The sequence below is a fragment of the Vibrio qinghaiensis genome, assembly GCF_002257545.1.
Classification (GTDB): Bacteria; Pseudomonadota; Gammaproteobacteria; order Enterobacterales; family Vibrionaceae; genus Vibrio; species Vibrio ordalii.
Window position 1 is genome coordinate 1,094,977 of the sequence record NZ_CP022741.1, and the last position, 461,373, is coordinate 1,556,349.

The window sequence follows — 461,373 nt, forward strand, 5'->3', positions numbered from 1 at the left end:
TTGAGCACACCGCCTCGCTGGAAACACTCAGTGAAGCCTGCGCGCCAACCCGTCAGTTTGAACGCCTAGTGCCGGCCGAGCGCCAAGCCAATGGCGTCTATCAACCCCGCTATCAGCCTGTGCCATTGCGTACGGTGGATCTGGCGCAGCGAATCGAAGCGAATTTGCCGCCAACCTATGCGTTCACGGGCGATCAAGGCATTAAGCTGGCCGATGTCGCCCAAGGCCGCGCCAGCCTAGAAGCGTTTGTTGCCCAACTCACAGCTGAACAACTGGCCATTCTGGTGCGTGGTGAAGGCATGTGCAGCCCGAAAGTGACGCCGGGTACCGCCGCGGCGTTTGGTGGGGTATGCACTTCACTGTTTGAGTTTGGTATTCCGGTGGCCGCGGCGGCCGATGGCCCATCGGGCATTCGCATGGACAGTGGCCATCAAGCGACCCAAGTGCCAATTGGCACACTGCTCGCCTGCACGTGGAACACCGAGCTCAATCAACAGCTGTATTATTTGCTGGGCCAAGAGTTGCAAGCCTACCAAATCGACACCTTGCTCGGTCCGGGCATCAACATTCATCGCCATCCACTCAATGGCCGTAATTTCGAATATTTCTCGGAAGATCCACTGTTAACCGGTTGGATTGCGGCTGCGCAAACCACAGGCTTAAAACAAGCGGGTGTTTCCGGCACCATCAAACACTTTTCGGCCAACGACCAAGAAACCGCGCGAGTGGATGTAGATAGCGTGATGTCGCAGCGTGCGCTGCGTGAAATCCACATCAAGCCGTTTGAAATGGCGGTGAAGTATGGTCAGGCTTCCACCATCATGACTTCCTACAATCCGGTCAACGGCCATTGGGCGGCGTCTAACTACGATCTCAACACCACCATTTTGCGTGGTGAATGGGGTTACACCGGCATCGTGATGACCGACTGGTGGGCGAAAATGAATCATCCCGTGGACGGGGGTGAAGAGAGTAAGCGCTTTACTGGCTATATGCTGCGAGCGCAAAACGATCTCTACATGGTGGTGGAAAACGACGCCGCTGAGCGCAACCCGATGGAAGACGACACCTTGCGCGCGTTAGCACAAGGCGATCTGACGCTCGGCGAGTTGCAGCGCAGCGCGATGAACATCTGCCGCTTTATTTTGCAAGCGCCAGTGATGCAAAGGCCGCTGCAGGCGTATCAAGCGGTGAAGCCTTTTGTACAGCTAGCGGTTCAGGCGCGTCAAGCTGTTCCTGAATCGGCACCAATCTGCTTTGCGGATCAAACCATCGAGCTCAACAGCCAAACATCCAGCCAATGTTTGTTGCAGGTAGAACAAAGTGGCACCTACGTCTGCTTTGCTCAAATGGCTTACGATCGAGAAGCATTGGCGCAATCTTCTTGCAGTTTGAGTATCAATGGTGAGTTTGCCATGTCACTGCCGATCAATGGCACCAACGGGCAGAGTGTCAAAGTGGAAGGTCGAGCCATCTCTCTGTCATCGGGTGTTTACTGGCTAGAGAGCCAATTTGTGAAAAAAGGCGCAGTGTTGCAAACCTTACTCTTTGAGAGACAAGAAGAATAAGGCTGGTCAATTTGCGCTAAATTTAGCCATGATTTTTCTCTGTATTTGTGTGACTTGTTGCTTCAATCGATGGAACAAAGATCCTGCATCCATCGCTTTAATACGACGAAATTTAGCATTATTAAAAAGCCGCCTGAATTGGCGGCTAGGGTTGGATTCTCTATTTTAACTTGATGGCTGATCGCTATTACTACGCTGGAAAGCCATTGAGAGGCAGCTGTGTTTAATAGTTATAGTTCACCCAAAAACACTTGGCTTGCTTTAGTAAATTCACTATCGGTAAAGGTTAATTATACTGCCGAATTAGGTGTCTAACCTACACAGAAGCGATATTGTGACTCTTAAGCACGTTTTTTTAGCGTAAGAAATATTCTATTTTGTGGCCAGTAATAGCGGAGAGACTTTTGAATAAATAAAGAAGAGCTCCCATCATGATCAAGGTGACAGGAATGGAAATGACTGGGAAACTCAATGCCGTCATTTTGCCTATTTCTTCATTGAATGCTTCGGTTCCTGCTGGGCTAGTTACTATCCACTTTGCTAGCACATAGTTCAGTACCGCCGAGATAAAAAATGAAAAGGCGATCAGATAAGAGCCAAATTTCAACCTACGCTCAAATTCCGTCTGTTTTTGCTCACTGTCCAAAGCACCCTTTAGCTTGCTATGATCGATAATATCCTCATTAAGCAGCATTTTGCGCACCAACGGGTAGCCAATAAGGTTGCTCACTATGATGATCACGAAAATCAACCCAGGGATAGCCGCCTCTTTAATAGCAATGTAGGCAGGATCCAATTGCATCAAGCCAATGCCGCCTGTCAGTAATACGCTAATCATCCCAAGGGCGGAGTAGAAATTGATTTTACGCTCTTGGATAAAACTGACTAGGCCAAATAATAGTGGAAACGCCAATGCCGCTACTAGCGCCCAAGTTGGGCCAAGGTTATCTTCGCCACTCATTTTACTCAAAATAATCACTGGGATAATAATATTGACCAATACATTACTGAGTAAGTTTTTATTGGATTTCATGTAAAAGAGTCCTTTATTAATTCAGTGTTTAGTATACAAATGACTGGGTTTGACTCAAGTTTCTTACTCATGAGAGGCCGAGTTTATTGTAAGCAGTTGTTGAGTTGTATTTTCAATTCATTGAATCTAAATCCGTTTCCTTTCCCCTGCGCTTCTTCTCTCAATAAATTGCTAGGTGCATCGCCATTCAGCTTGGTGAATCCCCAATTTGTTATATCCATTATGAATGATGCATCAAACTCGCTTATCTCAACTGCAGTTGCGCCGTTTTGCGCCATCAAAGAGTCAGGTCTTGGCCGCGAGGGAACAAAGCAGGGGCTAGACGAATATTTTGCAGTGAAATAGACCCTAATGGGAGGCTTAAACTAACCTTCCTCTCACTATTTTTGTTGAGTCAGTAACACCCATCTTAAGGGGCCATTGGTTTCAAAATCATTAGCCTCTTGGCAGATCATATACAGCTCACCGACTTGAATCACTGCACCGATAGAATAAGCTTGGTCCTTATAATAGCAAACACGTTGCAAAGCTTTACCTTCTGTAGCTACCACAACCGGTAGCGAAGCGGTATTGATTACTTTCGTGTAGCCAAAGCTAGGAGCAATCAATAATAACCAAACACAGTACTTCAGCATGGTGTATCTCCTATTTATAGTGAGGTAGTTAATCAAATTGCCGCTGGTAGCGGGGCAGCATACTTTCATTGCCCAGTAACCCACCTTGATGAATATAAATCACCGTTTTTTCTGGATGAGCTTCCATCCAAGGTAACAAACATTGCCACATCATAGGGTCATACAACAGATCAAATTCCACATGAGTCTGCTCAAGTAGATTTTGCCACATCCGATAATCGGCTTCGTACAATCGTCCAAAGTGATGCTTTTTCTCTGTAGATATAATCGTAGGGTACTGGCGCTCTTCAAGCTCGTCAAATTGTTGGATGAGGTAGTCATTTCCCCCTACACAAGCACAGGTCAGAACCTCAATGCCGTGCGGTTTTAGATATTTTTGCAGGTAGATCGCAGTGGTTCCTGTCCCGGAGGGCAACGCAACGACGAATTGCGTTTTTGTCTCCATTCTCATCCAGTTGAGAATTTCTAGAGCCAGCTGCTTAATGCCTTTTTCGGCCATCTTTGAGCGACCGCCTTCCGGTACGACTAAGCATGAAGCATCAGGCTGTCGGATCGTATTAATATACTGCTCGGGGGCATTATATTGATGGGGCTAACTTCGATGATGTGCGCTCCTAAATCCATTGCACCTCGATAGTTGCCAATCGGTCTTTGTTGTAGCCACGTTGGAATGTGGTCTACATAAAACTCAAATTTCCACCCTTTAATGAGTGCAAGAGCTGCCAGAGAATAGAGAGCATTCGACTGCGCCGAACCATAGCTGATTAAAGTGCTGATGCCGGGGAGATCGCTATCCAATAACGCCATGAACTTACGCGCTTTATTTCCGGAAAAATGGCTGTGAAGTTGATCATCACGTTTTAAATAGAAGCGGTTATTGGCAAAAGTATGTTGCGTTATGGGGGTGTCAGACAGTTTCATGATGATTTTCGAGCAGAAAAGGGCCGTAGTATATACTGACCTGAGTAAAAATTGCAGTGTTGGCCGATTTTATCGCTCGTCAGTTACTGCTTTGCCTCTCATGCGGCAAAAAAAAGCCCAGAGCAAAAGGCGCTGGGCGGATACAAATAAACATAGGAGTTAATAAGAAAAAGCAGCATATCGGTAGTTACAGTAAGAAGAAAAATTTGACGGCCTGTAAAATTCTTAATGCTCTGCTAACTACACTTATTGAGACTGAGCATTTCACAATCAGTTCCATCTCAAAGCCATTTTTTTCAATTTATTTTTAAAATATTTATCTTTCATTAGCTTACTTCTATTTTGCTCTTCAGCTCCGATCATTTCGTAAAAATGTGATGTTAATTGCTTGTTAATCAATTGTGTCGATAGTATATTTCAAACACCTGTTTGATACGAGTGATTGAAATGGCACCAAGAAGTAGTACCAAAGAAAAAATCCTAGATGTTGCAGAAGGATTGTTTGCTGAACATGGCTTCAACGATACATCGTTACGAGCTATCACCAGCAAAGCTGGAGTAAATCTAGCCTCGGTTAACTACCATTTTGGTGATAAGAAAACGTTAGTGCGTGCAGTGTTGAATCGTTATTTAGAAGCATTTATGCCAGCCGTTCAACAAGCACTGCAGGAGTTAAACTCCCAAGATGAATATCAAATGGCAGAGGTGTTTGAGTCATTGCGTACACCATTGCGTGCGTTGAATGATGTTAGGCCCAACGGTACCAGCCGTTTTATGTTGTTGATTGGTCGCGGCTATACCGATGTGCAAGGTCATTTGCGTTGGTTTATCACCACACGCTATAGCGATGTATTGTCACTGTTTACTCAGTCAGTGATGAAGGCGAACCCAAAACTGACGCCTGAAACTCTATTCTGGCGTTTGCACTTCACGCTAGGCACGTGTGTTTTTACCATGGCGTCGAGCCAAGCATTGGCTGAGATTGCCGAAAGTGATTTTGGCAACCAAGTGGATGCCAAAGCCGTCGTCGACTTACTTATTCCTTATTTAGCCGCCGGCGTTGCGGCTGATTAACCCAATTAAATCTATTATAAGAAGTAACAATCCAAGCGAACAAAAGGATCTGATCATGAGCTCTCTACGAAGAAAATGGATAAGCGACCCCGCCTTTAAACTGTTTAAACAAGTTTTGCCTCCGTTATCGGAGACAGAAAAAGAGGCGATGGAAGCGGGCAGCGTTTGGTGGGATGGTGAACTGTTTTCAGGTCGTCCAGACTTTACCAAGCTGCATCATTACCCAAAACCAACCTTGTCAGATGAAGAGCAATCTTTCATTGATAATGAGTTGGAAACGCTGCTGTCCATGTTAGATGACCATAAAATCGTGAAACAAGATCGCGACTTGCCAGCGGAAGTGTGGACGTTTCTGCGTAAAGAGCGTTTCTTCTCTTTGATTATTTCAAAGGCCTACGGTGGTCGTGAATTTTCCGCACTCGCCAACTCCACCATAGTGTCACGGATTGCGACGCGCAGTATCAGTACCGCTGTTACAGTGATGGTGCCAAACTCGCTTGGCCCGGGAGAGCTCCTCTCTCACTACGGTACACAACAACAGAAAGATTATTGGCTTCCTCGTTTAGCCGACGGCACGGATATCCCTTGTTTTGCGCTGACAGGACCTGAAGCAGGCTCCGATGCTGGCGGCATTCCTGATCAAGGCGTGGTGTGTTACGGCAAGCACGAGGGCAAAGAAGTCCTTGGGATTAAACTCAGTTGGAATAAGCGTTATATCACGCTTGCTCCAGTTGCAACTGTGCTAGGCCTAGCTTTCAAACTCAGTGATCCTGACAAACTTCTAGGCGATAAGCTCGATATAGGTATTACCTGCGCGCTGATCCCTGCTAATCACAAAGGCGTGGAAATTGGCGAGCGACACGATCCACTCGGCCTTGCGTTTATGAACGGCCCAACGCGTGGTCAAGATGTTTTCATCCCGATGGATTGGCTCATCGGTGGTGCTGACTATGCGGGTAAAGGCTGGCGTATGCTGGTGGAATGTTTGTCGGCGGGGCGTGGTATTTCATTACCCGCACTTGGTACGGCGATTGGTCACTTAACTTCGCGCACAACCGGCGCATACGCTTATGTGCGCAAGCAATTTGGCATGTCGATTGGTAAATTTGAAGGGGTAGCTGAAGCACTGGGCCGTATCGGTGGCTTAACTTATTTGCTTGAAGCGACACGAACCTTAACCACGACCTCGCTCGATTTGAAAGAAAAACCGGGTATAGTGACCGCCATTGCCAAATACCATATGACAGAAATTGCGCGCACAATTTTAAATGATTCGATGGATATTCACTCAGGTCGAGCGATTCAAGATGGGCCAATGAACTACCTCGGAACACATTATCTCGGTATCCCGGTCGCAATTACGGTTGAAGGGGCCAATATCTTAACTCGCAATTTGATGATCTTTGGCCAAGGTGCCACTCGTTGTCACCCTTATGTTTTGAAAGAGATGGAAGCGGCGGCTAATCCTGATACAGAGCAAGGCGCGAAAGATTTCGATAAGCTGTTGTTTAAGCACATTAGCCACGCGACCAAAAATACCTTTGGGGCGCTCGGTGCTGCATTAACGGGTTCACGCTTTGTCAAAGCGCAGATGAGCGGCCCAACAAAAGCGTATTACCAACAGTTAACGCGCATTAGCCGAGCACTTGCCGTGAGTGCCGATTTCGCTATGTTGACGTTAGGTGGCGATCTTAAACGTAAAGAGATGATCTCAGCGCGTTTAGGTGATGGCTTGAGTTATCTGTACATGGCTTCAGCGACCTTGAAAAAGTATGAAGATGAAGGCCGCCAACAAACCGATTTAGATTACGTGCACTACGCGGTGCAATACTGTCTGTACCACGCCGCTAAATCTTTGCAAGAGGCGTACAGCAACTTCCCTAACAAAGTGGTTGGGCGCTTACTTAAAGTGTTGGTCTTCCCTTTGGGCAACCATTATGACAAACCTAGCGATGAGCTGTCGGTCAAACTGGCGGAAAGCTTAATGACTCCTGGAGCACATCGAGATCGTCTCACTCATCTTTGCTACATTGGGCCAGAGGAAGACGATAGCGTTGGCTTGATGGAAAAAGCGTTTTTGGCGATGTACGGTATCAGTACACTTGAGCGCAAGCTGTTCCGCGCGGTCAAAGAGGGTAAAATTGCGCGTAAAGGTGCCCTGACTGAGCGATTGGCTCAAGCTTTAAGCGAAAATGTGTTGACTCAAACTGAAGTGGACCAAATTTTGGCCGCAGACAAACTGCGTTATAAAGCGATTCAAGTTGACCACTTTAGCCATGACTTGAGCGAGGTGATGACCAATAAGCCGGGAAAGCCCAAGCTTAATCATGTCGCCTAGTCGCGAATATCGACACTAAAAGTGTAACCATATTTCAGGGCATCCTAGTCGGGTGCTCTGATTGTTTGAGCCACGAGAGATCCAACCACTTGCAATTTCTGCCTGTTTTTAAAGAAATAGGGTGAGATCTTCGAGCGAAACTTTTATCCTAGCGGAGATTTTTGAAGGAAGTTGAATATGATCATCAAACCTAAAATTCGTGGATTTATCTGTACGACAACGCACCCTGTGGGTTGTGAAGCTAATGTAAAAGAACAAATTGCTTACACCAAAGCACAAGGCCCTATCAAAAATGCACCGAAACGTGTACTTGTTGTAGGCTCATCCAGTGGCTATGGCCTTTCGTCTCGTATTACCGCCGCTTTTGGTGGCGGTGCTGCGACCATCGGTGTTTTCTTTGAAAAACCGGGCACGGATAAAAAACCAGGCACCGCCGGTTTTTATAACGCAGCCGCGTTTGACAAGCTTGCTCACGAGGCGGGTTTGTATGCTAAAAGCCTAAATGGTGATGCATTTTCTCACCAAGCAAAACAGAAAGCGATCGAGCTAATCAAACAAGACTTAGGTCAAATTGATATGGTGGTTTACTCGCTTGCTTCACCAGTGCGTAAGTTACCTGAAACTGGCGAACTGATTCGCTCATCATTGAAACCGATTGGCCAAACATACACCGCGACAGCGGTTGATACCAATAAAGACATCATCATTGAAGCCAGTGTTGAACCTGCAACTGAGCAGGAAATTGCAGACACGGTAACGGTTATGGGCGGTCAAGATTGGGAGCTATGGATCCATGCACTTGCTGAAGCTGGCGTATTGGCCCAAGGGTGTAAAACCGTGGCTTATAGCTATATCGGTACTGAGCTAACTTGGCCAATCTATTGGGATGGTGCGCTAGGTAAAGCGAAGATGGATTTAGACCGCGCCGCATCGGCACTGAATGAACAGCTTTCTGTATTAGGCGGTACGGCTAATGTGGCCGTTCTTAAATCGGTTGTTACTCAAGCCAGTTCAGCTATTCCTGTTATGCCTCTTTACATCGCAATGGTGTTTAAGAAAATGCGTGAGCAAGGTGTACATGAAGGATGTATTGAACAGATCTATCGCATGTTTAGCCAACGTCTTTATAAAGAAGACGGTAGTGCGCCGGAAGTAGATGAGCAAAATCGTCTGCGTTTGGATGACTGGGAACTGCGTGAAGATATTCAAAAGCATTGCCGTGAGCTTTGGCCACAGATCACTACTGAAAACCTAAAAGAGCTGACGGATTACGTTGAATACAAAGAAGAATTCTTGAAGTTATTCGGTTTTGGTGTTGATGGCGTTGATTACGAAGCCGATGTCGATACTGAAGTGGCATTCGATGTAATTGATATCTAATCTATTGGTGTCACCGTGACACAATAAGATGTTCTAATCTCAAAGGTCTAGCCACAGTGCTAGGCCTTTGCTGTTATGGAGGGTAATACAGCATTATTCACCCTCAACAGCATTTTCTCGATCAATGAAACGGTTGCTGTTTCCCTGCAACAAAAAACACATCACAGTGGTGCTCGGCCGCTAATTGCTTGAGTAGGTGTTGGTTGATAGGCTCAATAGTATTTGACGCAATTACCGCACTGGCATTTCCCGAGCGGATAGCTTTAATCACAATCTCTAATTCCGATAAGGTTTGAGAGGGTTTCATGTGGATCACTCTGTCGCAATGTATATTGAAAGAAGCAAACTGTTCATACTGTGGTCGAGGACATTCAGAGGTGAATAAGATCCACTGCTGTTGATACTGGGATAGCTGAGCAAGCTTTGACATCATGGCTTGTTCAATCGTATTTACTGAGCGATGGGCATTAGCCAAAGGGTACTGAGCTGATCGTTGAGAAGCGAAATTTACTTGAAGCATAACACTGTCCTTTCATACATGCTGTATGTGTATACAGTATTTGAGTTGTAGATACTGATCAAGTTTTTTTTGCTGAATTTATCAGCATAACCAAGCTTGAATTCGTTAGATTTTGTTTTAATTTATTGATTAATAATGATTTTTAGCAAAAAATCAAATTGTTCAAAGATAAAGCGCCATTGTCTGTTTTGTGATCAATGTAAGTATCCTAGTAACAGTGTCTCGCCACTAATTAGATAAGTTATCATAGTCGCTGAAATGGGTGTGCTTCAAAAATAGGCAGTAAAAAAGCGCCGTGTTGGCGCTTTTTCATGTATAGCTATTGATGCCTAATGTGACAGTGACTGTCGATCTCGAAATGCTTGCTCTGCAATATTAAACTGCCTGACATCCATGCGCGCAAACTCATTGCAACTTTCGCATGAGTGATGCGATTTCCCATCAATATATTCGTGTTTTATTAATAGCTTTGGTTGTTTACACCAATCGCAAATACCTTCAATCGTAAACATGTTTTCTCCCCACCTAGAAGATTTAGGTGTAATTTTCGCGGCGCATTATCCCATATAAAAGAGAATTAAGTTAACTATTTGTTACTTTAAGTGAGATGGAGATCGATTGCGTTGCCTATCTTTAGCAAGTGTTTTAACCGCGAGCGGTAATATTCTGCATTAAAAATAACATTTACTTAACGTGAGGCAGGATGATTTTTAACGCACCATTGAGTCGCTTCATTTCTTCTTGTGAGCCTTGAAGATCTGGGTGGTATATTTTACACAGTTGTTTGTAGCGAAGCTTGATGCTTTTTTCATCGGGAAGTTCACTGGGTTTAAAGCCAAATAATGCGCAGGCTAATAGTAATTTTTGATCCTGAGACTGGGCCACATGATTGTTTTGCAGTCTTTTGATCTCTTTGAATAAGCTTTCAAGCTGCCTTTTTTGCTGTTTGATTATAAAGGCCTGCGATTCGATTTCCTGTCGGTGTTGACTATTTTTATCGTGTTGTTGGGTCTTACGTTTTCGGCTCCAGAAGCGGAAAAGATAGATAAGCATCAAAAGGAGTAACATCAGCAGCAACAGAGATAAGTAATCCGTCATGATAGAGCTTGTCGAGTCGCGATCAACGGGTGCAGTGCCGGCCACCATGTCAGCTTCATCGCTGTTGTCAAAAGCGCTGTCTAATTGACTGATAGAGGAGACTTGCTTTGCACGTTGTTGATTGAATTTTTCTTGCAATACACGCTCATAACCCTCTTCGGCTTGGCTACTCTTATCTGCCGCAATGCGATACCACACTTCTGACAATTCTAACGCAGAGGGTGGCGAAGGGAGTGTTTCGTAAGTTCTAGCGAGTTGTAATTGAGCATTCACATCACCGCTAGTGGCTAAGTCGGTCAGCCAAAATAGAGCTTGAGGGATCTCTTTTGGAGTTCCTTGTCCCTTTAAATAGAGATTGGCTAGCCTGGATTTGGCTAAGGGGTGTCCGTTCTGTGCCGCTTGCTGAAACCAATAAAACGCATTGTTTAGGTTAACAGCAACTTTATCCCCTTGCTGATAAGCCAGCGCCAATTGATATTGTGCATTTGAGTTTTGTTGCTGAGCTTGGGCAGTTAGCTCAGCAACAGGAGAGGCCAGTACTAATGAGGAGAAAAGCAGGTATAAACTAAGGACAACTCTCAAATTCTCACCATGTTTTGTGGGGCTAATTTCTGTTCAAATAGTAGCGCATTTCTATCGAATGCACAGAGCAGAATAGCGCATTAATGGCTATCTAAGACGAATGGTTACCTAAGACGAATGGCTATCTAAGACGTTTTGGAGCAGGAGCACCATCAATCGGTCGATTTACAGATACTTTACGGCCTTTTTTTAACCCAGTCTCATAATCCGCGGTAATATTTTTCATGGCATCACGCAGCTGCTGCTTGAAGGTTTCACGGTCAATATTTTGAAACTCTTTATCAATGTAATTATTGATTTTGTTATTGGATTCATCATCAGCGGTGATCACTGGAAGCTTCTCTAATGCCCCTTCAATCCAACCCGAAACGAACGAATTGACCCGTCGTGTAACCTCCGTACTGGAAGTGCCACTGCCCGCGAAACTGTTTCTAAATTGGCCTGTGTGCTCGTTCATTTCTCGGTAAATGATATCAAAAGCGAATGCGGCAAAAATAGCGCGATCGGCCTCACCAATAAACTCAACACGTTTGAGTCCTTTATGATTGAGTAGCACCGCTTCTACACCAAACTTAGTATTGATACCGCGGATCACTCGCAGTAGTGATGAGGTGATGGATGCGGGGAGTAAATGGGTTGATTGGGTTTTGCCCATCTTGATAAATTCGATGTCATCTTTATCAAGTCCATACTTTAGCATCAGGCTATGCGCCATCTTGATGGCATTGGCCGCTTCATTCACATTCGCGGAATTACCAAGTTCAAGACATTTAGCGATCTTCTTTAGAGCTTTCTGTTTATCCATTAATTCGCAAATACAATTCTACAACTTCAGAAAAGTCCGACATTTTAGCGGTTTTATGCGGGAAGTGAAAGCGAAGTGGAGAATCGCTGCCCAAAATCAGGCAGCGAGTCGAGAGGAAGCTGGTGGTTTAAATACCAAGTTCATCCAATAGGTCTGTTGTTACATTATCATCACTGTTGTTTTGCTTGTCATTTTTGTCTTTGGCAGACAATTGTTGCTGAGCTGCTTCTAAAATTGAATCAGGGCTTTCATCTTCTTGAACTTCAAATTCTTCAAGTTGGATGAATTCGGTTTTATCCATTGCCAGTTCAAGATAGAAAATATTATTACTTTCTGTCGAGAAGGTGACTCGGCGTGCTTGTGGACGGTCTAAATTGGTATCCACCGACAAAATCACCTGTTTGTTGAGTGATAACATCTTCGGTTGGTTTTGGGTAATGTTAGTTTGTAACTCCTTGCGGATTTTATTTGTAAAATCGCCTACGAGCTGGTTCATCAATTCGCCCAGTACGTCGCCCACTTCGTCAGAAGTATGCAGCACGGCTAGCTCTTCTTCTGGCATTCCCATATTGCGCATGTAACTGGTGTAAATTTCCAGTGCAGCCTTGGCGGTAAAGTTGATAACAACGAGCCCAGAGAAGCCACCATCAAACAAAACGAAACAGCCGAAATCTGGCTTCAGTGACGTTTTATTGATTTTTTGCACCATCGCTGAATAAGCAATGTTGGTCGCCGTTGCAGAACTGAGCACTCCTGACACTGATTGACAAAGCTTAAGCAAAATATCTTCAGTGGTAACAATCTTGTTTTTTTTCATTCTGATATCCGTAATGTGCATTGCAGTTTAAAAGCGGTGTTTAACTTTCTATATCGACATATAAAGCATAAAGCGTTATTTAACTATATATAGCTAAAATGTTGTGTACAGGAAAAATATTGTATTAATGACTTTTTCGCTAGATTCATTCTTGCATTGAGATTCTGATTTGATCACCTTTTTAAATGTTGTAAAGTGACGAAATTCAAAGATTAATATCAAAATAACCATTAACCCACAGCTGATTGGATCAGCGCAGTAGGGGCAGGAAGCAAATGTTACCAAGACTTCATCACCAAACGGACGTCGATCCCGTCGTTTTGAGCTTTTTACAACAACTCGAAAATCAAGGATTTAGCGGCGATATCGAATCACAATACTCTAGCCGACTTGCTGTTGCGACTGACAACAGTGTTTATCAGCAATTGCCCCAAGCCGTCGTGCATCCCAAATCAACTCATGACGTAGCACTTATTGGTAAGATTAGCTCAAAACCAGAATTTGAGAGAGTCACTTTTTCACCGCGAGGCGGCGGCACTGGCACTAATGGCCAATCACTAACCAAAGGTATTGTGGTTGATTTATCTCGTCATATGAACCAAGTACTTGAAATCAATGCTGATAAAGGTTGGGTAAGGGTACAAGCTGGCGTGGTAAAAGACCAATTAAATGATGCGGTCAGACCATTGGGTTATTTTTTCTCACCGGATCTTTCGACCAGTAACCGAGCCACACTTGGTGGCATGATTAATACCGATGCGTCAGGGCAGGGCTCTTTAAAATATGGCAAAACGTCGGATCATGTCTTGTCTCTGCAAGCCGTTTTTGCCGATGGCTCGGTACTTGAATCGGATCTCTCATTAGGCTTGCCTGAAAGTGGTACTTTTGCTGCAAACGCGTTGCAAGTGACCGAAGCGGTATGCCGTGACAAGCGCGAACAAATTGTGGCGAAATTTCCACCTCTTAACCGCTTTCTGACGGGCTATGATCTTAAAAATGCGCTTGATGAAGAACGTGATCACTTTAATCTCACTCGGGTACTTTGTGGCGCAGAAGGCTCTTTGGTCTTCATCACAGAAGCAACCTTGAATCTGACGCCTATCCCCCAAGCTCGCACCTTAGTCAATGTGAAGTACAACAGCTTTGATTCAGCACTGCGTAATGCACCTTTGATGGTAGAAGCCAGTGCTTTATCGGTTGAAACCGTTGATTCCAAAGTATTAAATTTAGCTAAGCAAGATATTGTTTGGCATAGCGTCAGCGAGTTATTAGCGGATGTTCCGGGCAAAGAGATGCAAGGCATCAACATGGTCGAATACGCAGGCCAAAGCGAGCAAGAGGTCGCCGCTCAGGTCGCTTCATTGACGCAGCGTCTTGATCAGATGCTTGAGCAAGAACAAGCGGGCATCATTGGCTATCAAGTGTGCAGTGATTTGGCGAGCATTAACCTGATTTACAACATGCGCAAAAAAGCGGTGGGATTATTAGGGGCGGCCAAAGGCAAGGCTAAACCTGTTGCTTTTGCTGAAGATACTTGTGTTCCGCCGCAACACTTGGCTGATTTTATTAGCGAATTCCGTACCTTGCTGGATAGTAAAAATCTCAGTTATGGCATGTTTGGCCACGTGGATGCCGGCGTGTTGCATGTGCGCCCTGCTTTGGATTTGTGTGACCCACAGCAAGAGCTTCTGATGCATGAAGTGTCTGATGATGTGGTCAAACTGGTGGCAAAATATGGCGGTTTAATGTGGGGCGAACATGGCAAAGGTTATCGCTCCGAATATGGCCCCGCGTTTTTTGGTGAGGAGCTATTTACTGAATTACGACGCGTTAAAGCAGCCTTTGACCCGCACAATAAAATGAACCCCGGCAAAATATGTACGCCACTTGAGACCAATTTTGAATTGGTCAAAGTCACGGACACCAAACGCGGCTATTTTGATCGTCAAATCGATGTGAAGGTCCGTGACAGTTTCAAACAGGCGATGGAGTGTAATGGTAACGGTTTATGCTTTAACTATGACACCAGTTCGCCGATGTGCCCGTCGATGAAAGTCACGGCGGATCGTCGTCACTCACCGAAAGGCCGCGCCGGTTTGGTGCGTGAATGGTTACGCCAACTTACCGAGCAGGGTGTGGATATTCTCGACCTAGAGAAGCAAGTGTTGGAGTCGAACCCAACCATCAAAACCATGATTGATCGCGTGCGTAACTCTTTCAATAAATCGCACGAGTACGATTTTTCACATGAAGTGTATGAAGCGATGAACGGCTGCTTGGCGTGTAAAGCGTGTGCCAGCCAATGCCCAATCAAAGTCGATGTGCCGAGTTTTCGCTCTCGTTTTTTAAATATCTACTACTCACGTTATCAGCGTCCGGCTAAGGATTATCTTGTCGCGAATATTGAAACGCTTTTGCCGGTCATGGCAAAGGCACCGCAAGTGGTGAACGGGGTGTTGGCTCAGAAATGGGTACAAAGCCTCACCGCTTCAACCGTTGGCTACGTTGATGCGCCCTTACTTTCGGTGCCGACGTTGGCAAAGCGTGTCGCAGGCCAAGTGGTGAAATTTGATATGCAGCGCCTCGCTGGGCTGTCACAGCAAGATCGCGCTCAACATGTGATTATCGTCCAAGACCCATTTACCAGTTATTACGATGCTGAGGTGGTTGAAGATTTCGTACAATTGCTGATCAAATTAGGCAAAAATCCGATACTGTTGCCATTCAAACCCAATGGTAAAGCGCAGCATATCAAAGGATTTTTAAAGCAATTCACAGCCACTGCGAAAAACACCGCTGCGTTTTTGTCGCAGGTAGCGGATCTCAACATTCCGATGGTCGGTGTCGATCCAGCGTTAGTGCTTTGCTACCGTGATGAGTACAACGAAATTCTTGGCGATAAGCGCGGTGAGTTTGATGTGCTGACCGTTCATGAGTGGCTGTTGCCACGTTTAACAGAGTTTAATCATCAGACCCGCAGTGAAGTGCCTTGGTATCTGTTTGCTCATTGCACGGAAAAAACCAAGCTACCGAATGCAGAAAAAGAGTGGGGCGCGATATTTAGCCATTTTGGTTCTCAGTTAAAAACGGTGCCAGTCGGTTGTTGTGGTATGGCCGGAACCTTTGGCCACGAACAGGATAAGCTGGAGATGTCGAAAGATATTTATGGCTTAAGTTGGAAGCCAAGTTTAGGAAAACTGCCCAAAGAGCGTTGCTTGATCACAGGGTATTCCTGCCGCAGTCAAGTGAAACGATTTGAACAGGTAAAACCAAAGCATCCGTTACAGGCTTTACTGGCATTGTTGTAAACCCTAAGCCCAGACCTTACTGGGCTTTTTACTATACTGTCGATATTGGTTTGGAGCGAAGTACAGTCAGGTGGAGCAGCATGGAAAAATTTGAACTGAAAATACCCCCAGTGGCGATATTCATCGTGGCGCTACTGTTAATGCATCGTATCTCATACAGTTTTGAGTTTGCAAGCCTCGCTTTACCTGCGCCTCGAGTGGTCTTTGCGATTTGCTTTGTTTTATCTGGCATCGTTGGTTTACTGGGGATTTACGAATTTCGCCGCAAGAAAACCACGGTCAATCCAACCAAACCAGAAACAACATCGTGCATTGTCGATAGCGGTATCTACCGTTATTCGCGTAATCCGATGTATCTTGGGCTCTTTTTGCTGTTGTTTGGCGTGGCATACTGGCAAAACAATGGGTTGAGCCTCGTGGTCGCATTTTTATTTGTGTGGTTTATGAATCGTTTTCAGATTTATCCAGAAGAGCGAGTGCTGGAAGCGCGTTTTGGCGAAGAGTATGTCGATTACAAGCAGCGTGTTAGGCGCTGGATATAGTTGAATATCGTAAGACATTCGAAATCAAAAGCCCCGCGAGAATAGCGGGGCGACAATCTATACAACGAACATGGTTCTAGACAACGAACATGGTTCTAGATAATGGGCAAAAGAGCTCAAGCCATAGTGAAAATAATACGGTTAGGCTGCTTTTGAAACTTGAGCTAAAAACATCTCTTTACGTTCATTGAAGCGATTAACCAAGTCATCTACTGCTTCTTGGTCATAAGGTTTCAGGCCACTGGCTACCATGCGCTTCACCCCTTTCCCTACAATTTGACCATTTTCTTTAAAGGCAAAGTTAAGCGTGACAATGCCACGTTTACCGTCAACATCAAACGTCGCACCAGAAAACTTAACTTCAGGTGAAGTGAGGTCTAAGCGTTCAAATTCCACTTCCATGCTTTCATAGATGACTAATGGGCGCTGGCAGTTAATCATCATTTGCGCTTCCTCCATCAATGGCACCATGATGTGCGGGAAGTTCATACCAGAAAACTGCACATAGTTCGTTACAACGTGTTCGATAAATGCGGAGTTGTGGCTTACTTGCCCTTCACGGCTCATGTGTAGATACTCTTTGCCGGCAGTATCGACAAGAGCGCTCTCTTTCATACACTTATTTTCAATGTGCAGTGCAATGCCATCGCTGACCATGCCTGAAAAATCAAAACGCATCTTTTGGCTAATGCCTTCTTTTTGCAGCAATACTGCAAAGAGCAAATCGCCCGGAACACAGAAACGCTTGCTGTCTTCGTCGTGGATTGGGTTGAAATCTCCCGCCACTTTTTTAGCAAAGTGACTCGCTTGTTGGCGAGTGAACTGGAATTTTTGATCTTGATGAGTGAAATAAGATGTAAGAGACATAATGTACGCTGTATGGCCAAAACTGACGCGATTATAAGTCAACTCCACTCGATGAATGGTCCAATCAGTAAAAAGAGCCTCACAGAGAGCGAGGCTCAATAGCGTAATATTATAAGCTAGGGAGAAGACTTTCCGGCATGAGCGAGTTATGTACCGCCAGTTCTAGCAAGGTATTAGCTTGTTCAATATCTGGCGAGAAGTAGCGATCCTTATCGTAAAACGAAACTTTTTTACGCAGGATTTGTTTCGCTTCTTCGACTAATGCGGAGGATTTATTGGGCGCTCTGAAATCGAGCCCCTGCACGGCAGAGAGATACTCGACCGCTAAAATACCACGCGTGTTTTCGCTCATATCACGCAGACGACGACCAGCAAACGTTGCCATCGACACGTGATCTTCTTGGTTGGCTGAAGTGGGTAAGCTGTCAACCGAAGCCGGATGGGCGAGCGTTTTATTTTCACTGGCTAGCGCTGCCGCCGTCACTTGCGCAATCATAAAGCCAGAGTTAACGCCACCGTTGTCCACTAAAAATGGCGGAAGCTTGCTGAGCGCGCTGTCAATCAAGAGTGCCATGCGTCGTTCTGACAAACTGCCGATTTCGGCAATTGCTAGCGCCAAGTTATCCGCAGCCATCGCGACGGGCTCTGCATGGAAATTACCGCCAGAGATGATGTCGCCATCATCTGCAAACACCAGAGGGTTGTCGGAAACGGCATTGGCTTCCACTTCTAGCGTTTCAGCCGAATTGCGAATTTGCTGTAAGCACGCGCCCATCACTTGTGGTTGGCAACGCAGTGAATACGGATCTTGTACTTTTTCACATGCGGTGTGGGATTCACCAATCTCGCTGCGGCTGTCAAGTACATGGCGATAAGCGCTGGCGGCATCCATTTGCGCGCGATGGCCGCGAACGCGATGAATGCGCGGATCAAACGGGCGGCGACTGCCCAGCGCCGCTTCGACCGACATTGAACCACATACAATGGCGGAGGCAAATAAGTCTTCTGCGGCAAATAACCCCTCTAGTGCAAATGCGGTAGAGGCTTGTGTGCCATTGAGTAGCGCGAGCCCCTCTTTTGGCGCTAAAGTAATAGGAGTTAGCCCTGCGATTTTCAACGCGTCCAGTCCAGAGATAATTTCGCCGTTGTGGCGAGCTTGCCCTTCGCCGAGCAGTACCGTACTCATGTGTGCTAAAGGCGCTAAATCACCCGATGCGCCAACCGATCCCTTTTGCGGAACACAGGGGTAGACCTGGTGATTAACTAACGCCATCAAGGCGTTGATCACCTCAAGTCGAATACCAGAATACCCACGGGAAAGGCTATTAATTTTGAGTACCATCATCAAGCGAACGGTTTCATCCGCCATGAATTTACCAATGCCCGCAGCGTGTGAAAGCACGATGCTGCGCTGCAAGGTTTCTAAATCTTCAGGGGCAATTTTAGTATTGGCAAGTAGGCCAAACCCCGTGTTGATACCATAAACAGTACGATTTTCGGCAATCACCTGCTCAACGACTTGTGTGCTTGCTTCAATACCCGCTATCGCGCTGGAGTCGAGTGATACGGTGACCGGCTTTCGGCTGACTTGACGCAGTGCTTTTAAGCTCAATTGGCCCGGTTTAATAACAAGATTTAACATGTTTTTTTGTCCTTACTTCAGTTGCGCGAGTTCATGGTTGAGCATTGGCAGGTCGAGCTTTTGTTCTTTAGCACAGCGTTTCGCAATGTCATAACCTGCATCAGCATGGCGCATGACACCTGTGGCTGGGTCGTTATGCAAAACACGCGCAATACGTTGTGCTGCGTCATCTGAACCATCGCAGCAGATCACCATGCCAGAGTGCTGAGAAAAGCCCATACCTACGCCACCGCCGTGGTGAAGTGACACCCAAGTTGCGCCACCGGCGGTATTGAGCAGTGCGTTGAGCAGCGGCCAATCGGAAACAGCGTCTGAGCCATCTAGCATACCTTCAGTTTCACGGTTTGGGCTTGCTACCGAGCCGGAATCTAAATGGTCGCGACCAATCACGACTGGCGCTTTTAACTCGCCACTTTTCACCATCGCGTTAAAGGCTTGGCCTAAACGTTCGCGATCTTTCAAACCCACCCAGCAGATGCGAGCTGGTAGGCCTTGGAATTGAATGCGTTCGCGCGCCATGTCTAGCCAGTTATGTAGATGGGGGTTATCAGGGATTAACTCTTTCACTTTTTGGTCGGTTTTATAAATGTCTTCGGGATCGCCAGACAGGGCGACCCAGCGAAAAGGTCCAATCCCCTCACAAAATAGCGGGCGAATGTAGGCTGGCACGAATCCTGGGAAGTCAAAAGCGTTCGCTACTCCTTCTTCGAGAGCCATTTGGCGGATGTTGTTGCCGTAGTCGAGTGTGGCAGCGCCGCGTTTTTGCAGCGTTAACATCGCTTGAACTTGGACGGCCATCGATGCTTTGGCCGCCTTGACCACCTGGCTTTCATCTTGAGTGCGCATTTGAGCGGCGTGTGCCATGCTCCAATTTAAGGGTAAATAACCATTGAGTGGGTCATGGGCCGAGGTTTGGTCTGTCACCACATCGGGGGTGATATTACGCTCAACTAGCTGTGGAAAAATATCAGCGGCATTACCTAACAAACCGACAGAAATCGGTGTCTCCGAGCTATCGATCATCGCCAAGGCTTCATCTAAACTGGTGGCTTTTTTATCGACATAACCAGTGCGTAAACGGTAGTTGATGCGCGATTCATCACACTCGACCGCAATCATGGAAAACCCAGCCATGGTTGCCGCTAATGGCTGAGCGCCGCCCATGCCACCCAAGCCACCAGTCAACACCCAGCGGCCTTTTGCGTTACCTGCAAAATGCTGTCTAGCGATGGCGACGAAGGTTTCGTAAGTACCTTGTACAATGCCTTGTGAGCCGATGTAGATCCATGAGCCCGCCGTCATTTGACCGTACATCATCAACCCCTGCTTATCGAGCTCATTAAAGTGCTCCCAGTTGGCCCAGTGCGGCACAAGGTTTGAGTTGGCAATCAGCACACGTGGTGCATTTTTGTGCGTCGGGAAAACGCCGACAGGTTTGCCTGATTGAACCAAGAGCGTTTGATCCTCTTCAAGGCGTTCAAGCACTTCAACAATTTTATCAAAGCACGGCCAATTTCGGGCCGCGCGGCCAATGCCACCATACACCACAAGTGCATGTGGGTGCTCTGCAACGTCTGGGTCAAGGTTGTTCATGAGCATGCGCAGTGGCGCTTCGGTTAACCACGATTTGGCTCGAAGTGTTGTGCCGTGAGGGGCGCGAATGGTGCGCGTGGTATCAAGACGTTGCTCTTGAGTATGGGGTTGCGTCATGTTGAGACTCCTTGTATTTCACAATGTGGCGCTATTGTTGTTATGGTGCCAGTATCGGGTTAAGTGAGGTGTAGCGATTAATCGTCGGTCATGGCATTGGCGATATCCCAACACAACCTTGCCGCAAGACGAGCGGTTTGATTGTCTTGGTCAAATTGCGGGTTGTATTCGGCAATGTCGGCAATTAACAGTTTGTTTTTGTGGTAGAAAATTTTGTCAAAATAAGGGGCGAGCGCTTCATAACTGACGCCACGTGCTGCTGGGGCGCTGACTCCCGGCGCCGTTGCAGCTGGAAAGACATCTAAGTCAATTGTCAAATAGAGATAGTCACACTGGTCAATGAAGTGCTGCAGTTCACGCAGATGATCAATCGGGCTCAGTGCTGAAAACTGATTATCTTGCATATACCAAACGCCCAGTTCATCGGCTCGTTGAAACAGTGCCGCCGTATTACTTGCTCGGCTCACACCTAAGCAAGCGTAATGAAATGGCCATTGATTTTGCTCGCACCATTGATGAATTTGATTAAAGGGCGTGCCCGAGCTAGGTCGCACCGAAGCGATCTCTGACTCAAAAGCACGCAAATCGAAATGTGCGTCAAAATTGATGATCCCAATCCGTGGTTGGCTGATAGTTTGTTGACTCAGATATTGCGCTGCGCCTTGAAACGTGGCCCAAGCGACTTCATGACCGCCACCCAGTACGATAACGGGCGTTTGTTTAAGCGTATGGGCAATCACATCAGCGCACTGTTGCTGAGCCAGCTCAAGCTCATCATCAATACAGCGAATATTGCCCAGATCAAAAAAGCGAGAGTGCTTATGCCAAGCCATGTTGGCCAGCGCTTGGCGAATGGCATCGGGAGCCTGTTTTGCGCCAATGCGCCCTTTGTTGCGTGCCACCCCTGCATCGCATTCAAAACCGATAATGGCAATGGCTTTCTCATCTTGGCTTGGTTGAATGGGAAGCGTATTGACGGTGCAACGTTGAGTTTGATGGTGAACGCGTGTACCTAACTCGCCATCTTCGGCATCGTCACGGCCTTGCCACTCGAAGCTGTGCTGAGTGTTGCTAAAAATAGGGTTATTCATAGGTAAATGCTCCGTCAACTACGCGTGCATGCAAACGCGGTACGCCCACTTGATAACTTAAATCGGCTGGGTGGCTAATATTCCAAATGGCGAGATCGGCATCATAGCCAGTGGCAATTTTGCCGCGAGAATCAGCAAAACCTAACGCTTGCGCAGCATGTTGAGTCACACCTCGTAAGGCTTCTTGGGGGGTTAAGCCAAACAGTGTGCACGCCATATTCATCATAAGAGTGAGGTCAGCAAACGGCGATGTACCGGGGTTGAAATCACTTGCGATGGCCATTGGAATATGATGCTGACGCAGTAAATCAATCGGTGGGCGTTGGGTTTCACGTAAGAAATAAAAAGCACCGGGCAGTAAGGTTGCCACGGTATTGGAACGGGCGAGTGCAAACACACCTTGCTCATCTAAATATTCGATATGATCGGCAGACAAACCTTGGTAATGGGCGGTTAAAGCGCTTCCCCCTAGGTTTGATAATTGCTCGGTATGACCTTTCACTTGCAGCCCATGCGCAATTGCGGCTTGGAACACTTTTTCTGTTTGTGCCAGCGTAAAACCAATCGATTCACAAAACACATCGACGCTCGAAGCGAGTTTTTGTTCGGCCACCAGAGGGATGATTTCCTGACAAATATGCTCAACATAATCGTCTGATCGGTGTTGATATTCTGGTGGAATGGCGTGAGCGGCGAGCAGTGTTGTGACGACTTTAATGCGGCGATGATCCTCAAGGTGCTTAGCCGCTTTGAGCATTTTTATCTCATCATGGAGCGTTAAACCGTAGCCCGATTTGATCTCAACGGATGTGACACCGGAACGCAGCAATCCCTCTAACCTTGGTAGTGCCAACTCAACCAATTGGTCAATGGATGCGGTGCGGGTGGCGTGGACGGTTGATAAAATACCGCCGCCTTGCTTGGCGATCGCTGGGTAGGGAACACCTTGCAAGTGCATTTCAAACTCATTGGCGCGGTTACCGGCATAGATAAGGTGAGTATGGCAATCTATCAACCCCGGAGTGATAAGCTTGCCTTGGCAATCTATGACTTTGTGTTCTGGCGCGGCGGCGATGGGAATGTGGCTATCAAGGCAGGCGTCAATTTTGCCCGCTTTTATCACCACAGTTTTAGGAGAGCTAGGCTGATAGCCAAGATCTCCTTGTTCCATGCTGACGATACGCGCGTTGGTCAGTATTAGATCCATCTTTATTGTCACCGTTATGGCTTAATTACTTCACTGATTTAAATGTATATACAAATAAATAAGACAAAAAAGCAGGTTGCGCAAGGTGAATGTTGCAGAACTGTGATCGAATGTTGAAATGTGTAGCGTTAATCGAGCATCACTTTAGAGGTTAATTTGTATTTCGAGCCCGGGTGATAAAGCAGTGCAGAGCTGACTAACTTATCGCCACTCCAAGTACGGCGATTGAGTAGTAAACAGGGTTCATTGACGGCCAACTGCAACAATTGTTTGATGTGATGATCGGCAATAATGGCTTCAACAGTGTGCTCAATTGCACTCAATGGGCAGTTTTGTGAAAGATATTGATTGGGCGTCATGAAGGCGAAGTTTTGTTCAAGATAGTGGGGCGCGTAGCGGCTATTGACCCAACGCACTTCCAGTTGTATCGGAGTGTCATTAGCAAAGTGAATGATTTCACTATAAAAAACAGAAGATCCTAGCATGACGCCGAGTTTGATAGCGACACTTTCATCTGCTGCTAACGCAAGTTGCTTTAAGACTTTACTGCGATATTGCTTTCCTCGGCTAGCGACCTCGTCAGCAATATTACGAATATCAAGTAGCGGTGATTCCGCTTTGTCTTCTACAGCGCAAACAAAAGTACCTAGCCTTGGTCGGCGCTGCAGTTTTCCATCAGCCACCAGATCCCGTATCGCTTTATTCACCGTCATCCGACTCACATTAAATTGCTCGGTCAGTTCTAGCTCGGTGCTTATGCGTTGGCCGACAGGCCAGTGTCCGGAGTCAATGTTATCTAAAATAAATTGTTTTATTTGTCTATAAAGTGGTGAGCTTGACATGGGCATGATGAGTTTCATTTGAATATACAAATAATTAACGAAGTCGCTGGGAAATGCAATATTTAGATAAGGCTTTGCGATCATCATCGGCCAAAACGGTGAATTGGTGAAGCCGCTATCGACGACAAAGGGTCAGTGTCACGGTAAGATGGCGCCGTAACTTGTGTTGTCAATAGTAACCTGTGTTGTAAATAATAACCTGTGTTGTAAATAGTAACTTGTGGTTTAAATAATAAAGAGAAAATGCGATGACAGCTCCAACAGAAATGACTTTTTTCGCTCGTTTTGAAGCGGATATTTTGGCGAAAAAGAAAGTGATCACCATTCGTGATGAGAGCGAAAAGCACTACCAAGTTGGCTCTATTGTTGAGGTGAGTACGTTGGAAGAGGGGCGAAAGTTCTGCCGCTTGTTAATCAATAAGGTTGAACCGATCCTATTTAGCGAATTAAGTCACTACCATGCAGAGCAGGAAAATATGTCACTCACGACACTGAAAGAGGTGATTCAAGACATTTATCCCAATATTGAACAGTTGTATGTTATTCACTATCAACTGGTTGAAGAGAAAGCTCTGGAAAAAGATCACGCTTAAAAATAATAACGCCAATCAATCATGATTGGCGTTATTGCTGTTTGTCTCAAGACAGTGTCACGACGATTTCATTATAAAACGCAGCAACAGTAATGAGGTTAGTCACGCTTCCATAGAATGTGGCAGAACTTTTGGTCTGGGTCGCGGCTAACGAGCATTCTTGCAAACACATCGTCTAGTACGTCGTCCTCTTCATTGACAAGACCGATCAATACTTCCGCGTAAGCTTCCTTATCGACGTCAAAACCCACGTGTTGAACCCAATCATCACCTACCTCAACCAGTTCAGCTGCGCCACGGTCTTCAAATTGTGCCGTAAACAGGATCACATCAACAGGTTCTAGATTATCGGGTGCCATTTCAAGAAAGATGTCGTAAGCCGCATCAATGGCATCGTCGTAAGAAATCAAATCAGACATTATTATGCTCGGCTCATGTATTTGCGTTCAGCGGTGTTGACGATAATACGGTCACCAGTTGCCACATATTCAGGAACTTGCACGACAAGGCCAGTGCTTAAACGTGCTGGTTTTGAACGCGCAGAAGCTGAAGCACCTTTGATGGAAGGATCAGTCTCTTCAATCACAAGCTCAACAGATGAAGGGACATCTAGTGCTACCGCAACACCGTCGACGACAACCACATACATACCTTGGATTTCTTCAGTGATGAACAGCAGCTCATCTTCGATATCCGCCTGTTTAAACGTAAATTGAGTGTAATCTTCGTTATCCATGAAGATGTACTCATCGCCATCAACATAAGAAAACGAAACCGCACGGCGGTTCATGTCAACGGTGTCGACAAAGTCATCGGCTTTTAAACGCTCATCAACGCGAGCGCCAGTGTTCAAATCAGTACAACGTAGTTTGTAGATTTTAGAACCACCGCGGCCACCAGGAGTGGTCACTTCGATATCTTTGATCAATAGCGTCTTGCCATCAGAAATAATAGCAAACCCTTTTTTTAATTCATTCGCCTTTGGCATGGAATTTTTCCTTCATACTTAGTTTCGGCGCATTATACCTTGCCGTTTTCGAAAAGGAATATCTTGATTGATTGCTTTGCATAGTAGAACATGACCGCGTGTACTTTTTCTTAAATTAACTAACGCTTTTTGCTATGTATTTATCGGTTATTGACCCAAAACAACCCTTTCAGGCTGAATATCAAGCGGCTATCGATGATCTCATCAAGTTTCTGCGTGCCGGGTTAGGTGACAATCTACATAGTCTTTACCTTTATGGCAGTGTGGCGCGCAGAACTGCGCGTTATGGGCGCTCCAATTTGGATGTAGTGTTGGTGACGCACCGTGATTTCTCCGAGCAACGAGCAACTCTGCTGAATACGATAAAATGGCGATTTCAGAAAAGTTTTCCACATATCACCGAAGTCTCGATCAAAACTGCACTCGTGAGCGAAGTAGCCACTTTAGAGAGCATTTTTACGTGGGGATTTATGTTGCGCCATTGCAGCGTTTGCATCTTGGGTGATGATCTGGCGCAATGCTTTGGCGATTTCGAACCCAGTTGGGAAATAGCTAAACACTGGAATATGGACATCGCAGATTGGGTCTTTTTTTACCGTGATAAAATTGCAAAAACCAGTTCTGAAAGCGAACAGAGCAAGGCGCAAGTAGCCATTGCCAAGAAATTGCTGCGCGCCAGCTATGCTTTGATTATGTATCGTGACAAAAATTGGTTTGATGATCCTATCGAATGCGGGCAGCAGTTTTTACGTTATCACCCGGAGAAAAAAATCGACATTGAGAGATTGGGTATTTTGCTCTCTGGACGAGTGATCGCCAAACGTTCAGTGATTGGGATTCTAGACAGTTATGGTCAATGGCTGGCAAAGCAGTACCAAAAAACAGAGTTTCGGATTGGTTAACCGCTGGCTAGATCGTCGTACTTCTTAAAATAGCCCAAGTTGTGGCTGGCTGAGCTGTTCGAAACTCAAGCCAACAAAAGGCAAAATGGCTTCTGCGACTGGCTGCAATTGTTTATCGATATAGTGCTGATAATCGATAGGACTTTTTAAATACTCTTTAGGCTCAGGGCCATTCAGTGTGATGAGATATTCGATACGACCTCGATTTTGATATTGTAATGGTCGGCCTAACTGCTGGTTTATCGTATCAGCAAGTCGCGCAGCTCTTACTTGTGGCGGTACGTTTTTTTGGTATTCATGCAGCTTGCGCCGCAACCGTTTTTGGTACACGAGCTCATGGTCGAGTTGACCGGTTTGAGTTTGCTCAACGATTTCACGAATAAACGCCGCAGGGTCTTCACCATTAAAAATCATCGAATAAAGTTGGTGCTGAAAGCGTTGTGAGAGCGGAGTCCAGTCCGTTCTTGCACTCTCAAGCCCTTTAAAAATTAGCCGCTCGTTTTCGCCTTCACCGATCAATCCCGCATAGCGTTTTTTTGATCCTGTTTCTGAACCTCGGATGGTTGGCATCAGAAACTTTCGGTAGTGGGTTTCGTATTCCAATTCCAGCATCGATTCCAATCGGTACTCTTCACGCAAGTGGGTCGTCCACCATTGATTGATGTGTTCAACCAGTTGTTTTCCTACGCGATCCGCTTGCTGCTGTGAATATTGACCACCTAAAGAGACAAAGGTTGAGTCGGTATCACCATAAATCACTTGATAGCCTTGCGCCTCAATTAACTTTTTAGTTTGCTTCATGATCTCGTGTCCGCGCATGGTAATACTGGACGCCAAACGAGTATCAAAAAAACGACAACCTGACGATCCAAGCACCCCGTAGAAAGAGTTCATGATGATTTTTATCGCTTGTGAAAAGGCTTTGTTATTGTTCTTTTTCGCCACATCACGCGCAGCCCACAATTTCTCGATCATTTCTGGAAGAAAATGTTTGGTGCGGTGAAATTGACCGCCACGAAATCCCGTTACCGCTTGATTATCCTCTTTGCCAATCGGAATTTTTAGCCCTTCAATCAAGCCAAGTGGGTCAATTAAAAATGAACGAATGATCGAGGGATATAAGCTTTTAAAATCAAGAAGTAACACAGAGTCGTAGAGGTTAGGGATGGAGTCCATCACATAGCCTCCGGGGCTTGCGACCCAATTTTCGGAGTGTAAGTTAGGCGCGATGTAACCCGCGCGATGCAATTGAGGTAAATAGAGATTGGTAAAGGCGGCGACAGAACCGCCGACGCGATCTAGCTCCACACCCGTGAGACGGGAACGTTCAATGGCGAAATCCAGCAAATGGGTATGTTCAAAGATTTTATTCACTAACACACAATCTTGCAGGTTGTATTTCGCTAGTGATGGTTTGTCTTTTTGAAACATACGGTTGATTTCATTCATCCGATCATGGGCGTTATGAATCGCTTTTCCTTCGCCTAAGAGCTCCCTTGATACTGATTCCAATGACCAAGAACGAAATTGGTAAGTGGCTGTTTTTAATGTATCAATTCCATCCAACACGACTCGCCCGGGAATGGTAATAAACCCTTGCTGACTCTGGTTTGAACTACGAAAAAAACTGTGCTGTTTGCCGCGACCAATCGCAAGTTTTAACTTATGCCACTCGGCTCTTTTATGGAGTAAGCGAAAATCAAAATCAATCACGCTCCAGCCAATTATTACATCAGGGTCGAACTCAGTGAACCAATCGATGAGAGCGTTGAGCAATGCGTATTCGTCTTTCACCCACTGAATTGGGGTATCGCAAGGCTCGGGCTCACCAATCATGATTACGCGGCTGTCCATTGGGCTATCAAAACCAATCGAGTAGAGAATGCCTTTTTCAGAACACTCTAAATCCAGCGAAACCACTTTCAGATGAGGAAGATAGTTGCCCGGTCGACATTTCGCCTGTTCTATTTTTGAGTGGGAAAACGCCTGGGTAAGCCGTCCAGTGAATTCAATGCTGCCTTTAAGAAAACGCTCCATAAGAAAGCGGTCGGCAAGCTTAATATCATCTTCTAACATCAGAATATGATGTTGCTTTAGTAGTGCCGAAAACTCAGCATGCGTTTGAATTGTTTGACAATAACAACCCGCTAGGGGGGTATGTTCAAAATCTTCCAAATCCAATGCTTTCAATTCGATAGAGAGCTGTCGCTCTAACGCTAATTTTTGCGCTTGTGGCACATCTTTCTGTGGTATGAAGAAAACGGGTTTTTCACCACGGATAATCAGTTGGGTTGGACCTTGAGGCGTACTCAACCACAACTCAATATGAGTCGAGCCATGAAGGTCTCTTGCATGGCGAGTAAGTAAAAAACCGTGTTGAATAACCAAGCGTAATAAATCCAAATAGTCGTAACCTTGGGGGAGGGCATCATATCAGAGCTATGAGTTAAATAACGAATTTCAGTGAGGCGAGTAAGCGGGCGATGGAGATGAAATAACCGTTAATTAGTATGGTGTATGTATTTTAACCTTATGATTTGTTTTGGTTTTGTATTTTTATGAGGCTGGTTGCATTTTTATGTTTAGGTTCAAATTTGTCAAAAAATCATGTAAAAGTCGTGCGGCATCTCTGCTAATATAATTAAGCTTTTGATTTGTTAATGGATTCTCATTGGATGATTAGCCGAACAAATAAGTACTTGCCAAATTTGGGGTTTGAGCACATATTCAGTGTGAGTAAAAACCAATGTTAAGTTAATTACCCGATTGTGAGTTAATTTCCAATTGTGAGCTAATTAATGTGGGCCGCGATGCTGCTATCCACGATTCAGTGGGTGCAGAGCCAATAGATGAGTGTGGAGATACAAGTTTGATAAGTGTTTTCCTTGTAGATGATCACGAGCTGGTTCGCACAGGGATACGACGTATTATTGAAGACGTCCGTGGAATGAACGTAGTAGGGGAAGCTGACAGCGGTGAAGAAGCAGTAAAATGGTGTCGCAGTAATCATGTCGACGTTGTTTTAATGGATATGAACATGCCTGGTATCGGCGGTTTGGAAGCGACAAAAAAAATTCTGCGCTTTAATCCAGATGTGAAAATCATCGTGTTAACGGTTCATACGGAAAATCCATTTCCGACCAAAGTGATGCAAGCTGGAGCCGCGGGTTATTTAACCAAAGGTGCAGGCCCAGATGAAATGGTCAACGCGATTCGCATTGTGAATAGCGGGCAGCGTTATATCTCGCCTGAAATCGCACAGCAAATGGCATTAAGCCAATTCTCGCCAGCTTCTGACAATCCATTTGCTGATCTCTCGGAAAGAGAGCTGCAGATCATGATGATGATTACCAAAGGGCAAAAAGTGACGGATATTTCCGAGCAACTTAGTCTTAGCCCCAAAACAGTAAATAGCTATCGCTATCGACTGTTTAGTAAGTTAGCGATCAGCGGTGATGTTGAACTGACCCATTTAGCTATTCGACACGGAATGTTAGACACCGAGACGCTTTAGTGACTTCTTTGTTCGACTCGGTCGCTTTTCTTAAAACCGTTACCCATCAGCCCGGCGTTTATCGAATGTATAATGCCGAGGCTGATATCATCTATGTTGGCAAAGCCAAAGACCTCAAAAAACGCCTTTCTAGTTACTTTCGAAAAACAATCGACAGTGAGAAAACGCGCGCGTTAGTCAGCCATATCGATAAAATTGATGTCACCGTTACTCACACTGAAACGGAAGCGTTGATCCTTGAACACAATTACATCAAGCAATATTTGCCTAAATACAATGTGCTGCTGCGAGACGATAAATCTTACCCGTATATTTTTATTAGTGGGCATAAGCACCCTCGTTTGTCGTTGCACCGTGGAGCGAAAAAGCGCAAAGGTGAGTATTTTGGTCCATATCCTGATTCTGGTGCGGTTCGAGAGTCGTTACACCTCATCCAAAAAATATTTCCGGTAAGACAATGTGAAGATACCGTCTATAGCAACCGGACTCGTCCTTGCCTGATGTATCAAATTGGCCGCTGCGCTGCACCTTGTGTGAGTCATATCATTGCGGATGAAGAGTATGCTGAATTGGTTAATTATGTTCGATTGTTTTTGCAAGGCAAAGATAACCAAGTACTTGAAACATTAGTGCAAAAAATGGAACAAGCCAGCCAAGCACTGCAGTTTGAAAATGCCGCTAAATTTAGAGACCAGATCCAAGCCATTCGAAGAGTCCAAGAACAACAGTTTGTTTCTGAAGAGACGATGGATGATATGGATGTATTGGGATTTGCCCAAGAAAATGGCATCGCTTGCATCCATATTTTGATGATCCGCCAAGGTAAAATATTGGGTAGTCGTAGTCATTTTCCTAAAATTCCGGCTAACACGACTCAAGAAGAGGTGTTTGATGGCTTTTTAGGGCAGTATTATTTAAGTCACAATGAAGCGCGTACGATCCCAAGTAGAGTGATCTTAAATGCGGGTCTGCTAGAGGATGAAAAGCCGCTGCAAGCAGCCTTACAGACCTTGGTCGGACGTAAAGTTTCTTTCCACATCAGCCCAACAGGTGTGCGTGCCCAATATTTAAAATTGGCTAATACCAATGCATTGAGTGCAATAACGGCTAAGATTAACCATAGAATGACGATCAACCAGCGCTTTAAAGCACTTCAATCTGTTTTAGGGTTGGATAGCATAGAGCGTATGGAGTGTTTTGATATTTCGCACACCATGGGAGAGAGCACGATCGCCTCATGCGTGATATTTAACCAAGAAGGGCCTGTTAAACCAGAATACCGCCGTTATAACATCACGGGAATTACTGGTGGGGATGATTACGCCGCAATGGGGCAAGTGTTAGATAAGCGGTATTCAAAGCAGCTTGATGTGGAAAAAATCCCCGATGTCATTTTCATTGATGGTGGTAAAGGGCAATTGAATCGAGCTTTGCAGATCATCTCTAGCCATTGGCAAGATTGGCCGAAAAGGCCGGTGATGATTGGTATCGCCAAAGGTGTTACCCGCAAACCGGGGCTAGAAACGTTGATTACAACCGATGGCGATGAATTTAACCTGCCAAGTGATGCGCCAGCTTTGCATTTGATTCAGCATATTCGCGATGAAAGTCATAATCACGCTATTGCTGGGCATAGAGCCAAACGGGGTAAAACACGGCGTACCAGTACATTGGAAGGCATAGAAGGGGTTGGGCCTAAACGCCGGCAAGCACTGCTGAAATATATGGGAGGGCTGCAAGAGCTAAAAAGAGCCACTGTTGAAGAAATCGCCAAAGTGCCCGGTATTAGCCATTCTTTAGCTGAAAACATTTATCAAGCATTGAAACAATAAGAAAAATAACGCAACATAACCGCGCAATCGATAAGAGCCTATAAATATGCGTTTGAATATTCCTAATATTTTGTCTTTATTACGACTTTTCCTTATCCCAGTATTTGTCGTTGTTTTCTATCTGCCTTACGGCTGGGGCCCTTTTGCTGCGGCAATGGTGTTTTGGGTAGCGGGTTTTACCGATTGGTTAGATGGCATGCTTGCGCGAAAACTTGGGCAAACCTCTCGCTTTGGTGCTTTTATCGACCCAGTAGCGGATAAAGTGCTCGTTGCGACGGCTCTTATCTTGATCACCGACCATTACCACAGTCTCTGGATAACGATTCCAGCCGTGACAATGATTGCACGTGAAATCATCATTTCTGCGTTGCGAGAATGGATGGCGGAAATTGGTAAAAGAGCCAGTGTGGCCGTTTCATGGGTTGGGAAGGTTAAGACGCTCACCCAAATGTTTGCATTGTGGGTATTGATTTGGCGTCATGATGATTGGATGGTGTGGGTCGGCTATGCAGCGTTATACATCGCAACCATTTTGACCTATTGGTCAATGGTTCAATACTTGGCGGCAGCTAAAGACGACCTCCTCAATGCAGAACATCATTAAGAAACGGGCTTAGGCCCGTTTTTTGTTCCTCCAATTTCTACAATCCCTTTCACAACATGCATTATTGCTTCAGTTAAAGCACAGTTATCTCGTGTGAAAGGTGGTGAATTTTGCTATCAAATTAACCAAATCCGTCCTTTTTGAATGCAAAATAGCCAAACGGTTTAAAAACTAAAAAAATAATATTGACTCATCGAATCGAATGCGTAGAATGCATCCCGTACTTGAGAGGAACGGAAGAAACAACCCAACCCCTTGATGTTACAGGGGCGCGTTGGCAGAGGGGCTATGCAGCGGATTGCAAATCCGTGGACCTCGGTTCGACTCCGGGACGCGCCTCCATTGCGACACTAGCTCAGTTGGTAGAGCGCAACCTTGCCAAGGTTGAGGTCACGAGTTCGAACCTCGTGTGTCGCTCCAAATTTTGAGGTGTTGAACTTAACGTTCAGTATCTAAAGATGGTGTTACTAAATTTTGTAAACAGCATCGCAATGCAGAATTGCGTGCCCTGGTGGTGAAATTGGTAGACACAAGGGATTTAAAATCCCTCGACTTTCGAGTCGTGCCGGTTCAAGTCCGGCCCGGGGCACCATCTTTTTACTGCTTATGCAGTATGCGACACTAGCTCAGTTGGTAGAGCGCAACCTTGCCAAGGTTGAGGTCACGAGTTCGAACCTCGTGTGTCGCTCCAAATTAAAGCCCTAGCAGAAATGCTGGGGCTTTTTCATCTCTGTCTCACTGCCAGTTTACAACCAACGATATCGTTTTAGAGCAACCTTGCCAAGGTTGAGGTCACGCTTTTAGTTCAAAAGAAAGCGAACCTCGTGTGTCGCTCCAAATTAAAGCCCTAGCAGAAATTGGGTAAATCCCCCCTACGTTCACTATATTCGTTGACGGTTTCGGACGTGAAATTAAAATATTTTAAGTAAAGCCATCACCATTAAACCGTAATGCTTCAATTTATGGTCAAATATCGCTTCGTTTTTACTCTCCATCCTCAATTCTAGAATGTTAATAATTTGATAAAGCAACTTTTATCTTGAGTTGTTATTATTTTGTTAAGCAAAATTTCGGCCTACTTCACATAATTTTCATGCCAACATTTAATTCTTGGTGTGAATTATTTGCAAAAGCGTGATTTATATAAACTTATCAATAACCCATTCATGGGAACGATCCCCAATGTGACATTGATCTATTTTTACATTGATTCAGTGAATGTAAACTCCATCCCCGTCAGCAACGTTAAGGGAATACATAAGCAGTGGTTGCTGAGCAATAAAGAGATTGAGTTATTCATGATTACCAAAGTAGCGTGCTACTTCCCCCGGTGAATGTGAGCCTAACTCATTAATTTTATTGTCTATATCTCAGGATGAGATTCAAGGTGTCAAGCACCAACATAATGATAATGATGACCATAAGGTCGATGGAGTATAAAAAATGAATTTTGCTACCTCTGGTAAACTTTCTCTTGCCGCAATTCTAATTTCAGCCGCACTACAAGCAAACGCAGGTATCAGTGTTGAAGGTGAACAAGGTGTTTTCTCAATCGGCGGTGATGTTGAGTTCGATATCAACCTTCGTGATAAAAATGCCACTGATAAGCAACATCTAAATCAAGATGGCCGCCTTTTGGTTCAAATCGCTGGTGAGCGCAGTGTGAGTGGTGACCGTTATATCAAAGCGCAAGCACAACCTTTACTTAAAACAACGGGTAAAGTTGAACTTGATGATGCGTGGATTGCATTTGGTCAAGCGAATAACTGGGAACTGAAAGTAGGCCGCTATGAAGCGTTTGATTTGTTCCCTGTTGGTCAAGATACTATGCTTGAATACGCAAATGCAGATAAAGATGTATACCGTGCGAATAAGGCCCGTGGCCGTGGTGATAACGGACAAATTGGCTTTAGCAAAACGGCAGATAACCTTTATTTTGAACTCTCAACTAAATTTGAGAACGAGTCTGCAGCGGATCAGAATGCGGTATTTGTACGCCCAGTTGTTGCGTACCAAATCGTTGACTCAGTTCGTGTTGCTGCTGGTTTAGAAGCCAATCTGACAGCAGATGATAAAGATGCTGCGAATGATTTCCTTGGTTATGGCGCGACAGTTAACTATTCTGCTAACGATCTTTCTATCAACGTGAACTATGCGTTCCGTGATTTCGACAAAACTAAACAAGAAGATACGACCATCGGTGCTAACTTACTGTTTAAAGGCTTTGGTCTAGGTCATGTCTATGGTGATGTTGATAAAGGTACTAGCGAGAAGGTAAATACCACTTATGCTTCTTACCAATTTGCTAATGTGATGGATGTGGAAGATTTCTCTGTTTATCTAGGTACTTACTACTCGAAAGTAGACGACACAGAAAACAAAGATCTAGGCATGCGTATTCGTCTAAAATATTTCTTCTAAGTTTTAAAGCTTTAAGCATTAAATCTCAACTGCTTTTGATGCCTACCATTCAGTAGGCATTTTTTATGTTTATGGCAAAAATAATGCCGTTTTTTTACTCAAGAGCAAGCGTCAGTATCATTTCAATTTGGCTTTAGAGGTGGCTTTCGATACTATGTGCAGCTATCTGAAAAATACAAAAACATCCTATACGGACACTACCAGCGGGTAGATGAGGAAACGATGCAACATCTAGAAGAGATTATTGCTAATGCGACCGCAGCGATTAATGCTGCCGATTCGCTAGTCGCACTTGATGAAGTGCGTGTTCAGTACTTGGGTAAAAAAGGTGAGTTAACCACTCAGCTACAGAGCCTAGGTAAATTGCCACCCGAAGAACGCCGCGCTGCAGGTCAAGAGATTAACGTTGCGAAAGAAACAGTGCAACACGCCATTGCTACGCGTAAAGATGCTTTGCAGCGAGCAGAGTTAGAAGCCAAACTAGCGGCTGAAATGATTGACGTTACTTTGCCTGGACGCCGCATTGAAAATGGTGGCTTACACCCAGTGACTCGCACAGTTGAACGCATTGAGCAGTTCTTTGGTGAGCTTGGTTTTCATGTTGAATCTGGCCCTGAAATTGAAGACGCCTTCCACAACTTTGATGCGTTGAATATCGCTGCCGATCACCCAGCACGTACTGATCACGATACCTTCTTCTTTAATCCAGATTTAATGTTGCGTACACACACGTCAGGTGTGCAAATTCGCACTATGGAAAATGGTCAACCGCCGTTTCGTTTTATTGCGCCGGGCCGCGTATATCGTAATGACTACGACCAAACACACACACCAATGTTCCACCAAGTTGAAGGAATGTTGGTTGATGAGCACGTCAATTTTGCTCAGCTTAAAGGTATTTTGAACGATTTCTTATGTAACTTCTTTGAAGAAGAAGTTGAAGTGCGTTTCCGTCCTTCTTATTTCCCATTTACAGAACCTTCTGCGGAAGTGGATGTGAAGGGTAAAAATGGTAAATGGCTTGAAGTTCTAGGCTGCGGCATGGTTCACCCGAACGTTTTGCGCAGTGTTGGTATTGACCCTGAAAAATATTCTGGCTTTGCATTTGGTATGGGTGTTGAGCGTTTAACGATGCTTCGTTATGGCGTCAACGACCTACGCGCGTTCTTTGAGAACGATCTGCGCTTCCTCAAACAATTCAAGTAATTCAAGGGTAAACACAATGAAATTCAGCGAATCATGGCTTCGTGAGTGGGTTAACCCTGCGGTTACGACTGACGAACTTACACATCAAATTACAATGGCAGGCTTGGAAGTCGATGACGTTCTTGCTGTCGCCGGTGAATTTACTGGCGTCAAAGTGGGTCACGTTGTGGAATGTGGTCAACATCCAGATGCCGACAAACTGCGTGTAACGAAAGTTGACGTAGGTGAAGAAGAACTGCTTGATATCGTTTGTGGAGCAGCAAACTGCCGCCAAGGCTTAAAAGTGGCGGTAGCGACGGTTGGTGCGGTACTGCCCGGCGATTTCAAGATTAAAAAAGCAAAATTACGTGGTCAGCCTTCTCACGGCATGCTTTGTTCATTCAGTGAGCTAGGGATTGATGTTGAATCCGCTGGCATTATGGAGCTTGCAGAAGATGCCATCGTTGGTACTGATTTCCGCGAATTCCTAAGCTTAGATGATGTGACTATTGATGTTGATTTGACCGCGAACCGCGCAGATTGCTTTAGTATTCGTGGCCTTGCTCGTGAAGTAGGTGTATTGAACCGCATTGATGTCACTGAGCCATCGGTCATCGCTATTCCTACTTCAATTGAAGATAAAGTCTCTATTGAAGTGAAAGCACCGGCCGCTTGTCCGCGTTATCTTGGCCGCGTGGTTAAAAACATTAATGTTCAAGCCCAAACACCGCTTTGGATGCAAGAGAAGTTACGCCGCTGTGGTCTACGTTCAATTGATCCAGTGGTTGATATCACTAACTATATCTTGCTTGAACAAGGCCAACCGATGCATGCCTTTGATCTTGCTAAGATCGAAGGCGGTATTGTTGTTCGTATGGCCGAGCAGGATGAAAAACTTACGCTGCTCGATGGTACAGAAGCTAAGTTGAATGTCGATACGCTGGTTGTTGCCGATCACAATAAAGCATTAGCCATTGCGGGCATTTTTGGTGGTGAAGGTTCAGGCGTTAGCTCAGAAACTCAAGATGTACTGCTTGAGTGTGCTTTCTTTGCACCAGACCATATCCGAGGTCGTGCTCGTAGCTATGGTCTGCATACTGATTCATCCATGCGTTTTGAGCGCGGTGTTGACTACGCGTTGCAAGCCAGTGCGATGGAACGAGCGACGCAGCTGTTGGTTGATATTTGTGGCGGTGAAGTTGCACCTGTGGTTAGTGTTGAGTCTGAAACGGATTTACCTAAACCAAATCAAGTCACACTTCGTCGCACTAAGCTGGACAGTTTGCTTGGTCATCACATCGCTGATGCTGATGTGGTTGAAATCCTAAAGCGTTTAGGTATGAGTGTTGAGAGTTGCGCAGAAAGTTGGGTTGCTACCGCGCCAACGTGGCGTTTTGATATCGCGATTGAGCAAGACTTGATTGAGGAAATTGGCCGTATTTACGGTTACAACAATATCCCTAATCAAGCTCCCGTCGCAGCATTGAGCATGAATGACCACCAAGAAGCAAACTTGCCACTTAAGCGTGTTCGTCATTTGTTAGTTGACCGTGGTTACCATGAAGCGATCACCTACAGCTTCGTTGAGCCAGAGCAGCAAAAACTGATTGTTCCAGATGTTGAACCACTCATTCTACCTAATCCTATTTCTGCTGATATGTCAGCGATGCGTTTGGGCTTAATCCAAGGTCTATTAAATACCGTGGTTCATAACCAGAAACGCCAGCAGCCACGCGTTCGTTTGTTTGAATATGGTTTGCGTTTTATTCCTGATGCCTCGGCAGAGAACGGTATGCGCCAAGAGCCTATGCTCGCGGGTGTAATATCCGGTACTCGTGGTGAAGAGCACTGGAACATGGACACCGCAACGGTAGATTTCTTCGATCTAAAAGGTGACTTGGAAGCCATTCTTGATTTAACCGCCAACGGCAAAGCTTACAGCTTTACTTCTGTTGCACACCCAGCGCTGCACCCAGGGCAATCGGCCGCTATCGTTCTCGATGGTGAGATTATGGGGGTGATAGGCACTGTTCATCCAGAGCTTGAGCGTAAGTTTGGCTTGAATGGCCGCACCATCGTATTTGAACTTGAATGGTCAGCGGTGAACACCCGTGTAATTCCAGAAGCTGCATCACTGTCTAAGTTCCCAGCGAACCGCCGTGATATAGCACTGGTTGTTGATGGCGCTATTGCTTCAGGTGATATTGTCGATGCATGTCGTAACGCTGGTGGTGAGCTTCTAAAAGAGGTTAAGCTGTTTGACGTTTATGTAGGCAAAGGGGTTGAAGAGGGCAAGAAGAGTTTAGCGATTGCGTTGATGCTTCAATCTACTGAACGTACTTTAGAAGAAGCGGATATTGCAAGCGCGGTTGAATTGATTGTGAATTCCGTGACACTGCAGTTTGGTGCAGCCCTACGCGACTAACTTAAAAAGTAGCATAAATAAAAGTTTATTTGGGCAGGTTCAAGTTGAGCCTGCTTTTTTATATGCAATTTAGTGACAAGTTAGTGTTAAACAAGTCTATGATTTAACAGGTTATAAATTTTTTTATCAGAAATTGATACTCGTTCAAAATAGCATTAAATGCTGAAAATGTTAGCCGGGCTGATATAACTAACTAAATTGTCAGTGTTTTTTCTGAATCTTCAATGCCTAATATTATAAGTCCAGTCAGTATATATGCTTATTTTGATGAAACTATTAATATTATTGCGAATAAAAAAGTTGGCGAAAATCAGAAGCTTGGCATACACTTTTCAGGTAAAGCCGATATCTTATTGATTGGCTAAGCGAAAATGCTTTGGCGCTGCTTAGAGGCAGCAAGGTTTAACATAGCTTTGAGGGAAGTTTTATGGCGCTCACAAAGGCCGAATTGGCTGAAAACCTGTTTGAAAAGCTTGGATACAGTAAACGGGATGCCAAGGAAACGGTTGAAGTGTTTTTCGAAGAAATTCGCAAGGCGCTTGAAAGTGGCGAACAGGTAAAACTATCTGGTTTTGGTAATTTTGATCTACGAGACAAAAACGAGCGTCCGGGTCGAAACCCAAAAACAGGTGAGGATATTCCTATCTCCGCTCGACGTGTCGTAACGTTCCGCCCAGGGCAGAAATTAAAAGCCCGAGTCGAGAACATTAATGTCGAAAAATAGACCGAGCAATAGACCACGCTATGCGTGGTCTTTTTTTTCTGTTTATGGTGAGTTAAGGGTTCTGAACGTATTAGGCTGCTTGAATATGAGTGGTGATATACGGCTGCCAGGCGTTTTGGTAGAGCTCGACTGATTGGCGGCGAAAGTGGTTAATTTGCGCCTTTTCAATATCATGTAACGCACGCTTCTCTAATGCGGCGACACGTTCAAACTTCTGGATCTGTTCATAGAAACGATGTTCTGGGCCACTTTTTACATCTGCAATGGCTTTAAGATGTAATTGTACTTCTGCAATGACATTGGTTTTAGGAAGTTGAACCAGTAAGTTTAAATCACGATATCCCGATGCGGCAGGCGATTTAAAGCGGTTCTTTACTTTTACAATGCTAGCTTCTTGGCTTAATACTTCATATGCTTGGACTAAGCTTGGCACATCATGAGCGATAATCGTTGCTCTGGCTAAATCAGTGATTCTCTCCACACGTCCCTCTAACTCATGATCAATTTTGGCCAAGGCACGCTCGCGGGATTTAATACCAGAAAAATGAGCCTCTGTTGAAGTGAACAGCGCTGCACTTTTACATAGCGTCTCTAATTCGAACTGAGCTTGATGAGCTTTACTGTAAAGAATGTCAAAATCGCTGTGGGATTGCAAAGCTTGGTTATTAGTGGATTGAATACCGTATAAACCACTCAAACTGTGTTTGAATAATTTCGATGAGAGTTGATTTTTCGACTCCCCGACCTTAGCATCACTTTCTGAATTGAACGGCACAGCTGCAAAAGCAGGGGCTCTGCTGAGTACTAATAGCATCAATGCTGTCGTACGTAGAAATAAGCTCATCCATTCTCCTTAACTTAGCGTTTCTAGGTAAAAGGTGGAACGATTAAAAGAAACCTGAACGCATAATAAAACAGACTTACCTGCTACGAGATCTTGGGCTAAACAAAGTGAACTCAATAGCTCGTGGAACAATTAATCGATAATTTTGCGCTTTATCACAAGTCTTATCTTCAGACATCCCACTAGGTTATCTGTTCGATTTGATGTGTTACCAAGTGTATCTAATGAGAATGAACCAAATATGAATATCTGTCTCTAGACAGCTTGTTGAACTTGCGGATGTTTGTTTATTAGTCAGTAGTATGCAGCTTGTTTGGCAGTAGATTTTAATTGTAGAGAACAAAAATAATGAAAGATCCCGAGTTTTGGCACCAGAAATGGGCCTCCAACCAAATAGGATTTCACTTACAAGATGTGAATCCGTTACTGATTCAATATTGGCCTCGTCTCTCACCTCAACGAAATGAAAGTGTATTTGTGCCATTGTGCGGAAAAAGTGAAGATCTGATATGGCTTGCCTCCCAGCATGAAGAGGTTCAGGGTGTAGAGCTGAGTGAAATTGCCGTTCGTTCCTTTTTTGCCGAGCATTTTTATACGCCAACAGTCACTCGCGTAAATGGAGCACATGAACTGTATCAGTTTGATGAGTTGATGATTTATACCGGAGATGTCTTTAGTGCGCCGCTAAAAGCGGTTGAGCTTATTTACGATCGAGCGGCGTTAGTTGCGCTGCCCCCTGAAATGCGAGAGGAGTACGTTACTCACTTGCTTTCATTGTTGAAAGAGGGCGGAAGGGTGCTGCTTGTGACGCTGGATTACGTTCAAGGTGAAATGGCGGGCCCTCCATTCTGTGTCGCCAAAAATGAAGTTGAGTCGCTATTCACTGACTGCAAAGTGACGTGTCTGTTTCGTGATGACGCCGATCAACATCACCCTAAGATCAGCCAACGAGGATTGAGCCGTTTTGCAGAAGTCGTGTGGTTAATTGAGAAGTAGCAGACTATGCTTAGATCGTTTATTAACTCCTACATAAATAATAAATAGATAAGTTTTAGGCGTTTGATGAGATTAAGTCAGCACGCCTATATCAGCCGCTCTAATACTAAGGGAAAATTATGGGTTTGTTTAGCCGGAAGCCAAGCGATAATCAGCCGCTAAAGAAGAGCGGTGATGAATTGGTCATCGATTCGATAAAAAGTACGATGGCTTATATTGAGTTTGATCCAAAAGGACATATTCTAACGGCTAGCCTCTCCTTTTTACAGGTGATGGGTTATTCACTATCTGAAGTTGTGGGTCAACATCATCGAATGTTTTGTGAAAATGAATTTGTGAATACCCCACAATATGGGCAGCTTTGGCAAAATTTAGCGCAAGGTAAACCTCATGCGGGTACGTTTTGTCGTTTAACTAAAAGCCATAATAAAGTGTGGCTTGAAGCCTCTTATATCCCTGTAAAAGATGAGCAGGGAAAAGTGATTAAGGTGGTGAAGATTGCCAGTGATATGACTGCTGTAAAAGAGAAATTGGATAGGCAAGTATCCGTATTTGAAGCTGTCGATAAGTCAATGGCGGTGATTTCTTTCACCCCCGATGGGACTGTTGTTGAGGCGAATCAAAACTTTTTGTCCTGTGTTGGATACAAATTGGCAGAAATCGTTGGTAAGCATCATCGACTTTTTTGTGATGATGAATTTTATAAAAAAGATCCTAATTTTTGGGCGTCGCTTGCCAGTGGTCATTTCAAAACGGGATTGTTTAAACGTTTTACCAAACATGGTGATGAAATCTGGCTAGAAGCGACTTATAACCCCATCTTTAACGAAAAGCATAAAGTGATTGGTGTGACTAAGTTTGCTTCCGATGTCACGCAACGAGTACTGCAAGCACGGACGATTAAAGAGGCAGCAGCGGCTGCGCATCATACTTCACAGGAAACGGTTAATATAGCTCAACTAGGCACCACCACTTTAGCCGAAGCCGCTTCCATTGCTAAAGAGATTGATAACGCGATAACTCAGGCGAATACCTCGATGACGCAACTGGCTAACCAGTCGCAGCAAATCACCAAAATCGTAACCACCATTACAGGCATTGCAGAGCAGACTAACTTACTGGCCCTCAACGCCGCCATTGAGGCCGCGCGTGCCGGGGAGTATGGAAGAGGTTTTGCGGTGGTTGCTGATGAAGTGCGTTCATTAGCTTCTAATACCACCAAAGCAACGGATGAAATTGGTAATATTGTTAAGCTAAATAGTGAGTTGACCAATAGTTCGACATCGATGATGGGGGCAATTCAGGGGCAAGCAACAGCTTGCAACAGTAAGTTGGAAGAGGCGCAAAAGCTGATTGATGAAATGAGAAAGGCAGCGGACAGTGTTGTTGGCACGGTTAGTGAGCTGATTAAAGATTAAAGCTCTGAAGCGACTGCTCTGAAGCGAGTGTTGTTGGCGAAAATGAAAGCGAGCCTAGTGGCTCGCTTTGCTTTTTTACAGAATAACTTGCACGCTTTTAGCGCATTGAATCGCGTTGTGCAAGGCCTGTTTGAGTTCTTTATCTTTTGCCAGAGCAACTCCAAGCCGACGGCGTCCATCAATGTCTGGTTTACCAAACAGACGAAGTTGAGTGTGCGGGATGGACAGCGCTTCATTCACCCCATCAAACTTGATATTAGCTGAGGAGCCCTGACCTAAGATAACCGCAGATGCCGATGGCCCATATTGGGTAATACTATTGATTGGCATACCCGTGAACGCGCGCACGTGTAGCGCAAATTCAGACATCTCTTGCGAAATGAGGGTGACCATTCCCGTATCATGTGGGCGAGGGGACACTTCATTGAAGATAACATTATCGCCTTTTATAAACAGTTCAACACCAAATAAGCCGTAACCACCGAGTGCATTAACCACTTGTTCTGCTACATATTCAGCGGCTTTAATCGCGTTAGCTGACATCACTTGTGGTTGCCATGATTCGCGATAATCCCCTTCCTCTTGTCGATGGCCAATGGGAGCGCAGAAATGGACACCATCAACTGCTCGAATCGTCAAGAGAGTAATTTCGTAGTCGAAATCGATAAAGCCTTCGACGATCACTCTCCCAGCTCCACTGCGGCCACCTTCTTGAGCGTATGCCCAAGCGCGGCTAATATCCTCTTGCGTCTTAATCACACTTTGGCCTTTACCTGATGAACTCATCACAGGCTTAACTACGCAAGGTATACCGACATGCTCAATCGCCAGTACAAAATCATTATAGTCATCAGCAAACTGATAAGGAGAGGTAGGTAAGGCAAGAGTTTCTGCGGCTAAACGGCGAATGCCTTCACGGTTCATCGTCAATTGAGTGGCCGTTGCGGTGGGGACCACGTTTAAGCCTTGCGCTTCCAGTTCAACCAGCTTGTGAGTGGCAATTGCTTCAATTTCTGGCACCACGTAGTCAGGTTTTTCGAGTTCGATAATGGCTTGTAGCGCATCGCCATCGAGCATATCCAATACGTGGCTACGATGCGCCACCTGCATTGCTGGAGCGTTGGCGTAGCGATCACAGGCAATCACTTCTAAACCAAGGCGTTGGCATTCAATTGCCACCTCTTTGCCCAATTCTCCGGAACCAAGCAGTAAAACGCGGGTGGCATTTTCACGTGTAGCAGTACCAAACATAGTGAATCCTTACATTCAAGCAATAGGTAATAGCGAAAACAGCCAAAATCATACTGAAATTAAGAATAAAAGCAAACGTTTGCCTTGGGGTAAAGAACAAGTTCTGGAAAGGATGGGTACGCCTCTCGGCTTAAGAGGCGTAAATAAAGTTAAACCACAAGATAGGAAAGAGGAATATCTGGGTTAATTACTTCCAAGGTGGCTTGGGTATCCGCTAAGTGGCTAATGCTGCCATCAGACATCTCAACTAATGCGGCTGCGACAATATTATCAAAGTGTTGGCCATCCATCATTAACTGAACAAGAGCAACTTGCAATGGTGGTAAGCTTGGGTTGAATGCGGCATTTTCAGCATACGCACCGACGTAGGTTTTACCATTCTCAACTTGCAGGGCAACACCACTGAGATTGTTGGTATAGGGTGCGTAACTGCGGTTTAGGCCATTAAGAGCTAAGCCAATGAGTGGGTCATCTTCGGTAGTTTTTTTGCCGTGGTTAGCGTCTGCCATTAGACCAGAATCAACACCTAAATCGGCAGGACCAAATGATTCAGGTAAGTACTCTTGCAGTGACTTCTCATCACGCTGTGGTAGCTGAATGGCAAGCGAGTCTGCGGTCGTAAGCTCATTCATAAACTGACGGCAGTGTCCACAAGGGCTGAAGTTGATGGTGATGTCCGCAACGCCTTGTTCACCTTTCATCCACGCATGGCTGATGGCGCATTGCTCGGCGTGTACGGTTTGGCCCAATTGCGCACCGGAAAACTCCATATTCGCGCCAAAGTACAAACGGCCCGATAAACCTCTGACGATGGCTCCCACGTAAAAGTTTGAAATCGGTACGTAAGCATAGGCGGCCGCAAAAGGCAGCAGTGCAACGCGCAATTCCGCATCATCTAAGCCAGAAAGAGAAAGCAGTTGGTTGAACTGTTCTGGTGATAGGGTTGCGTCAAAATCGTCTGATAGCAGAATAGACGACAAAAATTCTGCAACGGGTTTTGGCGTATCCGCTAGCGCCTGTTCAATACGGCTTTTCATAATGAGTCCTTATCTATGTATTGAGGAATATTCTAGGCGAAGAATGAAATTTTACTGAGATTTAAATCACGTAATTTAATGTAACGTAATTTTGGTTTTCACATTTAGAGTGAGGTCACACATGAAATCGATTACAGTCAGCCTTAAAGTGAGACACGTCTACAATCAAAATCCATGAGCAGACGTATCTTTGATTTCTGTTGGCACTCTATAGCGTGGACAACCACATTGAAAAAGCAAAAAAACTTGGAGCAAGTATTGATGTGATTACGCCGCACACGACTAATGCCAGTGAACTAAATGCTGCGTCACGTGGATCTTTTTCAGCGCAGGTTGCTGTGCCTAGCGCATGAGAGACGGTGCCCATGGTTAAGCCTTTAGCAATGGGATGCGTAATGTTGAGAAGGTTATAGATAGGGTAGGCGAGAATCGCGCCAAACAGCCCTACAATGACCACTAAAACGGCGGCAATGGCTGGCTCTCCACCGAGGTTGCTGGAGACTTCCATCGCAATCGGTGTGGTAACTGATTTACCCAGTAGGCTGGCGATTAAATGTATATCCGTTTGAAGATAAACAGCAATTAAGCTGGCCGTGAGCATTGACATAGCACTGCCCACCCCGCAGGCGAGGGCAATGATGCGCCAATTTGAGCGGATCTGAGGCAGTTGTTCATAGAGAGGATAAGCCAGCGCCACCACGGCCGGTTGCAACAGAAAGCTAAGCCACTGGTTATCAGCATAGTAACTGGCATAAGGGATGTTAAAAAATAGCAAGATAGGAATGATGATCACAAGGCTGAGCAGTAACGGATTCATTATGGCCGTTTTGCATTTTTTGCTGATCCAACGTGTCAGGAAAAAGACCGCAATCGTGAGCAATAACCACATCACTTATTCCCCTTTTTCAAAAAACGATCCAGCCCTAAACCCAGACAAACTAATACGATCAGCGTACCGCCCACCGCGCTGGCAAGAATCGGGATGGCGTTACTCATCAATAAATCAAAATGCTCGATTAATCCGACACTGATAGGGACAAATAAAATGACCATATAACGGATAAAAAGACTGGCACTGGGTTTTACCCATTCGACAGGCACGAGCCCACTTGCCAATAAACTAAACAGAATTAGCATTCCGATAATACTGCCCGGAATGGTGATGCCAAGCCAATGTTGAAGATTGATACCTGCCATCAGGCAAAGGAAAATCAGCCCCATAGAGACCAAATATTTTGCAATGGTATTCACAATAAAAGTCGGTGCCTTGTTGTGCCTAAACTATTTTCGGAAATGGGATCGCAGCGTGTTGGTTTGAAACCTGACAGCGCGAAAACCTCGTACATTAACTTGCGATGTCTTCCACATAACGGTAAACGGATTTTAAAATAGCCATTTTCTTTTCGTCACTGCTGTGGGTGTGAACTAAGTTCTCTAAATTGAGCATGTACTCTCCAAGGTGGCTTTCGAAATAATCACGACAGTGAGTTGCCCAACGTCTTTGCTCTTCGTCACTTAATGTCAATGGGTAATTTCGAGCGCGGTAGCGAAACAGCAAGGGTTCGATGCGCTTATCGCTAAAACTAATGTCTAATGCGGCGAGATTGACTGGGTCAGCTTGGCGAATGATCTCCATCGCCGCTTTGTCGGCTGGAGAGAAGAAACCGTCGTAGAGTTGAGTATCGACATCGTCACTGTGCTTATATTCTCGCTCAATTGTGTAGATGCCAATCAGCTTTTCTCTGATCTCAGGGTACTGCTTGATGAGCGCTAAGTGTTCAAGGCACAGGTTTCTATCGACCCCGATATGGTGTGCATTTTCGGCCGTTAATGTTTTGGCCGGCGCAAGGATAGGGCATTTATTGAGATGCACTAATTTGATGGGCACTGGCAATTCATCTTCTGCCAACTCTTCGCGTTTGGTATATAGACGTTGATGCAGTTCTTCGCTGCTTAAATCGATCAGAGGTTGAGGGTTTTTGGCAAGGTCCACAACAATAACCGCATTTTGATTGGTGGGATGCCAAGCAATCGGCACGATCCAACTGGTATATTGGCATTCTCGGCCTAACATACCCGATACGTGCATTAAAGGTGTCATGTTGACGATATCAATCAGATCATTGAGTTTGCGTTTATGGCGCATGTTAAAAAAGTAATCAAACAACTTGGGTTGGGCGGCTTTTACTTTTTTGGCTAGCTCAATGGTGGCGATAACATCGGCCATAGCATCGTGGGCATTCGCATGTTCGATGCCATTGGCAACTGAGAGATGCTCCAGCTTAAAACTGGTAAAGCCTTCGTCATTTTCGGGCCAGTTGATGCCTTCTGGGCGTAGCGCATGGCAGGCGCGCATCACATCAAGTAAATCCCAGCGTGAATTGCCGTTTTGCCAGCTCCAAGCATACGGATCAATGAAATTACGATAGCAAGTGTAACGCGTTACTTCATCATCAAAACGAATACTGTTGTAACCAAGACTGGTGGTGTTGGGTGTGGCGAGTTGTTGATGAATTTTGGCGATAAATTCAGGCTCTGGCAAGCCTTGGGCCACCGCTTTTTGTGGTGTGATACCCGTAATAAGCGCCGCTTCTGGAGAAGGCAAATAGTCCGCTGGTGGTTGGCAATAGATGACCAGTGGTTCGCCAATAATATTAAAATCCATATCGGTGCGAACGCCCGCAAATTGGCTCGGACGATCTTTCGCAGGGTTGACTCCCCACGTCTCATAGTCGAGGAAAAAGAAAGTAGGCGGGTGCTCTTGTCGCATTCGATAGTATCCAGTCGCTGAAATTTAAGGTTTATTAGACCATTGCCCGTGTGACATAGCAATGTGCGAAGCATGCTCTGATGAGGATTTGAAATGAAAAAGCCGGCGCATTGGCACCGGCTTGGAGAAAAACGAGAACGTTCGATACTTTCTAGGCTTGCTGTTCTTGAACTTGTACCTGTTTACCGTTCAATAAGCGGCTGGTAATGGTACCTGCCGTCATTGAACCTGAAACGTTCAACGCGGTGCGGGCCATATCAATCAAGGGTTCAATGGAGATAAGCAGCGCTGCAATCGTCACTGGTAGGCCCATCGCTGGTAGCACGATTAAGGCTGCAAAAGTGGCACCGCCACCGACGCCGGCAATACCAAATGAGCTGATTGCGATAATAGCCACTAGCGACAAAATAAAGTGCACGTCCATTGGATTAATACCGACGGTAGGCGCAACCATCACAGCGAGCATGGCAGGGTAAATACCAGCGCAGCCGTTTTGACCAATAGTGGCACCGAATGAAGCCGATAGGTTGGCAATGGCTGGTGGTACGTTCAGCTTAGTGATTTGCGCTTCTACATTAAGAGGAATGGTTGCCGCTGAGCTACGTGAGGTAAACGCGAAGGTCAACACGGGCCAAATTTTTTGAAAATACTCTTTAGGGCTAACGCCTACAAAAGAAACCAAGATACCGTGCACCACAAACATCAATGCAATGGCGACATAAGAGGCGACAATAAAACCGAGCAAACTCAGAATATCGCCCGCGCTTGAGGTAGCGACAACTTTCGCCATCAACGCCGCAATACCGTAAGGGGTTAGTGCCATCACCATTTTCACGAGGCGCATCACAATCGACTGTATTGCTTCGACAAAGGTGCGGATTGGCGTTTCTAGCTCGGCTTTCTCTGACATTACTTTACGCGCCGCAATACCCGTTAGTACGCCAAAAATAACCACAGCGATGATCGAGGTTGAGCGAGCACCAGTTAAGTCGGCAAAAGGATTGGTCGGAATAAAGCTTAATAGCATTTGAGGAATAGTTAAATCACTCACAGTAGCGGCGCTGCTTTCTAGTACAGCAATACGCGCCGTTTCACGGCTGCCTTCAACGAGGCCGTCTGCTGTTAAACCAAAAGCTTGGGTGACAAAAATACCGATCAATGCAGAGACAGCGGTCGTCAGCAGTAAGATAGAAATGGTCAGGCCAGAGATTTTACCCAGCGAGCCCCCTTTGTCGAGCTTCACAACCGCGGCGATCATCGACACCAGCACCAAAGGCATAATCACCATTTTGAGCAAACCCACATAGCCGTTACCGACGACGTTGACCCAGCCTAATGTTTCCTTGATGGCCACATGTCCTTCACCAAGAACCACTTGTAGAGCAAGGCCAAATGCGCTGCCTAGGATCAACCCAAGTAGCACTAAGCGTGAAAGAGTGTGAGACTTTTTCTGCTGTCCGAAGAGAAAAAACAGAATGCCAATAAATACTGCGAGTGCGGCAATGGCTGCAACTGACATGATGCGACACCTTAAAAGTTGTGTACCCATGATTACGTTGATCGCCGATGAGCGATGTAGTCGATAATGCTAGGTAAAAGGGGAATAAAAGCGATGAAACGCAACCATATCTTTTAACGTAGGTTAATCCAAAGACAAAATCAGCATGATTTAGAACAAATGGTTATCAATCCAGAGGGATTGATTGAAACTTATGCGCATTGGTGTGATTTTTCCTATATAAGTTGGTTTTTTATGCGTTTTATTTAATGCCTAGTTAATATCAAAGAGCATGTATTAACCACTGACTTGCTGTTTCCATAAACGTGCGTAAAGTCCTGCGCGTGCGAGCAACGCTTCGTGAGTACCTTGCTCGGCCACTTGCCCATCTTCGATGACGATGATGTTATCGGCATGACGAATTGTCGATAACCGATGTGCAATACTGATCACCGTTCGATCATGGCAAATGGTTTCCATGTTGCTCATGATGGCCGCCTCTGACTGATAATCGAGCGCTGAAGTCGCTTCATCAAGCAGTAAGATTTTTGGGTTAACTAACAATGCGCGAGCCAGTGCAATGCGTTGACGTTGCCCGCCAGATAAGTTGGCACCTCTTTCTCCTACTTGTTGTTCAAACCCTTGTGGCAGCGCTTCAATAAAGTTTAACGCACCAGCAAGCTTTGCAACGTTTATCAGATCTGCATCGCTTGCATCGGGTTTACAAAGACGAATATTGTCGGCAACGCTGCCTGCAAATAGCATGCTTTCTTGTAGCACCACACTCATGCTGCGCCTTAATGAGACCGGATCTGCAATGGCGAGATCCATACCATCGACCAAGACTTGCCCATGCAAAGGTACATAAAGACGCTGTAGCAGTTTCGTTAATGTACTTTTTCCAGATCCGGAAGGCCCAGTAATACCAATAAATTGCCCCGGAGCGATGGTCAACGAGAGATTCGCTAAGACTTCCGGTGCATCGATATGATAACGGAAGCGAACATTTTTAAACTCAATGCCTCCTTGAACAGAAGGGATGGAAGCAAGGCCATCTTTACTATTTTCAGCCGGTTCGTTAAGAATGTCGCCTACGCGACGCAAGGCTACTAAGGTGTGCTGGAAATCTTGCCACACTTGCGCAAGTCGCAAAACGGGTTGAGTAACATGCCCTGCTAGCATATTGAAGGCGACCAATTCACCGGGGGTGAGCTGCCCATTGAGCACTAAATTGACTCCCCACCAAAGTAAAATGGCAGCGGCTATTTTCTGCACTAAGGCAATCAATTGCCCAGCAATTAAACTGGCTTTTTGGGCTGAAAACGCGCATTCAATTTGTCGACTGAGTATTTGCTGCCACCGTTCTAAAAATCGAGCTTCCGTTGCGGTTGTCTTGATTGTTTCGATACCCGTTATAGATTCAGTCAGGAAGGTAGTTGTCTCTGCTTCTGCGTCATACTCTGTCGTTACCTTGTGACGAACCCAAGGTCCAATACCTAACCACAGCAGAAAGTAAATCACTAATGAACCGATAATCAACCCGGTGAGCGCTGGCGCATAATGAAACATCACACCAATAAAGAGGGTGATAAAAATGAGATCCAAGAGCAGCATTAAGGTTGAGCCCGTCAAAAACTGACGTATTTGCCCCATTTCCCGTACGCGGGCGATGATTTGCCCCGTTTGACGCTGCTTGAAATAACTTAATGGAAGATTAATCAAATGCCGATACAATCGCCCTGATAGTTCTGCATTGACTTGACTAGAAAGATGACCAAAAACCGTATTGCGCAAATAACTGTAAAGAGGTTCAGCAATGGCCAGCGCAAGCATAGCCAGCGCTAAAACGTGCAAACTCGACAAACTTCGCCCCACAAGAACCTTATCAATAACGGTTTCAAAAAGTTTGGGACCAAACAGGGCAAACAGTTGCAGCACAATCGAATACAGAAACACATCACGCAGCTGTTTTGACTGACGAAGTACCGAAGGCATAAACCAGCGGAGGCCCAAAGCGACATCGCTTGGCTCTATACTCTGCTCAATCAGTAATAAGACCTCATAACAGGAACTTGAAGATCCTTGCGCCAACGGAAACTCGAAATAGCGCTGTTTAATGGGATCGTACAAGGTCCAACCATACTCGTTTAGCGCATGAATGACATGCCATTGCTGACGGATTTTGACCAATGCAGGTAGCGGGATCGGCTCGCTTCCTCTGACGGTGATCATTCGGCTTTTCAGACCAATAGATTGAGCGGCCCGCTGAATGTCGAGAGCACTGAGCTCATTTTCGGCAACGCCTAGCGTATGAATCAGTTGTGATGGCGTGACTTTCTTATCAAACGAAAGGCTGGCAAACGAGAGGGCCGCTAATGCGCCATGGCTTTCTTGATCATGAACCGTTGAGACGGTGTTAGTTAAGGCATCCACTCTATTTTTCTCGCAATGCTTCAGCTTGATATTCTCGGATTGGGCTGAGTAGATAATCGATGATCCGACGTTGGTCGGTTTTAATCTCAGCCACGACAGACATACCGGGCAATAAGGCAACAGAGGTACCATCGACTTCAATTGTATGGTTTAACAATTGCACTTGAGCGGGAAAAACCAACCCAAGTTGCTCATCCATTGTCGAGTCTCTAGAAACGTGGACCAATGTTGCCGATAAGGTGCCGTAACGCGTATAGGGAAAGGCATCAATTTTCAACGTCACGGGTTGGCCAGCATAAATAAAGCCAATGTCTTTATTGAGAATTTTAACTTCGGCGACTTGTACCGAATCGTCAGGCACAATAATCATCAAGTTTTGTGCTGGTTGTAAGACTGCCCCAAGGGTGTGAACGCTCAGTTGCTGTACAGTGCCAGTGACAGGAGAGCGAACCACTTGTAATCCTTCATGTTCACGCACTTTGTCCAGTTCATGTTGCAGCGCTGAGAGTTGTAGGTGTGCTTGCTGACTTTTGTCTTGCCACTCTCTGGCCTTTTGCGCACGCAGCGCTTTTAAACGCTCTTCTAGGTTGAGATATTGTTTTTGCAGCACATGTTGTTGTGATGTTTGCTGGGCTAACGCTCGTTCGGATTCTAATAACTCTTTTTCCTGCTCCAGATACTGTACTTGACCGATTAAACGCTGTTGCTTGAGCTTTTTTTGAGCATCAAGGCGCTGAGTAATATTACTCACTAACTGTTTTAAGCCTCTGATATCGACCTCAAGTGATGACTGGGAAGCAAGATTGACCTGCATTTCAGCACGCAAGTTTTCCAACACTGATGTGAATTCGTTCTTTTCAGTATCAAAGCTGTCGATGACCTCTTGCTGTGCCGAAGGTGCCAATGCCAAATACAGGGGATGTTGAGCTAGATCAGCCTTACCACGCAAAGCTTGATACTTGAGAAATTCATGGGTTTGATAGCGTATTTGATGACGTAAACGTTCAATATCTTGGCTAACGCCTAACGTGTCCAGAGTCAGTAAGGGCATCCCTTTTTCGACACGTTCGCCGTCTGCTATATGGATTTGTGCTACTCGGCTTTGTTCGTAAGACTGAATCACTTGCGAGCGCCCAGGGACTAACAGCCGCCCGTTTGCGGTCGCTTGGATATCCAATTTCCCCCAATAGGTCCAAAGTAAGGTGAGCAGTAACCCTACACTTAGCGTGATGGCGGTGATGCGAGCAAACGGAGAGGGCGGGCTCTGCTGTAGAGCAAGATGGCCGGGTAAAAACTCAAAGTAGCCGTTCGTCTTCGAGCGCTTAGAGCGAAGCTTCTTTAACTGAGAGATCATGCTCGCTCATCCTCTTGTTTTAATGCTTGTTGCAGTTGCCATAGCTGGAAATATTTGCCTTGCTCTGCGAGAAGTTGTAGGTGTGTGCCTTGCTCTGCAATCTCGCCTTTTTCCAGCACGATAATTCGGTCACACTCTCTTACCGTAGAGAGGCGGTGTGCGATGGTAATAACGGTGCGCCCAGCGGCAATTTGCTCCATATTGGTTTGAATGATGGCTTGTGATTCATCATCTAAAGCGCTGGTGGCTTCATCAAGAATCAAAATCTTAGGGTCTGCAAGCAGTGTGCGGGCAATGGCTAAACGTTGTCGTTGCCCGCCTGAAAGTGACTGCCCCCCTTCAGCTAAAATCGTGTCGTAACCCAGTGGCAGTTTTAAAATAAACTCATGAGCGCCCGCTAATTTTGCTGCTTGCACAATCTCATCCAAGTTGGCTTGTGGCTTTGAATGGGCAATGTTGTCACTAACACTTTTACTAAAGAGAAAGTTCTCTTGTGATACCACCCCCAACTGGCGACGCAATTCATGAACACCGATCTGTTTGAGTGAAGTGTTATCGAACATGATTTGGCCTGATTCAGGGCTGTACAGCTTGAGTAAAAGCCGAGCCAAGGTGCTTTTTCCCGACCCCGAGCCACCGACCACACCAATTTTCTCACCCGCTTGGATATTGAGTGAAAGCCGATTGATGGTCAGCGGTAAATCGGGTTGATAACGGAAATTCACTTTACTGAGAGTGATCGCACCTCGCAGTTGTAGGGGATGGCTAGCTTGCTGCTGCTCGGTGGGCAAATTGAGTAGGTCGGAAAGTTTATCGACTGCAATTTGCGCTTGTATAAATTGTCCCCACAGCTCGACGAGCCGGGCAAGAGTTTGTGCAACATGGCCGGCGAGCATGTTAAAAGCGATCAGTTGGCCTATGGTCATTTGTAACGCGAGCACTTCGGATGCGCCAATCCATAGTAGAAAGACGCTCGCTATTTTTTGGATGAACTGCACTGCGTGGCTAGAGCGGTTATTCCACTGCTGAACCACATAGTTGCTCGATATCATCTGTTCGGTTTGAGTATCCCAACGTCGAATAAAGCGAGGTTCAGTCGCTAAGCTTTTAATGGTATCACTCCCCGCGACGGTTTCAGTTAGAAACGAAGTGTTGTGCGCCATATGGGTAAATTGTTGTTCAATCGCTTGTTGCAGCCTTGGGGTTAACCACCAAGCCAAAAAGAGATAACACGGCAGTGTGGCTAATACCAATAAGGTTAGCCCGCCAGAAAGTAAGCTCATCACATAGAAAAAGATCACGAGAAAAACGAGATCAATCGTAAGGGTAAACATCGAACCTGTGATGAACTCACGAATGGTATCGAGCTCTCTTACTCGAGTCACAATCGCCCCAACTTGCCTTGATTTGAAAAACAGCAGCGGCAAACCAAACAGATGGTGAACCAATTTAATGCCAAGCTTAATATCAATGCGGTTAGCAGTATGAGCATATTGATATTCGCGCAAACCGCGCAGTAAGACCTCTGCTATTCCAGAAATAACTAAGACGAACACTAAAACATCGAGTGTCGAGTGGGCTTGATGCACTAATACTTTGTCCATCACGACTTGGAAAAATAGCGGTGTAATAAGTGCAATAACTTGCAGTACGAAAGAGAATAAAACAATCTCTGCGATTAAATGTTTATGTTGCGATAATTCAGGTAAGAACCAACGAATATCAAAAGAGGATTGCTTTTTTTTGATATCTAGCGTTTTTCCATTCCAATTCTGTTTTAAATAGCTTGCATCTACTACTTTTGGGGTGTCTGAATCGCATGGATGAATTAAACATTTATCCTGTTCAACTTTAGCTAAAATAAATGGGTGATTATTTTTGTTAAATAAAATGATCGGTTTCTTTATTTTAGTAATGCCAGAAAAAGATTTTACTTTATTAGCAGTAACTAAATAATTTTTCCCTTTTAGATCTTTTATTATTGAATCAAGTGCATTGGATGGTGTTTTATTAGAGGTGTCTAATTTTATTTCACGAATTCCGATCAGCGGTAAGTAGACTGATAAGCAATGCAGCATGGCTTTTTTTTCATTTAAATCAGTCATGTATTTTGATTTTTCAAAGGGCAAAAAAGAAAAGGGGATGGATCATATCATTAATATCAATGAATGCTCAAATATTATCTGGTCTGACTAGTTTTTTTTGGTCTTTAAAAGTTTTTATTATCAATGAGTTGTGTTTTTAAAGGTTTAAACTTTGCTAAGTTATTCATAATTTGCCGTTATTGGATGGTTGCATGCTTTTAAAATGCTATATAACATCAAAAATAATTTTCGGTGTTATAACCGTGTTTTTATAAGGGCCTTGAGCCTTTTTGTTTTCTTATTTAGATTATGAGGTGATTTATTTATGTCTGAGAAATTCGTCCAAACCGTATCAAGTGTTAATTATAATAAAGGTGTGTTCTCTCTCTATTTCGTTGGGCAGAATCAGTCCAACATGGCGAACGGTATTATGGCGGAAAGCGATACTGACTTAGAGCTAAAAGAAGTGATTCATATGCCTGCTTCTGGTTTTATGTATATGGTTTCGATGGTTAAGAATATGCTTGAAGATCCTCGTATGAACGAAGAGTTAGAAAAATTAATTGCTGCTGGTTTTCTACCATCACCGAGTGAAGCACCTCAAGAGAACGAGAGTGGTATTGAGCCTGCTAAAAAACGCGTGACACGCACGAAAAAATAAAAGGTGGCTTAGCGTATGTTGATTCAACATCACGCGGCGAAACTGGATCGTGCAATGATGCAGAAAATGATGGGTGGGATTCTTCTGCTCAGCCAATATTCTCCTCTGCATCAGCGGTATCTTATCAGTGAATGGCAGCAACGGATTATGCCATCATTTGAGTTAAATCAGTTTTGCTATTACGAAGATGAACAAGGACGTCCAATTGCATTTTGTAATTGGGCGTTTTTGTCTGAGCAAGTGAGAGCGTTGCTATTGTCCGGTGAACGAGAAATCGAAGCCGCTGACTGGCGCTCTGGTGATCATATCTACATTCCTGAAATGCTTGCTCCTTTTGGTCACGGACGTCAAATCGTCAATGACTTACGACAGCGTGTTTTTTTGCCGTGGAAAGGGCAAAAAGTGTGTACTGTCCGCGGCAAAATCGACACGCAAAACGACCGCTGTATCCGTAAGGTACAGTGGTTTTCTATTTAAATAATAATAAGAGCCACAGTCTATGGGAAAACCATTTTGGAGAAGTGTCGAATACTTCTTCACCGGAAACTATTCCGCCGACGATGGAAATAACAATATTGTTGCTATCGGTTTTGGCGGCGAAATTCATGCTTATGGTGGTGACGACCATGTTAGTGTGGGATCGATTGGCGCTACCGTGCATACGGGAAGTGGCAATGATACCGTTGTAGGCGGTTCCGCATATTTAAGAGTGAATGACACAACAGGTCATCTCACTGTCAAAGGCGCGGCTGGATATGCCGACATTAATAAGAGTGGCGATGGCAATGTGTCATTCTCAGGTGCTGCTGGTGGTGTCTCGATTGATCACTTAGGTCATCATGGCGACGTCAGCTATGGTGGAGCAGCAGCCTATAATGGTATTAGTCGCAAAGGGGTGAGTGGCAACGTCACCTTTAAAGGTGCGGGTGGTTACAACAGCCTTTATTCTGATGTGGCCCATGGTGACATTCATTTCTCGGGTGGCGGTGCTTATAACACCATTACTCGTAAAGGTAGTGGCGGCGATTTTGATGCTCAAGGTATGGAATATGCCAAAGCGGATGAGATCGTTCTCACTACCGCACAGATGCACGGTTTATCGATTGATAACGGCAACAAGTTCCATGCGGTTAACGCCGTAAAATCAGAGCGAGAGCCCAATACCTATTTGTTTGCTATTGCAGATGGTCATTACACCAAAATCAACAAAATCCGTCTCTATAATGATGCTGAATCCGGCAAACTCAAGTACTACTCAGAGGCGTGGTTCAAGCAGGGTAATCACTTAACCGATCTTGCTCATTCCGATGTTTCTTCTTCAGGTGGCTTTGAGTCCAATCCAGTCAACGGTGGTTACACCCTTTCTAATATTGCCATTGAACATCAGCAATCAGTGACAGTTCATGCGGTTGAGAAAAATCTGACTGAATATGAGTGGGTGACTTACGCCAATGGTGCGGTGGTTGATGCGAAAGAGGTGTCATTGTCGGATGCCAAAATGGGCGGTCATGCGATTGATGCTGATGGTACTAAGGTTGATGTCAAAGCGGTGAAATCAAACCGCAAACCCAACACTTATGTTTACGCTAAAATGCTGGGACAACACACGAAAATCGTTGTGGTTGAACTGGCTAACGATGCCGAGACTGGGGCGCTGAAATATCAAGCCCGCTCTTGGTATAAAGAAGGTGATCACACAGCCAATATAGCCAACCAAGATATTTCGTCTGCAACTGGGTATAACCCAATGGGCAAAGGTGACTATTCGCTCAGTGACTTGCATTACAGTGTAAACGCCGTTAGAAGCACCAGCGAAACCGTGGCTGATATCGACGAATACACGGATCAAACCTTATTCAAACCCGTAAGTGATAGCGGCGAAAGCTCTGGCGATATTCATTTCAATGGTGTCGGTGGCGGTAACGTTATTAAATCTAATGTAACACGCGGTCATGTTTACTTTAACGGTGGCGGTCTTGCCAACCTGATCCTGCATAGCTCTCAGTTCGGTAACACTGAATTTAACGGTGCTGGCGCAGCGAACGTGATTGTCAAAAGTGGCGAAGAAGGGGATCTCACCTTCCGCGGCGCAGGTTTGGCAAACGTATTAGTGCACCAAAGTCAGCAAGGCAAGATGGATGTTTACGCTGGTGGTGCGTTGAACGTGCTGGTTCGTGTCGGTAACGGTGACTATCTGGCTCACTTATTGGCTTACGGCAACATCTCGGTACAGAAAGGCCAAGGCAATAGTCGAGTTACTCTACTGGGCGGCTATAACACGCACACGCAAATCGGTAGTGGTGATGCACTATGGCTAGCGGCTGGCGGTTTCAATGTCATGACGCAAGTCGGTCAAGGCGATGTGGCTTCGGTACTGGCTGGTGGCGCAAACGTACTGACCAAAATGGGTGATGGTGAACTCACGGCGGGCATGCTGGGTGGTGCGAACGTGATTACCCATATCAGCAGTGATGATCAATTATCGAATACCACGGCGGTGGCACTCGGCGGCGCAAACATTCTCACCAAAAAAGGCAAAGGCAACACCCTTGCTGTGATGGGCGGAGGCGCTAACGTGCTCACCCATGTCGGTGATGGCACCACAACGGGTGTCATGGTCGGTGGCGCGAACATTCTAACGAAAGTCGGGAATGGCGATACGACCGGCATTATGCTTGGTGTTGGCAACGTGCTAACGCATGTTGGTGATGGCCAAACCCTTGGCGTAATGGGCGCGGCGGGTAACATCTTCACTAAAGTGGGCGATGGAACATCCATTGCAGTCATGATGGGTGCTGGCAATATCTTTACCCATGTGGGCGAAGGCAATGCTTGGGCGCTGATGGGCGGCCTTGGTAACGTCTTCACCAAAGTAGGCAACGGTGATGCTCTCGCGTTAATGGTGGCCGAAGCTAACGTCTTCACCCATATCGGTGATGGCATGTCGGTGGCGCTTATGTTAGCCAAAGGCAACATAGCAACTAAAGTCGGTAATGGAACCACACTTGCGGCTATGGTGGGTAACGCTAATATCTTTACCCATGTAGGTAGCGGCAGCACGTTTGCGGCGATGATTGGCCAAGCCAACATCATGACCAAAGTGGGCGATGATCTCACCGCTGCGCTGATGGTCGGTAAAGCCAACATCTACACTCATGTCGGTGGCGGAACCAGCCTAGGAATATTCGCAGGCGAAGTGAACGTGATGACTAAGGTTGGTAACGGCACAACCTTGGCTGCGATGTTCGGTAAAGCCAACATCATGACACACGTCGGCGATGGTCTAACGGGCGTGTTAGCACTGGGCGAAGCCAATATCGTCACCAAAGTGGGTGATGATTTCATGGGTGTTGTGGCGGCAGCAAAAGCCAACGTCGTGACCCATGTCGGTGATGCAACCACCGCAGCGGTATTGGCTGGTAAAGGCAATATCCTCACAAAAGTGGGCGAAGGCACCACGGTAGGGTTGTTGATTTCCGATATCGGCAACGTGATGACTCATGTCGGAGATGGCACGACTATTGGTATTGCCAAGGGCAAGGCAAACATCATTACCAAAGTCGGTGATGGTTTGGGTGTTAACGTGGCTTGGGGTCAAGCAAACGTGTTTACTCATGTAGGTGATGGAGATCGCTATAATTTTGCCAAAGGCGAAGCCAACGTCATCAGCAAAGTGGGCGATGGTCAACAAGTCTCTGTCGTTCAAGGTCAAGCCAATATCATTACCCATGTGGGTGATGGTGATGATTATACCGGCGCTTGGGGCAAAGCTAACGTTATCACCAAAGTAGGTAATGGCCGAAATGTTGTGCTAGCCAAAGGTGAAGCCAACATCGTGACTCAAGTGGGTGATGGCGATAGCTTTAACGCACTTTGGAGTAAAGGCAACATCGTCACCAAAGTCGGTGATGGTATGCAGGTGACCGCCGCGAAAGGTAAAGCGAACGTAACGACTCGAGTGGGAGATGGCCTAAACGTCATCGCCGCTTATGGTGATGCCAATATTAACACCGTGGTTGGTGACGGTATTTCGGTCAATGTTGCTTGGGGCCAATACAACGTCAATACCAAAATCGGCGATGGTTTGAACGTCGCGGTTATGAAAGGTAAAGCCAACACCAATATTCATGTTGGTGATGGTTTAGGGGTTAATGCTTCTTACGCTCAAAACAACGTGGCGATCAAAATCGGTAATGGTGATTTCTACAGTTTGGCGGTCGCGTCGAGCAACACCAGTAGCAACAAGCTCTCCGCCCTGTTTGATAACATCAAGCAAACCGTACTTGGTGTAGGTGGTAGCCAAGCCATCAACTACTTAGTCCAAGGCGATGAAGCATCATCATCCGGTACGCATAAAGGCCGTGGTGCGATTGCGACACCTGAAATCACCAAGCTGGATGGCTTCCAAATGGAGGCGATTGAAGAAGTGGGCTCGGACTTGGGTGATAGCCTCACAGGGAGTGTGACCAAGGTAGACGCACCTGATCTCAATCAAATGCAAAATGCGCTCAGCGTTGACGACTCTTCGGACCAAGTTCAAGGGCCAAATCTCATTGTTAATGGCGATTTTGAGCAGAGTGATTTCGGTTGGAGTTCTACGTATGGTGTCGAAGCTTATGTTTCTGCAAGTTCATATGGTTTGGAGCGGGATGGGCACGGTAACAATGTGTCTGAATTGGCAACAGATCAAAGCACGACTATCTACCAAGATATTCAGAACCTGACGGAAGGCGAGGTCATTGCTGTGAGCTTTGATTTTGCAAAACGTGCAGGCATTTCTAATAACGAAGGCATTGACGTTCTCTGGAACGGCGAAGTGGTTTTCTCATCGTCTGGTGACGAATCTGCTTGGCAGCAAAAAACCTTAAAACTGACCGCTCATGCTGGCAGTAACCGTATCGAATTCAAAGGCACAGGCCACGATGATGGGTTGGGCTATATCTTAGATAACGTAGTGGCGAAATCAGAAACGCCACAGCAAACTAATGCGGTGAGTGAGCATGCAACGCAAAATCAAGCGTCGCAGAATGCTCTATCAGACAAAGATCGCGCAGAAACGGATCGCCAACGTTTAGAACAAGAAAAGCAGAAACAGCTCGATGCTGTCGCAGGTTCGCAAAGCCAGTTGGAATCTACCGACCAACAAGCCTTGGAAAATAATGGCCAAGTTCAACGCGATGCGGTGAAAGAAGAGTCGGAAGCCGTGACGGCTGAGTTGACCGAACTGGCACAAGGTCTCGATGTGCTCGATGACAAAGCCACGCATACGGGTGAGTCGGGCGACCAATGGCGCAACAATTTTGCCGGTGGCTTGCTTGATGGTGTTCAAAGTCAATTGGACAAGGCAACACAGGTTTCTCGTGAGCAGATTGCTGCCGCGAAACAGACGCACACGGACAATCAAAATAAAGTCAAAGATGCGGTTGCACAATCGGAAGCGGGCGTTGCAAAAGGTGAGCAGAACCTAGCGGGTGCAGAGCAAGACATTGCCGATGCTAAAACTGATGCTGAAAAACGTAAAGCCGATGCTTTAGCAAAAGGTAAGGATACGCAACAAGCGGAATCTGATGCACACAGTGCCGCAAACGATGCGCAATCGCGTGGTGATCGCGATGCGATGAACGCGGAAAATAAAGCCAACCAAGTGCAGAATGATGCGAAAGGGGCTAAGCAAAACGAAAGCGATCGCCCTGATCGTCAAGGTGTTGCGGGCAGCGGCCTTGCGGGTCAAGCACATAGCGTCGAAGCCGCTGGTGCTGCGGGCCGCCATATCAACGCTGATAGTCAAACAAACGCTGATGGCCGATTCAGTGAAGGTTTGAGCGAACAAGAACAAGAAGCGCTAGAAGGTGCGACCAACGCAGTCAACCGTCTGCAAATTAACGCAGGTATTCGCGGTAAGAACAGCGTTAGCACAATCACATCAATGTTCAAAGAAACAAACACCGACAGTATTGTGGTGCCAACCACTGCGTCTCAGGATGTGGTTCGAAAAGAGATCCGCATTTCAGGGGTGAACTTAGAAGGGCTTGGTGAAGCTTCGCATGACTCTGCTGTATCGCTTGTGGCGGCTCGCGCAGAAAAAGTGGCTAATCTTTATCGTTGGCTAGACACCGATAATGGCGTGGCGACGGACAAATATCTCCCCGTCCCAGGTTTTGAAGGTATTGATGCGAATGTTTCTGATGAGACTAAGCAGCGTATGATTCAATTTGTTGGTGGCTACATCGAACATACCGACAACCAAGTACCGAAAGATCAAGCTCAGGCATTAGCCACTTTGTTTGTTGAAGCCACGCTCGATTATGATTGGGATAAACGGGTTGAGTTTCTTACCAAGCTTGAGAGCTACGGTTATAGCTTTGAAGCGCCACATGGTGAGAACAGTATTGTATCGTTCTGGTCAGGTAGAAACTTCAAAGAATACCGAAATGTTCTGGATAACGCCCAACCGGACGGTAAGAAGGTGGTTTATGACATTGATGTCAAAGGTAATGCTTTCGCGATAGATCTGAATAAGCAGTTGATGCGCTGGGGAGATCTATTCCTTGATTCAGATACAACTGAGCAGAATCACTTGCAATCATCGATTGATGCGGCAACGTTCAGCAATACAGGATTCTGGAGTTCAGTTTATGCAGCAGGTGCAAAAGACGATGTTTATGTTATCGCTGAAGGTGGAATGCGTCTTGGAAACTATTTCTGGAACGTTGAACTGCCTTTGCTACGTCAATTGCAACGTGAAGGACTGGTCGGTGAAATACGCCTACTCGATAAGCCTGTTTCAGAATACAAAGATGTGCCAGTCAACGAGATTGGGCACAAACTTACCGATGCTGGTGTCGGTGTTAAAGTCCGTTTTGATGCACTAAGTGCAGCGCAACAAGCAGAGCTTCTGGCCAAAAATCCAGAAGGTTACAAAGCTGATTCTCTGATAGAACTCGATGTGAAATTAAGCGCTATTGACAGCATGCTGCGTGACGCCTTGCCATTTTACTCACTGCGTACCGAACGAAATCTACTGGTGCAAGAAGGGGATGAAGGCTTCAAAGTACGTGCATGGCCAGGAAACGATGACAAGAGTAAAACCATTATTCTGGATAATCCTGAAGACGAGGCTCAGAAAAAAACTATCGAACGCTTGATTCTGGCCAACTTCGATAACTTTGAACAAATGCCCGATAAGCTCTTCTTAGTGGATAACACGGTTATCTCACATCATGAAGGCATTACTCATGTTTTGGCGCAGAAAGTCGATGGTGCATGGCAATACAACGCCAAAGTGGAGCTGATGTCAGTCACTGAGCTTCTGGATGCGGCGCATGTAACGGGTAAGATCCGCGGTGAAAGCTATCAGCAGGTGATTGATGCATTAGCCGAATACCACTCCAGCGTCACTGAATTCTCTGATTACGAGCAGGAATCAATAGAAAAATTGCTCAGTCTGCGTAAAAAAATTGAAGGCTATGTGCTGGGGCATCCAGACTCAGGGCGTATTGAAGCGATGAATTCACTGTTAAATCAGGTGAATACGCGTCTAGAGGAGGTTTCTGTTTTTGCCGTGGCTGGGCCAAATATCCAATCTCAAGACAGCTTTAGCCGATTATATGATCAGCTTGAAATTGCTGCGAAGAAGCAAAATCATCAAGTCACTGATCTCCTTGATGCCTTGTCAGGCAATGAGAAGCACAAAGAAAACGTGGCGATTGAAAATGATGGTACGCCACCGCGCGATAAAGAATCTCTGAGTCCATTGACTCGATTCCTCAATAACGAGTTGTATGGTGAGAAAGACGCGCGTCGTAAGATTGGCGAAATCACGCAAACCCTACTTGACCATGCGGTAGAAAATGGAGAATCGCAGAAAGTCACCCTCAAAGGGGAAGTGGGCCGTCTAACGGGGTATTACCATCAGGGGGCTGTAGCAAACGAAGGTGAAACGAGCGCGACCAGCGGCAAAGTCGTGTTGTTCCTGCACGGTTCTGGTTCTTCTGCTGAAGAGCAAGCGAGCGCGATTCGCAATCACTACCAGAAGCAAGGTATCGATATGCTCGCAGTCAACCTGCGTGGCTATGGTGAAAGCGACGGCGGACCAAGCGAAAAAGGCTTGTACCAAGACGCTCGCACCATGTTCAACTACCTAGTGAATGACAAGGGTATTGACCCAAGTAATATCATCATTCATGGCTACTCAATGGGTGGGCCGATTGCTGCTGATCTCGCGCGTTTTGCTGCGCAAAATGGTCAAGCAGTTTCAGGTTTGTTGCTCGACCGCCCTATGCCAAGTATGACTAAAGCAATCACTGCACATGAAGTGGTAAATCCTGCTGGTATTGTAGGTGCAATCTCTAAGGCGGTGAATGGTCAGTTCTCTGTAGAGAAAAATCTCGAAGGTTTGCCAAAAGAGACATCCATTCTGCTGTTGACCGATAACGAAGGTTTGGGTAACGAAGGTGAAAAACTTCGTACCAAACTCACCGCTTCGGGTTACAACGTCACTGGTGAGCAGACATTCTATGCTCACGAAGCAAGCAACCGCTTGATGAGCCAATATGTGCAACAAGTTATCACAACCTTGATCTCTAAAACGGTTGCAACTGATGATGAAGAGCTATCGTTGGAAATGGAAGCTCATAAGCCAGTAATTGACGTCCTGCAGAGCCTCGGCGAAGGTAAGCAAACAACGCTCGATTTATCATCGGTGTCTACTAAAGACGAACTGAAAAATGAAGCGAAAGTCTTTGCTAAACCTATTGGTGAATCTTATCAAAAGATCTTAGACCAATTGGATTTACTGCATACCACGCAAGGTGATAAGCAAATAGAAGCAGCATTAAGACTTAATAACTTAGTTGATGACTATGTATCACACCATGAAAAATCAGGTCGTAATACCGCTTTACTGAGCCTCAAAAATCGCGTGAGTGAAAGCCTTTATAATAACGTTGCGCAAGAAACGAGAGTCGAAATCGCAAAATTGTCTGCTACTCGCATTGATTTAGCGGCGGATCTATTGCATCGGCTGCGTTCTAGCACCAACAAGGTGTCTTCCGTTGTTGATATTAAACATCTTGCCGATGGAACAAAATACAGCAGCCAAGAGAGCTTAGCTGTGCTTTCGAAACAAGAGGTTCCTTTTAATAAAGAGCTGCAAGACCAACAACTAGTACAAGGAAGAGAGACCGGTGAAGCGGTAGTTAATAACGTACAACTGTCGGATGACGAGATAAAAGGGATTAAATGGTATACCAGTGAAGGCTTCCAATATGTAAATGAAGCTTTAAGAAAAGAAGAGAAGCTGACCTATTTTGTCAAAGACAATGCTGTTAATGCTGTTAAAGGTTTAAATAAACTTGAGACATTTGAAGGTACCGTTTATAGAGCTTTCATGCCAGGAGTAAGCTTGAGCGATCTTGCTTCACAAGTGACTCCTGGCCAGTTATTTAGCGATCAAGGTTTTACCTCTACATCAACCAGTACTGAATTGGCTAAAAGTTTCCGAGGTGGGAAAGATACAGTTATTCTGACCATTCTTGATGCCAAAGGAACTAACGTTGCTGGGCTTGCGCAGTTAAATCAAGCGGAAGTCTTACTCAAACCAGGTGCTCATCTACGCATTGAAGCGGTGAAAGAAACGGATCAAAATTTACACATCGTTGCTAAGTACACCGAAGAGTTTCATGCGGGTGAAACGATACGTAATTTATTTGATGGTAAAACGATTGGTATGGCGATCAACCTAAACACTTCAACCATCAATGAAAGTGTAATTACTTCGTTTGATCATGATGACATCACCGCAATACTAAAAACAAAATCCTTACTGGACAGTACTCATTTAGAAAACACATTGGGTGCTGATAATCATATTCAAAACCATAATGTACAAGACTGGCATACGGCTGAAGTTGCGGTAGTTGACGGCGGAGACACTCGCTTTGATGGCCAAGTGATCGTACAAATGGAGAACGATCCAGTCGTCGCAAAAGCGGCGGCAAATCTAGCTGGCAAGCATGCTGAAAACAGTGTGGTCGTTCAGCTCGATTCTGAGGGGAATTATCGCGTGGTGTATGGTGACCCATCGAAACTGGATGGAAAGCTGCGCTGGCAATTGGTTGGCCATGGGCGTGATGATTCAGAACACAACAACACTCGCTTAAGTGGCTACAGTGCCGATGAACTTGCAGTGAAATTGGCGAAGTTCCAGCAGGCATTCGGCCAAGCGGAAAATATCAGCAACAAGCCTGACCATATCAGTATTGTCGGTTGCTCTTTAGTGAGTGATGACAAGCAGAAAGGCTTTGGCCATCAATTTATCAATGCCATGGATGCCAATGGTCTTCGCGTGGATGTGTCTGTTCGCAACTCTGATGTAGCGGTAGACACAACAGGGCGCAAACATACTCAAGATGCCAATGGAAATTGGGTAAAAAAGGCTGCAAACAATAAAGTCTCACTGACTTGGAATACGCAAGGCGAAGTTACCGCACGTGACGAGATCATTCGTAACGGTGTGGCGGAAGGGGATATCCATCTTTCTCGTGTTGGTGCGAGTGAGGTTAATGAGCCAGCACGTGGTGCCATCGGCGACAACAGTGAGGTGTTTGAAGCACCTGAAAAGCGTAAACCGGAAACGGATACTACGGCATCGGCTGGCAGTGACAATAAGCTCAGCTACTCGGGCAATATTCAGGTCAACGTCGGTGACGGTGAGTTCACCGCAGTTAACTGGGGTACGTCAAATGTTGGTATTAAAGTGGGTACGGGAGGCTTTAAGTCGCTGGCCTTTGGTGACAACAATGTCATGGTTCATATTGGTAATGGTGACAGCAAACATAGTGTCGACATCGCTGGTTATCAGGCGCTTGAAGGTGCTCAAATGTTTATGGGTAACCGCAACGTAAGTTTCAATATGGGTCACAGTAATGACCTTATCGTGATGATGGATAAGTCGATCCCGACACCGCCACTGGTCAATCCATTTGATGGTGCATCACGTATTTCAGGAGTATTACAAAGCATCGCACAATCAGGCAAGGGTGCTGATTGGCTAGCGGCTCAAGAACAGCAGTGGACACTCTCTGGTGCGAAAAAATTTGTTAAAGAGATGTCCGGTCTCGATCAAACCAGCAGTGTTGACTACACCAGTTTGGTTGATTTGGACTCTCAGAATGAGCGCAGCAGCCGCGGCTTGAAGTCTGACGCTGAAGCCACGTTGAATAAAAAGTACAACCAGTGGTTAAGTGGCAATAGTAATCATGATACTGGCAAGATGAGCCGCGCGGATAAGTTCCGTCAAATGAACGAGAAGTTGGCCTTTAACTTCGCGGTCGGTGGTCAAGGAGCCGATATTCAGGTCACCACGGGCAACTGGAACTTTATGTTCGGAGACAACATCCAAGCGATTTTGGATACCAATCTCGGTTCATTGTTTGGCGTATTAACCCAGCAATTCTCAGCAACGGGAATGGCTCAAACGACCTTTACCTATAATCCGCAAGATTTGCCTCGTCAGCTTAAGAATAAGCTGCTGGGTAAATTTGCTGAGGTCGGTGCAGAGACGACTTTAGGTGATATCTTCGGTGTCAATTACACCGCTGATGGCAAAATAGTCTCTCGTACTGATGAAGCGGTAGATGGCGTTGCCATTTTAAAAGAGATGCTAGAAGTGATTGGCGAGTTTGGTGGTGAGCAGCTCAGCGCATTTACTGACCCAGAAAAATTGCTAGATAGCCTCAAAGCGGGAATCGATATGGGGGCTGATGGTCTTCAATCCTTTGCTGAAAGTCATGGACTGAAAGAGAAAGCACCAGAGGAAAACGATACAGCGCAAGTGACTCTCAATGGCGCACCTGCGGCAACGGAAAACGTATCAGCCACTGTTGAAGAAACCAAACCAGAGCGCGCATTTGGTTTTAATGCGCTCAATTTACCCAATGTATTTGCCACTATGTTTAGCAAAGATAAGCAGACAGAGATGGCATCATTGGTCAGTAATCTGAAGCAGAATCTCACCGCCGATTTGCTCAATATGAAGGATAAAACGTTTGATTTCCTTCGTAACAGTGGGCATTTGCAAGGGGATGGCGATATGAACGTTTCTCTGGGCAATTACAACTTCAACTGGGGTGGTGACGGTAAAGATCTCGGCGCTTATCTCGGTGACAATAATAACTTCTGGGGAGGACGTGGAGACGATGTGTTCTACGCAACGGGAGTCTCCAATATTTTCACCGGCGGTGAAGGCCACGATATGGGCGTTTTAATGGGTCGCGAGAACATGATGTTCGGCGGTGATGGTAATGATACGGCGGTTGTGGCCGGACGCATTAACCACGTCTTTATGGGCGCGGGTGATGATCAATCCTTTGTCTTTGGCGAAGGTGGTGAGATCACCATGGGGTCAGGTAATGACTATGCGGTCACTTCAGGTAACTTCAACCGTGTGGACATGGGAGACGATCAAGACTTTGCAGTGATGATTGGCAATAACAACCAACTTGATCTTGGTGCAGGCAACGACTTTGCGAAAGTCTTTGGCAATTACAACCGAATTGATGCTGGACAAGGAAACGATGAAGTCAAACTGATGGGTTACCATGCTTCGATTAATGCTAGCGAGGGCGAGGATTACTTAATTGCCGCCGCCATCTCAAAATTCAGCACATTAAACGGTGGTGAAGGTAACGATGTCATGGTGCTTGGGGGTTACCAAAATACGTTCAAAGGCGGTGCTGGCGTAGACAGTTTTGTGGTCAGTGGTGAGGTGATCGATAACGTGGTTGAAGATATTCGCCAAGGTGAAAACATCATCTTCAACGGTATTGATTGGAACCGTTTATGGTTTGAGCGTAGTGGTTACGATCTGAAAATCTCTATGGCACGCCATACTGATACCTCTTCCGATCAAACGCTATTTGATGCGTTAGGTTGTGTGACTTTCAACGATTATTTTGCAAATAATCGAGCCAAACTTATTATCGGTTTAGGTGAAAAAGACGCTCAAGGCGAGCAGGAATATACCTGTTTGACTGATAATGCGTTAGACAACCTCATTCAAGCGATGAGTTCCTTCGCGCCTAAGGTGGGAGAAAGCAACTTTATGGATGGATTAGCTTCTCAGCCTCAGCAAGCGATTATAGCCGCATGGTCGGATGTGAATACCGGGAAGTTTAGCTTGTCGTAATCATGTCTTTCACGGGTTAAAACCAGCCTTTGTGGGCGTGTCTGTTTGACAATAGCGCCCATATAAACCTGAAAACGCCTCCTGATTTTGTAGAAAACAGGGGGTGTTTTTTTAGGCTCAAACTGGCAAAACCTAGCCGATACTAGCGAATACGAGTAAACTCTTCTCTTTTCATGGAAGAGCCCAGAAGCAATGTTAAAACAAGATCATAGCCAAGCGATACAACAAAGGATCGATCAAAAAACCAAACCCTTGGGGGCGCTGGGCCAACTTGAGTCATTAGCACACCAGCTCGCCTTAATCCAAAGTCAAAATCAGCCTCAGCCCACTCAGCAGATCACCATTCATAAGCCTACCGTACTGGTCTTTGCTGGCGATCACGGCATTGCAGATGAAGGCATTAGCATTGCGCCAAGCGCGGTGACTCAGCAAATGGTGCTTAACTTTCTGGCGGGTGGTGCGGCCATCAACTGTTTTTGTCGCAGCAATCAAGTCGAGATGAAAGTAATAGATTGCGGGATTTTACTCCCTGTAGAAAGCGACAATCCGCACTTTCTTGTGCAGCGCTTAGGTAGCCGAACGGAGAACTTTGCTCGCCAAGCAGCGATGTCTGTAGAGCAAGTGAAACAAGGGCTATTGCTAGGCAATCAGGCCGTGCAGCAGGTGATCCGTGCGGGGTCCAATATGGTGATGTTTGGTGAAATGGGCATTGGCAATACCAGTAGTGCTTCTGCGATATTAGCGGCACTTTCTGAACATTCTGTTGAACAGTGCGTTGGTTACGGCACTGGCATTTCAACACAGCAATATCAGAAAAAAATACAGTTAGTGAAGCAAGGCGTAACACGCTGCCGTGGTTTGGATCCAGAAACGGTCCTTGCGGAAGTAGGCGGCTTTGAAATTGTGCAAATGGTCGGAGCATTTTTAGGCGCTTACCAGCAGCAAACGCCGATTCTGGTGGATGGATTTATCGTCACGGTAGCCGCGTATGTGGCCACACTTATTGAACCGGATTGCCGCGAGTTGATGATTTTTGCTCATCAGTCCCATGAATCGGGCCACCAACGCGTACTTGAACAGTTAAACGCGACACCACTGCTTAATTTAGGGTTGAGGTTGGGTGAGGGAACGGGTGCTGCATTAGCCGTACCTTTGGTCAAAGCAGCCGCCGAGTTTTACAACACCATGGCCAGTTTTGCCGACGCAGGAGTGACAGTGTAATGCTGCGCGCTTTCGCTTATCAATTAGAGCTGTTCTGGTTGGCGCTGAGTTTTTTCTCGCGCCTTCCTATTCCTAACAATACGCCCTATTGCAGTGAACGAATGAACCGATCTGGGCGCTATTTTTCCTTGGTTGGTCTATTACTCGGCGCGATCTGCGGTGCCATCTACAGTGTGCTGATCCTGATTTTACCGAACGAGGTGAGCATCGCACTGACGATGGTGGCCAGTTTGTTATTAACGGGAGCATTTCATGAAGATGGCTTAACCGATATGGCGGACGGCATTGGCGGAGGAATGACGGTTGAGCGCCGTTTGAGCATCATGAAAGATAGCCGTATTGGCACCTATGGTGCGGCCAGTTTAGTGATGGCGCTACTGTGTAAGTTTCTCTTTCTAGAGGCGCTACTTGGTTATGGCAATGTATTGATGGTGTGGGTGCTAGGCTACAGTTTTAGCCGTGCGATAGCGGCATCGTTGATTTTCGACATGCCGTATGTGAGCGATCTCGATAGCAGTAAAAGTAAGCCGCTAGCTAATAAACAAACCCTTCCAGAGCTCATTTTTCTACTGCTGTGCGGCTTAGCGCCTGCGGTATGGTTTGGTTGGCAGGTAAGCCTGAGCCTAGTATTGGTTGCTGTGGTTTTTCGTATTTTCTTCAAAGCTTGGTTGATGGCACGTATTGGTGGCTTCACCGGAGATTGCCTTGGCGCTGCACAACAGATCATGGAACTGCTGATCTATCTGCTGCTTATTGTATTCGCTGGGCTGGGTTATTTGAGCATGGGAGCGATTGAATAATGGTGCATTTGATTTTGGGTGGCGCGCGTAGCGGTAAGTCTTGTTTCGCTGAACAGGCCGCAAAGCAAGCACACCAAGCCCTGTTAATGCGGCTGCCGCAGGCTCAGCTTAACTATGTTGCCACCGCGATTGCGTTTGATGATGAAATGCAGGCAAGGATTGCCCACCACCAGCAGCAAAGAACGTCGGAATGGCAAGAGCACGAATGCCCTGAACAACTGCCTGAGTTAATGGCCACTTTTTCAGCACATGATGTGGTATTAGTGGACTGCTTAACGCTGTGGCTGAATAACGTTATCTACAACCATGGCCAGCAAGCTCACGAAGCGGAGATAAAAAAGCGAGTCGAGCAACTCTGTTTTGCCGTTGAGCAAACGCCCGCCACTTTGGTTATCGTCGCTAACGAAGTGGGCCTTGGCGTGATCCCGATGGGGGAGGTTTCGCGCTTATTTGTCGATAATGCGGGCTGGCTTAACCAAGCGCTAGCCAAGTTAGCAACCCGAGTGAGCTTTATTGCGGCGGGCTTGCCGATTGTTTTAAAAGATATTGTTTTAAAAGATATTGTTTTAAAAGACATCGTTTTAAAAGACATTGTTTTAAAAGACACTGCTCTAAACGACATCGCTTTAAAAGGCTCACAATGATCAATCTCTATTTGATGCGCCACAGTAAAACCGTCGGTCGGCCTGCACTCAATGGTAAAACAGATGTGCTCGTTGAAGCGCATCGGCAAGAGCAGATCGCTCACACTTTGCTGAGGTCCCCTTACTCCTTCTCAAACATCATTACTTCGCCGCTACGCCGTTGCCATGATTTAGCGCAGCAACTGGTTTTACAGCAGCCGAAATTGGATTACCAAATTGAGCCTGATTTCCAAGAGATGGATTTTGGTGACGTCGATGGCGTGGCCTTTGATGAACTGCAATCGATGTGGCCAGTAGTGGAAACTTTGTGGATCAATCCGGCCCAACATCAACTACCGAATGCAGAAAACTTGGCCGATTTTCATCAGCGTGTAACTCGTGCTTGGGAGGCGCGAGTTAAAGAGATTAAACAAGACACTTTGATCATCGCTCATGGCGGAACAATCAGAATGATACTTGCCGATGTTCTAGGCACTGACTGGCAAAACCCACATTGGTATAGCGTGTTAAATATCGACTATCAATCATTAACTCATATCCAAATAGGAAAAGATAACGCTAAGAATGTGACTGTGAAGAGCATCGGAATTCAAATTTAGCACCGGGTGAGTATGCAGTAGAGTATGGAGTAACTATCAGATTTAATGGTAGAATTCCCGGCCATTAACGCCGAGCCTCTGGTTAAGCGTATTTTTGTATAAGGTATTGAGACGATCGTTGATGAGCTTCATTTACCCTTATCCATCTTGATAAGTGGGATCGCCTCAACATAAATTGCTTCTACAATTCATTAACATACCGCTGTGCAATAAAGGAGTAACGCATGACGAAGTCCCTTTTCCGCCAATCTTTCCTATTTGATAGTTTGGATTTAGACCAAGAAATGGTCAGTGGCGAAATCCAAACGGCAGCTGGTATTACGCTTAAAGTGCTCTCGCGTGGAGTACTCGAAGTGATTCCCGCTCATCTCAACGATGAGAGTAAGCACATCATTATTTCTTGCGGTATTCATGGTGACGAAACTGCGCCAATGGAATTAGTCAATAAGCTGGTGGATGATATTCAGTCAGGTTTTCAAGCGGTCCAACACCGCTGCTTATTGATTGTGGCTCATCCTCAGGCGACGAATCAACATACCCGTTTTGTGCAAGAGAATTTGAACCGTTTATTTGATGATAAAAATGGCAATAACTCGCTAGAAAGAGAGATTGCGCAGCACCTCAAACAGACAGTGAAAGACTTTTTCGAACACACCGCTGAGCAAAATCGGTGGCATCTTGATTTGCACTGTGCGATTCGTCACTCCAAACATTATTCGTTTGCCGTCAGCCCTAAATCCCGCCATCCTGTCCGCAGCCGAGAATTGATGGCATTTGTTGAAAACGCCCATATCGAAGCGGTGCTGCTTTCAAATTCCCCCTCAAGTACCTTCAGTTGGTACAGTGCTGAGAATTTTGCCGCGCAAGCTTTAACGCTTGAGCTGGGGCAAGTCGCACCTCTTGGTCAAAACAACCTAGAGCGATTAGTCGCGTTTGACTTAGCCATGCGCGATTTGGTAGCCAATGCGACACCTGAACACTTGCCAAGAAAGCCAACTATTTATCGTGTCAGCCGTACCATCGTCCGTTTGCATGACGATTTTGATTTCATGTTTGATGATAACGTCGAAAACTTTACTGCGTTTAAACATGGTGAGGTATTTGGTCATGATGGTGAAAAGCCACTCATGGCGAAAAATGAAGATGAAGCGATCGTATTTCCTAACCGGAAAGTGGCATTAGGCCAGCGCGCTGCATTGATGGTGTGCAAAGTAGCGACACGCTATGAAGACGATCAATTGGTATACGATTAATCGATGCTACTTTTGGCTTGTTAATCTTTTGACCTGTTAACCTTTTGGCCTGTTAACAAGGTGTGCAATACAGGCGATTGCTTTTGTATATCACTTTCTATTTAAATGGCTTAACGGTAAGGTTAGGCCATTATTGTTTCTCTTACTTACATATAAGCGCATGACGTTCAATCAGTTACTCTTAAAAAAACAGCGTCGCTGGCATTACGCCCTCTACGCTATGCTGGCATTGTTGATTACGATGAGTGCGTTTTATTTGATGGTGGGTGAACTCTTTATCAGCCCATTTCACACTTGGTCACCACTGGAATGGCAGTTAGTGACTGAACTTCGTGCTCCTCGTCTGCTCTCTGCCGTCATCATTGGTGCTTCACTAGCCGTATCAGGCGCGGCGCTGCAAGTGTTATTAGGGAATGTTTTGGCAGAACCGGGCGTGCTTGGTATTTCTGGTGGAGCCAGTGTGGCGATGGTAGTGGTGCTGTTTTTCTTCCCTGCCTTGGCCTCACCTGAAATTTTCATGCTTTGTGCCGTAGTCGGTGCGATGGTGTTTACTCTTTTACTGGTCAGCATGGCTAAAGCGATGCGTTTAAGCACAACCCGCTTACTGTTGGTCGGTGTGGCGCTGGGTATTTTATCTGGTGCTGTGGTGACATGGGCGTTTTATTTCAGTAATGATCTCAGTTTAAGGCAACTGGTTTACTGGTTGATGGGCAGTATTGGTGGTGCAAGCTGGTATCAACATACGCTTTCATTAGCAGCGCTTCCGGTTATTATCTGGCTTGCTCTGCAAGGAAAAACGTTAGACAAACTGATGCTGGGCGAAACTCATGCAAAGCAGTTAGGTGTGGATGTACATCGACTACGTTGGAAATTGATTTTTGCCGTGTCGCTGCTGGTAGGAGCTGCGGTGGCATTGGGCGGTGTGATCAGTTTTGTTGGGTTGGTTGTTCCGCATTTATTGCGCTTGGCGTTTGGTTCTGAAAACCGCTACCTTTTACCTATGTCGGCTCTGTTCGGCGCACTCTTACTGGTCTGCGCGGATATCGTTGCCAGAACGGCGCTTAATGCTGCTGAGCTTCCACTTGGTGTCGTCACTACCACCATTGGTGCGCCGATTTTTATTTGGATGTTGTTGAAAAACCATGATTCACGTTAATAGCCTGCAGGTTTCATCACGCTTATTGCCACTCTCTTTTAGCTGCCAAGCGGGAGAGGTGTTGCATGTTATTGGGCCTAATGGCAGCGGAAAAAGCACTTTACTCTCGGCGTTAGCTGGCGTGACAGAGAGCCAAGGTGAGGTTCATATTGGTGAGCTTCAGCTCTCAAGCGCATCGTTAGAGGCGCTGTCACTGCACCGAGCTTATCTGTCGCAAAACGACAAGCCTGTTTTTAATGTCGATGTTTATCAATATCTTGCCTTAGCGATCCCCAGTTGCGCCGATTTACATTCTCAGGCTGTTAATCAAGCCGTGCTTCATCTCACTCAACGATTGAATATTCAAGACAAATTGCATCGATCCATTCACCAACTGTCAGGCGGCGAATGGCAACGTGTCCGCTTGGCCGGTATTTGCTTGCAAATTTGGCCAACCTTAAACCCTTACGCGCAGTTATTGATATTAGATGAACCTGCGGCGCCTCTTGATATTGCTCAAGAAGGGTTGCTTTATCGTTTGATTGAAGAGGTTGCACAGCAAGGGATAGCGGTAGTGATGGCCAATCACGATCTCAATCGAACATTGCGCCATGCCGATCGCGCTCTGTTACTGCAAGATGGCGTATTGCAAAGTTACGGCTCGGTTGAACAAGTATTAGAGAGCCAAGCGTTAAGTGCAGCGTTTCAGACTCAGGTGAAGCAGGTTGTTGTTGAAGGAAAGCCTTACCTTATCTTTGATTAAAAGCACAACTGTCGTGCAGTAAGCACACTTTTAGCGCATCAATGTGCTGAAGATAGAATGATAAAAATAGTAAGTCTATTAAAAACAAATGGTTAGGTTTTATGTGAAAGTTGGCACGCCAATCGCATTAATAGAATCGATACATTCTCGTTCTTGTTAGGCTTTTTATAAGTCTCTTAACCACCTTGCACCCACAAGGTGGTTTTTTTTATCTGAGTCTTTGCAAGGTTATTGCGTCAATGAAGCAAGGTCAGCAGGACGGTAATAGACTGATTTGAGCACTTTACCTTGGCGAATCGTTTTGCCTTCAGAGACAAAATCTTGTGCGCATTTAGCAATAATGTAGTCGCCTTTTTGTACGGCCATCAGCTCAATACCTTGTTCAGCATAGTAGGCTTGGGTATCAGCATACTCTTTTTCATTGCGACATACTTTACTCATGTTCGAGCTGTGTACTTCATCCCAGCATGGAATAAATTCGATGCCACGATTCACGGCAACATTGAGCAGAAGATCAATCAAATAGCTGATCGCTAAGTTGTCACTCACTTGGCTATGCCCTAGGTGGACTAAGCGACCCATCAAAACGTACACAGTATCGATGATCGCATCCGCTTGTTCTGTTTTATTGTCAGCTTCAGCAAGTTCAGTCAACTCTTCAATCGCGAGCGAAGTATGCAACGTGTCAGCTTGATCGTTTAAGCTGCTGGCATCAGCAACGGGGAGATCAAAGGTGCTACGAAACTCGGTAATATCGCGGTAAAGATGATCGTAAATCTCTTGAGTAAGCTTGGATAAATGCATTATCTCGGTCCATTGGTTTGGTTAACAGGGATTGTGACGCGTAGTAACAAATTGATAGTAATAAACTGATAATAATAAACTGATAGTAATAAACTGATAGTAAGAAAACGGATAGTAAGAAAACGGATAGTAACAAACTGATGGCAAAGCTGCGACCCATGCCATCAGTTTGTTCAAAGAACAAGGTTACTTATTGAGAAACAAATAAGGAAACAGTTGGCGGCGTTCTTGGTCACTTAGAGCACTAACACGAGCGATATTGGTATCGGGAATCGCTTCTGGGTTAGGGTAGTGCTTGAGTACTTTTTCCATGCTCTCTTCACGAATAAGATGGAAAATCGGGTACGGCGAACGGTTAGTTAGGTTTTCGTCATCTTCGGGGCGTGTGCCGCCAAAACAGTAGTGAGGGTGAAAAGTAGCGACTTGGAAGATGCCTTGCCAATCTTGTTGCGTAATTAATGCTTCGACCCAATCGATAAAAAAGTTGTACTCAAAAAAATCTTCGAGCATGTTTGGCACCACCACTAAGGTGGTCTCAAGAGACTGTGCCGAGCTGCCTTCTAACTCTAGCAATTGCTGCAAAATATCTTGCAGCAATTGTTCTTCAGTATCGGCTTCACTGACGAAAATTTTGATCTGTTGGTTACGTTGTGGTTTTGCGGCGAAAGGGCAGAGATTTAAGCCAATCACCACATCGTTAAGCCACTGTTCGACTTCAGTTGTGATGGCGGTTTTATTTATCGTTACGCTCATAATACTTATTAAAACAGTCAATTTGGCGCAAGCATAGCATGACTCTTTTGATAAAGTGAGTGGATAACACTACTTGATCAATTCATGCAGCGGTTTGCGGTGCGCAAGGGCGCGGTCATCATGGCGCAATTTCCAACAGAGAAAAAACATCGCCACATACAACACCATTCCACCCGAAACCACCACCGCCCAACCGCCATTTTGCCAGCAATAGAGTAGGAAAAACCCGCCGAGGCTGCCACCCACATAGTAATGAACCAAATACAGAGCGGTCGCGGTTGCTTTTGCGCTGCTGGCCTTTTGGCTCACCCATGAATAGGCAAGCGTATGAGTAAAAAACGCGCCGAAACTGATCAGCATTAAACCGATCAGCATAAACGGGATTGATTCAACCAAGGCTAGCCACATCCCCGACAAACTGAGTAAGGCTCCCAACATCATGCCCGAAATGGCATTGTAGCGTTTTGTCCAGTTGGCGGTCAGTTTCGAGCTGAGTGTTCCCGCCAAATAACATAGGAAGATCAATGATGCTAAGCCAATCGGTAGCGAGTAGGGTTCGGCGACAAGCCGAAAGCCCATCACTGAGTAAAGGTTAACAAACAGCGCGAAGTTAGTACCACCAATCAGCATCGCTAGCCACAGTGTGCGGTTAGAAAGATGTTTTACTAGCGCACGATTGTGGTGAAAGAATAAGCCTCGTTGCGGCGTGAAATTGCGTTGAATGGGCAGCAACCACAGCACAATGATAGCGCATACGAAAGTAAGCAAGGCAATCACAATCACCGCTTGTTGCCAGCCAAAAGCATCGGTCAATATACCGCCTAAAATTCGGCCGCTGATGCCACCTAATGAATTGGCAGCAATATAACCGCCAATCGCTTGGCTAAAAGCTTGAGGTGAAAGCTCCTCAGCCATGTAAGCCACGGCAACCGAAGCAAAGGCGGCCAATGCGACGCCCATTAGTGCACGAGTTAAAACCAGCACCCACAGTTGTTGGCTGATCAGCATCAAGCTGCCGATCAAGGGCATCATGAATAGCCCCAATAACATCACTTTGCGGCGGCCAAAGGATTCAGAGCTGATTGCCCAAGGGACTAAACTGACGGAGAGTGCGAGAGTTGATGCGGCAAATAACCAGTTAATTTGAGTTTCCGAAACCGCAAAATGCGTAGCAAGGTAGGGCAACATTGGCTGAAAAAGATAGAGATTACAAAAGACTAAGAACGAGCCGAGCGCAAGTCCCCAAGTGACTTTTCGGTATTCTTTACTGCCAATTTCGATCATGATTACGCTTCACTTACGTTATGTATCTGTGATCACAGTAGCAGTGGCTTGGTGATTAATAAAATATATTAAAAATATCGTTGTGATATATAAAATATATCCAAACCCCATTGGACGAATCTCGCTTTGTTTGATTCTGTGGAACCATAACGCTATGGATACTCGCCATCTAAAACATTTTTCGGCTGTGGTTCAGTGCGGCAGCTTTACTTTGGCAGCCCAGCAACTGCACATTGCGCAGCCAGCGCTCAGTATTTCGATTAAGAAATTTGAACAGCAATTAGGGGTTGTTTTGTTAAAAAGAGATGAGCGAAAAGTGACGCTGACCCATGAAGGGCAAGTGTTATATGAACACGCCACGCGTATTTTGCAGCAACTTGAAGATGCACAATTGGCGATGGATGAGCTTAAAGGGCTAGTCAAAGGCGAAGTGAGGCTCGGCGCGCCGAGCATGATGGGATCCTATTTCTTTCCAGAAATTGTAATGGCTTTTAAAAGTCACTTTCCCTTGCTAAAAATGACGGTGATAGAAGCGGGAACTCAGTCGATTCGGAAAATGTTGCTCAGTGGTGAGCTAGATATTGGTGTGATCCTCAATCATGATCTTCCTCCGGATTTAGAGGTTGATCCCCTCTTATCATCGCAAATGGTGGCGGTAGTGGGGAAAGAACATGAGTTAGCACAACGAGAATCGATAGATTTTAAGACCTTTTTTGAGCATGAATTGGTAATGTTTAAGCCCGGTTATTTCCACCGCGACTTCATTGATAAAGTGTGTAAAGAGTATAAGCTCAGCGCACATTTCTCTTTTGAAACCAATCTGTTGCCAATGATTTTAAGTATTGTCAAACATGAGTACGCAGTGACTGCGTTATTAGAGCTTGTAACGGAGCATGAACCGGATGTACGAGCGATCCCTTTTGAACCGCCAGTCTGGTTAGATTTAGCCCTCGCATGGCGCAAAGAGGGCTATTTGTCTAATGCCGACCGTACTTTTATTGAATTTGTGAAACAGTATGTGTGAAAGGGGCGATGTGTATCGTTCGATTAACTTTGATAGATTTTTTCAAAGTTGTTTGGGTTCCAGCCAATCATAATTCGATCACCAATTTTTAAAGCCGGTACACTGCGCGCGCCGATCGCATCCAGTTCCTTCCGGCCGCGTTGCATTTTTGCGTTACATAAGCGGTAGGGGATCTGTTTGGCGTCAAGATAGCGCTGAGCATCTTTACAGTGCGGGCATTTATCTTTGACGTAGAGCACAATACGTTTCATCCAATTCACTCATTAACCGAACATAAAGGGCGGCAAGTTTACCCACCGAGGCGCTGAGTTTCAACTCTCTCGGATGCGAAGCCTTGCTCCTTGTGATTGGAAAGATGAAACGCAGGCTTGATTCAGTTACACTTAGCGCCTTTTTTATGAGTCAGTTGCTGGGCTATGCATCCATCTTTTCGTTACATACAAAACTATCCGCCTCATCTCGTTTCACAAGTTGGACAGTTGATCACGGCCGGTAAATTCGTTAGTTGGTTTGAGCAACGCTACCCACAGCGCCATTCGATTCAAAGTGAAAAAGCGTTGTTTAACTACGCGATTGATCTCAAAAATCAATACATGAAGAAAACGGCGCCGATCAGTAAAGTGGTGTACGACAATAAAATCCACATTATCAATAACGCACTAGGGTTGCACAGTTATGTTGCCAAAGTGCATGGTGGGAAAATCAAATCTAAAAATGAGATCCGCATAGCGAGCATGTTTAAAGAAGCACCGGAGCCGCTGTTGCGCATGCTAGTGGTACATGAGCTGGCTCACATCAAAGAGAAAGAGCACAACAAGGCCTTCTATCAACTGTGTTGCCATATGGAACCGAATTATCATCAGCTCGAGTTTGATGCACGATTGTTTATGATGTATCTCGATTTAAAAGAGGAGCAGTAATGTCAGCCAAAGCGAAGTCGCAGAAAAGCCAACCTGAAGCGAGCCATAAAAAACCTGCGTTAAAAGCAAAGCAGGGGTTACATCTTCGTAATCAGCATCAAGGACAATACGATTTCCCCGCGCTGATTAATACACTGCCTGCTTTGAAGCCCTTTGTTATTCGCAACCCGAGTGGTGAACCGAGCATCAATTTCTCCGATGCGATGGCGGTGAAAATGCTCAACAAAGCGTTATTGGCACATCATTATCATGTGGCCCATTGGGATATTCCCGCTGGGTATTTGTGCCCGCCGATCCCCGGTCGAGCTGATTATATCCATCGCGTGGCCGATCTGCTGCTAGATGAGTGCCCATCCATCAAGCATGAAAAGGTTCAAGCACTTGATATTGGGGTCGGAGCTAACTGTATTTATCCGATAGTGGGCGTGGCAGAGTACGGCTGGCGCTATGTTGGTAGCGATATTGATCCTATCTCTATTAAATCCGCCAATCTGGTGGTTAATGGCAATGCTTCACTCAATGGGCGTATTGAATGCCGTTTGCAGAGTGATGCAAAACACATTTTTAAGCAGATTATTCAAGAAAATGAGCGTTACGATCTCACCACGTGCAACCCGCCTTTTCATGCATCACAACTACAGGCGCAGCAAGGCAGCGAACGTAAGTTGAAAAATTTACAGCGTAATCGAGTCAAAAAAGGTCAAGAAATTGCGGGGCAAGACGCTAACAGAAGTAAGGCGGTTACGCTCAACTTTGGTGGACAAAAAGCTGAGTTATGGTGCCCCGGTGGTGAAGCTGCCTTTATTAAAAACATGGCCTTTGAAAGTCAACACTACGCTCAGCAAGTGCTGTGGTTCACCACATTGATCTCTAAAAAAGAGAATGTACGTTGGATGCAAAAACAGTTAGATAAAGTCGGTGCTGCAGTGGTGAGGGTTGTTGAAATGCAACAAGGGCAAAAAGTGAGTCGATTCATCGCATGGAGTTTCCAAAATGACAGCCAACGCAAACAATGGTTAGCGGCAAAGTGCTAGGCTGACTTCGTTGATTGACTATATTGGTCAGTGAGTTGAGATAGCAATAGAAGGAGTAAGGTATGGACTTTGACCTTTATTTACCTTGCCAACCTGACTGGATCTGCCAGCCCTTCGCTTATCTGTTTGCTTTGCTTGCGATGATTGGGCTTGGGTTTTTTATTCGTATTATCTATCGCGAATATCAAAAAATTCAGCGCGCTCAGAAAGTCAGACGTCTTCGCCGTATCCACTATCGTGACCGTAATGGTGGCAAAGACGGTAGACCCACCAATATCAAATAACCCTTGCCCTAGTAATACGATGTTAGGAAAAGGTATCGAGCGCCGCTTGATATTTTTTCTCTAACGCTTTATTTCCTGCCTTTTTCTCTAACTCTACCAATAATTGAAGCGATGTTTTTTGGTTACCGTAGCGCTGATTAAATTGCATCAAGCGGATGCGAGCTTGCGTGTATTGTTGAGCGCCAATTTCCAATTTAGCTAATTGCAGCAATGAACGAGCTCGATTAGGGTCATGGTCTAATGTTTTTGCAAAATAGTAGCGCGCTTGTTCTTTATCGCCAGATTTTAACGCGCAAAAGGCTGCGTTCTCATAGCTTGCTGGGACAAGGTAATAATAGGGTTGGGCAATGGCGCGGTTAAAATATTGATCGGCTTTTTGATATTCGCCCTGCTTACACAAAAATGTACCGTAGTTATTGAGAATATTGCCGTTTTTGGGATGGGCGCGAAGCGCGGTTTGATAGGTTTTACGTGCGGCCTCTGTTTCACCGACAGTTTGGTAGTAGTGAGCCATCGCAAGTTGCGAGCGATAGTAAGTCGGCGCATGTTGTGTGGCTTTTTCTAAGTTCTCACGTGCTTTGCTCATGTTGCCATTTTCTAAATAGCCTAGGCCGAGCGCAATGCGAGATTCAGCCATTTCAACCGGATCCGCTTTTACTTCAGGCTCACCCTTTTCGTTCACGGTGACACAGGCCGATAACGTGAACATTATCAATATCATCAGTACTTTTTTCATTATCTGCAGCTCCTAAATCGCTTAGACGCATGATAAGGAAATCAGAAGATTGAGGGAGAAAGAGGAGAGAAGAATGCGAGTCAGTATGCACTATGTTTGAGTCAGTATGCACTATGTTTGATGAAAACCTGAACACCTCATTACTGAGATGATCAGGCATGAAACACTAATCGTCTTTGGTAAATTTATCTTCGCTAAAGTGTTCAAGGTCGTAAGGTGTTTGTTGGTAAACACAGTAGTTTAACCAGTTTGCAAACAGCAAGTGACCGTGGCTTCGCCAGCTGGCGACTGGCTTATTATCTGGGTTGTCATTGGGGTAGTAGTTGACTGGGATTGCGGGTTCCATCCCTTCACCTAAATCTCGAATATATTCACCATGCAGTGTATGTGCGTCGTATTCAGGGTGACCTGTGACAAACACGTTACGTTTGTCTTTGGTTGAGGCTAAGTACACACCCGCCACATCGGAGGTGGCGAGAATATCTAAATTCGTATGTTCGGCTAAGTATTCTGGTGAAAAATCAGCATAACGAGAATGGGGCGCTAAAAAGGTGTCGTCAAAGCCGCGTAATATCGGATGAAAGGGATGGTGGATTTCATGATGATAAACGCCCGATAATTTTTCTTTGCGAGTTCGTTTGGGCAGATTGTAGAGCAGTTTTAGCCCCGCTTGCGCTGCCCAGCAAACGTAGAGTGTGGAAGTGACGTGATTTTTAGCCCATTCCATCACGCTTTTTAAGTGTTCCCAATAAATCACATCTTCAAATTGAACCAACCCCAAAGGCGCTCCAGTGATGATGAGCCCGTCGAAGTTGCGATTTTTTACCATCTCAAATTGACGGTAAAAGTTCTCCAAATGCTCAGTGGGGGTATTTTTACTTGGGCGCTCATCAATTCTCAGTAATTCAATATCCACTTGCAGCGGAGTATTGGATAACAGGCGTAAAAACTGAGTCTCGGTTTCGATTTTCTTCGGCATTAAATTCAAAATCAAAACTTTCAGTGGACGGATGCCCTGTGTGGCGGCACGTGTTTCTGACATCACGAAAATGTTCTCATGACGCAGTACATCACCGGCAGGCAGTTGGTCTGGGATCTTAATCGGCACAGCTTTCTCCCTAAGCTATTTTTGGACGTCTATACTGCCGAACTTAACTCAATCAAAACCAGATGTCGATAGCAAAATGGATCTTGCTGTGAAATTGGTTACTATTGGATATCCGTTTACTTACCTGTTGGATACACATGGCGCTAACCTTAACTTTGATCAGGGGATTACCCGGCTCAGGCAAAAGCACCTTAGCAAGGACGCTACATGCAAAGCATTTTGAAGCGGATATGTATTTTATCAATGAGCAAGGCAGCTATTGTTATCAGCCAGATAAAATCGAGCAAGCTCATCGGTGGTGTCAACAGCAAGTGGAGCGCTGTTTAGCGCAAGGTGAGGACGTTGTTGTGGCGAATACTTTTGTTCGACAGTGGGAGATGCGAGCTTACCGGCAGTTGGCTAAACGTTACCATGCAACCTTAGTGATTAATGTTTGTCGTGCGCAGTACCAGAATGTTCATGGTATCGATGATGCCACTGTTGAGCGTATGCGTCAGCAGTGGCAGGAATGATTGATTAACGCTTCCGCTGGAGTTGGTAAAAGGCAAGGGCTCCCCAACCAAACACTTGCACCCACAAGATCCCCCACTGAGTGCTGATTTGATCCCATGATGCGCCCATTTGGTTCAAACTAAGAAATCCCTGAATGGCAGGCGTACTGGGAAAGAGGTTGGAGATCCAAATGATAGGGCGTGGAATTGCTTCTAAAGGCCAAATAAAACCAGCTGAAAAAATCAGTGGCATTGAGCTGATTAATACCACTAACGTCACCAATTCTCGCCGCGGTGTAACTGAACCAAGCCAAATGCCGCATAGGCAAGAGGCCAGTAAGAAAGGCAGTAGAAGTAGCAATAAATGCCCCGCACTGGCGAGGGTGTTGACACCATGTGAGGTAAAACTGGCACCAAAGTAGTACATGCTGAGTAGATAATAAACAGCAACCAGGACAATGCTGCGTACCAATATTAATCGTAGCGGTGTGGTATGACTCCAATAGCCATTTCCGTGCTTTTGTGTTCCGCCCATTAATCCTGCCGCCATGATCATGGTTTGTTGTAAGATCAAAACAAACACCGCTGGGACAACGTAATCAACATAACCCATGCGTGGGTTAAAGGTCGGTTTTAAGTTGATGCTTGTGGCGGAATAGTGCTGAGCGGCCAGAGAAAGCGGTTCTCCTTCCATCACTAAACGTGACACTTTACTTTTCGCGGCTAAGGTTCCACCAGCTTGCGATAAGCCCTCAACGATGGTGCCGTACACTAGAAAGTAAGAGGCATCGCCAGCGTAGGCCAGTGTTGGACTTTTCCCAAGCAGTAGGTCTTTATAAAAATGTTCAGGAATCACTAAAATACCGCTAACTTTGCGGTTAAGAAACGCCTGCTTGGCATCTTCAATGGTACTGTCTCGTTGAATCACTTTGACTTGTGGCGTTGCGTCAACCATGCGTTCTAGTTGGTAACTGGCTTGGCTTTTATCGAGATTGACTATCGAGAGTGTCTGATCGCGTGGAGTTTGCTGCGTATAAGGCAAAGGGTATAAAAAGGAGTAAAAAACCACGCCACCAAAGACAGTCAACAGCACTACAGGGTTAGTGAATAGCGCTTTTAGCTCTGCTTTAAGTAGAGCAATGAATCGCGTAGTTTCAGTCATGGTTGATTCGCTCGGCTTGCTTGTGTTTACGGATAAGAATCAAAGTGAGCAGCAGCGGCAATGCATAGCCCAGCATTGGCACTAAATACTTCAGTGATGACAACAGCTCAGCGTTATAACTCACTTGGCTTACTTGCACTTCAATGTAGTGACTCACTGGTAGCAGGCTTCGCCACCACTGCGCTAGAGTATTCATATCCGTCACTGGGAACGTAATACCCATAAACGCAAAACTTGGTGCGGTAAAAGCGCCAGCAAAACTCATCGCTCTTGCCGGATCGAGTGTTAGAAAGAAAAAGAGTGCGCCCATGATCATACAGGCGAGCGTCATTGCAAGTTGTGCGATAATCAATAGAGCAAAACTGCCGTGCATTGGCCACATTAATATTTGATAAAACCAGATTAAAAAACCAATCCCTTGCAACATAAAAATCGGCAGATAACGCATCAATGTTAGCGTTAAAATTCGTAATGGCTTTTCTCCAAGCCACGTTTGCAAACCAAAGTGACGATGGTTTGCAGCCAAAATCATAATGGTACTGACCACGACAACGATTTGCCAAAGAGCGGGTACAACCGCCGAGACTAAAAATTGCGCATAGTTTGTATTGAGATTAAACAGGGGCGTAATCTGTGTCCTGATTGGTACGGCTCGCCCCATCGCACTCAATGTGGTTTGTTGGCTAGTCGCTAGGTTTTTTACGACATCCACGTGGGCATTGAACGTACTTTGTGCTTGAACAATGGCAGCGTTGATCAATCGTCCAACCAAAATGTATTGGCTATTAAAGAAGGTCGATACTTGTGGCTGCTCACCACGAAATATTGATTTATCAAATTGATACGGAATGACAACGTACGCGTAAATGTCACTTTCAATCAACGCAGTTTTGGCTTGATTGACATCTTGGAACTGGTGCGTGACGGCCATGGTCGAGGTTGCATCGAAATCTCTTATCAATTGACGTGACAATTGGCTGTGAGACAAATCGACCACGCCAATCGGCAGATCGCGCACTATCCCTTGTGAGAAAATCCACCAAATACTGAATGCCAATACTATGGGTATCCAGCTTAGGCTAGACAATAGCCAAGGATCATGGCGCAGCAGAGGCCATTGAGGGCGAACCTGAATTGACATAAGGCTTACAGCTCAACCACTAAACTCATTCCCATACGCAAACCTTCGACAGGTGTGGTAGGGCGAGCTTCGATTTCAAAGGTGCGCAAATCAAACCCTTGTGAGGCGTCTGTTGATCGCCATGTGGCGAAATCACCCATCACTGCAATGTGGGAAACGATAAATTCTACTTTGGCTTCTAAAGCAGGTAAGTAAGCCGTAAATGTGGTGCCTTTCGTAAAATGCTTGAGTTGATCTTCGCGTACGTTGAGCACCGCCCATGAGTCTTGGGTATCCACGACAGTGACGACAGGGAAGCCCTGTGGAGCCAGTTCGCCACTTTGTAGCAGTACTTGGGACACTTCACCGTCAAACCAACTCTCAATTTTAGTATCCGCGGCATAAGCTTCAACTTCCGCTACGGCACCTGCAGCCATACGTTCTTTTTCCGCGGCAGCGAGTTTAGTTTCAGAGCGTGCGCCTTCTTTGGTCATTTGATACATCTGAAAAGCGGCGCTTTCAGTATATTTAGCGGCCTGCCATTGGGTATTGGCTTCATCACGTTTTTGTTCAGCGACGACACCATCACGGTAAAGATTATTGACACGCAAATAGGTTTTTTCCATTAAATCCGCTGCGGCTTTAGCTTTAAGCCATTGATCTTTTGCCGCTTGGATCTGCTGATCGCGTGCGCCTGTTTCTGCTTCTTTAGCCAGTGCGCCCGCCGCTTTTTGACCCGCAATCGCTTGATCTAATTTAGCTTCAATTTCAGGGCTGTGCAGAGTGAAAATGAGCTGGCCGCGTTCAACGCTATCGCCTTTGCGCACCAGTACCTGATCAATACGGCCGGGAACTTTCGAAGAGATACTGTATTGCTGAGATTCAATTTGACCTTGTAAGCGGACAGGTTTAGGTTGCGATGCTTGGTAAAAGCGATAGCCTACCCAAGAGATCGCCACCACAGCAGCAAGAGCAATCAGTGTTGGTTTTACAGCTTTCATAAGGCATCCTTTTGAGCAGGTGATTCGTGAGTCATTGATGAGTGCAACAAAATCGCTGATTGTGTGTAGATAGGGAAAGTATTCATTTCACTGGTCAATGCCAGTAACTTATTTAAAGAAAGTAAGTAGTTGAAGCTGGCTAATGACTGCTGAGTTTTGATACTAGCAAGGTAGAGCTCTGCATCCACTACATCTAAAGACGTTGCTAAACCCTGACTGAATGCTTTTTGGCGTAGGCTCAGGTTTTCATTCGCCAGTGCTAGGCTCGAGTTTAGCCCCATCACTTCTTCCAATGCTTGTTCGGCTTCCAAATAGGTTTTTTCCACCAACACGCTCAAATCTTGCTTAGCTTGCGCCTTTAAGTAACGTACTTGTGAGACCGCGCTGTGCGCTGCTTTGACTTGATCGCTGCGACCCGATGTTTCAATTAACGGAATGTTGACCCCAACACCCACTAACCAATCCGGCTTCATTTGGCTGGCCAGCGAATCGTCTTCATGTAGGCTGTAATCACCGTAAAGGTAGACTTCTGGATAGTATTTGCCTTGTTCAGCTTTGATCAAGCTGCTTGCTTGCTTTTCTTTTGCTTCAAGTAGTGCCAAGCCCGGATAGGTATTGAGCGTTTGCTCCACAAAAATAGAGAGCGGCGGTAAACGGTCGTTGACAAACAGTGAACCACTTGGCTCGACTTTTTCTGTTTGACCTAGAATTTGAGTCAGTGCGCTTTGGGCAATATCTAAGGTTTTTTGTGCTTTTTTGCGTTCAACCGTTGCTTTATCTACTGAGGCTTCAGCTTGTAGCCGTTCCACATGGGCAATTTGCCCTTGTTGCTCTAACTTTAGTGCATTATCACGGTGCTTGGTTAACCCTTGCTCAACGGCTTGGCGAGTCACTAAAACCTCTTTTGCCAAAAGAACACTAAAGTAATATTTGCTCAAGTCTTCATAGCGCGCTTGTGTTTCCATTGCGAGCTGGTTTTGCGCTTCTTCTTTTTTACCTTCCGCTGCCGCTTGTGCGGCGCTGATCCGTCCGCCTGTAAAAATAGGCCAAATAGCGCGAATCGAAGAGCTGAAAATATCACGTTCGGTGATGGTTGAAGTGATGGAGCCAGCGCTGGCGAGTATCGGCCCTAAATTTGGCCCCAAAGATGATGGGACAGATTGCCCAGTGCTATCGAATATCTGCTTTCCTGACAAAGTAACATCTTGGTCTAAACGCGTGTAGTTTGCACCAATAGAAACAGCAGGCAAATTAAGACTGTCTGTGGAATTTTCAATATGCTGATAACGTTCGACATTCGCCCGCCCAGCAGCAAGTGAATTATTGCTCTGTTGCAAAAGATCCCATGCTTGTTGAAAGGAAATCGGCGCGGCGAAAGAAGGGGCTGCACCAAGCAGAGTACAGACGAATAGGCTGAGTGTTTTCGCTTTCATGCTAAGCTCGAATTATTTTAAATTTAGAGCTAATGCTCTATTTTTTCACTGCGTAAGTCAACAGCAACGTGGGTTAAAATGCCAGAAAACGGCACACACAAGTATCATGCGCTAGCATGAAGCGCATGTCCTTAATATTCAAGACTTATTATTTAATACTTATGATGCGAAGGGCAGAAATAATCCGCTCGCCAAACGAGCTTTTTACTCCCTTGCATCGTGGTGAGCACGTCTTTGCCTGACATCTGAGGGAAAGCGAGCAGCACTCTCAGGTCATCATTTGACTCCGTCGTTATCTCTTCATAAGCCCGAACATGAGTAAAGGTTGACTGTAAATGATTAAACAGCATATCTCGTGAAAGGCAAATTCCAAAGGCATCGCGTTTCATTGTAAGTATCCTTCTGACAGATGTTATGAATGTATTCGATAGCAATTGGTATGGTTATTATAGGGCTATCTCTTCGTGAGGTTTCCTCATCGTCTTTACTGCACAATAAGTATACAAATGCTTTCGTATAATGAGATAAAAATTTCCTAAAATAGATGTGATCCAGTTCAAGAAATAGTCATGATAATTTTTTATAAAACCTAATGCATATTCTGCTTGGCAAGCCTTCGAAATAGATTGCAATAAAATGAACCAAAATGGTGCGTGGAATGCGTAGTATTGTTCACAGTTATTCGTTTCTCTCTTCGCTCAAATGTTAAATAAGTGTTAGCTTGTATGCAGAGTTAAAGAGGGATTTATGGTGTGGAGTCGTATTAGTTTTCGTAAGCGTATGCTGATCATAATGACCCTTTCAGGGGTGATTGAATTACTGTTGCTGGTTGCCGCTGGTTTTATGTACATAAAACACTCTCAAGAAGAAGAAATGGGGCTAAAAGCCTTGGGGGTGGCTTCATTTCTTGCACAAACTCCATCAGTGGTTGATATGCTTGAGTCCGGTAGTGGAGTCGATCACCAACAACGCTACCGAGAGCTAACAACATTAATCGGCGCTGCCTTTATTGTGATCGGGGATCGGCGCGGTATCCGTCTAGTACATCCTGTCGATGAACGAATTGGTCTGCCTATGAAAGGTGGGGACAACGACCGAGCCTTACTTTATGGTGAATCTTACGTCTCTTTCGCGCAAGGTTCGCTTGGTCAATCGGTACGTGGTAAAGCGGCTGTGATTAGTGCAAATGGTGACATCGTTGGGGTAGTCTCTGTCGGGTACTTGATCGAGCGGCTGCAAGATAAAATTGAACCTTTCCTGATTTATTTAATTGGTATGGCGCTCTTAGTCGTGGCAGCGAATGCACTGGTTTCTAGTTATGTATCACGTCGTTTTCAAAAAGCGATACTCGGCTTTGAGCCAGAAGAGATTGGTCGTTTATATGTTGAACTTGATGTCACCATGAGTACTTTGAAAGAAGGTATTTTAAGCATTGATGATGCAGGTATTCTTCGTTCTATTAATAAGAGTGCTTGCGATATTTTGGCGATTAACCGAGACATGGCGCTCAATCGACCACTTTCCCTTTTTTTACCTGATAGTGATCTTATGAGCGTCATAGAGAGCGGTACGCCTGATCACGACATCGAGCTGTACCTCAATCAACAACGTCTAATTGCCAATCGAAGCCCGATTATTGTTGACGGTAAAGTGGTTGGAGCGGTGTCCAGTTTCCGCCTCCGAGATGAAATCAACGAATTAACCGAGCAACTTTCTCAAACCAAAGAGTATGCGGAAATGTTGCGCTCTCAAACTCACGAACATCGCAACAAACTCAACACCATCAGTGGGCTTGTACAGATGGGAGAGTTGGAGGCGGTTCAGCATTTAATCGGTCAAGAAACGGCTCATTACCAAGCGTTAATTGAATTTCTACGCGAGACAGTTAGAGATCCACTCATTGCCGGAATGCTGCTTGGCAAAACTGAGCGTGCTCGTGAGCTTGGTTTGGAGCTAGTCGTTGAAGAGGGAGCGCATTTAGAACCTTTGCCGCCGCGTATTAATGCTGAAGATATCGTCACTATCTTGGGTAACCTGATTGACAATGCATTTGATGCAACACTCACGATGATCCGCAATGAAAAACGGGTAACACAAGAACGACGCATCATTGAAGTGTCGCTCAGTGATTATGGTGCCGAAATTATTCTGGAGGTAGACGATAAAGGGTGTGGTTTACCTGAACACATTTTGCCACAGCAATTATGGCAAAAAGGGGTCTCTAGCAAAGCGAAACACAACCGAGGTGTGGGTTTACACCTGGTAAAACAGTTAGCTGATCGCTATCAAGGGCAGCTGGAAATGAAAAGTAATCAAGAGGTTGGAACAAGAGTAACGGTTTATCTGCCTAAGGAAGAACAAGTATGAATACTCGTGTCATGATCATTGAAGATGATATCGCGATTGCGCAATTACATCATCGTTACCTGACACAAATTGAGGGATTTGAGGTTATTGGTATTGCAACGACTCACGCCGATGCGCAATTGCAGTTAGATATTCTCAAACCCGATTTAGTGTTACTTGATGTTTATCTACCGGATGGTACGGGGCTCGATCTCTTACAGAAAGTTCGAGGCAACAACCAAGGCTGTGATGTCATTTTGATTACTGCAGCGCGCGATGTTGAGACGCTGCAACAGGCAATGCGCGGCGGTGTAGTGGATTACTTACTCAAACCGGTCATGTTTCCTCGATTAGAGGCTGCCTTGAAAAAATACCTGACCCGACAGTTAGAATTGGGATCTGTGGCTGATGTTGACCAACACGTGGTTGATAAAATGTTGATGCCGAATAGCAATGAACTCTCTATCCATCTGCGCCTTCCAAAAGGAATCGATGCAGTAACACTAGATAAAATACGCCATCTTTTTGATACAAAATGCATTTTAACAGCCGACGAGGCAGGGGAAAACATTGGCGCAAGTCGAACTACAGCAAGGCGTTACCTTGAGTATTTAATTAGTAGCGGTGAATTGGCTGCTGATTTAAACTACGGAACCGTTGGCCGTCCTGAGCGTAGCTATAAAAAAATCCCCCGCCAATAATTGATGTTTTATCTATCAACCCTTTGAATTTAAATGATACTGCTCCTCACTATGAGTTGTGCTTGAAGATGAATACTTGCGATGAACTAGACGGACTTTCAAACCCCATCTAAAGTTTAAGAACAAAAGGCAGATAACATCATTTAGGAGAGAGGATGAACGTAATCAAATATGTGCGTACAATACTACCTATATGGTTAGTCACTGTATTTGTATCCTCACCCGCTTATCCAAGTAGCCTTGAGACATTGACTTATTATACAGAGGCATACCCGCCTTTTAATTTTATCGAGCAAGACCAAGTCACTGGAATTTCGGTTGATTTACTTCAAGAAGCCGCTACATTCTCAGGGCATGAGGTGTTATTGAGCCAAATCGTATTGCAACCGTGGGCGCGTTCTTACCGTTCTGCCATCTTGAAAAAAGACGGGGTACTTTTCTCAACAACAAGGACGTCACATAGAGAAGAGTTATTTCATTGGGTAGGTCCAATTGATGAGATTAAAGTGGCGGTAATTGCTCGTAAAGGTAGTAATATCAAACTTGGAGAGCCTTTAGAAATTACCTCTTATAAAATTGGGGTAATAAAAGACGATGTCGGTGAACAGATGCTATTGCAGTATGGTGTCCCAAGAGATTCCATGCAAGAAGCGACCGATGTCACTATGCTTGCAGAGCAGTTAGTGAAAAAACGTATTGATTTGATCGCTTACGATGAGCGCTCAGCTCATTGGTGGATAAAGCAAGCAGGGTATGTACCCGATCAATTTGAAACGATTTATGTGTTAAAGCAGGGATTACTTTACTATGCTTTTAACAAAAATGTAGACCAAGCCCTACTAGACGATTTACAAATGGGTATTGATAAAGTAAAGAACACAGTTAATGAAGACGGTGTTAATCGATATCAAGCCATATTAAACAAATACCAATAACCATTCTGAAGATTAGTGACCAGTATGAGCAACCCAAGTAGTACAATTTTGACAGAGAGTGGTACCAACGAACTTGAGATTATCGAGTTTCATTTAGAAAAGGTACTGCCAGATGGACGCACGAAAACCTGCTATTACGGCATTAACGTTGCGAAAGTTAGGGAAGTGATACAAGTTCCTGATACCACTGATTATCCTAATGCTCAGCCGCATATGATCGGTGTGTTTTCATCACGTGATGTACTGACGCCGTTAGTTGATCTTGCCGGTTGGCTTGGTGTACCTACTAATCCAAGCCTTGAGCGAAAGTTTGTTATCGTGACTGATTTTAACCGCATGACCAATGGTTTTTTGATTGATAGCATCAGTCGTATTCACCGTATTTCTTGGAACGATGTAGAATCGCCAAGCCAGTTCTTAGAAGCGGGTGAGCAAGATTGCGTGGTGGCTGTTGTGCGCAAAGATGGCAACCTGATCATGATTTTGGATTTTGAGAAAATCATCGCTGACATCAACCCTGAATTGAGTATGGAAAAATACGATGTCACGGTAGATAGAACCGTTGATCTTAACCAAAAAATGGTCAGTAAACGTAATGCGAAAACCATTATGGTGGTCGATGACTCAGCCTTCATTCGTAGTTTGATTCAAGATACATTAAGTTCTGCCGGCTATAACATTATCGCGTGTAAAGACGGCGGTGAAGCCTATGAGAAATTAATGGAAATTGAACAAGCTGCTAAGTCTGAAAACGTACCTGTGGCAGAATTAGTCAACGCGATTGTGACTGATGTAGAAATGCCTCGCATGGACGGTATGCACTTATTGAAGCGTTTGCGTGAGGGTGAAACCTATAAAACAACGCCTATTGTGATGTTCTCCTCCATTATGAGTGATGATAACCGAGGAAAAGCACTGGCACTCGGTGCTAATGATACCTTAACTAAGCCAGAAATAGGTAAGATGGTCACGACTATGGATAAGTATGTGTTTGCTTGATGTTAGAGTAGCCTATTTTTAGTCAGCAAAAAAGAGCCTCATCTAAGGCTCTTTTTATTTATCACCAGCACATCTTTATTTGAAATCGAATGCCACTGCCCATAAACCAATCAAAGGGGCTATAGTTTAAATAAGAAAATATTTTGGAGGTAGGCACTATGAAGCGAACAAGTAATATGCGAGTGACTATGCTGATTTTCTTGGGTTCTATTGCGTTACACACCCAAGCATTTGCATCAGAAATGTCGTTAACCTTACATTTGCCAACACTACAAAATAATACTCATGTTTATTATCATGAGTTATTGCAAAAATCGCTTGAGGAGCAGGGGGTTGAGGTTAATATTATTATTACATCGGACCATGTACCTCAAAAACGAATTAGTAAAATGGTTGAAAACAATCAATTATCATTGATGTGGTTTTTACAAACTCAAGAACGAGATGAGCGGTATGCGGGCATAAATATCCCATTGACCAAAGGACTGATTGGTAAACGTATTTTGTTGATTCCACCTCAATTACAACCCACATTTGATACTATTCATTCGCTCAGTGATTTACAAAAGGCGGGGTTAACCGCTGGATTAGGCGTTAATTGGTACGATGTTGAGGTCTGGCGTAATAATGACCTAAAAGTGTACCAACAAGATGGTGACTGGCGAAATCTCTATCAAAAATTATCTGCAGAAGGGCCGATTCACTATTTTCCAAGAGGCATGAATGAAGTTTCCGATGAAGCCAAGTCACTTCCTTATCTGGCCATTGAACAGCGCTTGATATTGCAATATCAAAGCGATTTCATTTTTTATCTTAGCCAAGAAACAAAGCGATATCAGCCGATCATTGAGCGTGCCCTACGCAAAGCTCAAACTGGTGATTTAATGGACAAATTGATTGAAAAACATTGGGGTAGCAGTTTAGAGGCACTGCACCCTGAAAGTCGTACCATCATTCATTTAGATATCCCTTGATAAGCTATTTTTAGGTTCAAGGCTTGGTTATCTTTCTAGGCCAGGCCTCAGCTATGGGACTAAGATCAAACTCTATTAGATTGGTCAAAATGTAATATTCTTTCACACTTTATCATTCCTCATTCTACGCTTTGTCTTTCCGATCACGTTTTTATCTTGCTCTCGCTATTTTCCTTTCATCTCATTTGCCCTGAGCGTGAGTGAACTCTGTATTTTTCTTCTCCTCCCTCGGTTCTACGCCCTAAGAGCAAAATTGCAAGGGGGAGGTGATTGGTGGTGTCAAAATTATAACGTTAGCTTAGGTAGATATAGGCATATAGCTGCTTAACCACTTAACTACTGATTTACCGGTTTTCTGCCAGCAGTTAGAGCAGGACAGGCACTAACGTTATAAAACGGATTACAACAATGAAAACAAACCTAACGAGAATGACTTTAGCGTTTGCTTCAATTGGTATGCTAGCGGGTTGTAATGACTCGTTAGACGTTCAAGTCATGGATGGGTACTTAACCAATGCCCAAGTTTGGCTAGATGTGAACGGCAATCGTCAATTTGAACAAAACGAACCTCAAGCGTATACCGACCAAAAAGGTATCGCAAAAATTAACGTGGCGGGGCTGCGTGGTGACGTAAAAAATTATTATCTGATGGCTTCTGTCATCAAGGGAAAAACCGTTGACCAAGATATTCCCACCGTCAAAGCGGCGCGCAATTATTTAATGATGGCGCCAGCAAATTATCCGGTGATCAGCCCTTTTACGACTTACCTCAGCGTGCAGATGCAAAATGGTAAGCGAGAGAGTAAAGCACTGGCTGAGCTGAAAAAGGCGCTGCGTATTCCAACTCTGGATATCAAAGCGGATTATGTCGATAACCACATCTTGGTTGCTCAATCTGCTAAAGCGCTAGCGCAACTGCTACCTGCTACTATCGATGACTCCAGCTTGCCTGAATTGGCCAATACCTTGAAAAAAGCCAGTAAGCTGTTTGGCGATGAGATCAAAAAAGCGCAGCGAGAAAAGAGCGATATTCGCGATAAAACACTGATGCTTGAACATGGTGAGCCTGTTATTGGCTTTGATAGCGATAGAGATGGCGTAGCCGATTTGATTGACCACTTTCCTTACGACATCCAAGAGAGTATTGACTCCGATAATGATGGCATTGGCGATCACGCAGACCTAGACGATGACAATGATGGCTGGCCTGATGAAACTGAATGGCGATTAGGGACAGATCCTTATGACGCCTTAAGCTTTGCTGCCGATCTCGATGGCGATGGCATTGCGGATGTCGAAGATGATGATATTGATGGTGATGGGTGGAGCAACGCCGATGAAGCGCGTTTAGGAACGGACGCCCATGATGTTTCAAGCGTTCCTGCTGACCTTGATAGTGACGGTATTGCCGATAGCGAAGATGACGATATTGATGGTGACGGCGTGAGCAACGCGCAGGATGTATTCCCACGAGATCGCTTAGAAAGCCTTGATACCAATAACGATGGGCTAGGGGATTTTGCCTCAAGCGACGATGACGGTGATGGCATCCCCGACAGCATTGATCCACAACCGAAACAGGCGGATAACTCGACAACCGAGCCGACCCCAACTTATCAAGAAGCGATCATTTACTACCTGCGTGATGACAATAATTATGACGGCTGGGGACTACACCTTTGGAACAACGGTAGCTGTGATTCTGTTTCTGAATCTGCGCTTAATGGTGTGGATTGGGGAAATCCTTACTTAGCCTCAGAAATCGACCCGATTTATGGGGCGATATATCGCATTCCACTTAAAGCAGAACATGGCAACTGCATGAACTTTATTGTGCACAGTGGCAATGATAAAGCGCTGGGCGGCGATGATTTAGTGCTGGATTTTGTCAAAGGCAATACGCTTTATACGCGCCACGGTAGTGCGGTGTTGAACTACTCTCCGAATGAGCAAATTCAAGTTGCCATTGAGGGCGCAGCTGCACATTGGCTTGCGGTAAATCAACTGGCGTGGTTCGATCACAGCGAAGCGGTAAGCTATGAGCTTTGGAGCCGCGCGCAAGGCAATGGTGATATCGCCCATCCTGAACAATTCATCCATTATCCATTAGCCTTGTCAGGCGTGACCAATAATGCGCATTTCCCACATTTAGCGGCTCGAACAGCCTTCACATTGGATGTGAGCAATGAACAAGCTAAAGCGCTGTTGAAAACTCAGCTACTGACAGTGGCGAGAGATGCTGAAGGCAAAGTACTGGTTGCAACAAAAGTGCAGATCCCAGGAATAGTCGATAATCTTTACACGGTGGGCAGCGATGATGCCGATGAAGCGAAACTTGGCGCTTGGATAGACGGTGATAGCGCGCATTTTGCGCTATGGGCTCCGACCGCGCAGCAAGTGGAGCTGTATCTGTATGATCAAGATAAAACCCTTCGCAGTACCTCACCGCAGATGATGGTTGAAGATCCAAACACCGGAGTTTGGCACTATCAAGGTGAGCGCTCGCTGAAAAACAGTTTCTATCGTTACCGTGTGCACGCCTACCATCCTAAAACGGCGCAACTTGAATGGATGATGACGACTGATCCGTATTCGCAATCACTCAGCACATCCAGCCTTTATTCTCAATTGGTAGACTTAACCGCAGCAGAGTCAAAACCGGACGGTTGGGATGCTCAAATTATTCCTGAACTGAGTCATCCTGAAGATAACATTCTTTATGAAGTACACATTCGTGACTTCAGCAACAGTGATAGCAAAGGAACAGCGGAATACAACGGTAAGTACCTCGCCTTCTTGGAAGAAGAACGTGACAGTGTTACGCACCTGAAAAGTTTAAAACAAGCGGGTTTAACCACCATTCACTTACTGCCAAGCTATGATTTAGCGTCGATTCCGGAAGATGAGCAAAAGCGGGTCGATCTTAATGATACGGTCGCAAAACTGTGTGGTATTAACCCGCAAGCGTCGCTCTGTTCTGATGGCACGTCGATGAGCGCGACCATACTTTCTCTGTTGGAAAAAACCGACCCGAATACACCGCAAGCACAAGCATTATTGGCGGATGTGCGGCCGCTTGACAGCTTCAACTGGGGTTATGATCCATTCCATTACAGCGCGCCAGAAGGCAGTTATGCAGTGCAAAGTGATGGTGTGTCACGGGTGAAAGAGTACCGCCAAATGGTGCAAAAACTGCATCAGCTTGGTTTTCGAGTCGTGCAAGATGTGGTCTACAACCATACCTACTCGTCAGGTTTGTATGACAAATCAGTACTGGATAAAACCGTGCCCGGTTATTACCACCGCTTGAACCCCATCACAGGTGCGGTTGAAAATTCTAGCTGCTGTGACAATACCGCTTCAGAAAACCGTATGTTCGAGAAACTGGTGGCCGATAGCGTCACGATGTGGGCGCAAGATTACAAAATCGACGGTTTCCGTTTCGATCTGATGGGACACTTGATGAAATCAAGCATGCTCAAGATTTATGAGGCGGCGAAAACGGTTGATCCTGACACTTGGTTCTATGGTGAAGGCTGGAACTTTGGTGAAGTCGCCAACGGTGCCAGAGGTGAAAATGCCACGCAATGGCCAATGGCTGGAACGGGAATAGGGACTTATAACGATCGCTTACGTGACGGTGTGCGTGGCGGTGGTCCATTTGATAGCGGTGAGGCGTTATTAACCACTCCGGGTTTTGCTAATGCAGGTGATCGATTTAGTGATGAGCTGAAATCGAAAATGGACTTAATTCGCTATGGCATGGCTGGCAATTTACAAGCCTATCCATTGCAAACCGCCAGCGGCATGACAGTGCTTGGCCGTGATTTCCAATACGGTGGTCAAGGCGCGGCCTATACACTTGACCCACAAGAGTCGATTAACTACGTCTCTAAACACGACAATCAAACCCTGTGGGATTTCAACCAATATAAAGCAAAAGCAGAAACCAGCTCAGAGGATAGAGCGCGCATGCAGATCATTGGCCTTGCGCCAGTAATGCTTGGGCAAGGTGTTCCTTTTTTCCATATGGGGTCAGAACTACTTCGCTCAAAATCGATGGCGCGCGACAGTTACGACAGTGGTGATTGGTACAACCGTGTTGACTTTAGCAAGCAGACCAACAACTGGAATGTCGGCTTGCCAAGAGCAGATAAAGATCAGGCCAACTGGAGTGCGATTCAAAGTGTGATAGCCAACCCCAATACGGTGGCTTCCGCGCAAGATATTGTATGGACAGATAATGCCTTCAAAGCTTTGCTGGCGATTCGTGCGCAAACACCGTTGCTCAAGCTCATCTCTGAGCAAGAAGTGTTAAATCGTGTTCGTTTCCATAATACGGGGCCAAATGCGCAGCCTGGCATGATAGTGATGTCGGTTAATGATGGTGTTTCAGCTGGAACGGATCTTGACCCTAATGTTGAGGTCATCGTTGTCGCCATCAACGCCAATAGCGTTGAGCAAAGTGTGGTTATTCCGAACGCGCAGCGCTTTGAATTACATCCTGTTTTACGCACAGCACAAGATGTGCGCGTCAAAGAGAGCCAGTTTCACAATGGTCGTTTTACCGTTCCAGCCTTAACGGCGGCAGTGTTTGTGATGCCACAACAGGGTGAGCAGGGTGCTGGCTTAAGCATTGATGCGCCACCAATTGATGTGGCACCTTATGGTTCAACCACGGTGTACGTGCGTGGTTCGATGAACGGTTGGGGAGTTTCAAATCCATTATCCTATCAGCAAAATGGTCTCTACACGTTTGAAGGTTATCTGACTCCCGGAGTGTATGAATTCAAAATTGCTTCTGAAGATTGGAGCACACTAAACCTGGGTTTTGGTGGCTTTAGTATCGCTAGCGGTTCCGCGACATTGGAAAATGCAGGAAATGGCAATATCAAGCTTACCGTAACAGAGCAAGGAGTTTGGAAGTTTACACTGGATGCATCTAACCCATCGCAACGGGTGGTTGGCGTTGTGGATACGGGTGTTGACTACGCGTGTTATCAAGACAATAACCCCGCTTGTGATTTGCGAATTTATCAAGTGATGGTGGAATCCTTTGTTGATGGAGATTCAAACGCTGATTACGGTGTTGGTTACGGCAACTCGCATCACAGTGGTGATTTGCAAGGCATCATCAATAGCTTGGATTACATTGCTAGCTTGAACGTTAATGCGTTGTGGTTAACGCCAGTATTTGATTCCTGCGCGGGTCAAAATGGCGATGATAAGCTTGACGCTACTGGCTATTTTGCGTGTGATTATTTCAACGTAGATCCTAACTTTGGCAGCAACGCTAAGCTAAAAGAGCTGATTGATAGTGCGCATGACAAAGGGCTGTACGTGTTATTGGATGGCGTATTTGGTCACACAAGCTCTGTTGGCGTGAAAGCGTCACCGAGCGGCAAGTTGCCTCAGCTTCATGACGGGGAAAGTGGTTATCCGGGCAAGTTGGTCACTTATCCTAGCCAAGCGAGTGAGGCATTTTTCACTGAAGTTGCCAGCTACTGGATCCGTGAGTTTGGCATTGATGGCTGGCGTTTAGACCAAGCGTATCAAGTCCCGCTTGAGAGTTGGCGTTCGTTGCGCGCGGCGGTTGAACAAGCATCGCAAGATAACCTCAATGCAGGGAAATCATGGGGTACATTAGGCTATATGGTCGGTGAAGTGTGGCAAGGGGCTGATGACATTACCCTAACTGCGTATGGCAGTGATGCAAACCCAGCGCTCTCCTCAGCCTTCAACTTTCCTTTACGCTATGGTGTGATGCAAGCATTAGCAGTGGAAGAATCTGGCGCAAGCGGCAATGCTCTGAGTCTAGAAGCCAGTTGGAATAACCGAGCGAAATCGCCTTATCACGCCATGCCAAATCTAATGTTAGGCAACCATGATTTGGTTCGTTTTGGTGACCTGATCCAACGAGGTAATTTAGGCGATTATTATGCGCGACATCTTGCCGCGTTCAGTTTTCTTGCTGCTTATTCTGGGCCAATCACGCTTTACTATGGTGAAGAGATTGGGGATGAAGTCGAAAACTTTGCAGCGCAAGTGACACAAAATTGTGCTGCCGTTGGTTTGTGTGATGATCACGTTGCTCGTTCTAGTGGCAAAGTAGATGGTTCAAGCTTATCACCACAACAGCAAGCGCTGAAAAACAGCGTCAGTCAATTAATGCTACTGCGCAGCCAATACCCGTCCCTGGCTAAAGGGGAGCGGCGTAATGTGTGGATTGACGAGAGTTTGTACGCGGATCTCAAAGTGTACGGTGATGAGCAGATCCTCTATGTGCTGAACACCAGCACTGCGGAGCGGAGATTATCTCTTGATATGGGAAGCGTAAAAGCTGCGACTCAATTGAAGGATTTAATGACTGATGAGACGATCGCCACGCAAATCGGCACAACGACAATCATCGTTCCGGCTTTAACTGGTCGCTTACTTCGACTGGATTAATCGTTAAAGCAATAAAAGCTCGCTGCGGCGAGCTTTTTCCTTCTCTACTTTTTCCTACTAAGACTCTCATTAATGAGCCTCTCGTTTGGTCATTGTCCATTGACAGAAAACACAAGTTGCGACATTTCACTCATTGGCGTAGCTTATCAACCTGAATGACACTCTGGTACACATTCTAGATTCAGCTTACAAGAGAGCCTGCTGCCATGTGGATTAGGTCACCCTCTTCAACAAATCCATAGTAATAAACTGGCCTTTGGGCGGTACTTCGTTTATTAATTAGCGAGTTAGCTAATTACTTCAAAATGGTTTTTATCGTATGACCAACATTTTTATCATTGTTGCACTGCTGGTGCTGTTTTTTGTCTTTATCCAAAAGTACGTGATCAAACACGACGATACCAAAGACTACGCTTATAAGAAGAAAGGGGCGTTACTCAATATGTCGGAAGGCGCCTTTCATAACGCGCTGAAATCTGCAGTAGGGGAACACGGTGTGGTGTTGGCTAAAGTTTCAATGGCCAACGTGGTTACCCCAGCGGCGAACTTGAATAAAAAGCAGTGGTTTATCGCCAATAACCGAATCGCCAAAAACTATTTTGATTTTGTGGTGTGCGATGCAAGAACCTTAGAGCCGCGAGTGATCATCGAGTTGGATAATGGAAAAGAACTGCATAAAGGCAAGGTTGAGCGTGAAAAACTGCTGATGCATGTGTGTAAGTCTGCCAACATTCCATTGATTGGTGCGAACATCAAACACAGCTACCAAGTGAGCAAACTTAGAAGGTTACTGGCTGCACATATCGATTTGATTGAAACCGATAAAGAAGTGCGTTTTTGCAAAAAATGCGGTAGCCCAATGGTGATAAAAATTGCCAGCCAAGGCGACTTCAAAGGCCGACGATTCTTCACTTGTAGCCGTCAACCGCAGTGTACCTATACCGAAAATTATAATGTGGTGTATGAATTAGGAGAGGATCAAGAACTCTAAGAAGCCCAAAGTGTCGCATCATTTTTGCTGTCATTGATTTGGCAAATGCGAACTTGATTACGTCCATTCTTCTTTGCATTATAAAGCTCTACATCAGCTAATTTCAGTAGCATATCCAACTTGTCACCTTCACGGTACTCACAAATACCGACACTTAAAGTCAACTGGATTTGTTTAGAGTCATAAGCGTACAAATGTTGGTCAATCACCTCGCGTAATTTTTCTCCCACATGTTCAGCTTGTGCGATGCTGTGATCAAATAAAGTCACACAAAACTCCTCGCCACCAATACGGTAGAGGTTATCGTCGCCCACAATTTGAGACATCACTTGTACCGTATCGATTAGAACCTTGTCACCGGCATCATGCCCATAGGTGTCATTCACTTGCTTAAAATAATCAAGGTCAATCACTAAAAGGCACAATGTCATATCCCCCCTATTTTGCACAAAGTGAGCGAAGGCATGAGTAAGTGCTAAACGATTGTGAGAACCTGTCAGCGCATCACGGGAAGCGAGATAGCGCAGTGAGTTTTCAGTTTTTTTACGGCTAGATTCAAAAATATGAGCCACTGTCCAAATTCCGCAATAGCAAAGAAGCAGATTGATCATCAACGGAATTGGATCATAAGCTTCATTCCATGAAGCTTGATAATAAATATTGAATAGCTGAGGAATTAACGCAATGCTCGTTGCGAGGCGGCCATGCTTAACTCCCATTAATAGATAGAAAAGTACTGGAAAAAAAGTTGTCCATAAAAATAGACCATTATCTAAAGGCTGGATAAAAGTCCCTGCGCTGATAATAAAGATCAGAAAATAAACGTAGACACGAATGTGAGTAGCTGAATATGTTTGCTGTTTTGCAATGAAGTAAACGTAAGAGGAGTAGCACATGAAGATAAATTCTAATGCTGCTAGACCGTAGCTTTGCGTGTAAAAAACGTTAAATAGGACCAAGAAAAATGCAATAGCGGTCAGCAGTAAGCTTAACCCACAAAGTACAGTGGTTCTCAAATAGTGAGAGTGGTTGAATAATCGTGCATCCATGTTAAGTAACCGCATTGCATATCGAAGGTATTGATAAAGATTATAGTACGAGATAATCGTTCCGAATCAATGGATAATTTCACATAACTTATACAATGAAATAAATGCGACATCTTACAGCTATTGTTGTTCAGTTTATTGTGCTTAAATCCTGAGTTATGAATAAAAAACAGACAAGCTGGTTATAGATAAGCCAACTGGCTCAAAAACAAAGAAAATAGACTTGCACACAGCAAAAACAGCCGTTAATATCCACACCGTTCTGAAGATATGCGTCCGTAGCTCAGTTGGTTAGAGCACCACCTTGACATGGTGGGGGTCGGTGATTCGAGTTCACTCGGACGCACCATTTCAGTGAAACTGGAACATAATCAAGAATAAAATTTTGGGTCTTTAGCTCAGTTGGTTAGAGCGTCTGGTCGACATCCAGAAGGTCGTTGGTTCGAATCCAATAAGACCCACCAAATTCAAACAAAGCCCGCCATGTGCGGGCTTTGTTATATCTACAGCATACAAAGTAGTATTATACCGATCTATAAGATTAACTGGTCCGTTCAATCCAATCTCTTGAGCACATTATCATTACTCTATCAGTACTTGCCAAACAGTAATTCCACGCACGGCTTATGGTGTGTGATGGGCAATAAGAAGTCAGCAGGATGGGGAAGGCCGTGAGGCCTCCTCCTACTCGATTATGCCCCACAATTGGTGTTACCACTTAAATTGACTCAGAACTTGGTAAGCAAGTGTCACATCGTCTGGGATCGGTTGCTCAATCTGAAATCCTTGTGCTGGGTAGTCGCGGACTCGCACAAAATCGTCTAACAGCGCACTCAGTACAACATCAACGGTGAAATCCTCATCAAGATAATCGAAAAATGTCTCTCCGCTAGAGGTCACCATTAATGACTCAAATGGGGCGGGCCACTGCTTAACAAATGTGGCGTAGGCACGACGTTCCATGAAGGGTTTTTGAACCACAATAATACGTTGCGCAGTGATCGATTTTTCTGCCAATAGATGGTGACTAAATCGTACATTTTCTCCAGAGTGAGTCGCCTCTTTTTCCAGTAAAATCGCGTGGGTTGGTACGCCACAATCTTTGGCTATGTCAGCAAAGGTTTCTGCTTCGCTTTTAGCAAATTTACCCTCAGTAAAACGCCCTTGTCCGCCAGAGAAAAGAAGGTAGGGGGCCAAATTTTGTTGGTACAAATGTGCAGCATACTCAGCCACGCGCAAATCATTGCTGCAAAACACCATAATGATATCGGCTGCGACGAGATCATGCTTCATCTGCATGTACTGCCACAAGGTTTCAATGTGTTGGTAGAGATGTTTACTCATTCAGTGCCAGTGCCTCTAACGTGTGTGAATAATGAAATTGATAGCCCAATTGGATCAGCTTGTCGCTTAAGATACGCTTGTCTGCAATATCGACAATTGGCGGTAATGGTGAGTCTAGCTCGGCGGCCGCCAACGCGGCTTGATAAAACTCAGCTTTACTCACGGTTTGTGGTGTGGTGGCGTTGACGACCTGTTTGGAGAGTTTCTCGCTGGCAAAAATCAGTGCACTAATGGCGTCTTTTTGATGCAACATATTAGCTGGTGCAAGCCGGCTGACTTGCGCCAAACGCGCTGCAAATCGTGAGGGATGACGCTTTGGTCCGATCAAGCCACTACAGCGTACAATGACATAATCCAGCCCTGAATCGATAACGTGTTGCTCGGCTTGCAACATAATTCGTGCTCCTTCACTGAAGTTTGAGTCACTTTGCGCCAGTGACAAGGAGGCATCATGTTCACTCATTGGTTGTGCAATGTCAGGATAGACGCTGGTTGAGCTGACCATGATGATTTTACGCACATTAGCCAGCTTTGCTTGCGCGACTAAATACTGCCACTGCTGCGCATACTCTTGTCCTCTTCCCTTGCGAAAACCGGGTGGAAAGCTGCCTATCACAATCTCACTTTTTTGAGCAATAAAGTGCTGCGATAAGCTTTGGTCGCGCAGAGAAAGATCGCATACAAAGCCTGTGATGCCATGTTGCGTTAACTCAAGCATTCCTGCCGTTTGGGTGCGGCTGGCGTAGACTTGGTGGTTTTCGGTAAGAGCTTGCGCTAGAGGAAGGCCTAGCCAACCTGCGCCAATGAGGGTAATGGTGCTCATAAAATCTACATCCTGTATTGATTGTATGCCGATCAGGCATCGGTGAGTGGGCTAAGCTGGCGCAACAACTGCCTGACCATTTTATGGATAGGATCGGCGCTCATGCGCTGGTGCTGAATGACATCAATGTTGGTATACCAAGCCAGCTGTTCAAACTCAACAGGGACACGCACTAATTTCCCCATCGCTTGTTCACTTTCGGCTAAATAGCTTGGCAGCAAACACCATCCTAAACCGCTTAACGCCATCTCTAATAATAGATAGTAGTTATCGGCGTACCATATCTCGGGGCTAAAGGCTTGATGGAAACTGCTGGTTTTATGGCTGCGTGAGCGGATAACGAGTTGGCGATGCAATCTTAGCATATCGATATGGGGCGCTTGATGCTGAGCCAATTCATGCTCTGCGGCCACATAAACATCAAAACGGATTGAACCGACATTTTCAAAATCAAGGTTATTCGGTAAGGCCAATTCACTGAAGATGATCCCACAGCTAGCGCGACCTTGTTCCACCATCTCAATCACATCGGTACTTGATGCACTTAAACATTCAATTTCAATGTGTGGAAACTGTGTGGCTAACTGTTTGAATAAATGGGTTAACCCTTGTAACGGGATCCCTTCATCCATCGCGAGCGAAAGCTGTTGATTGGGTGATGAAGCAAGCAGTTGTGCTTGTTGCGCTAAGCGTTGATGTTGCTGCAACGTCGCTTGCGCATACGGTAGAAGTCGCTCGCCTTGCGCGGTTAATCGTGGATAACGGCCGGAGCGATCAAACAGTTCTACACCGCAATCAATTTCTAAATTGATGATGTGTTGGCTAACGGCCGATTGAACTTTGCCCAACTGTCTTGCCGCGCCGGAGAAAGATCCACTCTCAACGGTTGCGGTGAAGGCTTGCAACTGATCAATACTCAACATATCTCATTTACCGATACTATCTAACTTTTTAGTATCTTCAATATAGATGAAAATGAGTCCATTCAACACCTCAGACGAAGAATAAAGAGGAGAAAAATGATGTCAATGAGAGAGTTGTCGATGAAAGAGCGCCTTTTCCATGCAATAACGTTTGAAGTGACCGCATTAGCGTTAATTATTCCAATCTCCGCATTGGTGACAGGGCAGGGAACGGGGGATTTAGCCATGATAGGTATTGGTTTGAGCCTATTTGCCGTAGCGTGGAACTATCTATACAACGTTTTGTTCGACCGAGTGTTTGGTACCAACCGATTAGCGCGTACGGTTAGCTTACGCTTGTTACACACGACCGGTTTTGAAGGTGGGCTCGTCTTTATTTCTATTCCGGTGATCGCTTGGGTTTTAGACGTATCGATGTGGGATGCATTGATTTTGGAAGCTGGGTTTCTGACCTTTTTCTTTATCTACACCACACTGTTTAACTGGGTATATGATCGAATTCAGCCCTATCAACGTTGGATTGAGCGAATGGCCAAATAAAGAAGGGCGGTTTTTTAAGGGGACAAGGCAGCCAGTAGAGTCACGGCTGCCTTTGCAGGCTAGATTAAGAGTTCAAAACGCGCAGCACGCGCTCTGCATGCTCGGCCACTTCGATACCTTCATCCGTCAAATAGCCACCATCAGGTAATGTACACAGACCTTTTTCGTAAAGACGTTGAACGGCGGATTGCATGTCGTCAGACGCATCATTACGGACTTTAATGCCAGTCGCAGCGCTGCTTAAATCAAATTGGAGGAGTAGATTGAGCTCGGCGATATTTTGTTGAGTAAATTTCATCTCGACACCTATATAGTGAATGATTTTTTGTCACCATAGATGGCAGCGCTGTTGGCTGCAATCAGTTGTTGTAAGAAATGTTATCTGCAACCAAATTGGGGATATTTCACACAGTTATACCCTTCCTACTTGAAGCTGCAGCGGTGTTGGCTACGTTCGTTCACCCCAATCACATAGTTTGCCTATGCTCATGGGGACTCACTCACTTGCCGCCTACCTGCAACTCCAAGTTGTTTGGGTATATATTCATCATTGGTTTGCAAGGGAGTAGCTATCCATAGACGGTAGGTATGGGCTATCAATAAATTTTTATGATTTTCATCACGCTAAACACATTTTTTGTAAACTAAACACATTTTTTATAAACATAGAAAATAGCTCTTGAATTGTCATCGGAATGGGGCGATTATCCGCGCCTTCTATCACTTGTTTCAAAATGTTACTTGCCATGAACTTAAACCAATTTGATTCCCTATTGCCACCGCAAATGGCAGAGCGCGCCGCTGAAACGGGGGTTGGAAAAGCAACGAAAGATCCGATGAAGTCTTTCCTTCTTGCCATTTCTGCTGGCATTCATATCGGTATTGCTTTCGTTTTTTACACTACAGTGACGACAGGCACGGGCGATATGGCTTGGGGTCTGAGTCGTTTTATCGGCGGCTTTGCGTTTAGCTTAGGTCTTATTCTGGTGGTGGTCACCGGTGGTGAGTTATTCACTAGTTCAGTGCTAACGTTGGTTGCACGTGCGAGTGGCAAAATTTCTTGGAGCATGCTGATTAAAAACTGGGTCATCGTCTATTTTGGCAACCTTGCTGGTGCGCTGATGCTTGTCGCTTGTATGCTCGTTTCCAAACAATATATGTTTGATGGTGGACAAGTTGGCCTCAATGCGATGGCCATTTCTCAGCATAAGTTGCACCACGAGTTTATGCAGGCAGTAGCGCTTGGCATTATGTGTAACGTGTTGGTGTGCGTGGCGGTCTGGATGACTTTCAGTGGTCGCACCTTGACTGACAAAATTATGGTGATGATTTTACCTGTCGCCATGTTTGTCACCGCGGGTTTTGAGCACTGCATCGCTAATATGTTCCAAGTTCCGATGGCAATTGGGATCAAATATTTTGCACCCGCTGAGTTTTGGCAGATGACGGGTGCCAATATTGCCGACTACGCAGACCTTAACTTAATCGGTTTCTTGATGAATAACCTATTACCCGTGACGATTGGCAATATCATCGGTGGGGGTGTTTTTGTTGGCATTTGGTATTGGTTAATTTACCTTCGAGATGGATCTCACGAATAACTCCTTATTGAAGAGATGATTTTAGAAGCGGCTTTAAGGGCCGTTTTTTGTTGTCATCTCTAAACCATCGCCTTAGGTGGTGTTGACTGCTTCTGCTAGTGTTTGTTCACTATTTATACCTTTAAAACAGCTTATCCACATTTTCTGTGGATAAGCTGTTTTAAAGCCAGTGTGTAAGATGAATTCTATCAAGAAGTGCACAAAAACCCAGCATTGGCAGTGTATTATGCACTGAAGTGGGGCGAATATAACAGCGATTCCTGAGTGATGATCGTCATCTAACCATTCCTCATTTTATTAATAATATCGTTACATTTCGGTTGCCATTTGAGTGTTTAGCGGGAACAAATGCGCACTTCAATCCTATCTTGTAATTCATTTTGTTTGTTTTTTGTTTCTTTTTTAACGTTTGTGAAAAGAAATTAAGTTGACACAATCACTCATATTTCTATACATAAATTCTTAATCAAACACAACTCCGTGCGAGCTCAAAAAAGTAGTGGATTCCTTGCTACATAAGGTAAGAATCGATTGAACCCTATAAAGAGTATGGTCTAACATTTCGTATCAGAAATGGTAATAAGCTGAGCTCTGTCGTCGAGCTGCTCAAAATGACTGAAATACAAAACAGGCAAATGTATGAGTGATGTTAATAAAATAGAGAGTAATGAGAAACGTTCGCTTGAGTGGAAGTCTTTCCTCTTAATCACAGTGGTTCTCTTTCCGATCTTAAGTATCGCCTTTGTCGGCGGTTATGGATTTATTGTTTGGATGCTGCAAGTGTTCCTCTTTGGTCCTCCTGGTGCGCACGGTTAATTCCACGGTTCACCCGTAATCCTTTTGATCGAAAATTTAAGAGAGCGAATCATGAAATCATTGTTAGTCAAAATTTGGCGCACTATGACTCGTCCAGCCGTGCACATCAGCCTTGGTGTGCTCACGATGGGCGGTTTTATCGCCGGTGTGATTTTCTGGGGCGGTTTTAATACTGCACTGGAAGCCACCAACACCGAAGCATTCTGTATCAGCTGCCACACAATGCGCGACAACGTTTATGTTGAGCTGCAAGAAACCGTGCACTGGAAAAACCATTCGGGCGTACGTGCCACTTGCCCAGACTGCCACGTACCACACGAATGGACCGCTAAAATTGCGCGTAAGATGCAAGCCTCTAAGGAGGTATTTGCGCAAGTTTTTGGTGATTTAGGTACCCCTGAAAAATTCGAAGAGCGCCGTATTGAATTGGCCAAGCATGAGTGGGAGCGCTTTTCAGCCAACAACTCATTGGAATGTAAAAATTGCCACAATTACGATTCGATGGATTTCGAACAGATGTCGGCAACCGCGCGTATTCAGATGAAACAAGCCGCGGAAAAAGATCAAAGTTGCCTAGATTGCCATAAAGGGATCGCCCATAACCTGCCTAAAAATATGGAGAGTTCAGGCGGGCTGATTGGCGAGCTAGAGCAGTTGGCATCTAACACCGATTACTCGGTCGGCAAGCAAGTGGTGAGCGTTCGCTTCTTACCTATTTATGAAGATGCACAAGCCAAAGTCGAAGCAGGCCTTCTGAACCCAGCATCGGCAGTCACGGTATTGGATGAGAAAGGAGAGATGATTCAAATCGAAATTGATGGCTGGCGCAAAGCAAAAGGCTTTGGTCGTGTGATCCAAGAAGATTTTGGTATGAACATCGCTGTGGGCTCCTTGATGAAAGAAGCGGCACAAAATGATGCAATCGTCACGGTTGGTGAAAAGCGTGTCGATGATCTCACCGGTCTACCTTGGGAAAAAGTAAACGCGAAAGTGTGGATGAAAAAACAAGCCATGCTCGATAGCGTGGATCCAATTTGGCAAAAAGCGGGTGAGGCCTATAAAACGAACTGTTCTGTCTGCCATAGCCAACCAGATGAAGCGCATTTTGATGCGAATACTTGGCCGGGCATGTTTAACGGCATGATGGCATTCGTCAACTTCGACACAGACAGCGAAGCGTTAGTCTTGAAGTATCTACAAAAACACTCTTCAGATTTTGCTGAAGGTCACCATTAATCCACGTCAAACGGAGTTTTAAATATGGCGATTACACGAAGAAGTTTTCTTAAAGGTGTAGCAACCACCAGTGCGGCGTCGGTTATTGGGCCAAGTTTATTGGTCTCGACATCGGCTAACGCGGCAGAAACCACAGGCAGTTGGAAAGTATCAGGCTCTCATTGGGGCGCATTTCGCGCACATGTGTATGGCGGAAAAGTACAATCGGTCAAGCCGCTAGAATCAGACACGCACCCCACTGATATGCTCAATGGAATCAAAGGCATTATCTATAGCCCATCACGAGTGCGTTACCCAATGGTTCGCCTTGATTGGCTCAAAAAACATAAATACAGCGGCGAAACACGTGGCAACAACCGTTTTATCCGCGTCACTTGGGATGAAGCGTTGGATCTGTTTTATCGTGAACTTGAGCGCGTACAAAAAGAGTATGGCCCTTGGGCGCTGCATGCAGGACAAACGGGTTGGAACCAAACGGGGTCATTTCACAACTGTACAGCGATGATGCAACGCGCTGTAGGTATGCACGGTAACTTCATCACCAAAGTGGGTGATTACTCAACAGGTGCAGGCCAAACCATTCTTCCTTACGTGTTAGGTTCGACAGAAGTGTATGCTCAAGGCACCTCTTGGTCGGAAATTCTTGAGCACTCAGACAACATTGTTTTGTGGGCGACCGACCCGGTAAAAAACCTGCAAGTTGGCTGGAACTGTGAAACGCACCAATCCTTTCCTTACCTTGATCAGTTGAAAGAAAAAGTGGCGAAAGGAGAGATCAATGTTATTTCTGTTGATCCAGTCAAGAATAAAACTCAGCACTTCCTAAACAGTGACCATTGGTACATTAACCCACAGACCGACGTAGCATTTATGCTGGCGGTGGCACATGTGTTGTATAACGAAGATCTGTATGACAAGGCGTTCATCAAAACCTATTGCTTAGGATTTGAACCTTTTATTCAGTACGTTCAAGGCGAAACGAAAGATAAGATTGTTAAGTCGCCAGAATGGGCCGCCGAGATTTGTGGCGTAACAGCCGATAAGATCCGCGAATTTGCACGTATGCTCGTTAATGGCCGAACTCAGTTACTGTTTGGTTGGTGTATCCAGCGTCAAGAGCATGGCGAACAGCCTTACTGGGCTGGTGCGGTTGTGGCGGCGATGGTTGGTCAAATTGGCCTGCCAGGCGGGGGGATCTCCTACGGACATCACTATTCTGGCATTGGGGTTCCATCAACCGGTTTTGCCTCGCCCGGCGGCTTTCCACGTAACCTAGATACGGGTTCAAAACCGAAATGGGACAACGAAAACTACAACGGCTACAGTAAAACAATTCCTGTTGCCCGTTGGGTCGATTGCTTGCTAGAGCCGGGTAAAGAGATCCGCTACAACGGTTCTAGCGTAAAATTACCTGATTACAAAATGATGGTGATTTCAGGCAATAACCCGTGGCATCATCACCAAGATCGTAACCGAATGAAGAAGGCGTTCCGCAAGCTTCAAACCGTCGTCACGATCGATTTTGCTTGGACGGCGACTTGCCGTTTCTCCGACATCGTTCTTCCTGCCTGTACTCAGTTTGAGCGCAATGATATCGATGTGTACGGTTCTTATTCTGGCAAGGGTTTGATTGCCATGCACCGTTTGGTTGATCCTTTGTTCCAATCGCGTACTGACTTTGAGATTTTCACTGAATTGACGCGTCGCTTTGGCCGCCATGAAGAGTTCACACGCGGCATGGATGAGATGGAGTGGGTCCGTTCGCTCTATGACGAGTGTAAAAAAGCCAACGCGGGTAAATTTGATTTACCAGAATTTGAACAGTTTTGGCAGCAGAGTGTACTGGATTTTGGTGAAGGCCAACCTTGGGTTCGCCATGCCGATTTCCGTAAAGACCCTGAGATAAACGCACTGGGTACACCGTCTGGCTTTATCGAGATTACGTCACGTAAGATTGGGCGTTATGGCTATGAACATTGCCAAGATCACCCGATGTGGTTTGAAAAAACCGAGCGTTCGCACGGCGGTCCGGGTTCAGATAAGCATCCATATTGGTTACAATCTTGCCACCCAGATAAGCGTTTGCACTCACAAATGTGTGAGTCAGAAGAGTATCGCGCGACCTATGCTGTCAATGGCCGTGAGCCCGTGTATATCAACCCAATCGATGCGAAACAAAAAGGCATTAAAGCAGGGGATTTAGTTCGCGTATTTAATGATCGCGGCCAGTTATTGGCCGGTGCAGTCTTAAGTGACTACTACCCGCGTGGCGTGATCCGCATCGAAGAGGGGGCGTGGTATGGCCCGTTGAATGAGAAAGAGGGAGCTATTTGCACCTATGGCGATCCAAATACACTCACACTCGATGTCGGTTCATCTGAGCTGGCGCAAGCCACTTCAGCCAATACTTGCATTGTCGATTTCGAGAAATTTACTGGTAAAGTACCACCAGTGACGTCATTCGGTGGACCAATCGAAGTGGCGTAATTCCGTCATTAGCTCAACGAAACGCCAGCAAACATGCTGGCGTTTTACTTGTTATACCCAAACCTGCGCCTTGGGCGTTCTCATTGTTGAATAAAACAGCATATGAATCGACGTCAAAGGGAAAACGTGATCAAAATAACTTACATGTAACGCGAATTCATTAGACACTGCCAGAACAACAATTTGTACTGAGGTGTTATGACAACGATCACTCTGCCATGTCATCGAGAAGTTGAGTTACTTCAGCCGGATTTGATTACCCAATTACAAGCCGATGAGATCAGTTTTTCCTATTCAGGAATACATAACTCGCCCATTTCCGATCACTACTCGCTGTTTCGCACTCTATTTGACGTTGAATCGGACGCACGAGTGATTGGTGACGGTTTTCAAATGCTAGCGCAAACTGCAGGTTCGCCGCATCATCCGGTGGATGTGGGGCGTTGTCCTGACAATAGCTTGAGCTACCGGATTTACCCACAGCAAGACAGCCAACGTTATTACAACACGCTGGTGATTGAACAATCCACCGGATACCAACTGTTTGGTTTTACCTCTTGCCACCGTTTTGCTGGCTATTTTGAAATTCTTGAGGAAAGGACGGGCACCTATTTAGTCGCTTCCATTGATGGTGAGCAGACCCATCCACAAGATTGGACAAATAACAGTTTAGAGTCCGTCGTTATTTTGCAAGGTGATTCATTATCAGGTTTGTATCAACAGTATGCGCAATATATTAGTTGTCATCATACGCCGCGTGCTGGTGTGGCAAAACCTGCGCCCGTTGGATGGTGTTCATGGTATGCCTATTATGCCGATGTTAATGAACAGCACATCCTAACCAACCTTGCGGCAATGCAAGGAGAACTTTCGGGGCTAGAATGGGTGCTGCTGGATGATGGCTATCAGGCGTTTATGGGCGATTGGTTGACGCCGTCCGATAAGTTTTCTCGTGGTGTTAAAGCGCTGATCCAAGAGATCAAACAAGCGGGCAAAAAACCTGCAATTTGGCTCGCTCCCTTCATTGCACAAGCTGAATCTCAATTGTTTAAGCAACATCCAGATTGGTTTGTACAAAATGCTCAAAGACAGCCACTGAAAGCTGAAGAAGTAACCTACGGAGGTTGGCGCTGTACACCTTGGTATGTGCTGGATGGCTCTCATCCTGACGTGCAGGAATACTTAACCCATGTGATCAAAACCATGAAAGAAGAGTGGGGTGTTGAGCTGTTTAAATTGGATGCGAACTATTGGGGAGCACTCAAAGGACGGCGTTATCAGTCGGGAGTGACGGGGGTTGAAGCGTACCGTTTAGGGATGCAGGCGATCGCAGAAGGCGCGGGAGAGGCATTGTTACTTGGATGCAATGCGCCGATGTGGCCGTCACTGGGGCTGGTGGATGCCATGCGTGTTTCGGACGATGTCGAGCGTTCGCCACAGCGCTTTGAACAAATCGCTAAAGAGACTTTTTATCGCAGTTGGCAGCATCGCAAGTTATGGCAAATTGATCCTGATTGCGCAACACTGACGTCGCTTGCGAATCAATCGACCGATCGCGTCAGCTATGAATTTCATCGCAATGTATTGCTTGCGTGTGGTGGTTTATTGCTTTCAGGTGATCCACTCCCAGAATTGACCTCTTTTGCTAAGCAGAGCCTAAATAAGTTAATGATTAGGCGCAAACACAACCAAGATGCGGCTAAGCCAACTTCATTGGCTCTCAATCACCTATTTTTAAAGTTAACAGAACGCAATGATCTGCACTGCTTATTCAATTACCAAGGTAAGGCGTGTGACTATACCTTAACAGCGAGCCAGCCAGTGAATTGGTATGACTACTGGACAGGAGACAAGCTTTCACCAGAGCCAGTCAAAGTATTTGAAGTCTCCTTGGCAAGTGGCTTAACCAGCCGAGCAGTGATTACCTCTTGTTAATGGAGTGCCCTTGTTAAGAGTGCTCAGGTTAACTGAATGATTCGGGGTAGCGGAATGCTGCGCTAAATTAGCCATAATTTCTTAGCCACAAAAGCTGATTTAGTTTCTTTTCTAAGCATGCGGTCGGAGTATAATTTCGACTGCATGTTGGTTTATTGCATTTCAGGCTGAGTCATCCGCGGCCGACAGCCACTTTTGTAGAATGGTTTTCAAATCTTCTAAACGGTAGGGCTTACTCAGCACATCGTCCATACCACATGCTATGCAGTGCTGCTTTTTATGCATGGTCGTGCCTGCGGTGAGCGCAATGATGGGCTTATTGTAACCTTGCTCACGTAGGTGTTGGCTTGCTTCAAAACCATCCATTTCTGGCATTCGGCAATCCATAAAGATCAAGTCGTACTGTGTATGTTGGACGGCATCCAATGCTTCTACGCCATTGTGGCTAAAATCGGGAGAGATACCGAGTTTTCCTAACATGCCTTGAATAATAATCCGGTTCATCTCTATATCATCGGCTACCAGAATGGCCAGTTTTCTATCATTCCATTCACTGACGAGAGTATTCGTCATTGTTTTTGTGTTAGGTTTATTTGCGGCAGGAAGCGGAAGAACAACGGAAAATTCGCTGCCTTCTCCTTCTGAGCTCTTAACGCTTAATAATCCATTCATGAGTTTGGTTAAACTTAAGCAGATAGCTAATCCCATACCTAAACCTTCAAACTGGCGCGTGGAAGAACGATCAACTTGATAAAAGGCATCAAAGATTTTTTTCTGCGCATATTCAGGAATGCCGATGCCTGTATCTTTCACATCGATTTTCAGTTTGTCATCAGCCCAAGAAATATAAATATTAATTTCTCCTTTAAGGGTGAATTTCAAACTGTTGCCAATCAAATTTAACAGTATTTGCTGAATACGTTTTTTATCACCATAGACGTATTCGGGAAGTGTATCTTTGTAAATGAAGTTCAGCGTAGTATTTTTCTTTTTTATAGAGACTAAGTTATAAACATAATTGTGAAGTTGTAACCACTCAAAAGGTTGATCATTGATGCGTAATAAGCCTGAGTGGAGTTTATTAAAATCAAGAAGGTCATTGATGACGAAATTGAGCATCTCTCCTGAATGTTGGATATCCGCAAGGTACTTTTTCTGTTCATCGGTTAAGTATGTCGTTTCAAGTAGATCTGCGCTACCCAGTATGCCCACCAATGGTGTGCGTATTTCATGGTTGACCATAGTAACAAACTCTTTCGTTGCTTTTTCTGAATCTTCGGCTTGTTTTCGGGAAAGCTCTTTGCTCTGGATATCAAGATGTTTGCTCAGTGCACCACTTAGCAAATCGAACAGCATGTTGACCTGTTTGACGATGAACTCGAACTCAATTGGATGGGTTTGATAAGTAAAGATTAACTCTCCGACCTGTTGCGTGTTCGAATAAATAGGGAGCAGAATTTCTTTCTGTGATGTCATTTTTTCTTTCTTAGGAAGCCAACAGTTACTGAAATGAAACTGACTATAAGTGGGGAATAAATCTGCCTGTAATATCAACTCACATTGAAGGATGTTTTTTCTGTCTGGAATGCTGTCTATAAAGGTATTAATCAAAGCTTCGTTGAGTTCGGTAAATAAAAACCGTCTTCCAAAACGAATCAAAATAGCATCAATGTGTTCTTTCAATTCTAATTTGAATATATCCACCATGGATTTTAATTTTTGCGCTTCAAGTGCTTGCTGCAAGTATTGGTTTATTTCATAGATTTCCCGGCTTTTCTGCTCAAGCAATTGTTCTGCGGCAATTCGCGCCGCTTTTTCACGCAGTAAACGTTGTTCCCAGACAGAAGAGGCTTTAGTCATGATCAGCTTTCACTTTTGATAATCGTAAAACGGACAGCACTACCATCAGGTTTTAGGTAGTGGCTAGTAATCGTTATCGGTTGGGAAAAGTATGCGGCACATCCCTCCAGCAGTCCTAAACAGAGTGACGACAAACATCGGTGGCTTTGATATTCAAAAACGGTAGCTTCTCCACTCTGTTCAATAAAAATGAATTTGGGCGGACGCGCATTGGGGTACAGTTTTTTAACTTCCGCATGAATTTCATCTTCCACCTTTTTGAGAAATTCAACGAAAGGAAGATCGTGCTGAATCGGGATGGGTAACGTTTGATATAGAGAGCTAAACATGGCTTTGCCCACTTCCCGTTGCAGGTTGTCAACACTTTCACCCGTCAGTTGGTGTATGGCTTGTATCATTGCGATCAGTTCATGGTGTTTATAGTCTCCAACCGAGGTGAATGGGTGAGTTAATCCAGTCCGTTCGAGCATAGTTTCTAATGTCTCCATGCCAAACCGCTGTTCGATAATGTCGAAAAATAGACTAAATACGATACCCTTCATCGTGGGTTCTCCCTTTGGGGTGAATAGTGATGCCCATACTTTTAAGCATGGTGGAGAAAACTAATGTACGCAAGTGAGAGGATGGGAGCCAGTTAATGTGCTCCCCCTAATTTTCGCCAAACTTTTCCATTCTGTTATTTCATTTACTGGCCTCGGCTGCCCACCATCACCATCACGGTTTTGAGCATAATCCTGATATCTGTATTGAACCATGAGTACAGAGAGTACATGGACAGAGCATAGCTATGATCAAAAGCCACTTTACGTCTCACATCATCAATACAGGTGTCATAACCTTGGTTAACTTGAGCTAAGCCAGTGATGCCGGGCAATAGGCCATAGGTACGTTCAGCAAAGTAAGGGATGGCATCTTCAAGCTTTTTGTAGAATCCAGGGCGTTCTGGGCGTGGGCCGACAATCGACATATCGCCTTTTAACACATTGAAGAGTTGAGGAATTTCATCCAAACGTGTTTTGCGTAAAAAGCGTCCTACAGGCGTGATACGTGGGTCATTATCGGTTGCCCAAACGGCTCCTGAGCGACTTTCGGCATCTTGGTACATGGTACGAAACTTAATAATTTCAAAAAGCATAACCCGGTCGGGGAGTGATTTGCCTACTCGCCATTGTTTATAAAACACAGGGCCTGAAGAGTTAATTTTAATGGCAAAGGCAATAATCGGAAATAAGGGGGAAAGTAGGATTAAACCTACGATAGCACCCAGTAAATCCATAGTGCGTTTGAACACGGTAATTGATATTTGAGTGGGTTGATGGCGATTCATAATAGGGTTCCTTAATGGTTCACTTTGATCCAACGGCCTTTTTCGTATCCACAAAGATAGCGAAGACCGCCGATAAAATTGGCAAGATGTCCAAACACCAAATAATGCAGCCAGCGTAATAGGCTTGGTTTGTGTTGTTCTGGCATCCAATGACTGCATGTAGCAATTAAGTAGAGGCTGATTTGTCCACCGAGAAGTACCACAAAGAGTGGGTTGTGAATCGCGAGTAGAGCGCTGCTGAACAAGCAGGTCAGCATCAAATAAGGAGTAAGCAGGCGCAGCCCTTTGCCGGATAGGAAAGCAAAAGCAACTTTGCCGTATTTGGGACTAAAGAGTCGAAATAGGGTAATTGCCTGCTGCATATTGCCTGCGGAGATACGAAGCCGACGCCGAAAATCTTCAGACTGACCTGTCGGTTCCATTTCAATCGCCAGCATATTCAGGTCATAACGTGTTTGATAACCTTGCTCAACAATCTGCATAGGCAGAATAAAATCGTCATTGATGGTATTGGCTGGCAGAGGAGTAAACAATGAGGTGCGAAATAGGTATAACGCACCATGAGAACCGAGTGTGCTTCCGAAGCTGGATTCATGCAGTTTGATTTGGTTTTGATAGTGCCAATAGGCTTTTTCCTGGTTAGAGGCGTTAGGTAAACCTTGATAGGTTGCATTCACGACGCCAACTTGAGCATCAATAAAGTGCTGTGCCCCAATCAGCATGGCATCAATCGAAATCAGGGCGCTAACATCACTCAATGCGGTAATGTCACTGTCCACCATGTTCATTAACTGGTTGATGACGGCAACTTTGCCTCGATTTTGTGGGTAGATATGTATTTCAAATAAGGTATCGTCACAGATGGCTTCCTGAATGGTTTCTTGCGCGATTTCCGCTGTTTTGTCTTGGCATCCATCACAAGCAATGACAATACGCAGCTTGTCTCGTGGATAATCTAATGCACTCAGGTTACGAATTTTCTCTGCAATCCAGCGTTGTTCGTTGTAAGCAGGCACCAAAATGGTGATGCTGGGGAAATGCAGGTCGGTTTGGCTGGCTTGATAACCGCGAGATGGCACTTGGCTTTCTGGCAAAGGGTGCCGACCAGCATACCAACGCAGCAACACTGGGTAACCAAAATGGTGGTAAACAATTAATCCACTGGCGACAGAAAACAGCAGAGTGAGGGCCCAAGTTATCATGCTAATTCCCCTTCTGATAAAGCATTGTAGGCTTTGAGCATTTGATGAATATCACCGTGTTCTTGTACAAAATGACGAGGTGAAATCTCGGTTTTATGTTGGAGGGCGTGCAGTAAGCGGCTTGCCATTTTCAGTTTCAGTGGGTCATCGCTTTCAACTGCACTTCCAGTGTGAGGGCATAATGTCTCTTTGGCTGAACCTACATCCGTCAGAACCACGGGAATGCCACACGCTTGCGCTTCTAACGGTGATAAAGGGAAGCCTTCCGAGCGTGAAGGCAGACAGAAAATATCCAAAGCGCGGTAGAACTCGGGCATGTTGTCTATTAACCCAAGAAAATGGACTCGTTCAGTGAGCCTCAGTTCTCGGCAAAGGGCTGAAAGAGAATCGAGCTGAGAGCCTTTGCCCGCAACAGCTAAATGGATATGGCTGGGTAAATGAGACAATGCGCGGAGCAGTTGATCTTGCCCTTTCACCCATTCAAGGCGACCAGCACAACCGATCAGAGGTACACCTTCTGGTAAGTTGAACTGTTGACGAGCCCGAGTTTGGTTGCCGGGAGTAAAACGAGCGCAATCAATGCCATTTTTGATGGTTCGGGTGCGTGGATAATGAAAGTAGCGCGCCAGTACTTGCGTGACTTGATGAGCATCCCCAACCAAGTGTGGCTGAATCCAACGTAAAGCCACGTACTGCAAGTAACGATGAATCCGGTTAGAGAGATGCCATACATCATGTTCGGTATGAATGCGTACTGGCGTTGCACTGCAACGAGCAGTAATCCCTGCGTAGAGCAGTGGTCCAATGTGGTGAGTATGGACAACATGAGGTTTTATTGCTGAAAACAGTCTGAACAGTTTCCACAGCGTCGACAGGGAACGCCCTGCGGGTTTATTCAGAAACAGCAATTGATTTTGGTATTGAGCGAGTTTGGGCCAGTGTGCCAAAGCTTCGTTCTTTGTCCCTTCTAAGCTCACGACCAATACACTATGGTTGGGTTCAGCAAAGCGCAGGAAATCAAGAACAAGGCATTCTAAGCCTCCGGGTGCCAAGTGTTGGACAACATGGATGATGACTTTTTCATTCTGAAGAGGAGAGTGCATACACAGGGCCTCATAATGGGATTCTTATGAGGTAATTGCATGAGCTGTGCCAATTTTAAAAGTCTTTAAAATTCAATTGGTTATTTTAATTTTGTAATTGGTGAAACTCGGATTTTATTTTGAGAATGAATTTGAGTTGCGCGCTTAGGAACGAATACGCGGCAGAACGGTTAAAACAGGCACTTTAGTGATGAGTTCTAACTCATCTTGGCGACGAATGGTGGTATCAAACAATTCAAATATAATGGCAAGGCCAGAACCTAAAAATACGCCTGCAAAACAACCCGCAAGAACAAATACCCACACAGGTAGGTTGGCTGTAGTGGCTGGGGTATATGGGATATCAATAATTTTCACTCGCTTGTTTTGCTCGAAGATACCTAATGAGCCAGTTAATTGAGCCATTTCGTAACGCACCATCAACTGATCATAAAGTTGGCGTTTTATATCGGCTTCACGCTGTAAGGTTTGCAGTTGCTTGGCATCATCCCCGAAGCTGTAAGCTTGTTGCTCCAGTTGGACAATCATGGTTCGCAAACTTCGAGTCTCTTCAGTAAGGGCCTCATATCGCCCACGTCTAGTCTGGAGGTTTTGCAACTGGGTAATCAGCAGGGGCTGGACCTCACCTTTTTCCGCACCGGGAAGACGACTGGCCATCTCCCATAATTGATCGCTGCCCATCAGTTTTCTCTCTTGTTGAAGCATTTGATGGCGTTCTGCTTCTAAACGCTCCAGTTCGCGCTTTTTGGCTTGCACAGCACTGTGTGAATCCGTGTAGTGAGCTTGCAGTAAAGTAAGTTCGCTGCGTATCGCAATAATCTGCTCTTCAATTTTACCCACCACAGGGTCAGTTTTAGAAAGCTGCTGATCCAAAGAACCCAAACTCTTTTCAACTCCTGCCAGCTCCGCTTCTTTTTCAGAGAGGCTTTGTTTTAAGCTTGCCAACTGATTCAGCACTTGGGTTTGTAGCTCAGGTGCCGAAGAGATGTGTTTATTTCTAAATTGAGCGAGGGCGCTTTCGGCAAGTTCCAGTTCTTGTTTGCGCTGATCAATATGAATGGTTAAGAAATCAATGGAATCACGAATGGATGAACGTTCTGGCGCGAGTAACTGCTCAATGAATTGATTGCTGACGGCTTGCAGAGTCTCTTTCATTCCTTGGGGCTTATTTGCTGAAAGTTCTATTTTGATGAAATCCTTACCCAACTGCGAGATAGAGATATTGTTGGATAAGCTGCGAATCACACTCTCGGCATCGCGTTCCGACATCTCAGGGGTGATTAAGCCGCGGCTTTCTGCGACTGATTTTAAGACGTGACGACTTTTGAGTAAGGTGGTTAGCGCATTCATACGGTCGTTGAGCATGGCCGAAACGGCCAAATCTTCCAAAAAAGGGTTCATCTTGGCCGTTTCTTGAATCAGCATGCTGGTGTGAGCTTGATAACGCGGAGGCGCCAAGCTGCCAATAATCCCACCAATGATGGGTAAAATGAGTAGGGGAATGGCGATGACGTAGCGTTGTCGCCATGCAGCACCTAACAGAACCATCAGACGAAACTTGAGATCGTTCATAGCTGCTCCAGCAGGTCGGATAACCACACACTCCGCGAATGCCAACTGTCTTGCGTGACACGCTGAGGAGAAGACGGGCTTAATGAACGATAGCGTGATAATGCCGTGATCATCTGTTGCGCATTGGATACCAAATGGAGCTGGTCCTGATAGCGTAATGCCGCTGGGTACGGGCTCGACAAAATAGGTTTACCTATCGCGAGATATTCCATCAATTTAAGCGGGCTGCAAGCGCGAATTTGTTCATTAAGCTTAAATGGTAATAGACTAATATCCCAATGTTGGCAATAGCTTGGTAGCTGATGGTGTGGACGACTCCCCAACAAATAGACGTTTTCTCTTAGAACTAGGGCTTCTTTTTCCAGCTTATTAGGGCCGATAAACACAAAATTCCAATCGGGTAAGGCGGCGGTTACATGATTGAGCATCTTGCAATCTAACCATTCAGAAAGGCTACCGTAGAATCCGGCAATTGGCCGACCATTATCGGGTAAATCATGGGCACGTTCTGCTGGCGTGGTAAAGAGTTTGAGGTCGACACCATGCGGTAGAAAATGGGTTTTCTGAGCAGGAAACTTCTGCTGCAACTCTTGGCTGGCAGCCAAGATTAATTGTGCATGGTTGACCAGACGATCTTCATGCTGGGCGACTGTGTCGTGATCGACGCCTTCTAAAGCTGCAAAATCATCACCGCAATAATACACCACCGCGGATTCGCCCAATTCGCCACATAAATCCGCAGCTGTGGGCAGTGAACTCCATAAAATAGGCCGGTTAAGTTGTGCTCGACGCAGAATGGGTTTCAGTTGAGTCAGCATTGCGGTTTTGGCCAGCGCTCTTGCCCATGGTGAGCGAGGAGCGGGAATGGTTCGCAAATTGACGACCTGTATTTGCGCGGGCAGAGTAACTTGAGTGGAATAGGTTTGGCGAGTTTGACCGCGCAGTTTTTGCCACACTCGAGCCATATCTCGCCAATTCAATTTAGGCTGGCGAAGGCCAATCGAATTGATCCAAAGGACTTTTCGCTCGCGAGAGAGTTGCAGAATTAGATGCTGAGTACTGGAAGGCAAACCGCCAAAATCCTCACCAAAAACAATCAAATCACGCATGGCTTTCCCCTAGTTTTAAGCTTTTTACGACTCGAGCAGGGCTACCAGTGGCCAACACAAACGCAGGAAGATCATGAGTGACCACACTGCCTGCCGCTACAATGGTGCCTTCACCAATGGTGACGTTACGCATCACGCACACATTGGTTCCTAACCACACATCACGTTTAAGATGTATCAGGCCAATCTGATCATCGGTTTCTGCTTCGCCGCGAGCTCTGGCTTCTGGATCGACTGGGTGACCGGGGTAACCACACAAAAATGCTCGACCTGCAATGCGTACATTGTCTTCCAAGATCACTTGTGTGCCGACCGCGATGGTGGTTTGCCAGCCAATCCCTACATTATTTCCGATGATTAATGTAGGGTTGAGGCTTTGGCTACGGCCAGAAAAAGTGGTTTGCCCTGAAATGCGGCAACCATGGCCAATGTGCAGTTCTAACGGGCCTGAAATGTAGGGTGTGCCACCATAAAGCCAGAGTTTATTGCCACATTTTTTGGCTCGGGCACGAAAGGTTGGGGTGTACACCAAAGTTCGCATTACACTGCTCAGCAGATTGTGTAGGGTAAGATAAACCACACGGATCAGAAAATTGATAAAAGAAGGAAAACGCAGCTCGCAACTTCTGATTTGTTTGAGCGTACGAAAGAGCGTTTGCATGCGTGGGTCTGGGTGCTGTTTGAGCCACTGTTTAGTCTGCGCCGTTTTTGCAATCCACATAATCTACCCCTTGTATTGGTTGAGTAGATCTTTTACATCAAAAGTTGTGCCTGATTTTTAATAAAAGGAAATCAATGGGTTGTCATCTTGTCTGTCGAATTGGAAGCCTTATTCTCAATTTGAGAATGGTTTTGCGTAATGTGTGCAACGGCCACCGTTAACGCCGCCAAAATGTAAATAGGCCAGTTAAAACCTTGGGTCAGGAAGGTTCCAGACACAATCGTACCGACTAACGCAGCAAAGATTGCGTGGGCGTTGGCAAAAACAAACAGTGGTGCGGAAGGCGTCAGCAAACTGATGGTGTGTTGTGCCGTTTTGAGCAAAGAGATGATAAAAACAATAAACAGGATGAGCCCCAAAAAGCCGGTTTCCGCTAATACCCCAAACCAAGTGCTGTGCACGGCGTGATTGAGTCCATCCCAGTGCGAGCTGTAGAAATAGTAGTTATAGTAAAAGTTATCGAGTCCGACTCCAAAAAAGGGGTGACCTAACGCCATACGAAAAGCGGCCTGCCATGCGTAAAGCCGACCCATAGCTGAAGCATCGATCCCTTCTTCTGCATTACCGCCAGAGGCACGATCAGAAATGCCTGCCACGCTATACAGTAGCAAAGCGCCGATACCGCCTATGGCGATCAACAGTGTTTTGTTTTTGATCAGACGTAACGCAAAAAGGGCAAATACGGCGAGTGAACCAAGTAATCCGCCGCGACTTTGTGTTGCAATCACGGCGGCCATCAGCATGACAGTCACAATGATACCCAGCAGCCTTAACACGAATGGCATGCCTCGGGTGGTGACTAAAGCAACGGAAAACGCGAGCGGAAACATCAATACCAGTGACAGATCATTGGGATCGCCCAGCATAGAACCGAGTTCCCGCCCAACCGTGACACGGCTACCTTCAACTAACCCAATACCGTTGATTGAATTACTCAGCGCCGCAAACGCGACGATGGCACCGGAGATCACAATAGTCAGCATCACTTTCTTGAGATTGGCGGCGCTGTTCACCAGCCAGACAATCGCCAAAGACATCACCATGATTTTCCAGTAAATATTCTTAAAATACTCAATCGCGATACCGCGGTTTGAAGCTAAAACAAGACCGATACAGACTACTAACCAGAACAGTGAAAGCCAAGTTAAACAAGGGTGCCAGTAGAGGTTTAAAGTTCGACTAATGAGGCTGTGCCACAGTAATGCCGACAGTGCACCAACCGAAAGTAACAGCGGAATTTTCAGCGAATAAAGCATGGGAATAGCTTCATGCAGACGGAAGAAAGAGAAGGCGACAAACAGTGTTACTAACCAGAAGGTTTGGTTTAGTACAAACAGTGCACCCAGCGGTAATAACGCGATCACCAAAGGCAGCGCAGGGTTTGGTATGACATACCAAGCTGCACTGAGAAAGATGCACAAGATGATCACGATTATTTTGACATTCATGTCGCCTTCCTAGTCCGGCGAGTTAAGTGGCTTTGAACCCAATCGATTCCCCATTGTTTCATGGAGAAAGGAAAGCTAACCCAACCCAATTTACAGCTTAGCAGTAAACCCAAAATCGGCAGCAGAGTTCCCCAAAATACTAGCCCAATCAGGCTATTGATCTGCATAGCAAGGCCAAAACTGGCAAGCATAAAAGCAAGTTGGGGGATAAAGCGCAGCAGTTGTAGTGGAATAGGTTGTATACGCTGGCTGAAATAGCTGATTGCCAATAAACGCAGGCATTGAGCGAAAGTAATGGCACTGGCGATACCCATCACACCCCATTGACTGAACAACCCACACAATACGATTGCCAACAAGGCACTGAACAAATTGATTGTAAAAAGTAGAGCACTGCGTTTTTGGTAGAGCACCCCGATATTCAGTAGTTCAGCCCACTCTTTGCAAGCTGCGCTGAGTAGAATGATCAGCAATATTTTTTGCGCAGGGAGATAAGTGGCAGGCAGTGCAAATGCGATAAACCATTGCCCCCAAAACGCCATGCACAGAGACAGCAGCAACACATAAGCCATGCCGATTCGAGTATAGCGTGCTACCGCGTCATCACCTTGCTGTTTGAGCATGGCAAAACGTTTTGGCATCCACCACATGCCAAAAGGTTGAACGAGTAAACACATTGCAAGGGCAAATTTTGCAGCAATAGCGTAGTAACCCAAGGTTTCAAGTGTGGTTGTGCTACTAATGAACCAGCGCTCAGCGCCATTTAAGCCGTAAGCTACCATAGCAGAAAGCATCAGAGGTAAGCTGTAGCGTAATAGCTGAGAGGTGTGCGCTGGGTAAACCAAACGAAAGCGATTAATGAAGGTTAAAGCGGCAAACTGACAAACCCGAGTAAACGTACCTGCGGCAAGCACTCCCCATACGCTAGGTTGTGTCATGAGAACAAACAAAATAAGCGTAATTTGCAATGCGCTACTGCCCACACTGATCAGGAAAAAGAGCTTGGCTTTTTCTTGCATACGTAACCAAGTTAAATGCAGTGACACCGGACCTTCAAACAGCAGTGCCAGCAGCAGTAAAGTTAATTCAAAGCGGCTGAGTGGGATGGCGCTTAACAGCTCAGGGAAAAGCATGAGCAGCCCAAGCCCCAAACCACACACCAGCATTGAAAAAAGCAGCGAAAGTGTGGCGATATGTGATGCTTGATGTTGACGCTGCTCCTCAGACGTTAAATTAGCTGTGAAACGATACAGGCTTTCGTGCATGGAGGCCGTGCTGATGATGCCAAGTAAGGCACCACAAGTGGCAAGTAACTCTAGGCGACCGATCTGCTCCACACTTAAATAACGTGCAATCACGGGCAACATGATCAGAGAAATACCTTTAATCAAGACCAGGCTTATCCCGTACAAAGCGAAGTGAGATAAAGCAGAAGGCATGGCTGGGCTCGGGTTACTCATAATCTTGCCTCACAAAAAATGGTTAAGAAGATTGGCGGGAGTGAGAAGGTGCTGCTCCCTGTTGAACACTTTGCGCTATTTGCCAATAACACTCTTCAGCATGATAGTGTTGAGCAATATCTAGAGCTTGATTGCCGAGCCTTTGGGCGAGATGAGGCTCGGTGATGGCGCGGTGCAGTGTTTCGGCCAAGCTGTTGACATCATTGGCAGCGTACTTTAGGCAGTTCAGTTCATGAGTTAGCAGTGAATCCCAATACGCATTATCTTCAGGAATAATCACGCACATTCCCGCCGCTAAGGCTTCCAGTATCGATAATCCAAAAGGCTCTTGCTGGCTGGTGGAAACAAACAGATTGCATTGACTGCGGATGGCATCCAAATCTTGAGGGTCTTCATGCCAATTGACGTGAGGCAGAGACCGCGGAGCGTGACTGGTGGACAGGTGTGTTTGCTGCGGTTTGATATAGCAAATGTGGGTGGTTGAAGGAACCCGTTTGACCAGTTGATCAAGGGACTCAAGCAGCAAATCCAAGCCTTTCCATTTGAGTAAGGAAGCCGCCCAAAAAATGCAGGGTGAATGATACTGGCACTGAGTGGGCCACTGCTCGATAGGTAGGCCATTCACAAATTCTTGGCTGTGGCGACTTGCTAAAGTAAATGCAGCGAGGGTTTGGGCATTGTCACTACCGAATGAGAAAGCGTAGTAGTGGCTCAACGCCTTGAGCAAACTTGGTTTACTTGAAGGCAGATAAAACAGCTTATTCGCTTTACTTAAGCAATAACCCGTGGCGCGAGATTGTCCAACCGGGCCGTGTACCAATTGAATCAAGGGGATGCGAGTGACTCGCGCGAATAAGTGCAGCGCCATATCGACCCCAGGGCCAGAACTGGCCAGAAGGAGATGAAAGCGCTGACAGCGTAGGGCAAACCAGCATAGCCAGAGGAAATAAACGCCGTGTTTCAACCAATAACTCAACCCTTGAGTCGCTAACCCCAAATTGCCACAACTAGGGAGTGTGATGAACTCTACACTGTGTTTTGAGTTGAAAGCAGAGTGCTGCCAACTCTCTGGGTGGCGAGTCACGATAGTAAATTGAGCCTGATTGGCCGCCACTTGTTGGAGTGCCATACGGGTTGCGATTTTTGAGCCGCCTTGAAAGGCGATAGGATCAAAAATCAGACAATGAATAGCAGCCATATCAACCCCCTAAAGAAAAGCGTTGAGAAACATAGGTTTTGACCGGACGCCAAGTCGCCCAAAATGAGTCTTTATAGGTTGCAGGGCTTGAGAGGATTTGCTCGTAAAGCGCTTCAATTGCAGTGCGATTTTTTTCAAGCGTATGGGCGAGAAGAATATGAGCGTGAGCTTTCACCGCCATCATCTTGGCATCAATTGGGTTTTTCATCATCCAACGCATGGCTTCATGCATTGCCTTCGTACTCTCTTTAGGGTAGAGCTGGCCGTGAGTTTGGTGGCGTAGGATTTCAGGTATGCCGCCAGTGTCGGGAGCAATAATGGGGAGTTCGGCTAATGCCGCTTCGGCAATCACCAAACCAAATGGTTCTCTTCGTGCGCCACTGATAAATGCATTCGCGCCTTTGAGCCAGCCCATGACATTGTGCTGCTCACCTACAAAATGAATGTGTTGTGAGAGCTTGAGGTAGTCACTCATCTGCTCAAGCGATTTTCGCTCAGGGCCATCTCCGACAATGATTAGATGGGCATTGGGGTGTTCCAACACGAAGAAACGCATCGCTTGTAAAAGGCGATCCATACCTTTGCGTTTGATGAGTGAACCGACAGAGATGAATAAAAAGGCATCATCATCCAATTGTAGTCGTTGGCGAAGATCCATTGCAGGCAATAGCTCAAGTCGCTCAGTATCAATTCCATTATGGATGACATGAATTCGCTCAGCTGGGTAGCCGTCACTCATTAATTTATCGATAATGGCATAGCTGACGGCAATGATGTTCGGAACGCGATGGAGAGCAAGAGTGAGCCGATCACGAGCTGGATAATCCGAATGCAGTTGAGCGAGCCACGGAGTTCCTGTCTCGTTCGCGGCTTTCCCAATCCATTGGCACGGCCCAGCACTGTTGGCATGGATTAGGTCGATCTTGCAATCTTTAATCAAGGTTTTTGCGGTATTAACCAAATTCCACCAGCCGAACAGTTGAAAGCGCGGAGCTTTCCATCCCAGCAAAATCGGAAAAGGGCTAAGCACACTGTGAATCCCCATTTTGCTAATCTCTTCATGCAGCATGGCGTTATTGGTCCACAGGAAAGGTAAAAAGCGGCTGCGATCCAGATTGAGCAAGTGATCGATCAAGCAGCGCTCACTGCCGCGAATCCAGTTATCCCCGTAGTGCACAAACAGGACATTTTTTCTAACTGCCATAGTGCTTTCCTTATGATTCGAAAATGGTTGAAAAGTCGTGTGACGTTGCTAAATAGAGATTTCGTCAATCACAACGAGACTTGGCTACATAACGAGACTTGGCTAGCGCAGTCCAAAATGGAACCTCAAGAGAGGTAAAGCAAAGGGGATGCCAAAAAGAATCATAATTAACTCAATGAAAAATAAGCAGTAATTTTAATGGTTCTTGAAGTTCTCAATATGAGAATCAAATCGGTTTTTGATAATGGGTGAGGAGTTGAGGTATTACCGCGGAAGAAGAGTAATGAGCCAGTACGCTTTCTCGTGCAGCTAAGCGTAGAGTTTGTTGCTTGGTTTGGGGGAGTGTTTGCCAGTGCTGCAGTACATCGCAAAAGGCTTGTTCACTGTCTGCCAGAAAACCATTTAAGCCATGTTGGATCAGCGTGGGTAATTCGCCAACGGGAGAGGCGATCACCAAAATGCCTTGAGCCATGGCTTCCAAGGCTGCCAATGGTAGCCCTTCGGCTCGCGAGCAGAGAATCAGAATACCAATGTTTGGCCATATCGTGTGCATATGAGTTTGGTGCCCATGCCAACGGATATTGCTTGGTGATTGAGCAAGCAAATCGGTATAGCAAACGCCATCTCCATACACATCAAACATCATCTCTGGCAGAGATGCGGCGATGGCAATCATGCGGTCGGGACCTTTTTCTGGGCTTAAACGCCCAACAAATGCGATTTGTTCACCATACTTGAACGTGAGCTTATCCGTATCAACAAAGTTATTCAGTCGAGTGGTGTGAAAAGGCACTTTGCGTGCAATATCGTTACTGACAGAAAGCGAGTGATGTGAGAGAAAGGCCGTATAGCGATCACACCAGTCATACAGCTTAACGCGGCCTGCTGGCGTTTCACCGGCGTGATAGGTGGTGAACTGACGTATGGGCAAACCAGAACGTTTGACCGCTAATCGACTGAGTAAGCTCGCCTTATAGCCGTGAGCATGCACAAGATGAGGTTGGTAGTGACGAAGCGCTGCGAGTAATGCTTGGTTGAGTGAGCGCTGAGGTGCAGCGTCAGCCAAAATACAAAATGGAATGTCGGTTTCGCTGAGTTTTTGCAGCAAAGGTGTATCGCTTTGATAACGCCGAAGGATCACCACCACGACGGACTGTTGATGCAACTGCAATCCTTGAGCTAATTGCAGAACATGGCTCTCTATGCCGCCAAACACGCGGCTGTCGATCAACAGCCAAAGGTGATGTTCGAGCGCAACACAAGGCGGCAACGAGTTAAGAGTGGCTAGCTTCATCCTGTTCCCACGCCAATTTTTTACGGTAAACCGTGGAGGGGCTCAGTTCGAGCAGCACGGCAGCATTGATGACATTACCATCGCAAAAATCAATGGCTTGCTGAATCGCCTCTCTCTCTACCTGCCACATAGGGCGAATGACCACAGGATTATTATGAGTCGGTGTGCTGCTTTCACGCGGCACACTTTCTGCGGGTGAAGAGATAAATCTCTCGGGTGCGGCCGTTTGAAGTGGCAGCTCATTTTCTGGTTCATGTAATGCGGCGGCTTTATGGACGATAGATTCAGCCGCGACATTATTAACAGGGGTGATAGGGGCCGCAGGAACACTATTTTTAGCGAGTATTTGGTTGGGCAGATGCTCAGGTTTGATGGTTTTTTCGTTATTGAGTACGACGATATTGCGGATCACGTTCTGCAATTGGCGCACGTTGCCCGGCCATGAATAGCTTTTGAGGATTTTTTGCGCATCACGGCTAATCTCGGTGAAGCGTTTTTTATCTTGTTTGGCATACTGGGTTAAAAAGTGGTTGGCCAGAACCACAATGTCAGTGCTTCTTTCGCGTAATGGAGGCATCTCGATAGGGATGACATGGACACGGTAGTAAAGATCCTCACGAAAACGTCCCGCTTGCACCTCTTCTAATGGCTGGCGATTGGTTGCGGCGATAATGCGCACATCCACTTTTTGCTCTTTATCAGAGCCGAGTGGAGTAAAGGTGCCTGTTTGCAGGAAACGCAGCAGTTTCTTTTGCATCTCCAACTCCATTTCACACAGCTCATCCAGAAACAGAGTACCACCGTCCGCTTGAGAGGCTGCACCTTTGCGATCTTTGGTTGCGCCAGTGAATGCTCCGCGGGTGTGCCCGAAAATCTCACTTTCTAATAAATCTCGGGGAATCGCTCCGCAGTTCAGGGCAACAAAGGTTTTTTCACGGCGTTGGCTTTGGTTGTGAATGGCTTGCGCGCACACTTCTTTACCCGTACCGCTTTCACCAATAATAAATACGCTTGCGTTGGTAGGGGCGACGGATTCAATCATGTTGTAGACGGATTGCATGGGCAGCGAAGCACCAATAAAGCCGTGGAACTTTTCACGCTCTAAGCGGTGTTCGAAATTCTCGACGAGGGAAGCGAGTTTGGAGCGTTGAAGATGAAGATTGATCGAGGTTTTTAAGCGCTCGGCTTTGATCGGTTTTTCGAGGAAATCTTCCGCCCCTTTCTGGAGTAAATTGACCGCAATATCGACTGAGCCATGGGCGGTAGCGATGATCACTGTCGTTGGGATTTCGTGCTGATTAATCCAGTCGAGGATCTCCTCGCCAGACATGTCCGGCAGTTTCAAATCGAGAATAATCAACTCAGGCGGCGTTCTTTGTAAAAATTGAATGGCATCGCGCCCAGTTTCTACATGAAAGAGATCAAAAGGTTCATCTTTAACATACTGCTTATATAAAATGGCTAACGAGGTGGAATCTTCCACTAACAGCACTTTAGATTTCATCTCTTATCCTTAGTTTTTATTTACCTTTCTCATTGGCGTTCATAGCAGGCCAGCATCTGTACAACTGCATTTCAGAAAATAGGGCGCTTATTTTTCGCTATCAGACCACTATGGTGTTTGAGGATTGATATGCAAGATGTCTCTATTGGTATAGTACAGATTCTCAAATTGCGAAAGTGCTACTTAAACCTCAAATCCCAGTTCTAAACGTTCTTGGCTGGCAATGAGCGACCAGTACGCGATGCGAACCAATTTCGGATACAGAGCAATTGCCTCATTCCATTGCTGTTTTTGGCAATGGCGCTCCATTTCACGAGTACAGCGCGATAAATGGCGGTTACCCAATGCAAGAGAAGCACTGCCGAGAGTATGCAGCTCAAACTCTAAGGCAGCGTGATCGGTGAGTTGTATGGCTTTTTCTATGTGCTGCAAGCGTATTTGGCTCTCTTCAATATAGCTAGTCAGCAGCATGGGCATTATGCTGATGTCGGTGTCGTGGATCACTTCTTGGATGATGGTTTCATCAATCCATTCTGCAGCATCGAGATCATGGATAGGGTCGTACATGGGGAGTCCTCTAGCAAACCGTTATGGAAATCAGGTGTAATTTGAGAGCATATCGTTACCGAGTACGCTGCGAATCCAACGTTCTCGCCACTGCTTAGGGATAAAAGAGAGTCGATTGATCTCTCGAATCAGCTCTAAACGCAGAGGTGGCTGGTCACGGGCATTTAAAATGGTGCCCAGTAGGGAGATCTGTTCTGAACCCAGTAACTCAATCGCTTTTTGCACTTGTTGAGTGGTGGTTGTGCCGCTCATCACCACCAGAACGGTTTTGTCACAAGCGCTCGCTACGCTTTGAGCGGGGATATTGTTTTTGTTTAAATTGAGGATAGGAGAAGTATCAATAATGATCCGTTCATACTGGTTCAGCCATTGCTGAACCGCTCGTGACAGGGTATTGGGATCTTTATAACTGAGCTGCAGTGACCTTTCGCGCGGTATGCTCAACCCAGTAAAAAGCTGGTGGGTTTCTCGGTTTTCAACCCATTGCCGCCCATCGGGTGCGTTGAGCATTTCTACCTCTTTAAATGCGGGTTTAAACATATTGAGGTCAACTAACAAGGCATCGTGTCCTGCCAGCAGGTAACGCTCGGTCAGCGCACTGGCGATCGACGTGACTCCTTCACCGGACTGGCATGAAGTAATGCACAGTGATCGGCAGTCGGCTAACTCTGCGGCAAGGTAAATTTGCTCAATTTCGGCGTGTGTGGCGGGAATCATGCTACAGCGCTCCTATCAGTAGGATAGTGGTGGTGATGCGTAAAATATCATCAATACTTTCGCGAGCTTTCTCCAATAGGCTTTCACTGCGATCTGGAATGTAAATGGTGTCTCCCGCGCGTAATACTGGCAGGGCATAAAGGTTCGCAGTTTTGCTAAATTGAATCAGGTCGAAGGTACGTGCCTGCCCCTGACAGCAAGACATATTCACTATGGAAATTTTTTCAAGATAGGCCGATTGGCTCGGGCCACCCGCTTCGGCCAAAATATCGAGAATCGTCATGGTGTCACTGAACACGTAACGACCCGGTTTATTGATTGCGCCTAGCACTCTCACTGTGGATTCTTTGGTGTTGTCGAGCCAGTTCCGGTTCTTTTCAGGGATGTAAATTGTGTCTCCGGTTTTGATGTCGGGCAGCAAGTTCTCATCTCCCGTTTCAAAATATAAGGCGAGGTTGAGCTTACTCACTCTGGCGTAAGACTTGTCTCGATGGGTCACGCGCAAGTTGTGCAGATCCGCATCCTTGGTTGGGCCATCTGCGGCTGAAAGAATGTCCAGAAAATGCATATCGTTGTTGAAACGATAGCGACCGGGAGCATTGACTTGCCCCAACACATAGATGGAAGCATCCGATGATTGGCGAACCCATTGTGATTTGTTATCTGAAGGGTCTTGAGGAAGATCGTGTATGCGAATGATGGTGCCTGCTTGAATGTGAGGCAGTTGGCTACGCGGCGCACCGTTTTGAATGAAAGCATCCAAATCAAACACCTGCATTTGTTGGCCATCAATCGCAATCTTAATGCGAGTGGTGTCCGCTCTCAAAGTCGGCCCACCGACATGAGCAAGCAGATCCATCAGATTCATTTCATCTGACCACTCAATGCGCCCCGGCCTAACCACTTCACCAATCACATTAACTGCTTGGTCCGGTGCCACTTTTAGCCACGACTTTTCATTCATATCGGTTTTTTCCGGTACAAAAATCGCGTCACCGGATTGAATGGCGGGCGGTGCTGTGCTGGTGAGTCCTTCTGTGAAAGCGGTTAAATCGAAACGGGTTACTTGGCCATTGGCTTTGATGACTCGAATTCTTCGAGCTTCGGCAAAACGGGTTGGGCCACCTGCATTGGCTAAAATATCCATAAAGGTTGCGCCCGGTTTGCCTTCAAAAGCGCCCGGTCTGGCGACTTCTCCCATCACATACACCATATTGGCTCCCGCCTTAATTTCTTCCTCCTGTTTTGGGACAAACACGGTCGTTCCTGGAGAGAGGATCGGGAGTAAAGATTCATTACCCGAATCAAGGTATTGCTTAAGGTTGAACAGTTTAGGGTTGTTATCGCTAATCACACGGATCTGCTCAACCGCCGCATAACGTGTCACACCGCCTGAACGCATCAAAACATCCACCAAGTTCGTGTTGGCTTGATAGGAGAAGGAGCCGGGAGCATTCACTTCACCGAAGACTTTGATGGCCATTTTGGAATCCGCACTGTCCCCCGCATTGGCCAGTTTAGCTGCATCAAATTCCTGTTCGATATTGCCAACGATCGGTGAAGCTGGCACAAAAAGTACATCAGTGGATTCGAGCTGGGGGAGAATGCTTTCATCGCCGCTTTCGAGAAAAGCTTTGTAGTTGAAAACGATTTTTTCGTCTTTACGTTTGAGTTGAAGCTTATCAAGTTGCCCCCCTTGGCGAGCACCACCTGCGGCATGCAACGCCATTTGAATATCCGCGTTACTCGATAATGTATATTCACCGGGAGAGGCGACATAGCCTTGCACTGAAATCAGCAGTTGCTGCTCGGCAATAAACACTTGGAGCGTGCTGATGTCGCGAAACACTCGGCTCAAAGCGTCAGAAACCGCTCGCTGAAGTTGGATTTCATCGTAGCCTGCCACATAAAGTGGGCCGACTTCCGGGAGCGTAATTCGCCCCCGTTTATCAACCTGAAATCCGTTATTGAATGAAGGTTCACCGGGCAGGTCAACTTGTACTAAATCACCAATTCTTACGGTTTCTTCCGCGAAGCTAAGGCCACTCAGCAGCAGAGCGCAGCACAGCAGCAGAGCTTTAAAACTATTCTTGCTCATAGAGCTTCCCTCCTTGTTTAGAGAGGTTTGGACTATCTGCCGTAATAATTTCAATGCTGACGCGTCGGTTGGTTAATTTCACTCCCGTTGTTTCGCCGACGTACAAAGGGAGCGACTCACCCAGGGAATGGGTGGTGATTCGCTCTGGCGCAAGGCCGAAAATCGTCAAGTAGCGTTTCACTTGTTCTGCTCGTCCCATGGCCAATTTTTCATTGAATTCCACGTTGCCGGATGAATCAGCATGGCCTGTTACCGAAAGTGTTAAGTCCTGGTGAGCTTTCAGTTTGTCGGCTGCGATGGCTAAATTGCCCATGTATTTCGGGTTGATCTCGGTAGAGTTAATCGCAAATTGATTATCCACATTGAGCCGCCGATTTAACTCTTCAATCAGCGAGAGCGAATTCACAAACGACTGTTCATTTTGAGGTGGAACGCAGCGTGTTTGTGAAGTGACATAATCAAGTTGCTGTTCTAACTGATTCAAGCGTTTACGCTGAATAACCAGATCATTCGCGGCATCCAGCAGCAAGCCGCCATCAAGCTGCCGAGCGATCCGATTTTGCTTTTCTAAAGCCTGTACAACCGCCGCAGGAAAACACCATTTAGCGCCTTCGCGGATCAGGCTCCCCAAATGTAATTTGCTTAGTTGCCAGTCAAAACGTAGCCCATGTTCAGGGCCGAGCGGTTCATCCGGCATCACGGGGGCGAACTCCCCATTCATGTAAGCTTCTGCGATTCCACCGCGGCCTTCTTCTGGGTACGAGGTGCACCCAGCGGTACCAAGTAAGGTGAACAAACCAATACTGACGATAGCTAACTTCATGCTCACCTCCTCAGGTGGGCTAATAAGTGCGAGAATTCACGGGAATGGCCTGGCCGATACGGAGCAGTTTAATAATTTCAAGCGGCTGACCAGTGGCGTTCTCAATGCGCATTTTTCGTTCAGATTCAACGAGTCGCTTATAAAGATAGACCAAAGCACCAACACCTGACGAATCTAAAAAGGTGACATTGCGAAAGTCCAACTCAACTTCTTGGTGAACATCTTTCCAGATCACATCATCAATTATAGGCTGAAGAAAACGGCTACCTTCCGCATCTAGATTGCCCTCTATAAGAAGTGTGACTTGGATATCGCTATCAATAATGGTTCTGAGTTCCATGGGTGTCTCCTTACTGTTTACCAATCTTTTGATGCGTTCATGAATCTGTCAGCATCTTTGGGTTGCATGTAGGTAATAGAGCAGTAAGTGTGCCAATTTAATTATGATTAGATATCAATGGATTACGTTTTATTTTATGTGCTGACTTTTCAGTTTAAAGAGCATTGTCATTTTGGAAATCATTTTGAGACAAGGTTATTGCTGGGCAATTTTCGTGATAATCATGCGGTGATCTGAACCTAAAGAGGGAAGAACCCCTTGTCGGCTGCAAAGAGAAAATTGCGCTGACTTAAGCCACAAATGATCAATGCTGATCATGGTAAAAGCTGGGGTAGGGTAATGAGTTGACCATTCTGGCCATGAAGCCACAGGCCGAGTTTCAAAGCCTTCAAAATGGCTTCTAAAACGTGCATTCATACTTGAGAGGTTGAAATCCCCTAACACTATGGTGTTTGCCATCTCGCTTTCGTTTGCCAGTGTTTTTACATGAGTAAGCATGGCATTACGCTCTTCCCAAAGCGTCGAATTTCTTGGAGAAGGTAAGTGGGTGGCAATCAAACGCAAGGAGGTTTGAGGGGTAATTTGCCAATCGCCCTGTAGGATTTTATTTTTCTCTGTAAAAGGTTTGACAGAAAAATGAAGGATAACTTCTTTGCTGAGAATAAACTGGCTTGAGGGCACTTTTGCATGGGTTTTACCACCGTAAATGTGCGGGTAGATATCGTCCAAAGTGCTGAGCTTATCTTCAAGCGCGGGAGCCACTTCCTGCAGTACCACTAAATCGGCTTGCTCTTGCAGTAAAAGGTTGAGCAGTCGGTTGTAGTCGGTATTTTCGTAGAGCGCATTAAACTGAATGATTTTCAGCGAAGAGGAACAATGCGCTGCACTCTGATCTTGTGAAACCTCGCCCTTTTTTTGAGTCTGCAGTACTACTTCACTTTTACTATTTGGTATGAACCAGATCAGAGCCAATGCACACAGTGTGCTACCAACAAATAAGACTCGGTAGCTCATTAAAAGCGCAATTACTATTAAAAGAGCATTAAAAGCCATTAGCCCAATTGGATAGCTAAAAAGATTATCTAACCACCATATGGGCATGGGATAATACAAACTGGTCAACCAAAGTAAGTTTACCCCAATGAGTAAACCACCAAGCCCTTTGTTGAACATGAGAGCGAATCCTTTTTACGGTTGTGTTGGTGTAAATACCTGCTGCAGTGGGGCGGAACCATCATAAAACCATATCTCGGCCAGCAAGCTGGATTGAGAGCGTGGATAACTGAAGCTAAGGGTTGCGACACCAAGAGTTAACGCTGATGAAGCAATCCGGCTTTCATAAATCGCTTGGTCAGTTCCATTGCCACTGGACGTATATTGACTATAGAAGGTAACAAAGGCTCGGTCAGTACGATAGGCGCTAATATCAGCTTTGATCTCAATTTGCGCGACCGGGTTAAAGCTAAATTCAGCGGGCACATTCAATTGTGAAGTCGTTACGCTGCTGTCACTACCAAAATCTTGTTGGGAATAATCATTGCTGGTGTTTGCTGTTGTTGAGGAGAGCTGCGTTATAAAGCTCATCATCACAGGGGTGAAATCCTTGGCGACGATTGCGGCCTCTTCGGAAGTCGGTTGCGTTGGAGAAGTCACGTTAATCGATGCTGTATCACCTGAACCACCGCCACCGCCATCGCCATCGCCATCGCCTCCACAACCGTAGAGCAGCAAACATGAAGTGATTAATAGAAATGCGTTTTTCATGGTGTCCTCCTAAGGGTTATAGCAGTATGCGCAGTTGTTGAAGGCGTTGTTGAACCAACTCTGTTTCTGTTGGCCTGCTGATTGGGAATAATTACTGAACTGCGGGTAAGTACGCAATAAATCGCTGCGTTCATAGGGCCATTGCCATTCATCGGTGATCAGTAAGGCCCATGGCAGATTGTTCGCATTTTTGAAAAAACGTTGTTGAGCTGGGTCGCTGGTATCGGCGCCAGCGCCATATAAATTAGCGGCATCAAACTTCTCAGTGGCAGGGTAATCAGCAAGGTGAACTTCCCATTTGCGACCTGGTTGGAAGGTTATCCCTTCGCCATGATAAATACCGGGAGTGGCAAAAATGAAAGGATCATAAGGCATTGCGATCAGTTGACTCACATCACTACCGCGCTCAATAGCAATAACGAGACTAAAGTTAAAGCCAATGTCTTCCATGCATTGATTGTCGGTACGGAAGTAAGTACAAAGCCGTGGGAAGGCGCGCGAAAGATCCTCGGAAATGATGAAGATTGCTTCATTTGAATCCATCTCCAAGCCGCTGCTTGGTTGCAACACATCATTGTGATACTGACGGGTTAAGTTGGTATTAATAGCACTGCGAGAAAGGCCAGATAAGCGAATGGCAAAACCGTTGTGATAACTCGCACCATAAGCTGCAAGGTAGCCATCAATCCGAATCTGTGCGACTTGGCTATCTTGCAGCGTTTCGGTAACTCGGAAACGGATCACCACATCGTTCATGTCATAGTCGGCTAAATGCGGCCAGTTGTCCTCAAAGGCGACCGTAGCGTAAGTGGTTTCACTAGGGAAATAGCGTATCGCGACCCCATTCGCGGAGATGGTAATAGGGTGGTCTTCTACTTCTCCAGATGTTGAACCTCCGTACGAATTCAACCCTTTTTGTTGGCTAAAGCGAAAACGGCTCCAACTTGACCCCATATTCGCTTGTTGGGCGACCGTAAAAATCAGCACATTTTGCCCGCTGTGCAGTAGTTGGTCGGTAAAGACCTGCTCTCCTACATCATCAAAATCGCCATCGCGATTCCAGTCAAACCAAGCAGAAAGATAACCCGAAGTGGAAGCATTCACTGTGATTAATGCTTCCAGACCCGCTTCTAACGCAGTGACAAAGCCAACCCCATCCTCGTCATCAATGCCGGCTTTGTCGTCACTGGCAGGAAAAGGCTGACCTGACTGTTCACCGTCTGGCGCTGAGCCTAACCATGTCATCCCATCCATCTGATGACGCGGGCCATTGGACGCTAATGTGGTACGGTAGCTATCTGGAGCATCACCAAAATCAATGGTTGAGTCTTCATCGATCACAGGAGCATTCGCACAACGCGCACCATCATTTTGGTTTGAGGAAGGGCCGTCAGCAAAGTGCACGGCAGGCACATTGCCTTGCGCGATCAAATCAGGGTTTGAGAGATTAATCCGGAATATCTTTCCATCACTGTTACGTGAGATGTAGTAATAGCCATCCACATCAAAGTAGCCGGCGCCAAAAGTGCCTGTTTGGCCGACGTTACCAATATAACTACTGACACCCGTATCCGTATCAAACAGATACAAGCCTCCGGTTGAGTTATCGACACCGTATAAGCTGCCATCAGCGGGATGAAAAGCGAAATCGGTGAGTTTGACGGTCGCTGTTGCTGAGATTTGTTCGACGATGAGTACCGCATTCGGGTCACTGTCTAAAGGGCTTAGGTCGATTTTAAATAACCCTTTACCTTGGCGGTAAAGATAAAAAATATGGTTATAAACATCCCCAACAAAGAAGTTGTAGTCTTGCGGCAGTCCAAGGGTATTAAGAGTTTCTACCTGAAAATCAGAGCCTAACCGAACTAATCGCTTGTTGTTGGTATCGTAACCGTAGATATAGCGATCTTGAAAATCAAAGCCTACAGCATTGATGTTTCCGTTTAGCCCTGTGTTGCTTTGCAGCAGAGCGGTTTGCCCCGTCACTAAGTTCACACCATAAACCTGTACCGGAGAAGCTTGGAATAAATACGCTTGGCTTGGACAAGTTTCAAAAGGTGCAGCGATAGTTCGAATAGAAACCAATACCAACACGATGAAACACCATAATTTTAAGTGCATACCGTCACCTAGTTTTTTGTGGAAGGTTGATAAGGTAAATCAGCAAAAAACAAGCCAAAATTAAGCTATTGTTTTTAAGTGAATTATTTTTCTTATCTCAATTTGAGAACAAAAATAAAACGCAGGATTGATGATGTGTTGAGAGCAGAATTTTTAGGAAATGGCATCGATTTGGGGTGAGAGGCTTGAGTAAAGTTTTCAAACCTCTTCACCAAAAGGAGGCGGGGTTGTAGTCCCCCATCATAGACAGGATCTTAAGAGCTAAGCGGTTTATTTAGATAGAAAAAAGGCCTCATTTATGATCAGATAATCGTCGCCAAACAAACCACCTACATCAACCGTGAAGTCGATGACGTTTATCCGAGTCTAATCCGAGTCTATTTAAGCGTAACTCTGCCGTAGTCGAATGCAGGTTACCCTGGTTTCCTGTTCTTTACCGCTCTTGAGCATTATGGTGGCTTCTATATTTTCCGCGGAACCAAATCCATGAATCTTAACCTTATTGAAGCGAGAAATGGTCAGGATCGGCATTTATCTAAGCTAAAAGGGAAGAAGCTTAAAGAGATCACTCGAGGTACTAATCGCTCGCAGGTGCTCGACCTTGAAGTTCATCGTGGTAAGCAAGATAAATTAGCCATAATTTCTTAGCCACAAGCCATGACAAATTCTGAAAATCAGGTAAAGTATCGGCCTTTGTGAGCAATCTCGCCTATCACCTTCGATAGGCCATCAAATAGCATTAAAATAGGAAGAAAGATGATTTTCGTTGTCGGTCATAAAAACCCAGATAGTGATAGCATTTGTGGTGCATTAGTTGCTGCTGAATTACTTAAAGCACGTGGTCTAGAAGCAAAGCCTGTTCGTCAGGGTGAAATTAACCGTGAAACTCAACACATTCTTGCAACAGCCAGTGTTGATCAACCTGAACTTCGCACTAGCGTCGCGGGCGAAAAAGTATGGCTTGTGGACTATACCGATCTTGCGCAAGCACCTGATGACATCAACCAAGCGGAAATTCTCGGTATTGTTGACCATCATCGCCTAGGCGACGTAATGACAGTGAATCCGCTAGAAGCGTGGATTTGGCCAGTCGGTTGTACCTGTACTATCTTGTTCAACCTATTCAAGATGGAAAATGCAACAATCACACGTCCTTTAGCCATATTGATGATGTCTGCGATTTTGTCTGACACGGTCGGTTTTGCGTCTCCAACGTGCACACCAAAAGATAAAGAAGCTGTGCTTGCACTGGCTGAAATTGCTGAGGTTGAAGACCTTGATGCCTTTATTAAAGCGCTTTTGATTGCGAAAACAGACATTGAAGGTTTATCTGCCGCTCAACTTGTTGAGAAAGATTTGAAAGCTTACCCATTCAACGGCCGTGATGTGGTGGTTGGTCAAGTGGAATTGGCAACGCTTGAACAAGTCGATGGCATGATTGACGCCATTCAAGCAGATCTAGTTCGTCGCTGTGAAGAGGAAGGCCTTGCGTTTGCCGCCGTGATGTTGACCGACATTACCACCGCGCAGACTCGTCTTCTATACACCGGTGAATGGGCTGAAAAACTGACTAAACACGAACAAGATGGCATGTTGATGATGGAAAATACCTTAAGCCGTAAGAAACAAGGTTGGCCTTGGCTGCAAGCTGAATTGGCTTAATCCTTTTTATCATCTTATTGTTTAAGATTCTAAATGTAACGCCTGCAGTGCTACACTGTAGGCGTTTTTATATTCCCCAACTTTCGCATGGAGCCGGGCTATGGCAGACGCATTAACCACAGAACAGATAGAAACAATCAATCGCTATAATGAAGAAGAACGTTTTAAATACTGCATTAAAGCCATTGTTGCAAACCGTGAAGTTTGGATACTAAAAGATGAGCACGGTTGTGTCATGCTCAACACAGAAGAAGATGATTGTGTTCCTGTGTGGCCTAACCAAGAGTTTGCCAAGGCATGGGCAACAGGCGAGTGGCAAGCGTGTGAAGCGGAAGCGATCTCTTTGAACAAATGGCACAGCCGTTGGACTTCGGGCTTGGAAGAAGATGAACTGTCGGTGGTGGTGTTCCCCAATGAGAATGAAGAAGGCGTTGTGTTATTTCCCGACGAATTTGATTTTGAATTGAAAAAGCAAGCCAGTAAAACGCGCTAACTCAAAGAGCTTCTGATAGAAGCTCTTTTACTAACACGATTAAATGTTAAATGGCAATATAGTTTGATCAATTTCTAGATCATTTTTGGACAATTTTGAGTTAGGGCGGACGCGTATTTTGTGCTATTTTCGGGTGGAGAACGTCTATTACTTTTAATCTGGCATAAATAAGAAACGAAGTGCCAGACACCAGCTTAAATTGTCCTATTGACTTAGCTTGTTATGTGGCTATTTAGCTAATTTAACCTTTTTAAATTAGAACGTTTTTAGATGAATATTCATGATAGATGTCATCAATATATTTTCTAATTCACTTTTTCCTATGTCTTGTTGGTTTGTTCGGATGATTGATTTAACCGATTTTCTTTAAACAATATTTGCCAAGGAAATAAAGGTAGTATGATCATCAATATCCCTAATATGGTAAAAAAGTCTGGCACTTCATTGATACGAAGCAACAGCTAATCCGTTGTACCCGTTCTATATCCACTATCTTATTCCTTACAGTTTATCAAAAATTTAAATCATTTGATTTTCATATCAATAATTAATCTCTGTTCACTCTTAGTGATAATAAAGCCTATAGAGTTAACGGAAAATAAAGGAAAGATAAGTTTGATAATTTTGTTTTTAATTTCATGTTAATAATTAGGTAGGTTTAATATCTCACGGTAATGATTTTTAATTTACTACATTGTTAATTGATTATTTTGTGGACTTAATGTTTCAATCATTTTTCTTAAATGTTCCCTCGTTTTTCAATCTCATATATTGAGTGTTTTATTTTTATTATGGCATGCTAACTCTGACTCTTTTTTGTATTGAGAATCAATGTTAGGCTATTTTAAGTATAGGTAAATAACAAATTTGTTATTTTCATGCTGTCTTAAAAGACTCAAACTATCCCTAAGCATCATGGAATGATATGTTAACTTAATAAAATTTGGATATGGGGTTCTGATTAAAATATAAATAGGAATTTTCTTACTTATGAAAAAAGAGAAATCGCTTAGGCATAGCTTGATTTTTTCAGCCATGCTTCCAGTGTTGATTATTTTGCCTAATATAGCCTATAGTGCTTTACCAGTAAGGTATTCTGCGCAAAATGTCTATTATCCTGATACAGGAAAGTACGCTTGCCAAGTCTCGGTAGATACAGAGTTTCAACAAGATTATAAGATAGCCAAAGGCACCATAATCAACGTTGAAGTGATGCGATATAACAAGGCGCTAGAACGACCCTACCTCTCGAAAGAAGTCTATTTCGGTGTGCTCGACGATCAGGCAGGAATATTGTCATTTCAGCGTGATGCAATGACTACAGGGGATAATGACCCTGATGCCCAATGTATTGTTACCAATGTGGCGTTTCCCGGTCATGTACGTAGTGAATTAGTACAACAAAGTTACGATTTACAATCTGGCGTTGCGCTCTATGAGCAGCAAGCCGTGCAGGCTGGGCCAATTTCCAACCTGTCAATTTTGACCGATCTTCTCAGTGTGCCGTTTATCATTAGCTTGCAGCAAGATTTGAGTCCTGACTTTGTCGATTTGTTACCCATCTCGGTTGGTGAAGAGGATTACCGACTCAAAAACACCAGTAATGTTGAAAATTACGCGATCTTTGTCAAAGAGGTTTTAGCGGGTAAAACGGGCGTGAAAGGTTCGTACAATAACGGCTTGTCGCGTAATTTCCTTGAAGAAAAATCCAAGGAAAATATTGAACGGTTTTTGCAGACAAGCTTGGTTGAGCCTGCCATCAAACATGGGCTTGTATCAGAACATATTGATAAGTCACGTCTGTCAGCTTTGCTTCGTTTACATATTATGGCTGAGTTAGAACAAGACTCTCATTTTGAATACGGTAGTGAACAGCAAATTCAGGCATCGCTCGCATTTCAGTATTCCCCAACCATCACTTCCAGTATGCAGTTGCTCAATAATGCGGAGTTCCTCAATGAGCACTTAATAAAAGAATGGTCATATATTGAAGAGAAATATGATCAGATGTCAGAGGATTCTCTCGATATTGGTTTTCCAATCATCTACTCAAAACCAGATCAAAAAGGGGAAGCTGTTTCTATCCGTAAATTGAAAGAATACGATATGTACGTCAGCCATCACCTTGATGTTACATTTCTTGACTTTCATGATAATCCTTTCGAGCCACTCTCAGCTTATATTCCGAAAGATTGGCGATTTGGTATTTCAGACTACTACTCATTCGTTGGGCCCAATAAGAAAATCGTTGAAGGGCCGTTTCGCGGCAATTTACCCATGTTTTGGAATAGCGAGTTTTCCTTTAAACCCATTTCTCTCGTAGCAATTCCACCGTGGGATTTTCGTCCTCCTCAAGAAAGTTTGGATCATGAACTGAATATTCATCCGACCGATGCGTATTTACATATGCAAATTACGATGCGTTATCCTGATTTGGATGGGGTAGAGTTAGCGCAAGCGGTATTTTCCTCAAACAACCCCGATGTGAGTATTGATATTGAAGCGGGTACGATTAATAACCGAGGCGTTGAAGGTGGATTTTTAGGTAAAAACTTCGTACAAATTGCGGCGACTATTTACCAAAAAGAAGCGGATGATTTAGAAGATTGGGAGATGCTCAGCGTGAAAGCCGCACTGGATGCAGTGGGTATCGACACGGTTTACGCTTATGGGTCACCTAATAACATTAAATCTAGTTTGCTGCATCGTTTGTCGTTGAAATTGACCGAAAAGGCCTTAGAGGCTTACATCGGTAGTGGGTTGGAGCCAGCGCTGTTTGACGAGCTACAATCGGTGGGTTTGACTCAACTGGATGTGAAACAAGCGTTTCGTGAACTGGTCTACTCAACGTTCACTAATTCAAACTTGCCACTTAAATTTGCTGGCAATATGAGTGACGAGCAACGAAAAGATGCGGTGGTGGATTCTTTGTTGTCATGGCATAACGCCTATCAAGATCTACAAAGCATGTTGGTTGCCCTTGAATACGACTACACAGCAAAAGAACATATCTTTAACTATCCGTTAACCGATGAAATGTACACCAAAGCAAGGCTCTATAGTTATGGTGCACAGCCTTATCTAGTTGAGGATCTCTGGAAGCCGTATTTAATTCATGGCCGACTCAATCTGCTGCCCGGTTATGGTTATGAGGTCCCTTCTTGGTTGATCGAAAAGGATAAAAAAGAGCTAGGGAGCATCACAAACACGGTGCAAAACGAATGGCATAAGAATCACCAAGTGCTATCGCAAAAACTGGGCGCATTTTTGGGGGCAATGATTGATTCTAAAGCCAAGCTCATGGGTAAGAAGGAATTCACCTTCGCCAAACAACGCGGAGAAGCTCGGTTACACTACACTCTCAAGCTGTACCATAACCAGCAGACCGTCACTGGTAACGGTATTGGGACAACTATAACTAATGAAGACGTGCATCAGTATGTTTTGACTAGTACAAGTTTGGGCTATACCACATTTTTACCCAATTCGATTGTGGATTTCTTTAATACCGACCTGATCAGATTTAGACACGAAAATCTGGATTATCATGACATCAAAGACGATACGCCTCTTTTTGGTGAAATGAATGCTGATATGGCTGCTAAGTGTGTTTGGGAGGATATGGATTCGATGTTTTGGGCCTATAACTACTGTAAGTCAGGTTATACCCAAACGGGGCTTTCCTCGGGTACTGATAAGGAGTTACTGGCGAGCTTACTCACTCAGCATTTAATTGATAATCGAGATCAGCTGAAAACCACTACTACTGCTTGGGATTATGCGAAGGGAGTGATGCAGGCGATTGTCCCGGTTTGGGCTACTGTGGAAGATTTCCAGAATGGCAATCATGGCATGGCAACGTTAGGGTTGTTCTCTGATGTTGGTTTCTTCCTACCGATTGGTAAAGCGGCACTCTCATCGGCCAAAATGACGGGTAAAGTGATTGCGAAATCTTTACCAAGAAAGTACAAGGTCAGCTCTAAGCAGAATATTCTTGAGATCGGTAGCAATAAACGCGTGGTGGGTGAAGCATTTGATATTGATTTGAAAGCGGCAAGAAAGCAGGCCAAAGAGGCGTGGATAAGTTTACCTAAAACCGTCTTTGATCAAATGAATGTGCTGCCTGTCACCGATATTGTTAAAGGTGCCAAATCCGCTTCATTAAAAATCAAACAGCGGGTTCAGAAGGTCAAACGAAGAAATACCGATCCTTATGCACCGAAAGTCTATCAGTCTCGCGATTTTCGTATCTCATCCAAAGATCGCCCAGATTTTGATCCGGATAAAGTAGTCGGTATCCCAAGTGCAGACCGCAAAGTGATGGCGAGCATTGCCGATGAAGAGAATGTGGTGATCGGTGTTAGGGCGGTGGATCCGAACAACCGCAGTTTGTTGGAATCGGGGCTGTACAGCAGTAAGAGCTTATTGATTAAATCCAAAAGTTCGGATTGGGGACCCCACGCGGGCTTTATTCCTGTGGATCAAAAATACGCGAAAGCCTCAGCTCGTACACAAGTGGAGCGTTTTAACCACTACTCTGACAATGCGATCAATAGTGGTGCTGCTACGCCCGTACATTTGACCATTGATGACAAGCGCTTAAAAGAGTTACAAAGTGGTGATAACCCATTAATCCCTGAGCTTGAATATAGCTCTAAGACTGGTATGTATTACGGGGTTTCCAATGATGTCGAGCTTCACTACCAAAAAGATGAGCAGGGATTGTGGATGGTGTTTGTGGTTGAGAATGGCAATACTACCGTTCCAACACCTTTGATGGTGATGGGCAATCCTACCAGCCGAAAACCGATGACGGCCGACTATGACTTGTTTAGTGTGATGACGCATATTTCAGATTACGGTGCACCGGATATGTTCAAAATGCCGGAGCCGTGGGCGGATTGGAAAAAGTCCATCAAGGATCCTGAAAAGCTAGATCCAAAGATTAAGGAGTTGTATGAAAATGAAGATTTGTACAACAAAGTACACAATATGCAGCTTGGGATTATTTCAGATCGGGTTATCGGCTTAAAAGATAAAATCAATGATCGCTTAGGCAGAAGCAATGGCATGGAGTTAGTGCACCACGGTGCGGATGATGCCAACCCTGGCGCGGTGATTAACGATAACTTCCCTGCCACCTATTTTGTGCCCAAACAGTATTTGAACGATGATGCTTTCGGGCCTGGTCAGGGAGGGTTGCGTGATTTCTTCCAAGTTGATGAGAATGGCGCCATTATTTTGCAAAATGTCGATGACTTTGCGAATTTCCATCAGTTGATGACCAATGTGCACTTTACTGGTGCGCTCAACACTAAGTGGTCAGAAAACTATGCCCAATTAGCACGGAAAAATCGGCTTTCCCACGCTTATTTGAATGCTCGCGAACAAGTGGATCAGCTGTTATTTGGCAATATTGATGCAGCAAAAATTGAGTTTTATCGTCCGAAACCGTTTGATGAAACCTTGCCGAAAGGAAAAATTCCCGCGCAAAAAATTGAAATGTATCGGGTCAGAGATCAAATAGTTAATATTGGTGCAGGCATTAACGGGATACATCAAGCCACCATTAAAACTTATTTTGGTGGACAATGGTTAAGTCGTTTCATCCGTGTTGTGCGAGTAGGCCATTACTACTATCAAGTGACCAGGCAGGATGGGGAGGATTACTTAAGAACGCCAGCAAGCGATCAATTGTTGCGTATTGAGCTGGATGCTGATGGAGAATGGATTGCCCCAGATCTGCCCATCGATTAAAACTAACTTCTGATTTAACGAAGCGCCCATGATTGGGCGCTCATCAACCAATATGACCAAGAGCAACGATTCAACTACTGCCTGAAAGAGATTGTGGCTAACCAGCAAGTGTCGATTTTAAAAGATGAGCACGGCTGCGTAATGCTCAATACGGAAGAGGAAGAGTGTGTTCCGGTATGGCCGCATCGTGAGTTTCCACAAGCGTGGGCAACCACTCAGCGGTGAAGAACGTGCTTCTTGCACCGCATTTTCTAATATACCTTGTGATTGGTACTGCTTGAGTTTGGCTTGGTGCAGCTTTCGAACTTGATTTCACTTAAAGGTTGGAGCCTTGGTAAAGTGGCTCTCAATCATACGTTGGGTGATGGGATGCTGAGGATCCGCCAACACTTCGTGAGTTTCCCCCGCTTCGACCACGTCTCCTTCATGCATGACGATGATTTTGTCAGTGATGTGCTTGATCACCCCGATATGCTGCGATACATACACAAACGAGACACCCATCTCTTCTTGCAGTTCTAGAAACAAGTTAATCATCTGTGATCGCATTGCCATGTCTAACCCGTTTAATGCTTCATCAGCCACAATGATCGACGGTTGTAGAATCAGTGCTCGTGCCAAGCAAATCCGCTGTTTTTGCCCGGTGGCGAGCATTTGCGGGTAGAAGTAGGCGTGCTCTGGCAATAACCCAACGCGCAATAGCGTATCTTTTACGCGCTTCATGCGAGCTTCAGGTGGCATATTGGTATTTCTTTTGAGCGGCCCTTCTAGAATATGACCAATTTGAATTCTTGGGTTGAGCGATGTGTTCGGATCTTGAAAAATCATTCGAATCAGCTTACAGCGCGTGGAGTAATCCTTGTGTTCCAATAACTCTCCATTAACGCGTATCTCGCCAGCAGAGGGTTCAACCATCCCTGCAAGCATTCGTGCCAATGTCGATTTACCAGAACCATTTTGGCCAATAAAACCAATGGTTTGCCCTGCTTCTAACGTAAAGCTAACCGGTTTGACTGCATGCTGAATTTTCTTGCGAAACAGACCTGAACGGGTAATGAAATCTTTAGTTAACCCGTTCACTTCTAATAATGATGCACTCATGACTGTTGCTCCATATTGAGTGGGAAATGACAGGCAAACTTATGATTTTTAATACGTTGTGGATACGGTATTTCAACGCATTGGCGCTGAGCATAGGGGCAGCGAGGCCCCAACCGGCAACCAATCGGTAAATGTTGCAAGGGTGGAATGGAACCCGGTAAGGATTGCAATTTTTCTTTATGCGGGATCCAATCACTAAAATCAGGCATCGCTTTCAGTAGTGCAGCCGTATAAGGGTGTTTGGGTTCACTCAATATTTTCTGGGTATCGGCTGACTCAACAGACTGACCGCAGTACATCACTGTAATACGGTTAGCCCACTGGGTAATGGTGGTTAAGTCGTGGCCAATCAATAGAATCGTGGTGTTATTGACCTGATTCATCCGGCTGAGCAAGCGCAATATCTGCGATTGGGTAATGGGGTCCAAATCGTTCGTTGGTTCATCAGCAATCAAAATTTTTGGTTTGGTTGCGATAGCCATCGCAATCATTACCTTTTGGCATTCACCATCAGTTAGCTCATAGGGGTAGCTACTCATGATGCGCGCGTGCTCTTTGATTCCTACTTTATGTAAAAGGGCAATGGCTTGTTTTTTACGCCATGTAAAACGCTGCCACCATTTGCCTTCAAATGTGCGCGATGGAATAGATTCAATCAGCTGTTTTCCCACTTCATCTGAAGGGTCTAAGCAGGTTGACGGTTCTTGAAAAATCATCGCGATGTCGCGGGCAATCACTCGCCGGCGTTCGCGCGGCGTCAGCTGAAGTAGATCAATGTTACCTAAGCGCATGCGGTCGGCGGTGATGGTCCAATTATCTTTGCATATTCCTACGATGGCTTTAGCCACCAAGCTTTTTCCTGATCCAGATTCTCCCACCAATCCGCGAATTTCGCCTTCGTTCATGGTTAAGCTCATGCGATCGACTGCTTTGACCATGCCTTGTGGCGTATCAATTTCGATGGTGAGATGGCGAATATCTAATAATGGCATTATTCCACCCCTGCATTCAGAGCTTGTCGTACACCTTCACCGACTAAGTTGATGATGATCACCGTAAACATAATCGCTAAACCGGGGAGAGTGACTGTCCACGGTGCGAGGTAAATCAGCTCAACTGAATCACCTAAGATGGTGCCCCATTCGGTGCTTGGTGTTTGAGCACCCAAACCAAGAAAGCCCAAAGCGGTGATGTCTAAGATAGCAATGGATAACGCGAGTGTTATTTCGTTGGCGATGACAGCAAGTACATTGGGTAAAATGGAGTTCCACAACAGATAAAAGTCATTGGCACCATCTAAACGTGCGGCGAGGATATAGTCTTTTTCTACTTCGTTGTGTACGGCAATATACACCGAACGAACAAAGCGAGGGATAAGTGCCAAACCAATCGCAAGCAAAATATTGAACTCGCCAAAACCGAGCAGTGCCACAAAAATAATGGCAAGCAGCAATGATGGAATCGACATGACGGTGTCGAGTAAGTGGTTCAATGTACTGGACAATAATCCTTTGGTCATGCCTGCCATGATACCGATAAAACAGCCGATCACAGCCGCGATAGCGGTGATTAAAATAGCGGCAGCGAAGGTGTATTGGGTACCATCAATCAACCGTGACAAGATATCTCGGCCTAAATCGTCGGTACCTAAGAAAAATTCGACAGTACCTGCAGGATCCCAAGAAGGCGGTATTAACAGGTTGCTCGTTTGCAACTGTGGATCATGAGGGGCTATCCAAGGAGAGGTGAGGGTAATCAACACAATGAGCCCTAAGCACCACAAGCCAAACATTGCCAAACTGTTATTGCGATAGCTGCGCCAAAACCGCTCAAACTGAGTCGGAATATGCTCTTCCTGATAAATGTTATTTGTTAGCATACCATTCCTTTCTTACCAGCGGGTTAACCATAGCGCCAATCAAATCAGACAGAATGTTTGCTGTGAGAACGAGCGTACCAACTACGATCACGCCGGCTTGAATGGAGACATAATCTTGGTTAGATAAGGCATCGAGCAGCCAACGGCCAATTCCCGGCCAGTTGAAGATGGACTCAGTAATAATGGCGAGCGTTAACATACTTGATAGCTGAACCCCGAATTTAGGAATAATCGGTGGAATTGCATTTCTCAGCACATGAGCAGTCACAATTTCGTAGTGACTTAAGCCCTTAATTCGAGCGGCGCGTATATAGTTTTGAGCCATCACATCGGCTACCGAAGAGCGCATCAGGCTTACCACTTGCGTCGTCGGTGCTAGAGCCAGCACCAAACAGGGCAAAATCATATGTTCAATAACACTTTGCAAAGCATGGGCACGGTAGGTGCCTTCAGCGAAAAAAGCATCGATTAACGCAAAACCAGTTACGTGTTCTACTTGATAGAGTAGATCATAACGTCCTGATACGGGAAGCCATTCATAGTGAAGAGAAAAGACCATGATCATCAGTAGAGCCACCCAAAATAGCGGGGCTGAATAGCCAGACATTGACGTGAAGGAGATGACGGTATCAATCCATTTACCTTGCTTCATTCCTGCGAGCGTACCAATAGGGAGACCAATTAACAAAGAGAGAGTAAATGCGATGAGGCACAGTTCCAACGTTGCTGGGAAGACGATGAGTAACTCGTCCACAATCGGGACACCACTGTGATTGACGCCAAAATTGAGTTGCAGTAGTTGCCCTAAATAGGTTGACCAACCCGACCAGAAACCATGGTCCATTAGAGGCGAGTGGGGATCTAAGCGCAACAGAGCAAACCCGACCATAGTCAAAATGAGTAATGTGATAATAAATAAGTTGAGTCTGCGTACCGTATATAAAAACACTATTCGATCCTCTCAACCGTATTGAATGGCTGTACATTAAACGGACTGAGTTTAAAGCCTGTTAGCGTTTTATTGTACGCTTTAAATTGCATGCCGTGTGCCAGTGGGATAACCGGAAACTCTTCGTTCAAAATATTTTGCGCCTGTTTGTATAAGTTAAGGCGATAGCGCGGCTTGTCTACTTCCAAGGCCAAATCGAGTAGAAAATCGAAATCACTATTACACCACATAGAGGCATTGAGCCCCGAACGCTCGGAATTACAAGAGAGCAGTGGACGCAAAAAGTTATTTGGGTCTGCGGTATCTCCATTCCAACCGGTTAAAATCAGATCAGCGTTAGCGTGCTGGATCAAATTTGAGCGATCGAGACGGTCTTGGGTGATGATATGCAATGTAATACCAATGTCGGCCAAGTTCGCATTAATTAGCTCAGCAGTTTTACGTGGGCTTGGATTATAGGCATGAGGCTCTGAAGGGACTGACATCGTCAATTCCAAATTGGCGTAATAGCCGGCCTCTTTAAGTAATGCGATCGCGTAATTACGATCATAGCGAATGTGAACGTTGTCTTTTTGGTAAGCCCAAGATGACGGCGGCAGTAGGTTATAAGCAATACTCCCTGTACCGTAATAGACCGAGTCCAAAATATTTTGGCGGTTGATCGCGAAATTAAGCGCTTTACGCACGCGAACATCACTAAGTGCAGGATGAGATGTGTTTACAGCAATAAACGAGACGTTCATTGCTGGTTTGGCATTCAGTTTGATTTCTGCTTGCTGTTTGATGATCGGGATCTGACTTGAAATCGGCGAGCTAAGTACGTCACACTCATAGCGTAGTAGTTTGGCGAGTGTCCCTGTGCCTCGGTTTGACACATCAAATACGACTTGCTCCATCTTCGCCACGCCATTCCAATAAGCACCATGACGACGAAGGCGGATAAGGTCATTGACTTTAAATTCGTCGAGATAAAAAGGGCCTGAGCCAACAGGATGACTGTCAATCATGCTTTTTTCATCCTTAATCACTAATTGATTAGCATACTCATAAGAGAGTATGACGGCGTGACTGGTGGCGATATTGGATAAAAAAGAGTTGTCGGGACGACTGAGGATAAATTTAACCGTGAGATCATCCAGAGCGTGAACATCGATCAGCAAGTTTTTGAAATCAATACCCGCAAACCATGGGTAGACGCCACTATTGACGTAATGAAACGGGTTGGTTGGGTCAATGATTCGGCGAAAGCTGAAGACCACATCATCGGCATTAAGAGCGCGAGTCGGTGTAAACCAAGCGGTTGATTGAAATTGAACGCCATCGTTTAGCTTGAATGTATACTCGGTACCTTGTGGATTCACCGTCCAACTTGTGGCTAAGTTTGGTATCGGTTGTAAGGTTTCTGAGTCCAATTGTAACAGTGTGTCGTAAATCTGTGGGCTGAGAGCTTCAGACGTAATACCGCCCTCAACCAATTGTGGGTTAAAAGTGGTGGGGTTACCGTGACCACAATATACGAATCCGCTCTGGCGAATTTTACTATGGTCAATTTGTTCGCTACAGCCTATCAGTAGGCTAAAGCTGCATATTCCTAGTGCGAATCGTATCAATGTTTTCATAAAGAGAAATAACTGTGAGAAGTAGGGCAAACAAAGCCAATCATTATGCCTCAAAATCCTGATAATCTACCATTTTTTGTTGCTCTAAACCTAGGGTTAATCGCCATTACTGCCAACGAGTTGATATTTTCTCACCATACCTCTCAATTGGTGGTAGCTCAAGCCGAGTAATTCGGCGGCTTGTCTTTGATTAAACTTACTGGCATTGAGCGCGGCACTCAGTAGTTGTCTGTCCTGATCGTCCTGCCACGTTTTGTAATCCATCGGAAATTCAAAGCCAGTCGTGTCAGTATGGTGATCTGTGGAGAGATTGCCAGTAAGGTCATCTGGTTTGTGCCATTGATTAGCAAAAGGGTTAAAAACCAAGTTTTCAATGGGATGAGAGGCCGTTCCGTGTTGATAGACAGCCCGCTCCACGACATTTTTAAGTTCACGCACATTTCCCGGCCACAAGTAGTGTTGAAGCTGCTCTGCCGCTTCTGTACTAAACCCGACAAAGAGCGCTAAGTTCAGTTCACGGCACATCTTAATCGCGTAATACTCAGCAAGTGGCATGATGTCTTCTTTTCGCTCTCTTAGCGGTGGAAGCTGAATCACATCAAAGGCCAGTCGGTCGAGTAAGTCAGCTCGAAACTTTCCAATTTCAGCTAATTGTGGAAGATTAGCGTTGGTTGCACAGACGATACGGACATTCGCATTAAGCCGTTGGCTACCGCCGACACGTTCGTAATGTCCATATTCAATCACTCGAAGCAGTTTCTCTTGTACGGCAAGCGGTGCGGTGGCGAGCTCGTCCAAAAAAAGAGTTCCCCCTTCTGCCCGTTCAAATCGTCCTTGGTGACGTCCTTTGGCTCCGGTAAACGAGCCTGATTCATGACCAAAGAGCTCAGAGTCCATTAACCCTTCACTCAAGGTTGAACAGTTTAACGAAACCAGTGGTTGGTCCCAACGTTTGGAAAGATAATGCAAGCGCTGAGCGATTAACTCTTTGCCCGTTCCTCGTTCGCCAATAATCAATACTGGTCTATCAATCGGTGCAAGCTTAGAGACTTTATCGAGCACGGACAAAAATGGGGGGGCTTCACCAATTAGGTTTTGTTGCATATTCACTCTCCACACCGTGATTGAAAGAGTTGGTTAAATTTACCAACCCTTGGTAAAAATCATCATAGCATAGCTGTGTATTAAATGAACTTTTGTGTAATTTGTTGATTATCAATAAATTTATACTTGGCACGAAACTTGGTTATCTCTTGTTGTCAAACGCTTTTAACGATGTAAAGCGGTCCACTACTAACCACATTACTATTGAGAACTAGTCAGGAGATTGAACATGGGTATTTTTTCTCGTTTTGCCGATATCGTAAACTCGAACATTAGTGCACTGTTAGATAAAGCGGAAGATCCTGAAAAGATGATCCGCTTAATTATCCAAGAGATGGAAGATACTTTGGTGGAAGTTCGCACCAATTCGGCCAAAGCTATTGCGGATAAGAAAGAGCTCGCACGTAAAGTCGATTCTATGGTCTCTCATATTGAAGATTGGCAACAAAAAGCGACTTTGGCGCTCGCTAAGCAGCGTGAAGATCTCGCTCGCGCTGCCTTGATTGAAAAAAAGAAATTGCAAGAGATGATGAAAGGTTTGCACACTGAACAAACCTTGGTAGAAGAAACTATCGATAAATTGACAGGTGAAATCGGTAAGCTAGAGGCCAAAATTGCCGAAACACGGGTCAAGCAACAAGCTTTGGCACTTCGTAGCCAAACCGCGCACAACCGTCGTGATGTGCAACGTCATTTGCATACTAGCCGTACTGATGAAGCGATGGCGAAGTTTGAACAGTACTCGCGTAAAGTCGATGAACTTGAAGCTGAAGCCGATCTCTACGCTATGTCCGGTAACGCTAAGTCACTCGACCAAGAATTTGCTGAACTGCAAGCGCAAGATGAAATTGAACAAGAGCTAGCAAAACTGAAACAGCAAATGGACAAAAACCAATAACGAGGAGTGGCATACATGTCATCATTTTTTATCGCAGGTCCACTGATTGTCTTTTTGATTTTTGTTGCACCGATCTGGCTCTTTTTACATTACAGAGGTAAGCGACATAGTAGCAACTCATTGTCGCAAGAGGATTTAGAGCGGATTAAAGCGTTATCTGCAAAAGCGGAAAAACTGCAAAGCCGGGTTGAAACCCTTGAACGCATTTTAGATGCTGAATCACCGACTTGGAGACAAAATCATGGCTAGCCGCGAGCTCTATAAAGATCCGGTCAACGGTAAAATAGCTGGCGTATGCGCTGGGCTTGCTAATTATCTTGGGTTAGAAGTTTGGTTGGTGCGTATATTGGTCATCTCGGCTGCACTACTCGGTGGCGGTTTTTTAGTGCTTTTAGCTTATATGGCTTTGATGCTGATGTTAGAAAAGCAGCCTACTCAGTATGTTGAAACGCTAAAAGCCCAACGCGAACATACATTGAAAAATAAGCCTTGGGAGCAAGGACAAACTGCCGAAGCCTTGCTGGTGACATTGGATCAAGATTTAACTCTAGTGGATCAGAAAATCCGTAAAATGGAGGCTTATGTCACCTCTGAAGCATTTAAAGTCAATCGTGAGTTTAATCAGCTTTAACAGAAGAAAGTATAACCGATGGATAAATTGAATAAGCCGGACAGAGCTCCGGCTTATTTATGTGAGGAAGATGAACTTAAAGAGCCTGAACTTCCAAAATACATAATTTCTTCTTACATGATTTCTTCTTAGTGAAAGCACTCTCTGTGTTAGATTTTTAATATATAAATCTAGCCGTCAATGACGGCTTCATCTATTTTAAAAGAAATCATGGCGTTGGATTATAGGGTATGAATAAATTATTAGTACTGTGCTGGTTTTCGTTACCAGTTTTGGTTGCGTGCGGTAAAGCGCCTTTGGATATTCCAGAACCAGAATCAAGACCTGCGAAACTATTCACTGTCCTTGTCGGTAATACACAAGATGAACGTCAGTTTCCGGCTACGACTGAAGCAGGGGATAAAGCGGTGCTGGCATTTCGGGTGCCGGGGCAGTTACAGTCGATTGATGTCACGGCTGGTCGGCAAGTTGCGCGAGGTGACGTGTTGGCGAGTTTGAATCCAGATGAATATGCATTATTAGAAAAGCAAGCCCAAGCTAATTTTATGCTCGCTAATGTCCAATTTGAGCGATATAAAAAATTGCGTAAAGATAAAGTGGTATCCGAGCAAGATTTTGATCAAGCCCAAGCGAACCATAACTCAGCGAGAGCAATGTGGGAGCAAGCAAAAGCAAACTTACGTTATACGCAGCTTATCGCTCCCTATGACGGTACTATTTCGATTATCCCTGCAGAAAATCATGAGTACATTGCTGCAAAACAAGGGGTAATGAACATCCAAACAAACCAGATTTTGAAAGTGGTTTTTCAACTTCCAGATCACTTACTGAGTCGCTTTGCCAATGGCGCCCGTTTTGTGGCTAGCATCCAATTTGATTCCTTTCCAGATCGAGAATTTGAGCTTCAATTTCAAGAAATAGATACAGAAGCGGATCCCAAAACAGGCTCTTACCGTGTTTCTATGATTATGGATAGACCTAGTGATATTGGTATTTTGCCCGGAATGGTTGGAACGGTGCGAGTCGCTTCTGTACAAGTCAGTGCAACCCATATACCTAGGTCCGCATTATTGGTCGAAGAGGGTAAAATATCGGTTTGGCGAGTCAATGAGCAGGGGATTGTCGAAAAATCGCAAGTAGAACTAAATGATAAAGAGCAAGTGATATCGGGCCTTAAAGATGGCGATCGCATTGTTATCTCCGGTGTTAATCGCATTTCACCCGGAATGAAAGTCCGTGAATGGATTAAAGAGCGGGGATTGTAATATGAAGCAATTAGTAACGTTATGCTTAGCCTCTGCAATTTTTTTCATCGCAGGTTGCAGTGAACCACAGAGAGCTGTTAGAGAGCCAGTTGCCCGTGTGAAAGTGATTGAGCTCAATGTACAGGAAGTGAAAGATACTCTCTACTTTCCTGCGATCGCGAATGCGGCGGAACGCTCTCAACTGAGCTTTCGTGTTAATGGCGAAATTAGTCGATTTCTCGTTAAAGAGGGGAATCGAGTGAAAAAGGGTCAAGTTCTGGCTATCTTAGAACCAACGGATTATCAGTTGGATGTCGATAATGCATCGGCACGATTTGTGGTAATCGACAGCCAGTTTAAGCGTTCTCAGCCATTAGTAGATAAAGGGCTGTTGGCGAAGTCGCAGTTCGATGAAATCGCGGCGCAGCGGAAAATCGCCCACTCAGAGCTAGAGCTGGCTAAATTGCGACTGTCGTTTACTGAGTTAAAAGCGCCCATGGATGGTGTTATCTCTCGTATTAATGCCGAGCAATTTGAAAATGTTCGAGTGGGTCAGCAAATTGTCAATATCCATAGTATTGATAGTGTTGAAGTATTAATCCAATTACCCGATCGTCTTTATACCCGTCAGCCAACAACGTCAGATCTTGAGAAAGTGGATGCGTGGGTACGATTACCCAGTGGCAATCAATATTTAGCGAAAGTCAAAGAGTTTACCACCGAACCCAATCCTAATACCGGTACTTTTACGGTGACATTAATGCTGCCTATGCCTAGTAATGAGATCATCTTAGATGGTATGGCTGTCGATGTGACTTCAAAATCGGCGCAAGTGGGGGTAAACCTCAATCAAGGAGTTAATGTGCCTATCACGGCTGTGTTTAATGCTGATGGTGATGATATTGATCGTGCAAACAAATTCGTTTGGCTTGTGAGGCCTGATCTCACCGTGACCAAGCGACAAATCGTTATTGGACAAGCCTCGAAAAGCACCCTCCAAGTGTTAGATGGGTTAAATCCAATGGATAAGATCGTTACTGCAGGCCTAACAAAACTGCGTGAAGGAATGAAAGTGGAAGTCGTGAAGCAGGAGGTGGGTAATGAGTAATCAAACCCCAGAGTCGCAAAATGATCAAAAAGTGAGAGGGGTTGCAGCCTACTTCATAAAAAATAGAGTCATCAGCTGGATGTTGTCGCTGATTTTCTTGATTGGTGGCGTATCGGCGTTTTTTGGCCTCGGAAGGTTGGAAGACCCAGCCTTTACCATTAAAGATGCTATGGTTGTCACCGCTTATCCGGGGGCCACACCTCAACAAGTAGAAGAAGAGGTGACTTACCCTTTAGAGAAGGCTATTCAGCAACTGACCTATGTGAATGAGGTGAACTCGATCTCTAGTCGTGGTTTGTCACAAATTACCGTTTCCATGAAAAATAACTATGGGCCTGATGATTTACCGCAGATATGGGATGAACTACGACGTAAAGTCAATGATCTAAAAAACCAACTGCCACCGGGCGTTCATGAGCCTCAAGTTATCGATGATTTTGGTGACGTATATGGCATTTTATTGGCTATTACCGGTGATGGATACAGTTATAAAGAGCTGCTTGATTATGTTGATTACCTGCGTCGGGAGTTAGAACTGGTTGACGGTGTAAGCAAAGTATCTGTTTCGGGGCAGCAACAGCAGCAGGTATTTATTGAAATCTCGATGAAGCGTATCAGTTCACTCGGTATTTCACCTCAAACCGTTTTCAATCTATTAGCTACTCAAAATATCGTGTCAGATGCTGGAGCAATTCGTATTGGCGATGAGTATATTCGTATTCAACCGACAGGTGAATTTGAGAATGTCGATAAACTCGGTGATTTGATTTTAACCGAAGGTGGAGCACAAGGATTGATTTACTTACGTGATGTGGCACAAGTAAATCGAGGCTATATTGATGTGCCCAGTAATGTTATCAATTTCAATGGCAAGCTTGCTTTGAATATGGGCATCTCTTTTGCTCAAGGTGTCAATGTGGTGGACGTTGGACAGCGTTTTGACCGACGTTTAGCAGAATTGAAATACCAGCAGCCGATTGGTATTGATATTTCGGAAGTATACAGCCAACCCAAAGAGGTGAATAAGTCGGTCAGTGGTTTTGTCGTTAGCCTTGGCCAAGCGGTAGCGATCGTTATCATTGTACTACTGTTTTTTATGGGTTTGCGCTCTGGTTTATTGATTGGATTGATTTTACTGCTGACCGTTTTGGGAACCTTCATTTTCATGCAGTACCTGAAAATCGATCTACAAAGGATCTCGTTGGGAGCTTTAGTCATCGCGCTTGGTATGCTGGTGGATAATGCAATTGTAGTGGTCGAAGGTATTTTAATCGGAACCCAAAAAGGACGAACGAGGCTGCAAGCGGCAACCGATATTGTCACACAAACGAAATGGCCATTGTTGGGAGCGACCGTGATAGCGGTGACCGCATTTGCCCCTATTGGTTTGTCAGAAGATGCGACGGGCGAATATTGCAGAACACTATTTACGGTGTTGTTGATTTCTTTGATGCTGAGTTGGTTTACAGCAATCTCACTCACCCCATTTTTTGCTGATATTTTCTTCAAGGGACAAAAAGTAAATACGGCTGGAGAGCACCACGATCCATATAACGGAATGGTTTTTGTCTTATATAAAAGCTTCCTAGACTTTTGTATGAAGCGTGCATGGTTAACCATGGTGGTTTTAGTTTTTGGCTTGGTCATTAGTGTGTACGGTTTTACTAAAGTGAAACAAGCTTTTTTTCCATCTTCAACGACTCCTATATTCATGGTCGATGTTTGGTTACCTGAAGGAACGGATATCCGGGCCACCAATGATCAACTTCGTAAGCTAGAGCGTTGGTTGTCAGCCCAAGAAGAAGTGGAACATATCACAACGACAGCAGGCAAAGGGCTTCAGCGTTTTATGCTGACCTACACGCCAGAGAAAAGTTACGCGGCTTATGGTGAAATTATCACTCGGGTGAAAAGTGATGAAATGCTCACTCAGGTAATGGATCGTTTTAGGCTGCATCTTGATGAGCACTATCCTGAGATCAACTATAAACTGAAACAGATAGAGTTAGGTCCTGGTGGTGGTGCAAAAATAGAAGCTCGAATTGTTGGTTCGGATCCCACTATATTAAGGTCGCTTGCCTCACAAGTGATGGATATCATGTATGCAGATCCAGGAGCTTACAACATTCGTCACGACTGGCGTGAACGCACAAAAGTGTTAGAGCCGCAATTCAATGAAAGTCAAGCTAGGCGTTATGGTGTCACTAAATCCGACGTAGACGAGTTTTTAGCGATGTCATTTTCAGGAAAAGCGATCGGTGTATATCGTGATGGCAGTACGCTCATGCCTATTATCGCTCGCTTACCAGAAGATGAGCGGACGGATATACGCAATATTAAAAGTATGAAGCTTTGGAGCCCAGTGGTGGAAAGCTATATCCCACTGCAACAAGTTACTCTAGGTTATGAAATGCGTTGGGAAGATCCTCTCATTGTGCGTAAGAACCGGAAACGAATGTTAACGGTGATGGCAGACCCAGATATTTTGGGCCAAGAGACAGCTTCAACATTGCAAAAACGGCTACAGCCGAAAATTGAAGCTATCGCAATGCCAGCGGGCTATTCACTGGAATGGGGAGGCGAGTTCGAATCTTCACAGGATGCGAAGGAATCATTGTTTAAAACCATGCCTTTGGGCTATCTTTTCATGTTTTTAATTACGGTATTTCTATTCAATTCTGTGAAAAAATCGTTGATAGTATGGCTAACGGTACCTCTTGCTCTGATTGGGGTGACTACGGGTTTACTGATGCTCAATACCCCCTTTGGTTTTATGGCATTACTTGGTTTTTTAAGTTTATCAGGAATGTTGTTGAAAAATGGCATTGTACTGCTTGATCAAATAGAAATTGAAATACACTCGGGTAAAGATCCTTACTTGGCGATCGTTGATGCTTCTTTGAGCCGTGTACGCCCAGTATGCATGGCTGCAATTACGACGATTTTGGGGATGATACCCTTATTACCGGATATTTTCTTTAAACCTATGGCCGTCACTATCATGTTCGGTTTGGGCTTTGCGACCATACTGACATTGATTGTTGTACCAGTGTTGTATCGTTTATTCCATAAAATTAACGTACCGCAATAAGGCAAAGCGATACCTCAACATTGATTGGGTATTGATTAAGGAAGGCATATGCATCAGATGGACACGGTATGCGCATGGGCGATGAATCACCCTTTAGAGCGCGATTATCACGATAATGAGTGGGGCGTCCCCGTTTACGATGATGTCAAGTTGTTCGAATTTTTGACGTTAGAAGGTGCGCAAGCTGGGCTGAGCTGGATAACAATTTTGAAAAAGAGAGAAGGTTATCGCTTAGCCTTTGACGGTTATGATCTTGAAAAACTGGCTCAGTACGACGAAACGCGAGCACCTTATATTATCGAACATTTCGATGTGGTGAAGCACAAAGGAAAAATTGCCTCTGTCTATTCCAATGCACGAGCGGCTTTACTGTTGCAGCAAGAGTATGGCTCTTTGTCCAAAGCATTGTGGCAGTTTGTGGATGGTCAACCAGTGCTCAATCATTGGCAGCAGATGATTGATATCTCTACATCGACGCCCACGTCTAAGGCGATGAGCCAATTTCTAAAGAAAAAAGGCTTCAAGTTTATTGGCGAAACGATTTGTTATGCTTTTATGCAGGCGGTGGGTATGGTGAACGACCATTTGGTTGATTGCCCCAAGCGTTAATTTTTTAATGCGACCTTGTGACCTTAATATAGAAAAGAAAAAAGGCCGCTGAAGATTCAGCGGTCTTTTAGTCTTTTACTCACGTTATGCATGTAGAGCAAGCTGTGCACTGTAGCGTTCTAATCCCGCTTTTAGATCAGCGATCAGATCGTCTACATCTTCAAGACCAATATGCACTCGAATCAGTGTACCTGCAAAGTGCGGGTGTGCGACGGTTCTTAAACTATCAAAGCTTTTGGGCTCATTAGCTAAAATCAAGCTTTCAAATCCACCCCATGAAAAGCCCATACTAAAATGTTGCATGCCATCGAGCAAAGCGGTCGTAGCTTTTGCATCACTGCTCTTTAATACAAATGAAAACAGTCCGTTACCACCAGTGAAATCACGCTGATAAAATTCATGTCCAGGACAAGTCTCTAACGCCGGATGGCGAACGTGATCCACTTCAGGCTGTTCTGCTAACCAGTGCGCAATGGCTAAGCTATTTTGAGCATGTTGACGTAAGCGAACATCTAAGGTTCTTAGCCCTCGTAGTCCTAAATAAGCGTCATCAGGTGAGACACATTGTCCCATCAAATAGCTTTGCTCTCGCAATTGATCCCAGCATTTTTCATTGGCAATCGCTGTTCCTAACATCACGTCTGAGTGGCCAACAATGTATTTCGTCGCCGCTTGGATCGAAATATCAACACCATGTTCAAAAGGTGAAAAGTTCACGCCCGCCGCCCAAGTGTTATCCAGCATGACAATGATGTCATGTTCATGTGCAACCCGCGCTAAGGTTGGGATATCTTGCACTTCCATCGTGATCGAACCGGGTGATTCAGTGAACAACACTTTGGTATTGGGCTGGATCAAAGCGCGGATCCCTTCACCTATGGTCGGTGGGTAGTAGGTCGTTTCTATGCCCATTTTTTTCATGATTTTTTCACAAAAATCACGAGTAGGTTCATAGCAAGTGTCGACCATCAGAATATGGTCACCCGTTTGCACAAAGGAAAGAATACTATTGGCAATGGCGGCCGCACCGCAAGGGAAAAGCGCGCAACCGACGCCACCTTCAATTTCCACCATTGCTTCTTGGAACGCAAAGTGCGTATGAGTACCACGGCGTCCATAAAAGAGTGTTTTATTAGCCCGATTGACAGTGGCGTGATTTTTTTCAGCCACACTATCAAACACAACCGTAGAGGCTCGTTGAATAGGAGGATTGACAACACCATTGGTCCACTTTTTACTACGACCCGCATTGACCAACTGTGTTTTTTTACCTTCTGGCATCCGAAATCCTTGTCTGGGAGAGTGTTCACTATTTAAAACATGGAGTTGCCTAGCTTGGCAACCCCAGTCAGATAAAAAGTTTACAGCAGCGGATTAAACAGATAGAACAATCGTTCAAAAAACCTATGATACAGCGGGCGTTGCTCCCATATTGCTAGCTCAACCAAGTGAGATTGTTCTATATAACGCTGTTGCAGCCAGTTCATTTCTTGAGTGAAGGATTGATCTTCAATTGCTAACGTGACTTCAAAATTGAGCCATAAGCTGCGCATGTCAATATTCACCGTACCGACAAGACAGAACTGGTTATCGATCACGACGGATTTAGTGTGCAGCAAGCCACCGTAGAATTCGTATATTTTCACACCGGCTTCGAGCAACTCACCATAAAAGGCGCGAGAGGCCCATTTAACCATCAATGAGTCATTTTTATGTGGAATAATGACTTCAACATTGATACCGCGTTGAGCGGTCATTTTTAAAGTAGCAACAAGGTCTGCACTGGGAACAAAGTAAGGTGTTGTGATCCTGACAGATTGATTGGATTGATTCATCGCGAGCGTTAACACTTGGGAGATTAAGTTCTCCGGCATGCCGGGGCCTGAGGGGACAACCTGTACTGGATGATGGGGCTGATCTGGACCGATAGTGCATTCTGGTTGTGCTGGCAACATACGTGTTCCTGTTTCCACTTCCCAGTCCCAGCAATGTACTGCGGACAGCACATTGACCGCAGGCCCGGTAATACGAACCATAATATCGACCCATTGACCTACACCGGAATTTTGCTTGAAATAGGCTGGATCAACTAAATTCATCGAGCCTGTGTAGGCAATTTTATCGTCGATAACAATGATTTTACGATGTTGACGTAGATCTAAGCGGCGTAAGAACATCCGCCACGGGCTCACTTCTAACGCTTGGACGACTTCAATTCCTGCGTCTTTCATCATTTTGTACCAGTGACTTTTGAAGAAACGTGGGCTGCCCGCGGAATCAAGCAGTAATTTCACATGCACATCACGTTTAGCTGCTTGGATCAACGCGGAAGCAACCGAATCCGCCAATCCACCCGGGTGCCAAATATAAAAGACCATTTGGATGCTAGTGTGAGCTTGTTCTATGTCAGCAATGATAGAGTGCAGAATTTCGTTAGGGGAGGTTTGCAATGATAACGTATTACCACTTAAGGCCGGAATCCCCATGCGGTGGTTACACAGCTCATCAATTTTATAAATTTGGGCGCCCATTCCCTCAGGGGCATGAGCTTGGCAATCGTTAAGCTGTCTAAACCAATCACCAAATGGAGCAAACATTTCCTTCGCACGCTCTGCACGCTTGCGTCCTAAATTTAGCTCACCAAAAAGAAAATAGCAGATCACTCCCACAATCGGAATGATATAAATCACCATCAGCCAAGCCAGAGAAACACTCACCGCTCGGCGTTTCAATACAACGCGTAGCGTGACTGCGGCGACCAAAAACCAATAGAGAGCGATGCCTGCTAAAGTAAGAACGTGGTAAACCTTGTCCATGCTATTAATCTTGTCGATAGAATAAGTCACGATAGTAAAGGGAAAGGGAAAACTAAGGAAGGTTATCGCGTGAATAATATGAAAATAGTAACAGATGAATCGTGTTACTAGAGTGATCATGGCAGTTTAAAAAAATGATCTGAGGATAAAAAAGCAACAGTTGAACTATAAAACTACGGCGTTATCCGTAATTTATATCGTTCGGGCTTCCAATTTTAATCTCAAACTGTTTTACTTGCCACCATCTCAGTGCGACAAAAAATCACAACTTGTGTAATTAAAAGTTTACACACGCTTTTAGCACTGCCTAACAAACACAACATTGGTAAATAGTTTATGGCAAGTAGTTCAAGAGGTCATTTCTCATCGAGACTTGGTTTTATTATGGCGGCTGCAGGTTCTGCGGTTGGCCTAGGGAACGTGTGGGGTTTTCCGACCAAAGCGGCAAGTAATGGTGGCGCGGCATTTTTAGTGATTTATTTGGCGATGGTATTCTTGCTGGCGTTTCCAATGCTGGTTGCGGAATTGACGATTGGGCGACATGGACAATCTAACCCCATCGCTTCTTTAAGAAGTATCTGGACCAAAAATCGTGCGGCGGCGGCACTGTTTGGCATTATCGCGATGATTGCCTCATCGATGATCCTCAGTTTCTACTCCATCCTTGCCGGATGGCTTATGGGTTTTGCGGCATCCCCTATATTAGGTATGTTGGGCTTACAGACGGCGGCCGACTGGCTAGTGAATTTTAGCGATTTACGCAATGTTTTACTGGCGCTCGCATTTTCTTTACTCACTATTTATGTTGTGCGAAAAGGTGTCGCGGACGGCATTGAAAAATGGTCTACCCGTTTGATGCCGGTGCTTTTCATTCTCTTTGGCGTCATGATTGCTTATATCTTTACCCAAGATGGGGCAATGGAAGGGCTGAAGATGTATTTGATCCCTGATATTGCGCACATCACTCCCAGTTTATTAGTAGACGCAATGGGGCAAGCTTTCTTCTCTCTCTCTTTAGGCGTGGGGGCGATGATCGTTTATGGCTCATATCTTAAGAAAGATGTTAATTTGCCAAAAACAGCGGCGCAAGTCGCGGCGATTGATACGGGAGTGGCGTTTGCCGCTGGCCTTTTGATTCTCCCAGCAATGTTTGTGGCTAAAAATCATGGTGTCGAAATTTTTGATGCTGCAGGCAACTTGATGAGTTCGGGCGATTTAGTTTTCACCGTGCTGCCTGCGATGTTTGATAATATGGGCAGTGCAGGGGTGTTGCTCGGCTTTGGTTTCTTTATTTTGATGGTTATCGCAGCGCTAACTTCTTCAATTTCTATGCTAGAAGTACCAGTATCTTGCGCGCAAGATGAACTAAAAATGACTCGTAGCCAAGCAACATGGATGATCGGTGGAGCCATTGCGCTGCTGAGCATCATCATTTCCCTTAACTTTGGGGCGTTATTTAACCTAGTGGCTAACGTCTCAACCGTCTATATGCAACCTTTATTAGGTGTGGTTTGGGCTATTGTGGTGGGTTGGGTTTGGCATCGTAATAAATTGCTTGATGAGATCAAACAAGGTAACCCAGAGATTGCACAAAGCCTATTTTGGAAAATTTGGCCATGGTACGTGCGTTTTGTTTGCCCCGTGGCGATTTTAATGGTGTTTGGTTATTCATTAATTTAGCGCATTCCTAAGGCTCTCATCCGAGAGCCTTTTTATCCTCCTACGGCCTTGAACCTTGCATTTATTGGTATCTGCGTTGTTTAACGCTATACTCAGCCGCCTATTCTGCAGTTAGTGATTCACATGTTTGATATTCTTTATACTCACAACGATTTTCTCATCATCAACAAGCATCCCAATGTTTCTGTGCACAAAGATGATGGGGATACAATGCTGCTGCAAGAAGTGGGTAAGGTTTCAGGCGATGACAAGCTCTACTTAGTTCATCGGTTGGATAAAATGACGTCCGGCATTTTATTGCTTGCCCGCCACCAAGCTGCGGCTAGTGAGTTATCTAAAAACTTTGCAGCAAGGGAAGTCGAGAAATTCTATCTTGCCATTGGCAGTAAAAAGCCTAAAAAGAAACAGGGTTTGATCAGCGGTGATATGGAACGCTCTCGACGCTCGTCGTGGAAGTTAGTAGCGACACAAAATAACCCTGCAGTAACGCAGTTTTTTTCCTGCTCTGCTGAGCCGGGTGAACGTCTCTTTTTATGTAAACCTTTTACCGGAAAAACCCACCAAATTAGGGTTGCTTTGAAATCACTCGGCTCTGCGATTGTCGGTGACCCGATTTATCATTCTCATGATGATTCTGATAGAGGCTATCTACACGCTTTTGCGTTACGTTTTTGCTATCAGGATCAGTGGTATCAATTTATCTGCGACCCACGCAATCAAGTAGCGATGGGGCAGAAGTGGAACTCAGACATTGTTAGCCAAGGGATTGAATCTTGGTTAACACCTTGGAATCTAGTTTGGCCGAAAGTAAACAAATGACAGAACAAACAATGCAACGTTCAGCGCTTCCTCACTTTTTTACCTATATTGAGCAGCAGCTCTCTTGTAATACCGGTGAAATTCGCCGCTTATTTCATGGCCGAGGTCGTCAATGGCCAGGTCTAGAACAGCTCACCTGTGACTGGTTGCAACGGCAGTTAGTCGTCAACTTATTTAAAAATGTCGAAGAAGATTTTCTCGCGGAGTTAAAAGCGGGTTTGTCGCACCTAACAACCCGTCCGTTATGGCTAGAAAAGCAAGGTCGTTGTGTCTTACTTCAGCATCGATATGCCGATGGCGCGCCTTCAGAAACAGTATGGGGAGAATTAGAGCCTTTCCCTGTGGTGGTCGAAAATGGCTTAAAGTACCAATTGAGCATTGGGCGTAACCAGAATTTCGGGCTGTTTTTGGATATGCGTTACGGCCGTGAGTGGGTTTCATCTCACGCTAAACATAAAAATGTACTGAATCTATTTGCCTATACTTGCGGTTTTTCAGTAGCGGCTATTGCTGGTGGTGCTGACCAAGTTGTGAATGTCGATATGGCCAAAGCATCACTGGCTAAAGGTCGTGAAAACCATCAATTAAATGGCCACAATCTCAATTCAGTGAAGTTTCTTGGACATGATATTTTCAAGTCTTGGGGAAAAATCAAAAAATCAGGGCCATATGATCTGATTATTATTGATCCCCCTTCGTTTCAAAAAGGCAGCTTTGCGCTAACTAAAGATTATCAACGTATCTTACGCCGCTTACCTGAGCTGTTAGAACAAGGCGGCGAAGTGCTTGCATGCGTTAATTCACCAGCCATAACCTGCGACTTTTTAATCGAAGGGATGAAGGTAGAAGCGCCATCACTTACTTTTCAAGCTCGCCTAGAAAACCCACCAGAGTTTGAAGATATTGATCCGCAAGCGAGCCTGAAAGCACTGATTTTCTCCTAAGTAGAATGGAGATCAGGTAAGATCACGCCATAATAAAGTTGGTTATGGTGTGATTGCTCCCGACTTCAGGAATTATTAATTTTGCAAAATATGTTCAATCGGTGAGGGTTTAGAATAGATGAATCCTTGGATAAGATACACAGCACGAGTAGCAAGATAATCAACTTGGTCTCCGCGTTCAACGCCTTCAGCAATAATTTCAATATTAGCTTCTTGTGCTGAAAGAATAATGGAATTGAGTACCTTTATTTTTAAGTCGTCAGTTCCAATCGTATCAATAAACATCTTGTCTATTTTAATACAAGAAATACCAAGATTTTGTATATATGAGTAACCACCGTAGCCTGTCCCAAAATCATCAATTTTGAACTTATAGCCTTTTGCCATAAGATGAGATAGTGCCCTACCTGCATTTTCAATATTAATAAATGGCGTTCTTTCTGTTATTTCAAAATGAATCTGTTTGGTGGTCGGCCAATTGAGTTCTTTTAGTGTTTCTGCTAAGCCACCACTTTCAATGTGGGCTGGCACGATATTGATACTCACCCATTGCTGCACGTCGAATTGTTCTAAATCATCAATTACTTTTCTTATGATTTGATTCGTTATCTGGATGATTAAACCGGATGTTTCCGCCGGACCAACGAACTCATTTGGTGGAACCATCTCCTTGCCTTTGCACCAACGAACTAAGATCTCATAGCCAACGACTCTCTCTTCTCGGCTATCAAGAATGGCTTGGTAGTAAGGGATGAATTGTTTATCTTTAATGCCTTTAAGAATTAATCCTTGAATTGAGTTTTTATAATTTCTGAACTTTAAATAAAAAATAGATAATAAGATACCAATTGCTAGCGCAATGGGATAACCCCAATACATTAATTGGTAGTAAAGATATTGGTTGAATTCTTTACCAGCAGAGAGTGTTTCTTGAATATCAAACTCTTTTACGGTGCGGCTAATGGTTATAATGTCATCTTGGTAAGCAATCTCTTTATTTCCTCGATTCATTCCCAGCCCATTTAAGCTAGGCGATAAATAATGGAAATTTAATAAAAAGCAATTTATACAATCACCTATTAGCGCCTCTTCTTGCCAACTACTGTCTAATATCCAAAAAATTCGATTACCCTCTTTTTGATAATAAATAAGCAGTTCTTTTTCTGTATCAAAAAGTGCGGGAGTGGTGGATATGTAAAATCCTGAAGAGAGGTCATAGGCTTTCAACTCATCAGAAAGTTGTAATGGGAAACCCACAGTCGAGCAGCTACGCCCATCTTTGTTGACAACTGCGATCATTCTGATAAATCGATTGTAGTGCTTGGAATCACGAATTAATGACATATCACTTGCTTGGCATTCATAATTTATTTGAGCGACTTGCTCTAAAATCAGAGCATTTAAGTTGCTGGCTCTATTGGCCAAGTAAAGATTGACGGTATCGAGTTTGCTTTCCAGTACATAGCGTGTCAACGGATTGATTAATATCGGGATGGTTAACGAAAAAATAAGAGTCGGGATCAGAAAGAGTAAGATCGCTATTTTAACGGGTCTGGTCAAAGTCATAAATGCAACCTTAGGCATCGTTATGCCACTGCGTTAGTAAGTGCGCAGTTTAGCATGCCACTGGTTCAATTGATGAGAATTTTGAAGAGTTCTACGATAATCCAATGTATTGCATTATCTGGATTTGAAGCCGTAGTTCGAAGCCAAAAGTGATAGCGTTAATCATGGTTGTATTCATGACGTGAGTGAGTGTTAGCGAGTGTTTGAAATCCAGAATAAATGCGGGTAATGGTGGTGAACCAGCATGCGCAGCCGAATAGATAAGCTATCAAGGCAAAATGTTGAGGAAAAAGACAAAACAGGACGAAACAAGCAATCGTTTCCGTACCCTCAGTCAAGCCTGACATGTAATACAGTGATTTATTCTTGTAGATAGGGCTGTGGATGTTTCGCTTGCTGGCCATCACGGCGAAGGCAAGAAAGCTGCTTCCCGTACCGATAAAAGAAAAGATCAAAAAGGCGCCAGCTACCGCATTGTGCTCAGGTGAAGCCAGCACAAAACCAAACGGGATGAGCGAGTAAAACAGAAAATCTAAACTGATATCGAGAAATCCTCCCGCATCGCTGACCCCTTGAATTCTTGCCAACGCACCATCAAGACCATCCGCTATTCGGTTTAGTATGATGAAAACTAATGCTAGCGTGTATTGTGAGAAAGCAAGTGCAGGAAGTGCACAGCAACCTAAAGCAAAACCCCAGAGTGTCGTTTGGTTCGCTGTAATGCCTAAGCGATGAAGCCCTTGAGCTGTTTTCTCTAGTGGCCAACGAATGATTTTGACACTAAATCGATCAAGCATGTGCGCTCTCCCATGAGCAGGTTAAAATGCGGCTGTTAGGCGGAACATCGTCTTTATCGTGCGTGACCATCAAGGTCGGAATGCCTTCGGCGACCAGTTGATTGAACACCCAATCCCTAAATTGGATCCGCAGTGCTTTATCTAACTTGCTAAATGGTTCATCCAATAGTGCCAGTTTAGGTTGAGCCAGTAGCATGCGAGCCAAGCTAATACGTGCTCGCTGCCCCCCAGATATCTGTTCTGGGTAAGCATTGGCAAGATGTTCGAGAGAAATTTTCTGTAATGCTTTTTCTGCTTGAGACTGCCGTTCATGGCCTTTTACCGAGTTGGGCAAGGCAAAAGCTAAATTTTGCCAAACCGTCAGATGTGGGAAGAGCAGATCATCTTGAAATAAAATACCGACTTGCCGCTGATGTGCAGGCCGCAAAGTGATGTCGACATCGTCCAGTATGACTCTGCCTTGGAAGCTAAAATCCCTCCCCAAATGACCCGCAATTGCATTAAGTAGCGTTGACTTTCCGCAGCCGCTCGGCCCCATTAAGCTAACAATTTCACCAGGGGAGATGGTGATATTTAAATCCGATAAGAGAACTTCACCATTTTGTTTATGGATGGCGAGGTTTTCGAGGCAGAACATCATGAGTAATGGCTTCCTTGCGGGCAGTTTTTTTAACGATAGGGTTGATGGTACGGCGATGAATTTGTAGTCGGCTGATCACAATCGCCAAGGTGAAAAAAATCAAAGGCAGTAGGGCTTGCCAAATGGCATAGATAGCGGTGACTCTGCGGTCAAAGCCACTTGAGAGTGCAACGGCTTCGGTAGTAATAGTGGCGATCCTTCCTGCGCCGAGCATCAAAGTCGGCAAATATTGCGCTAAGCTCACACTCATTCCAATTGCTGCCGCGTAAACGATGGCTGGCAAGAGTTGCGGCGTTTTAATTTGCCAAAATACTTGCCACGGCGTTTTTCCTAAACTTAACGCTGCTTTAGTCAGGTTTTGATTGTAGCTTTTCCACGGGCCATCCAACACAAGGTAAACAAAAGGAAAGGCGAAAAATACATGTGACCATGTAACCCAAAGCCAATACTGATCGCTGGCTAAAAAGAGTGTGGCGATCTGCATGCCAAATAACAGTGAAAGCTGAGGAATGAGCATCGGCAAGGCGATCAAATAACTGGGTAAATGGCGCTGATATTTGAGCTTATACTCATGAGCGAGTAGAGATAACACCAGCGCAATCACAGTGCTGAATAGCGCTAATTGTACGCTTTGATATATGGTTGGTGCGATATTCAACCATTCGTTGTCCCAAAAACGGGCACTGAACTGACTGGGCCATAAGTCTGGAAAGCGCCAACGTTGTGCAAAACTCCAAACCACCATTAAAGGCAACATCAGCAGAGATAAGGTAATGATGAATAAAAACAGTGATTTTCCTGGCAAGGAAAGTGCATAGCGGCCTGAGTATTGCCAGCGTTTGTAGTGTTGCGTGGAACACTTTTCGATGAAGAGAACGGTCAATAACATGGCGCTGGCAAGTATAAACAACAGAACGGCGCCAGCGGCGGCGCGAGGAATTAAGGCTAAGTTAGGGTCACTAAACCACTGCCATACCAATACTGCAAACGTTGGTGGATTATTGGGACCTAAAATGAGCGCCAAATCGACAACGGATACGCCGTAGGCAATCACGGCAAAGAGGGCAAACCGCAGTTTATTTAACCACTGTGGGAAGATCACTTTTAGCCATAGTTGGGGTTGAGAATAACCCAGCGAAGCCGCTGCTTGTTGCAGTTTATCAATGTTTAATTGCTGCAAAATGGGGATGCTCATCAGCAGTAAAAAAGGAACTTCTTTAAGTGCTAACGCTAAGGTTAACCCGACTGCGTAAGGGTTGCGCACTAAAAGCGAAGCGCCATCTCCCATGAATGAGGTTCCAAACAGATGATACAAAAGGCGATCCGTCATGCCGCTTGGCGAGAATAAAAAAGCAAAACCAATGGCAAAAGCGACGTGAGGCATAGCCAGTAGCGGTGACAAAGCGTTCTCTACTTTTGACCAGTGACGGCTGTGCCATAATGATTGCAATATCACAAAGCAGATCGCTGCGGCGAGATAGGTACTGATTAACGCAGAACCTATGCTGAGTAGTAGAGATTGCCCGACTCCCGACCATTGTAAGATGGCGATGTAGCCATCTAGAGAAAAGTGGTGCAAGCCAACGGGAGGAATATAGCCCAATGAGGAGAGTATGACCCCAAGTAGGCCGGGAACAACTGGGGCAATACAGATGACAATAATCAGCAAATAGCTTGCTCTAAACATCGGGCTTTATCTCAGTCTCTTTAGTGGCCGTAGCGTTTTTGCCATTCGGCTTCAAGCGCCGTTTGCCAGCTTGGGTGTGGCTCGGCGATTGATTTAAACAGCTGAGTTTTCTTGGCGCTGCCACTTAAGAACTCATTTTGTAATACCGATGGATCTCCCCAAATGGAAAGATCCCCTTTACGAGATTGTGCTTCCGGACTGAGTAAGAAATTGATCGCAACCAATGCGCCTTCTTTGGCACTCGCATTCCAGGGAATGGCGAGAAAATGAATGTTAGAAAGAGCCCCTGTTTCAAACGCGTAGGAGCGGGTAGACGCCGCTAGCGTTCCATTTGCTTGAGCGGAAAAAACAGCATTTGGGTTAAAGTTGATGGAAAGATCAAGCTGACCATCATCAAGCAATTGCAGCATTTGAGCAGAGCCGCTGGGAAACTGCTTGCCTTGACGCCAGGCCACAGGATGAAATTCATCAAGATAGCGCCAAAGAGGCGCTGTCACTATGGCAAAATTTTGTTCATCCACAGGCTTAGACAGTGCAACATCGTTATCTGTCAGCTCAATCAATAAGGCTTTAAGGAAACTGGTGCCATGAAATTCAGGAGGACGAGGGTAACTAACACGATTTGGAAACGCTTTTGCGTAACTCAACATTTCTGAAAATGAACGGGGAGGATTATTGAGCTTTTCCTGATCGTAAATAAACACCAGTTGTCCTACACCCCAAGGCGCTTCAAGGCCGAGAGTCGGCTCTGAAAAATCTTGATCGATCGGCAGTGAGGAATCAACATATTGCCAGTTAGGTAAACTCTCCGTAAATGGACCATACAGTAAACCATTATTTTTCATGGACTTAAAGTTTTCACCATTAATCCATACTAGATCGACACTGCCATTATTATTTTTAGCGGCCGCCTTTTCTGCAATAAGCCGTGTTGTTGTCTCGGCAATATCGGTCACTTTCACCTGTTTTAACTCGATACCGTAACGATCTTGCAGCTCGTTGCCTGCCCAGCGGATGTACTCATTAATCTCTTGGCTTCCTCCCCACGCGTGAAAGTAAACGGTTTGTCCTTTGGCTGCATCTGAGGTTTGTTGCCAAGTTTGCGCCGACGCGTAAAACGCAAACGCACCTGTTAAGAGAAAGGTGATCAGCTTTTTCATAATTATCCTTAAAGATCGCTTTATTCAGTGACTTAGTGAATAGACCGGAGATATTTCCATGTTCATTCATTATGAACGAAAAAAAACAAAAGATCTGAATTGGTGAGAAAAAGCAGAAGTTGCAGATAGGTGAATGATGTGTGAGGTGGTCTACGGAAATGGCAGCCTGATAGAAAAGACTGCCATGAGAAGAATGACTGAAATTAATTTACCCAATCACGCAAAGTAAAGGTGAGCGTGTGAACCTCATTTTTAAGTGTTAGGCTATCTTTGGTCAGATTGATCTCGCTCCAATCTGACAATGTTTGAGAAAACGCCTGCTCGGTATCCATGACATCACCGATACACATCATCATGGTCATGCCCATTTTTTCGATGCGGAATTGGTTGTCTTTTAGCTCGGCTTGCCCAAAAAAGTTATTGCAACCTGCGTTACCGCTAGCCATCATCTTTTCGCTGATTTCTAATCGCGGTGCTTTTTGTTTGTCATTATTGACCACGTCCTTGCCATCAATTTGCACCAGTTGCCAATTGTGATGCTGCAAATCTTGAGCGGTGATGCTTTCTACATCACCATTACTTGCACAGGCACTCACCAATACAGGTAGAGAAATTGCGGCTAGCCATTTTTTTGAACTAAACTTCATCGTATTAGACCCCAGAATTTGGAAAACACGTACAGTATATAAAATTGAGTACCGTTTTTGTCAGTATAAAGTGATTGTTTTATATGCGTCACAGTTTGCAATCAGGAAGTGACACACGTTACTCTTATGTGGCGGACGTTAAATTGGAAAAATAATTGATTAACCATGGAGCAACTCGAATTTTTTAAAGTGCTGAGCCCTTGTATCGGTGTATGTTCAGTTGATGACAAAGGTTATTGCCAAGGCTGTATGCGTAAAAGGGAAGAGCGTTTTAACTGGCTCTCAATGAACGCTGCGCAGCAACTGTATGTCATAAAGTTATGCCAACAGCGCTATAAGCGGAAAAAACAGAAACAACAAGCACAAAACCAAGCAGATTCCGATCCAGAAACGAATCCGCAGCGCGATCTATTTTAATCAATGACTTCATTCCCCAAAATCACTGACCCAACCACCAGCATGCTCATTAAAATGATTACCGTGAAAACGTTTATTCACATCGCGTAATTTTGTCTGTAAAAATGGGTGTAATTAAGTCATTTTCCCCAGATTTTTCTGTTTAACTCATCAATAACCAGAATCCAACACCTATCATCAATGAGCCTGAAATACGGTTCATTAGACGCACATTTTTTGAATGCCCTAGAGCTCGTTTTAACCCCTTGCCACCTGTTGCGTAAAGTGTCATACAGACAAATTCTGAGACCATAATAATGGACACCAGCAGTAATAGTTGAGGTGCAAGTGGTGCTTCACTATTAATAAAAGGCGGAAGTAGGGAGACCATAAACGCCCAGCCTTTAGGGTTAGCAATCGCGGTCACAAAACCTTGCATGACAAGATCCCAGTCTTTGTTATGGGGAGTGACTTGTGAGTCGCTACTGAGGGCAAGCTTGCCTTTTGAGCGCCACATCTGAATGCCTATATAGCCAAGATAGATGGCACCGATGGTTTTGAATCCGGTAAAGAGCCAAGGGTAATTGAGCATAATCGAAGCCATCCCCAAAACGGCTGCGATGGAAACGAACGCCACACCGACGATCTCTCCCATCATCATCCATAAAGTTCGGCGATAACCAATACTCATCCCAAGACTCAGTGCCAATGTCATGCACATACCTGGAGTAATCGAAACAAAAAAGAATGTTGGTATAAATGCCAGAAGTAAAGTACTGCTCATTAATCAATCCGTGTTGAGAGACAAGAGCTCTAGCATACACATTAATTACAATCTTCACTATTTCACTTTGCTGTGCAATTGACGACAGTGCTACTTACGGATTGAAACCAATAAAGATGACCGTTTGGGATGATGAAGCATAGATAGGGTGCACAGAGATGGAAAAAGCCGCATTGCTGCAGCTCTTTCGTTGTTATGACTTACTTCTTACGATTTTTTAGTCGATTCATCATGTTCAAACGACGTTCTGCTGAGGCTTGATCCGGCTTTTCGTCATTTGGGTTGTTACGACGGCCTTGGCGATCTTTGTACGCCGCTTTTGTGTGAAGCTTTTCAATGTAGGCATCACGCTGTTTAGGCTCATAACCAGGCTGTTCAACACGGCGGATGCGTTGCTGGATAAGGTTTTCAACCTGAACAACAGTCAACTCTTCTTCGCGGCTGACAAATGAGACAGCATGTCCCTGTTTGCCAGCACGACCAGTACGACCTATGCGGTGTACATAATCTTCGGCGAGAAATGGCATGTCATAGTTAACCACGTGTGGCAGGTCGACGATATCTAAACCACGTGCAGCCACATCGGTCGCAACCATGACACGCACTTTGCCTTCTTTAAATTCTTCAAGAGCGCGTCGACGTGCACTTTGTGCTTTATCGCCATGACATAGCACGGCCTTGATGCCATCCAGTTTCAGCTCTTTAACCACTTCATTAGCCGTCTCTTTATAGTTCACAAACACTAAGACTTGTTGCCAATTTTTGCGGCCAATCAGTTCAGACAGCAGTTCCGTTTTACGCTCTTGATCGACAGGGTAAACCACATGCGCCACTGTTGCGGCCGTGGTATTAGCACGATCGGCATTAATGCGTTTGGGTTTGCGTAAAATATCGCCTGCCAGTTGGTTAAGCTGAGTGGATGTAGTGGCCGAGAACATCATGATTTGTGGTGAGGTTTCCACTTCCAGCATGATTTTACGCACGGGATTGATGAACCCCATATCTAAAATTCGATCTGCTTCGTCGAAAACCAAAAACTCAAGGTTGGCGAGTGAAACATTACCTTCACTTAAATGCTCTTCTAATCGGCCAGGGGTCGCGACCAAAATGTCCACACCCATTTCAAGCTGACGAACTTGAGAAGACATTTTATTTCCACCGTAAACAGCAGCGACACTGAGTTTGGTGTACTTGACGTAGTCTTTAATGTTCTGGGCAATTTGCGCCACTAATTCACGCGTGGGTGCCAAAATTAAGCCTCGCGCTGTTTTAGGCGAAGGTTGCTTGCCGCTATCTAACAGATGTTGAATAACGGGCAGTGCGAATGCTGCGGTTTTGCCTGTGCCAGTTTGCGCCGTTGCAAAAATATCATGCCCTTTACGAGCCTCGGGAATGGCTTGTCGCTGAATGGGGGTAAGTTTTTCATAGCCGCATTCAGTAAGCGCTTTAACAAGTTCAGGTGCAAAACCTTGAGATGAAAATGACATTTAACGGGTTCCTTAAGCAGACAGCCTACAGTTGTTAATTTTAGCCGTGCACTATATAGGATTTAGAGTGATTTATCTCACGTTTATCGTGATCAGTGATAAATTTCCTACATTATTGACCAATTGTATTTGAGTTCACAAATGAGATGAATTGGTGATTCATAGCGGTTGCCTATCTTTCTATTATGTTTTTACTTCAGAAGCCGATAATAAATGGTAGACTCTCAACACTTGCGTAGCATCATGATGACGCAGAAGTAATTAACCTTGATAAAGGATGCATAGACCCATGGACAATGCAGATTTTGTACAGAAACGGCAATATTACCGCTTAAAGTATCCAAAGCGGGTGAGACCTACCGTAAAAATTGATGATCAGCTATTCCATGTCTGTGAAATATCAGAGCAAGGCATTCGTATTTCAATGCCGAGAGTGACTACCTTATATTGTGGTCTATCGATGTCTGGTACGGTGCAGCTACGCAGCAACAACACGGTCAAAATTGCGGGTCAAGTATTGCGTTTCCAACAAGATGAAGTGGTGGTTCAACTATCCAATGGTCCTGCTTTTAAGCACATGGTTGAAGAGCAGCGTTATATTTGCCAAAGATACCCGTCTTACTTCTCGTCTTTACGTTCTGCTTAAATCAAAAACTATCACGTTCGGCTTAAATCAAAAACTATCGGTGCTCAAAAAACTATCTTGGTTTTATAAAACGCTTGCTTGGTTTTATAAAACGGTGAAACCCCGATAGTTGGTAGCTATCGGGGTTTCGAATTTTTAGATTTCTCGGATGGTAAGGCCGATCATCTTTATGCAAAAGGTTGGATTTTATCCAACTAATTCCTTGGTAGGAAATTAGATGCGGATGAAGTCCATGTGCTCAACTTTTGGCTTGAACACGTGACGTTGAACGTCTTGTGGCTTAACTTTTACTTCTGCGCCATCAATTACTAGAGTAATTGCTTCGTAGAATTCTGGTTTGTCCATTTGGTTGATCACGTCAGAATGATCCAGTGCGATAGCAACTGGTGCTGCTTCACCACCGTAAACAACTGCTGGGAATTGGCCCGCGTGACGTAGGCGGCGGCTCGCACCTTTACCTAGTTCAGTACGTACTACTGCTTCGAATTTCATAGTTTTTACACTCAAATTAGTAAAAATAAACTTCACATCTGCAATGCGACCTTGCTGATGTGGTATAGCTTTGATAGTGAATCAATGATTACTAACAAAACGAGCGCGGATACTAGCACTCTATCTAAGATGGGGCAATAGAAAATCCCTTGCAGCATCGATTTATTGCAGCTTGTTACGAAGGACCGTGACAGTCTTTATTGCTTAATGTCGAGTTCGATTTCGTCCATTAAAGCGAACGAAAAGTTAGCACCGCTTTTAAGCCCCCCATAGTGCTAGTCGATAGGGTTAGCGTGCCGCGATAACTGTGCGCCATTTCACTGACAATATTCAACCCAAGCCCAGATCCAGAGGTTGTTTCGTCTAAGCGCACGCCACGCTGTACCGCTTTAGCCAGATCTTGCTCAGCAATACCTGGGCCATCGTCTTCGATGTGGATTTCTACCCAGCCTTCTTCTCGATTTTTTGCGTGAACTCGAACTAAAGAAGCTGCCCATTTGTAGCTATTTTCCAGTAGGTTGCCGAGCATCTCGTCGAGATCGGCTGGGTCAACGGCAACCTCTAGATCAGAATCCAACTCATTAACTAACGTGATTTCACGCTGTATGTAAATTTTGTCAAATGCCATAGAAATAGCATCTACCCGTTCGCTTGGATTGGCTTTTACCGCAAGAATATTCATTGAGCCAGCCATGCGCGCGCGCCCTAGATGGTAGTCAATCTGCTTTTGTAACTGTTCAATTGGTGTTCTGAGTGTCTGCTGTTGTGCGAAATCAAGATGATCGATCTCATTACGCAGTACAGAAATCGGCGTTTTTAAAGCGTGAGAGAGATTGCCTGCATGATTGCGTGCGCGCTCAAGCAATTCTTGATAGTGGAATAACAGTGCATTCAAATCATTGACTAACGGAAAAACTTCTTTTGGGTACTCGTCACTGAGACTGGCTTGTTGACCTTTGCGCAATGCGGCCAGCTCTTTTTGCATTTTCCCTAACGGCCGTAATGACCAACTGACTTGCAAGCCAATCAGCACCAATACACCACTAAAGAGCAGGCCTAGTATCATCCATAATTGGCTAATTACACTGTTTAAAGTGTCTTGTAATGGCGCTTCATCAAGACCGATGGTAATGGTGATAGGAGAAGCAAAGTCTGGTAAGTAGATGATTTGTTCAATGACGATCAGTTTTTCATCTCTTGCGCCTTTGATGATACTTTTCAAGCCATGTTTTTCGCTGAGAAGGCGCTTATCCCACAATGAGCGAGAACGAAGCGATTGATCATCGCTTGAGGCCGTCCAATAAAGGCCGCTGTAGGGTTGGCTAAAACGAGGGTCGGAAAGGCGCGACGACAGTACTAGGTTCCCTTGCGGTGTCGCTTCCAAGTTCGCCGTGATTTCATCCATCGCTAAACGTAGCTGGCCTTGCACATCATTGACTAGGTAGTCTTTGATCAGTGTGGGAATGCCAATTCCCGCCGCTAAAATCATGGTACCTAACCAAAACGTTGCCGCGAGCAGTAAACGACTTTTTAAACTGAGGCGCTTTAAGGCCGAGGTTTTATTTTGCATTAAGCTGGTATCCCAGTCCTCTCACGGTTTTGATAATGTTGTTATTGATTTTTTTACGGATGCGGCCAATAAACACTTCGATGGTGTTGGAGTCTCTATCGAAATCTTGTTTGTAGATGTGTTCCACCAGTTCAGTCCGTGAAATGACTTTGTCGGCATTGTGCATGAAGTAGGCAACCACTTTGTATTCCAGTGCCGTCAAGCTCACCGCTTGACCTTGCCACATCACTTTAGAGGTTCGAGTATCAAGGCTTAAGTCACCGATTTGCATCACAGGGGAAGCGTTACCTGATGCTCGGCGCAGTTGTGCGCGGATACGAGCGGTTAATTCCACCATCTCAAATGGTTTGGTGAGGTAATCATCCGCTCCTGCATTTAAGCCCTCGACTCGTTGAGTCAAACCGTCTCTTGCACTGAGGATCACAATGGGCGTATTAATGTTTTCATCTCGAATGCCTTTCAATACGGTGAGCCCATCGAGCTTGGGTAAACCGAGGTCGAGCACAATCACATCCCACTCTTCTGATGTAGCGCGATAGAGTGCATCAATGCCATCTTGTGATAATTCAGGCACCCAGCCGGTCTGTTCAAGCGCTTCTACAATTTGTTCCCCAAGACGAGGATCGTCTTCGACTACCAATATTTTCATGGTTATTCTCTATTTTTTGATGATGTCGCGTAGGTTCCTGCCACGAATAGCCATTAGTTCTAATGTGCTTGCATTATATTCTACGCGGATAACTCGGTTGTCATGCATCAGTTTTAGTTCGTAGACCCATTCACCATCATCTTCATCTAACTCTACCTTGATAACTCGGCCATTGAGTTCTTTATCTATCGTGGCATAAAGCTCAGACAATGGATGAATTAAACCTTTTTGAACTGCCGCGTAGACCTCATCTTGATCCTCATCAATCTCTACCTTGGTTCCTGGCTTATAAGTGTCTTGAACCCAATCGTGTACATCACTGCTCGCAGCTAAAGTGGGTAAGGATAATGACGAGAGCAGCAGTAAGCGTGCGAAAGCTTTACCCTTTTTGAACAACATGTTGCGCCCCCTTGTAATAAGATGAACAGAGTATAAATAACCTTACATGAATAGAAAGTGAATCATCGGTTTTGTAGCTCATCTTCAAAGATCTTATCGCGCATTTTCCAAAATCGTCCCACTTTTCGCGCAATGACAAATTGTGGTGGACGAAAACGGTGTCGATGAGCTACCACTTTGCTTGGTGAAGATTGATCAAAAGGGCGATGCTTATCGGCTAGGTGTGGTCGCACAAATTGGTCGTGGAACACCTGTTTCTGTTTCTTGGTGGTTAGTGGCCAAAATTCGTGGACTTGCGCATCGTTCTCACCACGATAGGTAACGCGCAGTTGCGCTTTTCCACTTGCATCTTTATGTACATTCAAATCCATTTCGATACATTCAAAAACCAATGCATCTTTGAGGTTGAGTGCCTCTTTGAGCTTTTTATCAGGGTCAACCAGTGTTGCGTCACATTCATGGCAGATACGTGCGGCGATATCGTTGTCAGCGCCACACTCACCGCAATATTTTGCTCTAAAACGGTAACCGCAGTGTTCTCGTTCGCCACTTTCTTTGTCTGTAAAATAGCCTTGGCAACGTCGACCATAGTGTTCAAGCAAAAAACCAGCGGCATCGAGTTTACCCCAAAAGTTGTTATTAAAACCGCAGGCCGGACAGGGAATGGTAATAATTTCACTGTTGGGATCGGGCTTTGGCTCACCGACTTCTGGTTGGTAAAGATCATAGTTATTGCCCGCATAATCCAATACCAAACATTCGGTTTTTCCTGCAGATAAGCGTAGCCCACGTCCGACAATTTGCTGATATAAACTGATGGACTCGGTGGGGCGTAAAATCGCAATCAGGTCAACATGCGGAGCATCAAAACCTGTGGTTAATACCGACACGTTAACTAAGAATTTGATTTGGCGCTGTTTAAACTGCTTGATGATGGTGTCGCGCTCAGGGGTCGGCGTGTCACCAATGACGATGGCAGTTTCGTTATTGGGCAGTAATTGCACAATTTCTTGGGCGTGGCGAACGGTGGCCGCAAAGATCATTACTCCCTGTTTTTGCTGTGCTAGTTGGATGATTTGTTGAACAATCTGTGGTGTGGCACGTTTCGATTGCTCAATCACCATGTCGAGTTCGGCTTCTTTGTAGCGCCCGGTATTGGCGGGTTTTAGCTGCGAAAAATCGTAACTGAGCACGGGGGCATCAACCATTCGCGCTGGCGTTAAAAAAGCTTCATCGAGCAGATAACGGATCGGTAGCTCAAAAATACAGTCACGGAAGAAGCGAGGCTCCTCACTGCGCACTTGGCCGCGAGTATGGTATTGATAAATCCAGCCCATGCCTAAACGATAAGGCGTAGCGGTTAACCCCAACACTTTAATCCCCGGGTTAAGCTCGCTTAAATGGGTGATCACCTTTTGATAGCTACTACTTTTCTCATCCGGTACGCGGTGGCATTCATCAATCACCAGTAATGAAAATTGATTTTTAAAGGCATCTAAATTACGCACTACGGACTGTACCGAAGCAAAGACGACCTGTTGATCGGTCTCTTTTCGTCCTAAACCTGCCGCAAATACCGCGCCTTGCAAACCGTAGCCCTCGTATTTGGCATGGTTTTGTTCTACCAGTTCTTTCACGTGCGCTAGTACTAAGACTCGTCCTTTGGCAAGCCTTGCCAGCTCAGCAATGACCAAGCTTTTTCCTGCACCCGTCGGTAGTACAATTACGGCGGGCGTAGTGTGATGACGAAAATAGTGGATCACGGCTTTGACCGAGTCCGATTGATAAGGGCGAAGTGTGTACATAACTCGCGTTGTCTCTTGTTGAACGCTGGATAAAAACAGTGAAATAGATCAACTATTTCATTTTAGCTGCGTATAATACCTGACTTGATTTAGATGAGGTAATCATGCGGTTAGATAAATTTTTGTGTGATGCGTTAGGTGCGACACGTAAAGAAGCCACCAAGATCATCAAAAGTGGTGATGTCACAGTAAATGGTAAGACGCAAAAAAGTGGTTCATTGCAGGTGACGCAGGAGTGTGAGGTGGAGTGGCAAGGTCGTGAGTTAATCTTGCATGGCCCGCGCTATATCATGTTACACAAACCCGCTGGCTACGTTTGCTCACATGAAGACGGCTTCAATCATACGGCATTTATTTTGCTCGATGAAGTGAATGTTCAAGACTTGCATTTTGCAGGACGTTTGGATGTCGATACCACAGGTTTGGTTCTGATCACCGATGACGGCCAATGGTCTCATCGCATTACCTCGCCAAAACACAAATGCGACAAAACCTACCGTGTCTGGCTTGCCGACCCTATTGAAACGAACTATGTCGAACAATTCTTAACGGGTATTGAACTGCGTAATGAGCGTGAGCTAACCTTGCCTGCGCAATTGGAAGTTGTCGGTGAGAATGAATGTTTACTGACCATTCATGAAGGCAAATACCATCAAGTTAAACGCATGTTTGCTGCTTTAGGCAATAAAGTGGTTGGCCTTCACCGTGAGCGCATTGGTCATATTGTGCTAGATGAGGCACTAGAGCCCGGTGAATACCGTTATTTGACTGACCAAGAAGTGGCTTCGATTGGGGCTTGAACGGCCTAGTTTTACTGCAACTTCATTCCTTATTTATTTGGAGAACTATGACTTCATCTCAGCCTGTTACAGCGAATAATACGCCGCACATCAGTTTTTTACTCTTCTTAGTATTAGGCGCGATTGGCGCATTAACGCCGCTGGCGATTGATATGTATCTGCCAGCCATGCCAGCGATTGCTAAAGATCTCGGTGTGAGTGCTGGAGCGGTACAAATGACGCTGACTGCCTATACCGCTGGTTTTGCGATAGGCCAACTATTGCATGGCCCGCTGGCCGACAGTTATGGCCGTCGCCCAGTGCTGCTGATCGGCGTATTACTGTTTGGTATTGCTGCCATTGTGAGTGCGACTACCCAGGGTATTGAAGCGTTAACGTATGTTCGCGCTGCGCAAGGTTTTGCTGGAGCAGCGGCCGCTGTGGTTATTCAAGCGGTAGTGCGTGATATGTTTGATCGCGAAGATTTTGCCCGCGCCATGTCTTTTGTCACCTTAGTGATGACTGTTGCCCCGTTAGCTGCGCCGATGATTGGCGGACATTTAGCCATTTGGTTTGGTTGGCGTTCGATATTTTGGGTGTTGGCTATTTTTGCCGCGGTGGTAATTGCTCTCGTGGTTTGGAAAATTCCAGAAACACTCAGTGCAGAAAATCGTCAACCGCTGCGCTTTCGAAATACCATTCGCAACTATGTGCAGTTAAGCCGTAACCCAGTCGCGATGGGGCTTGTTTTTTCTGGTGCTTTCTCTTTTGCTGGTATGTTTGCCTTTTTGACCGCAGGCTCCTTTGTCTATATTGATATTTATGGAGTCGACCCTGATCAATTTGGTTACCTGTTTGGCCTCAATATCGTTGCGATGATTATCATGACCAGCTTGAATGGTCGAATGGTGAAACGAGTCGGTTCCCACGCGATGCTGCGCTTTGGTTTGTTGATTCAGTTGTGCGCTGGTATTGGCTTATTTATCGCGTGGTTACTCAACCTTGGCTTATGGGGCATTGTGCCTTTTGTGGTGCTTTTTATTGGTACATTGTCAACGATAGGCAGTAATTCGATGGGATTATTGCTAAGTGGTTATCCAAAAATGGCGGGTACCGCTTCTTCACTGGCTGGAACGTTGCGTTTTGGCACAGGCTCAGTGGTTGCAGCGATTGTCGCGATGATGCCTAGCGATGTTGAGTGGCCGATGATTGTGGTCATGACGGCGTGCTCGGTACTTTCATCTCTTTTTTATTGGACATTAGGAAGAAAGGCGTAATGTCAGAGTATTACCTCGAAATTCAACGTGTAGTGAATACAGCGCTGCAAGAGTTAGCAGCAGAACACCAAGCGAATAAGCTGGTGAATGCGCCTTTAGCTAATAATCACTTTTTAGTGCATTGGGTCAGTAAGGCATTGAAAGCACAACGATTCCATCGCTGTGTGGTGGATGATTTAAATCGTTGGCAGAAAGCTGGGCGTTCGAAAGGCAACCAATCTGAATTACTGTTTACCTTTAAACGCATTGCGGCATTTTACGGTAAGTTTTTTGCGCAAGGCGCAGATAACATCATTACCGACAAGAAAATTGATGCGTTTGTAGAACTCATGGAAGCAGCTCACTGGGAAGTGACAACGTGTGATCCATTGGTGAATGAAGGCAAATTACAGCTTTTTACCGATGGGCAGAACTCATTAGCTTTGTGTGCAAATCAGTGTGAATCATGTTTTGATGGTGAACTGCTCGTGAAGCCGATGAACTGGTTTGTGCGCGGCCATCATGCCGATTTCGTCGAAAAAGCCAGCAATGCTGGCTTTATGGTGCACAAACGTACCGATTATAAGTCGAATGTGAAATATCATGGTGAGTATTTGATATACCCAACCAACCATGGCGTGCAATTGGCTGAAATTCCATTAGGCTTTCCTATTGATTAGTATGGAATTGAAACCCAATAAGTTGCAGAGCTAGCGATTTCGCTAGCTCTTTTTTTGTGCCTTTTTGACGATGGCTTTGACCATGCCGTTAAAAATAAAAAGGTGGGCAGGCATCATCGCGAACCAGTAAAGTAACCCTAAGAATCCTTTGGGGTGCCACCATGCGGTTACATTGAGTTCTCGCGTTTCGCCTAGATCCTTAATGGTAAATTCCAATCGCCCTAACCCTGGGCCTTTCATCCCAAAAAGAAGTGACAAAAACTGTTGAGGTTGGCAGCGGATCACTTTCCACGAATCAATAAAATCGCCAACTTGCAGTTCCGGGCCACAAGGGGAGCGGCGCACAGGTTTGCCACCACCGAATAAAAGATCGAGCCATTCGCGTGTACGCCATAGTGCATTGGCAAAAAAATAGCCTTCTTGGCGGCTGCCTATGGTTCGGATAACATCCCATAAAGCCTCAGCAGAGGCGCTGGTCTGAATTGTTGCTCCTGCTTGTTTAGGATAGTAGCCAAAACCGGGTTGCCAACGCTGTAGGGCACTTGGATCAAATCCCCACACTTGCGAGCGTGTAAATTCCCCTTCATGCTCAATTATATTAGTGACAACGTCACGATATGAAATCAGGCTTTGAGGATAGCGTGCTTCAATGGCTTGTGAGTCGGCAATGTAATCATGATCTAAACCGGCAAGTAGTGCTCTGCCAATATTAGAGGGGACGGAGGTGACAAGACCTAGCCAGTAAGAAGCCATTTTTGGGGTTAATAGTGGGGTAGACCATAACCGAAAAGGTTTCTGCGTTGCCTGACAAATAATGGCAAATTGTTCTCGGTAGGAGAGGGTGTCAGGCCCACCGACTTCAAACAATTGGTGGGCAACGGGCTGTTCCTTGGCTAATTCAAGTAGATAATGATTGAGGTTTTCCAGCGCTATCGGATTTGCTTTGGAATCAACCCATTTGGGAGTGATGAGCATCGGTAAGTTGTAAACAAAATCACGCATGATTTCAAATGCGGCTGATCCCGGTCCAAGAATGACACCAGCTCTTAATTCGGTGACTGGGACGGGACTTTTCCTGAGTAGATCGCCCGTCATTTTCCGCGCTTTGAGGTGTTCTGAGTTTCCGGTTTGTGGCTGAATCGCACTTAAGTAGATCAGGTGTTTGACCTGGCTACCCTTAAGGGCTTGTTTAACGTTTTCTGCTAACGACAATTCATAGTCGACGAAATCATGTCCTTGCGCCATACCGTGCACTAAAAAATAAACCAGTTCAAATTGTGGGATAAGCGCGAGTGTTGCCTCTTTATCGGCAAGGTCTAAATAACGTAAGGTAAGGTTGGGATGAGATATGGCACGTGAGGTTAAGTAGTCAATGTGCCTAGCTGCGGCTGTTACTTGAAAACCTTGCGCTAATAGCAAAGGTAACAATTGTGAGCCGACATAGCCTGATGCGCCGAGTACTAACACTTTTTTCATGACGGTCCCTTCAAATAAGATGGTTAGATTATGCTCACAGCCGTATAATGGCGACTTCATTTTTTCTGTGCTATCAATGTGTTGAATTTGAGGTGATCGGTTGTCTGTTTTTTCGCAAATCATGCTACATACAAGAGGCGATTTTTTCCGTCGCTTAATGGCTATCGCTCTGCCGATCACCTTGCAAAGTATTATGTTTTCTAGCCGCGGTCTAGTGGATGTTTTGATGCTAGGGCAATTAGGTGAGGCGGAAATTGCTGCGGTAGGCGTTGCCGCTAGAGCAACTTTTGTCACCACCATCATGCTAGTGGGCGTGACAACGGGAGGCGCACTGTTAACGGCTCAGTATTGGGGCGCAGGAAACAAACAGGGCGTGCGAGAAAGTACCGCACTTACGTGGTTAGTCGCTAACCTATTTGCTGTCATGACGGTGGCACTATTTTTACTGTTTCCAAGTCAAATCATGGCACTAACCACGGATTCCGAGACCGTTAATGCGCTAGGTAGCCAATATTTGGTTATTACCTCACTCAGTATGTTTGCTGTAGCTTGCGTCAGTAGTACGGCAGTAGGGCTACGAGCGATGCATAAACCAGGGCTCAGTACGTTTTTTAGCGGTATTGGTATTGTTTCAAACGTGTTTTTAAACTGGGTGCTGATTTTCGGCAAATTGGGTTTTCCCGCGATGGGAATCGAAGGTGCGGCGATTGCTACCGTGCTCAGTGGTTTTATTGAAGTCGCCTGTTTATACGGTTACCTCTATGCCAAGAAACATCTGTTAGCGTTTGGCGTTGACGATATCCGAGCCATCATTGAATGGCCTACCATTTCTCGTTTTTTGAAGCTTTCGTTGCCAACCACCTTTAATTTCCTGGCATGGGCAGGTGGTTTATTTGTCTACCATGCCATCATGGGGCAGAGTGGTGTGCAAGGCTTAGCGGCGCTATCGGTAATGACGCCAGTAGAATCGATTTCATTGAGTTTACTGATTGGGATGTCGAATGCAGCCGCGGTTTTAGTCGGTAACCAAATTGGCGCTAAGCAGTACGATGCCGTTTATTATCAAGCCTTGGGTTTAACGATCATCAGCTTTTTTGTGGGCGTGGTTGTCGCTGCCGCTTTGTATGTGGTGCAGATCCCTATCCTGAACTCTTTTACTGCCTTGACGGATGAAACCCGTGCTTTATCTGAAGAGTTTATCGTTATACTGAGCCTTGGCATCATTTTACGCTCCATTCCAATGACGGTGATTGTTGGCGTGTTGCGAGCTGGCGGTGACGTAAAGTTTTGTCTTTATCAAGATTTAGTCGCGCAGTGGTTGATAGGTATTCCGTTAGCCGCATTTTGTGCGATTGTGCTTGGGGCTAAGCCTGAAGTCATCTATCTATTGTTTCTCGTTGAAGAGTTGATTAAATGGGGCGGTTCTCTATATCGAATGAAAAGCAAGAAGTGGATGCGAAATTTGATTGAAAATTAGACACAACGCAGTTAGGTGGTGCAATTTGATGCACATAATGTGATCCGGTATCCAAAATGCTTTCTACTGCAGGAGAATTAGTGTAGATTCACAATCCAATTTTAGTCAATTGCGAGCGATTTGATGTTACAGCTGACCAACCTGTGTAAAGGCTATCTAGATGGTGATGAATTTCATCCCGTGCTACAGGGGGCAGAGTTAACATTAAATCGAGGTGACCAAATCGCATTGATGGGTGAAAGTGGTTCGGGTAAGAGTACATTACTCAACCTCATTGCCGGATTAGATATTGTCGATTCTGGCGAAATTTGGTTTCCAAGTTTTGCCATGCATGACACGTCAGAAAATAAGCGTACCGCTTATCGCCGAAATAACATTGGTCATATCTTTCAGCAGTTTAATCTTCTTCCCACCCTCAATCTCGCGGATAATATTCGCTTTTGTCGTCAGTTGAAAGGAATGCCGGAAGACCAAGGTTTACTGCGTCAAATTCTTTCTTCGCTTGATTTAATGCCATTGCTAGGCCGATACCCTGAAGAGGTTTCTGGTGGGCAGCAGCAGCGTGCTGCGATCGCGCGCTCCTTGTATATGGAGCCTAAGATTTTATTAGCAGATGAACCAACCGGTAGCCTTGATGAACGTAATGCCGAGGCGGTGATGCGTTTGTTGACGACCTTAACTCGCCAGTTAGATTGCACGTTATTATTGGTGACCCACAGTGAAAAAGTCGCGCAGCATATGGATGGTCGCGTACGTTTACAAGGAGGGTTGCTGCATGTCATGGCCCGTAGTTAAGGCGCTACTTGGTCATTATCGGCGTTATCCTTTACAAATCATTCTAGTATGGCTGGGTTTAACGCTTGGCGTTTCATTGTTGGTGGGAGTGACGGCCATCAACCAGCATGCTCGTCAAAGTTATGAACATGGCGAAAAGCTGTTTTCTAATCCATTACCTTATCGTATTCGCTCCAAGCATATTGCCAATAAAATCCCCCAAGGTTTCTATATTCAGTTGCGCCGTGATGGATTTTCGCAGTGTGCTCCTTTTGAAAACTATCGCTTGACGACAAAAAATGGCGCGGATATTTCATTGATTGGGCTTGACCCTATCGCCATGTTACCAATTGATAGTGGTCTAGCGTTGTCAGAATTTTCGACATTATCATTGATGAATCCGCCGTATCCTATTTTGGTGAGTGTCGACCTCGCCCGTCTCCAAGGTTGGCAAACGGGTGATTTTATAGTACTTGATGATGAATCAAAGTTAGGTCCTATTCAGATCGATCAACAAGATCTGATCAACGGTACGCGCGTTATTGCGGATCTATCCTTGGTGCGAATGCTCAAGAAAAATTCGGGCTTATCTGTTATTGCTTGTGGCGATATGCCGCCAGAGAAACTGAAAAGACTAAAAGATAATTTGCCTAATGGTTTGACGCTAGTCCGTAGTTCTCGCACTGAGCTGGAATCACTCACGCGTGCTTTTCATCTCAACCTCAATGCCATGGGTATGTTGGCATTTTTGGTCGGGTTATTCATATTCTACCAAGCCATGTCTTTATCTTTAATCCAGCGCCAACCTTTGGTTGGGTTATTACGCCAAGCGGGCGTTTCTGGCTGGCAGCTTACCCAAGCATTGGTGATTGAGTTGTTTGGCATGGTCCTGCTTAGCTGGATATGCGGTAACGGATTGGGGTTATTATTGGCCAATCAACTTATTCCAGCGGTTTCAGCCAGCTTGGGTGACTTGTATGATGCTAATGTTGGTTTATCGATTAGCTGGAATTGGCAGTGGAGTAGTTACAGCTTAGCCATGGCGTTGATTGGTGCATTTGCGGCGTGTGCTTGGCCCCTCGTCCGATTGCTAAAATCGCAACCTATTCGTCTTTCGGCTCGTCTCTCTTTGCTTCGATTTGCTGGCACAGAATTTCGCCTGCAAGCTCTTGTTGCTTGCGCATTGACTGTCGCGGCGATTGCCGTGTATCAAGTTCCACAAACGCAACTTTCTGGTTTTGCAATTATTGCGTTGATGTTACTCAGTGTTGCGCTGTTTACGCCTTATCTTATTTGGACGCTGTTCAACAGTTTTTCCTACTCACTCGCTTGGGTAAAAGCGCGGTGGTTCTTTGCCGATGCAGCTGCCAGTATGAGCTATCGCGGTGTCGCAACGATGGCATTTATGATTGCTATGGCGGCGAATATTGGCATTGAAACCATGGTTGGTAGCTTTCGCGATACTACTGAAAAATGGTTAAATCAACGTTTGGCCGCGGACATATATGTTTATCCTACTAATAGCTCTGCATCAAGAATGAGCAGTTGGTTGAAAGCGCAACCTGATGTCAGTGATGTTTGGTGGCGTTGGGAAAAAGATTTCGTCACCGACAAAGGTGCATTGCAAGTAGTCAGCACGGGTATCTCCGATGGTGAGTTAGACTCGTTGACGGTTAAACTTGCTGTTCCTAACTATTGGTATGATTTACACCATTCAAAGAGTTTGATGATCAGTGAATCGATGGCGCTTAAATTAGGCATTAAGCCTGGTGATTTTATCGACCTTTCTGAGCCTTTAGGTCAAAAGTGGCAAGTCGCGGGGGTTTATTACGATTATGGTAACCCTTACCATCAAGTTTTATTGTCACATCAAAATTGGCTATTTGCATTTGCAGGGAAAGGGAATGTGGCGCTAGGGGTCATTTTGCGTGATGGTGTGAATGATCAAGGCTTGAAAAATCGCTTAGAGTCGGTATTTAGGCTTGGTGATGAACGAGTATTTGATAACAACCACATCCACAATCAAGCGATGCGAGTATTTGACCGAACCTTTTCCATCGCCGATACGCTCGGACGTATTACTTTGTTGATTGCCGTGTGTGGTATTTTCTTTGCTACGTTAGCCGGAGAGGTTTCTCGCCAGCGACACGTTTCGCTACTGCGTTGTTTGGGCGTATCTGGTAAAGAGCTGGTGGTGATTGGCAGCTTGCAGTTGTGTGTGTTTGGGGCGATAGCGCTTGTGATTGCGATGCCGTTAGGGCTTGCACTTGCTCGCCTCGTGGTGGATATCGTGATTAAACAATCCTTTGGTTGGTCAATCCAATTGCAGTTGATCCCAGGGGAGTATTTGAAAACCGCCGCGTGGGCGATGGTGACCTTGATGTGCGCAGGTGCAATCCCGGTTATTCGTTTGGTCAGAAGGCCACCGATTAGCTCATTTAGAGACGCGTTATAAATGATGAAACGATACCTCGTACTTTTTTGCTCTTTGTTGATTGCTGTATTGTTCGGTCTCTATTCGTGGCACCAGTATTGGCAGACGCAGCAAACGGTTTCAGAGCATGCCGTTTCTGAAACCGCTGCTAAGCGTGCCTCTAAGCAAATTGGTACATCATTAATATCGAAGGAGCATACGTTCGAGTCCGTGCTCCCTAATCGCCCGGTAAGACTTCCTCAAGATTTCAATTTCCATCAAGGTTTTGAACATGAGTGGTGGCATTACTTTGCGAATGTTAGTGATGAACATGGACAGCAATATGGGATCCAGTGGAGTTATTTTCGTCTCGCTAATGAAGCTCGAGATGCCAATGGATGGCTTAGCCCTCAGCTTTATCTTGCTTATGTGGTGATCTCTTCAAACAACGAAGTCTGGCGTGAACAGCGGATTGCGCGGGGCGGAATTGGTCAAGCCGGCTTAGAGTTAAAGCCGTTTAAAATGTGGATTGATAATTGGAACTGGCGCGCACCGGGGACGACACCACTTCCTGGGGCGTTGAATGTCGCGACGGACACGTTTTCACTCTCATTGAAAAATAACCTCTCTGGGCCATTTTTATTGCCTGGTCAGCAGGGATACCAAAAAAAGCATGATTCACTCTCTTTAGCCTCATATAGTCTCCAAGCACCTTTTTTGCAGGTCAAAGGTGTGCTCAACTTAGGCGTTAACTCTCAACCCATTCAAGTCACAGGTAATGCATGGCTGAGCAAGGAGTGGGGTAATAATCTACTACCTAACGCTAAACAGGGATGGGATAAGCTGTTCGTTAAACTCGATAGCAAAACAACCTTATTGGTTAATCGTTATCGTTATTTTCAGCAAGAGCCCTATTTGTTTGGAGCAATTGTGCAAGATTCGGGCACCACGATCGCACTATCTGCTGATGAGATTGATTTGGTTCCTGTCGCGTCGGAGAATAGACGTGAGATCCCGTTGCAATGGGTGGTAAACATCCCTAAATATAATATTCATCTGGTGACGACAGCGGTGAATCGCGATCTGTGGTCATCCTTTCTGATCCCTTATTGGGAAGGCCCAATCATTACAGATGGTAGCCACAAGGTGACAGGGTTTATGCAAATCACTGGGGACGGAACATAAGTACTGATGGATTTCAATATTCAATTAAGCTTAGCATTTTACATTTTTGTGCTCTGCTTTTTTTTTGTTATAAAATTGTAATGCGATGAAAGTTAATCAACAGCATAAAAAACGACCAAATGTAAGGAATATACGTTATATTGTTATAGTTTGTTCGGGAATCCCGACAATTAACATCTGAACAAGCGATTTTCACTTCTGCTATATAATGTATAGGCTCTACCACATTAATTTATTAAGTATTTATCAGCATACATAATTATAAGGACGACATCATGAGTGATGTGATTCGCGACTTTTTCAAGATGGAATCAGCAGGTGGTATTTTGCTGGTTATTGCTGCTGCAATTGCAATGATGATTGCTAACTCACCGTTAAATGATGTGTACCAATCTTTTTTACATTCCTACGTGTTTGGAATGTCAGTGTCGCATTGGATCAATGATGGCTTAATGGCCGTATTCTTTTTGTTGATTGGCTTAGAAGTCAAACGTGAATTGTTGGAAGGTGCTCTTAAATCCAAAGAAACGGCTATTTTCCCAGCTATTGCTGCCGTCGGCGGTATGCTTGCTCCGGCATTAATTTACGTGCTGTTTACGGCTGGTGATGCACAAGCGATTCAAGGTTGGGCGATCCCAGCGGCCACTGATATTGCGTTTGCGCTAGGTATTATGGCGCTATTAGGTAAACGTGTTCCGGTCAGCTTAAAAGTGTTCTTACTGGCGCTCGCGATTATTGATGACTTAGGGGTTGTGGTCATTATTGCGCTATTTTATAGCGGTGATCTTTCGACCATTGCGTTAACCGTCGGGTTCTTAACGACTGGTGTGCTTTTTGTACTAAACAACAAGCATGTTACTAAAATCAGCCTGTATTTAATTGTCGGTGCAATTTTATGGTTTGCCGTACTTAAATCTGGTGTTCATGCAACCTTGGCTGGTGTAGTGATTGGTTTTGCTATTCCGCTGAAAGGTGATAAAGGCGAATATTCTCCGCTAAAGCATCTAGAGCATGCATTACACCCGTACGTCGCTTTTGGTATTCTGCCACTGTTCGCATTTGCCAATGCCGGGATTTCATTGGAAGGGATCTCCGTATCTAGCCTCACGTCAATGTTGCCTTTAGGTGTGGCTCTTGGCTTATTTATTGGTAAGCCATTGGGTATTTTTACCTTCAGTTGGGCTGCGGTGAAACTCGGTGTCGCTAAATTGCCTGAAGGGATCAATTTCAAGCATATCTTTGCCGTGTCAGTGCTATGTGGTATTGGTTTTACAATGTCGATTTTTATATCGTCTTTAGCTTTTGGACCAACCAATGCTGAATTTGATACGTTTGCACGGCTCGGTATATTAATGGGCTCAACCACTGCTGCGATTGTCGGTTATACATTGCTCCGTTTATCTTTGCCAAAAAACGCATAAGAATATAATCAGCCCTCGGACATGTGAGGGCTGATTCATTTTACAAACTAACTATTTGATTTATCAATATTATTAATCAATAGCAAACTTAAGTTTTTATCGATTTATTGAAAATTATTGCCAGCGTAATTATTTTTTGATATTTTTCGCACCAATCTCGGACAGTAGCTTCTGGGGGACACGCGTAATGACCATTCAGGCTGATTGTGACATTACGTAGGGTAGGTATCAGCAAGTCCTTTTGTTGATAGACGGGATACTCTTGCAGCGGGAGCTGCATGTGAATGGGAAACCCAACATTGAACTCATCATCACTTAACACACTGACGTTAATCAGCTTTGTACTTCCTCTATGCCCTGTGCTTGAAGACAGTTCTATCACCGAACCTTGATTCTCTGATTTAGTAATCTTTCATCGAAGACGATGAACCAATTTCCGTTTTTGCCTTTTGGCTAATACGGAGCTTATTGCTATGTCATATTTCCTTATATTCAAACCAAACCAAGGAAATAGGCGGAAATTTTCACATTCAAGGGGAAGGGAAATGAGCACAGCCTTTGAAGTCGATAACACTATCGCAAACATTTTTTCATCTCAGGTACCTGTTGTTGAAGGTATTTATGATCTCACACCGGACCAAATTCTACTCGATCAAATTGAGCATGAATCTGAAGTTCGTTCATACCCACGTCGTCTACCGATTGCCATCAAGCAAGCTTATGGTGCGTTAGTAGAAGATACGCGCGGACAAATTTTCCTCGACTGCTTAGCGGGCGCGGGAACGTTGGCGCTTGGGTATAACCATCCAGAGATCAACCAAGCACTGAAAGAGCAGTTAGATTCAGGTCTGCCATATCAGACATTGGATATGACAACGCACGCTAAAGACAAATTCATCAAGCAAGTAAAAGCATTTTTGCCTGAAGAGTTTGCAAAAAATTCCGCGATTCAATTTTGTGGGCCTTCTGGTGCGGATGCCGTTGAAGCGGCTATCAAGCTGGTGAAGCAGACAACGGGTCGTAACACCATGTTTGCGTTTCGCGGTGCTTACCACGGTATGACCAACGGTACGATGGGCATGATGGGCAACCTGAATACCAAAGCTCGTCGCACAGGATTAATGTCGGATGTGCATTTTATGCCATTCCCATACAACTTGCGCTGTCCGTTTGGTTTAGGGGGCGATGAAGGTGCCAAAGCGAGCATTCGCTACATCGAACGTCTGCTGAACGATGACGAAGCAGGCATCATGAAACCGGCGGCCATTATTGTTGAACCTGTTCAAGGTGAAGGTGGCGTCATTCCCGCCCCAGCATTCTGGCTGCGTGAGCTACGCCGTATCTGCGATGAACACGGTATTTTATTAGTTTTCGATGAAATTCAATGTGGTGTAGGTAAATCGGGTTACCGCTTTGCATTTGAAGAGTCTGGCATTTGTCCTGATATTCTTTGCTTATCTAAAGCCATTGGTGGTGGTCTACCAATGTCTATTCTTGTGTTCAAGAAAGAGATCGATACTTGGAAACCGGGTGAGCACACAGGCACGTTCCGTGGTAACCAATTGGCCATGGTTTCTGGTGCGAAAGCGTTAGAAATTATTTTACGTGATAACCTTGTTGAGCACGCTAATGTCGCGGGTCAGTACCTACGCCAAGGTCTTGAAGCGATTCAACGCCGCGTGAATTGTATTGCTGAAGTTCGTGGTAAAGGTTTGATGCTCGGCCTTGAAATTCGTAAACCAAACGGAGAAATGAATAAATTTGGCGAGCCAATGGCCGATGGCCAATTAACACTCGCTATCCAACGCGCAGCACTTGAGCGTGGGTTGATGGTTGAAAAAGGTGGCCGTGAAGGATCCGTTATTCGTTTCTTACCACCGATTATCATCTCATTCGAGCAGATTGATTTTGCCCTGCGCACTCTTGAAGCGGCGATTTTAGCTGCAGGTGGCGGCGAGAAAGATCCAGAGCCAGAAAACCAAGCGTGGAAGAAGCATTTTATCCAAACCGGTGAAATGGGTAGCAATGAATTTGCCGCTGTGATGAACCATGCCACTTCTGCGATGAAAGCTGTCTTTGAACAAGCCAAAGCGCCTTATTCAGGTTTGGATCCAAAGCAGCTTGAAGAAGCGATTTACGCGGTAGATTTGGATAACAAAAATGCGCCATTGAAGGATGTGATCTCTGAAATGGCAGATCTGGTAGCCAAAAATTCCATTATCGTTCAACACCCAGATTGTATTGCTCACCTGCACACGCCACCCTTGATGCCATCAGTAGTGGCTGAAGCGATGATTGGTGCATTAAACCAGTCCATGGACTCATGGGATCAATCGTCTTCTGCTACCTATGTTGAACAGAAAGTGATTGATTGGATGTGTGAGAAATACGAACTCGGCGCTCAGTCGGATGGTATTTTCACCAGTGGTGGCACGCAAAGTAACCAAATGGGTTTAATGTTAGCTCGTGACTGGATTGCCGATAAATTGAGTGGTCACTCTATTCAAAAGCTGGGCCTACCTGAGTATGCCGATAAGCTGCGTATAGTGTGCTCGAAAAAATCGCATTTCACCGTGCAAAAATCGGCCTCTTGGATGGGGTTGGGCGAGAAAGCCATTTTGGCGGTTGATGCGAATCCAAACGGCACAATGGATGTCACCAAACTGGAAGCGGTTGTTGCACAAGCGAAAGCGGAAGGTCTTATTCCTTTTGCTATTGTTGGAACAGCAGGCACAACGGATCACGGCGCGATTGATGATCTGTCGACGATCGCGGATGTAGCGCAACAGCATGATCTATGGATGCATGTGGATGGAGCATACGGCGGCGCATTGGTTCTAAGTAGCCATAAAGCACGTTTGCAAGGTGTTGAGCGTGCGCATTCTGTCAGCGTCGACTTCCATAAATTGTTCTTCCAAACGATCAGCTGTGGCGCGGTGTTGCTCAAAGATAAAAGTCACTTCAAGTATCTACTGCATCATGCGGATTACCTTAACCGTGAACATGATGAACTGCCAAATTTGGTGGATAAATCTATTTCTACGACCAAGCGTTTTGATGCATTGAAAGTGTTTATGACAATGCAAAACGTAGGCCCTAAGGCTTTGGGTGAGATGTACGATCATCTGCTAGAACAAACACTGCAAGTGGCAGATTTAGTTCAGCATCACGATGCTTTTGAACTCTTGGCTGAGCCTGCGCTCTCCACCGTGTTATTCCGTTCAGTGAATAAACAAGCGGTAGATTTTGATGAGTTGAACAAAGTGCTGCGTTTAGAAGCATTGACACGTGGTGTCGCGGTGTTGGGCGAGACGATTGTGGATGGCAAAACAGCGCTTAAATTCACCATTTTAAACCCATGCTTACAATTGTCAGATTTCAAAGCATTACTTAATAAGATTGAAGTACTAGCCTCTGAGCTAGCCAAGGCATAAAGGAATACAAACAACCATGTCTATTTTACAAATTGGCGCGGGAGGCGTTGGCTGGGTTGTCGCACATAAGGCGGCCCAAAACAACGACATACTCGGTGATATTGTTCTTGCTTCTCGTACTCTTGAAAAGTGCGAGAAGATCATTGAATCGATCAAAGGAAAAAATAACCTTAAAGATCCAACTAAAAAACTTGAGGCACGCACCGTCAAGGCGGATGACGTAGCCTCGTTAGTTGCATTAATTAAAGAAGTCCAGCCTGATCTTGTGATCAACGCTGGCCCTCCTTGGGTAAACGTGCCAATCATGGAAGCATGTTATCAAGCCAAGGTTTCCTATCTAGATACATCGGTTGCTGTTGACCTTTGCTCTGAAGGTCAACAAGTGCCTGAAGCGTATGATCCTCAATGGGCATTTCGTGAAAAATTTAAGCAAGCAGGCATTACCGCTATTCTCGGTGCTGGTTTTGATCCGGGCGTGGTTAGCGTGTTTGCCGCGTATGCGGTGAAGCACCTCTTTGACGAAATCGACAGTATTGATGTGATGGACATTAATGCAGGCGATCACGGCAAAAAATTTGCGACTAACTTTGATCCAGAAACCAATATGTTAGAGATTCAAGGTGACTCTTTCTATTGGGAAGAAGGGCAGTGGCAGCGTGTTCCTTGCCATTCACGAATGCTAGAATTTGATTTTCCTCAGTGCGGCCAGCACAAGGTGTACTCCATGTCGCACGATGAAGTGCGTTCGATGAAAGAGTTTATTCCGGCCAAACGTATTGAATTTTGGATGGGTTTTGGCGATCGTTATCTCAACTATTTCAATTGCATGCGTGATATTGGTTTATTGAGTCCAAACCCATTGACGCTGCAAGATGGTACTGTGGTTCAACCACTTCAAGTGCTTAAAGCGATGCTGCCAGACCCAACCTCTTTGGCTCCTGGTTACAAAGGCCTGACTTGTATTGGTACTTGGGTTCAAGGTTGGAAGGATGGTAAACAGCGCAGTGTCTTTATCTACAATAATGCAGACCATGAAGTGGCATACCATGATGTAGAGCACCAAGCCATCGCTTACACCACGGGCGTTCCTGCCATTACTGCGGCATTGCAGTATTTCCAAGGGCATTGGGCACAAGCGGGTGTGTTTAACTTAGAGCAGCTTGACCCTGATCTGTTTTTAGAAACGATGCCGAAATTAGGTTTGGATTGGCATGTTCAAGAGCTCGATATCGGGCAACCAGAGATTAAAATTCTAAAATAAGAGTTTTCGATAGTTAAGCCGATGCAGATGTGTCGGCTTTCTTCAATTTGAGAGTGATAAATAGATGCAAAAAAGCGAACTCCAAACGCCCTATTTTATGATTAATGAATCACAGTTGATCGCGAACCTAGAAATCGCGAAGCAGCTCAAAGAGATGTCGGGCGTCAAACTCGTCTTAGCTTTAAAATGTTTCTCTACTTGGGGAGTGTTTGACATCATCAAACCTTACTTAGATGGCACCACCAGCAGCGGCCCATTTGAAGTAAAATTAGGTTACGAAACGTTTGGTGGTGAAACACACGCCTATAGTGTTGGCTACAGTGAAGCTGATGTTAAAGAAGTGGCCGATATTTGCGACAAAATGATTTTTAATTCGCAATCCCAGTTGGCCGCTTACCGTCATTTAGTTGAAGGCAAGGCGTCATTGGGTTTACGTTTAAACCCTGGCGTGAGTTACGCTGGGCAAGATCTTGCCAATCCTGCACGTCAGTTTTCTCGTTTAGGTGTTCAAACAGACCATATTGATAACTCAGTGTTCGATACCATCAATGGCGTGATGTTCCATATGAATTGTGAGAACAAAGATGCTGATGCGTTCATTGCGTTATTAGATTCGATCTCTGAGCGTTTTGGCCAATATCTGGATAAGTTAGATTGGGTCAGCCTAGGCGGTGGTGTCTTCTTTACTTGGCCTGGTTATCCGCTAGAAAAATTAGCATTAGCGCTTAAGGCCTTTTCAGAAAAGCATCAGGTTCAGCTTTATCTTGAACCGGGTGAGGCGATCATCACGAAAACGGCTGATTTAGTGGTGACAGTTGTCGATATCGTTGAAAATGGCATGAAAACAGCGATTGTTGATTCGGCAACTGAAGCGCATCGTTTAGACACACTGATTTACAAAGAGCCTGCGGCTATCTTAGAAGCGAGTGCGAACGGTGAACATGAGTATGTTATTGGCTCGTGTTCTTGCTTAGCGGGTGATCAATTTTGTGTGGCTTCATTTGAACAGCCATTATCGATTGGTCAGCGGTTGCATATCATGGATAGTGCGGGCTATACCATGGTGAAATTGAATTGGTTTAATGGCCTTAAAATGCCGTCTGTGTACTGTCAACGCAGTACAGGAGAGCTTCAAAAACTGAATGAATTTGGCTATGAAGACTTTAAACGCTCATTATCTCAATGGTCGGTAAACTAATAGCAATAGGCCTCACCGATCATGGTGAGGCCTGTTTCTTTGGCCATAAACGAGGTTACACTTCTAATATCACGCGCGTATCTTCACTGAGCGCTTCAAGCTCATCGGCTACGTCTTCAATTTGTATCGCCGCAGGGAGTTTAATGGCGAGGCTAGCGGTAAATAAGCTTGAGCTGACACCTCCACCACCCGCAATAAAAACTCGTTGGCAATCCATATCTAAAATATTGATACCTTGATTATCAAGAAGGTGGGTGATTTCGTTGACGATACCTGCACGGTCGTTTGCATCAATCCGCAGTTGGTAAATCGTTTCTTTTTCGTGTTGATGTACGTCTGAATCAACAATTTGCACCAGCAGACCGGGTTGCTCTCTAAACGCTTGTTGAACGATAACGGCATTTGAGGTCGGTAACTCTATTTTAATGACGGCAGCTACTTGGTTCTCAATAAAGTTCACTTTACTTATTAACCATTTACCACCATTTTCATGAGTGATAGCGGCAAGATGTTTAATTGTGGCTGGCGTTGCACTGCCGACGAAATTGACGATAAAAGTACTGTTCATAATAGGCCTCACATAGCAAGCTAACGAAAGATAAATCGTTGATCTTGAATTCCTTTCACTTCAGTGTAGAGGCCTATCTTAGATAAGACTTGATGAGAGTCAATTTTTTACATTTACGCAGTCTCTTGCTTGTCAGTATTCATACTTGGGCCACAAAAATAGCCTTGGCTTTAGACACTGGCCTTGTGTTTAGCCCTGTTTCTTAGAAACTGACTTTGAGGTTAAGGCCATAAAATTGCGAATCGTAGCTAGCGCCTGAGTCCAAAGCAAACTTTGCGGCATCTTGGTTGCCAAACCAAGGTGTACCATTAAATTCCACTTCGGCATCGCCTCCCCAAGCATTGGTTACCCAGCCATGGATATGTCCAACAGGGTTGAGGAAGAAAAGTGTGACATCACCCAGAGTCGATGAACCCAACACTTCACCACCCGTGGTAACAATATCTTGTTCCGCTTCAAACATCAGCTCACCGACGACTGCACCGAAAAAGGGCGTAACAAACAAGTCTTGCCATGAGGGTATTTCAGCAAACGATTCTACGCCATACTCCCAAAAGAAAGTCGACATAACACCAGAGTAAAGAAAAGATTCAAACTCATTAAAACCAGCATGTCTTGCTGCGGTATAATAAACGCCACCGAAGTAGGGATGCATAATATAATTGAGATAATGCTCATCTCTATCCCAAGAGGGGCCAGATGATACGTTATCTTTCCACTTGCTGCCTATGCCACTTAAGCTGCGATCCTCTTCATCCCATTTGGTAATCGATGACGGTAAAAATGTCATTAAGCCAACAGTAGCTACGCTCAATCCCAATATGGTATAGGTTTGGCCTTTTAGATAATCCCAGTCTTTTGTATCTTGTACGGTAAGATATTTAGGTAGTGCCGGTTCTTCAAGGTTTAGCGGTTGCGATTCTGCTAAGCTTGTTAAAAATGGGGAGTTCGATTGATAAGTATTCGAATTGTCATTAAAGCAAGCGTTTTTATGGCAGTCGACCGTATAGGAAAACTCGATGTGTTGGTTGAAATCGTAGGCAGCAGCGTTGTTGCAAGCTGAAAACGATAACATCAAGGCAATGATGCTTTTCTTTGACACGGAGGGCTCCAAAGTGTGTTTTTTGATGATCAGAATCACAATTATCTATCAAAGCTGCGGGGATGAAAACAGCAAATTGTATAAATAGAGAAACTTATGAGAAAAATAACGTTCAAAGCGTTATATATTGCACTTTATTATCTGCCTTATTGATTGATAGCTCACGTTTATGCGTGCATAAAAGGACACCTGACATGTTGAAAATAGCGATGCTAAGCACGGGCGAAGAAGTGCTCCATGGCGATATTGTTGATACCAATGCTGCTTGGCTCTCCAGTGAATTTTTCCAGCGCGGCTTTTCATTAGTTAAACGCTCGACGGTAGGTGATAGCTTACAAGCTTTAGTCGAAGAGCTATTGATGCTCAGTTTCAATAACGATGTCCTGATCGTAAACGGAGGATTAGGACCCACATCTGATGATTTAAGTGCGGCGGCAGCGGCTCAAGCGGCGGACCAAAAGTTAGTTTTGTCTGTGCTGTGGAAGCAAAAATTGGACGAATTTTTTGCGCAACGTGGCGTTGTGATGCCAGAAAGTAACCTTAAACAAGCGATGTTACCGGAGTTTTCTGACATCATTGATAACCCAATAGGGACGGCTTGCGGTTTTAAAGTTCAGATTAATGATTGTGTTTGTTATTTCACCCCCGGAGTACCCAAAGAGTTTAAGTTGATGGTCTCTGAACAGATTTTACCCGACTTGCTAGCAACATACCCACAACAAATGGGATTAGAATGCAGTCGTTTATTCACTCTGGGTTCATCGGAATCGGCCATTTCAGATAAGTTGGATAAATTAGTCTTACCGGAAGGGTATATGCTGGGTTATCGCTCTTATCTGCCTTTTATTGAGGTGAAATTGTTTGGTCCGAAAAGTGATTTAGAACGCCGTGTGAAACTACTACAGATCATCTACCAGCATTTGGAGCAACATGTGGTGAGTGTCGATGAACCTATGCTCACACATATCGGTCATTTAATGCAGGACAAAGGATTGTCGATCTCTATTGCAGAACAAGCGACCAAAGGTTGGCTCGCCAGTTGGTTGTTAAGCAACGAGCAAGTGGAAGCGTTGAGCGGTCACTGCTGGATTTTGAGCCGCCATGTTGAATCGGGTTTAGGCGATCAAGATCCACTCGCGGCCTCATTAGCGCTTGCTGGCGCGACCAAGGAAAAGTGTTCCACTTCGTTATCACTTGTGACTGGCGTATTAAATGATGATCAATTTAGTCTAGCGTTATCGGCTCCGCAGGGAGAGTGGGGGCAGATTCTTAAACTCAAGCGACGCTACAGCGCCAATGAGCAGAGGGAGCTGATGGGGACAATCGCGGCTGACATGTTACGTCGTTATTTATCGAATAAGCCTGTTTTTGCTCAGTATGAGGCATTGATCTCAGTCAAAGAGATGTTTTTACCTGCGAGCGTTATTGGCTAATTAACTCAATGTGTTAGTGTTTTTTTAAGTCTAGATTGTTGATAGATAAGTGTTTTATATTAGAACCGTGTCGGGTGGTAACTGCATGATTCTTTGGCTTATTCCGTAGGTTCGGTGAGGTGCTTAGCTTATGATTATTTCGTCTAAAGACTAAGCTGATGATTTCACGCAACAGATAAAATTGTCTCAAGATTGGACCTTTTTCGCACAACTTTTCGCTGTACACTGTCAGTCCGATCGATGAAATTCAGCAGGAGGCTGACATGTTTAACCAATCGAAAATTTTAGTTTGGTATAAAGTTGCAAGTCAAAAAGTGATCTTAGGTGAGGCATTGAGTAATGAAATGAGTGATGTTGTTTCTTTGTGGCTCAACGCACCATCAGACTTAGAGACGCCCAGCTATCAAGGATATAGACTTTCATTGTTTGATGGGGGTGGCAGAGAAATCGCTAACAAATCTGTATCAATGGGTACTGCTGATGGCATTCTTCTGGGAATGTATAAAGCCAGAGCATAGCTCTGGCTTTATCTTTTTAACGCGCCAATGTGTGATGAGTTAATCAGTGCACAATTGGCTGGTTGAGGTTAGGCTCGCCTTGCTTTGGGTCGATAATTAACACCAGCAAGTTCAACATGGCTTTTGGCTTTACAAATACAAGGTAATATTTCATTACGCTCGGTGTAAGCCATTGCAAAACCAACATATTCAACGTCACCTTTAACGAGCGTGCAGCGACAGGCACCGCAGTGTCCATCGCGACAGTTATACTCAGGCTCTAGCCCCGCACTCTCCATACTTTCCAATAAAGTATTGGAAGAGTTTGATTCTATGGTTGTAACTTTGTTGATTTTAATGGTCGCCATTACAGCTCAAAGTCCTCGAAGTCATTGGCACGAACTTCATTATCGATTTGGCCTACAAGGTAGGAGCTGATCTCTGCTTCTTGAGGTGCAACTTGCACGTTGTCTGAAGATAGCCAAGCATTAATCCAAGGAATTGGGTTTGATGTCGCGCCGGGGTAGGCGATATCTAAACCAACCGCTTGCATACGAACGTTGGTGATGTATTCAACGTATTGGCACAGAATGTCTTTGTTTAAACCAATCATCGAACCATCTTTAAACAGATATTCAGCCCACTCTTTTTCTTGTTCAGCAGCCGCTTTAAACAAATCAAAACACTCTTGCTTGCACTCTTCAGCGATTTGTAAGAAAGCGAAATCGTCTTGTCCATTACGCAGCAAGTTGATCATATGCTGTGTACCAGTCAGGTGCAAAGCTTCATCACGTGCAATCAACTTGATGATTTTGGCGTTACCTTCCATCAATTCGCGCTCTGCAAAGGCAAATGAGCAGGCGAAGCTGACATAGAAACGAATCGCTTCCAACGCATTGACTGACATCAAGCAAAGATAAAGTTTGCGTTTCAGGTCACCCAAGCTAATTTTGACGCTCTCACCATTAATCTGATGTGTTCCTTCACCAAAACGGTGGTAGTCATTAGACAGTTGGATCAGATCATCGTAATAGTGCGCGATGTCTTTTGCGCGTTTCAATATGTGTTCATTTTCGACGATGTCATCAAACACAATACCCGGATCATTCACAATATTACGAATAATATGAGTGTATGAGCGTGAGTGGATCGTTTCTGAAAATGACCAGGTTTCAATCCATGTTTCCACTTCAGGAAGCGAAACCAGCGGTAGCAGTGCCACGTTAGGGCTGCGACCTTGGATTGAATCCAGTAGCGTTTGATATTTTAAGTTCGAGATGAAAATGTGCTTTTCATGATCTGGAAGCTTGTTGTAATCAATGCGATCACTCGATACGTCGACTTCTTCTGGACGCCAGAAGAACGAGAGCTGTTTTTCTATCAGTTTTTCAAAAATTTCAAATTTTTGCTGGTCGTAACGAGCTACGTTGACCGATTGGCCAAGAAACATCGGTTCTTTGAGTTGATCATTCTTTTTTTGAGAAAAAGTACTGTAAGCCATAAATGCCTCAATCCCTTTTAAGCTCCCCTGCGTGGGGAGCATTATTGAATACGTTGAGTGAAATAGAGTTAGATCTTACAACCGCCGCCCGCACAATCATCATCTTGTGCCTGTACTGCGTCTTTTTGATCATCTTTTGCGCCATCACGAGTGTTGTGATAGTACAAGGTTTTCACACCAAATTTATACGCCGTCAGTAGATCTTGTAACAATTGTTTCATCGGCACTTTACCACTTTCGTAAGTGCTTGGGTCATAGTTGGTATTCGCAGAAATCGCTTGGTCAACAAATTTTTGCATGATACCGACCAGGTGCAGATAACCGTTGTTAGAACCGATATTCCACAATAACTCATAGCTCTCTTTCAAATTAATGAAATCCGGTACAACTTGTTTCAAGATGCCATCTTTTGAGGCTTTTACTGAAACATAACCGCGAGGAGGCTCAATACCGTTGGTGGCATTGGAAATTTGTGAAGAGGTTTCTGAAGGCATTAGCGCCGTTAACGTTGAATTGCGTAAGCCAAATTCCATGATCTCTGCGCGTAGCGCATCCCAATCATAATGCAAAGGTTCCTCGCAAATTTGGTCGACATCTTTTTTATAGGTGTCGATAGGTAGCAAGCCCTTAGCATAGTTTGTTTCATGGAATAGCGGACATTTGCCTTGCTCTTTGGCTAACGCGACGGAAGCCTTCAACAAGTAATATTGCATTGCTTCAAAAGTGCGATGTGTCAGACCATTTGCGCTACCGTCCGAATATTTCACGCCATTTTTCGCCAGATAGTAAGCGTAGTTAATCACGCCCACACCCAAGGTACGGCGATTCATGGTTGACTTATAAGCGGCAGGCAGTGGGTAATCTTGGTAATCCAACAGTGCATCTAGCGCACGAACCACAAGATCAGATAACTCTTCGAAATCATCCAGTGATTGAATTGAACCTAAGTTGAATGCCGAAAGCGTACATAGCGCAATCTCACCTTCATTATCTTCAACGTTAGACAGCGGTTTCGTCGGCAGTGCGATCTCCAAACAGAGATTGGATTGGCGAACAGGCGCTACAGACGCATCAAACGGGCTGTGCGTATTGCAGTGGTCAACGTTCTGGATGTAGATACGGCCAGTGGAAGCTCGCTCTTGCATCAACAGGGAGAACAGTTCTACCGCTTTCACCGTCTCTTTTTTAATCGAAGTGTCATTCTCATATTGAACATACAAACGTTCGAATTCGTCTTGGTTTTCGAAGAATGCGTCATACAATCCAGGCACATCAGAAGGGGAGAATAGGGTGATATTACCGCCTTGAACTAAGCGAGAATACATCAACTTATTGAGCTGAACACCATAGTCCATATGACGAACACGGTTTTCTTCAACGCCGCGGTTATTTTTCAATACCAGTAGCGACTGCACTTCACCGTGCCACAAAGGGTAGAAGACAGTGGCTGCGCCACCACGAACACCACCCTGAGAACAGCACTTCACTGCGGTTTGGAAATATTTATAAAAAGGAATACAACCCGTGTGGAATGCCTCACCACCACGAATTTCCGAGCCTAATGCACGAATGCGGCCCGCGTTAATGCCAATACCCGCACGTTGTGATACATAACGCACGATAGAGCTTGCTGTGGCATTGATTGAATCTAAGCTGTCACCACATTCAATCAACACACATGAGCTAAATTGACGGGTAGGCGTGCGCACGCCCGACATGATTGGCGTTGGCAGCGAGATTTTGAACATTGATGTTGCATCGTAAAAACGCTTAATGTAATCGAGACGGTTTTCTTTTGGATATTTCGCGAATAAGCAAGCGGCGACCAAAATGTAGAGGAACTGAGCACTCTCATAGATTTGCTTCGTCACACGGTTTTGCACGAAGTACTTACCTTCAAGCTGTTTTACCGCGGCGTAAGAAAAATTAAGGTCACGTGCGTGATCGATATAAGTGTCGAGTTCTTCAAATTCTGCGCGAGTATAATCTTCGATAAGGTGCTTATCGTATTTGCCCATTTCAACCAAACGAGAGACATGGTTGTACAACGTTGGTGGTTCGTATTGTCCGTAGGCTTTTTTACGCAAATGGAACACCGAAAGACGAGCCGCGAGATATTGGTAATCTGGCGTCTCTTCTGAAATCAAATCGGCAGCGGATTTGATGATAGTCTCATGAATGTCAGAGGTCGTAATACCATCGTAAAACTGAATGTGAGCCTTCAGTTCGACTTGCGATACAGAGACGTTGTATAGGCCTTCCGCAGCCCATGTAATTACACGGTGGATCTTTTCAAGATCAATCGTTTCTTTGCGTCCATCACGCTTGGTGACAGTAAGTTTTTGGTTCATTCTGCTTCATTTCCCTAACAAAACTGATTAAGGCCGTATTTTTGTAGAATTGTTGTAAATCTCATCGCGGCTTTGTGATCTGAGTCTATCCATATATTGTAGTGCAAACACAACATATAGGGGTTCTTTGCTTTGCGAGTTACAAGATAGTGCTATCTGGAGCTCATTTCAAGTTACAGATCTGGGACAGCTTGTGGATAACTAGCAAAAACAAAAAAAACAGTTAGTATCCACTTACTGATGATCAAAGAGCCGATTTGATTGTAGAAAATTACCGTTTTGAGTTTGGTTTAGATGTAACCACAATCAAAAAAAAACTTCTTGATCTTTGAGGAAAAAAGGGAGCGATTTTCGATGTGGTTAAAATGGAATCTAGCGCACAAAAAACAGCCTAGATACCGAGAAAAAATGAGCTATTTGGCTTAATTTTTAACGTGAGCAATACGTTATCGATAATGGCATATTGGATGACCACTGACTTTAAAAAAGCTGAGTATGAACGATATAATTGACATCAACATTACGCCCTAAACGGTAAGTATCGGTTAACGGGTTATAAAGTAGGCCTGTTATTCCTTGCTCTTGCAGGTTTGTTTTATCGATCATCTTAATCAGTTCCGAGGGGCGGATGAATTTTTCATGATCATGTGTGCCTTCAGGAACAATGCGTAGCAACTTCTCTGCGCCCACGATGGCAAACAGGTAAGACTTAAAATTACGATTGAGCGTAGAAAAGAAAACATGACCGCCAGGTTTGACCAACGCAGAGCAGGCTTGAACAACGGACAATGGGTCTGGAACATGCTCAAGCATTTCCATGCAAGTGACAACATCATATGTATGCGGGTTGTCAGCGGCGTGATCTTCAATCGTACTTTGAATATAAGTGAGCTTTGTTCCGGTTTCTAAAGCATGTAAACGAGCGACTTCAAGCGGTTCTTTGCCCATGTCTAAGCCAGTCACTTGCGCACCTTCTCGCGCCATGCTTTCGGCCAAAATTCCGCCACCACATCCGACATCGAGCACCTTCTTGCCAAATAGGCCGTTGGCATTGGCCAACACATAGTTCAATCTTAACGGGTTAATTTGATGAAGTGGCTTAAATTCACCATCCAGATCCCACCAGCGTGACGCCATCTCTTCAAACTTTTTAATTTCATTAAGATCAACGTTTTGTGCTTTAGTCATGTTAGATTCGCTCTTGCTGTCAAAATAGGCATCTTTAGTTGTGTGGGGTATTATAACCAGTTGATTATCACAGGCTACAGCTTATCTTTATTTCATTAATTTTTGGCTAAAATGTGGCCATTAATCAGCCGAGTATGGAATGAATGTGCAATTTCTCGGCACTTGATACACAACAAAGGTCACAACCTGATAAAAGGAAAGGGAAAGGGATGCCGAAGTAGTGAATTATGTGTTATATTTTTCGGCCTTGTACGTATCGAATATACGATCAAAAGATAGAGGGATAATGGCTCTATGAGCGATCTAGCTAGAGAGATCACGCCCGTAAACATTGAAGATGAGCTAAGAGGTTCATACCTAGACTACGCGATGTCCGTTATCGTGGGTCGTGCTCTTCCAGATGTGCGTGATGGCCTAAAACCAGTACACCGTCGCGTTCTATTCGCGATGAATGTGCTTGGTAACGATTGGAATAAACCATATAAAAAATCTGCCCGTGTTGTGGGCGATGTGATTGGTAAATATCACCCGCATGGTGATAGTGCTGTATACGATACGATTGTTCGTATGGCGCAGCCGTTCTCATTGCGTTACATGTTGGTCGATGGCCAAGGTAACTTTGGCTCGATCGACGGTGACTCTGCGGCAGCAATGCGTTACACCGAAGTACGCATGTCAAAAATTGCCCACGAACTGCTTGCCGATCTCGACAAAGAAACGGTCGATTATGTACCGAACTATGACGGTACAGAACAGATCCCTGCGGTTCTTCCTACCAAAATTCCTAACCTACTGGTGAATGGTGCTTCCGGTATTGCCGTCGGTATGGCAACCAACATTCCACCTCATAACCTAACGGAAGTGGTTGATGGTTGCTTGGCCTATATAAATAATGAAGACATCACCATTGATGAGTTGATGGACTACATTCCGGGCCCAGATTTCCCAACGGCAGCATTAATCAGTGGCCGCAAAGGCATTATCGACGCTTATAAAACAGGGCGCGGTAAAGTCTACATGCGCTCTAAAGCGGATATCGAAGTCGAGAAGAATGGTAAAGAGACCATTATCGTCAGAGAAATCCCTTATCAAGTGAACAAAGCACGCTTGATTGAAAAAATTGCTGAATTGGTTAAAGAGAAAAAAGTCGAAGGCATCAGTGCACTGCGTGATGAGTCTGATAAAGACGGCATGCGTATTGTTATCGAATGTAAACGTGATGCGGTTGGCGAAGTGGTTCTGAACAACCTTTACGCTCAAACACAGTTACAAACGACATTCGGCATCAACATGGTTGCGCTGGATAATGGTCAACCTAAGCTATTCAACTTGAAAGAAATGTTGAAATGCTTTGTTGATCACCGCCGCGAAGTGGTGACGCGTCGTACTATTTTTGAACTGCGTAAAGCTCGTGATCGTGCCCATATTCTAGAAGCACTGGCTCTCGCGTTAGCCAACATTGATGAAATCATCGAATTGATTCGCCGCGCGGCAACGCCAGCAGAAGCAAAAGAAGGCTTGATTGCTCGTGGTTGGGATCTTGGCAACGTAGCGTCAATGCTTGAACGTGCTGGAACCGATGCCGCTCGTCCTGAATGGCTTGAACCAGAATACGGTATCCGTGATGGCAAATATTTCTTAACTGAGCAACAAGCCCAAGCAATTCTTGAGCTTCGTCTGCACAGATTGACAGGTTTAGAGCACGAAAAAATTCTTGATGAGTACAAAGCTCTTCTGGAAGAAATCGCTGAACTGATGCATATCCTTGCCAGCACTGAACGTTTGATGGAAGTGATCCGCGAAGAGCTTGAAACCGTTCGTGATGCTTTTGGTGACGCACGACGCACTGAAATTACCGCGGCAACTCATGATATCGACATGGAAGAGCTGATTGCTCGTGAAGATGTGGTCGTTACACTTTCTCATGCAGGTTATGTGAAATACCAGATCCTCAGCGATTACGAAGCACAACGCCGTGGTGGTAAAGGTAAGAGCGCGACGAAGATGAAAGAAGAAGACTACATTGAGCGTCTTCTTGTGGCGAATACTCATGACCACATTCTTTGCTTCTCGACTCGTGGTAAGACATACCGTTTGAAAGTCTATCAATTACCGCTAGCGAGCCGTACAGCGCGTGGTAAACCTATCGTTAATATTCTTCCTCTGGAAGAAGGGGAACGTATTACTGCGATTTTGCCAGTCACTGAGTTTAGTGATGATAAGTTTATCTTTATGGCGACCGGTGACGGTACAGTGAAGAAAACATCACTTTCAAGCTTTGCCAACGTGCGTTCTAACGGTTTGATCGCGGTTAACTTGCGTGAAGATGACTCTTTGATTGGTGTGGACATTACCGATGGCAACAGTGAAATTATGCTGTTTTCTAAATTTGGTAAAGTGGTTCGCTTTAAAGAATCAGAAGAAACGCCAGTATTGGATGAAAATGGTCAGCCTGTTCTTGATGAACATGGCCAGCCAGAAATTAAGTTCAAAGGTGTTCGCGCCATGGGACGCACCGCGTCCGGTGTTCGTGGTATGAAGCTAGCAGAAGGCGACCAAGTGGTATCGCTGATTGTTCCTTCAAATGACGGCGACATCTTAACAGTGACACAAAACGGCTATGGTAAACGTACAACCTTAGGGGAATATCCAACTAAAGGTCGTGCAACTCAAGGCGTTGTTTCAATCAAGGTGTCTGAGCGTAATGGTCAAGTTGTCGGCGCAGTGCAAACTGAAGAAGGCGATGAGTTCATGATGATCACCGATGCCGGTACGCTCGTTCGTACTCGCGTCGCGGAAGTGAGCCAAGTGGGACGCAATACTCAAGGTGTGACCTTGATTCGCACCGCTGAAGATGAAAACGTCGTAGGTTTACAACGTATTGAAGAAATTGAAGATGTTGAGTTACCAGAAGGTGAGGAATTGCCAGAAGGTGAAGCGAGCGTTGCAATTTTAGAAGTACAAAGTGACGCAGAAGAGACTGACTCTGAACCGAGCAGCGATGCTGAAGACGAGTAATCGTTTCACATATCCACCTTTATTCTAAGCTGATAAAGAATAAAAGCCGGAGCATTGATTGCTTCGGCTTTTTACTTCTAGCGAGCAGCCCATCTGACAAGTGAAGGATTTTCATTCAGCGTTGAAATCGTGGTGGTCTTTTTGAAAAGGTCATCTGTGCCACAAATACGGCCTACTTCACCTCTCCCATTCAACCTAAAATTGCCTATACTCAGTGATTGAGTTAACGTCATAAAAGTCATTAATTTAATTTAAAACGTTCTAGAAAAGATAACTTTTTAATAAATAAGAAACCATTCATTGGTTAAGATTTGTCTCCATAACATAATAGCGCTACAACTAAAAAGGATATAAAAGATGTTTGCTAATCGGTTTACCTTGCAATCGCGATTAATTTTTGCGGTGTTATTACCTTGCGTTGCGTTGATTATTGTTGGAATGGCGAGCTTCAATAGCATGTCAACGATTCAACGACAGGCAGAGCAGCTCTATCTCAATACAGCCGCGCCAATGCGTTCAATGGCTGAAGTTGCCTCTCGAATTCCCCGTATGCGAGTTGGTATCGATATGATGTTACTTCAAGAGACGTCGTTAAGAGATAAAAAGGGTGTGCTCACACGCGTGAAAGAGACTCGTGCCGAAGATATTCCTGAAATGAGGCAGTCTGTCGAGCACGCGGTTCAGTCACAAGTGGATCCAGAACAGCGTAAACAAGTTCAGCAGCTACTGACTGACTTTGAAAAAATGGTCAGTACTCAACTTAATCCTATGTTGGCGGCATTTGAAAAGGGCGATCTAGATACGGCGCGCAACATATACCGAGATCAATACGCGCTTACCTATGGTGAACTGCGTAAAAAAGCCAATGTGATCCTCGATTCGCTACTAGAGCAGGCCAAACAGCAGAACATCAATAGCCAAAAGAGTTATGCCCAAGGGCAAAATCACATGTTTATCATTATTGGTATTGGTGTGCTAATTTCGTTTGTCACTTCATTCTTTATTGTTATCGGCCTAAAAACGCGAGTGGCCAGCCTACAAAAATCGATTGCTTTGGCGGCTGAACATATGGCGCTAGATGCTCGCATCGATTTAGGTGGTCAAGATGAGTTATCGAAAATTAGCGACAGTTTTAACGACTTCATTGAGAAAGTACATGTAGCGATCAAGCAAGTGGCTTCGAGTTCTTATGAATTAGCGAATACGGCTAACCAAGTTTCAGCACGGGCACTATTAACCAAAAACAACTGCACTTCGCAGCGTGATAGAACAGTCCAAGTGGCCACTGCTATTCACGAGCTAGGTGCAACGGTGGGCGAAATTGCAAACAACGCAGCTCAAGCTGCCGACGTTGCGAAACAGGCCACTCATCAGGCGGAAAATGGCACCACTGTAGTAGAGAAAGCACAAGTGCAAATTGCAGATTTGATCACTGAATTAGAGCAAGCTGCACAAGTCGTAGGCTCTTTGGCTGGTCAAGTGGTTAACATCAGCTCGATACTTGAGACTATTCGTAGCATTTCCGAGCAAACGAACTTACTTGCATTGAACGCAGCGATTGAGGCGGCGCGAGCGGGAGAGCAAGGTCGAGGTTTTGCGGTCGTTGCTGATGAGGTGCGAAATTTAGCAAGCCGTTCTGCTGCATCAACTGAAGAAATTCAAAGAGTCATTAATAACTTACAAGAAGAATCGAAACGGGCGGTTGGGGCGATGTCTCAAGGGCGCGAGCAGGGGTTGTTGGTGGTTGAACAAGCTGAAAATGCCAATAGCTCGCTAAAACAGATCTGCGTTTATATAGAGAATATTAGCGATCAAAATATTCAAGTCGCGACGGCAACGGAAGAACAATCAAGTGTGGTTAGTGAGATCAATCGCACCGTTGAAGATATCAATCATCTCACCATGGAAACAACAACAGTGGCTGAGGAGCTTACTGCCAGTAGTGAACATTTGAAAAAAGTTTCCAAGCAACTCGATAACCTAGTGAATAATTTTAAATTGTAATTTTGATACTTTAGGCTTAGATACTAGAAATGTGATAACTATTCCATAACTTAACACGGCATAAGACATGTCTATGAAAAATGGTATTATTTTTGAGAATTTTAGTATTTTTATAGGAATCGGTTGTGGACCCTGTGATATCGCAATTAAAGAAGGATTTTTATGCGCAGATTCGCTCTCTCAAAGACGGTCCGACATCTGAATCTCAAACGACCTTAGCACTGCTCACAGAAGAAGAGTTGCAACAGCTAGCACAAATGTGGGTTGAACTGGCGGTTTGGAAGCAGTCGCAGAATATCTAACTGCCCACAAATTGATTAGCGCAAATTTTCGTAATAATCCCAAATAAAAAGCCAGCAGAACAGATGCTGGCTTTTTTTGTTTATCACGTCGGCTGTTAATTATACGCGCGTGCGACACGTCCAAGTGATGACAGTTGATAATGTTCAGCGTATGCGGGGATGAAGATTGAGTGACCTTTTTTCACGGTTAGAGACTCACCATTGTCATGGGTTAAGGTCGCATCAGCATCAATGGCAAAGATAATTTCGGCACTGTTGATTTTCACGTTAACTTGCGCGGCATTGAGGTAAATCGCAAACTTAAAATCGCGGACTGGGACAGGGAACAATAATGCTCCATTTTCTTCGATAGGTTTCAATAACAGGCTTGAAGCGGGTTTTTCTTCAAATAGCGTGCATGATGCGAGCTCTTCAATATCCATGTGTTTGGGTGTTAGGCCAGCGCGCAACACGTTGTCTGAATTGGCCATGATCTCAAGCCCAGTACCTTTCAAGTAAGCATGTGGCGTTCTGGCGTCTAAAAACATGGCCTCACCCGGAGCTAAAGTGAGTACATTGAGCATTAATGGAGAAAATAGACCGATATCACCGGGGTACTGTTGTGCCAGCTCTAAAATGAGCTCAAAAAGATCATCATCTGAATGATGATGGGCATACGCTAATAATGAATGCACCGCATGTTCTTTTTTCTCGCCAGTTAATGATAGCAATGCACTAAAAAAGGTTTTTAAACCTTGTGATGTTGGGTTGTGTGCAAAAGCATCGACCAGCGTTGAAATTGCATTGATATTCAGCGTTTGAAAATGTTTAACAATCTCTGCGATTGGGCGAAACCCATTCATCGCTTGATAAGGGGTAAGGGCGTAAACCAATTCCGGCTTGTGGTTAGGATCTTTATAGTTGCGATGTCCGGCGTTGAGTGGGATCCCCGCTTGGTTTTCTTTCTCAAAGCCAATTTCCGCTTCTTGCTTACTTGGGTGAACTTGAATCGAAAGGGCGTTCGCTGCGGCAAGTACTTTGAAAAGATAAGGTAACTCACCAAAGGTTGCCGCGGTAGCCGCAGAAAGAAACGCGGTTTTATCTTGGTTGATCATCTCAAGCAACGAAACAGGTTCGCCATTCACATGAATTTGTGAGCATCCATTTGGGTGTGCTCCCATCCAAATTTCTGCTTGTGGAGCCTTGGTTGGGTTAGCAATATCAAACAAGTGCTGAATCGAAGTCGTGCTTCCCCACGCATAGTTTTGGATGACATTGTCCATCAAAAAGAAAGGTCGTTTGTTATTGGTCATAGTACATCTCACAAAAAATCAAAATAAAAACAAATCAGCAGTACATATACCCAAACAACTTGAAGTTGCAGGTAGGCGGCAAGTAAGTTCATCCCCATGAGCATAGATAAACTATGTGATTGGGGTGAGCGAACGTAGCCAACACCGCTGCAGCTTCAAGTGGGAAGGGTATCGAGTAAGCGAAATAAAAAACTCCCGAATTAAAGCGGGAGTACAACATAAAGTCAGAAGCTCAGCGTTGATGGACATCAAGCACTCTCGGGGGAGAGTGCCTGATCATTAAGCCGTTGCTTGTTGTAATTTCGCTTGGCGCATTTTTTTCAGAGTGATACAAACAACACCTGTCACTACAGCACCGGTTGCCATACAAAGCAAAGCTAGCAAAGGCTTATTCATGGCACCAAGCAATGCTACTACAGGACCGCCGTGGGCAACACTGTTTGTAATGCCAAAAGTGAACGCCATAACCGCTGCAACCATCGACCCCAAGATGTTTGCTGGAATGACTGACATCGGATCTTGCGCGGCAAATGGAATAGCCCCTTCAGAGATACCAACCAAGCCCATTGCACCGGAAGCTTTCCCTGCTTCAATTTCAGAGGCTTCAAACAAGTTCAGTTTACGGCCCAGAACGGTTGCTAAAGCCATACCGAGTGGCGCGACTGGAATGGCACACGCCATTGCACCCATAAATTGAGTTTGACCGCTGGCAATCATACCAACAGAGAAGAGGAATGCCACTTTGTTAAATGGACCACCCATATCAAAGCCAGCCATGCCGCCGAGCACAATACCGAGCAGTATCACGTTACCTGAGCTCATGCTAGTAAGTAGTGCGGTTAAGCCATCCATCAAGCTTGCAATCGGCGCGCCGATAACAAAAATAAAGAGCCCAGAGATAAAGAGTGAGCCTGCGATGGGTGCAATCATGATTGGCACAAGTGGTTGAATAAACTTGTGAAAATGGATGCTTGTTAACCATTTGATGAAATAACCGACTAAAAGGCCAGCAATAATGGCACCGATAAAACCTGTACCGGCATCTGCGCCGTAGAATGACCCGTTGTTAGCGATCCAACCACCAATTAAGCCAGGAGTCAGAGCTGGGCGATCGGCGATCGCATACGCGATGTAACCCGCAAGAATGGGGATCATCAATGTAAAAGCAACCACACCGACGTTCAGCACTTGGTTCCACATACTGCCGTCAGGAATGGCCATGCCCGCTTCGGTTGGCTCGCCGCCAATAGCGAGTGCTAAAGCAATCAACAAGCCGCCAGTAACAACGAATGGGATCATATGCGATACACCATTCATCAAATAGCGGTATAAATCGGAGCGAGCTTGCGCCGCTTTGCCTTTCCCATCTAAAGTCTTGGTACTGGCATCGGCTTGATATTTTGCTGCGCTGAGGGCTTTTTCAATCAACCCTTTTGCATCACGAATCGGTGCTTTAACGCCAGTTTCAATCAGTTTTTTACCCGCAAAGCGCACCATGTCAACTTGCTTGTCGCAAGCCACGATGATCGCATCAGCTTTAGCGATCTCTTCATCCGTTGGGCTATTTTTCACCCCAATCGAACCGTTGGTTTCGACTTTTATTTGATAACCCATCGCGGCGGCCCCTTTTTCCAGCGCTTCAGCGGCAAGATAAGTGTGTGCAACACCCGCTGGGCAGCCCGTTACGCCAATCAAAAAGCCTTTATTGGCTTCAACATCGGTTGTTTTTTCGGTTTTTTGTAGCAACAAATCTAGCGCTGCTTGCTCTGTTTTGGCGTCTAAGAAACGTTGGATGAACCCTTCTTCAATCAGCTTGGAAGAGAGCTCTGCCAGCACTTCAATATGATGATTTGAACCACCATCAGGCGAGGCTATCATGAAAAATAATTTAGAAGGCAAGCCATCTTCCGCGCCATATTCGATACCGCTTTTGCTGATGCCTATCACAACTGCAGGCGAGATAACGGCGGAGCTTTTGGCATGAGGCAGCGCGACACCATCTTCAAATCCAGTGTTACCAAGCTCTTCACGAGCATAGATATCGGCTAAAAACTGCGATTTATCGCTGATGCGTCCTTGTTCTAACAGTACATCGACCAGCTCTGAGAAAACGCCATCTTTTGATGTTGCTTTCAAATCAAGCCGGATCAAGTTCTCATTAATGAGTTGAGTGATCATGTTTCGTCCCCTATATGGTTTTATCCCCTTCGCACTTAGAACTGAGCCATGTTGGCTGAAACTTCAAACTGTTTGGGGATATTGTTATTGCGCACCGCGCTTTTTGTTGGAGATATTGTGAGCGCCTCGGGTGAACAGTGGTAGTGTACGAAACTGGCATTTACTAGATTATTGTAACCTGTGGCTGCAAACGTGATCAGGCTCTTATTTTGGTTTTATGGTGATAATTTGAATTTATGATTAATTTTATATTTTAATTCAATTGGATAAATTGATTATTTTGCTTTTTCGAGCGGAGTTATCGAATGCGTAATGGTTGGTGATTCATGAGGCATTGGATTATAGTTGCCTCGTTTATTGATGGGTATAGGGTGAGTTTTGTGATCCCAGTATTTAAAAATGTGATTGAAGTGCTGCTCTCGGAGCGAGAAAGTTTTAATCGAATATGGTTTGCTGGGGACAAAATAACGCCGCCAGCGTTCAGTTACCAAGTCAATTTCCCTCGTCTAGAATTGGTCTTAAGCGGCGTGTATAGCAACGAAATCGAAGAGATTGAACACGGTATTAGTAAGGTCAACATCTTATCTGGTGATGCGCTTTATATACCCCCGAACTGCTGGAATAAACCCGATTGGCAAGAGAGCTGTTCGGTCTTGAGTTTGCTATTTGGCCGTCGTCAAATGGGGTTTAGTTTGGTCAGCAAACACAAAGGCGAGAGTGGTTTTTATGATGTTCAGAAACACAGTATCCCAACGCGTACTGGGCACGCGATTGATCACATGCTCGAAGGGCTAAATGCACTAGCACGTGAGCCTCAGAAAAGCCCAATGGACGAATATTTGTTGTTGGCTCTGTTGAGTTACAGCGCCACAATGCTCGATCAACCGACCGCTTCTCCTAAAAAGCGCAGTGAAGATTTATATCAAGGTATCTGCATCTATATCCAAGAAAATTTTCATCGCAATATTTGCCGTGACAGCATCGCACAGCGGTTTAATATCTCTGCCAACCATTTATCGCGCATGTTTCGCCAACAAGGACACATGACTCTTGCTGATTACATCACTTGGGTAAGAATTGAACGGGCAAAATTTATGTTGAAGAAATACACTTTTCGTTTAGCCGAAGTGGCCACGCGCTGTGGATTTCAAGATGTGAATTATTTTTTCCGCGTATTTAAAAGCAAAGCGGGTATGACTCCATCTGAATATCGAACTCTGTCGCAATAAAGCTATTCATTTTGTATTGGGTCGCACGGCTTAGCCATCACGTGCAGCAAAATGGCTTTAAGGGTTTCTTCTCTTTTTGCCGTAAGTAGCCATTGACGATGTTCCTCTTCCAGCAACCAACGAGTTAACTGCGTGACCGGTTTAATCACGGTTCGCGGCGCTGATGTCGGCAGTAATAAGGTGATGATCAGCGACACATCGCCGGATTTTTCTGACCATGATAGCGGGTTTGCTAACCAGTGAACCGCCAGTGTTGGCTGGGCAATTCGTGCGTGAATGATATGGGGTAGCGCTATTCCATGGCCAATAATGGTCGGAGAGATGGCTTCCCTTTTTTCCAGCGCATGCAAAATATCATGACAATGCGTGGGCATGATCTGCTTAGCAATCGTGTCGAGTGCCTCTGATTTGCTAACCACTGGGCCTAATGTGGCGTAATGCCACTGTAGCGAAAAGGGCAGTTGAAAAGCAGAGTGGGTGGCAAACGCCAATTCCGCTTTGGCATTTTGCTTGTGCGATGTTGAAATAAGCAGTGTGTGCTCGCGCAGATACTCTGTCATCACCATGCAGGCCAACTCGGCGTCGAGCCCTTCAATGGCAATTTGGCATACATCTCCCGGGTTTGAACCAAGGCTTAGCACTTGCAGTGTATGGTTGAGCATTGCCTTGTTGTCACGCGTGATGTTAAACAGCACCACCACCGAGCGAAAATGGCGGTTGAGATCTTTCAATTCATTTAATTGCCAGCTGACCAGACCGCCTGCTTTTAAAACAAAGGTGATGCGCGTTGTGATCATCGGCGGTTACAAATAACGATCTAAAACAGATTGCACGTTCGTCAACACCTCTTCAATGGACACCTGAACCGTTTTACAACCAACAAAACGTTCACGCTGTTCAATGTCGATATCTGAAGCGATGAGGATCAGATCCGCGTTGACAATATCTGCCACCGTCAGTGGGTTCTCGACACCCATTGCGCCTTGGGTTTCGACTTTAATTGAGATATTACGCTTATTCGCTTCTTTTTTGAGTGCGTCTGCGGCCATATAGGTGTGCGCGATGCCTGTTGGACAAGCGGTTACTGCGATAATTTTCATAACGAAAGATAATAAAGAAATGATGAGTGAGTATAAGGAGGATGAAAGCGTGACTCAACCGAAGTTTACGCTAAGCCAGTACCCTAATGACTGTAGCACTCAGGCTACTCGGCTTTGCACATAAACTTTGCACTGTCAATGTTGTATGGGATGCTGAATGTTCATCAGTTCACCAAACTGTTTTTAAATGATTAGGAGAAGAAAATAGCAAGACCCAAAAAATTCGTCGTGTTTGTGGTCAAGCGGCGTATGCGTGCTTCAAACCCAATGGCGTCAAATCATCTGAATTGAACACAGTAGATTTACTATCAAAAGAGAGGTAGTAGAGGCGATGTCGGTTCAATCTTGTAGTCAGATAGTGCGCTAAAAGTAATAAGGCGACAGGATGAAGATCCAGGTAAATGCTGAAAATAGCAATGCGATAAGTACGGCAGCCGAACCTATGTCTTTGGCGCGGCCACTGAGTTCGTGCCATTCGCTACCGACGCGATCAACCACGGCTTCCACGGCGGAATTCATCAACTCAACGATCACCACTAAGACTAAGCAACCAATCATCATGATTTGCTCAACTTTAGTGACAGGCAAAAAGAAAGTAATGGTAATCAACAAAATTGAAGTGATAATTTCTTGTCGAATAGCCGCTTCATTTCGCCACGCGGCTTTCAGCCCTTGTATTGAATAACCTGTGGCATAAAACAGACGCTTTATACCGGTACGACCTGGTTTCATAAGATGAACAACCTAATAGTGAATGACTATGATAATGGGCATGAGTGAATTACGTGTAGAAGTAAAATCGCTTCACCTTGACCCTCACGTTAAAAAAGAGAATCAGTGAAGTCGGTTAACCGATTCTCTTAAGTGCAGGATTTTAAACGCCCGCTACGGGTAGTACAAGAGTAAAGCAAGCGCCCCCGAGCACACTTTTAGCCACCGATACTTGGCCGTTATGGCGCAAAACGATCTGTTTAACGATAGCTAATCCTAATCCGAAGCCTGATTGTCGCTCACCACGTGAGAAGTCGGCGCTGTAAAAAGCATCAAAAATGAAGGGCCAGTGCTCAGAATCTATACCTTCGCCATCATCATGGATATCAATTTGCACTGCTTGGCCTGCGTTGTTCACTGAGGCTTCAACGATGATCTTCCCTTTTGCGTATTTTTGAGCATTGCCTAATAAATTATCGAGAACTCTTTTGAGAAGGTATGGATCGGCTTGCAAGCTGGCTTCTTTTGCTAATGGCAGTAGTTTTATATCTATTACACTGTTACTGCGCCATTTATCTAGGACCGATTCAAGCCAGTAATTGAGCTGAATTGTCTGCATATTGAGTTCATTTTCTGGCCTTTCAACTTTAGCGTAGTAAAGCAGTTCATCGACCATGGTTTCCATCTCTTCGGTATCTTCGATGATACTGGCGACTTTCGCCGCTTGTTTGGGTGTCAGAGATTCATCGGCCAACATTTCTGCTTGCCATTGGATCCGAAAGATGGGGGTGCGTAGCTCATGAGCTACTGCATTACTCAGCGCTTTATTGCTGAGCACCAAGGCGGAAATTTTACTCGCCATGTAGTTAAAGCTTTTGTTTAACGAGCCAACGCTATTGCTACTTTTGATAGAGGCTCGAACGGTTAGGTCACCTGCGGCAAAGGCTAAGGTCACTTTTTCCAATTCGCGTAGTCGCCGACTGATGAACCAGATCAGTAACACACAGTACAGTGCAAAACCGACAACAAGCAGAAAAAGTGAGAGATTATCTGCAAAGAAAATAGCTTGTCTCAGTGACGATTCTTCATCGGGTTTAAAGCTGTAAATTGGTGATGTAGGTGTGAGGCGTAGCCATAAAAAACGGTCATTATCGTAGTAGGTGTGTGCGTTAGGTGCAGTGGTAAAAAAAAACGATCGAATATCTGAGGGTAATGTCTTTTCTGTATGTGCACCCATAATTTGACGTGTTTTATCGGCATACTCTTTTAATACATTTAAGGTGCTGACTTCACCTTCACGCTGATAAATATGTGTGACCAAGTCATGAAATGCTTCGGCTTGATAATCTTCAAGTACATAATCGTAATCAGTACCAAGTTGGTACACGACCAATTCGATGGTAATAAGTGTCGCTAGAAAAAAGAGCAATAAACCAACAAAAGATTCAATATAGATACGACGCATACAGGTTTCTTCTAAAAGACGTGGTCATTACCACGTGTCTGGTACAAAAAGGTATCCTTTCCCTCGAACCGTAATAATGCGTTTCGGTGTGGAAGAATCATCGCCAAGTTTTTTGCGCAAAATGACAATCTTGTTATCGACGGTTCTGTCAAGTCCATCGTATTCAATCCCACGTAATGCTTTGGTTAATATATCGCGTGATAGGACTTGATCTGGTGTTGATGCCAGTAGCCACAGCAAATCGAATTCGCTGTCGGTCATCGCCACGGCCTCACCATTCAGTTCACACAGATGTCGCGATTGATTGAGAGACAAGGCCCCAAATTCAAGTACGGTTTTCGCGGTTTGAATTGGCTCGTTGTCGACTCTGCGCAATAGCATGCGCATTCTTGCAAGCAAGACGCGTGGTTTAATCGGCTTAGTCACAAAATCGTCGGCACCAATTTCCAATGCGGCAACATGATCAAAATCATCGTCACTGGCAGTTAGCATCAATATCTTACCGTTGTAGGTAGGGCGGATCTGTCTACAAATTGTCAGCCCATCTTCACCGGGCAACATTAAATCGAGTAATACGATGTCTGGTTGTTGTTCTAAAATAACTTCGCTTGCTTTGGCACCGTCAGCAAGGGCAATGACGCTAATGTCTTGACTTTCAAAGTATTCTGTTAACATTTCTCTTAGTTTTAAATCATCTTCAACAATGATTAAAGAGTGTTGATCAGCCATAGGGACTCCTAGATAGATACGATGAACGACATGACAATCGCTGACATTGGAAAAATTTGAAGTGCATAGTAAAGCAAAGACCCAGCATTTTCGCTAGGTCTTTGTATGGTTGGATGAGCATTGTGTGGTCAAATTGCTCGTTATTCAACGACTTTGGTTGGTGAGGAGCGAAGTTTTTTCGCCAGCATCACTATCAGTGGGCTAGTCAACATCACTACTGCAAGTACGGTAAACACAAAAGTGATCGGACGTTCCCACAAGAAGCTTAACTCCCCATCGCTGATCATCAACGCGCGGCGAAGGTTCTCTTCCATTAATCCACCCAAAATAAAGCCAAGCAGCAGCGGTGCCAGTGGGAAGTTGGCTAACCGCAGAGCAATGGCTCCCATCGCGACAAGCAGCATCACGTAGACATCCATAGTGTTAAACGAAACCAAATAAACACCGGTGATTGAGAAGAACAAAATCATCGGCAGCAATACGGTTCTGGGTACTGCCAATAGCCTTGAAATATAAGGAATAAGCGGCAAATTAAGGATGATAAGTACAATGTTACCGAGATACATTGAGATGATGACAGACCAAAATACATCGGGGTGATCAACAAATAAACGAGGGCCAGGTTGGATGCCGTAAGAGAGCAGGGCTCCAAGCATGATCGCTGTGGTGCCAGAGCCGGGAATGCCGAGTGTCAACAGCGGAACAAAAGATCCGCTAGAGGCGGCGTTATTGGCTGACTCTGGCGCAACAAGCCCACGCAAAGACCCTTTACCGAACTCTTCTTTTTTATCTTTGGGCGCTAAGCTGCGCTCCATACCATAACTCAAAAACGCGGCGATGGTTGCGCCCGCGCCGGGTAATACGCCGGTGAAAAAACCTAAAATAGAAGCACGAATTGAAACAGGAGCCGCTTCTTTAAATTCTGCCTTGGTGATTTTCATACTGCCTAAATTACTGAGTTTATTTTGTTCATCAGAGCGCGTATCACTATCGGGTTTTAAAATTCCCATTAATGTCTCGCCTAATGCGAATGTCGCCATCGCTAGCAAGAGGAAGCTAAAACCGTCCATTAAATCAGTTAAGCCAAAGGTAAAACGTTCCACGCCTACGCCTTTATCAATACCAACGGTAGAGAGCATCAAGCCAAGAACAACCATCATCCATGCTTTAAGAATTTGTCCTTTTCCAGCAAAGGCGGCGACCGCCGATAGACCGAGTAGCATCAATGCAAAATAGTCAGAGGATTGAAAACTCAGTGACACGCTGGCCAGTGCAGGCGCTGCGACCAACAGCATAATCGCTGACAAGGTTCCGCCGGTAAAAGAGGCGTAAGCAGCGATGGCTAAGGCTTTACCAGCTTGGCCTTTTTGCGCCATGGGGTAGCCATCAAACGCGGTGACCACGGTTGCCGAGCATCCGGGAGCATTAATCAAAATGGAGGAAGTGGAGCCGCCAAAAATAGCGCCGTAATAAACGCCGGCCATTAAAATCAAACCTGAAGATGGCTCAAGGCCATAGGTGATCGGGATCATTAACGCGATGGCCGAAATAGGGCCAAGCCCGGGTAACATGCCGATAAAAGTACCAACGAAACAGCCCACAATCACCATGAAGATGTTCATCGGCATCATGGCGGTAGAAAGCCCTTGTAAAATTCCATCTAACATAATCAGTTCCTACCAGAGTGTGAAAATAACGCCGGGCTCAAGGTAGATGTCCAAACCTTGAGTAAGCAGCAGATAAAACGCGATGACAAAGGGAAAAGAAGCGCCAAATAACACTGATTTGCGTCTTTCTCCCAAAATATAAAAGCCAGCGAGTAAAAAGAAACTGGTGGCCAGTACGAAGCCTAAATAGGTTAGGCCAAGTCCGTACAGCGCCATCAACACTAAGAAACCAATCAACAATTTCCAGTTGAAGTGCAATACCGCGCCGCTTTGTTTATCGGGCTGCCCTAACACCAGCATCAACAAAGAGAGGCCAATTCCAGCGTAAGTCAGCAGAGTCGGTAAGGTTTGGGCGTTAAACGGTTCATATTCATCACCGGGAAACATCGGTATTTGGGTCGTTTGATAGCCGTAGCAAAGGCTAAGAACAAGGAAGAACAACGCGCCAACGCGATCGCGGCACAGTAAATATTCTTTGCTGAAAAATTTGGTTGGCAGATCCGACATATCCAACTCCATGGTAGAAATAGGGGAGGAAAGAGCCGTGCAGCAGCAAGTTAATGAATTGATTAACTAAGGGCAAAGGGATAGGTGTATGAAGGTTTTCCTATCCATATTTGCCTGATAAACAAAGGAGTATTGAGCATAACTGCACACGGCAAAAGTGTTGCTAGCGGGGACAAGGCAAGGAACTGTCCCCTTAGCGAGCTTACTTAAGGAAACCGAGCTCACGCATCAGATCACCCATCTCTTTTTCTTGAGCTTCTAAGAAGGCGTAAAACTCTTTATCCGCTTGATAATTATCGATCCAACCATTGCGGTCGCGGACCACTTTTCATTCATCAGTGGTGTACATTTTCGCTAATGCTGCGTTCCACTGATCAATTTTTTCTTGGCTGATCCCTGGTGCTGCGAAAAACCCGCGCCAGTTAGCAAATACGGTTGGATTGCCGTAATCGGCTAAAATTGGGATATTTGGTGCAGACTCTAAACGTTTAGGGGCCGTTATCGCTAAAATTTTCACTTGGCCGGACTTGGACATTTCAAGCACTTCACCTAAGCCTGTTGAAAGCAGTTGTGTTTCACCAGAAAGCAGTGCTGCCATGGCTTTACCACCTGCATCGTAGGCGATGTAGCGAACTTCTTTAGGGTTCAACCCTTGCCCTTTGAAGGCCGCAGCGGCAACTAAATGATCCATACTGCCACGAGCAGAACCGCCAGCGACTTTGACTTTACGCGGGTTGTCTTTGAAATCGGCAACCGCATCTTCCCACGTTTTGTATTTTGAATCGCCCGCCGCAACGATAGCGCCATAATCAGAAACGGTGGCGGCAATCGGTGTTAAATCACGGAAGGATTGTGGAAAAATACCGGATAAAGAACGAACCACAATCGGTGTAGAGTTGACCATCAAGGTATCTTCTTGGCGGTCTGCTGTTTCAATCAAGTGTGCAATCGCTTTACCGCCACCGCCACCGGATAAGTTTTGGTAAGACACATTGCTGACAATGTCGGTTTTCATCAGTACATCACCTGTACCACGAGCCGTCATGTCCCAACCACCACCCGCACCACCGGGCACTAGAATGTGAAGTTTCTCAATATCAGCGGCGAAGCTGCTAAAAGAAAAGGTTGCAGCCAGAATGGATGCAGTGAGGGTCGGTTTGAACTGCTTAAACATATTCACGTTCCTTATGTAGGGCGCATCTTCATCTTTACCTTGGAGCGTTTGTGACTGAATGCTACAGGCGGAGATAGGGTGCTTATCGTTGTTATCATGACTGCATCAATGATCTAATGCAGATACGTTAAGTTAATAACCTGTTACTGGTTTGTCTCTAATGCGTAGATAAAAACAATATAGGGCATAAAAATGTTTATGTTCATAAAGTTCACGGCGCTATTTTGCGTTGTGTGATAAGTCCCTGTTAGTGTCTTGTTTCACTGTTTACTAGCAACAACTGACTGTTATTAACGGCAAATTGCGCTGCAGAGGCGTCATTACTTTGCTGAGTCAAGGTCGTTATGCTGGGCAGTAGCAGGAAAAATATCAGCGGTTCAGGGTACTGTGCTTGCCATCGATGACGCTCATCTAACGCATGTCCTTCGAAATGGACGGTGAGCACGACACGGTCTGATGAAAAATGTGATCCACGGAATCGACCTAGTGTATGTGCCGCGCCCCATACTGAGCTTAGTGATCGTTCCGATGCACTTTTAAGATAGAGCTCTAACGCCACACTTTGCGACTGAGAACCTTGCGGTTGAGAATGTCGATGAACCGTTAAACGCTCACCCGAATACTTGCCTTGCTGGAAAGGCAAATAACCCAAGTTGTTCGGTGTTATACGGCCATCGTTTGCACACATTTGAACCGAATCAGGCATTTGCTGGCTGCTGTACAATTCACAAGCAAATTGACTAACAAGTTGCTGCACTGCGCTTTGAAATAAACGAGCATCAAATGAGTGTTCTTGCGCAAGGTGTAAATTTAATTCAGGAAAAACGATAGGCAACTGGCTTGTTAGCGCGTTGAGGTCATTGATCGTAACCGATTGATTCTGCTCTATCGCCGTGCGGATAATATTTGGGCTGTCTGCTAATGAAAGCGCATCTTCAGAATAGGTCGCCTCACTCAATAATGGGTAGCTGCGTGGATTTTCCGGTTTGCTGCTGTAAGCAATGCATCCAGATAATAGCAACGAGCAGGCGAGAGCGTAACCAAAAGGAGAGTGAGTGATTCTCTTGTAAAGATTCATAAGTGGCGGCAAGTCTCGGGTAGTGGATTGCACGGATCATTCTATCTATGAAATCAGCTCTTTTCTCTTTTCAAGCTCACAGAGTTTTATTTTTCTACTGCGTAAGCTTAGCCGCTATGTTTCTTATACATTGGTCTAATTTGTCGACAATTTGATTGATTTTTGATGTTTATATCGTCTATTTTAACGATGGTATCTTATGATTGTTGACAATTATGGGCGATGACAAGATGGATAGTGCATTAACACTAAACAGTTCCGATATAAAATTACGTGCTGTTGAACGAGAAAAAGAGAATACCAAATCGGAAAACCTCACTGAGTATTTGATTGAGTCGATTGTTGAAGGGCGTATAGCTCCAGGCAGCAAAATTTCAGAACCTGAACTCGCCAAGCGTTTTCAAGTCAGCCGTGGGCCACTGCGTGAAGCGATAATGCGTGTGGAAGGCTTGGGGTTGATTGAGCGTGTTTCACATGTGGGCGCGCGAGTCATTGAGTTGTCACCCGGTAAGTTGGTGGAGCTTTATGCAGTACGCGAAGCGCTAGAGGGTATGGCGGCAAGGTTAGCGGCGCGCAACATTTCGCCCTCTGAATTACAAGGGTTAGAGGCATTATTGTCGACACATTCTAATCATATTGAGCAAGTCGAAGGGGCTTCCTACTTTCATCAACACGGTGATTTTGACTTTCATTACCGCATCATCAAAGCCAGCCGTAATCATAAATTAGTGACTTTATTGTGTGATGAGCTCTATCACTTACTGCGCATGTATCGTTATCAATCGCCACGCTCACATTCACGTCCGAAGGAGGCGTTGGATGAGCACAAATACATTCTGCAAGCGATCAAAAACGGCGATGAAGAACTGGCTGAGATGTTGATGCGACGCCATATTTCGGGCAGTCGAATCTTGATTGAACAGCAGATAGTAAAAGAGTAAGCCACAGGGCGGCGGGTAGAAAATAATCATGCCTGCAATGAAGCAAACCAAGAACCACGCATAGAGCGGCCTTGAATAAGGGCGATAACCAAGCGATTGATTAGGAGAATCTCATGAGCTTAAGTCAGGGGGCGAAATTTAGACTCGCAGTTCAACAAAATGATCCGCTGCAGATTGTCGGCACGATCAATCCCTATTGCGCAATGATGGCCAAACGTTTAGGCCACCAAGCCATTTATCTGTCGGGTGGTGGCATCGCTAACGCTTCGTATGGTTTGCCCGATTTAGGTATCACCACATTAAATGATGTGCTGGTGGATGTTGAGCGCATCACCAATGCGTGTGATTTGCCTTTGTTGGTGGATATTGATACCGGTTTTGGCGGCGCATTTAGCATTGCTCGCACTATCAAAGCGATGGAGAAAGCGGGCGCTGCTGCGGTGCATATGGAAGATCAAGTTGCGCAGAAACGCTGCGGGCATCGCCCTAATAAAGCGATCGTCAGCCAGCAAGAGATGGTTGACCGCGTAAAAGCTGCGGTAGATGCACGAGTGAACCCAGAGTTTGTGATCATGGCGCGCACCGATGCGTTAGCGGTGGAAGGAATTGATAGCGCCATTGAACGTGCCATTGCTTGCGTGCAGGCCGGAGCCGATATGATTTTCCCCGAAGCGATGACCACTCTTGAGCAGTACGATCGTTTCTCCACCGCGCTAAGCGCAGCTTGTGGTAAGTCAGTGCCGATTTTAGCCAACATTACTGAGTTTGGTCAGACGCCGCTCTACCAATGTACCGAGCTCGCTCAATCGAAAGTGGATATGGTGCTTTATCCATTGAGTGCGTTTCGTGCGATGAATAAAGCGGCTGAGAATGTCTATCGCCATTTATTAGAGCAGGGCAACCAACAAGCTTTGCTCGATAGCATGCAAACCCGTAGCGAGCTGTATGACTATCTCAATTACCACGATTACGAAGATAAGCTCGACGAGCTTTTTTCATCAAAGGAATAATAAAAACAAAGGAAAAGGAGTTCAACATGTCAAACGCACCACTGGGCGGCGCAGGTCTGCGCGGTCAAAGCGCGGGAGTCACCGCTTTATGTACTGTCGGAAAAACTGGGACGGGTTTAACTTATCGAGGTTATGACATCACCGATCTTGCCAACCATGCACAGTTTGAAGAGGTCGCTCATCTGTTATTGATTGGCCATTTACCTAATCAAAGTGAACTTGACCAGTACAAAACCCGCTTAATGGGATTACGAGGTTTACCGCAGCCGTTAAAAGCCGCGCTAGAGCTGCTGCCAGCCAGTACACATCCAATGGACGTAATGCGCACTGGCTGTTCAGTTTTAGGCAACCTTGAAACCGAGCACAGTTTTGCTGAGCAGTTGAGTGCGACCGAACGGATGTTGGCACTTTTCCCCGCTATTATCTGTTATTGGTATCGTTTCAGCCACCAAGGCATCCGGATTGACACTGAAGATCAAAGCGAAGCATGCATTGGTGGCTACTTCTTAAAAATGCTGACAGGAAAAGCACCGAGCGAGCTGCATAAGCAGGTGATGCATTGCTCATTGATTCTGTACGCAGAGCACGAGTTCAATGCATCAACGTTTGCCGCGCGCGTTTGTGCTTCTACGCTGTCAGATATTCACTCTTGCGTAACCGGGGCGATTGGCACACTGCGCGGCCCGTTGCATGGTGGAGCTAATGAAGCGGCGATGGCGATGATCGAATGCTGGCAAACACCGGACGAAGCTGAGGCCAATATTCTGCAAATGTTGGCTAATAAAGACAAAATAATGGGCTTTGGTCATGCCATTTATCGTGAAAGTGACCCGCGTAACGCATTGATCAAACGTTGGTCAAAAGCGTTATCTGAAGCGGTGGGTGATACGCATTTGTACGCGGTATCAGAACGTGTTGAAGCGGTGATGAAACGTGAGAAAGGCCTATTTTGTAATGCGGATTTCTTCCACGCTTCGGCCTACCATTTTATGGGTATTCCTACGCCATTATTTACCCCTATTTTTGTCATGAGTCGATTAACCGGCTGGGCCGCTCATGTGTTTGAGCAGCGCGCTAATAACCGAATTATTCGCCCAAGTGCCGATTATGACGGCCCTGAACATCAAGAGTGGATACCAATAGAGCAGCGTTAATGGGATGAAATCAAGCCATGCTCCTTTGGTGTATGGTTTGATGGTAGGTAAAACCTAGCTCGCTAGATGATGTTTTGAGTAGACAATATTTTGAACAGGCAATGTTTTGAACAGACAATATTTTGAACAGACAATGTTTCGAATAGACAGTTTTATGGGTGGAATTGATGAGTCATCAAACGATCAACAGCCAATACAAAAAAGTATTACCAGCGACCGCGCTGGAGTATTTTGATGCACGACAAGCGGTCAATGATATCCAAGCCGGAGCGTATGATCGGCTGCCTTATACCTCACGAATACTGGCGGAAAACTTAGTCCGTCGCTGTGAGCCGCACACATTGGTTGATTCACTGAAACAGCTGATTGAGCGTAAGTGCGAACTCGACTTCCCGTGGTATCCGGCACGTGTAGTGTGCCACGACATTTTAGGGCAAACCGCTTTAGTGGACTTGGCGGGGTTAAGAGACGCGATCGCTCAGCAAGGCGGTGATCCATCCAAAGTAAACCCTGTGGTGGAAACGCAACTGATTGTCGATCACTCACTCGCGGTTGAACATGCCGGCTTCGAAGCTGACGCGTTTGAAAAAAACCGTGCGATTGAAGATCGCCGCAATGAAGATCGCTTTCACTTTATCGAATGGTGCAAAACCGCCTTTGAAAATGTCAGCGTTATTCCGGCGGGTAATGGCATCATGCACCAGATTAACTTAGAAAAAATGTCGCCCGTCATCCAAGTGAAAAACGGTTTAGCATTTCCAGATACTTGTGTCGGTACTGACAGCCATACTCCTCATGTCGATTCATTAGGCGTGCTGGCGATTGGCGTCGGTGGGTTAGAAGCCGAAACAGTGATGTTAGGTCGCCCTTCGATGATGCGTCTGCCCGATATTGTCGGCGTTAAACTAACCGGTCAACGCCAAGCGGGGATCACCGCGACCGACATTGTGCTTGCCATTACGGAGTTCTTGCGAAATCAGCGCGTGGTGTCTTGTTATCTGGAGTTTTTCGGAGAAGGCGCTCGCGCATTGACGATTGGCGATCGCGCAACGCTTTCCAATATGACACCTGAATATGGTGCAACCGCAGGCATGTTCTATATTGATGAGCAAACCATCAACTATCTCAAACTCACGGGTCGAGACGCGCAGCAAGTAGCCTTGGTTGAACTGTACGCTAAGCAAACCGGCTTATGGGCTGATGATTTGATTGAAGCGCAATACGAACGGGTGCTGGAATTTGATCTCTCAACTGTACAGCGCAATTTAGCCGGGCCTTCGAATCCTCATCGCCGCTTACCGACAAGCGAACTGACCGAGCGCGGTATTGCGGGGGCGTGGCAAACCAAAGAAGGCGAATTACCTGATGGCGCAGTGATCATCGCCGCCATTACTTCGTGCACCAATACCAGTAATCCGCGCAATGTCGTGGCCGCCGCGTTGCTGGCGAAAAAGGCTAATCAATTGGGTTTGGTTCGCAAACCTTGGGTCAAAACATCCTTTGCGCCGGGCTCAAAAGTAGCCAAACTTTATTTAGAGGAAGCTGGCCTGCTGCCTGAACTAGAACAGCTCGGTTTTGGCATTGTCGCTTATGCATGCACCACCTGTAATGGCATGAGTGGCGCGCTTGATCCTATGATTGAGCAGCAAATTATTGAACGCGATCTCTATACGACGGCTGTGCTATCAGGCAACCGAAACTTTGATGGCCGCATTCATCCCTACGCGAAGCAGGCTTTTCTTGCCTCTCCGCCATTGGTGGTGGCGTATGCACTTGCGGGTACGATTCGTTTTGATATTGAAAAAGATGCGTTGGGAACAGATGCGCAAGGCAAGCCGATTTACCTCAATGACTTATGGCCAACCGATGAAGAGATCGATGATGTGGTGGCGCGCCATGTTAAGCCCGAACAGTTCAAACAAATCTACATTCAGATGTTTAAATTAGATGAGCACATGGCCAAACAAAAGCCACTTTATGATTGGCGCCCCATGAGCACTTATATCCGTCGTCCGCCTTATTGGGAAGGTGCGTTAGCGGGTGAACGTCGGTTGTCAGCCATGCGACCTTTGGCGATTTTAGGTGACAATATCACTACGGATCATTTATCGCCATCGAACGCTATTTTAGCGACCAGTGCCGCTGGGGAGTATTTGCTCAAAATGGGCGTTCCGGAGCAAGATTTTAACTCCTATGCCACGCATCGTGGTGACCATCTGACCGCGCAACGCGCCACTTTTGCTAACCCCAAACTGTTCAATGAGATGGTGCAAGAGGAGGGCAAAGTAAAGCAAGGTTCGTTAGCGCGTATTGAACCTGAAGGCTTGGTTACCCGCATGTGGGAAGTGATAGAGACTTATATGGATCGTAAGCAGCCATTGATCATTATTGCTGGGGCCGATTATGGGCAAGGTTCGTCACGTGATTGGGCGGCGAAAGGTGTACGTTTGGCGGGAGTTGAAGCCATTGTTGCCGAGGGGTTTGAACGGATCCATCGCACGAATTTAGTCGGGATGGGTGTTCTGCCACTGCAATTTAAAACGGGAACAGACCGCCACACACTGCAACTCGATGGTACTGAGCTTTATGATGTGGTGGGAGATATTAAGCCGGGCGTCGACTTAACCTTGGTGATCACGCGTACGCAAGGCGCAAATAAGGGCGAACAGCAGAAGGTTACGGTGACTTGTCGTTTAGACACGGCTGATGAAGTCAGTGTGTATCAGGCTGGTGGCGTATTGCAGCGTTTTGCGCAAGATTTTCTGGCTCAATGACGCTAAGGATAAAGGAGTATCACGTGAGTAACTCATTAAAAATTCCGGCGATGTATATGCGCGGCGGCACCAGTAAGGGCGTGTTTTTTCGGCTTGAAGATTTACCCAAAGAGGCTCAGCAAGCGGGAGAGGCGCGAGATCAACTGCTGTTGCGTGTCATTGGTAGCCCCGATCCTTATGGCAAACAAATTGATGGCATGGGCGGCGCAAGTTCTAGCACCAGCAAAGCCGTGATTCTCTCTAAAAGTGAGCAAGCCGATCACGATGTCGATTATCTATTCGGCCAAGTTTCGATAGACAAAGCATTTGTAGACTGGAGCGGCAACTGCGGTAACCTTTCTGCGGCGGTAGGGCCATTTGCGATTTACAGCGGTTTTATCGACCCAGAACGGATCCCTAATAACGGTGTAGTGACGGTTCGCGTTTGGCAAGCCAACATTGGCAAAACCATTCTTATTCATGTGCCAATTGAGCAGGGTGAAGTGCAAGAGTGTGGCGATTTCGAACTCGATGGGGTGACCTTTCCCGCCGCTGAAATTGCGGTTGATTTTCTCGATCCTGCCGATGATAGCGGTGTGATGTTCCCAACCGGAAATGTGCTCGACCAACTGCAAATCCCCGGCATGGGAACCTTGAATGCAACGCTCATTAATGCGGGTATTCCGACGATTTTTATCGATGCTCACGACATCGGTTATCAAGGTACTGAACTGCAAGAGGCGATCAACAATGATGATCATGCCTTGGCGATGTTTGAAGCGATTCGCGCTTATGGCGCTGTGAAAATGGGTTTGATTGAGCATATTGAACAAGCCCAACTGCGCCAACATACGCCTAAAGTAGCGTTTGTGGCAAAAGCGCAATCCTATTTGTCATCCAGTGGTAAAGCGGTATCGGCGAACGATGTCGATATTGTGGTGCGCGCGCTGTCTATGGGAAAACTGCATCATGCGATGATGGGAACGGCCGCGGTGGCCATCGCTTCAGCGGCCAGTGTCCCAGGGACGTTAGTGAATATGTTGGCGGGCGGTGGAGCAAAAGAATCGGTCACTTTTGGTCATCCATCCGGTACGCTGAAAGTGGGCGCTAAAGCCGTTTTACGAGAGGGTCATTGGGGAATAGAGAAAGCCAGTATGAGCCGCAGCGCGCGGGTGTTAATGGAAGGTTGGGTGCGAGTCCATCGTTAGTCGTGGTGTATGATGAGCTGAAAGGGCAATTGCCGCTAGGATTGGTGGTGCTCAAAGATAGCGGTAAGGTGGATGACCCAATGAGCTTGAGTGAGTTAGAAAAAGCGCTCCATCACTAGCGGCTACCCTATAGTTGACGATTAATCGAGGCGCCTCAGATGAATGAGGCGTTTTTATTGCCAATTTGCAATCCGCATTTTATTTGTTTCTCTTAGTTCATCGGTCTTATTTCTAAGACGAAATTATCGTTCAATCGAACAAAAACGCTACGCATGAAGATATATTTTCCAACCACTATCTTATAGAATCACGGCCAAAGCTTTATTCATTCAGAGCGCGAAATATGTCGTTAGTTATCATAACTCCTGCTTGTGAAAGTGATTTACCGAAACTGAATCAGTTGATGTATGACCTTCATCATGAGCATCACCTTGCTTGCCCTGAGCATTTCAAAACAGCAGAAGAGATTGAACAAGAAAAAAGCATTGCTCGTTATTTAGATGATCCGGAATGTTTGGTTTATGTTGCCAAAATAGACAACCAAATTGTGGGATTTATATCGGGTCACTTTTGCGAGTTAATTTCAAGCGTGAGCAAAGCGGTACCAATGGGCAGTATTGATGAGCTTTACGTTGAGCCACAATATCGTCAGCAGCATATCGCACAGCAGCTGTTTCAAAAAATGGAACAGACATTAAAAGAGTACGGTATTGCCCAAGTATTTGTCGAAGTGTGGGATTTTAACCAAGGAGCGCAATCTTTTTATCAACGTTCTGGTTTCTCTGCTCATATACATTGGTTAAGAAAGTCAATCGATAGCAAGTAATTCGATGATCATAGTCATGGATTTTTAATGTGTTAAAACCGTTTTCATTGTTGAGCTTTTGTTTGTTGTCGTTGTTCTGGTCAAGTGTTGGTTTCGCTCAACAACCCGTAATGCTACCAGAAAATATTCGTGGCGCCCTATGCCTAGTTAAGGCCGATAACAAGATCGTTCTTGTTAATGAGGTTATCACTAAGCAGATTTCGTTGCCGGGAGGAACCGTATCTCCCGGTGAATCTCCAGAGCTTGCTGCACAAAGAGAAACTTGGGAAGAAACAGGCCTTGTTGTAACGGTCGGCCACACATTGGGGTATACGGATACGGCTATTGTCTACAGCTGCCGCAGCGATTCCGATGTGATAGCTTTTGAGTCAAAAAATAGCCGGAATGGACATGAGTTGCCTATCTGGTTTGCACCTCACTATGGTGTTGAGATTGCTAGCGCGATGTTAGTTGATCCGTACCGGATTGATGCCCTTCAATATCGTTATCCAGAACAATGGGAACAGATTAAAACAATGTATCAGGATGCGCATAGTCAATCGGTAATGTATGTAGACGATCTTGTGGCTGCTGCACCGCGTTTTCAGCAAGTTGAATTACGTTGGATAATGGGATTACAAAACGCAGTAATGGCTTTACCTGATAGCCTGAATGTAGCGGTTCATAAAATCGCCATTTGGATCTCTAAACTAAGCAACCCTTGGTTGCTGATTATTCTTTTCCCATTGGTTGCCTATTATTTAGGTAAAGCCTCTGTTTATAAAATATTTTTTGTGGTCACTGTAACTTCATTGTTGTCATTAGTGGCTCAGCAAGGATTTGCGTTACCAAGACCTCATGCCTATATCCCACTGTTGGAACTTTGCCAAAGTTACGGATACGGTTTTCCAAGTTTACCGATTGCAGTTTGGTTTGGCGTAGGGCTATCGCTATTGCGAGCTTTTGACCAGCTCGATTTCAACCGAACGTTTGTGGGTTTTATCGTGTTGATGGGGCTATTAATATTAGCCAAATTCTATGTCGGAGAAGCCTTTCTTACCGATATGGCGATCGGTGCCTTATTAGGTGCATTGGTGGCATGGCACATTGTTCGTTTGGACGCAAAATCTTATACCGATGTTAGAATATTGCTGAGCTCACGAGGAGTATGGTGGGGCTTAACCTTGGTTGCTGCACTCTTGGCGACACTCTGGCCTTTGCCGATTTTCACAGCGTGGTTGGCCATTTTATTAACGGCATCTGCCCTGGTGATGGCAAAGAGCTCTGAATCATTGCAAATCACTCCTCAACGGATGTGGCTAGTGATGATTTTGCTCTTAGCCATCAACCAAGGGCTGGGATTTGGTGCAACATTCGTGTCATACAGCAGTGTTCTTTCGTTAGTGGTGGAGACGATTCGCTTTCCGACGCTGATGCTTGTCTTTGCATGGTTATTGCGAAAATGCCGTGCTTAACGAATTCTTTAGATAAACATCCCAATAGAAACGCCTCAGCTGAGGCGTTTCTATTGCCTATTCGTGAGACTCACCGAGTACAAATTTTTCTATAGCAACTGCCACACCATCGTCGTCGTTACTGAGTGTAATATAGTCGGCCAGTTGCTTCGTTTGTTCCATCGCATTGGCCATCGCAATTCCAAGACCTGCGTATTGCAGCATGTGATGATCATTTTCAGCATCTCCCATACAAATAATGTGTTTAGCCTCGATAGCTAAGTGATCGGCAATCGCTTTTACACCAACGCCTTTATTACTTTGTGTATTTAGAAATTCGAGGAAGAAGGGTGCACTTTGTACAATGGTAAACTGCTGATAGAGTTCCGGAGGAAGTTGTTCAATGGCTCTTTGTAGCAAGCTAGGCTCTGCGACAATCATGGCTTTGATGATGGGATGATCATCTTCAAGCTGTTCAAAATCCATTTCCGTGATCGGCAGTCCGTTGATTCTTGCTTCAAGCTCGGTATATTCACTGATTTTAGGCGTGATGAGACCATGAACTTGGCTAAAGGCGTGCGTATTCACGTTAAGTTGGCTAGCAAGGTTAGCGACCAATTTTGCAGAACGGCCATCGATAATGTTGTGATGAATAATTTCGCCACTACTAATGTTTTGAACCATGGAACCGTTGTAATAAAGGACAAAATCCTCATTTGAGTCTAAATGCAGTTCTTGCAACTTATCGCGCATGCCTTCAATGGGACGTCCCGACGCCAACACCACCTTTACGCCTTGTGCACGTGCTTTGGCGATAGCCTGTTTTGTTCTGTCGGTGATCTGTTTTTGGCTGTTGAGAAGAGTACCGTCCATATCTAAAGCGATGAGTTTATACATGACTTACCTAAATTAAGTGAAGAAGAAAGGCAGCAGCTTATGCAAGTTGAGTTGTGATCGCCACTGATTTAGTCAAATTTTCATCTGTGTGATGGGTTTAGTTTGACCTCTAGCAACGCATCTATTAAGGTCAGCGACCTGCATTTTTTGATATTGAGTTAGGCTGAGTTTACGTTGTACAAAATTAATGAAATGTTTGAGACCATCCAAGGTGAAGGGGTATACACTGGTGTGCCTTCTGTTTTTATTCGTTTACAGGAGTGCCCTGTTGGATGCGCTTGGTGCGATACAAAGCAGACGTGGGATGCCACACCGCAAGACAAACGTCCTATCAATGAAGTTCTCACCAAGACACAAGATAGCCCAGCTTGGTGCTCAGTCAGTGCAGATGAGCTGGTGTTACTTTACAAAAAGCAGGGTTATAACGCCAAACATATTGTGATTACAGGTGGTGAACCATGCATTTATGATCTGCGTTCACTTGCGCAAGCATTTGAGGCAATGGGGTGTCACATTCAAATTGAAACCAGCGGCACATTTCCGGTTCAAACCTCGGCAGATACATGGGTGACAGTGTCACCAAAAGTTGCAATGAAGGGCAAACTGCCTGTACTCGATTCAGCTCTGTTAAGAGCAAATGAGATCAAGCACCCCGTCGCAACGGCTAAGGATATTGAACAGCTAGATGCGTTATTGCTGCGAGCACAAGTTCCTGATTCAACGGTGATTGCTTTACAGCCCATTAGCCAGAAAGAGCGGGCAACCCAACTGTGCATTGAAACATGCATTGCGAGGAACTGGCGTTTATCGATTCAAACGCATAAATATTTAAGCATTGCCTGAGGAGAGGAAAATGAAAAAAGCCGTTGTGGTATTTAGTGGTGGCCAAGATTCAACAACTTGTTTGGTTCAGGCATTAAAAGAGTTTGATGAAGTGCACGCCATCACCTTTGATTATGGCCAACGCCATAAGCTTGAGATTGAGGTCGCCATCGCTTTAGCGAAAAAGTTAGGTGTAGCTGCACATAAAGTCATGGATGTCAGCTTACTCAATGAATTGGCGATCAGTTCACTCACTCGTGACGATATTCCAGTATCACACGAGTTACAAGAAAATGGATTACCGAACTCGTTTGTGCCGGGGCGTAACATTCTGTTTTTGACCCTTGCGGGTATTTACGCTTATCAAATAGGTGCAGATGAGGTGATTACTGGTGTTTGTGAAACAGACTTTTCTGGTTATCCGGATTGCCGAAATGATTTTGTCAAAGCGATGAACAGTGCTTTGGTGCAGGGGATGGATCGCCCATTCCACATCAGCACACCTTTAATGTGGTTAAATAAAGCAGAAACTTGGGCATTGGCTGATGAATATGGCGCTCTCGATCTGATCAGGCATGAGACACTGACTTGTTATAACGGTATTATCGGAGACGGCTGTGGTGGTTGCCCATCATGTGAGCTGCGTAAGGCGGGTTTAAATGATTACTTATCAAGCAAAGAATCAATAATGAATGCGCTTTACAACAAGTAATCAATAGCTTAATGATTTATCGAATAACAAGTGATTTGATAAAGTGATGTGTAAATGGGTGTTCTACGCTTGACTAATCTAAGAATTGACCAATAGAGCACCCACTCACTTTAGCTAAAGATACATTTTAGCTAGATCGGCAGGCTCGACTTCTTTACCTTCTAAGCTTGCGTTCCAGTTGGTACCAATCAATACACCATCTTCATCAAGAGTAATCAACCAATCTTCGACGAAAATATCGAGAGGGATTTCTAACACTTCGAAGTCAGACCACTCTTCAACGTTGTGAGTTTGTGCATCTTCTTTGGTTGACCAAAAGGGCATAACTTCACTACTTTCAAATTCTGTCGAGTCGCATGCCAGCCAACCATCTTCATTTTTTAAGCCCCATACTAGTTGGGTCTCTTTTGTTTGTTCAATAAACAATTCTAAGTTTGCTTGAAGGTCAGCAGTTAATTTGCTCATTATCTTTATCTCATAAGGTGATGACGAGCAAGGATAGCATTTTGTGCTAGTAAACTCATTAGAATTTTAGAAAGAAAAGAGGCGATAACGCCCCTTTATTTGGACCTAATATCGATGCTACTGATCACGTTTAGTAAAAATCGTCCACTCTTCTTTAACCGAACCTTTATGGCCAACAACTGTTGCAACGACCTTTCTATTCATCGCATGGCTTATTTCATCATCACCTTTTTCTGTCAGCTCAGTATCACCAAAACCAACAATTCGTACACGATTATCACTGACACCGTAGTTAATGAGGGCTTTCTCTACATTATAAGCGCGGTCCTTCGACAAGGCTAAGTTGTAACTTGGGCTACCAACTTTACTGGCGTAGCCTTGCAACTCAATAGAAGTCGAAGGGTACTGTTTGAGAAAATCTGCCATTGAACGTATTTGACTGAGGAATGCAGGGTTGATTATTGAAGAGTCATTAGCAAATAAAATTCTAAGCTGAAGTTGCTCCTCGGTTTTAGTATAAGTGCCGCATCCGTCGTTATCGATCTCAGCCCCAATCGGTGTGCTCGGACAGAGATCCCTAGCATTGATAACTCCGTCACTATCTTCATCATTCAGATCCTCTATTTGATTAGCTAGAGGTGTCTCAATATAAGAGTACTCTTCTTCAGCAACTGCATATAGAGAAGGAAATATAAGTAAATTTAATAGGATAATTAAAGGGTATCTGGACATCTTAATACTCCAAAGCTTCATGCCACTCGCTAGGAGTGTCAACACGCAACGCATCTAATAAAATACCAGTTACATTCATAACTCGATATTTAGCGTATTGTTCTTGATATTTTGCGTCGAGATAACCTTTACGAGCTTCAAACAGCTCATTTTCAGTGTTAAGCACATCAAGAAGTGTACGTTTTCCTAACTTATACTGCTTTTCGTAAGCAATAACCGTTTCTGACGCAAAATCAACGTGATTTTCGAGATATTGTTTTTGTTGGCGTGTAAAATCCATTGCACTCCAAGAAAGGCGTAAACTCTCTTCTATTGAACGATAGGTTCTATCGCGTAGATCTTTTGCTTTATTCAATTGATACGCCGCGCTCTGCGAACGTGCAGAATCTGAGCCGCCGTTATAAAGGTTATAACGCATTCTCAGCATTGCACTGAATTCATCACTATCGCCTTCTATGCCACCGGCATCATCTCGCCAGCTTTGTTTCGCTTCAAATGATAGCGTAGGATAATTCGCCCCTTTGGTTTGCTTATATTGAAACTTGGCTGAATCGACATCAGCTAGTGCAACTTGTATTACGGGATGGTTTTTAATTGCAGTATCTAGAGCGATTGTGAGATCTTGTGGAAGTACTGCATTATCAGCGCGAGGAAAAAGAAGATCTTGAGGTTCTTCACCTACAATACGTTTATATTGAGAGTAAATATCCAACAGATTATTTTGTGCAGCTAACAAATTACTATTTGCTTTAGCTAAGCGAGCTTCTACTTGGGATAAATCTGCGGTCGAACCAATACCTGACTCTACTCGACGTTTAATGTCTTGATGGATTTGATTATGAATGCCTAGATTTTTTTCAGAAAGTGTTAATATTTCAAGTGCTTTGGTCGCATCAAGATAAACTTTAGCAACTTCCAATGCGATATCTTGCGCATCTGCAAGTAACTGCAAACGAACTGATTCGGCATCGGCTGAGGTACGATCAATGTCATTTAAAGTTGAAGAACCATCCCAAATTAGTTGGGATAAAGTAATGGTAGCTTCTTTACGAGTTAGCTCATTATCAGTGCCAGAGGCTAAATCAACGGCTTCATAGCCAATACCTGCATCTAAGTCTATTTTCGGGAGATAAGCCCCTGAAGAGGCTTCACTATTATATCGTTTGCTCACATATTCGTTATATGCACTTTTAATGTTTGGGTTAGTTGCAAGGGTTATAGACACCGCCTGCTCAAGAGTTTGACCATATACAGAGATCGGAAAACTTAGTGCAATGGCGCAGCTCAACGTTTTCATATTTGTCCAATTCACTCGGGCACTCCTCTAGGTACTTCTATTGAATTCTATTAGGCTGCAATAGTACGATATTAGCTGTGTCATTATTGAGATGATTGATGGAAAACAAGTAAAAAATAGCAGTGGACCACCATTAAAAATAGTAACACGTTCATTATTTTAGTGACTTTAGTAAAGAATCGTACACCTTAAATGTCAATTAACATTAATTAAACATGTTAATTGTTCCTATAATGAAGTACAGCTTTAGCGTGATATTAGTTCAAGCGGGGCAATATGTGAGTGACCTCAGCATTTATGTCACGCAAGAGAGTGTAAAAACTGTTTTTCCTTTGTATCACAGGTGTTAAATGCTAATTTATCACCATTAGAAATGACAAATTACATAGCAAAGATATAGGTATGTAAACTGTCGTATCGTTGTGAATTCGGAAGTTATTCGAGGCATTTTATGGAACTTGGTCCTTTTTCTTTAGGTACAACCTTAGCTTTCGGTCAGTTGATCGTTGTGGATGCAAATGGAAATGTGCGAGTGCTTCAACCTGGGGAGTCTCCTCTACCTGGTGAAATAACCATTAATAATAGCAATCCCGGCCAAGACAGCGATAATGCGGTACAAATATCCAGGGTTAATTCCGATGGTAGTAACGCAGATATAACCGATGATATTAATGAAATTTTTGCCGCATTAGAGCAAGGCCAAGATCCAACCCAGTTAGGTGATGAACTTGCCACTGCAGCAGGTGAATCGAACGGTTCAAGCCCGACGGGTTCAGTCAGCATCGCTCGCGACGCTTTGGAAACCATAGCCGCAACAGAATTCTCTACGTCAGCACTCACCGCGCTAGGCCTCTCTGAAACACAAAGTTTAACGTTATTAGAAGGCTATTCTCAAAGCACTTTAGGGTCAATTGTGACGGGCACCAATGGTGCGAACGACGGCGCGAAAATCACAGGCGATGATAGCGGCAGCGTGACCGAAGACGCGGCGGATAACACCGCGACGGGCACCTTGCTCGCAAGCGACGTGGACAACACCGACAACGAGTTCCAGGCGCAAACCGATGCGGCGGGCCAGTACGGCACGTTCAGTGTGGATGCGAACGGCAAGTGGACCTACGTGCTGGATAACAGCAACGAGAAGGTCGACGCGTTGAACGAGAACCAGACTCTGACTGAAACCTTCACGGTCCAATCGGTGGATGGCACGCCGCACACCGTGACCATCACCATCAATGGTGCGAACGACGGCGCGAAAATCACAGGCGATGATAGCGGCAGCGTGACCGAAGACGCGGCGGATAACACCGCGACGGGCACCTTGCTCGCAAGCGACGTGGACAACACCGACAACGAGTTCCAGGCGCAAACCGATGCGGCGGGCCAGTACGGCACGTTCAGTGTGGATGCGAACGGCAAGTGGACCTACGTGCTGGATAACAGCAACGAGAAGGTCGACGCGTTGAACGAGAACCAGACTCTGACTGAAACCTTCACGGTGACGTCGGTAGACGGCACGCCGCACACCGTGACCGTGACCATCACGGGCACGAACGACAAAGCGGAAATCGCGGGTGATGATGCCGGAGCGGTGACGGAAGACGACCGCCAAGTGGTACTGAGCGACACAGGCACGCTGACCATCAGCGATGATGACACTGGCGAGAGCGTGTTCAAGACCGACGCGGCGAGCATCAAGGCGAGCGAAGGTGCGTTGGGCCGCTTAACCATCACGGAAACTGGCGTGTGGACGTACAACGTCGACAACGCGGACGTGAACTACCTGAAAGAAGGCGAGACGAAAGTTGAAACCTTCACGGTGACGTCGGTAGACGGCACGCCGCACACCGTGACCGTGACCATCACGGGCACGAACGACAAAGCGGAAATCGCGGGTGATGATGCCGGAGCGGTGACGGAAGACGACCGCCAAGTGGTACTGAGCGACACAGGCACGCTGACCATCAGCGATGATGACACTGGCGAGAGCGTGTTCAAGACCGACGCGGCGAGCATCAAGGCGAGCGAAGGTGCGTTGGGCCGCTTAACCATCACGGAAACTGGCGTGTGGACGTACAACGTCGACAACGCGGACGTGAACTACCTGAAAGAAGGCGAGACGAAAGTTGAAACCTTCACGGTGACGTCGGTAGACGGCACGCCGCACACCGTGACCGTGACCATCACGGGCACGAACGACAAAGCGGAAATCGCGGGTGATGATGCCGGAGCGGTGACGGAAGACGACCGCCAAGTGGTACTGAGCGACACAGGCACGCTGACCATCAGCGATGATGACACTGGCGAGAGCGTGTTCAAGACCGACGCGGCGAGCATCAAGGCGAGCGAAGGTGCGTTGGGCCGCTTAACCATCACGGAAACTGGCGTGTGGACGTACAACGTCGACAACGCGGACGTGAACTACCTGAAAGAAGGCGAGACGAAAGTTGAAACCTTCACGGTGACGTCGGTAGACGGCACGCCGCACACCGTGACCGTGACCATCACGGGCACGAACGACAAAGCGGAAATCGCGGGTGATGATGCCGGAGCGGTGACGGAAGACGACCGCCAAGTGGTACTGAGCGACACAGGCACGCTGACCATCAGCGATGATGACACTGGCGAGAGCGTGTTCAAGACCGACGCGGCGAGCATCACTGCAAGCGAAGGCGCGCTGGGCAGCCTGAGCATCACAGGAGGTGGCGTGTGGACCTACAACGTCGACAACAGCAAAGTTCAGTACTTGGGCAAAGACGAGACCAAGGAAGAGACCTTCACCGTGCAGAGTGTCGATGGCACACCGCACACCGTGACCATCATCATCACTGGGGTGAACGACGGCTCGGTACAAATCAGCGGCAGCGATGACGCGGGCGCGGTGACCGAAGACCTGAACGTGGTGAGCGGCCTGCTGAGCGACAGCGGCCAGCTGAAAATCAGCGACCTGGACGGCGATGAGGAAGTGGCGTTCAAGACCGACCCGGCCAGCATCACTGCAAGCGAAGGCGCGCTGGGCAGCCTGAGCATCACAGGAGGTGGCGTGTGGACCTACAACGTCGACAACAGCAAAGTTCAGTACTTGGGCAAAGACGAGACCAAGGAAGAGACCTTCACCGTGCAGAGTGTCGATGGCACACCGCACACCGTGACCATCATCATCACTGGGGTGAACGACGGCTCGGTACAAATCAGCGGCAGCGATGACGCGGGCGCGGTGACCGAAGACCTGAACGTGGTGAGCGGCCTGCTGAGCGACAGCGGCCAGCTGAAAATCAGCGACCTGGACGGCGATGAGGAAGTGGCGTTCAAGACCGACCCGGCCAGCATCACTGCAAGCGAAGGCGCGCTGGGCAGCCTGAGCATCACAGGAGGTGGCGTGTGGACCTACAACGTCGACAACAGCAAAGTTCAGTACTTGGGCAAAGACGAGACCAAGGAAGAGACCTTCACCGTGCAGAGTGTCGATGGCACACCGCACACCGTGACCATCATCATCACTGGGGTGAACGACGGCTCGGTACAAATCAGCGGCAGCGATGACGCGGGCGCGGTGACCGAAGACCTGAACGTGGTGAGCGGCCTGCTGAGCGACAGCGGCCAGCTGAAAATCAGCGACCTGGACGGCGATGAGGAAGTGGCGTTCAAGACCGACCCGGCCAGCATCACTGCAAGCGAAGGCGCGCTGGGCAGCCTGAGCATCACAGGAGGTGGCGTGTGGACCTACAACGTCGACAACAGCAAAGTTCAGTACTTGGGCAAAGACGAGACCAAGGAAGAGACCTTCACCGTGCAGAGTGTCGATGGCACACCGCACACCGTGACCATCATCATCACTGGGGTGAACGACGGCTCGGTACAAATCAGCGGCAGCGATGACGCGGGCGCGGTGACCGAAGACCTGAACGTGGTGAGCGGCCTGCTGAGCGACAGCGGCCAGCTGAAAATCAGCGACCTGGACGGCGATGAGGAAGTGGCGTTCAAGACCGACCCGGCCAGCATCACTGCAAGCGAAGGCGCGCTGGGCAGCCTGAGCATCACAGGAGGTGGCGTGTGGACCTACAACGTCGACAACAGCAAAGTTCAGTACTTGGGCAAAGACGAGACCAAGGAAGAGACCTTCACCGTGCAGAGTGTCGATGGCACACCGCACACCGTGACCATCATCATCACTGGGGTGAACGACGGCTCGGTACAAATCAGCGGCAGCGATGACGCGGGCGCGGTGACCGAAGACCTGAACGTGGTGAGCGGCCTGCTGAGCGACAGCGGCCAGCTGAAAATCAGCGACCTGGACGGCGATGAGGAAGTGGCGTTCAAGACCGACCCGGCCAGCATCACTGCAAGCGAAGGCGCGCTGGGCAGCCTGAGCATCACAGGAGGTGGCGTGTGGACCTACAACGTCGACAACAGCAAAGTTCAGTACTTGGGCAAAGACGAGACCAAGGAAGAGACCTTCACCGTGCAGAGTGTCGATGGCACACCGCACACCGTGACCATCATCATCACTGGGGTGAACGACGGCTCGGTACAAATCAGCGGCAGCGATGACGCGGGCGCGGTGACCGAAGACCTGAACGTGGTGAGCGGCCTGCTGAGCGACAGCGGCCAGCTGAAAATCAGCGACCTGGACGGCGATGAGGAAGTGGCGTTCAAGACCGACCCGGCCAGCATCACTGCAAGCGAAGGCGCGCTGGGCAGCCTGAGCATCACAGGAGGTGGCGTGTGGACCTACAACGTCGACAACAGCAAAGTTCAGTACTTGGGCAAAGACGAGACCAAGGAAGAGACCTTCACCGTGCAGAGTGTCGATGGCACACCGCACACCGTGACCATCATCATCACTGGGGTGAACGACGGCTCGGTACAAATCAGCGGCAGCGATGACGCGGGCGCGGTGACCGAAGACCTGAACGTGGTGAGCGGCCTGCTGAGCGACAGCGGCCAGCTGAAAATCAGCGACCTGGACGGCGATGAGGAAGTGGCGTTCAAGACCGACCCGGCCAGCATCACTGCAAGCGAAGGCGCGCTGGGCAGCCTGAGCATCACAGGAGGTGGCGTGTGGACCTACAACGTCGACAACAGCAAAGTTCAGTACTTGGGCAAAGACGAGACCAAGGAAGAGACCTTCACCGTGCAGAGTGTCGATGGCACACCGCACACCGTGACCATCATCATCACTGGGGTGAACGACGGCTCGGTACAAATCAGCGGCAGCGATGACGCGGGCGCGGTGACCGAAGACCTGAACGTGGTGAGCGGCCTGCTGAGCGACAGCGGCCAGCTGAAAATCAGCGACCTGGACGGCGATGAGGAAGTGGCGTTCAAGACCGACCCGGCCAGCATCACTGCAAGCGAAGGCGCGCTGGGCAGCCTGAGCATCACAGGAGGTGGCGTGTGGACCTACAACGTCGACAACAGCAAAGTTCAGTACTTGGGCAAAGACGAGACCAAGGAAGAGACCTTCACCGTGCAGAGTGTCGATGGCACACCGCACACCGTGACCATCATCATCACTGGGGTGAACGACGGCTCGGTACAAATCAGCGGCAGCGATGACGCGGGCGCGGTGACCGAAGACCTGAACGTGGTGAGCGGCCTGCTGAGCGACAGCGGCCAGCTGAAAATCAGCGACCTGGACGGCGATGAGGAAGTGGCGTTCAAGACCGACCCGGCCAGCATCACTGCAAGCGAAGGCGCGCTGGGCAGCCTGAGCATCACAGGAGGTGGCGTGTGGACCTACAACGTCGACAACAGCAAAGTTCAGTACTTGGGCAAAGACGAGACCAAGGAAGAGACCTTCACCGTGCAGAGTGTCGATGGCACACCGCACACCGTGACCATCATCATCACTGGGGTGAACGACGGCTCGGTACAAATCAGCGGCAGCGATGACGCGGGCGCGGTGACCGAAGACCTGAACGTGGTGAGCGGCCTGCTGAGCGACAGCGGCCAGCTGAAAATCAGCGACCTGGACGGCGATGAGGAAGTGGCGTTCAAGACCGACCCGGCCAGCATCACTGCAAGCGAAGGCGCGCTGGGCAGCCTGAGCATCACAGGAGGTGGCGTGTGGACCTACAACGTCGACAACAGCAAAGTTCAGTACTTGGGCAAAGACGAGACCAAGGAAGAGACCTTCACCGTGCAGAGTGTCGATGGCACACCGCACACCGTGACCATCATCATCACTGGGGTGAACGACGGCTCGGTACAAATCAGCGGCAGCGATGACGCGGGCGCGGTGACCGAAGACCTGAACGTGGTGAGCGGCCTGCTGAGCGACAGCGGCCAGCTGAAAATCAGCGACCTGGACGGCGATGAGGAAGTGGCGTTCAAGACCGACCCGGCCAGCATCACTGCAAGCGAAGGCGCGCTGGGCAGCCTGAGCATCACAGGAGGTGGCGTGTGGACCTACAACGTCGACAACAGCAAAGTTCAGTACTTGGGCAAAGACGAGACCAAGGAAGAGACCTTCACCGTGCAGAGTGTCGATGGCACACCGCACACCGTGACCATCATCATCACTGGGGTGAACGACGGCTCGGTACAAATCAGCGGCAGCGATGACGCGGGCGCGGTGACCGAAGACCTGAACGTGGTGAGCGGCCTGCTGAGCGACAGCGGCCAGCTGAAAATCAGCGACCTGGACGGCGATGAGGAAGTGGCGTTCAAGACCGACCCGGCCAGCATCACTGCAAGCGAAGGCGCGCTGGGCAGCCTGAGCATCACAGGAGGTGGCGTGTGGACCTACAACGTCGACAACAGCAAAGTTCAGTACTTGGGCAAAGACGAGACCAAGGAAGAGACCTTCACCGTGCAGAGTGTCGATGGCACACCGCACACCGTGACCGTGACCATCACCGGCACCAACGATGCGTCGAGCATCGCAATCTCAAGCATTGCTCCTCTCTCCGAGGAAGGCTTATCTGGTGGGCTTCAAGATGATATTGGATCCTCAGATACAAGCGACGCAATTAAGGCATCTGGCACCATCACAATTGATGATGTAGATAGCGACTTTGTAGGGATCACTCTTTCGGGCCCGGAGGGCATCACGTCGGGAGGTATGGAAGTCGTTTGGGAATGGGATGCTCAAAATCACAAGCTGATAGGGTCTACATCTGGGAGTGATTCTAAATCCGTTATTGAAATCGAGCTTACTGCTCCTAATGCTAGTGGCAAGGGCGAGTGGAACTATACAGTCACTTTACTCAACCCTGTCGACCATCCAGATGGCTCCCAAGAAGATACACTGAGTTTAGATCTCGGCGTATTTGTTTCAGATGGACAAGCCACAACGGAAAGCAAACTATCGATCATCATTGAAGATGATGCACCCAGCGATCATGTGATGGAACCAGTTGCTGTCACAGTCACTGACATTCCTGATGTGTTAATTGGCCAGTTTGATCTAACGAGTTACCGTGGTAATAGGACTACGATTGACGGTGGTCAATTTACTATTACTGCAAAAGGCTTCTCTTCAGCTTTATCGTCCACTTTGGTTAGTGCAAATATTAATGGTGACAGCGAAGGTATAGGCGTTAGTAGTAAGGGTTCTCCGTACCATAATCTTGCTAATGAAGTTGATTTTCGGAAGTTTTCAGATGGCAGTTCTGCATCCGAAGAGTTGGTTATTAAACTCGATCCTAACACGGTAGCTTATGGTGCGAAAATTGAGTTTAGTAAAATGTTTGGTGGTGAGCGTGAAAGTGGGATTGTTGAGTTTTGGCGAGATGGAAAGCTGATTGCAACTCAAAGTTTTACCTCTGATGAAAACAGTGGAGATTACGCTAAAGACTTTTCTGTACAGCAGGGTGGTTTTGATACGATGGTTATCAAAGCTACTGACAATGGTAACTCGTTTAATCATAAAGATAATAGTGACTTTACCGTTAAAAATATCGAGTTTCTTGGTGCGGATGCGCCGCAGCCAATTGCTTATGGTTCTGGTGTCGTTGAACCGCTATGGGGGGCCGATGGTCGAGGGGCACTGCAATTAGTTGGCCTAGATGAGTCTGCGACACTCAAAACGGTTACTGGCTCTGATATTACTGTTGAATTAGTAGGGGCAAATACTCTTACTGGTAAAGATGCAGAAGGGCATTTAGTCTTCAAACTCGAGTTTACACCGACAACGGGAAAATGGGAGTTTTACCAGTATCAAAATATACAATCGCCGGTAGGTGATGGAGATATTGATTTCCAAGTGAAAGTTACTGATGCCGATGGTGACAGTGCTGTGCTTGGTTTTGCGGTCAAGCCTGTGTCTCCGCCTGTTATTGGTGAATTGACGCTCAATGTTTCTGAAGAAGGCTTACAAGGCGGTATAGCAGATGACGCATCCGTCACTGGTTCACAAGATACGACTAACCAAGCTTCAGCTGATGGGCAGTTAAGTCTTTCCAACGTTACTCAATTGTCCATTGGTCTACCGAGTGATCAATACACATCTAATGGTGTTGCAATCACTTGGTCATTATCGTCAGATAAACAGATGCTCACTGGTTCTGCAAATGGTATTAAGGTTGTCGAGTTTGCGTTAGATGATCAAGGTAAAGTAAATAGTGTGTTACACGCACCTATTGATCATCCAGATAAGGCAGGTGAAGATCATTTAGCTATCGAGATCCCACTTGAAGCGGAAAATGCGGCAGGAGCAATCGGTACTGGCGTTGTTACTCTCGTCATTGAAGATGATGCGCCGCTAGCAAGAGACATTTTGCATGTCTTAGAATCGGAGACTAGACAAGGCGCCAATGTTCAGTTGATTTTAGACGTGTCGGGTTCTATGGCTTGGGAGGCTGGCAACGGTAAAACTCGTCTTCAAGTGATGAAAGAATCAGCGGTACAGTTATTAGATCAATATCAAGCTATTGGTCAGACTCAGGTCCAATTGCTGTTATTTAATGCAACAGCTTCTCCTTACCATAATGGTTCCTCTTACTGGATGACGGTTGAACAAGCCAAAAACTACATAATGGGCCTAACGGCTCATGGAGGGACAGATTATGACCACGCTATTGAATTGGCACAGAATCAATGGTCTGGTCTCGGTTATGGTGGGCCATTAAGTGGCGCTAGCAATGTGAGTTATTTCTTATCTGATGGTGTACCCGAAGGATACGATTGGAAAAATGGTGTGAAAAACTTTAACACCATAGAGAAAGATGAGCTTGATAGTTGGGTTAGTCATTTACAAGAAAATAAAATCACCTCTCTTGCTTATGGTATGGGGAATAATGTTCCGCAAGGAGAATTAGATAAGGTTGCTTATGACGGCCATTTAAATGTAGATACAGGCTCTATAGTAGTGTCTGACGTGACTCAGCTTCCCCCTATTTTATTACAATCTGTCATTCAACCTATCGGCGGGAATATTCTTGTACCTGTTGATGGTTATGGGATGGGAGCTGATGGGGGAGTGATAGCGAGTATTACTATCAACGATGTTACCTATTTATTCGATGGTCAATCGATATCAGTTGCGGGGAAATCTTCAGCTCTGACTCATGGTTTTGATCCTGCAACCAATACTTTGTCAATTTATATTAATGATAAGCACTCGTTAATTATTGATTTAGATGATGGCAGTTACCAGTTCTTTGGGGCAACTATTTCATCGGATACCCAATTGGTTTTCGACTATACATTAAAAGATAACGATGGTGATACAAGCTCAAGTTCACTAACATTTGTTGTTGGGCATGACATTAAAGCTGAAGGAAATAGCATTGATTCGATACAGCTATACGATTCCACTACGTCAAATCAAAAAGTGCAGTGGTCAACATCGGGTGTCGGTTCATCGTCGGTGACTTATCACGATCATGCTGAAAAAGGTTTAGTCGTGGATGTAGGCGATGGTGGTGATTATGTCTATCTCGGAAAAGGAGATGACATTATTTATCTTGGTGATAGTCATGTTGACGGCTTGGATAACCATACACAGGCTCATCTAAAAGAGATGGCGGCTTCCGATCTTTTGGATCGTTTTGGGACTGGGCTTGATGGCTCTTGGCTACAAGATGCCAATAACGAAGACAGCGCACTCAATATCCCCGGAGCTAGTAATGCTTACGTCGATATAGCTCATGGTGGTGGTGGCGATGATCGTATATTCGGCCAAGGAGGTACAGATCTTCTCTTTGGAGGCTCGGGTAATGACCATATCTACGGTGGCGAAGGGAACGATGGCCTTCGCGGTGGTACTGGTAATGATATTCTAGATGGTGGTGCTGGGAATGATGTTCTAATTGGCGGCTTAGGCAATGATATCCTTACTGGTGGTGATGGTGCAGATATCTTTAAATGGGTTGAGATGGAAACTGCGACTGACCATGTTACAGACTTCAATCGTTCTGAAGGGGATTCTTTAGATTTCTCTGATTTGTTCGAAGACATGTCTAAAGACGAAATCACAGTATTACTTGATGGGCTGAGTAGTGCAGATCATCAAGGTTTTGTGGACGGTGTGTCTATTCGTGTGACAGGAAATGAACATGAATCGCACCTAACGATTGTCAAATCAGGTCAAACATTGACCGTGGACTTTGATGGCGCGTCAGCTGCGGATATCACCAGTAGCTTGATGGATAATCTAAACCATTTAAAGGACTAAAATAACGACAACCGGAGCTTGATTAGAGCTCCGGTTTTTCTTGCTGCCTATAAAATACGGCTTACAACACCTTACAGGCGAACCCTTTTAGATAAAACCCTTCAGGGTAGGCTGAATCTGTTAAGTGGTCAGCGGCTTGCTCGAACCTTTCAACAAATTTAACGCTACGACCGGCATCGAGCGCCGCATCTGCAATGATTTTTTGGAAGAGATCGGTGCCCATAAGACCAGAGCATGAATAAGTGAGTAAGGTGCCACCCGGTTTTAAAATTTGCATTGCTAACATATTGATGTCTTTATAACCATTTGCACCGGAGGTCAGGTTATTTTTACTCGAGACAAACTTAGGTGGATCCATGATCACCACATCAAACAGCGTTCCTTGATCACGGTATTCTCGCAATAATTTAAAAACATCGGCATTTAAAAATACAGCACGTTTTTTGGAGATATCGAATTGATTGATCTCTGCATTGTATTTGGCGGTATCTAATGCAGGTTGTGAGACGTCGGCGTTAATTACGCGTTTGGCACCGCCTTTAAGAGCGTACAGACCGAAGCCTCCGGTATAACAAAAGCAGTTAAGGACATCTTTATCCTTCACATATTTTATTGATTTCTGGCGGCTGTCACGTTGGTCTAGATAAAAGCCTGTTTTGTGTCCACCAACAATATCGACGCTAATTTTTACGCCATTTTCTTCGATAATGACTGATTGTGGCGGCTCATCGCCATGCAGCACGCCCATGCGTTCTTCCAAACCTTCTTTTTTACGAACGGCAGCATCTGAACGTTCGTAAACATGGCACTCTGGGAAAACGATTGTCAGCGCTTTAACAATATTCGTTTTATGATATTCAGCCCCTGCGCTAAGCAGTTGGCATACTAGATAATCTTGATACTTATCGATAGTAATACCCGGCAACCCATCTGATTCTGCTGCAATCAGCCTAAAGCCTGTAAGACCATCTCGTTCAATAATCTCCTGGCGAACTAACAGTGCATCTTCGAGCCGTTTCACAAAAAAATCGACATTGATCTCCTGCTTCTCAAAGCTCCAGACGCGAGCTCGAATTTGAGACGTAGGGGAATAGGCTGCTTTTGCTAACCACTGATTATCATGAGTATAAACGTCGACGGTCTCTCCAAGGCGAGGCTCACCTTCTACCTTGCTTATCCCTCGGGAAAAAACCCATGGATGTTTACGGCGCAAAGATTTTTCACGGCCTTTAACTAGATAGATTGCAGCTGTCATACATTACTCGATGAATATTCAAAATGGGGGCGTATTTTCATAGAAAAGGTAATGGAAAGCAAACAAAGAGCGAGCGTCAAACGTAAATAAAGGAAATTGTTTGGGGAGAGTGTCTATGGGATGTACATCAAATTAACCCATTGCCATTTCTTTCATTATGGTGAAGACGCATTTTAGTAGATAAATGATTGAGTATTTAAACATAGAGAGGGATCCAAATGGCTCAACAGTGCGACAAGTTTATCGTGACAGGCAGGGTCCAAGGGGTTGGTTTTCGTTATCACACCGCTCATCAAGGACTAAAGCTAGGCTTAACAGGCTATGCCAAAAATTTATATAACGGCGAGGTTGAAGTTATCGCCATTGGGAATAGTGAAAATTTGGAGCAGTTTTATCAGTGGCTTCAACAAGGCCCCAAAACGGCGAAAGTAATGTCTGTGTCGCGTGAATCACTTCTTTCTTATACTGAAAAATATAGCGGATTCGAAATACTTTAAAAGTAGCAACGCTTTGTACTTTGTATGGTTAAGTTGCTTGGGGCTTAGTTTCGCACTACAAGCATTTGGCAGGTTTTGGTAACCCAGCAAGTTTAGTTGCTTGTTTGGCCGGGCCTTTTTTAAAGAGTTTGAATAGATATTTGCTATTGCCTTTTTCCGGACCATGCGCTTTTTCCATCGCTTTGACTAACATACGCACTGCGGGTGAAGTATTAAACTCTTCATAAAAGTGGCGCACGAACAAAATGACTTCTAGATGAGCGTCTGTTAACTCGATATCTTCCTGACTGGCCAGCGTCTGGATCATCCCTTCTTCCCATTGGGTATGGTCTAGGAGGTAACCCTGAGAATCAGTTTCGACGGTTTTACCATTGTATTCAAACATCTTTATTACTCGATTAAAAATCCGCGTTTAGGGTAGCGTAGTGAATGTGTGATCTCAACTGTTTAGAAAGCAAAAAGCCCGCAAGCTGTGGCTTGCGGGCTCGTTTGGACAAAATGTCGACGTAAATTAGTCGTCGTTCATAATGCCTAGGATAGCCAATAAGCTTGTGAACAAGTTCAGGATATTTAGATACATTGAGATGGTAGCACTAATGTAGTTTGTCTCCTCACCTCGTACGATGCGGCTTGTGTCAAATAGGATAAAACCAGAAAACACGAGCGCCGCGATGCTGCTGATCGCTAGTTGACCAACGGTAGAGCCAACAAAAATATTAATAATCGCGGCAACGATGACAATAATTAGGCCTGCCATTAAAAAACTTCTCATGAATGAAAAGTCTTTTTTAGTCGTAATGGTATAAGCCGATAAGCCGATAAAAACAAGGCCAGTAAGACCGAGTGCCTGAGCAATAATGCTAGAGCCATTCGGGATTGCCGCATAGTGATTAAGCATTGGGCCCAGAGCTCCCCCCATTAATGTCGTGAACACAAATGTCCATACAATACCTGAAGAGGAGTTAATGGCTTTAGGCATAACGAAGAACAGAATACCGATTGCCCCCAATTGCATAGCGAGTGCCATGAATGGTGAAATCTGCATTGCCATTGTTGCCATCGCAGCAATAGCACTAGTGATAAGAGTCATTGAAAGCAAGAAGTAAGTATTCTTCAACACTTTATTGGTTTGTAGCGTGCTCTCTAAGCTAGCTGAGCGAGTAAACATAGGGCTGTTCATAATCTTCCTCGTAAGGGTTTATGTTTGTATGTACATTTATGGGGCTGAATGAGCTAAAAAGCAAGCCCTGTATCGTATTTGTTCTGTGTAAATTGTAATAAAAATAGTCAGTTAGATGTTAAGGAATGTGTAACACCATGTGTCTATGCATGTAAACAAAACGAGAGGTGATATTCACCTCTCGTTTTGTTCGTTGCGAATGTATTAATGATGAAGAATTTGAGAGAGAAAATTGCGCGTCCTATCAGATTGAGGGTTTTCAAAAAATTCAACAGGGTTATTTTCTTCAATGATCTCGCCGGCATCCATGAAAATAACGCGATCGGCGACTTCTTTTGCAAAACCCATTTCATGGGTAACACAAAGCATCGTCATGCCTTCTCCTGCGAGTTCAACCATAACATCTAATACTTCCCGTACCATTTCCGGGTCAAGTGCAGATGTTGGTTCATCAAATAACATAATCTGTGGGTTCATGCACAATGAGCGTGCAATCGCAACTCGTTGCTGCTGACCGCCAGAAAGTTGACCGGGATATTTGTCTGCTTGATCGGGAATCTTCACGCGTTCCAAGTACTTCATCGCAACCGCTTCAGCTTCTCCTTTAGGCATCTTTTTTACCCAAATTGGAGCGAGTGTACAGTTTTCTAACACGGTTAAATGCGGAAAAAGATTGAAATGTTGGAAACACATACCGACCTCGCGTCGCACGGCTTCGATATTTTTAAGATCTTCTGTCAGTTCGTTGCCCGCGACGACGATTTGTCCTTTTTGGTGCTCTTCCAAGCGGTTAATACAGCGAATCATGGTCGATTTCCCTGAGCCTGAAGGGCCACAAATAACGATCTTTTCGCCTTTTTTAACGGTAAGATTGATGTTCTTTAGTACATGAAATTCACCGTACCATTTATTCATATCATTAATCTGAATCATGATTTCTTCAGAAGGTGCGAGGTTGCGTTGCTGCGTCATAATACGTCCTTGATTTGTAGTTATCGTTTGTGACCAGTATGGAGTTTGTTTTCAAGCCATATCGAATATCTCGACATAGAAAAGCAGAACACCCAGAACACTAATGCGACAAATATATAACTTTCAGTAGAAAAGCCTAACCAATCCGGATCGGTATTGGCAGCTTGTCCAATACCGAGTACGTCAAACATCCCGATAATGAGCACTAAGCTGGTATCTTTAAATAAGCCAATGAAGGTATTAACGATAGAAGGGATCGTGATCTTCAGCGCTTGCGGTAAAATAATCAAACTGGCCTTTTTCCAGTAACTTAAACCTAACGCATCGGCGGCTTCATATTGACCTTTAGGTATCGCTTGTAAACCACCACGAACCACTTCTGCCATATAAGCTGAGCTGAACATGACCACCCCAATTAATGCCCTAACCAGTTTATCCGTTTCCGAGCCTTGCGAGAGGAACAGAGGAAGCATAACGGATGCCATAAACAAAACTGTAATCAGTGGTACTCCTCTCCACACCTCGATGTAAACGGTACATAGGCTGCGAATAATGGGCATCTCGGAACGCCGGCCCAACGCCAATACAACGCCAATCGGTAACGAAACAACAATCCCAACTAAGGCAATGATTAGCGTAACTAATAAGCCTCCCCACTTATGCGTTTCAACAACTTCGAGGCCGAAAAAGCCGCCATAGAGTAATGCCGCGATAAGAAATGGATAGATATTGACAAAAAACAACCAAATCCACGTTTTTTTCGGTGTATTTTCATAGGCGAGCAACGCACTAAAAATAGCAAGAGTGAAATAGAAGAGGCGAGGTCGCCAGAGCTCAGCTTCTGGATAAAATCCATACATAAACTGATCCCAGCGTACGCTAATAAACACCCAACACGCCCCCTCACGGGTGCAATCACTACGTTGTGTGCCCACCCAATCGGCATTAATAATCGCCCAATCGACAGTATGCCAAACAAGCCAGAAGGCGAAATACCCTAAGATCAGGGTAACGATGGAATTGAGTGCGTTATTAAAAAGATTTTTGCGCAGCCACCCAATGAAGCCAACGGTATTGGCTGGCGGTGGCAAGTTAGGCTGAAATTGATGTACTTTCATCTTATCTCTCCACCAAAGCCACTTTACGGTTATAGATATTCATTAATGCCGATGTCGTCAAACTGAGTGTGAGGTAAACACCCATAGTCATCGCAATAATTTCAATCGCTTGACCCGTTTGATTGAGCGTTGTGCCGGCAAAAACAGACACCAAATCAGGGTAGCCAATTGCCATCGCTAATGATGAGTTTTTGGTTAAGTTCAGATATTGGCTGGTGAGTGGTGGGATAATGATGCGCAGCGCTTGAGGAATGACCACGAGTTTTAATGTTTTTGAACGGGTTAATCCTAAAGACATGGCCGCTTCAGATTGACCATGGCTCACCGCATTAATGCCAGAACGGACAATTTCAGCAATGAATGCGGCCGTATAAATACTCAGTGCAATCAGCAGTGCGGCTAATTCTGGGATAATACTGATGCCACCTTGGAAGTTGAACCCTTGCAGTTGTGGATATTCTGCCGACACTGGACGGCCCATAGCAAAGTACACAATGACAGGAAGTAGAATGCACAAGATAGCCGCAATTCTACTCATAGGGGTCTGCTGACCTGTTAAACGTTGTTTGTTTCGAGCCCAAATGCCAATAATAAAGGTGGTTAGTAAGCCAGCAAGAAAGGCAATAAAGATAAATGTGCTGCCACTTTCAAAAATGGGAGCTGGGAAGAACAGACCACGTACATTGAGAAAAATAGAATCCCCTAACTGCATGCTTTGCCTAGGCGATGGTAGAGCCTGTAACACGGCAAAATACCAAAAGAAAATTTGCAGTAATAAAGGAATATTACGGAAGATCTCGATATAAACCGCAGCGAGTTGACTAACTAACCAGTTGGAAGAGAGACGAGCAATACCGATAAAAAATCCTAAAAGGGTAGCAAATACAATGCCGAGAAAGGAAACAAGCGCGGTATTGAGTAAACCTATGATAAAGGTCCGTCCATAACTGAAGGTTTCATCATATTCGATCAAAGTCAGTCCAATTCCAAAGCCAGCTTCTTGATCTAGGAAGTCAAACCCCGTGGCAATGCCTCGAGAACTTAAATTAGAAAGTGCATTGTTCACAATGGTGTAAAAGAAAAAAACCAGAACGAGAAGAGCAATAATTTGGAAGGTGACTGAACGAAAAGTAGGATTGTAGAACAAATTTGCGCTTTTAGCCGAGGGATATCCTGAGCCAGCCGCAATAGTTTTAGTAGGTTTCATACAACTATAACCTCAAATCCATTTTTCCAAATAGGCGGTTAAAACCGCCTATTTGGGACTGTGTGACTATTAACGAAGTGGTGGAGCGTACATAAAGCCGCCAGCATTCCACAACGCATTTGCACCTCGTGCGATTTGTAGGGGAGAACCTTTACCTACAGTGCGTTCAAAACTTTCACCATAGTTACCGACTTGTTTTACAATTTGGTATCCCCAATCATCGCGAATGCCCAAACCTTTACCTTTAGGGCCGTCCAGGCCAAGTATGCGTTTGATATTAGGATCGCTAGATTTAAGCATTTCATCTGCATTTTTTGAGGTAATACCGTACTCTTCTGCGTTAATCATGGCATTGAGAGTCCATTTCGCCACGTTAAACCACTTGTCATCATCTTGACGAACAACGGGCCCAAGTGGTTCTTTAGAAATGATTTCAGGTAATACAACTGCGACGTTAGGATCAGTTAAGTTCAAACGTAGCGCATATAAACCGGATTGGTCGGTTGTTAGAGCATCACAACGGCCTGCGTCGAAGCCTTTTGAGGTTTGCGCTGCAGTATCGAATACCACAGGTTTGTATTTCATGCCCGTGTTGCGGAAGTAGTCCGCTAAGTTCAACTCAGTAGTTGTACCGGATTGGACACAAATCGATGCACCATCGAGCTCTTCTGCACTTTTCACTCCTAGATCTTTTTTCACCATGAACCCTTGACCGTCATAATAGTTTACGCCGACAAAATTAAGGCCAAGTGCTGCGTCGCGTTGGAGCGTCCAGGTTGTATTACGTGAAAGAACATCGATTTCACCTGATTGGAGGGCGGTAAAGCGTTCTTTTGCTGTCAGTGGAACATATTTTACTTTCGATTTGTCACCAAGAACTGCTGCGGCAAGAGCCTGGCAATACTCAACATCAATACCTTCCCATTCTCCTTTTGAGTTTGGGTTGGAAAAGCCTGGTAGACCAGTGCTCACACCACAAGTAATAAAACCTTGCGAAAGTACTTTATCTAAAGTGCTATCTGCTGCTGAAGCTGTCGTCGCCATGATGGCAGTAGAAGCTGCTACAGCAGAAGCAAGAACAGTGAGTTTATTCGCCATTTGTATCCTTCCTGTATGATCAATGTTAAACCAGGTAACACCTGATACAACGTACTAAAAATGTTGTCGTGTAGCTTTCTAAGTTGTATTTGCATGCAATCGCACATTTACAAATCAACTATTTATAAGCCTAGGTAATGATTTGTATTTTCTCCAATTAGTCATTTGAAAGATTTTTGATTAGATTCACAAACCTAGGCTGCAGCTAGAATGAACAAATGTTGAATAATTGTAAACAGTGCAGCCGTGTTCAACTGTGGGGCAACAGAATAGAAGCAGCATGTTTTTATTTTAACGTAAAATTAACAATTGTATCATTAGCGTATTCTCGGGATTTTAAACTGACTAATGATGAAAATTTGGTTGATAATTATTTAGCTATATTTAATTAGTGTCGCAGATGCCCTATTTTTGGTAGCATCAAACGAATAGTTATCTAGATTATTCATGGAATGAAATGCAGTATTTTCCTCTGTTTTTGAATTTATCGGGCAAACCAGTATTGGTTGTAGGGGGAGGCGAAGTCGCCTGTCGAAAAGTAGAAGCATTGATTCGAGCTGGGGCTCAAGTCACCGTCGTATCACCTAAGATTGAACGTTATCTTTTGGAGCTGGTAGAGCAGAATCGTTGTCAATGGGTTCAAAACTTTTATTCATCAGAACTATTAACCAAGGAGTACTGGCAAGTATGGGCCACAACGGATAATCCGTCGCTTAACCACCAAGTGCATAAAGATGCAAGAAAGATAGGTGTTTTGGTCAATGTTGTCGATGATCAACCATACTGTGATTTTATTACGCCATCGATGGTCAATCGTGGACGAATTCAGATCGCAATATCCAGTGGTGGTGCATCGCCAGTGTTGGTGAGAAATATCCGAGAAACATTGGAAGCGGTTCTTCCGCAAAATCTCTCGTTGCTTGCTGATTTCGCTGCTTCTAAGAGAAACTCAATTAAACAATCACTCAATTCTGTCAGTGATAGAAGAAAGTTTTGGGAAGCCTTTTTAAGTGATTCCAAAACAGAAAATGCAGTAAGCCGTGAAGAATTAGAGCGTTTATACCAACAAGCTCTCTTAGTGCCTATAGAAGAATCAGCACAATGTACATGGATAAGCTGTAGCGATGATGTTGAAATGCTACCGATCAAAGCGCTACGCTACATGCAAAGGGCAGAGGTGGTTTTTTATGAACAACATTCTCCTTTTGAATTGATTGATCTTGTTCGCCGTGATGCTGAAAGGGAAAGTTTTAAGAATGCCGCGCAACTTGCAGAAAAGCTTGAGCAAGCAAAGTCTGATTGCAAAAGAATATGTATTTTATTGCCTAGAAACACAACAGAGTACGCTTTGCTTGTGGGGAAAGACTTAATGTTGTAAGACGTTGGGTATTCATTCACCCAAGTTAGAGGGAATAAATGGATTCATTATGATAATCACTATCAGCGATTAAAAAGCCACCAGGTCGTGGTGGCTTCGGTGTCTTATTCGTGGTATTAGTCTCGAAAATTGTCATACTGGAATGGCTGGCCCATATCCGATTCACGCATGAGAGCGATCACTGATTGTAAATCATCTCTCTTTTTACCTGTTACTCTTACTTTCTCACCTTGAATAGATGCTTGGACTTTGAGCTTGGCATCCTTAATGGCTTTCACCACTTTCTTGGAGGTTAACGGGTCCAGTCCTTGTTTAAATTGGACATCTTTAAACCAGCGCTTGCCGGAATGTACGGAATCTTTTGCTTCCATCGCTTTGGCATCAACACCTCGTTTAGCGAGGTTACCACGTAAAATATCCATCATTTGACCTAGTTGAAAATCATCTTCTGCAGACAGTTTTACAACTTCATCTTTGAGTTCAAATCCCGCTTCTACATTACGAAAATCAAAACGAGTAGAAAGCTCTCGGTTTGCATTATCGACAGCATTACGAAGTTCAACAGTATCGACTTCTGAAACGATATCAAAAGAAGGCATGGTGTTTCCTTATCTATTGCTTAGTATTTACTTTAAGTTACGGCGGTCAGTGATCGCTTGTGCCAGCATATCCAGCATAGTTGCTGTGTCATCCCATCCTAAGCATGGATCGGTAATCGATTGGCCATAGGTGAGATTATTCAAGTCATGCATTGGCTGGTTACCTTCGATAATGAAGCTTTCAGCCATAATTCCAGCAACGAAATCCTTCCCTGCACGTATTTGTTTGCAGATGTCGGTAGCTACCTCTATCTGTTTTCTATGCTGCTTTTGGCAATTCGCGTGGCTAAAATCTACGATGAGGCGTGGGGCTAAGCCGAATTCGATCAGTTGCTCGCAGGCTGCAGATACGGAGTCAGCGTCATAGTTTGTCCCTGTATCACCACCGCGTAAAATAACATGGCCAAAGGGGTTACCACTGGTACGATAAACGGTCATACGGCCATTTTTATCCGGTGAGTAAAAGTAATGCGATGCTTGGGCCGCACGAATGGCATCAATAGCAATTTTGATGTTGCCATTCGTGCCATTTTTAAAACCGACAGGGCACGACAGTGCAGACGCCATTTCTCGGTGTATCTGAGATTCCGTAGTACGCGCACCAATAGCTCCCCACGTGATGAGATCTGCGATGTATTGCCCGGTGATCATGTCTAAAAATTCAGTCGCAGTAGCAAGGCCTAGCTTGTTGATATCTAATAATAATTTTCGTGCTTTATTGAGCCCTGTTTCCAGTGCATATGAACCATCCAGATTGGGATCCGTAATCAAACCTTTCCAGCCCACAACGGTGCGTGGTTTCTCGAAATAGGTACGCATGACGATAAACAGTTCATTTTTATATTGGTCTTGGATCGCACTCAAACGTTGAGCGTAATCCATTGCGGCTTCAGTGTCGTGTACTGAACACGGACCGACAATGACTAACAAGCGATCATCGTGACCAGTCAGAATATTTTCAATTTGACGGCGTGAGTTTGCGATGCGCTCTGCTACGTCGTCTGTGATCGGATGCGCATTTCCAAGCTCTGCCGGAGTCGGCATTGGGCCCAAGGCTTGAGTTCTTAATTCATCTGTTTTTAATGGCATGGTAAAGCCTGTACTCTTATTGCGAAGCGGTAAAGATAACGGAATTGGCAATAGGAATAAACTCCAAAACGGAAAACTTATTGCTTATCATCTGCAAGATGAAATTTTATTCATAAATTCATCATAAATATTTACTTTTACTTGAATTAATACTCGGCTATGGGTATTTTCCTGAGCAAGATAATTAAAAATGTAGGGAGTAATGAATGAGTTTGGCACAACATGATACGATCCACCCTCAGTTGATCTTAGGTGATGCCCTTCCAGCGGCAATTGAATCAAGTGGAAATGCCCAGCATTTGTATGTATCGCTGTCCGACATTATTTTAGATTCGTTGTTTTATCATCCTTCGATTGAGCAACATTTTGCGAATCTAACTGAACTTGAACAAGGCTCTTTGCAATCCATTCTTGATGACAAAGCGGTGGCGGAGCATTTTACGTCAACCATTGTTGATAGAGTCGTGGCAGCGGTTCAAAAAAATCACACTACGATTCGTGTCTGTTTGAGTGATGCAGATAGTTACACTTATAAAGCGTTGATCGGTGGAAGTGTTGAAACGGATGAAATTAACCCAGCGATGGGAGTGCGTGGCGTATCGCGTTTTTCTTCCAACCAGTATGCAAAAGCGTTTAGTTATGAATGCGCTGTGATCAAGGCATTGCGCAAGCAAGGATTGAACATCGAAATTGTGGTGCCATTTGTTCGAACATTAAGTGATGCGGCTACGATCATTGACCGACTGGCAGAGCAGTCTTTACCTCGGAGTTTAGATGGTTTGAAAGTGCTTTATTCTTGCGATGTTCCATCAGCGGCATTGTTGGCAGAGCGTTTGATGCACTATTTTGATGGTGTGGTGATCAACATCGATAACTTAACACAATACACATTAGGCATTGATAAAGAGAACCCCGAACTTTCCCATTTGTTTAATCCAGAGAGTGAGGCGGTCATCACGCTGCTCGATTTAGCATCAAAAGCGGCACGTCATGCGAATAAGCCGATTTTGGTCGTTACCCAAGCACTCGCAAGCTATCCAAAGCTACAGGAGCACTTAGCTGAAAGTGTTCAAGCCGATGTTGTGGTAAAAATGTAATGACTTGATTTGGGCGTAGAATAGCTGCGCTCAACCCTAACTTTTTGTAACAACTCATTGACATTTCGCGGCGTATACCTTGAACTGGTCCGACAACCATATTGAAAAGGTCAGGCTTTATGCTCTCCCCATTAACAAAAGCGAATCTTTACTTAAATCTGTTTGGCTTTTTAAAAGTGCCATTGATTTGGTCGTGTAGACCAAAGATTTTAGTGTTAAACGAACGCTCTGTAGAAATTCGAATTCCACTGAAACGCCGCAATAAAAATCATTTAAATAGTATGTATTTTGGTGTATTGGCCGTTGGTGCAGACGTAGCGGGCGGTTTTATGGCAATGCATAAAGCACAACAGCGTGGCTCCAAAGTATCGTTGGCGTTTAAAGCAGTCAGTGCGGAGTTTTTAAAAAGGCCGGAGGCGGATGTTCATTTTCATTGCTATGATGGTCAGCTAATAGACAGTATGCTTGATGAAACTATCGCGACCGGAGAGCGAGTGAATCAGACAGTGAAGATTATCGCAACCTGTCCTTCGTTACACGGTGACGAACCAATGGCGGAATTTCTTCTCACTTTATCGTTAAAGCGCATTAGCAAATAAGTTTGAATAGAACGAGGAATTACTCGCTTAATTTTATCTATTCGCTTAATTCTATTGGTTCAATGTCGACAATCTTATTTCTATTTAAAACAATTTTCCAACGGTAGTAGCGGGGCTCTGCTTTGTGGTTATCTTCTTTGATTATCAAGTTGAGCAAGTGCCGTTTTTCTACGGTCTCTCGACTCACTTGACCACCACTTAACTGATAAATGCGGTTAGAACCTTTGTCCATCAAACGGGTAATCGGGCGTAGATCAATGTGTAAAGTTTCGCGTGTTTCCTCATAGCCGCTCATAAATCGTGAGGTTGACATCGCTGTTTCAGAGCGGTAGTGAAGTACCTGTTCTTCCCTTTGAACAATACGTTTCTTGCGAATTGTTTTGATTCGGTCTGGTAATTTACTCAGGTTGGTATAATCAAGCCACTCAATTTTGTAACCCACAGATTTTCCGGTCGTTGGATCTATATAACGACGCTTCCATTTCGGTTTTCCTTTGCGGATCCAACGCCACAGCATATCGCGTAAATCATCTTTAAATATTTCGCGTAATGCATAGACAAACGACATAGCGATGATAAAGGATGCGGTGATCTCACCCCAATAGTCTCTAGCTGTAATGGCTATAACGGTGACAAACAGCATTACAAGCCCAGTCGCGATGCCTTTAACGGCGCGTTTCATGTTATTACCCAAAGAGGTGACGTGTTCATTTAGCATAATGGGGTGTTCGATTAATCGGCGTAGGAGGCGCATTTTGTTACTCAGCCGAGTGATATCTTCTCCTGCTTTTGCCGAGTTATAGTTGTTAAGCTTACGATGCGCCTGTTCTTTCTCAACCAAGGTAATCAAACGTTCTTTGATGGTTTTGTATTCACCATCACGGTTCATGTGTGCAACAAGAGAGAGAAAATTTTGCTCAGTATACCAAGATAAATAGTTATCAATATTGGCGTAATAACGCTTTAAGTTTTCTTCATAAGGAATGCTACGGCGTAATCTTTTCAAAATATCCAAAGAGAGCTCAATGACGCTATCAACTTCATCTGATGTGACGGTGTCACTCGTTGTATTGAGTTGTACTACAGCTTTATCTAGAGCGATAACATACTGATAAGCAAATAAACTCAAACTTACCCGATATTGAGTGGAAGAGAGATGGCCTCGCTGTGCAAGCCTGCTGTGAACTAAGGGCAGCAAGGTTTCATCGCTGTAATACGCACGCTTTTGGTGGATGAAGCTATAGTAAAAATCAGACTCAGGAAGTATTTCGGGCGTTAAACCTAAATCACCGGGAATGAATAGGTAAATGTCTAGATCAAGTTCTTTGCTCTGAGACATGGCATGTGAAATTTTAAGCGTGATGGTATCTTGCTTATCGACATTAACCAAAGAAAGCTCCTGAAAAAATGCTTATTTTTCCTTTGAATGCAGGAAAGGATAACAGAGATCACGTATAATCTCTGCAAAATTGAGGTGAGACATAGTAAATGATTAACGTTGGTCAAATAAACAGTTTAGAAGTCGTAAAGGTTGCTGATTTCGGCGTGTTTTTGGATGCTGAAGATTTTGGAACCACCTTACTGCCTAAACGATTTACCCCAGATGGGGTTGAATTGGGGCAGAAAATAGACGCATTTTTGTATTTCGATTCAGACAATCAACTTGCCGCGACGACTGAAAAACCGATTGCAAAAGTAGGCGAGTGGGGATTGATGAAAGTACAAGGTGTGAATAGCACTGGTGTTTTTGTTGACTGGGGATTGAAAGGTAAAGATTTATTGGTGCCTTACAGCGAACAGCGTGCTCGTTTTAAAGAAGGACAAATGATTTTAGTGTATGTCTACACCGATAAGGCTTCCGGCCGTATCGTAGGCACAACAAAATTCAACAAGTGGCTGGATAAAACGCCTGCAAACTATACGCAGAATCAGCAAGTTGATCTGTTAATTGCAGAACACTCAGAACTCGGGTACAAGGCCATCATCAATGGTGAGCACTGGGGGATGATTTTCCCATCAGATGTGTTTGGTAAACTGTTTATTGGTAAGATCTTAAAAGGCTACATCAAAAATATCCGTGAAGATGGAAAAATTGATCTAGCGCTGCAAAAAATTGGCGTAGCCAAAATGGATGAGTTAAGCACTAAAATCATTGAGTTACTTGAGAAAAAGGGTGGTTTTCTTCCATTAAGTGATAAATCGACACCAGAAGCCATTTTTTCGATGTTCCGCACCAGCAAAGGGACCTTTAAAAAGAGCATTGGTGGTTTGTATAAGCAAGGTAAAATTACCATTGCTGAAGATGGGATTCATCTTGTATAGCTGAGGCGTTTAGGCTCTGTTGCAATCTATTTCCTTTAACAATTAAAAAAAGGCCCAAAACTTTTCTGTTTTCGGGCCTAGGGGGAAATGGCCCTTTCGAGCCCGCACTAATCATTTAAATAGTCGTATTTGTGCTTCCCTATGATTATAGTTGTTATTGCTGGAATTGTGCGTCTTTTCTAGTTTTTCATTCTATAGTTTTGGGTTTTAGAACAGATTTTTATCTTTAACCAACTCTCTTGGTAAGCCATTTTTTATGCGGTTTCCTACCCATTTTCCTAGCCCAATCACATCGTTACCGAGTTTTACCAGCACTCCGCCAGTGCCAGTTTGCGGTGCTGGTCTGACATCCCTGCCCATGTACCAATCTCGCGCTTCTTCAATCGATAGTGTGACGCAGTTTGATTCGTTACCAGTCGCTAACGATGTAGCGACTTGATGTTGCCAGCGATAACCTTTTTTATGTGTTTCAGCGATTTTTATCCCCATTCGTGAGAAGCGAAAATCACCGAGCATAGGTTCCAGTGCGTTTGGAAATAACCATACATCATTATCTCGTAGCCAGACACTGGTATCATCGGGTATTCCAACTTCAAGCGTTTTCATGAGTTGCTCTGCGATCTCTTGTGCGAGTTTAAGGTTGGCTTTCGTAAAAGGAAATTGACCTAAGCGTTTTTTGACTTCAGGGTGGGGTACAGAGCTAAGTTTACGGATTTTCGCAACAAAAAAACCCTCACAATCATAGGTTTGAGGGAATATATGCAAGAACCCTTCATCTGTAATCGCTGCTTTTGCATCCTCAAACAATGAGCTAAGGGAAACAAATTCAACGGATTGTGGATATTTTTCTTTTAGATGCAAGCACACTTGTTGGTTCTCTTCTGTGCTCAATGTACAGGTTGAGTAGACCATCACACCGCCTGGCTTTAAAGCTTGAAACGCACTTTCAATCAAATCTTTTTGTGTCGCAGCAATCGACAATACAGATTCTTTGCTCCAGTTTTTCATCGCATCAGGATCTTTACGAATGGTTCCTTCTCCTGAGCATGGAGCATCTATTAACACCGCATCAAATTGTTCCGGTAACCAACCGCCAAAGACTCGACCATCAAAATTGCTCAGTGCACTGTTACGCACACCGCAGCGTTCGATATTAGCATGCAGCACTTTGACACGGCTGGCTGAAAATTCGTTAGCGACTAATACGCCTTTATTTTCCATACACGCCGCAATTTGTGTTGTTTTTGAACCCGGAGCCGCCGCCATGTCGAGTACTGAATTGAACGATTCACCGCCGGTGAAAAGAGCGGATACTGGCATCATAGAACTGGCTTCTTGAATATAAAAAAGCCCTGCCATATGTTCGGCTGTGTTACCTAAAGGTACGACAGACTCGTCGGCTTCAATCCAAAAACCCGTATTACACCAAGGCACTGGTGATAAAACCCAACCTTTTTCAGCGGCGCGTTGACAAAAGCTATCGACAGAGATTTTTAGCGTGTTGACTCGGATACTTTTACGCAAAGGACGCTGGCAAGCCGCAATAAAATCACTCATCGTTAGGTGAGTGGGCAGTATCGCTTCAATTGTCGCAAGAAAGGGTTCGGGTAGGGTTATATTGGCGTGCAAAGCAGTATCTCGTCTGGGAGTTGAGGGCGGATTATATAAGAATCATGGTGAGATCAAAATAATAAAAAATGCAGCCGATCAGCTGCATTGTAAAGAACCAAGGCAAAACCTTTAAGGTTTTGGTATGGCTGTTCGCCATTGGCGCCATTCTGGTTTGGCTTCAGGATATAAGTAAAATGCTTGGCCTTGTTTAGCGATAGGTTGTAGCTGTTTTTGCTCTGGAGTGGCAAATGTAATTCCGCCTTTCATGATGCTATCTAACGTGCCTGCTTTTATATTTGCACCAGATAAACCGATGGATACATCGATACCAGAAGTGTTCCAAAATACGCTATTGCTGCGAACCAAATAAGCAAACTCTTTTTGGATCTCAATGGTGAACATGACACGGTCTGCAAAGTCTCCTAGGGCAACATGAGTGACTCTGCCCACTTCCATTTCACGGTAGAGAACAGGGCTACCTTCAGTCACTGATCCTCGTGTTTCACTTTGTAAGGTGAATTCAATGCCGAGTATTTGTTGTGGCTGTTTTTCTAGTTCAAATTGGTACTGCGCATCGCCAAACCCAGGTTGGACCTCAATGCTGGAACTGAGTAAGTTTTGCAGATGTTCAACACCATTGAAGCCAATCTTAGTTTTCGCTACCCAAAAGTGAGAGCCATTTCTGGCAATGCCTAATGCGTAGCTAGGCTCAATTCTCGCTTGGAGTGTAACTTGGTTTGTCTTGAAATCGGGTGTTACAGAAACAACCTCTCCCACAGTGATATTGTTATATTTGATGGATGTTCCTAGCGTAATGCCAAAGGATGCGTCAGCCGTTAAAATGATTTCTTGGCCCGCCTTACGTGCTTGATCGTAGCTGTCATAGAGCTTCCACAAGTTCTGATCTTTGTTATCAATACCTTGCAACGAATCAAATGCAATGCCTCCTTGAATTAAGGTTTTTAAAGGAGCAGCTTTGACTTTTACGCCTGCAAGTGTTGCATTAATTTCGATGCCAGAACGGTTCCAAAAAACAGTTTGATTCGTAATCAGATGGCGATATTGATTCTCTATTTTGACCTCGATTTTCACACCTTCTTTAGTGAGCTTAAAGCCAAAGACACTGCCGACTTGAAGGTTACGGTATAGGAGCGGGCTACCCGGATTGATGGGAGGAAGCTCGTCGGCAAAAAGAGTCAGTGTTTGTGAGCCGCTTTGATTATATTTGGCAAGCTCAGCTAAGGATTTACTTTGATATAGCGGGTATTCATTATTCGCATTTTCAGCGCCTTCGCTGATGAAACTGATTGAGCCGGCGAGCAGTTGTTTGGCAGGAGGGATCGAAACATTAAGGCCTGATTCGGTGAGCTCTGCGGTGGCAGAGCCTGTAATGTAAAAACGATTCTGTGAGCGTATGAGTGGTGAGTACTCTTCATCAATCAGCGTATTGAGCACAACACTGTCTTGCTGCAACTTTACGCCAATTACTGAACCTACCGCGATACCTCGATACAAAATCTGGCTGCCCACATCTAAGCCATATGAGCTTTCAGCTGTAAGCTTGATAGCAATCGATTTTGCTTGTGATTGATTAAATTCAAATTGGCGAATTGCAGTGAAACTTCTGGCCTTTTCGCCCTTGCCAGGAATGAGTGTCAAGTAATTCCCTTTGATCAAATTACCGATGTTCTCAACTCCAGAGAGTGAGACTTTGGCCTCTTCCAACACAAAACGGCTTCCCGAATTGAGCATATCGCTAAAAGCCGGTTGGATTGCGGCTGAGGCGATGATCTGTTGGTGACTTTTACTGAGCTGCAATTCAGTGATTTGGCCAACTTCTATTCCTCGGTAAATAATGGGGGCACCGGTTTGGTTAATATTATGCTGATCGGGTAGGGTGATTTTCACTGGGATACCACGTCCTGCGGTTTTTAAATCGCGATAGAGACTAAATTGGGTATTTTGTTCAACAGGCTCCCCACCGTCTGGTGAATCGACGGCAATTGAACCACCGATTAATGCACTTAAACTTTCTAAGCGGACGTCAACACCTTCAAAGCCAATGCTTGCACCAACACCACTGACATTCCAAAAACGGCTTTCATTGGTAATAATGTGTCGATACTCGTCTTTTATCGAGGCTTGAATGAGTACCGACTTTGCATCGTCATCGAGTTTGTAGTTAAACACTTCACCAATCGGAATTTTTTTATAGACGATTTGTGAGCCAACAGAAATACCTCCGAGATCGCGAGCCTTTAGAGAAATGATAAGCCCTTGATTAGGCAGTAGATCAGAAGGTGCACCATCTAAAGCACTAAACACTTTATCGTGTTCAACTGAACTATTTTCGTTACCCGGTTGAATCGCAATATAGTTTCCTGAAACCAACGCATCTAAACCTGAAACGCCAGACAGACTGGCCGTTGGCTTCACTAACCAAAAGCGGGTATTGTCATTGAGTAACTGAGTAGCTTCTGGATAAATATCGGCTTCCACATAGATGTTTTCTAATCCTTCGGACAGTTTAATATCTCTTACCATGCCGACTTCGAGCCCTTGGTAGCGAATGGTTGTTCGCCCTGCGACTAAGCCTTGTGCGTCCGAAAAATAGATCTGGATTCGTTCGCCAGCATCGTGAATGGCTTTAACGACTAACCAACCTGCGAGCGCCATGGTGAGTATGGGCAGTATCCACAAAGGTGAGATGCCCCTGTTTCGCTTAACATCGGGAGTGTATGAGGGCTGGCTTGAAATGTGTTTACTCATGTGAAGGCTCGTTTTGGTCTGCGATTTCTGGGTAATTATCCCAGATGAGTCTTGGGTCCATACTTTCCGTGGCGAGCATGGTGAGTACAACCACCAAGCCAAAAGCAACGGCTCCATAACCGGGAGTGAAGTCGAGAATTTGACCGCGATCAACCAGTGTCAACATAATTGAGATGACAAACAGATCCATTACCGACCATTTGCCGATCCATTTAATCGCGAAATAAATGTTCATTCTCTGACGGTGGTAAACCGTTCGCTTAAATTTAATCGCCAATAATAGATAGGTCAGGCCGAATATTTTTACAATAGGCACAATTATACTGGCGACAAAAATGATGATTGCAATCCCGACCATACCGCTATTAATCAGTGACGCAACACCAGAAAAGATGGTGTCTTCTAATCGCCGTCCGTTGGTAATTAAAATCGATATTGGAATCAGGTTCGCGGGGAAAATAGCGATACTGGCTGCAATTAAATAGGCCCAAGTTCGTTGTATCGAGTTGGGCTTCCGGTGATATAATTTTTGCGCGCAACGCACGCAGTGCGTATTTTCTGGTTGTGAAAGATGGCAATGGTGGCAATGCACCTCTTTACGCTCGAAGGCATATTGATTCTCTGGCTGCCACGCTTGCCAATAGCGCCTTACGCTAACTCGAGTCGCTAACAATACGGTTGCCAGTTGCAGCAAGACTAAACCATACAACCCCACACCGATAAAAATGTCGGAATAATCTTGAAGTTTAAAACAAGATACCGCCACGCTGACTAAAAAAACATCGAGCATTACCCACGCTTTTAATCGCTGAATAATGATCAGTGAGCCACGCAGTAGATGAAACCATCGATAACGCAAGGCGATATGAGCGGTCACTACGGAACCACACACTAAAAGTGGCGCAATAGAGCTGCAAAATAGCACCAATAAAGCGAGCGCTCCAAAGCCCTCTTCAGCCAGCGCAAAGACACCGGATGGCAAGGTGGCGGGGATCATCACCCCAACCAAGCGAATATTGATGAATTCAAAAAAATGAGAGGGGATAAACAGTAACAAGCAAGTGATGGCAACGGCTAAATCCCCAGACAAAGAGAAAGACCCACCACGGTACAGCTGGGTACCGCAACGTGGGCAATAGGCACTTTTCCCATGCTCAACCTCGACGAGATCAACGGCCAATTCACAGCCGCGACACAGCCTCACGCCGTTAGGTGATTGTGGATGTTGAATAAGCGCTGAATGTTGAGACAAACAATCATCCTAATTTATTGTTACCCAATCACTAAACGTAGGATTGGAGATTTCCATAAAGGGTCTGATATAACCCATCTTGCTCGACTAATTCTCGATGCGTACCCATTTGACTAACTTGACCATCTTCCAGCACGTAAATCATATCGGCTTGTTTCACAGCCGAAAGGCGGTGCGCAACAATTAAAGTAGTTCGACCCTTCAAAAATCCAGCCAGAGCATTGTGCAATGCCGCTTCAGTTACCGTATCTAACGCGGATGTCGCTTCATCCAAAATAACAAATTTAGGATTGCTCAGTACCATCCGAGCGATGGCTAAACGTTGACGTTGTCCGCCCGACAAGCGAATACCATTTCGGCCAACGAGCGTTTCTAAACCGTCACTGAGATTCGCAGTCACATCATCCAGTTGTGCAATATGCAGCGCTTGCCATAATTCTTCTTCTGCATATTGACCGCCGAGGGTCAAATTATGCCTTAAGGTGTCGTTGAATAGTATAGGTTGTTGTAATACCACGGCAATGTTATCGCGAATAATATCAAAACTTATCTCTTCAGTGGTCGCACCATTAAAACGGATCTGCCCGGAATTGGGCTGATACACACCAATTAACAGTTGGATCAATGTGGATTTCCCACCACCACTTGCGCCAACCAACGCCACTTTTTTACCCGCCGGAATCGTGAGCGAGAGATCGTTGAGCACACTCTTTTCACTATCGTAGGCAAAATTAACGTGAGAAACCTCAACATCGACCTGGCGGTTATCTGTGAATGGGTTAATTTTGCAAATAGGGCGAGGCTCTTCCTCCAGTGCAAGCAGATCATTAATGCGATGGAAGGCCGCCTTTGCACTGTACCAAGAAAATTGAATACTCAGCAGCTCTTGCACTGGGCCTAACATAAACCACAAATAACCGAAAACGGCGAAAATTTGCCCTATGGTCAAATCGCTAAAGACCACCATCAGCATCGCGACCGCTCTAAATAGCTCAAAACCAAGTAAAAACAGGAGAAATGAGACGCGCCCTGCAGCCTCTGATTGCCATGCATATTTGTCTGCATTCTGTCGGACTTGGTTGGCTTGCTGTTTGAGTTCATTGAGAAACTCTCGCTCTTTATTAGCGGCACGCAATTGATAAATGCCATCTAATGTTTCGACTAGCCGATTTTGAAAACGTTCATACGCTTGGTTTTCTCGCTTTTTCAGATGTTTGACTTTGCTTCCGAGTTTACGTGAAAAGTAAATCACAATCGGGTTGACCAATAAAATAAACAGCCCTAAACGCCACTCAAGCCAGAGTAGAACACCTGCTGTGCCTAACACGGTCAGTAGGCTGATGATAAATTTACTGAGTGTGCCACCTATGAATTGATCAATGGTTTCGATGTCGGTGACCAAGTGAGCATTAATTCCACCACTGCCTTTGGTTTCGTACTGCCTGATACTGATCCGTCCTAATTTATCAATCATTTTGCAGCGCATTTGGTAAGTGATGGTTTTGGACACCAAAGTAAACTGACGGCTTTGAAGTATGTTGAGCGCTTGGCTGACGCTACGCATCAAGACCACTAGCAATAACGTGAGCGCAATATAGCCTGTTGGGTTTTGCATCGACGTAGGCAGAATAGTGTTCATCATCGCCAAACCAGAAGCGGGTTTATTCAGCAGAACTTCGTCGACCATTAATGGCATTAATAGTGGAATAGGGACGCTAACCAGCGTTGCAATAACCGCGATCGCATTGGCAAATAGAAGTGTAGGTCGATGTTTTTTTACTTGTTTTATTACCCAAGAGCGGCTAATAGTGTCATTGGAATTAGTCATTATGATGAGAATGCATCCTATTTATCGTGTGAGAAATTGTACGCTGTTCAAAAATAGATGTCTTCCGTTTTCAAAAGGTCGTTGAGTTTATATGAACATAGAAGAATACCGCCGTCTTACCAAGCAGGCGGTGGCACTGGTTGAATCTGAAACGGATTTAATCGCTAATCTTGCCAATTTGAGCGCCTTATTTAACATGGAGCTTGAAGATCTTAACTGGGTGGGTTTTTACCTAATAAAAGAAGAGCAACTGGTTCTCGGTCCCTTTCAAGGAAAACCAGCCTGTGTACGCATCCCCTTAGGAAAAGGTGTGTGTGGTACAGCGGCGGCGACTAACCGTATACAACGTGTTTATGATGTCCATGAGTTTGCTGGTCACATTGCTTGCGATGCTGCGAGCAATTCTGAGTTGGTGGTGCCATTTTCTATCAATGGCCAAGTGGTGGGAGTATTGGATATCGATAGCCCAACAATTGGCCGTTTTTCTGAAATTGATGAGAAAGGGGTAACAGAATTAATGATTGAGATAGAAAAGCTGCTCAATTCACACGCTAACAAGGCATAAATTGGTCATTGCCTGTGGTTTTTCGCATTTAGGTCACTATAATACCGGACATATTTATCTTAATGCCTCGCGGAAAGACCGCATAAACCAGGAATCCTCATGGAAAACACTGAAAAGTTAAAAAACAGCAAAGAAGTTATTGCGTACATTGCTGAATGTTTCCCTAAGTGCTTTACTTTAGAAGGTGAAGCAAAGCCTCTGAAAATTGGTATTTTTCAAGATCTTGCTGAACGCCTAAACGAAGACTCAAAAGTAAGCAAAACACAGCTACGTGCTGCGTTAAGACAATACACGTCGTCATGGCGTTATCTACATGGTGTTAAACTTGGTGCAACTCGTGTTGACCTTGATGGGAACCCATGTGGTGAGTTAGAAGAAGAACATGTAGAGCACGCACAAGCTGCATTGGCAGAAAGCAAAGCTCGAGTACAGGCTCGTCGTAAAGAGCAAGGACAAAAAGCCCGCGAAGAAGCAAAAGCGAAGCAACCAAAAGCGAAAAAGCCTCAAGCACAAGCTCGTCGTCCTCAAGTGAAAGCGCCAGCAGTTGAAAAACCTGTCGAGACGCGCGCTTTAAATGCTGATGAAATGATCACTGGCAAGCAAGTGAACGTAAACATGGGTAAAGGAAACATGGCAGCGACCATTGTTGAAGTTAATAAGGAAGATGTGCGCGTTCAACTTGTCAACGGCCTACAAATGGTCGTGAAAGTGGAGCACTTGCGCGCATAAAGGAGAAATCCCTACGCATGAAATGCCGTTCAAAATTAACGTTGATCGCTGCTGGCCTATGGCTAGCAGCGTCATCCGTTCAGGCTTTAGAAGCCACTCTCAGCAAAGAAGATTTACCTCTTCTTGCCCCAGAAATGCAGCATGAAACGGCGAGTAAGCGTGTGACTTCCCGTTTTACTCGTTCTCATTACAAACACTTCAACTTGAATGACGATTTCTCGCAAGCTATCTTCAATCGTTATCTCGAACTGCTGGACTACAACCGCAATATCTTTACCCAGAGCGATATTGATTCCTTTCATACGTGGTCGACACAACTTGATGATCAACTCAAGGCTGGCAATAACCAAATTGCATTTGATGTTTATAACTTATCAATGCAAAAGCGCTTTGAGCGTTTTCAATATGCGCTTTCTCTGCTCGACAAAGAAATTACATTTGAAGCCGATGAATCGATGGAACTTGACCGCTCAAAAGCGGCTTGGCCGAAAGATAAAACCGAGCTCGATAAGTTATGGCAGCAACGTGTCAAATATGATGCACTGAACTTAAAGCTTACGGGTAAAGAGTGGCCGGAAATTAAAGAAACGTTAGGCAAGCGTTATAATAACGCGATCAAACGTCTGTCTCAGACCCACAGCGAAGATGTATTTCAGCTTTATATGAATGCTTTTGCGCGTGAAGTTGATCCGCACACCAGTTATCTTTCTCCACGTAATGCCGAGCAGTTCCAATCAGAAATGAATCTTTCATTGGAAGGGATTGGTGCTGTACTGCAAATGACCGACGACTACACTATCATTCGTTCGTTAGTTGCGGGTGGTCCTGCCTCAAATAGCAAGCAGTTGGGTGAAGGCGATCGTATTATTGGTGTGGGCCAAGATGGCAAAGAGATGGTTGATGTTATCGGCTGGCGTTTAGATGATGTCGTACAACTGATCAAAGGCCCGAAAGGCACTAAGGTGAAGTTGCAGGTTTTGCCGGAAGGTAAAGATGCTAAAAGTCACGTTGTCACTATTGTTCGAGATAAAATTCGTTTAGAAGATCGAGCGGTTAAATCACAAATCATCGAGAAAAATGGCAAGAAAATCGGCGTGCTTGAAGTCCCTAGCTTCTATGTCGGTTTAGCGCAAGACACGGACAAATTGCTGACTGAACTGAAGCAGAAAAAAGTGGATGGCGTGATCGTCGATTTGCGTAATAACGGTGGGGGTGCATTAACGGAAGCGACGGCATTATCCGGCTTATTTATTGAAAGTGGCCCGGTTGTGCAAGTTCGCGATAGCTATGGACGAGTAAACGTCAATAGTGACACGGATGGAAAAATCAGTTATCAGGGTCCTATGACGGTATTAGTGAATCGCTACAGCGCATCAGCCTCAGAAATTTTTGCAGCGGCAATGCAAGATTATGGACGAGCGATTATTGTTGGCGAAAACTCATTCGGTAAGGGAACGGTTCAACAGCATCGCTCGTTGAATCATATCTACGACTTGTTTGATAAAGAATTAGGCTACGTTCAATATACGATTCAGAAATTTTATCGTATCGATGGTGGTAGTACGCAGAATAAAGGTGTGGTGCCTGATATTGCGTTACCCACTGCGATTGAAGCAAAAGATACTGGTGAGAGCGTTGAACCTAATGCGCTTCCTTGGGATCAAATTGAGCGAGCTAAATACGACAAGTTACAAGCGAATGAAAAACTGATTGTTAAGTTATCTGCGCAGCATCAAGCTCGTATTGCCAACGATATGGAGTTCGGTTTCATTAACGAGGATATTGCAAAGTATAAAGCGGAGAAAGATGACAACACCATTTTTCTCAATGAATCTGTGCGTAAGCAAGAAAGCGACAAGGCAGATGAATTGCGTTTGGCGCGGATTAACATGCGACAAGCCGTCAATGGTTTGAAACCCTATAAAACCTTGCAAGATGTGCCTAAAGATTATGAAGCTCCAGATGTTTATTTAGAAGAAGCAGTGGCGATCACTGTTGATATGCTAAATTAGCCATCGGTGTTAATAAAAAGCGAGCTTTAGTGCTCGCTTTTTTGATCTTATTTAAACCAAATAAATAACGTGATACAGATCAAATATTTCGCTTTATCGTACAACTGGTTCTAAGCTTAAGAAAAAAGCAAGGAGCGTGTTATGAAATGGATAAGCATCATTTTTACCTGCATTGTTCTTATTAGTACCAGTACGGTACAAGGCAGTGGTATCAGGACGCATCAAGACTTAACTCAGTTTGATCTCCCTTTTTTACTTGGTGATTGGTACCTGCTTAACCCTAATCTCGACAGCTCTTCCGATGACTTCCGTTCCATTAAATTGACCTTGGAATCGAATTATCGCTTTAAGATTGATATTCAAAAGAAAAATTATAATGTGGATCACTGGGAAGGCGAATTTGACGCCAGCGATAGCACCTTGATTTTGGGTCTCAATTCATCACAACCTCAAGTCTACCAATACCAAGTGAATCATAACATGCTCAACTTAAACGGCATTATCTTCACTAAAGCTTTATCAAATGCGTTGGCTGGGGTGTGGTCTAGTAAACGAATATTTGGTGAAGATGCGATAGCAACCGATATTAGCCAACTTGATCTCGTTTTACAGCCGGATTTTGTGTTTATGTTCAAAGTGAGTGGTGCCAATGGTAACGAATCGATCCATAAAGGTGTCTATTACACTGAAGGTGATCATTTGGTGCTCCTTTATGAAGACGGAGAGCATGATACTCGCTATACGCTTGTTAGTGACATGTTAACATTGGAAGTGGAAAATGGTTCTATGTCGGCTGTTTTAGCGCGAGTTCATCAGTAGTCTTGCAATCTTCTATCATAAGAAAGGCTGTGAGTGAAATCTGTTGATATATGAGTAAATTGTCAGCGCCATAGCGAGGTATTTGCCTAAAATACCTCGTTTTTCGTTTTGAGGGGTTGTTATTAATAGTAACAAGCCTTAGATCTATAGCCATCTTACTGAATGTTTATCAAAAACGTCACATTCCACTCTGTCAACAAGGATTCCGACATGGCTCATACACCTCAAGCCAAGTATCGCAAAAATTATCAATCTCCATCACATACCATTATGGATCTCGAATTAATATTCGATCTCTTTGATACCAACACCACCGTGACTGCCGTTTCTCACGTTAAGCAGCAAAAAGAGAGTAACCAATTGGTGCTGGATGGTGAAAACCTTGAGCTGAAATCGCTCAAAGTGAATGGCATCGAATGGCAAGATTTTCAGCTGCTTGAGACAGGGCTTTCGCTCTCATCACTACCTCAAGAGTTTGAATTGGAGATCGTGACACTGATTAACCCAGAAGCGAATACCGCATTAGAAGGGTTGTACAAATCGGGTGGTGCGTTCTGTACTCAGTGTGAAGCGGAAGGCTTCCGCCGCATCACTTACTTCCTCGATCGTCCAGACGTTCTTGCAAAATACACAACGACCGTGATTGCTGACAAAAAAGATTACCCATTTTTATTAAGTAACGGTAACCGTATCGAACATGGGGATCTCGCAGAAGGGCGTCATTGGGTGAAGTGGCAAGATCCACATCCGAAACCTGCTTACTTATTTGCTCTCGTTGCGGGTGATTTTGACGTATTACGTGATCAATATAAAACCAAGTCTGGTCGCGATGTTGCCCTCGAGATTTTTGTTGATAAAGGTAACCTTGACCGCGCTTCTCACGCAATGACATCACTTATCAACGCAATGAAGTGGGACGAAGAACGCTTCGACTTAGAGTATGATCTCGACATCTACATGATCGTTGCCGTTGACTTTTTCAACATGGGTGCGATGGAGAATAAAGGCCTTAACATCTTTAACTCCAAGTTTGTGTTAGCCAATGAAAAAACCGCTACCGATACTGATTATTTAGGTATTGAAGCGGTGATTGGCCACGAATATTTCCATAACTGGACTGGTAACCGCGTCACTTGTCGTGATTGGTTCCAACTAAGCCTAAAAGAAGGCCTAACGGTATTCCGTGACCAAGAATTTTCGTCTGATTTAGGGTCGAGAGCTGTCAATCGCATTAATAATGTACGCATTATTCGCGGGCCACAATTTGCGGAAGATGCCAGCCCAATGTCACACCCAATTCGTCCCGATAAAGTGATAGAAATGAATAACTTCTATACATTAACTGTCTATGAAAAGGGCAGTGAAGTGATTCGTATGATGCATACGTTATTGGGTGAAACGAATTTCCAAAAAGGGATGAAGCTCTATTTTGAGCGTCATGATGGCACGGCCGCGACCTGCGAAGATTTTGTGGCAGCGGTGGAAGATGCTTCTGGCGTCGATCTTACTCAATTCCGTTTATGGTATAGCCAATCTGGTACACCGATTGTTTCAGTGAGCACTGAATATGACGCACAACAGAAAACCTATGCCTTAACCGTAGAGCAAACAACCGAACCAACGCACGAGCAAAAAGAGAAAGCAGCGCTGCATATTCCTTTTGATGTTGAGTTATACACCGCTCATGGTGATGTAATTGAGTTACAATGTAACGGAAAGCGAATCTCTAATGTACTGAATGTAACACAGGCTAAGCAGACCTTCGTGTTTGAAAATGTGCCAGAGAAACCGATCCCTTCCTTATTGCGCGAATTTTCAGCACCAGTGAAACTGGAGTATGACTACAGTGATGATGAGCTGATCTTCTTGATGGTCAATGCTCGCAACGAATTTGCTCGCTGGGACGCTGGCCAAATGTTGTTAGCCAAATATATCCGTAGCAATGTGTTTGGAGTGCAGTCGGGTAAGGCGGCGGATTTGCCAGAATCGGTAGTTGATGCATTCCGTGGTGTGTTACTGAGTGAGGCTCTAGAGCCTGCTTTTATTGCGGAAATGCTCTCATTACCTAGCCATAATGAGGTTTCTGGTTGGTATAAACGTGTGGATGTTGATGCCATAGCGACCGTACTTAAAGCGATGAAAGTACAGCTTGCTAACGCATTGCAAGACGAGCTCAATGCGGTTTACCACAGTTTAAGACAGACAGCATACAGCATTGAACACAGTGCAATTGGTGAACGAGCATTGCGCAATACTTGCCTTGCTTATTTAGCTTATACCGACCAAGGCAATGATTTGTTGCTGGCTCAGTATCACAGCGCCAGCAACATGACTGACACCATCGCCGCTATGAGCGCTGCGAATAGTGCACAGCTTATGTGCCGTCAAGCACTGATGGATGATTACAGCAATAAATGGAAACACGATGGATTGGTGATGGATAAATGGTTTGCACTACAAGGGACTAACCCCGCGCCAAGTGTTTTGGATACCATTCAACAAACCATGAAACATGAAGCATTTAGCTTAAAAAATCCAAATCGTACGCGCAGCTTGATTGGTTCATTCCTCAGCGCAAATCCGGTTCATTTCCATGCCAAATCGGGTGAGGGATACCGTTTTGCAGGACAGATATTGCGTGAACTCAATGATAGTAACCCCCAAGTTGCGTCGCGTTTAATTGATCCTTTACTCAAATTCAGGCTCTACGATGAAGCTCGCCAAGCAATGATGAAATCGGAGTTGGAGAGTTTGAAGTCAATGGAGAATTTAGCTCGAGATCTGTTTGAAAAAGTGACGAAAGCACTCGAATCTTAATGATCTGAATTCTATTCAGAGCGAGGGGATGAATACGTCTCCTCGCTCTATTTTGGTTAACAGCTATGAAGCAATATTATTTTACTCTCAACATTTCCTATCAAACTTACTTAGCGCACTATTCTGGCGTAGCAAGCTCTGTACAAGTCTACACAGATCAGGGTTTACGTCTTCAGCTACCAGCGTCTCGATTTCGTCCATTTCTTAGTCAAATTGGATTAAAAGGTCGATTTCGGCTGACAACTGACCAAAATAATAAGTTTGTAAAGTTAGAAACTCTGTGAAGGGTTGATTTCCTAGATATTTAAATAGGAATCTTAATCACATTCTCAAACATTTCACCTCAGGCTATCTCCAAAACTATTAACTATTTGTCAATAAAGCTTTTACAATAAAGCAAGCATTACCAATGGTAAGCGCTATGCTTACCACATACCCTACAAAAATAATAATCTTGGAGTCTACTATGACTGCGCGTGAAACTTTAGTGCCAGTTCTGCTTGAAAAAGTGTACAAACTGATTCAAGACAAACTCGATCTTGCTCATCAACCTCTCGTTACTCAACTTGCTCAACATCTATTTAGTAACATTTCGAAAGATGATCTGACTGAACGTAATGAATCTGACTTATACGGTGCGGTAGTTAGCCTATGGCACCATATTAACGAGAAAAAACCAGAAGAGCGTTCAGTGCGGGTGTTTAACCCAACAGTAAGTCGTCAAGGTTGGCAGTCAACGCACACGATTGTTGAAATTGTCATACCAGACAGTCCATTTCTTGTTGACTCCATCAAAATGGCGCTCAGCCGTTTGGATTTATCGTCACATCTTATGCTCAATGGTCCAACACAAATCGTGCGAGCCGAAAATGGCGTTATCGCATCGATAAATCAAGGCGAGGGCGACCTACAATCTCTTTTTCATATTGAAGTTGACCGCCTTAGCAGCAAAGAAGCGATGACGCAATTAAAAAATGAATTGCTTAGTATTTTGAGTGATACGACTTTGGTGGTGCAAGATTGGCGACCAATGTCAGAAAGGTTGCTGCAAGTGATTGCACAATTGGAGACACAAAAAGAATTTATTCCTGTAGAAAGTGATCGTTACGAAGAGACCATTAAATTCCTCAAGTGGATGGGACATCATAATTTTACTTTCATGGGGTACAAAGAATACGATCTCGTGACCGTTGAAGGTGACACAGAACTGAGACCAACAGCAGAGCAAGGGTTGGGCCTATTTTCTGACTCAAAACGTGTGCGCAGCGTAAAATTATCCGACTTTCCTGATTCTGCGCGCCTTGAAGCCAAAAAACCTTTTTTATTGATTGTTACTAAAGGTAATACTCAATCGCGTATTCACCGCCCGGCTTATACCGATTACATTGGTGTCAAAAAATTCGATAAAGCAGGTAAAGTTATTGGTGAGCATCGCTTCACTGGCTTGTATACCTCTGCGGTATATAACCAAAGCATCGAAACGATTCCACTGATCCGTGAAAAAGTAGAACGCATCTTAAAAGCGAGCGGTTATCGCTCAGGTTCATATTCCTACAAAGCGCTGCACAATATTCTAGAAAACTATCCTCGTGATGAGTTACTGCAAGCACGTGAAGAAGAGATGTTAGAAGTGGGGATGGGCGTGGTGCAAATGCAAGATAGAGATTTGCTACGTCTGTTTGTTCGTAAAGACCCGTTTGGTCGTTTCTTCAGTTGCATGGTTTATGTGACCAAAGAGCGCTATAACACCGAGCTTCGCCGGCAAACACAACGAATTTTCAAACAATACTTTGGTTGCGAGCAAGATGTTGAGTTCACGACTTATTTCTCAGAAAGCCCACTAGCAAGAACACACTACATCGTGCGTGTTGATAATAATAATATGGATGTCGATGTAAAAACGATAGAGCAGAATTTAATGGAAGCATCATCAACTTGGGATGATCGTTTATCAGATGCGATCGTGGCAAACTTTGGAGAGAGTAAAGGCTTGCCGTTATCGAAAGAGTATATGCACGCATTTCCTCGTTCTTACAAAGAAGACATGATGCCGGGTTCTGCGGTGGATGATATTCAACGATTGGAAGCCTTAGATGAAGAGCACAAGCTTGGTATGTTGTTCTACCGCCCACAAGAAGAAGCGGCCGATTCAAAAGCGGTACGTTTAAAGCTGTATCATCGTGACGAGCCAATCCACCTTTCTGATGTGATGCCAATGTTGGAAAACCTAGGATTGAGAGTGATCGGAGAGTCACCTTATGAAGTGCGCAAGTTAAATGGACAAACCTATTGGATCTTAGATTTCTCAATGCTGCATAAGAGCGATAAAAGTGTCGATCTTCGAGAAGCAAGAGATCGTTTCCAGCAAGCGTTTGCGGCTATTTGGGCGGGAGAATTAGAGAGCGATGGTTTCAACCGATTGGTATTAGGGGCGTCATTAACTGGCCGTGAAGTATCGATTCTTCGTGCTTATGCACGTTACATGCGTCAAGTGGGCTTTCCATTCAGTCAGCATTATATTGAAGATACACTCAGCCATTACCCTGATGTGGCAAAAGGGCTGGTAGAGCTATTCTTAAAGCGTTTTGATCCTAAATATAAAGGGGCTCAAAAAGGACAAATGGATCTTATCGACGCTATTACGGAAGAGTTAGATCGTGTTGATAGCTTAGATGATGATCGTATTATTCGTCGTTACATGGAAATGATCAGTGCGACGATCCGTACTAACTACTTCCAGTTGGATGAACACAATCAGATCAAACCTTGGCTTTCTTTGAAAATGAAGCCGAAAGAGATTCCTGAAATTCCAGCTCCTGTACCGGCTTTTGAAATCTTCGTTTATGCACCTGATATTGAAGGTGTTCATTTACGTGGTGGTAAAGTAGCACGTGGCGGATTACGTTGGTCTGATCGCCAAGAAGATTTCCGTACCGAGATTCTAGGGTTAGTGAAAGCGCAACAGGTAAAAAATACCGTTATTGTTCCGGTGGGAGCAAAAGGTGGTTTTGTGTGTAAGAAACAGCACATGTTTACCACACGTGATGAGATCTTTGCCGAGGGACAACGCTGCTATAAACGTTTTATTCGTGCATTACTCGATGTTTCCGACAATATTATTGAAGGCGAAGTCGTTCCACCTAAAAATGTCGTTCGTCATGATGAGGATGACCCTTACTTAGTTGTAGCAGCGGATAAAGGGACAGCAACATTTTCCGATTTGGCTAACTCAGTGTCAGCAGAATACAATTTCTGGTTAGGTGACGCTTTTGCTTCTGGTGGTTCAAATGGTTACGACCATAAAGCTATGGGGATTACCGCAAAAGGAGGATGGGAGTCAGTCAAGCGCCACTTCCGTGAAATGGGCATTAACTGCCAAACCACAGATTTCACAGCGATTGGTATCGGTGATATGGCTGGAGATGTGTTTGGCAACGGTATGCTGCTGTCTAAACACATCTGTTTGCAAGCAGCGTTTAACCATTTGCATATTTTCATCGATCCAACACCAAATTCAGCAAAAAGTTGGGAAGAGCGCAATCGCTTATTCAACACGCCACGATCTAGCTGGGAAGATTACAACGCAAAGTTGCTCTCAAAAGGTGGTGGCATCTTCTCTCGCAAAGCGAAATCGATCACATTAACGCCTGAAATTCAAAAAATGATCGGCACGAAGAAGGCTTCTGTTGCGCCTAATGAGCTGATTAAAATGATCTTGAAAATGGAAGTGGATCTTCTGTGGAACGGAGGTATCGGCACCTATGTTAAATCATCGAAAGAGAGCCATTCTGATGTAGGTGACCGTGCTAACGATGCTCTAAGAATTGATGGACGCGATCTTCGTACAAAAGTGATCGGTGAAGGCGGTAACTTAGGTATGACTCAACTTGGACGTGTTGAGTATGCATTAACTGGTGGTCGTGTTAATACCGACTTTGTTGATAACGTTGGCGGCGTCGATTGCTCGGATAATGAAGTCAATATTAAGATCTTTTTGAATGGTTTGGTGGCGAATGGTGATCTTACCGTCAAACAACGTAATCAGATCTTAGAGTCGATGGAAGACGAAGTAGGAGGCATCGTTATTGAAGATGCTTACGCTCAATCTGAAGCTATTTCTGTCACTGAGCAGCAGGGTGTATCGTTAGTTAAAGAGCAAATTCGTTTCATCCATGCCATGGAAAAAGCAGGGCACCTTGACCGAGCATTGGAATACATTCCAGATGATGAAACGTTGCTTGAACGTGAGAAGCAGGGATTTGCATTAACTCGTCCGGAGCTATCGGTATTAGTGGCATACGGCAAAATGGTGTTGAAAGAGGAATTGGCTTGTGAAGAGATTTCACACGATGAGTTCCATTCACAGCAGTTGGTCAACTATTTTCCTACTGAGTTACGTCGTAACTATTCTCAGCACATGCAACAGCATCCACTTCGTGCAGAGATCATTGCTACGGCTCTGGCCAACCAGATGGTGAACGAAATGGGATGTAATTTCGTGACCCGTTTGCAAGAAGAGACTGGTGCGAATGTTGTCGATATTGCCAATGCTTACACTGCGGCAAGAGAAATTTATGGTTTAGGCCATGTTCTCGAGCAGGTTCGCTTACTCGACAATAAAGCAGAAGCTGATGCACAGTACGATGTAATCTTTTTAGTGCGCCGAACCTTACGCCGCTTATCTCGTTGGTTGTTGCGTAATCGTTCAGGCAAACAATCGGTCAAAGATTTGATTGCGCTTTATCAAACTGACGTCAATGCCGTTTCCGCAGAGCTAGACAATATGCTCGTTGCTGAAGAGGTTGCAGAGCATAATGCGATGGCTCAAGTCTGGATTGATAAAGGCATTAACTCAGAACTGGCGAATTACGTTGCTCGTTTATCAAGCTTGCACTCAGCACTGGATATATCCACAGTGGCACGTGATAAAGGTAAGACCGTTGCGCAGACAGCTAAGCTGTACTTTAACTTAGGTGATCGTTTATCACTGCACTGGTTCTTAAAACAGATTAACGGTCAAGCGGTGGATAACAACTGGCAAGCACTAGCACGTGCTGCGTTTCGTGAAGATTTAGACTGGCAGCAGCGTCAACTCACTGCGCAAGTATTGAATTGTACTTGTGCGCCAGAAGAACTCGATGTGATGAAAGCACTGGATGAATGGATTGCCAGTAATGAAGTATCCTTAATGCGCTGGGAGAGTATCCTCAACGAATTTAAAGTCGGTGCAGTACATGAATTTGCAAAATTTTCGGTAGCATTAAGAGAATTAGTACTTTTAAATTTGAATTGTGCAGCAAATGAGTAAATAATAATGCCCCGTTTATACGGGGCTTTTTATTTCGGAGGCACAATGCTCTACCGCTTAGCCAGGACTGGCTTTTTTCAACTTGATGCCGAAAAGGCACATGATCTCGCCATTGAAAACTTTAAACGTTTCACAGGCACTCCTCTTGATCTCTTCTATCGTCAACACTTACCCAATCGCCCAGTCGAATGCATGGGTTTAACTTTTAAAAACCCTGTAGGTTTGGCCGCTGGCCTAGATAAAAATGGGGAATGCATAGAAGCTTTTGGTGCAATGGGGTTTGGTTTTGTCGAAGTTGGTACCGTGACTCCACGTCCTCAATCTGGTAACGATAAACCGCGTTTATTCCGTTTGATCCAAGCGGAAGGCATTATCAATCGAATGGGCTTTAACAACTTAGGTGTCGACAACCTGGTTGAGAACGTTAAGAAAGCCAAATATGACGGCATTATCGGTATCAACATTGGAAAGAATAAAGATACACCGATTGAGAATGGGGCAGATGACTATCTTATTTGTATGGAGAAAGTGTATCCCTATGCTGGTTACATAGCGGTGAACATTTCATCCCCCAACACTCCTGGGTTACGGACGTTACAATATGGTGAGGCATTGGATGATTTGCTTGCCGTACTGAAAGCGAAGCAATCTGAATTGGCTAAGCTGCATAATAAATACGTTCCACTAACATTAAAGATCGCCCCCGACCTTTCTCATGACGAGCTTAAACAAATTTGCCAATCGTTACTCAAGCATAATATTGATGGCGTTATCGCGACTAATACCACATTAGATCGGTCGCTGGTGGAAGGTATGAAATTCTCGAATGAAGCGGGTGGGTTAAGTGGCCGTCCCGTTCAATCAAGAAGTACTGAAGTGATTAAGTGCTTGTATCAAGAGTTGGGTGATAAGCTGCCCATTATTGGAGTGGGTGGTATTGATTCTTGTATCGCTGCAAAAGAAAAAATGTTGGCGGGCGCGAAACTAGTACAAGTCTATTCAGGATTCATTTATCACGGCCCAGGTTTAGTGAGAGATATTGTCAAGAACCTGTAAATAAGTGCGATTTAAAGGTATTGACTCAGAAGAATAAAAAGTGACTGGGTCGAAGTAAGAGGGAATGAGTTATTCATTTCCTCTTTTTTTTTATATTTCTGTTCTTAAAATTACATTCACTAGCTGGCAAAGGTAATTAAGCGTTTTACCAAATAGTTTGATAATTCATTAAAATTAGAGAGTGGAACGATGCTTAAACCAAGTGACAAATGGAGTTGGTATTATTCAGATAGCGAAAGCTGTCTGATGTTGTACCTTGGTGATGAGATGGTTTTTAAGACCAATCTTTACCGTAATCTGCTCGTCGATTGTGCTTTTGCTGAGAATCATTTTTCAGTCGATGATGCGAGTGCCTTCCAAACCTACAAAGAGCAAATTGCCTATTTAGGTTTAAGTGAGCCAAGACAAGCCGAATTAGCACTCTATTGTGTTGCCGCTAAGCGTTTTCATAAACCTGTCCAGCCTAAAAGTTGGTTTTTTGATCATCAAGGCTACGGTTTTGAACCGAGTGAAGGTGACATTGTTCGGTTGGTCAACGGCTACAGCCAAGGTTATTTCATCGTACTTGAGGTAGGGGACTGTGCTAGTCTTTGCGCCTTAGTCGATTTGGATGCGTTCATACTAAATGGCTCCAAACAGCTGGAATTCGGACAGGTCATTAAGGTTATGCATGACCGTATGGCTTGCGCCAATCATATTTTGCTCGAAGAGCACGTTGCTCTTGTGAGTTAACTTTTCCCTAATAGCACAACGTTTCGTTCCTTTGTTTCATTTCCCATCGGCTTAATAGCCGATTTTTTTTGCCTAGAGCTTTTCCCCAACTCAATCCTATCCGCCTGAATTCGATCTTAAATGTGAGATTTGTTCAGGATTCTGATGTTTTTTTCTTCAAAAGTGACGTTATAAACAGTGTCTACATCGCTAGAAATGGCCGACATATTCCCATTTTTAGCTCATTTGTAATTAATTTACACTGTAAAAAACAATCTGGTATAGTCCAATTTTACCGTGAATAAATACTCACTTATCCCGTAGGCCTTGCTATATCTAGTAAGATATTTTTGCAATGCTCGAAGCTTGTCTATTTGTAAAATTGGCGAGTAGTTAAGCAATTGAATGGTTGAGAAGGTGAAAGAGACACTTTGTTTTACTCAAGCGTGGGATTGTCAGGTATAATGCGTGGTCATTTTTATCAGTAAAAGAGCAGTATGAATCAATATCTAGCGGTTACCTCAAACGGTCTTGAGAACCTATTAGTTGAAGAACTAACCAAATTAGGGATTACGGACGCAAAACCCGTGCAGGCCGGGGTAAAATTTAAAGCGTCGAAAGAGCAGATTTATCGCTGTTGTTTGTGGAGCCGTCTAGCATCAAGATTTGTTCGCGTCCTCTCTGAATTTACCTGCCAAAATGATATGGATCTTTACTTGTCAGCAAGTTCAGTGAACTGGGTTAATCATTTTCATAGTTCGAAAAAATTTGTTGTCGACTTTAACGGCACTAATAACGAAATCCGTAACAGTCAGTACGGCGCGATGAAAGTAAAGGATGCGGTTGTCGACTGTTTCACCAAAAAGAACTTACCGCGCCCTTCGATCGATAAAGATCATGCAGATCTTCGTGTCCATGTGCGCTTGCATAAAGATAAAGCCATTTTAGGGATTGATATGGTGGGCGGTGGTTTACATCAGCGCGGTTACCGTACCGAAGCGGGGCGAGCACCACTTCGTGAAACATTAGCAGCGGCTATTATTTTGCGTAGTGGATGGGGTGAAACGAGGCCACTGCTCGACCCAATGTGTGGTTCTGGTACTTTGCTCATTGAGGCGGCCATGATGGCTGCTGGTATGGCCCCTAGTCTCAAGCGTCCAAAGTGGAGTTTCGAAGCTTTAGAGGATTTTGATGCAGAACTGTGGGCGCAAATAAAATCAGAAGCCAATGTTCAAGCAAGGCGTGGTGTCAAAAAAGTTGATTGTAAGTTCTTTGGTTTTGATAACGATGCACGAGTGCTGCAAACCGCGAAAGATAACGCTCGCCGCGCAGGGGTTGAAGAACTGATTACCTTCCAGCTGGGTGATGCGGCACTGATCAAACGTCCTGAAGGGTTTGAGGATGGTGTGGTTATCTGTAATCCACCCTATGGTGAACGTTTAGGTACACACCCTGGTTTGATTGCTTTATATACGGCATTTGGTGGTCAATTAAAGGCTGAATTTGGCGGTTGCCAAGCGTCGATTTTCTCAAGCTCTGACGAATTACTCAGTTGTTTGCGTATGCGCGCTGAAAAGCAGTTTAAGTTAAATAACGGTGCGTTACCTTGTCACCAAAAGAACTACTCAATTTCATTGCGCACGGTAGAACCGGGAGCGTCTATTTCTCAAGAATCGGTGATCGCTCCTGATTTTTCGAATCGTTTAAAGAAAAATATTGCGAAAATTGGTAAGTGGGCGAAACGTGAATCACTCGATTGCTATCGTATTTATGATGCTGATTTGCCTGAATACAATGTTGCGATCGATGTTTATCTCGACCACCTAGTGATCCAAGAATACGCCGCACCTAAAGATATTCCAGAAGAAAAGGCGAAACGCCGTTTAACAGATATCATTCGTGCCGCGATTCAAGTCACCGGAACAGAAGCAAATAAAGTGGTACTCAAAGTTCGTGAAAAACAGAAAGGACGCTCTCAATATCAAAAATTAGGGCAAATTTCTGAGACAATGGAAGTGAACGAGTATGGCGTTAAACTGATTGTCAATTTACATGATTATCTCGATACGGGTTTATTCCTTGATCATAAATTGACGCGTCGTCGCTTAGGGCAAATGGCAAAGGGTAAAGACTTCCTCAATCTATTTGCTTACACCGGCTCTGCAACCGTTCATGCCGCTTGCGGTGGAGCAAAATCAACCATGACGGTTGATATGTCTAAAACCTATTTAGAATGGGCTAAAGACAACTTAAAGCTCAACGGTCAAGTTGGACACCAGCATCGCTTTGAACAAGCCGACTGTGTGCAATGGTTAGAGACGGCCAAAGAACAATTTGATTTGATATTTATCGATCCGCCGACATTCTCAAATTCCAAACGTATGGAACACACATTTGATGTGCAACGCGATCATATTAAGTTGATGGAAAATTTAAAACGTATCCTACGTCCAGAAGGTACGATTGTGTTTTCAAACAATAAACGACATTTTAAAATGGATTTAGAAGCGCTAGCTGAGCTTGGTTTAGTTGCTCAAAATATTTCAGCACAAACATTACCACTGGATTTTGAACGTAACAAACAGATCCATAACTGCTGGACGATTTCCCATGCATGCAGTGAATAGGGAATGAAGTTGTTCACGCTTTACAGTACTGAAGGATGCCATCTCTGTGAGATGGCATTTCAGCTTGTTCAGCAGGCAAACATGGCTGAACAAGTACAACTTGTTGATATTGCATTTGATGATGCGCTCTTCTCTCGTTACGGGGTCACTATTCCGGTTCTTAAATACCAAGAATCCGAACTGAGCTGGCCCTTTGACCAACAAACATTACTTCATTGGTTAGAAAATAATGGCATTAATTACCATCCATAACGGTCAATTAGCATTTGGTGACCACCCATTACTCGATCACGCAGATTTCGCATTGCAAGAAAATGAACGAGTTTGTCTCGTCGGCCGGAACGGTGCAGGCAAGTCGACTATGATGAAAGTTCTTGCGAGAGAAATCATCATGGACGACGGGAAAATGCAGATAGAACAAGATGTTGTTGTTTCTCGATTAGAACAAGATCCGCCTAGAGATGAAGCCGGCACCGTTTTTGATTATGTTGCTGGTGGATTAGCGGAAGTTGGTGAGTATCTAAAGATCTATCAAGATCTTTTGGATCTCATCGTTGTCGATCCAAGTGAAAGTAATATCAATAAGTTATCTCGCATTCAAGAGCAGCTAGAGCATACAGGGGCATGGCGTTTTGAAGAACGTATCCAAAATGTTCTGGCGGCTTTGAAACTGGATGGCCACACCAAACTAACGGATTTATCCGGTGGATGGCAGCGTAAAGCGGCTCTTGCAAGAGCACTAGTGTGTGATCCTGATGTCCTTTTGCTTGATGAACCGACTAACCACCTTGATGTAACCACTATCGAATGGCTCGAAGGCTTTTTGAAAGATTTTAGAGGCTCGATCATCTTTGTATCGCATGACCGGACGTTCATCCACTCAATGGCGACTCGCATTGTTGATCTTGACCGCGGTAAACTCAGCTCGTTTCCTGGTGATTATGATCAGTACCTTGTCGCCAAGGAAGAAGCCTTGCGCGTAGAAGAGATGCAAAATGCCGAGTTTGATAAGAAATTGGCCCAAGAAGAAGTTTGGATTCGCCAAGGCATCAAAGCGCGTCGTACTCGTAACGAAGGGCGCGTAAGAGCACTCAAGAAGCTAAGAGAAGAGCGTAATGATCGCCGTGAGGTACAGGGCAAAGCAAACTTGCAAATCGATGACGCTGCGCGTTCAGGAAAAATTGTCTTCGAAGCGAAGGATATTAGCTATAGCATTGATGGCAAAAACATTGTCTCGAACTTCAGTTTCAATATCATGCGTGGTGATCGCATTGCACTTATTGGCCCTAACGGATGCGGTAAAAGTACGCTGCTGAAACTGCTGTTGGGTGATTTACAACCTCAGAGTGGCAAATTACATTGCGGTACCAAACTTGAAGTTGCTTATTTTGATCAGTACCGTGAGATCCTCGATCCTGAGAAGTCGGTAATTGACAACTTAGCTGACGGAAAACAGGAAGTGATGGTGGCTGGGCGCCCACGGCACGCATTAAGCTATTTACAAGATTTCTTGTTTGCCCCTAAACGTGCGAGAACGCCAGTAAAAGCGCTATCTGGTGGTGAGAAAAACAGACTGTTGCTTGCTCGTATTTTCCTCAAACCGAATAATTTATTGATTTTAGATGAACCAACCAACGATTTAGATATCGAAACTTTGGAACTTTTAGAAGATTTGCTTGCCAATTACCAAGGCACATTGCTGCTTGTCAGCCACGATCGTCAATTTGTTGATAATACTGTAACAACGAGTTGGATTTTTGAAGGCGATGGCAAAATTGAAGAATTTGTTGGAGGCTATCACGATGCTCAGCAACAAAGAGCTCAAGTTTTGCAGTCACGAGTTGCTGAAAATGTCAGCAATAAAGAAAAAGTGGTTGAGGAAACTCTCAAAACAGCGCCAATTAAGACAAAACCTAAAAAGTTATCTTATAAACTGCAGCGAGAAATGGATGAGTTGCCCGCAATGTTAGAGCAACTTGAGAATGATATTGAAATGCTTCAACAGCAAGTGAACGATCCTGAGTTTTTCATGCAATCAGCAGACAAAACACAGCCCGTTTTAGATAAGTTAACTGCGAAAGAGCAGGAGCTTGAAATTGCTTTCGAGCGCTGGGAAGAGCTCGAAGCAATGCAACAGGAAAGTTAGAGATTATTAATGAGTAGTAAAACATTTAAAATCACCGTAATTGCGGCCAGTATTTTGGCTGCCACTCAAGCTAATGCTGCACTTTACCAAATTGTAGAGGTGACACCCGGTAACGTAGTCGCTAATGAATATTATGGAAGGGCAATACAAAAAGATAACCTTTCAGCAAATCCTCTTGGATGTTTTACGGCCGGAAATAGCTGTAATACTTTTGCGCTCGGTGGCGATACGCTCAATGGTTCTGATGGTATTTCATACCGTGATGAAGTGCCATTCAAAATGGATAATCGTTTTGTTTACCAGGATATTGATGATCTCAAAAGCTATTGCTCTAACGAATTAGGTTATTCTACTTGTGCTGCCTGGGCCGATAAGCAGTGGCACGGTTTTAAGTATAACGGTGTTGAAACTGGTGGTTTAAAACGTGAACGCGATGCTTGGGATAATGGCAGTTATCTACAAAATGCAGCAGCCTTTGTAGGCTCATCGAAAGTAGCATTGCCTTTTGGTCCTATTGCAAATACTCAGAATACCGTTTTAACTGGGTTAGACGGCACTGCTGCCTTTGGTATTACGAGCAGCGGTTACACACAGTCTGGAAGTAATTACGCTCTAGGCTACCGTCAACGTGGTTTTTATGGTCAGACAATATTAAACCCACCAACAGATACGTCCATTGTTAGCGATACTAACAATAAAATTGTTGAAAAAATGGGTCGAACATTTGCCTATGATGTATTTGGTGATAGCCCAAATAAGTTTGTAGTCGGCAGTGCATCGGTAAGCCCTTACCTAACTGGAAATAGCGATGACGACAATAAAGATTATAACGGTGATGTTAACTCTTGTGTGAATGATGGTCTCGATCCACAGTTAACTCGTCAGTGTCAAAATTTTGCTTTTGCCACTCAAGCCTATATTTGGGATGTGACAGATACTAGCAACATAAAGAGTTACCGCGTAACAGGTTGGATTGGCGATGTCACCGCTAATCGCAGTGGCTATTCGGCACAAGCAAGTGTAAGAGGCGCTGCTATTGCTTCTCCTACATCAGGTAAATACGCTAACAAGCCGGTTATGGCCGGTTTTAATACCTATCGCGATGACAATGTGTTTAGAATGCAAGCAACGGTATTCTATCCCAAGGATGCTTATACACAACCAGCTGATGATATGTGGATTAGTAAGGTTATTACTGGCACAGAACTAAAAGTGGATGGAGATGTGATTTACTCCAACTCATTAGCGACAGATATTAATAACAATTTAATCGTGATCGGCGAAACAAAACGCAGAGGCGACAAACCTGAAAGCGGCGCAGCAGCAAACCGTATTTTTGTGGCTGATGCCAATAATGGAACGCCTATGGCTAGTTATCTCTCTGGCGGCATTTTCTTTACTGGTGCTGGCGGTGAAGCGAAAGCGATCAACAATTTCAATGAAATTGTCGGTCAAATTGATGCTGAAAAAGGCCGTGAAGACGGAGGTAAACAACGTCGTCATCGTGGTTTTATCTACCCTTTTAATGCTTCTAGTAGTAATGCAGCAAGAATGGCATTGTTCCAGAACCAAGGTTGGTGGTTAGACGATCTAACCAATGGCGGAACTTACTCACAGAGTAATAACCAATTCCGTATTTTTGAAGCATCAGATATCAACGATGATGGAGTGATTGCTGCAAGTGCATTTAAATGTACTGGCGGCTATGACGACTTATCGCATAACTCATACTGTACTTCTGGAAGTGAAAGTGTTGTCGCGATTAAATTGATCCCGATTGCTGGCGCGGCGGCTAGCGATATTGAAGTCCGCAGCACGGAACTTCCACCCGTTGAACGTAAAGGCGGTAGTATGGGCTGGATTACTCTGACACTACTTGCTCTCTTTGGGTTCCGCAGAAAATAATTAAATAGTGTAAAGAATGGCGCAAGTTCACAATTTAGAATCTGCGCCTTTTTTGTAACTTGAGAAAGTCGAATTTTTGAGCAATTCTTAATTGTGGTGTAACAGATATGCCATGTAGATTTAATAGTTGTATGTAAGACACAAGTTACTGTATGAGGACTACACTATGATGAAGAGACAAAAGCGTGATCGCCTTGAAAGAGCACAGTCTCATGGGTATAAAGCTGGCTTAAACGGACGTTCCGTAGAGGCTTGCCCTTATCAACAAACGGACGCTCGTTCATATTGGCTAGGTGGTTGGCGCGATGCCAGAGATGACAAACAAGCTGGTCTCTACAAATAAACTCCAACATACATGCAAAAGGATTTAAGCCCCGGAAGGGGCTTTTTAGTATTTAAGTCACTCTAGGGCACTATAACTAAGTATTTTGATCACTAAAAAGCGACTCTATGAGTCGCTTGTGAATAGTTTAACGTCATTAAAAAGCAGAAGTATCTTGGAAAAGACCTACTTTTAAGTCCTTTGCAACGTAAATCTCTTTGCCATCGACAAGAACGCGACCATCAGCTAGGCCCATCACAAGTTTACGGTTAACAACCCGTTTCATCGTGATTTCGTAAGTTACTCTTTTTGCTGTTGGTAGGATCTGACCTGTGAACTTGACTTCACCAACACCTAATGCCCGGCCTTTTCCTTTGCCACCAACCCAGCCAAGGAAGAAACCAACCAATTGCCACATCGCATCTAAACCTAAACAGCCAGGCATTACAGGATCGCCAGGGAAATGGCAATCAAAGAACCACAGATCAGGAGTAATATCTAACTCAGCAAGAATAAGGCCTTTACCATACTCGCCCTCGGTTTCTGACATTTTGGTGATGCGGTCCATCATCAACATATTTGGCGCTGGCAATTGAGGGTAGCCAGGCCCGAAAAGCTCACCTTGGCTAGAGGCTAGTAAGTCTTCACGATTATATGAATCTCGTTTATTCTGCATTATCAGTTACTCCAATTTTTGATAGGGTGCATATTAGGGAACACGTGTACGCTAAACAACTCCGATCAGTGCTACACAAACCAGTTTTTAATGCGCTCTGCAATACTGTGTGATTGGTCATGCCTTTCAAAGTTTTCAATACGTTGAGCAATTTTATTAATGATGCTTTCTTCGTCATCGCCTCTGAATGACGCACCCATAAGGATCGGTACGGCTTCATCAACTGTAGCGACTGGCCAAATATGAAATTCATCATTTTTAATGCTATTGACTACATCTTTATGAAGCGCAAGATGTTTTAGATTTGTTCTTGGTAGAATGACGCCTTGTCCACCCGTGAATCCCTGATGTTTACACACATGGTAAAAGCCTTCAATTTTTTCGTTTAGCCCGCCAACAGCTTGGACTCGCCCGAATTGATCAACCGCACCTGTCACAGCGATTTGTTGGTTAATGGGATGTTCAGATAAAGCGCTTACTAAAGAGCATAACTCGGCTAGTGATGCACTGTCGCCATCCACTTCGCTGTATGATTGTTCGAAGACAACCGAGGCCGAATAGGGAAGCGGTGCGTCAAGGTTCATTGAGCTGCTTACAAAGGCTTGCATTATCATCATGCCTTTTGCATGCAAGTTACCACCGAGCTCGGCTTTGCGTTCGACATCGGTAATATCACCGTCACCAAAGTGCACAACGCATGAGATACGAGCTGGTTCACCGTAGGAAAGAGGATGACCAGCAACATCGATCACCGTTAATCCATTGACTTGGCCGACTTGTTCGCCTTGAGTTTCGATAATGACTTGTCCATCAAGTATATCGTCGAGTGCTCGTTGCTGCAGATAAGACTCTCGATAATAGCGTTTGTCTAAGGCACTTTCGATATGAGATTTAGTAATCGGATACTGATTTGACTCTAAGGCCGCTTCTTCTATGAGTGTTCTGTGCCATATTACACATAACGGTGTGTAATGTTGATCTTCCGTGAAACGGGCACCTGCGGTCATAAGAGCAGGAATGGCATCTTCAGTCAGTGTAGGGAGTTGGTATTCTTCAGATATCCAACGTAAATAAGCGAGATAGGTCAATATCGATTGTTCATCAATTTTCAGGTCCAACTCTAATTCGGTGTAGAAACAAAAGCTTGAGCGGACGTCTGCATCCAAATAGTCGACATCGGCTAACTGGTTCCTATCACCTAAAATGATCAGTTTGACCTCATATTTTTTAGAGATTGGTGAGGGGTGTGGTGATTTAGCATCACAATTAATCGGGCTGACATCTTCGCCTAATACAGCCGCTTTTAATAATGGCCACATTTTAGGATTAGCCAACAGCATATTAGCGGAGATCAGAAGATAACCACCATTGGCTTTATCCAATAAACCAGGAATTTCGCTGGTGATAAGCCCATTTTCAGCGCGGTATTGGCCAAAGATAGTCCCCATATCGAGGGACTCGGTACAAATAACGTGCGAGTTTGGCTTTATTACTTGAAGTTTTTGACTGACTAATTGACGATAGATTGAGTTATCTGGCGCGTTGATCAACATCACTCGTGTAAAACCTTTCAACTGAACAAACTGCTGAATAGCGTTTGCTAGTCTGGGCTGTGTGTCGAGTAATGTTACCGGAGATAGACTAGGGTACTGAGCTAGTTGCGAGTGGAATTGATCATATTGAGGTGTGACTGAACGCCAAATATTTTGAGTCATTGAAATCTAGTGTTTATTAAAAGAAGCCAGATTATATAGAAAAATAGCAATGTCTAACAGCTCCATTATTATGCTTGATCTTGTTCGCTTTTTTGAATCCAGAAATTGAACTCTGAACGATGGTGGGTTACGCTGTCACCCTAACTTGGCATGGATTTTACGTTATGAAATATCAACAGCTTGAAAATTTGGAATCGGGTTGGAAGTGGCAATACTTAATTAATAAGTGGAAAGATGGCGAAACAATTACTTGTTATGTAGACAAAAGCGAAGCTCTAGCTGCAATTGAACAGTTAAAAAAAATAGAGCATGAACCCAATCTGGTTCTTGGGTGGATTGATCAGCACATGTCACTTGAACTGAGTAATAAACTCAAGCAAGCAATTAGAGCCAAACGCAAACGCCACTTTAATGCAGAGCAACTACATACCAGAAAGAAATCTATCGATCTCGATTACCGTGTATGGGAAAAATTATCTTATCGAGCCAATGAGCTTGGCTGCACTTTGTCTGACGCGATTGAATACCTGTTAAGTGAAGCATCTCGTAGCGAAAAGGCGAGTAGAACCGTCTCCAGTTTAAAAGAAGATTTAAATAAATTACTGTCTGAATAAGAAAGGAGATAAAAATGTTGTATGTCATTCTGGCTGCTGCGGTAGTTATCTTTTGGTTAGTCGTTGTTGATCGGCCTGCGTTGAAAGTTAAATTCAAAGATGGTGTCGCAGTTCAAGTTAAAGGTCATTTCCCTCCAAGCTTTAAACATAATGTGATTGAGATTGCTGAAAAGACAGGCTTTAGCGGCGAACTAAAAGTTTACCAGCAAAGAACGGGCGCTAAGTTGGTTTTTTCTAAAGAAGTTCCTAAAAAAATTCAACAGCGTATTCGTAATGTGTTTCCTCATCAGGGATTTAATACAAAAGAGCAACGAACCAATAAGTTACATTGAGTCTGCCATTCTTAAGTTACAGATTGTTTTCATTAAAAAACGAACATCGTCGAAACGATTAACTTTACACATCGTCCATTTATAACTCGCTGATATCATGATTGAAGTCTCTGTAAAGGTTCTCGACGATGAAAAAAATCTGTGTAGTTATCATTTCGTTAGTGATAGTGGTTTTCTGTTCAAAGGGCTATGCCGACGATTCGGAAAGTAATCCTGTCGCGAAGTCAATAAAACAGCAAACACTGAAAGCTCTTAAAAAATATAGATCTAAGCTTGATGGATATTGTGACGTGATGATCGAAATGAAGCATGTTCAAAGTTATGCCGAAATTATAGGCGTTGGAACAAACGGTGATTACCAAATCTGCGCGAAAGCAAAATCTAAAATTAAGATAGGCAAAAAATTTAAATATAAAGTGCCAGAGAAATACATACGGATACAAATCAATGCAGCAGAGTTATGAGTTATTCGACTGACAACAACCGTAGTGCGCATTATGTATATTATGTTAAATATAGTTCAGCAAAGGTACCTTTGCTTTCTGAGTCGATGTTCATTAAACATAACTACGATTTACCATAAAATACCTAATAACTAGTCTGATAATCGAAGATTTCATTCTAGTTATTATCACAAAAGTTTAAGTTCGTATCATTTTTAATCACTATGGTTTCCTGTTCATTTACAATTGCAGAACAATTTGGTGCTGCGGTGCAGCTCGTTATGTCGACGTTTTGATAAGAAAAAGTCCTCCAGAAAAAAGCGACCAAAAGAATGAGCAATGTGATTAATATTTGAGCAAGCCTGTGTTTTGTAAGCTTTTCTGAAGCCATGATGCTTCCTTCCTCGTGTAACAAACTTCAAAGTTTTGAAATAAAAGGCCAAATCCTGAACAACAGTAAGGTTACTACTCTGTCATTGAATTGTTAATTGCAGTATAATTGTCGGTTGAAAATGCCACTTTTTTTTAAAGTCAGCAATAGATAGTAACGTTCTGATAAAGCAGTATTTCTATTGTGGATTTGGGGGCATTACGACATGTGTCGTGTTGGAAGTAAAGTATAGTTAATTAGAAATTGGAAGCATGCAAATGAGCCAAGAAAAGCAGCTTGAACAAAACTATAACTATACAGTTGTTCGGCAATTTACCTTAGTGACTATTCTCTGGGGTATTGTTGGTATGGCTGTAGGTGTTTTGATTGCCGCTCAATTAGTTTGGCCACAGCTAAACTTTGATACGCCGTGGTTGACGTACAGTCGCTTACGTCCACTGCATACTAATGCGGTTATTTTTGCGTTTGGTACAAGTGCACTCTTTGCAACATCTTATTATGTTGTTCAGCGTACTTGTCAAACTCGTCTATTTGGTGGTCCTCTCGTGCCCTTCACTTTTTGGGGATGGCAAGCCATTATTTTATCTGCAGCAATAACTTTACCTTTGGGTTATACCTCAGGTAAAGAATACGCGGAACTAGAATGGCCAATTGATATCGCCATTGCTCTTGTATGGGTATCTTATGCGATAGTGTTTTTTGGAACACTCGTCAAACGTAAGACGGCGCATATCTATGTGGCAAACTGGTTCTTCGGAGCCTTTATCCTTACTGTTGCTGTGCTTCATATTGTAAATAGCATGGCCATCCCGGTTTCTATGGGTAAATCCTATTCAGTTTATGCTGGGGCGGTGGATGCTATGGTTCAGTGGTGGTACGGTCACAATGCGGTGGGTTTTCTGCTTACTGCTGGTTTCCTTGGTATGATGTATTACTTTGTACCGAAACAAGCTGAACGCCCTGTTTATTCATACCGTTTATCGATTGTTCACTTTTGGGCTTTGATCTCTCTTTACATTTGGGCTGGTCCGCACCATTTACACTACACTGCCCTGCCTGACTGGACTCAGTCACTTGGTATGGTGATGTCGTTAGTGTTGTTCGCTCCTTCATGGGGTGGAATGATCAACGGGATAATGACGTTATCTGGTGCTTGGCATAAACTGCGCTATGATCCAATCTTACGATTCCTAATCGTTTCATTGTCATTCTACGGAATGTCTACGTTTGAAGGACCAATGATGTCGATTAAGACGGTTAACGCACTGTCACACTACACCGACTGGACCATTGGTCACGTGCATTCAGGCGCTCTAGGTTGGGTTGCAATGGTATCAATTGGTTCGGTGTACCATTTAATTCCTCGCCTATTTAACCAAGAGCGTATGTACTCTGTTGGTCTGATCAATGCTCACTTCTGGTTAGCGACTATTGGTACGGTGCTCTACATTGTTGCTATGTGGATTTCAGGTGTAATGCAAGGCTTGATGTGGCGTGCTGTTAACTCAGACGGTACATTAACTTACAGTTTTGTTGAGTCAGTTCAAGCCTCCTACCCGTTCTATACTGTTCGATTTATTGGTGGATTTATCTTCTTAGCAGGTATGTTCCTAATGGCTTACAACACGTATAAAACCATCAGCGCACCTAATGATAGCTTGAAAGCTATCCCACAACCGGCATAAGGAGATTGAAAGAATGAGTTCTAATTCTAAAAATCGCCATGGGATCATTGAGCGTAATGTGGGTTTGTTGGCTATTTTCATCATTTTCGCTATTAGCTGGGGAGCTTTGGTGGAAATAACGCCATTGATTTTTCAAAAGCAAACAACTGAGCCAGTGGAAAACTTGAAACCATACACGGCTTTGCAACTTGAAGGTCGCGATATCTATATTCGTGAAGGTTGTAACGTTTGCCATAGCCAGATGATTCGTCCATTCCGTTCTGAAACAGAACGCTACGGTCATTATTCTGTTGCTGGTGAGAGTGTATGGGAACATCCATTTTTATGGGGGTCAAAACGTACTGGGCCTGATTTGGCTCGTGTGGGTGGTCGTTATTCTGATGAATGGCACCGTGTGCATCTTATTGATCCACGTGAACTTGTACCAGAATCGAATATGCCCGGTTTCCCTTGGTTAGCGAAAAACGTTTTAGATGGCAAGTTAACCCAAAGTAAACTTGAGCTCTTCCGTAACCAATTCGGTGTACCGTATACGGATGAACAAATCACGAACGCAGCCAAAGATGTGGAAGGAAAAACTGAAATGGATGCAATCATTTCTTATCTTCAATCTCTTGGTCACGCAATGAAGTAAGGGGTAGTTATGGATATCGGTACTATTCACAGTATTTGGACCATAGTGCTGTTCGTCTGTTTTATAGGCGTAGTATGGTGGGCCTATGGTAAAAACCGTAAAGCTCGTTTCGATGAAGCGGCTAACCTCATTTTTGCCGATGAACAGCCAAAATCCTCTAAGGAACAAGGAGTGACTAAACAATGACGACATTTTGGAGTCTATGGGTCATCATTATTACGGTGGGAACTTTGCTTGGCTGTGCGATTCTGCTCGTTTGGTGTTTAAAAGACAAAATGGGAGTGGAAGAAGGCTCAGATATGGGCCATGAATACGATGGTATTCGTGAGCTCAACAATCCTCTGCCTAAATGGTGGACCTATCTTTTTATTAGTACGTTTATTTTTGCCGCTATTTATCTGACCCTCTATCCAGGGCTAGGTAGTTTTAAAGGTGTCCTTGGTTGGCAAAGTTCAGATCAAACCATTCGCTCTCTTGATGAGTCGAAAGCCTCGATTGCAAACGCACAAAACAATAAAGTGTTAGTACAGTACGCAAAAGAGCTAGATGATGCAAATACCTACTTCGGTGAAGCATTTAAACGCTTAGCTTATACTGGCGGTGGTTCTGATTTACGCCCTATTCCTGAAATTGCAGCAGATTCTGATGCGTTGAAGGTTGGTCAGCGTTTATTCTTACAAAACTGCTCTCAGTGCCATGGTTCTGATGCTCGTGGTCAGAAAGGTTTTCCAAATCTAACCGATAATGCTTGGTTATATGGTGGTGAACCAGAAGCGATTGTGACCACTATCCGCCATGGTCGTATTGGACAAATGCCAGCTTGGAAAGATGTCCTCGGTGAGCAAGGTGTGAAGGAAGTGGTGAGTTATACCTTAAGCCTTTCTGGGCGTTCTGTGAACGCTCGAGAAGCGGAAGCAGGTAAAGCACGCTTCGTTGTTTGCGCCGCTTGTCATGGTACGGATGGTAAAGGTAATCCTGCGTTTGGAGCACCTGATCTTACTGACAACGACTGGCTATTTGGCGATTCACGCGCTGAGGTCACGGATGTCGTAATGCATGGTCGCTCTGGCGTTATGCCTGCTTGGAACGACATTCTCGGTGAAGATAAAGTTCAACTGGTTGCAGCTTACGTTTGGAGCTTAAGTAATACAGAGAACTAATTGCACAACAAAGGCAGCTCTTTGTTAGAGCTGCCTTTCTTCTTTTTTTAATAAGCCTTATTTATTTTTCTGTTGAGAACTTTTTTATGGTAACTCCTTGGTATAAACAATTCTGGCCGTGGTTTCTGATCATCTTACCGTTAACTGTGGTGATATGGACGATTGCAACGGTTATCGTCTTTTCTCAGAATTCAGTGTCACTGGTGACAGAGGATTACTACAAAAAAGGCAAAGGCATTAATATTGATCTATCTAAGATTAACCAAGCTAAAGCATTAAAGCTAAGCGCGGAAGTCTATTCTGAAGGTAATGATATTATCTTCAAATTTAATAAAGGTGAGCTTGAGCACTATCCTGCGATTCAAATGATGTTTGCTCATCGGACACTGCCAGACCGTGATTTCACACAACTTGTCGCATCGGATGCACAAGGTATATATCGCATTACCCTGCCTGCCCCGTTACAAGGCCCTTGGTTCATCGAACTCACTCCTCACAATGAGGAGTGGTTAATCCAAGGTCGAGTAACGTTTCCAATGCCAACTTCTGCTCAATTAATGAATTAAACTATGTGCAAAGCGTGTTACCACTGTGGTGAAGATGTACCAGCCAACACAGATTATAAACTCGATATTCTAGGTGAAAGCAGAGATATGTGTTGTCTTGGCTGTGAAACAGTGGCTAAAACCATTGTAGATAGCGGCCTAGTCTCTTATTACCAATACCGAACGAGCACTGCGGATAAAGTGGAGCTTGTACCAGAGCAGCTCAAAGCACTCATTCATTATGATAATGACGACGTACAAGCAGAGTTTGTTCGTAACGACAACGAAACGTCAGAAGTGACGTTATCGGTAGAAGGAGTTTCCTGTGCGGCTTGTGCTTGGTTAATTGAAAAACAACTCTCTCATAAAAAGGGAGTGATTTCGATAAGGGTCAATACCACTACTAACCGAGCTCTGCTCAGTTGGGATAAGACACAAACGCGACTCAGTGAATTACTTTCGACTATTCATAAATTAGGTTATAAGGCTGCCCCTTTTGAAGCAGACGCACATGAGGCAGCCTACCATCAATCAATGAAGCAATATCTTTACCGCTTGGGTATTGCAGGTTTAGCCACCATGCAAGTGATGATGCTTGCTGTGGCGCTCTATCTTGAGGTCTTCGGTGATCTTGATTCTGAGTTTCGCAATTATTTTCGTTGGGTTAGCTTGATCTTTGCAACCCCAGTGCTTTTATACTCTGCTCTTCCCTTCTACCTCAATGCTTGGCGAAGCATTAGGGCTAGAACACTGGGTATGGATGTCCCTGTTTCTATAGCTCTTATTTTTGCGTACGTTGCTAGTCTGATAGCGACAGTGACTGAACAAGGCGAAGTCTTTTTTGAATCCATTTCAATGTTCACCTTTTTTTTACTGGTTGGACGATTTTTGGAAATGCGAGCGCGCAGAAAAGCCGCTGCGGCTAGCGGCAATTTACTGAAATTGATCCCTGCGATTGCAACTACGCTGGATGGCCGTCAAGTGCCTGTAAAAACGCTGGCTCTTGGTGATCGAGTTCGAGTGTTGCCTGGAGAGCATGTCCCTGCTGATGGTAGAGTGTTGAATGGGCGTATTCATATTAATGAATCAATGTTGACCGGTGAATCAGTACCAGTTGTCAAAAAAGTCGGTGATGCTGTTTTTGCTGGCACATTAAATGGCGATGAGTCTTTCGAGTTGGAAGTTACTGCATCTAAAGCAGATTCCGTTATTTCCAATATCGTTAAACTGCAAGATGAAGCTCAAATGTCTAAGCCTAAGATTGCAGAAATTGCAGATATTGTCGCGAGATATTTTGTAGCTGTAATTTTGATTATTGCAGCAGCCACTTGGTTTTATTGGCACCAGACAAAACCTGAAGATGCATTTTGGATCATGTTAGCGGTCTTGGTGGCAACCTGCCCGTGCGCGCTTTCTCTTGCTACCCCCACAGCCATCACCTGCGCCACATCACGAATGGGTGACTTTGGTATTTTATTGAGAAAAAACCATGTTTTTGAAACACTTTGCAAAGTTAACCATTTGATTATTGATAAAACGGGAACGTTGACCCGTGGTGATATCGAAATTAGTGACGTTGAGTTGCATGGTGATATGGATAAAAGCCATTGTTTGGCGCTAGCGGCTGCTTTGGAGCATCATGCCAATCACCCCATTGCCAGAGCGTTTGCGCAATATCGTAATGACGAGTTTCATGTTGAGCATGTGCAGAATATGATTGGGTCTGGTATTCAAGGTCATTATTTAGGAGGCGATGTTCGTATTGGCAGCGCCGAATTTGTTTTGAACGATAACAGTGACGCTCGAGAAAATCGTATTTATATGTCGCTCAAAGGGCACCACGTGGCAACCTTCACGTACCGTGATCCTATCCGTAGTGAAGCGAAGCAATTTATCGATCGTTTTCATCAGGAAGGCATTAAAATCACGCTATTAACGGGGGATTCTCAAGTCAATGCCCAAAGTGTGGCCGCTGAAATGGATATCGATATTGTCGTATCGAATGCCAAACCAGAAGATAAACTGAGTTACTTAAAGTCGTTACCACATGATGATATCACCATGATGATTGGCGATGGTATTAATGATGCGCCAACGCTTGCAGGTGCGCACTTATCAGTAGCCATGGGCGGTGGAACCGATGTCGCAAAAGCATCTGCTGATATGGTTTTACTTGGAGATAGACTCGATAGATTATTGGAAGCCAGAAGCTTAGCGTTAAAAGCTCGTAAAATCATTCGGGAAAATTTAGCGTGGTCACTTGGATACAATATTATTGTTTTGCCACTCGCCGTTGCGGGGCTGGTTGCTCCTTACATTGCTGTTGTGGGTATGTCGGCGAGTTCGATTATCGTGGTATCTAATTCTCTTCGATTACTCAAAAATAGGGGCAAGTAGATGGAAAGTCTTTATATATTGATCCCCATTGCCATCATTTTGGTTACAATCGCTATCGTTATCTTTTTATGGGCAGTAAAGAGTGAACAGTTTGAAGATTTAGAACGCCAAGGACATAATATTTTGTTTGATGAAGATGAACTTACCTCATCAAAAGAAGAGGACAAATGACCGCAGATTGGATTGGCGCCTTCTTTATCGGTTTACTTGGGGCTGGCCACTGTATGGGGATGTGTGGCGGAATTGCTTCTCTTTTGACCTTAGGTGAAAAACGCAGTGATCGGCTCCCAATAGTGCTTGTTTTTTACAACCTTGGGCGTATTGCCAGCTATATGCTGTTTGGCGGTTTATTAGGAGGCCTCGCCGCCTCGCTATCCGAATTTTCTACACTTAATCATGCGTTGATTTGGTTGCGGCTCATTGCGGCAGGCCTAATGATTGTACTTGGATTGTATGTTGGGCGTTGGTGGTTTGGTCTATTAAAGCTTGAGAAAATTGGGCACAAAATCTGGAGTTTTATTTCGCCTTTTGGGCAATCATTGCTCCCGCTTAAGAAAACATGGTTCGCTCTCCCTTTTGGGTTTATTTGGGGATGGTTACCTTGCGGGCTAGTTTACTCTGTGTTGACCTGGTCCGTTGTGTCCGGTAGTGCGCTGTCTGGGGCACTTGTTATGGCCTCTTTTGGTTTGGGAACCTTGCCTGCGATGCTTCTCGTTGGTTATGGCGCGACCCGTTTGAAGAACATTCAACAATCATTGCTATTTCGTCATTTTGCTGCGATTTTTATCATACTCTATGGTCTATACACGGCTTATGGAGCAGTGAGTATTTTGTCATCTACATGGTAGTTGTCTGATTTATGGCACCTTTTTTCACTATCCTTTAGGGGTAATGGATGCTAAAATATTGATGTACATCAAAAAGTGAAAGGTTGTTATGATTTCTGATAAGCCAGCGGCAAAGCGCATTCAATCTGGTGGTTGTGCAATTCACTGTCAAGACTGCAGCATTAGCCAGCTTTGTATTCCTTTTACTCTCAATGAATCTGAACTTGATCAACTTGATCAAATTATTGAGCGTAAAAAACCTATCCAAAAGGGCCAAGAGCTATTTAAAGCTGGTGACGACCTTAAGTCTCTCTACGCTATTCGCTCAGGTACAATTAAAAGTTATACGATTACTGAGCAAGGTGATGAACAAATTACAGCGTTTCATCTAGCGGGTGATTTAGTTGGTTTTGACGCGATCACTGATGATTCTCATCCTAGCTTTGCTCAGGCTCTAGAAACATCAATGGTATGCGAAATACCCTATGAAATTCTTGATGATCTTTCGGGTAAAATGCCTAAGTTACGTCAGCAAATTATGCGTTTGATGAGTAATGAAATTAAGGGCGACCAAGAGATGATTCTTCTGCTATCTAAAAAGAATGCGGAGGAAAGATTAGCGGCTTTTCTTTATAACTTGTCGACTCGTTTCTCTCAGCGTGGCTTTAGCCCTAGAGAGTTTCGTCTGACAATGACTCGTGGTGATATCGGTAACTACCTTGGCCTCACTGTTGAAACGATCAGTCGTCTACTCGGCCGTTTTCAGAAGTCTGAAATCCTCAGTGTCAAAGGCAAATACATCACAATCCTTGACCATGACCAACTGATGGAACTGGCAGGCGTATCTAAAGAAACTAAGTAACTTCAATGAGGTAGCTCTTAAATGAGCTACGTCATACTTCTGTTAAAAACTCTCTTTTTTTCTAAAAATCTCACTGGTTATGAGCTAAAGTAACTCTAACGCCCTCCTCCATAATTAAGGAGTCGATATGAGTATTTATAGCAAGATTCTGGTGGTAGCTGACATCAACCACGATGAGCAACCCGCCCTTGCCAGAGCCATACAGTTAGCACAGCAAAGCACTTCTTCTAGCCACATTACATTTTTTTTATCTATTTATGATTTTTCTTATGACATGACGTCGATGCTCTCTGTTGATGAACGTGATGCTATGCGGCGTGGTGTTATCCATCAGCGCGAGCAATGGATGAGGAAAGTAGCTGAGCCGTATATTGATAGTTCGATTGAATTTGAAGTAAAAGTGGTGTGGCATAACCGCCCTTATGAAGCCATTATTGCTGAGATCTTTTACGGAGAACATGACATTCTGATCAAAGGGACGCGCAAGCATGATGTCCTTGAATCCGTTATTTTCACACCGACAGATTGGCACTTATTGCGTAAATGCCCAACCCCGGTGCTGTTGGTTAAAAATTCAGATTGGCCACAGAATGCGAATATAATCGCTTCGGTACATGTGGGGTCAGAAAATCCGGCTCATATTGATTTAAATGATTGCATGGTTGAGCAACTAATAAGCCTCACCACCCGTTTAGACGCGACGCCTTATCTGGTCAATTCATACCCTATTACGCCAGCAAATATTACCATTGAGCTGCCCGAGTTTGATCCAATGACCTACACTGATGCTGTTCGTGGTCACCACTTGATGGCAATGAAGGCATTGCGACAAAAGCATGGTATAGATGAATCGCAAACACTTGTAGAACAAGGCTTACCTGAAGACGTCATTCCTCAAGCAGCTGAAAAGCTCAATGCGGCGATGGTTATTCTTGGTACGACAGGGCGTACGGGGTTATCGGCAGTATTTATTGGCAACACGGCAGAGCAAGTCATCGATAAAATTAATTGTGATGTATTAGCATTAAAGCCTCATGGCTATGTAAGCCCTTTAGATCCTAGAACCTCTATTTAACAAACCAGATTGTTCACCTAATCGCCCTCGTCATAGACAGGGCGATTTTTTATCTTCCTTGATTGTTAGATCTAGCATCTGTGCTATTTATCCGTATCATACGCACTTTATTTTGTTTAAAGATTAAAGACCAGACACTGATGACTGAGCAAATTCAAGAGCGCACCAAAGCTCAACAATATAATTTCAATAAACTTCAGAAGCGCATTCGTCGTAATACGGGTCAAGCCATTGCTGACTTTAATATGATTGAAGATGGCGACCGTATTATGGTATGTCTTTCTGGCGGTAAAGATAGCTTTACCATGCTGGATATTCTAATGAGCCTTCAGAAAAGTGCCCCTGTTAGCTTTGAGCTTATTGCCGTGAATCTTGATCAGAAACAGCCCGGATTTCCTGAACACATTCTGCCGCAGTACTTAGAGCAGCTAGGCGTTGAATATAAAATTGTCGAAGAAGATACGTATTCTATTGTTCAAGATAAGATTCCTGAAGGGAAAACCACCTGCTCTCTTTGTTCACGCTTACGCCGCGGCATTTTGTACCGTACAGCCAAAGAACTCGGTGCGACGAAAATTGCGTTAGGCCATCACCGTGACGACATTCTAGAAACGCTATTTTTGAATATGTTTTATGGTGGGAAGATCAAAGGAATGCCACCTAAACTTGTCTCTGATAACGGTGAACATGTGGTAATTCGCCCTCTCGCCTACTGTCGTGAAAAAGACATTATCAAATATGCGAACATGCGAGAGTATCCGATTATTCCATGTAATCTATGTGGCTCTCAGCCAAACATGCAACGTCAAAACATTAAGCAAATGCTAAATGGCTGGGATAAACAGTTCCCTGGGCGCATCGAGACCATGTTTAGTGCAATGCAAAATGTAGTGCCTAGCCATTTGGCTGATTTCAAGTTGTTTGACTTTAAGTCGATTAACCGTGATTCAGGCGTTATTAATGGCGGCGACATTGGTTTTGATAAAGAAGAGATGCCAATCCTAGCGCTCGAAGATGAGGATAGCGTGATGGAGTTTGATCCTAGGTTGAAGTTGGATGTCACCAATCTTTGATGATAAAACGAGTAAGGGCTGCGAATGCAGCCCTATTGATATTAGCCCAACATATCTAATGTTTCGCTTTGGGAAGATAAGGTAACACGCGAACCGTTTCTTGTGGCAACTGCATCGATCCACCTTCACCCAGTTGACTGAGGTCCACTTGGGCTTTGCCATTTTCTATGTTAATGGTTTCGCCGTTACTCAACTGAATGACCGAATTCAAATTATTGGTAAATTCGAGTGTGACACCAGAAACATCGGGTGTGAACCAACTCGCAAACATCCCGCCGAGCTCTTCCAGCAATTTTTGCATCTGGGGTAATAAGATGGCGACCTGTTGGTAAGATATTTCCCCTTTGAACTGCTCTTTTGCCATAACAACAGTCGAAAAGTCACAACGCATATCTTCAGGAGTATCGACAAACACTAACGGATTCGCTTGCCGTAAATGATCGTCTAAAGGAAGTAGTAGCTCGTGGTTGCTACTGACTTTCAACGCTTCATAGTGCTTCTCTTTTTCCATCCAAGCCTTCTCTATTGGGCAGAGCTGTTTGGTATTGGCATTAAGGAAATAATAAGCGACTTTGACATTGGGGTACTCTTCTTTCACGTTATTTTTCATTGCTGAAAACAACTTGGAGTATGTAAACATATACTCTTGAGCGTTAACGGGAAATACGTTAGCAAGGCATAGCGTTGTCAGTAATAAGGTAAGCGTTCTTTTTTTCATTATTATTCTGTCCAGAAAGGCTGGTTGTGACGCATCATAGATTGAAGATCTTGCACATAAGCTTCTCCGCGCTCTGAGTATTTCAGTAAGCCATTGGTCATCTCCATGGCACTGTCGGCACTCAATAAATCGGCATTATTTTTTCTTAATCGAAAACGAATCTCTCGTAAATCATGATAAGCGGAGTTGCGGTTCACATTCATGAAGTAACCGTGGATTGACTCTTGAACAGAACCAAAACTGGCCACTTCGTGAGTCATACCTTCCACTCGTTGCAAAGGCACCAACCCACACCCTACACTGTAACACCATTGACCCAAATAGTTGTTTCCTTCAGTTGCAAAGCGAGAGGTTCCCCAAGCCGATTCATTTGCTGCCTGGGTCAAGACTAACGCTTCGGGTAAAACGTCAACTCGATGCAGCATGTTTTCTAACCATGCGCTAGTTATGCCCTCTACAGGAATCGAAACTTCGTATAGCTTAGAGAGTTTTTGCGCCTCACTATAGTCACTTTTAGCTATCTGGTTGCTTAGATGATGCAGTGCAATCCTCTCTAATATCTCACGCTCTTGAAAAATACGTCTATTTTCCCAAGCGATACCTGGTTTCAAGAAAGAAAAAAAAGCACGCTTTTTCTCTCGAACATCAGCGATGGCTGAGAAGTCAGGTGCTTTGCCAATGACACTTGCTCCTTGTAAAGATGGAATGTCGCTTTTAACCGTCGTCTCAATTGAGGTTTGCTTGACGTAGTAAACGCTGCAACTCACCACCACGAGCGAGATGGCGGTAAGTAAGATTATTTTACGCATTGAACACCTGAGAGTTTGGATTATTGTCGGATTGATTAGTCGCTATGATCTTTAGTTTGATGCCGAACATATTGCGATAAATAATCCCTTTAGCATGGAAGAAGAAAGGTAATACAAAAATGAAACCTATCCCATAAAAGAGCGCGGCGGCAACGAACATCAGCATTATCACGGAATAAATCACAGTAATAGGAACGATTTTTTTATTGACTGCGCGTAAGGATAACAGCAGTGATTGCATGGGTGGAACCCGTTTTTCGCAGATCAATAAGATGGATTGGCTAAACGCAATACTCAAATACATTGATAGCAATGGGAAAATCATTCCTGCTACACCTTGCAGTAATAAGCTGAATAGCGTTGCTAAAATCACTGGGATGGTAAACTGTAACCCCTTACCTATATGTCTTGGCTGCGTTCTTAACCCAGCGACATGACTCATCGCCATTAAGCTCACGCCAGCATAAATAGGTGCACTAACGACCTCATAGCTAAAATTAGCCACAAAAATAGCTTGTACAATATTGCCTGTAAAAGCTTCTGGTGTTTTTAACGCATCCAAGATTAGTGATGGATCACCCAGTTGCAATTTTAAAGCAATATAGAAGATCGCGAGCTGCACAAATAAAAGAATCACGATGGAAGGAGAAAAGGAGATAAATTGCTTGATCGTACATTCCCATGCCTCTTTGAGCACGGCGTTGACTTTTAGCTCGTAATCTCCTTTGAGCGCATGCTCTACACTACCGCCTAAATTGAAATCTTTTTCAATATCATTATTCATAAAATGTCCTAGGCAACGGAAAAGCACGTTGCCTGTATTTGGGTCACAAAGTTATTGTCATTATACTGCAATACACTCTAGTCCAAAATCAGAAGCCTAAACTGATCTTGCATTATTATGTGTTTGGTTGATAATTAACCACTTGAAAGCATTGAACAGTTAGTTAGTTCTGTATGGTAATCAATCTTTACTGCTACCTACAAAACTTTTTCTGTATCAATATAAGAAAACGCTTTGAATTCACTCTTTTGGTGATTATGATGCGCGCCTCAATTGTGTATAGCGACAGGTCGTAAGATAGGCATCCCTATAGACCAAGGTGGGAGAAAAACAGACGTTGAACGTAAAAAAATCAGTAGGAAAACCAGTAGTTCGTCTTTCTGGTATCAGTAAAAGTTTCGATGGTAAGGAAATCATTGGCAACCTAAACCTTGATGTTAATCATGGCGAATTCTTAACAATACTTGGTCCTTCTGGCTGTGGTAAGACAACAGTACTAAGAATGATTGCAGGTTTTGAAACCGCAGATCAAGGTTCAATTACTCTTGATAATCAAGATGTTACAAAAGTTCCTGCTGAGCAGAGACACGTTAACACCGTCTTTCAAAGCTATGCACTTTTCCCACATATGACCGTATTTGAAAATGTCGCGTTTGGTTTGCGTATGCAAAAAGTGCCAACGGCTGACATTGAACCCCGTGTGATGGAAGCACTGCGGATGGTACGTCTCGACGCGATGGCCCAGCGTAAACCAAGTCAACTTTCTGGTGGTCAACAACAACGTATCGCCATCGCGCGTGCCGTTGTTAATAAACCTAAGGTTCTGTTGCTAGACGAATCTTTATCCGCGCTTGACTATAAACTGCGTAAGCAGATGCAAATGGAGCTTAAGCAGCTTCAACGTCAGCTTGGGATCACCTTTATCTTCGTTACGCACGATCAAGAAGAAGCCTTATCAATGTCGGATCGCATTATTGTTATGCGTGAAGGGAAAATTGAGCAAGATGGCTCTCCACGTGAAATTTACGAAGACCCTAAAAACCTATTTGTTGCTCGCTTCATCGGTGAGATCAACGTATTTAATGCTGAAACGATTGAACGAATTGACGATAAGCGTATTCGTGCACATATCGAAGGTGTTGAAGCGGTGGTCTACCACGATCAAAATGTACAACCCGGACACAAACTACAAGTTTTGCTGCGTCCTGAAGATCTTCGCATCGAAGAGATTAAAGAGTCAGAAGAAAAAGGCATTGTTGGACACGTGACAGAACGTACCTACAAAGGCATGACTCTAGAATCTGTAGTCGAACTTGAAGAATCAGGCATGCGCGTGACGGTTAGCGAATTCTTTAACGAAGATGATCCTGATGTGGACCATTCTCTCGGCCAGAAAGTCGCTATCACTTGGGTTGAAAGCTGGGAGGTAGTACTCGATGATGAGCAAGAAGCTTAATCTTCAAAATGCTATTATCACATTGATTGTTGGGTGGTTAGTGCTGTTTGTGCTAATCCCTAACGTTATGATCATTGGTACTAGCTTTTTGACTCGCGATGAAGCCAACTTAATTGAAATGACCTTCACGCTTGATAACTATACACGCCTATTGGATCCACTTTACGCCAAAGTGCTCATGCACTCTTTCTATATGGCAATTGTGGCTACCCTTCTCTGCTTGGTTATTGGTTATCCATTTGCCTATATTGTCGCAAAAATGCCACAAAAATGGCGCCCAATTATGCTGTTTTTGGTGATTGTTCCTTTTTGGACCAACTCTCTTATCCGTACCTACGGATTAAAAATAGTGCTGGGTACGCAAGGTATCCTAAACCAAGCTTTAATGGCTTTAGACGTCATAGATAAACCACTGCGCATTATGTACACCGAGACAGCGGTAATGATTGGCTTAGTTTACATCTTGCTGCCTTTTATGATTCTTCCGCTCTACTCTGCTATTGAAAAGTTGGACGATACCTACATTGAAGCCGCGCGAGATTTAGGGGCAAATAAGCTTCAAACTTTGCTGAAGGTAGTATTGCCATTGACCATGCCGGGTATCATCGGCGGTTGCTTATTGGTATTACTGCCAGCATTAGGTATGTTCTATATTGCGGACTTACTCGGTGGCGCGAAAAACCTGCTGATTGGTAACGTGATTAAGAGCCAAGTATTGAATGCTCGTGATTGGCCATTTGGCGCCGCGACCAGTATTGCCTTGACTCTGGCGATGGCTGTAATGCTTTATGCATACTACCGCGCTGGTAAGTTATTGAATAAGAAAGTGGAGCTAGACTAATGGGCAAAACAGTTAGATTTAGCTTTATGAGTTTAGTGTATATATTTCTATACCTACCGATCATAGTGCTGATTGTAAACTCATTTAATGACAATAAATTTGGTATCAAATGGGGTGGTTTTACTACGAAGTGGTATCACGCACTAATTTCAAACGACAGCTTAGTTCAAGCCGCATGGCACTCGCTGAATGTAGCGGTTTTTTCAGCCACAGCGGCGACAGTGATTGGTAGTTTAACGGCTGTAGCCCTTTTTCGTTATCAATTTAAAGGTAAGCGTGCAGTTAATGGCATGTTGTTTATTGTGATGATGTCTCCAGATATTGTCATGGCAATTTCGCTACTTGCGCTATTCTTAGTCTTAGGCGCTCAGCTAGGCTTCCTTACCTTGTTGATTGCACACATTACATTCTGTTTACCTTTCGTTGTTGTGGCTGTTTACAGCCGCCTCAACGGATTTGATGTAAAGATGCTCGAAGCGGCCAAAGATCTCGGTGCTGGCGAATGGGTGATTTTGAGCAAAATCATTTTGCCATTGGCGAAACCGGCGGTTGCGGCTGGTTGGTTACTGAGCTTCACATTGTCATTAGATGATGTGATCATTAGCTCGTTTGTGACTGGTCCTACTTACGAAATTTTACCATTGAAGATTTATTCTATGGTTAAAGTCGGGATTTCCCCAGAAGTTAACGCTCTGGCGACCGTGATGTTAGTTGTTTCTTTAGCTCTAGTAATCACATCACAGTTGTTAGCAAGGGAAAAAGTGAAGTAGAATCGACATCTTGTAATACATTACGCGAAACAGAATGACAAATCGTCATTCTGTTTTTCTATCTAACGCCTAAAAATAGGCAACGTTTGGTTTGGAGCTAACGTCAATGAAAAAATGGGCTACTCTATTAGCTGGTAGTGCATGTGCGCTTTCTTTGTTCTCTGGAGCAGTAACAGCGGACGAAAACAAGGAACTAGTATTCATGAACTGGGGGCCGTACATTAACAGTGGTCTTCTGGAGCAGTTTACTAAAGAGACCGGCATCAAAGTGATTTATTCAACTTATGAGTCGAATGAAACTTTGTATGCAAAGCTAAAAACACACAACCAAGGTTATGATCTTGTTGTTCCATCCACCTACTTCGTTTCTAAAATGCGCGATGAAGGTATGTTACAAAAGATTGATAAGTCTAAATTAAGCAACTTTAAAAACCTTGATAACAACTATTTGAATAAACCTTACGATCCAAATAATGATTATTCAATTCCACATGTGGTTGCTATCACTGGGCTTGCAGTTAATACCGATATGTACGATCCCAATGATTTCCAAAGCTGGGGTGACCTATGGAACCCAGAGTTGAAAGGCCAGCTAATGTTGATGGATGATACTCGTGAGGTATTCCACATTGCCCTTCGTAAGTTAGGTTACTCAGGTAACACTACGGATGAAAAGCAAATTGATGAGGCCTACGCTGAGCTGCAAAAACTAATGCCTAATGTATTGGTATTTAACTCAGATAACCCTGCCGCTCCTTACCTCTCTGGTGAAGTTGGCTTAGGTATGCTGTGGAATGGCTCTGCAGCAGCGGCGCAAAAAGAAGGCTTGCCAATTAAGCTTGTTTTCCCTAAAGAAGGCGGTATCGGTTGGGTTGACAACTTTGCTATCAGTTCTGGTGCCAAAAACGTAGAAGCTGCACATAAGATGATCGATTTCTTGCTACGTCCAGAAATTGCAGAACAAATTTCTCGCGACACGGGTTATTTAACCGGCGTGAAAGCGTCTAATGAGAAATTTAAAGACAGCCCTGCTCTTTTCCCATCTCAAGATGATTTAGATCGTGTTGAATGGCAATCTGCCGTTGGTGAAAAAACCGTGCAGTATGAAGATTACTTTATGAAATTAAAAGCGGGTCAATAATTCCGCAAAAAGTATGAAATAGGCAGCACTAGCTGCCTATTTTCGTTAAAACTGGTATACTTTGCACTTTCGTATCACGCACCCTTGCCTAGTTAAGCTTTGGCACCGACTAAAATGGAAACGTAATGAAAAGCACACTGTATGCTGGCGCTATTTGCGCAGCAACTCTATTCACTACGCCTGCAATGGCTGCAGATCAAGAGCTTTATTTTTACAACTGGTCTGAATATATCCCCCACGACGTTCTCGAAGATTTCACCAAAGAGACAGGAATTAAAGTCATTTACTCAACCTATGAGTCTAATGAAAGCATGTATGCCAAGTTAAAGACTCAAGGTTTCGGCTACGATCTTGTCGTGCCATCCACCTACTTTGTTTCTAAAATGCGTAAAGAAGGCATGCTGCAGGAGATTGACCACGCTAAGCTTTCTCATTTTGCTGATCTTGATTCTAACTATCTCAATAAATCGTTCGACCCCAACAACAAATTTTCTATCCCTTATATCTGGGGCGCAACGGGGATTGGTATTAATACCGATATGCTTGATAAATCACTGATCAAAAACTGGGGCGACTTATGGGATGCCAAGTGGGAAGGTCAGTTGATGATGATGGACGATGCTCGTGAGGTGTTCCATATTGCACTGAGTAAGCTTGGTTACTCACCTAATACGACGGATCCTGACGAAATTAAAGCGGCCTATCAAGAGCTTAAAAAGCTGATTCCAAACGTGTTAGTGTTCAACTCCGACTTTCCGGCAAACCCTTTTTTAGCGGGTGAAGTTTCTTTAGGTATGTTATGGAACGGTTCGGCGTATATGGCCCGCCAAGAAGGCGCTTCAATTGACATTATTTGGCCAGAAAAAGGCGCGATTTTCTGGATGGATAGCATATCCATTCCGGCCGGGGCCAAAAACGTTGATGCGGCTCATAAGATGATTGATTTTCTATTGCGCCCTGAGAATGCAGCAAAAATTGCATTAGAAATTGGTTACCCAACTCCCGTTAAAACAGCCTATTCACTGTTACCCAAATCTTTCGCCAATGATCCTAATATCTTCCCTCCACAATCTGTGATGGACAGCGGATTTTGGCAAGATGAGGTGGGAGAAGCGAATGTGTTGTACGACGAATACTTTCAGAAGCTCAAAGTAAATAATTGATCATATTCAATGTTTAGATAACACGCCTACTCTAGGCGTGTTTCTTTTTTGGCATTTCTAACCCTAATATCTCTTCCACTAACCGCGGAACTTCAATACTGGCTTTACCGTAGCGTTTTTCCTCAAACTCACTTTCTACGGCACTGGGCTCTAAGTTGATCTCAATGGTGTGTGCGCCGTGCATTCTGGCATCATGAACAAAGCCTGCCGCAGGGTAAACAACGCCCGATGTACCGATAGAGATAAAAAGATCAGCCGTCTCGAGTGCTGAATAAATATCGCCCATGCGTAGTGGCATTTCGCCAAACCAAACAATATGAGGTCGCATTTGAGCCGGAATTTGACAGCAATGGCAAAGCTCTCCGCTAAGAATATCGTTCTTATGATCTATTACCTGATTAGAAACACTGCAGCGTGCTTTAAGCAGCTCACCGTGCATATGAATCACCTGTTTGCTACCACCCCGCTCATGAAGGTTATCAATATTCTGCGTAATAATCGTTACGTTTCCCTCTAGCTCTTGCTCTAATTTACCAAGCGCGATGTGGGCAGCGTTAGGTTGTATTGATTCAGATTGGAGTTTTCGGCGACGCTGATTATAGAAATCCTGTACGAGATCGGGATCACGTGCGAAACCTTCAGGGGTCGCGACATCCTCTATTTTATGGTTTTCCCATAACCCATCTTGAGCTCGGAAAGTTTTGATGCCTGATTCCGCTGAAATGCCGGCCCCCGTGAGGATCACGATATTCTTGTAGGGGAAATTCATACTATGTCCTTATTGTACGCTTTTTTGCTAGCTTAGCACCGATGCAATAACAACAGTAGTTTTGAGGGTTAGACCATAGTATAAAACCGCTATCAGTTGCCTATTTTCTGTGACATAAGTCAGTCTATTTGGCTTTTGGTGAACTCTGTTATTTTGACTAGCAGGGTCGGATTTAAAACTCAAATTGCAAGCATTAAAAAGGCCTCCCGCAGGAAGCCTTTTCTTAAGAGTAAACCGTGGATCAGTTTACGCCACGAGATTTCAAGAATTCAGCATAAGTGCCTTTGAAATCGGTCAGTTTGTTATCACGGATTTCAATGATGCGCGTTGCCAGTGAGTCCACAAATACGCGGTCGTGAGATACGAAGAACAGAGTCCCTTTGTAGTTCTCCAACGCCGTGTTGAGTGATTCGATCGATTCCATGTCCATGTGGTTGGTTGGCTCATCCATCAACAGCATGTTTGGCTTATGCATCATTAGTTTACCAAGCAACATACGACCTTGTTCACCACCAGAGATGACCTTAACAGATTTCTTGATGTCATCTTGGCCAAACAACATGCGCCCTAAGAAGCTGCGGATCACTTGCTCGTCATCCCCTTCTTGACGCCATTGGCTCATCCAGTCAAACAGGTTCATATCTTCGGCAAAATCGTGCGCGTGATCTTGAGCGTAGTAACCAATATTCGCGTTTTCAGACCATTTATAGCTGCCGCTACGAGGCTCAAGTACACCCGCTAAGGTGTTAAGCAGAGTCGTTTTACCGACGCCGTTTTCACCAATGATCGCTACGCGTTCGCCTACTTCAAAAATAGCGTTGAAGTTACTGAATAGATCGTTTTCAAAGCCTTGGCTAAGGTTTTCAACTTCTAACGCGTTACGGAACAACTCTTTCGATTGTTCAAAACGAATGAAAGGGTTTTGGCGGCTAGACGCTTTAACTTCGTCCAATTGGATTTTATCAATCTGCTTAGCTCGTGACGTCGCTTGCTTCGCTTTAGATGCGTTCGCAGAAAAGCGTGCAACGAAAGTTTGCAGTTCAGCAATCTGTGCTTTCTTCTTAGCATTATCAGAGAGCAGACGAGCACGCGCTTGCGATGCCGCTGTCATATACTCGTCGTAGTTACCCGCGTACAGACGCAGTTCACCGTAATCCAAGTCAGCCATATGTGTACATACGCTGTTTAAGAAGTGACGGTCGTGCGAGATGATGATCATGGTGCAGTTACGTTGGTTTAGTGTATCTTCTAGCCAGCGAATGGTATCCATATCCAAGTTGTTGGTTGGTTCGTCAAGCAGCATGATGTGTGGTTCAGCAAACAAAACTTGCGCCAATAGCACACGTAGTTTCCAACCTGGTGCCACTTCGCTCATCAAACCAAAGTGCTGTTCAAGAGGAATGCCCACCGCAAGCAACAATTCACCGGCTTTAGACTCGGCCATGTAGCCGTCCATTTCCGCGAATTCAGTTTCGAGATCCGCAACCTTCATGCCATCTTCTTCGGTCATTTCAAGCAGAGAATAAATGCGGTCACGTTCTTGTTTAACTTTCCATAACTCTTTGTGACCCATGATTACCGTGTCGATAACCGTGAACTCTTCGTAAGCGAATTGATCCTGATTCAGTTTCGCCACACGTTCGTTAGGATCATAGCTAACGTTACCACTCGAAGGTTCAAGCTCTCCGCTTAGAATCTTCATAAATGTTGACTTACCACAACCGTTAGCGCCAATCAGGCCATAGCGATTACCTTCGCCAAACTTAACGGAAATGTTTTCAAACAGAGGCTTTGCGCCAAATTGTTGAGTGATATTCGCGGTGGAGATCAAAACCAGTACCTTAATAAATGTGAATTGTATAAAAAACTGCGCAACGTTACTTGTTCAAGGCTCGAACTGCAAGCGATGTTTTTGTTTCACTGCCGTTAAAAGAAATCTAACTATTTATTTTTGAATATAAAATGGTTGAAAAAGCGATAATAAGAAGCCACACCTAAAACGAGTAAAAGCAAAAAATCAGCTTTCACTTTTCGCATCTTTATAAGTAAGAAAATAAAAAATCGAACTGTGTTAGTCAGATTGGTTATAATCATCAGCCAGTTAGCACCAAGGCATGAGTTGGGTTATCATCCTTACCTTGGTTTGTCGCCACTAAAAATGGGCGAGTGATGCTCAATCAATGAGTTTAACTTGTCTGTACGGCGCTCTTCTCATCGCACAATTAAGAGACATTTCATGTTACTTCCCACACAAACAAGTTGGGTTATTTTAGCGGGTGGGCAAGCCAGCCGTATGGGTGGACAAGACAAAGGGCTGATTGAACTCAATGGCCAACCTTTGATTCAACATGTCATGAATAAGCTTAAGCCGCAATCTACTAACCTGACGATTAACGCTAATCGTAACCATGCACAGTATCGTCAGTTTGCACCTGTCATTTCCGATACCATGGCTGATTATCCAGGTCCACTCGCTGGAATTCAGGCAGGGTTAACCCATGCACAAACCGATTGGGTCGGATTTGTCCCTTGCGATTGCCCGTTGATCAATGACGATCTTGTTGCGCGTTTTTGCCATGCTGCTCAAGACTCGCATGATATTTTAGTCGCCCATGATGGTCACTTCGCTCAACCCGTATTCACCCTTATTCACCAACGTGTGCTGCCAACACTGACTGCATTTTTAGAACGTGGCGAGAGAAAAATCACCCGTCTTTATCAAGAATGCCACACAGATTACGTTGACTTTAGCGACTCGCCAAACTGCTTTTTGAACCTCAACACGCCTCAAGATCTGGCACAATTTGGAACTTTGACATCATGAAATATCAAGCGCCTTCATGCCCTTTACTTGGTTTTGCGGCCTACTCTGGCACAGGAAAAACGACCCTGCTTGAAGCCTTATTGCCCAAGTTAAGGGCAGCAGGCCTAACATTAGGCGTACTTAAGCACGCGCACCACGATTTTGATATTGATAAACCAGGTAAAGATAGCCATCGGCTGCGTAAAGCGGGGGCAAGCCAGATGTTAGTTGCATCGCGCTATCGTCATGCAATGATGACTGAGACGCCAGAAGCCGAACCCGATTTCGAATATCTTTTGTCTCGCTTTGATTGCGATAAACTCGACGTAATTTTAGTTGAAGGGTGTAAAAACCTCGCCTTTCCAAAAATTGAGTTGCACCGTGCTGAAGTGGGTAAACCTTGGCTATATCCAAATGATGAAAATATCATCGCTATCGCCGCGGATGAAGTTGTGAAAAGTGCTTTGCCACAGATGGACATCAATGATCTCGATGCAATAGCAGCGTTTGTGATTGAATATGTACAGCGTTGTAAATGAAATATCCTGCGCTATTTCGGTGCTGAAAGCGTGACAATTATCCCACTTAAAGGCAAAATCTAGCCCATTACATGTTGGTTAGTCATGTTTAAGCGCTACCAACGCCCCCCATTTTCAATCGGTTGATAGTAAGCGATCAGCCTTTGTTTATTTTCCCGAAATTGGGAATGACGATTTTAGAGAGATGATCATGGCTCGCACCATTTTGTACACTTACAAAAATGAAGATAAAACGCTGACTTTTTCTTACGAAAAGCATCACAGCATTCAAGAAGCAGTAGCCGAAGCGGAAGGTATTGATATTACTGATTTTTTAAAAATGGAACAGCAGCTGGAAATGATTTCTGACGCAAAAGCGGTACGCAATTACCGCGATAACCACTTTAAAAAGTTAGGCTTTAGCAAGTTAACACTGCAACAAAAAGAAAACGTAGGTGTGGGTAAAAAAGGCGCTAACACCAAATAAACAGAACTTAGGTTAATAGGTTAAAGAGTTAACTTTTGACTGATATAAAAAAGGGCCCGTTTGATTATAGGCCCTTTTTGTTTGATTTTATGATTTGATATTCAGGAAAGCCGCACCACGTACGCCGCCTGAATCACCATGTTTTGCTTTGATGATCTTCGGACATTTCGCGACAGAAAGCAGGTATTTCGGTACGCGCTTAGGCATCTCTTGGTAGATCAATTCAAAGTTTGATAAACCGCCACCGAGTGCAACAACGTGTGGGTCATTGGCTGTGAAAATGTTGGCAAAACAGATGGCAAGTAGCTCCATAAAGCGCTCAACATGCTCAACGGCTTTCGTTTCACCTGCTTCATTGGCGTGAATGATATCAATCGCTTTTTTGTGCTCGCCATAATAGTGTTCGTACAATAGCTCAAAACCGCGGCCAGAGAGATAACTGTCTAAGCATCCTTGTTTGCCACAACCACAGCCGAGCATCGGCGCTTTATCGCCAAGATGTAACCATGCGTCGAGAGGCAGACGCATATGACCAAACTCCCCCGCGACGTGGTTACGGCCAGAGAACACTTTCCCTTCATAGATAAGGCCGCCACCAAAACCTGTGCCGAGAATTAGGCCCATAACCGAAGGCTCATTTTTCAGCTCATCGTCCCATGCTTCAGAAAGCGCAAAGCAGTTTGCATCGTTTTCAATCTTCACGCTGCGGCCAATTTTTGCTTCTAAATCAGCGCGTAACGGCTTGCCTTTTGCAGCAGGAACGTTGACAGTTAATACCGTAGCATCATCAGCATCTTCCATACCTGGTAAGCCAAGGCCTATTTTACCTTCCACACCCCATTGTGCGTCATATTTACTCACCAACTGCGCAATGGTTTCAACTAGCAGATTGTAGTCGTTTGTTGGGGTAGGAACGCGCTCCGTTGCTACGCGTTCTAACTTCTCATTAAACGCACCAAACTCAATTTTAGTGCCACCGACATCAAAGCCGTAGTACATGCAATCTCTCCTAAAATTTGCTCATCAATGAGCTAAAAATAAAACTTTGGGCATTATCCACAGAGCTCAGCCTACAATCCGTGACCGAGTACCAATTTATCTGGTCTATAGGTTCGATTGAACAATTACTCATCACCGAATCGATCAACTTTAGAGTCACGTCTCGCTTTGCTGCTGGTCGATGAAACGTTTCAAGACTGGCCTGCTCAAATCATGCTTTAGGCGGGTTTTGCTCAGCAAGTAACTTTCTCGAAACACTTCAAACCATTGGCTTAATAGCAGAGAGGCTTGATGCTCACCCACTTCAGCCAATACCAATGACGCCACTTCAGCCGTTGATAAATGCTGCTCATTATCAGATTTACGCATCATATATTGCGATACGCTTTTAGGTGCGATAGACATCACCGGAAGCGCATCCAAATAAGGTGATTTACGAAACATTCGTCTTGCCTCGCGCCAGCTTCCATCAAGCAATATCAACAGTGGTTTGCGTTTATCGTGCGCGCTGGGAGGGCTTTGCATTACTCGAGGCTTTTCATCCACATACTCTTCGGGAAAAATGACGACTGGTTGATAGGCGGGGTTATTCAACAGTGCTAGCATTTCCGCGTGAGGTTCGGTGCGATTCCACTGATAAACGTAAGTTTCTTTAATCACATCGGCAATTAGTCGACCAGTATTACTGGGTTTAAATACTTCATTTTCAGAAACTAGCAGTAATACTGCGATATCCGTATCCATATCCGGTTGATGGCTGCATAAGCAGTATTGCGTGGCGACCTGACAATAGGCGCAACGTTCAACTTTCGCACCACGAGCTTGAAAAGGTTTGGTCGATAACGCTAAGCGATGTTGGAACAAATGGTTAAATGCGTGGATTCTCATAAATCAGGGCGGCAAGCTGGAAAGTGCTGCCGATTGTACTTACAGTACAAGCAGATTCCTAGCACAAGACCATTGAAGATGAGCCATTAAGTATGAACCTGAACCCTGAATTGATCCGTTTGAGCGTATTTTTCGCTGTATTTATGTTTTGTGCGCTGTGGGAATGGTCTTGCCCACGTAAAACACTCACCCAAAGTAAAACCACTCGCTGGCTTAATAATTTAGGTTTGGTTGGTTTAAATAGCCTGTGCTTATCGCTATTGATGCCAGTGTTAGCCATTGAAGCGGCTTATTGGGCGCAGCAAGACTCGATTGGCCTTTTTAATTGGGTGGATTTACCACAAGTGGCTGAAATTGCGCTGTCAGTGATTATTCTTGATGGCGTGATTTACGCCCAGCATGTGCTTTTTCACTTCTCTCCTTGGTTATGGCGTTTACATCGCATGCACCACGCGGATCAAGATATTGATGTGACCACTGGCTCGCGCTTTCACCCATTCGAAATGATTCTCTCTTTGTGGATCAAAATCACTTGCGTGATCATGTTGGGTGTCAGCCCATTCGCGGTATTGATATTTGAGGTAGTGCTCAATGCGAGCGCGATGTTTAACCACAGTAACGCAAAATTACCGTTGAAAATGGACCGTTGGCTTCGCTGGTTGGTGGTGACACCTGACATGCATCGGGTGCATCATTCAGTCATTGTGCGAGAAACTCACTCCAATTTTGGTTTTTTCTTGTCATGTTGGGATCGGCTATTTCGTACTTATCGTGCTCAGCCAGAATTGGGCCATAAGCAGATCATTATCGGCCTGCCACTCTTTCGAGAGAAGCGTGAGCAGTGGTTGGATAAAATGATTACTCAACCGTTTAGGGAAAAGTAATGTATAAAAATACTGGATCCGAATGTTACTGAGGCCCTAGAAATGCACTATAAGAAATGGTCAGTCGTTGGTTTAACTATTTTATTAATGGCTTGTAGCTCGATTTCATCAGTAGAAGTAGAAAGAGCCGATGTGAGCAATGAAGAGATTGAGGCCGTTGCAAATAATCAAGACTCTTTAGGTATACTGTTTCAACGCTGGCAAGGAGTGCCGTACCGATTAGGTGGTGAAACGTTGAACGGAGTCGACTGCTCTGCATTTGTGCAAATAGCGTTTAAGGATGCATGGCAGATCCCTCTGCCACGAACCACACGCTCACAGAGTCAAACGGGTTTTGAGGTAAATTATCAAAATGCGCAGCGCGGGGATTTGGTCTTTTTTAGAACATCAAGGACGAGTAATCATGTTGGAGTCTATCTCGGAGACAAGAAATTCATGCACGCCTCTACGTCTAAAGGTGTGATGATCTCAAGGATGGATAATCCCTATTGGGCTTCTAAATTCTGGCAATTTAGGCGGATTATAAGCCCGCCTAACTCTAATTAGTGTCGTACTTCAATTAGTCGTACTTGAATTAGTCGTACTTCGCAACGGCACTATCGAACAGATTCTTCACTAAAGCGATGTATTCATCAAGAAAAAGGATCTGTTCATTGGTCGCAGGTTTATTCCAAACACCCGCCAATACTTCACTAAGGTCCGCTACTAAAGAATCAGCTTCTTTAAGTAACTGAAATCGAACACTGGAATGTAGCTCAGGGTTTTGTTCAAAAATAGCCATGATGTTGCTTGAAACCATGTCGGTCACAACATCTTCTACACTTTCAGCACCAATATCTCCGCCTGATGTGAACACATCAATATTAAAAGAGAGATGCTCTATCAGAGCCAAATAACCATCGGTTTCTACAACCACTTTAATTCTCCGCTTTACCGCTAGATTGCTAGTAATCACTGTACCTTCAATAATACTAAGCCATGTCAGCCCATTTTCACAGATTTGATAGTTTAGACGTTCAAATTTCCCGCGATTTCTTGATAAGCATCTATTTCATGAGTATTTATTTTCCCCAAAGTAGGATACGGCATCCTATAAATGGGGTTACTAGCACCTAAGCAAGATCAATTTAGGGAAAATATAGCGTTATTTTTAATACTATTTCTGTATTCACTTCCGTAAATTCTTGCACTTAATCACATTTATGATCATTGATACTCCCTCAAGAGGAAAGTGGCTAAATTATGTGCCGCGCATTTCTGAAATATTCGTAACCATGACCTAAACTACGAATTATTAAGTAAATCAAGGCAGAGGTCGTTATGTGGCAAACACTCATTCAGCAGTTATCCGATACCCTGATGTTTGAATTTAACCCTGTTGAAAAAGAAAAAATCAGCGGTGGTGACATTAGTGATTGCTACATGATCAGCGATGGCGAGCAACGCTATTTTGTTAAAGTGAACACACGAGACTTCCTAGCTAAGTTTGAGATTGAAGGTGAAAACCTACGCTCGCTTCGTGAAACGTCAACAGTACAGGTTCCTGAATTAGTGATGATTGGAACCAGTAAAAATGATGCTTTCATTGTTTTAAACTATCTACCAACCAAACCTCTTGATAACGCAACGAACAGCTATGAATTTGGTGTACAACTGGCAAAACTACATCAATGGGGAGAACAAAAAGAGTATGGGTTTGATACAGACAATTATATTGGTTCCACTTTGCAGCCAAATCCGTGGGACAAAAAATGGTGTCATTTTTTTGCAGAACAACGTATCGGCTGGCAATTGCAATTGTTGCGTGAAAAAGGAATTGAGCTATTCAATATCAGCGAGTTGGTCGATGTTGTCCAATCTCGCTTAGCTAACCACAGCCCTCGCCCATCTCTGCTGCATGGAGATTTGTGGCACGGGAATGTGGCAAACTCTGTATTTGGTCCAATTTGCTACGATCCTGCTTGTTATTGGGGTGATCGTGAATGCGATATCGCAATGACAGAGTTATTTGAAGGTTTTCAACCTGAGTTTTACCAAGGCTATGAGAGCGTTTCACCTTTGAGTTTGGACTATGTAGAGCGCAAGAATATCTACAACCTCTACCATGTACTGAACCATTACAATCAATTCGGCGGCCACTATCTGGTCGAAGCGGAAAGTTTGATCAAGAAAATTCTCTCTTTTTAACGGTGTAAACAACCGATCGGTACAGATAACAAAAGATCATCAATGAATGGCTATTTTGTTGTTTTATGGGCTAATTCAAAGTTTGAACTTAATTTTCCGCTTAAAGGAACTTAGCGACTTAGTATTAAGATATCTCCAAGGATGTAAGGAAAGAGATATGAAAAATTACACGGAAAGAATGGTCAACTGCCCTCACTGCGGTCATTCCATTCGGATCACCCTAGATGCATCAAATGGTAGCCAAGAGTTTTATGACGATTGCCCTGCCTGTTGCCATGCGATTCATCTCAATATGATGGTCGATGAACGTTTAGACAAAATAGAGTTGTTTGTTGATGCCGATGATGAACAAATCTTTTAAAAAGTGAGCGCTTGGCAAGCGCTCTTCTTAATGGTTACGTGCAACACGCCAAGCCCCCCTATCTAGCCTAATCAAGCTTTGTTTGAAATAGATTTCACCGCATATAGCGCGACGAGCAACCTTCCCAATAAACATTAGGTAATTTCATCAGTTTTTCATGGAGCTTAGTGACACATTTCTTTATCATCCATGCCTACGCGATAAGTTGATTATTGGTCGCTATTTTTGCTTGTCCTTCCTCTGGAGATATTTGTGCATCGTTATAAACAAGAAGCTTCAAATTTAATCAAATTGGCAACACCTGTGTTGATTGCCTCTATTGCTCAAACTGGAATGGGCTTTGTAGATACTGTCATGGCAGGTGGTGTGAGTGCGATTGATATGGCTGCGGTATCGATCGCAGCAAGTATTTGGTTACCTTCGATTCTATTTGGTGTTGGGTTATTAATGGCATTAGTTCCCGTTGTGGCGCAACTCAATGGATCAGGGCGGCAAAAGAAAATTCCTTTTGAAATCCAACAAGGCGCAGCGCTAGCGTTGTTTGTGTCTATCCCCATTATTGGTGTCCTTTTTCAAACTCAATGGATTTTGGGGTGGATGGATATTGAGCCGCTGATGGCTGAAAAAACTAACGGGTACATGTACGCCGTGATGTTTGCCGTACCTTCTTATTTACTATTTCAAGCCTTGCGTAGTTTCACGGATGGTATCTCACTGACGAAACCCGCTATGGTGATTGGTTTCGCGGGCTTATTAGTTAACATTCCACTCAACTGGATTTTCGTATACGGAAAATTTGGCGCACCAGAGCTAGGCGGTGTGGGTTGTGGTGTGGCGACGGCAATTGTCTATTGGTTGATGTTTTTTATGCTGCTGTTTTATGTCGTCACTTCTAAGCGCATGGCGCACATTAATATCTTTGGTGAATTCCATAAACCACAATTGAAAGCGCAAATTCGCTTATTCAGGCTTGGTTTTCCTGTGGCGGCAGCGATATTTTTTGAAGTTACTCTATTTGCTGTGGTTGCATTGTTGGTCGCTCCACTCGGTTCATTGGTGGTGGCGGCTCATCAAGTCGCTTTGAATTTCTCATCATTAATTTTTATGTTACCGATGAGTATCGGCGCGGCAGTGAGCATCCGTGTTGGCCATAAGCTGGGCGAGAAAAATATTGAAGGGGCAACCATCGCTTCGCAGGTTGGTTTGCTAGTCGGTTTATCTACTGCAATTATCACGGCGACGTTAACGGTTCTATTTCGTGAATATGTGGCTTTGCTTTATACGGAAAACCAAGCGGTTGTAGCCATGGCGATGCAGTTGCTTATTTTTGCGGCTATTTATCAATGTATGGATGCGATTCAGGTAGTTGCAGCAGGAGCCCTACGTGGTTATAAAGACATGACGGCTATTTTTAATCGTACCTTCATTGCTTATTGGATGATTGGCCTGCCAACGGGCTATGTATTAGCAATGACTGATTTCATTGTCGAACCTATGGGTGCCAGTGGGTTCTGGATAGGATTTATCGTTGGCTTATCTTCTGCTGCTTTGATGCTGGGTATCCGCTTACACTGGATGCATCAACAAGCCGATAGCGTGCAACTCGATTTTGCATCGAAATAACGGCTTGATTCTCTGAATTTCAACGTGGCGAAAAGGCGTTACGATGCAATAATAAGGTCAGACATTGTCTGGCCTTATTTATATTGCTGGCCTTTCTCTCATAAAACGTGCAAATCTTGGTTTCCCTTCGGCAGTGAGATCATTAAAACGAAAAGTAATAATGGATCCGATCTTTGGCGGATTATTTCTGATCTCATCAGAAAAACCGCTGCCGATATAGAACTCAACACCGTTTTCTAAGCGCACTAGCACTGATCCCATCATACCTTGGTACTTGCCAGAACCCAGTTTATAACCAATGACCGTAGCTTCAGCATCTTGGTGTTTTTTAAGCTTAAGTAAATCGTTGCTGCGGCCGGCTTGGTAATCAGCGTTGATTTTACGCAGCATTACACCTTCACCTTTGCGTTCACTTACGTTGTCTAAATATCCAAACAACTCTTTTTCTGAGTGAATAGGCGAATGTTCCACATAAGCAATGTGCCCAGCATCTATCATTGATGATAGTTGTATAATTTTTAAGTAACGTTGTTGATAATCGCCAACCGCTTGTGGCATATCAAATAACATAAAACGGATACTCTGCCATGCTGTATCGCTTGGTACTTTGTCTAAAACCGTCTGCTGGACGTGATGAAATTGACCTCGTCCAGCCCAAAGCTCTCCTTCTAATGCCTCATTCGGTAAAGGTTCAGTAAACCAAGCAGGCGCATTGATCTTATTACCATTACGCGTATGAAGATATTGTCCATTCCAGATGGCGCGAATTCCATCCAGTTTTTCACTTTTCCAGTATTCAGCAACATCAATGCCATGTTGGTAACTATTGGCTGCTGTGACCGGAATAAACATCTGAGAGTTTTCCGTGGCAATGACAGGAATTGTGTTCAATAAAGCGATGGAGAGTAGTGATAGTTTCAGTTGCATGCCATCAGGCTCGATCAATCAAAATGTGGTACATACTTAGCACGTGCCACCCATATGAAAACCATAAACAAGATAAATTGCGATGAAATTCATACTCAATCATCTCTAAAAAACAGCTTATTACATAGACAGTTACGACATGTAGATAGTGTTTTATCAGCCTTTTAAACCTAAGCGTTTTTAGGCTGCACGTGTGTATTCAAGCCACTCCAAATGATTTTGCCCTGCTTTTAAGCCCATGTCATAGCCTATGTTGAGCAAAGGTAACTTCATCGTCAATCTCTTAACGGGAAACCCTTCAGGTGGCGCGATTACTCGAATGATGGCATCAGAAGGTGGGTTGCGAATAAATTCAAGTGATTGGTTGTAATGTTTCGCACGAAACAACATTGATTTAGCCATATTTGGATGGCGTGAAAAAAGTTTTTTCATCATCCACTTACTTTTAGGGGGCGACATGATGTAGCTAAGTGGATGCGATAAAACAACCGTAATATCTCGTGCTCCACGGCGATACGCTTCTTTAACAGGGATCGAGTCAGCAACCCCTCCATCAGTGTAGCAACCACCATGGAAGCAAGGCGTGTGCTTATAAACTATCGGTAGCGCGGATGTGGCCTCAATGGCCGTGCTCAAGTTTTCTTGAGTCACTCGATAATAATCGGCTTTACCCGTTTCGATATTGGTTGCAACAGCAAAAAAAGGGACTGAGTTAAACAGTTTGTCTTCATCAATCGGATAACGTCGGTTGGACTCATCGATTAGCCAACGCACATCGACGAGATTTCCCCCCTTAATAAAGCGAATTGGGTTAAAAAAAAGACGGTCGGTGGCAAGCTGAGTTACAACGTGGTAACTGCGTCTCGGTTGCTTCGCAAGGTAGCCGATTAAGTTTGAAGCTCCAGCTGAAACACCTAATACAAAATCAAATGGGTTATGCTGATGTTGTAAAAAACTATCCAAGACTCCACTGGCAAAAATGCCGCGCATCGCACCACCTTCAACCACTAACGCTTTCATCATGATTCTCTCTCTGTACTTCATCGTTAAACGTTATGGTACGGAAAAAATCAGAAAGACAATAATAGGTTCTCTTTATCACTAAGATAGGCAAAACCGAACCAATGTTAGTCTTGATAATGACGATTCAAAAATAGTAAAAGGTCAGACGCCTCATCATCGGGCAGATGAGGCGCTATGATCAGATATTAGCAGTGTGCGCTTGCTGAACTTTTTGTAAACGAGAAAGGAATTTGATCCATCCTTTGGCATGGTTTGATGGGTTTAGGTTTTCAGCTTGCTTGGCTTGGTATAGAGCATTATCGAGTTGATTGAGTTTGTAGAGCGCATGAACTCGCGCTAACGCGACATCGGCTTTTTTCTCGCGCGTGGTGACTTTATCCAACGCCTGTAACGCTTCTTTAAATTGCCCTTGGTGGTTGTACAGCAGCGCCACTTGCCAATAATATTGCTCATCTTGTTCAGCTGCTTTTGTCCACGTTCTGATCGCTGATTGCCATTCTTTGGCTTGCTGCCAGTAAGTGGCTTGCTCTTTCAGTAAGTCTAAGTCTTGATCAGCATCAGGTAATGTTTGCAGAACTTGCGCCGCGCGTTCTGGAATGCCGTTTTGCGCATACAACTGTGCGAGCAAGTGTTGATCCTTATCGGTTAATTCCACACCTTGTAATTTGGCTAACGCTAAACTGTTTAATGCTTGACGACGCTGATCTAAACGCAGATGTAAACCGACCAACTGTCGCCACCAACTGGCTTGGTCAGGCTCCAGCATGATCAGTTTTTCTAAAGTTGGAATGGCCGCCTTCCATTGTTCTAGTTGAAGCTGCGCACCTAATTTAAGTGACAGTGGATTTTTGGTATTGAGTGGCGTCACGGTTTGGTATTTATCCAACGCATCTAATACTTTTTTCCACTGTGCAATTTGGTAGTGAGTCTGTGCGATACGCAACCACAGATCGTCTACTTTTTGTGAAGGCGGAACGGATTTCAATAATTGGTAGTAGTGCGGTAACGCCTGTTCAAATTGTTGTTCATTAACATACAGATCAGCCAACATACGTTCGGTGGTCCATGCCTGCTCATCTTGCAGCTCTCCACTCTCTACCGCGTACTTGATCTGTTTGATAGCCGCTTGAGGCTGACCACTTTGCCAATAAAACACACCAAGCATCCGGGCGACAAATGCTTTATCGTAAAGACGTGACGTTTCAACACTGCTCAGCACCTCAATGGCTTGAGTGAGGTTCTCTTCTAATGCAAATTGCTGCGCTTTTTGCACTTTCAGGACGGTTGTCGCACTTAATTCGCTCGCATTTAAAGAGAACGAGCCGATAACAAGTGATAAGCCAATCAATATACGTTTCATCATTTGGCGATTTTAAACTCCACAGTCACGGTTTGTCCCGGCTGCTCGATGGCTTTGCCGTCAACAATCTGAGGTTGATACTTCCATTTCTTCAGCGCTTGCATCGCTTCACGCTCAAACATACGTTTAGGATTGGCATCGACGATATTGATATCGACGGCTTTTCCTGTTGTATCAATGGTAAAGCTTAATGTAACGAAACCTTCTACACCTCGCTTTAGAGCTCGGCTTGGATAAACAGGCTCGACACGATATAACGGCATGGCTTGCTGGTTTGAACCAAAATCACCAAAGGTTGGTGCGCTAATCGCCACCCCATTAAGCACTGTATCCAAACCCAAAGCTGGTAAACTAGTGAGTGATGTAGCGGCCGTAGCGGTAGTTTGTGACTGTGTCACTTGTGCTTGCGGTGGCGGCTCAGGCAACTTTAAAGGTTCCGGAACGCTACGTTGGCGACGCTGTAAATCGTGTTCTTGTTCCATCATCACCATGTTAAATCGCAGTGCTTGAGTTGGTTTTACAGCGCGTTGGTTACCGTTATCCACCATCCACGCCATAAAACTGAACAACGCCAGCGAAATCGCTCCTGCAATTGGTAAAGCAAGCAGTAAACGTCCCATTAACGTTTCTCCGCCGCCAATGCGATATTTTTCACTCCGGCCCCTTTGGCCGCATCCATCACTTTAACAACCGTACCGTTATAAGCATGTTCATCCGCTTGAATCACTAACGCCGCGTCTGGTTGTTCGAGCAGCAAATGCTCTAGAGTGGCCTCTACACGTTCAACATCAATCAAGCGTTTGTCGATGTAAATATCATTGGATGCATTGATAGCAACAAAAATACCCGCATCTTTCTGACTCACCGCGTGAGAAGCTTGAGGACGGTTAACCTCAACACCTGATTCACGAACAAATGAGCTGGTGACAATGAAAAAAATCAGCATGATAAAGACGATGTCGAGCATCGATGTTAAGTCTATCTGCGCCTCATCATTTCTTGGTTGGCGTCTGCCTAATCTCATCGCAAACTCCTTAACGATTTTTCTAATTTTAATTCAAGTAGATGACACTTTTTTGCAAGACGGGCATGTACAAACATGCCCGCAAGGGCCGCGACCATTCCGGCCATTGTCGGTAATGTGGCCAATGAAATGCCAGATGCCATCAATTTAGGATCGCTGCTGCCTTGATTTGCCATCACATCAAACACAGAGATCATTCCGGTGACGGTGCCGAGCAGCCCTAACATAGGGCAAAGTGTGACGAGCAGTTTGATCATGTTAAGGTTGTGGCGCAGCATCTGCTGCGCTTCACCCATCCAACCTTCACGAATCGCATGGGCATACCATGAATGATGTTCCGTGCGTTGATGCCATTGCTCTAACCATCCTTTTCGATATTTAGGAAAGCTCAATACCACAAACAGTACGCGTTCGATGATCAACAACCAATAAAACGCCACCACCCCAGCTAGCCACCATAAGACGATCCCCCCTTGCTGCATAAACTGCTGCAAGGTTGCTAGCCAGTCATTGCTGAGCAGTGCGCTTGGCAATACGCTGTTCATTACGCCGCATTCCTCATTGAAGCTTGACATTCTTGCTCTGCTTGCGCAGCAACGAGGCCAATCCCCTGCTTTTCTAAAATAGAGCGAATATTTTCCGCTTGAGAGCTTAAGATATTATGAGCTAATAATAGTGGGATCGCAGAGACTAAACCCAGCACGGTAGTCACCAAGGCCATTGAAATACCACCCGCCATTACTTTTGGATCACCGTTACCAAATTGTGTGATCACTTGGAAGGTTTCAATCATGCCGGTCACCGTACCCAATAGCCCAAGCATCGGCGCAATCGCGGCTAATAACTTCAGCATCGATAAACCTTTTTCCAAATGCGCTTGTTCATCGACCACCGCTTCCAGCAAGCGCAGCTCCAACGCTTCTACGCTGCGATTTTGCTCTTTGTTATAGACGCTGAGCACACGCCCCAATGGGTTATTACCAATTTTCTGTACATCTTTAAGCTGCGCTTTGATCTTGTGGTGAGTCATCACCAATGCGAAGCCGCGATAGAAAGCGATGATTAAACCAATACCAAGCAGTACCAAAATGATGTTACCGACCGCACCACCCATTTGTAGCCGCTCGGCTAATGTTGGCGTAAGGGCTAGCTGTTCAAGCATGATACCACGCGAAGGATCGACCACTAAGCTTTCGATTTCCCCCGTATTTAGGCCAGAGAAAATAGGCCCATTGTCCGGTTGTTTCAAATAAGCGGTGGCGGCTTGTTTATCCCCGTTCCATTTGACATAACCTTGCTCAGTCACCAAACCAAAGGTTCCAATACGATAAGCGGCCACATTTTGCGTGACACCGTCACCATTGATAAATGCGATCTGAACGCGGCTTAGCTCACCACTGGCGATGATCTGTTCAACATAACTGTGCCATAACCCCGTCAGCTGCGGCATCGAGGGTAAAGATGTTGCGGCGACAATTTCTTGTACCCGCGATGTATACTGATGGCGGTCAACCGCAGTGATGGAAGATTCCAATTCACTGTTTAATGCTTTGGCATTTTGGCGTACCACACCAAACAGCTCCCCAAGGCTTCCTGTTTCTAAGCGAAGCTGCTCTTCTAAGCGTGCCAATCGGTTTTCATTATTACTGAATTGCGTGCTTAGCTTATCCGCTTGCGCTTGTAAATCTTGGCGCTGAGCTTCTAGCTCTGCTTTGGCGCGGCGTAGCTGCTGTTCGGTTTGTTTAAAACCCGCTTCGCGTTCGATATTGTGCTGCTGCTGCTGTTTGTTTTCCACTTTGGCGCTGCTGACTAATTCCGTAGAAGCAAAGCTGTTGAAAGCCAATAGTGTTAAACAGAGTGATGAGAGAGAGAAAACCATCTTCATTTGCTTTGCTCCTCTACTAACTCAAGTGAAACAGGAATCGTCATTAAGTTCGGTGTAATTAAATTGTTGGCCATTTTGAAAGCGGTATCTAAATCGGCATATAGCCCACTATCGACATCGGTCCATTGGTGCGAGTTTTGGCTCCAGCTCCAATACTGTTTGCCATTTAAGCTACGAGCCACCAGCGATAAACGGCCAACGTATAAAATGTCAGCTTCAATGGTCTTGTTTTCATTGAGCACCACTGCGCCTTGATAAACACCCAGTTTGGTGCCGTAATCAATTTCGATTTGGTACGCTTCAAGAATACGGCGGTATTTTTCAGCATCGCTGACATCCGATCGCACCATCATCGATTCCAGCTTTTCTAAACGCTCTAAACGCGTTTCGCGCTTTAATGGTTTGTCGTTTTCGATCAGGGTACGTAGCTCGTCGATCATCTGGTACATCAAAGGAACAATGCCTTGGCGAGTCAGTTTTATCTCATCAATTTGTGACGATAGACTTTGCGCTTCCTGATTCTGGTTTTCCACCAGCGATGCCAAGTGATTACGATAAATAGTGAGATTTTTCACTTCTTCTTTTAACTGATCGATGTCAGCTTGCATCAGCAACGCTGATTGAGAACTGTTATTGATGTTCTGTTGGCTGGCGACTGAAGCCGAATTGGTTTTATTTTGGATGGCATTCGCGTCACTGAGTGTAGAAGCATTTACTGCGAAAAAACTGGTGGTCGCTACCAAGGCCAAGCTGGTTTTTAAAAAATTCATAGACGTTATTCATTACCTTCAACGAAGTGTTATTACCTTGTTGATAAAAAATCTCATTATCATCAAGAGTCGCATTCTAACGATTTTTCCTAGTGCAAACAACCAAAGTCTGTAGCGAAAGGTATGTCTAAAGCATGTCTTCTATTATTTCTATCAATTTGAAGACAAAATAGAAGGCGCGCGCTATGCTGAGCCGGTTTTAATTGTGTAGAGATAACGCTATGAAGCCTATGATTATTGGCCACCGCGGAGTGGCCGGCCATTACCCTGAAAATACGCAAGTGAGTGTGCAAGCCGCTATTGATTTAGGCCTAAAGCGGGTTGAAGTGGATGTGCAACCGACTCAAGATCATATATTGGTTGTTTGCCACGATCACACCATTGATCGTTGCAGTAATGGTAAAGGGCGCATTGATTCTTACACGCTTGAGCAATTACAACAATTCGATTTTGGTGGTTGGTTTGATCCTCAATTTGCAGGCGAACCCATCATGACATTAGAGACGTTGCTGACACTCGCAAAGCAGCACAGCCTTGGTTTAAACATTGAAGTCAAAGTGGATAAACACGATGTTGCTCAAGTCGCTGCTCAGCTTAAAGCGCAACTGGATCAATGTGGATTACCGAATGAACAGATTGTTCTCTCCAGTTTTAGCCACGCTATCATGCGCGAGCTTTATCAGCATTGTCCGGGTTATAAATTAGCGGTGTTGAGCGAGCGATTAACGCGTAAAGATAAGCAAGTGTTAGCCGAAATTGACGCCTTTGGCTGTAACCTTAACTATCAATGGATCACTGCGAAACACATTGCCGAGTTACATCAAGCGGGTTACCAAATTTGGTGCTACACGGTGAATAATCCGAACAAGTTCAAACATCTCAACTCGGTTGACGCCATTTTTAGTGACGATCCACAGTGCTTTTTGTAAGCCTGCAAGCGTTTAGCTGACTGGTAGCATCTCTTTATTGAGAATGATTCTTCATAATGCGCTACTCTTCCACTCTTTCATCACTCAATAATATGGATGATTTTCTAAGGCACTCTCTATGATACTTGATTCATCGTTATGGATTTGGATCCCGCTGCTTTTTGCCGTTATCTTCAGTTTTCAAAAGCAGTTACGTCCAGCATTCGCCTTGTTAGCATTGTCGTTAGTGGGCGGATGGTTCACAGACCGATTATCGCTAATGGCCCTGCTGTATGTCGCCATTGGATTATGTGGTGCTTATTACATTCCACAACTGAAAGGCCGCTGGAAATGGTTTGCTCATGCTGCGTTGCTATTATGGGCAATTGCACTGCTGCTGCATGCTATTCCTGGTTTTAATAATCCTAAAGTGCTGGATAATGTGCTTGCTGGTGCAAATAGTGCCCCCTTTCGTCTCTACTTGAACCTAGATAAACCTATGGTATTTTTTGCTTTGCTACTCGCTTGGCCGCCACTGCTTGGCAACCATCAAACCATTCGTTGGGCGGCGATCGGTAAAGTGTCGATTCCTCTTTTTGCTTTGCTTTTTGTCGCATGGGCGCTTGGCGCGATTAAGCCCGAGTTATCTTTACCGACTTGGTGGTGGCTCTTTGCTCTCAATAATTTGCTTTTAACCTGTGTGGTGGAAGAAGCATTTTTCCGGGGCTATTTACAAAAAGCCGTTAGTGAAAAATTCGGTCTATGGCTCGGTATTGCGCTCGCTAGTACCCTATTTGGTCTTGCGCATTTTTCTGGCGGCGTGACTTTGGCGCTATTTGCCACATTAGCCGGTATTGGCTACGGCGCGATCTATCATCTAAGCGGGCGTTTATGGACGGCTGTACTCTTCCACTTTCTCTTTAATTTTGCTCACCTTATTTTCTTCACTTATCCAGTATGGGTACCGCGTTAAAACCTTTAAGCCAGCTGAAGTTTTCGCTGGTTTTTTTCTTTTTTCAGTCGATGAAATACCTTATTGATAGTTTAGTGACAACCGTTATGAACAACTGAGTATAAAACGAATTGTTCTCATTATTCCTATTTTTGGCCTAGGGTTTATGGTCAACGTCATGTTGATAATAATACTCAAGGGAGGAGAGAATGAATCACAAACAAACGTTATTGGCGATTGCGCTAGCAGGCTGTTTCAGTACCGCTTATGCAGAAGAAAAGGTGTGGATTTCGATTGGTGGTGACGCGACGCAAACGGCGCTTCGCTCTGGAGCCCAAAGCTTATTACCCGAAAATCTTATCAATCAAACATCAGTATGGGTTGGGCAAGTACCAGTAAGCGAGTTGGCGACGCTTTCACATGAAATGCACGAAAATCATCAGCGATGTGGTGGTTATATGGTGCATCCTTCTGCACAAAGTGCGATGAGTGTCAGCGCAATGCCGCTGAATCTAGACGCTTTCAGTGCACCAGAAATAACTCAGCAAACCACCGTTAATGCTTGGTTGCCATCAGTATCAGCGCAACAAATCACCAGTACCATCACCACCTTAACCCAGTTTAAAAATCGCTTTTATACCACCTCGACTGGTGCTCAAGCATCGAATTGGATTGCTGATCATTGGCGCTCACTCTCTGCGTCACTGCCCGCAAGCAAAGTGGAACAAATCACACATTCAGGCTACAACCAGAAATCGGTAATGCTCACAATTACAGGCTCTGAAAAACCTGACGAATGGGTGGTGATTGGCGGGCATTTAGATTCGACACTTGGCTCTAGAACCAACGAAAGCAGCATTGCGCCGGGTGCGGATGACGATGCATCAGGTATCGCGGGCGTGACAGAAATCATCCGTTTATTGTCTGAGCAAAATTTTCGTCCTAAACGCAGCATCGCTTTCATGGCTTACGCTGCCGAAGAAGTGGGCCTTCGAGGTTCACAAGACTTAGCCAATCGTTTTAAAGCCGAAGGTAAAAAAGTGATGTCTGTAATGCAATTAGACATGACTAACTACCAAGGTTCACGCGAAGATATTGTCTTCATAACCGATTACACCGACAGTAATTTTACCCAGTATTTGACACAGCTATTGGATGAATATTTACCGTCATTAACCTATGGATTTGATACCTGTGGCTATGCCTGCTCTGATCATGCCTCTTGGCATGCGGTTGGTTACCCAGCCGCGATGCCTTTTGAATCCAAATTTAATGATTACAACCCTAATATTCATAGCCCGCAAGACACTCTGCAAAATTCCGACCCAACAGGATTTCATGCGGTGAAATTTACTAAACTTGGATTGGCTTATGTGGTTGAAATGGGTAACGCCTCAACACCGCCTACACCGAGCAATCAACTGCAAAATGGCGTACCTGTGAACGGTTTATCGGCCAGCAGAAATAGCAAAACCTGGTATCAATTCGAACTGCAGGAAGTGGGCAACTTGAGTATTGTATTGTCAGGGGGAAGCGGCGATGCCGATTTATACGTTAAGTATCAAACTGATGCCGATCTACAGCAATACGACTGCCGTCCTTATCGCAGTGGCAATAATGAAACGTGTCAGTTCTCCAATGCTCAACCGGGCCGCTATTCTATTTTGCTGCATGGATACAACAATTACAGCAATGCAAGTTTAGTGGCAAATGCTCAATAAACAGCGCAAAGAAAAGCCAGCCGCAAGGCTGGCTAATCGATTAACTCTCAGCATCGGGCTGGTTTTCAGGTGCGGCGGCAATAAACGCAGGATGAGCACGAAGCTCAGCAGTGATTAGTTTGATGATCGGAAACTGCGCCATATCAAGATTAAAGCGCTCTGCGTTATACACTTGTGGTACTAAACAAACATCCACTAAGCTCAATTGATCACCAACACAGTACTCCCCTGATACTGTCGCCAATTTCTTTTCCAAAGCATGAAAACCGATAGCTATCCAATGCCGATACCAGTCTCCTTTTTGACTTTCATCCACGTCCAGTTCACGCGTTAAATATTGTAAAACTCGTAGATTGTTCAGTGGATGAATATCAATAGCAATGTCTTGCGCCAGTGCTTTAACCTGATATTTCTCTTTACCTGATAGCGGAACCAAACGGACTTGGGGATACTGGTCATCCAAATATTCGATGATGGTTAACGACTGAGTAATGCAATGCCCGTTATCTTCCAGTACCGGAATTAACTCACTCGGGTTGAGAGCGCTAAACTCGGCGGAATGTTGCACTCCGCCCTCCTTAACTAAATGGATAGCAATCGACTGGTAATCGAGCGCCTTGAGGTGAAGTGCGATTCGTACTCGGTAAGCGGCTGAAGAGCGCCAATACCCATATAACTTGAGGCCACTCATGACCCTTTCACCACGCGTTGATCGATTAGACCAAACAGGCTGTTCCCTTTATCATCACGCATTTCTAACGTTATCCTGTCACCAAACTTCATAAATTCGGTGCTTGGTTTACCGTCCCGAATGGTTTCAATCATCCGCACTTCTGCAATGCATGAATAACCGACACCTCCTTCAGCAATCGCACTGCCAAAATCGGTTCCCTGTTTATTAGAAACCGTGCCAGAGCCAATAATAGTGCCCGCGCACAATGGGCGCGTTTTTGCTGCGTGAGCAATTAACTGTGGGAATTCAAACGTCATGTCCACGCCAGCATTGGGGCAACCAAATTGTTTATTGTTATAGGTTGATAGCAATGGAAGGTTGAGTTTTCCGCCGTCCCAATGGCAGCCTAGTTCATCGGGTGTCACAGCGACAGGAGAGAATGCTGAAGACGGTTTGGATTGAAAAAAACCAAATCCTTTAGCAAGCTCTTGAGGGATCAAACCACGCAGCGATACATCGTTAACCAACATCACCAATCGAATCGCTTGCGCCGCTTCACTTGGGGTTGCACCCATTCTGACATCATCAGTGATCACGGCCACTTCGGCTTCAAAATCAATTCCCCATGCTTCATCTTGCATTTGAATATCATCACGCGGTCCAAGAAAAGCATCCGAACCACCTTGATACATTAACGGATCACTCCAGAAGCTTTCAGGGATCTCCGCACCTCGTGCTTTTCGTACTAACTCGACATGGTTGACGTAAGCAGAACCGTCGGCCCATTGATACGCTCTAGGCAGCGGCGAATGACACAAGGTTTGATCAAACTGCATCTCTTGCAGCAATTCGCCTTCATTCAGAGCCGTGTAAATTTCGCTGAGCATCGGTGCGGTTTCCTGCCAACGGTCTAAGGCTTGCTGTAAATGCTCGGCAATCTCAGGCACAGCAACGCATTTTGATAAGTCATGGCTGACCACGACCAATAAACCATCTCTTGTGCCGTTTTTTAGCGTAGCTAACTTCATGTCACTTCCTTATTCTTATTCGTTTATTCGCTCTTCCAACTGTAGACGTACTGTTGATTTTCAACCTGCTGCGCCGCCTCACTAAAGTGTAATGCATGCCGCGTATCAATCATCACTGCCACTTCATCGGTAAATTTTTTCTTATACTCTTGCCCAGTTTGGAACGCTTTCGGATGTGGGCCATGGGTAAACCCGGCAGGATGAAAAGTGACCATGCCAGCTTCAATATTATCGCGGCTAAAGAAATCACCCGCATGGTAGAAGAGCACTTCATCGTAATCATCATTGTTATGATAAAACGGAACCTTTAAAGCGCCGGGGTCACTCTCTATCGGCCGAGGCACAAAGGTGCAGACCACAAAACCTTGACCAACAAAGGTTGTGTGAGCGGAGGGCGGCAAATGATAACGGTGCGACATCAACGGCCGAATGTCTCGCCAGTTGAGTTTCACCACGGAAAGATCACCGTGCCAACCTACTGCATCCAATGGGTTAAATGGATAAGTAATGACGCTGATTTTCTCATGGCGTTTTAAATGAACTTGGGTGGTCTTTTCTGAATACTGCGCTTTAAACTCTGGATTAATCGACGGGACTTGCAAAACCGCAGGATCGAATATGGCGTGGTTCCCTACTAGCCCTTTTTCTGGCAAAGCATACGCCGCATCCGTATTCTCTATCATTAGAATGAACATCGGCTCACTTGGCTCAAGCCGCCAATTGGTTGAGCGCGGGATCAACACATAATCCCCTTGTGAAACGCTCAAGTGTCCGTAATCGCAATAAAAATCAGCGCTTCCTTGATGAATGAAAAGCAGCTCATCCCCATCGGCGTTACGCACTAAATGATCCATCGCTTGAGCCAGCTTCCATACTCGTACTTTACATTGTGCATTATGCAATAGATGCGGCACGCTCCACGGTGAACTTTGTTTGGCTTGCTCGATCAAATTAAAATTAAAGGCTCTCGGCCTTAACTCACCTTGCCATTCACTCCACCCAGTCGGTGCATGTTGGTGATGGAAATGGGCCGCAGGGCCAAAAAAGCCACTGCGTCCTGCTTCTCTTTCATAGATGGCCTCTTGCGGGAAGTCGGCATGAGCTTGGTTTGAACATACCCCTTCTCGATGAGGAAATGTGATCCATTTATGCATCGCTGAGTACTCCTCGTCGAATTTGATCTTCTTCAATCGACTCAAATAACGCTTTGAAATTACCTTCCCCGAACCCTTCATTGCCTTTGCGTTGAATGATCTCAAAAAAGACTGGGCCAATAACGGTTTGAGTAAATATTTGCAGCAAAATTCCATCTTTCATCGGTGCGCCATCAATCAGGATCCGCAGCGCTTTTAACTGATCAACATCTTCTTGATGCCCTTCAACTCGATCACTGACTTTTTCGTAGTAAGTATCCGGTGTCGGCATGAAATCCATCCCTCGCTCGCGCAGAGTGCGTACCGTCTGGTAGATATCATCAGTGGATAAAGCGATGTGTTGGATCCCCTCACCATTGTATTCACGAATAAACTCTTCTATTTGTGATTTATCGTCAGACGATTCATTGATTGGGATGCGAATTTTGCCGCAAGGCGCTGTCATGGCACGGCTAACTAGTCCTGTTAGCTTACCTTCAATATCAAAATAGCGAATTTCACGGAAGTTACCGATCCGCTCATAAAAGCCAGACCAAACGTCCATGTGGCCTTGTTTGACGTTATGCGTTAAGTGGTCAATTTCGAACAGACCAACATTGGTGTGAGTCATTCGTTGATTGGCATCGGCATAGAACTTGAAATCCACATCATAAATGCTCTGGCTACCGTAACGGTCGACAAAATAGAGCAAGCTATCGCCAATTCCATAAATCGCAGGAATGCTCAGTTCCATTGGACCAATTTGTGTTTTGTATTCTCGCCCGCCATTTGCCAGAACATGCCGCATGGCGACAGATGCATCATGAACGCGAAACGCCATCCCACACACTGAAGGTCCATGCACTTTGGCAAACGCTGCAGCTTGGCTGTGGGGTTGAGAGTTAACGATAAAATTGATATCCCCTTGACGGTATAACCACGCCTCTTTTGAGCGATGTTTGGCTATCTCAGCAAAGCCAAGAGAAGTAAACAGCTCTTTTAACTGCGCAATTCCAGCGGGATCAGCCGCGGTGTACTCCACAAATTCAAAACCGTCTGTTCCCAATGGGTTAAATGTTGAGGTCATCTCGCGCTCCTTTTTTGTTAACGCTTGTGTTGAGTATTGCGAACATGGCGTAATTTTCAGCAAAAATGAACTCTATGACTAAAAATGGTTTGGCAATGAATAAACGATGCAGATGTAATGAAATTGTTACATAGAGTTATTAATGAGCAGCAGGATAAAAAATACGTGGTTTTTACGTGGGATGATTGAAATTATATCATTGAATATTAATAGTTTTTAATCAGGGCAATCCGTTAATCATAAATTCACCACCAACACTCGATCAGTAAGATAAATATCACGGCGTAACAATTTATCTACATTAGCCCTAAAGAGAGAAGGTTACCTTCAATGACAAAACAATAACCAGTAAGATATTAGGCACATACTATTTCTATACGCCCACAGACATGAACAAAGTATTAGGTCAAAACAGTTGAATCATGAAGTTAAAAATAGCGTGTTGAGCTTAAATAGCGTGTTGAGCTTAGTAAGTCTGATGATAGAGCAGGCCTCATTTTCGCGAGGCCTGCTAAAGACACATTGGTGGGATTTGTATAAATTATAAGCCTATATTTTCCGTTAACGCTTTGATTTGTTCCAAATCCATGCGGTGAACTTGGATCATCTGATCGATTTGGCTAATTCTTGAATTCGCTTCATCTTGCTTATCACATGCGTCTGATTTTGCATCCCACGACTTACCTGCTAAGTAGACATCACAATCGGTTTTGAGCGTTTTTAGCTTAGGTACTAGGCTTTCTTTCTCTTTTTGCAGCGCTTCTAACTCTTGCTTAATTTTCAATTCACGTTGGAACAGTTCGCGTGAACGTTCAAAAATCGTTGCTTGCATATCGGCTTGCCGATTTAATTTAGAATTTTTGTTCTCAACTTGCACTAGTGCATTTTCCTGTGTATTAAGCTTAGCTTGCAGCGCTTTATTTTCTGCCATTAACGTCTGGTATTGGCTCTGTGCTTGATCCAGCTCTTGCTGAAACTGCTTTTGTTGCTCTTCTAATGCTTGTTGAAGTTTATTTGCTACTTCAGCGTCGACACTGGCGACTTTTAATTGCACTTTTTCAGCTAATTGGCTTTTATCTTGGGTGAGCTGTTCATATTTTTCTTCTAGCTGATGGTATGTTTTTTGCCAGTTATTCGTGGTGATACTTGAACCGATTAAGCCACCTAATGCTAACCCCAACACCCCTGCTAACGCGATGTAGACGTAGGTGCGTTTGTCTCGTTCTTCAATCACTACGACATCGTCTTGTGCATCAATGTCCGTCTGTTTGTTCACTCTTTCGCTCCTATCTATCTCAGCGAGTTAATTCAGTAATCACAATTGAGGCAGCATAAATGACAAAAGCAGTGAGTAAAGAAACCACCACCCCTTTTTGCAACTTTTCGTTGGTACGATAACGAATAAAAATAAAAGCAATGGCGATCAATAAAATAATGGTGATGAGTCGTGTCATAAGCCTATCCTCCAACGTAGTGTATATCATTTATAACATGCGATAAGTCAGAAAAAAGTAGAACAATCGACAACAAGCGTAAAGTTTTCACCGCTCATCCTACATTTACGTCCAACAGTGGTTAACAAACCATCAAACGGCAGTAAATTGAGATCAAAAGCACAATTTTCCTTGTCTTGAAAAACGCTTTATGTAACATATCTCGCCTTGATGGTAAGCACACTTACCATCAGTTCCGATGAAGACTGCAGGAGAGTAGCCTTAGTTTATTCAAAGTATGAGTAAACAGGCTCGCCGAAGAAGTAAATCTTTCAGGTGCTAATGCTCTCTCTTATGAGAGCTGGCGAGGACTGTAGTTGGAGGAACCTCTGGAGAGAACCGTTTAATCGGTCGCCGAAGGAGCAAACCCTATTTGGGGTGAAACTCTCAGGCAAAAGGACAGAGGAGTGGAAAGTTACAATCATATATAGGTGTGGTTTCTTCACCACCGGCCTGCTGTGATCTTTTTGTGGGATCTTTTCAGATTACTGCCCTTTCCCTCTTCTCCTTAACTGTCGTTTTATTAAGGGGAACTAATGAACAACCTGCAATCTATTCTTGAATCTATAGACAATTTTGTCTGGGGACCACCACTTCTGATTTTATTGGTCGGTACAGGCATCTATTTTACGTTTCGTCTCGGTCTTATCCAATTTCGACATTTACCTACCGCACTTAAGATGGTGTTTAGTAAAGACAAAGACGCCGGTAAACAAGGCGATGTATCAAGTTTTGCCGCCTTATGTACCGCACTTTCCGCGACGATTGGAACCGGTAATATCGTTGGCGTAGCGACAGCGATTAAGCTCGGTGGGCCAGGCGCGCTATTTTGGATGTGGTTAGCCGCGCTGTTTGGTATGGCGACCAAATACGCTGAATGTTTACTGGCAGTAAAGTATCGTCAAGTGGATGACAAAGGCCAAATGGTTGGTGGCCCGATGTATTACCTGCAATATGGCGTGGGCTCTCGAACTTTGGCGGTTTTATTCGCCCTATTTGCTATCGGCGTCGCTTGTTTCGGCATCGGTACATTCCCACAAGTTAACGCGATTTTAGATGCTACTGAAATCTCTTTTGGTGTATCACGCGAAATATCAGCAGTGGTTCTAACGCTGTTAGTCGCATTTGTCACAGTCGGTGGTATTCAATCAATTGCTAAAGTGGCTGGGAAAGTGGTACCTGCCATGGCCCTTTTTTACATCCTTGCGTGTTTGAGTGTGATCATCAGCAACAGCGATCAATTACTCACGGCCATCAGTTTAGTTATCACTTCTGCTTTCACTTCCACAGCCGCGACCGGTGGTTTCTTAGGAGCGAGCATCATGCTGGCGATTCAATCAGGGATTGCGCGCGGTGTATTTTCTAATGAATCTGGTCTTGGCAGCGCGCCAATGGCTGCGGCGGCAGCGAAAACTGACTCTTGCGTAAAACAAGGGTTGATTTCAATGACTGGTACTTTCTTTGACACCATCATTATTTGCACCATGACCGGGCTTGCGCTGATTTTAACTGGCGCATGGCAAAGTGATTTTTCTGGTGCCGCCATGACAACCTATGCATTTGCCGTGGGCTTAAATGCGCAAACTTTAGGCCCTATGATGGTCTCTATTGGTTTGATGTTTTTTGCTTTTACGACGATTTTAGGCTGGAACTATTACGGTGAGCGCTGCGTGGTGTTTTTGTTTGGCACCAAAGCAGTGATGCCTTATAAGCTGATTTTTATCGGTTTGGTGGCATCAGGTGCGTTCTTGCACCTTGATATGATTTGGATTATTGCTGATATCGTTAACGGTTTAATGGCTATCCCTAATCTGATCGGATTAATCGCATTACGCCATATTGTGCTTGAAGAGACCAAGCTGTTTTTTGAAAAACAGTCAGCACCTTTTACGCGTGATGCTCAAACCCAACATTAATCGTTTGCCAGCCGATAAGCATGTGGCAGTGCTTATCGGCAACTTTAGGTGACTAAAGAGCAACTTCTTAAGCCGCTTCATCTTCTAGTAGCAATTTCACCCCAAGCGCAACGAGCACAACACCTGTTGTCCCTTCCATCCATTTCATAAACGACGCATTCTTGAGTAAATTTTTTGCAAAGCTCAATGCGCCCGCTAAACCGCACTGCCAACACATAGCGATAACAAAATGAATGGCGGCCATCAAAAGCGATTGCAACAACGGAGAATATTCTGGGTTGATAAATTGCGGCAAAAATGCGAGATAAAATACCGCCGTTTTAGGGTTTAATACATTGGAAAGAAAGCCTTCACGCAATGAGCGCTTCAGTGTAAATTCACTGTGTGAAATGGCCGTAACCTGCATACCTTGGCTATTTTTCAGCAACGCTTTTAAGCTGGATAGTCCCAGCCAAATTAAATACGCCGCACCGATCATTTTAACCACATGAAACAGCTCGGCCGATTGTGCCAAAATCGCCGAAATACCGACGGCGGAAAAGGTCGCATGCACAAACAGCCCCATGCAAATACCCAAACTTGTTATGCTGCCGTCCGTGAACCCTGCTCGTGATGTGTTACGAATCACCAGCGCCGTATCTAGCCCTGGAGTTAGCGTTAATATAGTAATTGCGATCAGAAAGGCTTCAACGTTTTGGATATACATACCCGTCCTTGTATAAAATAAATGTCATCGTTTGCCTTTTTATACCTGAGCTCTTTTATAAAGTCTTTAACAGTTTTCACTGGATAAGAAAATAATGAAATCCCCTCAGCTTTGTCGGTTTGGGTCACGCTCTTTCACCTTGATTGACTTGGATGGCCTTGGTTAGACACTTAATGGTTGCTACACTAACTCCTCTTTTACGTCACGGAAGGCTAATTCCATGGATGTATTCAATCAATTAGTTCAACATTCTAAGAAAATTTCACATTTCAATCATTTAGCGGCTATTTGTGGCTGGGATCAAGCCGCAGTAATGCCCGCTGGCGGCGCTCAAGCGCGATCAGAAGCGATGGCGCAATTGTCCGTTCATATTCATAGTTTACATACTCAACCTCAATTGGCTGAATGGTTTGATAAAGCACAAAATGAACCATTGGACGATGAGCAAAAAGCCACACTGCGAGAACTCAAACGCCACTGGCAGCAGGCAAACGTACTGCCTGAAGCTTTGGTGCAAGCGAAATCTCTTGCTGGTTCAAAGTGTGAACATGCTTGGCGTACCCAACGCAAAAACAATGATTGGATCGGTTTTGAGAAAAACTGGGCTGAGGTGGTCACACTCTCACAGCAAGAAGCGCAGATCCGCGCTGATGCTACAGGTTTAACGCCTTATGATGCGATGCTCGATCTTTACGAACCGGGTACAACCACTCAATCATTGGACGCTGTTTTCAGCGATGTTAAAACTTGGCTGCCAACGTTAATCGATCAAGTCATAGAGAAGCAACGCGCCGAAGAGATCATCATGCCAACTGGCCATTACCCTGCTGAAAAGCAAAAGGCGTTAGGCTTAGAAGTCATGAAACTGCTTCAGTTTGATTTTGAACACGGCCGCCTTGATGAAAGCGTTCACCCTTTTTGCGGCGGTGTTCCAACCGATGTTCGGATCACCACTCGTTATAATGAGTCGGAGTTTATTCAGTCTCTAATGGGCATTGTCCATGAAACCGGCCACGCACGTTATGAGCAAGGCTTACCTAAACATCTTGCAGGTACACCAGCAGGAGAAGCGCGTTCGATGGGTATTCATGAATCTCAATCGCTCTTTTTTGAAATGCAGATGGGGCGCAGTGAACCCTTTATTGAGCACTTAGCCACCCTAGCCGCCCGCTATTTTTCAGGTAGTGAAGACAAAGTATTTGCACAAGCGAATTTCCAGAAGATCTACACTCGCGCCGAAAAAGGCTTTATTCGTGTCGATGCCGACGAGTTGACTTATCCAGCGCATGTCATTTTACGTTATGAAATTGAACGTGATTTGATCAATGGTCATATCAAACATACCGATGTGCCTGAGCTATGGGATCACAAAATGCAGGCTTACCTCGGCCTTTCTACCCAAGGAAATAACCAAAACGGCTGTATGCAAGACATCCACTGGACAGATGGCGCTTTCGGATATTTCCCAAGTTATACACTTGGTGCGATGTACGCTGCCCAGTTTATGGCAGCGATGAAGAAAACGGTGGATGTTGATGCCACCATTCGCAGTGGCGATTTATCACCAATATTTACTTGGCTTGCCGATAATATTTGGCGAAAAGGTAGCTTATTAACAACCGATGAATTGGTGAAACAAGCGACTGGGGATGTGCTTAACGCTCAATATTTCCAAGAGCACCTAAAGAATAGATACCTTTAGCGCCAAACTTAAAAAGCAGCTTAAATCGCTGCTTTTTTTACACTTAGTTAACGCTCAATAACACGCAGGAATTCATGATGAACTTTTCATCAATGCATCTTTACGCAAGCGCCATACTGTCAGTAACATCGCCAGTAATGCTAGTACGCTCATGCCAATATAAACCAAGCTAAAACCTTGTGATAATACCTGAGTGGAAACGCCGGCCTGCTCGGCACCGTGTTCAGTAACCATGACTTCGCTCGGCACTCTCAGATAAAAGAGCGCGGAACAGAACGCAACACCGAGTGCACCGCCGAGTTCTCGTCCAAAATTAAACAGTGACATGCCAATGCCGCGATCACGTGCGGGTAAGACACTTTGTACAACAACGCCTAAGGCCGGTAAGGTTAAACCAATACCTATACCCGCAAAACCCAATGCAAATTTCACCCACATATCGTAATGAACTTGCCACAATGCAGCCATAGCTAAAGCAAAACCGACGATCACTAACATCTTATAACGACCAAACTTCGCGATGAGCTTCCCACCCACATAAGCGCCAGAGGTAATACAGACCATGAAGATCACCATAATGGCACCACTTTCTGACGGAGTGAGTCCTTTTTGCCACTGAAACTGCAGCGGCAAATAAACCAAAAGCGCAAACATCAGCATTTGCGACCCCATAATAAGAACAATCGCGGTCAGATAATTCGGAAGACGTGCTAAACGCGCCGGTAAGATAGGATCACTCACTCTGCGTTCAACAACCACCAAAGCAACTAAACACGCCAGTAATGCAAACGCGCCCCAGCCAGTAGGGATAAATGAATGTGAAGAAAGTAATAACAGCAGCAAAGTCGTCGCACTCATGAGTAACGCTGCTCCCACCCAATCAAAGCGACTATCTCTGCGTTTATTGAGATGCTTCAAATAGCGGTTAACCATGTAAAGTGCCACCAACCCTAACGGTAAATTAATACCGAATACCCACCGCCAACTGAGGTAGTCAGCAAAATAGCCGCCAAGCAATGGCCCTGCAATACTGGACACCGCATAAACCGCTGAAATATAACCTTGGTACTTGCCCACTTCGCGCGCAGGAATTGAATCGGCGATAACAGTAAATGCCAGAGCTATTAAGCCTCCACCGCCAATCCCTTGAATCACACGAGCACCAATTAAACTGGGTAGATCAAAAGCAAAGGTACACAGCGCGGAACCCAACATAAAGATCACGATACTGACATTTAGCATCCGAACTCGTCCAAACAAGTCGCTCAGTTTACCGTAGACGGGCAATACCGCGGTCGATGCTAATAGATAAGCAGTAATCACCCATGTTAATGCTTGTCCTGCCGAGAGATCTTGCCCAATAAGAGCCAATGGAGTGGTAACGATGCTTTTTTCAAGCGAGCCTAGAGCGATGACTAAAGCAACACTGGCAAAAATAATTTTCGGATTAGCCGAATAAGTTGAATCGGTAGGCATGTGCCCCTCATATGAACTTGATTAGAATGCGCGACAGACACGATAACGTAATAATGCACATCCTAAAATAGGATAGAATGGGATGACTTATTGCATAAATGGCAGATTGAAGAAGCGGATATTTATTTGCTGCACCGTCAGCGACGTTTTCTCCCTGAGCGAACTCAAGCATTTATTGACTACATCATCAAGCACTGTTCGCGCTTTGCTTTCAGTTACTGGCGTGCTTGAGAATGTACACCACACAATACTGCTCAAATAAAAAACCACTTCTTGCTACTAACGAGCAAGAAGTGGTTGAAAGCGATTAAGTGACTAGATTAAAGGAAGTGGAAGGTGGCGTTGAATGAAACCGTACCAATATCGTCATCACCCAAAGTGTAATTCATGTAGCTTGCACCAACTGATATCGGTCCCATTAGGAAGTATTCCGCACCTACGCCGTACATGATGTCAATACCATCATCGACTTTGCTGCTATTCAGGTCTTTATCCCAAGAATGCAAGCCACCCTTTGCGTACACATGCAGTGGGCCAAAATCAATACTTGGCTTTATCGCAAAGTAGACTGAAGAGGCCGCGATTTCATTTGTGGCGCTGAATTCAAATTTACCATGATTAGTGTAACCTGCTTCGATGCCAATCAGAGGAAGAATACCAGTACCGGCATGAATGTTGTACGAAGTGCCGCTTTTACCATTCAAATCCGATTGGCCTGCCGATGCGCCGCCATAAATCCAAGAGTCGGCAAACGCCATTGAAGATGTACTGAACAGCGCTAGTGCGATTAAAGTCTTTTTCATGATGAACCTTCTTTATTTAATTTGGCAGTGGCCTCAAAACGGCGACCGGTTGCCACATAACATCAAATTATAGTGAACTGTTGGTTAGATGCAAATCTTATACCTAACAAGCATCAATCGCATTTTTTATACGTTTATCTGAAACTGGATAAGGAGTGCCAAGTTGCTGAGCAAATAAACTCACCCGAAGCTCTTCAATCATCCAACGGATCTCTTTAACATTTTCAGGTACTTCTGCACCACGAGGTATCTTGTTTAGTAGCGCTTTGTAATCATTGGTTACCGCTTCAATTTTCAACATGTGCAAACGATCCTTATTTGGATCAATGGGTAACTTCTCCATCCGACGTTCAATCGCACGCATGTAACGCAGAATATCCGGCAAACGCTTCCAACCGCATTCGGTGGCAAAGCCTTTAAAGATCAAACCTTCGATCTGCGCTTTGATATCCGATAACGCAAAGGCCATCGTAAAATCGATTTTCCCTTTCAGCTTTTTATTAATGTTGAATGCCGTGGTAAGAATCGTCTCCACTTGTTGGGCGATATCGACCACAGTATCGCCCAATTCAGCGCGCACAAACTCTTTCAGTGCCTCAAACTGCTCCGGCTCCCACACTAAACCGCCTTGCTGTTCAATTAACTTATCAATCCCACAAGCAATACAGTCATCAATCAGATCAAGCACTTTGCCATACGGGTTAAAGTAGAGCCCCAATTTTGACTTGTTCGGTAAATTGGTGTGCAGATATTTAATCGGTGAAGGAACGTTCAGCAAAATCAGACGCCTTTGCCCTGCTTTCATTGCATTAAGTTGTTCTTGCTCGGTCTCAAAAAGCTTAATTTCAACGCTCTCTTTGCTATCCACTAACGCTGGATACGCTTTAACCTCGAAACCGCCGCGCTTTTGTTGGTAAACTTTTGGTAATTCACCAAAGCTCCACGTATGCAAACCTTGCTGTTCAATATCATCGTCTGCCACTTGAGAGAGTGTTTCTTGTACTTTCTCTTTCAAACTCTCTTTCAACTGATATAAATCTTTATGCTCGTTGAGTTTGCGATTTTTATGATCCACCGCGCGAAAAGTGATTTTTAAATGATCCGGAACTTGCTCTAACTTCCAATCTTCACGCTTCACCTCGACGCCCGTCATGCGCCTTAACTCTTTTTCCATCGCATCCAATAAAGGCAATTCCATCGGTGTGACACGAGCTAAAAACGCATCTGCATAGTTAGGTGCCGGTACAAAGTTTTTGCGCAGTGTTTTAGGCAACGACTTGATCAGGCTGACAACCAATTCATGACGTAATCCGGGGATCTGCCAATCAAACCCTGTCGGCTCAATTTGATTGAGAATCGGCAGTGGCAAATGTACCGTGACACCGTCACTATCCACTCCAGGTTCAAATTGATAGCTGAGCTTCAGTTTAATACCGTTTTGGTGCCAAAAGTTGGGATAATCTAAATCAGTGATGTGGCTAGCATCACCTTTAAATAGCATCTCTTTTTCAAAGTTGAGTAGATCTGGAGTGGCTTTGCTGGCTTTTCGCCACCACGCATCAAAATGACGCCCAGAGACCACATCCGTTGCGACTCGCTGATCATAGAACTCGAAAAGCTGTTCATCATCAATCAAAATATCGCGGCGGCGAGACTTATGCTCAAGCTCCTCGACTTCAAGTAATAAGCGACGGTTTTGCTTGAAAAACGCATGTTTGGTTTCCCAATCACCTTCAACTAATGCGCTGCGAATGAAAATCTCACGACATAGTGGCTCGTCAATGGTGCTGTAGTTAATCAAACGTTTAGGCACAATAGGAATGCCATATAACATCACTTTTTCATAGGCCATGACGGCGGCTTGTTTTTTTGACCAATGCGGTTCGCTGTAGCTACGCTTGATCAAATGCTGCGCCAGCGGTTCCACCCATTCAGGCTGGATTTTAGCTGCAATACGCCCCCACAGTTTAGAGGTTTCCACCAATTCAGCGACCATCACCCACTTGGGTTGCTTTTTAAACAGGCCAGAAGCGGGGAAGATATTAAAGCGAGCGTTACGAGCCCCTTGGTATTCATTTTTCTCTTGGTCTTTGATACCGATGTGCGACAGTAAGCCAACCAAAATTGCACTGTGGATACTTTGGTAATTGCCCGGTTCGTCGTTCAATTTGTAATCCATTTCACGCATCGATTGGTGAATTTGGAAGTAGACATCCTGCCATTCACGTACCCGCAAATAATTGAGGTAATCTTGTTTACACTGCTTACGAAATTGGCTGCTGTTTAACGCTTTTTGCTCAGTTTGAATGTGGTTCCACAGATTCACTAGGCTCAGAAAATCGGACTCTTCATCAAAAAATCGGCGATGTTTCTCATCGGAGGCTTGCTGTTTATCTGATGGACGTTCACGCGGGTCTTGAATCGAAAGTGCAGCGGCAATCACCATTAGCTCTTTTACGCAGCCAAGCTTTGGCGCTTCGAGCACCATACGCGCCAAACGGGGATCAATCGGCAAGCGTGCTAATTTGCGCCCCATATCCGTCAACTGCTTTTTGCTGTCGTGACCGTGTTTATTGGTATCAGGAACAATCGCGCCAAGCTCTTCAAGCAAACGCACACCATCTTGAATGTTGCGTTTATCCGGCGCTTCCACAAATGGGAATGCTTCAATATCACCCAGCCCAAGTGCGGTCATTTGTAAAATAACCGAGGCTAAGTTGGTACGCAGTATTTCCGGATCGGTAAATTCTGGGCGTGAAAGAAAATCCTCTTCGGAATAGAGGCGTATGCAGATCCCTTCTTCAACACGGCCACAACGTCCTTTACGCTGATTTGCACTCGCTTGAGAAATTGGTTCAATCGGCAAACGTTGGACTTTGGTGCGGTAGCTATAACGGCTGATACGCGCCGTACCAGGGTCAATGACATATTTAATCCCCGGCACGGTAAGGGATGTTTCTGCCACGTTGGTGGCTAAAACAATGCGCCGCCCTATATGGGGCTGAAAGATTTTATTCTGCTCACCGGCGGATAATCGTGCATAAAGCGGCACAATTTCAGTATCACGCAAATTACGTTTACTGAGCGCATCGGCCGTATCACGAATTTCTCGCTCGCCATTCATGAAGATCAGAATATCGCCAAGCCCTTCAGCGCAAAGCTCATCGACGGCTTCAAAAATACCTTCCAGCTGATCGCGGTCCTCATCCTCTTCACCAAGCAGTGGTCGATAACGCGTATCGACCGGATAAGTACGACCCGACACTTCAATGATGGGCGCGCCACTAAAATGGTTAGAAAAGCGTTCAGGATCGATGGTGGCCGAAGTAATGATGACTTTGAGATCCGGACGACGCGGCAGCAGTTCTTTCAAATAACCTAAGATAAAATCGATATTTAAGCTGCGCTCATGCGCTTCATCGATAATGATGGTGTCGTACTGATTGAGAAAGCGATCATGCTGTATTTCGGCCAACAATATCCCGTCAGTCATCAATTTGATCTGAGTCTGCTCGGAAATTTGATCGTTAAAACGAACTTTATAGCCAACAAAGCCACCCAGTTCTGTTTCCATCTCTTGCGCTATTCGGCTCGCGACCGAACGCGCAGCAAGGCGACGTGGCTGAGTATGGCCAATCAGGCCATATTTACCGCGCCCAAGTTCTGCGCAAATTTTGGGTAACTGAGTCGTTTTGCCTGACCCTGTTTCACCCGCCACAATCACCACTTGGTTTTCAGCAATCGCTTTGGCGATATCATCGCGTTTTTGGCTTACGGGCAATAAATCAGGGTAGTCGATGGTAACGCGGTTGTTGAGACGCTGCTGCGCCACCATCATTGACTGAGCAATATCGAGCGCAATTTGATCAAAAACGGCATGTTTGGCTTGCTCATTTTTTATTTTGCTCGCACCAGAGATGCGTTTACTCAGACGAAAACGATCACGCATCATGCATTCTTTCAATGCATTGCGCAGAGATGCCGCACTGTTGCTGCTAGCGTTCATTGACTTGTGTTGATTGGGCTGTGACGAGGTCAAAGCATTTCCTATTCATTTCATTACATAAAACTGAGCGGATTGTAGCATAATCAACGCACCTGCAATCAGTTATCCTTTCACAAACGGCGAGCATTTATTCGCTTCCTCCTCGATTCCGGTATGTTTTGCCATCGTTCGTATGATTAAGCGATTTAAAATTGGGCAATCGGATCAGGATTTCTTATGTTTATAAGAAAATCGCCGCTACAATAGCGACATGATTACTGAAACGATAAAACTGTGAAAGCATCTGAACTGAAACACATACTCGATTCACTACCCGATAACACAGATCCAGAATTGGTGATGGGTGAGGCTTGGTTACCTGAACGTCTTATTGACACACAATTGGACGGCCATTTTCTGTTTCTGGAGTTTGATAATGCGCCCGAAGAAGGTGAAGGAGAGGAAGAAGGTCGCGGTTTTGTTGAACATGAGATTGCCATGATACGGCGACGCTTTGAAGAAATTTTGCTAGAAAAAGCGGACAATAAATCCAAAGCCGATGCCATGTTAGCACTTTTCCTGATGGGGCATGAATACTCAAGTTCAGAAGTCATTGAAATACTAGAAGACCCTAGCGTTCCTCAAGATCCGAATGATATTTATCACGAGAACGATGAAGATGAATCTCGTGATATTTAGAATCTCACTTTATTCTGACTTGTGTTTTGCTCAATACGCCACTATTTAAACAATAATGACTCGAAATTTTCAGTAGGTTTTTTTATGTTTAATGCCATTACATCGCTATTCAAGCAACTCTTGGACGGAGAAGATTTAGGCCAGCGTTCCAACACTAACCCCAACCTAGCGATTGCTTGTTTGCTCAGAGAAGTGGCAGGAGCCGATCATCAAATTGACACACGAGAAAATGACGCTAAGTTTCAATTAGTTAAACGACTATTAGCGTTAGATGATACAGAAACCACGGAACTGCTCATTCGGGCAGAACAAAGCGTCAAACAGTCAGCTTCATTGTATGATTTCACTTCACAATTACGCGAGCTCTCGCAAGATACGCGATATGAACTTATCAAGGCGATGTGGCAAGTGGCGCACGCGGACGGTGAGATAGACCCACTCGAAGAGGCGGTGATCCGCAAAGCGGCAGAATTATTGTATCTCGACCACAGTGAATTTATCCGCGCTAAACTTTCCGCTCAAAAATAGAACGGATTACAACATCGTTAACGCCAATTTCGCAAGGTTGTAGGCATCAACATAAGCGGAGTGCTGTCGCCCTTCCCACTCAATACCTTGCGCTTCTTGTGCGGCGCGGTGACCAATACGTTTTTCTTTCATTCTCTGCTGAATACGGTAGAGCGTTGCTAGGTTGATGAACTCGCTAAAAGGCATAACGATCCCCTTCTGCTCACACTCTTTAGCTAAAATTTGGTCATCACGCCCCCACGAAACATAAATCTTATTTGGGCCGCCAAAGTTCTTAACCATTGATTGAATGACACCTGCGAGTGGTCGCCCCTGTTTTTCAATCTTACGCGGAGTTATCCCGGTTAACTCACTACAAAACAGCGAAATTTCGTCTTGCTCTGGCCTGACATAATATTGAGCACGCTTCACAATCGTGCCCAACTGCACATCAATTTCAGCTAAACCCACTTCAATGATTTCACCCGTTGTCCCAACCCCATTTTCATTCCAGCAGCACATTTCTAAATCGAAGCAGACAACTCGGTTATAGTTCATTGTTCAGGCGTATCCTTTAAATATAAGTAGTCGAAGAACGTTATCTTACTCGACTCCTCTCAAAAACTCGACTCTCGCCCTTTCGTTCGGACAGTTATTGGGCGATTGAAACTCGGTTGCGACCATTTTCTTTGCTTTCGTATAACTTGCTGTCTGCCAAATGTAATAAAGACTCTTCATCGTAAGTATGATTGATCGCCGCCCCAATACTGAGCGTACAATACAGCACTTCATCCATGAACTCATATCCGGTTGATTCAACAGCCGCTCGTAACGTTTCTAGATAACACTGCAAAGGTTGAAGTTCTGACAATTCACAAATAATGCAAAATTCGTCCCCACCTAACCGAGCTAAAACATCATTATTTCCCATATGACGTGAAATAACTGTTGAGATATGCATTAGCATCTCATCGCCTGCAATGTGGCTATGGTTGTCGTTGATCAGCTTAAAATCATCAACATCAAACATTACCAACGAAAAAGCTTTTTTCTGTAAGACGCCCTCTTGCAGTAAACGTCCGAATGCACGTCGGTTATACAATCCAGTCAAACTATCGTGGTCCGCTAAAAAACGCAGTTCTTCAGTACGTTCTTCTAGCATCTCGCTAAGATGAACTTTTTCTCTCATCAACAAATAGACAACATAACCTAACAAGATCGAAATAATTAAACCACCGACGCTGAGCGCCACTAAAATCCAATGTATGTTTGTCGCCATTGGTTCTGATAACTTGAAATCAATTTGCCAATCTCGGTTAGGCAGAGATAAGCGTTTCTCTCTTTCTATGCCTTTGATTGAATCCCAACCCGGGCTTTGGAACAGAATCGGTTCATTTGTTGCACCAAAGCCAAGATCGGTGACTTTCATATACAATCGCTGGTCAGGCGCCGTGCGACTCACCAATCCCTCAAAATAAGTAGAGAGTCGAATAACACCCACTACTACACCCATCATTTCCTGTTTGTTGTAGTTAAAAACAGGATGATACACCAATAATCCATCCTTTTTGTGGTGTGCTTCTATGCCATCTTGCGACAGACGAACCTTATCGGATATGGCCGGTAGCCCCGTCGTCTCTATATGCTCAATAACCCTTTGAAAGCGAGGGCGTAGTGAATAAAAACCGAGCAATTCAAGGTTGCTTTTAGTTTGAGGATAAATATCACTCAAAATATAAATGGGCTGTTCATTCTCTTCAGAAAACCCAATCACCTTTTGACCCACTTTAGGTATTGTAAATAACTCAAATTGAGGCAAACGATCTCTCATTAAGGTTACAAATCCATCAATCTCATCTTTTGTTACTCTTGGCATCCACTGTAGACTAATCAAGCTATTGGAATGGTCTAACACATTATGCGCAAATACACTAAATTCTTGAGTACTTCTCCCCTCGGTTGCGTGTAAAAAATTTGCAGCAGAGCCAATAAAATTGACGTCATCTTCAACTAAAGCATTTAGTATGCTTGCTTGATGCTCGGCGTGGCTATCAAATAACATAACAATATGATTTTTTTGACTAAGGTAGATTAAAGAGATAACTGACGCTGTCATCATTAAAGTAATAAACATAATACATAAGGGATAAATCAACTTTTTGTCGATCTCGAACATAGCAGCCTCTCCGTGGCTCAAATGACTCTTATAAAAGTAGGCAAATCAGCAGCCATTCACCAATTTATTAACCAATTAATCTTAAAGTTGAACCAGAATAGAGAATTAATGATTGACACTGCTCAAAACGCAAGCAATCACGTTAACTTAAACGTGATGATGCGGACTTTCTATCCTGTATTCGCCTTGAATATGATAAGCTGCGCCCCTATTTTTAAGTCTATTCACCGTAGGCTCACGAGAATTCCCATGCCTACTTCATTGTGTAAAGAGAATTGTGATGAACTTCGATTTAAATATGATCCCTACCACCTTTGATATGCTGCATGCTGGGCTCAGTGCATCAAGCCTTTTGCTACTTCTCATTGTGGTATCACGCAAATCAAAAGTCGTTGAGAAAGTTGTTGAAAAACCTGTCGAGAAAATTGTCGAAGTCGAAAAGCCGGTTGAAACGATTGTTGAAGTCGAAAAAATCGTAGAAGTAGAAAAAGTGATTGAGCGCGTAGTTGAAGTCGAATCTAAATTAGCGACAGCGCCAACCGATTCCGCCCTACAACTTTTGTCGTTAATGCAGCAAGAAGCTCGTCTGATTGACTTCTTAAATGAAGATGTCACCGCCTTTTCGGATGAAGAAGTCGGAGCCGCGGCGCGCGTGATCCACGCCGGTGGTAAAAAAGTCCTACAAGATTACATTCAGCTCACGCCCATTCGCGGCGAAGATGAAGAGAGCCGAATTACCATTGAAGCCGGTTTCAACCCGCAAGAAGTTCGCTTAACGGGTAATGTGACAGGTTCAGCACCCTTTAATGGCACCTTAGTCCATAAAGGCTGGAAAGCAACAGCTATCACTTTGCCTAAATTGGCTGAACAGTATGATGCTTCAATCATCGCCCCTGCCGAGGTTGAATTGTAATGGAACAGACTGCGCCAAAATTTAGTATTGGTATTGACTTAGGCACAACACATTGCGTGCTCTCTTATGTTGATACACAGGATGAAAACGCTCGCGTTTCAGTAATGAGCATCCCTCAACTTACCGCGCCCGGTACGGTTGAAAGCCGTCATCAATTAGGCTCGTTTTTATACCAGCCTCATGAACATGAGATGAGCCCTGCCGCACGCGTTTTGCCTTGGTCGGCCGAGCCAAAAGCCTTAGTCGGAGCCATTGCGCGCAACCTTGGCAGTAAGACACCGATTCGTTTAGTCGCCAGTGCCAAATCATGGCTATGTCATGGTGGCGTCAATCGACGTGATGCATTTTTACCCGTGGGTAGCAGCGATGAAGTGGAAAAGATCTCGCCATTAAAAGCCACTGAGTGCTATCTAGAGCATTTAAAAAGCGCTTGGGATCACGCTCACCCTGACTTCCCCTTAGCTACACAAGATGTCACGTTAACAGTACCCGCTTCATTTGATCCAGCCGCCCGAGATTTAACCGCTGAAGCAGCACGTAACGTTGGTTTTGAGCAATTAACGCTGCTTGAAGAGCCACAAGCGGCTTTATACAGTTGGATAGATAATAGCCTCGATGCGTGGCGCGATGAAGTCAAGGTGGGTGACATTGTTCTTGTGGTTGATATTGGTGGGGGAACCACTGATTTATCCTTAGTGGAAGTGACTGAAGACGCTGGTAACTTAACGCTCAATCGGATTGCGGTTGGTGAGCACATCTTACTCGGCGGCGACAACATGGACCTTGCCCTTGCTTACCGTTTAAAAATGAAATTGGCGCAAGAAGGTAAAGAATTAGCCCCTTGGCAAGTACAAGCGATGACGCACGCTTGCCGAGATGCCAAAGAGGCGCTTCTGAATGACAGTGCCCTACATTCCGTACCGATTGTGGTACCAAGTCGCGGTTCAAAACTGCTCGGTACAACGCTTAAAACCGAATTGACTCAACAAGAAGTGCAACAAACCTTGGTCGATGGTTTTTTCCCACAAGTGAATATCACAGATCATCCGATGCAAAAAGCACGTGGCGCATTAACGCAAATGGGCCTTCCCTACGCGCAAGACGCTGGAATTACCCGCCATATCGCCGCGTTCTTGGCAAAACAAGCCCATGCAATGGGTGGTGAAATATCCGCTCTGGAGACATCCGCTCTGAATGATAATCCATTTGCTGGCATGCCCGGTATGGGCGAAGCTCCGGAGATGGATTTTATCAAACCGACCGCCATCTTACTAAACGGTGGCGTGTTAAAATCCGATTTATTAGCAAACCGTCTTCTCAGCACTATTAATGCTTGGTTGAGCACTGTGAGAGCACCACAGATGAAGCGCTTAACAGGCTTAGACCTTGATTTAGCCGTCGCCTGTGGCGCCGCGTATTACGGCGCAGTTCGTCGTGGACAAGGTGTGCGTATTCGCGGTGGTATAGCCTCGAGTTATTACGTCGGTATTGAAAGTGCTATGCCTGCCATTCCGGGGATCGCACCACCGATGGAAGCCTTGTGCGTCGCTCCATTTGGCATGGAAGAAGGAAGCAGTGTCCGCGTACCGAGCCAAGAGTTTGGATTGGTCATTGGTGAGCCTGTACATTTTCAATTCTTTGGTTCAACAATACGCCGCGATGACGAAGCTGGCATGCACTTAGATTATTGGGCTCCAGAAGAACTTGTAGAGCTGCCCGAGATCCACGTCACCTTGCCGGTTTCTGAAGGACGTCGACAAGGCGAAGTCGTTCCGGTTCACTTAGCCTCAACGATCACAGAGCTCGGGACGCTTCACTTAGAAGCCATTGCGACCGACAACGGCCAAACATGGCACGTTGAGTTCGATGTGCGTGAAGATCCTCAAGTCACTCAATAATCCCCACACGGCATCTTCGGATGCCGTTTTTGACATTCAGGAGCCTCTATGTCTTCTCCTCGCTTTCTCGTCGGTATCGATTTAGGCACCACCAATACTGTGGTGGCATTTTGTGAAATCACCGAATCGTTAGAAGACTCACCCGTGCATCTTTTTGAGGTCGACCAATTAATTGGCCCCGGTGAAGTGGTTCGAAAACCACTCCTTCCATCATTTCGTTATCACCCGGCCGACGGGCAGATCGCACCTGATGCCCTATCGCTCCCTTGGCAAATTGAACCGGTTATGGGCGATAGCAAAGAGATAATTATTGGCCAATGGGCAAGAGATTTAGGTGCAAAAGTAGAAGGGCGACAAGTATCCAGCGCGAAAAGTTGGCTCTCCCACCCAGGGGTTGATCGCAAGCAAGCCATCTTACCATGGGCAGGCGCTCACGATGTGGCGAAAGTTTCCCCTGTCATTGCCAGTGCCAGTTATCTCAATCACATCCGGCAAGCATGGAACTACCGTCATCCAAGTCATCGACTTGAAGATCAAAATGTCATTATCACCGTACCGGCGTCATTTGATGAAACGGCTCGTAAGCTCACCATCGAAGCTGCAACACTGGCTGGCTTAAGCTCAATTGTACTACTTGAAGAGCCACAAGCCGTTTGCTATGACTGGTACGCACGTCACCGCCATTGTGCCTCACAGCAACTACAGTCACTCCCTTTGATCTTGGTTTGTGATGTGGGTGGTGGTACGACAGACCTCAGTTTAATTGAAGCGAAACACAGCGCAGACAACCAACTCTCCCTTGACCGAATTGGCGTGGGTGATCACTTAATGCTCGGAGGTGACAACCTTGATTTAGCATTGGCTCATCTAGCTGAACAGCGCTTTGACGGTTCGAAAAAATTAACCGCCGCCAGTTTGAGCAAACTAATTCAGCAAACTCGCCAAGTCAAAGAGCAACTCTTATCAAACCAAGCCCCAGAGCAGCTAAAAATTACGCTCCTTGGCAGTGGTTCAAAGCTATTAGGCGCAGCAAAAAGCATTTCCCTGACGAAACAAGAGGTGCATGACATTGCACTTGAAGGCTTTTTCCCACTTTGCTCGGTACAAGAACGTCCAAATAAACGCCGCAGTGCAGTGGTGGAATTTGGCTTGCCCTACGCAGCCGACCCTGCCGTGAGTAAACACATTGCTGAATTTTTAGCTGAACACCAAGCCGTTTCTCGCCTTGCGCTCAAGCAAGAGTCAAACGCAACGGCCATTCCAGTTGGATTACTACTTAATGGCGGCGTATTTAATAGTGAGCTTATCACAAAGCGCATCACTCAATTATTGACCGATTGGCGAGGTTCACCGATCACCCTGCTTGATAATCCTCATCCTGATTGGGCAGTCGCACTCGGTGCTGTTGCCTATGGTAAAGCTCGCCAAGGTGCACAGCTTAAAATCGGCGGCGGATCGGCACGCTCTTATTTTTTACACCTGCCTGAAAAAAACAGTGCCGGACATGCTCTGTGTGTCTTGGCTAAAGGCACCGAAGAAGGACAAGAGATACGCTTAACCAGCCGCCGATTTTCACTGACGTTAGGTGAACCCGTACGCTTCAACATCCTGACCTCAACCCACGATATGTTTGCTGATCGTCGTGTTCAAAATGGGCTGTTATCGACCGTTGAACATGAACTTTTTACGCCACTGCCTCCCTATATAACAGCGTTAAAAGGAAATGATGATGCTCTACTGCATGCTAACCAAAAGCAACGAGTGGAAGTTCAACTGGCTTGTCAATTAACGGAAGTCGGCACGCTCAAGATTGAATGTGTCAGTGTTGAGGACGAAAAAAACCGATGGCAACTTGAGTTTGAAGTTCGCAAGCACAGTGAGTCAGACAGTGAAATCCAACGTCATCCTCGCTTGTCAGAGGCGATTTCGCTCATCACACACCTTTATAGTGGCAATAAAAAAGCCTCTGATAACCAAGCCATAAAAACGCTTGGCAAAGATTTAGATAAGCTTTTAGGGCCACGTGATGAATGGGATTTCACCACGCTAAGACCGCTCTTTGATGCATTTTCTCAAGGCCGTAAACGTCGACGTCGCTCAGAGCAACACGAGAAAAACTGGTTGCGTCTGGCTGGATTTACCCTTCGGCCAGGATTTGGCGACCCAACCGATCCTTGGCGTATGGAACAGATGTGGAATCTGTATCAACAAGGTATTCAATTCCAAAATCATCAAGGTTGGAGCGATTGGTGGGTATTTTGGCGGCGTGTTGCTGGCGGACTGAGGCAGGAGCAACAAGAAACGATTCTAGCGGATATCGCTAAATATCTTCACCCGAGCGCAATCAAAAATCCAAAATCAGCTCAAGAAGCACACGACAAAGGGTACGAAGCAATGGTGCGGCTTGCCGCTTCGCTGGAACATCTAGAAGTGGAAGATAAAGTATTACTTGCCACGTGGTTTTTGAATAAAGCGATTAATCAAACTCAATGTGAACAAGCACACTGGTGGGCCGTTGGGCGGTTAGCCTCTCGGACGCTGCTGTATGGTAGTCAACATTCAGTAATCCCAAGAGCGCAAGTGGAACAATGGTTACCGAAGTTGCTTGATCAAAACTGGCACAAAGAACCGATGATTGCCTTTGCCGCGGTAATGATGTGTCGCAAGACAGGAGATCGTCTTTTTGATATTAGCGATGATGTTCGTCAGCTCGTTTTAGCCAAGTTAAAGCAGAGTAAAGTTCCAGAAACTTGGTTTACTTTGGTTAATGAAGTGCATGACCTGTCTGACACAGAATCCAAACGTGTCTTCGGTGATACTCTGCCAAGTGGGTTGATACTGCTTAAAAAATGAATCGACCTAATTTGACCACTCTCGTTGCTATGATCACGAGAGCGGTCAAAGATAACGCTGAATGTAGATTACAATTTCCTAAAAATCGCTTCACAATCCGTTTGCTGCATGTATTTTGGCGCAGGATAATTCCAAAATGCTTCACGAAAAGCTTGTTTGGCCAATTCTGGAATATGCTCTGGCATGACCCCCTGTAACTGTTTAGGGATATGCAGTGTGTGATTGAGCTCTTTTACATACCCAATGAAGGCGTCCGCTTTCATTGAATCGGTCAAATGTGGATCGGTTATTTTGAGTACGTCGGCCAGTTTAGCCAGCTTATCTTTCGCCGCCTCTTTGGAGTATTCCAATACATGTGGCAACACAACCGCATTCGCTAAGCCATGCGGGAAATGGTATTTCGCCCCAACGGCATGGGCGATGGCATGTGTATACCCTAAGCTGGCTTTGGTAAAAGCAAGTCCAGCGTAGTAAGAAGCCAATGCCATATTTTGTCTCGCCGTCAAATTTTGGCCAAAGAACGCCGCTTTTTCCAAGTTATCGTGGATCAATTTAACCGCAGCGATGGCATAGCGATCAGTCTCTGGCGTGGCATTACGTGATATAAAGGCTTCCACTGCATGCGTAAGTGCATCCAACCCCGTTTGCGCAGTAATATGAGTAGGCAGGGCCATCATCAGCATCGGATCTAACGCTGCAATAAGTGGCACAAGTTTCGGGTCAGTAATCGGTGTTTTTTGCTGAGTTTGAGGGTCAGAAACCACCGCAATGACGGTCACTTCAGAGCCCGTTCCTGCCGTAGTTGGGATCACAAACAGCGGCGCAGGTGTTTTCCATACTTTTAACAGCCCCACTAAACGTTTGATCGACTTACGGTTAGTAGCACAAGCGGCGATCACTTTTGCACAATCGATTGAAGAGCCGCCACCAATAGCGACAACGCCTTGGCACTTCTCCAATCGATACTGATGGAGGCCGGCTTCAACTTGATCATAAGTGGGATCAGGCAATACATGGTTAAACACCACACAACGGACACCAACACGCTCAAACTCAAAGGTGAGTTTTTTTACATAACCAAGCTTTTCAATGCCTTGGTCTGTTACGACAAGCACGCGTTCAATACCCATCAAAGAAACCGAATAACAGAGTTGCTTGAGCGATTCTTTACCAATAAACAAGGTTGGCTTGGAGATGGGTAGAATCGCTGCGGCCAATTTGAGCACTTTCATGTATAGCTTATGCTGCCACTGCTGGTACTTGATCTCCATGATTGGTCTCGAGTTGTGAAGTTCTATTAGCTAGACTAGGCAATACAACGAGTTATCTCTACCTAGAAAGTCAAATTTTGCAAGATAAGGCAAATAATCGCTGATCATTATTAGATTTAACGCCAACTTAAGCTCGCATTTTAATGCAAACCTTGTAAAATCCACCTCGCTCACTTTTTATACTTATAATTGAAATCATTAGCTGAGTACTCTGCACATAATTTTATGTGTCATAAAATAATCGACACGTCGTTTGGCTTTCGTCTTTGAGGTGCATTCCCTGCACTCAAATGGCATTCAAAAATTGTATTTTATTCAACCAATTACTGTAGAAGTCATGAACGAAGATAAGTTTACCAATGTCTATCGCTTGCCTGGTTCATTGCAAATTCGCATAGCCACATGGCAGCAAACCTTTAAAGGCACTTCTGATTTAGTGCTTCATCAAGTATTAACCGCTAGAAATAATCAGTATAAACAGGCTGACTTTTGGCCTAAGGGCTGGTGTGTGAATCTGTTTGATGAGAGCGATATTTCCATTACGCAGCACGGTACTTACATTCAAACCAGTATGCGAACGATGATTGATCGCAAAATATCGTATAAGCGCGTTTATCTCTCTCGGCTACCTTTAGAAAAAGCCGAGCCCGCCTTGCTTCGCTTTAAGAAAGAGTGGATCCGCAACTACAATAATGTCGCCCAAGAGTATAACAAGAGGAAAAAGAAAGAGTTTATGGCCTTTGCCAGAGAAGAGGTCGAAACACTTTATCCTGCCATCCCTAAAGAACCTTTTGATAAAGCGCTATGGAACCGTTTAGTGGTTTCGATTGTTGGTCACGCCAATAAATTCAACAATCCTTACTTTGTTAAACATGCTGATTTTTAACGTAATAAAATTTAGCATAATAAAAAAGCCAGAGTGGTTTCACTCCGGCTTTTTTGTCAGACATCGCAAATGAAAAGCACTGGCTGAATAACGTAGAATAGAAGAGCAATTAAGCGTAATTGGCATCCACTAATTCACCAGCAACGACTTTGCTTACTTCAGCACGATTTTCTAACCATTTTACAATCAACGCTTTATCTTCTTCTGTTGCTGAACGGTAGCGATCGGCTGCGCACACAAAGCCGTCAAAGATCTCTAATCCACCACCACCGAAACAAAGGCCGATGCTATCCACGTAATCAATAAACTCATCAACGAAGAGATCGTATTGTTCAAAGTCTTTGATAGACGTTGTACAGCTAACTTCAAAACCGAGGATCGCAAATTCACCTAAAAACAGTTTCTTACGGATACGGCGGTTTTTATTTTCTAGCTTGTCGATTTTCATCATATTTTCTCTCTCTGTTTGAATGCGGCATTTATACACCTTTCAGCACCATTTCCAAAATGATTCTTTATATAAACCGCCACAAGCGGACACTTTCACAACAAATTGTTTCAAGATGTGCCAAGACAAAACAAAACAAAACAAAACAAAACAAAACAAGTTAAAACAAGCCGCTCGTCAAGCTTAGTGACGTTAAATTAAAGTCAAGAAAATCATAATTATTGACTGCTTCGCAACTTAATCTAAAAACTGACTACACTGGAGTGTCGCACATGAAAAAGAGCTGCGTATCAAGCAGCTCTTTGCAAGCTAAACCATTTTTGCTAATGCATGTTAAACATTGGCTCATGTCAAACACTGACTAATGTTGAACACCAGATGGATTTTCACCAAATTCAGTCTGTTGATAAATATCTGCAAGGGTTTTTGCACGTTTTGCTGCCTTGAGCCGTTTCGTTGGTTCAAAGTATTGCTCGACCTGCTTCAATGTCTCTTCATGGTCTTGCGCGGATTGGACAAAGTCTGGGTTGGCTAACGCTTCTTGGCGAAGGCGGTTAACTCGTTCTAGCGTTTCCCACAACATATTTCACCTCCAACTTCACTGTGCATACATACAGCTTAGTAAAGAGTGACATAATGTCAAGCAATTAACTGTGGATTTATACAGTTAATTAAAATAAATGCTCATTATTTCAATGAGTCATTAATCTGCGAGGCCTCTTAAGGTGCGCACGTTGATTCTCGAAGCACCAGCTTACCTAGATAGCGATGTATCTTGGCATCATCTGTGCCCTTCCCTTCAGCCAATTGTAGGGCCAAGGCTACTGCGTCCTTCGTCAGTTGCTCAATGGGAAGCGATATTGTTGAGAGATTGGGCACCGAATACGCAGCAGCAGGCTCATCATCAATCCCCATCACAGAGACCTGATTGGGTACCAAAATGGCATGTTCGTAAAGTGCGCGCATTGCTCCTAGTGCCATATCATCGTTACAGGCAAAAATAGCGCTGAACTCACTCTGTTGTTCTAATAACCGTTGAACCGCGGCATAACCCGCCAGCATAGAATTGTCACCTTCAACAACGAGCGTGTGATTGAGCTCAATACCAGCCTGCTGCAAGCCTGACTGATAAGCAGCAAATCGCTGTTGTCCTGTATCACTGTCCAAAGGGCTAGTGATGCAAGCAATGCGGCGATGGCCAAGTTCAAGCAAGTGATTAATTGCTAAAGAAGCGGCTTGATGCTGCTCAAAACCAAAACTATGCAAACCGACTTCTTCCAAGGTTCGATTGAGTACAATCAGTGGCACTGAAACATCAGATTGCAATGATGCCAGCTCATGATTCGACAAATGGCGGCTGTAAAGCATGATGGCGTCACAACGCTGAGTGAGCAATGAGCGCACTGCTGCTAATTCGCCTGCCGCGTTATCGTGACTGTCCATGACAAGTAAGGTCTTACGTGCTTGCTCGGCACCTTGTGCTGCTTGATGCAATAAGCTGCCAAAATAACTCCCTTGAAACTGAGGAAGTATCAGCCCAATCGCATTTGCACTGTTTGTGGCTAATGCTTGCGCCAACACATTAGGTTGATAACCCAAGGTGGACATGGCTTGTAAAACGGCTTCTCGCGTAGTTGCTTTTACTTGGCCAGTTTGGTTGAGTACGCGCGATACGGTGGCTTTAGATACGCCCGCTGCTTTACAAACGTCATTGATTGTCGCCATGGTGACTCCTAATAAAAACCCCCGACTCTTGGAAGCCGAGGGAGTTTACCTAATTTCCTACGCTGGATGAACGCTCTCAATCAACAATTATTATTGTCATTCCACGTTTACAATTGCTCGCCATTGGTTTTGATCACGGACTGATACCAGTAAAAGCTTTTCTTTTTACTGCGAGCCATTGAACCAGAACCATCATCGTGTTTGTCAACATAGATGAAACCGTAACGTTTTTTATATTCACCAGTGGTGAATGACACACAATCGATGCAACCCCAAGGGGTGTAGCCGATGACATCAACGCCGTCTATAGCAATGGCCTTCTTCACTTCTCGTATATGTGCTTGTAAATACTCAATCCGATAATCATCTTGCACTTGGCCTTGCTCATCGACTTCATCGATCGCCCCAAAACCATTTTCGACAATAAAAATCGGTTTCTGGTAGCGTTCATACAACTCAGAAAGCGCGTAGCGAAGCCCTACCGGGTCAATTTGCCATCCCCAATCAGACGCTGTGAGATAAGGGTTTAAGCGACTTTGCTTGAATAAACTGGTTGTTTCGCCTTCAGCGTTGCGATCATCAGAGACAATATTCGTCATGTAATAGCTGATCGCAAGGTAGTCGGCACAACCCTTACGCAGTATCGCTTCATCGCCATCGAGCATATCAACGGTTATCGATTTTCGCTCCCATTCACGCCAAATATAGCTTGGGTAATAGCCACGAACTTGCACATCGCTGAACAAGTACTTCTCTCTCATCATTTCTTGAGAGCGGATCATATCTTCTGGACGACACGACGCGGGATAAAGCGGCATCATATGAATCATGCTACCCATTTGAAATTGAGGGTTGATCTTATGACCGAGATCGACCACTAAAGCACTGGCAATAAATTGGTGATGCATGACTTGGTACATCACCTGCTCTGGGTTGTCATGTTCAGTGAAGATAACCCCTGAGTTACAGTAGCCAAACAGTGGGAATTCCCAATTTCGCTGGTTATTGATCTCATTGAAGGTAATCCAGTATTTCACTTTCTGTTTATAACGCTCCATCACCACTTGGCTAAAGTTAACGAAAAAATCCACAAGCTTGCGATTTGCCCATCCACCGTACTGTTGTACAAGGTGGAATGGCATCTCAAAATGCGAAAGCGTAATAACTGGCTCAATGCCGTATTTCAGCAATTCATCAAAAAGATCATCATAAAATTGTAGCCCTGCTTCATTGGGCGAGACTTCGTCACCTTGTGGAAAAATACGAGTCCAAGCAATTGAGGTTCTAAAACATTTAAAACCCATCTCAGCAAAAAGTGCAATGTCACCTTTGTAATGACTATAAAAATCAACGGCTTCATGGTTAGGATAGAAATAATTTGCATCCACACCGGAGGTCATCACCCTAGGTACTTCATGCGCTCCTTTTGAGAGCACATCGACAATGCTGACTCCTTTTCCACCTTGGTTCCATCCACCTTCAACTTGATGTGCTGCTACAGCCCCACCCCATAAAAAATCTTTTGGAAAACCATTCGTTGCCATCGTCATCTACCTCGTCTTCATTTGCTGACTCAATGTACCCTTATGTCGATCTAATATGCTATTTCACGCCATGTGGACAGGTTGTATAGAAATACATCATCGCTTTGTTACTTTGTTACTTTGCGTGACATCATAAACGATTATCGGAAAAATGTAACCGGTTTCAGAAACCGGTTACATTAAAATTAATAATTCTAATGTTCTCTGAAGAAAATACGCACTATTTGTTACTGACAAGTGGCAAACAGAGACATTCCGTAGCACTTTTGCTGTGACTACTGTATGCTTGCGCCTTTCCGCAACGTGATGCGGATCACTTCCTTATTTACATATCGAGACATTTTAATGAGTTTTGCCTCTCTGGGTTTATCCCATGCCATCCTGAAAGCCGTTGCTTCTCAAGGTTACGAAACACCATCGCCAATTCAGGCGCAAGCTATTCCAGCCGTTCTTGAAGGCAAAGATGTGATGGCAGCGGCCCAGACAGGTACCGGGAAAACCGCAGGATTTACCCTGCCCATTTTGGACCTATTAGTTAAAGGCCCAAAAGTAGGCCCCAACCAAGTGCGTGCATTAATTCTGACGCCGACACGTGAATTAGCTGCGCAAGTAGCCGACAACGTGGCAACTTACGGGCAAAACCTTCCACTACGCTCTGAAGTTATTTTCGGCGGTGTGAAAGTTAACCCACAGATGATGAAAATGCGTCGTGGGGTAGATATTTTGGTCGCGACACCGGGTCGACTGTTGGATTTATACAACCAAAATGCGATTAAATTTAACCAATTAGAAATTTTGGTCTTAGACGAAGCGGATCGCATGTTAGACATGGGCTTCATTCGTGACATTAAAAAGATCCTTGCACTGCTGCCAGCAAAACGTCAAAACCTACTCTTTTCGGCCACTTTCTCTGATGAAATTCGCCAACTTGCGAAAGGGTTAGTTAACAACCCAGTCGAGATTTCGGTTACGCCACGCAATAGTACCGCCAAAACCGTCAAACAGTGGGTGCATCCTGTAGATAAAGCGAAAAAACCAGCGCTATTGATTCAACTAATCAAAGAAAATAATTGGCAACAAGCGTTGGTATTTACACGAACTAAACACGGCGCTAATCGCTTAACCGCACAACTTGAAGGCAGTGGCATCAGCGCCGCCGCTATTCATGGCAACAAAAGTCAAGGCGCACGTACTAAGGCATTGGCCAATTTTAAAAGTGGTGAGATCCGCATTTTAGTAGCAACGGATATTGCCGCTCGCGGCATTGATATTGACCAATTACCACAAGTGGTAAACTTTGAATTGCCTAACGTCCCTGAAGATTATGTTCACCGAATTGGCCGTACAGGCCGCGCAGGCGCTGAAGGAAATGCAATCTCTTTGGTCTGCGCCGATGAAGCAAAGGACATGTTTGCCATTGAGCGCCTTACCCAAAATTTACTAGAACGAATTGAGGTTGAAGGCTTTGCGCCAGTGAACAAATTACCGGCCTCTCCTTCGCTACAACCGATTAAAGCGAAAAAGCCGAAAAAGAACAAACCAGAACATAATGACGGACAGCGCTCTGGTGATGTAGCAAAAGGTCACAGCATAAGCGCGAATACCAAAACTAATGACAGAAAGCCGAAAGCGGCCAATTCCACTCGTTCAAACAGTAACAAACCAAGTGCAAACCAACCCACGAGAAGCGGATCGGCTGGACAAAATAGACCTCGTAGAACAAACAAAATCGCGGCGAGCTGATATTACTCACTGACTACGACTCTCTGATTAAAAAGTAAAGGCCACTCTCATCTAGTGGCCTTTTTGCTTTTACGCGCCTTTGGGCGGAGTGAATGCGGTTAGAGGAAGTGGCTCTCCTGCATATTTCTCTATTTTTACAATTGAAGAGTTACCAGCACAGCCATTGGCTAACCTTGAAGTAGGTATGTCAGCGGTCAGTACGTTGCATCCTCCGTTTTTACATAAACCATGAGGTTTATCAAAATCAGGCCATGCCCCTTCATGAATACAGACCGAACCTTGCTTAATTCCATCCGTGATCAGCGCGCCAACTAAGACTTGGCCACGTTGATTATAAGCACGGACAAGATCGCCATCTTTGATCCCTCGAGCTTTTGCATCTTCTGGATGAATCCAGATCGGTTCACGGTTTGCTATCGCATATTGGTCGCGTAGTGCCGCATAGTTTAACTGGCTATGGAGACGATGAGCCGCATGTGATGTCATCAATTGCAGTTCATCGGCTTGAGCATTCCCTACCCACTCCGTTGGCGGCATCCACATAGGATGTGGCGGGCAATCGCTATATTTGAAGCCTTCGATGGTTTTGGAGAAAATCTCAATCTTGCCACTTGGTGTACCAAGAGGGTTCAGAATAGGATTCTCTCTGAAAGAGGAATAACGCACAAACTTCGCGTTCGCTTCGTTCCATTTCATCTCAATGAGCTGATTTTGTTTCCAAAAATAGCTGAAGTTAGGCATTGCAATCCGATTCTGGCGACCGATAGCTTGAGCTCCTTTATAGAAACCAGCCAACCATTCCATTTCGGATTTATTTTCCGTATACACTGCACGTCCGCCCGGTTTTAACAGCTCCGCCATATCAGCAAATACATCAAAATCATTTCGCGCTTCAAATTGAGGCTCAATTGCTTGTTTCATCGGCACTAAATGTTGATTGCTATAATCCCCTGTCATGGTGAGATCATTACGCTCAAATGACGTCGTGATGGGCAGTACAATATCGGCGTGTTTTGCGGCCGCAGTCCAATAAGGCTCAGAGATAACGATGAGTTCCGGCTTTTGCCACGCTTTAATCAAACGGTTGGTATCTTGGTGATGAGTAAAGTTTGCACCGCCCGCCCACCAGATCATTTTGATGTTAGGAAATGTTTTCTCATGCCCGTTGTGTTGATATTGACCGGATGGGTTTTCCAACGCTTCTACAATACGAGCCACAGGAAAACTATTTACTGCTCCAGAAACGGCCCAATCATTACCCGCAGATGAACCACCATCAATAGCCGCTGATATAGCAGGTAAAACACCCGCAGTCCGCGTTGGGTTACCGCCATTGGAGTAGTGATATGAAAAACCAAACCCACCACCGGGTAAACCGATCTGCCCTAGCATTGCAGCCAGAGTGACAAGCATCCAGTGTTTTTGTTCACCATATTGCTGACGTTGGATTCCCCAACCAGCCATGATCATAGTTCTATTTTTGCTAAAAATATCGGCCAATAGCTCTAGTTGTTTGGCAGGAACGCCACAAATTGCCTCAGCCCATTGTGCTGTTTTTGGCGTGCCATCAGAATGACCTAGCAGATAAGCTTCAAACTTGTCGTAACCAGCGGTGTATTTATTCAAAAATTCGAGGTTATGTTGGCCCTTTTCAACTAATGAGTGGGCGATCCCCAACATCATCGCAACGTCAGTACCAGGGTGCGGCGCAATCCACTGAGCGTTTTCACCAAAAAATTCGATGGTTTCCGAACGCATAGGATCGATAGCGATAATGGTTTTTTTAGAATGTTTGAGTTGATTAAAAAACTCAAGCCCCGCGCCGTCAGTACTACTCCATGCTATTTTCAGTGTATTAATAGGGTTGAGCCCCCAAAGCACCACAACATCACTACTTTCAAGTACAACAGGGTAAGTTGTTTGTTGTTCATACACTTCTATTGAGCCTACAACGTAAGGCATGATGACTTGCGCAGCACCAGTAGAATAATCACCTAAATGACCCGAATAGCCTCCCGCCATACTCATATAGCGTTGCAGTAGGGTTTGGGCTTTATGTAAAATCCCACTGGATCGCCAGCCGTAAGAGCCCGCAAAAATTGACTCGGCTCCATAAGCAGTGCGAATACGAGCATGCTGTTGGTGGATTAATTGCAGCGCTTTTTCCCAACTAACGCGGACGAACTCATCGTCTCCTCGTTTACCATCTGGCATATGGGGATTGGCTAGAAAACCTTTACGCACCATCGGGTATTTGACCCGAGCTTGAGTATGCACTTGATCTGGCGCTGAGGTTTGTAGACTATTGGGTACGGTTTGCGGCAATGCATTCTTGGAAGAAATAATTTTCCCATCCTTAACTTCAACCAGCATAGCACCCCAACGCCCAGCAGTCAGTACACCAGCTCCTCGCGGTGCGGAAGCGAGAACTGGCATGGGTTTAACCGAAAAAATAGCGACCGCACCTGCAGTTGCACCAGCGCTTTTTAGAAAACTTCGACGTGTGAGAGTAGTCATCACTGAATCCTTATTTCATTTTTTATTGGGCAACAACATCTTTCGCATTGTATTGGAAATATTTCGTGAGGATTTCTAGATCCTCTGCGGAAATAGAGGTACGGTCCCCCATACTTTTTGCCACAGAAGGCCACGCGTTAACCGTAAAATGGTTACTCGGAATTTTGGCATGACATGTTGAACAGTAAACATTGTCCAACTGCTCAGCGTATGCCCAAAGCGAATCCATTTTACCCAACACTGGCGTGTCGATGTCCCCGGCAAGTGTTACTTGACGCCACTGATTTCCGTAGGCATCTTCGTTATACTCTTTTACGCTCAATGCTTTTTGCCCTGCTTCAGTTAACATAGCAATCACAGCACGCTTACCTTCACCCATATACAAGACTTGTTCTGCACCTTGCATCTGATAACCACTCAATTCAACGGTGCGCTTGCCAGTGCTTTCATTCAATACTTTCAACGGTGTCGCTGGATTGATCGTTCCGAAATCAGAAATGGGCGTAGATTGCATCGCATAAACAATAGGAGTACCCACAGGGGTTAACTTAGCCTCTTCGACTAAATGGGCTAATGCTTGGCTATCCATTTTGACTTCAGGAAGCATGTGCGCCACACCTTTATGGCAATCAATACAGGTTTGATTATTGTCGATACCGTACTGATGCATTTTTTGTGCTTGCGCCGTTTGGTCGTAAATCTCCATCGCATCTTCACTGTGACATGAACGACAGGTCGCGGAATCGTTTGCTTTTAATTGCGCCCAGACAGTTTCAGCCATCTCTGCTCGATGTGCTTCATACTTTTCAGGTGTGCTGATTTTCTTGGTAATGAACTCATGGTAGATGTCTTTGGATGCTCTAATTTTGGTGATTAAATAATCCATAGTATCAGTGGGTATATGGCAATCAGCACATTCTGCACGGATGCCTTTGGCATTGCTAAAGTGTACCGAGCCTTGATACTCCTGAAAGGGTGCTTGCATAGTATGACAAGAGAGACAAAATTCCGTACTCGACGTTTTTTCTAAAATGACATGAGTTCCTCCAAGGCTTAACCAACCGAGCAGCACCCCAATAGCAAGAACTCCCACTATCATTCTTTTTTTAATATTCATTATTCCTCACAAATCTCAACGGATGTGGTTTTGACAGAACACGTCACATTTATGTGATGCGCATCGTACTCTATAAGGAAATCATACCCCCAAAGAGGGATAGCAACTTGACAGTAGTCAATTTAGACAAGGAACAGGCGTGACTTATGTCACCTTTCCTATAATTAATAAAATAGAAAACAAATGGCCACACAAATGATAGACCTTAAAAACAAATCAAACATAACTAATTGATATTAAAATAAAAGATAAAAACCCTAAAGATAGGTAGATCCTTAATTACAGATAATGTTTACTAAAAATGGTTTGAAAAGTAACAAAAATCACGAATAACCTGCTCAGATTCCTAATGCTCAATTATTTAAAAATAAATGCTTTACTTTGATTGAGTACCATGCGATTATTCGTTCGCTCTGTTGAACAGGGTTATTAATGTAACAAGTAAGCCAAAGTTCCCTTTCAGATTCAATTCAAAGTGTCCTCTAGTTTCATGGTCTCATTTAAATAATTCGTCTCAAAGCAACACCTGTATTTTAAAATTTTTTATTTTTATAAGGGACATAACATGTCTAACACTACTACTGGCACTGTAAAATGGTTCAACGAAACTAAAGGTTTTGGTTTCATTTCTCAAAGCAACGGCGGTCCAGATGTATTCGTACACTTCCGCGCTATCGCTTCTGAAGGTTTCAAAACTTTAGCAGAAGGCCAAAAAGTATCTTTTGTTGTAGAACAAGGTGCTAAAGGTCCTCAAGCTGCTAACGTACGTGCTGAATAATTTCGCATGAATGTGTGAGCGTTGGCACCACGCCAGCGCTCTTATTTTTACCTAGATTATAAATTTTTTACCTAGATTATAAATTATAGTTATCAACGTTATCGCTCAAACTTCTGCTCCGTTCCCTCTGCTTATCCCGTTCGAACATTCAGCCATTTTTGCATAAACCGTTTTGAAAATCCTATTTCTATCTATGTAATATTTTCATTTTTACAAAGGAGATCTACTATGTCTCGTACAACTGGTAGAAAGCGTTTTTGGTTTGCTAAATCTAAAGCAACACAAAAATTACGCTCACTATGAATATTCATTTTAATATTAAACATTGCTCTTGGAATGCGACTATTCATCAACTTAATAGTGACATATTGACACGTCATATATTAAGTCAGATAAATTGCAATTTAGACACTCTTCATCTCAATTTTACTTATGATGAAGAATCTTCTCAAGGAAAAATATTGAATGCTGATGACAAGCTCATTGGCCATTTTAATGTCATCGATTAATACCCAAACACTTTAATAGCCGCCGTTAAAGTTATTTGGGCATTATTCACTTATCTCAGTTTTGCTAGCACTATTTTCTGATCTAATTCGTTGTGATAGTCTTTATAATCTAAACCTACTTCAAAGATGAATTCTGTCACTAAAGTGCGAACACAATCTACCAGCTCTTTCGCATTCCACGGTTTCTCAAAATACCGATTTACACCTGCAGTGTTAATCGCATTGATCGTATCTGTGTGTGTTGCTTGCCCTGTTAACAGAATTTTCTTTGTTTTCTTAAATCTGGAATCTGCTGCGACCTCGGTTAATAATTCGACTCCCGTCTTTCCTGGCATCACATGATCTGACATCAGCAGCGCAATATGCTCACCTTGTTCGTCAAACTCATCCATTAGATCCAATACTTCATAAGCCGATTCACAATCTTCAATATTCAACCAAGAAGTGAGTGGTTGAAGATCTTGCAGTATCGCACTTAATACTTCCCTTTGATCATCGACACAAATGATATTAAGCTTCTCCATAATCGCTCTCCGTGGGTAATTTAATTCTAAATATTGTTCTTTTATTGTCACTTTTGAGTACGACATTTCCACCATACCCAGAAACAATGCGTTTCACTATTGATAACCCTAGCCCCAAACCAAACGACAAGCCTCCTTTTTTGGTGGTGAAGCTTGGTTGGAATATTTTCCGTCTAGTGGCTTCGTCAATTTCAGGACCATTATTCGCAATGGTTACCAATATACGTTGTTTACTTAATTTAGTTTGTATCTCTATCATTGGCTCTGCTATGTTGGCCATCGCATCACACGCATTTTTGATGATGTTTACCCAAATTTGTACCAGCTCTGTCTGAGATCCTTTAAATAAGGGTAATGCAGCTGGCCTAATACGGACACTGACACGTCGTAAATCACTCTGTAATAGTGCCAAAGCTCGATTGATCGTATCGTTGATATCGAACTCTTCATCTTGAGTAATTTCAGTTCGGCCCAGTTGTTTTACTGATTTAACAATGCCAACAGTATGTTTAGAGGCCAAACGTAAATCATGCAAGTCACGGCCCATTTGCCAATAACGAATCGCTAAATGTGGATTTTTCAGCCAGTGCGAAGATAAGTAGTCTTCTGGAACCGCTTTTGCCAAATCTCTTGCCACATTTTTAGGCAGAGCGTATTGCTTTTCGAAAAGAGCACCTCGCCTTCTGGCTTCGCTTGATGATACTTTCTGGCCATACATCAGACCAAAATCGAAAAAGAGGCTAGCTTCAGGATGAACCTCTTCGAGCAGCTCCATGAACAGTACTTCTAATCGCTCAGATTTGCTACTCACTACCCCGATGGCATTGTTCAATTCATGAGCAATGCCCGCCGCTAACTGGCCCAAGGTCGTCATTTGCTCAGCCGAATATAACCTTTCTAATGCTTTTTCTTTTGCCACAGCTTCTTGGGTTGCGCGTCGTTGACGGCGGGACAATTCATTGACGATAACGGGGGTAAACTGGGCGGTTAATGGCCCATAATGATCTTCTTCTAACACTGCCGTAGTCCGGTCGATCCAAGCAAGCTCTACCGTAGATTCAGCCACCACTGTTGAAGAAGCTATCCATTCACCAGAAAAAAAACTGTGCACTCCGATAAAAGCACCTGCACCGGCTGAAAAAACTTTTATCCGTTTATCACCTTTTTCATTGTAATAGCCACTCAATTCTCCCGACCATACGAAATAGAGTCGATCATTATAGCCTTCTTGCTCAATGACAATACTTCCCGCAGGCAGTTTCACCATCCGTTCCGGATGGCGAAAATAACGATCAATGAGTGCAACAAGTCTTTTATCCGACATCATGCTGCCTAACCAATATGACCAACCGCATGAAGTAACCAAACCATGACAAAACTGAGTAGCACCCCAATCACACCGAGGATGGCACCTACTTTAGCCATTTGGTTACTCTGAACGTGTCCGGTAGCATGCGCTAACGCATTAGGTGGTGTACTGATAGGCAATGACATACCAAGTGATGCAGCAAAGGTAACCACGAGAATCAACGTAATTTCTCCACCGAGTGGAGTAAGTGAAGTCATTGAAGCACCAAGCGCGGCCATAATCGGCATTAATAAGTTCGCGGTGGCGGTATGTGACATAAAATTGGCCATAATGAGACACAAAAATGCCGCACCAAATAAGACCACGTAAGGTGAATACTGCGCAAAAGGAATGCTGTTCACCACTAGTTGCGCTAACCCCGTTTTGTCTAATGCAAGTCCTAGCGCAATACCACCAGACACTAACCACAACACATCCCAAGAAATGTTCTTTAGATCTTCTTTGTTGATGATGCCAGTAAGAGAAAAGACAGCCACGGGTATCAGCGCAACGGTATAAGAATTCATACCATGGGTTGAGCCCATCAACCAAAGAAGAATGGTTAGAGCAAAGGTGACATACACAATAATGGCTTTTGGTGTTTTTAAGAATTTACCTTTAATGGTCAATTCAATTTTTTGTTGCTCTGCTTTAAACATGGCGCTAATCAATACCCACGCGAGTGCCATCATTATGATCACAAACGGCACCCCAAAGAGCATCCATTCGCCAAAGGTAATTAAATTTTCACCGACCAGATATTTCAATGCGATCGCATTGGGAGGAGTACCTATTGGCGTACCTATACCGCCAATATTAGCAGCGACCGGAATACACAAAGCAAAAGCAATTCGCCCTGGATCTTTTGGGCCAAATACCGCGATGACTGGCGTTAAAATGGAAAGCATCATCGCTGTTGTTGCGGTATTGGACATAAACATCGAGAAGATACCGGTAATCAACATCAAGCCTAACATGACATACTTGGGGTTATGGCCAAATGGTTTGAGCAGCACTCGTGCAAGGTTGACATCCAAACGATACTTAGTGGCGGCCATGGCTAAGAAAAAGCCACCCAAAAACAACATAATGATTGGGCTAGCAAACGTCGCCATGATCTCAGTATGTTTTAGCAAGCCACCAAAATGAGCCTCTCCCTCTGCAAGCCTCATAAACCAGATGCCTTTATCGGATAGCATTAGGAGCTCTAACACAATCACAACCACCGATGTGGCATAGATTGGGATCGGTTCAAATACCCAACAAAGAGCGGCGAGCAAAAAGATGGCAATCACTCGCTGCTGTATTACGGTCATCCCTTCAAAAGGGAAAGCAGCCATAGGCAACAATAAAATAAGTAATGGAACTAAAATAGGGATGATAAATTTTAAGTAAGGACGCACCATATAAACTCTTCCTGAGTACTCATAAAAACGATAGTTAGAGGTGTACTTGAATCTCGAACAACGTTGCCATTATGTTACAGTTATCCAGCAAAAAGTTTGGTGTTAGATCAATGAACAACGATTACCATTAAGGCAAATACTCAGAATGAGGGGTCGCTTGCAAATCATCTCACCACTCTTAGATATTCAACCAATAATCAACCACCCTCACATCATTAAAGTTAATCAATCATTTTATCTTTGCACAATCAAACATCTGCTACTTTAATAGTATAGGTATCGTCAATTTATAGATAACATGATAACATCCGCGACCAATCAGGATGTAGATCACATTGTCGGTAAATGGATGTTGTTCGCTCAAGCGACTTTTGACAAAAACAATCAAAGGTAACTCATTCATGTTTTTAAAAAATCTATCCATCAGACAGAAAATTGCAGGCTCATTTAGCCTCATCGCTTTAATCAACATCCTCTTTGCTTGGTTTTTATATAGCGAACTCCAACAAGTCAAAAGTCAGTTGGCTAATTTTGCCGACGATACACTTCCAGCACTACAACACGTAGATTCAATGGGCGATAAACTCTCCTATTGGCGTCGTGCGCAGTTTGCCTCCTTGCTCACTGACGATGCAAACGAGCTTAATCAACGCTTAGTGACTAGCCGCCAATTGCAACAAGAAATTGATGCTGGTTTAAAAGAATATGGCAAAAGTGTTTGGCCAGGCGAAGAAGAGCAAACATTTAAAAAGCTAATGAAAGACTGGGATAGTTACACCAGCATAATTGCACAATTCAATCAGGCTTTAGCGAACAATGACAAAAATAGTGCGCATAAACTGTTAAACCAATCTCTCGATAATTTTCGTCATATTGAAGCCGATATAAAAACGTTGATTGGCATTCTGCAAAAGGCAATGGATGGTAACAAAAGCTATATTCTTAAAGCCGTTGATCGGCTGAACACTTCATCCAGTATCAGTAATATTTCTATTCTCGCCGTTATGGTCATTATCACCCTCTTCTTGACTCGCATAATTTGTGGGCCTTTGCGTTTGGTTGTTGACCAAGCAAACGCGATTGCAGAAGGTAACTTAGCAAAACAGATCGATCGTAATGCTATTGGCAATGACGAATTAGGTGAACTTGCCGATGCCTCACAAAAGATGCAAAATAATTTACGCCAACTGATCGAAGAGATCATCTCCGCGGTAACACAACTAAGCAGTGCAGTGGAAGAGATGAGCCAAATCTCCAATATCTCAGCTCAAGGTATGAAAGAGCAGCAATATCAGATCACACAAGTTGCCACGGCTATGGCACAGATGAAAGCTGCAGTGGCCGATGTAGCACGTAATACTGAGGATTCTGCTTCTCAGGCAAGCAATGCAAACACTAAGGCACAAGAAGGTGCTAAAGATAATGCCACTATGGTGGGCTCAATTCAGCAAGTAGCCACAATTATTGGTCAAGCTGGCGAAACCGTTGCAAATTTAGAACAACAATCCACACAAATTAACGTAGTGCTTGACGTTATCCGTAACATCGCTGAGCAAACAAACTTATTGGCACTGAACGCCGCGATTGAAGCAGCCCGCGCTGGCGAATCTGGCCGAGGCTTTGCTGTTGTTGCCGATGAAGTACGCACCCTTGCGGGAAGAACTCAAGCTTCAACCGGTGAAATCACAACCATTATCGAAAAACTACAAACTATGGCAGGTGAAGCCAAAGAAGCGACAGAACGCTCACGAGTTAGTATCGATTCATGTGTCGCTCAAGGAACTCATTCACAGCAACTGATGGTCTCTATTGAAAACTCAGTAGCCCAAATTGCGGATATGGGAACACAAATCGCCAGTGCTTGTAGTGAACAAGATTCTGTTGCCGATGAACTAAGCCGCAATATTGAAAATATTCATACGGCTTCACAAGAAGTCGCGCAGGGTTCAGAGCAAACGGCGCAAGCTTGCCATGAACTCAGTCAATTATCGGTCACATTACAAGACGCCATGGGGCGTTTCAGACTTAACTAAAATAGCGTCAGCCCCTAACGGGGCTTTCTTGTTTTTACTTACCTAGGAGATAGAATGAACTTCAAAGCCTCTTTTCTTACACTGTCAATTGCCATGGCTTTACCCTCTTTTTCAGCGACTACTGCACCTTTAAGCCTTAACGTCAGTGAGCCTTCTATACAAGAAATTCAGCAATCCAATACTTGGCTTGAGATCGATCTTGGCCAATTCAAACAAAATATTGAGCAGTTTAAGAGCCACATCAACAGCCAAACTAAAATTTGCGCCGTGATGAAGGCAGATGCTTACGGCAACGGTATTCGCGGTTTAATGCCAACGATTCTCGCGCAAGGGATCCCTTGTATTGCAATTACCAGTAATGCAGAGGCGAGAGCCGTACGTGAGAGTGGGTTTAAAGGCCAGTTGATGCGTGTTCGCTCTGCGAGCATTGATGAAATCGCACAAAGTGCCGAGTTCAATATCGAAGAGCTAATCGGTAGCAAAATGCAAGCTGAACAACTCGCTCAGCTAAGCCAGCAAAAAGGTAAAACGATAAGAGTACATTTGGCATTAAATGATGGCGGAATGGGGCGCAATGGTATCGATATGTCAACCGATGTAGGAAAACAAGAATCGATTGCGATTGCTACTCAAAGCGGCATACAAATTGTTGGGATAATGACGCATTTCCCCAATTACAATCCAGACGAAATCCGCAGCAAGTTGGCCAGTTTTAATACCAATTCAGCTTGGTTGATTCAGCAAGCAAACCTAAAACGCGATGAGCTGATTTTGCATGTTGCCAACTCCTATACTGCTCTCAATGTGCCGGAAGCACAACTCGATATGGTACGTCCTGGTGGCGTCCTATATGGCGACTTACCAACTAACCCGGAATATCCGTCAATCGTCTCATTCAAAACACGCATTGCGTCATTGCATCATCTTCCTAAAGGAAGCACCGTTGGCTATGACAGTACATACCGCGTAACTAAAGAGAGTGTTTTGGCGAACCTACCTGTTGGCTATTCAGATGGTTACCCTAGAAAAATGGGCAATCGCAGTGACGTATTGATTAACGGTCAACGAGCAAAAGTGGTTGGAGTAACCTCAATGAACACCACATTGGTTGACGTAACCGATGTGAAAGGCGTCCTTCCTAATCAGGAAGTCACCTTGTTTGGCGCGCAAAAGCAAGGCCGAATCACTGTCAGTGAGCTGGAAGAAAACGCAGAGCTCATATTCCCTGAACTGTATACAATTTGGGGCACGGCAAACCCTCGTTTTTACATCCACTAAGCCAAGCATACTTATTTATCTTTTGGTCCGTGAGTGTTTTGCACTCACGGTATCCCTTTAAATCCTCCGCTCGTTGTTCCTATTAACCCCTTTATTTTTCAGGCATAATCGGCCCGTTCCTTTTAATTCGTTTGGATGCGTATGCGACCGATTAACTCTCCTATATTCTTGGCTGTCTTGACTCTCCTTTTAGCGATGACCACCATTCAATCTGGCGCATCATTAGCCAAGCAACTGTTTCCTATTGTTGGTCCGGGTGGAACCATTGCACTGCGTGTTGGTCTCTCTGCATTAATACTGTTAATGATTTTTCGCCCATGGCAGTTACGGCTTTCTCTTTCGCAGTGGCGCTCAATGATCATTTACGGGGCAAGCTTAGGTGGCATGCAACTGATGTTCTATTTTGCTATTGAACGAATTCCTCTTGGTATTGGAGTTGCGTTGGAGTTTTCTGGACCATTACTTATTGCATTTCTCTCATCCAAACGGAAAAAAGATCTAATTTGGGTTGCGCTTGCTATTCTGGGCATTGTTTTTTTATTGCCCGATCTAACGGGTGTCGATGCTCTTGATCCGATTGGCGTTGCACTGGCTTTAGCGGCTGGCGGATGCTGGGCAGCCTACATATGGTTTGGTCAAAGGGCGGGGAGTGTCGGTTCTGGAGGTGCAACCGTTGCGATAGGAATGACGATTGCGGCCCTGTTTGCGTTTCCAATCGGCGTTGTATTATCAGAGGCATCTATTTTTACGTGGTCAATACTGCCTATGGCGTTATCTGTCGCGATCCTTTCAAGCGCCGTACCTTATTGTCTAGAAATGTCGGCTTTAAAACGTTTGTCTACACAACACTTTAGTGTGTTAATGAGCTTAGAGCCCGCCATCGCCGCATTAGCTGGATTAATTATTCTTCAAGAACAATTAAGCTTAACGCAATGGATCGCCATTACGATGATCATCACGGCCTCAATGGGTAGCACGCTATCGGCGAAGAAATAAGGTAAACATTTTAAAATAGCTCAGCACTGCTCTATCTAAGCTTGTTAAAAACCCTTCTCTTAAGTACAAAAAAGCAGCCTAGGCTGCTTTTTATTCGTTTATTCGTTTATTCGTTTATTCGTTTATTCGTTACTTTCTATTACCCAATTTGACTTTGCCATTTGAACCAAACCATAACGCTTGAGCACGGCGACGCCCCAATAAGATTGGTCCATCATCGTAAAATAAGAAATTTTTCCAGTATTTTTTAAATACCGACCATTGGGTTTCGATAATATTGTACTTTTCATAACAAAAATAAACGGTCACGTCATTTTGCCAATCAATATGGGCCAAAATATCAACGGGTAATGATTCATCGTCACTTTCCCATTCTTTCATCCAGCTAATTTCATTGATCCAACTGCCTGCTTTACGAGGCCAATCTTGAGAACTTAACCTCTCTGAATCTGGGCTTTGAGCACTGATATTTTCCAGCCAAAACTGAGCCGCTCTGGCTTGAGACATGGGTTTAATATGCACCAGATCTTGCTCAGGAACTGGCATTGATTGGTGAGTGAAAATCCATTTTCTTTGGTATTGATCCAAAGGCAAATACGACATTGAATTTCCTTAATGTTTTAGCTGACTTGTGAATATACTTTTAAAACGATGACCCATTAGCTTGGGCGCCAATCAGCATTAACCAATGCTGTTAGGTTGTGATCTTCCCATTGGTCATCAATGAGCAAATAATTTTTAGCGTGACCTTCGGCCTGAAAGCCCATTTTCATCAACACCGCTTCACTGCGTTTGTTGATTGGCATATAGCTAGCCATGATACGGTGTAGGTTTTGTACCTTAAACATGTAGTGGCACGCCATTTTTAATGCACGGCCCATGATGCCTTTACCTTGTGCATTCTTCGCTAACGAATAGCCGAGATTGCAAGCATAAAATGGAAAGCGGGAGAGGTTACTAAACGAAATGGTGCCAAGCATGTCACCACTGTTAATATCGATGATGAGCAAATAATAGCCTAATTGCATTTTATGCAGCTCACCAAGTTTAATCAGTCGCTGTACCCAACCGTGAGCCTCAAAAAACGCCGCTTCTCGTTTAGGTTCCCAAGGCCGTAAATGTTCACGATTACTTGTAAAATAGGCGGCGATCATCTCCGCATCTTCAAGTTTTGCGGTTCGCACTAAAATATCATTGTCCACTTCATACACTTGGGACAAGGTGCTGCATGACTGCATCAATTTTTCCTAATTCCGTAGTCGCGTAGCTTATTGGCGATAGAGGTGTGTGATACGTTTAAACGCTTGGCTAATTTACGACTTGAAGGGAAAGACTGATATAAACGTTCCAAAATTTGAGATTCATACTCTTTCATAATGTCATCTAATGAGCCATCAAGATTGACATGGGTATTGCCAGTATGAACGGTTTCAAGCTGCGGCAAATGGAACAGATCCACTGTTAACTGATTATCAGACATCTCCGTTAGTGCCCTGAGCACCATGTTGTCCAACTGTCGTACGTTGCCTGGCCATTGGTAATGAGAGAGCTGATCCACCAAATCTTCCGCTAATAGTGGTTTGGCCATACCCATTTTCTTAATGTGCTTCGCCACAAATAGTTCAAGCAATGGCTGAATGTCGTTAGGCCGCTCACGCAAAGTAGGAATACGGAGAGTTAACACATTTAGACGATAAAAAAGATCTTCACGAAATGCGCCTGATTCGGCTAAATCTGCCAGCTTATGACGCGTCGAGGCAATCACACGAACATCAACATGAACTTCATGCTCCTCACCAACGCGGCGGAATGTACCATCTTGCAAAAAGCGCAGTAGTTTAATTTGTAAATGAGGACTCATCTCCCCTATTTCGTCGAGAAAAACGGTGCCGCCATTCGCCTGTTCAAAAATACCTTTATGGCCTTGTTGATGATTAAATGACCCTGGCGCATGACCAAACAACTCGGTTTCCGCAACATCATCCGGCATTGAAGCACAACTCAGAACTAAGAAAGGAAAGGAGGCACGGTGAGAGCGATTATGACAAGCCTTGGCCAACATCTCTTTACCCGTTCCGGTTTCGCCTTCTATAAGCAAAGGTTGATCAAGCATTGACAGCTTCTTAGCTTGGCTAATGAGCGCTTTATGGCGGTTAGAAACTCCGACAAAATGTTCAAAACCAAGGTTATTGTGCAAGGGCAAAGCATCATCGACGACGCCGCTAGGGCTTTTAGAACGAATCATCATCATAGTACTCGCCAAGGTGGATTCTTTCGACTCACCCGTAATATAAACAGGCATCATCTCCATCAGATAATCGAGACCATCGTGCACGATCTCCTCACGTTGTCGTGCTTTGTTGCCTTCAAGCCAGCGTGATAGATTAAAGAAAGGTAATAATGCGGAAATAGGCTGCCCTATCATCTCTTTCTCTGTTTTGTTAAACAGCGATAACGCTGAATAGTTTGCCATATCCACAAACCCTTTCAGATCAATCGCCAGCACCGCATCAGGCACGTTGTTGAGTAATGAAATTAACTCGGTGTTATGCCGCTCCATGGGCATGAATTGAATTTTCCGAACATCTTTTACGCCAGAAATTCGGCGAATTTCAGTCATCAATTCACTGAATGTTTCAAAATCAATATCTGGGCAATTGAGGTAAATAATGCCGATGACATCGATCTCAATCCCACGCAAATCAATCTTTCTCGATGCAAGAATATCGAGCAGTTCTCGGGTTAGGCCGAGTCTGTCTTCACAAGAGACTTCAAGACGCACTTAAAAATCCTAATAGAAAGTGTCAGGAAAAGTTGACAGTAGTTTCTATCAAGCCTTGTATGGCGTCAAGTTATCTCATGTTTTGAGGTTCACATTCGGGCATATTATTTGATAAATGTTGCTTATTTCACCGTAAGCGCGGCGATTCTTGCGACGATCTGTTTGCGAATCGCCCCTAATTTTACTTTTCTCTCTGGCTGCCATGTCATCGGCCTGAGCAGTGCCATGGCTTTCAAACCAAGACGAGCGGTCAATATTCCCACTCCTAAACCTTGCCCTGCCCGCGCGGATACTTTTCCGGCTAAATCCATAGAAAGGAGATCCATACTGGCGTCGATGGCGAGTTCGCTGGCACCTGCCGCTGCCATATTAACCAATACTGACTTAAATAAAGAGAGACGAGACCAGTAACCCAATGACACTCCATACAGTTTTGCCAGTTGATCAATCATAGTGAAATTACGCCATGCCACTAACAACATATCTGCGATGGCTAAAGGGCTAATTGCCACTAAAGCTGCCGCTTCTGTTGAATATTGTGAGACGATTTTGGTTGCTTGTTTATCTTGTTCACTCACCACCATAGCATCGTACATATCGAGTATTTCAGCATCGCTGTGTGAAGCATTAACGCTGTTTAACCAACGATCATAGGCTGGACTTTCGGTTTTTATGCCACTTTGTTTAGCTAGAGCTTGGCAGAACGCGAGCCCATGGCCAACGCTGTCGTTTTGCATAAGCTGTTCGCTTTGCTCTTGAATACTAAAATGATGGCGAAGTGCTCGTAACTTCCACAGCTCTTTGATTAAGGTACTTAAGCCTAACGATGCCAAACCAGCAATAAATCCCGCCCAGCCTAATGCTAACCAGTCCGCTGATTGAATCGCCGTGATAACTGAATCGATAGCTTGCCAACCGATTAAACCTGCAAAGCTTATAACTAATGCCGCAGCTCGCCATTTCCGACCTTGTGGTGGACGAATGATTTGCTCCAACTCTTTTTCCGCAGCACTCTCTTCATTGCTGATCGGCATTGGAATGAAGGCTTCATTATTTTGAAACTGCTGTTGAGCCGTAAGCTCTGGCGTACTCTTCTGTTGTGATTCTAATTTTTGATTAAAGATTTGCTTGGTTTTTAAATCACTCATTTCAGCTTATCTCCAATTAAATATTCCAACGCTTTATCTAAACGGATATGAGGGCAAGGTTCATCACAGCTAAATGCTCTTGGTTTAAAACTGGTGAATTCAAACCCTTGATGCTGCCAATACTCTTTGTTAGGTAACTTTTTCGGCACATCGCCGGGAAAAACGGTCAAAGTTTCGCCATTGATCGTCACACCTTGTAAGGCTGGAATGGTGCGCTCACCGCTATCAATAAAACCCGCTTGTGTGGCCTGTATCGATGCCATACTGATGCAACTCATCTCAATATTCTCATAGGCGGCGCTTTGCCAAGCAGGATGAACCATCTGCTGCAGTAACGACACCAAATGCGGATGTTGTTCAGGGGTGACATGATCCGCTTTGGTTGCGGCAAACAGCACTTTGTCTATCTTGGGTGCAAATAGACGCTTGAGTAAACCATTACGACCATAACGAAAGCTATGCATAATCTGCTCAAGCGCACGACGCATATCCAAAAAGGAATCGTAACCTTCATTGAGTGGGGATAAGCAATCGACTAACACAATCTGCCGATCAAACGTGGCAAAATAATTTTTGTAAAAAGCTTTCACAACCTTGTTTTGGTATTCTTCATAGCGTGCTTTTAACATGCTGTAATGACTATTGGGAGCAGGCTTGTCTTCACCGTACGGATTACGGCATGGGAAAAACTGCAGTACAGGCGCACCTTCTAGCTCTCCCGGCAACACAAAACGCCCCGGTTGCACCCAATGCAAACCGGCATTTTTACACGCGTGCAAATACTCCGTAAACAGCATCGACAATGAAACAAGCTTTTGCTCATTGGCGTCTTGCGTTACATCAAGTTTAGCTAACCCCTCAAGCCACGGCTCGGCTAATGAGGAACGCAGTTCACTTAGCGCTGAAAACTGCTGTTCTGACCACTGTTCATAGGTCATTTCGAGCAGAGGCAGATCCAACAGCCATTCACCCGGATAGTCGATGATATCGAGATAAAGTGTGGCCGTGTGACCAAATAATTTTTTACTGCGCTTTTTAGGTTTGTATTTGATCGCTAGGCGAATTTCGCTGACGTCACGAGTGGGTACAGGCCAATGTGGCGGTTCGCTGTGTAACTGTGACATCGCTTCATCGTAAGCAAAGCGTGGAACCATTAAGTTAGTTTGAGGGACACGTTTTGCACCCACAATGCGTCGGTCACGCGTTGCGGAAAATAGCGGTAAATTATCATGGGTAGAGGTGTGCAGTAATTGGTTCACTAAGGAGGTAATAAACGCCGTTTTCCCCGCTCGCGATAACCCTGTGACAGCAATTCGAACGTGCGAATCTAATCCACGGTTAATTAAATCAGTCATTTCTCGACGAATGTGCTGCATTCACTCACTCCACTTCATTTGATGACGCTATTTTATGTGTATTCATCTTAATCGGAGATGAACAAAAAGCCCCTGACGAGAATCAGAGGCTTAGGCTTCTTTGGCCAAAAAATTCGCTGTTCTGTGTTGAGCCGCTCACATCGGATCAATCATCTTCTATTAATTTATAAATCACAAACAATGCAGCCTCAAGCATCACCCATAACACGCAGGTGATTGTGACGTACTTATCATCGAAGATGCTGATGCCATGTAGAATAAGGTCATAGCCGAGGAAAACCCCAACCACAATAGCGATAATAATTTGTAATATTTTAATAAAACGAGGCATCTACCCTCCTAAGTTTTGCAAATGAGCATTTCAATTATCTATTGATTTATAGACGATAACTGCAGCCTAAGCTGCAGTTATCGTGAGAACGCGATGAGATCAGATTAAGCTTTCTTTTGAGCTTCGGCAATCTTCACTTTCCATGTGTCTGGGCCTATTTGGTGAGCATTCGCGCCACGCGAGTCCACCGCAACCGTGACTGGCATATCTTCAACTTCGAATTCATAAATGGCTTCCATACCTAAATCCTCGAATGCCACCACGCGTGCTTTCTTAATCGCTTTCGCCACTAAGTAAGCCGCGCCACCCACCGCCATCAAGTAGACCGCTTTGTGGTTTTTGATTGACTCCACCGTCGCAGGTCCACGCTCTGCTTTGCCTATCATCCCCATAATGCCCGTTTCATCAAGCATCATGTCGGTAAATTTGTCCATACGTGTCGATGTGGTCGGGCCTGCTGGACCAACGACTTCATCACCCACCGCATCAACGGGGCCAACGTAATAGATAAATTTACCTTTTAGATCGACGCCTTTAGGTAGCCCTTCGCCATTTTGCAACATCGCTTGGAGGCGCTTATGAGCAGCATCACGGCCCGTTAAAATCTTACCGGAAAGAAGCAGTGTTTCACCGGTTTTCCACTCTTGAACCTCTTCTTTAGTGACCGCATCAAGGTTAACTCGCCGCGCGCTTGCCCCTGCATCCCACACAATTTGTGGCCAATCTTCTAGCTTTGGTGGTGTAAGTTCAGCAGGGCCCGTACCATCTAGCGTAAAGTGAACATGGCGGGTCGCCGCGCAGTTGGGGATCATACAAACAGGTTTAGAGGCGGCGTGAGTCGGCGCTGTTTTGATTTTTACATCCACAACGGTGGTTAAGCCACCAAGCCCTTGCGCACCAATGCCTAAACGGTTCACGCGGTTAAAAATATCTAAACGCAGTTCTTCTTCCGCATTTTGTGGGCCACGATCAATCAGTTCTTGAATATCGATATGCTCCATCAGTGATTCTTTAGCAAGCACAGCTGCCTTTTCCGCGGTGCCGCCAATACCAATGCCGAGCATACCCGGAGGACACCAACCCGCCCCCATCAAGGGTACGGTTTTTTCTACCCATTCAGCAATGTCATCGGAAGGATTGAGCATTACCATCTTGGTTTTGTTCTCACTGCCGCCGCCTTTGGCTGCGATTTGAATGTCGACTTTATTTCCTGGAACCATATTGATATGAACGACAGCAGGCGTATTGTCTTTGGTATTAATACGCTTACCAGCAGGATCCATTAATATAGAAGCGCGCAATGGGTTATCTGGATTGGTGTACGCTTGACGAACTCCTTCATCAATCATTTCTTGCACCGTGAGATCAGACTCCCATTGCACATTCATACCGATGTTGACAAAACAGGTTACGATGCCGGTATCTTGGCAAATGGGTCGATGCCCTTCTGCTGACATGCGCGAGTTAATGAGAATTTGTGCGATCGCATCTTTCGCAGCTTGGCTCTCTTCACGATGATAAGCCTTTTCTAGCGCTTGAATGAAATCCAGGGGGTGGTAGTAAGAGATATATTGAAGAGCGTCAGCGACACTGCTGATCACATCCTGCTTGCGAATTACCGTCATTGCGTGCCTCGTTATTGTTATGCTTCCCTTGATTGTTGCGTGTTCCTCATTTAATAAGCGGTCAGCTTCTCAGCAAAAAATCAACTTATTGATGTGATTCAATCAAGTAGCAGCTTTTAATTTGCATTTTATGATACTCTTGCTTTACTCAACACGCTATGCAGCGATCGGTCTCTTTGTCACAAATTACGCAAATGAATAACAACGAACTCAATCAGATCCAAGTTAACGCACTGACTTACCACGTCGATCTCGCTCACCAATTGTTTTCTAAAATAGAAGACCGCCCATGGGCTATGCTGTTGCGCTCCGCCTCTAAGGTTCACATTGATAGCCGTTTTGATATTTTAGTCGCGGAGCCATTGGTCACTTTAGTAACACACGGCCATAAAACAAGGGTATGCGAGCCTCACTATCGCTACCACTCTCAAGTCGACCCATTCCAGCTACTCAAACAATTACAGCAGCAATATTTACCCGATGTTCAAAGCGATATGGACCTTCCTTTCGTGGGCGGTGCACTCGGTTATTTTGCCTATGATTTAGGGCGGCAGATAGAACGAATTCCAACGCTCGCTGAACACGATCTATCCACACCTGATATGGCGATTGGCCTCTATCAATGGGCTGTGGTCGTTGATCATTTGCACCAAGCCGCTTATGTGGTGGGCAATCATATTGATGAGGCATGGCAATGGCTCAACACTCAGAACCCCAAAAACAACGGCCATTTTGCATTACGCTCTGATTGGCAATCCAACATGAGTAAAGAGAGCTACCAACGGAAATTTGAGCAAATCCAGCACTATTTGCTCAGTGGTGATTGTTATCAAATCAATCTCGCACAGCGCTTTAAAGCCGACTACGAAGGCAGTGAATGGCAAGCTTACCAAAAACTAGAAATGTTTAATTGTGCTCCATTTTCAGCTTTTATCCGCTTAGAGAAGTCAGCGATTTTGAGTGTCTCTCCCGAACGTTTTATGCAGGTCAAACACAACATTATTGAAACTAAGCCAATAAAAGGCACCCGCCCAAGAAGCGATAACCCAGACATTGACGCCGCTAACGCCGCGGAACTTGCTTGCGCAGAAAAAGATCAAGCCGAAAACTTGATGATAGTGGACCTATTACGAAACGATGTTGGCCGTGTAGCAAAACCGGGCTCTGTACATGTGCCTAAGCTGTTCGATATTGAAAGTTTTCCTGCCGTGCATCACCTTGTGAGTACCATTCGCGCAGAACTTGACTCAGCCTATTGCGCTGCCGATCTATTAAGAGCCAGCTTCCCCGGAGGCTCAATTACTGGCGCACCAAAAGTACGTGCAATGGAAATTATTGAGGAGTTAGAGCCTCACCGCCGTAGCGTTTACTGTGGCAGCATCGGCTATATTAGTCGCCACGGGACAATGGACAGCAGTATTGCTATCCGAACTTTGGTGGCAGAAAAGCAACAACTGCACGTTTGGGCTGGTGGCGGTATTGTTGCCGATAGTCAGTGTGAGCTTGAATATCAGGAGACACTGGATAAACTGAGCCGCATTTTACCTGTGCTTGAACATTCTCGTTAACCTTTCCAAGGTTTATTGAACTAGGCTAAAAAGAGATAGATGCAAAATTCGAGTAGGTAACGAAAATGAAGAGAAACAGCGTACAGACTGCGACCCCCTTGACAAAAGATCGGCTTATCCAGCGCTTTCAGTTGCAACAACCTGTGCCTTATCATGAAGAATCTATCCGTCGTGTAGCACACCTTGCTCCTCAAACCTTGCGTAAGGCTTCGGTGTTAATTGGTTTTGTTGAGAGGCCAAATGGCCTAAACGTAGTATTAACCAAAAGAGCTGCGCACCTTAAACATCATCCAGGACAAATCAGTTTTCCTGGCGGGAAATATGAGGAAGTCGACGGTTCACTGCAAATCACAGCACTTCGTGAAGTAAGCGAAGAAATTGGAATTCTAGCAAACGACATCACTATTTTTGGGCAACTGCCTGAATTGGTTACCGTCAGTAAGTTTGTAGTGACGCCCTTTCTTGCTTTTATCAACCCCAATTACAAAGCTATTATTGATACCAATGAAGTGGACGAAATATTTGAAGTTCCCGCCCACCATCTGTTTGATCGAAACAAACTCTATAGCGAATTATTTCAAGTAAAAAATCAACGACATCGCGTTTTCGCCATCCCTTATCAACATCATTTTATTTGGGGGATGACAGCGCAGATCATTCATGTTTTGCAAAAACAAGTTATTCAACCTCATTAATATTCAAACTATTCAACCATAAGTTTAAATAACACGGATGATTATTTTTCCTTATCCCTCCCAAAAGCAAACGTTTGGCATGAATAAATGTTAATCGAAGCATTATATTGATAACTTTTACTAATCCAAATCATTAACATTACTCACATGTAGCACGCCATTTTCGTGATCAAAAATGGGTTTTTGACATATCATTCAGTAAGCACGAACGTTACATGATTTAGATCTAGTTTTCGAATGAGAAAATTATGCAAAATGCGCTCGACTTATTTCCTGTTCCCAAAAATGAGCAATACAATATGAACACAACAACTTCGTCGGCATCTGCCGTACAATCCTCTAGCAAGTGGACTTATAAAGATTTCACTTGGTGTCTTTCACTTTTTGGTACAGCCGTTGGTGCCGGTGTACTTTTCCTTCCAATTAAAGCTGGTGCGGGTGGTTTTTGGCCATTAGTAATGTTAGCCCTAATTGCGGCGCCAATGACTTGGTTCGCACACAAAGGCTTAGCTCGCTTTGTTCTTTCTTCAAAAAATGTTGATTCTGATATTACTGACACAGTAGAAGAGCATTTTGGTAAAACTGGCGCAAACCTTATTACGTTCGCATACTTTTTCGCCATCTATCCTATCGTTCTTATCTACGGCGTTGGCATCACAAACACCGTTGATTCCTTCCTTGTTAACCAAGTTGGCATGGAATCGATTCCTCGTTGGTTACTTTCTGGCGCACTAATTGCTGCCATGACAGCTGGCGTAATCTTTGGTAAAGAACTGATGCTAAAAGCGACGTCTGCCATGGTGTATCCGCTGGTTTTCATTTTATTAGCTCTTTCTTTCTACCTTATCCCAGATTGGAACACTTCAATGATGGAAGTAGCGCCTGATTGGTCTGCCATGCCAACCATCGTTTGGCTTGCTATTCCTATCATCGTGTTTTCTTTCAACCACAGCCCAATCATCAGCCAGTTCTCTAAAGAACAACGCCTACAATACGGTGATAATGCGGTTAAGAAAACCGACATGATCACTGGTGGCGCGGCCATGATGCTGATGGGTTTTGTGATGTTCTTCGTATTTTCTGTTGTGCTATCTCTGTCGCCAGAGCAACTGGCACTAGCAAAAGAACAGAATATCTCGGTGCTTTCTTACCTAGCAAATATTCATGAATCACCAATCATCTCTTATATGGGCCCTCTTGTTGCGTTTGCAGCGATCACCTCTAGCTACTTCGGTCACTTCTTAGGTGCTCATGAAGGTTTGGTGGGTTTAATTAAATCTCGCTCAAATAGCTCAGTAAGCAAGATTGAAAAAATGTCACTGATCTTCATCGTGTTGACTACTTGGATTGTAGCGATTGTAAACCCAAGCATTCTAGGCATGATTGAAACCATGGGCGCACCGATGATTGCTGGTATCTTGTTCCTACTGCCCGTATTTGCAATGCACAAGGTTCCTGCAATGGCGAAGTTCAAGACTTCAGCACCAGTACAGATTTTCACAACTATCTGTGGTCTTGCTGCTATTACTTCTGTAATCTACGGCGCTCTTTAATCTGGTGGTTATATCAACCGTCATGAATACAGAATACAGAACATAACTATAATAATGAGCCTCCCTCTTAGTTAGGGGGGCTTACTTTTGAGGTAATCGATATGATTAGTGTATTTGATATCTATAAAATCGGTGTTGGTCCTTCAAGCTCACATACCGTGGGGCCAATGAAAGCGGGTAAAGAGTTTATTGATGATTTACGTTCAATGGGAAAATTGCGCGACATCACTAAAATCACCGTGGACGTTTATGGTTCATTATCACTGACAGGGAAAGGTCACCACACAGATATCGCTATCATCATGGGTCTTGCTGGTAACACCCCTGAGAAAGTGGATATCGATGCTATTCCAGGCTTTATCGCACGCGTTGAAGAAACCGAGCGTCTTCCCGTTGGTATGCACTGTCATACCGTATCGTTTCCTAAAGAAGGTGGAATGAATTTCCACAAAACGAATTTGTCCTTGCACGAAAACGGCATGCAGATCCACGCGTGGATCGATGATGAAGTCCTTTACTCAAAAACCTACTACTCTATCGGCGGTGGTTTTATCGTTGACGAAGAGAACTTTGGTAAAGAAAAAGAGAACCCAATTAAAGTTCCTTATGTCTTCACTAGCGCTGACGAGATGATGAACCAATGCAAAGAGAGTGGTCTTTCCATCAGTACGCTGGTTATGGCTAACGAAAAAGCACTGCATTCTGATGAAGAAGTTCGTACTTACTTTGCCAATATTTGGAAAACCATGCGCGAATGTATGGACCGTGGTATGAATACTGAAGGTATCTTACCAGGGCCTCTTCGTGTTCCACGTCGGGCAGCAGCGCTTCGTCAACAGTTAATGACCTCAGAAAAGACCACCAACGACCCAATGGCGGTCGTTGACTGGGTAAACATGTACGCTTTTGCAGTGAACGAAGAAAATGCCGCGGGTGGGCGTGTAGTGACGGCACCTACTAATGGCGCATGCGGTATTATTCCTGCAGTGTTAGCTTATTACGATAAATTCATTCAGACCGTTACTGAAAAAGATTATATCCGTTACTTTGCCGCCTCTGGAGCTATCGGTGGGCTTTACAAGCGTAACGCTTCTATTTCTGGTGCGGAAGTGGGTTGTCAAGGTGAAGTGGGTGTTGCCTGTTCGATGGCAGCAGCGGGCCTTGCAGAACTGATGGGGGGAAGCCCTGAACAAGTTTGCATGGCCGCTGAGATTGCAATGGAGCATAACTTGGGTTTAACCTGTGACCCTGTCGCGGGACAAGTGCAAGTACCTTGTATCGAACGCAATGGTATTGCTGCAGTGAAAGCGATCAACGCAACGCGGATGGCGCTACGCCGCTCATCGGCACCTCGTGTTTCGCTCGATAAAGTGATCGAAACCATGCTTGAGACAGGTAAAGATATGAACGCCAAATATCGTGAAACTTCCCAAGGTGGTTTAGCGATTAAAGTCGTTTGCTAACCAACACCTATCTATTTAAAAACCCCGTTCATTCAAGCTTAACGCCACTCGCTTAATTGTGAGTGGCGTTACTGGAACTGCAAAAAACTTCTTAATTAACCTTGTGCTACGCTATTTTATAGCGCTTATAAAATTATAAATAAGATCTAATTTCATCATCACATATAAGTTTACAATTTTTATCTAGGATATAAGCCAGTAAAATGACTACTCTTTAATCAACTAAGGAGCTGGCTATGAAAAAATTTAAGAATATTTTATTTGTAACTCAAGGCTTACCCGGACATAGCGACGCGTTAGAGCAAGCAATTCAGCTCGCTTACAACAACCGTGGTCAACTCGCTGGTTTGATTACATTTCCAGCATTTCCTGCCGAACTACAACCCTATCAAGATCCGTATGAGCAATCTTTTCTCAGCGGTTTTATGCAAACTATTGATGAATTTCGTTCACAAAATCATATCACTAAAGATGATGTGCCTTTTCCTTTGATGGTTGAACACAACGAACAACCCGCAGTAGGAATGATACAATCGGCGCTCACCAACCATATTGACTTACTGATAAAAGAAGCTGAACCAATGGCTGATGACCAACAAGGTTTTAAAGCTTTGGATATGACACTGCTTAGAAAATGCCCTTGCCCAGTCTGGCTACATCGACCTTTATCTAAACCTAAAGCTAATCATCGTGTTGCTGTCGCCATTGATCCAATCACCACAACGGATCAGCAACATGCATTATCATTACGTTTACTCGAGTTATCACGAACGATAGCTAACACTTGTGATAGCCGCCTGCATATTGTTTCTTGCTGGGAATACTATTTAGAAAACTACCTACATGACCATGTCTGGATCCAAGTGGACCAACAACAGATGGAACAAGAAATCGCACAAGCCAAAGCAAAACATGAACAAGCATTACAGCAAGTTATTGATGAGTCAGGCATTACAGGCGAATTGGTGATACATCACCTGCACGGCAAGCCGGATGAGCAGATTCCTGAATGGGTCACGACAGAGAATATCGATATTCTGGTAATGGGTACTCTAGCAAGGACAGGGATCGCGGGCTTTGTAATTGGTAATACAGCTGAAAATATCGTCCAGTCGATAGAGTGTTCTTTAGTCGCACTCAAACCTGAAGGATTTGTCTCACCAATCCAAACCGAGTAGTTCCAGCATATAACCAGTATTCTCTCGGATGAATTCGACACTATTAAAAATTAGTCTATACTTTTCAAAGTAGTAGATAATTTAACCCGCTCAGAGCACTACCGAAAGGATGCACTGAGCGGGTTTAATATGACTTCGAAGAGGCTGCAATATTGAAGATAGGACTTGATAAGCATACGTCCCCCAAGCAAAACTCACTGTCGGCTGGGTTACTCCCCTTTGCCCTGCTACCCATCATACTATTTGGGCTCGTGTTTTATTGGCACCAAGATGGCGGCGCCGCTTGGCAAGTGGCTTGGGTTCCGGGGCTCGATATTAATCTCAGCTTTAAACTTGATGGACTCTCTTTTCTTTTTGCATCACTGATCACAGGAATCGGTGCGATGATCCAAATCTACGCACTGGCTTATATGAAAGAGAAAGCCGCACGCTTCTCGTTTCACCTCTACCTCACTCTCTTTATGCTCGCCATGCTTGGCGTGGTGGTAAGCGACAATATCTTACTGCTGTTCATCTTCTGGGAACTGACCACCATCACTTCCTATCTGTTGATTGGTTTTAATCATGATAAACCGGTCTCACGCAAAAATGCCCTACAGTCACTTTTAGTCACGGGGGCCGGAGGACTCGCGCTTTTAGCCGGACTGATTTTACTTGGCTTGATGGCCGATAGTTATCAGCTCAGCGTCATCATTGAGCAAGCGGATCACATCGCGACACATCCGTGGTTTATACCTTCGCTGATTTTAGTCTTACTCGGTGCATTCACTAAATCCGCGCAATTTCCATTCCATTTCTGGCTACCTAATGCGATGGCCGCTCCCACACCCGTGAGCGCCTATTTGCATTCTGCCACTATGGTCAAGGCCGGTATTTACTTACTCGCTCGTCTATCGCCAATTTATGCCAGTAGTGATCTTTGGTTTTACTGCCTTATCACCGTTGGTGCAGTCACGGCTCTTTGGTGCACACTGCTGGCATTCAAGCAAACCGATTTAAAACTGATGTTGGCCTACAGCACTAATGTAGCGTTAGGTAAATTAACCCTGCTGCTTGGTTTAGGTACCGAGGTCGCGCTGACGGCCGCCGTGCTGTTTATTTTAGCCCACTCATTTTACAAAGCTGCACTCTTTATGGTGGTCGGCAATATCGATAAAGCGACGGGCACTCGAGAGCGAGAAAAGCTCGGCAACTTAAAATCCGTCTTGCTGCTGAGCCTCATTGCTGCGGTGATTGCCGCTTTATCCAAATCCGGTGTTGCGCCTATGTTCGGATTTTTAAGTAAAGAGTACATGTACAAATCCAGCGTGGAGTCTGGCATTGAGTGGATTACGCTGATCTTATTACTGATTAATTCGCTGATGGTGGCGTTAGCGATAGCATTACTTTACAAACCTTTTTTTGGTCAAGCGACCAAGGAGAGCGAAAGCCACCCACCCAAAGCGATCGAACAGAAAATATCCCTTTGGTTACCCGCGATGGCACTGGCTATCGCCAGTTTCCTACTGCCTGTTTTTGCCCTTGATTGGATTAACCAGCATTTAGTCATCCCAGCAGTCATGGCGATGGATCCGAACAGCGTTCCACAAGCCGCAAAATTATGGCAAGGCTTCAATATCCCCCTCGCTTTAAGTGGTATTACACTGGTGCTAGGGGTCGTGCTGTATCTGAACTACGCAACCCTAGTCACATGGCTCGCACGCCTTGTGAAGCCGCTGCCCAAAGCAGAACAAATATTTGATGCCGTACTGGCTTACTTAGCGACATTGGCAAGCTGGCAAACACAAATGCTGCAACAAAAACGCTCAAGCGGTTATATGCTGCTATTTTTTGCCGTTTTAGCCTTAATGCTGCTCTATCAACCTCTTTCGTTGCCATCGACATGGAGCTCCTCCTTGTCCGATATCCATTTTTATGAAGTCGCAATTGCCGTTGCAATGATCGCTTCCGCACTGCTGTGTGTCATGACGACCTCACGCTTACTGTCTGTGTTATCACTAGGCATGGTCGGTTTTATGACAACGTTAGTCTTTATGATTTATAGCGCCCCAGATGTTGCCAAAACCCTCTTGCTGGTCGAAACGCTGATGGTGGTGTTTGTGGTGCTACTGATGCGCCATATGCCCTACTTGTCGACGGTCGTTCGCCATTCTGTACCGCGGCGCACATTGAATGCGGTGATAGCCAGTGTGATTGGTGCATCCGTAACCTTAATCCTGCTCAATATCACGGCGCATCCTATCGATACCACTTTATCTGACTATTTTGCGCAGCAGAGCGTTCCCGGCGGCCATGGCCGCAACATCGTCAATGTCATTTTGGTCGATTTTCGTGCCTTTGATACCTTGGGAGAAGTAATTGTGGTCGTCATGGCGAGCCTTGTCGCGATTAGCCTCTTACCCAAACGAACCGAGCAACCACAGAAGATTCATTCTCTAATCTTTGCCACTACCGCACATATTGTGACCGCCTTGATGCTGATGTTTTCTCTCTATCTGTTGCTGCGAGGACACAATGATCCCGGCGGTGGCTTCATCGGCGCATTGATTGCGGTGATCGGCTTTTCGCTGCTCCTCTTCGCCGAATCGCCCCAATACGTGAGAGATCGTCTCCACTTCTCGCCACTCAATATTGCCTTGTTTGGCATTCTGCTCAGTTTTATGGCAGGAGCCATGAGTGTCGCGGTCGGTTTGCCTTTCCTAACTGGGTTATGGTGGAAAGAGATATTACCACTTGGCACCCCACTGCTGTTTGATGTCGGCATCTATTTGTCGATCATTGGCGGCGTGATGGGCATGTTGCTGCGCGTTAAAGAGGAACTCGACTAATGGAAGGATTATGGAGCATCGTTGTCGGTGTTTTTGTCGCCGCTGGTATCTACTTAATGCTAGAGCGCCACTTACTGCGCTTATTGTTTGGCCTCATCCTCCTCAGTAGTGCCGTGAACTTAGCCATTTTCACCGCAGGGCGCTTAACGCCCGCCGCTCCCCCCTTAATTGAGGTGGGAGCCTTGTTACCCGCTGAAGGTGCAGCTAACCCGCTGCCACAAGCGCTGATTTTAACCGCCATTGTGATCGGTTTTGGCTTACTGGTTTTTGCTTTGCTGCTGTTTTACCGAGCTTATTTTGAGACTCGCAGCGCGGACGTCGATGAGATGCGTCGCTCAGAGGAGGAAGAATGATTGCCATTGGGTTGACCTTACCCGTTGTGATCTCACTGCTCACTGCAGTTGCGATCTTTTTAGCGGGGCGTAATCGTTGGCTGACCAACGGTTTGAGTGTGATCTGCAGTATCATCAATCTCTTTACTGGCGCTCTACTCACGATCACCATTTACACTCATGGCCCAGCATCTATTGCCTTTGGGCAATGGTCGGCCCCCTTTGGCATCGTTTTTGTCGCTGATTTATTGAGCGTCGCTATGGTCATGGTGACGGCCATTATTGGCTTGGTTAGCGTTATCTATGCGATTGCCGATTTAAGCGCCAAACCCTCATACGCGCGCTATCACGCGCTGTTGCACGTTCTACTGGCTGGTGTGTATGGCGCTTTCTTAACGGGGGATATTTTCAACCTTTATGTCTGGTTTGAAGTCATGCTGATCGCTTCTTTCGGCTTGATGGTGTTGGATGCAAACCAGCAACAAATTGATGGCGCCATCAAATATGTGCTGCTCAATCTCATCTCTACCTTGGTGTTTTTACTTTCGATAGGACTGCTTTACGGTGCCACCGGAACCTTAAACCTCGCAGATTTACATGACAAAGCTCAATCCCTCGCTCCGGAGATGAAAACCATGCTCGCTGGATTGTTATTGTTCGCGTTTTCTATCAAAGCAGCGCTGTTTCCTCTGTTTGCTTGGCTACCGGCGTCTTACCACACCTTGCCGAGCGCGATTGTTGCCCTGTTTGCCGCATTGCTCACCAAAGTCGGTGTCTACGCTTTGCTGCGAGTCTTCACTCTGGTATTTCCGCTCGATAACAGTGGCTGGCAACCGGTCCTGCTGGGGATTGCGGCGCTGACCATGCTCACTGGCGTACTCGGTGCAGCAAGCCAATATGACATTAAAAAGATTCTTTCTTTTCATATCATTAGCCAAATTGGCTACATGATTATGGGGCTAGCCATTTATACCCCTTTGGCCATCACAGGTGCGATTTTTTATGTCATCCACCATATCTTGGTGAAGGGTAACCTATTTCTGATTGGTGGCTTAATTGGCAGAAAGTACGGCACAACCCAATTAACGCAGCTCGGTGGAGTATATAAAGCCATGCCTTGGCTTACCTTTGGCTTCTTGCTCGCCGCATTCTCTTTGGCGGGCTTCCCTCCTCTGTCGGGTTTTTGGGGCAAGTTCCTAGTCATCAAAGCGAGTTTGGCTGCTGAGCTGTATTGGCTTGCCGCGATTGCGCTACTGGTTGGCCTGCTAACGATTTTCTCGATGACCAAAATTTGGAATGAAGTGTTTTGGAAAGATGCCCCTGCCGCTCTACCGCAGGAGACGTTAGCCCGCTCAACACTCGGCCTTTATGCACTGCCGATCCTAGTGCTCACCCTGTTTAGCCTAGTGATTGGTTTGGCTGCGCAGCCGTTTTACCAATTTGCTACCTTAGCCGCAGAACAATTATTAACGCCAACCGCTTATATCCATGCTGTTTTGGGAGGCTCAAAATGATTTATCTCTTCCTCAACCTCTTTCTTGCCACGGCGTGGATGCTGCTCAATGGTGATTACTCCAGCTTGCAATTCTTATTGGGATTCGTGGTGGGGTTTTGGGCACTGCGCCTCAGTCAGCCATTTGGCTTAAAAACCAGTTACTTTCGCCGTTTTAGAGCCATCGCCAGCCTTGCTATCTATTTCCTTTACGAAATGATTGTCTCGGTGATTCGAGTCGCATGGGATGTCGTGACACCAAAGCATCTGAGCGATCCTGACATTGTCTACGTGCCATTAGATGCCCGCAGCGATCTTGAGATTACCCTATTGGCCAACATGGTTTCGCTCACTCCCGGCACTTTAAGTCTCGATGTTAGCGAAGATAGACAGTATTTGATCGTTCACGCAATGTTTGCTCCAGAGCACCAAGCGGTGATTAACGACATCAAAAATGGTCTTGAAAAACGGATACTGGAGGTCACTCGTGGATAACTCATTACCACTGGCGATTCATTTCGCCTATCTAGGGCTTTTGCTTAGCTTGGCAATGGCGTTTATCCGCTTAGTGCTAGGCCCATCGCTCGCCGATCGCGTGGTGGCTCTCGATTTAATTTCCTTTATCACCATAGGTTTTATTGTTGTTTACAGCTTAGACAGTGGTCAGCAGACACTATTGGATATTGCCTTAACCCTAGGCTTAGTGGCTTTCCTTGGCACCATAGCTTTTGCACGATTTATCGCTAAACGAAAAGGAGAACATTAATGTCGATGTTAGCGGCTCTCTTACTGGTTCTCGGCACCTTGTTCACACTATTTGCGAGCCTAGGCATTTTGCGCATGCCCGATCTCTATACTCGCATGCACGCTGCCACCAAAGCCGGTACAGCTGGCTTGTCTTTATTGCTCCTTGCTGTCGCACTCTGTATGCCTGAGACTGGCGTGATATCACGACTGGTCGGCATCATGCTGTTTATTTTTCTGACCGCTCCCGTCGCGGCCCATTTACTCGGTAAAGTCACACTAGAAGCAGGCTATAGTATTTGGCGCAACCGAGGGAATGCTAAAAAGCAATAAAGCCAGTCGTTTGACTGGCTTTGAGCTTGAGCGAGATTTAAAACTGGCCGAGATATTCCCAGTGTCCATTGGTTGGATTGGGATCGGTTGGGTAAGGGAAATAACCGTACTTAGTCACTTTCAAGCGGTAGTAGTGGTAGCCACCTCTAAACGCATATTGATAAATATCGTTCACGTTGCCACGCTGACCATCACTGCCCCACACGCCCATCGCGTCTTGTTGATACCATTCCAATAGCATCCGTTCAAAGCTGGCCAGATCGCGATTCAACTCAGTAAGATACTCTTGAATAGAAGAGTCACTGCCTAGCCAAATCCAATCTTGGTTTGGCGCTCCGCGCGTTGGAAATGCCTCCCCTTCGCCCGGACGCTTTTGGATAAAGTAATGGTTTTCACCATCGATTTGCCCAACAAACACCGCATTTTGCTCATTATCCCAAGTGGTTGAGGTACGCTCATCCCATGTCAATAAGCGAGATACACCAAAGTAGCTTTGTACACGCGCTTCAATGCTCACACCAGCCGCTCTATTGAGCTTGATTGGGTTGAAAGCAAAGTTCACATAGCGATCTGCCGAACCTAGATATTTCCAACCTTGATTACTGGTTTGATCGGCCGGGAATGCGCCAGCTTCAAGCGTGCGCATCACAAAGTAGTCGCGCGTACCCGTTTCTGGATTCGGGTAAACATACAACGCCCCCGCACGGCGCTCCGCTTTCGTCACACCATTGTTGAGCACACTTCGCCCATAGTGTTCAGCCACAAAGGCATCAAACTCAGCGATGGTCGCAAAATCCGTGTTCAGCAGAGTTTCATTCTGCGCGAAGGTTGGTGTCATATCGACCACTTGGCTGTAACCGTACTCTTGGCCAATGATGATTGGGCCTTTGAGCTTATCCAGCGGCGGGTTCTGATCTGGCGTGAAATGTGTCAGCGTTGAAGTGCCGTTAAGGTCACTACAGCTCAAACTCACTTGGGTAGGTACACCTTTTTCCATCGATAAGTTAACGTGGAACTTGTTACTTTCGGTCGATTTGTGACGATTGCCGTCCAGTGCGATATGGGTTGAGCCATTGCGATGTTCCACCACTAACTCACAACGACGTTGAGAAGCTAAGGTTCTCGACAACACTTCGCTATTACGAATTGCATAGCTCCAAACACGGCCTTCAGCGTTATTTTTCACGCCTTCGACTTGCTCACAACGCCCATTGCGTACAAAACCTGCCCCGTCATGGCTACCATTATTGTGCGGCTTGTTTAATGTACACAGTTGCACTTCACCAATTTCAGCATTCGGGGTGTAGGTGACATTGCCTGCACCAAATTGCGAAAGTAATTCATACTGCCCTACCGGCGAATCGATCTGATAATCGTTATACCAGCGCATATCTCGGCTACCTTCACACACGTTACGTTGTGCATTTAAGCCGCCAACAAACGTCGCGCTTTGACCATTGGTATTGGTGTAATCAAAGCGGCAAATTGGCAGTTGTTGCCCATCAATCAATAACGTCTGCCATTGGTTGTATTGGATTTCGGCTTGAGTGAGATCCCCGGCCGCTTGCCAACCTTCTAGCTGATACTCACCTTGCTCTGGCTGTGGCAGCTCAAACACGTTGCCATAATTTGAGTAAACCAGAGGATAGATTTGACTAGGATTCTCATTCTGCGGATCGTAAATACCCAATAAGGTCACTACCGGCACACCCACTTGCTGCGGTTTGGGGGTATCCGTTTCGACTGCTTTATAACTTTGCGTCGCCTGATCCCATTGCACATAGCCGCTTGGGCTGTTGCTATCAAGGTTAAAACCGTTGTTCATCCAACGCTGTGCTTTGCGCGACTGAGCCGGATGCTCCAAGGTAAAGCGGCTGATGGTGCCAACGTACTCTTGCTCTCCGCCATTTTGCGCATCACGTAAGAAACGGAACGCATCTTTAAACGGTGGCACAATATCATCACCTTGCTGTTGGGTATAAACATCGCCTTTCCAGTGTAAGTTACCAATAAAGCGTTGGTGGAACGCATCCCAACCCCAGCCAGATTCCATATCGTGAATTGAGGCCATGTACGGCCAGTGACCTAAACCATAGTTATGCCCCAGTTCATGGGACCATTCATTGCCGGTAGTATTTTGCAGGGTTACTTTACCGCCACCGCCACTGCCGCCATGAACCACAACTTGAGCTAAATCTGTACCTTCTTTGGTATACACCCCGACGTTGGTGTGTGCGGTAATGTGGTTGTAGCGGCGGTTGTATTGCTGCGAATAACCCGCACTACTCACAATGCCGACGTTGGCGTTGTTGACACCTGTAGAGACCAACGCTTTACCGATCGCTTCACGCATATCGCCGCTGTGCCAACCACCCGTGCTCGCGCTCTTATCGGTGTACACCACACCATTTGGCATAGTGACAACAGGAAAATAGGCAGGAGTGTAGTCAGCCATCACCAATTTAGACGCGGGTATTTTTTGGAAATAATCCGCGGCCAAAGTTGGAAGATTTTGAATCATCGTATTGCGGTTACGCGGTTGAGTCAGCATGCCCATGTCGATATTTTGAATCACCAACTCAGGCGCACCACCAAACTGGATGTCTCCTTGGCTGAGCACACCTTCACGGCCTAAGTTGTCGGTCAAGCGCAGTGATAGACCCGGCTTCATCCAATTCCATTGCAGCGGCAGTGACCAAGCGTGATGAGAGAACACCACCTTCATACGACCATTGTCCGGCTGATCCGACGCAGCCAAAGCACTAGGAGGTAGCATCAAGGTGCTTTGCACTAATTCGCCATCGAGGAACAATTCGGCGCGCACTTGGTTTATCTCTTCGCCTTGCGAAGGCGTGAAGAGCAGCATCGCTTCGCGATTCATGATCACATCCAAATGGCCTTGCCCTGTCAGCTCATTGCTATTAGGCGCGACGGAGGTGTGCGTTTGCGTTATGCCCAAACCGCCTTCTAAACTGCCTTGCAAATGGTTAGGAGTTGGGATCTCATCAGCAAAGCCAACACGAGCTTCCTGAGTCGTGAAGCGCACCACTTTCGGCTCGGCGCAATCGACCTGATTGCAGGAACTGAGGGCAATTTCATACTGGGTTTCTGGCTTAAGGTCACCGATAAAAAAGCCCGCAGAAACCGAATCATAGCGGCGAACATCCTTCGCATCACTCAAATTGGTTAAGGTGAGCTGAGTCTTATCGGCTTCATTTTGCCCAAGCCAGTCAAACGACACACCGACATCAGACAAACTCGAAACGGTTAACGAGGTAATCTCTGGCTTCACTAACGCACCACAATCCGAGGTTTCGGTACGATAGATGACATCACGTTGCCAAATGTAGCTACCATCGGCGCGCTTAGACCCGTGTGCCGCAGGAATGTATTCGACAAAACAGCCTTGATCGTCCGGTTGGTAAACACCAAATTCGCGGCTCATCAGATAAAAACCGCCGTCATACATCATGAATTCCCAACTCTGATCGACAAAGTCAATCACGTTGCGATAAGGCGTATCATCGCCGCCTTGATAAGGCAAAAAAGGGAACTGCAGATCATTTTTGTAGCTCAGGCGATAGTCAGTCCCTTTGTAACTGATCCAGCGTTCGCCACTACGCTCAAACACCCCTTCTCCGCGTTCGGCCATCGCTTTAATCGATTCTAGCCGCTCAACGGTTTTTTCGCCGATCTGCACCAGAGTGAGCTCATGTTGCGCCCACGCCGATGTGCTTGCCAATAGCCCAGTTATCAGAAGCGTTAATGGTTTCTTGTCCATGGTTAGATTTCTCATTTTAGTTACCATTCTGGTTATAGTGATGCGGCCTGAATTTCGGCCGCAGTAACCCTCGGAATCTAGCGAATTCATATCGCAATAGGCTCCGGACATAGACAACCGGGTTACAGAGTTATTATTAGTTACCGAATGGCATATCAGCAGTCTCACTGCATCCACAAAGAGACAAGGGTTCCAACTCTATGAAGATAGCTTCTTGACAATGCGAGCCATAGCCCAAAAAAATGCAAACAATCACACATAAAATCAGTGAATAATCACATCAAAATCAATTAAAGATAATGATATATAAGTATTTTTTGTTGTTGAGGACAAAGAAATCACCCACACTCATTGATGGGCATTGAGAAAGTTAAGTGAGCGATTTTTTCACACAGATATTCGCTGATTAGCATCGCGGAAGTCACCGCGAGATAAGCCGCATAACACACATGTAAGCTGCGGGGGGCTTTTTTCTTGAATAACCCACTAAACGTGAGATCTTCGGCATAAATATTGAAATAGCAAATACATAACAAATTAAAATGAGACGTATATTTAATTTATTATCCAAGCAAATGGTTATCTTAATTATGATTTAACTATCTTATCTAAAGAGAGAATGATGATCATAAAAATTTCATACCTTGCCCTACTAGCCTTGCTTTGCTCTCCCATTACCAGTGCGCAGACAGAAAATAGTGACGCTGAGCAACCATCAAGTCATGTGACATGTCGCGCTCACAACCTAACACTGAGTTTAACCACTGATCAGTATGCTTCTGAAACAACATGGGAAATAAAAAACAGCCTCTCACAGGTTATTTATGCGGGTAACAATTACTCAGATTCAACATTTTATAGCCAAGAAATATGTTTATCGGATGGTGAATATCAATTCACCATCCGTGACAGTTATGGTGATGGTATTTGCTGTGCCTCTGGCAATGGTCTTTATTCCTTAGCTAAAGGCTCGGAAATACTGGCCTCTGGTGGAGAATTTCAATACAGCCAATCAAGCAGCTTATTACTTGGTGAATCAACATCACCTGCTAACCATGACTATTATCAAGCCGCGATAGGAAAAACAGGTTTTGAACTAAAAACGGCCTTATACAACATCATAAAGAATCATAATAGCCGCGGTTATTCCGCAATTTGGACACTATTACAAAATACAGACATAGATAACTACTACGAGAATGACGGTTCAGTGTTAGATATCTATTCTGAGAAACCTGACAGCAACGACAGTGTTAGTTTTACTAAAGTCAGCGATCAGTGTGGTCAGTATCGACGAGAAGGCGATTGTTACAATAGAGAACACTCATTTCCTAAAAGCTGGTTTGGGGGCAGCGTTGAGCCAATGAATTCCGACGGTCACCACTTGTTTGCCACAGATGGCTTTGTCAATGCAAAACGCAGTAACTGGCCATTTGGCGAGGTTGGTCATATCACTTATACCTCAAGCAATGGTTCAAAACTTGGCAGTGCAAGCAATACGCTAGGTTATAATGGCACCGTATTTGAGCCTATTGATGAATTTAAAGGCGATCTAGCGCGCGCCTATTTTTACATGGCAACCCGCTACGAGAACCGTATCGGCAGCTGGCAAGGAAATACTGATAACGCTGATGCCATACTTGATGGTACTAGCACCGTGGTTTTTGAAGCTTGGGCTCTGGCTATGCTAAAGCGTTGGCACCAAGAAGATCCAGTGAGTGCTAAAGAACGTCAGCGTAATGATGCCGTTTATCAATTTCAAGGTAACCGAAATCCCTATATCGATCATCCTGAATATGTAAGCCAAATTTGGGGTCATTAATGTATTTATGATGGACAAGTAGATAGGCGCGATAATGACCTATCTACTTGTTGTTTAGTCTGTTGTTCTGAATTATGTGGGTATTAGCCTTTATAAATACAACCCGCTGTGCAGGTTTCTTTAATCTCAACTTTGCTGAGCAGTGGTAAGCTTGGCTTTAATTGTTGCCAAATCCATTTCGCAAGCACTTCACTGGTTGGGTTCTCTAACCCTTCAATATCATTCAAGTAATAGTGATCTAAACGATCATAAATAGGTTTAAATATCGCTTTAATTTCAGAAAAATCAATCACCCAGCCAGTATGAGGGTCAACCTCACCTTCGACATACAGACGAACTAAAAAAGAGTGCCCATGTAAACGGCCGCACTTATGCCCTGCAGGTACATGGGGTAAACGATGCGCGGCTTCAAACATAAACTCTTTGTATAATTCTGTTTTCATCTTGGTTCTCAAGCTTTTAAAAGAGAGGCAATACTAAGGAATATAGACGTACGAGACAAGTTCCTAGACAGCTTTGTTTGCATGGCAAGGCAGATAAAATCATTCGATTGCGCACAATAACACCTCTTCATAACTCAAGCCTTTCAGGCAATATGTTAAGCTACGATATGCAACCAAAATGTGCCACATCACATTTGTTAAACCTATAATATGTATAGAGTCACACTCCAACGACTACAACTTTTGCACTAGTGCATATTAACGCTATATTTACATAGTCATCCTCTCAATAATAATAAAATCATCATGAACTCAACAATTACGTCTAAATTGCTACTTACGCTCATCACAGTTTTTGCTTTTGTATTAACGGTGTCAACGAGCTATCAATATATACAACAGCGTGACCTTCTCAATTCGGTGTTGAGTGAGCAGTTACACGATAAAGCGAGTAACTACTTTGATAGCCTCAATATGATGATGTTGACTGGTACCATGGCTCAGAAAGAGACCTTACGCCAGAAAGCACTCGCACAAGATGGCATCGAACAAGTACGCGTTTTAAGGTCAGAAACCGTCAGTAAATTTTATGGTCCTGGAAAAGAAAATCAAAAGCCAATAGACGAGATAGATAAACGCGCACTGGCCGGGGAAACCGTTATCGAGCCGTTCAATGCGGTATGGGGAAAAGGATTGGTCGTCGCCTTACCGATGAAATCAAGCCTAGATTACCGAGGCACAAACTGCGTATCTTGTCATATGGCGGAAGAAGGAACCGTTTTAGGAGCCATTCGCCTTGAATATAACTTAAGCCATGTAAACCAAATGATCAGCACCCATACTGTCATTGCCGTTATTATCATGGCTTCCATTGCCTTTATCGGATTTATGATCACGCTTTTTTTGATCCGCAAGATGATTGTTCGCCCCATCCAACATACGTCTCGATTCATGTGTGACATCAGTAAGAGTAAGGATTTATCAAAACGACTTATCAGCACCAAAAAAGATGAACTCGGACAACTCGCGGTCTCCATCAACTCCTTGATGGACACGGTTTCGGACAGTTTGGTAAAAGTGCAAGAGACATCTCATTCGCTTGCCGATTCAGCAAACCAATTAACCGACGTAGCACAAACAACTAACCAAGCGGCAAAAAATCAGCAGCGTGAAACCTCTGACGTCCAACTCAATATTGAAGAGATGCAATCTCAGCAACAGACGGTTAATCAAGCCACTGTTGATGCATCGAAGCTTATTAAACATACCGCCACCGTTGCTCAACAAAGCGCACAGCAAGCGCATACAGCTAGCGAAGACATCAAAGGTTTAGTGAGTGATATCGAATCCGTGAAAGATAAGATCTCTGAGCTTAATAACCAAACCGGACTAGTTTCTTCTATCCTTGAAACGATTAAAAGTATCGCCGAACAAACTAATTTGCTGGCCTTGAACGCGGCAATTGAAGCGGCGCGAGCGGGTGAACAAGGGAGAGGTTTCGCGGTAGTAGCCGATGAAGTGCGAAAACTCGCCTCACGAACGGCAGAAGCGACTGGAAACATTGAGAAAATCATCGCTCAATTTCAGCGAGATAGTGCGACATCACTCGCCTCGGTTGATTTGGTCTGTTCACATGCACATCAACGTTCAAATGAAGTCGAAGTGCTATCTTCCGCAATGAATAATGCCGTACAAGAGATGCAGCAGGTGCTTGATCATGCAAACAATATTCAAGAGCAGACACGAACGACCACACAAGTCAGCCAAGAAATTCAAGGAAAAATCGAAGTTATCACTCGACATGCTGATGATACGTCTCAATCGGCAACGCAAACTCGAGAAATCAGCGTCAATTTAAAACAGCTATCGCAGCGCTTAGAAACATTGATGAATCAATTTACGCTTTCTGCTAAGAATTCGGCCACGAATCGACAATAAAGGTTGATGCGAACGAATTGACAGGTAATATGTGCCATTGAATTAAAAAGTAATAAGCAACCCAATGTTTTGCTTGTTTTTTGTCCACTTTATATAGTGACAATACCTTTGAATATTGGGTTGAATTTTTACCTCAATGGAGACTATATCAAACATGACTTACGCGCCTGTAACAGACGTATTGAGCGGTAAGCTAGCCGTTGACAGTGAAGTGACTGTCCGAGGCTGGATTCGTTCTCGTCGTGATTCCAAAGCTGGAATCTCTTTTCTTGCCATTTATGACGGCTCTTGTTTCGACCCGATTCAGGCCGTGGTCCCTAATAGTCTGAATAATTACAACGACGAAGTGCTAAAGCTCACTACTGGCTGCTCTGTCGAAGTAACAGGTAAGATTGTTGAGTCCCCTGCTTCTGGTCAAGCATTTGAACTGGCAGCAACTGAGGTGAAGGTTGTTGGCTGGGTTGAAGATGCTGAAACCTATCCAATGGCAAAAACTCGCCATTCAATTGAATATCTTCGTGAAGTGTCGCACCTTCGCCCACGCACCAACGTGATTGGCGCAGTGGCTCGTGTACGCAACTCACTTTCTCAAGCCATCCACCGCTTTTACCACGAGCAAGGTTATTTCTGGATGTCAGCGCCGCTGATTACCGCTTCTGATGCAGAAGGTGCGGGTGAGATGTTCCGTGTTTCAACGCTGGATTTCGCTAACCTTCCTCGTACTGAGCAAGGCAATGTCGATTTCAATGAAGACTTCTTCGGCAAAGAGACATTTCTTACGGTTTCAGGACAATTAAATGCCGAAGCGTATGCTTGTGCATTAAGCAAAGTATACACTTTTGGCCCAACGTTCCGTGCTGAAAATTCAAACACGAGCCGCCACCTTGCAGAATTTTGGATGGTCGAGCCAGAAGTCGCGTTTGCTGATCTAAACGATGTCGCGAAACTGGCTGAAGATATGCTGAAGTACGTCTTCAAAGCCGTTCTTGAAGAACGTCGTGATGACCTTGAGTTTTTTGCTTCGCGTATCGACAAAGAGGCAATTACTCGTCTTGAGCAGTTCGTTAATTCAGATTTTGCGCAAGTAGACTATACCGATGCTGTGAAGATCCTAATCGATTCAGGTCGTAAGTTTGAATTTGATGTTGAATGGGGCATTGATCTTTCTTCTGAACACGAGCGCTTCCTGGCTGAAGAGCACTTCAAAGCACCTGTAATCGTCAAGAACTACCCTAAAGACATCAAAGCATTTTACATGCGTCTAAACGACGATGGTAAAACTGTCGCTGCGATGGATGTTCTTGCCCCAGGTATTGGTGAAATCATCGGTGGATCTCAACGTGAAGAGCGTCTAGATGTACTTGATGCACGTATGATTGAAATGGGCATTGATCCTGAGCACATGAGTTGGTATCGCGATTTGCGTCGCTACGGTACAGTTCCACATGCAGGTTTCGGCCTTGGCTTTGAGCGCTTAGTATCCTACGTGACTGGTATGGGCAACGTGCGTGATGTAATTCCTTTCCCACGTACACCACGCTCTGCAAACTTCTAAACATCAAACACGATTTTTGTAAAAACCACCGACGTTACACTCGGTGGTTTTTTTATTTCCCCAACAATCAGTGTTCACTCTCAATAACAATAGAATGAATTTCAAATAAACATGAGACCAAAATCACCTCAATTTCATCTTCCTCTGTTACATTTAGTTCAATTACATGATCATGTTCACTCTATTGTGCTATGCAACCGAGTTACATTAACCACCTATTCAGATCGATCCATGGCGAGAACTTATATGAAAAAAAATGATGTAGATAATTTGCAGTACAAAGGTGAAACAAACGGTGTCCATGGCTGGATGACTCCTTCGGGTCAACCTTACTACTGGCATCCTGATTGGCTTCATATCGCCGAAGACACTACTGGCTCAAAGCCTAAACAAGCGTTAGAGGTGGCAGAAAATGAGCAAGCAACAAAAAAACACGCCGTGTCAGCCATTTTGAAGCATATCAATAAATGGGCTTCAGAAAAGCTTGCGGAGCACCCTGAAATAGAAAACGAAGCCATCGAATCTCAAATTGAATTAAAAAAGTAGCTACTACGACTTGTTGGGAGGGTCTCAACAAGTCGGTTTCAACAAGTCGGTTTCAACAAGTCGGTTTCAAATAAAAATAAATAAATGAAGATCTAATCTATAAGTGCCTCGATGAAGCTCGTTGTAATATTTCTTGAGCTATTTGATTGAGTGCCAGTACCGAACAAGCGCCACCACGTTCGATTGCCTCTTTAGGCATACCAAAAACGATGCAACTTGCCTCATCTTGTGCAACTGTATAGGCACCGCTCTCTTTCAACTCCAGTAAACCTCGGGCGCCATCATCCCCCATTCCCGTTAAAATAAAACCGACAGCGTTAGAGCCTGCATGTTTTGCCGCTGAGCGAAAAAGTACATCGACTGATGGTTTATGCCTGTTAACTGCCGGGCCATCTTTAATTTCGACTTGATAATGTGCACCACTTCGATTTAGTTGCATGTGACGGCCACCCGGAGCGATCAATGCCAACCCGGGAAGAACTCGGTCGCCATTCTGTGCTTCCCTAACCTCTATTTGACAAAGCCCATTGAGCCGGTCAGCAAACATCGCGGTAAATTTTTCAGGCATATGTTGCACGATAACAATCCCTGGAGAGACCGCTGGTAATGCTGTTAAGATCGCTTCTAAAGCTTGCGTCCCACCTGTGGATGTGCCAATCACGACCACTTTTTGTGTGGTTTTCAATGTTAATGTCGAGTGATTCGGATTCGGCATTGTTTGCTGTACTTTCTTGAGTACATGAGGTTTGGGTTTAACAATATTTTCTAGCTTTGCTTGTGCGGCGGCACGCACCGCACTTAACATTTCCTGCCGACTTTCTTGTAGAAAATCTTTCAACCCTGCTTTGGGTTTAGTGATAATCGTCAACGCACCAGCTTGCAATGCTTGCATCGTCACGTCCGCGCCACGTTCCGTCAGTGTAGAACAAATAATGACTGGCGTCGGATGCTGCGCCATCAGTTGCTTGAGAAACGTAATACCATCCATACGAGGCATTTCTACATCTAAAATAATCACATCTGGCCATTGAACAGCCATTTTTTTTTGAGCGAATATCGGATCAGAAGCAGGAGTAAGCACTTCAATATCAGGTTCATTACTCAACAAAGCGCTGATCACTTGCCGAACAACCGCAGAGTCATCCACGATTAATACTTTTATTTTTTTCATGTAACGCCTCTATAAGTCGACCCTCAATGGCTGATTAATAAGCTACCTCTCTTGCAGAAGATCGCCCATATTGAACCCAAACATCACCATTTTGGACATCAAAAAATACTTTACGATAACGCTTTCCACCTACATCATTGCGGCTTACTTGAAAACCGTGCTCTTTCAGTAACTGCATACCCAGTCGCACATTTTGTTGTGCAACATTTATCGAAGCGACTTTGCTGTAGTGACCTGCAAACATAGTGCTACCTCCAAATACTTTAACAACACATTCCTTAGGATTGATTTGATGTCGTCGGCACTGAAGGGAAAAATACGCCACAACATCGCTAGCATAATAGCCTTCAGGTTGTTTGGCCTCTTCACCTAGGGCGGAGCGCTGGCTCAACAGATAATGACACATACCCACCAACTGCGTTTTTGGATGCCATAACGTAATGGCAACGCATGAACCCAGCAGCGTATGAATCCAACCTCTGTGATGACCAAAGAATATCTCGCCAGGCATCAAGTTCATAGCCTCTGTTTTAGATAAAAATTCGTTCGCCATTAATCACAAATCCCTCGTTTTTGATAGATAGACGGCTGCAGTAATTGCAAGTCATCGCAGTTGAGTCCGTTTAACGTTTCAGAGTGGCCAATCAACAAAATACCGCCACTCTTCAATCGGCTAATAACGTTACTGATCACCCTTTGTTTGGTATTTTGATCAAAATAAATCATAACATTGCGTAAAAAAATGAGTTCAAAATGACCAAGTTCATCCAACTGATTTTGTAAGTTCGCTAGTTCGAATTTCACTTTTTTTCTTAATGAATTAACCACTTTCAATGTATCATGTTTGGAACCAATCCCTTTTCGGCAATACGTTTTGAGATAGGCTTTCGGTATATGTTCATGGCGCAGCATCGGGTAGATACCCTGTGATGCAATTTGCAACACCTGGCTATTAATATCGGTACCGACTATTTGCCATGCCCCTTGATAACGGCTATCCAATAACATTGCCAATGAATAAGCTTCTTCCCCCGTAGAACTTGCAGCGCTCCAACAGCGGATCTGTTTTTTCCCCCATACAGTGAAGAGATGGTGCTGGATGTAAGCAAAATGTGCCTCTTCTCTGAAAAAGTACGTTTCATTGGTGGTCAGTAAATTGATGACTCGTTGCTGCTCAAGTTTGCGTACTTGCTGATCGCTAAATTTGGTCAAATACTCAAAATACTCCCGATACGAACTTATACCGAGCTCCCTTAAGCGTCCGCTTAAACGCCCAACCACCAACGCTTTCTTACTAGGCGTTAGTGCAATACCTGCCGATTGGTATATCCAGCCACGATACAACTCAAAGTCTGCATCACTGATGATGGACATTTGCTTCATGGCTGAATTCCCAAATTGCTGAGATTTGTGCTTAACTTGCAAGTTCATTCTGCTCTTTGACCTGTTCCATCATGGCCAACTCTTCAACAGATAGGACTTTATCCTCCGCTAAAATAATGACAAACTCTTCATCGAATTGAGCCATACCACAAATAAATTCGGTACGGATCTTGGTACCAAAATTAGGCGCAGGCCTCATGAAATTACTTGATATTTCAATGACTTCAGAAACACTGTCAACCATAACACCTAGGTCTTGGCTACGTTCTTCATTCGTTACTTCGATAATGACAACGCAGGTCTTTTTATTCACTTCTTGCGGTTTAAGATAAAAACGCCGAGCTAGGTTAACGACAGGTACCACTTCACCACGCAAGTTAATAATGCCTTGAATGTAGTCAGGCATCATTGGTACCTGAGTTACTTTGCCATACTCTAATATTTCCTTAACATGCAAAATGGCAAAGGCGTACATTTCACCATTGAGCTGAAATGTTAAGTACTGTTGATCTTGTGCCAATTCTGTATTGGACTTAGCCAATATCATCGAGTTAGCGTCAACCGGAATAAGATTAGCCACATTCACCTCCAGACGCTAAAAGCGCACATACTCAGGTTCATCGTCCATAGAAACAAACTCAACATCCTTCTTCTGTTTAGGGCGTTGCTGCTCCCGGTGGACTGAGGTTTTGCTTGAGACTTCCCGGCGATGATTTTCCGTTTTGAAGAAGGTCATGAGCAGCTGAAGTTGCTGAGCTTGGCTGCTCATCTCTTCTGAAGTTGACGCAAGCTCTTCTGATGCGGAAGCACTTTGTTGCGTGATACTGTTGAGCTGTTCCATCGCTTGGTTAATTTGTGTTGCACCGGTTGCTTGTTCCATTGAAGCAGCATTGATCTCTTGTACTAAATCGGACGTTCTTTGAATAGAAGGCACCATTTCATCCAGCAGTTTTCCAGCTTGTTCCGCTAAACCAACGCTATTTTTAGCGACTTCACCAATTTCTTGAGAAGCAATCTGGCTGCGCTCTGCCAATTTTCGAACTTCCGCTGCCACCACTGCAAAACCTTTCCCATGCTCACCTGCTCTGGCTGCTTCAATCGCTGCGTTGAGCGCAAGTAAGTTAGTTTGATAAGCAATATCATCGATAATGCCAATTTTTTCAGCAATCGATTTCATCGCTAACACGGTTTTAGCTACCGCCTCCCCACCTTCTTTCGCTTCTTTAGCCGCCTTTCCTGCCATGCTATCGGTCACTTTTGCATTTTCGGTATTTTGCGCGATTGAGGCTGACATCTGTTCTACCGACGAGGTAGTTTGTTCAACACTGGCCGCTTGTTCGCTCGCACCTTGACTTAAGTTTTGTGCAGTCGCCGACACCTCTTCAGAAGCGGAAGCCAATGCGTTACTTGAGCTATTCACTTCACCTACGATGTCTGACAACTTGGCCACCATTTTTTGCATTGCTTCTAGTAGGCGTCCTAGTTCATCGTTTGATGTCACCTCGATTTTTCCAGTCAAATCACCCGCTGCTAAATTATTAGCAATAGATACAGCTTGCTCTAAGGGATTACAAATTCCACGAATTAAGGTGATTGCAAATCCAATACCAATCATCAGGCCCATAACTATAGAAATAATCGCAAGCATATATAAATTGTCATACAATTCGACCTCATAATAATATACACGCTGTGCTTCTTTGGTTTGCAACTGAATAAGTGAATTCAGCGTTTCTTCAACTGGCACATAAAGAGGACGAATTTTTTCTGCTGCAAGTCTCGTCGCCTCGTCTATATCAGAACGGCGTAATGCCTCTAATGTGGGCTCAAGCGCTTGCTCAATAAATATTTTATTTCTATCTTCAAATTGCTTTGCTAAAACGGCTTCTTCTTCGGTAAAACTCGTCTGTCTGAATTCCAACCATATTTCATCGATAGCTTTAAGGTGATTCTCTACAACCTCAATTTGACTTCGAATAATATTGGGTTGAGGATATAACTGTGAAAATGCTAGAGCGATTCGATTGTTCAAAAAGCGAGTTTTAATATCACCTATAGATAGCGCTGGTACAGTTCGGTCATAATAAACCGTTTTTAGGCCATGCAATGTTTTTTGCATGCCATAAAGCCCTAATGATCCGACAATAATGAGTAACAAACTTAAAATGCCAACTAGCATGCTTAGTTTGAATTTGACTGAAATATTTTTAAACATAGCCTATTCCTTTCTGACGATATAATTGAGCCAAGTTAGTGCATTGCTAATAAGCGATGCTTAGACTCTTCCTTCATAATATGTTGCGATAAACTAGCGATATCTAAGATAAGAGCAATATCTCCGCTGCCCAAAATAGTCGAACCACTAATTCCTTTAACCCGTGAGAAAATCGGCCCAAGTGGTTTAATTACGGTTTGTAATTCCCCTAATAAATTATCCACGATCAAACCAGCACTTTGTCCAGCACTACTGACCACAACCACATTTTGGCGTTTTGAACAACGTGCAGTGAGGCCAAATTGCGCTCTTAAATCAATTAAAGGCAGCACTTGGCCTCGAAGATTAATATATGGCTTACCTTGGCCATCTTTGAGCCACTTATCATCAAGCTCGACGCATTCTTGAACGGCATCTAATGGCACAACGAAGGTTTCTCTACTTACTTCAATTAAGAAGCCATCAATGATCGCAAGTGTGAGCGGTAATACGATACGGATGGTTGTTCCTTGATTGAGCATACTGTGTATTTCGACTCGACCTCGCAAATCAGTAATATTTCGCTTCACTACGTCCATACCGACACCGCGCCCTGAAATATTGGAAACCTGCTGGGCCGTTGAAAAGCCGGGCTCAAAAATGAGCTGAAAAATCTCGTCATCGGTCACGAGTTGGTTTTCATCAAGTAGCCCTTTTTCAATTGCTTTTGCGCGTAATTTTCCGCTATTGAGTCCTTTTCCGTCATCGCTTACGTCGATCACTATATTGCCTGAGTCATGGTAGGCATTAAGTGTTATCGTTCCGTGTGCAGGCTTTCCATTTGCTACGCGTTCTTCTTCTGTTTCAATGCCGTGGTCAATCGCATTGCGTACCAAATGCATCAAAGGGTCACCAATTTTTTCAATAACCGATTTATCTAATTCGGTATCAGCGCCAGTAATGGTGAGTTGAATACTCTTGTTTAACTCCTTCGCCATATCACGGACAACGCGTTGAAAACGGACAAATGTTGCGCCGATAGCCACCATTCTAAGCTGTAGTGCCGCATCTCTGACTTCCTCGAGAAGGCCATTGAGCCGCGCAACAGATTCAATCATTACATTTTCACCAATTAGCTCAGCCTGTAATGCACTTCCTGCGCCTGCCGTAACCAACTCCCCGACTAAATTAATCAAGGTATCTAACTTTTCAGCATCCACTCGTAAGCTTTTTTGCTCTTTGGTGAGTGCCTCTCTTGCCTTGTTCTGTTTATCAACCGCAGCATTGAGCACGAGTGCTAACTGCGCATCGTTTTGAGTCAAAATTTCGCCGATAGGTACTGTATCCGAGTTAACTTCTCGCCGTTCGCTTTGTTGCTGCAATGCGCGCTGCAATTCAGTCTCAGTGAGCGCGCCACAACGAACTAATATTTCCCCAATTCTATAATTTTCATCAGGCATTGATTGAATGTATTCAATGAAGTCGCCCACTTTGGCACTCGGCGGAAAGATTCGAACCTCACCTTCTTCACGAATAAATTCAAATACATCTTCGATTTGTTGTTTAGATGCCGGAGAATAGAAACGGAGTTCAAAACCCAAATAACAGCATTCTGGATCAAAGTTATGCCAATCTGGTAATTTCCGGTCGACAGCCTCGATATAAATAACCTCTCCCAGCGTAGTTAAATAAGAAAGAAAAGAGAGCGGATCCATACCATCTTGGAATGCATGAAGCGGGAAAGTTAAAGAGAGATGCCAACAGAAATTGTCAATCGTAGTGTGATCAGGTTCAGATTCCATAGTTGGTGAATGATTTTCTAGTTCAGATTGGCCTAAAAACTCAGACAATCGGGCCCCTAAGCGCTGTCCGGTAACGTCATCTTCTGATGACTCTTGCCCCGTTTGAGCATCATCAATCAAGCTCACCATGTGATCGCGACACTCAAGCAACAAGGAAATATGCTTTTCATGCAACTTAAGTTGTTCTGAGCGCAATAAATCAAGCAAGCTTTCTACTTTATGAGTAAAACGAACGATCTCATTTAAGTTAAATATCCCTGCTGAGCCTTTTACAGTATGCGCTGCTCGGAAAATTGCGTTTAATCGCTCATTTAAGCCATCAAGATTCCCGTTATCCAGTTCAAGAAGGTCAGATTCCATCCCTTCAAGCAACTCCCTACTCTCATTAAAATAAGTTTGGAGCGCCGCAGCCATCATTTCGTCCATAGTATCTCCCTGGGGCTTCGTCATTAGCTTGTCACTTTGTCTTATTGTGAACTCGAAAGAACGATAGGGTCATGAAACCATCCCACTAGCCCCAGTTTACCCAGCACATCCACCACGACTTCACTGTGATGAATCAGTTCACATCCCTGTTCAATTCTTGCTTTTTTAAATGCCATCAATACTTGTACACAACTGCTGTCCAGAGCAGTGACTTGGGACAGTTCAATGGCGATCTTCTCGCTATGAGACACAAAAGAGGTCAACTGTTCAAACAAATCTCGAGCCTCATAAATCGTCAGTTCACCGTCAAGTTTTAACATTAATTGCTCATCGGTTTGGTGTGGAGTCAGCATAATCCCTCCTTAGGCTTGGATCAGTTTTGCTACGGCGGCAAGCATCTGTTCAGGTGCAAAGGGTTTTACAACCCAAGCTTTCGCACCCGCAGCACGACCCTGTTCTTTCTTCGATGCCTCAGACTCAGTGGTGAGCATAATCACCGGCGTAAATTTTGTGTCTGGCCTTTGTTTCAACTCTTTGAGTAAGGTGATGCCATCCATATTCGGCATATTTACGTCGCTGATGACCAAATGAACACGATTCCCGGCCAATTTGGATAATGCATCTTTACCATCCTGAGCTTCGATCGTCTGATAGCCTGCTCCTTTTAAGGTCATACTCACAACCTGGCGAATTGAAGCCGAATCATCTACAACAAGTACCGTTTTGTTCATCACAGCGTTCCTCATCTATTCATTTACTGTTCTCAAAAGAAAGTAATGTCCGTACTAACCATCTTACTTTTTATCTCAGTAGCCTTACCTTTGTGACTTTCATGTTGTTCTATCATGGTGTAATTCTTGGTCATTTTTTCCAGCCATTTTTGCGGGGATAATTCGCCTGCGATCGCATGATTACTGTCTTGTTTGAGCAACTCTAATGAATCACTAAGCTCCTTAAGATTGGTACTGATTTGCTCTAATATTTGGCTGACTCGATCTTGAAATTGCAATTTCACAATCACACCACTTATCGTTTCCTTTACCGAAAATGCATCTTCTTTTAAACGCTCAGACTGTTGTTGTAAGGTTTGCGCTATATCTTGGAAGTGGTTAATAACATAGTCGATACGATGCTCAGTTTGTTCCATCTGCTCACTCTCAGCCGCAATAGCCAATTCAGCTGTCTTAAATGTGCTCTTAATCGCATCACTGACAATGTTCACTTTCTCTGTCATGCTGCTAGCGATCTCTCTTGAACGCTGTGAGAGGTTACGAACTTCGTCCGCGACAACCGCAAAACCTCGCCCTTGCTCTCCGGCACGCGCTGCTTCAATGGCTGCGTTTAATGCCAATAGGTTGGTTTTTTCAGCAATGCCCACCACATCGGTTGCCATTTTTTTTAAATCGACTGTGTACTGATCAAGGCTACGCATTTCATCAAGCATATGCTCTCTTGTTTTTTGGCTTTCTCTAAGCTCATCAACCGCTTTAGAAAGCGTGGCTCGACAACGCTCAATTTCGCTCATTAAATTACGTTCATCTTTTAAGGTTGAGTCTTGCGAGAAAGAGAGTGCTTGTGAAAGCTGCGTAACAAGATCACCAAATTGCTGGCTTAGTTGAGTGACCGAATCGGTAAGTTGCACATTGGCTAAATCAATATGACGAGACCAAACTGGCAGAGATTGGGCAAAAAGAGGCTCTAAAGAATGGTATCCATCGAGTTGGAGCCCTTGTGTTTGAGAAAGGTGTTCAATCGTCTCTTTTTGAGCTTTGACTTGGGAAATGAAGGATTCGTAATTCCAAAGTGCATAACTGACACTAATAAAAGTAACGAACAACAAAGCCCAAACACCAAAATCAGTTGGCTGTGGCATAAGAGCAACTATCGACAATAGCACTAAGGGCACGTAAACACGTACCAACCTAATGAGGAGCATAATTTATTATCCTTTAGCCATAAAACACTGACGAAAGCTATGGCGTTATGTAAGAAGTTGTTATGCAACGCCTGAAGCTCATAACTAAAGATAGGAAAGCTTAGGGGAATCTGCAATGTAGTCGGTAAATGTAATGTTACTTTTGTTGTGTTGGGTAATTTTAAACAGTCCACTCTTATCAATCAGAGTAACGATTGACTTTCGTTAAGTTCGGCTGAGTAACGTCATTGAGCCCTCCCCTCTGTTCTCATAACATGACGCACTGATCGGATCACATTGGCTTTATTTTATTTAGCTATCTTTCCTAGAAATACATCACTAGAATCCATCGCTTTTCTGATCCTCCGCACATCGGTTAATTACGAAAAGACAACATTGAACGAATTTAATCACCTAAACTTAAGCATCACATACTGTAATGAAATCAAATTCATGAATAATACCAAGCGAAACAAAAGCCATCATTCTACAGGGCGAAGCGACACATTTTGACCCACAAGTCGTAGAGGCTTTTTTGAGTGTTGAACAACAATTTGTCGCCATTGCCGCTCGCCATCAGGATAAACATTAATCTCTTATTACAGTAACTCCTCCGCTCAATGGCAAAATATCGTATTTGATGATGAATTTTGCCGTTGAGCTGACTTCTTCTCAAAGTAAAACCTATTTAATCTCCCCACCTGAAAACGGTGGATGATAGAGTTTTTTTAAAAAAATCGCCTTTTTGTTCATGATTCTTAGCCAACACAAATTATTTTCAGTTTTTCTGTTTTGTGTGTTGTAACAGATATTTCATAAAGGTATAAATAGCTTAATTTTATGTTTCTAAAATCCCTTCTAACACTTTACATGGATGATGATTATGTTTGAAAAAGTTGTCGCAGCTCCGGCTGACCCTATTCTTGGTTTAACCGAAGAGTTTAAAAAAGATCCTCGCACTGAAAAAATTAACCTCGGTGTTGGTATCTACAAAAATGAAGCAGGTGAAACACCTGTTCTTGCGACAGTAAAGAAAGCGGAAGCGGCGTTGCTTGAGTCTGAAAAGACCAAATCTTATCTCACCATTGAAGGTACTGCTGAATATGGGCTCGCGGTACAAAAACTGCTGTTTGGCGATGAATCTGAGATTGTGACGCAAAAGCTCGCAAAAACGGCGCAAGCGCCGGGTGGTACTGGTGCACTGCGTGTAGCAGGTGAATTTATTAAGCGTCAAATCGGCGACGTGAAAGTGTGGATCAGCAACCCAACATGGGCAAACCATCACGGTGTTTTTAATGCGGCTGGTTTAGAAACCACGCAGTATTCGTACTACAATTCCGAAACGAAAGATAAAGATTTCGCAGCGATGCTTACCGATCTTGAGCAAGCTCAAGCGGGAGATATTGTTCTTCTACACGGGTGCTGCCACAACCCAACTGGCATTGATCCAACCGATAAAGAGTGGGAAACGTTAGCAAAATTGGTCGCTGATAAAGGGCTTCTTCCTCTGTTTGACTTTGCTTATCAAGGTTTTGCGAAAGGGGTTGAAGAAGACGCGCAAGGTCTGCGTACTTTTGCGAAATACAATAAAGAGATCTTAGTAGCGAGCTCATTCTCTAAAAACTTTGGTTTGTACAATGAACGCGTGGGGGCGTTTACCATCGTTGCTGGCTCAACAGATGTCGCTGAAACAGCCTTCTCACAAATCAAAGCGATCATCCGCTCTATTTACTCAAATCCACCAGCGCACGGTGCTGCTGTGGTTACTTATATCCTCAACAACGCCGAACTGCGCGCAGAATGGGAAAACGAAGTGACTGAAATGCGTGAACGTATTCAAGAGATGCGTGAGCTGTTTGTTACCACCCTAAAAGCCGAAGGTGTGAAGGCTGATTTTAGCTTTATTGAACGTCAAAATGGCATGTTCTCTTTTTCTGGTTTGAACAAGGAACAAGTTGCGCGTCTGAAAGATGAATTGGCAATTTACATCGTCGGTTCCGGCCGTATCAGTGTGGCAGGCATGACGAAATCGAATATGGGCCCACTGTGCAGAGGTATTGCAGCGGTTCTATAATCGATAATGATAAGAAATAGACAACAATAGCCGCCACTTGTCGGCTATTTTTTTATCTTCAATTCACTGAAATGGCACTTGATTCACATCGAAGCGCGTACACTTTCCCCTCTTGCCTGCAAAGCACGTTCTTTTCATGTACTATAACTCTCTGAATCCTATGTCCAATGCCACCGATGTGACCTGATCCCTTTGACAAGTTACATCGTTTAGCTGGCTCGCGACGTCAGAATCCCACAATATGAACTCCGAAACACAAGGAAGCCTCCATGGAAGCAGAATTAATTGAAATCAAGAACTTCCTTGCTCAGTATCCACCGTTCAATGAACTACCTGAAGAAACACTGTTCGAAGTGACGCAGAGCGTAGAAATCTCCTATTTTCGACAAGGTACACCCATCATTCATTTTGGTGATCATATCCAGGACTTGTATTTTATCCGCAGCGGCGTCGTCGAGGTGTACCGTCGCAAAGGCGAATTATACAACCGCCTAACCGAAGGCGGCTTATTTGGTCAAATGGGGCTATTGACCAATAACCGTGTTCGTTTTCCGGTCACTGCGATTGAAGATACGCTGGTTTATTGTATTCCAGAGGCAAGGTTTCAGGATTTATATGACAACTATGATTCCTTTGCTGATTTCGTTGAAGTGCAAGATAACGCGCGCCTTCGCCAAGCCGTACTGAGTAAAACAGAGCAGAATGATCTCACCACCTCGAAAGTGCGAACCTTGCTCAGCCGAGAAGCTCCTTTCGTTTACAAAACAGAAACCATTCAACATGCGGCGATCAAGATGGCGGAAGAGAGTATCTCTTCACTGCTGGTGATTGATCCTGATATTTTGCAAGAGAGTGACGACGATAGCAGCCCGGTAATCGGCATCCTGACTGACCGAGATCTCTGCACGCGTGTATTAGCCGTTGGCATCGATCCTAATCACCTCGTCACGGAAGTGATGACAACGGAGGTTATCTCATTAGATCATAATGCTTATGTCTATGAGGCCATGCTGAAAATGCTTCGGTACAATGTTCATCATCTTCCTATACTCAAAGAAAAAAAGCCGATCGGTATCATTGAAGCGACCGATATTGTTCGCTACGAATCACAAAACTCATTGCTGCTCGTCAGTCGCATCTTCCAGCAACAAAGCGTTGAAGAGTTAGCCACACTGTCGCACCAAGTCAAAGACAGTTTTGTTCGTTTAGTCAATGAAGATGCAAACTCACATATGATCGGCACGGCGATGTCAGTGATTGGCCGTAGCTTTAAACAAAGAATCATTGAACTTGCTGAAGAATTACTAGGCTCGCCGCCTATTCCATACTGCTTTTTAGCCTTGGGTTCTATGGGCCGTGACGAACAGTTAATTGTCACGGACCAAGATAACGCTTTAATTTTGGACGATAGCTATGAAGAAACACAGCATGGTGCTTATTTCGAAGCGTTCGCTAAATTTGTCTGCGACAGCTTAGATCAATGCGGTTACAGCTACTGTACGGGGGACATTATGGCCAGCAACTCGATATGGCGTATGACTCGTAAAGAATGGGAAGCCTGCTTTGCCGATTGGATAGATAACCCTAACCCTAAGGCGCTATTGAATGCATCCATCTTTTTTGACTTATACGGAGTGTGTGGCAGGACCAAATGGGCAGAACAACTGAATGGGTTTATTGTCCGTCGAGCACGCAAAAATAATCGATTTCTTGCATGCCTTGCACGAAATGCGCTGAACCGCACGCCACCATTGGGGTTTTTCAAAGACTTTGTGATGGAAAAAGATGGACGACACAATAACACCATCAATTTAAAACGTCGCGGCACGGCACCGTTAGCGGATTTAATCCGTGTGCATGCATTGGCTGTCGGTTCACGTTCTACCAACTCGTTTGAACGTTTAGATGACATCATTGAAGCCGGAATTCTACCCAAAGGACGGGCGCAAGATCTGCGTGATGCAATGGAGTTTATCGCTATGGTGCGCATTCGCCACCAAGCGGCTGACGTTGAACAAGAAATAGAGCCAGATAACAATATCGAGCCAGAAAACCTATCTGATTTTGAAAGACGTAACTTAAAAGATGCGTTTCAAATCCTAAGCAATGCGCAAAATTTCTTGAAATTCCGTTATCAAGCCAGCAATAACTTTAAGTGAGAGTGATGATTAAACAATGGTTTCAAAAACCGAGCATCGATTGGGTAGCAAAATATGCCAATAAGCAGTCGTTGGTTAACCATCCGTTACTCAAAGATTTTTATTCAAAGCCGATTGCTAAGGGTAGCACGCCAATCGATGAAATAGAGTTTGTCGCTTTAGATTTGGAAACAACGGGTTTAAGTGCGCAGCATGATGACATTATCACCATTGGCTTAGTGCCTTTTACCTTAAACCGTATCTATCTCAACCGCTCTAAACATTGGATAGTTCGGCCACGCCAAGCGTTAAAAGAGGATTCGGTGGTTATCCATGGCATCACACACAACGATATTTTAGATGCGCCAGATTTGGCAGAAGTGCAGGAGTCGATACTGAAGGCCTTATCTGGAAAAATTGTTGTGGTCCATTACCGTCATATTGAACGTAGCTTTCTCAATCAAGCATTAAAAGTGCGATTGGGTGAAGGCATTGAGTTCCCGGTGATCGATACTTTGCAATTGGAAACGGAAATTCAACAACGGTTACATGGAGGTTTATGGAACCAGTTAAAAGGGCAAAAACCACAATCAGTGCGTTTAGGGCAAGCGCGAGCGCGTTATGGGCTACCAGCGTACACTCCACACCACGCTTTAGTTGATGCTATTGCCACTGCGGAATTATTCCAAGCACAAATCGCTCATCATTTTGATCGGCAGCAAAGTGTCCGAACGTTGTGGTTATAACTTTTTGATTATCCTTTCAAGGGATTCTTTCAAGGTTTAGTACCGTGATCGACACGAGCAAAAAAAGAGGAACCCATGTTAGGTTCCTCTTTTTTAATCACATCTCGCCTTGCTGCTTTTACGCTTAGAACTTAGAACTTAGAACTTACAGCTTAAAGCGACGAATTTCATTTTCTAACTGATGCGAAAGCTCAGAAAGTTGTGATGCTTGTGCTGCTGCTTCATGCGCTTCTTGTGCAAGATCGTTAGACACATCGCGGATCCCTTCCGTGTTTCGAGTAATTTCCGACGTCACAGAAGCTTGCTCTTCAGCGGCCGAGGCAATTTGCGTCGCCATGTCACTGATGCGCTCAACTGAATTATGAATTTGCATCAAACTTGCTGCAGCGGCGTTCGCATCATCTACACTGGTTCCAGCAAGCATACGGCTATCACCCATAATGCCAACCGCTTTACCCGTCGTTGATTGCAACGTTTCGATCATCTGCTGAATTTCTTTTGTCGAAGCATGTGTACGTTGGCTAAGCACACGAACTTCATCGGCAACCACGGCAAAGCCACGACCTTGCTCACCAGCACGTGCAGCTTCAATCGCAGCATTCAATGCTAGCAGGTTAGTTTGCTCTGCTATGTTTTGAATAGTCGCCAGAATCGTATTGATGTGTTTGCCGTGTGCTTCCAGCTCAAGGATAACATCAGTGGCCACTTGAACTTCTTTGGCCAGGTTTTGAATCGAACCTTGTGTTTGTGAAACTTGATTCGAACCATGTACGCAAGCCGTTACCGCTTCGCCAGAGTTTTGAGCGGTATGATCTGCGTTACCGGCAATCTCTTGTGTAGCTGCGGCCATTTCATTGATGGCCGTAGCCACCATATTAATTTCATCTTGTTGTAAACGGATACGCGCACTACGCTCTTTGGCTTGAGCGGCCGTCTGTTTTGACTGTTCAGATAATGCAGTAGAAACAAAGCTAAGTTTAGAAACCATAGTGTGCATGTTACCGACAAAGATATTGAAGTTTTGTGCTAATTGCCCAACTTCATCATCACTTCTTGGTTCAAGACGTTGAGTTAAATCACCGTCTCCGGAAGCAATTTCCTCTAAGGCTTTGGATACTCGGCTAAGATCTCTAAACAAAAAGCTCACTAACCAAGAGACGATTACAATCACAGCAATCGTAATCACAAGTGCAGTCACAATTAGGTCAATGAGCAAGGATGTATGCGCTGCTTCTTCCGTTGCGCGGTCCATCTGGATAGCGAAAATCCAATCGGTTTGCGGTACTTTGGCGAAGTAAAATAGCTTATCGACACCTTGTAATGACGCATCTTCAACGGTACCTGAGGCCACTGCTTGCTCTATCATGTTCATCGTCAACGTCTTCGACAATGACGACACTGGTTTTAATAAGAAATTTTTATCTGGATGCGCTAAAAAGGTTCCATCTTGCGCATCAATCAACATCGCGTAGGCGTTTTTGCCCGCATCTAAACTGATGACATCTTGGATGAGCTGATCGATTAACACATCGGCACCAACGACGCCGACAAATTGCCCATTGCGACGCACAGGATCTGCAATTGTCACCAACAGTGCATTGGTGATCGCGTCTTTATAAGCGGTGGTGATAATTTGCTTATTCGCTGAAACGGCATCTTTATACCAAGGACGTTGGCGAGGATCATAGTCAGCACGGTTACGCTCAGGGTGTGAACGATACATATCACCTTGCGGCGTACCAAAGAAAATATCATCAAAACCACCCGCTTTGCGAGCTTGCTGTAAGAAAGGGACGATATCATCTTGTGTAGTGTAATCATTAAAAGCGGTTGAGATTCCTTTACGGACCACAACCCAATCTGAAATGCCTTTCGCAGCAGCAGCTGATAAGCTTTCTGCCCGCGAATATACGCCATTTCGTGTTTGTTCAAAGAGTTGATCAGCGGCTAGCCAAGTCAACGCGCTCGCCATAACGACGACGGCAGAAAGACTGGCACCGATTAGCTTTTGCTTTAAGGTTAATTTCATTGGTTTACAGAATGTTAGAGACAGGAACGGAGGCGAATATTAACCAGATTTAACACAAGATGCACGAAATATATGTCGAATTCTGACACAAGATAACCATTTGCTTTTCTTAGTATTTTAGCCAAACACTCTAATGACGATCGTCAAAAAAACATCAAAAAAGGCGACTTTCGTCGCCTTTTCAAATCAATGTCGAAATTAACGTTTCAAGAGCTCGGTTCGCATTCCCAACAGTAGGCTGACACACATCAGCAGCAGCACGATAGTAAATGGCAGCGCCGTTGATATGGCGGCGGCTTGCAGCGCTTCAATAGCATTGGTGCCACCAATCCATAGCAAGGCCACGGCAATAGCGCCTTCCATCAACGCCCAGAAAATACGCTGTAGGACAGGGGCATCCACTTTACCTCCAGCGGTAATGCTATCAATGACCAGTGACCCTGAATCTGATGAGGTGATAAAAAATACCAACACTAACACAACCGCAATCACTGAAAGTAACGTGCCATAAGGCAGTGCATCAAACATTTGGAACATCGCCAGTGGCACTTCGGTCAAACCATTCGCGCCTAATTCACCAACATTGTTGATGACTTGATCAATCGCCAAACCACCAAATACAGACATCCAAATCAAGGTAACAGCCGTAGGTACTAATAATACGGCGGTAAGGAACTCGCGGATAGTACGGCCTTTTGATACTCGCGCAATGAACATTCCAACAAATGGTGACCCGAAATCCACCAAGCCCAGTAGAACACTGTCCAACCTTGGAACCAGGCCTCATCAGTTCGACCGTGCGGGTTACTGAGTGGGATGATATTTTCAATATACGCCATTAATGTGGTTGGAATGGATGAAAAGGTTACGGTATAACCAATCAGTGCAACTAAAATCAACAGCAAGAATGCCACGATCATATTGATGTTACTGATGACTTTGACACCACCATCAATACCACGCACCACAGAGACCACCGCTAATAAAGTAACGACGGTAATCACGACAATTTGTAAACCCATTCCGGCATCAATGCCAAACACATGATGGATACCACTAGCCGCTTGTTGAGCACCCAGCCCTAATGAGGTTGCTAAGCCAAACAATGTTGCTAATACAGCCAGAATGTCAATGATGTGCCCCGCCCAGCCCCAAGCGCGATCGCCAAGCAACGGGTAAAAAATAGAGCGAATAGAAAGCGGAAGCCCTTTGTTGTAAGTAAAGAACGCAAGGGAAAGCGCTACCACACCGTAAATAGCCCAAGGGTGTAGACCCCAATGGTACATGGTTGCACCTAATGCCAGTTTAGCCGCTTCGGGTGTGTTGGCTGCAACACCTAAGGGCGTCTCATACCAACCGGTAAAATACGCCACAGGTTCAGCGACACTCCAGAACATGAGACCAATACCCATCCCTGCGGCAAACAGCATAGAGAGCCAAGAAATATAAGAGTAGTCTGCTGTTGCCCCTTGTCCACCTAAACGGATTTTACCAAAGGGAGAAACAATCAAGCCTAAGCAAAACAACACAAAAAGATTACCCGACCAAATAAACAGCCAGTCAAAAGTGCCAATAATTTTCCATTTAACGCCATCAAGCGCACTCTTCGCAATCTCAGGATCAACGACTAAAGCGGTGACTAAAAATAGCGCAATAAATCCGGCGCTAAAACCAAACACTGGATTATGAACATCAAACCCCCACTTTTGCACGTTATCTTGCCCGACTGTGTAGTCAGTACTGTCAATACTGTACTTATCAATACCTTTTGTCATTTTACCTCTCTAGAAATCTAAACATGATTTTTCAGTTGAGATTAATAACCATGAGAACGAAACAATTTTAAGAAAAAAACCAAAAATAACTTCGTACTCATAGCAATTTACTTTTCAATATTCTGAACACCCTACCAACACCACAGAAAAGATCCACTAAAAAGCAACAAAAAATGCCATCAAAGGCAAAAAACAAGCCTCAAAGGTTAAACTTCAACCAACTTAGGGTAAAAATCGAAAACAAAAACATTCGAGCACTAATCATTTTACATCTCAACTTATACACTCATCATCTTAGAGCAACACAAAAGAGGTCGAATGCTACTTTTCAAGTGAAAAGAACTGCGCTATGGTCCCCGCTTATTAATAACTTTCTTTTTGGGACAATGAGTTTGGAAAAACATGAAGAAGTTTTGATCTCAATTCGACAAATTATTCGCGCAATTGATCTGCACTCTAAAAAACTGAATAGAGACGCTGGGCTTACTGGTCCCCAGCTTATTTTAATGCGCTCAATTCAAACCCTTGGTGAGGTGACTATCCGCACATTGTCGGATCATACGAACATGAGCCAGGCCACTGCCACCACCATTTTGGATAGATTAGAGCGCAACGGATACGTACAACGAATTCGCAGCAATACCGATAAACGAAAAGTGCACGCCCATTTAACGGACGAAGGTAAGAAGCTGCTAGAAAAGGCACCGCAACCACTGCAAGAAAGCTTTGTTGAACAATTTAGGCAGCTTCAAGAGTGGGAGCAAAGCTTGTTGCTCTCATCAGTACAACGTTTATCTTCTATGATGAATGCCGAAAATATCGATGTCGCACCGATGCTCGAAATTGGTTCTATTACCAAAGAAGAGTAGCTTTGATTGCATTTTAAAATTTGATCGTAAAAAAGCCTCGGGGCTACCGAGGCTAATTCATTCACAACGAACAGCAGATTAAATGGCTTTATAGATAACTTTGTTGCCTGCTAACTGCTCTTTCACTACCAGATTTTCTTCTACTAGTTTCTTGAGTGCGCCAGTGGCCCAAGCGGCAGCTTTCGCATCTTCTTGACCAGCACTTAAGCCGATCGATTTAGGATTCATACCTTCTGCGTGGTTAGCGACGATATCTAAAACCTGTTGCTGTTTTGGCGTTAACGCAACATCCACTTTTTTAGAGTTCGCCGCCGCTTTCTCCACAACTACTTTTGTTGCAGCGGTTTTTGCTACGGTCGATTGCGCTGTTACAGGCTTTGCTGATTGAGAGGCGATCAAGTTTGCAACCGTCGCTTTAATACGCTTTTGCAATTTGGCCTGCACCTTACGCTTATGAGCAAGTCTCATCGAATATTTCTCCATTTCACTGCGTTTCAAGCAGTGGTGAAAATTTGAAGCGCGTTTTATATCAAAAATCGTCCTCGATTTGTAGGGCATAGCACAGATTGAGGGGCAAAAACGCATTTCGATGCGGCAACTGACTACAATTCATACAAGTCGCAACAGCCAACAACGATGCTGTAGCTCGAAGGAGTTTCACTGGTTTATGCACACCCAACATTTGTCTAATACGCGCTTTTCTTTGCAATCACCTATGGTGAAATGGATAAATACGATTTGTATCATCGCTTCAATTTGCATTGTCATGTTCTCATCCAACATTATTCATGCGCTGCTGTTAGTGAGTACACTGGCGGTGACTCTAATCACCTTCTATTTTTTGATTTTGAAAGGAAAAGTTAGCTACACCCTAACCGCTACCCATTTTCAGCAGCATCTCTTTAAAGGAGGTTGGGTCGTAAAATGGAACAATATCAGCCGCATTGGGGTGTGCAGTTATGAATCTCATGGTTGGCACCAACCTTTGCCTTGGATTGGGATCAAACTGAAGGATTATTCACCTTACCTTGAGAGTGTATGTCCCAGAATCGCTAGTGAGATCTTGCTCAGTCAGCGCGCGCTGCTCTACTTAGGAGCAAAACAACAGCGCAAAGAGACTCAATTTGAAGATTTGGTACTCGACAGCGCACCTTACACTGCGCCAAACGGTAATTACTATCATGGTCTTATGGCAATGTTAGCCAATCGGATGCGCTATCAACGGCAATTTTTTGATTATGATATTTTTATCTCAGCGCACGATTTGGATCGTGACGCCGAAGCGTTTGTGGGGTTGATTCGGCGCTACCTCGCGGCGGCCGAACCAGACTAAGACATAGTTTCATGGGCGCAGAAGGAACACTCTGAGCCTAATCAAGATCAATACAGGGGCATTTCATCTGCGACATAAGGGTTATTGGCACGTTCACGACCAAAAGTCGATTGCGGACCATGGCCGGGCACAAACGTCACATCGTTGCCAAGTGGCCATAGCTTAGTTTTGATCGAGTGAATAAGGGTATTGAAATCACCTTGCGGGAAATCCGTACGGCCGATACTACCGTTAAACAATACATCACCAACAAACGCCAATTTCGCTTGCTGGCTAAACAGCACTACGTGGCCGGGCGTGTGGCCGGGCGTGTGTAATACTTGTAGAGTTTGAAGGCCAAACTTCACTTCATCACCGTCATTAAGCCATTGGGTAGGTTCAAAGGCTTCCGTCAGTGGAAAACCAAACATTTGGCTTTGACCTTCGAGGCCTTGTAGCCAGAAGTTGTCCGCTTTGTGTGGTCCAATAATATCGACGCCGCCCAACTGCTGCGCCAGCGGTTCGGTTCCACCGACATGATCTAAATGGCCATGAGTAAGAACCAAACTGACCACTTTTACCCCGAGTTCATTGATCAACATCACGAGCTGTTTCACATCACCGCCGGGGTCAACCACGATCCCTTCCATGGTGTCATCACACCAAACGATAGAGCAGTTTTGAGAGAAGGAAGTGACGGGCACCACTTGATACTTTAACGACATACTAAAACCTTGTTCGAATTCGCAGTTGGCCGAACTATGACATTGACACTTTCATTTGACAAGTCACGAACAGCCTTATGACCAATGACGTACAGGCCCAGTATCAATGTGTACAAAATCACTGCTAGGATAATAACCAACACCGCCAGCGCCCAATTCGATCGCCGCTTCGCGTACTTGACTCAACTGAACACCATCTAATCGAAAATCAATTGCTTGGCCTAGCATATGGAAACTTTTCTTAGCCACCCCCGAGGAGTGAGTGCGCAACCTTTCATTGGTGGCAGGAGATCGATAACCGGAGATGATTTGTACTTCCGCTTGCGTGCCAAGTAGAGATTGAATTTTCGATATTTGGTCAAATAGATTTTTGTCCATTGGATGGACTTCGTTGCGGCGGAAATCACGGCAAATATGGTTGAGCCGATCAAGCTCAGATCGGACATAACGAACACCGTTGAAATAACAGGTTTCAAGTGTTTCACCGGTGTGTAAATTATTCATCGAAAGTATGCGAGAGGTTTCAGGGTACGATGCCAATACTATCTGGGGGGCACACGCCGCTAAAACGACACCACTACCAGCCAATTTTATAAAATGACGACGAGAAACTAACAAGGTTGGATACCTTCACAACTGAATTTATTTTCAACAAGCCCGGACACTACCGGACTCCATTGTGAAGATCAAATGCATAAATTGTGCTCGAAATGCTCAAGAGAGAGCAACTGCATCGTTACTCTTTGAACATAAAAGAGATCTTTATTAAGTGATTTTTTGGTAAATTGAGAGACGCAGCCCTGCTTACTTAGGTGACCACTGTTCTAGCGGTATCCATTCACCCATTACTGGTGCTGAATGCATCATAACGATAGATATCATCTCGGTAGTGCAGTTCTCCACCTTCATACCAAACGGTTTGATAGATGATGTGTACGGGGATGCGCTGCTTTAATGGGATCGTGCCATTCACAGGCCCCTCTTTACCCGTTAATTTATCACCATCAATACCTTGGGTTTCTAATATCATCGAAGCAAACTTGTCGGCATTTTGTACTCGAATACAACCCGAACTAAAGGCTCGCGACGTATTATTGAATAGGTATTTACTCGGCGTATCATGTAGGTAAATCGCTCTACGATTGGGCGTATTAAATTTATACAGACCTAACGCATTATCTTGCCCCGCTTGCTGACGCATTCGGTAGGGAAAAGAGGCAGGATTCACCGCCGACCAGTTGATGTTGCTTGGGTCAATTTGATCGTTCGAACGCCAGCTCGAAACAATATCAATGTTGTGTTGACGCAAATAGTTTTGATCTTTTTTTACCATCGGCAGAATATCTTCTACCATAATTTTGTATGGCACATTCCACGTCGGGTTAAGGATCAAAGAATCCAATTTGGTGCTCATGAGTGGCGTTTTACGTGAAACTCGGCCCACCACCACTTTAGACTGAAAGACTTCTTTACCTAAATACCAGTAACGCATATCAAAACTGGGAACGTTGACTACGATCTGTGTCTCTTTTGATTCTGGCCACAAACGAGTTCGCTCTGCATTTAATGCCAACATGGACAGACGTGCCTGCAAAGACAAATTTAACCACTTTAAGGTCTCGGGGCCAATCATGCCGTCAGCTTTTAAACCGTGCATCGCTTGAAACTCTTTCACAGGTTTGACCAAGCTGTTGTCATACCAAGTTACGTCGTCACGCACTGTGCTAACATCGATATTAACTAATGATAAGCGAGCAATAAGCACATTACGTTGTGAGAGCTTATCGCCGGGTTTTTTTAACCCTTTTTGGGTGTACAACAAGAGCGCTGCATTTTCAGTACTGAGCAGAAAATCATAGGCGTGTAGCAGTTGATCATAAGCCGCGTTGTTCGGCGCATAGCCATTGAGCAGATCGCCAATACTGTTAACTTCTACCGCAACATGAAGGGCGAACAAGGCTTCTTGGCTTGGCGGAGCAATGGCAGAGTTGAGCTTACTTTCAAAGAACCAAGCCATACCCACTTTGGGCGCTTGCTCAGCATAACTCAAATACAAAAGTAAGGTATCGGTCGCCAGCAGATCGTATTCGTTGAACGCTTGCTGCTTCCGATACGCTTTCATTTGCGCTAACTGGCGTGAAAATAAAGGGCTAAACCCCGCTCGGCGAATCACTTCCAATTGATGTTCAAATTGACGAACAATCTGCTCATCTTGCCAAATGCGCCGATTCTCATTCTCTTGGTAAATTCGTTCGACTAAATGTGGATATTGGATGAAAGATTGCAGAGATACGCTCTCTTTCGAGAGCAACAAAGGTTGTACTTTCTCAGCAGAGTGGAGAGAAAAGCTATGAAAAATTAATAATAAAGCTAATAAAATGCTTTTGCTCATTCTGAACTATCCAACAACCTTGATTCACATTTCAGTATGGCAAAAGAAACGGCTATCTGCTAAACGTTGTTGTCGATATCAACAATAACTTCATAAACTCTCATGCAATGAGAATCATCATTAAACAAATTTAGTTCGCTTACTCAGCTTTTTTGGCGAGAGTAATCAATGGCAGACCAGTGATTGTCCCATTGGACATTACTACGCGTGCGTATTTCAGGTTGAGGATAGGGTGAACTAATGACCAAGCCAGCTCCTGAACTGACTTGGAACTTCTGATCTTGCACTACCACGCCAGAAGCATCCGGCAAAGAGGCCAACTCAACCAGTTGCAGTGTCTCTTTTGACCAAATACCGTAACAGTTACCTCGTGGAGAAGTCGCTAAAATCCATTGGTCGGTCGCCGCAATACTGGCAATGTAATGGTTGAATCTTGCCCATTGTTCAGGCTCTGCCAAGAGCGGAATGAGTTCGCCACCTTGGTGATGTAGCGCTACCAAAGGTGGATACTCTTCCGGCTGACCTCGGTATTGTTGGCCGCACAGCACAGTATCTGCACCATCATGAGCAAGATGGCGGATGCTCAAATGGTGGTCGTTCAATATCCGTTGCTCAAGCACTTCTCCTTGATGAGAAAGGTAGGATAAGCTTGGCATCATGCTCTCTACGTTGAGTGGCTCGCGGCCGAAGGTATGCACCCCACCCACCCCAATCGCAAGCCTGCCATCTGGCATCACTATGACTTCGTGAGGACCAATGCCAAACCCACTGAACTCAGCCACTTTTTGGTAACTGTGCTGCACATCATACACACCAATAATGCCGCGACTTGTCGCTTTCTCGCCTTCAGTTGCATAAAGCCACGCACCATCATTTGAGTAAACGCCGTGCCCATAAAAATGTCGCGTGGGTTGCGCCAGTTGCAATTTGATGAGTTCTCCATTTCGATAGTTAAACACCAACAAAAACTCGCCGGGACGACGGGCAAAAGCGACCGCATACGTCAAGGTAGGATGGATAGCAACACCGTGTCCCCTTGCAGGCAAAGGTAATTGGTGAATCGCTTGACCTTGGGCGTCGGCCACAACAGCGCGAAACTGCGAGCCTTTATGAATAGCGCAACCAATCAAAGCCGGTTGTGGGTCGTCACGACGAGTAGTGGCGCACCCCAGCGGCAGCAGGGGAGCTGATGCGCTCAATAACGCCGCTTTCAGTAGCGTACGCCTTGTTAGATCAGTCACCATCGGTTGCATTAAATCCTATCACTACACCTAGCTCTACCGCGACTTCATCATGCAGTAAATAATTGAGTTGTTCGAACTTGTTATAGAGCGCAAGCACCTCACGGTAGCCTGCTTTCGTTTGCAATAAATCAAATAAGCTGGCTGTTTGCGGCCACGTTTCCAACATCAAGGATAAATGTGCTTTTACGCGTTCGGCCATGGCGACTTGATCTCTTTCCCGCAACATCTGATCTAAACCATCTTTTGCTAAATAGAGTGCTTGCATCGCTTGCACATTCTTTTGCAGGTTATTCAAAGAGACTTTGGCGCGCCACGATTCTGAAAAATAAGGGCGTGGCTGGCCGATATTGGCTAAGGGGCGGCTCAGTTTTTTCATGCTGTAATCAAGCTGGTTGGAGAGCAGCGCAATGTATTCGGCTTGCCAAGCGCTCAGATCCAGCATCACCCATGGATTCTGTTGCCATTGCTCAGCAATCAAATGAGATTTCGTCGCCAAATTCGCGCTGATCGCTTGTCCAATCATACAGCCCGTTTCTAATTGCTGGTTTTTCAGAAGCGGCGATTGAGGGTCATAGAGTAACCATTCCAATGCGCCAATCCCCTGCACTGTGACACTCTGGTTTGCAATCTGCTGCTCACTCCAGTGCTTGCCACTGCTCGCTAACAGGCTCATTTTTCGCCCGGTAGTGTCTTTTTTATCTGGCCAAAATTGTACGTTCCAACTTTGCTCGAGTGCTTTAGCTGGCCCTCTCTCTTGCCCTTGTAAAAACATCCACGCCCCAATAGTTTGCTGCCACTGTTCTTTCAGCAAGGGCAATGCAACATCGCCCGGCTGACATTGCTGATCAAATAATTGAGCAAGCTGGTGCGATTGTTGAGCAAAACGCTGCGCCGCAGCAAATTCAACTTCATAAACACCTTGGCTAACATGATTGTTTTTTTGCGGCTCAAGCGCCGATTTCGGCGTGGGTTGGCAAGCCGAAAGTACGCTGGTAACCGCTATCGAAAATAACAGAGGGAATTTCATGCTCGCACCCTATAAAGAATTAAGAAAAGCGATCAACGCGTTACGTTCGCTGGCATTGAATTGACGTACTTTCTCTTTGGCACCTTGCGCCTCACCGCCGTGCCAAAGTACCGCTTCCATGAGATTACGCGCTCGGCCATCATGTAAAAAATAAGTATGGCCGCTCACCTCTTGCGTATAGCCGATCCCCCACAAAGGCGGGGTACGCCACTCTTGTCCATTAGCTAAAGCTTCTGGACGATTATCGGCTAACCCTTCGCCCATATCATGCAGTAGTAAATCACTGTAAGGATGGATTTCTTGCTCTGACAAGGCTGGGCGATCCGTTCTTTTTACCGTTTTAAGGTTAGTACGGTGGCAACTCTCACAGCCAACTTGTTTGAACAATGATTGACCCAGCTTCACTTGTGGATCGTCGACATTGCGACGCACTGGAACGGCTAAATGCTGAGAATAGAATTCGACAAAATCAAGAATGTTGTCACTGACCTCAGGGTCACCGCCGTTAGGTAAGGTTTGACAGAGTGTTTGCTTCTCGGTGCAGTTTTCTTTTGGGAATAAACGGCTGGTCAATCCTAAATCGCCGTTAAACGCTGCGGCATTCTGTTGCATTAAACTAGGCTGTCCGGCTTTCCAACCAAAACGCCCGATGGCAAAATCTTTTTTTTCTACATCCCAAACACGGTTCACTTTGCCAGAGATACCATCGCCATCACTATCTTCAGGGTCTGCCATTGCTAATAAGCTGGCATCCGCGATGCTTTCAAGCAGGCCAAGGCCAATCATTGGCGGAGCGACACGCGCCGAAAACTGAGTGTCAGGATGCATATCGCCATAACCAAGTTCAGTAATTTTTAAATTGGGTTTGCGTAACATCACTTGGTGGCCATCCGTAAAAGCAACCGCAATCTCTTGATAAGTAATGTGGATTTGCCCTTCTGCTTTTTGATCGGGCAGAGCAAAATCTTGTAACTGTCCACCATAAACGGGTTCGGGGATCCCCCCTTCTTTGGCGTAGATCGCTTTTTGTTCATCCGTCACCGCTGGAATACTCAGGCGAACCAACATCGAAACGGCATGCGTGTCATTTTTTTCTGGCGGATGGCCGCGACCATCTTTGATGTGACAATTTTGGCAACCATTGGTATTAAAAAGCGGCCCTAAACCATCTCTTGCATCGGTGGATGATGGCGCTGGCACCCAAGGGTTACGAAAGAAACTGTTTCCCACGCTAAAATCGAGCCGTTTGCTCATGGGCAAATTGGCCGCAGGAAGCGAGTAAGCATTCGGCCCAGCTTTGGTTGTACTGGTTTTGCCACCCGACTTCACCTCATCGGCATAAACGGGGTGGGCAAACAAGGTTAGGAGCGCGACGGTAAAAAACGATCTCATTGGGCTTTTCTCAACATCTTTATTCAGTGTAAACGTGGAAAAGGGCTCATCTGAGCCCTTGGATCTTTCATCTTATTATTAGAATTCGTGGTCTGCAGTATCTGGATTAAGGTTATCAATCCCAATCACTGAAGCGGTACGTTCTATCGAAGCGGTTTGAGCCACTAAAGCCATAATGGCTCCATTGACTATCGCGTTGCCTTGAGGATTGTTAGCCGCGATCAATTGATCGAAATGCTGATTATCTTTTTCAGCCGACGTGACTAATTTACCGACTTCAGCGCGCGCACTGTCAAACTGCTTTTGAATCTCTTGGGCTGCTTGTGCATCCTTTTGTGCTACTAAATCATTCAGGCTTGGGCCTGTTAGTACCTTTCCGTCTTGACGCTGGTACGAACCCGTATAAAGGTTGTAAATACCTTGTTCATTATAGTAATGAGAGTTATGGGTATTATCCGAGAAACAATCGTGCTCATCTTCAGTCGAGTTTGCTTCTAGCGCCACTTTCATACGCTCGCCCGCTAATTCGCCCAGTGATAAAGACCCCATACCAAATAACATCTTACGCAAACCATTGTCTGCTGATTCCGCAAGCAATTCGTGACGGTAATTGGCTTTTTCATCCGCAGACCACTGTTTTTCCATCCATGCCAAATCTTGCACGAGCAGTTGAGCAGCCGCTTTTAAGTATTGGGCACGGCGATCACAATGGTTATTGGTGCATTCGCTACCCACGACAAAATCTGTGTAAGCACGAGTACCAGCTCCCGCATTGGTGCCATTTAAATCTTGGCCCCACAGTAGAAACTCAATGGCATGATAACCTGAAGCGACGTTAGCTTCAGAGCCACCAATTTCGTTTAAGCTGGCAATCAGCTCTGGTGTGATAGTCGAGACATCAATCGTTGTCGCACCAATTTTCAGCGTTTGGTTGGCAATGATGTTAGCGCTGGCGCCTTCATTGCCCAGTTCATATTGGTAATCAGTAGCGACGTAGTCAATCAGCCCTTCATCAAGAGGCCAAGCATTGAGTTGCCCTTCCCAATCGTCAACAACGGCATTGCCAAAACGGAAGACTTCGGACTGCTGGTAAGGCACTCGCGATGCTAACCACGCTTGTTTCACCTCTTCCAATTTAGCCGCCGAGGGAGTCATCAAGAACTGATCAATTGATTTTTCTAATGATTGAGCGGTCGTCAGCGAATCTGCAAACACGGCATGGGCAATATTGGCATAATGTTCGACCACCTGCTCCTTAGTGACGGTAGCGGCAAATGACGCACTACTTGCGATGGCAAGTGAGGCAGCAATTGACTGAATAAGAAGCGTGTTAACTTTCATGGGAGCATCCTTGTTGAGGCGATTTGAGCGTTATCTTATGGTAGTGCTAATTATTATCATTTGCACTTTTAGTCGCCGATAATACAAATCATCCATTTTTTTGCAAGGTAAAAACGCCAAAAACCTCACCGAAATGAGGTTTTTGGCTGTCATCTATAAGTCTGGATTATAGTTTTAAGTTGTGTTTGCCATGGGAAACTTTGGCCTTGAGGTAATTTTCATTACCCGACTTAATATGTGCTGCGGTATTCACGACCTCTACAATTTCAATACCATGCTCCTTCAGCTCACGACTTTTTTTAGGGTTATTAGTGACTAAACGAATCTTGGTCACATTTAACGCTTTCAACATCTGCGCCGCTTCAGTGAAATCACGCAGGTCGTCACCAAAGCCAAGATGATTGTTGGCTTCATAGGTATTCATCCCCGCACTTTGTAAGCGATAGGCATCAATTTTGTTGTACAGACCAATGCCTCGACCTTCTTGACGCAAATAGAGGATAATGCCGCCAACTTCGCCCATTTTATTAATGGTTTCTTCTAATTGTTCACCACAATCACAGCGTGATGAGTGAAAAACATCGCCCGTTAAACACTCTGAATGCATACGGACTAAAGGAGTTTCCTGAGTAACATCAGCGGATTTAAAAATGACCGCAACATGTTCTTTGTCTGTTTTCAGTCCTCTAAAAGAGAGTATTTCGGCGTCAATATTGCTTTTTAGACCGACTTTGAAATCCACTCTGGCTCGTACTTCCGCCATATCTACACTCACTTGAATAATTGCTTGTTGCAATGCTGAATTGATTTGCATTCGAATTGACCCATTGATGACCTAACTATGGGGATAGATACTCCCCTTTTCAATAAAAAGATCACTTGCTGAGAAATGTTATAATATAACAATTTTCAGCAATCAAAAGAAAAAATCTCACCACTTCACGTTATCTTGTTCAGTTCAAAGACAAAACACGTTGATTATTAGACTATATTCCATAGTCAGGACTCACACTCAACATCCAAAATAAGGGAAAATCATGCTGATAGGTTTCGACATTGGCGGCACCAAAATTGAAATTTGCGTACTGGATAAATCAGGAAACACCCTCTTTAAACACCGAACCCCTACCCCACATGAGTACGAGCTTTTTCTAAGTACCTTATGTCAACTGGTTGCAATGGCCGAAAGCGAAACTCAAACTCACTGCCAAATCGGGATTGGACTTCCCGGAGCCATCAGCCCAGCGACAGGGCTTATCAAAAATGCCAATTGCACTTTTTTAAATGGTCGAGATTTAAAAGCCGATCTGTGCGCTCGCCTGCAACGCAATGTTGTTATTGCCAATGATGCCAATTGCTTTGCGCTGTCTGAAGCGGTCGATGGTGCCGCCAAAGATGGTAACGTAGTCTTTGGCGCGATTTTGGGCACAGGTTGCGGTGGCGGTATTGTGATCAACAAACAGGTATTGGTCGGTGCGAACGCCGTATGCGGTGAGTGGGGGCACAATCCGCTGCCAAGTTTTACCAGTGAACGTGATGGGCCTACTCGCCACTGTTATTGCGGACGCGATAACTGTATTGAACTCTTTATCTCCGGTTCTGGCTTAACAAAGAGTGCTCAGTTGATTGGTCAACAAGAGTGGAATGCAGCCGAAATTATCACTCGCTACCAGCAGCAAGACCCACAAGCAACAAAGCTTTATCAACAATTGATTGATCAAATGGCGCGTAGCTTTGCTTGCATCGTCAATGTGTTGGATCCTGATGTGATAGTGCTTGGCGGAGGATTATCAAACGTAGCATCGCTGTATGTTGATCTACCTCGGGCAACAGCGAACTACGTTTTTTCTGATAGTGCACAGATTGTGTTTACCCAAGCGAAATATGGTGACAGCAGCGGCATCCGTGGTGCAGCTTGGCTAGGTTTGAACTAGCAGAAAGTGATTAAAGTCACAACTTTAGTCATCGAAAAATTAAGTAAAGCAAGTGTTTTACATATCAACCAATTGATATTTAAACTATATATTCCTAATTCTGTTTACACTTCACTCCGCGCATAAATACAAATGATAGTAATTACCATTTAGATCCAATATCATTGCACACAGCTTAAATCTGTTATTGATGAATAAGGTAATAACTCAGATGTACACTAAAACACTACTATCAGCCTCCATATTGCTAGCGCTTTCCCCTGCAGCTCTCGCAGAAGAAGTTTCTCGATTCGATGAGGTCGTTGTTTCGGCAACGCGAACTTCTCAAACCATCGAAAATACCGCCGCTTCTGTTGCTGTCGTTTCGAGCAAAGACATTGAAGCCAATATGGCAAAAGATGTCGCCGCTATCTTTGAATATACCCCTGGAGTTTCAACCAATAGCTCATCTCGCCAAGGTGTACAGACCATCAATATTCGGGGCGTAGAAGGTAATCGAATCAAAATCATGGTCGATGGGGTCACACAAGGACAAGCATTCGACGGAGGTCCTTACTCTTTTGTCAATTCGAGCGCTATCAGTATCGATCCCGATATGGTAAAGAGTGTTGAAGTCATCAAAGGTGCGGCGTCAAGCCTTCACGGCAGTGATGCCATTGGTGGTGTCGTCGCCTTTGACACCAAAGATCCTCGTGATTTCCTAAAAGGAGACGCAACCACAGGCGGACAAGCAAAGCTTTCCTACTCTTCAGAAGATAAATCTTTCAGTGAACATATTGCCATTGCAAATAAAAGTGGCAATTTAGAGACCTTGGTCGCCTATACTCGCCGTGATGGACAAGAGCAACAAAATTTTGCCGATCGTAAAGAAAATTATTCGATAGAGAGTCAAGATAGTGCAAAAAATGACTTGCTACTTAAGCTCCAATATCAACTGAGCGATGCTCACCGTTTGGAGTTCTTTGGTGAAGCACTGCATAACAAAACAGATTCTGATATCGCTCATTCCAGTTACAAAAACTATCATGGTCAAGATACAACGAAACAGTATCGCCTTGGCATCAAACACATTTGGCTAGCTGACTCTGCCATCGCAGACACCATCACTAGCAGAGCATCTTGGCAAAGCAAAGAAGATAACGGCTTAACGCACCGTTTTCAGCCAGCATCGTCAGGAAGGCCTCCTTACACTCCAGCCAATGCGGACAACCAACAAACCAAAGATTACTTCTATAATGAAGATAAAATTGAATTAGAAACGCAACTGGATAAGTTAGTTACCTTAGGTCAAACCGAACATAACTTTATTTATGGTTTAAGTTTTGCCAGTAGCGATATTTCAAATACCAATACAGAACTCAACTCGGATCCTGCCACGCCAAATCAAGTTTTGGTTTATACACCGGATGCTACAGACCAAAAAATCGGCCTCTTTGTTCAAGATGAGATCACCCTTTTGAGCGGTAATTTGATTGTCACACCCGGCCTTCGTTATGATTCATTTAGCACCGATCCCGGTGGTAGCACCACAGAACCCCTCGTTAAATTTGACGATTCAGCACTCACTGGCCGTCTTGGCGCACTGTACCGCATCAATAATCAACATTCGGTATTTGCTCAAGTCAGCCAAGGCTTCCGTGCCCCTAACTTTACTGAGCTGTACTACACGTATGACAACATTGCTCACAATTATGTGAACGATCCAAACCCATACCTTAAGTCAGAAACAAGCTTGGCCTATGAATTGGGTTATCGTCACAATTCAAACGCCTCAGCAACCGAAATTTCTGCATTTTATAGCGATTATGATGATTTCATTGAACAAGTCATAACAAAGAAGGAGAACAAGATAGAGCACCGCTCTTATGTCAACTTAAGTGAAGCGACGATCAAAGGGATTGAATTATCAAATCAATTAAAATTGGATCAATTAATTGGAGCCCCGAATGGTATGTCAACACGCCTAGCGGCAAGTTATAGCAAAGGTGAAGATGGTAACGGACGTCCATTGAACAGCGTAAACCCATGGAATGTTGTCGCAGCACTAAATTATGATGATGACAGTACCACTTGGGGGACTAGCCTGAAGTTGAATTATACTGCTGCGAAATCAGCCGGTAATATCAACCGTGATAAGCTCAATGGCGGTAAAGAAAACCAAGTGGAACTGCCGAGTGCGACCATTGTCGATATCACCGCTTACTTTAAACCAATGCAAGATGTCACGATTACTGCGGGCATATTTAACTTAACCGACAAAGAGTACTACCGTTGGAGTGATATCCGCGGTAAAACAAGCTTAGATAACGACTACTCTCAAGCTGAGCGTAACTATGCTATTACCGCTAAATATGAGTTTTAGCGATTAAAAATCCAAAAATGCACTTCTTTATCAAAAGGAGTGCATTTTATATGCTTGCATTACTATTGTTTTGTGGGCTTCTCCTTCCATCGCATACAAGCTGTTCGATATTTCCATATACTCTTCAGGAAAATACTTTTTAAGGAGCGCTAGAATCGCCGCCATACTTTCCCTAGTTACCTTTCCAGTCACTAACTCTGGCGTAAAGTGTGTCTGAAATGCACTAATAAGGTACATCGATTCAGAGGGAGTGACTTTTTGATAGCCGTACCGATAAAGGGCCTTAATGAAGAGGTTTTGGTCAAGTTTTTGGTCCTCTAATCTACGGTACTCATTTAAATAATCCGCACTATCGTACCAAGCACCATAACCAGCCTGATTGAGATACTGCCAGGGAAAACGAGGTCCGGGATCTGATTTCCTCATAGGTGAAACATCTTGGTGGCCAACAATATCAACAGGGCCTATGTTGGGGTAAGTCGCGTAGATATTTTCAAGTACCTTGATGGTATTGATAATAAGACCGGGCGAGTAGTCTGGATAAGCACAGCTCTGTCTCGGAAAGACTCCATTAGTATTGTTAGGTTCAATACAATCAATTTCCTGAACAAGCTCTATACCGATAGAGGTATCATTCAGGGAATGCCTACCTCTCCAGAAAGAAATACCAGCATGATAGGTTCGACTACCAAGATCAGCCATTTGATAGATCTTTTCCTCGGTCACGACAAAATGAGCGCTAACCTGTGCATCTGAATCCATGAAACGATCTAGAGTTTTGGCTTCACTTTCTGCGGTAAAGTGGATAACCACCGTTCGAACTCTATCATTCCGGTTAGGAGTCTCCATCTGGATAAATGAGGAACAAGAGGCTGTTGTCAATAATAGCAATCCTATAACAGCAGGCCTTGCCCTTTCTAAAATGGATTTTTCCATAGGTTCAACACTTCTCCCGTGTTTGTGAAAAGCAAAGGGCTATTGCTCTTTCGTAAAGCTCAGCAAGTTTCTTTCATCAATAATTTATACCGAGTTCAGAGTACTGAATATCTATCGACATAGTACCAGTATCGCCTCTAGGCAGGAATAGATTATCCCGTCTTTGAGCCACCACCTTGTCAGCTTCTAGCCCTTCACCTCAGCTTGCACTCACCGGAGAAATTGAGTGACTCTCAACGTCAGCAGTAGGATCATGGTGAGCTACATTTGATAAATGTTAAGCATTAGAAATTTTCTTATGCCCTTCATCAAGGTGCACAAAATCAACCATGTCGTCACCAGACACTTGATAGGCTTGACCAAAGCCTTTCACATAAAGACCTTTTTCTACTTTCAATTGGAATAGTGCAAAGTCTTGTAGCTGGCTTAAACCATCAATGATCTCGCCAAAACGAGCTTGCATTTGGCCGATGACTTGCTGCCATAATGCCGTTTCACGTGGTACAACACTCGCAACGGCGTCAAACGTCAAACGTTGACGGGCAAAAATCTGTTTTGATGAACCTTCGTCTGCAATCATCATCAAGGAGACGTGCGGGTTCACTTCCAAGTTACGCGCATGACGAGCGATGTGCGAAATCAGCACAAAGTAACCTTCTTGGTTTTGTACAAATGGCGCGTAGCTGACATTCGGACGGCCTTCCGCGTCCACCGTAGCCAATTGCAATGTACGACGTTCTTGACGAAACTCTTGGATTTCAGGCTCCAATCGTCCTTGTAATCGCTCTTGTTTGATCTGCTGATCCATGACTTTCTCCTCGGCCCTTTCGCATTGCGTTCAGGGCTTATTGTTATATCAATATTATTGGTTTGAATGAACGTCTTGTTGTAGTGCTTTAAAACGTGCGACTTGGTCTGCAATCAGTTCGCGCTTTTCATCTCGGCCTAGATAAATTTTAAAAATGTTATCGCCTTGCTCACTAAAGAAACCAAAGTAATGACTTTCACGTCCCATAAAAGGCTTGCTGACTAAAGCTACGTGTTGGATAGATTCCAGCTTTAAATGACCGTGTAACTCGCCCTCTTTACCCATCAAGTTATAATAGCCACGAGCCAACTTCCCTTTTGGAAAAGGCGCTTTCACTTCAAATATAGAGCCAAAAGAGTGGACAATCGTTGTGACCATTCCCCAATCCGCTAGTGATTCCAACAGCGATTGAGCTTGAGCCCCATCAACAATCGCAACCATCTCTTCAGGCAATGCCTGCACCACTTCAAATTCAGTCACATTCAACTCTTGCGCCATCGCTGCCGGCAATAAGGTCGGTTGTTGCTCTAATAAAGAGGCCACTTTCTGTTCAAGTAAATCCATATTCATTTCCAGTTCGTTCTTCGCTTTAAATCGCCTTACGCTGGCTCAGTACATCACATTAATCGCCACTAAAAACCCGATCCAGTAAGTAAAGTTATGGCAAAGGTGAATTAATTCAGATTGTTTATGATTAATTGTGGTTGATAGAAAACCCTGTGCTAACAAGGCGTTTCTAACCCATCTTTTCAAATTCATAAAATCATAATTTGATGCAAATGATAATGCAATTGATAATTGATCTTATTTAATTGATGGGTGATAATCCTCTCTCTAAACGCTTTGTTTTTATATGGAGTACAACGTGAATTTCACTAGATATCTTGTCGCTGGCAGCCTATCTCTCGCAATTCACGCGGCGATTTTGTTTGTTGATGACGAATCAAAAGTGTTTGCCATGCCTGCGGGAAATCAATCCACCTCAGTGTCGATTAACTTTGTGGCTCAACCTCAAGCTCAGGTAGTACAAGAGCAAGCAACAAAAACCCCACCTCCAGAAAAGAGAGCCAACAAGCCCAAACCAGCAAAAAAAGAGCCGCAAAAGGTGGTGCAGCAAAAGAGCCTGTCCAAACCTGTAGTAGACAAACCAGCACCTAAAATACCGACAAAATCAGCACAAGTGCAAACTCCTGTAAAGGAAGTCGTGACATCCTCTGTAGAGAATGAAAATAGCACTGAATCGACACCGAAAACCGCCGCCGCCCCAAGCAGCAGCGGCGCAACTAATCAACCGAAATTAGTCGATGCGCCGTCTTTTGTTACTCGCCCAGCCCCTCCTGTTTATCCAAGGCTTGCACAAAAACGAGGAATTGAAGGCGTTGCGATGTATGAGGTTTGGTTAGACGAAAACGGCCGCCAAATCAAACAGGTGCTGCTCTCTTCGTCGGGCACGGCACTGCTGGATGAATCGGCTCTTAATGCCATCAAACAGTGGACATTCTCTCCTCAAGTGGTGAACGGTGAAAAAATAGCCCACCGAGTGCAAATCCCAGTACGTTTTAAATTGGAAGGATAATGGAACTACTTACTCAACTAGAACAACAACTTGGCCTGATGGCCTGGCCTCTTTTTGTCTGCTCAGCACTTGGGACTATGATCATTACTGAACGGCTTTTCCAAGTACTGCTTAGCCTTGGTGTCGGAAAAGGTGCGATCGGTAGTGCGCTCAACCAAATATCACCGACCAATACAGCGCAAATTGAGGCGTTAGCCAGTGAATTCTCAAGCAAGCGCCCATTGCTTTATAAAGGGGTTGCCATGCTGCTTGCTCATCACGATTTCGCCAAAGGATTACGTGAAGATGCGGCGGGCATTTGGTTGCAAGAAAAGCGTCATCAACTGCATTCTGGACTGCGCATTTTATCTTTGATTGGTGTGATCAGCCCACTGCTAGGCTTACTTGGCACTGTGTTAGGTTTAATTGAAATGTTCAAGGGGGTCGCGCTCTCTTCTGGCAATATTACGCCAAACGACCTTGCGGATGGCCTAGGGATTGCGATGCGAACCACGGCTGCAGGTTTGCTGATCGCGCTTCCCGCAATTACCGGCGCTCAGCTGCTTGGTGTATGGGCTGACAGAGTGATGGCAAAACTTGAGCACACACTCAATTATGTCAACTTATGGCTCGAAGGTGTTTCTTTACAACATGATTGCACCACTAAACAAGAGCGTGTAGCTAAGTATGAAGATGTCTCTGACAATGATGTGGTTAATGCATCATGATTAAGACACCGCACTCTCACTCATCCGCATTAATGCCAGATTTAACGCCATTGTTGGATATCATTTTTATTGTCATGGTGTTTTTACTGCTTACAGCTGCGGTTAAATTTGAGTCATTAGACGTTTCACTGCCAACAACCGACTCACCCACCGTGAGTGAAGTGAACAAGCAGTCAATCACAGTGAATCTTCTGGCGCACGAACCTTACTGGGCTATCGATGGCAAACAGTATATCGATTGGAATAACTTCACATTGGCGTTGTTAGAACAAAGCAAAACCAGTGATCGCCCTATCGTGATTGGCGCAGACAAAACCGCTGAAGTGCAGCAGTTGGTTAAATTGCTGGCGTTCTTGCAAGACAATGGCATCGCTGCCACTCAGTTATTAACCGATCATCCCCAATAGCCTGTTCATACGCGCTTTTAAAAACCGTATGATTTTCATGAGTACAACACGATGACACACAACTCTCTTTCTCATTGGCTTGTTGCCATAACGCTCTTCATCTTCTCACCTTGGCTCTGCGCGCAAGAACGAATTATCAGTGCGGGCAGCGCGGTGACTGAAATCCTCGTTGCGTTAGGCGCACAAAATAAACTTGTTGCAGTCGATGTCACCAGTGAAATTCCAAACGATCTTGCTCTCCCAAAAATCGGTTATCATCGCCAATTATCCGCAGAAGGATTATTAGCCTTAGCACCAACACAATTGATTGGTTCTAGTGAAATGGGGCCAGAAAGCACATTGCAACAGCTTAAAGGCGCTGGCGTTAACGTCGAGGTGGTGAACGATGAATCCACACCACATGGGTTGTTGGCACGCATTGACCAAATCGCGACGCTCGCTGATGCAAAGCCTCAAGCTAAAGCGCTCAAACAGCAAGTTCAAAGCACAATAGCGGCGTTAACCCATCATCAATCTACCCATAAGACACCGAAAAAAGTGCTATTTCTCCTTATCCACGAAGGAAGAGCAGCCAACGTGGCTGGCAGTGACACCACACCAAACAGCATTATTGAGTTGGCTGGCGCGGTTAACCCCGCCGCTGAACAAGTGACGTCTTATAAACCACTGTCGATGGAAGCGATAATCGAGATGCAACCGGACGTGATTTTAGTCAGTGGCCGCAGTTATGAAAAACTCGGAGGAGCCGACGCCATTTTGCAATCCATACCGACATTAGTGGCAACTCCGGCTGGGATAAATAAGCAGATCATCACCATCGATGGCCACGCTCTCGTCGGCGGGTTAGGCCTTAAAAGCTTGGCTGAAGCGCAACGTCTAAACGCATTGCTCTATCCTTAAGGGGCCTATTTTGTTACGTCATCTCTCAAGAAATGTGGTGAATGCAACACTACTACTGTTGGTGGTTTTGGTTAGCCTTTATTCGATTACGGTTGGCCCAATGAATATCAGCTTCAGCGACAGCATAAAAAGTCTCGTGCTGCACTCCAATGACATTGCCGCGCACATCAATTTAGTCATCCACGAGATCCGCTTTCCGCGTACCCTGCTCTGCTTATTGGTTGGAGCAATTTTGGCGCTGTGCGGGACGGTGATGCAAGGCCTGTTTCGTAATCCATTAGCTGAGCCCGGCATTATCGGTGTTTCGGCAGGTTCAGCCCTCGGAGCCGCTCTTGCGATTGTGCTATTCGCCAATTTAGCGCTGTTTTCCAACCCGTGGATGAGTGCTGCGGTGGTACCTATTTTTGCCTTTTTAGGCGGTGCATTGACTACTTTGTTGGTTTACCGATTAGGCACCAGTAAATTTGGCACTTCCGTCACCATCATGCTACTCGCAGGCGTCGCCATCAGCGCGCTATCGGGGGCGGGTATTGGCTATTTGAATTATGTTGCAGACGATCAAATGCTACGCGATCTCTCATTGTGGTCTATGGGATCACTGGCGGGTGCAAACTGGCAAAATATTCTCTTGTGCGCTGTGACCTTACTGCTGCTGCTCGTCTGTTTCTCCCGTCAAGCGATGGCGCTCAACGCACTATTACTTGGCGAGTCTGAAGCGCGTCATCTAGGCATTTCTGTGCAACGGCTTAAACGTTCAATGATTTTACTCAGCGCACTCGGCGTTGGAGTGACCGTCAGCGCGGTGGGCATGATTGGTTTTATCGGGTTGGTCATCCCTCATCTAGGCCGGATGCTGGTTGGCCCCGATCACCGTAGTTTGATCCCCATTTCGGCTTTACTTGGTGCACTCTTACTCACTGTCGCCGATATGTTTGCCCGTATAGCAGTGGCACCTGCGGAGCTGCCTGTCGGGATTGTGACTGCGCTGGTGGGTGCACCTTTCTTCCTTTATCTTCTGTTTCAACAAAAAGGCAAAGTATTTTGAGTACAACGGCAGCGATCCAAGCCAGTAATATATCGGTTAAATTTGGCCATCGAACCATTTTGGATAAGATTGATATTGAGATTTTTTCAGGTCAAGTCACGGCATTACTTGGCCCCAATGGTGCTGGAAAAAGTACCTTGTTGAAAATACTCAGCGGTGAAATCTCATCAACAGGCAAAATGGCTTACTTCGGTGTTCCGCAAGCACTGTGGCAACCGAATGAGTTAGCAAAGCACTTGGCCATTCTTCCGCAGCAAAGTACGTTGAGCTTTCCTTTTATCGCTCAAGAAGTGGTGGAATTAGGCGCACTGCCATTAAATTTAAGCCATCAACAAGTCAGTGAAGTGGCGCTACACTACATGCAACAAACCGATATCAGCGATAGAGCGAACAATCTCTACCCGGCTTTATCGGGTGGTGAAAAACAACGTTTACATCTGGCGCGGGTATTAACTCAACTTCACCACTCCGGTGACAAAAAAATCCTGATGCTGGATGAACCAACGTCAGCGTTAGATCTGGCTCACCAGCACAATACACTGCGCATTGCACGTTCATTAGCACGCCAAGAGCAATGCGCTGTTGTCGTTGTGCTGCACGATCTCAACCTTGCAGCTCAATATGCAGATCGAATGGTGATGCTGCACAATGGCAAACTGGTTTGTGATGCGCCACCTTGGGAAGCGCTCAATGCAGAAAGAATTGAGCAGGTGTATGGCTACTCGTCACTTGTCGCCGCGCATCCAACCATGGATTTTCCTATGGTCTACCCCATCTAATATTGTCCTTAATAATTGTCCGTATTTGTGGGCGCATCCCTTCGCTATAATGCGCCCCTATTCTTTATCTCGTTTTTTAAAAGGTACCCCATGAGTCAGTACGTCGTCTGTGCACTCTATAAGTTTGTTGAACTCAATCACTACCAAGAGCTGCAAGCACCGCTTCTTGAACTAATGGAGGAAAACCAAATTCGTGGCACGCTATTATTAGCCAGTGAAGGAATTAACGGCACCGTGGCATCAACACGTAAAGGGATAGATGCGCTACTAGCTTGGCTTGATGCTGAACCGAATTTGAAAGGCACGGTTTACAAAGAATCACAAGCCTCAGAGCAGCCATTTAACCGTACCAAAGTGAAGCTAAAAAAAGAGATTGTCACTATGGGCGTTGAAGGCATCGACCCTCGTCACGTTGTGGGCACTTACGTGAAACCAGAAAACTGGAATGCGCTAATTTCAGACCCTGATGTGCTGGTTGTCGATACCCGTAATGATTATGAAATCCAAATTGGCACCTTCAAAAATGCGCTTAACCCACACACTGAAACCTTTCGTGAGTTTCCTGATTATGTGAAGAAGAACCTCGCACCAGAGAAACACAAAAAAGTCGCGATGTTTTGTACTGGCGGGATTCGCTGTGAAAAATCCACGGCTTATTTAAAAGAGCAAGGGTTCGATGAGGTGTACCATCTCGAAGGTGGCATTTTGAAATACTTAGAAGAAGTGCCGCAAGAAGAGAGCTTATGGCAAGGTGACTGCTATGTGTTTGATGGCCGAGTGGCGGTAGGGCACGCTTTAAAAGAGAGCCACTACCATGTATGTAACGCTTGCCGTTTGCCGATTACCGATGAAGACAAACAGAGCGAACACTATGAGCAAGGCGTCAGTTGTCCATCTTGTTTCGGTACTCACTCTGCGGAGCAATTGGCACGTTTCCGTGAGCGAGAAAAACAAGTTCAGCTCGCAAAACAGCGTGGCGAAGCACACATTGGCGGCGATACCGCATCACTGATCGAGCAAAAGCGTGCGCAAAAATTAGCACGTAAAGCTGAGCAGCGCGGCTCGAAGCGCTAATATTTACCCCAATGCTTACTTCAAAGGATTCAAATCCTATTGGAATAGAAAAAGGCCGCAGCGTTAAAACTGCGGCCTTTTTTTAAAAAAATCACTGAATACCGTATTTCGCTAAAATGGCATCAAATGTTCCGTCAGCTTTAATCGTGGCTAACCCTTTGTTATACGCATCAATATATTTCTGCGCATTAGGGTTCGCTTTACCTGAGGTAACATGTAAAGGATTTTTAGACAACGATGCAGTGGTAAACTGAAAATCACTGCTATTTAAGCCCGCCTCTTTCATGGTCGATAACGCGACCAACTTATCTTCAAGGGTAAGATCGATTCGTTTGGCTTGCAATTTCTTCAAGTTAGTCGTGAGATCATTAGCATCCGGCTTGTTGAAATTAGTGGCGGATAAAAAATCATCCCCATAACCGTAACCCCTAACGATGCCCACATTCTTACCACTTAAACTATTTAAATCTGAAAATTCAAATCCATCACCTGCTCTTTTTATAAAGCTCAGTTCATTTTCTAGGTAAGTATCACTATAAACCAAGTAGCCTGTTCGCTCTTGCGTATACCAAGTAGCTGGAAGCAAGTCGATACGTCCTTTAGTCACCTCATCTAATGCTCGTGACCAAGGCATGATTTGGAAATTGACGTCATAGCCCTGTGTTTTCATCGCCGCAACAGCGATGTCTACCGATAGCCCCGGCATACTTTTGTCCGGTGAAATAAAAGGTGGCCATGGATCTTGTGCAGCCGTGATTGTCGCGGCAAAGCTACTCGGTAAAACCATCATCACACTGAAAATAAAGATCATCAGACGCTTCATACTTTCTTCTCCTTGAAGGTGGAACTTATGTTTTGAACTTATGTTTTGAACTTATGTTTTGAACTTATGTTTTGAACTTATGTTTTGAACTTATGTTTTGAACTTATGTTTTGAACTTACGCATATGAGTTTTAATATTTGAGCTCAGTTGAAGAACTTCTTTCGTTCTCTGAGCATTATCTTGACCACTACTCGACAGCTCATTGGTGGCCTCTGATGCTTCAACAATCGCTTGACTGACTTCATCAATAGCTTGTTTCTGCTCTTCTGTTGCATGCGAAATCTCGCCATTTCTTTCAGAAATTTCAGAGATAGTATTTTTCACCTGCTCAACAGAATGCTGTGATTCGGAGACTCGTTTAGCGGTGCTTTCCAACAAATTCGAGATGCGGATGATTTCTTGCTCAACCGATTCTGTTGCACTACTTAGCGAGCGAATATTGGTTTGGATCTGTTCGGTGGATTGGCTAGTCTTGGTCGAAAGGTTACGGACTTCATCAGCCACGACTGCAAAACCACGCCCATGATCTCCTGCGCGCGCTGCCTCAATCGCCGCATTCAATGCCAACAAGTTGGTTTGCTCGGAAATGTCATTAATCACCCCGACCACCGTTGAAATTTTCCGCCCTTCATCAAGCAGCTTATGCATTTCCGCGTTTACCGAACCCATTTCGGAACGCATATTTACAATCTCGGCGGCAGAGCGTTCTATTGAGTGGTAAACATTGTCGACCAGTTGAGAAGCCTCACTCGCTTGCCTTGCGGCGTCATTAGCGGTTTCAGCCACTGTTGCCACCGACTGACTCATTTGAGTAGAAGCAGCGGCAACCGTCGACAAGCTGTGCTTTTGTTGATCAATTTGCTGTGCATTTTTCAAGGCAATTTGGCCACTCATTTCCGCGGTATCTTTTAGTTGCACAGACGCCTCAGTCACTTCTATAACGATCTCTCGTAGTGACTCTGTAAAGTGGTTAATACTGCGAATAATCTGCGAAAATTCTCGATACTTAGGTTCCGGTATAATGTTACTTAGATCACCTTCTCCCGTAGCAAGGTCGGCTACTCGTTCAGTTAAATCATTGAGTGGATTTAGCACTGTTTTTGTCAGCGCGAAAATCAAGAAGACAATCATAACACTGTCTAAAATTAACAGCTCGACGAGACTATATTGAAGGCTTTGCAATAGTGTTTTTTCTAATCTCTCAGTGTTATAAAAGAGTTCAATCTGCCCAACCTCATTTTCCTTATCATATTCGATGAAGGTAAGCTTCTGCACTGAGGAGAGCATTGATTCATAGCGCTGTCCTTCATTCGTCGCTATCTCTATTACTTCTTGTGATTCGGGGGATAGTGTTAAAAAAAGAAGCGGCGTACCACCTGCATCTTTCACTCTAGCCGCCTGAATCTCTGGGTTATTCAACTCTGCTGAAATCGTGAGTTTTGCAGCTTGTAAATCAAAATCCCAAATTGATTTTGGCAGGCTATAGCTTAAGCGCTCTTTTGCATTTGATATAGAAATGTCTAAGTTATGCTGCAGTTCCTTTTTCTTGGACTGATAATCAATGTAGCTCGAAATGCCTAAAACAATAGACACTGCTAACACGACTTGGATAACAAAGATCACTTTAACACTTTTCCACATACTTCATTTCGCCTTAATCAATGGTATGAGTTAAGCACTGTGCGTTGACTTCATCGCACCGCATGATAGCCATCTGACTCTTGTGTTTAATGAATAGGACGCAGACCAGAAGAGAGGTCAATATCATCTCTGCTATTGTCTGAACTCATACCGATCATGTTGATCTCACTTATCTTTTACTTAAGGATAGACCAAGAAGGAAAAAGGTTATTATTTTTTGAGCCGAAAGTTTACTTTCGGCATAATTTAGAATTGAGTAGCGAATGAAGAAGCGCTGACGGGCTGGATAGGAGAGTATTTGGCCGTAACCAACGCATTTAATAGTGATACTCCTGTCGCCTCTTGTTCGGTAAACACTCTTGCACTCATCACTGCTTTTCCGCCGTTGATAAACACTTCTAATGAAGAATTATCCGCGAGAATCTGCAGCTCAACCTGTTCACATTCTAAGGCCAATTCACGAATCACATCACCTTGGCGTATCAAAGTATGGGAACGATCAAAACGTAATACTTTTTGCTGGGCATCTAAACTCAATTCAACGTATTGCTCATCTTTTTCAAACAAACGTAAGCTTGCCCCCCAAGGCAAAGTGATACACATTTCAAAACTTTTGGTATTGAGAATGGTGCATTTATCGCTCAACTCCAAACTTACCGGCTGGTGACATAACTGCTCTAGTTCTCTTATAGGCCTTTGAATAAGTTGATCATTCTCAACACTCAACTCACGCAGTGCCGTAAGTTGATGCAACCAGCCGTTGTCACAGCTAGGATGATTAACTTCGTCAGGCAGCCCCATCCATGCACACAAGACGCGCCGCCCGTCTGCCGTTTGCATGGTTTGAGGGGCATAAAAATCAAAGCCGTGATCCAGTGGCTGCAGATGACAAAAGTGAGGATGATCATTTTCATCCCATAATACTTTTGCAATACGATTTTGATGGACAACGGTGTGGTTCACGTTATCTGAAATAATCCCTTGAGGGCCAAAAACAAAATAACTTTGGCTCGCGATTTCAAACATATCAGGGCATTCCCACATGTAACCTAGCGGTGCGATTTCTTCACCAAATAGACCATCGAAATGCCACTCTTTAAGATCATGTGAATGGTAAATCGCCAGCCGACCTTGCAACTGCGTTGTTTGCGCGCCAAGCAACATGAGCCATTTTCCTCGGTGGCGCACTATTTTAGGGTCGCGAATGTGTTCCGTGACACCCGTTGGCAAATTACGGATCACTGGGCCACATTTTTCAAAACGGAGGCCATCTTGCGACACGGCTAAACACTGCGTTGTTTGACGCAATCGCTGTTCACCTAACCGAACATTGCCAGTATAGAAAAGCATCAACTCATCGTTGTGACTTAAAGCATGACCAGAAAAAACCCCATGGCTGTCGTACCAATCTGATGGAGTCAGCGCAATACCTTGCCATTGCCAGTGAATAAGATCAGTACTCGCCAGTTGTACCCAATATTTATCCTTGTGCTCACACCCATAAGGATACCACTGATAAAAAAGATGATATTTTCCTTGGTGATAAATGAAACCGTTTGGATCATTGAGCAGCCCTTGCGGCGGAGAAATATGCCACGTTGGACGAAAGGGACAATCGTTTGGCGAGGAATAGGCGTACGCATTAAGCCGCAGCTGAGAATCAATCATTCGACCTAAACTGTTGATCAGTTCATCGGCATATTCATTGATGCTATCTTGTTGAATCAAAAATGAAAGCTGCCATTCACCGAGCACTTCTCGCAATCGCATATGGCTCGGCAAAACATTGGCTAAAGCTGGATCTCGCAGCGCAATAACGATTTCGCCTCTTGGTGCGAGTACTCGCTGAATATTGGCCGGGCCGCCAACTAATCTCACCATCTCTTCAAATGACATTTTTTCCACTGGCACTGTTTCTAATGACATGACTTACACTCAATTTTTGGGAACGATTGCAAAATATAAAAAAATAAGCCTGCTTGCAAGCATTGGTGAAATATTGCCCTCAATTATGCGGGCTTCCCCTCAGCAAGTACCTTCAGCCTTAGCCGGTTTCACGTTCGATATTTTGGAATGTTAGCACGACTTTACTCATCTCCTGCCCACGACCAGCAATACGTTCAAGCAACATCTTGGCTGCATTTTCACCTGCTTTATCAAAGGCATAGTTGAATGTTGATAAGCTTGGGTTACTGACAAATGCGAGCTCATCATTGCCAACTCCTAATACTTTAATTTGCGATCCAACCTGAACCCCAGACTCTTGCAGTGCTTTCACCGCTCCAACCGCAATTCTATCGGTTGCGCAAAAAAGGCCATCTAATTGTGGGTATTGAGCGATTAATGTTTTAGCTTGTAAGTAACCAGATTCAATCGAAAAATCACCACGCACATGAAACAACAGGGTTAAATTGTTGATACCCAGTGCTTGCTCTAATCCTTGAGAACGCAAGCAATCCACCGCTACGTCATCGCTCTGAACACCAATAAAACCAATGTGTTGACAACCTTTTGCTATCAACCGTTTACCCGCTTCGAATCCAACGCGAAGATCATCATGAACAATACTTGGGATATCGTGCAGTGAGCCATCTTGCCCAACCAATACCACCGGGACATTAGATTGTTGAATTGCTTTCACTAATGGCATATCAAGATGTGTGGCGTAAAGTACAATGCCTTCGACCCTCTTTTGATTAAATATTTGGATATATTCCAACTCTTTAGCGTGATCTTGATGCGTATTGGCAAGCAACACGTGTTTGCCCGCTTGTTCAAATATGGCACTTAAACCATCAACGCCTTGTGCTGTCGCATGCGAAGAGACTCGCGGAACGATGACTCCAATTAAATTGGTTTTTTGTGATTTGAGATCTTTAGCGACTTGGTTGACCATATAGCCGCATTCGGAAATTGCCTTTAACACTTTGATTTTTGTAGACTCTTTAACACCATACTCATCATTTACAACGCGTGAAACCGTCGATTTAGAAACTCCGGCCAGCTTAGCGACATCGTGCAAACTCGACATACATAACCTTACTCATTCTGTTTTGGGATTGTTTGCAAAACTCAGCGCAGCAAACGATCGAATAGTGTGATTCTAACGCTGTTTGTAGAATTATCGATCTCTCTTTTACTGATCTAATTCACAGAATCAATGGTTGTCTTTTGACTACTTTGAATTATTCATCAAAAATCCATCTTGCAAACGTTCCCAAAATACTTATTTTAACTTTATCCACCATGCTTATCTTAAAGAGATCAAGTCATCTGGATACCAAACAACAACCGGGGTGGGTTATGAACTATCCAGTCATAGCAAAACAATTATTAGAGCAATTAGGTGGCAGAGAAAATATCCAAGCCCTTGCTCACTGTGCAACACGTTTAAGATTAGCGCTAAAAGATGACGCATTGGTTGATGAACAAGCCATTGATTCACTTGAAGGTGTCAAAGGACAATTCAAAGTCGCTGGCCAATATCAAATTATTTTTGGCTCCGGTATCGTTAACCAAGTTTATGCGGAAATGGCCAAGTTGACCGGCCTTGCTGAAATGTCAACCAATGATGTTGCAAGCGCGGGTGCACAAAAGCAGAACCTAGTTCAGCGCGCCGTTAAAGGGTTGTCGGACATTTTTGTCCCTATTATCCCGGCCATCGTCGCTGGCGGTTTATTGATGGGGCTGTTCAATGTACTGACAGCTACTGGGCTTTTTATCGAAGGGCAATCACTGATTGATGCTAATCCGGGCTTGGCTGATCTTGCCAGCATGATCAACACCTTCGCTAACGCCCCTTTTGTTTATCTTCCTGTTTTGTTGGCATTTTCTGCTTCTAAAAAATTCGGCGGCAACCCATTCCTTGGCGCTGCATTAGGTATGTTGATGGTTCACCCAGACCTGCTCAATGGTTGGGGGTTTGGCGGAGCTTCTGTCGCGGGCACCATCCCTACTTGGAATATTTTTGGCTTTGAGATCCAGAAAGTCGGCTATCAAGGCTCTGTCTTACCCGTTTTAGTCTCCGCCTTTATTCTTGCAAAAATAGAAAATGGCCTGCGTAAAATTATCCCTTCTGTACTGGATAATTTACTGACGCCTATGCTCTCGATTTTCATTGCAGGCTTTTTAACCTTCACACTGGTAGGCCCGATTACTCGCGATATCGGCTTTCTATTGGGTGATGGGCTGAACTGGCTATACGATTCTGCTGGCTTCATTGGTGGTGCACTGTTTGGCTTTATCTACGCACCGTTTGTGATTACTGGCATGCACCACAGCTTTATTGCTATCGAAACACAATTGCTGGCTGACATCGCCATTACTGGTGGCAC

374 protein-coding genes, 6 tRNA genes, 10 pseudogenes and 1 riboswitch (2 of these 391 cut by a window edge) are annotated in these 461,373 nt (G+C 44.8%); of the genes and pseudogenes, 190 read left to right on the plus strand and 200 right to left on the minus strand.

Annotated features, from left to right (window positions below; translation table 11 throughout):
* Nucleotides 1-1,568, plus strand: partial view of a glycoside hydrolase family 3 protein gene (locus tag CCZ37_RS05130; protein ID WP_094499929.1) — the 3' portion only. The gene continues 1,249 nt to the left of window position 1, outside the view; the window shows 1,568 of its 2,817 coding nt (coding positions 1,250-2,817); the start codon falls outside the window, past its left edge; the stop codon is at nt 1,566-1,568.
* 355 nt (nt 1,569-1,923) lie between these two features.
* Here CCZ37_RS05130 and CCZ37_RS05135 read toward each other — a convergent pair whose 3' ends face one another.
* From CCZ37_RS05135 to CCZ37_RS05150, 3 genes and pseudogenes are all read right to left on the minus strand, one after another.
* Nucleotides 1,924-2,601, minus strand: a complete 678-nt coding sequence (locus CCZ37_RS05135) for a VC0807 family protein (RefSeq protein ID WP_010319043.1) — start codon at nt 2,599-2,601, stop codon at nt 1,924-1,926.
* A 380-nt stretch (nt 2,602-2,981) separates the two neighbouring features.
* Complete coding sequence (locus tag CCZ37_RS05145; protein ID WP_010319042.1) at nt 2,982-3,236, minus strand: DUF1496 domain-containing protein; 255 nt, start codon at nt 3,234-3,236, stop codon at nt 2,982-2,984.
* 28 nt (nt 3,237-3,264) lie between these two features.
* Nucleotides 3,265-4,157: pseudogene (locus CCZ37_RS05150) on the minus strand (pyridoxal-phosphate dependent enzyme).
* Nucleotides 4,158-4,604: 447 nt separating this feature from the next.
* Here CCZ37_RS05150 and psrA point away from each other — a divergent pair.
* From psrA to fabV, 3 genes are all read left to right on the plus strand, one after another.
* Nucleotides 4,605-5,231, plus strand: coding sequence for a TetR family transcriptional repressor PsrA (gene psrA / locus CCZ37_RS05155; protein ID WP_094499931.1), 627 nt, complete (start codon nt 4,605-4,607; stop codon nt 5,229-5,231).
* Between the two features lie 55 nt (nt 5,232-5,286).
* Complete coding sequence (locus CCZ37_RS05160) at nt 5,287-7,569, plus strand: acyl-CoA dehydrogenase (protein WP_094499932.1); 2,283 nt, start codon at nt 5,287-5,289, stop codon at nt 7,567-7,569.
* A 177-nt stretch (nt 7,570-7,746) separates the two neighbouring features.
* A complete protein-coding gene (gene fabV, locus CCZ37_RS05165; protein WP_026028134.1) occupies nt 7,747-8,949 on the plus strand; it encodes an enoyl-ACP reductase FabV in 1,203 nt (400 codons plus the stop codon).
* Nucleotides 8,950-9,070: 121 nt separating this feature from the next.
* Here the strand turns inward: fabV and CCZ37_RS05170 are convergent, their stop codons facing one another.
* From CCZ37_RS05170 to CCZ37_RS05190, 5 genes are all read right to left on the minus strand, one after another.
* Entirely contained in the window at nt 9,071-9,469 is a 399-nt protein-coding gene (locus CCZ37_RS05170; RefSeq protein ID WP_010319036.1) for a 50S ribosomal protein L7ae, read from the minus strand.
* A 329-nt stretch (nt 9,470-9,798) separates the two neighbouring features.
* The gene (locus CCZ37_RS05175) at nt 9,799-9,981 is read right to left on the minus strand and encodes a hypothetical protein (RefSeq protein WP_010319035.1); all 183 of its coding nucleotides are present in this window, start codon (nt 9,979-9,981) and stop codon (nt 9,799-9,801) included.
* Nucleotides 9,982-10,153: 172 nt separating this feature from the next.
* The gene (locus CCZ37_RS05180) at nt 10,154-11,149 is read right to left on the minus strand and encodes a J domain-containing protein (RefSeq protein ID WP_094499933.1); all 996 of its coding nucleotides are present in this window, start codon (nt 11,147-11,149) and stop codon (nt 10,154-10,156) included.
* Nucleotides 11,150-11,270: 121 nt separating this feature from the next.
* The gene (locus tag CCZ37_RS05185; protein ID WP_010319033.1) at nt 11,271-11,954 is read right to left on the minus strand and encodes a DUF2786 domain-containing protein; all 684 of its coding nucleotides are present in this window, start codon (nt 11,952-11,954) and stop codon (nt 11,271-11,273) included.
* Between the two features lie 127 nt (nt 11,955-12,081).
* Nucleotides 12,082-12,771 carry a DUF3334 family protein gene (locus tag CCZ37_RS05190; protein ID WP_010319032.1) on the minus strand — a complete coding sequence of 230 codons (690 nt, stop codon included), beginning with the start codon at nt 12,769-12,771 and terminating at the stop codon, nt 12,082-12,084.
* A gap of 275 nt (nt 12,772-13,046) precedes the next feature.
* On the opposite strand from CCZ37_RS05190, the gene ydiJ reads away from it, so the two are divergent.
* Both ydiJ and CCZ37_RS05200 read left to right on the plus strand, forming a co-directional pair.
* Complete coding sequence (gene ydiJ, locus CCZ37_RS05195; protein ID WP_167372384.1) at nt 13,047-16,079, plus strand: D-2-hydroxyglutarate dehydrogenase YdiJ; 3,033 nt, start codon at nt 13,047-13,049, stop codon at nt 16,077-16,079.
* A 50-nt stretch (nt 16,080-16,129) separates the two neighbouring features.
* Nucleotides 16,130-16,621: a methyltransferase family protein gene (locus CCZ37_RS05200; RefSeq protein WP_094499935.1), complete on the plus strand. Its 492-nt coding sequence runs from the start codon at nt 16,130-16,132 to the stop codon at nt 16,619-16,621.
* 141 nt (nt 16,622-16,762) lie between these two features.
* Here the strand turns inward: CCZ37_RS05200 and CCZ37_RS05205 are convergent, their stop codons facing one another.
* The 6 genes from CCZ37_RS05205 to hutC form a co-directional block, all read right to left on the minus strand.
* Complete coding sequence (locus tag CCZ37_RS05205) at nt 16,763-17,488, minus strand: DUF3581 domain-containing protein (RefSeq protein WP_094500794.1); 726 nt, start codon at nt 17,486-17,488, stop codon at nt 16,763-16,765.
* A gap of 109 nt (nt 17,489-17,597) precedes the next feature.
* Nucleotides 17,598-19,130 carry a histidine ammonia-lyase gene (hutH, locus tag CCZ37_RS05210; RefSeq protein ID WP_094499936.1) on the minus strand — a complete coding sequence of 511 codons (1,533 nt, stop codon included), beginning with the start codon at nt 19,128-19,130 and terminating at the stop codon, nt 17,598-17,600.
* A 12-nt stretch (nt 19,131-19,142) separates the two neighbouring features.
* The gene (gene hutU, locus CCZ37_RS05215; RefSeq protein ID WP_094499937.1) at nt 19,143-20,840 is read right to left on the minus strand and encodes a urocanate hydratase; all 1,698 of its coding nucleotides are present in this window, start codon (nt 20,838-20,840) and stop codon (nt 19,143-19,145) included.
* Nucleotides 20,841-20,917: 77 nt separating this feature from the next.
* Nucleotides 20,918-21,931 carry a formimidoylglutamase gene (hutG, locus tag CCZ37_RS05220; protein ID WP_094499938.1) on the minus strand — a complete coding sequence of 338 codons (1,014 nt, stop codon included), beginning with the start codon at nt 21,929-21,931 and terminating at the stop codon, nt 20,918-20,920.
* On the minus strand, nt 21,924-23,138 hold the full coding sequence (gene hutI, locus CCZ37_RS05225) for an imidazolonepropionase (protein ID WP_094499939.1): 1,215 nt from the start codon (nt 23,136-23,138) through the stop codon (nt 21,924-21,926). The genes hutG and hutI overlap by 8 nt, the downstream gene beginning before the upstream one ends.
* Nucleotides 23,139-23,266: 128 nt before the next feature.
* On the minus strand, nt 23,267-23,980 hold the full coding sequence (hutC, locus tag CCZ37_RS05230; protein WP_094500795.1) for a histidine utilization repressor: 714 nt from the start codon (nt 23,978-23,980) through the stop codon (nt 23,267-23,269).
* A 248-nt stretch (nt 23,981-24,228) separates the two neighbouring features.
* On the opposite strand from hutC, the gene yqfB reads away from it, so the two are divergent.
* Nucleotides 24,229-24,573 carry a N(4)-acetylcytidine aminohydrolase gene (gene yqfB, locus CCZ37_RS05235; RefSeq protein WP_010319023.1) on the plus strand — a complete coding sequence of 115 codons (345 nt, stop codon included), beginning with the start codon at nt 24,229-24,231 and terminating at the stop codon, nt 24,571-24,573.
* 98 nt (nt 24,574-24,671) lie between these two features.
* Here yqfB and CCZ37_RS05240 read toward each other — a convergent pair whose 3' ends face one another.
* Complete coding sequence (locus CCZ37_RS05240; RefSeq protein WP_094131997.1) at nt 24,672-24,992, minus strand: HI1450 family dsDNA-mimic protein; 321 nt, start codon at nt 24,990-24,992, stop codon at nt 24,672-24,674.
* Between the two features lie 2 nt (nt 24,993-24,994).
* The gene (gene yeiP, locus CCZ37_RS05245) at nt 24,995-25,561 is read right to left on the minus strand and encodes an elongation factor P-like protein YeiP (protein ID WP_010319021.1); all 567 of its coding nucleotides are present in this window, start codon (nt 25,559-25,561) and stop codon (nt 24,995-24,997) included.
* A gap of 134 nt (nt 25,562-25,695) precedes the next feature.
* Here yeiP and CCZ37_RS05250 point away from each other — a divergent pair, with 134 nt between their 5' ends.
* On the plus strand, nt 25,696-26,463 hold the full coding sequence (locus CCZ37_RS05250; RefSeq protein ID WP_010319020.1) for a nucleotidyltransferase family protein: 768 nt from the start codon (nt 25,696-25,698) through the stop codon (nt 26,461-26,463).
* A 24-nt stretch (nt 26,464-26,487) separates the two neighbouring features.
* Here CCZ37_RS05250 and CCZ37_RS05255 read toward each other — a convergent pair whose 3' ends face one another.
* Nucleotides 26,488-28,851, minus strand: coding sequence for a DNA polymerase II (locus CCZ37_RS05255; protein WP_094500796.1), 2,364 nt, complete (start codon nt 28,849-28,851; stop codon nt 26,488-26,490).
* A gap of 481 nt (nt 28,852-29,332) precedes the next feature.
* On the opposite strand from CCZ37_RS05255, the gene uvrY reads away from it, so the two are divergent.
* The 11 genes from uvrY (at nt 29,333) to ihfA (ending at nt 39,168) form a co-directional block, all read left to right on the plus strand.
* Nucleotides 29,333-29,977 carry a UvrY/SirA/GacA family response regulator transcription factor gene (gene uvrY, locus CCZ37_RS05260; RefSeq protein WP_026028128.1) on the plus strand — a complete coding sequence of 215 codons (645 nt, stop codon included), beginning with the start codon at nt 29,333-29,335 and terminating at the stop codon, nt 29,975-29,977.
* Entirely contained in the window at nt 29,977-31,809 is a 1,833-nt protein-coding gene (gene uvrC, locus CCZ37_RS05265; protein ID WP_094499940.1) for an excinuclease ABC subunit UvrC, read from the plus strand. Before uvrY ends, uvrC begins: the two co-directional genes overlap by 1 nt.
* A gap of 46 nt (nt 31,810-31,855) precedes the next feature.
* Nucleotides 31,856-32,413 carry a CDP-diacylglycerol--glycerol-3-phosphate 3-phosphatidyltransferase gene (gene pgsA / locus CCZ37_RS05270; RefSeq protein WP_013856615.1) on the plus strand — a complete coding sequence of 186 codons (558 nt, stop codon included), beginning with the start codon at nt 31,856-31,858 and terminating at the stop codon, nt 32,411-32,413.
* A gap of 268 nt (nt 32,414-32,681) precedes the next feature.
* A tRNA-Cys gene (locus CCZ37_RS05275) sits at nt 32,682-32,755 on the plus strand.
* A gap of 2 nt (nt 32,756-32,757) precedes the next feature.
* Nucleotides 32,758-32,833 (plus strand) — tRNA-Gly (locus tag CCZ37_RS05280).
* An 85-nt stretch (nt 32,834-32,918) separates the two neighbouring features.
* Nucleotides 32,919-33,005, plus strand: a tRNA-Leu gene (locus tag CCZ37_RS05285).
* 23 nt (nt 33,006-33,028) lie between these two features.
* Nucleotides 33,029-33,104, plus strand: a tRNA-Gly gene (locus CCZ37_RS05290).
* A 752-nt stretch (nt 33,105-33,856) separates the two neighbouring features.
* Nucleotides 33,857-34,834 carry a carbohydrate porin gene (locus tag CCZ37_RS05295; RefSeq protein ID WP_019280933.1) on the plus strand — a complete coding sequence of 326 codons (978 nt, stop codon included), beginning with the start codon at nt 33,857-33,859 and terminating at the stop codon, nt 34,832-34,834.
* Between the two features lie 222 nt (nt 34,835-35,056).
* Nucleotides 35,057-36,040, plus strand: a complete 984-nt coding sequence (gene pheS / locus CCZ37_RS05300) for a phenylalanine--tRNA ligase subunit alpha (RefSeq protein ID WP_010319632.1) — start codon at nt 35,057-35,059, stop codon at nt 36,038-36,040.
* 16 nt (nt 36,041-36,056) lie between these two features.
* Nucleotides 36,057-38,444 (plus strand): phenylalanine--tRNA ligase subunit beta, encoded by a 2,388-nt coding sequence (pheT, locus tag CCZ37_RS05305; protein WP_094499941.1) that lies wholly within the window; start codon nt 36,057-36,059, stop codon nt 38,442-38,444.
* Nucleotides 38,445-38,871: 427 nt separating this feature from the next.
* On the plus strand, nt 38,872-39,168 hold the full coding sequence (gene ihfA, locus CCZ37_RS05310) for an integration host factor subunit alpha (RefSeq protein WP_010319630.1): 297 nt from the start codon (nt 38,872-38,874) through the stop codon (nt 39,166-39,168).
* A gap of 70 nt (nt 39,169-39,238) precedes the next feature.
* Here the strand turns inward: ihfA and CCZ37_RS05315 are convergent, their stop codons facing one another.
* Complete coding sequence (locus CCZ37_RS05315; RefSeq protein WP_010319629.1) at nt 39,239-40,012, minus strand: RelA/SpoT domain-containing protein; 774 nt, start codon at nt 40,010-40,012, stop codon at nt 39,239-39,241.
* Nucleotides 40,013-40,360: 348 nt separating this feature from the next.
* Between CCZ37_RS05315 and CCZ37_RS05320 the strand changes: the two genes are divergently transcribed.
* Both CCZ37_RS05320 and CCZ37_RS05325 read left to right on the plus strand, forming a co-directional pair.
* Nucleotides 40,361-41,008 carry a thiopurine S-methyltransferase gene (locus CCZ37_RS05320; RefSeq protein WP_094499942.1) on the plus strand — a complete coding sequence of 216 codons (648 nt, stop codon included), beginning with the start codon at nt 40,361-40,363 and terminating at the stop codon, nt 41,006-41,008.
* A 119-nt stretch (nt 41,009-41,127) separates the two neighbouring features.
* On the plus strand, nt 41,128-42,426 hold the full coding sequence (locus tag CCZ37_RS05325; protein WP_094499943.1) for a methyl-accepting chemotaxis protein: 1,299 nt from the start codon (nt 41,128-41,130) through the stop codon (nt 42,424-42,426).
* 75 nt (nt 42,427-42,501) lie between these two features.
* Here the strand turns inward: CCZ37_RS05325 and purT are convergent, their stop codons facing one another.
* The 9 genes from purT to CCZ37_RS05370 form a co-directional block, all read right to left on the minus strand.
* Nucleotides 42,502-43,677: a formate-dependent phosphoribosylglycinamide formyltransferase gene (purT, locus tag CCZ37_RS05330; protein ID WP_010319626.1), complete on the minus strand. Its 1,176-nt coding sequence runs from the start codon at nt 43,675-43,677 to the stop codon at nt 42,502-42,504.
* A gap of 149 nt (nt 43,678-43,826) precedes the next feature.
* Entirely contained in the window at nt 43,827-44,714 is an 888-nt protein-coding gene (gene cdd, locus CCZ37_RS05335) for a cytidine deaminase (protein ID WP_094499944.1), read from the minus strand.
* 208 nt (nt 44,715-44,922) lie between these two features.
* Nucleotides 44,923-45,603 (minus strand): CidB/LrgB family autolysis modulator, encoded by a 681-nt coding sequence (locus CCZ37_RS05340; protein WP_010319624.1) that lies wholly within the window; start codon nt 45,601-45,603, stop codon nt 44,923-44,925.
* Nucleotides 45,603-45,935 (minus strand): CidA/LrgA family protein, encoded by a 333-nt coding sequence (locus CCZ37_RS05345; RefSeq protein WP_033197434.1) that lies wholly within the window; start codon nt 45,933-45,935, stop codon nt 45,603-45,605. The genes CCZ37_RS05340 and CCZ37_RS05345 overlap by 1 nt, the downstream gene beginning before the upstream one ends.
* A 124-nt stretch (nt 45,936-46,059) precedes the next feature.
* Nucleotides 46,060-47,484 carry an exodeoxyribonuclease I gene (gene sbcB / locus CCZ37_RS05350; RefSeq protein WP_094499945.1) on the minus strand — a complete coding sequence of 475 codons (1,425 nt, stop codon included), beginning with the start codon at nt 47,482-47,484 and terminating at the stop codon, nt 46,060-46,062.
* 151 nt (nt 47,485-47,635) lie between these two features.
* The gene (locus CCZ37_RS05355) at nt 47,636-49,003 is read right to left on the minus strand and encodes an L-cystine transporter (RefSeq protein ID WP_094499946.1); all 1,368 of its coding nucleotides are present in this window, start codon (nt 49,001-49,003) and stop codon (nt 47,636-47,638) included.
* A 276-nt stretch (nt 49,004-49,279) separates the two neighbouring features.
* On the minus strand, nt 49,280-51,415 hold the full coding sequence (locus tag CCZ37_RS05360; RefSeq protein ID WP_094499947.1) for a type I secretion system permease/ATPase: 2,136 nt from the start codon (nt 51,413-51,415) through the stop codon (nt 49,280-49,282).
* A 1-nt stretch (nt 51,416) separates the two neighbouring features.
* Complete coding sequence (locus CCZ37_RS05365; protein WP_088732566.1) at nt 51,417-52,769, minus strand: HlyD family type I secretion periplasmic adaptor subunit; 1,353 nt, start codon at nt 52,767-52,769, stop codon at nt 51,417-51,419.
* Entirely contained in the window at nt 52,766-54,874 is a 2,109-nt protein-coding gene (locus tag CCZ37_RS05370; protein WP_094499948.1) for a peptidase domain-containing ABC transporter, read from the minus strand. Before CCZ37_RS05370 ends, CCZ37_RS05365 begins: the two co-directional genes overlap by 4 nt.
* Nucleotides 54,875-55,178: 304 nt before the next feature.
* On the opposite strand from CCZ37_RS05370, the gene rtxH reads away from it, so the two are divergent.
* The 10 genes from rtxH (at nt 55,179) to btuD (ending at nt 75,115) form a co-directional block, all read left to right on the plus strand.
* Nucleotides 55,179-55,514: a protein RtxH gene (rtxH, locus tag CCZ37_RS05375; protein WP_013856638.1), complete on the plus strand. Its 336-nt coding sequence runs from the start codon at nt 55,179-55,181 to the stop codon at nt 55,512-55,514.
* Between the two features lie 15 nt (nt 55,515-55,529).
* The gene (rtxC, locus tag CCZ37_RS05380) at nt 55,530-55,991 is read left to right on the plus strand and encodes an RTX toxin-activating lysine-acyltransferase RtxC (RefSeq protein ID WP_094499949.1); all 462 of its coding nucleotides are present in this window, start codon (nt 55,530-55,532) and stop codon (nt 55,989-55,991) included.
* 22 nt (nt 55,992-56,013) lie between these two features.
* The gene (rtxA, locus tag CCZ37_RS19300) at nt 56,014-68,700 is read left to right on the plus strand and encodes an MARTX multifunctional-autoprocessing repeats-in-toxin holotoxin RtxA (protein WP_094499950.1); all 12,687 of its coding nucleotides are present in this window, start codon (nt 56,014-56,016) and stop codon (nt 68,698-68,700) included.
* A gap of 192 nt (nt 68,701-68,892) precedes the next feature.
* Nucleotides 68,893-69,921, plus strand: a complete 1,029-nt coding sequence (gene cobT, locus CCZ37_RS05390; protein ID WP_094499951.1) for a nicotinate-nucleotide--dimethylbenzimidazole phosphoribosyltransferase — start codon at nt 68,893-68,895, stop codon at nt 69,919-69,921.
* Complete coding sequence (locus CCZ37_RS05395) at nt 69,921-70,721, plus strand: adenosylcobinamide-GDP ribazoletransferase (RefSeq protein WP_010318609.1); 801 nt, start codon at nt 69,921-69,923, stop codon at nt 70,719-70,721. The genes cobT and CCZ37_RS05395 overlap by 1 nt, the downstream gene beginning before the upstream one ends.
* Entirely contained in the window at nt 70,721-71,365 is a 645-nt protein-coding gene (gene cobU / locus CCZ37_RS05400) for a bifunctional adenosylcobinamide kinase/adenosylcobinamide-phosphate guanylyltransferase (protein ID WP_094499952.1), read from the plus strand. Before CCZ37_RS05395 ends, cobU begins: the two co-directional genes overlap by 1 nt.
* Entirely contained in the window at nt 71,362-71,964 is a 603-nt protein-coding gene (locus CCZ37_RS05405; RefSeq protein ID WP_094499953.1) for a histidine phosphatase family protein, read from the plus strand. The genes cobU and CCZ37_RS05405 overlap by 4 nt, the downstream gene beginning before the upstream one ends.
* A gap of 224 nt (nt 71,965-72,188) precedes the next feature.
* A complete protein-coding gene (locus tag CCZ37_RS05410) occupies nt 72,189-73,217 on the plus strand; it encodes a succinylglutamate desuccinylase (protein WP_010318606.1) in 1,029 nt (342 codons plus the stop codon).
* Nucleotides 73,218-73,377: 160 nt separating this feature from the next.
* The gene (btuC, locus tag CCZ37_RS05415; protein WP_167372386.1) at nt 73,378-74,373 is read left to right on the plus strand and encodes a vitamin B12 ABC transporter permease BtuC; all 996 of its coding nucleotides are present in this window, start codon (nt 73,378-73,380) and stop codon (nt 74,371-74,373) included.
* On the plus strand, nt 74,360-75,115 hold the full coding sequence (btuD, locus tag CCZ37_RS05420; RefSeq protein ID WP_017042998.1) for a vitamin B12 ABC transporter ATP-binding protein BtuD: 756 nt from the start codon (nt 74,360-74,362) through the stop codon (nt 75,113-75,115). The genes btuC and btuD overlap by 14 nt, the downstream gene beginning before the upstream one ends.
* Before the next feature lie 228 nt (nt 75,116-75,343).
* On the opposite strand, the gene CCZ37_RS05425 is transcribed toward btuD, so the two are convergent.
* From CCZ37_RS05425 to CCZ37_RS05435, 3 genes are all read right to left on the minus strand, one after another.
* Nucleotides 75,344-75,919 carry a nucleoside triphosphate pyrophosphohydrolase family protein gene (locus tag CCZ37_RS05425; RefSeq protein ID WP_094499955.1) on the minus strand — a complete coding sequence of 192 codons (576 nt, stop codon included), beginning with the start codon at nt 75,917-75,919 and terminating at the stop codon, nt 75,344-75,346.
* Between the two features lie 186 nt (nt 75,920-76,105).
* Complete coding sequence (locus tag CCZ37_RS05430) at nt 76,106-76,672, minus strand: DUF1415 domain-containing protein (protein ID WP_026027360.1); 567 nt, start codon at nt 76,670-76,672, stop codon at nt 76,106-76,108.
* Between the two features lie 69 nt (nt 76,673-76,741).
* Nucleotides 76,742-77,956 carry an MFS transporter gene (locus CCZ37_RS05435; RefSeq protein WP_094499956.1) on the minus strand — a complete coding sequence of 405 codons (1,215 nt, stop codon included), beginning with the start codon at nt 77,954-77,956 and terminating at the stop codon, nt 76,742-76,744.
* A gap of 154 nt (nt 77,957-78,110) precedes the next feature.
* On the opposite strand from CCZ37_RS05435, the gene CCZ37_RS05440 reads away from it, so the two are divergent.
* The gene (locus CCZ37_RS05440; protein WP_094499957.1) at nt 78,111-78,980 is read left to right on the plus strand and encodes a LysR family transcriptional regulator; all 870 of its coding nucleotides are present in this window, start codon (nt 78,111-78,113) and stop codon (nt 78,978-78,980) included.
* 23 nt (nt 78,981-79,003) lie between these two features.
* Here CCZ37_RS05440 and CCZ37_RS05445 read toward each other — a convergent pair whose 3' ends face one another.
* A complete protein-coding gene (locus CCZ37_RS05445) occupies nt 79,004-79,231 on the minus strand; it encodes a glutaredoxin family protein (protein ID WP_010318599.1) in 228 nt (75 codons plus the stop codon).
* A 165-nt stretch (nt 79,232-79,396) separates the two neighbouring features.
* Here CCZ37_RS05445 and CCZ37_RS05450 point away from each other — a divergent pair, with 165 nt between their 5' ends.
* The 3 genes from CCZ37_RS05450 to CCZ37_RS05460 all read left to right on the plus strand — a co-directional run bounded on the left by CCZ37_RS05450 (nt 79,397) and on the right by CCZ37_RS05460 (nt 81,218).
* Complete coding sequence (locus tag CCZ37_RS05450; RefSeq protein ID WP_094499958.1) at nt 79,397-79,900, plus strand: M48 metallopeptidase family protein; 504 nt, start codon at nt 79,397-79,399, stop codon at nt 79,898-79,900.
* Nucleotides 79,900-80,934, plus strand: a complete 1,035-nt coding sequence (gene rlmF / locus CCZ37_RS05455; protein WP_094499959.1) for a 23S rRNA (adenine(1618)-N(6))-methyltransferase RlmF — start codon at nt 79,900-79,902, stop codon at nt 80,932-80,934. Before CCZ37_RS05450 ends, rlmF begins: the two co-directional genes overlap by 1 nt.
* Before the next feature lie 62 nt (nt 80,935-80,996).
* Nucleotides 80,997-81,218 carry a hypothetical protein gene (locus tag CCZ37_RS05460; protein ID WP_017042994.1) on the plus strand — a complete coding sequence of 74 codons (222 nt, stop codon included), beginning with the start codon at nt 80,997-80,999 and terminating at the stop codon, nt 81,216-81,218.
* A gap of 22 nt (nt 81,219-81,240) precedes the next feature.
* Here CCZ37_RS05460 and pilW read toward each other — a convergent pair whose 3' ends face one another.
* Both pilW and metA read right to left on the minus strand, forming a co-directional pair.
* Nucleotides 81,241-81,954, minus strand: a complete 714-nt coding sequence (gene pilW, locus CCZ37_RS05465; RefSeq protein ID WP_094499960.1) for a type IV pilus biogenesis/stability protein PilW — start codon at nt 81,952-81,954, stop codon at nt 81,241-81,243.
* 166 nt (nt 81,955-82,120) lie between these two features.
* Nucleotides 82,121-83,062 (minus strand): homoserine O-acetyltransferase MetA, encoded by a 942-nt coding sequence (gene metA / locus CCZ37_RS05470; protein ID WP_013856656.1) that lies wholly within the window; start codon nt 83,060-83,062, stop codon nt 82,121-82,123.
* Nucleotides 83,063-83,199: 137 nt separating this feature from the next.
* Here metA and CCZ37_RS05475 point away from each other — a divergent pair, with 137 nt between their 5' ends.
* Entirely contained in the window at nt 83,200-83,574 is a 375-nt protein-coding gene (locus tag CCZ37_RS05475; protein WP_167372387.1) for an ATP-binding protein, read from the plus strand.
* Nucleotides 83,575-83,578: 4 nt separating this feature from the next.
* Here CCZ37_RS05475 and CCZ37_RS05480 read toward each other — a convergent pair whose 3' ends face one another.
* The 5 genes from CCZ37_RS05480 to CCZ37_RS05500 all read right to left on the minus strand — a co-directional run bounded on the left by CCZ37_RS05480 (nt 83,579) and on the right by CCZ37_RS05500 (nt 88,658).
* Nucleotides 83,579-84,715, minus strand: coding sequence for an ABC transporter permease (locus CCZ37_RS05480; RefSeq protein ID WP_094499961.1), 1,137 nt, complete (start codon nt 84,713-84,715; stop codon nt 83,579-83,581).
* Nucleotides 84,708-85,856, minus strand: coding sequence for an ABC transporter permease (locus CCZ37_RS05485; RefSeq protein ID WP_029626917.1), 1,149 nt, complete (start codon nt 85,854-85,856; stop codon nt 84,708-84,710). The genes CCZ37_RS05480 and CCZ37_RS05485 overlap by 8 nt, the downstream gene beginning before the upstream one ends.
* Before the next feature lie 5 nt (nt 85,857-85,861).
* On the minus strand, nt 85,862-86,836 hold the full coding sequence (locus tag CCZ37_RS05490; protein ID WP_017042989.1) for an HlyD family secretion protein: 975 nt from the start codon (nt 86,834-86,836) through the stop codon (nt 85,862-85,864).
* On the minus strand, nt 86,833-88,269 hold the full coding sequence (locus CCZ37_RS05495; protein WP_094499962.1) for a TolC family protein: 1,437 nt from the start codon (nt 88,267-88,269) through the stop codon (nt 86,833-86,835). Before CCZ37_RS05495 ends, CCZ37_RS05490 begins: the two co-directional genes overlap by 4 nt.
* A gap of 152 nt (nt 88,270-88,421) precedes the next feature.
* Entirely contained in the window at nt 88,422-88,658 is a 237-nt protein-coding gene (locus CCZ37_RS05500) for a hypothetical protein (RefSeq protein WP_094499963.1), read from the minus strand.
* Between the two features lie 358 nt (nt 88,659-89,016).
* Here CCZ37_RS05500 and CCZ37_RS05505 point away from each other — a divergent pair, with 358 nt between their 5' ends.
* The 7 genes from CCZ37_RS05505 to CCZ37_RS05535 all read left to right on the plus strand — a co-directional run bounded on the left by CCZ37_RS05505 (nt 89,017) and on the right by CCZ37_RS05535 (nt 101,665).
* Nucleotides 89,017-90,636 carry a sensor histidine kinase gene (locus CCZ37_RS05505; protein WP_010318587.1) on the plus strand — a complete coding sequence of 540 codons (1,620 nt, stop codon included), beginning with the start codon at nt 89,017-89,019 and terminating at the stop codon, nt 90,634-90,636.
* Entirely contained in the window at nt 90,633-91,316 is a 684-nt protein-coding gene (locus CCZ37_RS05510; RefSeq protein WP_010318586.1) for a response regulator, read from the plus strand. Before CCZ37_RS05505 ends, CCZ37_RS05510 begins: the two co-directional genes overlap by 4 nt.
* A 155-nt stretch (nt 91,317-91,471) precedes the next feature.
* The gene (locus CCZ37_RS05515) at nt 91,472-92,251 is read left to right on the plus strand and encodes a substrate-binding periplasmic protein (protein ID WP_094499964.1); all 780 of its coding nucleotides are present in this window, start codon (nt 91,472-91,474) and stop codon (nt 92,249-92,251) included.
* A 24-nt stretch (nt 92,252-92,275) separates the two neighbouring features.
* Nucleotides 92,276-93,250 (plus strand): chemotaxis protein CheV, encoded by a 975-nt coding sequence (locus tag CCZ37_RS05520; protein ID WP_010318584.1) that lies wholly within the window; start codon nt 92,276-92,278, stop codon nt 93,248-93,250.
* A 158-nt stretch (nt 93,251-93,408) separates the two neighbouring features.
* Nucleotides 93,409-94,224, plus strand: a complete 816-nt coding sequence (locus tag CCZ37_RS05525; RefSeq protein ID WP_094499966.1) for a hypothetical protein — start codon at nt 93,409-93,411, stop codon at nt 94,222-94,224.
* 408 nt (nt 94,225-94,632) lie between these two features.
* Nucleotides 94,633-100,674, plus strand: coding sequence for a pullulanase-type alpha-1,6-glucosidase (gene pulA / locus CCZ37_RS05530; RefSeq protein WP_094499967.1), 6,042 nt, complete (start codon nt 94,633-94,635; stop codon nt 100,672-100,674).
* Between the two features lie 319 nt (nt 100,675-100,993).
* On the plus strand, nt 100,994-101,665 hold the full coding sequence (locus CCZ37_RS05535; protein WP_010318614.1) for a DUF2726 domain-containing protein: 672 nt from the start codon (nt 100,994-100,996) through the stop codon (nt 101,663-101,665).
* On the opposite strand, the gene CCZ37_RS05540 is transcribed toward CCZ37_RS05535, so the two are convergent.
* The gene (locus CCZ37_RS05540) at nt 101,662-102,714 is read right to left on the minus strand and encodes a GGDEF domain-containing protein (protein WP_094499968.1); all 1,053 of its coding nucleotides are present in this window, start codon (nt 102,712-102,714) and stop codon (nt 101,662-101,664) included. The two genes, CCZ37_RS05535 and CCZ37_RS05540, sit on opposite strands and share 4 nt — an antisense overlap.
* A gap of 272 nt (nt 102,715-102,986) precedes the next feature.
* Between CCZ37_RS05540 and CCZ37_RS05545 the strand changes: the two genes are divergently transcribed.
* Nucleotides 102,987-103,063, plus strand: a tRNA-Val gene (locus CCZ37_RS05545).
* Between the two features lie 38 nt (nt 103,064-103,101).
* Nucleotides 103,102-103,178 (plus strand) — tRNA-Val (locus CCZ37_RS05550).
* A 247-nt stretch (nt 103,179-103,425) separates the two neighbouring features.
* Here the strand turns inward: CCZ37_RS05550 and CCZ37_RS05555 are convergent.
* From CCZ37_RS05555 to CCZ37_RS05565, 3 genes are read right to left on the minus strand one after another with little or no spacing between them, the layout of a single operon-like run.
* Nucleotides 103,426-104,058 carry a YdcF family protein gene (locus CCZ37_RS05555; protein ID WP_094499969.1) on the minus strand — a complete coding sequence of 211 codons (633 nt, stop codon included), beginning with the start codon at nt 104,056-104,058 and terminating at the stop codon, nt 103,426-103,428.
* Nucleotides 104,051-104,881: an NAD(P)H-binding protein gene (locus tag CCZ37_RS05560; protein WP_094499970.1), complete on the minus strand. Its 831-nt coding sequence runs from the start codon at nt 104,879-104,881 to the stop codon at nt 104,051-104,053. The genes CCZ37_RS05555 and CCZ37_RS05560 overlap by 8 nt, the downstream gene beginning before the upstream one ends.
* Before the next feature lie 32 nt (nt 104,882-104,913).
* Nucleotides 104,914-105,804: a LysR family transcriptional regulator gene (locus tag CCZ37_RS05565; RefSeq protein ID WP_010318618.1), complete on the minus strand. Its 891-nt coding sequence runs from the start codon at nt 105,802-105,804 to the stop codon at nt 104,914-104,916.
* A 96-nt stretch (nt 105,805-105,900) separates the two neighbouring features.
* Here CCZ37_RS05565 and CCZ37_RS05570 point away from each other — a divergent pair, with 96 nt between their 5' ends.
* Nucleotides 105,901-106,344 carry a PACE efflux transporter gene (locus CCZ37_RS05570; RefSeq protein WP_033197397.1) on the plus strand — a complete coding sequence of 148 codons (444 nt, stop codon included), beginning with the start codon at nt 105,901-105,903 and terminating at the stop codon, nt 106,342-106,344.
* A 64-nt stretch (nt 106,345-106,408) separates the two neighbouring features.
* Here CCZ37_RS05570 and CCZ37_RS05575 read toward each other — a convergent pair whose 3' ends face one another.
* Nucleotides 106,409-106,642 carry a TIGR02647 family protein gene (locus tag CCZ37_RS05575; RefSeq protein ID WP_010318620.1) on the minus strand — a complete coding sequence of 78 codons (234 nt, stop codon included), beginning with the start codon at nt 106,640-106,642 and terminating at the stop codon, nt 106,409-106,411.
* 448 nt (nt 106,643-107,090) lie between these two features.
* Between CCZ37_RS05575 and focA the strand changes: the two genes are divergently transcribed.
* The 5 genes from focA to CCZ37_RS05605 all read left to right on the plus strand — a co-directional run bounded on the left by focA (nt 107,091) and on the right by CCZ37_RS05605 (nt 114,419).
* Entirely contained in the window at nt 107,091-107,945 is an 855-nt protein-coding gene (gene focA / locus CCZ37_RS05585) for a formate transporter FocA (protein WP_094499971.1), read from the plus strand.
* 639 nt (nt 107,946-108,584) lie between these two features.
* On the plus strand, nt 108,585-108,761 hold the full coding sequence (gene torE / locus CCZ37_RS05590; RefSeq protein WP_010318622.1) for a trimethylamine N-oxide reductase system protein TorE: 177 nt from the start codon (nt 108,585-108,587) through the stop codon (nt 108,759-108,761).
* A gap of 51 nt (nt 108,762-108,812) precedes the next feature.
* Entirely contained in the window at nt 108,813-109,997 is a 1,185-nt protein-coding gene (gene torC / locus CCZ37_RS05595) for a pentaheme c-type cytochrome TorC (RefSeq protein ID WP_010318623.1), read from the plus strand.
* Nucleotides 109,998-110,021: 24 nt separating this feature from the next.
* Nucleotides 110,022-112,484: a trimethylamine-N-oxide reductase TorA gene (torA, locus tag CCZ37_RS05600; protein ID WP_094499972.1), complete on the plus strand. Its 2,463-nt coding sequence runs from the start codon at nt 110,022-110,024 to the stop codon at nt 112,482-112,484.
* 198 nt (nt 112,485-112,682) lie between these two features.
* Nucleotides 112,683-114,419 carry a glycoside hydrolase family 36 protein gene (locus CCZ37_RS05605; protein WP_094499973.1) on the plus strand — a complete coding sequence of 579 codons (1,737 nt, stop codon included), beginning with the start codon at nt 112,683-112,685 and terminating at the stop codon, nt 114,417-114,419.
* Nucleotides 114,420-114,581: 162 nt separating this feature from the next.
* Here CCZ37_RS05605 and CCZ37_RS05610 read toward each other — a convergent pair whose 3' ends face one another.
* From CCZ37_RS05610 to CCZ37_RS05715, 22 genes are all read right to left on the minus strand, one after another.
* The gene (locus CCZ37_RS05610) at nt 114,582-116,279 is read right to left on the minus strand and encodes an ATP-binding protein (RefSeq protein WP_094499974.1); all 1,698 of its coding nucleotides are present in this window, start codon (nt 116,277-116,279) and stop codon (nt 114,582-114,584) included.
* 2 nt (nt 116,280-116,281) lie between these two features.
* Nucleotides 116,282-116,821 (minus strand): heme NO-binding domain-containing protein, encoded by a 540-nt coding sequence (locus CCZ37_RS05615; protein ID WP_094499975.1) that lies wholly within the window; start codon nt 116,819-116,821, stop codon nt 116,282-116,284.
* 143 nt (nt 116,822-116,964) lie between these two features.
* Nucleotides 116,965-117,606, minus strand: coding sequence for a sugar transferase (locus CCZ37_RS05620; RefSeq protein WP_010320171.1), 642 nt, complete (start codon nt 117,604-117,606; stop codon nt 116,965-116,967).
* A gap of 11 nt (nt 117,607-117,617) precedes the next feature.
* Nucleotides 117,618-118,808, minus strand: coding sequence for a glycosyltransferase family 2 protein (locus tag CCZ37_RS05625; protein WP_094499976.1), 1,191 nt, complete (start codon nt 118,806-118,808; stop codon nt 117,618-117,620).
* A complete protein-coding gene (locus CCZ37_RS05630; protein ID WP_094499977.1) occupies nt 118,805-119,911 on the minus strand; it encodes a glycosyltransferase in 1,107 nt (368 codons plus the stop codon). The genes CCZ37_RS05625 and CCZ37_RS05630 overlap by 4 nt, the downstream gene beginning before the upstream one ends.
* Before the next feature lie 144 nt (nt 119,912-120,055).
* On the minus strand, nt 120,056-121,483 hold the full coding sequence (locus CCZ37_RS05635) for a GumC family protein (protein WP_094499978.1): 1,428 nt from the start codon (nt 121,481-121,483) through the stop codon (nt 120,056-120,058).
* Complete coding sequence (locus CCZ37_RS05640; RefSeq protein ID WP_010320167.1) at nt 121,480-122,592, minus strand: glycosyltransferase; 1,113 nt, start codon at nt 122,590-122,592, stop codon at nt 121,480-121,482. The genes CCZ37_RS05635 and CCZ37_RS05640 overlap by 4 nt, the downstream gene beginning before the upstream one ends.
* Complete coding sequence (locus CCZ37_RS05645) at nt 122,585-123,313, minus strand: acyltransferase (protein ID WP_010320166.1); 729 nt, start codon at nt 123,311-123,313, stop codon at nt 122,585-122,587. Before CCZ37_RS05645 ends, CCZ37_RS05640 begins: the two co-directional genes overlap by 8 nt.
* A gap of 71 nt (nt 123,314-123,384) precedes the next feature.
* Nucleotides 123,385-124,761 carry an O-antigen ligase family protein gene (locus CCZ37_RS05650; protein WP_094499979.1) on the minus strand — a complete coding sequence of 459 codons (1,377 nt, stop codon included), beginning with the start codon at nt 124,759-124,761 and terminating at the stop codon, nt 123,385-123,387.
* A complete protein-coding gene (locus CCZ37_RS05655; protein ID WP_010320164.1) occupies nt 124,758-126,221 on the minus strand; it encodes a lipopolysaccharide biosynthesis protein in 1,464 nt (487 codons plus the stop codon). The genes CCZ37_RS05650 and CCZ37_RS05655 overlap by 4 nt, the downstream gene beginning before the upstream one ends.
* A 22-nt stretch (nt 126,222-126,243) precedes the next feature.
* Nucleotides 126,244-127,419 (minus strand): glycosyltransferase family 4 protein, encoded by a 1,176-nt coding sequence (locus tag CCZ37_RS05660; RefSeq protein ID WP_010320163.1) that lies wholly within the window; start codon nt 127,417-127,419, stop codon nt 126,244-126,246.
* A 1-nt stretch (nt 127,420) separates the two neighbouring features.
* Nucleotides 127,421-128,623 (minus strand): glycosyltransferase, encoded by a 1,203-nt coding sequence (locus tag CCZ37_RS05665; RefSeq protein ID WP_010320162.1) that lies wholly within the window; start codon nt 128,621-128,623, stop codon nt 127,421-127,423.
* Between the two features lie 226 nt (nt 128,624-128,849).
* Nucleotides 128,850-129,917: a glycosyltransferase family 4 protein gene (locus CCZ37_RS05670; protein ID WP_094499980.1), complete on the minus strand. Its 1,068-nt coding sequence runs from the start codon at nt 129,915-129,917 to the stop codon at nt 128,850-128,852.
* Nucleotides 129,898-131,421, minus strand: a complete 1,524-nt coding sequence (locus CCZ37_RS05675) for a sigma-54-dependent transcriptional regulator (RefSeq protein ID WP_094499981.1) — start codon at nt 131,419-131,421, stop codon at nt 129,898-129,900. The genes CCZ37_RS05670 and CCZ37_RS05675 overlap by 20 nt, the downstream gene beginning before the upstream one ends.
* A gap of 183 nt (nt 131,422-131,604) precedes the next feature.
* Nucleotides 131,605-131,988, minus strand: a complete 384-nt coding sequence (locus CCZ37_RS05680; protein ID WP_010320159.1) for an Hpt domain-containing protein — start codon at nt 131,986-131,988, stop codon at nt 131,605-131,607.
* A 30-nt stretch (nt 131,989-132,018) separates the two neighbouring features.
* Complete coding sequence (locus CCZ37_RS05685) at nt 132,019-132,705, minus strand: AAA family ATPase (RefSeq protein WP_017043981.1); 687 nt, start codon at nt 132,703-132,705, stop codon at nt 132,019-132,021.
* Nucleotide 132,706: 1 nt separating this feature from the next.
* The gene (locus CCZ37_RS05690; protein WP_094499982.1) at nt 132,707-134,803 is read right to left on the minus strand and encodes an SLBB domain-containing protein; all 2,097 of its coding nucleotides are present in this window, start codon (nt 134,801-134,803) and stop codon (nt 132,707-132,709) included.
* Nucleotides 134,790-135,626, minus strand: a complete 837-nt coding sequence (locus CCZ37_RS05695; RefSeq protein ID WP_010320156.1) for an OmpA family protein — start codon at nt 135,624-135,626, stop codon at nt 134,790-134,792. Before CCZ37_RS05695 ends, CCZ37_RS05690 begins: the two co-directional genes overlap by 14 nt.
* Before the next feature lie 19 nt (nt 135,627-135,645).
* Nucleotides 135,646-135,966 (minus strand): STAS domain-containing protein, encoded by a 321-nt coding sequence (locus CCZ37_RS05700; protein WP_010320155.1) that lies wholly within the window; start codon nt 135,964-135,966, stop codon nt 135,646-135,648.
* A 195-nt stretch (nt 135,967-136,161) separates the two neighbouring features.
* Nucleotides 136,162-137,139 carry an endonuclease/exonuclease/phosphatase family protein gene (locus CCZ37_RS05705; RefSeq protein ID WP_094499983.1) on the minus strand — a complete coding sequence of 326 codons (978 nt, stop codon included), beginning with the start codon at nt 137,137-137,139 and terminating at the stop codon, nt 136,162-136,164.
* A gap of 15 nt (nt 137,140-137,154) precedes the next feature.
* Entirely contained in the window at nt 137,155-137,730 is a 576-nt protein-coding gene (locus tag CCZ37_RS05710; RefSeq protein ID WP_094499984.1) for a hypothetical protein, read from the minus strand.
* 9 nt (nt 137,731-137,739) lie between these two features.
* Nucleotides 137,740-139,851 carry an LruC domain-containing protein gene (locus CCZ37_RS05715; protein WP_094499985.1) on the minus strand — a complete coding sequence of 704 codons (2,112 nt, stop codon included), beginning with the start codon at nt 139,849-139,851 and terminating at the stop codon, nt 137,740-137,742.
* A gap of 402 nt (nt 139,852-140,253) precedes the next feature.
* Here CCZ37_RS05715 and CCZ37_RS19670 point away from each other — a divergent pair.
* The 5 genes and pseudogenes from CCZ37_RS19670 to CCZ37_RS05735 all read left to right on the plus strand — a co-directional run.
* Nucleotides 140,254-140,478 (plus strand): annotated as a pseudogene (locus tag CCZ37_RS19670) (IS4 family transposase); the annotation flags it as partial.
* A gap of 129 nt (nt 140,479-140,607) precedes the next feature.
* Nucleotides 140,608-141,513 (plus strand): manganese-dependent inorganic pyrophosphatase, encoded by a 906-nt coding sequence (locus tag CCZ37_RS05720; RefSeq protein WP_094499986.1) that lies wholly within the window; start codon nt 140,608-140,610, stop codon nt 141,511-141,513.
* Nucleotides 141,514-141,613: 100 nt separating this feature from the next.
* Entirely contained in the window at nt 141,614-142,006 is a 393-nt protein-coding gene (locus CCZ37_RS05725; RefSeq protein ID WP_010320150.1) for a DUF2750 domain-containing protein, read from the plus strand.
* Nucleotides 142,007-142,996: 990 nt separating this feature from the next.
* The gene (locus CCZ37_RS05730; RefSeq protein WP_094499987.1) at nt 142,997-147,763 is read left to right on the plus strand and encodes an anthrax toxin-like adenylyl cyclase domain-containing protein; all 4,767 of its coding nucleotides are present in this window, start codon (nt 142,997-142,999) and stop codon (nt 147,761-147,763) included.
* A 42-nt stretch (nt 147,764-147,805) separates the two neighbouring features.
* Nucleotides 147,806-147,976: pseudogene (locus CCZ37_RS05735) on the plus strand (DUF2750 domain-containing protein); the annotation flags it as partial.
* Nucleotides 147,977-147,979: 3 nt separating this feature from the next.
* Here CCZ37_RS05735 and CCZ37_RS19675 read toward each other — a convergent pair.
* The 7 genes and pseudogenes from CCZ37_RS19675 to pspF form a co-directional block, all read right to left on the minus strand.
* Nucleotides 147,980-148,060: pseudogene (locus CCZ37_RS19675) on the minus strand (DUF2927 domain-containing protein); the annotation flags it as partial.
* Between the two features lie 15 nt (nt 148,061-148,075).
* Entirely contained in the window at nt 148,076-148,864 is a 789-nt protein-coding gene (locus CCZ37_RS05740; RefSeq protein ID WP_094499988.1) for a peptide ABC transporter ATP-binding protein, read from the minus strand.
* Nucleotides 148,861-149,856 carry a peptide ABC transporter ATP-binding protein gene (locus CCZ37_RS05745; RefSeq protein ID WP_010320232.1) on the minus strand — a complete coding sequence of 332 codons (996 nt, stop codon included), beginning with the start codon at nt 149,854-149,856 and terminating at the stop codon, nt 148,861-148,863. Before CCZ37_RS05745 ends, CCZ37_RS05740 begins: the two co-directional genes overlap by 4 nt.
* Nucleotides 149,856-150,743, minus strand: coding sequence for an ABC transporter permease subunit (locus tag CCZ37_RS05750; protein ID WP_094499989.1), 888 nt, complete (start codon nt 150,741-150,743; stop codon nt 149,856-149,858). Before CCZ37_RS05750 ends, CCZ37_RS05745 begins: the two co-directional genes overlap by 1 nt.
* Nucleotides 150,730-151,692 carry an ABC transporter permease gene (locus tag CCZ37_RS05755; RefSeq protein WP_010320234.1) on the minus strand — a complete coding sequence of 321 codons (963 nt, stop codon included), beginning with the start codon at nt 151,690-151,692 and terminating at the stop codon, nt 150,730-150,732. The genes CCZ37_RS05750 and CCZ37_RS05755 overlap by 14 nt, the downstream gene beginning before the upstream one ends.
* Complete coding sequence (gene sapA / locus CCZ37_RS05760) at nt 151,692-153,311, minus strand: ABC transporter substrate-binding protein SapA (protein ID WP_094499990.1); 1,620 nt, start codon at nt 153,309-153,311, stop codon at nt 151,692-151,694. The genes CCZ37_RS05755 and sapA overlap by 1 nt, the downstream gene beginning before the upstream one ends.
* Before the next feature lie 96 nt (nt 153,312-153,407).
* Nucleotides 153,408-154,415, minus strand: coding sequence for a phage shock protein operon transcriptional activator (pspF, locus tag CCZ37_RS05765; RefSeq protein ID WP_094499991.1), 1,008 nt, complete (start codon nt 154,413-154,415; stop codon nt 153,408-153,410).
* Nucleotides 154,416-154,644: 229 nt separating this feature from the next.
* Between pspF and pspA the strand changes: the two genes are divergently transcribed.
* The 7 genes from pspA (at nt 154,645) to CCZ37_RS05800 (ending at nt 161,996) form a co-directional block, all read left to right on the plus strand.
* Nucleotides 154,645-155,313 carry a phage shock protein PspA gene (gene pspA / locus CCZ37_RS05770; protein WP_010320237.1) on the plus strand — a complete coding sequence of 223 codons (669 nt, stop codon included), beginning with the start codon at nt 154,645-154,647 and terminating at the stop codon, nt 155,311-155,313.
* A gap of 15 nt (nt 155,314-155,328) precedes the next feature.
* A complete protein-coding gene (gene pspB, locus CCZ37_RS05775) occupies nt 155,329-155,562 on the plus strand; it encodes an envelope stress response membrane protein PspB (RefSeq protein ID WP_167372388.1) in 234 nt (77 codons plus the stop codon).
* Nucleotides 155,555-155,944, plus strand: a complete 390-nt coding sequence (gene pspC / locus CCZ37_RS05780) for an envelope stress response membrane protein PspC (protein ID WP_094499993.1) — start codon at nt 155,555-155,557, stop codon at nt 155,942-155,944. The genes pspB and pspC overlap by 8 nt, the downstream gene beginning before the upstream one ends.
* Nucleotides 155,945-156,174: 230 nt before the next feature.
* Nucleotides 156,175-157,209, plus strand: a complete 1,035-nt coding sequence (locus tag CCZ37_RS05785; protein WP_010320240.1) for an efflux RND transporter periplasmic adaptor subunit — start codon at nt 156,175-156,177, stop codon at nt 157,207-157,209.
* Between the two features lies 1 nt (nt 157,210).
* Nucleotides 157,211-158,296: an efflux RND transporter periplasmic adaptor subunit gene (locus CCZ37_RS05790; protein WP_094499994.1), complete on the plus strand. Its 1,086-nt coding sequence runs from the start codon at nt 157,211-157,213 to the stop codon at nt 158,294-158,296.
* Nucleotides 158,289-161,387 (plus strand): efflux RND transporter permease subunit, encoded by a 3,099-nt coding sequence (locus CCZ37_RS05795; RefSeq protein WP_094499995.1) that lies wholly within the window; start codon nt 158,289-158,291, stop codon nt 161,385-161,387. Before CCZ37_RS05790 ends, CCZ37_RS05795 begins: the two co-directional genes overlap by 8 nt.
* A 48-nt stretch (nt 161,388-161,435) precedes the next feature.
* Complete coding sequence (locus CCZ37_RS05800) at nt 161,436-161,996, plus strand: DNA-3-methyladenine glycosylase I (protein WP_094499996.1); 561 nt, start codon at nt 161,436-161,438, stop codon at nt 161,994-161,996.
* A gap of 84 nt (nt 161,997-162,080) precedes the next feature.
* On the opposite strand, the gene CCZ37_RS05805 is transcribed toward CCZ37_RS05800, so the two are convergent.
* Nucleotides 162,081-163,277, minus strand: a complete 1,197-nt coding sequence (locus tag CCZ37_RS05805) for a cystathionine beta-lyase (protein WP_094499997.1) — start codon at nt 163,275-163,277, stop codon at nt 162,081-162,083.
* 80 nt (nt 163,278-163,357) lie between these two features.
* Nucleotides 163,358-164,812 carry a cardiolipin synthase gene (gene cls / locus CCZ37_RS05810; protein ID WP_026027536.1) on the minus strand — a complete coding sequence of 485 codons (1,455 nt, stop codon included), beginning with the start codon at nt 164,810-164,812 and terminating at the stop codon, nt 163,358-163,360.
* Nucleotides 164,813-165,148: 336 nt separating this feature from the next.
* Here cls and CCZ37_RS05815 point away from each other — a divergent pair, with 336 nt between their 5' ends.
* The 3 genes from CCZ37_RS05815 (at nt 165,149) to CCZ37_RS05825 (ending at nt 168,255) form a co-directional block, all read left to right on the plus strand.
* The gene (locus CCZ37_RS05815) at nt 165,149-166,492 is read left to right on the plus strand and encodes a sodium-dependent transporter (RefSeq protein WP_094499998.1); all 1,344 of its coding nucleotides are present in this window, start codon (nt 165,149-165,151) and stop codon (nt 166,490-166,492) included.
* Nucleotides 166,493-166,615: 123 nt separating this feature from the next.
* Nucleotides 166,616-167,311, plus strand: coding sequence for a TIGR01621 family pseudouridine synthase (locus tag CCZ37_RS05820; protein WP_010320247.1), 696 nt, complete (start codon nt 166,616-166,618; stop codon nt 167,309-167,311).
* 11 nt (nt 167,312-167,322) lie between these two features.
* Entirely contained in the window at nt 167,323-168,255 is a 933-nt protein-coding gene (locus CCZ37_RS05825) for a class I SAM-dependent methyltransferase (RefSeq protein WP_167372425.1), read from the plus strand.
* Between the two features lie 75 nt (nt 168,256-168,330).
* On the opposite strand, the gene CCZ37_RS05830 is transcribed toward CCZ37_RS05825, so the two are convergent.
* The 6 genes from CCZ37_RS05830 to CCZ37_RS05855 all read right to left on the minus strand — a co-directional run bounded on the left by CCZ37_RS05830 (nt 168,331) and on the right by CCZ37_RS05855 (nt 174,752).
* Nucleotides 168,331-169,821 (minus strand): EAL domain-containing protein, encoded by a 1,491-nt coding sequence (locus tag CCZ37_RS05830; protein WP_094500000.1) that lies wholly within the window; start codon nt 169,819-169,821, stop codon nt 168,331-168,333.
* A 158-nt stretch (nt 169,822-169,979) separates the two neighbouring features.
* Nucleotides 169,980-170,618 carry a CDP-alcohol phosphatidyltransferase family protein gene (locus tag CCZ37_RS05835; protein WP_094500001.1) on the minus strand — a complete coding sequence of 213 codons (639 nt, stop codon included), beginning with the start codon at nt 170,616-170,618 and terminating at the stop codon, nt 169,980-169,982.
* Entirely contained in the window at nt 170,611-171,258 is a 648-nt protein-coding gene (locus tag CCZ37_RS05840; protein WP_094500002.1) for an ATP-binding cassette domain-containing protein, read from the minus strand. The genes CCZ37_RS05835 and CCZ37_RS05840 overlap by 8 nt, the downstream gene beginning before the upstream one ends.
* Nucleotides 171,224-172,945: an ABC transporter permease gene (locus CCZ37_RS05845; protein ID WP_094500003.1), complete on the minus strand. Its 1,722-nt coding sequence runs from the start codon at nt 172,943-172,945 to the stop codon at nt 171,224-171,226. Before CCZ37_RS05845 ends, CCZ37_RS05840 begins: the two co-directional genes overlap by 35 nt.
* A 20-nt stretch (nt 172,946-172,965) precedes the next feature.
* A complete protein-coding gene (locus CCZ37_RS05850) occupies nt 172,966-174,105 on the minus strand; it encodes an ABC transporter substrate-binding protein (RefSeq protein WP_094500004.1) in 1,140 nt (379 codons plus the stop codon).
* 203 nt (nt 174,106-174,308) lie between these two features.
* Nucleotides 174,309-174,752 (minus strand): META domain-containing protein, encoded by a 444-nt coding sequence (locus CCZ37_RS05855; RefSeq protein ID WP_010318391.1) that lies wholly within the window; start codon nt 174,750-174,752, stop codon nt 174,309-174,311.
* 165 nt (nt 174,753-174,917) lie between these two features.
* Here CCZ37_RS05855 and CCZ37_RS05860 point away from each other — a divergent pair, with 165 nt between their 5' ends.
* Nucleotides 174,918-175,169, plus strand: a complete 252-nt coding sequence (locus tag CCZ37_RS05860; protein ID WP_094500005.1) for a DUF1289 domain-containing protein — start codon at nt 174,918-174,920, stop codon at nt 175,167-175,169.
* 142 nt (nt 175,170-175,311) lie between these two features.
* On the opposite strand, the gene CCZ37_RS05870 is transcribed toward CCZ37_RS05860, so the two are convergent.
* Nucleotides 175,312-175,932 carry a LysE family translocator gene (locus CCZ37_RS05870; protein WP_094500006.1) on the minus strand — a complete coding sequence of 207 codons (621 nt, stop codon included), beginning with the start codon at nt 175,930-175,932 and terminating at the stop codon, nt 175,312-175,314.
* A 200-nt stretch (nt 175,933-176,132) separates the two neighbouring features.
* Nucleotides 176,133-177,419, minus strand: coding sequence for a DEAD/DEAH box helicase (locus CCZ37_RS05875; RefSeq protein WP_026027722.1), 1,287 nt, complete (start codon nt 177,417-177,419; stop codon nt 176,133-176,135).
* A gap of 289 nt (nt 177,420-177,708) precedes the next feature.
* Between CCZ37_RS05875 and CCZ37_RS05880 the strand changes: the two genes are divergently transcribed.
* Complete coding sequence (locus tag CCZ37_RS05880; RefSeq protein ID WP_010318387.1) at nt 177,709-178,065, plus strand: PilZ domain-containing protein; 357 nt, start codon at nt 177,709-177,711, stop codon at nt 178,063-178,065.
* 213 nt (nt 178,066-178,278) lie between these two features.
* Here CCZ37_RS05880 and rplY read toward each other — a convergent pair whose 3' ends face one another.
* From rplY to radD, 5 genes are all read right to left on the minus strand, one after another.
* Nucleotides 178,279-178,557 (minus strand): 50S ribosomal protein L25, encoded by a 279-nt coding sequence (rplY, locus tag CCZ37_RS05885; RefSeq protein ID WP_010318386.1) that lies wholly within the window; start codon nt 178,555-178,557, stop codon nt 178,279-178,281.
* Nucleotides 178,558-178,786: 229 nt separating this feature from the next.
* Nucleotides 178,787-180,127 (minus strand): ATP-binding protein, encoded by a 1,341-nt coding sequence (locus CCZ37_RS05890; protein WP_094500007.1) that lies wholly within the window; start codon nt 180,125-180,127, stop codon nt 178,787-178,789.
* Entirely contained in the window at nt 180,117-180,776 is a 660-nt protein-coding gene (locus CCZ37_RS05895; protein ID WP_010318384.1) for a response regulator transcription factor, read from the minus strand. Before CCZ37_RS05895 ends, CCZ37_RS05890 begins: the two co-directional genes overlap by 11 nt.
* A gap of 9 nt (nt 180,777-180,785) precedes the next feature.
* Complete coding sequence (locus CCZ37_RS05900) at nt 180,786-181,175, minus strand: PepSY domain-containing protein (protein ID WP_010318383.1); 390 nt, start codon at nt 181,173-181,175, stop codon at nt 180,786-180,788.
* Between the two features lie 62 nt (nt 181,176-181,237).
* Nucleotides 181,238-182,980: a DNA repair helicase RadD gene (radD, locus tag CCZ37_RS05905; RefSeq protein WP_094500008.1), complete on the minus strand. Its 1,743-nt coding sequence runs from the start codon at nt 182,978-182,980 to the stop codon at nt 181,238-181,240.
* Between the two features lie 104 nt (nt 182,981-183,084).
* Between radD and rsuA the strand changes: the two genes are divergently transcribed.
* Genes rsuA through CCZ37_RS05920 form a run of 3 tightly spaced genes read left to right on the plus strand, consistent with a single transcriptional unit; the run spans nt 183,085 to nt 185,695 of the window.
* Nucleotides 183,085-183,780, plus strand: a complete 696-nt coding sequence (gene rsuA / locus CCZ37_RS05910; RefSeq protein WP_094500009.1) for a 16S rRNA pseudouridine(516) synthase RsuA — start codon at nt 183,085-183,087, stop codon at nt 183,778-183,780.
* Nucleotides 183,781-183,827: 47 nt separating this feature from the next.
* Nucleotides 183,828-185,036 (plus strand): Bcr/CflA family multidrug efflux MFS transporter, encoded by a 1,209-nt coding sequence (locus CCZ37_RS05915; protein WP_094500010.1) that lies wholly within the window; start codon nt 183,828-183,830, stop codon nt 185,034-185,036.
* The gene (locus CCZ37_RS05920; protein ID WP_094500011.1) at nt 185,036-185,695 is read left to right on the plus strand and encodes a DUF2913 family protein; all 660 of its coding nucleotides are present in this window, start codon (nt 185,036-185,038) and stop codon (nt 185,693-185,695) included. The genes CCZ37_RS05915 and CCZ37_RS05920 overlap by 1 nt, the downstream gene beginning before the upstream one ends.
* A 42-nt stretch (nt 185,696-185,737) precedes the next feature.
* On the opposite strand, the gene CCZ37_RS05925 is transcribed toward CCZ37_RS05920, so the two are convergent.
* Nucleotides 185,738-187,231: a DUF2867 domain-containing protein gene (locus tag CCZ37_RS05925; protein ID WP_094500012.1), complete on the minus strand. Its 1,494-nt coding sequence runs from the start codon at nt 187,229-187,231 to the stop codon at nt 185,738-185,740.
* Nucleotides 187,232-187,271: 40 nt separating this feature from the next.
* Here CCZ37_RS05925 and CCZ37_RS05930 point away from each other — a divergent pair, with 40 nt between their 5' ends.
* From CCZ37_RS05930 to nspC, 8 genes are all read left to right on the plus strand, one after another.
* On the plus strand, nt 187,272-188,648 hold the full coding sequence (locus tag CCZ37_RS05930; protein ID WP_094500013.1) for an MATE family efflux transporter: 1,377 nt from the start codon (nt 187,272-187,274) through the stop codon (nt 188,646-188,648).
* Between the two features lie 123 nt (nt 188,649-188,771).
* Nucleotides 188,772-189,443: an ABC transporter ATP-binding protein gene (locus CCZ37_RS05935; protein WP_013857013.1), complete on the plus strand. Its 672-nt coding sequence runs from the start codon at nt 188,772-188,774 to the stop codon at nt 189,441-189,443.
* Nucleotides 189,424-191,877 carry an ABC transporter permease gene (locus CCZ37_RS05940; RefSeq protein WP_094500014.1) on the plus strand — a complete coding sequence of 818 codons (2,454 nt, stop codon included), beginning with the start codon at nt 189,424-189,426 and terminating at the stop codon, nt 191,875-191,877. The genes CCZ37_RS05935 and CCZ37_RS05940 overlap by 20 nt, the downstream gene beginning before the upstream one ends.
* Nucleotides 191,878-193,020 (plus strand): lipocalin-like domain-containing protein, encoded by a 1,143-nt coding sequence (locus CCZ37_RS05945; RefSeq protein ID WP_094500015.1) that lies wholly within the window; start codon nt 191,878-191,880, stop codon nt 193,018-193,020.
* Between the two features lie 275 nt (nt 193,021-193,295).
* On the plus strand, nt 193,296-194,441 hold the full coding sequence (gene nhaA / locus CCZ37_RS05950) for a Na+/H+ antiporter NhaA (protein WP_010318373.1): 1,146 nt from the start codon (nt 193,296-193,298) through the stop codon (nt 194,439-194,441).
* A 545-nt stretch (nt 194,442-194,986) separates the two neighbouring features.
* On the plus strand, nt 194,987-197,875 hold the full coding sequence (locus CCZ37_RS05960; protein WP_094500016.1) for a pyridoxal phosphate-dependent class III aminotransferase: 2,889 nt from the start codon (nt 194,987-194,989) through the stop codon (nt 197,873-197,875).
* Nucleotides 197,876-197,891: 16 nt separating this feature from the next.
* Complete coding sequence (locus CCZ37_RS05965; RefSeq protein WP_017044304.1) at nt 197,892-199,136, plus strand: carboxynorspermidine synthase; 1,245 nt, start codon at nt 197,892-197,894, stop codon at nt 199,134-199,136.
* Between the two features lie 64 nt (nt 199,137-199,200).
* On the plus strand, nt 199,201-200,334 hold the full coding sequence (gene nspC, locus CCZ37_RS05970) for a carboxynorspermidine decarboxylase (RefSeq protein WP_094500017.1): 1,134 nt from the start codon (nt 199,201-199,203) through the stop codon (nt 200,332-200,334).
* Between the two features lie 55 nt (nt 200,335-200,389).
* On the opposite strand, the gene CCZ37_RS05975 is transcribed toward nspC, so the two are convergent.
* Both CCZ37_RS05975 and CCZ37_RS05980 read right to left on the minus strand, forming a co-directional pair.
* Complete coding sequence (locus CCZ37_RS05975; protein WP_010318369.1) at nt 200,390-200,902, minus strand: glycine cleavage system transcriptional repressor; 513 nt, start codon at nt 200,900-200,902, stop codon at nt 200,390-200,392.
* Between the two features lie 202 nt (nt 200,903-201,104).
* Nucleotides 201,105-202,043 (minus strand): DUF3943 domain-containing protein, encoded by a 939-nt coding sequence (locus CCZ37_RS05980; protein WP_244187289.1) that lies wholly within the window; start codon nt 202,041-202,043, stop codon nt 201,105-201,107.
* A gap of 155 nt (nt 202,044-202,198) precedes the next feature.
* Between CCZ37_RS05980 and CCZ37_RS05985 the strand changes: the two genes are divergently transcribed.
* Together CCZ37_RS05985 and CCZ37_RS05990 are read left to right on the plus strand one after the other, a co-directional pair.
* Nucleotides 202,199-203,437: a CinA family nicotinamide mononucleotide deamidase-related protein gene (locus CCZ37_RS05985; RefSeq protein ID WP_094500018.1), complete on the plus strand. Its 1,239-nt coding sequence runs from the start codon at nt 202,199-202,201 to the stop codon at nt 203,435-203,437.
* Nucleotides 203,438-203,700: 263 nt separating this feature from the next.
* Nucleotides 203,701-203,955 (plus strand): hypothetical protein, encoded by a 255-nt coding sequence (locus CCZ37_RS05990; protein ID WP_010318366.1) that lies wholly within the window; start codon nt 203,701-203,703, stop codon nt 203,953-203,955.
* Between the two features lie 68 nt (nt 203,956-204,023).
* Here CCZ37_RS05990 and yfaE read toward each other — a convergent pair whose 3' ends face one another.
* From yfaE to ubiG, 4 genes are all read right to left on the minus strand, one after another.
* Nucleotides 204,024-204,302 (minus strand): class I ribonucleotide reductase maintenance protein YfaE, encoded by a 279-nt coding sequence (gene yfaE, locus CCZ37_RS05995; protein ID WP_010318365.1) that lies wholly within the window; start codon nt 204,300-204,302, stop codon nt 204,024-204,026.
* Nucleotides 204,302-205,435: a class Ia ribonucleoside-diphosphate reductase subunit beta gene (nrdB, locus tag CCZ37_RS06000; protein ID WP_010318364.1), complete on the minus strand. Its 1,134-nt coding sequence runs from the start codon at nt 205,433-205,435 to the stop codon at nt 204,302-204,304. Before nrdB ends, yfaE begins: the two co-directional genes overlap by 1 nt.
* A gap of 68 nt (nt 205,436-205,503) precedes the next feature.
* Nucleotides 205,504-207,786 carry a class 1a ribonucleoside-diphosphate reductase subunit alpha gene (gene nrdA, locus CCZ37_RS06005; protein ID WP_094500019.1) on the minus strand — a complete coding sequence of 761 codons (2,283 nt, stop codon included), beginning with the start codon at nt 207,784-207,786 and terminating at the stop codon, nt 205,504-205,506.
* 480 nt (nt 207,787-208,266) lie between these two features.
* Entirely contained in the window at nt 208,267-208,974 is a 708-nt protein-coding gene (gene ubiG / locus CCZ37_RS06010; protein WP_010318362.1) for a bifunctional 2-polyprenyl-6-hydroxyphenol methylase/3-demethylubiquinol 3-O-methyltransferase UbiG, read from the minus strand.
* A gap of 294 nt (nt 208,975-209,268) precedes the next feature.
* On the opposite strand from ubiG, the gene gyrA reads away from it, so the two are divergent.
* The 3 genes from gyrA (at nt 209,269) to CCZ37_RS19015 (ending at nt 214,298) form a co-directional block, all read left to right on the plus strand.
* The gene (gyrA, locus tag CCZ37_RS06015) at nt 209,269-211,992 is read left to right on the plus strand and encodes a DNA topoisomerase (ATP-hydrolyzing) subunit A (protein WP_094500020.1); all 2,724 of its coding nucleotides are present in this window, start codon (nt 209,269-209,271) and stop codon (nt 211,990-211,992) included.
* Between the two features lie 357 nt (nt 211,993-212,349).
* Nucleotides 212,350-213,996, plus strand: a complete 1,647-nt coding sequence (locus tag CCZ37_RS06020) for a methyl-accepting chemotaxis protein (RefSeq protein ID WP_094500021.1) — start codon at nt 212,350-212,352, stop codon at nt 213,994-213,996.
* A gap of 125 nt (nt 213,997-214,121) precedes the next feature.
* Nucleotides 214,122-214,298 carry a hypothetical protein gene (locus tag CCZ37_RS19015; RefSeq protein WP_013856974.1) on the plus strand — a complete coding sequence of 59 codons (177 nt, stop codon included), beginning with the start codon at nt 214,122-214,124 and terminating at the stop codon, nt 214,296-214,298.
* A gap of 95 nt (nt 214,299-214,393) precedes the next feature.
* Here CCZ37_RS19015 and manA read toward each other — a convergent pair whose 3' ends face one another.
* A complete protein-coding gene (manA, locus tag CCZ37_RS06030) occupies nt 214,394-215,590 on the minus strand; it encodes a mannose-6-phosphate isomerase, class I (RefSeq protein ID WP_208613932.1) in 1,197 nt (398 codons plus the stop codon).
* 279 nt (nt 215,591-215,869) lie between these two features.
* A complete protein-coding gene (locus CCZ37_RS06035) occupies nt 215,870-217,768 on the minus strand; it encodes a PTS fructose transporter subunit IIABC (RefSeq protein WP_094500023.1) in 1,899 nt (632 codons plus the stop codon).
* 326 nt (nt 217,769-218,094) lie between these two features.
* Between CCZ37_RS06035 and CCZ37_RS06040 the strand changes: the two genes are divergently transcribed.
* Nucleotides 218,095-218,997 (plus strand): helix-turn-helix transcriptional regulator, encoded by a 903-nt coding sequence (locus tag CCZ37_RS06040; protein WP_208613933.1) that lies wholly within the window; start codon nt 218,095-218,097, stop codon nt 218,995-218,997.
* A gap of 2 nt (nt 218,998-218,999) precedes the next feature.
* Here CCZ37_RS06040 and CCZ37_RS06045 read toward each other — a convergent pair whose 3' ends face one another.
* The 9 genes and pseudogenes from CCZ37_RS06045 to CCZ37_RS06090 all read right to left on the minus strand — a co-directional run bounded on the left by CCZ37_RS06045 (nt 219,000) and on the right by CCZ37_RS06090 (nt 227,428).
* Nucleotides 219,000-219,794 carry a PTS sugar transporter subunit IIA gene (locus tag CCZ37_RS06045; protein ID WP_094500024.1) on the minus strand — a complete coding sequence of 265 codons (795 nt, stop codon included), beginning with the start codon at nt 219,792-219,794 and terminating at the stop codon, nt 219,000-219,002.
* Between the two features lie 6 nt (nt 219,795-219,800).
* Nucleotides 219,801-220,097: a PTS fructose transporter subunit IIB gene (locus CCZ37_RS06050; protein ID WP_017042461.1), complete on the minus strand. Its 297-nt coding sequence runs from the start codon at nt 220,095-220,097 to the stop codon at nt 219,801-219,803.
* 363 nt (nt 220,098-220,460) lie between these two features.
* Nucleotides 220,461-220,829, minus strand: coding sequence for a diacylglycerol kinase (locus CCZ37_RS06060; RefSeq protein ID WP_010318355.1), 369 nt, complete (start codon nt 220,827-220,829; stop codon nt 220,461-220,463).
* A gap of 142 nt (nt 220,830-220,971) precedes the next feature.
* On the minus strand, nt 220,972-222,273 hold the full coding sequence (locus tag CCZ37_RS06065) for an ATP-binding protein (protein WP_094500025.1): 1,302 nt from the start codon (nt 222,271-222,273) through the stop codon (nt 220,972-220,974).
* 27 nt (nt 222,274-222,300) lie between these two features.
* Nucleotides 222,301-223,002 (minus strand): response regulator, encoded by a 702-nt coding sequence (locus CCZ37_RS06070; RefSeq protein ID WP_094500026.1) that lies wholly within the window; start codon nt 223,000-223,002, stop codon nt 222,301-222,303.
* 140 nt (nt 223,003-223,142) lie between these two features.
* On the minus strand, nt 223,143-224,669 hold the full coding sequence (locus CCZ37_RS06075) for a tripartite tricarboxylate transporter permease (protein WP_094500027.1): 1,527 nt from the start codon (nt 224,667-224,669) through the stop codon (nt 223,143-223,145).
* Nucleotides 224,670-224,678: 9 nt separating this feature from the next.
* The gene (locus CCZ37_RS06080; RefSeq protein ID WP_167372389.1) at nt 224,679-225,176 is read right to left on the minus strand and encodes a tripartite tricarboxylate transporter TctB family protein; all 498 of its coding nucleotides are present in this window, start codon (nt 225,174-225,176) and stop codon (nt 224,679-224,681) included.
* Nucleotides 225,177-225,378: 202 nt separating this feature from the next.
* A pseudogene (locus tag CCZ37_RS06085) lies at nt 225,379-226,350 on the minus strand (tripartite tricarboxylate transporter substrate binding protein).
* 247 nt (nt 226,351-226,597) lie between these two features.
* Nucleotides 226,598-227,428, minus strand: a complete 831-nt coding sequence (locus CCZ37_RS06090; RefSeq protein ID WP_094500798.1) for a hypothetical protein — start codon at nt 227,426-227,428, stop codon at nt 226,598-226,600.
* A 230-nt stretch (nt 227,429-227,658) separates the two neighbouring features.
* Between CCZ37_RS06090 and CCZ37_RS06095 the strand changes: the two genes are divergently transcribed.
* From CCZ37_RS06095 to CCZ37_RS06125, 8 genes are all read left to right on the plus strand, one after another.
* A complete protein-coding gene (locus CCZ37_RS06095; RefSeq protein ID WP_167372390.1) occupies nt 227,659-228,369 on the plus strand; it encodes a GntR family transcriptional regulator in 711 nt (236 codons plus the stop codon).
* Nucleotides 228,370-228,482: 113 nt separating this feature from the next.
* Complete coding sequence (gene prpB, locus CCZ37_RS06100) at nt 228,483-229,379, plus strand: methylisocitrate lyase (RefSeq protein ID WP_010320281.1); 897 nt, start codon at nt 228,483-228,485, stop codon at nt 229,377-229,379.
* Between the two features lie 26 nt (nt 229,380-229,405).
* Complete coding sequence (gene prpC, locus CCZ37_RS06105; RefSeq protein WP_010320282.1) at nt 229,406-230,533, plus strand: bifunctional 2-methylcitrate synthase/citrate synthase; 1,128 nt, start codon at nt 229,406-229,408, stop codon at nt 230,531-230,533.
* Between the two features lie 167 nt (nt 230,534-230,700).
* A complete protein-coding gene (gene acnD, locus CCZ37_RS06110) occupies nt 230,701-233,307 on the plus strand; it encodes a Fe/S-dependent 2-methylisocitrate dehydratase AcnD (protein ID WP_094500030.1) in 2,607 nt (868 codons plus the stop codon).
* Nucleotides 233,304-234,494: a 2-methylaconitate cis-trans isomerase PrpF gene (gene prpF, locus CCZ37_RS06115; RefSeq protein WP_094500031.1), complete on the plus strand. Its 1,191-nt coding sequence runs from the start codon at nt 233,304-233,306 to the stop codon at nt 234,492-234,494. The genes acnD and prpF overlap by 4 nt, the downstream gene beginning before the upstream one ends.
* On the plus strand, nt 234,473-234,613 hold the full coding sequence (locus CCZ37_RS18850) for a hypothetical protein (RefSeq protein ID WP_155815373.1): 141 nt from the start codon (nt 234,473-234,475) through the stop codon (nt 234,611-234,613). The genes prpF and CCZ37_RS18850 overlap by 22 nt, the downstream gene beginning before the upstream one ends.
* 224 nt (nt 234,614-234,837) lie before the next feature.
* Nucleotides 234,838-235,320 (plus strand): GNAT family N-acetyltransferase, encoded by a 483-nt coding sequence (locus tag CCZ37_RS06120; RefSeq protein ID WP_010320286.1) that lies wholly within the window; start codon nt 234,838-234,840, stop codon nt 235,318-235,320.
* A gap of 29 nt (nt 235,321-235,349) precedes the next feature.
* Complete coding sequence (locus CCZ37_RS06125) at nt 235,350-236,774, plus strand: bifunctional NUDIX hydrolase/phosphatase PAP2 family protein (RefSeq protein WP_094500032.1); 1,425 nt, start codon at nt 235,350-235,352, stop codon at nt 236,772-236,774.
* A gap of 57 nt (nt 236,775-236,831) precedes the next feature.
* Here CCZ37_RS06125 and yidA read toward each other — a convergent pair whose 3' ends face one another.
* Entirely contained in the window at nt 236,832-237,650 is an 819-nt protein-coding gene (gene yidA, locus CCZ37_RS06130; RefSeq protein WP_094500033.1) for a sugar-phosphatase, read from the minus strand.
* A 192-nt stretch (nt 237,651-237,842) separates the two neighbouring features.
* Here yidA and queE point away from each other — a divergent pair, with 192 nt between their 5' ends.
* Together queE and queC are read left to right on the plus strand one after the other, a co-directional pair.
* Complete coding sequence (gene queE / locus CCZ37_RS06135; protein WP_208613934.1) at nt 237,843-238,493, plus strand: 7-carboxy-7-deazaguanine synthase QueE; 651 nt, start codon at nt 237,843-237,845, stop codon at nt 238,491-238,493.
* A 10-nt stretch (nt 238,494-238,503) separates the two neighbouring features.
* A complete protein-coding gene (gene queC / locus CCZ37_RS06140) occupies nt 238,504-239,184 on the plus strand; it encodes a 7-cyano-7-deazaguanine synthase QueC (protein WP_094500035.1) in 681 nt (226 codons plus the stop codon).
* A 114-nt stretch (nt 239,185-239,298) separates the two neighbouring features.
* Here the strand turns inward: queC and CCZ37_RS06145 are convergent, their stop codons facing one another.
* The 3 genes from CCZ37_RS06145 to CCZ37_RS06155 all read right to left on the minus strand — a co-directional run bounded on the left by CCZ37_RS06145 (nt 239,299) and on the right by CCZ37_RS06155 (nt 241,693).
* Nucleotides 239,299-239,649, minus strand: coding sequence for a DUF2750 domain-containing protein (locus tag CCZ37_RS06145; protein WP_013856942.1), 351 nt, complete (start codon nt 239,647-239,649; stop codon nt 239,299-239,301).
* Nucleotides 239,650-239,766: 117 nt separating this feature from the next.
* Nucleotides 239,767-240,381, minus strand: a complete 615-nt coding sequence (locus tag CCZ37_RS06150; protein ID WP_422641334.1) for an OmpA family protein — start codon at nt 240,379-240,381, stop codon at nt 239,767-239,769.
* 1 nt (nt 240,382) lies between these two features.
* On the minus strand, nt 240,383-241,693 hold the full coding sequence (locus tag CCZ37_RS06155) for a TolC family outer membrane protein (RefSeq protein ID WP_094500037.1): 1,311 nt from the start codon (nt 241,691-241,693) through the stop codon (nt 240,383-240,385).
* Between the two features lie 436 nt (nt 241,694-242,129).
* Here CCZ37_RS06155 and CCZ37_RS19625 point away from each other — a divergent pair, with 436 nt between their 5' ends.
* Complete coding sequence (locus CCZ37_RS19625) at nt 242,130-252,299, plus strand: VCBS domain-containing protein (protein WP_167372391.1); 10,170 nt, start codon at nt 242,130-242,132, stop codon at nt 252,297-252,299.
* A 61-nt stretch (nt 252,300-252,360) separates the two neighbouring features.
* On the opposite strand, the gene CCZ37_RS06205 is transcribed toward CCZ37_RS19625, so the two are convergent.
* A complete protein-coding gene (locus CCZ37_RS06205) occupies nt 252,361-253,554 on the minus strand; it encodes a class I SAM-dependent methyltransferase (protein WP_094500038.1) in 1,194 nt (397 codons plus the stop codon).
* A gap of 218 nt (nt 253,555-253,772) precedes the next feature.
* On the opposite strand from CCZ37_RS06205, the gene yccX reads away from it, so the two are divergent.
* On the plus strand, nt 253,773-254,051 hold the full coding sequence (gene yccX, locus CCZ37_RS06210; protein WP_094500039.1) for an acylphosphatase: 279 nt from the start codon (nt 253,773-253,775) through the stop codon (nt 254,049-254,051).
* Nucleotides 254,052-254,106: 55 nt separating this feature from the next.
* Here yccX and CCZ37_RS06215 read toward each other — a convergent pair whose 3' ends face one another.
* The 6 genes from CCZ37_RS06215 to CCZ37_RS06240 all read right to left on the minus strand — a co-directional run bounded on the left by CCZ37_RS06215 (nt 254,107) and on the right by CCZ37_RS06240 (nt 259,626).
* Nucleotides 254,107-254,436, minus strand: coding sequence for a TusE/DsrC/DsvC family sulfur relay protein (locus CCZ37_RS06215; protein WP_017041982.1), 330 nt, complete (start codon nt 254,434-254,436; stop codon nt 254,107-254,109).
* A 126-nt stretch (nt 254,437-254,562) separates the two neighbouring features.
* Nucleotides 254,563-255,231 (minus strand): Bax inhibitor-1 family protein, encoded by a 669-nt coding sequence (locus tag CCZ37_RS06220; RefSeq protein WP_094500040.1) that lies wholly within the window; start codon nt 255,229-255,231, stop codon nt 254,563-254,565.
* A gap of 204 nt (nt 255,232-255,435) precedes the next feature.
* Nucleotides 255,436-256,203 carry an amino acid ABC transporter ATP-binding protein gene (locus CCZ37_RS06225; protein WP_013856933.1) on the minus strand — a complete coding sequence of 256 codons (768 nt, stop codon included), beginning with the start codon at nt 256,201-256,203 and terminating at the stop codon, nt 255,436-255,438.
* 20 nt (nt 256,204-256,223) lie between these two features.
* Nucleotides 256,224-257,321 carry an amino acid ABC transporter permease gene (locus tag CCZ37_RS06230; RefSeq protein WP_094500041.1) on the minus strand — a complete coding sequence of 366 codons (1,098 nt, stop codon included), beginning with the start codon at nt 257,319-257,321 and terminating at the stop codon, nt 256,224-256,226.
* A 1-nt stretch (nt 257,322) separates the two neighbouring features.
* Nucleotides 257,323-258,528: an amino acid ABC transporter permease gene (locus CCZ37_RS06235; RefSeq protein ID WP_094500042.1), complete on the minus strand. Its 1,206-nt coding sequence runs from the start codon at nt 258,526-258,528 to the stop codon at nt 257,323-257,325.
* A 69-nt stretch (nt 258,529-258,597) separates the two neighbouring features.
* Nucleotides 258,598-259,626 (minus strand): amino acid ABC transporter substrate-binding protein, encoded by a 1,029-nt coding sequence (locus tag CCZ37_RS06240; protein ID WP_010319063.1) that lies wholly within the window; start codon nt 259,624-259,626, stop codon nt 258,598-258,600.
* A gap of 457 nt (nt 259,627-260,083) precedes the next feature.
* Between CCZ37_RS06240 and CCZ37_RS06245 the strand changes: the two genes are divergently transcribed.
* The gene (locus CCZ37_RS06245) at nt 260,084-261,004 is read left to right on the plus strand and encodes a precorrin-2 dehydrogenase/sirohydrochlorin ferrochelatase family protein (protein ID WP_094500043.1); all 921 of its coding nucleotides are present in this window, start codon (nt 260,084-260,086) and stop codon (nt 261,002-261,004) included.
* A 116-nt stretch (nt 261,005-261,120) separates the two neighbouring features.
* Here the strand turns inward: CCZ37_RS06245 and CCZ37_RS06250 are convergent, their stop codons facing one another.
* Nucleotides 261,121-261,603, minus strand: coding sequence for a YajQ family cyclic di-GMP-binding protein (locus tag CCZ37_RS06250; protein WP_010319065.1), 483 nt, complete (start codon nt 261,601-261,603; stop codon nt 261,121-261,123).
* Between the two features lie 27 nt (nt 261,604-261,630).
* On the minus strand, nt 261,631-262,692 hold the full coding sequence (locus CCZ37_RS06255) for a 3-deoxy-7-phosphoheptulonate synthase (RefSeq protein ID WP_094500044.1): 1,062 nt from the start codon (nt 262,690-262,692) through the stop codon (nt 261,631-261,633).
* A 206-nt stretch (nt 262,693-262,898) separates the two neighbouring features.
* On the opposite strand from CCZ37_RS06255, the gene CCZ37_RS06260 reads away from it, so the two are divergent.
* Nucleotides 262,899-263,789: a putative PEP-binding protein gene (locus CCZ37_RS06260; RefSeq protein WP_010319067.1), complete on the plus strand. Its 891-nt coding sequence runs from the start codon at nt 262,899-262,901 to the stop codon at nt 263,787-263,789.
* A 119-nt stretch (nt 263,790-263,908) separates the two neighbouring features.
* Nucleotides 263,909-264,388: a PaaI family thioesterase gene (locus tag CCZ37_RS06265; RefSeq protein WP_010319068.1), complete on the plus strand. Its 480-nt coding sequence runs from the start codon at nt 263,909-263,911 to the stop codon at nt 264,386-264,388.
* A gap of 37 nt (nt 264,389-264,425) precedes the next feature.
* Here CCZ37_RS06265 and CCZ37_RS06270 read toward each other — a convergent pair whose 3' ends face one another.
* A complete protein-coding gene (locus tag CCZ37_RS06270) occupies nt 264,426-265,778 on the minus strand; it encodes a hypothetical protein (protein WP_094500045.1) in 1,353 nt (450 codons plus the stop codon).
* 98 nt (nt 265,779-265,876) lie between these two features.
* Between CCZ37_RS06270 and CCZ37_RS06275 the strand changes: the two genes are divergently transcribed.
* On the plus strand, nt 265,877-266,710 hold the full coding sequence (locus tag CCZ37_RS06275) for a CvfB family protein (RefSeq protein WP_094500046.1): 834 nt from the start codon (nt 265,877-265,879) through the stop codon (nt 266,708-266,710).
* Between the two features lie 207 nt (nt 266,711-266,917).
* Here CCZ37_RS06275 and rsmF read toward each other — a convergent pair whose 3' ends face one another.
* The 4 genes from rsmF to CCZ37_RS06295 form a co-directional block, all read right to left on the minus strand.
* A complete protein-coding gene (gene rsmF, locus CCZ37_RS06280; RefSeq protein WP_010319071.1) occupies nt 266,918-268,339 on the minus strand; it encodes a 16S rRNA (cytosine(1407)-C(5))-methyltransferase RsmF in 1,422 nt (473 codons plus the stop codon).
* Between the two features lie 111 nt (nt 268,340-268,450).
* Entirely contained in the window at nt 268,451-271,090 is a 2,640-nt protein-coding gene (locus CCZ37_RS06285) for an MlaD family protein (protein WP_094500047.1), read from the minus strand.
* Nucleotides 271,083-272,342 carry a paraquat-inducible protein A gene (locus tag CCZ37_RS06290; protein ID WP_094500048.1) on the minus strand — a complete coding sequence of 420 codons (1,260 nt, stop codon included), beginning with the start codon at nt 272,340-272,342 and terminating at the stop codon, nt 271,083-271,085. Before CCZ37_RS06290 ends, CCZ37_RS06285 begins: the two co-directional genes overlap by 8 nt.
* A 31-nt stretch (nt 272,343-272,373) precedes the next feature.
* Entirely contained in the window at nt 272,374-274,170 is a 1,797-nt protein-coding gene (locus CCZ37_RS06295) for an ABC transporter ATP-binding protein (RefSeq protein WP_094500049.1), read from the minus strand.
* A gap of 91 nt (nt 274,171-274,261) precedes the next feature.
* Here CCZ37_RS06295 and CCZ37_RS06300 point away from each other — a divergent pair, with 91 nt between their 5' ends.
* The 14 genes from CCZ37_RS06300 to rmf all read left to right on the plus strand — a co-directional run bounded on the left by CCZ37_RS06300 (nt 274,262) and on the right by rmf (nt 295,208).
* The gene (locus CCZ37_RS06300) at nt 274,262-274,735 is read left to right on the plus strand and encodes a GAF domain-containing protein (protein WP_094500050.1); all 474 of its coding nucleotides are present in this window, start codon (nt 274,262-274,264) and stop codon (nt 274,733-274,735) included.
* A gap of 99 nt (nt 274,736-274,834) precedes the next feature.
* Nucleotides 274,835-275,464, plus strand: coding sequence for an RNA chaperone ProQ (gene proQ, locus CCZ37_RS06305; RefSeq protein WP_010319636.1), 630 nt, complete (start codon nt 274,835-274,837; stop codon nt 275,462-275,464).
* A gap of 17 nt (nt 275,465-275,481) precedes the next feature.
* On the plus strand, nt 275,482-277,476 hold the full coding sequence (gene prc, locus CCZ37_RS06310; RefSeq protein ID WP_094500051.1) for a carboxy terminal-processing peptidase: 1,995 nt from the start codon (nt 275,482-275,484) through the stop codon (nt 277,474-277,476).
* Between the two features lie 141 nt (nt 277,477-277,617).
* Nucleotides 277,618-278,295 (plus strand): hypothetical protein, encoded by a 678-nt coding sequence (locus CCZ37_RS06315; RefSeq protein ID WP_094500052.1) that lies wholly within the window; start codon nt 277,618-277,620, stop codon nt 278,293-278,295.
* Nucleotides 278,296-278,505: 210 nt separating this feature from the next.
* A complete protein-coding gene (gene pepN, locus CCZ37_RS06320; protein ID WP_094500053.1) occupies nt 278,506-281,112 on the plus strand; it encodes an aminopeptidase N in 2,607 nt (868 codons plus the stop codon).
* A gap of 65 nt (nt 281,113-281,177) precedes the next feature.
* A complete protein-coding gene (locus CCZ37_RS06325; protein WP_010320560.1) occupies nt 281,178-281,396 on the plus strand; it encodes a DUF2835 domain-containing protein in 219 nt (72 codons plus the stop codon).
* Between the two features lie 182 nt (nt 281,397-281,578).
* On the plus strand, nt 281,579-286,420 hold the full coding sequence (locus tag CCZ37_RS06330) for an NAD-glutamate dehydrogenase (protein ID WP_094500054.1): 4,842 nt from the start codon (nt 281,579-281,581) through the stop codon (nt 286,418-286,420).
* A gap of 45 nt (nt 286,421-286,465) precedes the next feature.
* Complete coding sequence (gene pyrD, locus CCZ37_RS06335) at nt 286,466-287,476, plus strand: quinone-dependent dihydroorotate dehydrogenase (RefSeq protein ID WP_010320558.1); 1,011 nt, start codon at nt 286,466-286,468, stop codon at nt 287,474-287,476.
* Nucleotides 287,477-287,665: 189 nt separating this feature from the next.
* The gene (locus CCZ37_RS06340; protein ID WP_010320557.1) at nt 287,666-288,208 is read left to right on the plus strand and encodes a cell division protein ZapC; all 543 of its coding nucleotides are present in this window, start codon (nt 287,666-287,668) and stop codon (nt 288,206-288,208) included.
* Between the two features lie 476 nt (nt 288,209-288,684).
* A complete protein-coding gene (gene rlmKL, locus CCZ37_RS06345; RefSeq protein WP_094500055.1) occupies nt 288,685-290,814 on the plus strand; it encodes a bifunctional 23S rRNA (guanine(2069)-N(7))-methyltransferase RlmK/23S rRNA (guanine(2445)-N(2))-methyltransferase RlmL in 2,130 nt (709 codons plus the stop codon).
* 3 nt (nt 290,815-290,817) lie between these two features.
* On the plus strand, nt 290,818-291,066 hold the full coding sequence (locus CCZ37_RS06350) for a glutaredoxin family protein (RefSeq protein ID WP_033197480.1): 249 nt from the start codon (nt 290,818-290,820) through the stop codon (nt 291,064-291,066).
* The gene (locus tag CCZ37_RS06355) at nt 291,044-292,960 is read left to right on the plus strand and encodes an ABC transporter ATP-binding protein (RefSeq protein ID WP_094127630.1); all 1,917 of its coding nucleotides are present in this window, start codon (nt 291,044-291,046) and stop codon (nt 292,958-292,960) included. The genes CCZ37_RS06350 and CCZ37_RS06355 overlap by 23 nt, the downstream gene beginning before the upstream one ends.
* A gap of 9 nt (nt 292,961-292,969) precedes the next feature.
* Complete coding sequence (locus CCZ37_RS06360) at nt 292,970-294,865, plus strand: DUF3466 family protein (protein WP_094500056.1); 1,896 nt, start codon at nt 292,970-292,972, stop codon at nt 294,863-294,865.
* A 169-nt stretch (nt 294,866-295,034) separates the two neighbouring features.
* Entirely contained in the window at nt 295,035-295,208 is a 174-nt protein-coding gene (rmf, locus tag CCZ37_RS06365) for a ribosome modulation factor (protein ID WP_010320553.1), read from the plus strand.
* 136 nt (nt 295,209-295,344) lie between these two features.
* Here rmf and fabA read toward each other — a convergent pair whose 3' ends face one another.
* Both fabA and CCZ37_RS06375 read right to left on the minus strand, forming a co-directional pair.
* Nucleotides 295,345-295,863, minus strand: a complete 519-nt coding sequence (fabA, locus tag CCZ37_RS06370) for a bifunctional 3-hydroxydecanoyl-ACP dehydratase/trans-2-decenoyl-ACP isomerase (RefSeq protein WP_010320552.1) — start codon at nt 295,861-295,863, stop codon at nt 295,345-295,347.
* 71 nt (nt 295,864-295,934) lie between these two features.
* Nucleotides 295,935-297,578: a S16 family serine protease gene (locus CCZ37_RS06375; protein ID WP_094500057.1), complete on the minus strand. Its 1,644-nt coding sequence runs from the start codon at nt 297,576-297,578 to the stop codon at nt 295,935-295,937.
* A 164-nt stretch (nt 297,579-297,742) separates the two neighbouring features.
* Here CCZ37_RS06375 and matP point away from each other — a divergent pair, with 164 nt between their 5' ends.
* The 3 genes from matP (at nt 297,743) to CCZ37_RS06390 (ending at nt 298,988) form a co-directional block, all read left to right on the plus strand.
* Nucleotides 297,743-298,192 (plus strand): macrodomain Ter protein MatP, encoded by a 450-nt coding sequence (gene matP / locus CCZ37_RS06380; protein WP_094500058.1) that lies wholly within the window; start codon nt 297,743-297,745, stop codon nt 298,190-298,192.
* Nucleotides 298,193-298,206: 14 nt separating this feature from the next.
* A complete protein-coding gene (locus tag CCZ37_RS06385; RefSeq protein WP_010320549.1) occupies nt 298,207-298,524 on the plus strand; it encodes a DUF3634 family protein in 318 nt (105 codons plus the stop codon).
* A gap of 128 nt (nt 298,525-298,652) precedes the next feature.
* Entirely contained in the window at nt 298,653-298,988 is a 336-nt protein-coding gene (locus CCZ37_RS06390; RefSeq protein WP_094500059.1) for a hypothetical protein, read from the plus strand.
* A gap of 175 nt (nt 298,989-299,163) precedes the next feature.
* Here CCZ37_RS06390 and CCZ37_RS19310 read toward each other — a convergent pair.
* A pseudogene (locus CCZ37_RS19310) lies at nt 299,164-299,358 on the minus strand (hypothetical protein); the annotation flags it as partial.
* Nucleotides 299,359-299,615: 257 nt separating this feature from the next.
* Between CCZ37_RS19310 and ccoN the strand changes: the two are divergent.
* The 11 genes from ccoN (at nt 299,616) to ttcA (ending at nt 309,616) form a co-directional block, all read left to right on the plus strand.
* The gene (ccoN, locus tag CCZ37_RS06400) at nt 299,616-301,043 is read left to right on the plus strand and encodes a cytochrome-c oxidase, cbb3-type subunit I (protein WP_010320250.1); all 1,428 of its coding nucleotides are present in this window, start codon (nt 299,616-299,618) and stop codon (nt 301,041-301,043) included.
* Nucleotides 301,044-301,056: 13 nt separating this feature from the next.
* Nucleotides 301,057-301,677, plus strand: a complete 621-nt coding sequence (gene ccoO / locus CCZ37_RS06405) for a cytochrome-c oxidase, cbb3-type subunit II (RefSeq protein ID WP_010320251.1) — start codon at nt 301,057-301,059, stop codon at nt 301,675-301,677.
* A gap of 9 nt (nt 301,678-301,686) precedes the next feature.
* Nucleotides 301,687-301,863 (plus strand): CcoQ/FixQ family Cbb3-type cytochrome c oxidase assembly chaperone, encoded by a 177-nt coding sequence (locus CCZ37_RS06410; protein WP_010320252.1) that lies wholly within the window; start codon nt 301,687-301,689, stop codon nt 301,861-301,863.
* Nucleotides 301,860-302,837: a cytochrome-c oxidase, cbb3-type subunit III gene (ccoP, locus tag CCZ37_RS06415; protein WP_010320253.1), complete on the plus strand. Its 978-nt coding sequence runs from the start codon at nt 301,860-301,862 to the stop codon at nt 302,835-302,837. The genes CCZ37_RS06410 and ccoP overlap by 4 nt, the downstream gene beginning before the upstream one ends.
* 86 nt (nt 302,838-302,923) lie before the next feature.
* Entirely contained in the window at nt 302,924-303,403 is a 480-nt protein-coding gene (locus CCZ37_RS06420; RefSeq protein WP_010320254.1) for a FixH family protein, read from the plus strand.
* Between the two features lie 3 nt (nt 303,404-303,406).
* Nucleotides 303,407-305,779, plus strand: a complete 2,373-nt coding sequence (locus tag CCZ37_RS06425; RefSeq protein WP_010320255.1) for a heavy metal translocating P-type ATPase — start codon at nt 303,407-303,409, stop codon at nt 305,777-305,779.
* The gene (gene ccoS, locus CCZ37_RS06430; protein WP_010320256.1) at nt 305,780-305,950 is read left to right on the plus strand and encodes a cbb3-type cytochrome oxidase assembly protein CcoS; all 171 of its coding nucleotides are present in this window, start codon (nt 305,780-305,782) and stop codon (nt 305,948-305,950) included.
* Nucleotides 305,947-306,627 carry a sulfite exporter TauE/SafE family protein gene (locus tag CCZ37_RS06435; RefSeq protein ID WP_094500061.1) on the plus strand — a complete coding sequence of 227 codons (681 nt, stop codon included), beginning with the start codon at nt 305,947-305,949 and terminating at the stop codon, nt 306,625-306,627. Before ccoS ends, CCZ37_RS06435 begins: the two co-directional genes overlap by 4 nt.
* An 88-nt stretch (nt 306,628-306,715) precedes the next feature.
* Complete coding sequence (locus tag CCZ37_RS06440; protein ID WP_010320258.1) at nt 306,716-307,468, plus strand: FNR family transcription factor; 753 nt, start codon at nt 306,716-306,718, stop codon at nt 307,466-307,468.
* A gap of 127 nt (nt 307,469-307,595) precedes the next feature.
* A complete protein-coding gene (gene uspE, locus CCZ37_RS06445) occupies nt 307,596-308,543 on the plus strand; it encodes a universal stress protein UspE (protein WP_010320259.1) in 948 nt (315 codons plus the stop codon).
* Nucleotides 308,544-308,683: 140 nt separating this feature from the next.
* Entirely contained in the window at nt 308,684-309,616 is a 933-nt protein-coding gene (gene ttcA / locus CCZ37_RS06450) for a tRNA 2-thiocytidine(32) synthetase TtcA (protein ID WP_017042881.1), read from the plus strand.
* A gap of 55 nt (nt 309,617-309,671) precedes the next feature.
* On the opposite strand, the gene CCZ37_RS06455 is transcribed toward ttcA, so the two are convergent.
* Genes CCZ37_RS06455 through CCZ37_RS06465 form a run of 3 tightly spaced genes read right to left on the minus strand, consistent with a single transcriptional unit; the run spans nt 309,672 to nt 311,927 of the window.
* Entirely contained in the window at nt 309,672-310,334 is a 663-nt protein-coding gene (locus CCZ37_RS06455; protein ID WP_094500062.1) for a DUF2987 domain-containing protein, read from the minus strand.
* Nucleotides 310,335-310,336: 2 nt separating this feature from the next.
* Entirely contained in the window at nt 310,337-311,143 is an 807-nt protein-coding gene (locus CCZ37_RS06460) for a glucosaminidase domain-containing protein (RefSeq protein ID WP_094500063.1), read from the minus strand.
* The gene (locus CCZ37_RS06465; RefSeq protein WP_010320263.1) at nt 311,136-311,927 is read right to left on the minus strand and encodes a DUF2189 domain-containing protein; all 792 of its coding nucleotides are present in this window, start codon (nt 311,925-311,927) and stop codon (nt 311,136-311,138) included. Before CCZ37_RS06465 ends, CCZ37_RS06460 begins: the two co-directional genes overlap by 8 nt.
* A 319-nt stretch (nt 311,928-312,246) precedes the next feature.
* Here CCZ37_RS06465 and potA point away from each other — a divergent pair, with 319 nt between their 5' ends.
* The 5 genes from potA (at nt 312,247) to CCZ37_RS06490 (ending at nt 317,298) form a co-directional block, all read left to right on the plus strand.
* A complete protein-coding gene (gene potA, locus CCZ37_RS06470) occupies nt 312,247-313,383 on the plus strand; it encodes a spermidine/putrescine ABC transporter ATP-binding protein PotA (protein ID WP_010320264.1) in 1,137 nt (378 codons plus the stop codon).
* Nucleotides 313,367-314,224 carry a spermidine/putrescine ABC transporter permease PotB gene (gene potB, locus CCZ37_RS06475; RefSeq protein ID WP_010320265.1) on the plus strand — a complete coding sequence of 286 codons (858 nt, stop codon included), beginning with the start codon at nt 313,367-313,369 and terminating at the stop codon, nt 314,222-314,224. Before potA ends, potB begins: the two co-directional genes overlap by 17 nt.
* Nucleotides 314,224-314,994, plus strand: a complete 771-nt coding sequence (potC, locus tag CCZ37_RS06480) for a spermidine/putrescine ABC transporter permease PotC (protein WP_010320266.1) — start codon at nt 314,224-314,226, stop codon at nt 314,992-314,994. Before potB ends, potC begins: the two co-directional genes overlap by 1 nt.
* Nucleotides 314,995-315,100: 106 nt before the next feature.
* The gene (locus CCZ37_RS06485) at nt 315,101-316,135 is read left to right on the plus strand and encodes an extracellular solute-binding protein (RefSeq protein ID WP_029388221.1); all 1,035 of its coding nucleotides are present in this window, start codon (nt 315,101-315,103) and stop codon (nt 316,133-316,135) included.
* Nucleotides 316,136-316,260: 125 nt separating this feature from the next.
* On the plus strand, nt 316,261-317,298 hold the full coding sequence (locus tag CCZ37_RS06490; protein ID WP_094500064.1) for an extracellular solute-binding protein: 1,038 nt from the start codon (nt 316,261-316,263) through the stop codon (nt 317,296-317,298).
* Between the two features lie 31 nt (nt 317,299-317,329).
* Here the strand turns inward: CCZ37_RS06490 and cobB are convergent, their stop codons facing one another.
* Nucleotides 317,330-318,067 (minus strand): Sir2 family NAD+-dependent deacetylase, encoded by a 738-nt coding sequence (gene cobB / locus CCZ37_RS06495; protein ID WP_094500065.1) that lies wholly within the window; start codon nt 318,065-318,067, stop codon nt 317,330-317,332.
* A gap of 241 nt (nt 318,068-318,308) precedes the next feature.
* Entirely contained in the window at nt 318,309-319,898 is a 1,590-nt protein-coding gene (locus tag CCZ37_RS06500) for an ABC-F family ATPase (RefSeq protein ID WP_094500066.1), read from the minus strand.
* Nucleotides 319,899-320,303: 405 nt separating this feature from the next.
* On the opposite strand from CCZ37_RS06500, the gene mobA reads away from it, so the two are divergent.
* From mobA to CCZ37_RS06515, 3 genes and pseudogenes are all read left to right on the plus strand, one after another.
* The gene (gene mobA, locus CCZ37_RS06505; RefSeq protein WP_026027998.1) at nt 320,304-320,891 is read left to right on the plus strand and encodes a molybdenum cofactor guanylyltransferase MobA; all 588 of its coding nucleotides are present in this window, start codon (nt 320,304-320,306) and stop codon (nt 320,889-320,891) included.
* Nucleotides 320,888-321,400: pseudogene (mobB, locus tag CCZ37_RS06510) on the plus strand (molybdopterin-guanine dinucleotide biosynthesis protein B); the annotation flags it as partial. The gene mobA and the pseudogene mobB, both read left to right, overlap by 4 nt.
* 199 nt (nt 321,401-321,599) lie before the next feature.
* Nucleotides 321,600-321,875 carry a DUF2960 domain-containing protein gene (locus tag CCZ37_RS06515; RefSeq protein WP_094500067.1) on the plus strand — a complete coding sequence of 92 codons (276 nt, stop codon included), beginning with the start codon at nt 321,600-321,602 and terminating at the stop codon, nt 321,873-321,875.
* A gap of 87 nt (nt 321,876-321,962) precedes the next feature.
* Here CCZ37_RS06515 and nagK read toward each other — a convergent pair whose 3' ends face one another.
* Both nagK and CCZ37_RS06525 read right to left on the minus strand, forming a co-directional pair.
* Complete coding sequence (gene nagK / locus CCZ37_RS06520) at nt 321,963-322,874, minus strand: N-acetylglucosamine kinase (protein WP_094500068.1); 912 nt, start codon at nt 322,872-322,874, stop codon at nt 321,963-321,965.
* 156 nt (nt 322,875-323,030) lie between these two features.
* Entirely contained in the window at nt 323,031-323,762 is a 732-nt protein-coding gene (locus CCZ37_RS06525; RefSeq protein ID WP_094500069.1) for a tRNA-uridine aminocarboxypropyltransferase, read from the minus strand.
* Between the two features lie 92 nt (nt 323,763-323,854).
* On the opposite strand from CCZ37_RS06525, the gene CCZ37_RS06530 reads away from it, so the two are divergent.
* Together CCZ37_RS06530 and CCZ37_RS06535 are read left to right on the plus strand one after the other, a co-directional pair.
* Nucleotides 323,855-324,646, plus strand: coding sequence for a sterol desaturase family protein (locus CCZ37_RS06530; protein ID WP_094500070.1), 792 nt, complete (start codon nt 323,855-323,857; stop codon nt 324,644-324,646).
* Between the two features lie 42 nt (nt 324,647-324,688).
* Entirely contained in the window at nt 324,689-325,192 is a 504-nt protein-coding gene (locus CCZ37_RS06535; protein ID WP_094500071.1) for an NlpC/P60 family protein, read from the plus strand.
* 28 nt (nt 325,193-325,220) lie between these two features.
* Here CCZ37_RS06535 and CCZ37_RS06540 read toward each other — a convergent pair whose 3' ends face one another.
* Nucleotides 325,221-325,562 carry a DUF3802 family protein gene (locus CCZ37_RS06540; protein WP_010320278.1) on the minus strand — a complete coding sequence of 114 codons (342 nt, stop codon included), beginning with the start codon at nt 325,560-325,562 and terminating at the stop codon, nt 325,221-325,223.
* A 404-nt stretch (nt 325,563-325,966) separates the two neighbouring features.
* On the opposite strand from CCZ37_RS06540, the gene CCZ37_RS06545 reads away from it, so the two are divergent.
* The 3 genes from CCZ37_RS06545 to CCZ37_RS06555 all read left to right on the plus strand — a co-directional run bounded on the left by CCZ37_RS06545 (nt 325,967) and on the right by CCZ37_RS06555 (nt 328,817).
* Nucleotides 325,967-326,833, plus strand: a complete 867-nt coding sequence (locus CCZ37_RS06545; RefSeq protein WP_094500072.1) for a fructosamine kinase family protein — start codon at nt 325,967-325,969, stop codon at nt 326,831-326,833.
* A gap of 157 nt (nt 326,834-326,990) precedes the next feature.
* Nucleotides 326,991-327,194, plus strand: coding sequence for a CPXCG motif-containing cysteine-rich protein (locus CCZ37_RS06550; protein WP_010320526.1), 204 nt, complete (start codon nt 326,991-326,993; stop codon nt 327,192-327,194).
* A 252-nt stretch (nt 327,195-327,446) separates the two neighbouring features.
* Nucleotides 327,447-328,817, plus strand: coding sequence for an MATE family efflux transporter (locus CCZ37_RS06555; protein WP_010320527.1), 1,371 nt, complete (start codon nt 327,447-327,449; stop codon nt 328,815-328,817).
* A gap of 78 nt (nt 328,818-328,895) precedes the next feature.
* Here CCZ37_RS06555 and CCZ37_RS06560 read toward each other — a convergent pair whose 3' ends face one another.
* The 8 genes from CCZ37_RS06560 to CCZ37_RS06595 all read right to left on the minus strand — a co-directional run bounded on the left by CCZ37_RS06560 (nt 328,896) and on the right by CCZ37_RS06595 (nt 335,806).
* Entirely contained in the window at nt 328,896-329,744 is an 849-nt protein-coding gene (locus CCZ37_RS06560) for a DNA ligase (protein ID WP_208613935.1), read from the minus strand.
* A gap of 180 nt (nt 329,745-329,924) precedes the next feature.
* Nucleotides 329,925-330,788, minus strand: coding sequence for a patatin-like phospholipase family protein (locus CCZ37_RS06565; RefSeq protein ID WP_017047626.1), 864 nt, complete (start codon nt 330,786-330,788; stop codon nt 329,925-329,927).
* A gap of 157 nt (nt 330,789-330,945) precedes the next feature.
* On the minus strand, nt 330,946-332,130 hold the full coding sequence (locus CCZ37_RS06570) for a tetratricopeptide repeat protein (RefSeq protein ID WP_094500074.1): 1,185 nt from the start codon (nt 332,128-332,130) through the stop codon (nt 330,946-330,948).
* Nucleotides 332,127-332,747, minus strand: a complete 621-nt coding sequence (locus CCZ37_RS06575; RefSeq protein WP_094500075.1) for an energy transducer TonB — start codon at nt 332,745-332,747, stop codon at nt 332,127-332,129. Before CCZ37_RS06575 ends, CCZ37_RS06570 begins: the two co-directional genes overlap by 4 nt.
* Nucleotides 332,747-333,151, minus strand: coding sequence for an ExbD/TolR family protein (locus tag CCZ37_RS06580; RefSeq protein WP_013856855.1), 405 nt, complete (start codon nt 333,149-333,151; stop codon nt 332,747-332,749). The genes CCZ37_RS06575 and CCZ37_RS06580 overlap by 1 nt, the downstream gene beginning before the upstream one ends.
* Nucleotides 333,148-333,696 carry a MotA/TolQ/ExbB proton channel family protein gene (locus CCZ37_RS06585; protein ID WP_010319345.1) on the minus strand — a complete coding sequence of 183 codons (549 nt, stop codon included), beginning with the start codon at nt 333,694-333,696 and terminating at the stop codon, nt 333,148-333,150. The genes CCZ37_RS06580 and CCZ37_RS06585 overlap by 4 nt, the downstream gene beginning before the upstream one ends.
* Nucleotides 333,696-335,036: a MotA/TolQ/ExbB proton channel family protein gene (locus CCZ37_RS06590; protein ID WP_094500076.1), complete on the minus strand. Its 1,341-nt coding sequence runs from the start codon at nt 335,034-335,036 to the stop codon at nt 333,696-333,698. The genes CCZ37_RS06585 and CCZ37_RS06590 overlap by 1 nt, the downstream gene beginning before the upstream one ends.
* Entirely contained in the window at nt 335,033-335,806 is a 774-nt protein-coding gene (locus CCZ37_RS06595; RefSeq protein WP_094500077.1) for a DUF3450 domain-containing protein, read from the minus strand. The genes CCZ37_RS06590 and CCZ37_RS06595 overlap by 4 nt, the downstream gene beginning before the upstream one ends.
* Nucleotides 335,807-336,027: 221 nt before the next feature.
* Between CCZ37_RS06595 and CCZ37_RS06600 the strand changes: the two genes are divergently transcribed.
* The 3 genes from CCZ37_RS06600 to CCZ37_RS06610 all read left to right on the plus strand — a co-directional run bounded on the left by CCZ37_RS06600 (nt 336,028) and on the right by CCZ37_RS06610 (nt 339,387).
* Nucleotides 336,028-336,735 carry a glycerophosphoryl diester phosphodiesterase gene (locus tag CCZ37_RS06600; RefSeq protein WP_094500078.1) on the plus strand — a complete coding sequence of 236 codons (708 nt, stop codon included), beginning with the start codon at nt 336,028-336,030 and terminating at the stop codon, nt 336,733-336,735.
* Between the two features lie 118 nt (nt 336,736-336,853).
* Nucleotides 336,854-337,687 (plus strand): CPBP family intramembrane glutamic endopeptidase, encoded by an 834-nt coding sequence (locus tag CCZ37_RS06605; RefSeq protein WP_094500079.1) that lies wholly within the window; start codon nt 336,854-336,856, stop codon nt 337,685-337,687.
* A 188-nt stretch (nt 337,688-337,875) separates the two neighbouring features.
* A complete protein-coding gene (locus CCZ37_RS06610) occupies nt 337,876-339,387 on the plus strand; it encodes a M28 family metallopeptidase (RefSeq protein ID WP_094500080.1) in 1,512 nt (503 codons plus the stop codon).
* A 40-nt stretch (nt 339,388-339,427) separates the two neighbouring features.
* Here CCZ37_RS06610 and maiA read toward each other — a convergent pair whose 3' ends face one another.
* The 6 genes from maiA to CCZ37_RS19025 form a co-directional block, all read right to left on the minus strand.
* Nucleotides 339,428-340,078 (minus strand): maleylacetoacetate isomerase, encoded by a 651-nt coding sequence (gene maiA, locus CCZ37_RS06615; protein ID WP_094500081.1) that lies wholly within the window; start codon nt 340,076-340,078, stop codon nt 339,428-339,430.
* A complete protein-coding gene (locus tag CCZ37_RS06620) occupies nt 340,075-341,088 on the minus strand; it encodes a fumarylacetoacetate hydrolase family protein (protein WP_094500082.1) in 1,014 nt (337 codons plus the stop codon). Before CCZ37_RS06620 ends, maiA begins: the two co-directional genes overlap by 4 nt.
* Before the next feature lie 23 nt (nt 341,089-341,111).
* Nucleotides 341,112-342,242, minus strand: a complete 1,131-nt coding sequence (locus CCZ37_RS06625) for a homogentisate 1,2-dioxygenase (protein ID WP_019282146.1) — start codon at nt 342,240-342,242, stop codon at nt 341,112-341,114.
* The gene (gene hppD / locus CCZ37_RS06630; protein ID WP_094500083.1) at nt 342,235-343,308 is read right to left on the minus strand and encodes a 4-hydroxyphenylpyruvate dioxygenase; all 1,074 of its coding nucleotides are present in this window, start codon (nt 343,306-343,308) and stop codon (nt 342,235-342,237) included. The genes CCZ37_RS06625 and hppD overlap by 8 nt, the downstream gene beginning before the upstream one ends.
* 541 nt (nt 343,309-343,849) lie before the next feature.
* Nucleotides 343,850-344,584 (minus strand): hypothetical protein, encoded by a 735-nt coding sequence (locus CCZ37_RS06635; RefSeq protein WP_010319273.1) that lies wholly within the window; start codon nt 344,582-344,584, stop codon nt 343,850-343,852.
* Between the two features lie 19 nt (nt 344,585-344,603).
* Nucleotides 344,604-344,762, minus strand: coding sequence for a hypothetical protein (locus CCZ37_RS19025; RefSeq protein WP_010319274.1), 159 nt, complete (start codon nt 344,760-344,762; stop codon nt 344,604-344,606).
* A gap of 358 nt (nt 344,763-345,120) precedes the next feature.
* Nucleotides 345,121-345,214, plus strand: a riboswitch (glycine riboswitch).
* Nucleotides 345,215-345,337: 123 nt separating this feature from the next.
* Between CCZ37_RS19025 and CCZ37_RS06645 the strand changes: the two genes are divergently transcribed.
* The gene (locus CCZ37_RS06645) at nt 345,338-346,717 is read left to right on the plus strand and encodes an alanine/glycine:cation symporter family protein (protein WP_017042489.1); all 1,380 of its coding nucleotides are present in this window, start codon (nt 345,338-345,340) and stop codon (nt 346,715-346,717) included.
* 67 nt (nt 346,718-346,784) lie between these two features.
* Here the strand turns inward: CCZ37_RS06645 and CCZ37_RS06650 are convergent, their stop codons facing one another.
* Entirely contained in the window at nt 346,785-347,423 is a 639-nt protein-coding gene (locus CCZ37_RS06650) for a LysE family translocator (protein ID WP_017044740.1), read from the minus strand.
* Between the two features lie 220 nt (nt 347,424-347,643).
* Here CCZ37_RS06650 and CCZ37_RS06655 point away from each other — a divergent pair, with 220 nt between their 5' ends.
* Nucleotides 347,644-349,125, plus strand: coding sequence for a carboxypeptidase M32 (locus CCZ37_RS06655; protein ID WP_094500084.1), 1,482 nt, complete (start codon nt 347,644-347,646; stop codon nt 349,123-349,125).
* A gap of 72 nt (nt 349,126-349,197) precedes the next feature.
* On the opposite strand, the gene CCZ37_RS06660 is transcribed toward CCZ37_RS06655, so the two are convergent.
* A complete protein-coding gene (locus CCZ37_RS06660; protein ID WP_094500085.1) occupies nt 349,198-350,601 on the minus strand; it encodes an MDR family MFS transporter in 1,404 nt (467 codons plus the stop codon).
* Between the two features lie 84 nt (nt 350,602-350,685).
* Between CCZ37_RS06660 and CCZ37_RS06665 the strand changes: the two are divergent.
* Nucleotides 350,686-350,832: pseudogene (locus CCZ37_RS06665) on the plus strand (LysR family transcriptional regulator); the annotation flags it as partial.
* 89 nt (nt 350,833-350,921) lie between these two features.
* Here CCZ37_RS06665 and CCZ37_RS06670 read toward each other — a convergent pair.
* Both CCZ37_RS06670 and hrpA read right to left on the minus strand, forming a co-directional pair.
* A complete protein-coding gene (locus tag CCZ37_RS06670) occupies nt 350,922-351,404 on the minus strand; it encodes an outer membrane beta-barrel protein (protein WP_010319278.1) in 483 nt (160 codons plus the stop codon).
* Between the two features lie 103 nt (nt 351,405-351,507).
* The gene (gene hrpA, locus CCZ37_RS06675; RefSeq protein WP_094500087.1) at nt 351,508-355,443 is read right to left on the minus strand and encodes an ATP-dependent RNA helicase HrpA; all 3,936 of its coding nucleotides are present in this window, start codon (nt 355,441-355,443) and stop codon (nt 351,508-351,510) included.
* Between the two features lie 240 nt (nt 355,444-355,683).
* Here hrpA and CCZ37_RS06680 point away from each other — a divergent pair, with 240 nt between their 5' ends.
* Together CCZ37_RS06680 and CCZ37_RS06685 are read left to right on the plus strand one after the other, a co-directional pair.
* Nucleotides 355,684-356,088, plus strand: a complete 405-nt coding sequence (locus CCZ37_RS06680) for a VC1380 family protein (RefSeq protein WP_094500088.1) — start codon at nt 355,684-355,686, stop codon at nt 356,086-356,088.
* An 84-nt stretch (nt 356,089-356,172) separates the two neighbouring features.
* On the plus strand, nt 356,173-356,616 hold the full coding sequence (locus CCZ37_RS06685) for a tellurite resistance TerB family protein (RefSeq protein WP_167372392.1): 444 nt from the start codon (nt 356,173-356,175) through the stop codon (nt 356,614-356,616).
* A 6-nt stretch (nt 356,617-356,622) separates the two neighbouring features.
* Here the strand turns inward: CCZ37_RS06685 and CCZ37_RS06690 are convergent, their stop codons facing one another.
* Complete coding sequence (locus CCZ37_RS06690; protein WP_013856806.1) at nt 356,623-357,153, minus strand: 3'-5' exonuclease; 531 nt, start codon at nt 357,151-357,153, stop codon at nt 356,623-356,625.
* A 94-nt stretch (nt 357,154-357,247) separates the two neighbouring features.
* Complete coding sequence (locus tag CCZ37_RS06695) at nt 357,248-358,771, minus strand: sensor domain-containing diguanylate cyclase (protein ID WP_094500090.1); 1,524 nt, start codon at nt 358,769-358,771, stop codon at nt 357,248-357,250.
* Nucleotides 358,772-359,051: 280 nt separating this feature from the next.
* Between CCZ37_RS06695 and CCZ37_RS06700 the strand changes: the two genes are divergently transcribed.
* Genes CCZ37_RS06700 through CCZ37_RS06710 form a run of 3 tightly spaced genes read left to right on the plus strand, consistent with a single transcriptional unit; the run spans nt 359,052 to nt 364,435 of the window.
* On the plus strand, nt 359,052-359,684 hold the full coding sequence (locus CCZ37_RS06700; protein WP_026028849.1) for a DUF2760 domain-containing protein: 633 nt from the start codon (nt 359,052-359,054) through the stop codon (nt 359,682-359,684).
* Nucleotides 359,684-361,582, plus strand: coding sequence for an Hsp70 family protein (locus CCZ37_RS06705; RefSeq protein WP_094500091.1), 1,899 nt, complete (start codon nt 359,684-359,686; stop codon nt 361,580-361,582). The genes CCZ37_RS06700 and CCZ37_RS06705 overlap by 1 nt, the downstream gene beginning before the upstream one ends.
* Before the next feature lie 48 nt (nt 361,583-361,630).
* Nucleotides 361,631-364,435: an Hsp70 family protein gene (locus CCZ37_RS06710; RefSeq protein ID WP_094500092.1), complete on the plus strand. Its 2,805-nt coding sequence runs from the start codon at nt 361,631-361,633 to the stop codon at nt 364,433-364,435.
* A gap of 68 nt (nt 364,436-364,503) precedes the next feature.
* Here CCZ37_RS06710 and CCZ37_RS06715 read toward each other — a convergent pair whose 3' ends face one another.
* Nucleotides 364,504-365,706, minus strand: a complete 1,203-nt coding sequence (locus CCZ37_RS06715) for an iron-containing alcohol dehydrogenase (RefSeq protein WP_094500093.1) — start codon at nt 365,704-365,706, stop codon at nt 364,504-364,506.
* A gap of 253 nt (nt 365,707-365,959) precedes the next feature.
* Between CCZ37_RS06715 and CCZ37_RS06720 the strand changes: the two genes are divergently transcribed.
* A complete protein-coding gene (locus CCZ37_RS06720; protein ID WP_013856799.1) occupies nt 365,960-366,592 on the plus strand; it encodes an MSHA operon transcriptional regulator in 633 nt (210 codons plus the stop codon).
* 109 nt (nt 366,593-366,701) lie between these two features.
* Here CCZ37_RS06720 and CCZ37_RS06725 read toward each other — a convergent pair whose 3' ends face one another.
* The 4 genes from CCZ37_RS06725 to CCZ37_RS06740 form a co-directional block, all read right to left on the minus strand.
* Nucleotides 366,702-367,040: a YggL 50S ribosome-binding family protein gene (locus CCZ37_RS06725; RefSeq protein WP_167372426.1), complete on the minus strand. Its 339-nt coding sequence runs from the start codon at nt 367,038-367,040 to the stop codon at nt 366,702-366,704.
* Nucleotides 367,041-367,401: 361 nt separating this feature from the next.
* Nucleotides 367,402-367,623 carry a hypothetical protein gene (locus tag CCZ37_RS06730; RefSeq protein WP_094500094.1) on the minus strand — a complete coding sequence of 74 codons (222 nt, stop codon included), beginning with the start codon at nt 367,621-367,623 and terminating at the stop codon, nt 367,402-367,404.
* Between the two features lie 137 nt (nt 367,624-367,760).
* Nucleotides 367,761-368,765, minus strand: coding sequence for a LacI family DNA-binding transcriptional regulator (locus CCZ37_RS06735; protein ID WP_010319366.1), 1,005 nt, complete (start codon nt 368,763-368,765; stop codon nt 367,761-367,763).
* Nucleotides 368,766-368,872: 107 nt separating this feature from the next.
* On the minus strand, nt 368,873-370,309 hold the full coding sequence (locus tag CCZ37_RS06740) for a 6-phospho-beta-glucosidase (RefSeq protein WP_094500800.1): 1,437 nt from the start codon (nt 370,307-370,309) through the stop codon (nt 368,873-368,875).
* A 345-nt stretch (nt 370,310-370,654) separates the two neighbouring features.
* Here CCZ37_RS06740 and CCZ37_RS06745 point away from each other — a divergent pair, with 345 nt between their 5' ends.
* Nucleotides 370,655-372,052: a DEAD/DEAH box helicase gene (locus CCZ37_RS06745; RefSeq protein WP_459560164.1), complete on the plus strand. Its 1,398-nt coding sequence runs from the start codon at nt 370,655-370,657 to the stop codon at nt 372,050-372,052.
* A 69-nt stretch (nt 372,053-372,121) separates the two neighbouring features.
* Here the strand turns inward: CCZ37_RS06745 and CCZ37_RS06750 are convergent, their stop codons facing one another.
* Complete coding sequence (locus CCZ37_RS06750; protein WP_094500095.1) at nt 372,122-374,569, minus strand: molybdopterin guanine dinucleotide-containing S/N-oxide reductase; 2,448 nt, start codon at nt 374,567-374,569, stop codon at nt 372,122-372,124.
* 22 nt (nt 374,570-374,591) lie between these two features.
* Nucleotides 374,592-375,686: a NapC/NirT family cytochrome c gene (locus CCZ37_RS06755; RefSeq protein ID WP_094500096.1), complete on the minus strand. Its 1,095-nt coding sequence runs from the start codon at nt 375,684-375,686 to the stop codon at nt 374,592-374,594.
* 565 nt (nt 375,687-376,251) lie between these two features.
* On the opposite strand from CCZ37_RS06755, the gene cspE reads away from it, so the two are divergent.
* Both cspE and CCZ37_RS19315 read left to right on the plus strand, forming a co-directional pair.
* Nucleotides 376,252-376,464, plus strand: a complete 213-nt coding sequence (gene cspE / locus CCZ37_RS06760; RefSeq protein ID WP_010317961.1) for a transcription antiterminator/RNA stability regulator CspE — start codon at nt 376,252-376,254, stop codon at nt 376,462-376,464.
* Nucleotides 376,465-376,763: 299 nt separating this feature from the next.
* Complete coding sequence (locus tag CCZ37_RS19315; RefSeq protein ID WP_094500097.1) at nt 376,764-376,973, plus strand: hypothetical protein; 210 nt, start codon at nt 376,764-376,766, stop codon at nt 376,971-376,973.
* 50 nt (nt 376,974-377,023) lie between these two features.
* Here CCZ37_RS19315 and CCZ37_RS06770 read toward each other — a convergent pair whose 3' ends face one another.
* From CCZ37_RS06770 to CCZ37_RS06780, 3 genes are read right to left on the minus strand one after another with little or no spacing between them, the layout of a single operon-like run.
* On the minus strand, nt 377,024-377,497 hold the full coding sequence (locus CCZ37_RS06770) for a response regulator (protein ID WP_010317964.1): 474 nt from the start codon (nt 377,495-377,497) through the stop codon (nt 377,024-377,026).
* Nucleotides 377,484-378,821: an ATP-binding protein gene (locus CCZ37_RS06775; RefSeq protein WP_094500098.1), complete on the minus strand. Its 1,338-nt coding sequence runs from the start codon at nt 378,819-378,821 to the stop codon at nt 377,484-377,486. Before CCZ37_RS06775 ends, CCZ37_RS06770 begins: the two co-directional genes overlap by 14 nt.
* Before the next feature lie 8 nt (nt 378,822-378,829).
* On the minus strand, nt 378,830-380,248 hold the full coding sequence (locus tag CCZ37_RS06780; RefSeq protein ID WP_208613941.1) for an SLC13 family permease: 1,419 nt from the start codon (nt 380,246-380,248) through the stop codon (nt 378,830-378,832).
* Between the two features lie 404 nt (nt 380,249-380,652).
* Here CCZ37_RS06780 and CCZ37_RS06785 point away from each other — a divergent pair, with 404 nt between their 5' ends.
* The 3 genes from CCZ37_RS06785 (at nt 380,653) to CCZ37_RS06795 (ending at nt 384,558) form a co-directional block, all read left to right on the plus strand.
* Nucleotides 380,653-382,284, plus strand: a complete 1,632-nt coding sequence (locus CCZ37_RS06785; RefSeq protein ID WP_167372393.1) for a methyl-accepting chemotaxis protein — start codon at nt 380,653-380,655, stop codon at nt 382,282-382,284.
* A 54-nt stretch (nt 382,285-382,338) separates the two neighbouring features.
* Nucleotides 382,339-383,562: an alanine racemase gene (gene alr / locus CCZ37_RS06790; protein ID WP_010320657.1), complete on the plus strand. Its 1,224-nt coding sequence runs from the start codon at nt 382,339-382,341 to the stop codon at nt 383,560-383,562.
* A gap of 141 nt (nt 383,563-383,703) precedes the next feature.
* Entirely contained in the window at nt 383,704-384,558 is an 855-nt protein-coding gene (locus CCZ37_RS06795; RefSeq protein ID WP_094500101.1) for an EamA family transporter, read from the plus strand.
* Between the two features lie 129 nt (nt 384,559-384,687).
* Here CCZ37_RS06795 and CCZ37_RS06800 read toward each other — a convergent pair whose 3' ends face one another.
* From CCZ37_RS06800 to CCZ37_RS06830, 7 genes are all read right to left on the minus strand, one after another.
* Entirely contained in the window at nt 384,688-385,161 is a 474-nt protein-coding gene (locus CCZ37_RS06800) for a DUF2947 domain-containing protein (RefSeq protein ID WP_010320690.1), read from the minus strand.
* A gap of 56 nt (nt 385,162-385,217) precedes the next feature.
* Nucleotides 385,218-385,799: a ribosomal protein S5-alanine N-acetyltransferase gene (rimJ, locus tag CCZ37_RS06805; protein WP_094500102.1), complete on the minus strand. Its 582-nt coding sequence runs from the start codon at nt 385,797-385,799 to the stop codon at nt 385,218-385,220.
* Entirely contained in the window at nt 385,796-387,340 is a 1,545-nt protein-coding gene (gene tyrR / locus CCZ37_RS06810; RefSeq protein ID WP_094500103.1) for a transcriptional regulator TyrR, read from the minus strand. Before tyrR ends, rimJ begins: the two co-directional genes overlap by 4 nt.
* Nucleotides 387,341-387,462: 122 nt before the next feature.
* Nucleotides 387,463-388,488, minus strand: a complete 1,026-nt coding sequence (locus CCZ37_RS06815) for a YcjF family protein (RefSeq protein ID WP_094500104.1) — start codon at nt 388,486-388,488, stop codon at nt 387,463-387,465.
* On the minus strand, nt 388,485-389,864 hold the full coding sequence (locus tag CCZ37_RS06820; protein ID WP_094500105.1) for a YcjX family GTP-binding protein: 1,380 nt from the start codon (nt 389,862-389,864) through the stop codon (nt 388,485-388,487). The genes CCZ37_RS06815 and CCZ37_RS06820 overlap by 4 nt, the downstream gene beginning before the upstream one ends.
* 145 nt (nt 389,865-390,009) lie before the next feature.
* Nucleotides 390,010-390,195 (minus strand): hypothetical protein, encoded by a 186-nt coding sequence (locus tag CCZ37_RS06825; protein ID WP_010320694.1) that lies wholly within the window; start codon nt 390,193-390,195, stop codon nt 390,010-390,012.
* Nucleotides 390,196-390,299: 104 nt separating this feature from the next.
* Nucleotides 390,300-391,820, minus strand: coding sequence for a fumarate hydratase (locus CCZ37_RS06830; RefSeq protein ID WP_010320695.1), 1,521 nt, complete (start codon nt 391,818-391,820; stop codon nt 390,300-390,302).
* A 176-nt stretch (nt 391,821-391,996) separates the two neighbouring features.
* On the opposite strand from CCZ37_RS06830, the gene pabB reads away from it, so the two are divergent.
* From pabB to mnhG, 11 genes are all read left to right on the plus strand, one after another.
* Nucleotides 391,997-393,388, plus strand: coding sequence for an aminodeoxychorismate synthase component I (pabB, locus tag CCZ37_RS06835; protein WP_094500802.1), 1,392 nt, complete (start codon nt 391,997-391,999; stop codon nt 393,386-393,388).
* 65 nt (nt 393,389-393,453) lie between these two features.
* On the plus strand, nt 393,454-394,083 hold the full coding sequence (locus CCZ37_RS06840) for a CoA pyrophosphatase (protein WP_094500106.1): 630 nt from the start codon (nt 393,454-393,456) through the stop codon (nt 394,081-394,083).
* 299 nt (nt 394,084-394,382) lie between these two features.
* A complete protein-coding gene (locus tag CCZ37_RS06845; RefSeq protein ID WP_094500804.1) occupies nt 394,383-395,636 on the plus strand; it encodes an aromatic amino acid transport family protein in 1,254 nt (417 codons plus the stop codon).
* Between the two features lie 101 nt (nt 395,637-395,737).
* Entirely contained in the window at nt 395,738-397,099 is a 1,362-nt protein-coding gene (locus CCZ37_RS06850) for an L-serine ammonia-lyase (protein WP_094500107.1), read from the plus strand.
* Nucleotides 397,100-397,335: 236 nt separating this feature from the next.
* Nucleotides 397,336-398,277: a universal stress protein gene (locus CCZ37_RS06855; protein WP_094500108.1), complete on the plus strand. Its 942-nt coding sequence runs from the start codon at nt 397,336-397,338 to the stop codon at nt 398,275-398,277.
* Nucleotides 398,278-398,528: 251 nt separating this feature from the next.
* The gene (gene mbhE, locus CCZ37_RS06860; protein WP_167372427.1) at nt 398,529-401,105 is read left to right on the plus strand and encodes a hydrogen gas-evolving membrane-bound hydrogenase subunit E; all 2,577 of its coding nucleotides are present in this window, start codon (nt 398,529-398,531) and stop codon (nt 401,103-401,105) included.
* A complete protein-coding gene (locus CCZ37_RS06865; RefSeq protein WP_094500110.1) occupies nt 401,105-401,458 on the plus strand; it encodes a Na+/H+ antiporter subunit C in 354 nt (117 codons plus the stop codon). The genes mbhE and CCZ37_RS06865 overlap by 1 nt, the downstream gene beginning before the upstream one ends.
* Nucleotides 401,455-402,951: a proton-conducting transporter transmembrane domain-containing protein gene (locus CCZ37_RS06870; protein ID WP_094500111.1), complete on the plus strand. Its 1,497-nt coding sequence runs from the start codon at nt 401,455-401,457 to the stop codon at nt 402,949-402,951. The genes CCZ37_RS06865 and CCZ37_RS06870 overlap by 4 nt, the downstream gene beginning before the upstream one ends.
* Nucleotides 402,948-403,424 (plus strand): Na+/H+ antiporter subunit E, encoded by a 477-nt coding sequence (locus CCZ37_RS06875; protein ID WP_010320704.1) that lies wholly within the window; start codon nt 402,948-402,950, stop codon nt 403,422-403,424. The genes CCZ37_RS06870 and CCZ37_RS06875 overlap by 4 nt, the downstream gene beginning before the upstream one ends.
* A complete protein-coding gene (locus CCZ37_RS06880; protein ID WP_010320705.1) occupies nt 403,417-403,695 on the plus strand; it encodes a cation:proton antiporter in 279 nt (92 codons plus the stop codon). The genes CCZ37_RS06875 and CCZ37_RS06880 overlap by 8 nt, the downstream gene beginning before the upstream one ends.
* Entirely contained in the window at nt 403,695-404,006 is a 312-nt protein-coding gene (gene mnhG, locus CCZ37_RS06885; RefSeq protein WP_010320706.1) for a monovalent cation/H(+) antiporter subunit G, read from the plus strand. Before CCZ37_RS06880 ends, mnhG begins: the two co-directional genes overlap by 1 nt.
* A 37-nt stretch (nt 404,007-404,043) precedes the next feature.
* Here mnhG and CCZ37_RS06890 read toward each other — a convergent pair whose 3' ends face one another.
* Nucleotides 404,044-407,787 (minus strand): M66 family metalloprotease, encoded by a 3,744-nt coding sequence (locus CCZ37_RS06890; RefSeq protein ID WP_094500113.1) that lies wholly within the window; start codon nt 407,785-407,787, stop codon nt 404,044-404,046.
* Between the two features lie 751 nt (nt 407,788-408,538).
* On the opposite strand from CCZ37_RS06890, the pseudogene CCZ37_RS06895 reads away from it, so the two are divergent.
* Nucleotides 408,539-409,609 (plus strand): annotated as a pseudogene (locus CCZ37_RS06895) (HNH endonuclease signature motif containing protein); the annotation flags it as partial.
* Between the two features lie 83 nt (nt 409,610-409,692).
* Here CCZ37_RS06895 and queD read toward each other — a convergent pair.
* Entirely contained in the window at nt 409,693-410,052 is a 360-nt protein-coding gene (queD, locus tag CCZ37_RS06900) for a 6-carboxytetrahydropterin synthase QueD (protein WP_010320709.1), read from the minus strand.
* A 306-nt stretch (nt 410,053-410,358) separates the two neighbouring features.
* Here queD and CCZ37_RS06905 point away from each other — a divergent pair, with 306 nt between their 5' ends.
* From CCZ37_RS06905 to CCZ37_RS06915, 3 genes are all read left to right on the plus strand, one after another.
* Complete coding sequence (locus CCZ37_RS06905; protein WP_094500115.1) at nt 410,359-411,990, plus strand: methyl-accepting chemotaxis protein; 1,632 nt, start codon at nt 410,359-410,361, stop codon at nt 411,988-411,990.
* A gap of 154 nt (nt 411,991-412,144) precedes the next feature.
* Nucleotides 412,145-413,545 carry an asparagine--tRNA ligase gene (gene asnS / locus CCZ37_RS06910; RefSeq protein ID WP_094500116.1) on the plus strand — a complete coding sequence of 467 codons (1,401 nt, stop codon included), beginning with the start codon at nt 412,145-412,147 and terminating at the stop codon, nt 413,543-413,545.
* Between the two features lie 246 nt (nt 413,546-413,791).
* On the plus strand, nt 413,792-414,091 hold the full coding sequence (locus CCZ37_RS06915) for a hypothetical protein (RefSeq protein ID WP_094500117.1): 300 nt from the start codon (nt 413,792-413,794) through the stop codon (nt 414,089-414,091).
* A gap of 97 nt (nt 414,092-414,188) precedes the next feature.
* Here the strand turns inward: CCZ37_RS06915 and CCZ37_RS06920 are convergent, their stop codons facing one another.
* The 9 genes from CCZ37_RS06920 to CCZ37_RS06960 are packed head-to-tail and all read right to left on the minus strand — an operon-like array spanning nt 414,189 to nt 423,003.
* Nucleotides 414,189-415,262 carry a protein-glutamate methylesterase/protein-glutamine glutaminase gene (locus tag CCZ37_RS06920; RefSeq protein ID WP_094500118.1) on the minus strand — a complete coding sequence of 358 codons (1,074 nt, stop codon included), beginning with the start codon at nt 415,260-415,262 and terminating at the stop codon, nt 414,189-414,191.
* 34 nt (nt 415,263-415,296) lie between these two features.
* A complete protein-coding gene (locus CCZ37_RS06925) occupies nt 415,297-415,815 on the minus strand; it encodes a chemotaxis protein CheD (protein WP_010320713.1) in 519 nt (172 codons plus the stop codon).
* The gene (locus CCZ37_RS06930; RefSeq protein WP_010320714.1) at nt 415,815-416,693 is read right to left on the minus strand and encodes a CheR family methyltransferase; all 879 of its coding nucleotides are present in this window, start codon (nt 416,691-416,693) and stop codon (nt 415,815-415,817) included. Before CCZ37_RS06930 ends, CCZ37_RS06925 begins: the two co-directional genes overlap by 1 nt.
* A complete protein-coding gene (locus CCZ37_RS06935; RefSeq protein ID WP_244187255.1) occupies nt 416,677-417,225 on the minus strand; it encodes a chemotaxis protein CheW in 549 nt (182 codons plus the stop codon). The genes CCZ37_RS06930 and CCZ37_RS06935 overlap by 17 nt, the downstream gene beginning before the upstream one ends.
* 15 nt (nt 417,226-417,240) lie before the next feature.
* A complete protein-coding gene (locus CCZ37_RS06940; RefSeq protein ID WP_094500120.1) occupies nt 417,241-418,860 on the minus strand; it encodes a methyl-accepting chemotaxis protein in 1,620 nt (539 codons plus the stop codon).
* 35 nt (nt 418,861-418,895) lie between these two features.
* Nucleotides 418,896-421,091 (minus strand): chemotaxis protein CheA, encoded by a 2,196-nt coding sequence (locus CCZ37_RS06945; RefSeq protein WP_081480782.1) that lies wholly within the window; start codon nt 421,089-421,091, stop codon nt 418,896-418,898.
* A gap of 17 nt (nt 421,092-421,108) precedes the next feature.
* On the minus strand, nt 421,109-421,420 hold the full coding sequence (locus tag CCZ37_RS06950; RefSeq protein WP_010320718.1) for an STAS domain-containing protein: 312 nt from the start codon (nt 421,418-421,420) through the stop codon (nt 421,109-421,111).
* A gap of 9 nt (nt 421,421-421,429) precedes the next feature.
* Nucleotides 421,430-421,813 (minus strand): response regulator, encoded by a 384-nt coding sequence (locus CCZ37_RS06955; RefSeq protein WP_033197489.1) that lies wholly within the window; start codon nt 421,811-421,813, stop codon nt 421,430-421,432.
* 17 nt (nt 421,814-421,830) lie between these two features.
* Nucleotides 421,831-423,003, minus strand: a complete 1,173-nt coding sequence (locus CCZ37_RS06960; RefSeq protein WP_094500121.1) for a methyl-accepting chemotaxis protein — start codon at nt 423,001-423,003, stop codon at nt 421,831-421,833.
* An 862-nt stretch (nt 423,004-423,865) separates the two neighbouring features.
* Here CCZ37_RS06960 and CCZ37_RS06965 point away from each other — a divergent pair.
* The 3 genes from CCZ37_RS06965 (at nt 423,866) to CCZ37_RS06975 (ending at nt 427,940) form a co-directional block, all read left to right on the plus strand.
* The gene (locus CCZ37_RS06965) at nt 423,866-425,056 is read left to right on the plus strand and encodes an amino acid aminotransferase (protein WP_010320720.1); all 1,191 of its coding nucleotides are present in this window, start codon (nt 423,866-423,868) and stop codon (nt 425,054-425,056) included.
* A gap of 269 nt (nt 425,057-425,325) precedes the next feature.
* A complete protein-coding gene (locus tag CCZ37_RS06970; RefSeq protein WP_094500122.1) occupies nt 425,326-427,215 on the plus strand; it encodes a putative nucleotidyltransferase substrate binding domain-containing protein in 1,890 nt (629 codons plus the stop codon).
* 5 nt (nt 427,216-427,220) lie between these two features.
* Nucleotides 427,221-427,940 (plus strand): 3'-5' exonuclease, encoded by a 720-nt coding sequence (locus CCZ37_RS06975; protein WP_069211924.1) that lies wholly within the window; start codon nt 427,221-427,223, stop codon nt 427,938-427,940.
* A gap of 145 nt (nt 427,941-428,085) precedes the next feature.
* Here the strand turns inward: CCZ37_RS06975 and CCZ37_RS06980 are convergent, their stop codons facing one another.
* Together CCZ37_RS06980 and CCZ37_RS06985 are read right to left on the minus strand one after the other, a co-directional pair.
* Entirely contained in the window at nt 428,086-429,969 is a 1,884-nt protein-coding gene (locus CCZ37_RS06980) for a methyl-accepting chemotaxis protein (RefSeq protein WP_094500123.1), read from the minus strand.
* A 198-nt stretch (nt 429,970-430,167) separates the two neighbouring features.
* Nucleotides 430,168-431,744: pseudogene (locus tag CCZ37_RS06985) on the minus strand (BCCT family transporter).
* A gap of 392 nt (nt 431,745-432,136) precedes the next feature.
* Here CCZ37_RS06985 and CCZ37_RS06990 point away from each other — a divergent pair.
* On the plus strand, nt 432,137-432,613 hold the full coding sequence (locus CCZ37_RS06990; protein ID WP_010320725.1) for a MarR family winged helix-turn-helix transcriptional regulator: 477 nt from the start codon (nt 432,137-432,139) through the stop codon (nt 432,611-432,613).
* 78 nt (nt 432,614-432,691) lie between these two features.
* Here CCZ37_RS06990 and CCZ37_RS06995 read toward each other — a convergent pair whose 3' ends face one another.
* Nucleotides 432,692-433,081, minus strand: a complete 390-nt coding sequence (locus tag CCZ37_RS06995) for a hypothetical protein (protein WP_026027541.1) — start codon at nt 433,079-433,081, stop codon at nt 432,692-432,694.
* Between the two features lie 199 nt (nt 433,082-433,280).
* Here CCZ37_RS06995 and CCZ37_RS07000 point away from each other — a divergent pair, with 199 nt between their 5' ends.
* Complete coding sequence (locus CCZ37_RS07000; RefSeq protein WP_094500124.1) at nt 433,281-433,946, plus strand: DUF2982 domain-containing protein; 666 nt, start codon at nt 433,281-433,283, stop codon at nt 433,944-433,946.
* A 47-nt stretch (nt 433,947-433,993) separates the two neighbouring features.
* Here CCZ37_RS07000 and CCZ37_RS07005 read toward each other — a convergent pair whose 3' ends face one another.
* The 8 genes from CCZ37_RS07005 to CCZ37_RS07040 all read right to left on the minus strand — a co-directional run bounded on the left by CCZ37_RS07005 (nt 433,994) and on the right by CCZ37_RS07040 (nt 442,860).
* Nucleotides 433,994-434,650 carry an MBL fold metallo-hydrolase gene (locus tag CCZ37_RS07005; protein ID WP_010320728.1) on the minus strand — a complete coding sequence of 219 codons (657 nt, stop codon included), beginning with the start codon at nt 434,648-434,650 and terminating at the stop codon, nt 433,994-433,996.
* Between the two features lie 75 nt (nt 434,651-434,725).
* A complete protein-coding gene (gene mepK / locus CCZ37_RS07010) occupies nt 434,726-435,268 on the minus strand; it encodes a peptidoglycan L,D-endopeptidase MepK (RefSeq protein ID WP_094144418.1) in 543 nt (180 codons plus the stop codon).
* 220 nt (nt 435,269-435,488) lie between these two features.
* A complete protein-coding gene (locus tag CCZ37_RS07015) occupies nt 435,489-437,042 on the minus strand; it encodes a L,D-transpeptidase family protein (protein WP_094500125.1) in 1,554 nt (517 codons plus the stop codon).
* Between the two features lie 143 nt (nt 437,043-437,185).
* Nucleotides 437,186-438,295, minus strand: a complete 1,110-nt coding sequence (locus tag CCZ37_RS07020; RefSeq protein WP_094500126.1) for a DUF1513 domain-containing protein — start codon at nt 438,293-438,295, stop codon at nt 437,186-437,188.
* A complete protein-coding gene (locus CCZ37_RS07025) occupies nt 438,276-439,313 on the minus strand; it encodes an imelysin family protein (RefSeq protein ID WP_094500127.1) in 1,038 nt (345 codons plus the stop codon). The genes CCZ37_RS07020 and CCZ37_RS07025 overlap by 20 nt, the downstream gene beginning before the upstream one ends.
* A 9-nt stretch (nt 439,314-439,322) precedes the next feature.
* Nucleotides 439,323-440,705: a di-heme oxidoreductase family protein gene (locus CCZ37_RS07030; RefSeq protein ID WP_094500128.1), complete on the minus strand. Its 1,383-nt coding sequence runs from the start codon at nt 440,703-440,705 to the stop codon at nt 439,323-439,325.
* A 78-nt stretch (nt 440,706-440,783) separates the two neighbouring features.
* Entirely contained in the window at nt 440,784-442,046 is a 1,263-nt protein-coding gene (locus CCZ37_RS07035) for an imelysin family protein (protein ID WP_094500129.1), read from the minus strand.
* A gap of 166 nt (nt 442,047-442,212) precedes the next feature.
* Nucleotides 442,213-442,860 (minus strand): GTP cyclohydrolase II, encoded by a 648-nt coding sequence (locus CCZ37_RS07040; RefSeq protein ID WP_013856740.1) that lies wholly within the window; start codon nt 442,858-442,860, stop codon nt 442,213-442,215.
* Between the two features lie 223 nt (nt 442,861-443,083).
* On the opposite strand from CCZ37_RS07040, the gene CCZ37_RS07045 reads away from it, so the two are divergent.
* A complete protein-coding gene (locus tag CCZ37_RS07045) occupies nt 443,084-443,980 on the plus strand; it encodes an ROK family protein (protein WP_047691821.1) in 897 nt (298 codons plus the stop codon).
* Nucleotides 443,981-444,191: 211 nt separating this feature from the next.
* Nucleotides 444,192-446,342 (plus strand): TonB-dependent hemoglobin/transferrin/lactoferrin family receptor, encoded by a 2,151-nt coding sequence (locus CCZ37_RS07050; protein ID WP_094500130.1) that lies wholly within the window; start codon nt 444,192-444,194, stop codon nt 446,340-446,342.
* 30 nt (nt 446,343-446,372) lie between these two features.
* Here the strand turns inward: CCZ37_RS07050 and CCZ37_RS07055 are convergent, their stop codons facing one another.
* From CCZ37_RS07055 to hutX, 3 genes are all read right to left on the minus strand, one after another.
* Nucleotides 446,373-447,278 carry an N-acetylmuramoyl-L-alanine amidase gene (locus tag CCZ37_RS07055; RefSeq protein WP_094500131.1) on the minus strand — a complete coding sequence of 302 codons (906 nt, stop codon included), beginning with the start codon at nt 447,276-447,278 and terminating at the stop codon, nt 446,373-446,375.
* A 277-nt stretch (nt 447,279-447,555) separates the two neighbouring features.
* Nucleotides 447,556-448,086, minus strand: coding sequence for a heme utilization protein HutZ (hutZ, locus tag CCZ37_RS07060; RefSeq protein WP_017044790.1), 531 nt, complete (start codon nt 448,084-448,086; stop codon nt 447,556-447,558).
* Between the two features lie 54 nt (nt 448,087-448,140).
* The gene (gene hutX, locus CCZ37_RS07065; RefSeq protein WP_026027544.1) at nt 448,141-448,650 is read right to left on the minus strand and encodes a heme utilization cystosolic carrier protein HutX; all 510 of its coding nucleotides are present in this window, start codon (nt 448,648-448,650) and stop codon (nt 448,141-448,143) included.
* 301 nt (nt 448,651-448,951) lie between these two features.
* Between hutX and CCZ37_RS07070 the strand changes: the two genes are divergently transcribed.
* The 7 genes from CCZ37_RS07070 (at nt 448,952) to trhO (ending at nt 454,574) form a co-directional block, all read left to right on the plus strand.
* Nucleotides 448,952-449,662 (plus strand): energy transducer TonB, encoded by a 711-nt coding sequence (locus CCZ37_RS07070; RefSeq protein WP_167372395.1) that lies wholly within the window; start codon nt 448,952-448,954, stop codon nt 449,660-449,662.
* On the plus strand, nt 449,662-450,369 hold the full coding sequence (locus CCZ37_RS07075; protein ID WP_094500132.1) for a MotA/TolQ/ExbB proton channel family protein: 708 nt from the start codon (nt 449,662-449,664) through the stop codon (nt 450,367-450,369). The genes CCZ37_RS07070 and CCZ37_RS07075 overlap by 1 nt, the downstream gene beginning before the upstream one ends.
* Nucleotides 450,366-450,776: an ExbD/TolR family protein gene (locus tag CCZ37_RS07080; RefSeq protein WP_094500133.1), complete on the plus strand. Its 411-nt coding sequence runs from the start codon at nt 450,366-450,368 to the stop codon at nt 450,774-450,776. Before CCZ37_RS07075 ends, CCZ37_RS07080 begins: the two co-directional genes overlap by 4 nt.
* Nucleotides 450,777-450,827: 51 nt before the next feature.
* Nucleotides 450,828-451,676 carry a heme/hemin ABC transporter substrate-binding protein gene (locus tag CCZ37_RS07085; RefSeq protein WP_094500134.1) on the plus strand — a complete coding sequence of 283 codons (849 nt, stop codon included), beginning with the start codon at nt 450,828-450,830 and terminating at the stop codon, nt 451,674-451,676.
* Nucleotides 451,677-451,686: 10 nt separating this feature from the next.
* Nucleotides 451,687-452,721, plus strand: a complete 1,035-nt coding sequence (locus CCZ37_RS07090; RefSeq protein WP_094500135.1) for a FecCD family ABC transporter permease — start codon at nt 451,687-451,689, stop codon at nt 452,719-452,721.
* Entirely contained in the window at nt 452,718-453,500 is a 783-nt protein-coding gene (locus CCZ37_RS07095; RefSeq protein ID WP_010319753.1) for a heme ABC transporter ATP-binding protein, read from the plus strand. The genes CCZ37_RS07090 and CCZ37_RS07095 overlap by 4 nt, the downstream gene beginning before the upstream one ends.
* Before the next feature lie 90 nt (nt 453,501-453,590).
* On the plus strand, nt 453,591-454,574 hold the full coding sequence (trhO, locus tag CCZ37_RS07100) for an oxygen-dependent tRNA uridine(34) hydroxylase TrhO (protein ID WP_010319754.1): 984 nt from the start codon (nt 453,591-453,593) through the stop codon (nt 454,572-454,574).
* 91 nt (nt 454,575-454,665) lie between these two features.
* On the opposite strand, the gene CCZ37_RS07105 is transcribed toward trhO, so the two are convergent.
* From CCZ37_RS07105 to CCZ37_RS07120, 4 genes are all read right to left on the minus strand, one after another.
* A complete protein-coding gene (locus CCZ37_RS07105) occupies nt 454,666-455,397 on the minus strand; it encodes a transporter substrate-binding domain-containing protein (RefSeq protein ID WP_010319755.1) in 732 nt (243 codons plus the stop codon).
* A gap of 103 nt (nt 455,398-455,500) precedes the next feature.
* Nucleotides 455,501-457,039, minus strand: coding sequence for a methyl-accepting chemotaxis protein (locus tag CCZ37_RS07110; protein ID WP_094500136.1), 1,539 nt, complete (start codon nt 457,037-457,039; stop codon nt 455,501-455,503).
* 246 nt (nt 457,040-457,285) lie between these two features.
* The gene (locus tag CCZ37_RS07115; RefSeq protein ID WP_094500137.1) at nt 457,286-458,965 is read right to left on the minus strand and encodes a glycoside hydrolase family 32 protein; all 1,680 of its coding nucleotides are present in this window, start codon (nt 458,963-458,965) and stop codon (nt 457,286-457,288) included.
* 118 nt (nt 458,966-459,083) lie between these two features.
* Complete coding sequence (locus tag CCZ37_RS07120) at nt 459,084-460,070, minus strand: LacI family DNA-binding transcriptional regulator (RefSeq protein ID WP_064625342.1); 987 nt, start codon at nt 460,068-460,070, stop codon at nt 459,084-459,086.
* 272 nt (nt 460,071-460,342) lie between these two features.
* On the opposite strand from CCZ37_RS07120, the gene CCZ37_RS07125 reads away from it, so the two are divergent.
* Nucleotides 460,343-461,373 carry the 5' portion of a sucrose-specific PTS transporter subunit IIBC gene (locus CCZ37_RS07125; protein ID WP_094500138.1) on the plus strand. Its footprint extends 409 nt past the window's final position, so only the first 1,031 of its 1,440 coding nucleotides appear in the window; it begins with the start codon at nt 460,343-460,345; its stop codon lies beyond the right edge, outside the window.

Coding starts and splice junctions, on each gene's coding strand:
- CCZ37_RS05135 (WP_010319043.1), bottom strand. CDS start 2,601: ATGAAATCCAATAAAAACTTACTCAGTAATGTATTGGTCAATATTATT.
- CCZ37_RS05145 (WP_010319042.1), bottom strand. CDS start 3,236: ATGCTGAAGTACTGTGTTTGGTTATTATTGATTGCTCCTAGCTTTGGC.
- psrA (WP_094499931.1), top strand. CDS start 4,605: ATGGCACCAAGAAGTAGTACCAAAGAAAAAATCCTAGATGTTGCAGAA.
- CCZ37_RS05160 (WP_094499932.1), top strand. CDS start 5,287: ATGAGCTCTCTACGAAGAAAATGGATAAGCGACCCCGCCTTTAAACTG.
- fabV (WP_026028134.1), top strand. CDS start 7,747: ATGATCATCAAACCTAAAATTCGTGGATTTATCTGTACGACAACGCAC.
- CCZ37_RS05170 (WP_010319036.1), bottom strand. CDS start 9,469: ATGCTTCAAGTAAATTTCGCTTCTCAACGATCAGCTCAGTACCCTTTG.
- CCZ37_RS05175 (WP_010319035.1), bottom strand. CDS start 9,981: ATGTTTACGATTGAAGGTATTTGCGATTGGTGTAAACAACCAAAGCTA.
- CCZ37_RS05185 (WP_010319033.1), bottom strand. CDS start 11,954: ATGGATAAACAGAAAGCTCTAAAGAAGATCGCTAAATGTCTTGAACTT.
- CCZ37_RS05190 (WP_010319032.1), bottom strand. CDS start 12,771: ATGAAAAAAAACAAGATTGTTACCACTGAAGATATTTTGCTTAAGCTT.
- ydiJ (WP_167372384.1), top strand. CDS start 13,047: ATGTTACCAAGACTTCATCACCAAACGGACGTCGATCCCGTCGTTTTG.
- CCZ37_RS05205 (WP_094500794.1), bottom strand. CDS start 17,488: ATGTCTCTTACATCTTATTTCACTCATCAAGATCAAAAATTCCAGTTC.
- hutH (WP_094499936.1), bottom strand. CDS start 19,130: ATGTTAAATCTTGTTATTAAACCGGGCCAATTGAGCTTAAAAGCACTG.
- hutU (WP_094499937.1), bottom strand. CDS start 20,840: ATGACGCAACCCCATACTCAAGAGCAACGTCTTGATACCACGCGCACC.
- hutG (WP_094499938.1), bottom strand. CDS start 21,931: ATGAATAACCCTATTTTTAGCAACACTCAGCACAGCTTCGAGTGGCAA.
- hutI (WP_094499939.1), bottom strand. CDS start 23,138: ATGGATCTAATACTGACCAACGCGCGTATCGTCAGCATGGAACAAGGA.
- hutC (WP_094500795.1), bottom strand. CDS start 23,980: ATGTCAAGCTCACCACTTTATAGACAAATAAAACAATTTATTTTAGAT.
- yqfB (WP_010319023.1), top strand. CDS start 24,229: ATGACAGCTCCAACAGAAATGACTTTTTTCGCTCGTTTTGAAGCGGAT.
- CCZ37_RS05240 (WP_094131997.1), bottom strand. CDS start 24,992: ATGTCTGATTTGATTTCTTACGACGATGCCATTGATGCGGCTTACGAC.
- yeiP (WP_010319021.1), bottom strand. CDS start 25,561: ATGCCAAAGGCGAATGAATTAAAAAAAGGGTTTGCTATTATTTCTGAT.
- CCZ37_RS05250 (WP_010319020.1), top strand. CDS start 25,696: ATGTATTTATCGGTTATTGACCCAAAACAACCCTTTCAGGCTGAATAT.
- pgsA (WP_013856615.1), top strand. CDS start 31,856: ATGCGTTTGAATATTCCTAATATTTTGTCTTTATTACGACTTTTCCTT.
- CCZ37_RS05295 (WP_019280933.1), top strand. CDS start 33,857: ATGAATTTTGCTACCTCTGGTAAACTTTCTCTTGCCGCAATTCTAATT.
- pheS (WP_010319632.1), top strand. CDS start 35,057: ATGCAACATCTAGAAGAGATTATTGCTAATGCGACCGCAGCGATTAAT.
- pheT (WP_094499941.1), top strand. CDS start 36,057: ATGAAATTCAGCGAATCATGGCTTCGTGAGTGGGTTAACCCTGCGGTT.
- ihfA (WP_010319630.1), top strand. CDS start 38,872: ATGGCGCTCACAAAGGCCGAATTGGCTGAAAACCTGTTTGAAAAGCTT.
- CCZ37_RS05315 (WP_010319629.1), bottom strand. CDS start 40,012: ATGAGCTTATTTCTACGTACGACAGCATTGATGCTATTAGTACTCAGC.
- CCZ37_RS05320 (WP_094499942.1), top strand. CDS start 40,361: ATGAAAGATCCCGAGTTTTGGCACCAGAAATGGGCCTCCAACCAAATA.
- CCZ37_RS05325 (WP_094499943.1), top strand. CDS start 41,128: ATGGGTTTGTTTAGCCGGAAGCCAAGCGATAATCAGCCGCTAAAGAAG.
- purT (WP_010319626.1), bottom strand. CDS start 43,677: ATGTTTGGTACTGCTACACGTGAAAATGCCACCCGCGTTTTACTGCTT.
- cdd (WP_094499944.1), bottom strand. CDS start 44,714: ATGAAAAGCCGTATTGAACAGGCGCTAGCGGATACGCCAAAACCCGTT.
- CCZ37_RS05340 (WP_010319624.1), bottom strand. CDS start 45,603: ATGTGGTTATTGCTCACGATTGCGGTCTTTTTCCTGACACGTTGGATC.
- CCZ37_RS05345 (WP_033197434.1), bottom strand. CDS start 45,935: ATGGGGCTGATTTTCCTTTGCCTGATGGCAGGTATCAATCTTCAACAT.
- sbcB (WP_094499945.1), bottom strand. CDS start 47,484: ATGCGACAAGAGCACCCGCCTACTTTCTTTTTCCTCGACTATGAGACG.
- CCZ37_RS05355 (WP_094499946.1), bottom strand. CDS start 49,003: ATGTCAGTTGCAGCCATTGCCGCACTCGCAGTATTTATTGGCATTCTG.
- CCZ37_RS05365 (WP_088732566.1), bottom strand. CDS start 52,769: ATGATCTCTCAGTTAAAGAAGCTTCGCTCTAAGCGCTCGAAGACGAAC.
- CCZ37_RS05370 (WP_094499948.1), bottom strand. CDS start 54,874: ATGACTGATTTAAATGAAAAAAAAGCCATGCTGCATTGCTTATCAGTC.
- rtxH (WP_013856638.1), top strand. CDS start 55,179: ATGTCTGAGAAATTCGTCCAAACCGTATCAAGTGTTAATTATAATAAA.
- rtxC (WP_094499949.1), top strand. CDS start 55,530: ATGTTGATTCAACATCACGCGGCGAAACTGGATCGTGCAATGATGCAG.
- rtxA (WP_094499950.1), top strand. CDS start 56,014: ATGGGAAAACCATTTTGGAGAAGTGTCGAATACTTCTTCACCGGAAAC.
- cobT (WP_094499951.1), top strand. CDS start 68,893: ATGTTAAAACAAGATCATAGCCAAGCGATACAACAAAGGATCGATCAA.
- CCZ37_RS05395 (WP_010318609.1), top strand. CDS start 69,921: ATGCTGCGCGCTTTCGCTTATCAATTAGAGCTGTTCTGGTTGGCGCTG.
- cobU (WP_094499952.1), top strand. CDS start 70,721: ATGGTGCATTTGATTTTGGGTGGCGCGCGTAGCGGTAAGTCTTGTTTC.
- CCZ37_RS05405 (WP_094499953.1), top strand. CDS start 71,362: ATGATCAATCTCTATTTGATGCGCCACAGTAAAACCGTCGGTCGGCCT.
- CCZ37_RS05410 (WP_010318606.1), top strand. CDS start 72,189: ATGACGAAGTCCCTTTTCCGCCAATCTTTCCTATTTGATAGTTTGGAT.
- btuC (WP_167372386.1), top strand. CDS start 73,378: ATGACGTTCAATCAGTTACTCTTAAAAAAACAGCGTCGCTGGCATTAC.
- btuD (WP_017042998.1), top strand. CDS start 74,360: ATGATTCACGTTAATAGCCTGCAGGTTTCATCACGCTTATTGCCACTC.
- CCZ37_RS05425 (WP_094499955.1), bottom strand. CDS start 75,919: ATGCATTTATCCAAGCTTACTCAAGAGATTTACGATCATCTTTACCGC.
- CCZ37_RS05430 (WP_026027360.1), bottom strand. CDS start 76,672: ATGAGCGTAACGATAAATAAAACCGCCATCACAACTGAAGTCGAACAG.
- CCZ37_RS05435 (WP_094499956.1), bottom strand. CDS start 77,956: ATGATCGAAATTGGCAGTAAAGAATACCGAAAAGTCACTTGGGGACTT.
- CCZ37_RS05440 (WP_094499957.1), top strand. CDS start 78,111: ATGGATACTCGCCATCTAAAACATTTTTCGGCTGTGGTTCAGTGCGGC.
- CCZ37_RS05445 (WP_010318599.1), bottom strand. CDS start 79,231: ATGAAACGTATTGTGCTCTACGTCAAAGATAAATGCCCGCACTGTAAA.
- CCZ37_RS05450 (WP_094499958.1), top strand. CDS start 79,397: ATGCATCCATCTTTTCGTTACATACAAAACTATCCGCCTCATCTCGTT.
- rlmF (WP_094499959.1), top strand. CDS start 79,900: ATGTCAGCCAAAGCGAAGTCGCAGAAAAGCCAACCTGAAGCGAGCCAT.
- CCZ37_RS05460 (WP_017042994.1), top strand. CDS start 80,997: ATGGACTTTGACCTTTATTTACCTTGCCAACCTGACTGGATCTGCCAG.
- pilW (WP_094499960.1), bottom strand. CDS start 81,954: ATGAAAAAAGTACTGATGATATTGATAATGTTCACGTTATCGGCCTGT.
- CCZ37_RS05475 (WP_167372387.1), top strand. CDS start 83,200: ATGGCGCTAACCTTAACTTTGATCAGGGGATTACCCGGCTCAGGCAAA.
- CCZ37_RS05480 (WP_094499961.1), bottom strand. CDS start 84,715: ATGACTGAAACTACGCGATTCATTGCTCTACTTAAAGCAGAGCTAAAA.
- CCZ37_RS05485 (WP_029626917.1), bottom strand. CDS start 85,856: ATGTCAATTCAGGTTCGCCCTCAATGGCCTCTGCTGCGCCATGATCCT.
- CCZ37_RS05490 (WP_017042989.1), bottom strand. CDS start 86,836: ATGAAAGCTGTAAAACCAACACTGATTGCTCTTGCTGCTGTGGTGGCG.
- CCZ37_RS05495 (WP_094499962.1), bottom strand. CDS start 88,269: ATGAAAGCGAAAACACTCAGCCTATTCGTCTGTACTCTGCTTGGTGCA.
- CCZ37_RS05500 (WP_094499963.1), bottom strand. CDS start 88,658: ATGAAACGCGATGCCTTTGGAATTTGCCTTTCACGAGATATGCTGTTT.
- CCZ37_RS05505 (WP_010318587.1), top strand. CDS start 89,017: ATGGTGTGGAGTCGTATTAGTTTTCGTAAGCGTATGCTGATCATAATG.
- CCZ37_RS05510 (WP_010318586.1), top strand. CDS start 90,633: ATGAATACTCGTGTCATGATCATTGAAGATGATATCGCGATTGCGCAA.
- CCZ37_RS05515 (WP_094499964.1), top strand. CDS start 91,472: ATGAACGTAATCAAATATGTGCGTACAATACTACCTATATGGTTAGTC.
- CCZ37_RS05520 (WP_010318584.1), top strand. CDS start 92,276: ATGAGCAACCCAAGTAGTACAATTTTGACAGAGAGTGGTACCAACGAA.
- CCZ37_RS05525 (WP_094499966.1), top strand. CDS start 93,409: ATGAAGCGAACAAGTAATATGCGAGTGACTATGCTGATTTTCTTGGGT.
- pulA (WP_094499967.1), top strand. CDS start 94,633: ATGAAAACAAACCTAACGAGAATGACTTTAGCGTTTGCTTCAATTGGT.
- CCZ37_RS05535 (WP_010318614.1), top strand. CDS start 100,994: ATGACCAACATTTTTATCATTGTTGCACTGCTGGTGCTGTTTTTTGTC.
- CCZ37_RS05540 (WP_094499968.1), bottom strand. CDS start 102,714: ATGGATGCACGATTATTCAACCACTCTCACTATTTGAGAACCACTGTA.
- CCZ37_RS05555 (WP_094499969.1), bottom strand. CDS start 104,058: ATGAGTAAACATCTCTACCAACACATTGAAACCTTGTGGCAGTACATG.
- CCZ37_RS05560 (WP_094499970.1), bottom strand. CDS start 104,881: ATGAGCACCATTACCCTCATTGGCGCAGGTTGGCTAGGCCTTCCTCTA.
- CCZ37_RS05565 (WP_010318618.1), bottom strand. CDS start 105,804: ATGTTGAGTATTGATCAGTTGCAAGCCTTCACCGCAACCGTTGAGAGT.
- CCZ37_RS05570 (WP_033197397.1), top strand. CDS start 105,901: ATGATGTCAATGAGAGAGTTGTCGATGAAAGAGCGCCTTTTCCATGCA.
- CCZ37_RS05575 (WP_010318620.1), bottom strand. CDS start 106,642: ATGAAATTTACTCAACAAAATATCGCCGAGCTCAATCTACTCCTCCAA.
- focA (WP_094499971.1), top strand. CDS start 107,091: ATGAACTTAAACCAATTTGATTCCCTATTGCCACCGCAAATGGCAGAG.
- torE (WP_010318622.1), top strand. CDS start 108,585: ATGAGTGATGTTAATAAAATAGAGAGTAATGAGAAACGTTCGCTTGAG.
- torC (WP_010318623.1), top strand. CDS start 108,813: ATGAAATCATTGTTAGTCAAAATTTGGCGCACTATGACTCGTCCAGCC.
- torA (WP_094499972.1), top strand. CDS start 110,022: ATGGCGATTACACGAAGAAGTTTTCTTAAAGGTGTAGCAACCACCAGT.
- CCZ37_RS05605 (WP_094499973.1), top strand. CDS start 112,683: ATGACAACGATCACTCTGCCATGTCATCGAGAAGTTGAGTTACTTCAG.
- CCZ37_RS05610 (WP_094499974.1), bottom strand. CDS start 116,279: ATGACTAAAGCCTCTTCTGTCTGGGAACAACGTTTACTGCGTGAAAAA.
- CCZ37_RS05615 (WP_094499975.1), bottom strand. CDS start 116,821: ATGAAGGGTATCGTATTTAGTCTATTTTTCGACATTATCGAACAGCGG.
- CCZ37_RS05620 (WP_010320171.1), bottom strand. CDS start 117,606: ATGAATCGCCATCAACCCACTCAAATATCAATTACCGTGTTCAAACGC.
- CCZ37_RS05625 (WP_094499976.1), bottom strand. CDS start 118,808: ATGATAACTTGGGCCCTCACTCTGCTGTTTTCTGTCGCCAGTGGATTA.
- CCZ37_RS05630 (WP_094499977.1), bottom strand. CDS start 119,911: ATGCACTCTCCTCTTCAGAATGAAAAAGTCATCATCCATGTTGTCCAA.
- CCZ37_RS05635 (WP_094499978.1), bottom strand. CDS start 121,483: ATGAACGATCTCAAGTTTCGTCTGATGGTTCTGTTAGGTGCTGCATGG.
- CCZ37_RS05640 (WP_010320167.1), bottom strand. CDS start 122,592: ATGCGTGATTTGATTGTTTTTGGTGAGGATTTTGGCGGTTTGCCTTCC.
- CCZ37_RS05645 (WP_010320166.1), bottom strand. CDS start 123,313: ATGTGGATTGCAAAAACGGCGCAGACTAAACAGTGGCTCAAACAGCAC.
- CCZ37_RS05650 (WP_094499979.1), bottom strand. CDS start 124,761: ATGAATGTCAAAATAATCGTGATCATCTTGTGCATCTTTCTCAGTGCA.
- CCZ37_RS05655 (WP_010320164.1), bottom strand. CDS start 126,221: ATGAGTAACCCGAGCCCAGCCATGCCTTCTGCTTTATCTCACTTCGCT.
- CCZ37_RS05660 (WP_010320163.1), bottom strand. CDS start 127,419: ATGGCTGCTATTCATTGTCTGATTTTTGATCCTATCGCCTTTCAAGGC.
- CCZ37_RS05665 (WP_010320162.1), bottom strand. CDS start 128,623: ATGGCAGTTAGAAAAAATGTCCTGTTTGTGCACTACGGGGATAACTGG.
- CCZ37_RS05670 (WP_094499980.1), bottom strand. CDS start 129,917: ATGAAGCTAGCCACTCTTAACTCGTTGCCGCCTTGTGTTGCGCTCGAA.
- CCZ37_RS05675 (WP_094499981.1), bottom strand. CDS start 131,421: ATGAAATCTAAAGTGCTGTTAGTGGAAGATTCCACCTCGTTAGCCATT.
- CCZ37_RS05680 (WP_010320159.1), bottom strand. CDS start 131,988: ATGTACGACCCTATCCATGATCTCGATGCTGCAGAATGGATTGATGAA.
- CCZ37_RS05685 (WP_017043981.1), bottom strand. CDS start 132,705: ATGATTCCCGCCACACACGCCGAAATTGAGCAAATTTACCTTGCCGCA.
- CCZ37_RS05690 (WP_094499982.1), bottom strand. CDS start 134,803: ATGAGCAAGAATAGTTTTAAAGCTCTGCTGCTGTGCTGCGCTCTGCTG.
- CCZ37_RS05695 (WP_010320156.1), bottom strand. CDS start 135,626: ATGAAGTTAGCTATCGTCAGTATTGGTTTGTTCACCTTACTTGGTACC.
- CCZ37_RS05700 (WP_010320155.1), bottom strand. CDS start 135,966: ATGGAACTCAGAACCATTATTGATAGCGATATCCAAGTCACACTTCTT.
- CCZ37_RS05705 (WP_094499983.1), bottom strand. CDS start 137,139: ATGTTCAACAAAGGGCTTGGTGGTTTACTCATTGGGGTAAACTTACTT.
- CCZ37_RS05710 (WP_094499984.1), bottom strand. CDS start 137,730: ATGAAAAACGCATTTCTATTAATCACTTCATGTTTGCTGCTCTACGGT.
- CCZ37_RS05715 (WP_094499985.1), bottom strand. CDS start 139,851: ATGCACTTAAAATTATGGTGTTTCATCGTGTTGGTATTGGTTTCTATT.
- CCZ37_RS05720 (WP_094499986.1), top strand. CDS start 140,608: ATGATTTTCGTTGTCGGTCATAAAAACCCAGATAGTGATAGCATTTGT.
- CCZ37_RS05725 (WP_010320150.1), top strand. CDS start 141,614: ATGGCAGACGCATTAACCACAGAACAGATAGAAACAATCAATCGCTAT.
- CCZ37_RS05730 (WP_094499987.1), top strand. CDS start 142,997: ATGAAAAAAGAGAAATCGCTTAGGCATAGCTTGATTTTTTCAGCCATG.
- CCZ37_RS05740 (WP_094499988.1), bottom strand. CDS start 148,864: ATGAGTGCATCATTATTAGAAGTGAACGGGTTAACTAAAGATTTCATT.
- CCZ37_RS05745 (WP_010320232.1), bottom strand. CDS start 149,856: ATGCCATTATTAGATATTCGCCATCTCACCATCGAAATTGATACGCCA.
- CCZ37_RS05750 (WP_094499989.1), bottom strand. CDS start 150,743: ATGCTAACAAATAACATTTATCAGGAAGAGCATATTCCGACTCAGTTT.
- sapA (WP_094499990.1), bottom strand. CDS start 153,311: ATGAAAACATTGATACGATTCGCACTAGGAATATGCAGCTTTAGCCTA.
- pspF (WP_094499991.1), bottom strand. CDS start 154,415: ATGCAACAAAACCTAATTGGTGAAGCCCCCCCATTTTTGTCCGTGCTC.
- pspA (WP_010320237.1), top strand. CDS start 154,645: ATGGGTATTTTTTCTCGTTTTGCCGATATCGTAAACTCGAACATTAGT.
- pspB (WP_167372388.1), top strand. CDS start 155,329: ATGTCATCATTTTTTATCGCAGGTCCACTGATTGTCTTTTTGATTTTT.
- pspC (WP_094499993.1), top strand. CDS start 155,555: ATGGCTAGCCGCGAGCTCTATAAAGATCCGGTCAACGGTAAAATAGCT.
- CCZ37_RS05785 (WP_010320240.1), top strand. CDS start 156,175: ATGAATAAATTATTAGTACTGTGCTGGTTTTCGTTACCAGTTTTGGTT.
- CCZ37_RS05790 (WP_094499994.1), top strand. CDS start 157,211: ATGAAGCAATTAGTAACGTTATGCTTAGCCTCTGCAATTTTTTTCATC.
- CCZ37_RS05795 (WP_094499995.1), top strand. CDS start 158,289: ATGAGTAATCAAACCCCAGAGTCGCAAAATGATCAAAAAGTGAGAGGG.
- CCZ37_RS05800 (WP_094499996.1), top strand. CDS start 161,436: ATGCATCAGATGGACACGGTATGCGCATGGGCGATGAATCACCCTTTA.
- CCZ37_RS05805 (WP_094499997.1), bottom strand. CDS start 163,277: ATGCCAGAAGGTAAAAAAACACAGTTGGTCAATGCGGGTCGTAGTAAA.
- cls (WP_026027536.1), bottom strand. CDS start 164,812: ATGGACAAGGTTTACCACGTTCTTACTTTAGCAGGCATCGCTCTCTAT.
- CCZ37_RS05815 (WP_094499998.1), top strand. CDS start 165,149: ATGGCAAGTAGTTCAAGAGGTCATTTCTCATCGAGACTTGGTTTTATT.
- CCZ37_RS05820 (WP_010320247.1), top strand. CDS start 166,616: ATGTTTGATATTCTTTATACTCACAACGATTTTCTCATCATCAACAAG.
- CCZ37_RS05825 (WP_167372425.1), top strand. CDS start 167,323: ATGCAACGTTCAGCGCTTCCTCACTTTTTTACCTATATTGAGCAGCAG.
- CCZ37_RS05830 (WP_094500000.1), bottom strand. CDS start 169,821: ATGACTTTGACCAGACCCGTTAAAATAGCGATCTTACTCTTTCTGATC.
- CCZ37_RS05835 (WP_094500001.1), bottom strand. CDS start 170,618: ATGCTTGATCGATTTAGTGTCAAAATCATTCGTTGGCCACTAGAGAAA.
- CCZ37_RS05840 (WP_094500002.1), bottom strand. CDS start 171,258: ATGATGTTCTGCCTCGAAAACCTCGCCATCCATAAACAAAATGGTGAA.
- CCZ37_RS05845 (WP_094500003.1), bottom strand. CDS start 172,945: ATGTTTAGAGCAAGCTATTTGCTGATTATTGTCATCTGTATTGCCCCA.
- CCZ37_RS05850 (WP_094500004.1), bottom strand. CDS start 174,105: ATGAAAAAGCTGATCACCTTTCTCTTAACAGGTGCGTTTGCGTTTTAC.
- CCZ37_RS05855 (WP_010318391.1), bottom strand. CDS start 174,752: ATGAAGTTTAGTTCAAAAAAATGGCTAGCCGCAATTTCTCTACCTGTA.
- CCZ37_RS05860 (WP_094500005.1), top strand. CDS start 174,918: ATGGAGCAACTCGAATTTTTTAAAGTGCTGAGCCCTTGTATCGGTGTA.
- CCZ37_RS05870 (WP_094500006.1), bottom strand. CDS start 175,932: ATGAGCAGTACTTTACTTCTGGCATTTATACCAACATTCTTTTTTGTT.
- CCZ37_RS05875 (WP_026027722.1), bottom strand. CDS start 177,419: ATGTCATTTTCATCTCAAGGTTTTGCACCTGAACTTGTTAAAGCGCTT.
- CCZ37_RS05880 (WP_010318387.1), top strand. CDS start 177,709: ATGGACAATGCAGATTTTGTACAGAAACGGCAATATTACCGCTTAAAG.
- rplY (WP_010318386.1), bottom strand. CDS start 178,557: ATGAAATTCGAAGCAGTAGTACGTACTGAACTAGGTAAAGGTGCGAGC.
- CCZ37_RS05890 (WP_094500007.1), bottom strand. CDS start 180,127: ATGCAAAATAAAACCTCGGCCTTAAAGCGCCTCAGTTTAAAAAGTCGT.
- CCZ37_RS05895 (WP_010318384.1), bottom strand. CDS start 180,776: ATGAAAATATTGGTAGTCGAAGACGATCCTCGTCTTGGGGAACAAATT.
- CCZ37_RS05900 (WP_010318383.1), bottom strand. CDS start 181,175: ATGTTGTTCAAAAAGGGTAAAGCTTTCGCACGCTTACTGCTGCTCTCG.
- radD (WP_094500008.1), bottom strand. CDS start 182,980: ATGTACACACTTCGCCCTTATCAATCGGACTCGGTCAAAGCCGTGATC.
- rsuA (WP_094500009.1), top strand. CDS start 183,085: ATGCGGTTAGATAAATTTTTGTGTGATGCGTTAGGTGCGACACGTAAA.
- CCZ37_RS05915 (WP_094500010.1), top strand. CDS start 183,828: ATGACTTCATCTCAGCCTGTTACAGCGAATAATACGCCGCACATCAGT.
- CCZ37_RS05920 (WP_094500011.1), top strand. CDS start 185,036: ATGTCAGAGTATTACCTCGAAATTCAACGTGTAGTGAATACAGCGCTG.
- CCZ37_RS05925 (WP_094500012.1), bottom strand. CDS start 187,231: ATGAAGTCGCCATTATACGGCTGTGAGCATAATCTAACCATCTTATTT.
- CCZ37_RS05935 (WP_013857013.1), top strand. CDS start 188,772: ATGTTACAGCTGACCAACCTGTGTAAAGGCTATCTAGATGGTGATGAA.
- CCZ37_RS05940 (WP_094500014.1), top strand. CDS start 189,424: ATGTCATGGCCCGTAGTTAAGGCGCTACTTGGTCATTATCGGCGTTAT.
- CCZ37_RS05945 (WP_094500015.1), top strand. CDS start 191,878: ATGATGAAACGATACCTCGTACTTTTTTGCTCTTTGTTGATTGCTGTA.
- nhaA (WP_010318373.1), top strand. CDS start 193,296: ATGAGTGATGTGATTCGCGACTTTTTCAAGATGGAATCAGCAGGTGGT.
- CCZ37_RS05960 (WP_094500016.1), top strand. CDS start 194,987: ATGAGCACAGCCTTTGAAGTCGATAACACTATCGCAAACATTTTTTCA.
- CCZ37_RS05965 (WP_017044304.1), top strand. CDS start 197,892: ATGTCTATTTTACAAATTGGCGCGGGAGGCGTTGGCTGGGTTGTCGCA.
- nspC (WP_094500017.1), top strand. CDS start 199,201: ATGCAAAAAAGCGAACTCCAAACGCCCTATTTTATGATTAATGAATCA.
- CCZ37_RS05975 (WP_010318369.1), bottom strand. CDS start 200,902: ATGAACAGTACTTTTATCGTCAATTTCGTCGGCAGTGCAACGCCAGCC.
- CCZ37_RS05985 (WP_094500018.1), top strand. CDS start 202,199: ATGTTGAAAATAGCGATGCTAAGCACGGGCGAAGAAGTGCTCCATGGC.
- CCZ37_RS05990 (WP_010318366.1), top strand. CDS start 203,701: ATGTTTAACCAATCGAAAATTTTAGTTTGGTATAAAGTTGCAAGTCAA.
- yfaE (WP_010318365.1), bottom strand. CDS start 204,302: ATGGCGACCATTAAAATCAACAAAGTTACAACCATAGAATCAAACTCT.
- nrdB (WP_010318364.1), bottom strand. CDS start 205,435: ATGGCTTACAGTACTTTTTCTCAAAAAAAGAATGATCAACTCAAAGAA.
- nrdA (WP_094500019.1), bottom strand. CDS start 207,786: ATGAACCAAAAACTTACTGTCACCAAGCGTGATGGACGCAAAGAAACG.
- ubiG (WP_010318362.1), bottom strand. CDS start 208,974: ATGACTAAAGCACAAAACGTTGATCTTAATGAAATTAAAAAGTTTGAA.
- gyrA (WP_094500020.1), top strand. CDS start 209,269: ATGAGCGATCTAGCTAGAGAGATCACGCCCGTAAACATTGAAGATGAG.
- CCZ37_RS06020 (WP_094500021.1), top strand. CDS start 212,350: ATGTTTGCTAATCGGTTTACCTTGCAATCGCGATTAATTTTTGCGGTG.
- manA (WP_208613932.1), bottom strand. CDS start 215,590: ATGACCAATAACAAACGACCTTTCTTTTTGATGGACAATGTCATCCAA.
- CCZ37_RS06035 (WP_094500023.1), bottom strand. CDS start 217,768: ATGATCACTCAACTCATTAATGAGAACTTGATCCGGCTTGATTTGAAA.
- CCZ37_RS06040 (WP_208613933.1), top strand. CDS start 218,095: ATGAGGCATTGGATTATAGTTGCCTCGTTTATTGATGGGTATAGGGTG.
- CCZ37_RS06045 (WP_094500024.1), bottom strand. CDS start 219,794: ATGATCACAACGCGCATCACCTTTGTTTTAAAAGCAGGCGGTCTGGTC.
- CCZ37_RS06050 (WP_017042461.1), bottom strand. CDS start 220,097: ATGAAAATTATCGCAGTAACCGCTTGTCCAACAGGCATCGCGCACACC.
- CCZ37_RS06060 (WP_010318355.1), bottom strand. CDS start 220,829: ATGAAACCAGGTCGTACCGGTATAAAGCGTCTGTTTTATGCCACAGGT.
- CCZ37_RS06065 (WP_094500025.1), bottom strand. CDS start 222,273: ATGCGTCGTATCTATATTGAATCTTTTGTTGGTTTATTGCTCTTTTTT.
- CCZ37_RS06070 (WP_094500026.1), bottom strand. CDS start 223,002: ATGGCTGATCAACACTCTTTAATCATTGTTGAAGATGATTTAAAACTA.
- CCZ37_RS06075 (WP_094500027.1), bottom strand. CDS start 224,669: ATGTTAGATGGAATTTTACAAGGGCTTTCTACCGCCATGATGCCGATG.
- CCZ37_RS06080 (WP_167372389.1), bottom strand. CDS start 225,176: ATGTCGGATCTGCCAACCAAATTTTTCAGCAAAGAATATTTACTGTGC.
- CCZ37_RS06090 (WP_094500798.1), bottom strand. CDS start 227,428: ATGAATCTTTACAAGAGAATCACTCACTCTCCTTTTGGTTACGCTCTC.
- CCZ37_RS06095 (WP_167372390.1), top strand. CDS start 227,659: ATGGATAGTGCATTAACACTAAACAGTTCCGATATAAAATTACGTGCT.
- prpB (WP_010320281.1), top strand. CDS start 228,483: ATGAGCTTAAGTCAGGGGGCGAAATTTAGACTCGCAGTTCAACAAAAT.
- prpC (WP_010320282.1), top strand. CDS start 229,406: ATGTCAAACGCACCACTGGGCGGCGCAGGTCTGCGCGGTCAAAGCGCG.
- acnD (WP_094500030.1), top strand. CDS start 230,701: ATGAGTCATCAAACGATCAACAGCCAATACAAAAAAGTATTACCAGCG.
- prpF (WP_094500031.1), top strand. CDS start 233,304: ATGACGCTAAGGATAAAGGAGTATCACGTGAGTAACTCATTAAAAATT.
- CCZ37_RS06120 (WP_010320286.1), top strand. CDS start 234,838: ATGTCGTTAGTTATCATAACTCCTGCTTGTGAAAGTGATTTACCGAAA.
- yidA (WP_094500033.1), bottom strand. CDS start 237,650: ATGTATAAACTCATCGCTTTAGATATGGACGGTACTCTTCTCAACAGC.
- queE (WP_208613934.1), top strand. CDS start 237,843: ATGTTTGAGACCATCCAAGGTGAAGGGGTATACACTGGTGTGCCTTCT.
- queC (WP_094500035.1), top strand. CDS start 238,504: ATGAAAAAAGCCGTTGTGGTATTTAGTGGTGGCCAAGATTCAACAACT.
- CCZ37_RS06145 (WP_013856942.1), bottom strand. CDS start 239,649: ATGAGCAAATTAACTGCTGACCTTCAAGCAAACTTAGAATTGTTTATT.
- CCZ37_RS06150 (WP_422641334.1), bottom strand. CDS start 240,381: ATGTCCAGATACCCTTTAATTATCCTATTAAATTTACTTATATTTCCT.
- CCZ37_RS19625 (WP_167372391.1), top strand. CDS start 242,130: ATGGAACTTGGTCCTTTTTCTTTAGGTACAACCTTAGCTTTCGGTCAG.
- CCZ37_RS06205 (WP_094500038.1), bottom strand. CDS start 253,554: ATGACAGCTGCAATCTATCTAGTTAAAGGCCGTGAAAAATCTTTGCGC.
- yccX (WP_094500039.1), top strand. CDS start 253,773: ATGGCTCAACAGTGCGACAAGTTTATCGTGACAGGCAGGGTCCAAGGG.
- CCZ37_RS06215 (WP_017041982.1), bottom strand. CDS start 254,436: ATGTTTGAATACAATGGTAAAACCGTCGAAACTGATTCTCAGGGTTAC.
- CCZ37_RS06220 (WP_094500040.1), bottom strand. CDS start 255,231: ATGAACAGCCCTATGTTTACTCGCTCAGCTAGCTTAGAGAGCACGCTA.
- CCZ37_RS06225 (WP_013856933.1), bottom strand. CDS start 256,203: ATGACGCAGCAACGCAACCTCGCACCTTCTGAAGAAATCATGATTCAG.
- CCZ37_RS06230 (WP_094500041.1), bottom strand. CDS start 257,321: ATGAAAGTACATCAATTTCAGCCTAACTTGCCACCGCCAGCCAATACC.
- CCZ37_RS06235 (WP_094500042.1), bottom strand. CDS start 258,528: ATGAAACCTACTAAAACTATTGCGGCTGGCTCAGGATATCCCTCGGCT.
- CCZ37_RS06240 (WP_010319063.1), bottom strand. CDS start 259,626: ATGGCGAATAAACTCACTGTTCTTGCTTCTGCTGTAGCAGCTTCTACT.
- CCZ37_RS06245 (WP_094500043.1), top strand. CDS start 260,084: ATGCAGTATTTTCCTCTGTTTTTGAATTTATCGGGCAAACCAGTATTG.
- CCZ37_RS06250 (WP_010319065.1), bottom strand. CDS start 261,603: ATGCCTTCTTTTGATATCGTTTCAGAAGTCGATACTGTTGAACTTCGT.
- CCZ37_RS06255 (WP_094500044.1), bottom strand. CDS start 262,692: ATGCCATTAAAAACAGATGAATTAAGAACTCAAGCCTTGGGCCCAATG.
- CCZ37_RS06260 (WP_010319067.1), top strand. CDS start 262,899: ATGAGTTTGGCACAACATGATACGATCCACCCTCAGTTGATCTTAGGT.
- CCZ37_RS06265 (WP_010319068.1), top strand. CDS start 263,909: ATGCTCTCCCCATTAACAAAAGCGAATCTTTACTTAAATCTGTTTGGC.
- CCZ37_RS06275 (WP_094500046.1), top strand. CDS start 265,877: ATGATTAACGTTGGTCAAATAAACAGTTTAGAAGTCGTAAAGGTTGCT.
- CCZ37_RS06285 (WP_094500047.1), bottom strand. CDS start 271,090: ATGAGTAAACACATTTCAAGCCAGCCCTCATACACTCCCGATGTTAAG.
- CCZ37_RS06295 (WP_094500049.1), bottom strand. CDS start 274,170: ATGACTAATTCCAATGACACTATTAGCCGCTCTTGGGTAATAAAACAA.
- CCZ37_RS06300 (WP_094500050.1), top strand. CDS start 274,262: ATGAACATAGAAGAATACCGCCGTCTTACCAAGCAGGCGGTGGCACTG.
- proQ (WP_010319636.1), top strand. CDS start 274,835: ATGGAAAACACTGAAAAGTTAAAAAACAGCAAAGAAGTTATTGCGTAC.
- prc (WP_094500051.1), top strand. CDS start 275,482: ATGAAATGCCGTTCAAAATTAACGTTGATCGCTGCTGGCCTATGGCTA.
- CCZ37_RS06315 (WP_094500052.1), top strand. CDS start 277,618: ATGAAATGGATAAGCATCATTTTTACCTGCATTGTTCTTATTAGTACC.
- pepN (WP_094500053.1), top strand. CDS start 278,506: ATGGCTCATACACCTCAAGCCAAGTATCGCAAAAATTATCAATCTCCA.
- CCZ37_RS06325 (WP_010320560.1), top strand. CDS start 281,178: ATGAAGCAATATTATTTTACTCTCAACATTTCCTATCAAACTTACTTA.
- CCZ37_RS06330 (WP_094500054.1), top strand. CDS start 281,579: ATGACTGCGCGTGAAACTTTAGTGCCAGTTCTGCTTGAAAAAGTGTAC.
- pyrD (WP_010320558.1), top strand. CDS start 286,466: ATGCTCTACCGCTTAGCCAGGACTGGCTTTTTTCAACTTGATGCCGAA.
- CCZ37_RS06340 (WP_010320557.1), top strand. CDS start 287,666: ATGCTTAAACCAAGTGACAAATGGAGTTGGTATTATTCAGATAGCGAA.
- rlmKL (WP_094500055.1), top strand. CDS start 288,685: ATGAATCAATATCTAGCGGTTACCTCAAACGGTCTTGAGAACCTATTA.
- CCZ37_RS06350 (WP_033197480.1), top strand. CDS start 290,818: ATGAAGTTGTTCACGCTTTACAGTACTGAAGGATGCCATCTCTGTGAG.
- CCZ37_RS06355 (WP_094127630.1), top strand. CDS start 291,044: ATGGCATTAATTACCATCCATAACGGTCAATTAGCATTTGGTGACCAC.
- CCZ37_RS06360 (WP_094500056.1), top strand. CDS start 292,970: ATGAGTAGTAAAACATTTAAAATCACCGTAATTGCGGCCAGTATTTTG.
- rmf (WP_010320553.1), top strand. CDS start 295,035: ATGAAGAGACAAAAGCGTGATCGCCTTGAAAGAGCACAGTCTCATGGG.
- fabA (WP_010320552.1), bottom strand. CDS start 295,863: ATGCAGAATAAACGAGATTCATATAATCGTGAAGACTTACTAGCCTCT.
- CCZ37_RS06375 (WP_094500057.1), bottom strand. CDS start 297,578: ATGACTCAAAATATTTGGCGTTCAGTCACACCTCAATATGATCAATTC.
- matP (WP_094500058.1), top strand. CDS start 297,743: ATGAAATATCAACAGCTTGAAAATTTGGAATCGGGTTGGAAGTGGCAA.
- CCZ37_RS06385 (WP_010320549.1), top strand. CDS start 298,207: ATGTTGTATGTCATTCTGGCTGCTGCGGTAGTTATCTTTTGGTTAGTC.
- CCZ37_RS06390 (WP_094500059.1), top strand. CDS start 298,653: ATGAAAAAAATCTGTGTAGTTATCATTTCGTTAGTGATAGTGGTTTTC.
- ccoN (WP_010320250.1), top strand. CDS start 299,616: ATGAGCCAAGAAAAGCAGCTTGAACAAAACTATAACTATACAGTTGTT.
- ccoO (WP_010320251.1), top strand. CDS start 301,057: ATGAGTTCTAATTCTAAAAATCGCCATGGGATCATTGAGCGTAATGTG.
- CCZ37_RS06410 (WP_010320252.1), top strand. CDS start 301,687: ATGGATATCGGTACTATTCACAGTATTTGGACCATAGTGCTGTTCGTC.
- ccoP (WP_010320253.1), top strand. CDS start 301,860: ATGACGACATTTTGGAGTCTATGGGTCATCATTATTACGGTGGGAACT.
- CCZ37_RS06420 (WP_010320254.1), top strand. CDS start 302,924: ATGGTAACTCCTTGGTATAAACAATTCTGGCCGTGGTTTCTGATCATC.
- CCZ37_RS06425 (WP_010320255.1), top strand. CDS start 303,407: ATGTGCAAAGCGTGTTACCACTGTGGTGAAGATGTACCAGCCAACACA.
- ccoS (WP_010320256.1), top strand. CDS start 305,780: ATGGAAAGTCTTTATATATTGATCCCCATTGCCATCATTTTGGTTACA.
- CCZ37_RS06435 (WP_094500061.1), top strand. CDS start 305,947: ATGACCGCAGATTGGATTGGCGCCTTCTTTATCGGTTTACTTGGGGCT.
- CCZ37_RS06440 (WP_010320258.1), top strand. CDS start 306,716: ATGATTTCTGATAAGCCAGCGGCAAAGCGCATTCAATCTGGTGGTTGT.
- uspE (WP_010320259.1), top strand. CDS start 307,596: ATGAGTATTTATAGCAAGATTCTGGTGGTAGCTGACATCAACCACGAT.
- ttcA (WP_017042881.1), top strand. CDS start 308,684: ATGACTGAGCAAATTCAAGAGCGCACCAAAGCTCAACAATATAATTTC.
- CCZ37_RS06455 (WP_094500062.1), bottom strand. CDS start 310,334: ATGAAAAAAAGAACGCTTACCTTATTACTGACAACGCTATGCCTTGCT.
- CCZ37_RS06460 (WP_094500063.1), bottom strand. CDS start 311,143: ATGCGTAAAATAATCTTACTTACCGCCATCTCGCTCGTGGTGGTGAGT.
- CCZ37_RS06465 (WP_010320263.1), bottom strand. CDS start 311,927: ATGAATAATGATATTGAAAAAGATTTCAATTTAGGCGGTAGTGTAGAG.
- potB (WP_010320265.1), top strand. CDS start 313,367: ATGAGCAAGAAGCTTAATCTTCAAAATGCTATTATCACATTGATTGTT.
- potC (WP_010320266.1), top strand. CDS start 314,224: ATGGGCAAAACAGTTAGATTTAGCTTTATGAGTTTAGTGTATATATTT.
- CCZ37_RS06485 (WP_029388221.1), top strand. CDS start 315,101: ATGAAAAAATGGGCTACTCTATTAGCTGGTAGTGCATGTGCGCTTTCT.
- CCZ37_RS06490 (WP_094500064.1), top strand. CDS start 316,261: ATGAAAAGCACACTGTATGCTGGCGCTATTTGCGCAGCAACTCTATTC.
- cobB (WP_094500065.1), bottom strand. CDS start 318,067: ATGAATTTCCCCTACAAGAATATCGTGATCCTCACGGGGGCCGGCATT.
- mobA (WP_026027998.1), top strand. CDS start 320,304: ATGTTACTTCCCACACAAACAAGTTGGGTTATTTTAGCGGGTGGGCAA.
- CCZ37_RS06515 (WP_094500067.1), top strand. CDS start 321,600: ATGGCTCGCACCATTTTGTACACTTACAAAAATGAAGATAAAACGCTG.
- nagK (WP_094500068.1), bottom strand. CDS start 322,874: ATGTACTACGGCTTTGATGTCGGTGGCACTAAAATTGAGTTTGGTGCG.
- CCZ37_RS06525 (WP_094500069.1), bottom strand. CDS start 323,762: ATGAGAATCCACGCATTTAACCATTTGTTCCAACATCGCTTAGCGTTA.
- CCZ37_RS06530 (WP_094500070.1), top strand. CDS start 323,855: ATGAACCTGAACCCTGAATTGATCCGTTTGAGCGTATTTTTCGCTGTA.
- CCZ37_RS06535 (WP_094500071.1), top strand. CDS start 324,689: ATGCACTATAAGAAATGGTCAGTCGTTGGTTTAACTATTTTATTAATG.
- CCZ37_RS06545 (WP_094500072.1), top strand. CDS start 325,967: ATGTGGCAAACACTCATTCAGCAGTTATCCGATACCCTGATGTTTGAA.
- CCZ37_RS06550 (WP_010320526.1), top strand. CDS start 326,991: ATGAAAAATTACACGGAAAGAATGGTCAACTGCCCTCACTGCGGTCAT.
- CCZ37_RS06560 (WP_208613935.1), bottom strand. CDS start 329,744: ATGCAACTGAAACTATCACTACTCTCCATCGCTTTATTGAACACAATT.
- CCZ37_RS06565 (WP_017047626.1), bottom strand. CDS start 330,788: ATGAAGTACAGAGAGAGAATCATGATGAAAGCGTTAGTGGTTGAAGGT.
- CCZ37_RS06570 (WP_094500074.1), bottom strand. CDS start 332,130: ATGATGAAACGTATATTGATTGGCTTATCACTTGTTATCGGCTCGTTC.
- CCZ37_RS06575 (WP_094500075.1), bottom strand. CDS start 332,747: ATGGGACGTTTACTGCTTGCTTTACCAATTGCAGGAGCGATTTCGCTG.
- CCZ37_RS06580 (WP_013856855.1), bottom strand. CDS start 333,151: ATGAGATTAGGCAGACGCCAACCAAGAAATGATGAGGCGCAGATAGAC.
- CCZ37_RS06585 (WP_010319345.1), bottom strand. CDS start 333,696: ATGAACAGCGTATTGCCAAGCGCACTGCTCAGCAATGACTGGCTAGCA.
- CCZ37_RS06590 (WP_094500076.1), bottom strand. CDS start 335,036: ATGAAGATGGTTTTCTCTCTCTCATCACTCTGTTTAACACTATTGGCT.
- CCZ37_RS06595 (WP_094500077.1), bottom strand. CDS start 335,806: ATGAATTTTTTAAAAACCAGCTTGGCCTTGGTAGCGACCACCAGTTTT.
- CCZ37_RS06600 (WP_094500078.1), top strand. CDS start 336,028: ATGAAGCCTATGATTATTGGCCACCGCGGAGTGGCCGGCCATTACCCT.
- CCZ37_RS06605 (WP_094500079.1), top strand. CDS start 336,854: ATGATACTTGATTCATCGTTATGGATTTGGATCCCGCTGCTTTTTGCC.
- CCZ37_RS06610 (WP_094500080.1), top strand. CDS start 337,876: ATGAATCACAAACAAACGTTATTGGCGATTGCGCTAGCAGGCTGTTTC.
- maiA (WP_094500081.1), bottom strand. CDS start 340,078: ATGAGTGGCCTCAAGTTATATGGGTATTGGCGCTCTTCAGCCGCTTAC.
- CCZ37_RS06620 (WP_094500082.1), bottom strand. CDS start 341,088: ATGAAGTTAGCTACGCTAAAAAACGGCACAAGAGATGGTTTATTGGTC.
- CCZ37_RS06625 (WP_019282146.1), bottom strand. CDS start 342,242: ATGCATAAATGGATCACATTTCCTCATCGAGAAGGGGTATGTTCAAAC.
- hppD (WP_094500083.1), bottom strand. CDS start 343,308: ATGACCTCAACATTTAACCCATTGGGAACAGACGGTTTTGAATTTGTG.
- CCZ37_RS19025 (WP_010319274.1), bottom strand. CDS start 344,762: ATGACACGACTCATCACCATTATTTTATTGATCGCCATTGCTTTTATT.
- CCZ37_RS06645 (WP_017042489.1), top strand. CDS start 345,338: ATGAACAACCTGCAATCTATTCTTGAATCTATAGACAATTTTGTCTGG.
- CCZ37_RS06650 (WP_017044740.1), bottom strand. CDS start 347,423: ATGTATATCCAAAACGTTGAAGCCTTTCTGATCGCAATTACTATATTA.
- CCZ37_RS06655 (WP_094500084.1), top strand. CDS start 347,644: ATGGATGTATTCAATCAATTAGTTCAACATTCTAAGAAAATTTCACAT.
- CCZ37_RS06660 (WP_094500085.1), bottom strand. CDS start 350,601: ATGCCTACCGATTCAACTTATTCGGCTAATCCGAAAATTATTTTTGCC.
- CCZ37_RS06670 (WP_010319278.1), bottom strand. CDS start 351,404: ATGAAAAAGACTTTAATCGCACTAGCGCTGTTCAGTACATCTTCAATG.
- CCZ37_RS06685 (WP_167372392.1), top strand. CDS start 356,173: ATGTTTAATGCCATTACATCGCTATTCAAGCAACTCTTGGACGGAGAA.
- CCZ37_RS06690 (WP_013856806.1), bottom strand. CDS start 357,153: ATGAACTATAACCGAGTTGTCTGCTTCGATTTAGAAATGTGCTGCTGG.
- CCZ37_RS06695 (WP_094500090.1), bottom strand. CDS start 358,771: ATGTTCGAGATCGACAAAAAGTTGATTTATCCCTTATGTATTATGTTT.
- CCZ37_RS06700 (WP_026028849.1), top strand. CDS start 359,052: ATGAACTTCGATTTAAATATGATCCCTACCACCTTTGATATGCTGCAT.
- CCZ37_RS06705 (WP_094500091.1), top strand. CDS start 359,684: ATGGAACAGACTGCGCCAAAATTTAGTATTGGTATTGACTTAGGCACA.
- CCZ37_RS06710 (WP_094500092.1), top strand. CDS start 361,631: ATGTCTTCTCCTCGCTTTCTCGTCGGTATCGATTTAGGCACCACCAAT.
- CCZ37_RS06715 (WP_094500093.1), bottom strand. CDS start 365,706: ATGGAGATCAAGTACCAGCAGTGGCAGCATAAGCTATACATGAAAGTG.
- CCZ37_RS06725 (WP_167372426.1), bottom strand. CDS start 367,040: ATGAAAATCGACAAGCTAGAAAATAAAAACCGCCGTATCCGTAAGAAA.
- CCZ37_RS06730 (WP_094500094.1), bottom strand. CDS start 367,623: ATGTTGTGGGAAACGCTAGAACGAGTTAACCGCCTTCGCCAAGAAGCG.
- CCZ37_RS06735 (WP_010319366.1), bottom strand. CDS start 368,765: ATGGCGACAATCAATGACGTTTGTAAAGCAGCGGGCGTATCTAAAGCC.
- CCZ37_RS06740 (WP_094500800.1), bottom strand. CDS start 370,309: ATGGCAACGAATGGTTTTCCAAAAGATTTTTTATGGGGTGGGGCTGTA.
- CCZ37_RS06745 (WP_459560164.1), top strand. CDS start 370,655: ATGAGTTTTGCCTCTCTGGGTTTATCCCATGCCATCCTGAAAGCCGTT.
- CCZ37_RS06750 (WP_094500095.1), bottom strand. CDS start 374,569: ATGACTACTCTCACACGTCGAAGTTTTCTAAAAAGCGCTGGTGCAACT.
- CCZ37_RS06755 (WP_094500096.1), bottom strand. CDS start 375,686: ATGAATATTAAAAAAAGAATGATAGTGGGAGTTCTTGCTATTGGGGTG.
- cspE (WP_010317961.1), top strand. CDS start 376,252: ATGTCTAACACTACTACTGGCACTGTAAAATGGTTCAACGAAACTAAA.
- CCZ37_RS19315 (WP_094500097.1), top strand. CDS start 376,764: ATGAATATTCATTTTAATATTAAACATTGCTCTTGGAATGCGACTATT.
- CCZ37_RS06770 (WP_010317964.1), bottom strand. CDS start 377,497: ATGGAGAAGCTTAATATCATTTGTGTCGATGATCAAAGGGAAGTATTA.
- CCZ37_RS06775 (WP_094500098.1), bottom strand. CDS start 378,821: ATGTCGGATAAAAGACTTGTTGCACTCATTGATCGTTATTTTCGCCAT.
- CCZ37_RS06785 (WP_167372393.1), top strand. CDS start 380,653: ATGTTTTTAAAAAATCTATCCATCAGACAGAAAATTGCAGGCTCATTT.
- alr (WP_010320657.1), top strand. CDS start 382,339: ATGAACTTCAAAGCCTCTTTTCTTACACTGTCAATTGCCATGGCTTTA.
- CCZ37_RS06795 (WP_094500101.1), top strand. CDS start 383,704: ATGCGACCGATTAACTCTCCTATATTCTTGGCTGTCTTGACTCTCCTT.
- CCZ37_RS06800 (WP_010320690.1), bottom strand. CDS start 385,161: ATGTCGTATTTGCCTTTGGATCAATACCAAAGAAAATGGATTTTCACT.
- CCZ37_RS06815 (WP_094500104.1), bottom strand. CDS start 388,488: ATGAGTGATTTAAAAACCAAGCAAATCTTTAATCAAAAATTAGAATCA.
- CCZ37_RS06820 (WP_094500105.1), bottom strand. CDS start 389,864: ATGCAGCACATTCGTCGAGAAATGACTGATTTAATTAACCGTGGATTA.
- CCZ37_RS06825 (WP_010320694.1), bottom strand. CDS start 390,195: ATGCCTCGTTTTATTAAAATATTACAAATTATTATCGCTATTGTGGTT.
- CCZ37_RS06830 (WP_010320695.1), bottom strand. CDS start 391,820: ATGACGGTAATTCGCAAGCAGGATGTGATCAGCAGTGTCGCTGACGCT.
- CCZ37_RS06840 (WP_094500106.1), top strand. CDS start 393,454: ATGAAGAGAAACAGCGTACAGACTGCGACCCCCTTGACAAAAGATCGG.
- CCZ37_RS06845 (WP_094500804.1), top strand. CDS start 394,383: ATGAACACAACAACTTCGTCGGCATCTGCCGTACAATCCTCTAGCAAG.
- CCZ37_RS06850 (WP_094500107.1), top strand. CDS start 395,738: ATGATTAGTGTATTTGATATCTATAAAATCGGTGTTGGTCCTTCAAGC.
- CCZ37_RS06855 (WP_094500108.1), top strand. CDS start 397,336: ATGAAAAAATTTAAGAATATTTTATTTGTAACTCAAGGCTTACCCGGA.
- CCZ37_RS06865 (WP_094500110.1), top strand. CDS start 401,105: ATGGAAGGATTATGGAGCATCGTTGTCGGTGTTTTTGTCGCCGCTGGT.
- CCZ37_RS06870 (WP_094500111.1), top strand. CDS start 401,455: ATGATTGCCATTGGGTTGACCTTACCCGTTGTGATCTCACTGCTCACT.
- CCZ37_RS06875 (WP_010320704.1), top strand. CDS start 402,948: ATGATTTATCTCTTCCTCAACCTCTTTCTTGCCACGGCGTGGATGCTG.
- mnhG (WP_010320706.1), top strand. CDS start 403,695: ATGTCGATGTTAGCGGCTCTCTTACTGGTTCTCGGCACCTTGTTCACA.
- CCZ37_RS06890 (WP_094500113.1), bottom strand. CDS start 407,787: ATGGACAAGAAACCATTAACGCTTCTGATAACTGGGCTATTGGCAAGC.
- queD (WP_010320709.1), bottom strand. CDS start 410,052: ATGAAAACAGAATTATACAAAGAGTTTATGTTTGAAGCCGCGCATCGT.
- CCZ37_RS06905 (WP_094500115.1), top strand. CDS start 410,359: ATGAACTCAACAATTACGTCTAAATTGCTACTTACGCTCATCACAGTT.
- asnS (WP_094500116.1), top strand. CDS start 412,145: ATGACTTACGCGCCTGTAACAGACGTATTGAGCGGTAAGCTAGCCGTT.
- CCZ37_RS06915 (WP_094500117.1), top strand. CDS start 413,792: ATGAAAAAAAATGATGTAGATAATTTGCAGTACAAAGGTGAAACAAAC.
- CCZ37_RS06920 (WP_094500118.1), bottom strand. CDS start 415,262: ATGAAAAAAATAAAAGTATTAATCGTGGATGACTCTGCGGTTGTTCGG.
- CCZ37_RS06925 (WP_010320713.1), bottom strand. CDS start 415,815: ATGGCGAACGAATTTTTATCTAAAACAGAGGCTATGAACTTGATGCCT.
- CCZ37_RS06930 (WP_010320714.1), bottom strand. CDS start 416,693: ATGAACTTGCAAGTTAAGCACAAATCTCAGCAATTTGGGAATTCAGCC.
- CCZ37_RS06940 (WP_094500120.1), bottom strand. CDS start 418,860: ATGTTTAAAAATATTTCAGTCAAATTCAAACTAAGCATGCTAGTTGGC.
- CCZ37_RS06945 (WP_081480782.1), bottom strand. CDS start 421,091: ATGACGAAGCCCCAGGGAGATACTATGGACGAAATGATGGCTGCGGCG.
- CCZ37_RS06950 (WP_010320718.1), bottom strand. CDS start 421,420: ATGCTGACTCCACACCAAACCGATGAGCAATTAATGTTAAAACTTGAC.
- CCZ37_RS06955 (WP_033197489.1), bottom strand. CDS start 421,813: ATGAGGAACGCTGTGATGAACAAAACGGTACTTGTTGTAGATGATTCG.
- CCZ37_RS06960 (WP_094500121.1), bottom strand. CDS start 423,003: ATGCTCCTCATTAGGTTGGTACGTGTTTACGTGCCCTTAGTGCTATTG.
- CCZ37_RS06965 (WP_010320720.1), top strand. CDS start 423,866: ATGTTTGAAAAAGTTGTCGCAGCTCCGGCTGACCCTATTCTTGGTTTA.
- CCZ37_RS06970 (WP_094500122.1), top strand. CDS start 425,326: ATGGAAGCAGAATTAATTGAAATCAAGAACTTCCTTGCTCAGTATCCA.
- CCZ37_RS06975 (WP_069211924.1), top strand. CDS start 427,221: ATGATTAAACAATGGTTTCAAAAACCGAGCATCGATTGGGTAGCAAAA.
- CCZ37_RS06980 (WP_094500123.1), bottom strand. CDS start 429,969: ATGAAATTAACCTTAAAGCAAAAGCTAATCGGTGCCAGTCTTTCTGCC.
- CCZ37_RS06995 (WP_026027541.1), bottom strand. CDS start 433,081: ATGAGACTTGCTCATAAGCGTAAGGTGCAGGCCAAATTGCAAAAGCGT.
- CCZ37_RS07000 (WP_094500124.1), top strand. CDS start 433,281: ATGCACACCCAACATTTGTCTAATACGCGCTTTTCTTTGCAATCACCT.
- CCZ37_RS07005 (WP_010320728.1), bottom strand. CDS start 434,650: ATGTCGTTAAAGTATCAAGTGGTGCCCGTCACTTCCTTCTCTCAAAAC.
- CCZ37_RS07015 (WP_094500125.1), bottom strand. CDS start 437,042: ATGAGCAAAAGCATTTTATTAGCTTTATTATTAATTTTTCATAGCTTT.
- CCZ37_RS07020 (WP_094500126.1), bottom strand. CDS start 438,295: ATGCAACCGATGGTGACTGATCTAACAAGGCGTACGCTACTGAAAGCG.
- CCZ37_RS07025 (WP_094500127.1), bottom strand. CDS start 439,313: ATGAAATTCCCTCTGTTATTTTCGATAGCGGTTACCAGCGTACTTTCG.
- CCZ37_RS07030 (WP_094500128.1), bottom strand. CDS start 440,705: ATGAGATCGTTTTTTACCGTCGCGCTCCTAACCTTGTTTGCCCACCCC.
- CCZ37_RS07035 (WP_094500129.1), bottom strand. CDS start 442,046: ATGAAAGTTAACACGCTTCTTATTCAGTCAATTGCTGCCTCACTTGCC.
- CCZ37_RS07040 (WP_013856740.1), bottom strand. CDS start 442,860: ATGCAAATCAATTCAGCATTGCAACAAGCAATTATTCAAGTGAGTGTA.
- CCZ37_RS07045 (WP_047691821.1), top strand. CDS start 443,084: ATGCTGATAGGTTTCGACATTGGCGGCACCAAAATTGAAATTTGCGTA.
- CCZ37_RS07050 (WP_094500130.1), top strand. CDS start 444,192: ATGTACACTAAAACACTACTATCAGCCTCCATATTGCTAGCGCTTTCC.
- CCZ37_RS07055 (WP_094500131.1), bottom strand. CDS start 447,278: ATGGAAAAATCCATTTTAGAAAGGGCAAGGCCTGCTGTTATAGGATTG.
- hutZ (WP_017044790.1), bottom strand. CDS start 448,086: ATGGATCAGCAGATCAAACAAGAGCGATTACAAGGACGATTGGAGCCT.
- hutX (WP_026027544.1), bottom strand. CDS start 448,650: ATGGATTTACTTGAACAGAAAGTGGCCTCTTTATTAGAGCAACAACCG.
- CCZ37_RS07075 (WP_094500132.1), top strand. CDS start 449,662: ATGGAACTACTTACTCAACTAGAACAACAACTTGGCCTGATGGCCTGG.
- CCZ37_RS07080 (WP_094500133.1), top strand. CDS start 450,366: ATGATTAAGACACCGCACTCTCACTCATCCGCATTAATGCCAGATTTA.
- CCZ37_RS07085 (WP_094500134.1), top strand. CDS start 450,828: ATGACACACAACTCTCTTTCTCATTGGCTTGTTGCCATAACGCTCTTC.
- trhO (WP_010319754.1), top strand. CDS start 453,591: ATGAGTCAGTACGTCGTCTGTGCACTCTATAAGTTTGTTGAACTCAAT.
- CCZ37_RS07105 (WP_010319755.1), bottom strand. CDS start 455,397: ATGAAGCGTCTGATGATCTTTATTTTCAGTGTGATGATGGTTTTACCG.
- CCZ37_RS07110 (WP_094500136.1), bottom strand. CDS start 457,039: ATGTGGAAAAGTGTTAAAGTGATCTTTGTTATCCAAGTCGTGTTAGCA.
- CCZ37_RS07115 (WP_094500137.1), bottom strand. CDS start 458,965: ATGTCATTAGAAACAGTGCCAGTGGAAAAAATGTCATTTGAAGAGATG.
- CCZ37_RS07120 (WP_064625342.1), bottom strand. CDS start 460,070: ATGTCGAGTTTGCACGATGTCGCTAAGCTGGCCGGAGTTTCTAAATCG.